At 63.0% G+C, this 461,373-nt stretch carries 376 protein-coding genes and 2 tRNA genes (2 of these 378 running past the window's edge); 206 read left to right on the top strand and 172 right to left on the bottom strand.

What is annotated here, in order from left to right:
• The 10 genes from AC1RRC_RS13175 to AC1RRC_RS13130 form a co-directional block, all read right to left on the bottom strand.
• Window positions 1-556: the 5' portion of a 2-hydroxyacid dehydrogenase gene (locus AC1RRC_RS13175; RefSeq protein ID WP_493055923.1), read on the bottom strand. 377 nt of this gene lie to the left of the window's left edge; the window shows 556 of its 933 coding nt (coding positions 1-556); the start codon lies at window positions 554-556; its stop codon lies beyond the left edge, outside the window.
• Window positions 557-579: 23 nt separating this feature from the next.
• Window positions 580-2,634 (bottom strand): acetyl/propionyl/methylcrotonyl-CoA carboxylase subunit alpha, encoded by a 2,055-nt coding sequence (locus tag AC1RRC_RS13170; RefSeq protein ID WP_493055922.1) that lies wholly within the window; start codon window positions 2,632-2,634, stop codon window positions 580-582.
• 110 nt (window positions 2,635-2,744) lie between these two features.
• On the bottom strand, window positions 2,745-3,812 hold the full coding sequence (gene bioB / locus AC1RRC_RS13165; RefSeq protein WP_493056000.1) for a biotin synthase BioB: 1,068 nt from the start codon (window positions 3,810-3,812) through the stop codon (window positions 2,745-2,747).
• Window positions 3,813-3,828: 16 nt separating this feature from the next.
• Window positions 3,829-4,677 carry a dethiobiotin synthase gene (gene bioD, locus AC1RRC_RS13160; RefSeq protein WP_493055921.1) on the bottom strand — a complete coding sequence of 283 codons (849 nt, stop codon included), beginning with the start codon at window positions 4,675-4,677 and terminating at the stop codon, window positions 3,829-3,831.
• Window positions 4,674-5,861, bottom strand: coding sequence for an 8-amino-7-oxononanoate synthase (bioF, locus tag AC1RRC_RS13155; protein ID WP_493055920.1), 1,188 nt, complete (start codon window positions 5,859-5,861; stop codon window positions 4,674-4,676). Before bioF ends, bioD begins: the two co-directional genes overlap by 4 nt.
• A 2-nt stretch (window positions 5,862-5,863) precedes the next feature.
• On the bottom strand, window positions 5,864-7,225 hold the full coding sequence (gene bioA / locus AC1RRC_RS13150) for an adenosylmethionine--8-amino-7-oxononanoate transaminase (protein ID WP_493055919.1): 1,362 nt from the start codon (window positions 7,223-7,225) through the stop codon (window positions 5,864-5,866).
• Between the two features lie 40 nt (window positions 7,226-7,265).
• Window positions 7,266-8,048 carry an enoyl-CoA hydratase/isomerase family protein gene (locus AC1RRC_RS13145; protein WP_493055918.1) on the bottom strand — a complete coding sequence of 261 codons (783 nt, stop codon included), beginning with the start codon at window positions 8,046-8,048 and terminating at the stop codon, window positions 7,266-7,268.
• Between the two features lie 13 nt (window positions 8,049-8,061).
• Window positions 8,062-9,669 (bottom strand): carboxyl transferase domain-containing protein, encoded by a 1,608-nt coding sequence (locus AC1RRC_RS13140; protein WP_493055917.1) that lies wholly within the window; start codon window positions 9,667-9,669, stop codon window positions 8,062-8,064.
• 53 nt (window positions 9,670-9,722) lie between these two features.
• Window positions 9,723-10,148: a YchJ family protein gene (locus AC1RRC_RS13135; RefSeq protein WP_493055916.1), complete on the bottom strand. Its 426-nt coding sequence runs from the start codon at window positions 10,146-10,148 to the stop codon at window positions 9,723-9,725.
• Between the two features lie 135 nt (window positions 10,149-10,283).
• Window positions 10,284-11,549 (bottom strand): D-amino acid dehydrogenase, encoded by a 1,266-nt coding sequence (locus AC1RRC_RS13130; protein WP_493055915.1) that lies wholly within the window; start codon window positions 11,547-11,549, stop codon window positions 10,284-10,286.
• 112 nt (window positions 11,550-11,661) lie between these two features.
• Here AC1RRC_RS13130 and AC1RRC_RS13125 point away from each other — a divergent pair, with 112 nt between their 5' ends.
• The 7 genes from AC1RRC_RS13125 (at window position 11,662) to AC1RRC_RS13095 (ending at window position 18,872) form a co-directional block, all read left to right on the top strand.
• Window positions 11,662-12,405, top strand: coding sequence for a GntR family transcriptional regulator (locus AC1RRC_RS13125; protein ID WP_493055914.1), 744 nt, complete (start codon window positions 11,662-11,664; stop codon window positions 12,403-12,405).
• A 28-nt stretch (window positions 12,406-12,433) separates the two neighbouring features.
• Window positions 12,434-13,327: an N-acetylmuramic acid 6-phosphate etherase gene (locus tag AC1RRC_RS13120; RefSeq protein WP_493055913.1), complete on the top strand. Its 894-nt coding sequence runs from the start codon at window positions 12,434-12,436 to the stop codon at window positions 13,325-13,327.
• A gap of 9 nt (window positions 13,328-13,336) precedes the next feature.
• On the top strand, window positions 13,337-14,611 hold the full coding sequence (locus AC1RRC_RS13115) for an MFS transporter (protein WP_493055912.1): 1,275 nt from the start codon (window positions 13,337-13,339) through the stop codon (window positions 14,609-14,611).
• A 95-nt stretch (window positions 14,612-14,706) separates the two neighbouring features.
• Window positions 14,707-16,377, top strand: a complete 1,671-nt coding sequence (locus AC1RRC_RS13110) for a glycoside hydrolase family 10-like protein (protein ID WP_493055911.1) — start codon at window positions 14,707-14,709, stop codon at window positions 16,375-16,377.
• A gap of 98 nt (window positions 16,378-16,475) precedes the next feature.
• Window positions 16,476-17,384 (top strand): N-acetylglucosamine kinase, encoded by a 909-nt coding sequence (locus AC1RRC_RS13105; RefSeq protein WP_493055910.1) that lies wholly within the window; start codon window positions 16,476-16,478, stop codon window positions 17,382-17,384.
• A gap of 9 nt (window positions 17,385-17,393) precedes the next feature.
• Window positions 17,394-18,230: an N-acetylmuramoyl-L-alanine amidase gene (locus AC1RRC_RS13100; RefSeq protein WP_493055909.1), complete on the top strand. Its 837-nt coding sequence runs from the start codon at window positions 17,394-17,396 to the stop codon at window positions 18,228-18,230.
• 33 nt (window positions 18,231-18,263) lie between these two features.
• Window positions 18,264-18,872: a M15 family metallopeptidase gene (locus tag AC1RRC_RS13095; RefSeq protein ID WP_493055908.1), complete on the top strand. Its 609-nt coding sequence runs from the start codon at window positions 18,264-18,266 to the stop codon at window positions 18,870-18,872.
• Between the two features lie 2 nt (window positions 18,873-18,874).
• Here the strand turns inward: AC1RRC_RS13095 and dacB are convergent, their stop codons facing one another.
• Both dacB and AC1RRC_RS13085 read right to left on the bottom strand, forming a co-directional pair.
• Window positions 18,875-20,548: a D-alanyl-D-alanine carboxypeptidase/D-alanyl-D-alanine endopeptidase gene (gene dacB, locus AC1RRC_RS13090; RefSeq protein WP_493055907.1), complete on the bottom strand. Its 1,674-nt coding sequence runs from the start codon at window positions 20,546-20,548 to the stop codon at window positions 18,875-18,877.
• 10 nt (window positions 20,549-20,558) lie between these two features.
• Complete coding sequence (locus tag AC1RRC_RS13085) at window positions 20,559-21,797, bottom strand: nucleoside recognition domain-containing protein (RefSeq protein WP_493055906.1); 1,239 nt, start codon at window positions 21,795-21,797, stop codon at window positions 20,559-20,561.
• Between the two features lie 114 nt (window positions 21,798-21,911).
• On the opposite strand from AC1RRC_RS13085, the gene AC1RRC_RS13080 reads away from it, so the two are divergent.
• Window positions 21,912-23,726 (top strand): ABC transporter substrate-binding protein, encoded by a 1,815-nt coding sequence (locus AC1RRC_RS13080; RefSeq protein WP_493055905.1) that lies wholly within the window; start codon window positions 21,912-21,914, stop codon window positions 23,724-23,726.
• A gap of 175 nt (window positions 23,727-23,901) precedes the next feature.
• On the top strand, window positions 23,902-24,795 hold the full coding sequence (locus AC1RRC_RS13075; protein ID WP_493055904.1) for a YihY/virulence factor BrkB family protein: 894 nt from the start codon (window positions 23,902-23,904) through the stop codon (window positions 24,793-24,795).
• Here the strand turns inward: AC1RRC_RS13075 and AC1RRC_RS13070 are convergent.
• Window positions 24,792-26,099: an ATP-binding protein gene (locus AC1RRC_RS13070; RefSeq protein ID WP_493055903.1), complete on the bottom strand. Its 1,308-nt coding sequence runs from the start codon at window positions 26,097-26,099 to the stop codon at window positions 24,792-24,794. The two genes, AC1RRC_RS13075 and AC1RRC_RS13070, sit on opposite strands and share 4 nt — an antisense overlap.
• A gap of 158 nt (window positions 26,100-26,257) precedes the next feature.
• Between AC1RRC_RS13070 and AC1RRC_RS13065 the strand changes: the two genes are divergently transcribed.
• From AC1RRC_RS13065 to AC1RRC_RS13055, 3 genes are all read left to right on the top strand, one after another.
• On the top strand, window positions 26,258-27,523 hold the full coding sequence (locus tag AC1RRC_RS13065; protein WP_493055902.1) for a protease complex subunit PrcB family protein: 1,266 nt from the start codon (window positions 26,258-26,260) through the stop codon (window positions 27,521-27,523).
• A gap of 73 nt (window positions 27,524-27,596) precedes the next feature.
• Window positions 27,597-28,523: a MipA/OmpV family protein gene (locus AC1RRC_RS13060; RefSeq protein WP_493055901.1), complete on the top strand. Its 927-nt coding sequence runs from the start codon at window positions 27,597-27,599 to the stop codon at window positions 28,521-28,523.
• Window positions 28,524-28,525: 2 nt separating this feature from the next.
• A complete protein-coding gene (locus AC1RRC_RS13055) occupies window positions 28,526-29,239 on the top strand; it encodes a hypothetical protein (RefSeq protein WP_493055900.1) in 714 nt (237 codons plus the stop codon).
• On the opposite strand, the gene AC1RRC_RS13050 is transcribed toward AC1RRC_RS13055, so the two are convergent.
• Complete coding sequence (locus tag AC1RRC_RS13050; RefSeq protein ID WP_493055899.1) at window positions 29,240-29,692, bottom strand: DUF3224 domain-containing protein; 453 nt, start codon at window positions 29,690-29,692, stop codon at window positions 29,240-29,242.
• 112 nt (window positions 29,693-29,804) lie between these two features.
• Between AC1RRC_RS13050 and AC1RRC_RS13045 the strand changes: the two genes are divergently transcribed.
• Window positions 29,805-30,584 carry a DUF6597 domain-containing transcriptional factor gene (locus tag AC1RRC_RS13045; protein WP_493055898.1) on the top strand — a complete coding sequence of 260 codons (780 nt, stop codon included), beginning with the start codon at window positions 29,805-29,807 and terminating at the stop codon, window positions 30,582-30,584.
• A gap of 6 nt (window positions 30,585-30,590) precedes the next feature.
• On the opposite strand, the gene AC1RRC_RS13040 is transcribed toward AC1RRC_RS13045, so the two are convergent.
• On the bottom strand, window positions 30,591-31,283 hold the full coding sequence (locus AC1RRC_RS13040; RefSeq protein ID WP_493055897.1) for a response regulator: 693 nt from the start codon (window positions 31,281-31,283) through the stop codon (window positions 30,591-30,593).
• A gap of 165 nt (window positions 31,284-31,448) precedes the next feature.
• On the bottom strand, window positions 31,449-31,895 hold the full coding sequence (locus AC1RRC_RS13035) for an SRPBCC family protein (protein ID WP_493055896.1): 447 nt from the start codon (window positions 31,893-31,895) through the stop codon (window positions 31,449-31,451).
• A gap of 67 nt (window positions 31,896-31,962) precedes the next feature.
• On the opposite strand from AC1RRC_RS13035, the gene AC1RRC_RS13030 reads away from it, so the two are divergent.
• Window positions 31,963-32,886 (top strand): LysR substrate-binding domain-containing protein, encoded by a 924-nt coding sequence (locus tag AC1RRC_RS13030; RefSeq protein WP_493055895.1) that lies wholly within the window; start codon window positions 31,963-31,965, stop codon window positions 32,884-32,886.
• 31 nt (window positions 32,887-32,917) lie between these two features.
• Here the strand turns inward: AC1RRC_RS13030 and AC1RRC_RS13025 are convergent, their stop codons facing one another.
• Entirely contained in the window at window positions 32,918-33,208 is a 291-nt protein-coding gene (locus AC1RRC_RS13025) for a DUF2917 domain-containing protein (protein WP_493055894.1), read from the bottom strand.
• 195 nt (window positions 33,209-33,403) lie between these two features.
• On the opposite strand from AC1RRC_RS13025, the gene AC1RRC_RS13020 reads away from it, so the two are divergent.
• A complete protein-coding gene (locus AC1RRC_RS13020) occupies window positions 33,404-34,603 on the top strand; it encodes an MFS transporter (RefSeq protein ID WP_493055893.1) in 1,200 nt (399 codons plus the stop codon).
• Window positions 34,600-34,722, top strand: coding sequence for a hypothetical protein (locus AC1RRC_RS13015; RefSeq protein WP_493055892.1), 123 nt, complete (start codon window positions 34,600-34,602; stop codon window positions 34,720-34,722). The genes AC1RRC_RS13020 and AC1RRC_RS13015 overlap by 4 nt, the downstream gene beginning before the upstream one ends.
• Before the next feature lie 197 nt (window positions 34,723-34,919).
• On the opposite strand, the gene AC1RRC_RS13010 is transcribed toward AC1RRC_RS13015, so the two are convergent.
• The 5 genes from AC1RRC_RS13010 to AC1RRC_RS12990 form a co-directional block, all read right to left on the bottom strand.
• Window positions 34,920-35,495, bottom strand: coding sequence for a nitrogen fixation protein NifQ (locus AC1RRC_RS13010; RefSeq protein ID WP_493055891.1), 576 nt, complete (start codon window positions 35,493-35,495; stop codon window positions 34,920-34,922).
• Between the two features lie 215 nt (window positions 35,496-35,710).
• On the bottom strand, window positions 35,711-38,581 hold the full coding sequence (locus tag AC1RRC_RS13005) for a bpX6 domain-containing protein (RefSeq protein ID WP_493055890.1): 2,871 nt from the start codon (window positions 38,579-38,581) through the stop codon (window positions 35,711-35,713).
• Window positions 38,574-40,460 (bottom strand): hypothetical protein, encoded by a 1,887-nt coding sequence (locus AC1RRC_RS13000; protein ID WP_493055889.1) that lies wholly within the window; start codon window positions 40,458-40,460, stop codon window positions 38,574-38,576. Before AC1RRC_RS13000 ends, AC1RRC_RS13005 begins: the two co-directional genes overlap by 8 nt.
• Complete coding sequence (locus AC1RRC_RS12995) at window positions 40,457-40,867, bottom strand: bpX5 domain-containing protein (protein ID WP_493055888.1); 411 nt, start codon at window positions 40,865-40,867, stop codon at window positions 40,457-40,459. The genes AC1RRC_RS13000 and AC1RRC_RS12995 overlap by 4 nt, the downstream gene beginning before the upstream one ends.
• Window positions 40,868-40,869: 2 nt before the next feature.
• Window positions 40,870-42,003, bottom strand: coding sequence for an AAA family ATPase (locus AC1RRC_RS12990; protein WP_493055887.1), 1,134 nt, complete (start codon window positions 42,001-42,003; stop codon window positions 40,870-40,872).
• Between the two features lie 30 nt (window positions 42,004-42,033).
• Between AC1RRC_RS12990 and AC1RRC_RS12985 the strand changes: the two genes are divergently transcribed.
• Both AC1RRC_RS12985 and AC1RRC_RS12980 read left to right on the top strand, forming a co-directional pair.
• Window positions 42,034-42,336, top strand: coding sequence for a hypothetical protein (locus AC1RRC_RS12985; RefSeq protein ID WP_493055886.1), 303 nt, complete (start codon window positions 42,034-42,036; stop codon window positions 42,334-42,336).
• Between the two features lie 149 nt (window positions 42,337-42,485).
• Window positions 42,486-44,759, top strand: coding sequence for a TonB-dependent receptor domain-containing protein (locus AC1RRC_RS12980; RefSeq protein WP_493055885.1), 2,274 nt, complete (start codon window positions 42,486-42,488; stop codon window positions 44,757-44,759).
• On the opposite strand, the gene AC1RRC_RS12975 is transcribed toward AC1RRC_RS12980, so the two are convergent.
• The 4 genes from AC1RRC_RS12975 to AC1RRC_RS12960 form a co-directional block, all read right to left on the bottom strand.
• A complete protein-coding gene (locus AC1RRC_RS12975; protein ID WP_493055884.1) occupies window positions 44,760-45,629 on the bottom strand; it encodes a hypothetical protein in 870 nt (289 codons plus the stop codon). It abuts the gene before it with no gap.
• A complete protein-coding gene (locus AC1RRC_RS12970) occupies window positions 45,626-46,906 on the bottom strand; it encodes an AAA family ATPase (RefSeq protein WP_493055883.1) in 1,281 nt (426 codons plus the stop codon). Before AC1RRC_RS12970 ends, AC1RRC_RS12975 begins: the two co-directional genes overlap by 4 nt.
• Before the next feature lie 82 nt (window positions 46,907-46,988).
• Window positions 46,989-49,736 carry a caspase family protein gene (locus AC1RRC_RS12965; RefSeq protein ID WP_493055882.1) on the bottom strand — a complete coding sequence of 916 codons (2,748 nt, stop codon included), beginning with the start codon at window positions 49,734-49,736 and terminating at the stop codon, window positions 46,989-46,991.
• 160 nt (window positions 49,737-49,896) lie between these two features.
• Window positions 49,897-50,778, bottom strand: a complete 882-nt coding sequence (locus AC1RRC_RS12960) for a LysR family transcriptional regulator (RefSeq protein WP_493055881.1) — start codon at window positions 50,776-50,778, stop codon at window positions 49,897-49,899.
• Between the two features lie 101 nt (window positions 50,779-50,879).
• On the opposite strand from AC1RRC_RS12960, the gene AC1RRC_RS12955 reads away from it, so the two are divergent.
• The 4 genes from AC1RRC_RS12955 (at window position 50,880) to AC1RRC_RS12940 (ending at window position 52,970) form a co-directional block, all read left to right on the top strand.
• Window positions 50,880-51,503: a glutathione S-transferase family protein gene (locus AC1RRC_RS12955; RefSeq protein ID WP_493055880.1), complete on the top strand. Its 624-nt coding sequence runs from the start codon at window positions 50,880-50,882 to the stop codon at window positions 51,501-51,503.
• A gap of 7 nt (window positions 51,504-51,510) precedes the next feature.
• Complete coding sequence (locus tag AC1RRC_RS12950) at window positions 51,511-52,137, top strand: LysE family translocator (protein WP_493055879.1); 627 nt, start codon at window positions 51,511-51,513, stop codon at window positions 52,135-52,137.
• 136 nt (window positions 52,138-52,273) lie between these two features.
• Window positions 52,274-52,489 (top strand): hypothetical protein, encoded by a 216-nt coding sequence (locus AC1RRC_RS12945; RefSeq protein ID WP_493055878.1) that lies wholly within the window; start codon window positions 52,274-52,276, stop codon window positions 52,487-52,489.
• A 58-nt stretch (window positions 52,490-52,547) separates the two neighbouring features.
• On the top strand, window positions 52,548-52,970 hold the full coding sequence (locus tag AC1RRC_RS12940; RefSeq protein ID WP_493055877.1) for a hypothetical protein: 423 nt from the start codon (window positions 52,548-52,550) through the stop codon (window positions 52,968-52,970).
• Between the two features lie 92 nt (window positions 52,971-53,062).
• Here the strand turns inward: AC1RRC_RS12940 and AC1RRC_RS12935 are convergent, their stop codons facing one another.
• The gene (locus AC1RRC_RS12935; RefSeq protein WP_493055876.1) at window positions 53,063-54,037 is read right to left on the bottom strand and encodes a GlxA family transcriptional regulator; all 975 of its coding nucleotides are present in this window, start codon (window positions 54,035-54,037) and stop codon (window positions 53,063-53,065) included.
• A 109-nt stretch (window positions 54,038-54,146) separates the two neighbouring features.
• Between AC1RRC_RS12935 and AC1RRC_RS12930 the strand changes: the two genes are divergently transcribed.
• The 3 genes from AC1RRC_RS12930 to AC1RRC_RS12920 all read left to right on the top strand — a co-directional run bounded on the left by AC1RRC_RS12930 (window position 54,147) and on the right by AC1RRC_RS12920 (window position 55,584).
• Window positions 54,147-54,758: a cysteine hydrolase family protein gene (locus AC1RRC_RS12930; protein WP_493055875.1), complete on the top strand. Its 612-nt coding sequence runs from the start codon at window positions 54,147-54,149 to the stop codon at window positions 54,756-54,758.
• 225 nt (window positions 54,759-54,983) lie between these two features.
• Window positions 54,984-55,199 (top strand): hypothetical protein, encoded by a 216-nt coding sequence (locus AC1RRC_RS12925; protein WP_493055874.1) that lies wholly within the window; start codon window positions 54,984-54,986, stop codon window positions 55,197-55,199.
• A 58-nt stretch (window positions 55,200-55,257) separates the two neighbouring features.
• Window positions 55,258-55,584: a hypothetical protein gene (locus AC1RRC_RS12920; protein ID WP_493055873.1), complete on the top strand. Its 327-nt coding sequence runs from the start codon at window positions 55,258-55,260 to the stop codon at window positions 55,582-55,584.
• Window positions 55,585-55,707: 123 nt separating this feature from the next.
• Here the strand turns inward: AC1RRC_RS12920 and AC1RRC_RS12915 are convergent, their stop codons facing one another.
• The 8 genes from AC1RRC_RS12915 to AC1RRC_RS12880 all read right to left on the bottom strand — a co-directional run bounded on the left by AC1RRC_RS12915 (window position 55,708) and on the right by AC1RRC_RS12880 (window position 64,728).
• Complete coding sequence (locus AC1RRC_RS12915) at window positions 55,708-56,085, bottom strand: GFA family protein (protein WP_493055872.1); 378 nt, start codon at window positions 56,083-56,085, stop codon at window positions 55,708-55,710.
• Window positions 56,086-56,098: 13 nt separating this feature from the next.
• Complete coding sequence (locus AC1RRC_RS12910; protein WP_493055871.1) at window positions 56,099-58,453, bottom strand: TonB-dependent receptor; 2,355 nt, start codon at window positions 58,451-58,453, stop codon at window positions 56,099-56,101.
• A 102-nt stretch (window positions 58,454-58,555) separates the two neighbouring features.
• Window positions 58,556-59,167, bottom strand: coding sequence for a redoxin domain-containing protein (locus AC1RRC_RS12905; protein ID WP_493055870.1), 612 nt, complete (start codon window positions 59,165-59,167; stop codon window positions 58,556-58,558).
• Window positions 59,168-59,185: 18 nt separating this feature from the next.
• A complete protein-coding gene (locus AC1RRC_RS12900; RefSeq protein ID WP_493055869.1) occupies window positions 59,186-61,384 on the bottom strand; it encodes a protein-disulfide reductase DsbD family protein in 2,199 nt (732 codons plus the stop codon).
• A 143-nt stretch (window positions 61,385-61,527) separates the two neighbouring features.
• The gene (locus AC1RRC_RS12895; protein WP_493055999.1) at window positions 61,528-62,418 is read right to left on the bottom strand and encodes a DMT family transporter; all 891 of its coding nucleotides are present in this window, start codon (window positions 62,416-62,418) and stop codon (window positions 61,528-61,530) included.
• A gap of 218 nt (window positions 62,419-62,636) precedes the next feature.
• On the bottom strand, window positions 62,637-63,386 hold the full coding sequence (locus AC1RRC_RS12890; protein WP_493055868.1) for a helix-turn-helix domain-containing protein: 750 nt from the start codon (window positions 63,384-63,386) through the stop codon (window positions 62,637-62,639).
• A 74-nt stretch (window positions 63,387-63,460) separates the two neighbouring features.
• On the bottom strand, window positions 63,461-64,288 hold the full coding sequence (gene panB, locus AC1RRC_RS12885) for a 3-methyl-2-oxobutanoate hydroxymethyltransferase (RefSeq protein WP_493055867.1): 828 nt from the start codon (window positions 64,286-64,288) through the stop codon (window positions 63,461-63,463).
• Window positions 64,289-64,290: 2 nt separating this feature from the next.
• On the bottom strand, window positions 64,291-64,728 hold the full coding sequence (locus AC1RRC_RS12880; protein ID WP_493055866.1) for a PaaI family thioesterase: 438 nt from the start codon (window positions 64,726-64,728) through the stop codon (window positions 64,291-64,293).
• Window positions 64,729-64,844: 116 nt separating this feature from the next.
• Between AC1RRC_RS12880 and AC1RRC_RS12875 the strand changes: the two genes are divergently transcribed.
• Window positions 64,845-65,636 (top strand): AraC family ligand binding domain-containing protein, encoded by a 792-nt coding sequence (locus tag AC1RRC_RS12875; RefSeq protein ID WP_493055865.1) that lies wholly within the window; start codon window positions 64,845-64,847, stop codon window positions 65,634-65,636.
• Between the two features lie 16 nt (window positions 65,637-65,652).
• On the opposite strand, the gene AC1RRC_RS12870 is transcribed toward AC1RRC_RS12875, so the two are convergent.
• Window positions 65,653-66,645 (bottom strand): DMT family transporter, encoded by a 993-nt coding sequence (locus AC1RRC_RS12870; protein ID WP_493055864.1) that lies wholly within the window; start codon window positions 66,643-66,645, stop codon window positions 65,653-65,655.
• A gap of 95 nt (window positions 66,646-66,740) precedes the next feature.
• Here AC1RRC_RS12870 and AC1RRC_RS12865 point away from each other — a divergent pair, with 95 nt between their 5' ends.
• Both AC1RRC_RS12865 and AC1RRC_RS12860 read left to right on the top strand, forming a co-directional pair.
• Window positions 66,741-67,643, top strand: a complete 903-nt coding sequence (locus tag AC1RRC_RS12865) for a LysR family transcriptional regulator (RefSeq protein WP_493055863.1) — start codon at window positions 66,741-66,743, stop codon at window positions 67,641-67,643.
• 112 nt (window positions 67,644-67,755) lie between these two features.
• Window positions 67,756-69,021, top strand: a complete 1,266-nt coding sequence (locus AC1RRC_RS12860; RefSeq protein ID WP_493055862.1) for a cyanate transporter — start codon at window positions 67,756-67,758, stop codon at window positions 69,019-69,021.
• Window positions 69,022-69,085: 64 nt separating this feature from the next.
• Here the strand turns inward: AC1RRC_RS12860 and AC1RRC_RS12855 are convergent, their stop codons facing one another.
• Window positions 69,086-69,946, bottom strand: a complete 861-nt coding sequence (locus AC1RRC_RS12855; protein ID WP_493055861.1) for an alpha/beta fold hydrolase — start codon at window positions 69,944-69,946, stop codon at window positions 69,086-69,088.
• A 98-nt stretch (window positions 69,947-70,044) separates the two neighbouring features.
• Between AC1RRC_RS12855 and AC1RRC_RS12850 the strand changes: the two genes are divergently transcribed.
• Window positions 70,045-70,896: a LysR family transcriptional regulator gene (locus tag AC1RRC_RS12850; protein WP_493055860.1), complete on the top strand. Its 852-nt coding sequence runs from the start codon at window positions 70,045-70,047 to the stop codon at window positions 70,894-70,896.
• An 18-nt stretch (window positions 70,897-70,914) separates the two neighbouring features.
• Here the strand turns inward: AC1RRC_RS12850 and AC1RRC_RS12845 are convergent, their stop codons facing one another.
• Window positions 70,915-71,670: a dienelactone hydrolase family protein gene (locus tag AC1RRC_RS12845; RefSeq protein ID WP_493055859.1), complete on the bottom strand. Its 756-nt coding sequence runs from the start codon at window positions 71,668-71,670 to the stop codon at window positions 70,915-70,917.
• Window positions 71,667-72,359, bottom strand: coding sequence for a TetR/AcrR family transcriptional regulator (locus tag AC1RRC_RS12840; protein WP_493055998.1), 693 nt, complete (start codon window positions 72,357-72,359; stop codon window positions 71,667-71,669). Before AC1RRC_RS12840 ends, AC1RRC_RS12845 begins: the two co-directional genes overlap by 4 nt.
• An 80-nt stretch (window positions 72,360-72,439) precedes the next feature.
• On the opposite strand from AC1RRC_RS12840, the gene AC1RRC_RS12835 reads away from it, so the two are divergent.
• Window positions 72,440-73,105: an O-methyltransferase gene (locus AC1RRC_RS12835; protein ID WP_493055858.1), complete on the top strand. Its 666-nt coding sequence runs from the start codon at window positions 72,440-72,442 to the stop codon at window positions 73,103-73,105.
• Between the two features lie 16 nt (window positions 73,106-73,121).
• On the opposite strand, the gene AC1RRC_RS12830 is transcribed toward AC1RRC_RS12835, so the two are convergent.
• Entirely contained in the window at window positions 73,122-73,589 is a 468-nt protein-coding gene (locus AC1RRC_RS12830; protein ID WP_493055857.1) for a MarR family winged helix-turn-helix transcriptional regulator, read from the bottom strand.
• Window positions 73,590-73,718: 129 nt separating this feature from the next.
• Here AC1RRC_RS12830 and AC1RRC_RS12825 point away from each other — a divergent pair, with 129 nt between their 5' ends.
• The 3 genes from AC1RRC_RS12825 to AC1RRC_RS12815 all read left to right on the top strand — a co-directional run bounded on the left by AC1RRC_RS12825 (window position 73,719) and on the right by AC1RRC_RS12815 (window position 78,217).
• Window positions 73,719-74,711, top strand: a complete 993-nt coding sequence (locus tag AC1RRC_RS12825) for an alpha/beta fold hydrolase (protein ID WP_493055856.1) — start codon at window positions 73,719-73,721, stop codon at window positions 74,709-74,711.
• 163 nt (window positions 74,712-74,874) lie between these two features.
• Window positions 74,875-75,753, top strand: coding sequence for a PhzF family phenazine biosynthesis protein (locus AC1RRC_RS12820; protein WP_493055855.1), 879 nt, complete (start codon window positions 74,875-74,877; stop codon window positions 75,751-75,753).
• A 163-nt stretch (window positions 75,754-75,916) separates the two neighbouring features.
• Window positions 75,917-78,217 (top strand): glycogen debranching protein, encoded by a 2,301-nt coding sequence (locus tag AC1RRC_RS12815; RefSeq protein ID WP_493055854.1) that lies wholly within the window; start codon window positions 75,917-75,919, stop codon window positions 78,215-78,217.
• 86 nt (window positions 78,218-78,303) lie between these two features.
• Here the strand turns inward: AC1RRC_RS12815 and AC1RRC_RS12810 are convergent, their stop codons facing one another.
• From AC1RRC_RS12810 to AC1RRC_RS12795, 4 genes are all read right to left on the bottom strand, one after another.
• A complete protein-coding gene (locus AC1RRC_RS12810; RefSeq protein ID WP_493055853.1) occupies window positions 78,304-79,104 on the bottom strand; it encodes a hypothetical protein in 801 nt (266 codons plus the stop codon).
• Entirely contained in the window at window positions 79,104-79,658 is a 555-nt protein-coding gene (locus AC1RRC_RS12805) for a hypothetical protein (protein ID WP_493055852.1), read from the bottom strand. The genes AC1RRC_RS12810 and AC1RRC_RS12805 overlap by 1 nt, the downstream gene beginning before the upstream one ends.
• A 275-nt stretch (window positions 79,659-79,933) precedes the next feature.
• Window positions 79,934-82,033, bottom strand: a complete 2,100-nt coding sequence (locus AC1RRC_RS12800) for a PQQ-dependent sugar dehydrogenase (protein WP_493055851.1) — start codon at window positions 82,031-82,033, stop codon at window positions 79,934-79,936.
• 215 nt (window positions 82,034-82,248) lie between these two features.
• Window positions 82,249-83,631 (bottom strand): aminotransferase-like domain-containing protein, encoded by a 1,383-nt coding sequence (locus AC1RRC_RS12795; RefSeq protein WP_493055997.1) that lies wholly within the window; start codon window positions 83,629-83,631, stop codon window positions 82,249-82,251.
• A gap of 141 nt (window positions 83,632-83,772) precedes the next feature.
• On the opposite strand from AC1RRC_RS12795, the gene AC1RRC_RS12790 reads away from it, so the two are divergent.
• Entirely contained in the window at window positions 83,773-83,913 is a 141-nt protein-coding gene (locus AC1RRC_RS12790) for a hypothetical protein (protein WP_493055850.1), read from the top strand.
• Window positions 83,914-83,941: 28 nt separating this feature from the next.
• Here AC1RRC_RS12790 and AC1RRC_RS12785 read toward each other — a convergent pair whose 3' ends face one another.
• The 3 genes from AC1RRC_RS12785 to glmS all read right to left on the bottom strand — a co-directional run bounded on the left by AC1RRC_RS12785 (window position 83,942) and on the right by glmS (window position 87,785).
• On the bottom strand, window positions 83,942-85,309 hold the full coding sequence (locus AC1RRC_RS12785; protein WP_493055849.1) for a serine hydrolase: 1,368 nt from the start codon (window positions 85,307-85,309) through the stop codon (window positions 83,942-83,944).
• Window positions 85,310-85,461: 152 nt separating this feature from the next.
• On the bottom strand, window positions 85,462-85,824 hold the full coding sequence (locus tag AC1RRC_RS12780; RefSeq protein WP_493055848.1) for an antibiotic biosynthesis monooxygenase family protein: 363 nt from the start codon (window positions 85,822-85,824) through the stop codon (window positions 85,462-85,464).
• Window positions 85,825-85,955: 131 nt separating this feature from the next.
• Window positions 85,956-87,785, bottom strand: a complete 1,830-nt coding sequence (gene glmS / locus AC1RRC_RS12775) for a glutamine--fructose-6-phosphate transaminase (isomerizing) (protein ID WP_493055847.1) — start codon at window positions 87,783-87,785, stop codon at window positions 85,956-85,958.
• 148 nt (window positions 87,786-87,933) lie between these two features.
• On the opposite strand from glmS, the gene AC1RRC_RS12770 reads away from it, so the two are divergent.
• On the top strand, window positions 87,934-88,401 hold the full coding sequence (locus tag AC1RRC_RS12770; protein WP_493055846.1) for an Lrp/AsnC family transcriptional regulator: 468 nt from the start codon (window positions 87,934-87,936) through the stop codon (window positions 88,399-88,401).
• A 286-nt stretch (window positions 88,402-88,687) separates the two neighbouring features.
• Here the strand turns inward: AC1RRC_RS12770 and AC1RRC_RS12765 are convergent, their stop codons facing one another.
• Both AC1RRC_RS12765 and glmU read right to left on the bottom strand, forming a co-directional pair.
• A complete protein-coding gene (locus tag AC1RRC_RS12765; protein WP_493055845.1) occupies window positions 88,688-91,918 on the bottom strand; it encodes a DUF4214 domain-containing protein in 3,231 nt (1,076 codons plus the stop codon).
• A gap of 246 nt (window positions 91,919-92,164) precedes the next feature.
• Window positions 92,165-93,544: a bifunctional UDP-N-acetylglucosamine diphosphorylase/glucosamine-1-phosphate N-acetyltransferase GlmU gene (gene glmU, locus AC1RRC_RS12760; protein WP_493055844.1), complete on the bottom strand. Its 1,380-nt coding sequence runs from the start codon at window positions 93,542-93,544 to the stop codon at window positions 92,165-92,167.
• A 26-nt stretch (window positions 93,545-93,570) separates the two neighbouring features.
• On the opposite strand from glmU, the gene AC1RRC_RS12755 reads away from it, so the two are divergent.
• The 5 genes from AC1RRC_RS12755 to AC1RRC_RS12735 all read left to right on the top strand — a co-directional run bounded on the left by AC1RRC_RS12755 (window position 93,571) and on the right by AC1RRC_RS12735 (window position 96,710).
• Complete coding sequence (locus tag AC1RRC_RS12755) at window positions 93,571-94,464, top strand: DUF6279 family lipoprotein (RefSeq protein ID WP_493055843.1); 894 nt, start codon at window positions 93,571-93,573, stop codon at window positions 94,462-94,464.
• A 31-nt stretch (window positions 94,465-94,495) separates the two neighbouring features.
• The gene (rsmD, locus tag AC1RRC_RS12750; RefSeq protein WP_493055842.1) at window positions 94,496-95,131 is read left to right on the top strand and encodes a 16S rRNA (guanine(966)-N(2))-methyltransferase RsmD; all 636 of its coding nucleotides are present in this window, start codon (window positions 94,496-94,498) and stop codon (window positions 95,129-95,131) included.
• 89 nt (window positions 95,132-95,220) lie between these two features.
• Window positions 95,221-95,718, top strand: coding sequence for a pantetheine-phosphate adenylyltransferase (coaD, locus tag AC1RRC_RS12745; protein ID WP_493055841.1), 498 nt, complete (start codon window positions 95,221-95,223; stop codon window positions 95,716-95,718).
• A 12-nt stretch (window positions 95,719-95,730) separates the two neighbouring features.
• Window positions 95,731-96,006: a YfhL family 4Fe-4S dicluster ferredoxin gene (locus AC1RRC_RS12740; RefSeq protein ID WP_493055840.1), complete on the top strand. Its 276-nt coding sequence runs from the start codon at window positions 95,731-95,733 to the stop codon at window positions 96,004-96,006.
• 107 nt (window positions 96,007-96,113) lie between these two features.
• Entirely contained in the window at window positions 96,114-96,710 is a 597-nt protein-coding gene (locus AC1RRC_RS12735; protein ID WP_493055839.1) for a chalcone isomerase family protein, read from the top strand.
• Window positions 96,711-96,796: 86 nt separating this feature from the next.
• Here AC1RRC_RS12735 and AC1RRC_RS12730 read toward each other — a convergent pair whose 3' ends face one another.
• On the bottom strand, window positions 96,797-97,039 hold the full coding sequence (locus AC1RRC_RS12730; RefSeq protein WP_493055838.1) for a hypothetical protein: 243 nt from the start codon (window positions 97,037-97,039) through the stop codon (window positions 96,797-96,799).
• A 166-nt stretch (window positions 97,040-97,205) separates the two neighbouring features.
• Between AC1RRC_RS12730 and AC1RRC_RS12725 the strand changes: the two genes are divergently transcribed.
• On the top strand, window positions 97,206-98,174 hold the full coding sequence (locus AC1RRC_RS12725) for a LysR family transcriptional regulator (protein ID WP_493055837.1): 969 nt from the start codon (window positions 97,206-97,208) through the stop codon (window positions 98,172-98,174).
• An 83-nt stretch (window positions 98,175-98,257) separates the two neighbouring features.
• Here AC1RRC_RS12725 and AC1RRC_RS12720 read toward each other — a convergent pair whose 3' ends face one another.
• Together AC1RRC_RS12720 and AC1RRC_RS12715 are read right to left on the bottom strand one after the other, a co-directional pair.
• Window positions 98,258-99,817, bottom strand: coding sequence for a methyl-accepting chemotaxis protein (locus AC1RRC_RS12720; RefSeq protein WP_493055836.1), 1,560 nt, complete (start codon window positions 99,815-99,817; stop codon window positions 98,258-98,260).
• Window positions 99,818-99,997: 180 nt separating this feature from the next.
• The gene (locus AC1RRC_RS12715; protein WP_154371290.1) at window positions 99,998-100,453 is read right to left on the bottom strand and encodes an Lrp/AsnC ligand binding domain-containing protein; all 456 of its coding nucleotides are present in this window, start codon (window positions 100,451-100,453) and stop codon (window positions 99,998-100,000) included.
• A 222-nt stretch (window positions 100,454-100,675) separates the two neighbouring features.
• Here AC1RRC_RS12715 and putA point away from each other — a divergent pair, with 222 nt between their 5' ends.
• Window positions 100,676-104,329, top strand: coding sequence for a trifunctional transcriptional regulator/proline dehydrogenase/L-glutamate gamma-semialdehyde dehydrogenase (putA, locus tag AC1RRC_RS12710; protein ID WP_493055835.1), 3,654 nt, complete (start codon window positions 100,676-100,678; stop codon window positions 104,327-104,329).
• 227 nt (window positions 104,330-104,556) lie between these two features.
• Here the strand turns inward: putA and AC1RRC_RS12705 are convergent, their stop codons facing one another.
• The gene (locus AC1RRC_RS12705; RefSeq protein ID WP_493055834.1) at window positions 104,557-105,651 is read right to left on the bottom strand and encodes a helix-turn-helix transcriptional regulator; all 1,095 of its coding nucleotides are present in this window, start codon (window positions 105,649-105,651) and stop codon (window positions 104,557-104,559) included.
• A gap of 75 nt (window positions 105,652-105,726) precedes the next feature.
• Between AC1RRC_RS12705 and AC1RRC_RS12700 the strand changes: the two genes are divergently transcribed.
• Window positions 105,727-106,635 carry a haloalkane dehalogenase gene (locus tag AC1RRC_RS12700; protein ID WP_493055833.1) on the top strand — a complete coding sequence of 303 codons (909 nt, stop codon included), beginning with the start codon at window positions 105,727-105,729 and terminating at the stop codon, window positions 106,633-106,635.
• A 208-nt stretch (window positions 106,636-106,843) separates the two neighbouring features.
• Here the strand turns inward: AC1RRC_RS12700 and AC1RRC_RS12695 are convergent, their stop codons facing one another.
• Together AC1RRC_RS12695 and AC1RRC_RS12690 are read right to left on the bottom strand one after the other, a co-directional pair.
• Window positions 106,844-107,551: a 5'-methylthioadenosine/adenosylhomocysteine nucleosidase gene (locus AC1RRC_RS12695; protein WP_493055832.1), complete on the bottom strand. Its 708-nt coding sequence runs from the start codon at window positions 107,549-107,551 to the stop codon at window positions 106,844-106,846.
• A gap of 481 nt (window positions 107,552-108,032) precedes the next feature.
• Window positions 108,033-111,125: a bifunctional diguanylate cyclase/phosphodiesterase gene (locus tag AC1RRC_RS12690; RefSeq protein ID WP_493055831.1), complete on the bottom strand. Its 3,093-nt coding sequence runs from the start codon at window positions 111,123-111,125 to the stop codon at window positions 108,033-108,035.
• Window positions 111,126-111,514: 389 nt separating this feature from the next.
• On the opposite strand from AC1RRC_RS12690, the gene AC1RRC_RS12685 reads away from it, so the two are divergent.
• From AC1RRC_RS12685 to AC1RRC_RS12650, 8 genes are all read left to right on the top strand, one after another.
• Complete coding sequence (locus tag AC1RRC_RS12685; protein ID WP_493055830.1) at window positions 111,515-112,549, top strand: NAD(P)H-dependent flavin oxidoreductase; 1,035 nt, start codon at window positions 111,515-111,517, stop codon at window positions 112,547-112,549.
• A gap of 9 nt (window positions 112,550-112,558) precedes the next feature.
• Window positions 112,559-114,184 (top strand): GMC family oxidoreductase, encoded by a 1,626-nt coding sequence (locus AC1RRC_RS12680; protein ID WP_493055829.1) that lies wholly within the window; start codon window positions 112,559-112,561, stop codon window positions 114,182-114,184.
• Window positions 114,185-114,342: 158 nt separating this feature from the next.
• A complete protein-coding gene (locus AC1RRC_RS12675) occupies window positions 114,343-115,113 on the top strand; it encodes an ABC transporter ATP-binding protein (RefSeq protein WP_493055828.1) in 771 nt (256 codons plus the stop codon).
• Window positions 115,113-115,820 carry an ABC transporter ATP-binding protein gene (locus tag AC1RRC_RS12670; protein WP_493055827.1) on the top strand — a complete coding sequence of 236 codons (708 nt, stop codon included), beginning with the start codon at window positions 115,113-115,115 and terminating at the stop codon, window positions 115,818-115,820. Before AC1RRC_RS12675 ends, AC1RRC_RS12670 begins: the two co-directional genes overlap by 1 nt.
• A 31-nt stretch (window positions 115,821-115,851) precedes the next feature.
• The gene (locus AC1RRC_RS12665; protein WP_493055826.1) at window positions 115,852-117,051 is read left to right on the top strand and encodes an ABC transporter substrate-binding protein; all 1,200 of its coding nucleotides are present in this window, start codon (window positions 115,852-115,854) and stop codon (window positions 117,049-117,051) included.
• 68 nt (window positions 117,052-117,119) lie between these two features.
• Window positions 117,120-118,004 (top strand): branched-chain amino acid ABC transporter permease, encoded by an 885-nt coding sequence (locus AC1RRC_RS12660; RefSeq protein ID WP_493055825.1) that lies wholly within the window; start codon window positions 117,120-117,122, stop codon window positions 118,002-118,004.
• Between the two features lie 9 nt (window positions 118,005-118,013).
• A complete protein-coding gene (locus tag AC1RRC_RS12655) occupies window positions 118,014-118,985 on the top strand; it encodes a branched-chain amino acid ABC transporter permease (RefSeq protein ID WP_493055824.1) in 972 nt (323 codons plus the stop codon).
• A gap of 68 nt (window positions 118,986-119,053) precedes the next feature.
• Window positions 119,054-121,138, top strand: a complete 2,085-nt coding sequence (locus AC1RRC_RS12650; protein WP_493055823.1) for a 3-hydroxybutyrate oligomer hydrolase family protein — start codon at window positions 119,054-119,056, stop codon at window positions 121,136-121,138.
• Between the two features lie 492 nt (window positions 121,139-121,630).
• Here the strand turns inward: AC1RRC_RS12650 and AC1RRC_RS12645 are convergent, their stop codons facing one another.
• Complete coding sequence (locus tag AC1RRC_RS12645) at window positions 121,631-122,791, bottom strand: iron-containing alcohol dehydrogenase (protein ID WP_493055822.1); 1,161 nt, start codon at window positions 122,789-122,791, stop codon at window positions 121,631-121,633.
• 347 nt (window positions 122,792-123,138) lie between these two features.
• Here AC1RRC_RS12645 and AC1RRC_RS12640 point away from each other — a divergent pair, with 347 nt between their 5' ends.
• From AC1RRC_RS12640 to AC1RRC_RS12565, 16 genes are all read left to right on the top strand, one after another.
• Window positions 123,139-123,903: a sulfite exporter TauE/SafE family protein gene (locus AC1RRC_RS12640; RefSeq protein WP_493055821.1), complete on the top strand. Its 765-nt coding sequence runs from the start codon at window positions 123,139-123,141 to the stop codon at window positions 123,901-123,903.
• Window positions 123,904-124,146: 243 nt separating this feature from the next.
• The gene (mnmG, locus tag AC1RRC_RS12635; RefSeq protein WP_493055820.1) at window positions 124,147-126,087 is read left to right on the top strand and encodes a tRNA uridine-5-carboxymethylaminomethyl(34) synthesis enzyme MnmG; all 1,941 of its coding nucleotides are present in this window, start codon (window positions 124,147-124,149) and stop codon (window positions 126,085-126,087) included.
• On the top strand, window positions 126,084-126,728 hold the full coding sequence (rsmG, locus tag AC1RRC_RS12630; RefSeq protein WP_493055819.1) for a 16S rRNA (guanine(527)-N(7))-methyltransferase RsmG: 645 nt from the start codon (window positions 126,084-126,086) through the stop codon (window positions 126,726-126,728). Before mnmG ends, rsmG begins: the two co-directional genes overlap by 4 nt.
• Window positions 126,729-126,844: 116 nt before the next feature.
• Window positions 126,845-127,615: a ParA family protein gene (locus AC1RRC_RS12625; protein WP_493055818.1), complete on the top strand. Its 771-nt coding sequence runs from the start codon at window positions 126,845-126,847 to the stop codon at window positions 127,613-127,615.
• Between the two features lie 12 nt (window positions 127,616-127,627).
• Window positions 127,628-128,551: a ParB/RepB/Spo0J family partition protein gene (locus tag AC1RRC_RS12620; protein ID WP_493055817.1), complete on the top strand. Its 924-nt coding sequence runs from the start codon at window positions 127,628-127,630 to the stop codon at window positions 128,549-128,551.
• Between the two features lie 467 nt (window positions 128,552-129,018).
• Complete coding sequence (locus AC1RRC_RS12615) at window positions 129,019-129,387, top strand: ATP synthase subunit I (RefSeq protein ID WP_493055816.1); 369 nt, start codon at window positions 129,019-129,021, stop codon at window positions 129,385-129,387.
• Between the two features lie 21 nt (window positions 129,388-129,408).
• The gene (gene atpB / locus AC1RRC_RS12610) at window positions 129,409-130,221 is read left to right on the top strand and encodes a F0F1 ATP synthase subunit A (protein WP_493055815.1); all 813 of its coding nucleotides are present in this window, start codon (window positions 129,409-129,411) and stop codon (window positions 130,219-130,221) included.
• 62 nt (window positions 130,222-130,283) lie between these two features.
• Window positions 130,284-130,565: a F0F1 ATP synthase subunit C gene (gene atpE / locus AC1RRC_RS12605; protein ID WP_161024218.1), complete on the top strand. Its 282-nt coding sequence runs from the start codon at window positions 130,284-130,286 to the stop codon at window positions 130,563-130,565.
• A 38-nt stretch (window positions 130,566-130,603) separates the two neighbouring features.
• Entirely contained in the window at window positions 130,604-131,074 is a 471-nt protein-coding gene (locus tag AC1RRC_RS12600; protein ID WP_493055814.1) for a F0F1 ATP synthase subunit B, read from the top strand.
• Window positions 131,075-131,076: 2 nt separating this feature from the next.
• Window positions 131,077-131,610, top strand: a complete 534-nt coding sequence (locus AC1RRC_RS12595; RefSeq protein WP_154371269.1) for a F0F1 ATP synthase subunit delta — start codon at window positions 131,077-131,079, stop codon at window positions 131,608-131,610.
• 75 nt (window positions 131,611-131,685) lie between these two features.
• Window positions 131,686-133,227 carry a F0F1 ATP synthase subunit alpha gene (gene atpA, locus AC1RRC_RS12590; protein ID WP_493055813.1) on the top strand — a complete coding sequence of 514 codons (1,542 nt, stop codon included), beginning with the start codon at window positions 131,686-131,688 and terminating at the stop codon, window positions 133,225-133,227.
• A gap of 53 nt (window positions 133,228-133,280) precedes the next feature.
• Window positions 133,281-134,156 carry a F0F1 ATP synthase subunit gamma gene (atpG, locus tag AC1RRC_RS12585; RefSeq protein ID WP_493055812.1) on the top strand — a complete coding sequence of 292 codons (876 nt, stop codon included), beginning with the start codon at window positions 133,281-133,283 and terminating at the stop codon, window positions 134,154-134,156.
• 29 nt (window positions 134,157-134,185) lie between these two features.
• Window positions 134,186-135,586 carry a F0F1 ATP synthase subunit beta gene (atpD, locus tag AC1RRC_RS12580; protein ID WP_154371266.1) on the top strand — a complete coding sequence of 467 codons (1,401 nt, stop codon included), beginning with the start codon at window positions 134,186-134,188 and terminating at the stop codon, window positions 135,584-135,586.
• A 61-nt stretch (window positions 135,587-135,647) separates the two neighbouring features.
• Window positions 135,648-136,073 carry a F0F1 ATP synthase subunit epsilon gene (locus tag AC1RRC_RS12575; RefSeq protein WP_493055811.1) on the top strand — a complete coding sequence of 142 codons (426 nt, stop codon included), beginning with the start codon at window positions 135,648-135,650 and terminating at the stop codon, window positions 136,071-136,073.
• Between the two features lie 102 nt (window positions 136,074-136,175).
• Window positions 136,176-136,598, top strand: a complete 423-nt coding sequence (locus tag AC1RRC_RS12570) for a F0F1 ATP synthase subunit epsilon (RefSeq protein WP_493055810.1) — start codon at window positions 136,176-136,178, stop codon at window positions 136,596-136,598.
• Between the two features lie 57 nt (window positions 136,599-136,655).
• On the top strand, window positions 136,656-137,597 hold the full coding sequence (locus AC1RRC_RS12565; protein ID WP_493055809.1) for a hypothetical protein: 942 nt from the start codon (window positions 136,656-136,658) through the stop codon (window positions 137,595-137,597).
• Here the strand turns inward: AC1RRC_RS12565 and AC1RRC_RS12560 are convergent.
• The 3 genes from AC1RRC_RS12560 to rsgA form a co-directional block, all read right to left on the bottom strand.
• Complete coding sequence (locus AC1RRC_RS12560; RefSeq protein WP_493055808.1) at window positions 137,594-138,157, bottom strand: hypothetical protein; 564 nt, start codon at window positions 138,155-138,157, stop codon at window positions 137,594-137,596. The genes AC1RRC_RS12565 and AC1RRC_RS12560 overlap by 4 nt on opposite strands.
• A 16-nt stretch (window positions 138,158-138,173) precedes the next feature.
• Window positions 138,174-138,539 (bottom strand): VOC family protein, encoded by a 366-nt coding sequence (locus tag AC1RRC_RS12555; RefSeq protein WP_154371261.1) that lies wholly within the window; start codon window positions 138,537-138,539, stop codon window positions 138,174-138,176.
• A 142-nt stretch (window positions 138,540-138,681) separates the two neighbouring features.
• Window positions 138,682-139,743 (bottom strand): ribosome small subunit-dependent GTPase A, encoded by a 1,062-nt coding sequence (rsgA, locus tag AC1RRC_RS12550; RefSeq protein WP_493055807.1) that lies wholly within the window; start codon window positions 139,741-139,743, stop codon window positions 138,682-138,684.
• Between the two features lie 366 nt (window positions 139,744-140,109).
• Between rsgA and AC1RRC_RS12545 the strand changes: the two genes are divergently transcribed.
• The 3 genes from AC1RRC_RS12545 to AC1RRC_RS12535 all read left to right on the top strand — a co-directional run bounded on the left by AC1RRC_RS12545 (window position 140,110) and on the right by AC1RRC_RS12535 (window position 148,305).
• A complete protein-coding gene (locus tag AC1RRC_RS12545; protein WP_493055806.1) occupies window positions 140,110-142,557 on the top strand; it encodes a beta-galactosidase in 2,448 nt (815 codons plus the stop codon).
• A gap of 536 nt (window positions 142,558-143,093) precedes the next feature.
• Complete coding sequence (locus tag AC1RRC_RS12540; protein WP_493055805.1) at window positions 143,094-145,853, top strand: TonB-dependent receptor; 2,760 nt, start codon at window positions 143,094-143,096, stop codon at window positions 145,851-145,853.
• Window positions 145,854-145,947: 94 nt separating this feature from the next.
• Complete coding sequence (locus tag AC1RRC_RS12535; RefSeq protein ID WP_493055804.1) at window positions 145,948-148,305, top strand: beta-galactosidase; 2,358 nt, start codon at window positions 145,948-145,950, stop codon at window positions 148,303-148,305.
• 31 nt (window positions 148,306-148,336) lie between these two features.
• On the opposite strand, the gene speD is transcribed toward AC1RRC_RS12535, so the two are convergent.
• Genes speD through AC1RRC_RS12510 form a run of 5 tightly spaced genes read right to left on the bottom strand, consistent with a single transcriptional unit; the run spans window position 148,337 to window position 151,858 of the window.
• Window positions 148,337-148,714, bottom strand: a complete 378-nt coding sequence (gene speD, locus AC1RRC_RS12530) for an adenosylmethionine decarboxylase (RefSeq protein ID WP_493055803.1) — start codon at window positions 148,712-148,714, stop codon at window positions 148,337-148,339.
• Complete coding sequence (locus AC1RRC_RS12525; protein ID WP_493055802.1) at window positions 148,714-148,899, bottom strand: hypothetical protein; 186 nt, start codon at window positions 148,897-148,899, stop codon at window positions 148,714-148,716. Before AC1RRC_RS12525 ends, speD begins: the two co-directional genes overlap by 1 nt.
• Window positions 148,899-150,353, bottom strand: coding sequence for a DUF4178 domain-containing protein (locus AC1RRC_RS12520; protein WP_493055801.1), 1,455 nt, complete (start codon window positions 150,351-150,353; stop codon window positions 148,899-148,901). Before AC1RRC_RS12520 ends, AC1RRC_RS12525 begins: the two co-directional genes overlap by 1 nt.
• A 21-nt stretch (window positions 150,354-150,374) precedes the next feature.
• Entirely contained in the window at window positions 150,375-151,427 is a 1,053-nt protein-coding gene (locus AC1RRC_RS12515) for an SPFH domain-containing protein (RefSeq protein ID WP_493055800.1), read from the bottom strand.
• A gap of 44 nt (window positions 151,428-151,471) precedes the next feature.
• Window positions 151,472-151,858 carry a DUF350 domain-containing protein gene (locus tag AC1RRC_RS12510; protein ID WP_493055799.1) on the bottom strand — a complete coding sequence of 129 codons (387 nt, stop codon included), beginning with the start codon at window positions 151,856-151,858 and terminating at the stop codon, window positions 151,472-151,474.
• A gap of 55 nt (window positions 151,859-151,913) precedes the next feature.
• Here AC1RRC_RS12510 and AC1RRC_RS12505 point away from each other — a divergent pair, with 55 nt between their 5' ends.
• The 11 genes from AC1RRC_RS12505 to AC1RRC_RS12455 all read left to right on the top strand — a co-directional run bounded on the left by AC1RRC_RS12505 (window position 151,914) and on the right by AC1RRC_RS12455 (window position 164,122).
• Window positions 151,914-153,425, top strand: a complete 1,512-nt coding sequence (locus AC1RRC_RS12505) for a polyamine aminopropyltransferase (RefSeq protein ID WP_493055798.1) — start codon at window positions 151,914-151,916, stop codon at window positions 153,423-153,425.
• Between the two features lie 166 nt (window positions 153,426-153,591).
• Window positions 153,592-155,202: an NAD(P)-binding protein gene (locus AC1RRC_RS12500; protein WP_493055996.1), complete on the top strand. Its 1,611-nt coding sequence runs from the start codon at window positions 153,592-153,594 to the stop codon at window positions 155,200-155,202.
• A gap of 98 nt (window positions 155,203-155,300) precedes the next feature.
• A complete protein-coding gene (gene dgoD / locus AC1RRC_RS12495) occupies window positions 155,301-156,449 on the top strand; it encodes a galactonate dehydratase (RefSeq protein WP_493055797.1) in 1,149 nt (382 codons plus the stop codon).
• A 2-nt stretch (window positions 156,450-156,451) separates the two neighbouring features.
• Window positions 156,452-157,456 (top strand): 2-dehydro-3-deoxygalactonokinase, encoded by a 1,005-nt coding sequence (locus tag AC1RRC_RS12490; protein WP_493055795.1) that lies wholly within the window; start codon window positions 156,452-156,454, stop codon window positions 157,454-157,456.
• Window positions 157,453-158,103, top strand: coding sequence for a 2-dehydro-3-deoxy-6-phosphogalactonate aldolase (locus AC1RRC_RS12485; protein WP_493055793.1), 651 nt, complete (start codon window positions 157,453-157,455; stop codon window positions 158,101-158,103). Before AC1RRC_RS12490 ends, AC1RRC_RS12485 begins: the two co-directional genes overlap by 4 nt.
• A 14-nt stretch (window positions 158,104-158,117) precedes the next feature.
• Complete coding sequence (locus AC1RRC_RS12480; RefSeq protein WP_493055792.1) at window positions 158,118-159,113, top strand: SMP-30/gluconolactonase/LRE family protein; 996 nt, start codon at window positions 158,118-158,120, stop codon at window positions 159,111-159,113.
• An 82-nt stretch (window positions 159,114-159,195) separates the two neighbouring features.
• Window positions 159,196-159,969 (top strand): SDR family oxidoreductase, encoded by a 774-nt coding sequence (locus tag AC1RRC_RS12475; RefSeq protein WP_493055791.1) that lies wholly within the window; start codon window positions 159,196-159,198, stop codon window positions 159,967-159,969.
• A gap of 23 nt (window positions 159,970-159,992) precedes the next feature.
• Window positions 159,993-160,946 (top strand): LysR substrate-binding domain-containing protein, encoded by a 954-nt coding sequence (locus AC1RRC_RS12470; protein ID WP_493055790.1) that lies wholly within the window; start codon window positions 159,993-159,995, stop codon window positions 160,944-160,946.
• 77 nt (window positions 160,947-161,023) lie between these two features.
• Window positions 161,024-161,842, top strand: coding sequence for a PPK2 family polyphosphate kinase (locus tag AC1RRC_RS12465; RefSeq protein WP_493055789.1), 819 nt, complete (start codon window positions 161,024-161,026; stop codon window positions 161,840-161,842).
• 77 nt (window positions 161,843-161,919) lie between these two features.
• A complete protein-coding gene (locus AC1RRC_RS12460) occupies window positions 161,920-163,371 on the top strand; it encodes an NAD-dependent succinate-semialdehyde dehydrogenase (RefSeq protein ID WP_493055788.1) in 1,452 nt (483 codons plus the stop codon).
• 163 nt (window positions 163,372-163,534) lie between these two features.
• Window positions 163,535-164,122, top strand: a complete 588-nt coding sequence (locus AC1RRC_RS12455) for a glutathione peroxidase (RefSeq protein ID WP_493055787.1) — start codon at window positions 163,535-163,537, stop codon at window positions 164,120-164,122.
• A gap of 26 nt (window positions 164,123-164,148) precedes the next feature.
• Here AC1RRC_RS12455 and AC1RRC_RS12450 read toward each other — a convergent pair whose 3' ends face one another.
• Window positions 164,149-164,559, bottom strand: coding sequence for a rhodanese-like domain-containing protein (locus AC1RRC_RS12450; RefSeq protein ID WP_493055786.1), 411 nt, complete (start codon window positions 164,557-164,559; stop codon window positions 164,149-164,151).
• A 95-nt stretch (window positions 164,560-164,654) separates the two neighbouring features.
• Between AC1RRC_RS12450 and ftrA the strand changes: the two genes are divergently transcribed.
• Entirely contained in the window at window positions 164,655-165,611 is a 957-nt protein-coding gene (gene ftrA / locus AC1RRC_RS12445) for a transcriptional regulator FtrA (RefSeq protein ID WP_493055785.1), read from the top strand.
• 191 nt (window positions 165,612-165,802) lie between these two features.
• Window positions 165,803-166,162: a DUF1428 domain-containing protein gene (locus tag AC1RRC_RS12440; RefSeq protein WP_493055784.1), complete on the top strand. Its 360-nt coding sequence runs from the start codon at window positions 165,803-165,805 to the stop codon at window positions 166,160-166,162.
• A gap of 2 nt (window positions 166,163-166,164) precedes the next feature.
• On the opposite strand, the gene AC1RRC_RS12435 is transcribed toward AC1RRC_RS12440, so the two are convergent.
• From AC1RRC_RS12435 to AC1RRC_RS12410, 6 genes are all read right to left on the bottom strand, one after another.
• Window positions 166,165-167,349, bottom strand: a complete 1,185-nt coding sequence (locus tag AC1RRC_RS12435; RefSeq protein ID WP_493055783.1) for a sensor histidine kinase — start codon at window positions 167,347-167,349, stop codon at window positions 166,165-166,167.
• Window positions 167,346-169,526 carry an ATP-binding protein gene (locus AC1RRC_RS12430; protein WP_493055782.1) on the bottom strand — a complete coding sequence of 727 codons (2,181 nt, stop codon included), beginning with the start codon at window positions 169,524-169,526 and terminating at the stop codon, window positions 167,346-167,348. Before AC1RRC_RS12430 ends, AC1RRC_RS12435 begins: the two co-directional genes overlap by 4 nt.
• Window positions 169,526-170,410, bottom strand: a complete 885-nt coding sequence (locus AC1RRC_RS12425; protein WP_493055781.1) for a TIGR02285 family protein — start codon at window positions 170,408-170,410, stop codon at window positions 169,526-169,528. The genes AC1RRC_RS12430 and AC1RRC_RS12425 overlap by 1 nt, the downstream gene beginning before the upstream one ends.
• A 114-nt stretch (window positions 170,411-170,524) precedes the next feature.
• Window positions 170,525-172,507, bottom strand: coding sequence for an aminodeoxychorismate synthase component I (gene pabB, locus AC1RRC_RS12420; RefSeq protein ID WP_493055780.1), 1,983 nt, complete (start codon window positions 172,505-172,507; stop codon window positions 170,525-170,527).
• Window positions 172,508-172,509: 2 nt separating this feature from the next.
• Window positions 172,510-173,082, bottom strand: a complete 573-nt coding sequence (gene slmA / locus AC1RRC_RS12415) for a nucleoid occlusion factor SlmA (RefSeq protein ID WP_493055779.1) — start codon at window positions 173,080-173,082, stop codon at window positions 172,510-172,512.
• A 30-nt stretch (window positions 173,083-173,112) separates the two neighbouring features.
• A complete protein-coding gene (locus AC1RRC_RS12410) occupies window positions 173,113-173,856 on the bottom strand; it encodes an HAD-IA family hydrolase (RefSeq protein ID WP_493055778.1) in 744 nt (247 codons plus the stop codon).
• Between the two features lie 69 nt (window positions 173,857-173,925).
• On the opposite strand from AC1RRC_RS12410, the gene AC1RRC_RS12405 reads away from it, so the two are divergent.
• A complete protein-coding gene (locus tag AC1RRC_RS12405; protein ID WP_493055777.1) occupies window positions 173,926-174,795 on the top strand; it encodes a TraB/GumN family protein in 870 nt (289 codons plus the stop codon).
• A 48-nt stretch (window positions 174,796-174,843) separates the two neighbouring features.
• Here AC1RRC_RS12405 and AC1RRC_RS12400 read toward each other — a convergent pair.
• Together AC1RRC_RS12400 and argB are read right to left on the bottom strand one after the other, a co-directional pair.
• Window positions 174,844-174,918 (bottom strand) — tRNA-Thr (locus AC1RRC_RS12400).
• Between the two features lie 42 nt (window positions 174,919-174,960).
• A complete protein-coding gene (argB, locus tag AC1RRC_RS12395) occupies window positions 174,961-175,887 on the bottom strand; it encodes an acetylglutamate kinase (RefSeq protein WP_493055776.1) in 927 nt (308 codons plus the stop codon).
• A gap of 119 nt (window positions 175,888-176,006) precedes the next feature.
• Between argB and AC1RRC_RS12390 the strand changes: the two genes are divergently transcribed.
• The 6 genes from AC1RRC_RS12390 to AC1RRC_RS12365 are packed head-to-tail and all read left to right on the top strand — an operon-like array spanning window position 176,007 to window position 181,586.
• Complete coding sequence (locus AC1RRC_RS12390; RefSeq protein ID WP_493055775.1) at window positions 176,007-176,579, top strand: sigma-70 family RNA polymerase sigma factor; 573 nt, start codon at window positions 176,007-176,009, stop codon at window positions 176,577-176,579.
• A gap of 7 nt (window positions 176,580-176,586) precedes the next feature.
• On the top strand, window positions 176,587-176,811 hold the full coding sequence (locus AC1RRC_RS12385) for a zf-HC2 domain-containing protein (protein ID WP_493055774.1): 225 nt from the start codon (window positions 176,587-176,589) through the stop codon (window positions 176,809-176,811).
• On the top strand, window positions 176,808-177,020 hold the full coding sequence (locus AC1RRC_RS12380) for a cysteine-rich CWC family protein (protein WP_493055773.1): 213 nt from the start codon (window positions 176,808-176,810) through the stop codon (window positions 177,018-177,020). Before AC1RRC_RS12385 ends, AC1RRC_RS12380 begins: the two co-directional genes overlap by 4 nt.
• Window positions 177,021-177,073: 53 nt before the next feature.
• Window positions 177,074-180,109: a response regulator gene (locus AC1RRC_RS12375; RefSeq protein ID WP_493055772.1), complete on the top strand. Its 3,036-nt coding sequence runs from the start codon at window positions 177,074-177,076 to the stop codon at window positions 180,107-180,109.
• An 11-nt stretch (window positions 180,110-180,120) separates the two neighbouring features.
• A complete protein-coding gene (locus tag AC1RRC_RS12370) occupies window positions 180,121-181,269 on the top strand; it encodes a response regulator (RefSeq protein WP_493055771.1) in 1,149 nt (382 codons plus the stop codon).
• A complete protein-coding gene (locus AC1RRC_RS12365; protein WP_493055770.1) occupies window positions 181,269-181,586 on the top strand; it encodes a SemiSWEET family sugar transporter in 318 nt (105 codons plus the stop codon). Before AC1RRC_RS12370 ends, AC1RRC_RS12365 begins: the two co-directional genes overlap by 1 nt.
• Before the next feature lie 3 nt (window positions 181,587-181,589).
• Here the strand turns inward: AC1RRC_RS12365 and AC1RRC_RS12360 are convergent, their stop codons facing one another.
• The 4 genes from AC1RRC_RS12360 to AC1RRC_RS12345 all read right to left on the bottom strand — a co-directional run bounded on the left by AC1RRC_RS12360 (window position 181,590) and on the right by AC1RRC_RS12345 (window position 185,554).
• Window positions 181,590-182,297, bottom strand: coding sequence for a hypothetical protein (locus AC1RRC_RS12360; RefSeq protein ID WP_493055769.1), 708 nt, complete (start codon window positions 182,295-182,297; stop codon window positions 181,590-181,592).
• A gap of 174 nt (window positions 182,298-182,471) precedes the next feature.
• Window positions 182,472-183,416 carry an extracellular catalytic domain type 1 short-chain-length polyhydroxyalkanoate depolymerase gene (locus AC1RRC_RS12355; RefSeq protein WP_493055768.1) on the bottom strand — a complete coding sequence of 315 codons (945 nt, stop codon included), beginning with the start codon at window positions 183,414-183,416 and terminating at the stop codon, window positions 182,472-182,474.
• 181 nt (window positions 183,417-183,597) lie between these two features.
• A complete protein-coding gene (locus AC1RRC_RS12350; RefSeq protein WP_493055767.1) occupies window positions 183,598-185,133 on the bottom strand; it encodes an extracellular catalytic domain type 1 short-chain-length polyhydroxyalkanoate depolymerase in 1,536 nt (511 codons plus the stop codon).
• 13 nt (window positions 185,134-185,146) lie between these two features.
• Window positions 185,147-185,554: a CopG family transcriptional regulator gene (locus tag AC1RRC_RS12345; protein WP_493055766.1), complete on the bottom strand. Its 408-nt coding sequence runs from the start codon at window positions 185,552-185,554 to the stop codon at window positions 185,147-185,149.
• Window positions 185,555-185,764: 210 nt separating this feature from the next.
• Between AC1RRC_RS12345 and AC1RRC_RS12340 the strand changes: the two genes are divergently transcribed.
• Window positions 185,765-185,980, top strand: coding sequence for a DUF1289 domain-containing protein (locus AC1RRC_RS12340; RefSeq protein ID WP_493055765.1), 216 nt, complete (start codon window positions 185,765-185,767; stop codon window positions 185,978-185,980).
• A 4-nt stretch (window positions 185,981-185,984) separates the two neighbouring features.
• Window positions 185,985-186,896, top strand: a complete 912-nt coding sequence (locus AC1RRC_RS12335; protein WP_493055764.1) for an MBL fold metallo-hydrolase — start codon at window positions 185,985-185,987, stop codon at window positions 186,894-186,896.
• Window positions 186,897-186,900: 4 nt separating this feature from the next.
• On the opposite strand, the gene AC1RRC_RS12330 is transcribed toward AC1RRC_RS12335, so the two are convergent.
• The 10 genes from AC1RRC_RS12330 to AC1RRC_RS12285 form a co-directional block, all read right to left on the bottom strand.
• Entirely contained in the window at window positions 186,901-187,506 is a 606-nt protein-coding gene (locus AC1RRC_RS12330; RefSeq protein ID WP_493055763.1) for a transcriptional regulator, read from the bottom strand.
• 75 nt (window positions 187,507-187,581) lie between these two features.
• Complete coding sequence (locus tag AC1RRC_RS12325; protein ID WP_493055762.1) at window positions 187,582-188,157, bottom strand: hypoxanthine-guanine phosphoribosyltransferase; 576 nt, start codon at window positions 188,155-188,157, stop codon at window positions 187,582-187,584.
• 91 nt (window positions 188,158-188,248) lie between these two features.
• Complete coding sequence (locus AC1RRC_RS12320; RefSeq protein ID WP_493055761.1) at window positions 188,249-189,529, bottom strand: phenylacetate--CoA ligase family protein; 1,281 nt, start codon at window positions 189,527-189,529, stop codon at window positions 188,249-188,251.
• A 1-nt stretch (window position 189,530) separates the two neighbouring features.
• Entirely contained in the window at window positions 189,531-189,890 is a 360-nt protein-coding gene (locus AC1RRC_RS12315) for an MmcQ/YjbR family DNA-binding protein (RefSeq protein WP_493055760.1), read from the bottom strand.
• Window positions 189,891-189,901: 11 nt separating this feature from the next.
• A complete protein-coding gene (locus AC1RRC_RS12310) occupies window positions 189,902-190,750 on the bottom strand; it encodes an ABC transporter ATP-binding protein (RefSeq protein WP_493055759.1) in 849 nt (282 codons plus the stop codon).
• A 98-nt stretch (window positions 190,751-190,848) separates the two neighbouring features.
• Window positions 190,849-192,153 carry an ABC transporter substrate-binding protein gene (locus AC1RRC_RS12305; RefSeq protein ID WP_493055758.1) on the bottom strand — a complete coding sequence of 435 codons (1,305 nt, stop codon included), beginning with the start codon at window positions 192,151-192,153 and terminating at the stop codon, window positions 190,849-190,851.
• A 28-nt stretch (window positions 192,154-192,181) separates the two neighbouring features.
• On the bottom strand, window positions 192,182-193,240 hold the full coding sequence (locus AC1RRC_RS12300; RefSeq protein WP_493055757.1) for a branched-chain amino acid ABC transporter permease: 1,059 nt from the start codon (window positions 193,238-193,240) through the stop codon (window positions 192,182-192,184).
• A 111-nt stretch (window positions 193,241-193,351) separates the two neighbouring features.
• Window positions 193,352-194,248 carry a branched-chain amino acid ABC transporter permease gene (locus AC1RRC_RS12295; protein WP_493055995.1) on the bottom strand — a complete coding sequence of 299 codons (897 nt, stop codon included), beginning with the start codon at window positions 194,246-194,248 and terminating at the stop codon, window positions 193,352-193,354.
• Window positions 194,249-194,266: 18 nt separating this feature from the next.
• Complete coding sequence (locus AC1RRC_RS12290; RefSeq protein ID WP_493055756.1) at window positions 194,267-195,079, bottom strand: ABC transporter ATP-binding protein; 813 nt, start codon at window positions 195,077-195,079, stop codon at window positions 194,267-194,269.
• A 14-nt stretch (window positions 195,080-195,093) separates the two neighbouring features.
• Complete coding sequence (locus AC1RRC_RS12285; RefSeq protein ID WP_493055755.1) at window positions 195,094-197,052, bottom strand: AMP-dependent synthetase/ligase; 1,959 nt, start codon at window positions 197,050-197,052, stop codon at window positions 195,094-195,096.
• Window positions 197,053-197,273: 221 nt separating this feature from the next.
• Here AC1RRC_RS12285 and AC1RRC_RS12280 point away from each other — a divergent pair, with 221 nt between their 5' ends.
• The 8 genes from AC1RRC_RS12280 (at window position 197,274) to AC1RRC_RS12245 (ending at window position 203,387) form a co-directional block, all read left to right on the top strand.
• The gene (locus AC1RRC_RS12280; protein ID WP_493055754.1) at window positions 197,274-197,984 is read left to right on the top strand and encodes a Crp/Fnr family transcriptional regulator; all 711 of its coding nucleotides are present in this window, start codon (window positions 197,274-197,276) and stop codon (window positions 197,982-197,984) included.
• A 193-nt stretch (window positions 197,985-198,177) separates the two neighbouring features.
• Window positions 198,178-198,447 (top strand): hypothetical protein, encoded by a 270-nt coding sequence (locus AC1RRC_RS12275; RefSeq protein ID WP_493055753.1) that lies wholly within the window; start codon window positions 198,178-198,180, stop codon window positions 198,445-198,447.
• A 111-nt stretch (window positions 198,448-198,558) separates the two neighbouring features.
• Window positions 198,559-200,373 carry an aminopeptidase P family protein gene (locus tag AC1RRC_RS12270; protein WP_493055752.1) on the top strand — a complete coding sequence of 605 codons (1,815 nt, stop codon included), beginning with the start codon at window positions 198,559-198,561 and terminating at the stop codon, window positions 200,371-200,373.
• Window positions 200,370-200,639: a hypothetical protein gene (locus tag AC1RRC_RS12265; RefSeq protein WP_493055751.1), complete on the top strand. Its 270-nt coding sequence runs from the start codon at window positions 200,370-200,372 to the stop codon at window positions 200,637-200,639. Before AC1RRC_RS12270 ends, AC1RRC_RS12265 begins: the two co-directional genes overlap by 4 nt.
• Window positions 200,640-200,702: 63 nt before the next feature.
• Window positions 200,703-201,446, top strand: coding sequence for an MgtC/SapB family protein (locus AC1RRC_RS12260; protein WP_493055750.1), 744 nt, complete (start codon window positions 200,703-200,705; stop codon window positions 201,444-201,446).
• A 10-nt stretch (window positions 201,447-201,456) separates the two neighbouring features.
• Window positions 201,457-202,044, top strand: coding sequence for a DUF924 family protein (locus AC1RRC_RS12255; protein WP_493055749.1), 588 nt, complete (start codon window positions 201,457-201,459; stop codon window positions 202,042-202,044).
• A complete protein-coding gene (locus AC1RRC_RS12250; RefSeq protein WP_493055748.1) occupies window positions 202,044-202,865 on the top strand; it encodes a Rossmann-like and DUF2520 domain-containing protein in 822 nt (273 codons plus the stop codon). Before AC1RRC_RS12255 ends, AC1RRC_RS12250 begins: the two co-directional genes overlap by 1 nt.
• 159 nt (window positions 202,866-203,024) lie before the next feature.
• The gene (locus AC1RRC_RS12245; RefSeq protein WP_493055747.1) at window positions 203,025-203,387 is read left to right on the top strand and encodes a hypothetical protein; all 363 of its coding nucleotides are present in this window, start codon (window positions 203,025-203,027) and stop codon (window positions 203,385-203,387) included.
• A gap of 50 nt (window positions 203,388-203,437) precedes the next feature.
• Here the strand turns inward: AC1RRC_RS12245 and AC1RRC_RS12240 are convergent, their stop codons facing one another.
• The gene (locus AC1RRC_RS12240) at window positions 203,438-204,034 is read right to left on the bottom strand and encodes a putative pterin-binding protein (RefSeq protein ID WP_493055746.1); all 597 of its coding nucleotides are present in this window, start codon (window positions 204,032-204,034) and stop codon (window positions 203,438-203,440) included.
• Window positions 204,035-204,052: 18 nt separating this feature from the next.
• On the opposite strand from AC1RRC_RS12240, the gene AC1RRC_RS12235 reads away from it, so the two are divergent.
• Both AC1RRC_RS12235 and AC1RRC_RS12230 read left to right on the top strand, forming a co-directional pair.
• Window positions 204,053-204,667, top strand: a complete 615-nt coding sequence (locus AC1RRC_RS12235; RefSeq protein WP_493055745.1) for an alpha-ketoglutarate-dependent dioxygenase AlkB family protein — start codon at window positions 204,053-204,055, stop codon at window positions 204,665-204,667.
• A gap of 192 nt (window positions 204,668-204,859) precedes the next feature.
• Window positions 204,860-205,453, top strand: a complete 594-nt coding sequence (locus AC1RRC_RS12230) for an outer membrane beta-barrel protein (RefSeq protein WP_493055744.1) — start codon at window positions 204,860-204,862, stop codon at window positions 205,451-205,453.
• An 86-nt stretch (window positions 205,454-205,539) separates the two neighbouring features.
• On the opposite strand, the gene AC1RRC_RS12225 is transcribed toward AC1RRC_RS12230, so the two are convergent.
• From AC1RRC_RS12225 to rarD, 3 genes are all read right to left on the bottom strand, one after another.
• Window positions 205,540-206,004 (bottom strand): DUF6265 family protein, encoded by a 465-nt coding sequence (locus tag AC1RRC_RS12225; RefSeq protein ID WP_493055743.1) that lies wholly within the window; start codon window positions 206,002-206,004, stop codon window positions 205,540-205,542.
• 68 nt (window positions 206,005-206,072) lie between these two features.
• Window positions 206,073-207,740, bottom strand: coding sequence for an energy-dependent translational throttle protein EttA (ettA, locus tag AC1RRC_RS12220; protein ID WP_493055742.1), 1,668 nt, complete (start codon window positions 207,738-207,740; stop codon window positions 206,073-206,075).
• 90 nt (window positions 207,741-207,830) lie between these two features.
• Entirely contained in the window at window positions 207,831-208,706 is an 876-nt protein-coding gene (gene rarD / locus AC1RRC_RS12215) for an EamA family transporter RarD (protein WP_493055741.1), read from the bottom strand.
• 193 nt (window positions 208,707-208,899) lie between these two features.
• On the opposite strand from rarD, the gene AC1RRC_RS12210 reads away from it, so the two are divergent.
• Both AC1RRC_RS12210 and AC1RRC_RS12205 read left to right on the top strand, forming a co-directional pair.
• Complete coding sequence (locus AC1RRC_RS12210) at window positions 208,900-210,777, top strand: potassium transporter Kup (protein WP_493055740.1); 1,878 nt, start codon at window positions 208,900-208,902, stop codon at window positions 210,775-210,777.
• Between the two features lie 107 nt (window positions 210,778-210,884).
• Window positions 210,885-211,727, top strand: coding sequence for an FKBP-type peptidyl-prolyl cis-trans isomerase (locus AC1RRC_RS12205; RefSeq protein WP_493055739.1), 843 nt, complete (start codon window positions 210,885-210,887; stop codon window positions 211,725-211,727).
• Between the two features lie 68 nt (window positions 211,728-211,795).
• Here AC1RRC_RS12205 and AC1RRC_RS12200 read toward each other — a convergent pair whose 3' ends face one another.
• From AC1RRC_RS12200 to AC1RRC_RS12190, 3 genes are read right to left on the bottom strand one after another with little or no spacing between them, the layout of a single operon-like run.
• Window positions 211,796-214,165: an ABC transporter permease gene (locus AC1RRC_RS12200; RefSeq protein ID WP_493055738.1), complete on the bottom strand. Its 2,370-nt coding sequence runs from the start codon at window positions 214,163-214,165 to the stop codon at window positions 211,796-211,798.
• A 5-nt stretch (window positions 214,166-214,170) separates the two neighbouring features.
• On the bottom strand, window positions 214,171-214,851 hold the full coding sequence (locus tag AC1RRC_RS12195; RefSeq protein WP_493055737.1) for an ABC transporter ATP-binding protein: 681 nt from the start codon (window positions 214,849-214,851) through the stop codon (window positions 214,171-214,173).
• 28 nt (window positions 214,852-214,879) lie between these two features.
• Entirely contained in the window at window positions 214,880-216,175 is a 1,296-nt protein-coding gene (locus AC1RRC_RS12190) for an efflux RND transporter periplasmic adaptor subunit (protein ID WP_493055736.1), read from the bottom strand.
• Between the two features lie 171 nt (window positions 216,176-216,346).
• Between AC1RRC_RS12190 and AC1RRC_RS12185 the strand changes: the two genes are divergently transcribed.
• Together AC1RRC_RS12185 and AC1RRC_RS12180 are read left to right on the top strand one after the other, a co-directional pair.
• Window positions 216,347-217,750 carry a sigma-54-dependent transcriptional regulator gene (locus AC1RRC_RS12185; RefSeq protein WP_493055735.1) on the top strand — a complete coding sequence of 468 codons (1,404 nt, stop codon included), beginning with the start codon at window positions 216,347-216,349 and terminating at the stop codon, window positions 217,748-217,750.
• Complete coding sequence (locus tag AC1RRC_RS12180) at window positions 217,740-219,044, top strand: sensor histidine kinase (RefSeq protein WP_493055734.1); 1,305 nt, start codon at window positions 217,740-217,742, stop codon at window positions 219,042-219,044. Before AC1RRC_RS12185 ends, AC1RRC_RS12180 begins: the two co-directional genes overlap by 11 nt.
• Before the next feature lie 10 nt (window positions 219,045-219,054).
• Here AC1RRC_RS12180 and AC1RRC_RS12175 read toward each other — a convergent pair whose 3' ends face one another.
• The 10 genes from AC1RRC_RS12175 to AC1RRC_RS12130 all read right to left on the bottom strand — a co-directional run bounded on the left by AC1RRC_RS12175 (window position 219,055) and on the right by AC1RRC_RS12130 (window position 229,574).
• On the bottom strand, window positions 219,055-219,507 hold the full coding sequence (locus tag AC1RRC_RS12175) for a GNAT family N-acetyltransferase (RefSeq protein WP_493055733.1): 453 nt from the start codon (window positions 219,505-219,507) through the stop codon (window positions 219,055-219,057).
• An 87-nt stretch (window positions 219,508-219,594) separates the two neighbouring features.
• On the bottom strand, window positions 219,595-220,020 hold the full coding sequence (locus tag AC1RRC_RS12170; protein ID WP_493055732.1) for an organic hydroperoxide resistance protein: 426 nt from the start codon (window positions 220,018-220,020) through the stop codon (window positions 219,595-219,597).
• Between the two features lie 170 nt (window positions 220,021-220,190).
• On the bottom strand, window positions 220,191-221,819 hold the full coding sequence (locus tag AC1RRC_RS12165) for a TonB family protein (protein WP_493055731.1): 1,629 nt from the start codon (window positions 221,817-221,819) through the stop codon (window positions 220,191-220,193).
• A gap of 39 nt (window positions 221,820-221,858) precedes the next feature.
• Window positions 221,859-222,902, bottom strand: coding sequence for a histone deacetylase family protein (locus tag AC1RRC_RS12160; RefSeq protein WP_493055730.1), 1,044 nt, complete (start codon window positions 222,900-222,902; stop codon window positions 221,859-221,861).
• A 9-nt stretch (window positions 222,903-222,911) separates the two neighbouring features.
• The gene (gene gshA / locus AC1RRC_RS12155) at window positions 222,912-224,516 is read right to left on the bottom strand and encodes a glutamate--cysteine ligase (protein WP_493055729.1); all 1,605 of its coding nucleotides are present in this window, start codon (window positions 224,514-224,516) and stop codon (window positions 222,912-222,914) included.
• 170 nt (window positions 224,517-224,686) lie between these two features.
• Complete coding sequence (prmC, locus tag AC1RRC_RS12150) at window positions 224,687-225,499, bottom strand: peptide chain release factor N(5)-glutamine methyltransferase (RefSeq protein WP_493055728.1); 813 nt, start codon at window positions 225,497-225,499, stop codon at window positions 224,687-224,689.
• Window positions 225,496-225,963, bottom strand: a complete 468-nt coding sequence (locus tag AC1RRC_RS12145; protein ID WP_493055727.1) for a disulfide bond formation protein B — start codon at window positions 225,961-225,963, stop codon at window positions 225,496-225,498. The genes prmC and AC1RRC_RS12145 overlap by 4 nt, the downstream gene beginning before the upstream one ends.
• 311 nt (window positions 225,964-226,274) lie before the next feature.
• Entirely contained in the window at window positions 226,275-227,351 is a 1,077-nt protein-coding gene (prfA, locus tag AC1RRC_RS12140) for a peptide chain release factor 1 (RefSeq protein WP_493055726.1), read from the bottom strand.
• 102 nt (window positions 227,352-227,453) lie between these two features.
• Complete coding sequence (hemA, locus tag AC1RRC_RS12135) at window positions 227,454-228,728, bottom strand: glutamyl-tRNA reductase (protein ID WP_493055725.1); 1,275 nt, start codon at window positions 228,726-228,728, stop codon at window positions 227,454-227,456.
• A gap of 156 nt (window positions 228,729-228,884) precedes the next feature.
• Window positions 228,885-229,574 carry a response regulator transcription factor gene (locus AC1RRC_RS12130; protein WP_493055724.1) on the bottom strand — a complete coding sequence of 230 codons (690 nt, stop codon included), beginning with the start codon at window positions 229,572-229,574 and terminating at the stop codon, window positions 228,885-228,887.
• Between the two features lie 232 nt (window positions 229,575-229,806).
• Here AC1RRC_RS12130 and AC1RRC_RS12125 point away from each other — a divergent pair, with 232 nt between their 5' ends.
• Entirely contained in the window at window positions 229,807-230,307 is a 501-nt protein-coding gene (locus AC1RRC_RS12125) for a hypothetical protein (protein ID WP_493055723.1), read from the top strand.
• A gap of 99 nt (window positions 230,308-230,406) precedes the next feature.
• On the opposite strand, the gene minE is transcribed toward AC1RRC_RS12125, so the two are convergent.
• The 3 genes from minE to minC are packed head-to-tail and all read right to left on the bottom strand — an operon-like array spanning window position 230,407 to window position 232,295.
• Complete coding sequence (minE, locus tag AC1RRC_RS12120; protein ID WP_154371159.1) at window positions 230,407-230,658, bottom strand: cell division topological specificity factor MinE; 252 nt, start codon at window positions 230,656-230,658, stop codon at window positions 230,407-230,409.
• Between the two features lies 1 nt (window position 230,659).
• Window positions 230,660-231,475 (bottom strand): septum site-determining protein MinD, encoded by an 816-nt coding sequence (minD, locus tag AC1RRC_RS12115; protein ID WP_493055722.1) that lies wholly within the window; start codon window positions 231,473-231,475, stop codon window positions 230,660-230,662.
• A 46-nt stretch (window positions 231,476-231,521) separates the two neighbouring features.
• Window positions 231,522-232,295, bottom strand: coding sequence for a septum site-determining protein MinC (gene minC, locus AC1RRC_RS12110; RefSeq protein ID WP_493055721.1), 774 nt, complete (start codon window positions 232,293-232,295; stop codon window positions 231,522-231,524).
• A gap of 297 nt (window positions 232,296-232,592) precedes the next feature.
• Between minC and AC1RRC_RS12105 the strand changes: the two genes are divergently transcribed.
• The 8 genes from AC1RRC_RS12105 (at window position 232,593) to AC1RRC_RS12070 (ending at window position 239,456) form a co-directional block, all read left to right on the top strand.
• Window positions 232,593-233,498 carry a LysR family transcriptional regulator gene (locus AC1RRC_RS12105; RefSeq protein WP_493055720.1) on the top strand — a complete coding sequence of 302 codons (906 nt, stop codon included), beginning with the start codon at window positions 232,593-232,595 and terminating at the stop codon, window positions 233,496-233,498.
• A gap of 72 nt (window positions 233,499-233,570) precedes the next feature.
• A complete protein-coding gene (locus AC1RRC_RS12100) occupies window positions 233,571-233,981 on the top strand; it encodes a phasin family protein (protein WP_493055719.1) in 411 nt (136 codons plus the stop codon).
• A gap of 50 nt (window positions 233,982-234,031) precedes the next feature.
• Window positions 234,032-235,210 (top strand): acetyl-CoA C-acetyltransferase, encoded by a 1,179-nt coding sequence (locus AC1RRC_RS12095; RefSeq protein WP_493055718.1) that lies wholly within the window; start codon window positions 234,032-234,034, stop codon window positions 235,208-235,210.
• A gap of 60 nt (window positions 235,211-235,270) precedes the next feature.
• Window positions 235,271-236,011 (top strand): acetoacetyl-CoA reductase, encoded by a 741-nt coding sequence (gene phbB / locus AC1RRC_RS12090; protein ID WP_493055717.1) that lies wholly within the window; start codon window positions 235,271-235,273, stop codon window positions 236,009-236,011.
• A gap of 108 nt (window positions 236,012-236,119) precedes the next feature.
• Window positions 236,120-237,457 carry an amino acid deaminase gene (locus AC1RRC_RS12085; RefSeq protein ID WP_493055716.1) on the top strand — a complete coding sequence of 446 codons (1,338 nt, stop codon included), beginning with the start codon at window positions 236,120-236,122 and terminating at the stop codon, window positions 237,455-237,457.
• Between the two features lie 39 nt (window positions 237,458-237,496).
• A complete protein-coding gene (pip, locus tag AC1RRC_RS12080) occupies window positions 237,497-238,453 on the top strand; it encodes a prolyl aminopeptidase (protein ID WP_493055715.1) in 957 nt (318 codons plus the stop codon).
• A gap of 88 nt (window positions 238,454-238,541) precedes the next feature.
• Window positions 238,542-238,988, top strand: a complete 447-nt coding sequence (locus AC1RRC_RS12075) for a DUF2721 domain-containing protein (RefSeq protein WP_493055714.1) — start codon at window positions 238,542-238,544, stop codon at window positions 238,986-238,988.
• Between the two features lie 15 nt (window positions 238,989-239,003).
• Window positions 239,004-239,456, top strand: coding sequence for a hypothetical protein (locus AC1RRC_RS12070; protein WP_493055713.1), 453 nt, complete (start codon window positions 239,004-239,006; stop codon window positions 239,454-239,456).
• Window positions 239,457-239,588: 132 nt separating this feature from the next.
• Here AC1RRC_RS12070 and AC1RRC_RS12065 read toward each other — a convergent pair whose 3' ends face one another.
• Entirely contained in the window at window positions 239,589-240,170 is a 582-nt protein-coding gene (locus AC1RRC_RS12065) for an SRPBCC family protein (protein ID WP_493055712.1), read from the bottom strand.
• A 143-nt stretch (window positions 240,171-240,313) separates the two neighbouring features.
• On the opposite strand from AC1RRC_RS12065, the gene AC1RRC_RS12060 reads away from it, so the two are divergent.
• Complete coding sequence (locus tag AC1RRC_RS12060) at window positions 240,314-242,353, top strand: oxidoreductase (protein ID WP_493055711.1); 2,040 nt, start codon at window positions 240,314-240,316, stop codon at window positions 242,351-242,353.
• Window positions 242,354-242,519: 166 nt separating this feature from the next.
• Here AC1RRC_RS12060 and cqsA read toward each other — a convergent pair whose 3' ends face one another.
• Entirely contained in the window at window positions 242,520-243,770 is a 1,251-nt protein-coding gene (gene cqsA / locus AC1RRC_RS12055) for an alpha-hydroxyketone-type quorum-sensing autoinducer synthase (RefSeq protein WP_493055710.1), read from the bottom strand.
• 178 nt (window positions 243,771-243,948) lie between these two features.
• Here cqsA and AC1RRC_RS12050 point away from each other — a divergent pair, with 178 nt between their 5' ends.
• The 3 genes from AC1RRC_RS12050 to AC1RRC_RS12040 are packed head-to-tail and all read left to right on the top strand — an operon-like array spanning window position 243,949 to window position 246,986.
• On the top strand, window positions 243,949-245,283 hold the full coding sequence (locus AC1RRC_RS12050) for a sensor histidine kinase (protein ID WP_493055709.1): 1,335 nt from the start codon (window positions 243,949-243,951) through the stop codon (window positions 245,281-245,283).
• Between the two features lie 3 nt (window positions 245,284-245,286).
• Window positions 245,287-246,285 carry a response regulator gene (locus AC1RRC_RS12045; RefSeq protein ID WP_493055708.1) on the top strand — a complete coding sequence of 333 codons (999 nt, stop codon included), beginning with the start codon at window positions 245,287-245,289 and terminating at the stop codon, window positions 246,283-246,285.
• On the top strand, window positions 246,279-246,986 hold the full coding sequence (locus tag AC1RRC_RS12040) for a helix-turn-helix transcriptional regulator (protein WP_493055707.1): 708 nt from the start codon (window positions 246,279-246,281) through the stop codon (window positions 246,984-246,986). The genes AC1RRC_RS12045 and AC1RRC_RS12040 overlap by 7 nt, the downstream gene beginning before the upstream one ends.
• Before the next feature lie 96 nt (window positions 246,987-247,082).
• On the opposite strand, the gene AC1RRC_RS12035 is transcribed toward AC1RRC_RS12040, so the two are convergent.
• Window positions 247,083-248,591 carry an alkaline phosphatase D family protein gene (locus AC1RRC_RS12035; protein ID WP_493055706.1) on the bottom strand — a complete coding sequence of 503 codons (1,509 nt, stop codon included), beginning with the start codon at window positions 248,589-248,591 and terminating at the stop codon, window positions 247,083-247,085.
• 216 nt (window positions 248,592-248,807) lie between these two features.
• Between AC1RRC_RS12035 and AC1RRC_RS12030 the strand changes: the two genes are divergently transcribed.
• On the top strand, window positions 248,808-248,978 hold the full coding sequence (locus AC1RRC_RS12030; RefSeq protein WP_493055705.1) for a hypothetical protein: 171 nt from the start codon (window positions 248,808-248,810) through the stop codon (window positions 248,976-248,978).
• Window positions 248,979-248,985: 7 nt separating this feature from the next.
• Here AC1RRC_RS12030 and AC1RRC_RS12025 read toward each other — a convergent pair whose 3' ends face one another.
• From AC1RRC_RS12025 to AC1RRC_RS12015, 3 genes are all read right to left on the bottom strand, one after another.
• Window positions 248,986-250,716 (bottom strand): cation:proton antiporter domain-containing protein, encoded by a 1,731-nt coding sequence (locus AC1RRC_RS12025; protein WP_493055704.1) that lies wholly within the window; start codon window positions 250,714-250,716, stop codon window positions 248,986-248,988.
• A gap of 67 nt (window positions 250,717-250,783) precedes the next feature.
• Window positions 250,784-251,905: a beta-ketoacyl-ACP synthase III gene (locus AC1RRC_RS12020; protein WP_493055703.1), complete on the bottom strand. Its 1,122-nt coding sequence runs from the start codon at window positions 251,903-251,905 to the stop codon at window positions 250,784-250,786.
• A gap of 137 nt (window positions 251,906-252,042) precedes the next feature.
• The gene (locus tag AC1RRC_RS12015; protein ID WP_493055702.1) at window positions 252,043-253,488 is read right to left on the bottom strand and encodes a S41 family peptidase; all 1,446 of its coding nucleotides are present in this window, start codon (window positions 253,486-253,488) and stop codon (window positions 252,043-252,045) included.
• A gap of 381 nt (window positions 253,489-253,869) precedes the next feature.
• Here AC1RRC_RS12015 and AC1RRC_RS12010 point away from each other — a divergent pair, with 381 nt between their 5' ends.
• The 4 genes from AC1RRC_RS12010 to AC1RRC_RS11995 all read left to right on the top strand — a co-directional run bounded on the left by AC1RRC_RS12010 (window position 253,870) and on the right by AC1RRC_RS11995 (window position 261,060).
• A complete protein-coding gene (locus tag AC1RRC_RS12010; RefSeq protein WP_493055701.1) occupies window positions 253,870-254,424 on the top strand; it encodes a hypothetical protein in 555 nt (184 codons plus the stop codon).
• 158 nt (window positions 254,425-254,582) lie between these two features.
• A complete protein-coding gene (locus AC1RRC_RS12005) occupies window positions 254,583-256,805 on the top strand; it encodes a TonB-dependent receptor plug domain-containing protein (protein ID WP_493055700.1) in 2,223 nt (740 codons plus the stop codon).
• 15 nt (window positions 256,806-256,820) lie between these two features.
• A complete protein-coding gene (locus tag AC1RRC_RS12000) occupies window positions 256,821-258,878 on the top strand; it encodes a M13 family metallopeptidase (protein WP_493055699.1) in 2,058 nt (685 codons plus the stop codon).
• Between the two features lie 127 nt (window positions 258,879-259,005).
• Window positions 259,006-261,060 carry a M13 family metallopeptidase gene (locus AC1RRC_RS11995; protein ID WP_493055698.1) on the top strand — a complete coding sequence of 685 codons (2,055 nt, stop codon included), beginning with the start codon at window positions 259,006-259,008 and terminating at the stop codon, window positions 261,058-261,060.
• A 221-nt stretch (window positions 261,061-261,281) separates the two neighbouring features.
• Here the strand turns inward: AC1RRC_RS11995 and AC1RRC_RS11990 are convergent, their stop codons facing one another.
• Complete coding sequence (locus AC1RRC_RS11990; protein WP_493055697.1) at window positions 261,282-261,815, bottom strand: c-type cytochrome; 534 nt, start codon at window positions 261,813-261,815, stop codon at window positions 261,282-261,284.
• A gap of 192 nt (window positions 261,816-262,007) precedes the next feature.
• Here AC1RRC_RS11990 and AC1RRC_RS11985 point away from each other — a divergent pair.
• From AC1RRC_RS11985 to AC1RRC_RS11970, 4 genes are all read left to right on the top strand, one after another.
• Window positions 262,008-262,083: transfer RNA gene (locus AC1RRC_RS11985), tRNA-Arg, on the top strand.
• Between the two features lie 229 nt (window positions 262,084-262,312).
• Window positions 262,313-264,133, top strand: a complete 1,821-nt coding sequence (locus AC1RRC_RS11980) for a sulfatase-like hydrolase/transferase (protein WP_493055696.1) — start codon at window positions 262,313-262,315, stop codon at window positions 264,131-264,133.
• Between the two features lie 328 nt (window positions 264,134-264,461).
• Window positions 264,462-265,067, top strand: a complete 606-nt coding sequence (locus AC1RRC_RS11975; protein WP_493055695.1) for a fused MFS/spermidine synthase — start codon at window positions 264,462-264,464, stop codon at window positions 265,065-265,067.
• Window positions 265,064-266,590, top strand: coding sequence for a spermine/spermidine synthase domain-containing protein (locus tag AC1RRC_RS11970; protein ID WP_493055694.1), 1,527 nt, complete (start codon window positions 265,064-265,066; stop codon window positions 266,588-266,590). Before AC1RRC_RS11975 ends, AC1RRC_RS11970 begins: the two co-directional genes overlap by 4 nt.
• A gap of 30 nt (window positions 266,591-266,620) precedes the next feature.
• Here AC1RRC_RS11970 and guaD read toward each other — a convergent pair whose 3' ends face one another.
• Window positions 266,621-268,051: a guanine deaminase gene (gene guaD, locus AC1RRC_RS11965; protein ID WP_493055693.1), complete on the bottom strand. Its 1,431-nt coding sequence runs from the start codon at window positions 268,049-268,051 to the stop codon at window positions 266,621-266,623.
• A 215-nt stretch (window positions 268,052-268,266) separates the two neighbouring features.
• Here guaD and AC1RRC_RS11960 point away from each other — a divergent pair, with 215 nt between their 5' ends.
• Together AC1RRC_RS11960 and AC1RRC_RS11955 are read left to right on the top strand one after the other, a co-directional pair.
• Window positions 268,267-270,405, top strand: coding sequence for a YHYH protein (locus tag AC1RRC_RS11960; protein WP_493055692.1), 2,139 nt, complete (start codon window positions 268,267-268,269; stop codon window positions 270,403-270,405).
• The gene (locus AC1RRC_RS11955) at window positions 270,402-271,520 is read left to right on the top strand and encodes a HupE/UreJ family protein (protein WP_493055691.1); all 1,119 of its coding nucleotides are present in this window, start codon (window positions 270,402-270,404) and stop codon (window positions 271,518-271,520) included. Before AC1RRC_RS11960 ends, AC1RRC_RS11955 begins: the two co-directional genes overlap by 4 nt.
• A gap of 29 nt (window positions 271,521-271,549) precedes the next feature.
• On the opposite strand, the gene AC1RRC_RS11950 is transcribed toward AC1RRC_RS11955, so the two are convergent.
• Window positions 271,550-272,179 carry a TetR/AcrR family transcriptional regulator gene (locus AC1RRC_RS11950; protein ID WP_493055690.1) on the bottom strand — a complete coding sequence of 210 codons (630 nt, stop codon included), beginning with the start codon at window positions 272,177-272,179 and terminating at the stop codon, window positions 271,550-271,552.
• Between the two features lie 216 nt (window positions 272,180-272,395).
• On the opposite strand from AC1RRC_RS11950, the gene AC1RRC_RS11945 reads away from it, so the two are divergent.
• The gene (locus AC1RRC_RS11945; protein ID WP_493055689.1) at window positions 272,396-275,581 is read left to right on the top strand and encodes a transporter substrate-binding domain-containing protein; all 3,186 of its coding nucleotides are present in this window, start codon (window positions 272,396-272,398) and stop codon (window positions 275,579-275,581) included.
• Window positions 275,582-275,607: 26 nt separating this feature from the next.
• Here AC1RRC_RS11945 and AC1RRC_RS11940 read toward each other — a convergent pair whose 3' ends face one another.
• The gene (locus AC1RRC_RS11940) at window positions 275,608-276,675 is read right to left on the bottom strand and encodes a FemAB family XrtA/PEP-CTERM system-associated protein (RefSeq protein ID WP_493055688.1); all 1,068 of its coding nucleotides are present in this window, start codon (window positions 276,673-276,675) and stop codon (window positions 275,608-275,610) included.
• A 159-nt stretch (window positions 276,676-276,834) separates the two neighbouring features.
• Here AC1RRC_RS11940 and AC1RRC_RS11935 point away from each other — a divergent pair, with 159 nt between their 5' ends.
• Window positions 276,835-277,008, top strand: a complete 174-nt coding sequence (locus tag AC1RRC_RS11935) for a hypothetical protein (protein WP_493055687.1) — start codon at window positions 276,835-276,837, stop codon at window positions 277,006-277,008.
• Window positions 277,009-277,010: 2 nt separating this feature from the next.
• Window positions 277,011-278,381 carry a putative O-glycosylation ligase, exosortase A system-associated gene (locus AC1RRC_RS11930; protein ID WP_493055686.1) on the top strand — a complete coding sequence of 457 codons (1,371 nt, stop codon included), beginning with the start codon at window positions 277,011-277,013 and terminating at the stop codon, window positions 278,379-278,381.
• Between the two features lie 63 nt (window positions 278,382-278,444).
• Here AC1RRC_RS11930 and AC1RRC_RS11925 read toward each other — a convergent pair whose 3' ends face one another.
• Complete coding sequence (locus AC1RRC_RS11925) at window positions 278,445-280,637, bottom strand: RIFT barrel domain-containing protein (protein ID WP_493055994.1); 2,193 nt, start codon at window positions 280,635-280,637, stop codon at window positions 278,445-278,447.
• Window positions 280,638-281,244: 607 nt separating this feature from the next.
• Between AC1RRC_RS11925 and AC1RRC_RS11920 the strand changes: the two genes are divergently transcribed.
• The 9 genes from AC1RRC_RS11920 (at window position 281,245) to AC1RRC_RS11880 (ending at window position 294,236) form a co-directional block, all read left to right on the top strand.
• Window positions 281,245-282,300 (top strand): SDR family oxidoreductase, encoded by a 1,056-nt coding sequence (locus AC1RRC_RS11920; protein WP_493055685.1) that lies wholly within the window; start codon window positions 281,245-281,247, stop codon window positions 282,298-282,300.
• Window positions 282,301-282,374: 74 nt separating this feature from the next.
• A complete protein-coding gene (locus tag AC1RRC_RS11915; RefSeq protein ID WP_493055684.1) occupies window positions 282,375-283,778 on the top strand; it encodes a TIGR03013 family XrtA/PEP-CTERM system glycosyltransferase in 1,404 nt (467 codons plus the stop codon).
• A 16-nt stretch (window positions 283,779-283,794) separates the two neighbouring features.
• Window positions 283,795-285,867 (top strand): XrtA/PEP-CTERM system histidine kinase PrsK, encoded by a 2,073-nt coding sequence (gene prsK / locus AC1RRC_RS11910; RefSeq protein WP_493055683.1) that lies wholly within the window; start codon window positions 283,795-283,797, stop codon window positions 285,865-285,867.
• 35 nt (window positions 285,868-285,902) lie between these two features.
• Complete coding sequence (gene prsR / locus AC1RRC_RS11905) at window positions 285,903-287,258, top strand: PEP-CTERM-box response regulator transcription factor (RefSeq protein WP_493055682.1); 1,356 nt, start codon at window positions 285,903-285,905, stop codon at window positions 287,256-287,258.
• Window positions 287,251-288,720, top strand: coding sequence for a right-handed parallel beta-helix repeat-containing protein (locus tag AC1RRC_RS11900; protein WP_493055681.1), 1,470 nt, complete (start codon window positions 287,251-287,253; stop codon window positions 288,718-288,720). The genes prsR and AC1RRC_RS11900 overlap by 8 nt, the downstream gene beginning before the upstream one ends.
• Window positions 288,721-288,759: 39 nt before the next feature.
• Window positions 288,760-290,505, top strand: coding sequence for an asparagine synthase-related protein (locus AC1RRC_RS11895; protein ID WP_493055680.1), 1,746 nt, complete (start codon window positions 288,760-288,762; stop codon window positions 290,503-290,505).
• Window positions 290,506-290,535: 30 nt separating this feature from the next.
• The gene (locus AC1RRC_RS11890) at window positions 290,536-291,990 is read left to right on the top strand and encodes a lipopolysaccharide biosynthesis protein (RefSeq protein ID WP_493055679.1); all 1,455 of its coding nucleotides are present in this window, start codon (window positions 290,536-290,538) and stop codon (window positions 291,988-291,990) included.
• Between the two features lie 196 nt (window positions 291,991-292,186).
• Window positions 292,187-293,320, top strand: coding sequence for a hypothetical protein (locus tag AC1RRC_RS11885; protein WP_493055678.1), 1,134 nt, complete (start codon window positions 292,187-292,189; stop codon window positions 293,318-293,320).
• Window positions 293,313-294,236 carry an AAC(3) family N-acetyltransferase gene (locus AC1RRC_RS11880; protein WP_493055677.1) on the top strand — a complete coding sequence of 308 codons (924 nt, stop codon included), beginning with the start codon at window positions 293,313-293,315 and terminating at the stop codon, window positions 294,234-294,236. Before AC1RRC_RS11885 ends, AC1RRC_RS11880 begins: the two co-directional genes overlap by 8 nt.
• A 73-nt stretch (window positions 294,237-294,309) precedes the next feature.
• Here the strand turns inward: AC1RRC_RS11880 and AC1RRC_RS11875 are convergent, their stop codons facing one another.
• The 16 genes from AC1RRC_RS11875 to AC1RRC_RS11800 all read right to left on the bottom strand — a co-directional run bounded on the left by AC1RRC_RS11875 (window position 294,310) and on the right by AC1RRC_RS11800 (window position 314,585).
• Window positions 294,310-295,704: a glycosyltransferase gene (locus tag AC1RRC_RS11875; RefSeq protein WP_493055676.1), complete on the bottom strand. Its 1,395-nt coding sequence runs from the start codon at window positions 295,702-295,704 to the stop codon at window positions 294,310-294,312.
• Between the two features lie 84 nt (window positions 295,705-295,788).
• Entirely contained in the window at window positions 295,789-296,985 is a 1,197-nt protein-coding gene (locus tag AC1RRC_RS11870) for a DegT/DnrJ/EryC1/StrS family aminotransferase (protein WP_493055675.1), read from the bottom strand.
• Window positions 296,986-297,039: 54 nt separating this feature from the next.
• The gene (locus AC1RRC_RS11865; RefSeq protein WP_493055674.1) at window positions 297,040-298,089 is read right to left on the bottom strand and encodes a polysaccharide deacetylase family protein; all 1,050 of its coding nucleotides are present in this window, start codon (window positions 298,087-298,089) and stop codon (window positions 297,040-297,042) included.
• A complete protein-coding gene (locus AC1RRC_RS11860; RefSeq protein WP_493055673.1) occupies window positions 298,058-299,236 on the bottom strand; it encodes a glycosyltransferase family 4 protein in 1,179 nt (392 codons plus the stop codon). Before AC1RRC_RS11860 ends, AC1RRC_RS11865 begins: the two co-directional genes overlap by 32 nt.
• A gap of 6 nt (window positions 299,237-299,242) precedes the next feature.
• Window positions 299,243-300,457 (bottom strand): TIGR04063 family PEP-CTERM/XrtA system glycosyltransferase, encoded by a 1,215-nt coding sequence (locus tag AC1RRC_RS11855; protein ID WP_493055993.1) that lies wholly within the window; start codon window positions 300,455-300,457, stop codon window positions 299,243-299,245.
• Between the two features lie 28 nt (window positions 300,458-300,485).
• Entirely contained in the window at window positions 300,486-302,381 is a 1,896-nt protein-coding gene (locus AC1RRC_RS11850) for an XrtA/PEP-CTERM system amidotransferase (protein ID WP_493055672.1), read from the bottom strand.
• Window positions 302,382-302,385: 4 nt separating this feature from the next.
• The gene (locus AC1RRC_RS11845; RefSeq protein ID WP_493055671.1) at window positions 302,386-303,603 is read right to left on the bottom strand and encodes a TIGR03088 family PEP-CTERM/XrtA system glycosyltransferase; all 1,218 of its coding nucleotides are present in this window, start codon (window positions 303,601-303,603) and stop codon (window positions 302,386-302,388) included.
• Window positions 303,600-305,138, bottom strand: a complete 1,539-nt coding sequence (gene xrtA / locus AC1RRC_RS11840; RefSeq protein ID WP_493055670.1) for an exosortase A — start codon at window positions 305,136-305,138, stop codon at window positions 303,600-303,602. The genes AC1RRC_RS11845 and xrtA overlap by 4 nt, the downstream gene beginning before the upstream one ends.
• Window positions 305,129-306,319 carry a TIGR03087 family PEP-CTERM/XrtA system glycosyltransferase gene (locus AC1RRC_RS11835; protein ID WP_493055669.1) on the bottom strand — a complete coding sequence of 397 codons (1,191 nt, stop codon included), beginning with the start codon at window positions 306,317-306,319 and terminating at the stop codon, window positions 305,129-305,131. The genes xrtA and AC1RRC_RS11835 overlap by 10 nt, the downstream gene beginning before the upstream one ends.
• Window positions 306,320-306,326: 7 nt before the next feature.
• Window positions 306,327-307,403 (bottom strand): FemAB family XrtA/PEP-CTERM system-associated protein, encoded by a 1,077-nt coding sequence (locus AC1RRC_RS11830; protein WP_493055668.1) that lies wholly within the window; start codon window positions 307,401-307,403, stop codon window positions 306,327-306,329.
• Window positions 307,403-308,284, bottom strand: coding sequence for an XrtA system polysaccharide deacetylase (locus tag AC1RRC_RS11825; protein ID WP_493055667.1), 882 nt, complete (start codon window positions 308,282-308,284; stop codon window positions 307,403-307,405). Before AC1RRC_RS11825 ends, AC1RRC_RS11830 begins: the two co-directional genes overlap by 1 nt.
• Window positions 308,281-309,435: a non-hydrolyzing UDP-N-acetylglucosamine 2-epimerase gene (wecB, locus tag AC1RRC_RS11820; RefSeq protein WP_493055666.1), complete on the bottom strand. Its 1,155-nt coding sequence runs from the start codon at window positions 309,433-309,435 to the stop codon at window positions 308,281-308,283. Before wecB ends, AC1RRC_RS11825 begins: the two co-directional genes overlap by 4 nt.
• Window positions 309,432-310,448, bottom strand: coding sequence for an XrtA/PEP-CTERM system-associated ATPase (locus AC1RRC_RS11815; RefSeq protein WP_493055665.1), 1,017 nt, complete (start codon window positions 310,446-310,448; stop codon window positions 309,432-309,434). The genes wecB and AC1RRC_RS11815 overlap by 4 nt, the downstream gene beginning before the upstream one ends.
• A gap of 13 nt (window positions 310,449-310,461) precedes the next feature.
• Window positions 310,462-312,018 carry a TIGR03016 family PEP-CTERM system-associated outer membrane protein gene (locus AC1RRC_RS11810; RefSeq protein ID WP_493055664.1) on the bottom strand — a complete coding sequence of 519 codons (1,557 nt, stop codon included), beginning with the start codon at window positions 312,016-312,018 and terminating at the stop codon, window positions 310,462-310,464.
• A complete protein-coding gene (locus tag AC1RRC_RS11805) occupies window positions 311,999-313,033 on the bottom strand; it encodes an XrtA-associated tyrosine autokinase (protein WP_493055663.1) in 1,035 nt (344 codons plus the stop codon). Before AC1RRC_RS11805 ends, AC1RRC_RS11810 begins: the two co-directional genes overlap by 20 nt.
• 19 nt (window positions 313,034-313,052) lie before the next feature.
• The gene (locus AC1RRC_RS11800; RefSeq protein ID WP_493055662.1) at window positions 313,053-314,585 is read right to left on the bottom strand and encodes an XrtA system polysaccharide chain length determinant; all 1,533 of its coding nucleotides are present in this window, start codon (window positions 314,583-314,585) and stop codon (window positions 313,053-313,055) included.
• Between the two features lie 332 nt (window positions 314,586-314,917).
• Between AC1RRC_RS11800 and AC1RRC_RS11795 the strand changes: the two genes are divergently transcribed.
• The 8 genes from AC1RRC_RS11795 to AC1RRC_RS11760 all read left to right on the top strand — a co-directional run bounded on the left by AC1RRC_RS11795 (window position 314,918) and on the right by AC1RRC_RS11760 (window position 322,094).
• Window positions 314,918-315,682: a S1 family peptidase gene (locus AC1RRC_RS11795; protein ID WP_493055661.1), complete on the top strand. Its 765-nt coding sequence runs from the start codon at window positions 314,918-314,920 to the stop codon at window positions 315,680-315,682.
• A gap of 141 nt (window positions 315,683-315,823) precedes the next feature.
• Window positions 315,824-316,390 carry an XrtA/PEP-CTERM system exopolysaccharide export protein gene (locus AC1RRC_RS11790; RefSeq protein ID WP_493055992.1) on the top strand — a complete coding sequence of 189 codons (567 nt, stop codon included), beginning with the start codon at window positions 315,824-315,826 and terminating at the stop codon, window positions 316,388-316,390.
• A 203-nt stretch (window positions 316,391-316,593) separates the two neighbouring features.
• Window positions 316,594-317,229 (top strand): hypothetical protein, encoded by a 636-nt coding sequence (locus AC1RRC_RS11785; RefSeq protein ID WP_493055660.1) that lies wholly within the window; start codon window positions 316,594-316,596, stop codon window positions 317,227-317,229.
• 11 nt (window positions 317,230-317,240) lie between these two features.
• Entirely contained in the window at window positions 317,241-317,510 is a 270-nt protein-coding gene (locus AC1RRC_RS11780; RefSeq protein WP_493055659.1) for an HPr-rel-A system PqqD family peptide chaperone, read from the top strand.
• Window positions 317,504-318,427: an HprK-related kinase A gene (locus tag AC1RRC_RS11775; protein WP_493055658.1), complete on the top strand. Its 924-nt coding sequence runs from the start codon at window positions 317,504-317,506 to the stop codon at window positions 318,425-318,427. The genes AC1RRC_RS11780 and AC1RRC_RS11775 overlap by 7 nt, the downstream gene beginning before the upstream one ends.
• Window positions 318,424-319,548: a nucleotidyltransferase domain-containing protein gene (locus tag AC1RRC_RS11770; protein WP_493055657.1), complete on the top strand. Its 1,125-nt coding sequence runs from the start codon at window positions 318,424-318,426 to the stop codon at window positions 319,546-319,548. The genes AC1RRC_RS11775 and AC1RRC_RS11770 overlap by 4 nt, the downstream gene beginning before the upstream one ends.
• Window positions 319,549-319,610: 62 nt before the next feature.
• A complete protein-coding gene (locus AC1RRC_RS11765; RefSeq protein WP_493055656.1) occupies window positions 319,611-320,462 on the top strand; it encodes a lytic transglycosylase domain-containing protein in 852 nt (283 codons plus the stop codon).
• Window positions 320,463-320,468: 6 nt separating this feature from the next.
• Window positions 320,469-322,094, top strand: a complete 1,626-nt coding sequence (locus AC1RRC_RS11760; RefSeq protein WP_493055655.1) for an FAD-binding oxidoreductase — start codon at window positions 320,469-320,471, stop codon at window positions 322,092-322,094.
• 61 nt (window positions 322,095-322,155) lie between these two features.
• Here the strand turns inward: AC1RRC_RS11760 and AC1RRC_RS11755 are convergent, their stop codons facing one another.
• The 6 genes from AC1RRC_RS11755 to AC1RRC_RS11730 all read right to left on the bottom strand — a co-directional run bounded on the left by AC1RRC_RS11755 (window position 322,156) and on the right by AC1RRC_RS11730 (window position 330,539).
• Window positions 322,156-322,935, bottom strand: coding sequence for a PEP-CTERM sorting domain-containing protein (locus tag AC1RRC_RS11755; protein WP_493055654.1), 780 nt, complete (start codon window positions 322,933-322,935; stop codon window positions 322,156-322,158).
• Window positions 322,936-323,149: 214 nt separating this feature from the next.
• Entirely contained in the window at window positions 323,150-323,794 is a 645-nt protein-coding gene (locus AC1RRC_RS11750; protein WP_493055653.1) for an N-acyl amino acid synthase FeeM domain-containing protein, read from the bottom strand.
• Between the two features lie 75 nt (window positions 323,795-323,869).
• Window positions 323,870-324,619, bottom strand: a complete 750-nt coding sequence (locus AC1RRC_RS11745) for an N-acyl amino acid synthase FeeM domain-containing protein (RefSeq protein ID WP_493055652.1) — start codon at window positions 324,617-324,619, stop codon at window positions 323,870-323,872.
• Window positions 324,620-324,731: 112 nt separating this feature from the next.
• Window positions 324,732-327,500: an XrtA/PEP-CTERM system TPR-repeat protein PrsT gene (prsT, locus tag AC1RRC_RS11740; protein WP_493055651.1), complete on the bottom strand. Its 2,769-nt coding sequence runs from the start codon at window positions 327,498-327,500 to the stop codon at window positions 324,732-324,734.
• 150 nt (window positions 327,501-327,650) lie between these two features.
• A complete protein-coding gene (locus tag AC1RRC_RS11735; protein ID WP_493055650.1) occupies window positions 327,651-328,901 on the bottom strand; it encodes a pyridoxal-dependent decarboxylase, exosortase A system-associated in 1,251 nt (416 codons plus the stop codon).
• A gap of 60 nt (window positions 328,902-328,961) precedes the next feature.
• Window positions 328,962-330,539 carry an acyl-CoA ligase (AMP-forming), exosortase A system-associated gene (locus AC1RRC_RS11730; RefSeq protein ID WP_493055649.1) on the bottom strand — a complete coding sequence of 526 codons (1,578 nt, stop codon included), beginning with the start codon at window positions 330,537-330,539 and terminating at the stop codon, window positions 328,962-328,964.
• Window positions 330,540-330,656: 117 nt separating this feature from the next.
• Between AC1RRC_RS11730 and AC1RRC_RS11725 the strand changes: the two genes are divergently transcribed.
• From AC1RRC_RS11725 to AC1RRC_RS11695, 7 genes are read left to right on the top strand one after another with little or no spacing between them, the layout of a single operon-like run.
• On the top strand, window positions 330,657-331,691 hold the full coding sequence (locus AC1RRC_RS11725; protein WP_493055648.1) for a GNAT family N-acetyltransferase: 1,035 nt from the start codon (window positions 330,657-330,659) through the stop codon (window positions 331,689-331,691).
• The gene (locus tag AC1RRC_RS11720) at window positions 331,691-331,942 is read left to right on the top strand and encodes an acyl carrier protein (RefSeq protein ID WP_493055647.1); all 252 of its coding nucleotides are present in this window, start codon (window positions 331,691-331,693) and stop codon (window positions 331,940-331,942) included. The genes AC1RRC_RS11725 and AC1RRC_RS11720 overlap by 1 nt, the downstream gene beginning before the upstream one ends.
• Entirely contained in the window at window positions 331,939-332,802 is an 864-nt protein-coding gene (locus AC1RRC_RS11715; RefSeq protein ID WP_493055646.1) for a hydrolase 2, exosortase A system-associated, read from the top strand. The genes AC1RRC_RS11720 and AC1RRC_RS11715 overlap by 4 nt, the downstream gene beginning before the upstream one ends.
• Window positions 332,792-333,877 (top strand): hydrolase 1, exosortase A system-associated, encoded by a 1,086-nt coding sequence (locus AC1RRC_RS11710; RefSeq protein WP_493055645.1) that lies wholly within the window; start codon window positions 332,792-332,794, stop codon window positions 333,875-333,877. Before AC1RRC_RS11715 ends, AC1RRC_RS11710 begins: the two co-directional genes overlap by 11 nt.
• Before the next feature lie 28 nt (window positions 333,878-333,905).
• A complete protein-coding gene (locus AC1RRC_RS11705) occupies window positions 333,906-334,628 on the top strand; it encodes a tetratricopeptide repeat protein (RefSeq protein ID WP_493055644.1) in 723 nt (240 codons plus the stop codon).
• A gap of 6 nt (window positions 334,629-334,634) precedes the next feature.
• Complete coding sequence (locus tag AC1RRC_RS11700) at window positions 334,635-334,946, top strand: hypothetical protein (RefSeq protein ID WP_493055643.1); 312 nt, start codon at window positions 334,635-334,637, stop codon at window positions 334,944-334,946.
• 11 nt (window positions 334,947-334,957) lie between these two features.
• Complete coding sequence (locus tag AC1RRC_RS11695) at window positions 334,958-335,239, top strand: 2Fe-2S iron-sulfur cluster-binding protein (protein ID WP_493055991.1); 282 nt, start codon at window positions 334,958-334,960, stop codon at window positions 335,237-335,239.
• A gap of 5 nt (window positions 335,240-335,244) precedes the next feature.
• Here AC1RRC_RS11695 and AC1RRC_RS11690 read toward each other — a convergent pair whose 3' ends face one another.
• Complete coding sequence (locus tag AC1RRC_RS11690) at window positions 335,245-335,583, bottom strand: hypothetical protein (protein ID WP_493055642.1); 339 nt, start codon at window positions 335,581-335,583, stop codon at window positions 335,245-335,247.
• 84 nt (window positions 335,584-335,667) lie between these two features.
• Between AC1RRC_RS11690 and AC1RRC_RS11685 the strand changes: the two genes are divergently transcribed.
• Complete coding sequence (locus AC1RRC_RS11685; protein WP_493055641.1) at window positions 335,668-335,937, top strand: ubiquitin family protein; 270 nt, start codon at window positions 335,668-335,670, stop codon at window positions 335,935-335,937.
• A gap of 1 nt (window position 335,938) precedes the next feature.
• Complete coding sequence (locus AC1RRC_RS11680) at window positions 335,939-337,024, top strand: WD40/YVTN/BNR-like repeat-containing protein (RefSeq protein WP_493055640.1); 1,086 nt, start codon at window positions 335,939-335,941, stop codon at window positions 337,022-337,024.
• Here AC1RRC_RS11680 and AC1RRC_RS11675 read toward each other — a convergent pair.
• Window positions 337,021-338,055 carry a D-2-hydroxyacid dehydrogenase family protein gene (locus AC1RRC_RS11675; RefSeq protein ID WP_493055639.1) on the bottom strand — a complete coding sequence of 345 codons (1,035 nt, stop codon included), beginning with the start codon at window positions 338,053-338,055 and terminating at the stop codon, window positions 337,021-337,023. The two genes, AC1RRC_RS11680 and AC1RRC_RS11675, sit on opposite strands and share 4 nt — an antisense overlap.
• Before the next feature lie 357 nt (window positions 338,056-338,412).
• On the opposite strand from AC1RRC_RS11675, the gene AC1RRC_RS11670 reads away from it, so the two are divergent.
• The gene (locus AC1RRC_RS11670) at window positions 338,413-340,266 is read left to right on the top strand and encodes a phosphoenolpyruvate carboxykinase (GTP) (protein WP_493055638.1); all 1,854 of its coding nucleotides are present in this window, start codon (window positions 338,413-338,415) and stop codon (window positions 340,264-340,266) included.
• 96 nt (window positions 340,267-340,362) lie between these two features.
• On the opposite strand, the gene AC1RRC_RS11665 is transcribed toward AC1RRC_RS11670, so the two are convergent.
• Together AC1RRC_RS11665 and AC1RRC_RS11660 are read right to left on the bottom strand one after the other, a co-directional pair.
• Entirely contained in the window at window positions 340,363-341,298 is a 936-nt protein-coding gene (locus AC1RRC_RS11665; RefSeq protein ID WP_493055637.1) for a hypothetical protein, read from the bottom strand.
• A 141-nt stretch (window positions 341,299-341,439) separates the two neighbouring features.
• Entirely contained in the window at window positions 341,440-341,949 is a 510-nt protein-coding gene (locus AC1RRC_RS11660) for an Mpo1 family 2-hydroxy fatty acid dioxygenase (RefSeq protein ID WP_493055636.1), read from the bottom strand.
• Window positions 341,950-342,036: 87 nt separating this feature from the next.
• On the opposite strand from AC1RRC_RS11660, the gene AC1RRC_RS11655 reads away from it, so the two are divergent.
• The 7 genes from AC1RRC_RS11655 (at window position 342,037) to AC1RRC_RS11625 (ending at window position 361,899) form a co-directional block, all read left to right on the top strand.
• The gene (locus AC1RRC_RS11655; protein WP_493055635.1) at window positions 342,037-342,726 is read left to right on the top strand and encodes a Crp/Fnr family transcriptional regulator; all 690 of its coding nucleotides are present in this window, start codon (window positions 342,037-342,039) and stop codon (window positions 342,724-342,726) included.
• Window positions 342,727-342,926: 200 nt separating this feature from the next.
• Complete coding sequence (locus tag AC1RRC_RS11650; RefSeq protein ID WP_493055634.1) at window positions 342,927-351,101, top strand: hypothetical protein; 8,175 nt, start codon at window positions 342,927-342,929, stop codon at window positions 351,099-351,101.
• A 16-nt stretch (window positions 351,102-351,117) separates the two neighbouring features.
• Window positions 351,118-354,525: a hypothetical protein gene (locus AC1RRC_RS11645; RefSeq protein WP_493055633.1), complete on the top strand. Its 3,408-nt coding sequence runs from the start codon at window positions 351,118-351,120 to the stop codon at window positions 354,523-354,525.
• Between the two features lie 9 nt (window positions 354,526-354,534).
• Window positions 354,535-358,440 (top strand): phospholipase D-like domain-containing protein, encoded by a 3,906-nt coding sequence (locus tag AC1RRC_RS11640; RefSeq protein ID WP_493055632.1) that lies wholly within the window; start codon window positions 354,535-354,537, stop codon window positions 358,438-358,440.
• 33 nt (window positions 358,441-358,473) lie between these two features.
• Window positions 358,474-359,091 (top strand): TetR/AcrR family transcriptional regulator, encoded by a 618-nt coding sequence (locus AC1RRC_RS11635; RefSeq protein ID WP_493055631.1) that lies wholly within the window; start codon window positions 358,474-358,476, stop codon window positions 359,089-359,091.
• Window positions 359,092-359,278: 187 nt separating this feature from the next.
• Window positions 359,279-359,971, top strand: coding sequence for a 2-hydroxychromene-2-carboxylate isomerase (locus AC1RRC_RS11630; RefSeq protein WP_493055630.1), 693 nt, complete (start codon window positions 359,279-359,281; stop codon window positions 359,969-359,971).
• Between the two features lie 122 nt (window positions 359,972-360,093).
• The gene (locus AC1RRC_RS11625) at window positions 360,094-361,899 is read left to right on the top strand and encodes a DUF885 domain-containing protein (protein ID WP_493055629.1); all 1,806 of its coding nucleotides are present in this window, start codon (window positions 360,094-360,096) and stop codon (window positions 361,897-361,899) included.
• Between the two features lie 163 nt (window positions 361,900-362,062).
• Here the strand turns inward: AC1RRC_RS11625 and uvrA are convergent, their stop codons facing one another.
• A complete protein-coding gene (gene uvrA / locus AC1RRC_RS11620) occupies window positions 362,063-364,936 on the bottom strand; it encodes an excinuclease ABC subunit UvrA (protein ID WP_493055628.1) in 2,874 nt (957 codons plus the stop codon).
• 258 nt (window positions 364,937-365,194) lie between these two features.
• Here uvrA and ssb point away from each other — a divergent pair, with 258 nt between their 5' ends.
• From ssb to AC1RRC_RS11605, 3 genes are all read left to right on the top strand, one after another.
• A complete protein-coding gene (ssb, locus tag AC1RRC_RS11615) occupies window positions 365,195-365,695 on the top strand; it encodes a single-stranded DNA-binding protein (RefSeq protein ID WP_493055627.1) in 501 nt (166 codons plus the stop codon).
• Window positions 365,696-365,918: 223 nt separating this feature from the next.
• Window positions 365,919-366,248, top strand: coding sequence for a helix-turn-helix transcriptional regulator (locus AC1RRC_RS11610; RefSeq protein ID WP_493055626.1), 330 nt, complete (start codon window positions 365,919-365,921; stop codon window positions 366,246-366,248).
• Between the two features lie 2 nt (window positions 366,249-366,250).
• Window positions 366,251-367,600, top strand: a complete 1,350-nt coding sequence (locus AC1RRC_RS11605) for a type II toxin-antitoxin system HipA family toxin (RefSeq protein WP_493055625.1) — start codon at window positions 366,251-366,253, stop codon at window positions 367,598-367,600.
• A 24-nt stretch (window positions 367,601-367,624) separates the two neighbouring features.
• Here AC1RRC_RS11605 and AC1RRC_RS11600 read toward each other — a convergent pair whose 3' ends face one another.
• A complete protein-coding gene (locus tag AC1RRC_RS11600) occupies window positions 367,625-368,383 on the bottom strand; it encodes a substrate-binding periplasmic protein (RefSeq protein ID WP_493055624.1) in 759 nt (252 codons plus the stop codon).
• A 146-nt stretch (window positions 368,384-368,529) separates the two neighbouring features.
• Between AC1RRC_RS11600 and AC1RRC_RS11595 the strand changes: the two genes are divergently transcribed.
• The 9 genes from AC1RRC_RS11595 to AC1RRC_RS11555 all read left to right on the top strand — a co-directional run bounded on the left by AC1RRC_RS11595 (window position 368,530) and on the right by AC1RRC_RS11555 (window position 390,827).
• A complete protein-coding gene (locus tag AC1RRC_RS11595; RefSeq protein ID WP_493055623.1) occupies window positions 368,530-369,099 on the top strand; it encodes a substrate-binding periplasmic protein in 570 nt (189 codons plus the stop codon).
• A gap of 24 nt (window positions 369,100-369,123) precedes the next feature.
• Window positions 369,124-369,285: a hypothetical protein gene (locus tag AC1RRC_RS11590; protein ID WP_493055622.1), complete on the top strand. Its 162-nt coding sequence runs from the start codon at window positions 369,124-369,126 to the stop codon at window positions 369,283-369,285.
• A gap of 458 nt (window positions 369,286-369,743) precedes the next feature.
• Window positions 369,744-376,157: an SPM autocatalytic domain-containing protein gene (locus AC1RRC_RS11585; protein ID WP_493055621.1), complete on the top strand. Its 6,414-nt coding sequence runs from the start codon at window positions 369,744-369,746 to the stop codon at window positions 376,155-376,157.
• A gap of 188 nt (window positions 376,158-376,345) precedes the next feature.
• Window positions 376,346-383,341 carry an SPM autocatalytic domain-containing protein gene (locus AC1RRC_RS11580; RefSeq protein WP_493055620.1) on the top strand — a complete coding sequence of 2,332 codons (6,996 nt, stop codon included), beginning with the start codon at window positions 376,346-376,348 and terminating at the stop codon, window positions 383,339-383,341.
• 188 nt (window positions 383,342-383,529) lie between these two features.
• Window positions 383,530-385,674 carry a peptidase domain-containing ABC transporter gene (locus tag AC1RRC_RS11575; RefSeq protein WP_493055619.1) on the top strand — a complete coding sequence of 715 codons (2,145 nt, stop codon included), beginning with the start codon at window positions 383,530-383,532 and terminating at the stop codon, window positions 385,672-385,674.
• A gap of 10 nt (window positions 385,675-385,684) precedes the next feature.
• The gene (locus AC1RRC_RS11570; protein WP_493055618.1) at window positions 385,685-387,046 is read left to right on the top strand and encodes an HlyD family type I secretion periplasmic adaptor subunit; all 1,362 of its coding nucleotides are present in this window, start codon (window positions 385,685-385,687) and stop codon (window positions 387,044-387,046) included.
• Between the two features lie 17 nt (window positions 387,047-387,063).
• Window positions 387,064-388,992 carry a sugar nucleotide-binding protein gene (locus AC1RRC_RS11565; protein ID WP_493055617.1) on the top strand — a complete coding sequence of 643 codons (1,929 nt, stop codon included), beginning with the start codon at window positions 387,064-387,066 and terminating at the stop codon, window positions 388,990-388,992.
• Window positions 388,993-389,008: 16 nt separating this feature from the next.
• Window positions 389,009-390,157 carry a hypothetical protein gene (locus AC1RRC_RS11560; protein WP_493055616.1) on the top strand — a complete coding sequence of 383 codons (1,149 nt, stop codon included), beginning with the start codon at window positions 389,009-389,011 and terminating at the stop codon, window positions 390,155-390,157.
• 10 nt (window positions 390,158-390,167) lie between these two features.
• A complete protein-coding gene (locus tag AC1RRC_RS11555) occupies window positions 390,168-390,827 on the top strand; it encodes a CatB-related O-acetyltransferase (RefSeq protein ID WP_493055615.1) in 660 nt (219 codons plus the stop codon).
• A 10-nt stretch (window positions 390,828-390,837) separates the two neighbouring features.
• Here the strand turns inward: AC1RRC_RS11555 and AC1RRC_RS11550 are convergent, their stop codons facing one another.
• From AC1RRC_RS11550 to AC1RRC_RS11510, 9 genes are all read right to left on the bottom strand, one after another.
• Window positions 390,838-391,893 (bottom strand): zinc-binding dehydrogenase, encoded by a 1,056-nt coding sequence (locus AC1RRC_RS11550; protein WP_493055614.1) that lies wholly within the window; start codon window positions 391,891-391,893, stop codon window positions 390,838-390,840.
• A 7-nt stretch (window positions 391,894-391,900) separates the two neighbouring features.
• A complete protein-coding gene (locus AC1RRC_RS11545; protein ID WP_493055613.1) occupies window positions 391,901-392,569 on the bottom strand; it encodes a class I SAM-dependent methyltransferase in 669 nt (222 codons plus the stop codon).
• 9 nt (window positions 392,570-392,578) lie between these two features.
• A complete protein-coding gene (locus AC1RRC_RS11540; RefSeq protein WP_493055612.1) occupies window positions 392,579-393,598 on the bottom strand; it encodes a phosphotransferase in 1,020 nt (339 codons plus the stop codon).
• Window positions 393,599-393,606: 8 nt separating this feature from the next.
• Window positions 393,607-394,212, bottom strand: coding sequence for a haloacid dehalogenase-like hydrolase (locus tag AC1RRC_RS11535; protein WP_493055611.1), 606 nt, complete (start codon window positions 394,210-394,212; stop codon window positions 393,607-393,609).
• The gene (locus tag AC1RRC_RS11530) at window positions 394,209-395,132 is read right to left on the bottom strand and encodes a transketolase family protein (protein ID WP_493055610.1); all 924 of its coding nucleotides are present in this window, start codon (window positions 395,130-395,132) and stop codon (window positions 394,209-394,211) included. The genes AC1RRC_RS11535 and AC1RRC_RS11530 overlap by 4 nt, the downstream gene beginning before the upstream one ends.
• Window positions 395,133-395,135: 3 nt before the next feature.
• Entirely contained in the window at window positions 395,136-395,936 is an 801-nt protein-coding gene (locus tag AC1RRC_RS11525; protein ID WP_493055609.1) for a transketolase, read from the bottom strand.
• Window positions 395,937-395,939: 3 nt separating this feature from the next.
• Window positions 395,940-396,884, bottom strand: a complete 945-nt coding sequence (locus AC1RRC_RS11520; RefSeq protein WP_493055608.1) for an NAD-dependent epimerase/dehydratase family protein — start codon at window positions 396,882-396,884, stop codon at window positions 395,940-395,942.
• A gap of 9 nt (window positions 396,885-396,893) precedes the next feature.
• A complete protein-coding gene (locus AC1RRC_RS11515; RefSeq protein ID WP_493055607.1) occupies window positions 396,894-397,886 on the bottom strand; it encodes an NAD-dependent epimerase/dehydratase family protein in 993 nt (330 codons plus the stop codon).
• Window positions 397,887-397,955: 69 nt separating this feature from the next.
• Window positions 397,956-398,531, bottom strand: a complete 576-nt coding sequence (locus AC1RRC_RS11510) for an SIS domain-containing protein (protein WP_493055606.1) — start codon at window positions 398,529-398,531, stop codon at window positions 397,956-397,958.
• Between the two features lie 178 nt (window positions 398,532-398,709).
• On the opposite strand from AC1RRC_RS11510, the gene AC1RRC_RS11505 reads away from it, so the two are divergent.
• The 3 genes from AC1RRC_RS11505 to AC1RRC_RS11495 all read left to right on the top strand — a co-directional run bounded on the left by AC1RRC_RS11505 (window position 398,710) and on the right by AC1RRC_RS11495 (window position 402,094).
• On the top strand, window positions 398,710-399,810 hold the full coding sequence (locus AC1RRC_RS11505; RefSeq protein WP_493055990.1) for an NAD(P)/FAD-dependent oxidoreductase: 1,101 nt from the start codon (window positions 398,710-398,712) through the stop codon (window positions 399,808-399,810).
• 161 nt (window positions 399,811-399,971) lie between these two features.
• On the top strand, window positions 399,972-401,408 hold the full coding sequence (locus tag AC1RRC_RS11500; protein ID WP_493055605.1) for a PfkB family carbohydrate kinase: 1,437 nt from the start codon (window positions 399,972-399,974) through the stop codon (window positions 401,406-401,408).
• Window positions 401,405-402,094: a nucleotidyltransferase family protein gene (locus AC1RRC_RS11495; RefSeq protein ID WP_493055604.1), complete on the top strand. Its 690-nt coding sequence runs from the start codon at window positions 401,405-401,407 to the stop codon at window positions 402,092-402,094. Before AC1RRC_RS11500 ends, AC1RRC_RS11495 begins: the two co-directional genes overlap by 4 nt.
• A gap of 149 nt (window positions 402,095-402,243) precedes the next feature.
• Here AC1RRC_RS11495 and AC1RRC_RS11490 read toward each other — a convergent pair whose 3' ends face one another.
• The 10 genes from AC1RRC_RS11490 to AC1RRC_RS11445 all read right to left on the bottom strand — a co-directional run bounded on the left by AC1RRC_RS11490 (window position 402,244) and on the right by AC1RRC_RS11445 (window position 423,613).
• Window positions 402,244-405,021, bottom strand: coding sequence for an O-linked N-acetylglucosamine transferase family protein (locus tag AC1RRC_RS11490; protein ID WP_493055603.1), 2,778 nt, complete (start codon window positions 405,019-405,021; stop codon window positions 402,244-402,246).
• 20 nt (window positions 405,022-405,041) lie between these two features.
• Window positions 405,042-406,118 carry an NAD-dependent epimerase/dehydratase family protein gene (locus tag AC1RRC_RS11485; RefSeq protein WP_493055602.1) on the bottom strand — a complete coding sequence of 359 codons (1,077 nt, stop codon included), beginning with the start codon at window positions 406,116-406,118 and terminating at the stop codon, window positions 405,042-405,044.
• 4 nt (window positions 406,119-406,122) lie between these two features.
• Window positions 406,123-407,148, bottom strand: coding sequence for a 4-hydroxy-2-oxovalerate aldolase (gene dmpG, locus AC1RRC_RS11480; RefSeq protein WP_493055601.1), 1,026 nt, complete (start codon window positions 407,146-407,148; stop codon window positions 406,123-406,125).
• Window positions 407,141-408,043, bottom strand: a complete 903-nt coding sequence (locus AC1RRC_RS11475; RefSeq protein ID WP_493055600.1) for an acetaldehyde dehydrogenase (acetylating) — start codon at window positions 408,041-408,043, stop codon at window positions 407,141-407,143. The genes dmpG and AC1RRC_RS11475 overlap by 8 nt, the downstream gene beginning before the upstream one ends.
• Window positions 408,040-408,984 (bottom strand): NAD-dependent epimerase/dehydratase family protein, encoded by a 945-nt coding sequence (locus AC1RRC_RS11470; RefSeq protein WP_493055599.1) that lies wholly within the window; start codon window positions 408,982-408,984, stop codon window positions 408,040-408,042. The genes AC1RRC_RS11475 and AC1RRC_RS11470 overlap by 4 nt, the downstream gene beginning before the upstream one ends.
• Window position 408,985: 1 nt before the next feature.
• The gene (locus tag AC1RRC_RS11465; RefSeq protein ID WP_493055598.1) at window positions 408,986-410,824 is read right to left on the bottom strand and encodes a thiamine pyrophosphate-binding protein; all 1,839 of its coding nucleotides are present in this window, start codon (window positions 410,822-410,824) and stop codon (window positions 408,986-408,988) included.
• A 50-nt stretch (window positions 410,825-410,874) separates the two neighbouring features.
• Window positions 410,875-412,203: a lipopolysaccharide biosynthesis protein RfbH gene (gene rfbH / locus AC1RRC_RS11460; RefSeq protein WP_493055597.1), complete on the bottom strand. Its 1,329-nt coding sequence runs from the start codon at window positions 412,201-412,203 to the stop codon at window positions 410,875-410,877.
• A 12-nt stretch (window positions 412,204-412,215) separates the two neighbouring features.
• On the bottom strand, window positions 412,216-413,307 hold the full coding sequence (gene rfbG / locus AC1RRC_RS11455; RefSeq protein ID WP_493055596.1) for a CDP-glucose 4,6-dehydratase: 1,092 nt from the start codon (window positions 413,305-413,307) through the stop codon (window positions 412,216-412,218).
• On the bottom strand, window positions 413,289-414,062 hold the full coding sequence (gene rfbF, locus AC1RRC_RS11450) for a glucose-1-phosphate cytidylyltransferase (protein ID WP_493055595.1): 774 nt from the start codon (window positions 414,060-414,062) through the stop codon (window positions 413,289-413,291). The genes rfbG and rfbF overlap by 19 nt, the downstream gene beginning before the upstream one ends.
• A 269-nt stretch (window positions 414,063-414,331) precedes the next feature.
• Window positions 414,332-423,613 carry a beta strand repeat-containing protein gene (locus AC1RRC_RS11445; protein ID WP_493055594.1) on the bottom strand — a complete coding sequence of 3,094 codons (9,282 nt, stop codon included), beginning with the start codon at window positions 423,611-423,613 and terminating at the stop codon, window positions 414,332-414,334.
• Between the two features lie 173 nt (window positions 423,614-423,786).
• Here AC1RRC_RS11445 and nudC point away from each other — a divergent pair, with 173 nt between their 5' ends.
• The 3 genes from nudC to AC1RRC_RS11430 all read left to right on the top strand — a co-directional run bounded on the left by nudC (window position 423,787) and on the right by AC1RRC_RS11430 (window position 426,691).
• Entirely contained in the window at window positions 423,787-424,614 is an 828-nt protein-coding gene (gene nudC, locus AC1RRC_RS11440) for an NAD(+) diphosphatase (protein ID WP_493055593.1), read from the top strand.
• 79 nt (window positions 424,615-424,693) lie between these two features.
• On the top strand, window positions 424,694-425,260 hold the full coding sequence (gene folE, locus AC1RRC_RS11435) for a GTP cyclohydrolase I FolE (RefSeq protein ID WP_493055592.1): 567 nt from the start codon (window positions 424,694-424,696) through the stop codon (window positions 425,258-425,260).
• Between the two features lie 3 nt (window positions 425,261-425,263).
• A complete protein-coding gene (locus AC1RRC_RS11430; RefSeq protein ID WP_493055591.1) occupies window positions 425,264-426,691 on the top strand; it encodes a thioredoxin family protein in 1,428 nt (475 codons plus the stop codon).
• A 112-nt stretch (window positions 426,692-426,803) separates the two neighbouring features.
• On the opposite strand, the gene AC1RRC_RS11425 is transcribed toward AC1RRC_RS11430, so the two are convergent.
• Both AC1RRC_RS11425 and AC1RRC_RS11420 read right to left on the bottom strand, forming a co-directional pair.
• A complete protein-coding gene (locus AC1RRC_RS11425; protein ID WP_493055590.1) occupies window positions 426,804-428,555 on the bottom strand; it encodes a M28 family peptidase in 1,752 nt (583 codons plus the stop codon).
• 37 nt (window positions 428,556-428,592) lie between these two features.
• Window positions 428,593-429,489, bottom strand: a complete 897-nt coding sequence (locus tag AC1RRC_RS11420; RefSeq protein WP_493055589.1) for a LysR family transcriptional regulator — start codon at window positions 429,487-429,489, stop codon at window positions 428,593-428,595.
• Between the two features lie 100 nt (window positions 429,490-429,589).
• Here AC1RRC_RS11420 and AC1RRC_RS11415 point away from each other — a divergent pair, with 100 nt between their 5' ends.
• A complete protein-coding gene (locus AC1RRC_RS11415) occupies window positions 429,590-430,594 on the top strand; it encodes an aldo/keto reductase (protein WP_493055588.1) in 1,005 nt (334 codons plus the stop codon).
• Window positions 430,595-430,722: 128 nt separating this feature from the next.
• Window positions 430,723-431,100 (top strand): DUF4148 domain-containing protein, encoded by a 378-nt coding sequence (locus AC1RRC_RS11410; RefSeq protein ID WP_493055587.1) that lies wholly within the window; start codon window positions 430,723-430,725, stop codon window positions 431,098-431,100.
• Between the two features lie 146 nt (window positions 431,101-431,246).
• Here AC1RRC_RS11410 and AC1RRC_RS11405 read toward each other — a convergent pair whose 3' ends face one another.
• Window positions 431,247-431,687: a hypothetical protein gene (locus tag AC1RRC_RS11405; protein WP_493055586.1), complete on the bottom strand. Its 441-nt coding sequence runs from the start codon at window positions 431,685-431,687 to the stop codon at window positions 431,247-431,249.
• A 160-nt stretch (window positions 431,688-431,847) separates the two neighbouring features.
• Between AC1RRC_RS11405 and AC1RRC_RS11400 the strand changes: the two genes are divergently transcribed.
• Genes AC1RRC_RS11400 through AC1RRC_RS11390 form a run of 3 tightly spaced genes read left to right on the top strand, consistent with a single transcriptional unit; the run spans window position 431,848 to window position 437,054 of the window.
• Window positions 431,848-435,423, top strand: a complete 3,576-nt coding sequence (locus tag AC1RRC_RS11400) for a response regulator (protein ID WP_493055585.1) — start codon at window positions 431,848-431,850, stop codon at window positions 435,421-435,423.
• Between the two features lie 9 nt (window positions 435,424-435,432).
• A complete protein-coding gene (locus AC1RRC_RS11395; protein ID WP_493055584.1) occupies window positions 435,433-436,272 on the top strand; it encodes a CheR family methyltransferase in 840 nt (279 codons plus the stop codon).
• Window positions 436,269-437,054 (top strand): chemotaxis protein CheB, encoded by a 786-nt coding sequence (locus AC1RRC_RS11390; RefSeq protein ID WP_493055583.1) that lies wholly within the window; start codon window positions 436,269-436,271, stop codon window positions 437,052-437,054. The genes AC1RRC_RS11395 and AC1RRC_RS11390 overlap by 4 nt, the downstream gene beginning before the upstream one ends.
• A gap of 103 nt (window positions 437,055-437,157) precedes the next feature.
• Here the strand turns inward: AC1RRC_RS11390 and AC1RRC_RS11385 are convergent, their stop codons facing one another.
• Window positions 437,158-438,849: a methyl-accepting chemotaxis protein gene (locus tag AC1RRC_RS11385; protein WP_493055582.1), complete on the bottom strand. Its 1,692-nt coding sequence runs from the start codon at window positions 438,847-438,849 to the stop codon at window positions 437,158-437,160.
• A 160-nt stretch (window positions 438,850-439,009) separates the two neighbouring features.
• Here AC1RRC_RS11385 and AC1RRC_RS11380 point away from each other — a divergent pair, with 160 nt between their 5' ends.
• Window positions 439,010-439,468: a DUF2244 domain-containing protein gene (locus tag AC1RRC_RS11380; RefSeq protein ID WP_493055581.1), complete on the top strand. Its 459-nt coding sequence runs from the start codon at window positions 439,010-439,012 to the stop codon at window positions 439,466-439,468.
• Here the strand turns inward: AC1RRC_RS11380 and AC1RRC_RS11375 are convergent.
• Window positions 439,456-440,082, bottom strand: a complete 627-nt coding sequence (locus AC1RRC_RS11375) for an OmpW/AlkL family protein (RefSeq protein WP_493055580.1) — start codon at window positions 440,080-440,082, stop codon at window positions 439,456-439,458. The genes AC1RRC_RS11380 and AC1RRC_RS11375 overlap by 13 nt on opposite strands.
• 158 nt (window positions 440,083-440,240) lie before the next feature.
• Between AC1RRC_RS11375 and AC1RRC_RS11370 the strand changes: the two genes are divergently transcribed.
• From AC1RRC_RS11370 to AC1RRC_RS11335, 8 genes are all read left to right on the top strand, one after another.
• A complete protein-coding gene (locus AC1RRC_RS11370; RefSeq protein ID WP_493055579.1) occupies window positions 440,241-440,750 on the top strand; it encodes a (2Fe-2S)-binding protein in 510 nt (169 codons plus the stop codon).
• The gene (locus AC1RRC_RS11365) at window positions 440,747-442,945 is read left to right on the top strand and encodes a xanthine dehydrogenase family protein molybdopterin-binding subunit (RefSeq protein ID WP_493055578.1); all 2,199 of its coding nucleotides are present in this window, start codon (window positions 440,747-440,749) and stop codon (window positions 442,943-442,945) included. The genes AC1RRC_RS11370 and AC1RRC_RS11365 overlap by 4 nt, the downstream gene beginning before the upstream one ends.
• A 97-nt stretch (window positions 442,946-443,042) precedes the next feature.
• Window positions 443,043-443,528: a sulfur oxidation c-type cytochrome SoxX gene (gene soxX, locus AC1RRC_RS11360; RefSeq protein ID WP_493055577.1), complete on the top strand. Its 486-nt coding sequence runs from the start codon at window positions 443,043-443,045 to the stop codon at window positions 443,526-443,528.
• A gap of 37 nt (window positions 443,529-443,565) precedes the next feature.
• Entirely contained in the window at window positions 443,566-444,048 is a 483-nt protein-coding gene (locus AC1RRC_RS11355) for a SoxY-related AACIE arm protein (protein WP_493055576.1), read from the top strand.
• Window positions 444,048-444,371 carry a thiosulfate oxidation carrier complex protein SoxZ gene (gene soxZ, locus AC1RRC_RS11350; protein ID WP_493055575.1) on the top strand — a complete coding sequence of 108 codons (324 nt, stop codon included), beginning with the start codon at window positions 444,048-444,050 and terminating at the stop codon, window positions 444,369-444,371. The genes AC1RRC_RS11355 and soxZ overlap by 1 nt, the downstream gene beginning before the upstream one ends.
• Window positions 444,368-445,273, top strand: coding sequence for a sulfur oxidation c-type cytochrome SoxA (soxA, locus tag AC1RRC_RS11345; protein WP_493055574.1), 906 nt, complete (start codon window positions 444,368-444,370; stop codon window positions 445,271-445,273). The genes soxZ and soxA overlap by 4 nt, the downstream gene beginning before the upstream one ends.
• 10 nt (window positions 445,274-445,283) lie before the next feature.
• Window positions 445,284-445,907, top strand: a complete 624-nt coding sequence (locus AC1RRC_RS11340) for a c-type cytochrome (RefSeq protein WP_493055573.1) — start codon at window positions 445,284-445,286, stop codon at window positions 445,905-445,907.
• Entirely contained in the window at window positions 445,904-447,178 is a 1,275-nt protein-coding gene (locus AC1RRC_RS11335; protein WP_493055572.1) for an NAD(P)/FAD-dependent oxidoreductase, read from the top strand. Before AC1RRC_RS11340 ends, AC1RRC_RS11335 begins: the two co-directional genes overlap by 4 nt.
• Here AC1RRC_RS11335 and AC1RRC_RS11330 read toward each other — a convergent pair.
• Together AC1RRC_RS11330 and AC1RRC_RS11325 are read right to left on the bottom strand one after the other, a co-directional pair.
• The gene (locus AC1RRC_RS11330; RefSeq protein ID WP_493055571.1) at window positions 447,089-450,394 is read right to left on the bottom strand and encodes a patatin-like phospholipase family protein; all 3,306 of its coding nucleotides are present in this window, start codon (window positions 450,392-450,394) and stop codon (window positions 447,089-447,091) included. The two genes, AC1RRC_RS11335 and AC1RRC_RS11330, sit on opposite strands and share 90 nt — an antisense overlap.
• 264 nt (window positions 450,395-450,658) lie before the next feature.
• Window positions 450,659-451,315, bottom strand: a complete 657-nt coding sequence (locus AC1RRC_RS11325; RefSeq protein ID WP_493055570.1) for an NUDIX hydrolase — start codon at window positions 451,313-451,315, stop codon at window positions 450,659-450,661.
• Between the two features lie 131 nt (window positions 451,316-451,446).
• On the opposite strand from AC1RRC_RS11325, the gene AC1RRC_RS11320 reads away from it, so the two are divergent.
• The 7 genes from AC1RRC_RS11320 to AC1RRC_RS11290 form a co-directional block, all read left to right on the top strand.
• The gene (locus AC1RRC_RS11320) at window positions 451,447-452,310 is read left to right on the top strand and encodes a cysteine hydrolase family protein (RefSeq protein ID WP_493055569.1); all 864 of its coding nucleotides are present in this window, start codon (window positions 451,447-451,449) and stop codon (window positions 452,308-452,310) included.
• A gap of 70 nt (window positions 452,311-452,380) precedes the next feature.
• Window positions 452,381-453,580, top strand: coding sequence for a nicotinate phosphoribosyltransferase (gene pncB, locus AC1RRC_RS11315; RefSeq protein WP_493055568.1), 1,200 nt, complete (start codon window positions 452,381-452,383; stop codon window positions 453,578-453,580).
• Window positions 453,581-453,610: 30 nt separating this feature from the next.
• Window positions 453,611-455,314 carry an NAD+ synthase gene (locus AC1RRC_RS11310; RefSeq protein ID WP_493055567.1) on the top strand — a complete coding sequence of 568 codons (1,704 nt, stop codon included), beginning with the start codon at window positions 453,611-453,613 and terminating at the stop codon, window positions 455,312-455,314.
• Window positions 455,311-456,357, top strand: a complete 1,047-nt coding sequence (locus AC1RRC_RS11305) for a bifunctional nicotinamide-nucleotide adenylyltransferase/Nudix hydroxylase (protein WP_493055566.1) — start codon at window positions 455,311-455,313, stop codon at window positions 456,355-456,357. Before AC1RRC_RS11310 ends, AC1RRC_RS11305 begins: the two co-directional genes overlap by 4 nt.
• Before the next feature lie 80 nt (window positions 456,358-456,437).
• Window positions 456,438-457,328: a hypothetical protein gene (locus AC1RRC_RS11300; RefSeq protein ID WP_493055565.1), complete on the top strand. Its 891-nt coding sequence runs from the start codon at window positions 456,438-456,440 to the stop codon at window positions 457,326-457,328.
• A gap of 140 nt (window positions 457,329-457,468) precedes the next feature.
• Complete coding sequence (locus tag AC1RRC_RS11295) at window positions 457,469-460,249, top strand: type VI secretion system Vgr family protein (RefSeq protein ID WP_493055564.1); 2,781 nt, start codon at window positions 457,469-457,471, stop codon at window positions 460,247-460,249.
• Window positions 460,239-461,373 carry the 5' portion of a phospholipase D-like domain-containing protein gene (locus tag AC1RRC_RS11290; protein WP_493055563.1) on the top strand. Its footprint extends 806 nt past the window's final position, so only the first 1,135 of its 1,941 coding nucleotides appear in the window; the start codon lies at window positions 460,239-460,241; its stop codon lies off the right edge, out of view. Before AC1RRC_RS11295 ends, AC1RRC_RS11290 begins: the two co-directional genes overlap by 11 nt.

Here is a 461,373-nt window from a genome sequence, read left to right as displayed (position 1 = left end):
GGAACGTATCGAGGCCATCGGCGCCATGGAAACACTGCACGCCATCGATGGTGCGCGCCGTGCGGCTCCATGCCCGCAGCGGGAAGCCGAATGGTTTCAATGCTTCCAGCACGCGCGAACCGAGCACGCCGGCGCCCATCACGCCCACCGCGAAATCTTCGCGCACCGGCGGCAGCAATGGCGCCCACTGACCGGCGCGCGCCAGGTCTTCATATTCGTGGAAGCGGCGGTAGTAGCGCAGCACGGCATGCGTCACATATTCCGCCATCTGCGCGCCCATGCCGGCATCGGTCAGGCGCACCACCGGAACCTGCGCGGGAATCGCCTCGCCGAACCGCAAAATGCCATCGGCGCCGGAACCGGTCAGGAAGATGGCTTTGACTTCCCGCAGGTCCGGCAGCATTTCCTCGGGCGGCACGAACACCACGGCGTAATCGCACGGGGCGGCTTTAACGCCCTTCTCCCATACGATCACCTCCGCTTCCGGCAAGTAGCGCGCGAAATCCCGGATCCATGGCTCGGTCTTGCCATCCGCGCGGTGCAGCAAAATACGCATCTGCTCCTCCTGCAATTGCGCCATTACGCCGCGCGGAACGCGAGCAGAGGCGCGCCGTCCGACACCTGGTCACCCACCGCGTACAGCACGTCATCGACCACGCCGTCATGCGGCGCCGCGATGGTGTGCTCCATCTTCATGGCTTCCATGATGACCAGCGCATCGCCTTTTTTGACTTCCTTGCCCTTTTCGGCCAGCACCGCCACCACCTTGCCCGGCATCGGCGCCGTCAAACGGCCGCCTTCCGCTTCGGATTCGCCGGCATGGGCCATCGGGTCGTTATAGCCAAGCGTGTAGTGCAAGCCGTTGGTGAAGACGTGGAACAAGTCCCCGTCGCGGCGCACGCTGCCATGCACCGCCGTGTCGCCCAGCTTGATGCTGATATCGGCGCCCTGCTGCGACATCAGGGTCAGCAACTGCGGCTGGCTATCCGGGCAGGCCGGCAAATTGAACATCCAGCCATCGTTCAGGTAAGTGACATCCACGCCATACGCCTTCGCTGGCAAGCCCGCCGCGTAATCATCCGTAAACGACAGCTTGCGCACATACGGCTGGTTCATGCGCCAGCCCAGCGCCTGGCCCCACGGATCGCCGGCATTGGCGCCCGATTGCGCGGCGGAGCGGTCCTTGTCGGACTCGATCAGCGCCACGGCCGCCAGCGCCAGCGCACCGGCTGCCGCCGGCTGCGCGGCCGGGAACAGCGCGTCGTGGTTGCGTTCGATCAGGCCGGTATCGAGGTCCGCCGTGGCAAACGCTTCGCCCTGCACCAGGCGGTTCAGGAATGCGATATTCGATGCCAGGCCGACGATCTGGTATTGCGACAGCGCTTGCGCCATGCGGGCCAGCGCCTGCTTGCGGTCCGCGCCCCATACGATCAGCTTGGCGATCATCGGGTCATAGAAGGGCGAAATCGCATCGCCTTCCCGCACACCGGCGTCGATCCGGACACCGACCGGGTGGCCGGGAATGCCGCCCAGTTCAAAGTTCACTGCGTCCGGCGTGCCCAGGTGGCGCAAGGTGCCGATCGACGGCAGGAAACCCTTTTCCGGATTTTCCGCATACACGCGCGCTTCGATCGCGTGGCCGTTGATGGTCAATTCGCTTTGTTTTTTCGGCAGCGCTTCGCCGGCAGCCACGCGCAACTGCCATTCCACCAGGTCGGCGCCGGTGATCATTTCCGTCACCGGGTGTTCCACCTGCAGGCGGGTGTTCATTTCCATGAAATAGAACGAGCCATCCTGGTTGGCGATGAATTCCACCGTGCCCGCGCCGACATAGCCGACCGCCTTGGCGGCGGCCACCGCCGCTTCGCCCATGGCGGCGCGGCGCTCGGCCGTCATGCCCGGGGCAGGCGCTTCTTCCAACACTTTCTGGTGGCGGCGCTGCACCGAGCAATCGCGCTCGAACAAATGGATGCAGTTGCCGTGCGTGTCGGCGAACACCTGGATTTCAATGTGGCGCGGGCGCTGCAGGTATTTCTCGGCCAGCACCTTGTCGTCGCCAAAGGAACTGATGGCTTCGCGCTTGCACGACGCCAGCGCATCGCGGAACGCTTCCGACGACTCCACCACGCGCATGCCCTTGCCACCACCGCCGGCCGACGCCTTCAGCAGCACCGGGTAACCGATGCGGTCAGCCTGGGTTTGCAGGAAATCCGGATCCTGATTGTCACCGTGGTAGCCCGGCACCAGCGGTACGCTGGCTTTTTCCATCAGCGATTTCGCGGCGGACTTCGAACCCATCGCGCGCATGGCCGATGCCGGCGGGCCAATGAACACCAGGCCGGCTTCCTGGCAGGCGTCCGCGAACTCCGCATTTTCCGACAGGAAGCCATAGCCCGGGTGGATCGCTTCAGCGCCGGTAGCCTTGGCCACGGCGATGATCTTGTCACCACGCAGGTAGCTTTCCTTGGCGGCGGCCGGGCCCAGCAAGACCGCTTCATCGCACACGGCAACGTGCTTGGCGTTGGCGTCCGCTTCGGAATACACGGCGACAGTCTTGATGCCAAGACGGCGCGCGGTGGCGGCGACGCGGCAGGCGATTTCACCACGGTTGGCAATCAGGATTTTTTTGAACATGGTCTCTCTCTATTCAGCTCGTGGCTGGCGTTTTCTAAGAAATGCGTTCGGAGCCGCCGCCAATACCGTTGGCACTTGTGGTGCAGGCATCGGCGGCAACGGGAAGCGGCTTAGCAGCCGCAGCTTTCCTTCTGTACCGATTCCAGCGTGTTGGCGCGGGTCTTCAGGCCCAGCTTGGCCAGCAGCGCGCGGTCGTCGTTGGCTTCCGGGTTATCGGTGGTCAGCAGTTTGTCGCCATAGAAGATGGAGTTGGCGCCGGCCATGAAACACATCGCCTGCACGGCTTCGCCCAGTTCGCGGCGGCCGGCCGACAGGCGCACGCGCGCCTTCGGCATCGTGATACGGGCCACGGCGATGGTGCGCACGAATTCCAGCGGGTCCAGCGGGTCCAGGCCATGCAGCGGCGTGCCTTCCACCTGCACCAGGTGGTTGACCGGCACCGATTCCGGGTACGGATTCAGGTTGGCCAGCTGCGCGATCAGGCCGGCGCGCTGGGCGCGGGTCTCGCCCATGCCAACGATGCCGCCGCAGCACACTTTCAGGCCCGCGTTGCGCACGTGGCCCAGGGTATCGAGGCGGTCCTGGTATTCGCGGGTGGAGATCACGTTGTTGTAGAACTCCGGCGCGGTATCGAGGTTGTGGTTGTAGTAATCAAGGCCGGCCGCTTTCAGGCGCTCGGCCTGCTCGGCTTCCAGCATGCCCAGGGTGGCGCAGGTTTCCAGGCCCATGGCCTTCACTTCGCGCACCATGTTTTCCACTTTATCCATGTCGCGCTCTTTCGGGCTGCGCCATGCGGCGCCCATGCAGAAGCGGGTGGCGCCGTTGTCCTTGGCCTGGCGCGCGGCGTCGAGCACCGTGTCGATGTCCAGGATTTTCTTGGCTTCCACGCCGGTATCGTAGCGCGCCGCCTGCGGGCAATATCCGCAATCCTCTTCGCAGCCGCCGGTCTTGATCGACAGCAGGGTCGCCAGTTCGACGTCGCCTTCCGGCCAGTACGCGCGGTGGGTTTCCTGTGCGCGGAACATCAGCTCGTTGAACGGCAGCTCGTACAGCGCCATCACGTCTTCCAGTGGCCAGGTGGCCGCTTCCGGCAGCGTAATGGCCTTGGCGGGACGATGCAATTCCACGGTGCTTGCGGTCTGTACGGTCTTCGGTTCTTGCAGGGTCGCTTGCGACATCATGTTTCCTTCACATTCATTGATTGTTGCGGCGGGTGGGCCAGTTCGGCAGGCCCGCCAGATTCACATACTCGGCAGCGGCGGCTGCCGTCGGCTGCGCCAGGCGCGGGATGCGTCCCAGCAGCGGCGCGCCGAGGCGCTGCTGCAGCGCCGCCACGTTTTCATCGGCGAACGCCATCTCCGCCTGCACTTCATTGGCAATCCATCCCACCAGTTTCAGGCCGCGCGCGGCAATCGCTTCGGCTGTCAGCAGCGCGTGGCTGATGCAGCCCAAGCGCAAGCCCACCACCAGGATCACCGGCAAGTCGAGCTGCTGCGCCAGGTCGGCGGTGTCAAAACTGTCGTTGAGCGGCACGCAAAAGCCGCCCACGCCTTCCACCACCACGGCATCGGATGCGGCCGCGATTTCAAGGTACGCGGCCAAAATCGGTACCGAATCGATGGTGACGCCTTCCAGCGCCGCCGCGATATGCGGCGCCGCGGGCTCCATCAGCATATACGGTGTCGTCAGCGATTGCGGCATGGTCACATTCCCGGCCGCGATCAGCATATCGGCGTCGTCGTTATGCAGCGCGCCATTGCGGATTTCCGCGCCAGCCGCCACCGGCTTCATGCCGCAGGCGCGCACACCCTCGCGCACCAGCGAATGCAGGATGGCGGACGACACCAGCGTCTTGCCGATTTCCGTATCCGTGCCGGTCACAAAGCACGTGAAACGGGGCGGCCAGCCGGCTGCCGCTGCCGCCGGTTTTGGTGCGGTTTTGGGTTCGTCGTGGACGACAGCGACGCCCACCACGGATTCGCCCACGACGACCGTCGGCAAATCCGCCCTGGGTGCAATGACACCCGGCTTGTCCGTGCTCATGATTGCTCCTCCAGCACATGAATCGCCGCGACCAGGCGGTCCACTTCTTCCATCGTGTGGCCCGCCGCCAGGGTCACGCGCAAACGCGACGTTCCCACCGGCACGGTAGGCGGACGGATACCGCCCACCCAGAAACCTTGCGCATACAGCGCGGCGGATACGCGCATGGTTTCAGCATTATCGCCGATCACGATCGGCTGCACCGCCGTGTCGGATGGCATCAGTTGCCAACGTTTCAACTTCAGGCTGGCTTTCAGGTGTGCAATCAGCGCCTGCACGTGGGCGCGGCGCTGGCGCCCTTCCGCGCCTTCGATGATCTCGACACTGGCCAGCAGCGCATGCGCCAGCGCAGGTGGCGCGGCGGTCGTGAAGATGTACGGGCGGGCGCGCTGGATCAGCGTTTCAATCACGACTTCGTGCGCGGCGACAAAGGCGCCGCCAACGCCGGCGGCCTTGCCCAGGGTACCGACATAGACCAGGTACGGCGAACGCAAATTGAAGTGTTCCAGCGCGCCGCGGCCGTTTTCGCCGAGGGTGCCGAATCCGTGCGCATCGTCGACCACCAGCCACGCGCCATGTTTTTCGCACAGCGCCAGCAATTCGGGCAGCGGCGCCAGGTCGCCATCCATGCTGAACACGCTGTCGGTGACCACGATCTTGTTGGCCGCCGTGCTGTGCTCCAGCAAGGCCGCCAGTCCCGCCACGTCGGCATGTTCGACCACCTTGACCGTGGTGCGCGACAGGCGCGCGCCGTCGATCAGCGAGGCGTGGTTCAGCGATTCGGAAAAGATTTCCGTTTCCTTGTCGCCCATGGCCAGCCCCGTCAACACGGCCAGGTTGGCCATGTAACCGGTGCAGAAATACAGCGCTTTCGGCGATTCGAGATACGGACCGACAAAGCCGGCCAGCCGCGCCTCCAGTTGCGCGTGCGCGCGGCTGTGGCCGGAAATCAAATGCGAGGCGCCGCTGCCGGCGCCATACAACGCGACGCCTTCCTGCAGCGCGGCCATGACTTTCGGGTGGCCCGCCAGGCTCAGGTAGTCATTGCTGGAAAAGCACAGCATGTCGCGGCCGTCGACCGTCACGCGCGGACCGGCGGGGGTTTCCACGTGGCGGCGCTTGCGGATCAGGCTTTTCTGTTCCAGGCCGGCCAGCTGGAGCTGCAGTTTGTTCAGTAAATCCATGTTTATACCCCTGCGATGGTGGCTTCGAACACCGACAGGGTGCGCGCCGCCAGTCCGTCGATTTCCTCGTCGTTGAGGATATAGGGCGGCATCAGGTAAATCGTGTTGCCGATCGGGCGCAGCAGCAATTCCTGGCGCGTGGCTTCCGTAAAGAAGCGGCGCGAGAATCCCGGGCCGGCATCGACGGCGTCAAACGCCCAGATCATGCCGCGCTGGCGCGCATGGGTGATGCGCTCGTGATGGGCCAGCGGCGCCAGCGCTTGCGTGAGCTTGTCGGCGCGCACCTTGTTCGCGGCCAGCACGCCGTCTTCCTCGAAAATATCGAGCGTGGCCAGCGCGGCGCGGCACGCCAGCGGATTGCCGGTGTACGAGTGCGAGTGCAGGAAACCACGGGTGACTTCGGCGCTGTAAAACGCCTGGTAAATTTCTTCGCGCGACAGCACGATCGACAGCGGCAAATAACCGCCGGAAATCCCTTTCGACAGGCACAGGAAATCCGGCCAGATGCCGGCCTGTTCGCACGCAAAGAAGGTGCCGGTGCGGCCGCAGCCGACCGCGATTTCATCGAGGATCAAATGCACCTCGTGCCGGTCGCACAGTTCGCGCACCAGTTTCAGGTACAGCGGGTCGTGCATCGCCATGCCGGTGGCGCACTGCACCAGCGGTTCAATGATGATGGCGGCAATGTTGGCGCCGTTCTGTTCGAACAGCTGTTGCACGTCGGCCGCCGCGCGGCGCGCGACATCCTGTGCGGTCTCGCCTTCGGCCGCCTGGCGCGCATCGGGCGACATCACGATGCGCGAGGACCGCAGCAGCGGGCCATAGGCATCCTTGAACAGCGCCACGTCGGTGACCGCCAGCGCGCCGATGGTCTCGCCGTGGTAGCTGTTCTTCAGGCAGACGAATTCCTGTTTTTCCGTGCGGCCGGCGTTGCGCCACGCATGGAAACTCATCTTCAACGCGATTTCCACGGCGGACGCGCCGTCCGACGCGTAAAACGCATGCCCCAGCTGGTGCCCGGTCAGCGCCGACAGGCGTTCCGACAGGCGGATCACGGGTTCGTGCGTGAAGCCGGCCAGCATCGCGTGTTCCAGCATGTCCAGCTGCTCTTTCAGCGCGCCATTGATGCGCTGGTTGGCATGGCCGAACAGGTTGACCCACCACGAACTGATGGCGTCCAGGTAGCGGTCGCCATGGTGGTCATACAGCCACGGACCACGGCCGTGGCTGACCGCGATCAGCGGGACGGTCTCGTGATGCTGCATCTGCGTGCAGGGATGCCATACGCTGCGCAGGCTGCGCGCTACCCAGTCGCTGTCGCCTTGCGTACCTTGTTGCTGCACACCTTGTTGATTTGCTTCCAAAACTGCTCCGTTTCCGTTTCCGCCACGGGCTGCGTGCGGGCTATAGCCAGGATGGCTTGCGCTTCTCCAGGAAGGATTGCACGCCCTCGCGGCCCTGCTCTGACGCGCGGATATTGGCGATGCGCAGCGCCGTGTCGGCCAGTAGCGCATCGTCGACGGGTCGTCCCGCCACATCGCGCACCAGCGTTTTCGCTTCGCGCACCGCGTTCGGGCTGTTGCCCAGCAGGGCCTTGGCGAGTTCCGCCGTCTTCGCGTCGATGGTGTCTGGGGTCGCCAGTTCATGCACGAAGCCGATGCGGTGCGCCTCGGCCGCTCCGAACCGCTCGGCGGTCAGGAAATAGCGGCGCGACGCTTGTTCGCCCATGGCTTTAATGACATAAGGTGAAATGGTGGCCGGGATCAGTCCCAGCTTCACTTCGCTCAGGCAGAAGTTTGCCACGTCCGCGGCAATCACGATGTCGCACGCCGCCACCAGGCCCATGCCGCCGGCATAGCAATCGCCGTGCACCTTGGCGATGACTGGTTGCGGGCACAGGTAAATGGTGCGCAGCATTTCCGCCAGCATCATCGCATCTGCATTGTTTTCGGCGTGCGTATAGCCCGCCATTTTCTTCATCCAGTTCAAGTCGCCGCCGGCGCAGAAAGCGGGACCATTGGCCGCCAGCACGATCGCGCGCACATCGTCCCGCTGCGCCAGTTCACCGAATGCCAGCGTGATTTCACGGATGGTCTGTTCGTTGAACGCATTGCGCACGTCCGGACGGTTCAGGGTAACGGTGGCGATCTTACCGTCGATTGCCAATTGCAGGGTTTCATAAGTCATATAGTCACCCTCCTTACATGCGGAATACGCCGAACCTGGTGTCCGGGATTTCAGCGTTCAATGCGGCGGACAAGCCCAGGCCCAGCACCATGCGGGTGTCGGCCGGATCGATCACGCCATCGTCCCACAGGCGCGCCGTGGCGTAGTACGGGTGGCCCTGGTGTTCATACTGGTCCTTGATCGGCTGCTTGAACGCGGCTTCTTCTTCAGACGACCACTGGCCGCCCTTGCCTTCGATGCCGTCGCGTTTCACGGTGGCCAGCACGGACGCCGCCTGTTCGCCGCCCATCACGGAAATGCGGGAATTCGGCCACATCCACATAAAGCGCGGCGAGTACGCGCGGCCGCACATGCCATAGTTGCCGGCGCCGAAGCTGCCGCCGATCACCACGGTGAACTTCGGCACAGCGGCGGTGGCCACGGCCGTCACCATCTTGGCGCCATTGCGGGCGATGCCTTCGTTTTCGTACTTGCGCCCCACCATGAAGCCGGTGATGTTTTGCAAGAACACCAGCGGGATCTTGCGCTGCGCGCATAGTTCGATGAAGTGCGCGCCTTTCAGGGCCGACTCGGAGAACAAAATGCCGTTATTGGCAATGATGCCGACTTTCATGCCATAGATATGGGCAAAGCCGCACACCAGCGTGGTGCCATAGCGCGCCTTGAATTCATCGAAGTCGCTGCCATCGACAATGCGGGCAATCACTTCGCGGATATCGAACGGCTTGCGGGTATCGACCGGGATCACGCCATACAATTCACTGGTCGGGTACTTCGGCTCCACCGCTTCGCGCAACGCGCCCTGCTGTGGCTTGGTACGGTTCAAATTCGACACGATCGTGCGCGCCATCGACAGCGCATGCAAATCGTTTTGCGCCAGGTGGTCGGCCACGCCGGACAGGCGCGTATGCACGTCGCCGCCGCCCAGGTCTTCGGCACTGACCACTTCACCGGTGGCCGCTTTCACCAGCGGTGGGCCGCCGAGGAAAATCGTGCCCTGTTCCTTGACGATGATCGACTCATCGCTCATGGCGGGAACGTAAGCGCCGCCCGCCGTGCATGAACCCATGACCACGGCGATTTGCGGGATGCCCTTGGCCGACAGGTTGGCTTGATTGTAGAAAATGCGGCCGAAGTGGTCGCGGTCCGGGAACACGTCGTCCTGGTTCGGCAAGTTGGCGCCGCCCGAATCCACCAGGTAAATGCACGGCAGGTTGTTCTGGTCGGCGATTTCCTGCGCGCGCAAGTGTTTTTTCACCGTCATCGGGTAATAAGTGCCGCCCTTGACGGTGGCGTCATTGCACACGATCACGCATTCCTGGCCCGAGACGCGGCCAATGCCGGTAATGATGCCGGCCGCCGGGGCCGCATCGTCATACATGCCATAGGCGGCCATCTGCGACAGTTCGAGGAACGGCGTGCCGGGATCGAGCAGCATTTGCACGCGGTCGCGCGGCAGCAATTTGCCACGGGCGGTGTGCTTGGCGCTCGCCGCTTCGCCGCCGCCCTGGGCCAGCTTGGCGACCTTGGCGCGCAGGTCGTCGACCAGCGCTTGCATGGCGGCCGCGTTGGACTTGAAGTCGTCGCTGCGCGGATTGAGTTTGCTTTCGATATGCGGCATTCGGGTTCCTCTTCTCAACGCGGTGTCTCGGGCCGCGTCACAGTGGTCACTGGTTATTCGGGAAAAGTACCGTCAACGTAAAACCAGCGCAGCCCCTCGGCGGAAGGTTCGCGCAGAAAGCGGCTGAGTTCGTGCAAGCGCTGGCCACGGCCATTGACGCGAAATCTTGCTACGAATTCAACGAAGTCCTCGTTTTCTGCTTTACGTTGACGTAAACGTAAAGCAGATTTTACCTCAAGTCCGAGCCATTGCAATTTTTCATTTGGGCTGATTACAGCCTCCCCCGGCCGGGTGCTGGCATGCCACGTGGCCTGCAGGTAAGCCTCGTTTTTCAGCGTGTACGCGGTGTAGCGCGAGCGCATCAGCTGCTCCGCAGATTGCGGCACGGCGGCGCCTTCTATATAAGGACCGCAGCAATCGGCAAGGGCGGCGCCGCTACCGCAAGGGCAAGGGTGGGCAAGGGTCTTGGATTTGGACATCAGGAGACAAAAAAGCAGCGGAAATCCGGACATTATCCGCCATATTGGGTATCCCGGCGCATGTTGATATATTGCCAATACATGTCACACCCTGGGGTCAGACCCCAGGGTGTGACATGGCGGGCTGGGCTGGTCTTACTTGGGCAATACCAGCCCCTTCAGTGCAAAAGGGACGGTTTTTCCCTGCATGACATCCGCCAGCAACGCCGCCGTCCCGCACGCAAACGTAAAACCCAGCGCGCCGTGTCCCACGTTCAGCCACAGGTTCGGATAACGGGTAGCACCGATGATCGGGGCGCCATCCGGCGTCGCCGGGCGCAGGCCGGCCCAAGGCTCGGCCCGGTCGTAATCGGCGCCACCCGGCAGGGCGGCGCGCGCCAGGCGCCGCAGGGAAGCCATGCGGCGCGGGTCGATGGCGGTGTTGTCGCCCACCAGGTCGGCCATGGCGGCCACCCGCAAGTTGTTGCCGATGCGCGCATACAGCACCTTGCGCTCGAAATCCGTCACGCTGATATCCGGGGCCCGGTCTTGCGGGCGGATCGGCGCAGTCAGGCTATAACCTTTTAATGGATAAATCGGCAAGTACAGGCCGGCAGTTGCCGCCAGGTCGCGGCTGGCCACACCCGCCGCCAGGACATAATGATCTCCCTGCAGGCTGCCGGCGCTGGTCAGCAACCCATCGATTTTTCCTTGCCGGACCTGCAATTGCCAGGCTTCCGCCTGCACGATTCCCTGGAAGCGGGGGTGTGTTTGCAGCCGCTGCGCCAGTGCCAGGCAAAACGCATGGCAATCCGCCACGGCCTCGCCGTCGTTGTAAATGCCGCCGGCCAGCTGCGGCGCCAGCGCCGCCAGCGCCGGTTCGTGCTGCACGATTTCCGCCGGGGACCAGACTTGCCGGACACTCTCCGCCTCCGGCCGCGACAGCGCCGCATCGAGCACGGCGCGCGAGCGGTACACCACCAGCTTGCCCGCGTTACGCCAGGCAAATTCTTCCAGCGGCAACACCAGCGCCAGCTGCGCCATGGCCTGGCGGCTCAACGCGCCCAGTTGCAACAGCATGGCCGTGGTGCGCCGGTTGGCGTCGCTATTACAGCAGGCAATAAACCGCGCCAGCCAGCGCCACTGGCGGCTGTCCGGCTCGAGCTTCAGGCGTAAAGGGCCATCTAACTGCAACAGCCAGCGCAGCGCCTTCAGCGGTACTCCCGCGTCCGCCAGCGGCGAAACATAGCGGTAACTCAATTGCCCGCCGTTACGGTAACTCGAGACGCTGCCAACAATGGCGGCCTGTTCCACCAGCGTGACCCGGTAACCGGCACCCAAGAGCCACCAGGCCGACGCCAGCCCCACCACGCCACCACCGATGACGATCACTTGTTGCGCAGAAATCGTAACGTTTGCCATTCCGCCAGCTTACCCACGAAACGCGCCGTGTGCGGCACATAACCTTGGTTCAAGCAAAAAATGGACGCAAAAGCGCTGCGCCGTTTACACTGGAGGCCTAGGAGAAACCCGTATGAGCCAGACCAGCGTTGAATTCCACGCAGATGTATCAGACAATTCGCCGCTGTACATGCAGATCGCGCGCAAGCTCAGTGACGACGTGCGCAATGGGCGCTACCAGGTCGACCAGGCCTTGCCGTCCGAGCGCACACTGTCGGAACTGTTGAACGTGTCGCGCGTCACCGCGCGCAAAGCCATTGACCAGCTGGTCGACCAGGGCCTGGTGGTGCGTCGGCGCGGATCGGGCAATTACATTGCGCCCCGCATCGAGCAGCCCCTGTCCAACCTCACCAGTTTTTCGGAACAATTGCAGCAGCGCGGCTATACGCCGAAATCGCGCTGGCTGAAACGCGCCATCGTCACCGCTTCGGCGGACGAGCAAATGAGCCTGGCCCTGTCGCCCAGCAGCAAGGTGGCGCGGCTGGAGCGCTTGCGCATGGCCGACGATGTCGTGATGGCATATGAAGTGTCGGTGCTGCCGCAGCATATCGTGCCGAAACCGGAAGCCATCGGCGATTCGCTGTATGCCTTCCTGGAATCGACCGGCAAGGCGCCGGCGCGCGCGCTGCAGCACATCCGCGCCATGAATGCGCCGGCGGAACTAGCGCAGCAGCTGGAAGTACCGGAAGGGCAGGCGGTCCTGTTCATCACCCGCATCGCCTACCTCGATTCCGGCGAAGCCGTGGAACTGACCCATTCGTATTGCCGCAGCGATCATTACGACTTCGTGGCGGAAATGCGACGCGCGCCCACATAACCGTTCAACCCAACCTCCAGGCCGAGCGATGCTGAAAACTGAGACCCCCAGTGTTCGCCACGCACAACTGGACCAATACGCGGATGCGGACCTGGTCGGCGCCTTGGTCGACGACCAGCTGCAAGCGGTGCAGGCGGTGCGCCGCGCCGCGCCGCAAATCGCCGCCGCGATTGCCGCCGCCGTGCCCCGCCTGCAGGCGGGCGGACGCCTGCTGTACGTGGGCGCCGGCACCTCCGGCCGCCTCGGCGTGCTCGACAGCGTCGAACTGTATCCCACCTTTTCCTGGCCACACGAACGGGCCGTCGCCTTGCTGGCGGGCGGCGCGGGCGCCATGTTCCAGGCGGTGGAGGGCGCGGAAGACGACGCCGCACAGGGCGCAGCCGACCTGGCAGCGGTGGCGCCCGGCCCGCATGACGTGGTATTCCTGCTGGCCGCCTCGGGCGGCACCCCCTATGTGCTGGGCGCGCTGGCGGCGGCACGGGAAGCCGGCGCGCTGACCGTCGGCATCGCCAACAACCGCGATGCCCCGGTCGCGCTGCAAGCCGACATTGGCATCACCCTGGACACGGGCGAGGAAGTCATTTCCGGCAGCACGCGGCTGAAAGCGGGCACTTCGCAAAAAATCGTCCTGAACACGATTTCCAGCGCCCTGATGGTGCGCCTGCATAAAGTGTACGGCAACCTGATGGTAGACTTGCAGGCCACCAACGCCAAGCTGGTGCTGCGCGCCGTGCGCCTGACCATGCACGCGACCGGCGCGGACGACACCACCGCGCGCGCCATGCTGGAACAGTGCCACTACCACGTGAAAACCGCCATCGTCGCGCTGCTCAACGGGCAGACCGCGGAACAGGCCGGCGCCGTGCTGGCGCAGACCGGCGGCAGCGTGCGGGCGGCGCTGGCATCCGATCGAACCAACTGAAAGTCCACATTGCAAGCAACCGAACAACGCAGCGCCTGGCGCTGGATTCCATCGCTGTATTTCGGCCAGGGCATCCCCTACGTGGTGGTGATGACGTTGGCCACGGTGATGTACAAAAACACCGGCTTTTCCAATACCGACATCGCGCTGTACACCGGCTGGCTGTATTTGCCATGGGTGATCAAACCGCTCTGGTCGCCGCTGGTGGAAATGTTCGGCACCCGGCGGCGCTGGGTGGTGGTGCTGCAATTCCTGCTGGGCACCAGCATGGCGATGGTGGCGCTGACCACCCACCTGCCCGCGTTTTTCCAGGTCAGCCTGGCCGTGCTGTGGCTGATGGCGTTCAGTTCCGCCACCCATGACATCGCGGCCGACGGCTTTTATATGCTGGCCCTGCGCAAGCAGCAGCAAGCCGCGTTCGTCGGCGTGCGCAGCACGTTTTACCGGGCCGCCACGATCCTGGGACAGGGTGCGCTGGTCGCGCTGTCCGGCGTGCTGATCGAACGTTATGGCGATGCGCGCACGGCGTGGTCGATCGTGTTCTTTACCCTGGGCGCGCTGTTCCTCACGCTGTTTGCCTGGCATGCGTTTGCCTTGCCGCGCCCTGACACGGACCAGCCGCCGGCCGCTGGCCATGGCGGCAAGCAGCTATACCGTGAATTCCTCGATACCTTTACCGCCTTCTTCCGCAAGGATGGCATCCTGGTGATCCTGGCGTTCCTGCTGCTGTTCCGCCTCGGCGAAGCGCAATTGCTGAAAATGGCCACGCCATTCCTGCTCGACCCGCGCGACGTGGGCGGGCTGGGGCTGTCGAACAAGGATTACGGCTTTGCCTATGGCACGGTGGGCATCCTGGCGCTGACCCTGGGCGGCTTGCTGGGCGGCGTCACGATTGCCCGCTTTGGCCTGAAACAGTGCCTGTGGCCGATGGCGTTTGCCGTGCACGTGCCGGACCTGGTGTTTGTCTACCTGTCGAGCGCCATGCCATCGAGCCTGCCACTGATCACCGGCGCCATCGCGCTGGAACAGTTTGGCTATGGTTTCGGCTTCGCGTCCTACCTGATGTTCATGATCATGGTGGCCGACGGCGCGCACAAGACCGCCCATTACGCGATTTGCACCGGCTTCATGGCGCTGGGCATGATGGTGCCGCAAATGGCCAGCGGCTGGATCCAGCAGCAGCTGGGCTACCAGCATTTCTTCATCTATGCGTGCCTGGCGACCATCCCCGCGTTTGCCGTGACGGCGCTGCTGAAGATCGATCCCGCTTTCGGACGTGAATAAACCTGGGTGCCGGGTCTTCAGGCCGGGCCCCCACATACTAAGCGTGCTCCCCGCCGCTTACCGCTACAATACCGGCGCAATCACTGACTCGAGGTATGGTTTTGAATCCGAAAAAGCGGCTGACCCTGACCGCCGGCGCTGCCACCGCCCTGGCGGCGCTGATGAGCGCCTGTTCCACCACGCCGATGGCGCCGCCCCTGCCTGGCACAACGCCATCGGGCCCGGCCACTGTCCCGGGAACCACCGGCACCGCCGGCACCACGCCGGCTGCCGGCACGGCGCCCGCCGTCAACGGCTTGCAGCCGCCGCCGGCGCCGCGCGAATTCCGCGCCGCGTGGGTGTCAACTGTCGCCAATATCGACTGGCCCAGCCGCAGCAACCTGCCGGTCGCCAAACAGCAGGCCGAAGCCATCGCCATCCTGGACCGCGCCCGCGCGCTGAACCTGAACGCGATCGTGCTGCAAGTGCGTCCCAGCGCCGATGCGATTTATCCGTCCGAGCTGGAGCCGTGGAGTGAATTCCTGACCGGGCAGCAGGGCAAGGCGCCGTCGCCGGCGTATGACCCGCTGCAATTCTGGATCGACCAGGCCCACGCGCGCGGCCTGGAATTGCACGCTTGGTTCAACCCGTACCGCGCGCGCCACGCCACCGCGAAATCGCCTGCCGCGCGCAGCCACATTTCCGTGGCCAAGCCGCACACGGTGAAAACCTATGGCCGCTACCAGTGGATGGACCCGGGCGAGCAGGAAGCGTCGAAGCACACCTTGGACGTGGTGCTGGACGTGGTGCGCCGCTATGACATCGATGGCGTACATATCGACGACTATTTCTATCCGTATCCGATCGAGGCGCCCAGCGCCACCGGCGCGGAAACCGCGGCGCTCGATGTGCCTTCCGGCGGCGGCATGAAGCCGGAACTGGAATTCCCCGACCAGCCGGCGTGGCAGCGCTATGTTGCCGGCGGCGGCAAGCTCGATCGTCCGTCGTGGCGGCGGCAAAACGTCAACCTGCTGATCGAAGCGATGTATACCGGCATCCACCGCGAAAAAGCGTGGGTGCGCTTCGGCATCAGCCCGTTCGGCATCGGCCGCCCGGACCGCCGTCCACCCGGCATCGTCGGGTTTTCCCAGTATGACAAGCTGTATGCGGATGCGGAACTGTGGCTGAAAAACGGCTGGCTCGATTACCTGGCGCCGCAGCTGTACTGGCCGATTGCCCAGCAACCGCAAGCGTTTGACGTGCTGCTCGACTACTGGCTGCGCGAAAACACGCGTGGCCGCCACGTGTGGCCGGGGCTGTACACGAGCAAGATCGACAACACGCCGAAATCGTTCGAGCCGGAAGAAATCGTCAAGCAGATCGGCGTCACGCGCACCCGCCCCGGCGCCAATGGCCATGTGCACTTCAGCATTGCCGCGCTGATGCAAAACCGCAAAGGCGTGGCCGACCAGTTGCGCGCCGCCAGCTATACCAGCGCGGCACTGGTGCCGCCCACGCCGTGGCTGGGCAACTCGGCGCCCGCCGCGCCGCGCGTCGCGGCCAGGCGCGGCGCCGCCGGCCTGGACCTGAGCCTGTCGGCCGGCAAATCCACGACGCAGTATGCGATCTGGGCGAAATATGGCAATGAATGGCGCTTCATCACGGCGCCGGCGAACCTGACGGAAGTCACCCTGGCCGACGACGGCGCGCTGCAGCCGGTGGTGGCCGTGGTCAGCGCCGTGGACCGTCTGGGCAATGAAAGCGAACGGATCACCGCCCAACCTTGACTAATCGACATGACGGCGCCTGCCCCCTTTTTCCGCCTTGTGCCGAACTAGTCGACATTACGGTGCCTGGCCCCTTTTTTACTATCGGGTGGCTTTGAATGATTAATAACACTGATCACGGCTTGGGCCTCGGCATCGATGCCGGGGGGACGCAGACGCGCTGGGCGCTGGCGGGCGCCGATGGCCGGATCGTCGCGGAAGGGGGCGTTGCCGGCTTGTCCGCCTTGCAAATGAACAGCGAAACCGGCCGGGCGGCGATACAGGCCACCTTTGCCGCGCTGGCGCAGGCGGCGCTGGCCTGTGGACAACCGCAACGGGTCTGCGCGGGCTTGACCGGCTTTGGCGGCGACAGCGCCCTGCCGGTGCAATGGCTGGCTGCCTTGCTCGCCATTGCGCCGGACCAGGTCACCATCTCGAACGATGTGGAAATCGCCTATCTCGACAGTTTCACACCCGGTGCAGGCTACCTGGTCTATGCCGGCACCGGCTCGATTGCCGCCTACATCGACCCGCAAGGCGTTTTCCACCGCGCCGGCGGCCGTGGCGTGGGCCTCGATGACGGCGGTGGCGGTTACTGGATCGCCCGCGAAGCGCTGCGCCATATCTGGCGCCGCGAAGACGAAGCACCGGGGGCCTGGCGCGACTCCCCCATGGCGCATGCGGTCTTCGACCATGTGGGCGGCAGCGACTGGGCCTACTCGCGCCAGTTCATGTATGGCAGCGAACGGGGCGCCATCGGCAAACTGGCGCTGGCCGTTGCCGCCAGTGCGGAGCAAGACCCCGCCGCACAAGCCATCCTGGAGCAGGCCGGCCGGGAACTGGCGCGCATCGCCATGGCGCTGGTGGCGCGCTTCGGCGTGCGTCCGGTGGCGCTGTCCGGCCGCGCGGCGGAACTGCATCCGCTGATCGAACAGGCCATGCGTGCTACGCTGGCGCCCAACGTGCCTTTGCACCGCCACATCGTGCAGCCCCATTACGCGGCGGCCCGCCTGGCGGCGCGGCCCTGAACCTGGAGAATGACCTTGTTGAAAAAGCTGTTAGTGCCACTGATCGCCGCATTGCTGGCCGGCTGCGCCACCGCGCCGCCGGCCGCGCGGCTGGACAACACCTATACCGCCCGCAGCCAGAGCAGCCGCGTGAAATTCGTGATCCTGCATTACACGGTGTCCAATTTGCCCGGCTCGATCAAGACCCTGACGGAACAGGTGGTCAGCAGCCACTACCTGCTGACCGATGAACCCGAGCCGAAGTTCTATGTGCTGGTCGATGAGGCGCGCCAGTCCAACCACGCGGGCCTGTCGAGCTGGAAGACCTTTTCCAACCTGAACCCCGCCTCGATCGGCATCGAAATCGTCAATCCCGGCTATACCGACCATGCGCGCGGCACCTATGCGCCATTCAGCCAGGCGCAAATCGACCAGCTGATCTTGCTGTTGAAAGACATCGTCCAACGCCACCAGATCGCGCCGCAAAACATCCTCGGCCATGCCGACATCGCCCCCCAGCGCAAGCAAGACCCCGGCCCCATGTTCCCGTGGCGGCAACTGGCGCAGGCCGGGTTGATCGCGTGGCCCGACTCTGCCCAGGTGGAAGCGCAGCGCGTCGTGTTTGAAACGCAAATACCCGATATCGTGTGGATCCAAAAACGGCTGGCCCAGCATGGCTACGCGCTGGCGCAGTCGGGCGTGCTCGATGACGCCACCCGCAACGTGCTGTTCGTGTTCCAGTCCAAGTACCGCCAGGCTAAATATGACGGCGAACCCGACGCGGAAACCGCCGCCATCCTCGACGTGCTGACCCGGCCGCAGGCGGCGCCAGGAACGCCGCTGGCGCCGGCGCCAGAACTGCACTAAGCTGCAATCACGACACCGGCCGACAGGCAGATCATGAAAACCATCCGCAGCGAAGACGTGCCATCGCATCCGGACTTCCGCCGGCTCGACAGCATTGCCGGCATCCGCTGGGATTTGCGCTATGCCAGCGCCAACAACTTCGTCGGCCGCGACCTGTATTCGCCCTACGATTGCGCGTGGCTGCACCGCGAAGCGGCAGCCGCGCTGGAACAGGCCGTGGCATGGCTGGCGCACGAACGTCCCGGCTACACACTGCTGGTGCTCGACGCGCTGCGCCCGCAGCGGGTGCAGCAACTGCTGTGGGATGCCTTGCAGGGCACAAACTTGCAAATCTACCTGGCCGAACCGGCGCGCGGTTCGATCCATTCCTTCGGCATGGCGGTCGATATCACGGTCTGCGATGCACAGGGCCGGGAACTCGATATGGGCACCGGCTTTGACGACTTGACGGACAGCTCCCACCCCGCGCTGGAAGGCCAGATGCTGGCCAGCGGCGAGCTGACGGAAACCCACCTGGCCAACCGCGACCTGCTGCGCGGCGCCATGCTGGCGGCAGGCTATGTCGGCATCAATACCGAGTGGTGGCACTTCGATTGCGGCGACCGCACGCGGGTGCGCCAGACCTATACCCGCGTGCTGTAGCCTTATTTCAGGCCGGCGATCCAGTCGATCAGCGCATCGCCCACCTTGCGGCCATTCCCATTGCCCACCAGGTCGTGATTGACGAAGGCGACGACGATGCATTGCTCGCCATTGGCATCGGGCGCATAGCCGGCAATCGCCACCACGTTTTTCAGCGCACCGGTCTTGATGCGCGCCCGCATGGCCGCCGGCGTGCCGGCCAGGCGGCGGCGCATGGTGCCGTCGATCGCCGCGATCGGCAGGCTGCTCAAGAATTCCGGCTGCCACAGCGAACGCTGCGCCGCCTGCAGCAGCGCCGCCATTTGCGCAGGCTTGATACGCTCGCTGCGCGACAGGCCGGAACCGTTGTCAAGCACCAGTCCCGTGTCGTCGATGCCCTGGCGGCGCAGCCAGCCCCGTATCGCCTGATCGGCGCGCGCGGCGGTTGGCTCCGGCGACGCTGGCACATGGGGCACATGGGCTGCATCGGGTGTGTTGGGCCTGGTTGCCATGGTTGACGCAGCCGGCGTGGGTTGCGCACCGGCTGCAAGGGCAGCTCCGGCCGCCGGTAACGCCGATGCCGTTGGCGCAACGGCGCCACAGCAGGTTCTTGCCGCCGCATCCCCGGGCAGCGGCCCGCCGCCAATCACGGGAATCCGCCCTGTGGGCGCCGCCAGCGGCCTGCTGCCCAGCATCACATCCGCCTCCAGGCTGCCCAGACTCAGGAACAAGGTGCGCGCCAGCCCGTTATCCGACGTCTTGTTAATATCGCGCAGCACATCGGCCAATGGCCGCGACACGTGCTCCGCCAGCAGCTTCGACGGCAGCGGCGTCGCGCCGTCACCGGACGCTTCGCGCGCCACGCCGCTGAATGTCCCGCCCAGTTTCGACCACGTGCCGCGGAACAGCCGCTCCGCATAATCGCCGCGGTCCAGCAAATTCACGTTGACGGTCTTTGGTCCGCAATGGCGGGGAAATGTGCCGTGCAAGGTCACCGTGATCCGGGTGCCCTGGCGCGCCCACGTCGGCGGCTTCCAGCTGTCGTCCCATTTCGCGCAATCGCCATCGGTCAGCGCCATGTCCGCCATCACACCCACATTGTCCAACTGCGGCAGCATATCGAGCCGCAGCTTGCCGCCGGTGGAATCGAGCGTGATGCGCAGCATGTTCATGTTCAGCAGCAGCGCATCGGGCACCAGGTTGTAGTACGCGTCCGGATATTCATCGAATGGCGCCGCGCCGAGGTCCGGCCGGGACGGCTGGAACAGCGTGCGGTCCAGGATCAGATCACCGTCGATCTTGCGGATGCCCGCCGTGCGCAGCTTTTCCAGCATGTGCACCAGCGCATCTTCATTGAAATCCGCATCGGCGCCGCCGCGCAGGTAAAGGTCGCCTTTCAGCACGCCCCCCGCGACCTCGCCGGTGCTGCGCAATTCCGTGCGGCCCCGGAACACGGGACCCAGCACCTCCAGGCCCGCCAGGGTGGTCACCAGCTTCATGGTCGATGCCGGCTGCATCACCTTGTCCGCCTGGTGCGCCAGCAGCACGGTGTTGCCGCGCAAGACCACCAGGCCCACCGCCTCCTCGGGAATACCGGCGGCCTGCAATTGCTTCAGTACCGGTTCAGGCAACGCCGCCTGCGCGGCAGGCAGGCCGGCACACGCCAGCAATGTGGAAAGGACCAGGCGGCGCATCATCAATGCCCTCTCAATGGAAGAACAGGTAAGCCACGGCGATCGCGGTAATGACTCCGGCGAAATCCGCGATCAGGCCGCACGAGATCGCATAGCGCGTCTTGCGGATGCCGACCGAGCCGAAATACAGCGCGACGATATAGAACGTGGTGTCGGCGGAACCCTGGAACACGCACGCCAGGCGGCCGACGAACGAATCCACGCCATAGGTCTGCATCGCATCGATCATCATGGCCTTGGAACCGCTGCCGCTCAACGGCTTCATCAGCGCCGTCGGCAAGGCCGGCACGAAGTCCGTATTAAAGCCCAGGCCCGAGAAGATCCAGTTAAAGCCCGTCACGACAAAATTGAAGATGCCGGCGTTGCGGATCACGCTGATCGCCACCAGCATGCCGACCAGGTAGGGAATCACGGTCAGCGACGTCTGGATGCCGCCCTTGGCGCCTTCGATAAAGGCTTCATACACATTGACCTTCTTGCGCAGCGCGCCGACGATGAACACGGTGATCACGCCGATCAGCACCAGGTTGCTGAACACCTTGGAAAAGGTTTCGATTTCAGGCCGCGTCAGGTGCTGCGTAAAGTAATAAATCAGCGACACGATGGCGGCGGTAATCCCGCCCAGCCACGACAGCACCACGCTGTCAAACAGGTTGATGCGCTGGCGGATCGAGACCGCGATAATGCCGGTCACCGTGGCGACATAGGTGGCGATCATGCACGGAATGAAAATGTCCGATGGATCGGCCGCGCCCAGGATCGCGCGTTGCGCCATGATCGCCAGCGGAATCAGGGTCAGGCCCGACGTGTGCAGCACCAGGAACATGATTTGCGCATTGCTCGCTTCATCCTTGTTCGGGTTCAGCGTTTGCAGGCTTTCCATGGCTTTCAGGCCGAATGGCGTGGCCGCGTTGTCGAGGCCCAGCAGGTTGGCCGAGAAATTCATCACCATGTGGCCGGTGGCCGGGTGGTCTTTCGGCACGTCCGGAAAAATGCGCGAAAAGAACGGGGAAATGATTTTCGCCAGCCAGCCGATGGCGCCGGCCTTTTCCCCGATGTTCATGATACCCAGCCACAAGGTCATGACGCCCGCCAGCGGCAGCGCGATATCCATCACCCCCATCCGCGCCGACTCGAAGGTGCCGTCGATGATGCGCTTGAAGATCTCGTTATCGCCGAGAAGGATCCATTGCGCCAGGGCGGCGGCAAAGCCGACGAGGAAAAAGCCGGACCAGATGTAATTGAGGGACATGACGGATGCGCGGGATGCAAAGTGTGAAAGTATAGGCCCGTCCGTAGAAATACGGGTAGCCCGCATGGCCGCCGGTGCCGTATCCTGATGTCCGCACCCCGATCTTCGATAAAAATGGCACGTTTCCGACTTTTCCTGCCGGCGGCAGCATTGACCACCTTGTTGGCCGGCCCGGGTGCGGCGGCTGGCGATCACCGTCCGCTGGCGCCGCCCGGCCCGCACGACAAGGTCTTGCGCACCTTCCTGTCCACCGGTGAAACCGCGCTCGATCCCGCCACCGCCTCCGACATCGCCACCCTGGCGCTGCTGGAAAACCTGTTCGACCCGCTGCTGCGCTATGCCTACCTGGCGCGCCCCGTCAAACTGCAGCCCAATACCTTGCGCGACATGCCAAAGCTGGACAAGGATGGCGTCACCTACACCTTCCACCTGCGTTCCGGCATCTATTTCACGCCCGATCCCGTGTTCAAGGGCAAGCGGCGCGAAGTCACGGCCGACGATTACGTCTACAGCCTTAAGCGCCTGTACGATCCGGCCCTGAAATCCCCGTGGCTGTTCCTGTTCGACGGCAAACTCGCGGGCGACGCGGCGCTGAAGAAAAAATTCGATATCGCCACCGCCATCCCCGGCCTGCAAGCCGTCGACCGCTACACGCTGCGCATCCGCCTCAGCCAGCCCGACCCGAACTTCCTGTTTTACCTCGCCACGCCCGCCACCAGCGTGGTGGCGCGCGAAGCGGCCCAGGCGTACGGCGCCCAGCTGGGCAACCATCCGGTCGGCACCGGCCCGTTCATGGTGGGCGAATGGAAGCGCAGCGACAAGATCACCTTGCTGGCCAACCCCGGCTTCCGCGACACGGTATTCCACGCCGGCCCCGATACCCCGGCGGAAACGCGCGGCTATGCGGCCAAGCTGGAAGGTAAACGCTTGCCACTGGTGCAGCGCATCGAAGTCAAGGTGATGGAAGAGTACCAGTCGCGCGTGCTGGGCTTTTTGAACGGGGAGTTCGACTATATCGAGCAAGTGCCGGAATCCATGCGCGACATGGTGCTGGACGACAGCACGGCCCCCGCACTGAAGCCGGAACTGGCCAGACGCGGCATGGAATTGTCGCCCTTTCCCGTGCTGCAGACGTATTACATGTGGATGAACATGGACGATCCGGTCATTGGAGGCTTTGGCAAGGACAAGATTGCGCTGCGGCGCGCCATTGCGCTCAGCTATAACGGGCCGGAAGATGTCGCGCTGTTGAAGAAAGGCCTGGCGCTGCCGGCGCAATCGCCGCTGCCGCCCAATGTGCGCGGCTACGATCCCGCCTACCGCAGTCCAGTGGCGTACGATCCCGCACTGGCGCGCGCCTTGCTGGACCGCTTCGGCTACAAGACCGGCAAGGATGGCTTCCGTACCTTGCCCAATGGCCGCCCGCTGCTGCTGACGATGCACACGGAAGCCACCACGGTGGGCCGCTTGCGCGATGAGTTGTGGCGCAAAAGCCTGCAGGCCATCGGCTTGCGCGTACAGTTCAAGAGCGACAAGAAGACCGAGATCATCAAGGCGTCGCGGCTGGGCAAGGTGATGATGTTCGAGACCAACTGGATTGCCGATTTCCCCGATGGCGAGAATTACTACCAGTTGCTGTATGGTCCCAACAGTGGCCGCGCCAATTACGCGCGCTTCAACTTGCCCGCGTATAACCAGCGCTACGAACAGGCGCGCGCCATGGACGACACACCGGCGCGGCGCGCCCTGTACCGCGACATGAACCAGTTGATCCACGCGTACACCCCGTGGGTGGTGCTGACGCACCCGATTTCCGCCGATATCCGCCAGCCGTGGCTGAAAAACTACAAGCGCCATCCGGTCGAGCAAACCAGCTGGCGTTATGTCGATATCGACATCGCCGAGCGTAACCGCGCGGCAACGCGCTGAACAAAGCCGAGCCCGCAATGTCACTCCCTGGGGTCAGACCCCATATATGACAAAAGTGGACATTTTTTCCCCGGAAATGTCCACTTTTGTCACATTCGGGGTCTGACCCCAGAAAGTGACACGCGTTGCCGGATGCGGAACGCCGCAGCACGGTTGGGCTGCGTACAATGGTCGCATGCGTATACTCAACCGTAAGGCTGCCGCCTGGGTTGCCGCCCACCCCGTGGCGTTCTTGCTTCAGTGCATCAAGGGCTTCCGCGCCAACCAGGGACTGCTGCTGGCGGGGGCGGTCGCTTATTACTCGCTGTTATCAATCGTTCCGCTGCTGATGCTGGTGGCGGTGGTGCTGTCGCACTGGTTCGATGACGCGGAATTGCTGCGCACCATCGGCCGCTACCTGGAATGGCTGATTCCAGGCCAGTCGCGCGCCATCGTCCATGAAATCAGCCTGTTCCTGCAGCAGCGCAGCGTGATTGGCTGGGTGCTGGCGGGCACCATGCTGTTTTTCAGTTCCCTGGCCTTCACCGTGCTGGAAAACGCGATGTCCGTGATCTTCCTGCATCGCGTGGCGATCCGGCGCCGCCATTACCTGGTCTCGGCCATCCTACCTTACTGCTACATCCTGTCGCTGGGCATTGGCGCGCTGCTGGTGACGGTGGCGGCGGGCGTGCTGCAGGTGCTGGGGGAAAAGGAAGTGGTCTTGCTCGGCCATGCCTGGTCACTGCAAGGCGTGTCCGGCTTCTTGCTGTATCTCTTGGGCGTGGCCGGCGAAGTGCTGGTGCTGACGTCGATTTACCTGGTGATGCCGGTCGGGCGGCTGTCGTTTTCCCATGCGCTGATTGGCGGCGTCACCGCCACCGCGCTGTGGGAAGCCGCGCGCCATGTGCTGGTGTGGTATTTCACGACGCTGTCGCAAGTGAACGTCGTCTACGGCTCGCTGACCACCGCCATCGTCGTCATGTTCAGCCTGGAAATCGGCGCGACTTTGCTGCTGTTTGGCGCGCAAGTGATTTCAGAATTCGAGCGGGTCGGGCGGAACAAGCATCAGCCTGTCACGGCCCGCTTTTAAGGCGAACCGACAGGCAAGCGCACGACAAACCGCGCCCCGCCCAGCGGGCTGTCTTCCACATGCACCGTGCCCCCATGCAGCGCCACCGCCTTGCGCGCAATCGACAGCCCCAGTCCGAAACCGCCGGTGCTGCGGTCGCGGCTGCGGTCCAGCCGGTAAAACGGTTCAAACACTTGTTCGCGCTGGTCGGGCGGTATGCCGGGACCATCGTCATCGACCGTGATGTCCACCCGGTCCGGCCAGCGCGCCGCCGCCACCATCACGTGCTGCACCGCATACTTGCGGGCATTGCCCGCCAGGTTGCCGACAGCGCGCATCAGCAGCCGCGCATCGCCGTCCATCGTCCCCAGCTCGTCCGCCACGCGCACATCGATGGCGGCGCCCGGCGGCAAACCGGCGATGCAATCGCGCAGCGCGCCAGCCAGGCCGAACGGCTGCCGCTGCAAGGGCTGCCCGCTGTCCAGGCGCGTCATACCCAGCAATTCGCTGACCAGCGCATTCAATTCGTATAAATCCTTTTCCATCGCATCGATGCGCTTGTCCCGCGCCGGATCGTCGGCGGCGCCGCGCAGCAATTCCAGCCCGAATTCCAGGCGCGCTATCGGCGTGCGGATTTCATGCGACACCGAATGCAGCAGGCTGCGCTGCGCATCCAGCAATTGCCCGATACGCGCCGCCATCGCATTCATGCGTTCGGCCAGCGGATAAATACTGGCCGAGCGGGGCATGACGGCGCGGGCCGACAACCGGCCCGCGCCAACCTCGTCGGCCACCCGCGACAGCTGCTGCAAACCCTGCCAGTGCGAGCGCGACCACAGTGCAATCGGTACCAGCAACGCCAGCGCCACCACCGCATAGCGCAAGGCTTCCTGCCACAGCGCCTGCGAGGTATCGATCGGCAGTCCCTGTGCGTGGATCACATCGTCCTCGCTGCCGACATAGCGCTCCCCCGTCCGGTCCACACGGCGGTAAAACGCCTTGTTCGCCACGTCGATCACGACTTCGCCCTGCGCCAGCGCCGCATGGCGGCTGTCCGGCAACGCCGCGCGCACCTGGGCCAGCGGCACCAGGTCATAGCGCACGTCCGACACTTCCCGCACCTTGTTCAGCCGCGCCAGCCATTCATCGGGCGGCGCCTGGTCCACGTAGTGCTGCAATAGGAATATCTGGGCCGCCGCCTGGCGCCGCGCGATATCGTCCAGCGGATCGCCGTACAGCCGGCTGATCGCAAAATGCACGGCAAACGCCGCCCCTGCGATGGCCAGCATCACCAGGACGAAGAAGCGGAAGAACAGGCGGTGCATGGGGGCGAATTGTATAAGAGTTAACTATCGGAGTTAACTTCGGGCAAGCCCTAAATTACAAATTTTAGACAATTCGCGTACATTTCGAAGCGGAAGTCCGCCCCGCCGCCACCTAAAATGGTTGTATTCAAGACAAATAATTTCAATCAGGAGGCATCGTGATCAAACTGGCTGCACTGAAACACTCATCCCTGCGACTCGAACCGCTGGCACTGGCACTGGCGGCGCTGGTTTCACTGAGCGCCTGCGGCGGTGGTGGGGGCGATTCGCCAATCAATGCCGCCGTTGTTCCTGGCGCCCAGGGCATCGCCGTGGGCGAGCCGAATCCGTCCGCGCAAGTGGACAAGAATGTCTTCATCAAAATGGCGCAAGGCGCCGCCTGCAGCGACAAGCTCAATCGCCTGTACATCATCGACAATGCGCAAGTGTTCTGGGATGTGGCCGGCAACTGCGCCGATGCCTCGTATTCGCAGGTGTTGTACGGCGCGACGCCGGAACTGAAACGCTGCTCGTCGGCCGACTCGATCGCCGGCCCGCGCACCAGCTGCGCCGATGAACGCCACCGCGAAACCTTCGACACCATCGTCAAGAACCGCGACAAGGCCGACCTGGGCCTGGGCGCTTCGCACAAGATCGAAGTGGTGGATTTGACGCCGCAACCCAAATTGGGCAACACCGTGAAATACGAGCGGTTGATGATCAACCAGTATTCCGGCAACAGCACCGCCGAAAACCTGACGGTGCGCGATGCCAAGGAATGGTCCGTGATGTGGAAACGCGTCAATGCCAACCTCACCGACCTGCCGCCCGAACCGTGGGTCGATTTCAGCAAGCAGATGGTGGTGGTCATCTTTGGCGGCAGCGCGTCCAGTGGTTGCTCGGGCGTGGGCGTGGATCGCATTGCGGAGCAGGATGGCGTGCTGCATGTGGAATATTCGTATGCAGTGCCGCGTCCGGACGCCATCTGCACCGCGGCGATCACCTACCCGGCCTCGGCCGTAGTGGTCGACAAGTACGAGCAGGTCAAGTTTGAACAGATCAAACCCACTCCCGTCGACTTCAAGCGCATTGAAACCAAACTCAGCACCACTGATACGACCCCGCCCTTTAATGCGGTGGTAACGGATGAACTCAAGCTGCGCAAGCTGTGGGGCCAGTATGTGGACGCCGCTACGCCGATGCCGTCGATCGACTTTTCCACGCAGACGGTGTTGTTTGCCTGGGGTGGCCTCGGCATGACGTGCCAGTCGACCACGTTCACGTGGGTATACCGTGCCGGCGGCAAGCTGGTCGCCAGCGTGCGGAACATGACGCCCGGACCGGCCACCGATTGCATCATGGGCGTGAAAGGCGCCGGCGACGTGGTCATTATCGAGCGCAGCGACGAGCCGGTGGTGTTTTCTACCAGCGTGATGAAGTTTTGACGGAGACGGATGGAGAGCAGGGACGCTAGAATGACGGCCTGTCCCGTCATCCGGCTTTGACTATCCATCCACTATGCGCAAGTCCATCCACCACTTCCTGATCGGCGCCGCTTGTTGCGGCGCCGTTTCCGCTTGGGCGCAAGCACCCTCACCCGGCCTGATGCCGGACGGCAGCTATGACATGTATGCCGGCCTCGGTATGCGCTCGGCGCCGAACTACGAAGGGGGAGCAGACCGCAAGGTGAACGCGATGCCGGTGCTGCAAGTCGGCTGGAGCAATGGCGTGTTCATTTCCGGCATGAGCGCGGGATGGCATCTGTCCTCCACGCCGGGTATCGAATATGGCCCGCTGCTGTCGCTGCATGCGGGCCGCAGCAAGGATGGTTCCTCGGTGCTGGATACGGCCGTATCGCTCAATAGCGCCGACCATATAGGCATCACCTTGCCGCCAGGCATGGCCACCGTGGCCGGATCGCGGTTCAATATGTCTTACCGCTTGCGCAATATCGGCGCCCGCACGGAAGGCGGCTTTTTCTTCAACTATTACCTGGCCGAACGCCTGCGCCTGACCAACAGCGTGCTGTATGGCGCCGGTGAAGACCGCAAGGGCCTGCGCTGGACGGCGGACCTGCAGCGCGGCGCGATCGAGCTGGCGCCGCACCATAGGCTGTCGCTGACGGCCGGCGTCACCGTCGGCAACCGCGCCTACAACACCGGCTACTTCGGCTTGCGCACGGACGATGTGCTGCAAGTCACGGCGATGGTGGTGAGCATCGACGGCCAGCTCATGGCGCCGCCGGCGCCCGTATGGGCTTACGCGCCCTCCGGCGGCATCAAGGATCTGCACGTCGGTGCGCGCTGGAACTGGGCGCTGTCGCCCGCGTGGTTGCTGACCACCAATGTGCAAGTCACGCAATTGCGCGGCGGCGCGAAAAACAGTCCCCTGACCGACCGCGCCACCGGCGTGTCGGTGTCCACCGCGCTGGCTTACCGCTTCTGATCATGACACCGATCCAGTCCCTGACCGCATGCATCGCCCTGGCCGCCACGCTGGCCTTGGCGCCTGCGCGCGCCCAGGCACAGGAACAAGAGCGTGACTGGCTCAGTTACCGCGACGCGTATCGCGGCATGGTGGCGTTTGAAAAATACGGCAAACCAAAGCAGTTCCTGCAACAGCATTACCAGGCCAGCGCGCGCGATGGCAGCCCGCTGCCGGCTGATTTCAAATTGGTCCTGTCCGGCAAGACCATGCAATTGAATCTTCCACTGGATGCGCTGGGCCGCGCCGTGTTTCCGTTGCTGAAAGCCGCGTATGACGAAAACGCGGTACTGACCATCAACCGCAAGCTGGGCGCCTATGTGTTCCGGCCCCGCGTCTCGATCATGGTGCGGCCCGATGGCGTCTACGAGGGTGCGGAATTGCGCGCCGCCTGCGAACAGGCGCTGGAATTCCAGCGCACCGTGAATGCCGCCGGCTACCGCGACAAGCACTGCGTGGGCGTGCGGTTTACGTTTGCAAAGAAGCTGGACGCCGACGTGCGCTGGAAAGGCGGCGCGGCGCTGCCCGCGGTGGCCGGCCCGGCCTTCCCGGACGAAGCGGGCAACGCCTACAGTATCGTGACGGTGCGCTTCGATGCCGCCACCGACAAGGGCCAGGTGATCAGCCAGAATGCGCCGCTGGCGGTGGCGCCGGTGTTTGCGCCGGCGTCCGATTAGTCAGGGCAGGCTGTAGCTGAAGCCGTACGTGTGCCTGCCGCCTTCGGCCTTGATGGTCATGGTTCCCGTCAATCCCTGCAGTTGGCCGGTGCCGGAATCGGGCACCACATTGACTGTCAGGGTTGGCGCGCCTTTCTCCATCAAGCCGGAATGCTGCAGGAAGAACGTGCCCTTGCGGCCCTCGAGCGTGGCCGTGACCTGTTCCAGTGCCACATAACCCGCCGAGCCTTTGACGGCCGTCCGCACCGCCAGCATTTCTCCGATGCTGCCGCCTTCCAGCGGGCCATGGAACACTTTTTCAAGGCGCTGGCGGCCCCAGGGCTGGCCATCGGATTGCGGCGTCATTTGAATGTCGAATGTGCCGTTGACTTGCATGGTGCCGCCTCCTGCCGCATGGGCTGCATGGGTTGCCACCGAGGCGGCGATAAGAATGAGGGAAACTACGCGCTGCATTGCCGCTCCTGTAAGATTCGTTTCCCACAGTAGACGCCATGATGTATCCGGGATGATTGGAAAAACGCGACACGCCACACCACCTTCTGCGCATGAACCGCGCGGCGTGCTGGTGCCCCGTTTCAATAAAGGGCGGTTCAGTCACGACCGGCAGGCGCCCTGCGCGGCGCTGGCGGAACTGGTCGAGCATTACTGGCACGTGGCGTGGGACATGCAGGGCAATCCGCCGCAGATGCAGGAAACCCTGCCGCATCCGAATGTGCACTTCGTGGTCGAGCATAATGCGGCCGGCATCCATGGTGTGCAGACAGCGCGCTTTACGAAACTGCTGGCCGAACAGGGCTTCGCCTTCGGCATCAAGTTCCGTCCCGGCGGTTTCCAGCCCTTCCTTGGCGCGCCGCTGGCCACCATTGCGGACAGCAAACTGGCGCCGGATGCCGCGCTGGGGGCGGCGGGACGGGACTATGTTGAGCACATCCGTTCATGCGGCGATGTGCAAGCGCGGTTCGCCGCCGCCGAAACGTTCCTGCTGGCGCGCCTGCCGCAATTGACCATCCATGCCGACGTGGCCCGCGCCAATGCGCTGGTGGCCGCCATCGCCGCCGATTCCAGCATGGTGACGGTGGAAGCGCTGGCGGCGCAGTCCGGCCTGAACAAGCGCAGCCTGCAGCGCCTGTTCCAGCATTACGTGGGCGTCAGTCCCAAGTGGGTTATCAAGCGTTACCGCATGCATGAAGCCGTGGCGCAATTGCAGGCCGGCGCACCCGTCAAGCTCGCGCAACTCGCGCAAGACCTGGGCTACTTCGACCAGGCCCACTTCATCAATGAATTCACGGCGCTGGTGGGCAAACCACCGGGGGAATACCTGCGGCAGTTGCCTGCGGCGCCATAGCCGCCACTACCACGCCGACGGCGAAAACAAATACCCCTCGCCCCACACGGTCTTGATCCGCTCGCCATCGTGGTCATCGAATTTCTTGCGCAACTTGGAAATGCTGTTGTCGATGCTGCGGTCCAGGCCGTCGAATTCGATGCCGCGCATTTTTTTCAGCAGGGCGTCGCGGGACAGGACGGTGCCGGCCGATTCGGCCAGCACCAGCATCAGCTTGTATTCGGTATTCGACAGCGGCACCGGCTTGCCATGCCAGGTCACCACGCGGTCGGTGAGGATGATTTCCAGCGCGCCAAAGTTCAGCAGATCCGACCGTGCGGCGGCCGGCGCCACGGCCGGGACGGCGCGGCGCAGCAGGGCGCGCAGGCGGGCCAGCAACACACGCGGCTGCACCGGCTTGTTGACGAAATCATCGGCGCCATACTCAAGCAACGCCACCTGGTCGTAGCTGTCATCGCGCGCGGTCAGCACCAGGATCGGAACCTGGCTGACCGCCCGCAACTGGCGGCAGACTTCATTGCCCGGCAGGCCGGGCAACATCAGGTCCAGCACCACCACGTCCGGCACGAACGCATGGAAACGCGATAGCGCTTCATCGCCGCGCGCCACCACATGCACGTCAAATTCATTTGCAACCAGGTATTCGGCTATCAGCGACGACAGCCGTTCGTCATCTTCCACCAGCATCAGTTTGGTCATGGCACCTCCTGGCCGGTATTGTACGCAGCAAGGTCCAACCACGCCATGGATCACTAACCGCTATGGTGCATCCCACTGCGGTGGGTCTTGCCGCGATACATGGCCGCATCAGCCTTGCTGCGTTCATCACCGAGGCATTCGCCAGCACGACAAACTCATCTCCGGTCAGGCCGGTGCGCGGCCATCCATGCGGTCCAGTTGCTCTTCCAGCCGGTCGAGGTTTTCACCGTTGGCGGTGAGCACGAAATCGCGCATCCTGGCGCAGGTCTCCGCCGTGGGAAATCGCATGGTCCAGTGCAGCAAGGTTTTGCCTTCCTGCTCGATAAACGCGAAGATGGCCTTGAACGGCGTACCCAGCACATGGTCAAATTCAATGCGTTCCGGCCGCGCGATGTGCGAAAAAACCGATTCATTGGGATAATTGACACCGTCCGGGCCATGCATGGTGAATTTCCACAGGCCGCCCGGTTCAAAATCGAAGACTTTGAAGGTATTGGTGAAACCGTCCGGGCCCCACCAGCGGGCCAGCACGGAGGGGGCGCTGAAGGCGCGAAACACGCGCTCACGCGGTGCATCGAAGAGACGCTCAGTGATGACATCGCAATCACTCATCGCAACCTCCCTCATAATGTCGGTTTTGGCATTCTAATGCGTTAAATATATTTTTTCCGGAGTGATGATGCAAAACAGGCTAGTTTCACTGCCGCCCCTCGATGCCTTGCGCGGATTCGTTGCAGCTGCGCGGCGTTTGAGCATTACTGCCGCGGCGGCGGACCTGTGCCTGACCCAGTCCGCCGTCAGCCGCCAAATCCAGGCGCTGGAAGAGCGGCTCGGCGTGCAGTTGTTTATCCGTAACAGCCGCAGCATTGCGCTGACGGAAGCCGGTGAACAATTGTTCCACCTGGCTTCGCCGTGGCTGGACAAGCTGGCCGACCTATCTGATGCCCTGCAGCAAGAAAAGCGCATCAAACCCGTGACGATTTCCGCCAGCATTGGCGTGGCGTCGCTGTGGATCCTGCCGCGCCTGGGCGCGTTCCAGGCCGCGCACCCGAATATCGACATCCGCCTGGCCACCAGCAACCGCCTGGTCGATTTGAAGCAGGATGAAGTCGACCTGGCGATCCGCTATGGCGGCCGCACCCACGTGCCGGACGATGCGCTGCACCTGTTTGGCGAAGCGGTGGTGCCGGTGGCCAGCCCGGCGCTGGCGGCCACCGCGTTTGCCCAACCGGACGGCGTGCTCGATCACGTGCTGCTGGACCTCGATGACCGTGGCCGCACCTGGCTGCACTGGACGCCGTGGCTGGCCGCGCATGGCATGGACCGGCGCCAGCCCAAGGGTTACCTGCACTTCAACCAGTACGACCAGGTGATCCAGGCCGCCATCGAGGGCCACGGCGTGGCGCTGGGCCGCCTGGCGCTGGTGTTGCCGATGTTGAAGGATGGCCGCCTGGCCGCGCAGATGGACCAGCGCATGCAGGTCGACGGCTATGGCTACTGGCTGCTGCAGGCCGCGCCGCACCCGCGCCCGGACGTGGCGGTGTTCCGCGACTGGCTGCTGCAACAGGTGGCGCAGACGTCGCAGCTGATGGCGGTGGCCTGAACCTGCGCGTTGCGTCAGGCCCGCAGAGCGGTTACCGCCTTGGCGCAAGCCACCATGCCCGCACCGCCGCAAACGCACGCAACACCACCCCGGCCACATCCTCTTCGCGGCGCAACTCAAACGCCGCATGCGGCATCCGCCCCAGCGCGGAAAAATAATGCCGCTGCGAAGCCGGCAGCAGCGCGCTGTCGCCCGCCCCCAGCACCACGTCCGCGCCATTACGGAATCCCGTAATCCACAGGTAGCCTGCCTTGCAGCGTACCTGTACCGTCCCGGCCGGCGCCAATGTCGCGCTTTCCCCGGCGTGTAGCGTGAATTCCATGATGTCCTCCCTGGCTGTCGTGGCGGTGTCCAATGCCTGCATTGTCGGCGGCCGGCCCCGGCGGGACAAACGGCGAATTCGCATCGGTCACATGCACCGCGCGCATCGGAGGCATGCCAAATGACCGTTGGCGCGCCGGGCGCCCGCCTCGCTATGCTGGCGTCACGGTATAGACGAACAACGACGGAGAGCACCATGGACAAGCTGAAATCACCACTGGCCGCCATCGTGTGCGGCGGCATCATCATGGGACTGGCGCTGGGCATGCGCCACGTGCAGGGCTTGTTCATGCTACCCATGACGTCCGCGCGCGGCTGGGGCCGGGAAGAATTCGCGCTGGCGATCGCCCTGCAAAACCTGGTGTGGGGCGTGGCCCAGCCCCTGACCGGCATGATTGCGGACCGCTGGGGCTCGCGCCGCGTACTGGCCGGCGCCTGCCTGCTGTATGCGGCGGGGCTGTACCTGATGGCCCATGCGGCGACCGGCATGGAACTGGCGCTGGCGGGCGGGCTGCTGATCGGCCTGGCGTTGTCCGGCACCGCGTTCGGCACCGTGTACGGGGCGCTGAGCCGCATCGTGCCGCCGGCGAAACGCGGCTGGGCCCTGGGGCTGGCCGGGGCGGTCGGCGGCGTCGGCCAGTTTGCCATGGTGCCGGCCACGCAAGGCTTGATTTCCGCGCTGGGCTGGCTGGTGGCGCTGGTGCTGCTGGCGTTCGTGCTGGCGTTTGCCGCGCCGTTCGCCTATGCGCTGGACGACGGCGCGGCGGCGCGCAATGCGCAGCAGGGTGGCCAGACACTGCGCCATGCAATCGCCGAAGCGCTGTCGCACCGGGGTTTCTGGCTGCTGAACCTGGGCTTTTTCGCATGCGGCTTCCAGCTCGCGTTCATTGCCGGACATTTACCGGCGTACCTGGCGGACCGGGGACTGCCGGCCAACACGGGGGTGGCGGCGCTGGCCATCGTGGCGCTGGCCAACGTGGGCGGCATTTATGTGTGCGGAGAATTGGGCAACCAGTACCGCCGCAAGCATTTGCTGGCGTACCTGTACCTGGTGCGCTCTTGCGCCATGCTGCTGTTTGCCACGCTGCCGCTGTCCACCGCCAGCGTGTATGCGTTTGCTTTCGTGATGGGCGCCACGTGGCTGGGCACGGTGCCGCTGACCAACGGGCTGGTGTCGCAAGTGTTTGGCGTGCGCTATATCTCGACGTTATTCGGCCTGGTGTTTGTCGGCCACCAGCTGGGCGGCTTCCTCGGCGTGTGGCTGGGCGGACGCGTATTCGACGCCACCGGGTCGTACCACATCATGTGGCTGGCGTCGGTTGCGGTGGGACTGATCGCGGCCGCGCTGCACTGGCCGATCGACGATCGCGCCATCATGCGGGCGCAGCCGGCATGAACCACCGGGCGCTTTGGTTGCTGGCGGCCGTACTGGCCGCCGTGTGCGCGTGGACCGTGTGGGCCCTGCGGCAGCCGGAATTCGCCCACCAGCTGGCGTTGCTGATGCCGTTGTGCTGATCTCGTGCAGCGGTGGCGCCTGTGCCGGCAACATCCAGCGCATCAACATGCCGCCCGCCGGAACGGCGCACGCCGGCGCAAGCCCTACGAGGTTGTGAATAACACGGTTTGCCGAGCATCGTAGGGCGGTAAGCCGAAGGCTTGCCGCCATTGCGTGCGGACAGGTGCTGCATGCCTCAGCTATGTATTCACAACCTCTACGCGGCGACAGCCCGTTTCTGCGCCGACGCGGCAGGGGGCGCCAGCCGGCCCGTCTCGAAGCATTTACGGTATTGCGTGCAGCGGTGGCAACCGGGCGGATGCATGTCATGCCGGCCCAGCTTGTCGCCCAGCTCGCGGAAGATAAACCGCTTCCATTTCAAGTCCGTGACGTTGCGCTGGAACAGCGGCTGGAAGTACAGCTTCATCAGCGCCGTCACTTCATGGCGTCCCGCCAGGCCCAGGTCTTGCCACAGCATGCGGTTGCCCAGGCTGGCGGCGGCAATCGCGCGCGCCAGCCAGTTGACGTGCTGCGCATCGGCTTCCGCCGTGCGCGACGCCATCAAATGCGCCACCACTTCATGGAACAGCGGCGGCACCGTCCCCACCACCACCGCATATTTGAGTTCGGAAACCGGCACGTAAGCTTCGTGCGGACGGCAGCATTCCAGCGCCGCCATCAGTTCGGACTGGGGCAAACCCAGCGTGCGCACGAACGGCGGCAGCACATCCACGCTGGCATGCCGCAGCACACCGGACACGGCCTTGGTCAACAACTCATAACCGGACCGCATGGGCGACAGCTCTGACGCTGGCCACAAGGGGAAAGTCGGACTCATTACAGCGATACCTCCGAGGTTCAGCACAGTAAAAAACGGCTTGCCACATGCTTACTTCAGGTGAAGCGATATCAACAAGAGCCTTATTACTTTGATACGATTATTGATTTATGTGATCCGATAACTATCAGTTGCACAGGATAGTGACTATGCAAAAATCGCTCTGGACATCAGCCGATCGCCATTTGCCGCACCTGTGATGTGGCGGTATCAATCACGGCGCAACGCCCCCTCCGGTCGTGGATCACGATGCTCTCGTCATCCATGCGGACACGGGGCTCGTGCGCGTCCGGCACGGTGATCGTGGCCAGCACGCCGCCCCGGTTCAGCGTCACCACCCGGCAGCGCCACAGGCCGCCGCCATCGGTCCACTGCACCGCCAGCAAGCCGTCGCGCACATCGACCACCGGCGCCGCCACGGCGCCCTCCAGCAGCACCGCAATGGGATACACCAGCGGGTCCGATTGCACTTGCAGCACGGCGCCGTCATCCTGTTGCGCCAGCCGCAGGATCAGCGGGTCCGGCCGGCCGGGGTCGGGCAACAGCCGCCAGATGCCACGGTCCGGCGCGTCGAACACATCGCGCTGGAATAGCCGGCGCTGCGGCAGCGCATAGCGCCACAGCTGCACCGTGTCGCCGCAATCGAGCAGCAGCGCCTGTGCCTTGCGGTGTTCGGCCAGCGCCATGATCCGGCCCGGCAAATCATTCACTTGCCACACCAGCGCCAGCTGCGCCTGGGTGACATCGACGGCGGCCAGCCGGTCGCCGATCACCACATTCCACACCATGCCATCGTAGTGGGACGCCCACAGCCGCAATGGCTGTGCTATCGAATCCGTGACCCGCGCCGTCAGCAGGTCCAGTTTGCTGACCCGCACCATGCTGTCGCGCCGCGCCAGCGCCAGCGCCTGGGTTCCATGCAGCGCCGGCACCAGGTGGTGGGCGACGACGGAATAATGGGCCAGCGTGCGGCCCAGGCGGCTGGTCCGCACGACTCCAGCTTCGCCCAGCGCCAGCAGCATGCCACCATCGGCCAGGCGGCACGCATCGTGGATCGCCTGCAGCCCCCGTTCATCGAGCCGCAGCAACAGCGGTTCATCCCGTTCGCGCAGTGCTTGCAGCGGAACGTGACTGAAACTCAGGTGGGGCAAGTCCGCTTTCAGGCCGGCTGGTTCGGCCAGGTTGATCAGTGTTTGCATTTCCGCGCGCAACAGCGGGCAGGCGCCGGCCATCCGCTCCGGCAGCAGGCGGCGCAACAAGACCCCCGCCAGGCGCCGCGTGGCGGCCGAGTGTTCTTCCTGCGCCAGTAATTCAACCGCCAGGCGCGAGCGCAACAGCGCGCCCTCTTCGCCACCGGCCTGCAGCAGCGCAGCAATCGCGGGTTCGCTGTCCGCCAGGCTGTCCGGCAACAGCACCAGCTTGCGCACCAGCGCGCGCACGCCCAGCTCCCCGCCCGCCAGTTCGGCCGCCTGCAGCCAAGCGACGGTATTGTCCCGTTCGTCGGGCAACGGCCAGACTGCCGCCACCGCGTCCAGCAAGGCGCCACACGCGGCCAGGTCTTGCCCCCACTGCCGGCGCAGCGCCGCCGCCTGTTCATGCAACTGCTTTTTCTCCAGCAGCAGCACGGCGGCGCCCTGGCACCGGCCCAGCCGCGACAAGCGCACCGCGCGCTCGATCTCACCAGCCAGCCACCACAGGCGCACCGCCAGTTCCACCGGCAACTCCAGCGTTTCCGCCAGTTGCGCCGCCTGCCGCAGGCGGCCATGGCGCTCCAGGTAATCGACGGCTTCCTGTGGTTCGCGCAACAATTCCGCCAGCACGAACACGGCTTCATCGATACGGCCTTCACGCGCCAGCCGTTCATAGGCGCGCCGGTAACACTGGCGCAGGTAAAATTCGACATCGCCACTGACGCCGATGGTGGCGCCGCCACCACCCGCCGTGATACTGAGGTCGCTGCGCGGCCCCGGCACGCCCAGCGCCTTGCGTCCCGGCTGACTGTCATGCAAGGCGCTCAGCGGAATCGCATGGCGCAGCGCTTCATGCAAATCGCCCCGGTCGAACATCGCCATGGTCTTGCGCAGATACCCGGCCTGGCGCCAGCCCAGCAAGCCTGCCACGCGGGTGTATGCCGCCACCCGGGCGGCCAGTTGCGCCAGGCGCTCGCCCAGCGACGGACCGCCATGACCGGCGCCCGCACCGTCTCCACCTCCCCCTCCGCCCGTGCCGCCTGTGCCACCGGCGGCGCCCACACCCTGCGCGCCGTCCTCGCCGCCGCTGCGGCCACCTCGCCCCACGCCGGCCGCTCGGCCCAGTTTCAACACCAGCCAGCCGGCCAGCATACCCAGCGGCGCCAGCACCATGCCGGCGGCGGCCGCCAGCGCCGAATCGATGCCTGCATGGTGCTGGCCAGCGCCGCGCCCGGCCGGCGCCTGGCGGCCGGCGCCATCGCGGCGGGCCTTGTTGCGGCGTGCAGCGCTGTCGCCTTCCGCCTTGCGCGCCATGGCCTCGGCAACCTGCCGCAGGAATGTGGCGCGCTCCGCACCCGGCGCGGGCACCGCATCGCCAACGATATCGCGCAGTGACAGGCGCGCCACGTCCAGTGCATCCGGTAGCTCCCCGCCACCCGGCGCCAGCGGCACACGCAGCGGCACCGCCTCCAGTTGCAGCCATGCCGATGCATCGACCCGTTCGCACTGCGCCAGCACATGGCTGTGGGCGCAGGCGCCGCGCACCAGCCAAACCGTGCCCTCTACCGCGGCCTGCAGCTCATGCCGCGCCAGCGGCGCACTGCTGAGCACCGGCCCCTGGTCGCACAGCGGCAAGGCGTCAAGGCGGCCACAGTGTAAAAATTGCGCCGACGGCCATTCCAGCAAGTAGCCGTTATCGACGCGGTACAGCCGCGCACCGCCGCGCCAGTGCGCCAGCACGCGCCGCCGCACCACGGCTTCGCCGCACAGCAGCGGATCAAACCACAGCGCGCGCACGCTGTGCATGCCGTCAAACAGCGGGCGGCCGATGACCGTGGCGGGATCACGCATCGGCGGCCTCCGGCACCACGTGCAGCGATGGCAGCTCCGCATCGATCGCGCGCACGGTGACGGCCAGCGAGCGGTAGCCGACCCATGCCAGCGTGCCATCGGCAGCGTCCATCGCGGCCTGGCCGATACGTTCCTGCGCGGTCACCAGCGTGCGGCGTTCCTGTTGCGTGCGGAAGGCAATCCCCATGCGGTTTGGCGCCAGCACCACCAGGCCAGGCTCCCCGTTCGACCTCGCCACACCCAGCACTTGTTCCCCCTTTTCCACCGTCACCAGGGCGCCGCGCTGCACATCGCCGATCACGCCCACCCACCACCGGGTTGCGCTGCTTTGCACCGCGGCCAGCGCGTCCCACGATGCGCCCTGCCAATGGCCGCCAGACCCGAACAGCGCCGCCCCGCCGCCATGCGGGATGCTGGCCACCTTGCGCGGCAGCGCGGGCGGATGCCACTGGTACAAATGGGTCGCGCCATCTTCCGTGCAGCCATAGGCCAGGCAGTTGTGGAATTGCGCCGCCCCCGCCACTTTGTACGCCATCCGGTTGAATGCCGGAAGCCGGATGTCCTGGTGCTGCGAATTCCTTGATTTGGCGCGCAAGGTCCAGCACGCGAGGCGGCCATCGATATCCAGTGTCAGCACATGTTCCACATGTTCCAGCGCACCGGGTTCACGCAGGAAAAACAGCGGCAGCCAGCTGCCCCTGCCAGGCGGCACGCGGAATTGTTCCAGTGGCGGCCGTACGGCTTCCAGCGCGCCATGTGAAAACAGCTTGCCCGGGAAGCCGGTAAATTGCAGCTGGCGGCTGTCGCCGGACAGCGTCGCAAACGCTTTGCCGAAGGCCGCCGCCGCCAGCGTTTCACTGCCGGCCCGCCGCTGCGCGTGGCGCACCTTGCCGCCGCCGGTTTTCTTCGCCTTGGGCGCATGAAACATGACAGCGCCGCCCTCCACCATCGGCACCGCCAGCACGCCGCCGCCCACGGCAAAACGCGGCGCCTGCTTCACCGACAATGTCCCCGCCAGCTTGCGCTTACTGGACGCCATGGCTGGCAGCGGTTTGAACGGTTCACGCAGCAGCCGCACGCACAGCGCCGGCGGCGGCAACGGCAATGTCACGTGCCGCACCGGCTGCGCGCCACGCCGCTGCGCCAGCACCACCCGCAGCGTATCGGACGCCAGGCTGGCCGCAATCGTGGCGGAAGATGCCGCTTGCGCCGGTCTGGCACCGCCATCGCCCACCACCCAGCAATCGGACACGTCGCGGCCCAGCGCCTGCTCCCATGCAGCGGCATGTGCCGGCGTTGGCAACTCCAGGGTGCGCGCTTCCAGCAAGCGCCGCAAGCCGGTTTTTCCTGTCGCCGTATGCAAGACACCGGGCGCCTGCAACACGCCCCATTCGAATTGCGCGCCCGCGTCCCGCGCGCGGCGCGCCAGCAGGATCAGCAGCGCCATATGCGCCAGGCGCGGTTCCCCCAGTTGCGACGGCCCGGCGTCAAACAGCACCACACTGCGCGCCGCCCGCTTCGGTCCCTTGCGCTCCGGCCCCAGGAACAGCAATTCCCCGCCGGCGGTGCGGCGGATGAATTCATCCGGTTCCGCATCGGCCATCGCCCACTCGCTCAGCAGCATGCGCTCATAGTGGCCGCGCCGCACCAGGTCCCCCACGCCCTGCGGCGTATCGTCGGGGCGCGCCGTCACCATCCCAAGGCGGCCCACCAGCGGCTGCAACCGCAGCAGCCAGTCGCCCAGCGGCCGCGCCAGGTCCGGCGCCAGCAGCGCCAGCCAGCCGCTCCATGGCGCCAGCGCGGGCGGCAACGCGTCGGGCGCCGGCTGCGATGCCGCGCCGTCGGCCATCACAGGATCCACGGCAGCCGGCAAGGTCACAGGCACGCCTCGTGCAGCCAGCCAAGCAGCGCCGGCGTCAGCACCATGGCGCCGTCCAGCGGCAGCAGTTGTTCGGGTTCGTGCCACAGCAGCGCCGGCCATTGCGGCGTGCGCCGCGCCAGGTTCGCCTGCACCAGCTCGGCCGGCAAGCCAAGCGCCATATGGGTTGGCAGCCACAGCATCGGCGCAGAAGGTTCGGCCGCGCAATAGCGCACGCCATCGGTCCACGGCAAGGCATCGGCCGGTCCCAGCACCACCAGCAAGCCGCGCGCCGCCACGGCGGACAGTGGCGCCAGCGCGTCGGCTGGCCGCTCCCGCAACTGCGCCAGCACCCCAGCCACGGCCGCGCCTACGGCGACGGCGCCGCACGGCGGCAGCGCGTCGTCACGGGTTATCCAGTGCAGCACCGTCATCCTGCGCGGCCCACGGCATCGACCAGGCTGGCACGGCGGCCGGCCAGTTCCGGCGGCAGCTGGCCGGTCTCGAAATTCGCATCGATTTCACGCAGCAGCGCTTCCACGTCGGCGCCGGGCGCCGGACCGGCCAGCAGGCTGTCGGCCGCCGCCGCCAGCCGCGCCACGCGCGACAATGGCTGCTGCGCCGCCACTTCCACCACGGTGCGCAGCAACGGATGGCGCGCGTCGGCCAGCACGTCGCGCAGTGCTTCACGTGCGCCCTGCTGGCCGGCCTGGGTGGGAATCGCATACAGCAGCGGCCACAGGTCCGCCCGGGTGGCGGTCTGCCGCCCCGCCAGCACGGTGGCGGCGGCGATCAATTGCTGCGATTTGACGATGCGGCGGTCCGACAGCGTGATGCCGGCTTGCCGCAGTTGCCGGATCGCCTGCGCCAGTTCGCCCCGCACGCCATCCATCCCGACACCGGCCACGGCGCGGTTCAGCACATCCAGGCTGGCCAGGCCGGCGCGTGCCTGCACGCCGCGGTGATTGACTTGCCAGCCGCCCGCCAGCAAGTCTTCCAGCCGGTGGTCCGGCACGGCGTCGACAAAGACGTGCAGCAGGAAGCGGTCGGCAAACGCCGCCAGCCCTTCGTCTTCCGGCAAGCCATTGGCCGCGCCCACGCATACCCGCAGCGGGCAGCGGATGCGCGTATGGCCACGCCGGAACTGGCGTTCGTTGAGCACACCCAGCAAGGTATTGAGGATCGCGGTGGAGCCCAGGAACACTTCATCGAGGAAGGCGATTTCCGCTTCCGGCAACATGCCGGCGGTATCGGTTTCCACCAGCCCTTCGCGCAGCTTGTTCAGGTTGACGGGACCAAACAGTTCCGACGGTTCGGTAAACCTGCCCAGCAGGTATTCGAAATACTGGCCGTCCAGGCTTTGCGCCACGCGCCGCACCACGGCGCTTTTCGCGGTGCCGGGCGGACCGATCACCAGCAAGTGTTCCTGCGCCACCGCGCCCAGGATCAGTAATTCCGCCAGGTGTTCACGGTCCACCAGGCCATCGGTGGCTTCGGCAATGGCATCGCGCAGGCGGGATGCGGCTTCGGGGATGGGCTGGCTCATGGCGTTTTTGATATTCAAAAGCCTATTCTAGCGGTGTATGCTATCGGGATGGAAAGTACGAAACCTACCGTCCCCGCCTCCCCGGCCGCCACTGCAGCCGCACCGGCGCCGCGCAAGCGCGTCAAAGTCACGCGCTCCACCAAACTGCTGGGCCGCTTCGCCTGCGCCGCGCTGGCGGCCGCCTTTGCCTGCTACGCGACGATTTCCAACCCCGTGCTGCTGTCCTACGGCACACCGGCCGTGGCGGGCATGTCGCTGCTGGGCGGCGCCATCGGCTTTTTTGTCAGTGAAATGATCGTCATGGTGGCCGCCGTGGTGGTCGGTATCGTGCTGTATTCGCTGCTGCGCTGATTTTTGAAACATGCGGGAAATAAGCGGGACATAAGCCGGACATAGTCTCTAAATAATCGTAAATATGAGTAATTCTCATTTGCGAGTGATTCTCATTGGAACTATGCTTGTGGTTTTTGGCATCATTGCGGCGCCGCCCGCCGACCACTATGACCCGCACTCCACGCTTCACCAGCATCGCCCTTGCGCTGCTGTCGGCCACGCCTGCCGCCATGGCGCAAGTTTCCAGCACGCTGCCCACCGCGCCTGAAGTCACCATTACCGGCAAAACGCCGCCGCCGAAGGAAAAACCCAAGCCGGCGCAGCCGGAGCCGGTGGACATCACGTCCGTCACGGTGGCGGCGGAACGCCCCACTGGCCGCATCGACCGCCAGGTGTATGACGTCAAATCCGATATCGCCAGCAGCAACGGCACGGCGGCCGATGCGCTCAACAGCGTGCCATCGGTGGCGGTCGATCCGGACGGCTCGGTTTCGCTGCGCGGCAGCACCAATGTGCAAATCCTGATCGATGGCAAACCGTCCGCCATGCTGCAGGGCGATAACCGGGGCGCCACGTTGAACGCGCTGGCGGCGGAAGACATCGATTCGATTGAGGTCATCAACAACCCCGGCGCGCAGTTCGGCAATGAGGGCGGCGGTGGCCCGATCCTGAACCTGGTCATGCGGCGCAACCGCAAGCCGGGCGGCTTCGCCGCCGTCAACGCCAACGCGGGGACGGCGGGGCGCTACAACTCGTCGGTGTCCGGCAGCTACAACGAAGGCTACTGGGGCTTCCAGGGCAGCGCGCACGTGCGCCACGATGGCCGCAACGCCCATGGCGACTCGGTGCGCGACCGCATCGACAGCCGCAACGGCGCGCCCACGCACAGCGAGCAGCAATCAACAACGGCCGGCCTCAATGATTCCGCCGGCGTCAACGGCGCCGTCAGCTACAACCACGGCCTGCACGACACCTTCAATGGCAGCCTGTCGTACAACCAGCGCGACAACGACCAGCGCGGCCGCGACCATTACCTGAACACGGGCCCGGGCCAGACCACCATCAGCGATTACGTCCGCACCTCTCTGCGCGAAGGCGAGAGCAAGAACTACGCGTGGGGCGCGCGCTGGGACCACAAGGGCGATACCGATGGCGAGGCGCTGAAAGTCGACTTGCGCGTATCGTCCGCCGACAATACCAGCGCCAGCGACTACACCAGCGTGTATGCGGTGACGCCGCCCGGCCGGTTCGATACGCACAGCCGCCAGCGCAACGACACCGACAACCGCATCGTCGATTTCACTGGCGACTATGAAACGCCGGCATGGGGCGGCATGCTGAAGGCGGGCTGGAAAGTCGCGCGCAACAGCAACCGCTTCGATGCGTACTATGCCGATATCCTGTCCAACGGCACGGCAACCATCAACCCGGCGCGCACCAACCTGTTTGAAGTCGATGAAGCGGTGACCGCGCTATACAGCTCGTACCAGTTGCGCCTGAACGACCAGTGGGGTGCGCAGGCCGGCCTGCGCGCGGAACATACCAATATCGACCTGAACCAGGTGACCGGCGGCATCCGGGCGAAGAACAATTATATAAACTATATACCCAGTTTCTTTGCGACTTACAAGGTATCGGACGACGCCAACCTGCGCTTTTCCTACGCCCACCGGCTGCGCCGCCCGAATGCGGGCGACCTGAATCCGTTCGTGGTGTACCGCGACGAATTCAATGTGTCGTCCGGTAATCCGCAGTTGAAACCAACCCGGACGGATTCGTTCGAGGTCGGCTATGAAACCCGCATCGCCGGCCTGGAAACCGCGCTGCGCGGCTATTACCGCAAGGAAGATGACGCGATCCTGGAACGCAAGGTGTTCATCAGCGACACCGTGCTGCTGACCACGCGCGGCAACGGTCCCGGCAGTTCGTCCGGCGGCCTGGAATTCACTGTCAACGGCAAGCTGATGCCGGGTCTGACCCTGAACACCAGCGGCAACCTGGCGCGCAGCGAACAGCGCATCCTCGACAGCAGCGGCGCCCCGACCGGCGAAACCCGCAGCGCCTCGTCGCTGAGCGGACGTCTGCGCCTGAACTACCAGCCCACGCCGCAAGACCAGCTGCAATTCATGGTGCAGGCGCAGGGCAAGACGCTGACCGGCCAGGGTTACCGCGAGCCCAACACCACCGCCAACTTCAGCCTGCGCCACACGCTGACGCCGGCACTGAGCCTGGTGCTGAACGTGACCGATCTCTTCAATTCCAACAAGATGGCATCCGTCACCGATACCGACTTGTTGAAGGAACAGTCGCTGCGCCGCTTTGACGGGCGCATCGTGTATATCGGGCTGTCGTACCGGATTGGCGGCGCCGGCGGCAACCGCGCGCCAGGCGGGCGCGGTCCGGGCGGGCCCGGTGGCCCAGGGCCGGGCGGTCCGATGTAATCAGCGCGGCAGCAGCTTCTGCGCTTCGCGCCCGATTTGCACGGCCAGCTTGCGGTTTTTCTTGTACAGCGCGTGATAAGCACCGGCGCAGGCTGAAAAGCCTGTGGCCGGACTCAGGTAGTGCGCGATGCCATCGCCGAAATCCGCGATGTCCGCCGCGTCCACCGCCAACTCACGCCCCCTGAGCGCCAGGTACAATGACGCGACGACTTCGGCGCGGCGCGTCGTCAAATCCTCATGGTTCAAGTCAAAAAAGCGGATCGTCACCTCGGCCCGTTCATATTGCGGACCATGGGCATGGACTGGCACGGCCAGCACGCCGACAAACGTGATCAATTCCGCCGGATCCGTATCCAGTCCTGCGATCGGATACACCAGCAAGGGATCTTCCGAGCGCAGCAGCCCGGCGTCGTCATCATGGAAATTGCGCGTGCCGCGCACCGGGAAATAATCAGACTTCAGGCTGGAGTTGCAGCGCGTGCAGGCAATCGCGTAATTAAACGGGTTGTAGGCATGCAGGTAGTAACCGGTCGCACTGACGCTGCCTGTCGCGCATGGCGCCGTATAACCCTTGAGGCGTTTGTTATCACCCGGCCATGCGCTCACCTGGCTCTTGGGCCGGAAATGCTCGACTTCATGTACTTTGGACGCATACTGCTTGCCCGCCAGCTTCATTTCACAGTACGCGCATTTTTCATGCTGCAAGGCGATATACACACCCTTGATTTCGCCCCAGAATTCGGTGCTTTTCGTATACGCCCTGGCCTGCGCGTATTCCTCCTTGCGAAGGCGGGCGCGCGCCAGCCAGCCTGGTTTTTCTTTCTCAATCCGGGCAATTAACTCCGCCGGGTCGATCGGATAGGCGATCACGACGCGATCTTCCTCTTGGCCAGCAACTTCAGGTATTCCAGCGCGGCTTTCGGGTCGTCGCCAGTCGCCTGGTCCGCCAGCTTGCGCAAGTCTTTTGCCACTTCACGCGAACGCGTGCTTTCCAGGCCAAAATACGGGCTCAACAGGATTTGCTCAGCGCTGGCGCCGTGTACTTTCTCCGGGCGGCGCGTCGCCAGCGTACCGTCCGCCGTCACCTCCAGCACAAACAGGTTGGATGCTTCCAGCGACCCCACCACCAGCGGGCTATGCGTCGTAACGATAAATTGCACATTCGGCAGCGCCTTCGACAGCGTCGGCAACACCGTCTGCTGCCATTCGGGATGCAAATGCAAATCCACTTCATCGATCAGCACCACGCCATGGTTCTCGACCAGCTTCTTGCCGCTTGGGCTGTTCATGCAGACGTGATACAGCATGTCGCCGATCCAGCCGATATACGCTTTGTAGCCATCCGACAGCGCGCGAAACGGCACCACCGTACCATCCATCTCAAACAGGTAGTCGCGCTGGGCGCCATCCGGCGGTGCATCGGCCAGGCGGCAATGACGTGGCAACAGCTTGTTGATCAGATGAATCACTTGCGTATAGCGGCCCCGGTTCCGCTTCTGGAAATCCGGCAGCCACGATTCCAGCGGAATCAATGCAATATGATCTTCGAACAGTCCCGCCACGCGCGCATAGCGGGGAGCGCGCGCCTTGTCGCGCGCCGTGGGGTCGAGGCGCTCCGACGTTTCCACACGGCGCGTCGCGCCATACCCGGCCAGGAAAAACGCGGAACTCTGGCGCTGGTAATAGGTGTCGGTCAATTGGGCGGCAACGGCTTGCGTGGGCACATCCACCCATTGAAAGCTTTCAAAGTCACCGCGCACGGCAATTTCACCGGCCAGCGCCAGCTTGCCTTTCTTCGGCAACTTCGCACTGTTGGCCGGCCAGTCCTGCGTATGCAGCGCCAGCATCACCTCGGCGCGCCCGGTGGCAGGCAATGCAGATTTGGCCGGCTTGGTCCTGGATGAACGGCCATGCGCGGCCGGGACACGCCGCACCATGGAATCAGGCCGGTAGCCTGAATCCCCCAGGTTGGGGGCCAGGATGCCCATCGCAATGGCGCGCAGCAAGGTACTCTTGCCCGCACCGTTGTTTCCCAGGATTACGTTCACATTCGGATACAGCATGCCCCGCTCGGCGGGATCGTTCAGGGCAAGCCGGGCGCTGGCAATCGAGCGCAGGTTATCGATGGAGACAGAGAGGACGTGCATACATACCCTGTGGACGCATTGAGTTCAAGCCCGGCCAGGTCAGGCCAGGCGCTATCCACGCATTATCGGATATTCCGGGGTCTTACGGCAGCTTCGTCAGCTTCGCATCGGCCAGCACCAGTTGCTCGACGTCGAAGAAGCGCAGGTTGCCCGTCACGATGGCCTGGCGCTGGCCCATCAGCTTGCGCGCGGCGTCGCGGTCGAACGGCACGTCGATGGCGACGTCGCCCACTTTCACGGAATAGGTCTGGGTATCGGCGTTATAGCCGACCAGGTGGGCCAGCGCGCTGTAGGGCGAGGTCCAGTTGCTCATGCGCTTGTGGTATTCCGCGCTCGATTCAAACTGGTCCTTGACCAGCTGGTTCGCTTCGCGGATGTCCGGCAGCGCCCACAGCTTGGCCACGTTGTCGGTGCCGATCGTCACCAGGCGGCGGCCGTCGTCCGAGAACAGGGCGCCGGTGATCGCATCGAGGTGGCCTTTCAGGTGGCCGATGGCGTCGCCGTTTTCCAGGCTCCACAAGGTCAGCAAGCCGGTTTCCGTGCTGGTCACGAACAGGCCGCCCTTGGCCGACATGTAGGCGCTGACCTGGCCCGGCATGCGCGCCAGCGGCGACAGGGTCTGGACATCGACCAGGCGCACGCCTTCGGCGCCCTTGACGATGGCGCGGCGGCCGTCCGGCGACACGTGCAGCAATTCCGCGCCGGCCAGGGTCGACAGGCGCTTCAGGTTGTTCATGTCGAACACGTACAGGTTGCGGTCGCCGGCATTGACGAACAGGCGCGAACGGTCCGGCGAAAAACGATAATTGCGCACCGTGATGCCATCGCCCAGCAGGGAGCCAACAAAATTGCCGCTGGCCGTATCCCATACCCCCAGGTGCATGACCGCGCCCAGTTCCTGGCGCGCGCTGCGCAGCACATAGGCCAGCAAGCGCTTGCCGTCCAGGAAGAAGTCGGCGAACTGCGGCACCGGATTGCCATCGCCGAAATTGAAGCGGCGCACACTGTCGCCATCGGACATGCGGAAAATCACGGCCTTGTCATTGGCCGCCGCGCTCATCAGGAGAGCGCCGTCGCGGGAAAAGCGCGTCAGCGCCACCGGGTCCCAGTGGTCGCTCATGCGCGCCACCTTGCTGCCTTTTTCGCTGTCCCACAGCTTCATCGCGCTGTCACGGCTGCCCCAGGTCAGCAAGCGGTTGCCGGCCGGTGCAAAGTCAAAGCGCGGTTCGCCGTCCACGCTGTCGAGCTTGGCCATGCGCTGCCCGCTTTCCGCGTCGTACAACAGGAAGCCTTCTTCCCGCGTATGGATGACGAGGCGGCGGCCGTCCGGCGACAAGCCGGCTTTCGCGATGCCGGCCGGCAGGCCGGTCAACACTTTCGGCGCCGCTTCCTGGTGCAGGTCCGTGATGGTGACCTTGCCGTTGTCGGCCAGGCCCAGCAGGTAGCGGCGGTTGGCCGACATCGACGAGACGCCGTAGCCGGGTTCCGTCACCGTTGCCATGCCGGTGTCGGTATTCCACACGTGCAGGGTCTTGTCGCCGGTGACCAGCGCGAAATGGTGGCCGCTGGCGGAAAAGCCGCCCTGCGCCGCGCCGGACTGGATCGCGAAATTGCCCGCCAGCTGGTAGTTTTCAATCAGCTTGCGTGGAATCAGCGTTTGCGACGCGTTGCGCGCCATCGCACCCACGCGCGGCGCCGGCACGGCGCTGACGACCGGTTGCGATTGCTGCTCGGCGGTCGGGTTGAAATAGAAATTGCCGGTAATCGACGACATTTCCCACGGCGTTTGCTTGCCTTCCGATTCCGACAGCACGCCTTCGCGCACACGCTTGAACACGTCTTCGACTTTCACGCCCGGTTCCGCCATCGCGGCCAGCAATTGCGCCGTATACAGCCCATTGGCGCCGCTGCCATCGGACGCGGTGGAGCCTGGCGAGGTCGCATACGCCACCAGCGTGCCTTTCGGCGTCGAATCCATGCCCGCCAAGCCACGCGCACCGGAGCGGAAGCTGCGCGCGAACGGGTTGTCGCGGCACGCATCGAGCACCACCAGGTTGATGCGGTTCTTCGCCGTGTCCATCTTTTCCAGCACTTCGTTGGCGTTGTAGGCGCGCGTCGCCAGTTCATCTTCGCGCGCGATGTTGGCGTCAACCGGCACCAGGTAATTGACGCCCTTGGCCTGGATGCCGTGGCCGGCGTAATAAAACAGGCCGACACCGCCGTTTTTCAGCTGGTTGCCGAATTCGCGCACCGCCGACATCATTTCTTCCAGGCTGGCGTTTTCGCGCTTGATGACGGTAAAGCCCAGTTGCTGCAGCTTGATCGCCATGGCGCGCGCATCGTTGACCGGGTTGATCAGCGGCGAGGTCTTGTAGCCCGAATTGCCGATCACCAGCGCCAGGCGCTGTTCGGCGCCCATCGCCACGGTTTCCGGCCCGGCCGGGGCGGCGGGCGCCTGCGCGTCCGGGCTGGCGGGCGTGGCCTGCTCCGCGCCGGCGGCCGCGGTGGCTGAGGCGCCTTGTGCCGGCAATCCCGGTGTCCCGGGCGCCGCCGCGCCGCGCATCAGCGCCGATGGCGACAGCGTCGGCGCCGCCAGCGCTTCCTTGATACGGGCCTGGCGCTCCGCTTCCGCCTTGGCGGCTTCGATCGTGCCGGTGGTGGCGTCGCCCTTGGCGGCGTTCGCCGCCGCGATGGCGGCCGCGACTTCCTGCTTCAGCTTTTCGGCAGCCGACATTTTTTGCGCGGTCTGCGCGTGAACGGGAAGGGCGGTCAGGGCCAGCAACGCGCACGCGGCAGGCAAGCCGGTACGCACGAACGATTTCAGGGTCATGGTGTATCTGGGGAAGGCGCCACGTCGGGCAGGCATGGCAAGGCTTACAAGTCTGGAACGGCTAACCCCCTCACTCTAAAGGGTTTTTTGGCGTGTAGCAATCATTGTTGCATTGCATAGATGATATGGATGTAGTTAATTTGACACTTCACTTGGTACATCAAGCGCCAAAACGCTCCACCACAAACTCCACAAAACTGCTGAGCTTGGGCGTGGCCTGGCGGTCGCGCGGGTACAACAAGTGCATCGGCCGTGGCGCCGGCATGTAGTCCGGCAGCACCGGCACCAGCCTGCCGGCCGCGATATCGTCCGCCAGCACCACTTCGGCCTGCATCACCAGCCCCAGACCGGCCAGCGCGGCCTGGCGCAGCGCCGGCCCCTGGTTCGAACGCAGGCGCGATACCGGCAATGGCGCGCCGGGCCCCATGCCTTCCAGCCGCCACCGCACGTCGCGCCGCCAGTGCTGGAAGTCCAGCGAATCATGCCGGTCCAGGTCGGCCGGGGTTTGCGGCGTGCCGCGCCGCGCCAGGTAAGCGGGGGACGCGCAGATCACCATGCGCGTGGGCCGCAGCGGCCGCGCCACCAGCGCGGAATCTTTCAGATAACCGATGCGGATCGCGGCGTCCAGGCCATCTTCCACCAGGTCCGACAGGCGGTTCGATAAATCCAGTTCAACGCTGACGTCCGGATAGCGCGCCAGGTAATCCGCCAGCGCGGGCGCCAGGCAGTGGCCGCCAAAAGCTGCCGGGGCGCTCAGCTTGATGATGCCGCGCGGCGTGGTGCGCATCGCTTGCGCGCCGGTTTCCGCCGCGGCCACCAGTTGCAGGATGTGGCGGCACTCGTCGCAATAACGCTCGCCGATTTCCGTCAGGCTCAGGCTGCGCGTGGTCCGGTGCAACAGGCGCGCGCCCACCAGTTTTTCCAGCGCGGCGATATGTTTGCTGACCATCACCGTGGAAATGGCCAACTGGCCAGCCGCCGCCGTGAAACTGCCGGCGTCCACCACCCGCACGAACACTTCCATGCTGCGCATCTTGTCCATGATTATTAATTACCAGTTCACGATGTTGTAAATAGTACGGGATTTATTCCTTTTCGTATCGATGTGATACTGGGTGTCCCATCCCCCTCATCGTTGACGCCATGTTGAAAATCCTTGGTAAAGCCCCGTCGATCAATGTCCGCAAAGTGCTGTGGACCTGTGCGGAAATCGGTCTGCCGTATGAACTGGAAGAGTGGGGCCTGGGCACCGGCCGCGCGACGGCCAGCCCCGCCTTCCTGGCGCTCAATCCGCACGGACTGGTGCCGGTGCTGGCCGATGGCGATGCCGTGCTGTGGGAATCCAATACCATTTGCCGCTACCTGGCGGGCCGCCACCAGCGCACCGACTTGCTGCCGGCCGATCCGCTGGCGCGCGCCCACGTGGAAAAGTGGATGGACTGGCAAGCCACGGACTTGAACGCATCATGGCGCTACGCGTTCATGGCGCTGGCGCGGCGCCATCCCGATTTCACGGACAGCGCGGCCATTGCCGCCAGCGAAGCCGCCTGGAACCGCCAGATGGCAACGCTCGATGCCCGGCTGGGCGCCACCGGCGCCTTTGCGGCGGGCGAGTCCTTCACCCTGGCCGACATCGTCCTGGGCGTCTCGGTGCAGCGCTGGCTGGCCACGCCGATCGCGCATGCGGACTTGCCCGCCGTGCGCGCGTACCACGAGCGGCTGCGGCAGCGTCCCGCCTTCATCAGCCACGGCTGCACCCATCCCTGAGCCGCCCATGTCATTTTCCCTTTGGTTGGCCTTTGTCGCGGTCGCGCTGGCCGCGACCTTCAGTCCCGGTCCCGGCGTGCTGCTGGCGATATCGACCACCTTGGCCTTGGGCGCGCGCCGCACCTTATATAGTTCGGCCGGCAATGCGGCCGGTGTGTTTATTGTGTCGTGCATCGCGGTCAGTGGCGCCGGCCTGCTGTTTTCGCGTTCACCGGCGGCCTTCACTGTATTGAATGCAGGCGGAGCCGCCTACCTGGCGTGGCTCGGCATCCAGCAATGGCGCCAGGCCGGGCAGGCCGGCGCGCCAACCCTGTCAACCCGTGCAGTCGATGGCAGCCGCCGCGCCGTCTTCATGCGCGGCCTGGCGGTCGCCTGCAGCAATCCCAAGAGCATCCTGTTTTTCACCGCGGTCTTTCCGCAATTCCTGCCAATGCAGCAGATGACCGGTCCCCGCTTCCTGCTATTGAGCCTGACGTTCGTGGCCTGCATGTTTGTATCACACGTGACCTACGTGCTGGTGGCTGCCAGGGCCGGAACGCACCTGCTCAATGGCGGCGGCATGCGGGTTCTGCGGCGATTCATGGGCGCTTTGTTCGTGCTGATGGCGGCTGGTCTCCTGCTTACAAAGCTGTAAGCAATTTCATCAATTGTAAGCACGTGTAAAGACCGTCAACGGCGGTGTTCCGGGGCCCGTTTTAGGCTCAAGTGACACGGACAAGTGCACGAAACGAAACCAGCCACGCAGCACCCTACGGAAAGAGAACTGAACCATGAAAAAAATCACCGCCGTTCTGATCGCCAGCCTGTTCGCCAGCGCCGCGTTTGCACAGTCCCAATCCTCCGCACCGGCCACGCCTGCACCAGCAGCCCCGGTAGCCAAAGCCGAAGTCAAGGTGGAAGCCAAGCCGGAGGTGAAAACCGAATCCAAAGCCGAAGTCAAAGCAGAAACCAAAACGCAGGAAGTAAAGCCAGCAGCAGCCAAGTAATACAAATATTCGTTAATACCAAATAAATCGTTTATATCAAATTCAAGGAAAATATATCATGACCAAGACCATCGCTACCCTGATCGCCGGCCTGTTCGCTACCGCAGCTTTCGCCAATTCGCCAGCACCGGCCGCCGCGCCAGCCGCCACCGCAGCGGCGCCGGCCAAAGCCGAAGCCAAAGCAGAAGTGAAGGCTGAAGTGAAAGCGCCGGTGAAGGCCGAAGCCAAGGACGCCAAGGCGGAAGCCAAAGTGGCGGCCAAGGCCGACACCAAGGAAGTGAAGGCCGCGGCGAAGGAAGAAGGCGCGAAGAAGGAAGCGAAAGTGGAAAAAGCAGCGGTCAACGGCAAGGAACACAAAGCCAAGGAGCACGCCAAAGCTGACACCAAGCCAGCCGAAAAAACCGCAGCCGCTCCAGCACCAGCCGCTGCACCGGCCGCAGCGCCAGCCGCCACCCCGGCAGTCGCCGCCACCACCAAATAATCTACACCCCCTCCTCGAAAGCTCCTGTCACGGCAGGAGCTTTTTTTATTTGAATTCCAGGTGCAGGGCCTTCAGGCCGGGCATCTCATTATTCACACGCTGCGGAACTGCTTGCGGTACGCCGCCGGCGACACCCCGAATTTAGACGTGAAATGCTGGCGCAGCGATGCCGCCGAACCAAAGCCGACCAGGTCGGCGATATGGTCGATGGCCTGGCCGCCGGTTTCCAGCAAGCGCTGCGCGGCCGCCAGCCGGTAATTGATCAGCCATTGCGCCACCGTGGTGCCGGTCTTCATCTTGAAGCGGCGGGTGAAATTGCGGCGGCTCATGGCCGCACGTTCGGCCAGCGTATCGACACTGATCGGCTGCGCCAGGTTGGCGATGGCCCAGTCAAGCGCCTTGCTGAGCGGATCGCTGCCGCTATTTTTTGGCAACGGCTGTTCGATGTACTGCGCCTGGCCGCCATGGCGCACCGGCGCCACCACCATGCGGCGCGCCACCCGGCTCGCGACGTCTGCGCCGTGGTCAACGCGCAGCATATGCAGGCAACAGTCGATCGCCGCCGCCGTGCCGGCCGACGTCAAAATATTGCCATCGTCGACATACAGCACTTTCGGGTCCAGCTTCACCTTGGGGTATTTGCGGGCGAAATCGTCGGCCCACACCCAATGGGTGGACGCCGTGTGGCCATCGAGCAGGCCCGCTTCGGCCAGCACGAACGCGCCCAGGCACAGTCCCACCATCCGCGCGCCGCGCGCATGGGCGGCGCGCAGCGCCTGCAGCAGTGGGGCGGGCGGCGCAACGTCAGGATCGGGCCAGGCCGGGACGATCACGGTATCGGCTTGCGCCAGCGCCGACAAATCGCGCTCCACCACGATATCGAAGCCGGACATGGTGGCGATCGGGCCAGGCTTTTCGCCGCACACCACCAGCCCGTAGCGGGGCACGCCCAGGCGCGACAAATCGTCGCCGAACACCATGCAGGGGACCGACAAGTGGAATGGGCTGATGCCCTCGAATGCGACCACCGCCACGGTGTGGGCGGCGTCAGGGGATGGATTCAACATGGCCCGATCCTAGCATATGTTGTCTTGCCCGCCGCTTTCCCGCCTGCCGCCGCAAGCCGATACTGCATCCAGTTCTTCCACTCATTGTTCACTCACACAGGAGCCCACCATGCACCACCCAACCTTGCGTACCCTGTCCGGCGCCAACGCGCCCACCGCCATCGAAAAAGCCCGCACCGCGCTGCTGGTGATCGACTTCCAGAACGAGTATTTCGACGGCAGGCTGCCGATCCCGGATGGCGCCAACGCACTGCGCAATACGCGCAAGCTGGTTGACCATGCCGACCAGCATGGCATCCCGGTGTTCCATATCCAGCACGTGACGCCACCGGGCAGCCCGATCTTCGCCGAAGACAGCCCGACCGTCCTGCAGCACAGCGGCCTGGCGCCCGCGCCGCACCACGCCATCGTGAAAAAAACCATGGTCAGCGCATTCCAGGGCACGGATCTCGATGCGCGCCTGAAAGCGGCGGGCGTGCAGCACTTGCTGATCACCGGCCTGATGACGCATATGTGCGTCAGCGGCGCCGCGCGCGATGCGGTGCCGCTCGGTTATAGCGTGCTGGTGGCGGACGATGCCTGCGCGACGCGCGATCTCGATACCGGCGACGGCACGGTACTGCCGCACGCGGCGCTGCACCGCGCCTCGCTGGCCACCATCGCCGACGCCTTCGGCGCCATCCTCGCCACCGAAGAAATCCTGCGCCTGCCGACGGTGTAAGCGGCCGTTCTTCAGGATTTCAATGCAGGCCGCACCGGGCGTTATGCCGGTGCGGCCTGTTTGCGTTGACGCGCCAATTGTAAGCAAGCTCATCAATTGTAAGCACGTGTAAAGCCCGTCAACGGCGGTATTCCGGCGTCCGTTTAATGCTCAAGTGACACAGACAAGTGCACGAAACGAAGCAAACACATACAAGCAAGCACATCACAGAAAGAGAACCGAACCATGAAAAAAATCTCCGCCGTTCTGATCGCCAGCCTGTTCGCCAGCGCCGCGTTTGCACAGTCCCAATCCGCCGCACCGGCCACGCCTGCACCAGCAGCCCCGGTAGCCAAAGCTGAAGTCAAAGCCGAAGCCAAGGCGGAAGTGAAATCCGAATCCAAAGCCGAAGTCAAAGCAGAAACCAAGACGCCGGAAGTCAAGCCAGCAGCAGCCAAGTAATACGAACAATCGTCAATACCAAATAAACCGTTTATATTAAATTCAAGGAAAACATATCATGACCAAGACCATCGCTACCCTGATCGCCGGCCTGTTCGCTACCGCAGCTTTCGCCAACTCGCCGGCGCCGGCCGCCGCCCCTGCAGCGGCCGCAACGCCAGCTGCTGCAACGGCGAAAGTCGAAGCCAAGGCGGACGTGAAAGCGCCGGTAAAAGCGGAAGTGAAAGCGGAAGCCAAAGACACCAAGGTTGCCGCCAAGGCCGATGCGAAGACCGAGAAAACCGCTACGCACACCAAGCATAAAGCCAAGGAAGCCAAGCCGGCTGAGAAAGCCGCCGCGGCGCCAGCTCCGGCCGCAGCGCCTGCCGTAGCCACCACCAAGTAATCCGTAGGGCGGTTTTCGCGGGAGCGAAAGCCGCCATGCGTGCGGTACCGGGGTGCTTGCATGGCGGCTTCGCCTTTGGCGAAACCGCCCTACGCATTTTGCGCCGCGTATGTCTTTCAGAGCTTACCTGACCGGCAACCACGTCGGTTTGGTGTCCACGTGCAGTTCTTTCCGCACCGTCCCCGTATAGGCGGGATCAAGCGTCCCCAATGTGACCGCGATGCGGTCTTCCGACTGCGTACTGCGCCAGTACAAGGTCGAACCACACACCTTGCAAAAGCCGCGCCGGCCATGGTCGGACGACGCGTATTCCGTCACCAGCGCTGCGCCCCGCTCAAACGCAAACGTGGCGCGCGCCACATTCGCATAGGTGCCGGATGCCGCGCCGTGCTGTTTCTGGCACATGGTGCAATAGCAATGGCTGGTGTCCCGCACCGGACCATCGGCCCGGTACGCCACGCCACCGCACAAACAGCTGCCGTGCAACACATCATCGCTCATCTCCGCCTCCCGCTCAGAATTTCGCCGCGACGCTGACACCGATGGCGCGCGGCGCCACGCGGTAACCCTGCACGATCGACGCCACCTGCGGGTGCTGGATCACGGTATCGTTGTCGAACACATTTTTCACGTACGCGGTGAACTTGTAGCGGTCCACGCTCAAGCCCGCGCTCAAGTCCGCCGTATGGTATGCAGGGCGGTCATAATCCGTGCTGGCTGGGTTCAGCGAACCCTTGGACGCGCCCACCCACTGCACGCCGCCCGCCACGAAGGCGCTCTTGTCGCCAAACAGCGCAAAGTTGTATTGCGCGCTGACGGCCGCGTTATATTTCGGCACGCCCTGCACCTGCGCGCCGCGCACCGCGCCCAGCACGCCGTTGTTGATGCCTTCATCGTTCGACAATTCCGCCTGCACATAGCCGCCCGAGGCGGACAGGGTCAGGCCGGACACCGGCTTGGCCTTGATGTCGAATTCGAAGCCCTTGCTGACGGCATTGCCCGCGTTGGCGTTATACGTGTAGGCGCAGGTCGGCAGGTAGACGCCCTGCTGGATGTTTTTCCACTTGATGTAGAACGCGTCCGCATTCACGGACAGGCGGTTGTTGAAGAAGCGCGATTTGCTGCCCACTTCATAGCTCCACAGGCTGTCCGATTTATAGGTTTCCGGGCCTGCCGCCAGGCCATTGGCCTCCAGGTCTTCGCCGCAAGTGGTCGGCGGCACGAACACGTTGGAGCCGCCCAGGCGGAACCCTTTCGCCGCCGTCGCATACACCGTGTGCTGCGGACTGACTTCCCACGTCACCGCATACTTCGGCGTAAAGGCTTTCGACGACAGGCTGGTGCTGCTGTTGTTGCCCGCGCCCGCCAGGTACAGGCCATTGCGCTGGTCCAGCGTGGAATCGCCCTTCAGGTAGCGCGCGCCCACGGTCGCATGCAGCGACGGCGTGAAGTAGTAATTCACTTCGCCGAACACCGAGCTTTGCTTTTCACGGTAGCGGAACACGCCCTGGAACGAGTTATCGCCGGGGAAGGAGCCGCTGTTCCAGCCCGGCAGCAAGTCCGGGTCCGGCGTGGCGTAGCCAAAGCGGGCAAAGGTTGCGTTGACGCCGAAGATCGGGTCGTTTTCATCGATGCCGGTATGCTGGTTCGAGACATACAGGCCGCCCAGCCAGGTCCACGGCGACACTTTTGCATCGTACGGACGCGACGCCAGGCGGAATTCCTGCGCCACCTGGCGCACGCGGTTGTTGATCAGCACCGCCGACGGCAGGCCGGCAATCGCCTCGATCAGTTCCGGCGGCGCATTGCCGCCATCATCAGTCGAGGTCAGGAACGTCGACAGCGAATAACTGTTGTAGGCCGAACCGTTCTGGATGCGGTCGAACTTGCGCTTGAAGTAGCTGGTGCTCGATACCAGGTCGGCCCAGCCCAGGTCCCAGTTCACCGCCAGGTTGGCCGTCTGCAGCACATCCTTCGACGGCTCGCGCACCTGCTTTTGCGCCTGGTAAGGGGGCAGTTCAAAATTGAAGGCAGCGATATCCTTCGCATCGACCTTCTGGTAGTAGAACGACGGCGTGATGGTGACCGTGCGCAGCGGCTTCCATTTCAGCGCCAGGCGCAATTCCTGGTCGTCGATCTTGTTGATATCGTTGGCCAGCACCTTGCCCGCGCCATCGACCTGGTCGATAAAGCCGCCGGCGCGCTGCGACTGCACGCCGATGCGCAGCGCCAGTTCATCGTCGATCAGCGGGAAGTTCGCCACCGCGTTGGCCGAATAGCTGGTGCTGCCGCCTTTCAGCGCCGACACGTCCGCGTAGGTGGTGAATTCGCGCTCTTTCAGGTCCGGCTCATTCGGCACGAACTTGATGGTGCCGCCCATCGAGCTGGCGCCATACAAGGTCGCCTGCGGGCCGCGCAGCACTTCCACCCGGTCGATGTCGAAGAACTTCGGTTCCACCGTACCCATGGTGTACACATTGCCCACGGTCAGCGAGACGTCGCCCAGGTAAATCCCGACGGTGGCGGCGCCGGCGGCGGAACTGATGCCGCGGATTTCAATGTTGGAGGTGCCGGGACCGGCGCCGCCGTTGCCGGTGGCGGCGGTAAACGAGATATTCGGCACCACCCGCGTCAAATCCGTGAAATCGGCCACATGCTGCGATTGCAGCTGCGCGCCGCTGACCGCCGAGATGCTCATCGCCACCTTGTTCGGGTCTTCCTTGCGCTTTTGCGCCGTCACGGTGACCACCTCGATCTGGTCAGACTGCTGCTGGGCCCAGGCGGCAGGGGCAATGAAGGCGCTCTGGGCGCAGGCGGCGGCGATGGAATACGCCAGGACGGTAGGGCGGAGATGGCGGCGAACAGGCATGGAGGCTTTCCTTGGTCGAAGTATTAACTTTGTGTTTTAACAATCTCCCATTGTAACCATGCCCGTTGCCCTGCGCACTGTGCCGGCAATATAGTCGGCACGTCAGCCGTATTTCACCGAGCAGCCATAGGGCTGCGTCACCGCCTTGCTGACCGGCTTGCCCGCTTTGACTTCATCGATGGCCTGCGTCACGTAATTGGTGGCGCCGGCGATATCGGCTGGATTGGCGCTGGCCTTGCTGTCGATCGCGCCCGCATACACCACCTTGCCGGCCGGGTCGATCAGGTACAGGTGCGGCGTGGTGCGCGCGCCATAGGCCTGGCCGATCTTGCCATCATCGAGCACGATGGCGGTCGCCGATGCCTTGGTTTCCTTGGCCCAGCCATTGAGCGTGGCCGCGATGGCGGGGTCCCTGGCGCCCTTGGCGCTGGTGCTGACCGATAGCCACACCACGTCCTTGCTGGCCGCATGCTTTTGCGTCGCCGGGATATTGCCGCTGTTGTAGTGCTTTTTCACGAACGGGCAATCCGGGTTGACCCATTCCAGCACCACGTATTTACCCTTATAGCTTTCCAGCGACACGGTTTTGCCTGCCGTATCGACGCCGGAAAACGCGGGCGCCACCTGGCCCACGGTGACTTGCGCCGCCGCCGTGCCGCTCGCCGCCGCCACCAACCCCGCGGCCACCATCCATGCTGCCGTCATCCTTTTCATGCCATTCGCTCCTTTGCGTTAAATGCCGCCCAGTGCGGCCCTGACTTTTTCCACGGTTAACAATTCGGACAACACTTGCGGCTGTCCGTCTTTCACGCCATACAGCGCATACACCGGCACGCCGCTGCGTCCCAGTTGCGCCAGTTGCCGCGTGATCGCGGGGTCGCGCCGCGTCCAGTCCGCGCGCAGCAGCACCACCTGGCGTTTATTGAATTCCGCCATCAGCGTTTTGTCGTTCAACACCGTGCGCTTGTTGAACTGGCAGGTGACGCACCACGCCGCCGTAAAGTCGACAAACACCGGCTTGCCGGCCTGGCGCGCCTGCGCCACCGCGTCGACGGACCATGGCGCCCATGCTCCGGGCGCCAGCGCTTGTCCTTGCGCCTGCGCCGGTCCCGTGGCGGCGTGTTCCGCCTGCAGCAGCGGCCACACCTGGCTTATTGTGACGGCCAGCACCAGGACGCCAGTGGCCGCCAGCACGGCGCGGCCACGGCGGCTTTGCAGCGGCGTGTGCAGCGTCCAGCAGGCAAAGGCAAGCGCCACCAGCGCACCTGCCATGCCGGCCATCGCATCGACGCTGGTTTGCTGTCCCAGCACCCACAGCAGCCACACCACGGTGGCGAACATGGGGAACGCCATCATGGCCTTGAAACGCAACATCCAGGCGCCCGGTTTCGGCAGCAGGCGCGCCAGTTGCGGCGACAGGGCCGCCAGCAGGTAAGGCGCCGCCATGCCGAGCCCCAGCACGGCAAACACCGCCAACGCGCGCGGCGCCGGTTCCGTCAGCGCCACGCCCAGCGCGGCGCCCATGAAAGGCGCCGTGCACGGCGACGCCACCGCGACGGCCAGCACGCCACTGAGCGCATCGTCGAGCAGCGGATTTTTTGCGCGGTAGCCGGCCACGCTCCCCGGCAGCAGCGCGCCGAATTCAAACACGCCCGCCAGGTTCAAGCCGATCAGCGTAAACAGCGCGGACAGCGCCGCCACCACGGCCGGCGACTGCAACTGGAAGCCCCAGCCCAGCTGCGCGCCGCCGGCGCGCAAAGCCAGCAGCAGGCCCGCCAGCGCGGTAAACGACAGCACCACGCCCGCCGTATAAGCCAGGCCACCCGCCACGGCCTTGCGGCGCTCACCCGCATGCTGCGTAAAGCCGAAGATCTTCAGCGACAGTACGGGGAAAACACAGGGCATCAGGTTCAACAACGCGCCGCCGATCAAGGCAAACACTAGCGACAACAGGAATGCCGGCGGTGCCGTATCGGACGGCGCCACCGCAAGCGGCACACCGGTGGCGGGGGTGGCAGCGGCTGTGCCGGCAAGACCGGCGGACGGCGCACGGGGCGCCGCATCCACCGCCGCATGCGGCGTCCCCTGTGCGGAATTGGTGCCGGCGCCCGGCCAGCCGCCCGCGACGGGCGCCGTCACGGCCCAGCTGCCGGACTGGCCTTCCAGCGCCAGCACGGCGCGCAACGCGGCAGGGCTTTCACTGCGCTGCGCCGACAACGGCACGCGCACGCTCAATACGCCGTGTTGCCATTGCTGTTCCGCCTTACCGGCGTAATCAATCACCCCGGCATCTTCCGCAAAGAATTGCAGCGGCTTGCCGTGCGCCGCCGGCGGCAAGCCGCGCACTTCGAACGCCAGCGCATTGCCCTGGACCCGCGCACTGGCGCCGGCGCCCGCCACCGTCACCGGTGTGGCGGCGTGCGCTGCATCGAACTGCGCCCGGTGTCGTGTGACAGGGGTGTTAACGGGCAACTCCAGCGTGAAGTCGCCCGATTCCGGCAAGCAGATTTCCTTGCAGACCAGCCATTCCGCATGCAGCGCCACCTTGAGCGCCGCGCCGGTGTGGCTGGCAGGAACGGTGATGGACACGGGCAATAGCACCTGTCCCTCATAGCCATAATTGACGAGCGGCCCCAGCGGCAAACGCTTCGGCGTTGGCCAGGCAATTTCCGCTGCCGTGAAGCCCGGCGGCAAAGTCCAGCTCAAGGTGGTGGCTAGGCCGGAATCACCCGGGTTTTTCCAGTAGGTGTGCCAATGCGGCTGGTGCGCCAGCGACAGGCCCAGTGTCACCGGTTTGCCGTGCTGAATGCCTTGCGGAGCGTGCGCCAGCAATTCAGCGCGCACGTGTTCCGTGACGACCACCGCGCCGGCAGCCTGCACCATGGCAGGCAGGCAACAACACATTGCTGCAACGAACTTCGCTGTACGCACCCCGGGGCTCCCTGACGACGCTGGTATCCGCTTCGGAATATCGCCCAGAGCCGGGATTGATGCAACAACAATTAGGGAATCGCTTACAACGGAAACGATAATCTGGCGTCATCAGGTGAAAACCAAATTTATTTATACTGTTTTTAATCAGTCCGGTGCGCCCGCGCGCAGGCCACCACACCCGCCACCAGCAGCGCCAGCGCGGCGCCTTCGGCCAGGGTCGGCCAGCGCTGTTCCCACAGGTAGCCGTACAGCGTGGCAAAGACGGTTTCAAACACGATCATTTGGCCGGTCAGCGCCAGCGGCAGCACGCGGCTCGCATGGTTCCACAAAGCGTTGCCCACCACCGAGCACAGCACCGCGACGCTGGTCACCACACCGGCAAACACCAGCCATGCGTGCGCACTGTGCGGCGTTGCCGCCGCCAGCGAGGCGGGCACCAGCAACAGCGCTTCCGCGCCCGTCACCACGCCGGTCAGCAAGCTCCATTCGCCCGCCGTGACGCCATGCAACCGGCCCAGCCAGCGGCTGTTATGGACCGCGTAGACGGTCCACGACAGCAGCGCCCCCGCCGCGCACAGCAGCCCGCTCAGTGATCCGGTATCGCCAGCCGACAGGGTTTGCCAGGCGATGCAGCCCAATCCGGCCACGCTCAGCGCCAGCGAGGGCAGCAAGCGCCGCAACGGCGCATGTCCCTGGACTTGGGACTGGCGGTTGCCCAGCAAGGTCACCGCCACCGGCAGCAAGCCGATCACCAGCGACGTCATGGCGACGCCGCCGCGCTGCACGGCGTTGGCGAGGAACACGTAATACAGGATATTGCCGAGAAAACTCAGCCATATCAGCGCCCACCATTCGCGCCGGCTCAACTGTCCGGCAAGCCGCCGCCACGACGGCGCCACCAATGCGGCCGCCACCACGCCATACGCCAGGTAGCGCCCGGCGGACAATTGCACCGGCTCGAAATCCGGCGCCACCCTGGGTGCGATAAACACCAGGCCCCACATGGCGCCGGCGGCGATACCGGCGGCCATGCCGGACGTGTATCCCGGGATCGGCTGTCTCCGTGTCCGCGCGGCGGCAGCGGCAGCGTTGCCTTGCGCATGCGCTGCGGTTGCAGCGGTTGCTGCGGTTGCTGCGACGGCGGCGGAAGGGTTGCCCGGTGTGTCGCCGGGCCAGCGGGAATGGGCCATCGTGAATCTCCTGAAAACAGGGATTCTGGCCCGGGCGCGCGATGCATTCTTGTCGCGTTCTACTGCGCCTTTGCCGGTTTCTCCAGCATGCGCTTGCGGTAGGCGGCAGGCGTGGTCTCCATTGCCTGGCGCATGGCGCGCGTCAGCGCGCTCTGGTCGGCAAAACCCGCCGCCAGCGCAATGTCCGCCACCGGGCGGCTGTTGCCGGCCAGCCAGGTGCACGCGTATTCCAGCCGCTTTTGCTGCAGCCATGCGTGGGGACTGGCATCGAGTTCTTCGCGGAACAGCGCATGCAGGCGGCTGACGCTGACGCCGGCGCAGCGCGCCATGGTGTCCGTGCTCCACGGCAGGGCGGGTTCGCCCTCGATCCGTGCCAGCAGCGCCGCCAGCCGCGACGCCGGTTGCGGCGCGATCAGCGCGACCGTATCGAGCAGCAGCGGCAGCCAGCCCTGCAGCACGGTGGGCGCCGCTTGCTGGTCCGACATCATGCCGAGGTAGTCGATCAGCTTGCGGGCGGCGGGACTGAACAGCATGAACGGCTGCTCCAGCAAGCGTTGCCACGCACTGTGCGTCATCGTGGCCGCATCGACATCGAGGATCAGCGAACGGTTGCTGACGGCGCTGCATTGCGCATGCCACGCGCCGGGCGCCACCAGCGCGCCATGCAGCGGATCGAGCCTGCCCACCTTGCCTTCGATATCGAGCCGCACTTCACCGGCCACCGGCAACACCAGTTGCGCATAGCTGTGGCGGTCCGGATCTTGTAGCGCGCCGTAGCTGCGCTGGTGGAGGACGAGGGTGGGGGTCATGGCGCAAGGTGGGCGAAAATACCGGGCCGGAAACCGGGCCGGCTAACGCCATGAGTCTAGCATGGCCCCACCGATCAGAAACAGTGTTCCGCTGCCGGAAACGTCCCATCCTTGACCGCGCGAATGTAGGCCTGGAACGCCAGTGGAATCGAGCCTTGTCCCGCCAGGAAATTGCGGACAAACCGCGCTTTCTTCCCCGGGAACACATCCAGCATGTCATGCATCACCAACACCTGGCCGGAACAATCCGGTCCGGCGCCGATGCCGATCGTCGGAATCGCAAGCAGTGCGGTCATTTCCTTGCCCACCGGGGCCGGGATCGCTTCCAGCAACAGCATGGACGCCCCCGCCGCCTGCAACGCCAGTGCTTCCGCCTTGAGCTGCGCCACCGCTTCAACGGTCTTTCCTTGCACCTTGAAGCCGCCCAGCATATGCACATATTGCGGCATCAAGCCCAAGTGGGCGAACACCGGCACGCCGCGCTCACTGAGGAAGCGCACGGTCCCGGCCAGCCACGCGCCGCCTTCCAGCTTCACCATGCTGGCGCCGGCCCGCATCAGCCGCACGGCATTGTCATACGCTGCTTGCGGCGTGCCATAGGTGCCGAACGGCATGTCGGCAATCAGGAACGCATGCTGGTTGCCCCGGGCGACCGCCGCCGTGTGATACGCGATGTCGTCCAGCGTCACGGCCAGCGTCGTGTCATGGCCCTGGCAAACGTTGCCGAGCGAATCGCCGACCAGCAACAAATCCACGCCGCACCGATCCATCAGCGCGGCAAAACTCGCGTCGTAGCACGTGAGCATGGCGATCTTTTCGCCCGCGCGATGCATCGCCATGAGCGAAGCCAGGGTCACCGCCTTGCGCGGCGCCACGCCGCCGGATTGCAGGTAAGCGGCCATGGCTATTTTTCCTCTTTACCGTGCATCACCATGATGGTTTGCTGCATCAGCGCACACAGGGTTTCGCGGCTGCCTTTGATGGCGAAGACTTCCGCCTGCGTGACGATCAGGGTTTTGCCAGGGCGCATTACCTTGCCGCGCGCGATCAAGGTTTCGCCATCGGCCGGCGCGACCAGGTTCATCTTGTATTCCACCGTCAGCACCGAAGCCTGCGCCGGCGCCAGTGTCATGGCGGCATAGCCGGCGGCGGAATCGGCAATCATGCCCACCACGCCGCCATGCACATAGCCATGCTGCTGTTCAATGCCGTCCCAATGCGGCAACAGGATATCGACGCGGCCAGATTCGACCCGGCCCAGCACGGCGCGTATCAACGCCATGGCGTTTTGCTTTTCAAAGCTGTCATACACACGGGCATGCTGATGCGATGCTGGTTCCATAAAAGTCTCCTTGAACGATGTGACGGAAATTATGCCGTTACGCCTTCTCACGATATAGTTTGAAAACGACAGACGATTTCCCGATTCCGCCACGGGTGAAACCAAAGAGGCAGCTTGTGAAAAAAGCGCAGCACGTCCTGACGGCGCCCTACCGCGAAGACATTCCGGCCCGGATTGTCTTCCGCAGCGAAGAAATGCCGGCTGATGCCGTGTATCCATTCCACAGCCATGCGTGGGGCGAGTTCGTGTTTTCCTCTTCCGGCGTGATTGAGGTCAGAGCGGCCGAGGCAAGTTACCTGGTGCCGCCCCAGTACGGCATCTGGCTGCCACCCCATGTGGAACATCTGGGCCGGAACCGCCACAAGGCGCAGCACAGTTCACTGTACATTGCCGGCGGATTGTGCGGCGCCATGCCAGTCCAGGCGTGCGCGCTGGTGGTCACCCCCGTTATCCGTGAGCTGCTCGCGCATTTGTGCCTGCATCCGCCAGGATTGCCGCAGACGCTACAGGAAGAGCGTTTGCTGCAAGTGCTGTTCGACCTGCTGGCCGCCGCCCGCCAGGCAGGCACTTACCTGCCGGCATCCGGCGATCCCATGCTGTCTAGCGTACTGCAATTACTGGAAGCCAATCCCGCCGATCCCCGACCGGTATCGGAACTGGCCGCCTGCGCCAACCTGACGGAGCGCACACTGGAACGCCGCTGCCAGCGCGACCTTGGCATGACGCTGGTGGAATGGCGCAACCGCTTGCGCGTGGTGCGGGCCTTTGCCTTACTGGAGCAGGGGGATACGGTCGAACAGATTGCGTTCGAACTGGGTTATGCCACATCGTCCGCGTTCATCACCATGTTTCGGCGGCTGACCGGCAGTACACCCGATGAATACCGCAGGCATGGCCGTGGCATGTGATGCGGCGCCAGCCACCTCATGCCGCCCGCTTTGAGGTGGCCGCATCGCTTGCCGCCTGCGCGCCCGCCGTCGCCGCTGGCGCCGGTTTCAGCCGCGCCACCCCCAGCATCACCAGCGCCAACCCACCCAGCTGATACGCCGACAACGCTTCCCCCAGCAGCGCCCAGCTGGCCACCACGGTCAGCACCGGCCCCAGGCTGCCAAAGGCGGCCGCCTGCGCCGCGCCCATGCGCTGGATCGCCAGCGCCATCCAGTACACCGGCAAGGCCGTCGACAGCACCGCCATCAGCCCCGCGTTGAGCCACACGCCGGATGGCAGGGACGCCAGCTCGGACGGATGACCCGTCATCGCGTAATGCGCCAGCACCAGCACGGACGACGCGGCGCCGGCCAGCCCCGTCAGGCGCATCGAGCCGATGCGGGCCAGCATGGCGCCGGTGCCCAGGTAATACAGCGCATAGGTCACGGCGCTGGCAAACACCCACGCACTGCCCAGCCAGACCTGCGCGCCCTGCGTCGCGGCGCCCACGTCATGGATAAACGCGATGCCCAGTCCCGCGTAGCAAATCGCCATCGCCTGCGCCACGCGGCCGGATGGCAAGGTGCGGCGGGCAATCGCCTGGAACACCAGCACCAGGGTCGGGTACACGTACAGGATCAAGCGCTCCAGTCCGGCGCTGATGTATTCGAGGCCATAAAAATCGAACAGGCTGGACAGGTAATAACCGAACAGCCCCAGCAACAGGATATGCAACACATCCCGCGCGCTGAGCGGCGCCTGCGGCGCTTGGCTTTCCTGCGCCCTGGCGCGGCTGAGCCAGACCAGCCACGCAAACAGCGGCAGCGCAAACCCCATGCGCATGGCCAGCAAGGTCAGCGCATCGACCGGCCCGGCCGCATAGCCCAGCTTCACAAACACGGCCTTCAGGCTGAACCCGGCGGCGGACAGCACCGCATACAGGCGGCCGTCGTGCAGCCATTGCTGGAAAGGGGTGGACATGCGTTTCATGGTGGAATCTCCGTTCATCGAGCCTTATTTTGGCGCGAAGCGAAGTTCGCTAGAATGCTTGTTTCAGATACCCAGCCTTCTCGTATGGAGAAACCATGCATTTCGATTTGATTGACTTGCGCTTGCTGGCCGCGATTGCCGATGCGGGCAGCCTCAGCAAGGCGGCGGCGTCGTTCCCGATTGCGCTGTCCGCCGCCAGCAACCGCCTGCGCCATTTCGAAGAGCGCTGCGGGTTGATCCTGTTCCAGCGCCATGCGGATGGCATGGACCTGACGCCGGCGGGAAAACTGGTGCTGGACCATGCGCGCCATGTGCTACACAGCGTGGAAAACCTGAAAGACACGGTGCGCGACCTGACCGGCCAGCGCCGCATCACCTTGCGGCTGGCCGGCACCACGGTGGCCAACAGCACGTTTTTGCCGGCCGCATTGGGCCCGTTCCTGGGCGATTACCCTGAAGTGGATTTGCAACTGGTGGAACAGAACAGCGCCGAGGTGCTGCAATCGGTGCAATCCGGGCTGGCCGATATCGGCGTCCTCGATGGCAACCTGGCGACCCACAATGTCACCTCGCTGCCCTTCCGGCACGACAAGCTGGTGCTGCTGGTGCCCGCCAGCCATCCGCTGGCGCACGGCCGCGCGGTGCAATTGAAGGATGCGCTGGACTACCCGTTCGTGTGCCTGCCACCGGAGCGGGCCATGCAGCGCTTTATTGAAGAGATGGCGATGCAAAGCGCGCGGCCGCTGAAAATCCGCGTGCGCGCCCCCAGCTTCTCCGCCATCGCGCAACTGGTGGCGGAAAACGCGGGCATCGCCATGCTGCCGGAAGTGGCCGCGTCCCGCTATGTGCACGACCTCGCCGTCACCACGGTGGCGCTGGAAAACGCGTGGGCCACGCGCGAACTGCGCATCTGCATCCGCGCATGGGACACCCTGTCCACCCATGCGCGGCAACTGGTGAATTACCTGTCGGACGCCTCGGGCAAGCACGACCGTTAAGGCCGGTGCGCCTTGCCCATGCGTTGTGGCCGCATACTGGTTATCAGGATCGCGCCACCCACACTGGCGTGCCTTGTGGCTATATTCAAGCGGCGTCCAGAAAGGAATGCCCATGACACACCACAGCCGCCTGCGTGCAGCACCTGAAGCGGACCATCCCGCCACCACAGCCACCACCCCCGCCATACCCGCCGCCGTGCTGCTGGCGGCCATTGCCCTGGTGGCGCTGAACCTGCGGCCTTTTATTACCGGCATTGGGCCGCTGGCGCGCGATATCGGCGCCCAGACCGGCCTCGATCTGAAAGGCTTGTCGCTGCTGACCCTGGTGCCGATGCTGCTGATGGGCGTATGCGCTTTCGCCGGCCCCTTCTTGCAGGCGCGCATCGGCGCGCGGCGCGCCATCCTCGGCGCGTTGGTCCTGCTGGTGCTGGGTTCATTGCTGCGGCTGTTTACGGCAACGGGCTGGCAACTGGTCGGCACGGCGGCGTTGCTGGGGCTCGGCGTGGCCGTGGTGCAGGCGGTCTTGCCCGGCATCATCAAACGGCAATTCCCGCGGCATGTCGGCGTCGTCATGGGCCTGTATTCGGCGATGCTGATGGTGGGCGGCGCGCTCGGCGCGCAACTGGCGCCGCTGGCCGCCATTGAGGGCGGCGACTGGCACATCGGGCTGGCCTGGATGGCGTTGCCGGCCGCGCTGGCCCTGGCGCTGGCCGGCGTCAGCCTGCCGCGCGACACCGCCGTCCCACCGGGCCAACTGGCCATCATGGCTTACTTGCGCAAGCCACGCGTGTGGCTGCTGATGATTTGCTTCGGCCTGATGAATGGCGGTTTTTCCACTGTGGTGGCGTGGCTGGCGCCGTTTTACCGGGAACATGGCTGGAGCGCGGCGGCCAGCGGCGGCCTGTTTGCCGTGATGTCGGCATGCCAGGCCGGTTCCGCGCTGCTGCTGCCGATCCTCGCTCGCAAGCATCAAGACCGGCGGCCCTGGCTGTGGCTCACGCTGGCGTTCCAGGCGGCCGGCTATGCCGCGCTGGCGTTCATTCCCGACGTCGCGCCGGTGGCGTGGGTGCTGCTGCTGGGCGCGGGATTGGGCGGCTGCTTTTCCCTGTCCCTGATCGTGGCGCTCGATCACTTGCCGGATCCGGCGCAGGCCGGCGCCTTGTCCGCGCTGATGCAGGGCGGGGGGTTCTTGATGGCGTCACTGCCGCCGTGGATCGTGGCGGGGCTGCGCGACGCCACGGGCGGGTTTGCGGTGGGCTGGGCGCTGCATCTGGGTTGCGTAGCAGTGGTGGCGGTGCTGTATTGGCGAATAAGTCCTTCCAGCTATGCAACCACGTTGAAAATGACCGGGCAACCTGGCATCGCCAAATTAAGTTGAATTATGGATTAGCAATAATTATGGCTAATCCATAATTCGGACTAATTCCGGCAGCAGGGCAGGACTATGCCACCTGCTTGTCCACAAACGCCTGGATCAACCGGTTGAACGCCGCCGGGTTGGTCACGTTCATGCCATGCGACGCGCCGGCAATGGTGTGCTTTTCCGCCTGCGGGATCCACTGCACCAGCTGGTCCACGTTGTCGCGGTACATGCGCGGGCTCTTTTCTCCGCCGATCAGCAAGGTCCGGCATTGCACTTCACCGGCCGCGGCACGGGTATAGGCGGGCAGCGGATCGCGGAACTGCTTCGGCAGGGTGGCCGCGTTGTTGATGGCCATGGTGCGGAAGCTGGTGGAACTCTTGCTCCAGATACCGGGCATGCTGACCGAGTCGACGAACATTTCCAGTCCGGCTTCAATCTCGCCAGCCTCGATCAATTCAGCCGCCTTGGCGCGCACGGCCAGGGTCGCCGCCGGCAAGACCGCTTCCGGCATGCCGTCGATTTGCAGCGGGCCGCCCGGATCCGCCAGGGTCAGGGTTTTCACCAGGTTCGGGTATTGGCGCGCCAGTTGGAACGCCACGCAGCCGCCGCGAGAGTGGCCCACCAGGTGCACCGGTCCGACGTTCATGGCCGTGATGAACTCGGCCAGTTCATCCACGTGCGCCTGCCAGCTGAATTCGCTGTGGGTGCGGGCATCGTCCGCCGGCCAGTAATGGCTGAGGCTGGTGGAAACGCAGAAATAATGTTTGGACAGCACATTGACCTGGCTGTTCCAGTAGCGGTAGTCGCACAGGGAGCCATGCACGAAAAACAGCGGCTCGCCGGCGCCGGACGCCACGTATGGCACGCGCATGCCGGACAACAGCGTGGCGAAGTACAACTCGGGGGATGCGAAGATCGATGGGTTGGTACGTGCGTTCATCAGTGTGGCCTCCTTTCCAATACTATGCCCGACGTGTTAGCCTAAGAAAATCGCATAATATTGATTGCATCAATCAGTTTTTCTGATACTGAAACGCTATGAAAGCACTCGATCTTGACGTTTTGACCATGCTGGTCGCCGTGGCGGACACCGGCAATATCACGCGCGCCGCGGAAGTCGTGCACCGTACGCAATCGGCCGTGAGCATGCAAATCAAGACGCTGGAAACCGCGCTCGGCAAGCCGCTGTTCGTGCGCAAGCCGCGCAGCGTCACCCTGACGCAGGATGGCGAAGTGCTGCTGACGTACGCGCGGCGCATGCTGGCGCTGCGCGACGAAGCCTGGGCCGCCGTGGTGCGGCCGGACATCACCGGCCGCGTGGTGATTGGCGTGCCCGACGACTATGCCTATTCGCTGCTGCCATCGATCCTCAAGAAATTTTCCGCGACCTACCCGAAGGTGCAAATCCAGGTGGTGGGCCTGCCCAGCGTGGCGCTGGCGCCGATGGTCAAGGATGGCTCGGTCGACCTGGTCTGCGCCACGCGCGTCAAAGGCCTGTCCGGCGAGTTCATCCGCTTTGAACCGATGGTGTGGGCCGCGACACCGAGCGCCAAGGATATCTGGCGTGAGCGGCCATTGCCGATCGCGGTGTTCCTGCCGGGCAGCGTGGCGCGTGAAAATGCGATCCGCAGCCTGGAGCGGGCCAAAATTCCCTATCGCACCTCGTATGAAAGCCCCAGCCTGATGGGGCTGCTGAGCATGGTCGAAGCGGGGCTGGCCGTGGCGCCGCTGGCGCGCTGCGCGGTGCCCGCGCACCTCAGCGTCCTTGGCCAGGCGCAGGGCTTGCCGGAGATTGACGCGCTGGAAGTGATCCTGGCGCGCAGCAGTAAATCCAAGCGGCCGCCGTGCGATTTCCTGGCCGAGAAGATCATGTCGGAGTTGCGGCGCTAGTTGCGGCGCCCCGGCGTTTCACGGCATCTGGTCGCGCATGAATTCGACCACCCGCTTGCGGGCGTCGATGGCCGCTTCACTGCTTTCGCTGAAATCGAAGCCATGCTCCGCGCCGGGATACACCACCATCCCGCGCGCCGCGCCCAGCGAGCGTACCTTCTCATACACTGCCTCGCCGTACGCCAATGGCACCGCCGTGTCGTTACTGCCGTGCAGCAGCAGCGTTGGCGGCAACGCCGTGATGTCCGCGTTCAATTCATCGGCACGCGGCAACCGCGCGTAAATCACCACCAAGGCCTGGATGTCCGGGTTGTCCGCGGCGCTGGCGATGGCCAGGCGGCCGCCCTGTGAAAAGCCGATCAGCGCCACGCGGCCATCGGAGCGCTGTTGCGACTTGACCTGCTGCGCCACCGCACGGACCTTGCCGGTCCATGCTTTGAAGCGCGCCACATAGGCCGGTTTTTGATCGAGCGTGCCGGCATCGAGCGAGCGCCGGTCGCTATCGTCGTAATACTTCACGAAGTACACATCGATTCCCTGCGCGTTGAGCGCATGCGCATAACGCTTGAAGGCCGGCATGCACTCTTCGACGCAGCGGTAGCCATGGACCAGGATCGCTGATGCATGTTTTGCGTCCCCTGCGCCGGGAAAGAACAGCGTGTTGCCACCGGGCGTGGCCGCTTCCGGTACCTCCGCACGGGCAGTCGTGCCGGCATGGACGGTGAGCAGTAGGGCGGCCAGCATGGCCAGGGCTTTTCTTGCGGACAGACTCATGATTTTCCTGTTTTGGTTGGGCGTTTGGTATTGGTGGCGCAGGGCTTGTGTGGCGACGTGCGGGCAGCCAGTTGCGACAGATAGGCGCACAGCATATCGGCCATGGCGTCCGCATAGGCCGTGATGTCCTGGTCCGTGCGCGGCGTTTCCGAAAACTGGTGGCCGACCGCGCTCAGTGTCGTCATCACCAAATCACCCGCCATCGCGCGCGTGGCGTCTGTGGCATCGGGCAGCACCTCTTGCATAAAGGCGTGGAACAGGCGATCGCATGACGCCCTGGCTTCCACTGCTTCCGGCGCGTCGCGGTAAAAAGGCGCCGCATCGCTGAGCGCCGTGCGCACGGCCGCCTCCTCGCATTCCGAGCGCACGAAGCTGTGCACCAATACGCGCAACCGTTGCAGCGGCGGCGTCCCCAGGTCTTGCAGGATGCCGGCCAACATGGCCGAGGTTTGCCGCCATTCGTCGCTTTGCAAGCGGAACAGGATCGACGCCTTGTTGGGAAAGTACTGGTACACCGAGCCGACGCTGACGCCGGCGCGTTCCGCCACCCGCGTGGTGGTGAAGCGGTGTGCGCCTTCTTTGGCCAAAACCTGAATAGCCGCCTGCAAAATCGCGCTGACGAGGTCATTGGAGCGCGCTTGTTTCGGCTTCCTGCGCGAGGAAATACGGGCATCGGGACGATCGGTCATGGCGGGGGCGGGCAACGCGAATATGAAATGTGAAGGATTCTTCATATTATTACCGCTCTGACTTCACAAAGGAATCCCCCATGAACACCCTGATGTCTTCCCCCGTTGCGCCCCTGCTGGAACGCCTGTTTGCCGAAGCCGACAGCGTGGAAGTACCGGCCATGACGGCGTTCGCCGCCCTGCCGGTCGCCGAACGCGGCCGCATGTTGAGCAGCAAGACCGAATACCGCGAAATCTATGCGCAACTGAAGGAAGCCGCGATCCCCGTGTCGCGCCAGACCGGCACGCTGCTGTACATGCTGGCGCGCAGCACCCAGGCCCGCGTGATCGTCGAGTTCGGCACCTCGTTCGGCATCTCGACACTGCACCTGGCCGCGGCGCTGCGTGACAATGGCGGCGGCCAGTTGATCACCACGGAATTTGAACCATCGAAGGCGCGGCGCGCCCGCGACAACCTGGCGGAGGGCGGCTTGCTGGACCTGGTGGACATCCGGGAAGGCGACGCGCTGGAAACCTTGCGCACCGGCTTGCCGGAACAGATCGACATGCTGCTGCTCGATGGCGCCAAGGGACTGTATTGGGACATCCTGCGCCTGCTCGAGCACCGGCTGCGTCCCGGCGCCCTGGTCATTGCCGACAATGCCGATTACTGCCCGGAGTATGTGGCGCTGGTGCGCGCACCGGACGGCGGCTACCTGTCGCTGCCGTTTGACGGCGATGTGGAGCTGTCGATGAAGGGCAACTGATACCTGGCTTGGCGGGTCACGACGCCGGGTCCGCCGCGTTGATCAGGTTGGTGCGCAGTTTGACCACCGCCTTTTGCAAGATCCGGAATTCATCGGGCGCCAGGCCCGCTGCTTTGGCCGTGATCTCCCGGTAATCAAATCCTTTTTCACGCAGCGCGCGCCCGGCGTCGGTCAGCGACACGCGCACGCTGCGTTCGTCTTCCGTGTCGCGCTCGCGGCGCACATAGCCCATCGCTTCCAGGCGCTTGAGCATCGGTGTCAGCGTGCTCGGCTCCAGGAACAGTTTTTCACTCAGCCCTTTGACCGTCTGCCGGTCCTCTTCCCACAAGCAAATGATGGTGACGTATTGCGGGTACGTCAGGCCGAGCTGCTCGAGCACCGGCTTGTAGACCCGCGAATACGCCAGGTTGGTCGAGTAGATGGCGAAGCACATGAAATCGCCCAACCTGGCGATGTTCTTGCGTGCGTTTTTGTCGTTGCTCATTGGATAGCCCCTAAATTAATTATCGCGATAATGATTATCGTACTTGAAAAGCGCTGAGACCTCGGATATATTTACCTCAACAATCATTATCACGATAAGTAATTTCACCCAACCAGACCGGAGTACACCATGAACATCCGCAACGTCCGCGCCCATCTTCTTGCAGCAGCAGTGGCAGCCGCCGCACAATTCGCCCTGCCTGGGCTGGCACAAGCTCAGGCGCAGACCTTTGCGGCGGTCAAGCAGGTCGACGCGGGCGTGCTCAACATCGGCTACGTGGATGAGGGCCCGGCCAACGGTCCGATCGTGATCCTGCTGCACGGCTGGCCATACGACATCCACAGCTACATCGACGTGGTGCCGCTGCTGACCAAGGCCGGCTACCGCGTGATCGTGCCGCACCTGCGCGGCTACGGCAGCACGCGCTTCCTCGACGCCAACACGCTGCGCAACGGCGAGCCGGCGGCGCTGGCCACCGACGTGATTGCGCTGATGGATGCGCTGAAGATCGGCCAGGCCACCCTGGCCGGCTATGACTGGGGGGCGCGCACGGCGGGCATCGTCGCGGCGCTGTGGCCGGAACGGGTCAAGGGACTGGTCTCGGTCAGCGGCTACCTGATCGGCAGCCAGGAAGCGGGCAAGCAGCCGCTGCCGCCGAGCGCCGAGCTGCAATGGTGGTACCAGTTCTACTTCGCCACCGAGCGCGGCCAGGCCGGCTATGAAAAGAACCGCCACGCCTTCGCCAAGCTGATCTGGCAAACCGCCTCGCCGCAATGGCGCTTCGACGACGCCACGTTCGACCGCAGCGCCGCCGCGCTGGACAACCCGGACCACGTGGCCATCACGGTCCACAACTACCGCTGGCGCCTGGGCCTGGCGGCCGGCGAAGCCAAATATGCCGGCCTGGAAAACCGCCTCGCCCAGTTCCCCGCGATCACGGTGCCCACCATCACGATGGAAGCCGATGCCAACGGCGCGCCACACCCCGCACCGGCGTCGTACGCCAAGCGCTTTACCGGCAAGTACCAGCATCGACAGTTACCGGGTGCAATCGGCCACAACTTGCCGCAGGAGGCGCCGCGCGCGTTTGCCGAGGCGGTGATTGGCGTGGGCCGTCTCTGACACGGCACCGCCAATACAGTACGCCCCAGCCCACCGATACTGTACTGGCCGCCAATTGCAAAATTGTTACGGGGACGGTGTTACCCTTGCAGCTAGACTAGTTCCAGCCCGGGCAGCCACGCTGCCCGGAAACCGCTTTTCCCACCATCCGCACAAGGCCAGCATGACACGCGTACCGTTCAAGACCGTCGACGTTTTCACCTCCACTCCTTTCAAGGGCAACCCGGTCGCGGTGGTGCTCGATGCCAGGGACCTTTCCACCAGCCAGATGCAGCAGATCGCCAGCTGGACCAACCTGTCGGAAACCACGTTCATCGTGCCGGTCACGGCGGAAGGGGCCGACTACCACGTGCGTATTTTCACGCCGGGCGCGGAACTGCCGTTTGCCGGCCATCCGACGATCGGCACGGCGCATGCGCTGCTGGAAGCCGGCATGATTGAAGCGAAAAACGGCAAGCTGGTGCAGCAATGCACGGCCGGGTTGATCCAGCTGCGGGTGGAGCAGGCGGACGACGGCAAACGCTGGATCTCGTTCGACCTGCCGGAACAACAGTACACCGCGCTCGATGGCGGCCAGGTCGGCGAGCTCGAAGCGATACTTGGCACGCCGCTGGACCCGCGGCGGCCTCCGCTCCTGGTCGATGTCGGCACCCGCTGGGTGGTGGCGCAACTGCCCTCCGCGCAGGCGGTGCTCGACAACCAGCCGGATTTACAGCGCATGAAAGTGCAAGACAGCAAAGGCAGGCATACGGGCGTCATCATCTTCGGCCCGCACCCCGCCGGCGCCCCGGCAAAAATCGAAGTGCGCGCGTTCGCTCCGGCCCACGGGATCAGTGAAGACCCCGTGTGCGGCAGCGGCAACGGCAGCATCGCCGCCTACATCCGCCACACCGGGCAGACCTCCAGCTTTGGCCATGACTTCCTGGCGACCCAGGGCGCCGTGGTGGGACGGGCAGGGGTGTTGCGGCTGTCGATTTCCGACGAGACCATCCGGGTTGGCGGGACGGCCATTACCTGTGTCGATGGTGCGTTGTCGTTATAAGGCGGATCAAACTATTGGCAGTAGCACACGTACCTCATTGTCATGGACGATGTGTAGTAGTACTACAACCACTTCAAGCAAGCAAGTTGACCTGAATCTCACACAAGCGCAGAATCATTGCGCTACCTAGGTAGCTAAATTACATAATAACTAGGAGATTTCGATGCAACTTCGCCGTGCCCTTGGAGTGGCGATGCTTGGCTGCGCCCTGTTGGGCAGCCCTGTCGTCCATGCAGCCATCAATCCCAACAATCTCGGCGCCGCGTACGACGCCACCAAATCCAGCATCAACTTCAAGATTTATTCCAGCCGCGCCACCCGCATCGAGCTGTACCTGTACAACGCGGCGACCGGCCAGCAGGAAAAAGCGAAGCTGGCGATGACCCTGGGCACGGGCGGCATCTGGAGCCTGAATGTCACCAGCGCCCAGCTGGCCAGCTATGGCATCACCGGCGCGGTGTATTACGGCTACCGCGCGTGGGGCCCGAACTGGCGCTACGGCGTGGGCTGGAGCAAGGGGTCGTCGATCGGATTCCTCAGCGATGTCGACGCCAACGGCAACCGGTTCAACCCGAACAAATTGCTGACCGATCCGTATGCGCTGGAAATCAGCCATGATCCGACCACCGCCACCATGACCAACGGCACCATCTATGCCAGCGGCCCGCTGTACCGCAACATCGACAACGGCGCCAGCGCGCCGAAGGGTGTCGTGCTGCCAGGCGATACCCAGTCGGTTGGCGCCAAGCCGACCCGCGCTTTCAAGGACGATATCGTCTATGAAGCCCATGTGCGCGGCCTGACCAAAAATGACACCGGCATCACGGCCGCCTACCGTGGCACCTACAAGGGCGCCGGCCTGAAAGCGTCCTACCTGGCCAGCCTGGGCGTGACGGCGATTGAATTCCTGCCCTTGCAGGAAACCCAGAACGACACCAACGACAACGATCCCAACTCGACCACGGGCGACAATTACTGGGGTTATATGACGCTGGGCTATTTTGCGCCCGACCGCCGCTACAGCTACGACAAGACGCCCGGCGGCCCGACCCGCGAATTCAAGGAAATGGTGAAGGCCTTCCACGACAATGGCATCAAGGTCTATGTCGACGTGGTGTACAACCATACGGGCGAGGGCGGCCAGTGGAACGCCGGCGACAACAACACCTACAACATCCTCGGCATGCGCGGCCTGGACAACCCCACCTATTACTCGTTGACCGGCGACTACCAGAATTCCTGGGACAACACCGGCGTGGGCGGCAACTACAATACCCGCAACCCGGTGGCGCAAAACCTGATCGTCGATTCCCTGGCCTACTGGCGCGACAAGCTGGGGGTCGATGGCTTCCGCTATGACCTCGCTTCCGTGCTGGGCAACACGTGCCAGCATGGCTGCTTCAACTTCGACAAAATGGACAGCGGCAATGCGCTGAACCGCATCATGGCCGAACTGCCGGCGCGCGCGGCGGGCGGCGGCAGCGGTGTCGACCACATCGCCGAGCCGTGGGCCATCGGCGGCAATTCCTACCAGGTGGGCGGTTTCCCCACCGGCTGGGCCGAGTGGAACGGCCTCTACCGCGACGCGATCCGCCAGGACCAGAACAAGCTGGGCTCGGCCACCGTGACCCCGGGCACCCTGGCCACGCGCTTTGCCGGCTCGTCCGACCTGTATGGCGACGATGGCCGCAAGCCCTGGCACTCGGTCAACTTCATCACGGCCCACGATGGCTTCACGCTGAAGGACCTCTACAGCTGCAACAGCAAAAACAATAGCCAGGCCTGGCCTTACGGCCCCAGCGATGGCGGCGACGATAACAACAATAGCTGGGACCAGGGCAACGTGGCGGCCGACCAGCGCAAGGCGGCGCGCAACGGCATGGCCTTGCTGTTGCTGTCCGGCGGCGTGCCGATGATGGTGGGTGGCGACGAATACCTGCGCAGCATCAACTGCAACAACAATCCGTATAACCTCGATTCCAGCGCCAACTGGCTGAACTGGAGCTGGACCACCGACCAGAGCAATTTCCAGGCCTTCACCAAGGGGCTGGTGGCCTTCCGCAAGGCGCACCCGTCGCTGCGTCCCGCCAACTTCTATGCGGGATCGGATGGCAACGGCAACGTGATGGAACAGCTGCGCTGGTTCAAGCCGGACGGCGCGGTGGCGGACGGCGCCTACTTCAATGACGGTAATAACCACGCGCTTGCCTGGCGCATCGATGGCAGCGAATTCGGCGACAGCGCTTCCGCCATCTATGTCGCCTACAACGGCTGGAGTGGCAACGTGAACTTCACGCTGCCGTGGCCGGGCAATGGCAAGAGCTGGTACCGGGTCACCGACACGTGCGGCTGGGCGGAGGGCGCGGGCCAAGTGCGTGCGCCGGGGGCGGAAGACGCCATCGGCGGGGAAAACACGGTGTATGGGGTGTGCGGACGGGGCTTGCTGCTGTTGATCGCGAAGTGATTGCGCCAGGCGGCGCGGCTATTTTTCCCTTGCAGCACTGGGAGTTTTTGCCGCGCCGCCGCCAACATGGTTGGCCCATCCTTCGGTTAGCTGCAGGCCACCGGCTCCTTGCGCGGCACATGCATCAGACTGCCGCGCAGGGTGCGCAAGACAAAGCTGTCGCAGGTTTCACGCAACAGTTCGGCGCGCTCGACCTTTTCTTTCTGTCCTTCCATGTAGCGTACGGTCTTTTGCTTCGTCTCGGCTTGTTTGCCGGCCTGCATGTCGGCCAGCGCCACTTCGATCGACGTCGCAAGCAAGCTTGCGCTGGCTTCCTTGAGCGCCTTGCCTTCGGCCTCGGTCCAATACACGGGAACGCTCTGGACCGGTGCCGCCGGCAATACCACCCGCACGCTTTGGCGATATGGCGCGGGTGCGCCGGGCAGGCGGATTTCCAGCGTGTTATCCAGCACCAGGGCGCTTTGATCCTGGGTCATGACAAAGACCGGCGCACTGTCGATCTCCACCGGCGCGTTCTGTTGCGGCAGCCGCTGTAAGGTGGCCGCGTGCAATTCAGTAGGCTTAAAGCTGTCGAGTACGCTTTGATAGGGGACCAACACCCGGTCCGCCACCAGGCGCTGTTCTTCCTCAGCTTTGCTCATCGCCGCGCTGTTGAGCGCCGCATGGGTGGCCACGGCAGCCAATAAACCGACCAGGCCCGGCGCCGGGTACATCATCGACCCGGCTTTGCCTTCCTGGTCGGCGCTGATGGCGCCGGCAAAGGCAACCTTGGGCAACGGCGGCAGCGACAGCTTGACGCCGGCCGCTTCGGCAGCCTGCGGCGCGGGCATGGCCGCCAGCGCCGCCAGGGCCAGCACAAGCCGGCCCGACAATTGATTGGCCTTCATTAGTTGGCCAGCGGCTGGGTGATGTCGTCCTTTGCTTGCTCAATCGCCTGGTAGTAGGCATTGGTCAAACCTGGGAACTTGGGTGGTTCATCCCATTTCTCGGAACCCTTCACCACGTTCAACGGCGCAAACCACTCATAGCTGTTGTCCTTCAGGTTGACCATGAAGCTGGTGCCGGTGATCTTGGCCTGGGGATTGCTGGTCGGGACATAGGCGGAGTAGGTGCGCGAAAAGCCGATTTCGCTGAGCTGGATGACCAGCAGTTTGTCGGCCTTGAATTGCTCGCGCAGGGCAGTGAAATCCTTGGATGCGACGTTGGGGCCGCCTTTACCGCCAGGCAACTTGGCCATGTCGAGGGGTTCCGCGATCACGCTGACCGTGGCGCCTTTCTTGCGCAGGGCGGCCGCCACCTGCTCTTTCAAGTTGGGCAAGTCTTCATGGCCCAGGGTCTTGGTGTGACTGGTCAGGCTACTGTTGGCAACCGATGCCGCAGCCATGCACAACAAGCAACCAGCGCCGGGGAAGTTGGTATCGACCACAGGCAGCGTTGTCATCACGACCGCGACGCGGTTCTCAGGTCCAACGACCGATTTCGCCGAAAATGGCACCGGCGTCTGAGGCGCGGACGCACAGCCAGTGAGCAGGGCTGCAGAAGCAAGCAAGGCGGTAAAGGAGAGTTTCATTGATTGGGGTTCCCTTGGAGTTATATGTCTGCAAAATATTTCGCAGCGCCACAGAAAATTTCCGGCGGGGAATTGTAACAACGATTATTAATTTGTCAAGTGACAGACTGGCAAAACGGCCCTGCACGAGGACAAGCAGCAAGCGTCTACGGCTTCAATATGATCTTCAAGATCTGGGTATTCGTATTGTTCGGCACACTGTCCTTGTCCCCTGCGGCGTCGCTGGTCGTCATCCATAAATTCCCGTCGATCGTGGGTTCCACGGTCCGTATGCGGCCATAGGCGCCGACAAAGAATTGCCGCACGTTGACCAGGCTGGCGCCACTGATGTCGCTGCGATACAACCGCTTGCCGGACAAACAGCCCACATACAAAGCATTGCCGACGATGGCGATGCCGCTGCACGATGCCTCCGTATTGCGGTAGGTCATTTTCGGCGCCACGTAGCCCGCGGTTGCACAGCCGGCGCCGGCCCGTGAAATGACGCCTTCGCAATTGGGCCAGCCGTAGTTGCCGCCTTTAACGATCAAGTTGGTTTCGTCCTGCGAATCGCCAAATTCCTGTGCCCACAAACGGCCGCTGGCGTCGAACGCCAGGCCCTGGGGATTGCGGTGGCCGTAACTCCAGACATAGTTCCCGAACGGGTTATCGGCCGGCGGCGTGCCGTCCGGATTCAGCCGCAAGATCTTGCCGGAAAGGCGTTGAAGGTCTTGCGCAAACGGACCGTTTTGCCCGTCTCCCGTCGCCGCGTACAGCTTGCCGTCCGGGCCGAAACGGAGGCGCCCGCCATTGTGGAATTTGTTGCGCGGGATGCCCTTCAACAATACCTCCAGCGATGCCATGTCGAGCCTCCCGTTCACATAGCGAAGGCGCACGATGCGGTTGTCGGTCGGGCTGGTGTGATGGACGTACAGCCAGGAATCCTGGTCCGGGAACCCGGCGGGAATGGCGATGCCCAGCAAGCCACCTTCGCCATCGGTGCCCTGGACGTTGGGAATGATGCCCAGCGACGTTTTGGTTCCGGTAGCCGGATCCAGCCGCATGATGTCTTGCGCGTCGCGCCGGGTGTACAGCACGGTACCGTCCGGCAAGGCGGCCAGCCCCCATGGGATATCCGTCTCGACCGCCACCTGGACCGCCGAGCAAATGACATCGGTGCAGCTTTTTCCTGAGGTTAAGGACAAGGCGGGCCCGCGCGGCGAGACGTTGCCTTGCGCATCGCGGGCCGCGACGGTGTACTGGTAAGTGGTCTCGGCGGCGAGGCCGGTGTCGATATAGCCGAGCGTGCTGGTGGTAGTGATTTTCGTGCTGTTGCGATAGACGTCGTAACCCGTGACGCCCACGTTGTCGCTGGACGCGTCCCATGCCAGGGTCGCCGTGGTCCCGGCCACGGTTCCGCGCAAGCCAGCCGGCACCGAAGGAGCCTGGGCGTCCACCTCGCACTGCGGTACCTTGAGCTGAAGCGTCGCGCTGGCCTGCGAAACATTGCCGGCGCCATCGCGCGCATTGACGTACAAGCCCCAGTTGGCGCCCGGCGTGAGCGTGAGCGGGGCACTCAGCGTACTGGCATTGACCGTCCCCAAGGCCTGGCCATCGCGATAGATGTCGTAATAGGCGACACCGACATTGTCGGTGGCGGCCTTCCACGACAGCGTGGCGGAGCGGCACGCCAGAGCACTGATGGCCAGCCCGCCCGGCGGCGTTGGCGCCTGCGTGTCGTTGCCTGAAGGCGGCAACGCCTTGAACGACCATTGCTGGTGCGCCAGGCCCCGGCACGGCCACATATCGACGCCGGTGCCGTTCGCCGTGCGGCCCCCCACCACGGTCAGGCACAGTCCGGATTGCGCACTGACAATGGCCTTGTCCGGCCTGATCGTCCATTTTTGATTGGCGCCGCCGTGGCAGGGATAGGATTGCACGATGGCCTGGGGCAGGGTGCTGGCCGCCTTGACGTCCAGGCAGCGGGCGCCATCGAAGGTGCGCAGTTCGCCTGCGGCGGTATATTCCCACTGCTGGTTGATCCTGCCGTGGCAGTCAAAAATGATCGCGGGGGTAGCGGGCGCCTGGCTGCCCGCGAAGATGTCCAGGCAGCGTTGCGAAGGGACGCCTACCAGCAGTTGAGGCGGGGCCGCGGCGGAAGTGGACGGCATGGCGCACACGGCAAGGCCGACGATCACATGCATCACTGCGAAACGGCGTGGCTGTAGGCTTGCCCGCAAATCTTCGATGAAGGGGATTGGATTCATCACACTAACATCCTCACGAAAGGTGTGATGCAGGTAAGCCGCAATGGGCTACGGCCGCGTCACATGGGAGACCGCTGAGGTGGCAGGCTGTCGATAGCCTTGAAGATGGTGGCAGGTTAGCACTCTCAAAACCGGCCGCGTGTGTTTTTTCAACGGTGCGCCAGCCTCAAGGGGGATTAGATGCCGCCAGCCAATATGCGACCGCATCGAGCGGCTTACACCACCGCGGCGCTGAACGACTCGGGCCGCCGCGCAAGCAGATGAGACAGCCGTTGAAGACTTGCCTGTAAGCGTCCACGGTCCTTGATGCCACCCAACGAGATCCGAATGGCATTCACGGTTCCGCTGCCGGTTGCGAATGCCTCCGCCGGCGTCACTGCGATGCCCTCGCGGCCGGCTGCACGCGCAAGCTGCGAGGAGTTCCAATACGCCGGCAACTCGAGCCATACATGCAAGCCGTCTCCGGCGCCGCTGTACCGCCCCGCCAGGATATCCCGGGCCATCCGGTGGCGCAGGCGCGCCTCGCTGCGCACGCCTTCCATCAATCCGTCAGCCGAACCGTCGAGTATCCACTGCGTGGCCAGTGCCGCCGTCAGCGGAGCGGCCATCAGCGCAAAGGATCGTAGCGCGGCCAGGAAACGGTCGCGTTCCTGCGGGTCGCGTATCAGCACGAACGCGACACGCAAGCCCGGCGTCAGGCATTTCGACAGGGTCGAGATGTAGTACACCTGTTCCGGGGCAAACGTGGCGACAGGTGGCGGCGGTGCCTCGGCAAGGAGCCAGTAGGGATCGTCCTCGACGATGCGTACACTGCGGCGCTTCGCGATGCTGGCGAGCTCCTTGCGCCGGCGTTCCGGCATGGTGATGGCGGTCGGGTTCTGTAATGTCGGATTGAGGTAGACCAGCCCAGGCTTGTGCTGGCGGCACGCTTGTTCAAGCATCCCTGGCACCATCCCGTGCTGGTCCGCTTCCACCGCAATGACGTGCCGGCCGAATTGGGCCGCTGCGGCGCGCAAGCCGGGATAAGCCATTGGCTCTGCCAGGATGACATCGCCAGGCTCCGTCAGCGCGAGGATCAATGCGGCAATTGCCGCCTGCGCCCCCGGACAGACAACCACCTGCCGGGGCGCCAGATGGCCAAACATCGGTTCGAGCCATTTGGCGCCAGCCTTGCGGTCGGAGTCGCTTCCCCCGGCCAAGTGGTAAGTCATCAGCAATTCATTATCTGCCCTCATCAGGACTTGAGACAAACCCTGTTTCAACATGTCGTCGAAGTCCACGCCTTCCGGCGGTGGCGGGGTATTCATGCTCAGGTCGAGGATCGCGGTCAATTCGACTTTCGGCGCCGCGACATATGTGCCTCGCGCGCCACGGCCCTCCAACAGATTGCGGCGCCTGGCTTCGTCGTATGCGCGCGTGATCGTCGTCAGGTCGACGTCCAGCCGGGCTGCCAGCTGGCGCTGCGGAGGCAGACGGTCACCCGGTTTCAGCGATCCGTCCGCCACCGCCGCCTGCAACGCATCGGCAATCTGCAAAAAACGCGGCCCTTTGTTCCCGGCCAATCGCGGCAACCAGATTGGCACACTGTCATCCTGCATGGTTTTCAACTGGGACAATTTTGTCTCAATGTATGGAAATTGCTTTCAAGTAGTATGCCCGAACATGCAGCGACACCCTCCTTGCATGGCAGTCGCTCCTCACGAGAGATCGTGTCAAACAATCACCTGGAAAGACTCAACATGATGGATTGGATCCCGATAGTCTTCGTTACGTTCAAGCTTCTCGTGTTCGGCACGGGGATGTTCTTCGCCATCAAGTGGCATTACGACAGAGAGAAGCAGGAGAGGGAAAAGAAGAGGGCGGTTCATTTGGAAGGCTGAACGACGCATGCACCGCCACTTCCCTCGCTTAATCCGCGATGCGCTCGGCCACCTGCTCGCCAGTGGTCTGCTGCATCAACAGGCTGGTTACTTTGCCGCCGGCGTCGCGCCGGAACTCAACGCTATTCATGGTTCCCTCCATGAAGAAGCTGGCCGATGCATACGGCTTCAGGTCCGTCGCCGAACGGCCTTCGCGCTGCCAGGTCAGGATGGCCCCTTTGCGGCGCACCGTACGTGTGCTGTTATCGGCCAGCTTATACGTGCCGGCGAAGGCATCGAGCGCCTCCGGCGCCAGAGCGATGACTTTCCGCTCAGGGAATGGATCGCCAATGGCAATGGCTGCGGCATGCTGCGCCACCACTTCTGAATTGAGCAAAGCGCGTTCGCCATTGCTCAACACCGCGACAAAAACTTTATCGTCCGGCAGGCGAATCACGTGGCCATTAAAGCCGGGGATGTCGCCGCCGTGCGCTATTTCCCGGTGCCCGCGCAGCTTGCCAATGGTCCAGCCGAAACCATAATTGCATGCCGCAGCACCAGGCAGCGTGCATGGCGTGAAAGCCTGCTTCCAGCTTTCCGCCGTCAGCAGCTTGCCGGCGCTAATGGCGGCATCCCACCGCGCCAGATCGTCAACGGTGGAAACCAGCGCACCTGCCGCGTAGGGCAATGACATGCTGATTGGATCGGCCGCGCTATAGTCCGAGAAAAAGCCGCCGCGATAGCCTGGAATGCGGCGCTTCGCGCTGCGCTCCGCGCCTTCGTAGGCCGTATCCAACATACCTAACGGCTCAAAGATGTTCCGTGCAATAAAATCGGCATAGCGCATGCCGGACGCTCTCTCGATCACTGCGCCAAGCAGGAAGTAGCCGGAGTTGCTGTAGGCCCAGCGTTCGCCCGGTGCGTAGTCCAGCGGTTCATTCTTGAAGAAGTCGATCATTTGCGCGACGCTCATGTCCTTGCCCGCCACCGACCAGAATGAACGCATGGCCGTGTAATTGTGGATGCCGGACTTGTGCTGCAGCAGCTGGTGTATGGTGATGGACTTGCCTTTGGTCGGATAATCCGGCACGAACCGCGTGATGTCGTCCTGCAGCGAAAGCTTGCCTTGCTCCGCCAACATCAGGATTGCCGCTGCGGTGAACTGCTTGGTGATCGAGCCCAGCCGCAACTGCATATCCGCGTGCAGCGGAACCTTTTTATCGACGTCGGCCAGCCCATAGGCTTTGCGGAAGACCGTCTCGCCATCCCGCATCACAATGACGGCGGCGCCGGGGGCGCCGGACTTGAACATGGGCGCCAACTTGGCATCCAGCAGCCCCTCCAGGGAAGTAGTGTTTGCATGTGCGAAGCAGGCCTGCAGCAACAGCGCCGCGGCAACGATGGGGCGTAAGGACATTCATGGGCTCCTGAAAAAGTTGGCATATCTTAACTTGCCAAGCATCAGAAAAGACTCACCAAATTCCACCCACGCCGGGCCGCCGGCGGTTAACACTCGGTTACCGATTGGCGCCGGCATCGCAATTGAGTTAAACGGGGGAGGTAACGCAGTTATTGCGCCGGGAAACAATGCGGAATCGGAGACACCTCGTCTTTACGATCAGTACCATGAGCTGACGATATCAACAGGTCGGCAACGACGTCACCCCGAAGTGGGCCATCTACAAGTTCAGCGAATTCACGCATTTGATTTCGCAGCTCGGCCATGCGTGCGGTAGGCTCGGGCTGTGTAGCCCAGACGAGTTCGGACGGCCATTGGGCATACGCAAAATAGTGGCCGTCGGCGCACCGATGCAGACGCGACCCCAGACCGCCTTGCTTGTCGCGTATAAGTTCGGTTAGTTCCAGCCAGGCGTGCTCAAAGTCTGGCTCACGGCCAGAGGCTACTTTCCATCTAAAGTAAATTGCGTGCATCACATTTTGTCGGGTTGTGGCCGGTCTCTGCTGCGATAGTCACCTCTGGCATCGCAACTGTGCCCATGTGGCCATTCTTGGCACACATGGGCTGCTAAGGCCGGTAAAAATTCCCAAAAACGCCGTGCCGTTTACTCCACCGTCACCGACTTCGCCAGGTTACGCGGCTTGTCCACGTCGGTCCCGCGCGCCAGCGCCGAGTGATACGCTAGCAACTGCAGCGACACCACGTGCAGGATCGGCGACAGTTGGCCATAGTGTTCCGGCATCCGGATCACGTGCAGGCCGTCGCCGGAGACGATGCGCGAATCGACGTCGGCGAACACGAACAGTTGGCCGCCACGGGCGCGCACTTCCTGCATGTTGGATTTGAGCTTTTCCAGCAGCGCGTCGTTCGGGGCGATCGTCACCACCGGCATTTCTTCCGTCACCAGCGCCAGCGGGCCGTGCTTCAGTTCACCGGCCGGATACGCTTCGGCGTGGATGTACGAAATTTCTTTCAGCTTCAGCGCGCCTTCCAGCGCGATCGGGTAGTGCAAGCCGCGGCCCAGGAACAGGGCGTTTTCCTTGCGGGCGAATTCTTCTGCCCAGGCGATGATTTGCGGCTCCAGCGCCAGCACGGCCGAGACCGATGCCGGCAGGTGGCGCAGCGCTTTCATGTGCGCGGATTCTTCCGCGTCGCTCAGGCGGCCATTGACTTGCGCCAGGGTCATCGTCAGCAGGAACAGGCCGACCAGCTGGGTGGTGAAGGCCTTGGTCGACGCCACGCCCACTTCCACACCGGCGCGCGTGATGTACGCCAGTTTGCACTCGCGCACCATGGCGCTGGTCGACACGTTGCAGATGGTCAGCGTGTGTTCCATGCCCAGCGAACGCGCGTGTTTCAGCGCCGCCAGCGTGTCGGCGGTTTCACCGGATTGCGAAATCGTCACCACCAGGGTTTTCGGGTGCGGCACCGAATCGCGGTAGCGGTATTCGGACGCGATTTCCACGTTGACCGGCAGCTTGGCGATCGACTCGATCCAGTACTTGGCCGTCAGGCCGGCGTAGTAGCTGGTGCCGCAGGCCAGCACCAGCACGCGGTCGATGTCCTTGAACACCTGGTACGCGCCGTCGCCGAACAGTTCCGGCATGACGCCGGTCACGCCATCGAGCGTGTCGCCGATGACGCGCGGCTGTTCGAAGATTTCCTTTTGCATATAGTGGCGGTACGGGCCCAGTTCCGCCGCGCCGGTGTGGGCGTGCACGGTTTTGACTTCGCGCTCGACCGGCTTGCCGTCGACGTCGACGATCCACACGCGGCCCAGTTGCAGGTCGACCACGTCGCCTTCTTCCAGGTAAATGATCTGGTCGGTGGTGCCGGCCAGCGCCATCGCGTCGGACGCGACAAAGTTTTCACCATTGCCCAGGCCGACGATCAGCGGCGACCCCTGGCGCGCGGCCACCACGCGGTGCGGTTCTTCGCGGCAGAACACGGCAATCGCATACGCGCCATGCAGGCGCTTGACGGCCTGCTGCACGGTTTCGTACAGATCGCCCTGGTACATGTGATCAACCAGGTGGGCAATGACTTCGGTGTCGGTCTGGCTCTGGAACACATAGCCGAGGTCTTGCAATTCCTTGCGCAGCTCGTCGTGGTTTTCAATGATGCCGTTGTGGACCAGCGCGATGCGCGCGTTGTCCGAGGTCGGCGAGAAGTGCGGGTGGGCGTTGTGCGACGCCGGGGCGCCGTGCGTGGCCCAGCGCGTGTGGGCGATGCCGGTGAAGCCGCTCAGGCCGGTTTCTTCGACTTGCTTGCCCAGGTCCGCCACGCGCGAGGTCGAGCGCGAACGCTGCAACTTGCCATCGACATGCAGCGCCACGCCGCACGAATCGTAGCCGCGGTATTCCAGGCGCTTCAAACCTTCAACCAGGATAGGGGTGATGTTACGTTGCGCTACTGCGCCGACGATGCCGCACATAGGGTGTCCTTGAATGGATGAGTTATTTAATAACAGCCAGTGTAGAGTAGTGGTTGTGAAATATGCTTTCCAAATTCAATCGTGCATGAAATTTTATTTCAACACTGTATAGTGTAGAAATTAAATTTCATAAATATGAAAGATATGAATGAATATTCCAACACTCGATGACATTGACCGCCGTATCCTCAACCTCTTGCAAGACAATGCCGCGCTGACCAATGCGGAACTGGCGCAACTGGTCCACGTGTCCGCTCCGACCTGCCTGCGCCGCGTCAAGCATTTGACGGAGACCGGGGTCATCGCGCGCCAGGTGGCGCTGCTGGCACCGGACAAGGTGGGCGCCGGCCTGACCGCCATTGTGGAAATCACGCTCGACGTGCAAGCCGCCGAGCGCATGGACGAGTTCGAGCAGCACGTGGCGGGCGAAGCGGCGGTGCTGCAATGCTACCGCGTGTCGCCGGGGCCGGATTTCGTGCTGGTGCTGCAGGTGGCGGACATGCCCGCCTACCACGCGCTGGCGCACCGCCTGTTCGCCACCCGCACCAATGTGCGCAATGTGAAAACCTACTTTTCCACCTTCCGCAGCAAGTTTGAAACGCGTATTGCCGTGTGAGTTGTCCACTGCGGGAGCACAGTTATTCAAGGGTTATGCGCAACCTGTGCAAGGTATTTTCACAGGGTTACCCACATTGTTATGCACACCACACCTCCAACGTGCCGAGTTCTCCCTGTGGATAGTTATCCAATCACTATCCACCCTCTATCCTCAGCTTCCACACAGGGTTATGCACATATTGGAACAAGTTATCCCGGCTTATTCCACTGCTATCCCCTGCTTATCACCAGCTTATCCGACGCTTGTTCAGCCGCTTACCCACAATGTTATACACAGCACGCCATCACGCCAGCCAAGGCGTATAAGCCACGCCATCCTGCAGCGCGCCGGCCACGCGCACCTGGTATTCCTGGCTTTCGCTGAAGCCCAGCAGCACATCGGCGCGGGTGGCGGCGCCCGACGCCAGCTGATTGTTCCACCACGCCAGGCCGGCCGTGTCGGGGGCACGCTCCAGCGCATGGGTATACATGGCCGTTAAAAATACCGTGTTGTCGTTGCCGGCCCCGTACAGCGCGGCAAATTCAGCACCCGCCGCAAACTGGCGCGCGGCATCCCGCAACGCCATCCCGTCGTCCATCCGGGACAGCCAGTAACCAAGGCCCCCCTGGTCCGGCGCCCGTCCCAGCGCGATGCCATACAAGCGGAACAGCGCCGCCGCATCGGCATCGGCGGCAACCGCGCCGTCGGCGAACACCAGGCGCTCGATGCCGGTCAAGGTGTCGTGGCCTTCGGCGCCGCTGACTTGCCAGGCATCGCCGCCGCGCTGCACCTGGTAAACGGCGCGCGCGCCGGCATAGACCGCCGCATCGGCCCCGGCGCCGCCATCCAGGCGGTCATTGCCGCCCAGTCCCGCCAGCGTGTCGTTGCCGGCGCCGCCCTGCAGCAAGTTATCCGCGGCATTGCCGGTCAGCCGGTCATGGCCACTGCCGCCCAGCGCGTTTTCAATCACGCTGCCGAAATTCACCGTGACCTGGCCCGCGTCGGTAATCAGCTGGCCACGGCTGCCGATGTAACCCCAGCGGCCCGGTTCCAGGTACAGGGTGAGGTTGTCGGCCAGGGCGGCGCCGCTGATGGTGTCGTTGCCCTGGCCATCCCAGATGAAGTTGTGCACATCGGGGTGCGCCGCATCGAAAGCCGCAGTGGTCAGCACATAGGTGTCGTCGCCGGTGCGGCTCTGCCGGCTGGGACCGTACACGTATTGCAGCACCGCCAGGTCGAGCGGTCCCAGCCCGTGATTGTCGCGGCGGAAGTACGACATCATGGTGGCGTTGGTATGGTCTTCCGCCAGCGGCAGCAAGCCGCCATCTTCATTGTCGTGCGGATGCTTGAGGCCCAGCGCATGGCCCAGTTCATGCAGCAAGACGTGGCGGGCAAACGGCGCCGTCGGGTCGGTCAGCGGCACCCACACATCGGTACCGAACGTCCCCGGATAGGTCGCCATGCCGGACGCCGCGCGGGGGTCTCCCTCCGGCAGGAAATCATGGAACACCATGCCATCGCCGCCCTGCGATCCGCCCGGCGTGAACCGCACGTCAATCACCGACGACAATGTTTGCAACTGCTGCTCGATCAAGGCGCGCTCGTCCGCCGTGTACGCGCCGCGCGGCGCGTCATCGAAAGCGTACTGGATGGTCTGGCCCGGCCCCAGGACCTCGCGGTCCCATTGCGCGGCCTGCGCGCCGCTGGCGCCGCCGGTATGCAGCAAGGTATCGATCCAGTAGGGCAGGGGATTGGGGTTCAGCGCCACCACGCTGATGGTGCTGGCGGTGTGGACGCCATCGCTGAATTGCCATTGCAGCGCCACCTCGGTGGCTGTGTGGGCCGCCATGTTTTCATAGGCAATCGCCGCCAGCGCTTCGTTCACCAGCTTGCCGCTGGCGCCCGCGCCGAACTCGATGCGCAGCGTGCCGCCGCCCTGCCGCACGGCGCCGATATCGACGCCATCGATGCGGATGCGGCCATGGTCGAATTGCAGTGATCCGGTCGCGAGGAACACGTCATCCATGCTGGCGCCGCCTTCGCGCTGCAACAGCAGCGAGGCGCCCGCGTAATCGCCCTGGCCCTGTTTCAGTATCATCATTTCCCGGTCATAAACGGCGATGCGGCTGTTGATCACCACATCCGGCCGGCCTTGCAGATAACCGGTACGGCTGGGCCCCGCATCCGGCAGCCAGCCCAGGTCCGGCTGGCCATCCGCATCAAAGCGCGTGACTTGCGACACAAAGGTGATCGGCATCCGGGGGATGCCATCGGGACCGATCGGCATTTCAAATACGATGCCGTCCAGCATCACACTCCCCTCCCGGTCCACCGCCAGGGTGAACAGGCGGTTCCCGTGCGGGCTTGTCAAGCTGATCTGGCCGCCGCTGCCAAAGGCGGTGTCGATACCGCCATCGGGCAACAGCCGCAGCACTTGTTGCTGCGAGGTCATCAATGCATCCCGGTAACTGACCGTGGTGCCCAGCACGATGCGGCCGGCGGCATCGATGCCGCCCAGGAGCGGCGAGTCGATGGAGCGCTCGGCCCGGTCCGGCATCGCCAGTTGCGGCATGGCCCAGCCGTCGCCGCCAAAGCTGGTATCGAGCGTGCCATCCCGCTGATAGCGCGCCACGGCAAGGTGGCCGTCGAAGGCGCCATCCGCCCCCGATTTTCCCAGCGCCAGCAGGTAGCGGCCATCGGCCTGCAGCACCAGCGACGCGGCGCCCGTGCCCAGCGCCGCCGCGCCCTGGCCGGGCAGGCTGACCGCCAGCTTGCCATGGTCGCCGAACGCCAGTTCCGGCGCACCACCGGCATCGAAGCGCAGCAACGCCGTGCCCTTCAATGCTTTGGCGCCGCTGTCCCAGCCGCGCGCCACCACCACGATCACGCCATCGGGCAACACCTGCATGTCGCTGGCCACCATCGCCGGGCCCTGCGTGACCACCACGCCGTCCTTGCCGAAGCCGGTATCGGGCGTGCCATCGGCGCGGTAGCGCGCCAGCACCACTTGCCGCTCATTGGTGACATCGCGCCCATCCGCGGTGATGCCGATGGTGGTGCCGGCCAGCACGATGGCGCCATCGGCCTGCACCCGCAGGGTTTGCAGGGAATCCATGCCGCCGACATCGGCCGTGATCTTGCCGCCGCTGCCAAAGCCGGTATCGGGGCTGCCATCGGCCAGGTAACGGCGGATCACGATGCGGGTCTCGACCCTGTCGCCGATCGACACGTAGGGATCGTTGCTGGCAACACCCCCGTCATGCCCGGCCACCAGGTATTTGCCATCCGGCGCCATGGCCATGGCGGTGATCGCGCCATCGTTGGCATCGCGGAACAAGGCGACTTTGCCCTGGTTACCGAACGCGGTATCAAGCGTGCCGTCGGCACGGTGGCGTTCGAAGCCGGTCATGGTGGCGGCCAGGAAGCGGCCATCGGGCAACGGTGCGGCGCCGGTGATCGCCTGCGCCATGTCGCTGGACGCGGAACGGTACACATGGGGCATGCCGGTGCGGATAACTGGGGCGGTGTTGGCCATGATCAAAACCGGGAGTTGAAAAAATGATACTAACCCGGATGTTTTAACGCATGGCATTTCTTACAACTTCTTACCAAGTTATCCACTGATGATGGCCATCTGCCCACAGCCTGTCCTCAGGAAAACCACAGCTTGCCCCCTGCTTAATCCCAGCTTTTCCGCAGGGTTTTCAACACATTTATCCACAACGTGCCGTCAAAAAAAATGGCGCCGCGAAGGGCGCCATGGGCATGGAAACCGGGTGAATTACTTCTTGATCTTCACCGGCCGCTTCCAGCCATCGAGCGACATTTGCTTGCTACGGGACAAGGTCAGTTGTTCCGCCGGTGCGTCCTTGGTCAGGGTCGTACCCGCGCCGATGGTGGCGCCACGGCCCACGGTGACGGGCGCGACCAGCTGGCAATCGCTGCCGATGAACGCGTCGTCTTCGATCACGGTGCGGAATTTATTGGCGCCGTCATAGTTGCAGGTGATGACACCGGCGCCCACGTTGACTTTGGAGCCGATGGTGGCGTCGCCCACGTAGGCCAGGTGGTTGGCCTTGCTGTGCGCCGCGATCTGGCTGTTTTTGACTTCCACGAAGTTGCCGATGTGGACATCTTCACCGAGTTCCGTGCCCGGACGCAGGCGCGCATACGGCCCCACTTGCGACGCGGCGCCCACGATGGCTTCCTCGAAATGGCAAAACGGCTTGATATTGGCGCCGGCGCCGACTTTGGTATTGACCAGCACGCTGTGTGCGCCGACCGTCACGCCATCGGCCAGTTCCACTTTGCCTTCAAATACGCAGCCGACATCGATCGTCACGTCGCGGCCGCAAATCAATTCGCCACGGACATCGATACGGGCCGGGTCCAGCAGCGTGACGCCACGCTCCAGCAGGGCCTGGGCAATGTTCAACTGGTGGATGCGTTCCAGCTGGGCCAGCTGCACTTTGCTGTTCACGCCAGCCACTTCCCACTGGCCGGCCGGTTGCGCCGACACCACCGGCACGCCATCGGTGACGGCCTGGGCCACGATGTCGGTCAGGTAATACTCGCCTTGCGCATTATTGTTTTGCAGCGCGGACAGCCATTTTTTCAGGTGGCGGGTTGGCGCCACGATGATGCCGCTGTTGATTTCCTTGATGGCGCGCTGTTCCGGCGTGGCATCCTTTTCTTCGACGATGCGCTCGATGGCGCCGTCCGCGTTGCGGATGATGCGGCCCAGGCCGAACGGGTCGTCCTGTTCCACGGTGAGAATACCCAGCTTGTCGGCGCCGGCGGCTTCCACCAGCCGTTGCAGCGACGCCGCCGTGGTCAGCGGCACGTCGCCGTACAGGATCAGGGTCGGATGGGCTTCGTCGAGCACCGGCAGCGCCTGCATGACGGCGTGGCCCGTGCCCAGCTGCGGTTCTTGCAGCGCGGCGGAAATGTCGGTGCCGGGGATTTTCTGCTCGTTTTCCAGATGAGACAGGACGGCTGCGCCTCCGTGCCCATAAATCACGCATAATTTAGACGGGGACAAACCACGCGCCGTATGGATAACGTGAGACAACAGTGGTTTGCCGGCAATTGGATGCAACACTTTAGGCAAAGCGGATTGCATGCGTTTGCCCATGCCGGCGGCGAGGATGACAACGTTCATAGGCCGATAAACTGAGAGTTGAAAATATGGAAAAGTTTAACATGCAGGCCCTGCCGCACAGGGGCGCACGCTATATTTTCGTCATCATGCTGCTGGCGCTGCTGGGCGCTTGCAGTTCCCTGAAACTCGCTTATAACAATGGCGACACCCTGCTGTTCTGGTGGCTCGACGCCTACGTCGACCTGAGCTCCGACCAGAAACCCGGGGTGAAATCCGATATCGGCGACCTGTTCCGCTGGCACCGCAAGACCCAGTTGCAGGACTATGTGCAAATCCTGCAAACCGGCCAGCGCCAGCTGCAAGGCACGCCGTCGGTGGCGGAATTGCAGGCCGATTACCGGGAAGCGCGCACCCGCGCGGAAACCGTGCTGATGAAAGCCGTGCCGGATATCGCGGAACTGGCGCTGAAACTGACACCGGCGCAAATCGCCGCCATGGAAACCAAGTTCGACAAGAACAACCGCGATTTCCGCAAGAAAAACATGAAGGGCGACCGCACCGAGCAAATGAAGTTCCGCTATAAGAAATCAATGGAACAGTTCGAGCTGTGGTTCGGCAACTTCAGCCGGGAACAGGAAGCGGCGATCCGCAAGGCGTCCGATGCCCGTCCACTCGATAACGAATTGTGGCTCGATGAGCGCATGCGGCGCCAGCAGCGCATCCTGGAACTGGCCAAAAAAATCCAGCAAGAGCGGCCCACGCAAGCGGTGGCGGAAGGGTGGATCCGGGAACTGGTCAAAGAATTGTTCGACCGGACGGAAAAGCCGTCCGACCGCAAAGCGTTCTTTGACGCTTACCTGGCGGCCAACGTGGAATTCGTGCACACGGTGACCAGTATCACGACGCCGGCACAAAAGGAGCATGCCCACAAGCGGATCCAGGGCTGGATTGACGATTTACATGCGCTGGCGCTGAAATAAGGGGCAAATCCGGCATGGTATAGTTCCATCCATGCAAAAGAAGTCGACTAAACCTCCTAAAGTCCCGGTCCACGGCCCGAAACAAAGCAACCAGGTGCGCATTATCGGTGGCGCGTGGAAGCGCACGCCATTGCCGGTGCTGGAAGCGCTGGGCCTGCGCCCCACCCCGGACCGTGTGCGCGAAACCGTGTTCAACTGGATCACCCACTTGCGCGACGCCAACTGGCCGCAAGTCAAAGTCCTGGACCTGTTCGCCGGCAGCGGCGCGCTGGGCTTGGAAGCGGCCAGCCGCGGCGCCGCCAACGTCTTGATGGCGGACACCAATACCGCTGTGATCCGCCAGCTCGATACCATCAAAACCAAGCTGAACGCCGCGAACGTCACCTTGCAGCGCGCCGACGCGCTGTTGCTGGCGCAATCGCTGGCGGCGCGCAGCCAGCAATTCGACCTCATCTTCCTCGATCCGCCGTACCAGCAGGATTTCCTGGCCCGTACGCTGCCGCTGTGCGTGAAGCTGCTGGCGCCCGGCGCGCTGGTGTATGCGGAATCCGGTTTGCCATTGACATTCGAAGACGGCGAGGCGCCGGAATGGATGGCGGGCTGGGAAGTGGTGCGCGCTGACAAGGCAGGCATGGTGTACTACCATTTACTTCAGTACAACGGCTGACAGCCTTAACCGTCTGCTGCACTGCGGCAACGCCTGATTTTCAGGCATAATGCGCGTTCTATTGTTTGGAGTAACTGTAGGGAGCCGCAATGGTTGTAGCCGTTTATCCGGGAACGTTCGATCCGCTGACGCGTGGTCATGAAGATCTGGTGCGTCGTGCATCGGGCCTGTTCGACCAGCTGATCGTCGGCGTGGCGGACAGTCAGAACAAACATCCGTTCTTTTCGCTGGACGAGCGCCTGTCCATCGCCAATGAAGTGCTGGGCCATTATCCCAACGTCAAGGTCGAGAGTTTTTCCGGCCTGTTGAAGGATTTCGTGCGCGAGCACGATGCGCGCGTGATCGTGCGCGGCTTGCGCGCGGTATCGGACTTTGAGTATGAATTCCAGATGGCGGGCATGAACCGCTACCTGTTGCCGGATGTGGAAACGTTGTTCCTGACGCCATCCGACCAGTACCAGTTCATTTCCGGCACCATCGTGCGGGAAATCGCGCAGCTGGGCGGCGACGTGTCGAAGTTCGTGTTCCCGTCGGTCGACCGCTGGCTGCAAAAGAAAATCGCCGCCACCCGCGGCACCGGCGTGTAAGGGAGTGTCGCCATGGCGTTGATGATTACTGACGAATGCATTAATTGCGACGTCTGCGAGCCCGAGTGCCCGAACGATGCGATTTACATGGGCCTGGAAATCTATGAAATCGATCCCAACAAGTGCACCGAGTGCGTCGGCCACTTCGATGAGCCGCAATGCGTGCAAATCTGCCCGGTCGAATGCATTCCGCTGCACCCCGACTGGCAAGAATCCCAGGAACAGCTGTTTGCCAAGTATGAGCGCCTGACTGCGGCAAAAACGCCACCCGCGGCGGAAAAGGAATAATCGGTCGAATCCATGGCGGGGCGCCGGTGTTATAGTCGGCTCCACCTATATCAGTGGTACCTGACACCTTCGGTATCAGGCACCAATACATTGACCATGGAGACAGCATGCAATCTTTCCGCAGGACGATCCTGAAATCCGCCATGGCGGCCGCAATGCTGGCGGCCGTCTCACTCCCTTCCTTTGCCGCGGTGGACGTCGCCGGCGTGAAATTCGACGACACCGTGACCGTGGCCGGCCAGCCGCTCAAGCTCAATGGCGCCGGCCTGCGCACCAAGGTCGTCTTCAAAGTCTATGCGCTGGGCCTGTACTTGCAGGACAAGAAAACCAATGTGGCCGACGTGCTGGCCGCGCCGGGCGCGCGCCGCGTGCACATCCACATCCTGCGCGACCTGACCTCCGACGACTTCGGCAAAGCGTTCATGACGGGCTTGAGCGACAACACCGACGCGGCCGAACGCGGCAAGATCGTGCCGCAAACCAAGCAATTCGGTGAAATGTTCGCGTCGTTCCCGGGCCTGAAGAAGGGCGACGTGCTGACGGTGGACTGGATCCCGAACAGCGGCACGCAATGTTTCCTGAACGGCAAACCGGTCGGCGCGGTCTTGCCTGACCAGGCGTTCTACAACGCCATCCTGCGCATCTGGATCGGCGACAAGCCGGTGGACAGCTCGCTGAAGCCGCAACTGCTGGGCGAGAAATAACGCACATCCCTTTGGGGCCAGGCCCCAATGAAAAATCGGCGCCGGCTGGAAAGCTGGGCGCCGATTTGGCTTGGAGCGGGAAGGGCTTAAGCGCGGGCGGCCAGGGCGCGCAGTTCGGCGGCGTGGCTGGGGGCGACGTCCATCGAGTTCAGCATGCGGTTCAACACCAGCGCGTCGCGCATCTTGCGGCGCTGGGCGCGTTCTTCGCGGCTTTGTTTGGGGTTGACCACCAGCGCCAGCGCGCGGACCAGGCCCAGCAACAGCGGCTTGAACAGCAAGGCCAGGGACAGCGCCAGCACGGCGCCCAAAACCGCTTGCAGCGCGGTCATCAGCGAAACTTCCAAAAGTAACGCTTGTACTGCAGAAATGAAGGTAGACATCGAAGTTCAGGAAACATTACAATCAAGCGTAACTATAGTGCGCTGCAACATATAAATCCAATTTCGTTTCTCGATATCAATCATTCGGAAAACGAATAAGTCCACCAAAAATACCATGAGCTTTCTGACGCTGGACTTGAACTTGCTGCGTGTCTTCGACGCAGTCATGACCGAACAAAACCTGACGCGCGCCGCTGGCCACCTGGCCATGACGCAGCCCGCCGTGTCGAACGCCATCAAACGCCTGCGGGAAAGCCTGGGCGACGAGCTGTTGATCCGCACCGCGTATGGCGTCAAGCCGACGCCCCGCGCGGAAGCATTATGGCCGTCGGTGCGCAGCGCACTGGCCAGCCTGGAAGCGGCGGTCACGCCGGAAACCTTCGATGTATCCAAGGCGCACGCGACCTTCCGCCTGGCGATGGCCGACGCCACCGCCGCGTTCTGGCTGCCGTCGCTGATGCGCTCGATCGAACGCGAAGCCCCCGGCGTCAATGTGCGCATGGTGCCGCTGACCACGCGCGAGCCGCGCCCGATGCTGCTGCGCGGCGATGTCGACCTGGCGGTCGGTTTCTTCCCCGGCGTGGCGGCACAATTATCGTCCGACACCAGTTCCCCGATCCGCCACGAGCGCCTGTATTCCGGCCACTATGTCTGCGTGATGCGGCGCGACCACCCGCTGGCGAAAGTCGAACTGACCCTGGAAAACTATTGCGCCGCCAACCACCTGTTGGTCAGCTTCTCCGGCCGGGCGCACGGCCTGGTCGATGAAGCGCTGGCGCAAATCCAGCGCGAACGCCGCATCCTGCTGACCGTGAACCAGTTCTTCACGGCCGGCCGCGTGGTGGCCAACTCGGACCTGGTGACCGTGCTGCCGAAGCATTTGATCGCCTCGACCGGCATGACGGACGCGCTGGTGCACAAGGAATTGCCATTCCAGCTGCCGGCCGTGCACCTGGATATGCTGTGGCACGAGCGTGATGCCCGCAGCCCGGCCCACAAATGGCTGCGCGCCAACCTGGAAGCGATGAACACCGTGGTGCAAAAGACCGCGCCGGGGACGCATCCCCGCAGCGATCTCGATTAAGCGGCCAATTTAAGCAGCCAACTTAAGCAGCCAACTTAAGCAGCCAGCAAAAACGCGCCACGGCGCGTTTTTTTTATCTGAGCTTAATGCCCGGCCGACTTGTACCCGATCCGGAATCCGCCCCAATGCCGCCCGTTCACATAAATCGGCGCGGACAAATCGTGCATCACTTCCCCGGTATCCCGTTTATAGGTTTGCAACAGGAACGGCGCCGTATTCGCGCCGCAGCGCTTGCCCGTGCGGTCGCTGAAGATGCGCTTGGTCCGGTTGTTAATGATGTCGATATCGTAATTGCCCGTCAGCGGCTGGGAAAACTTCTTGTTGTGGGTCGGGAAGTAGCCGTTGTTGTCCACCGCTCCCGCATACGCCAGGTGCGGCATGGCCGCCAGCACGCCTTCCTGCAACGCCGGTAGCACCTTGTCGGTAAACCGGTCGAACTGCGTGGTGTGCTTGGGCGGGTCGGTGTTGGGAATCGGCTGGTACTGGCGGTCGAACAGCGCCGCTTCGCTGATCTGGCCGCGCGCGATGGCGTTTTCGAACAGCCGGCCGATGGCGCGCGCCGCCTCTTGCGCGGCGCCGATGATGTCATCGTGCGCGGTCGGCACTTGCGCGCTGCCCAGCGCCGCCGTGATGACTTCGGCCCGCTCCGCCACCGCCATGGCGGAACCGGCCGCGCGCGGCAATTCGCCTTCGGTGGACAGCATGCTGTCGCGGATTTGCGCGATGGCGTCCGCAATCAGGTGGGTGGTGGCGACATGCTCGCGCGAGGCGCGGGCGATTTCACCGATTTCCGTTTCCGACATGCTTGAGGATTGCTCGATCGACGCCAGCAAGCCATGCACGGTTTCCACGTTTTGCGCCGCGTCGCTGACACTGGACGCCAGCGAATTCATGCCACGGCTGGCGATTTCCGCCTGCTGGTTGATGGTCCGCACCATCAGCGAGATTTCATCGGTGGCTTCCTTGGTGCGCTGCGCCAGTTGCCGCACTTCGCCCGCCACCACGGCAAAACCGCGCCCCTGTTCGCCGGCGCGCGCCGCTTCGATCGCGGCATTCAGCGCCAGCAAATTGGTGCGGGCCGAAATTTCCGTGATCGCGGTGGTGAAACCGTAAATGCGCTTGGCCTTGTCTTGCAATTCCGCCATCACGGTGGCGGCTTGCTGGGCATCGGCGCGGGCCCGGCGGATGCGCTCCAGGCCCTGGTCCGCTTCGCCGCGCCCGGTTTCGGTTTCCGCGCGCACGCGGGCCGCCACCTCGGCCGCCCGTTCCGCGTTGGCGGCGATTTTTTCCGTGGTGCGCGCGTTCTGGCCCGAGCCGGTGACGATTTCGCCGGCCGTGCGCACATCCGATTCGATTTTCTTTTTCACGGAATCGACGAAATACGAGGTTTCCGCCGCGCCGATCATGATGGCGTCGATTTCTTCGCCCACGGTGCGGGCAAAGCGCTGCGGGCCATCGTCAAGCCGGCGCGCTCCCTTGTATTGCATGGCCAGCGCCCCGGCCAGCGCCGCCAATGCCGCGGGCCACAGCGGCGCCGCGCTGCCGCCCGCGATTTGCTGCGCGGTCCATGACACCAGGCTGCCCGTTACGGCCGCCCCCATGACCCAACCAACGTGATGCACTTGCTTGCGCTGCAACTTCATGTTTCCTCCCAGTCGCGCAAGCTTGCCTTGCATCCTCCGCCAGTACGGGCCTGGACCGGTCAGGGCGGGTGCGAGGGGTGCACCTGCCGCATGCCGGTCCTGTATTCTGGCTGCGCCCGTTCAGCGGTTTCTGAGATGCGGATGCCCGGCCTGAAGGCCCGGCACACACGTCATCCACAATTACTTGATAGGCAGCTTGCTTGTATTTTTGACTTCTTCCATCACCGCATAGGTGTGGGTTTCCCGCACACCCTTCTGTAACAGCGTCTTGCCCAGGAATTCCCGGTAAGCCGCCATATCCTTGACACGCGCCTTGACCAGGTAATCGAAGCCGCCCGCCACCATGTGGCACTCCAGCACTTCGGGGATCAATTGCACGCTTTGTTTAAATGCATCAAATACTTCCGGCGTGGTACGATCTAGCACAACCTCAATAAACACCAGCAACGATACGTCCAGCAATTGCGGATTGAGTTGGGCGGTGTAGCCCATGATGTAACCGGACTCGTGCAGCTTGCGCACGCGCTCCAGGCAGGCAGCCGGCGACAGGTTCACACGCGCAGCCAATTCCACGTTGCTGATGCGTCCGTCGCTCTGCAGTTCCATCAGGATCTTCTTGCTAATTTTGTCCAGCATGGATAATTTCCCCTTCTAATTTTATTTGGTGAAATTCTCTCACCAAAAACAATGTATGGCTAGTCCTAAGTAATACCAGAATTAATCCAGAAGAAATCCCTCTACAATCGAATCATCAGCAGCACACGGAAATACGCTCGCCCAGCCACAAGTCGGGCGGGCGTTTTTTTCACAGTTCCGTGCGGCGCGCTTCTAAAAAAACCATCTTTGTAGAGAGTCCACATGCAAGCAGCTGCAAGCACCACCCCTCCGTTTTCCGCGCTGTCGGCGGAAATCCTGCGCCAGCCTACCGCTCTGCGCGCAGCCATCACCGCGGCTTACCGCCGCGACGAGACCGAATCCGTGCAATGGCTGCTCAGCCAGGTGCGCGATGACGGCAGCACGATGGAAGCCCAGGCGCTGGCCCATAAACTGGTGTCGTCCGTCCGCAAGGAGCGCACCCGCGCGTCCGGCGTGGATGCGCTGATGCATGAATTTTCACTGTCGTCGGAAGAAGGCGTGGCGCTGATGTGCCTGGCCGAAGCGCTGTTGCGTATTCCCGACGCCGCCACCGCCGACCGCCTGATTGCGGACAAGATCAGCAAGGGCGACTGGCGCAAGCACCTGGGCGAATCGCCGTCGATGTTCGTCAACGCCGCCACCTGGGGCTTGCTGGTGACCGGCAAGCTGGTGTCGTCGTCCAGTGAAGATGGCCTGGGTTCGGCCATCACGCGGCTGATCGCCAAGGGCGGCGAACCGCTGATCCGCAAGGGCGTGGATCTGGCCATGCGCATGCTGGGCAACCAGTTCGTGACCGGCCAGACCATCGATGAAGCCATCAAGAATGGCAAACCGAATGAAGCGCGCGGCTACCGTTATTCGTATGACATGCTGGGCGAGGCGGCGCTGACCGCGCTTGATGCGGACCACTACTACGCGGCTTACGAGACCGCGATCCACGCGATTGGCCGCGCCTCGAATGGCCGTGGCATCAAGGACGGTCCCGGCATTTCCGTCAAACTGTCGGCGCTGCACCCGCGCTACAGCCGCGCGCAGCGCGCCCGCGTCATGAGCGAACTGCTGCCGCGCCTGACCGCGCTGGTCAAGCTGGCCAAGCAATACAACATTGGCCTGAACATCGATGCGGAAGAAGCGGACCGCCTGGAACTGTCGCTGGACCTGATGGAAGCGATGGCGTTCGATCCGGCGCTGGAAGGCTTTGAAGGTATCGGCTTCGTGGTGCAGGCGTACCAGAAGCGCTGCCCGTACGTGCTCGATTACCTGATCGACCTGGCGCGCCGCAGCGGCCGCAAGTTCATGGTGCGCCTGGTGAAGGGCGCGTACTGGGATGCGGAAATCAAGCGCGCGCAAGTCGACGGCATGGCCGGCTACCCGGTCTATTCGCGCAAGGTGTACACCGACGTCTCGTACCTGGTGTGCGCCCAGAAACTGCTGGCCAACACCGACGTGATTTACGCCCAGTTCGCCACCCACAATGCGCAAACCCTGTCGACGATTTACACCTGGGCCAAGCGCGACAACGTCGCCAACTATGAATTCCAGTGCCTGCACGGCATGGGCGAATCGCTGTACGACCAGGTCGTCGGCAAGGACAACCTGGACAAGGCGTGCCGTATCTACGCGCCGGTCGGTTCGCATGAAACCCTGCTGGCCTACCTGGTGCGCCGCCTGCTGGAAAACGGCGCCAACTCGTCGTTCGTCAACCAGATCGTCGATGAAGCCGTGCCAATTGAATCGCTGATCAAAAACCCGGTGGAAGTGGCGCGCAGCCAGGGCGGCCTGCCGCATCCGGCGATCCCGCTGCCGGCCAACATGTTTGGCGCGGAACGCCGCAATTCGGCCGGTATCGACCTGTCGAATGAAGACACGCTGCGCCAGGTGGCGGACGTGCTGGCGCAGCCGCGCAGCTGGAACGCCGCGCCGTTGCTGGCCGGCGCCCTGACGGACGGCCAGCCTTCTCAGCCAGTCGTCAATCCGGCCCAGCGCAGCGATGTGGTAGGGCAGGTGACGGAAGCGGCGGCCGCCGACGTCCAGACCGCCCTGGCGGCGGCGGCAAGCTTCGCGCACGAGTGGCAGGCGACGGAGCCGGCCCAGCGCGCAGCCGCCTTGAACCGCGCGGCCGACCTGTTTGAAACGCACCAGCTGGAACTGATGGCGCTGGCGATCCGCGAAGCCGGCAAATCGCTGCCCAACGCGATTGCGGAAATCCGCGAAGCGGTGGATTTCCTGCGCTACTACGCCCAGGAAATCACCGGCAAGCCGAATACGCTGGCGCTGGGTCCCGTGACCTGCATCAGCCCTTGGAACTTCCCGCTGGCGATCTTCACCGGCCAGGCCGCCGCCGCACTGGCGGCCGGCAACGTGGTGCTGGCCAAACCGGCGGAACAAACCCCGCTGATCGCGCACCGCGCGGTGGAATTGCTGCATGAAGCCGGGGTGCCGCGCGCCGCGCTGCAATTCCTGCCGGGCCGTGGCGAAGTGGTGGGCGCAGGCCTGTGCAACGACGCCCGCGTGCGCGGCGTGATTTTCACCGGTTCGACCGAAGTGGCGCAGCTGATCAACCGCACCCTGGCCAAGCGCGCCGTGATTGAAGGCGCCGACATTCCACTGGTGGCGGAAACCGGCGGCCAGAACGCGATGATCGTCGATTCGTCGGCGCTGCCGGAACAGGTGGTGCAGGATGCCGTGTCGTCCGCGTTTGACAGCGCGGGCCAGCGCTGCTCGGCGCTGCGCGTGCTGTTCCTGCAGGAGGATATCGCCGATAAGACCATCAAGATGCTGAAAGGCGCGATGGGGGAACTGAACCTGGGCTCGCCGGATCGCCTGGTGACCGATATCGGCCCGGTCATCGACCAGGAGGCGCAGCAAAACCTGCTGGCGCACATTGAAAAAATGCGCAAGTCCGCGGTCGCGTTCCACGCCTTGACCGTGCCGGCCGGCGCCAATGGCACCTTCGTGCCGCCGACCGTGCTGGAAATCCGTTCGCTGGAAGAATTGACCAAGGAAGTGTTTGGCCCGGTGATGCACGTGATCCGCTACAAGCGCGCCGACCTGGGCAAGATCGTCGACCAGATCAACGCCAGCGGCTATGGCCTGACCCTGGGCGTGCACTCGCGGATCGATGAAACCATTGATTTCATCACCTCGCGCGCCCACGTCGGCAACATTTACGTGAACCGCAATATCGTCGGCGCGGTGGTGGGGGTGCAGCCATTTGGCGGCGAAGGCAAATCCGGCACCGGCCCGAAAGCCGGCGGTCCGCTGTACCTGAAGCGGCTGCAGCGCGGCGCGGTGGTGGCAGGCCAGCCGCAGCGGGTTGCCAATGCGGCGCTGGACACGCTGGCGGCCTGGGCGAAAACCACGGGCCGTGAAAAAGTCGCGGCACTGGCGGAACAGTATGGCAATCAATCCATGCTGGACGTGACCCTGGCGCTGCCGGGTCCGACCGGTGAACGCAATACCCTGCGCTTTACCGCGCGCGGCGCGATCGTGTGCCACGCGGCGACCCAGGCCGGCTTGCTGAACCAGCTAGCCGCCGTCCTGGCGACCGGCAACCAGGCCGTGATCGTGCCGCAATCGGTGAAAAACGCCGGCGACATCGTACCGGACGACTTACCGGGGGCCGTCAAGGCCCGTATCGCGGCCGTAGGGGCCCTGGAAAGCTTCCAGGGGGACTTCCAGCTGGCCCTGGTGGAAACGCCGCTGGTGGCCGCTGTACGCGAGCCTATGGCGGCGCGTGACGGCGCGCTGGTCGGCATTATTGAAACCGACGACAGCGGCACCATCCCGGTATGGCGCCTGCTGGCGGAGCGTGCGCTGTGCGTGAACACCACCGCGGCGGGCGGCAATGCCAGCCTGATGACCTTGGGCGCATAGTTTTTTGAGTTGGTTGTGGAAAAGGGCTGGGTTATCCACGCAGCCTTTTTCACCTGGACACATGCGGGCAGCTACACGCCCGGATGGCCAGGGTTGATGCAACTAAACGGGCTGTGGACAAGGTTCAGGTTATCCACCTGGCCGAATTCACCCGCAGCGCCGGACGGCACACGCGTCCGGCAGGTTGGCGGAAGGCTGGTTTAGTGACGTTGTGGAAAAATGCCGGGTTATCCACCCGGCATTTTTTTTGCCTGCCGATAGGCCAGCGGCGCGATGCCGGCCATGGTTTTAAAGGCATGGCTGAAATTGGCGGCATCGGAATAGCCCAAGTGTGCAGCGATCCGGCCCAGCGGCAGGCCGCTGGTGCGCAACAGCGTGCAGGCGCGCTCGTGGCGGATCGCCTTGCCCATGCCGTGCAGGCTGGCGCCTTCTTGCGCCAGGTGGCGCCGCAAGGTGCGGGGACTGGTATCGAGCAGTGCCGCCAGGTCGGCCAGGGTCGGCTGGCAATCGACTGCTTCGCGCAACATGGTTTCCACCCACCCCAGGATCGACCGGGTGCGGCCGAATGCCGCCTGCAATCGCGCCAGGTCCGGCTGGCCCGCCGCTGGCGGGACCGGCTTCCGGGGCTGGTCGAGCAGGGCGGCCGGGATCTCGATGCGCACACCGGGCAAACCGGGCGTGTCGAAGTGATAACGCGCCGGCCGCAACGCGGCATAGCGGGCGCGGTGCGGCGGGGCCGGAATCGACAGGTATGCGTCGAAGGGCGCCGACAGCGGGCCGGTGGCCGAGCATAAATCGCTGTAAAACCCCACTGCCGCCATTTCCACGATCACGTGCAAGGCCACACTGCCCATGGTCGCGGCGGGCCGGAACACCAGTTCCCCGGCGCCGCCGGCATGCTGGCGCGTGTAATGCACGGAAACCGCCGGCGTCACCAGCCGCGCATAGCGGGCCGCCAGCCGCAGCATGGCGTCAAAGTTGGCGCAGCGCATGAAGGGCAGCGCCAGTGGACCATGCACATCGAGCCGCATGGCCTTGCCCAGCTCAAAACCGGCATCGCCCCGGCCGGCGGCCACCAGCGCCGTGACCAACGCATCGAAGGCGTCGAAGGTCAGCGCCGCCCCGGCATCGTGCAGGTCGGCTCTGCACAATCCCAGTGGCAGCAGGTACCGGTCGAGGTCGAAGCCGGGGATGCCGTCCGCCATGGCCGGCAGCGGCGCCAGGTAACTCATCGGCAAAGTCGGGGTGTACAGCGGCACGGCGCGCTCCGGCAGTGCGTGGATCGGTGGGGAGGTGCGGTCATTGTGGCGCAGGTTGGCCATCCTTCACAAGTTCCGACCGGCCGCTTTCGGCATCATGGGCAGCGTTACTTTTTGAACGCCGCCCGGCATCCCATCATGAAAATCCTGCGCACGCCTGAATTCTGTTTTACCAACTTGCCCGACTATCCGTTCGCGCCCCACTACCACGAGGTGGCGCCCGGCCTGCGCCTGCACTATGTCGATGAAGGCCCGCGCGATGCGCCGCCGGTGCTGATGCTGCACGGCGAACCGAGCTGGTCGTACCTGTACCGCCACATGATTCCTCCGGTCGCGCAAGCGGGATTGCGCGCATTGGCGCCGGATTTGATTGGTTTTGGCAAATCCGACAAGCCGGCGGCGCGTGGCGACTACAGCTTTTCCGGCCAGGTTGCGTGGATACTGGATTGGATCGAAGCCCTGGATTTACGCGACATCACGCTGGTGTGCCAGGACTGGGGTTCGCTGATCGGCTTGCGGCTGGCGGCGGAAAACCCGGACCGCTTCGCCCGGATCATCCTGTCGAATGGCGGTTTGCCGGTCGGTGCGGGCGAAATGCCGCTGGCCTGGCGCATTTGGGAAAAGTTCGCGCGCCTGAGTCCATGGTTCCCGATCGGCCGCATCTTGCAAGGCGGCATCAAGCGCAAACTGTCCGCGGCCGAGCGGGCCGCATACGACGCGCCCTTCCCGCATGAACGCTACAAGGCCGCCGCACGGATTTATCCGTCGCTGGTGCCGGTGCGTTACGACGACCCGGAATCGGCCGCCGACCGCCGTGCCTGGGATGCGTTACGGCAGTGGCACAAGCCGTTCATTACCTGCTACAGCGATGGCGATCCGATTACGCGGGGCTTTGACCGCCAGTTCCAGCAGGAAGTGCCTGGCGCACGCAACCAGCCGCACTGCACGCTGCGCGGCGGCCATTTCATCCAGGACGACGACCCGCTTCGCTTTGCCGAGCTGGTGATCCAGGCTTGCCAGCCGCCGCTGGCACAGCGTTGTGGATAAACGCAAACTTATCCACCAGGCATTTTTTTGCGTTTTTTGGAGGCTTGGTCCAAAAATCCCTATCGTTATCCTCAATTTGACGGTTTAAAAGCTATTGCAAGGCCGTGGCGGTGCTGGCGCCACTTTTTGATGGCCGGCATCAGGCTGCGCTGAATGCGCCGCAAATCGCCTCTCCGGGGCACTGGCATGGTGTCCGGCTGCGTAAAATTTACACGCGGCAAAAGTTTTGCAAGACACCAAACGCGTAGCGCGAAGCGACCTTGTGGACAAACTCCATGAAATCCACAGGCGCATCTTCGTTGGCGTTGTCCGAGATGGTGCGGATCACGCCGAACGGGATGCCCAGCTCGAAACAGACTTGCGCGACGGCCGCGCCTTCCATTTCCACGGCCAGTAAATCCGGCAAGGCATCCTTCAAGGCGCCCAGTTGCGCCCGGTGTTTGATGAATTGGTCGCCACTGGCAATCAAACCACGGTGCAATTGCGGCGTTCCCGGCTCTTCGTGCAGGAATTCCCGGGCGGCCAGCGCCAGCCGGCGGGTCAAATCGCGGTCCGATGCGATATGCGACTGACCGGTTAACGGGATTTCAAAGCGGGGAAACAGGGGGCTGGCATCCATATCGTGCTGCACCAGCGATTCCGCCACCACGATATCCCCGACCCGGACACCGATGTCACCACTGCCGGCAACGCCGGTAAAGACGATGTGGGTAACTCCAAACTTCTCCACAAGGATACTGGCCGTCATGGCCGCGGCGACTTTCCCGATGCGCGACAGCACGCAGACGGCATCGATGTCCCACAGCTTGCCGGCAGTGTATTCCCGCATGCCGTGGCGGTGTTTTTCCACGTGATGCATGGCATCGATCAAGCCCATTTGTTCTTCAGCGAGCGCGCTGATGATTCCTAAACGCATTCTTCCCCCGTGTTTTTAAGCCTTTGGTTTACAAGATAAATATATAAAAAACATAGTAGTAGATAGTAAACCAGCGGTTTTTTGTGGATAAGTCTGTTAACAACTGAAAAATCAGCGGTTTACGCGATTTAAAACCTGCTGAACAAGCATTGTATCGAGGCGGAACTAGTTCTGGACAACAAAAATCATCCACCAAAGTTCCTGACTTTTCCACTATTGCTCCTGTGGATATGCAACAGGTTGTCCACATTCGGTTTTTTTTGTGTTTTCAAGAAGCGGCTGCAAAAGCACCGCACATTACTTTAAACATTAAAGTATTTATTTAAAATGATAGTAGTAGTAAACGAGCCGTTCTCTGTGGATAACTCCGTTAACCATCTACAAATCAGTTGTTTACGTTAACGATAAGGAACTGGACAACGGTTGTACCAGCGCAGGGGTAAAAACTGGACAACAAAGTCGCGGTGCACAACCTTGGGGCTTACTCACATGCTGTCCTGTGGATATTAATTGACTTATCCACAGAGGACAGCAATTCATCGAGTTCATCACTGGTGATCGGCCGCGAAAACGCGTACCCCTGCAGGAAATCGCAACCGGCGGCCTGCAATTGCACTTGCTGGCGCTGGTTTTCCACGCCTTCGGCGATCACCTGGATGCCCAGTTTGTGGGCCAGCGCGATCACGGCTTCGCACAAATCCGCGCCGGCATCGTTTTCCATCAGGAACGACGGGTCGATTTTGAGGAAATCCAGCGCGTAGCGCTTCAGGAAGGCCACCGAACAGTACCCGGTACCAAAATCGTCCAGCGACAGCGCTATGCCCCCGTCATGCAGCGCCTGGAGCTTGTGCACCACCGTGTGGTCCGCGTCGAGCAGCAAGCCTTCCGTGACCTCCACGATGAGGCTGTTGGGCGCCAGGCGCAGTTCAGCGAGGTAATCGAGCCATTCCGCCACATTGAAGCCCCCTTCGCGGAATTGGCAGACCGAACCGTTGACGGAGACCTGGAAATGTTTATCGTGCAACAACTGCATGCGCTTGGCGGTTTGTGCCGCTTGCCGGAACACCCAGTCGCCGATACCGACGATGGCGCCGGTATGTTCGGCCACCGGAATGAACTCGGAAGGGCACAGCAATCCCCGCGTTGGATGTTGCCAGCGCACCAGGGCCTCGGCTTTCACCAGTTTTCCCGTGGATAACTCCAGCACGGGCTGGTACAGCACCCGGAACTGGTTCTGCATCAGCGCGTCGCGCATTTCATGGGCCAGGATCAGGCGCGCGCGGGTGGCTTCCTGCATGAACGGGGCGAAATAATTGAAGCGGTTGCGGCCCTGCTGCTTGGCCGCATACATGGCCTGGTCGGCATTTTTCAGCAAGGTATCGGCGTCGCGCGCATCGTCGGGATAGAACGTGATGCCCAAACTGGCGGAAATGTGGACCATATCGGCCCCCAACTGGATTGGCGCCGACACGGTTTTCAAGATTTCCTGGGCAATCCGCAACACATCGGGCGGATCGTTGAGTTCCGCCAGGATCACCGTGAATTCATCGCCCCCCAGCCGCGCCACGGCATCGGTGCCGCGCACACAATGGCCCAGCCGTTCCGCCACTTGTTTCAGCAGCGCATCCCCCATGTCGTGGCCCAGGGTATCGTTGACATCCTTGAAACCGTCCAGGTCGATGAACACCAGCGCCATCGGCAACTGGGCGCGATCGGACTTTTTCATTTCCTGCCGCAGCCGTTCGCCAAACATGCGGCGGTTCGGCAAGCCCGTCAGCGTATCGAAGTTGGCTTGCTTCCAGATCAACTCTTCGGACGCTTTTTTCTTCGTGATATCGGAAAACAGCGCCACGCGCCGGTACGCTTCGCCGTTCTGGTCAAACACCGCATCGAAGCGCAGCGCCACCAGGTAATGTTCACCGTGCTTGTCCTGGTGCCAGACTTCGCCTTCCCACTGGCCGGTATTGCGGATCGCATTGCGCATCTTGCGGAAGAATTCGTAATCCTGGCGGCCGGACGTCAATTCATAGGCCCAATGGCCGATCACTTCCGCTTCGGTATAGCCGCTGATGCGGGTAAACGCGGGATTGACGGACAAAATCAAACCTTCCGCATCCGTCACCATCATGCCTTCGCTGCTGTTCTGGTACATCAGCGCGGCCAATTTCATCGATTCATTGTTCTTGCGCCGTTCCGTGATGTTTTCCGCCATCACAAACAAGCCGCGCACCTGTTTATCCGGACCGAAATCCGGCACATACGTGATGGCGTCCCAGCGCACCCCGTCCTTGGTTTGCAACGGCCGTTCAAAATGCACGGATTCCCCCAGCAATGCGCGCTGCAGGTAGCGTGCCGACAGGGCATAGGCTTCCGGCCCGATCATGTCCAGCACGGTCTTCCCCAGCGCGCCGCCGGGCGGCATGTTGAACACTTCTTCAAAACGCCGATTGGTGAAGGTATAGCGCTGGTCGCAATCGACATAGGTGACCAGCGCCGGCAAGTTGTCGGCGATCAGGCGCAGCCGTGTTTCACTGGCGGCGAGTTTTTCCTCCATGTCGCGGCTTGACGCATACAGCAAGCGGTAGCGTGCTTCCCGGTCTTCCACCCGGGCATACGATCTCAGCGCGAAATGCCCGGACAACACCATCAACACCAGCAACAGTGCCAGTCCGGACGTGCCGACCACAAAAGCGGGGCCGGAAAACCACAGGGCCGCCAGGTCGGAACTGCCGACGGCCACGATCAACGGCAAGTTGTCCATCGCGCGGTAGCTGAAAATGCGCGGCAGCTTGTCGATTTTGCTGAGCACCTGGTAAGAGCCGACCGGACTTTGCGCCAGACTACGGAACAAAATCGTGTCCGACAAATCCGTGTTGAACGCGGTATCGAAATTGGGCGCCCGGGCAATCACCCGGCCGTTGCGGTGGATCAATGCAATCGTGACATCCTGGGCAATACGGGCATTTTCGAACACCTGGGCAAACCGGGTCGCATCGAGCGGCGCGGTGATTACCCCCATAAAGCGTCCGTCCGGGCCTTCCACCCGGCGTGCCAGGATAAAAATCCGCTGTTTGGATACCCGGCCGGTAACCGGGCCGCTGACAAACAAGCCCCGCGTCGATCCGCTTTTCAGTTCAGCAAAGTAATCGCGGTCGGAATAATCTGTGCCGGACAGGGGAAAACGGCTGGTGGTGGCAATCGCCTTGCCGTTGGCATCGATAAACGTGATCCAAAAATCATGATGGAAAGCATCACCTGGCGATGTCAGCAACGCACGCATGGTGGCTTCCGAGCCGGTGTGTTCAGCAGGTAACACCTTGATGGTGTTGGCAAAACCGATCAGGGTCAGGTCGACGAACTGGATCGCGTACTTGACGTGGGCTTCCATGCCACGCACGAAATGCTGGGTTTGCCGTTGGAGACCGGCTTCGCGTTCCAGTGCCGACGCGCGGATTTGCCAGGCGACCAGGGCGGTGGCCAGTAACGCCATCAGGAATAGTCCTGCCAGCAAGCGGCGACGAAAACGCAAGTAGGCGTTCGAGCGGATTTCCGTTCGTTTGCGCGGTATAGCCACGGCAACTCCGGCGGGGTCTTGGGAGGATGGTTGCCAATTCAGTATAGAAGAAGTGGATGCCGCCGAGAATCAGTTTCATCGGCGTAGTCGCTTTTCTTCGATGGCTTGTGGGGTTTTGCCGTCAGCGACGCGTAAGATGCCTTTGGTTTACTTTAATAGGATGTTTACAAAATAATAGTATTTGTTAACACACCCTGTTTTCTGTGGATAAGCCGGTTTACTGGAAAAAAATCAGTTGTTTACAAGCTGTACAAGCACCTGCGTAAACCCTGTATGTAAACAGGACGACTTTTGGACAAAAATCAGGGCCGGGATAACATCGCGGTTTACTCACATTTCATGCTTGTGGATATTCATTGGGTTATCCACAGGCGCCAAGGGGGAGTGATATGACGTGGCTTACATTGTTTGAACATCCGATTATCCAGGGGCCGACCGCGGGCGGCGCCAATACGCCGGAGCAAGTGGCGGCCGTCTCGAACGCGGGCGCACTGGGGGCGCTGGCCGGTTCCTTGCTCTCACTCGACACCTTGCGCAGCCAGGTGGCCGCCATCCGCGAACGCACTAATCGGCCGTTTTGCCTGAATTTCTTTGTGCAAAACACGCCATCGCCCACGCCGGAAGAAGTGGCGCTGGGGGAAAAATTGCTGCGTCCGGTGCTCGATGCGCTGGGCTGGGACCGCTTGCCGCTGCCGGCCAAGTGGTGTGAAGATTTCCAGGCGCAATTTGAAACCTTGCTGGCGCTGCGGCCCGCTGTGGCCAGTTTTACGTTCAACCAATTGCATAAAGAGCAAGTTGAACGCCTGCATGCGGCCGGCATTGCCGTGCTGGGCACCATCACGACCGTCGATGAAGCGCTGGCCTGGCAAGCTGCCGGCGCCGACGGCGTGATTGCGTCCGGGATTGAAGCGGGCGGACACCGCGGCACGTTTATCGGACCGCAAAAAGAAGCGCGGCTGACCACCTTTGAACTGTTGCCGGCGGTGGTGGCCGCCGTGAAGATTCCCGTGGTGGCGGCCGGCGGCATCATGGATGGCGCCGATATCCGGCGCGCGCTCGATAGCGGGGCGCAAGCGGTGCAAATGGGCACCGCCTTCCTCGTCACCGACGAATCGGCCATCCATCCCGCCTATAAGCAGCGGCTGTTGCAGGCCGGCGACCATCCGACCCGCCAGACCCGGGCCTTTTCCGGCCGCTATGCGCGCGGACTCGACAACCGCTTCATGCAATTAATGGGGGACGTGGAAGAGCAGGTGCCCGCCTATCCGGTGCAAAACGCCTTGACCGGCAGTATCCGGGCGGAAGCGGCCAAGCGCGGCGATACCGAATGGATGTCGCTGTGGTGCGGCACGGAAGTGCGGCGCGCGCGCGCCATGCCGGCGGCGCAACTGGTGCGGACGCTGGTCCAGGAAATGAAGCGATAAGGGGGCGGTTTGGAATCAGCTGGCGAGTTCGACTACATCATCATCGGCGCCGGCACTGCCGGCTGCGTGCTGGCCAACCGCCTCACGCGCGACAAAAACGTTTCTGTCTTGCTGATCGAGGCGGGCGGCAAGGACGATTATTTATGGATCCACATTCCCGTCGGTTACCTGCACTGCATTAACAACCCCCGCACCGACTGGCTGTATCGCACGGAACAGGATCCCGGCCTCGATGGCCGCAGCCTGATTTATCCGCGCGGCAAGGTCCTGGGCGGCAGCTCGTCGATCAATGGCATGATTTACATGCGCGGCCAGGCCGGGGATTATGACCGCTGGGCCGAGGCTTGCGGCGACGCCGGCTGGCGCTGGGAGTCCGTGTTGCCGCTGTTCCGCCAGAGCGAAGACCACCATGGCGGCGCCAGTGAATTCCATGGCGCCGGCGGCGAGTGGCGGGTGGAGCGGCAGCGCTTGTCCTGGCCCATCCTCGATGCGTTCCGCGAGGCCGCCGCGGAAACCGGTATTCCGAAAGTGCATGATTTCAACCGTGGCGACAACTTTGGCTGCGCGTACTTTGAAGTGAACCAAAAGAAGGGGTTACGGTGGAATACTGCGCGGGCGTTTTTAAAGACGGCGATGCAGCGCGGTAACTTGACGGTGATGACGGGCTGCCATGTGGAAAAGTTCGATATTGTCCACACGCCGGACGGACCCGCATGCCGGGGCGTGATCTTCACGGGTGGCGGCACGCGCTGGCAGGCGCGCGCCACCCGCGACACCATTTCCACGGCCGGTGCGATCGGTTCGCCGCAGTTGCTGCAGTTGTCCGGCATCGGCCCGGCCGACGTGCTGCGGCCGCTGGGCATCGAACCCGTGGTGGATTTGCCCGGCGTGGGCGCCAACCTGCAAGACCATTTACAGCTGCGCATGATTTTTAAAATCCAGGGCGCCACCACCCTCAATACGCTGGCGGCCAGCTGGTATGGCAAATTGCGCATCGGCCTGGAATATGCGCTCAACCGCAGCGGACCGATGTCGATGGCGCCGTCGCAGCTGGGCGCGTTTGCCCGGTCGCGGCCGGAGCTGGCCACGCCGGATGTGCAATACCACGTGCAGCCGCTGTCGCTGGACAAGTTCGGCGAACCGCTGCACGCCTTTCCCGCTTTTACCGCCAGTGTGTGCAATTTGCGGCCGACTTCGCGCGGCTATGTCCGGCTGGTGTCGGCAGACCCGTATGCGGCGCCGAAAATCGCGCCGCTGTACCTGGCCACGCCGGAAGACCGGCAAACAGCGATGGACGCCATCCGCCTGACGCGCCGTATCGTGCAGGCGCCGGCGCTGGCGCGCTACCAGCCGGAAGAATTCCGTCCCGGTCCGCAATACCAGACGGACGGCGACCTGGCGCGGGCGGCCAGTGCGATCGGCACCACGATTTTCCATCCGGTGGGCACCTGCCGCATGGGCCGGGCCGACGATGCGCTGGCGGTGGTGGACAGCCAGTTGCGGGTGCGCGGCGTAACGGGACTACGGGTGGTGGATGCGTCCATCATGCCGTTCATTACGTCGGGCAATACCAATTCGCCGACCGTCATGATCGCGGAAAAAGCCGCGCAACTGATTCAATCAACCAAACCCTGATGCAGCGCAATACAGACGTTGGCTGTGGGAATTTTGCCGCAGTCAATATGGTCAAAAGTGCAAATTTACCCGTAATAATACTGTATTGTTCAAGGTTTCCAAGCTGTGTATTATCGGAGCACAATTTATCGGTTTTACAAGAATAACCGGGGGACGTGATGTCAAACTACATCTTGGAAACAAGAAATTTGACCAAGGAATTCAAGGGATTCACCGCCGTCAACGACGTGAATTTGCGCGTGCAACGCGGCCATATCCATGCACTGATCGGTCCGAACGGGGCCGGTAAAACCACCTGTTTTAATTTGCTGACCAAGTTCCTGGTTCCCACCTCCGGCCAGATCCTGTTCAACGGCAACGACATTACCGCCGCCAAGCCAGCCAGCATTGCCCGCATGGGCATCATCCGCTCGTTCCAGATTTCCGCCGTCTTTCCGCACCTGACAGTGATGCAAAACGTGCGCATCGGCTTGCAGCGCCAGCTCGGCACCAGCTTTCACTTCTGGAAAAGCGAACGCTCGCTGGACCAGTTGAACGACCGCGCCATGGCCTTGCTGGCCGAAGTGGATTTGACCAGCTTTGCCGACACCATCACGGCCGACATGCCGTATGGCCGCAAACGCGCGCTGGAAATCGCCACCACCCTGGCCATGGAACCGGAATTGATGTTGCTCGATGAACCGACGCAGGGCATGGGCCATGAAGACGTCCATCGTGTTACGGAGCTGATCAAGAAGGTCTCGTCCGGCCGCACGATTTTGATGGTGGAACACAATATGAAAGTAGTATCTGGCATTTGCGACAAGATTTCCGTGCTGCAGCGCGGCGCCATGCTGGCCGAAGGCAGCTATGCGGAAGTGTCCAGCAACGCGCAAGTGATGGAAGCGTACATGGGCAGCGAAGCGACGGAACTGGCGGGGGCGCACTGATGGCGACGCCGGCACTGGAAATTTCGGGATTGCAAGCATGGTATGGCGAATCGCACATCCTGCACGATGTGAATATCTCGGTGCAGCCGGGCGAAGTCGTGACTTTGCTGGGCCGCAACGGTGCGGGGCGGACCACCACCCTGCGCGCGATCATGGGCCTGACCGGCGCCCGCAAGGGGTCCATCAAGGTCAACGGCGTGGAAGCCATTGGCATGCCGACGCACAAGATTGCCCACCTCGGGATCGGTTATTGCCCCGAAGAGCGGGGCATTTTTTCGTCGCTGTCGGCCGAGGAAAACCTGATGTTGCCGCCGCAACTGGCGGGCGGCCCCGGCATGCCGGTGGCCGAGATTTACCAGATGTTCCCGAACTTGCAGGAACGCCGCAACAGCCAGGGCACGCGCCTGTCGGGCGGCGAACAGCAAATGCTGGCGGTCGCGCGCATCCTGCGCACCGGCGCCAGGCTGTTGCTGCTCGATGAAATTTCCGAAGGCCTGGCGCCCGTCATTGTGCAGGGCCTGGCGCGCATGATCACCACCCTGAAAGCCAAGGGCTACACCATCGTCATGGTGGAACAGAATTTCCGCTTCGCCGCGCCGCTGGCGGACCGGTTTTATGTGATGGAGCATGGTCAGATTGTCGAGACCGTGGCTGCATCGGAGTTGAGCGCCAAGATGCCGGTATTGACCGAGCTGCTCGGCGTTTAAAGAACCAAACAATTTCTTAGACGGAGACAACATGAAATTCAAGACTATCGCCGCTGCTGCCACCGCGCTTTGCGCACTGTCGTCTGCTCACGCCCAGGTCTCCGGGGACAGCATCAAGATCGGCTTCATCACGGACATGTCCGGCCTGTACTCCGACATTGACGGCCTCGGTGGCGCGGAAGCCATCAAGATGGCGATTGCCGACGCGGGCGTGGTTATCGCCGGCAAGAAAGTTGAATTCATTTCCGCCGACCACCAGAACAAGGCGGACATCGCGGCCTCGAAAGCGCGCGAATGGTTTGACCAGCAGGGCGTCGATTTGCTGATTGGCGGCACCAACTCCGGCGCCAACCTGGCCATGGCGAAAGTCGCGGCGGAAAAGAAAAAAGTCTTCATCGCCATCGGCGCCGGCACCAACCGCCTGACCAATGAAGAATGCTCGCCGTACACCGTGCACTACGCGTATGACACGGTGGCGCTGGCGCGCGGTACCGGCGGCGCCATTGCCAAGCAGGGCGGCAAGAACTGGTACTTCCTGACGGCCGACTATGCGTTCGGCCAGTCGCTGGAAAAAGACACGGCCGATGTCGTCAAAGCCGCCGGCGGCAAAGTCATGGGCAGCGTCAAGCATCCGCTGGCCGCCTCGGACTTTTCCTCGTTCCTGCTGCAGGCGCAATCGTCGGGCGCGCAAATCCTGGGTCTGGCCAATGCCGGTGGCGACGCCATCAATTCGATCAAGGCCGCCAATGAATTCGGGATTGCGAAAAAGATGAAGCTGGCCGGCTTGCTGATCTTCATCAACGATATCCATTCGCTGGGCTTGAACACCACGGCCGGCATGTACCTGACCGATGGCTGGTACTGGGATGCCAATGCCGACACCCGCGCCTGGTCGAAGCGCTACTTTGAAAAGATGAAGAAGGAACCGTCGATGCTGCAGGCGGGCGATTACTCGGCCACCGCCACCTACCTGAAAGCCGTCAAGGCGGTCGGGTCGGATGACGCCGACAAGGTGATGGCGCAACTGAAGAAAACCCCGATCAACGACATGTTTGCGAAAAACGGCGTGATCCGCGCCGATGGCCGCATGGTGCACGACATGTATTTGATGGAAGTCAAAAAGCAGTCGGAATCGAAATACCCTTGGGATTACTACAAGCTCATCGCCACGATTCCCGGCGACCAGGCATACCTGACCAAGGCGGAAACGCAGTGCAAGCTGTGGAAATAAGGTAAGGCGTCAGCAAGCGCCGATGCGCTCGCATCGGCGCGGTGTTCCTCTCATCGGTCTGGACTGTTATGGAAATATTCGGCATCCCCTTTTCCGCCCTGCTGAGCCAACTGTTGATCGGCCTTGTCAACGGCTCGTTTTACGCGATGCTGTCACTGGGCTTGGCGGTGATCTTTGGCTTGCTCAACGTAATTAACTTTTCCCACGGCGCCCTGTACATGATGGGCGCTTTCCTGGCCTGGATGGGGATGACGTACTTCGGCCTCAATTACTGGGCCATGCTGGTGCTGGCGCCACTGCTGGTCGGCGTGTTCGGCATCATCATTGAAAAAACCATGCTGCGCTGGCTGTACAAGCTGGACCACTTATATGGCTTGCTGCTGACGTTCGGTATCACCTTGCTGGTGGAAGGGCTGTTCCGTTCGTTCTACGGCGTGTCCGGCCAGCCGTTTGAAACGCCGGAGGCGCTGCAGGGCGCCACCGACCTGGGCTTCATGATCTTGCCGAATTACCGCGCGTGGGTGGTGGTGGCGTCACTGGTGGTGTGCCTGGCCACGTGGTTCGTGATTGAAAAGACCAAGCTGGGCGCATACCTGCGGGCCGGCACGGAAAACCCGAAACTGGTGGAAGCGTTCGGCATCAACGTGCCGCTGATGGTGACCCTGACTTACGGCTTCGGCGTGGCGCTGGCCGGCTTTGCCGGCGTGTTGGCGGCGCCGATCATCCAGGTGACCCCGCTGATGGGATCGAACCTCATCATTGTCGTGTTTGCCGTGGTGGTGATCGGCGGCATGGGGTCCATCATGGGCTCGATCCTGACCGGGCTGGGCCTGGGGGTCATCGAAGGATTGACGCGCGTGTTTTATCCGGAGTTTTCGTCCACCGTCGTGTTCCTGGTGATGGTGGTGGTGCTGTTGCTGCGTCCGGCCGGCTTGTTCGGCAAGGAAAAATAAGGAAACCCGATGAATAAGAAAATCGGCTATGGCATCGCCCTGGCGATTGCACTGGCGGCGCCGTTTGTCGGCTACCCGGTGTTCCTGATGAAGCTGCTGTGCTTTGCCCTGTTCGCCTGTGCGTTCAATTTGCTGATCGGCTTTACGGGATTGCTGTCGTTTGGCCACGCCGCCTTCTTTGGCGGCGCCGGCTACGTGGCGGGCTACGCGTTGAAGGAAATGCAGGTACCGTTTGAGCTGGGCTTGCTGGCGGGTGTGGTGGGGGCGGCGCTGATCGGCCTGGTCATGGGCGCGCTGGCGATCCGCCGCCAGGGCATTTACTTTTCCATGATCACGCTGGCGCTGGCGCAGCTGGTGTACTTCGGCGCGCTGCGGGCGCACTTCACGGGTGGCGAAGACGGCTTGCAGAGTGTTCCACGTGGAACACTGCTGGGGGTGGTGGACTTGTCGCAAGACTTGACCTTGTACTACGTGGTGCTGGCGATTTTTGTGGCGGGCTTTGCGCTGATCGTGCGCACCGTGCATTCGCCGTTTGGCCAGGTATTGAAAGCCATCAAGGAAAACGAACCGCGCGCGATTTCGCTGGGCTATGACGTCGACAAGTACAAGCTGATGGCGTTTGTCTTGTCGGCCGCGCTGGCCGGGTTGGCGGGCGCCACCAAGACCGTGGTGCTGGGCTTTGAAACCCTGACCGACGTGCACTGGGCCATGTCCGGCCTGGTGATCCTGATGACCCTGGTGGGCGGCATGGGGACCCTGGCCGGACCGATCCTGGGGTCGATGCTGATCATCATGCTGGAAAACAAATTGGGCGATATCGGCGCCTTCCTCGGCAACAGCACGGGGATCGCGTGGTTCAACACATTGGGGGAAGCGGTCAGCATGGTCACGGGATTGATTTTCGTCGCGTGCGTGCTGTTGTTCCGCAAAGGGATTGTGGGGGAGGTGGTGGATCGATTGGGACGAAGAAAGACCGCCTGACTCAATCAAGATACGCCGGCTTAGTCCGGCGTTTTTTTCGGCTATTGAAGTAAAACTGAGGAGAATGTATGAAGCAAAAACGCATCTTTCAACTGACTGCCCTGGCTTCGAGCCTGGCCGCGTGCGGCGTGCTGGCCGGTTGCGGCGACCATGGCAATGTGCAGGAAGACATCAACATGGCGCCGTCGTACCTGGGGACGGTGACTGTCACCAGCTATGACGGCCAGAGCGACGACTTGTTGACGGCGGGCCTGGGCAAGACCGGGCTGGCGGCCGCCGCCGCGCCCGCGTATGCGGACCCGCGCAACCCGACCGCGAAGGAATTGCGCCGCAATGCGATTTTCGCCAATTACCGCGCGGTGCTCGATATCGCCGCCAACAGCGGTTACGGCACCCTGTACGGCCCCAACGTGAATGCGGCCGGCGCGGCCACTGCCGGTGAGGGGTTGGTGGCGGGCAGTGAATACATCGCCTATGCGGACGATGGGACCGGCCGCATGAACGTGACCCTGATGGTGCAGGTGCCCGGCACGTTCGATCCGGCCAATCCGTGCATCGTCACGGGCACGTCGAGCGGCTCGCGCGGGATTTATGGCGCGATCGGCAGCGCGGGCGAATGGGGCTTGAAAAACAAGTGCGCGGTGGCCTATGCGGACAAGGGCAGCGGCACCGGCCTGTACACGTTTGATGATGACAGCGTGAACCTGCAGAACGGGACCCGCGCGACGCGCACCGCGGCCGGCAAGAACGCGATCTTCGCTCCGGTGCTGACCGATGCGGAGCGCGCCAGTTTTATCACCAGCTACCCGGGCCGCGTCGCGTTCAAGCACGCGCACTCGCAACTGAACCCGGAAAAGGATTGGGGCAAGGTGACCTTGCAGGCGGTCGAGTTTGCGTATTACGTGCTGAACGAACGCTTCGGGACCTTGGCGGCCGACGGCAAGAGCCACCTGGTGCGCTTTACGCCAAAAAACACGGTGGCGATCGCGTCCAGCATTTCCAATGGTGCCGGCTCGGCGCTGCTGGCGGCGGAACAAGACACCAAAGGTTTGATCAGCGGCGTGGCGGCCACCGAACCGCAAATCCAGCCGAAGACGGCGGCCGGCTACACGGTGCGGCAGGGCGGCGCCGCCGTGACGGCGCAAGGCAAGCCGTTGTTTGATTATGCGACCTATGCGGCGTTGTACCAGCCATGCGCGGCGGGTGGCGCGGCCAGTGTGGGACGCTGCACGTCGCTGGTCGCGAAAGGGCTGTTGACGGGCGCGAACGCCGTGGACCAGCAAGCCAATGCACTGGCCAAGCTGAAAGCGTATGGCTGGACCGCCGATGCGGAACCGCTGCAGGGTTTGCATGCGGGCACGAATATCCTGGTGGCGGTGACCTATGCCTATGCCTACGGCAAGTTTTCGGTGACCGATAAAGTGTGCGGCTTCAGCTTTGCACCGACCGACGCCGCGACCGGAGTGGTGGCGCCATTCACGGCCGAACAAAAGGCCGCCAGCTTTGCCACGCAAAACGGCATTGTCGGGAACGTCGTGTATGAAGACGGCACCAATGGCGCGCGCCAGTATGCGTTCGGCATTTCCGCCTCGAGCGGTGTGGCGGACCAGTCGCTCGATGGTTTCTTGTGCCTGCGCGCGCTGGCCACGGGCAGCGATCCGGTCACGGGCGGCGCGCTCAGTGCGCTGCTGGCGGCGCAGAGCGAGCGGGTGCGCACCGGCATCGCGGAAGTGCAGGCGACCGGTAACTTGAAGGGCAAACCGGCGGTGATCGTGTCCGGTCGCAGCGATGCGCTGATTCCCGTCAACCACGCCTCGCGCGCGTACCTGGGCTTGAACGCGGTGGCGGAGGGCAGCGCAAGCAAATTGCGCTACATCGAAGTCACCAACGCCAACCACTTCGATTCGTTCAGCAATGCGCTGCCGACGCTGGTCGTGCCGCTGCACGTCTACCTGTTCCGCGCGCTCGATGCCGTGTATGCCAATGCGAAGAACAGCACGACGTCGCCGTTGCCGCCATCGCAAGTGATCCGCACCACCACGCGCGCCAGCAACCTGGTGCCGATCACGGCGGCGAACTTGCCACCGATCGTGGCCAGCCCGGGTGGCAACGTGATCAATGTCGCGGGTAATGTGGTCGACGTACCCAACTGAGTGAACTGGCTGCCCCCGGCTGCCTGCGGGGGCAATTTGCCAGTTACTCGACAATACGGGGCCTGGCCCTAATGCCGTTCAGCTAGCGGTGCATGACGTAGGGCGGCTTTTACAAAGCCGCCGTGCGTGCAGGCTCGTGTCGCTCATGCTGGTGGTGCTGCATGCATGGCGGCTTCCGCTAGGGGCTCGGCGCCCCCCGGCAAACCTTCCTACCGATTTTGCGCCGCAGTACCTGGTTATAGGCCTCCACGTGTCCGCTCTACAGCCTTAACTTAACGGCATTGGGGCCTGGCCCCAAGGTGTCGACTGTTCCCGGAACAATCCGCTGAGCGTCGCTGGCGGCAGGGGATGGGCGGCGTATTTCGGCGCAGCCGCCTTCCAGTATGCTGCGGGGCGGCCGGGGATAGACCGGTTTACAGGCCCTGTGGGGCGCTGAAAGCAGCCGGGACGTGGAAAGTCCCGGACTCGGTGCAAAAACGGCTGTAAAGCCCGTTAAAGGGCTGCCGCGTAGATGGCGCGGGCATCGTCGCGCGTCACGTCGCGCGGGTTGTTGCCCAGCAGGCGGGTTTGTAGCATGGCGTCGTCAGCCAAACGGTCGAGGTCGGCTTCGGCGATGCCGACTTGCTGCAAGGTGCGTTCAATGCCGGTGGCCGTGGCCATTTGCTGCATGGCGACGGCCAGCGCTTCGGCGCGGGCCTCCATGCTGCCGCTGGCCTGGGGCACGACGATACCGGCCAGCTCCGCGTAGAGGGCGCCGGCCGCCGGCGCATTGAAGCGCAGCACATGGGGCAGCACCAGCGAATTCGACAAGCCATGTGGCACATGGAAAATGCCGCCGATCGGATAGGCCAGCGCATGCACGGCCGCCACCGGTGCGTTGGCAAACGCCTGACCCGCCAGCATGGCACCCAGCAACATCGACTGGCGCGCCGCGAGGTCGCCGCCGTGTTCGCACACGCGCAGCAAATTGGCCGACAGCAGGGACAGCGCCTGGCGCGCCAGCATGTCGGACAGGGGATTCTTTTTGTGGCGGCTGGTATAGGCTTCGATCGCGTGCACCATGGCGTCGATCCCGGTGGCCGCGGTGACTGCCGGTGGCAAGCCCACGGTGAGTTCCGCATCGAGCACCGCGAGGTCCGCATACAGTTGCGGCGCCACCACGCCCATCTTGGTGGTGTCGCCCGTGGTCACGATGGCAATGTTGGTGACTTCCGATCCAGTGCCGGCCGTGGTCGGTACTTGTACCAGCGGCAAGCGTTCGCCCCGTACATTGCCGATGCCGTATATCGCGGACAGCGGCTGGGCGTTGTCCACCGCCAGCACGGCAATCAATTTCGCGACATCCATCGAACTGCCGCCGCCGAGGCCAATGACGATATCGGCGCCGCATTCGCGCGCGGCAGTCACGCCGCCCAGCACGATGGCTTCCGGCGGATCGGCCACCACATCGGCATGGACGTTCACGTGAAACCCGGCCGCTTCCAGGCTGTCGACCGGCGCTTGCACCAGCCCGGTCCGCAGGAAGCCGGGATCCGTCACCAGCAAGGCGCGGCTGGCGGACGGGAAGCGGTTGCGCACATGCGCCCCCAGTTTGCGGGCCGCACCCAATTCGGAAACGAGGTGCGCGACGGTGCTGAAGGCGAAGTCATTCATTCGGAATTCCGGAGGATGTCGGGCGTTCCAGAGTACACCGCACATCGCCGGCGCGCAACGGTAGGGGGGCGGCTCGCGGCCTGTCCCGTGCCAGGAGCGAACGGCGTTACGTTGGCGGTGCAAGATGTAGGGCGGGTTTTGCAAAGCCGCCGTGCGTGCGCACTGCTGTCGCGCGTGCTGGCGGTGTTGCAGGCATGGCGGTTTTGCGTCGCGTACCTGGTGATAGGTCTTGCCGATTCCTGCCGAGGCACAGAGTGGACTGCGTGTTGGTGCGGAAGCGGCCAGGATCCGGTTTCCGTACAATGTTGGCTTTGCTTATACGGAGGCCGCATAGCAGCGGCAGTTGCATGGTTGATTATTTGACGCTGGGGGTTGCCGCATTTGCCGCAGGGCTGGTCGATGCGGTGGTCGGGGGCGGGGGCCTGATCCAGATTCCCGCGATTTTTTCCGTATTTACCACCACCGCCCCCGCGACCTTGTTAGGCACCAATAAACTGGCGTCCGTGTTTGGTACCGCCGCGGCCGCCGTGAATTACGCGCGCCGGGTGCGCATCGCCTGGTCGACGGCCGCGCCGGCATCGATGGCGGCTCTGGTGTTTGCCTTCGTCGGCGCGTACACCGTGACAAAGATCCCGCCGGACTTCATGCGCTCCCTGTTGCCGCTGGTGCTGATCGCGGTGGCGATTTATACGTTTCGGCGCAAAGACCTGGGCAGCGTGCATGCGCCGCTGTTTGCCGGCGCGCAGGAAAAAGCGTGGGCCATCGGCATCGGTTCGCTGATTGGTTTTTACGACGGCTTTTTCGGTCCCGGCACCGGCAGCTTCCTGGTGTTCCTGTTCGTGCGATTCTTTGGTTTCGACTTCCTGTCCGCGTCGGCGGTGGCCAAGGTGGTTAACGTGGCGTGCAACATCGCTGCGCTGGCCTGGTTCGGCTGGAGTGGCCATTTGATCTGGCAACTGGGCTTGATGATGGCGGTCTGTAACGTCGCCGGTTCGCTGATTGGCACCAAGCTCGCGCTGAAGCACGGCAGTGGTTTTGTGCGCCGCCTGTTCCTGGTGGTGGTGTCGGTGCTGATCGTGAAGACCACTTACGATGCGTGGCTGCGCTGGTGATTGGTTTCACGTGAAACAATGGGATGGAAGAAGGGGGCGCTGCGGCGCCCTTTTTCATGCCCGGAATTGTTCCACGTGGAACATCGCACCCAGCCTAAAATTGTTTCACGTGGAACCAAGCCGCGATGAAAACCACTGTTCCACGTGGAACATTTCGCCTAATATGCGTGCCTAAAAAATTCGCAGCGCATAAAACGCTCTATAATCTCGATTCAATCCTTCGCTTTTCTCACATTCCCAAACATGTTATTTCCAACTGAATTCGACGTGATCGTCGTGGGTGGCGGCCATGCCGGCACCGAAGCGGCGCTGGCTGCGGCCCGCATGGGCCAGAAAACGCTGCTGCTGACGCATAACATCGAAACCCTCGGCCAGATGTCCTGCAACCCGTCCATTGGCGGCATTGGCAAGGGTCACCTGGTCAAAGAAGTCGATGCCATGGGGGGCGCGATGGCGATTGCCACCGATGAATCCGGCATCCAGTTCCGTATTTTGAACTCGTCCAAAGGCCCGGCGGTCCGCGCGACGCGCGCCCAGGCCGACCGAATACTTTACAAACAGGCAATACGTTCCCGCCTGGAAAACCAGCCCAACCTGTGGCTGTTCCAGCAAGCGGTCGACGATTTGATGGTGGAGGGCGACCGCGTGGTGGGCGCCGTGACGCAGATCGGCCTGAAATTCCTGGCCCCGGCCGTGGTGTTGACCGCTGGTACTTTCCTGGATGGCAAGATCCACGTGGGCCTGCAAAACTACTCGGCCGGCCGCGCCGGCGATCCGCCGGCGATCTCGCTGTCGGCCCGCCTGAAGGAACTGAAACTGCCGCAAGGCCGTCTGAAAACCGGCACGCCGCCCCGTATCGATGGCCGCAGCATCGACTTTTCCGCCATGACGGAACAGCCGGGCGACCTCGATCCGGTGCCGGTGTTTTCGTTCATGGGCAACACGGCCATGCACCCGAAACAGTTGCCGTGCTGGGTCACGCATACCAATGCGCAGACGCACGATATCATCCGTGGCGGGCTGGACCGCAGCCCGATGTACACCGGCGTGATCGAGGGTGTCGGCCCCCGTTATTGCCCGTCGATCGAAGACAAAATCCACCGTTTTTCCAGCAAGGAATCGCACCAGATTTTCCTGGAACCGGAAGGCTTGACCACCAACGAATTCTATCCAAACGGCATTTCCACCAGCCTGCCATTCGATGTGCAAATCAACCTGGTGCGCTCGATGAAAGGCCTGGAAAACGCGCATATTTTGCGTCCCGGCTATGCCATTGAATACGACTATTTCGACCCGCGCGGCTTGAAAGCCTCGCTGGAAACCAAGGCCATTGCCGGCCTGTATTTCGCCGGCCAGATCAACGGCACCACCGGCTACGAAGAAGCCGCCGCCCAGGGCATGCTGGCCGGCATCAATGCGGCCTTGCAGACCCAGGGCCGCGACGCCTGGACTCCGGCGCGCTCGGAAGCCTACCTGGGCGTGATGGTCGACGACCTCGTCACGCAGGGCGTGATGGAGCCGTACCGCATGTTCACCAGCCGTGCCGAGTACCGTTTGAGCTTGCGTGAAGACAATGCCGACATGCGCCTGACGGAGATCGGCCGCCAGCTGGGCTGCGTGGGCGATGCCCAGTGGGAAGCGTTTGAACGCAAGCGCGAAGCCGTCGCGCTGGAGCTGGAACGCCTGCGTTCCACGTGGGTCAATCCGCGCATCCTGGCGGCCGCCGAGTCGGAACGGGTGATCGGCCAGGCCATCGAACGCGAGTACAACCTGGCGGATTTGCTGCGCCGTCCGGGTGTGGTGTACGACAAATTGATGACCCTGGAAGGGATGGAAGGCCAGGCGCTGGCGGGGCCCGGCGTGGAGGATGAAGCCGTGCGCGAGCAAGTGGAAATCACCCTGAAATACTCGGGCTATATCGAGCGCCAGAGCAAGGAGGTCGAGCGCCACGAGCACTATGAAAACCTGAAATTGCCGGACGGCGTCGACTACATGGGGATCACCGCGCTGTCGATGGAAGTGCGCCAGAAACTCACAAAAAACCTGCCGGAAACCCTGGGCCAGGCGTCGCGTATTTCCGGGGTCACGCCGGCCGCGATTTCCCTGTTGCTGGTGCACTTGAAGAAAGCGGGTTATGGCGCGTTCGGGGCGAAAAGCACCGAGCAGGAAGGGGCCGCGCAATGAGGTGGTTCGACCGGGCGGTACTGGCCGAGGTGTTGAAAAACGGCGTAAATGAACTAAAACTGGAATTGTCGGAAGCGCAGCACGAGCAGTTGCTGGATTACCTGACGCTGCTGAACAAGTGGAACAGTGTCTACAACCTGACGTCGGTGCGCGATCCGATGCAAATGATGACCCTGCATTTGCTTGATTCGCTGGCCGCCGTGCCCGCGTTCGAAGGCGCGAAAAACGTGCTGGATGTGGGCGCGGGCGGCGGGTTGCCGGGCATCGTGCTGGCCATCGCGCGGCCCGACATGCAGGTGTCGATGATCGACACCGTGCACAAGAAAACCGCCTTCCTGACCCAGGTGAAGGCGCAGCTGGGCCTGGCCAACGTGACGGTGTACACGATGAAGGTGCAGGAACTGGCGGTGGCGCAGTTGTTCGACGTGATCACGTCGCGCGCCTTTGCCGACCTGTCCGACTTCGTCAACTGGTCGGGGCATTTGCTGGCCGAAGGCGGCCAGTACATCGCCCTGAAAGGCACCGCGCCGCAGGACGAACGGGAACGGCTACCGGCCCCCTGGCAAGCGACGGATTTACAGCCCCTGAAAGTGCCGGGACTGGATGCGGAGCGCCACCTGGTGTACATCAAAAAGATGTAATTCACCTTTCGATATAAACGGTATAAATCATTTATATCGTATAAATCGAATAAACAAAATAAACCATTTATATCGTATAAATCGTATAGCTCATTTGAGAGATAACTAGAAGATTCATGGCCAAAATTTTTTGCGTAGCAAACCAGAAGGGCGGCGTGGGTAAAACCACCACGACAGTCAACCTCGCCGCGGGACTGGCCAAACTCAAGCAGCGCGTGCTGCTGGTGGACCTGGACCCGCAAGGCAATGCCACCATGGGCGCCGGCATCAACAAGGCCGGCCTGACCGCCTCCACCTATGAAGTCATGCTCGGCAACGCCGACGTGGCCACGGCGCGCCAGCGTTCTGAAGCCGGCCGCTTTGACGTGTTGCCGTCGAACCGCGAACTGGCCGGCGCCGAAGTGGAAATGGTGGAGCTGGACAACCGCGAGCGCCGCCTGAAAGATGCGCTGGCCGCTGTGGATAAAGAGTACGACTTCGTGCTGATCGACTGCCCGCCGGCGCTGTCGCTGCTGACCCTGAACGGCCTGTGCGCGGCAAACGGCGTGATTATTCCGATGCAGTGCGAGTACTACGCGCTGGAAGGCTTGTCGGACCTGGTCAACACCATCAAGAAGGTGCACGCCAACCTGAACCCGGACTTGAAGATCATCGGTCTGCTGCGCGTGATGTTCGATCCGCGCATGACCTTGTCGCAGCAGGTATCGGCCCAGCTGGAACAGCATTTTGGCGACAAAGTGTTCAAGACCATCATCCCGCGCAATGTGCGCCTGGCCGAAGCGCCGTCTTATGGCATTCCGGGCGTGACGTTCGACCCGAGCTCCAAGGGCGCGCAAGCGTATATCGCTTTCGGCGCGGAAATGATCAAGCGCATCAAGAAGATGTAAGGACAAATCAATATGGCAACCAAGAAACTCAAAGGTCTGGGCCGCGGCCTGGACGCGCTGCTGGGCGGCGACCTCGATCCCTCCAACCCGGCCTCCAACCCCGGCGGCCCGAACGGCCACACCACGCAGGAAATGTCGGTCACCGTCATGCAGCCCGGCAAATACCAGCCGCGTACCCGCATGGATGAAACCGGCCTGACGGAGCTGGCCGCCTCGATCAAAACCCAGGGCATCATGCAACCGATCCTGGTGCGTCCGGTCGGCAAGGAAGGCGGCAAAAGCAACGGCAAGATGAAGTATGAAATCATTGCCGGCGAACGCCGCTTCCGCGCCGCGCAAATGGCGGGTCTGGAGCAGGTGCCGGTGCTGGTGCGCGACGTCGATGACCGCACGGCCGCCGCGATGGCGCTGATTGAAAACATCCAGCGCGAAGACTTGAATCCGCTCGAAGAGGCGCAAGGCATCAACCGCCTGATCAACGAATTCGACTTTACCCATGAACAGGCCGCCAATGCCGTGGGCCGGTCCCGCTCCGCCGTGTCGAACCTGCTGCGCCTGATGAACCTGGCCGGTCCGGTGCAAACCATGCTGATGGCTGGCGATATCGACATGGGCCACGCCCGTGCGTTGCTGGCGGTCGATGCCGCCTCGCAAATCACGCTGGCCAACCTGGTGATCGCCAAGCGCCTGTCCGTGCGCGAAACCGAAAAGCTGGTGCAGCGCACGGTGGAAGAAGCGGCGGGAACGGCCGAACAGCGTCCGGTGCGGGAAAAGTCCGGCGATATCCTGCGCCTGGAAGAAGAGTTGTCCGATGCGCTGGCGACCCCGGTGGTGTTCAAGATGGGCGCCAAAGGGAAAGGCCAGGTGGTGATTGATTTCGCCGACCTCGATGTGCTCGATGGTGTGCTGGCACGGTTGCGCGGCGCAACGGCCTGAGTTTTTGCCCGGCACGCTGTACCGTAAAAATACGAGGCCCGTGATGATCTACATCACGGGCCTTTTTTCAAGAGCCATTCGAAAATTTCATGGATCGCGAAAGCGTAAAAATTTGTATCAGGGTATATAAAAAGCAACAAAATCACAGAAATGACGATTTTCGTTGCCCCTTATATCAAAAATTATCTTTCTCCTGAGGAAACATCATCACGCTCAGTTATAACCATACTCTATATAAAGAGTCGCCGATAAACGCCGGAACAGATAACAAAATCCTATGAAAATCGCCGCTGATAGCGCGCACATGGATCGCTAAGTTGGTGCAACTCCTCTAAACCCGCTGCAAATCCGTCGCGTTCCGACAGCAAAACCCCCCAAATCGGTGCATCTTCGTTTGACCGGCTAGCCAAATTCCTAATATAATCCTGTGTCTTTAGTTGTATACGCTTTCTCTGGGAACCTGGCAAGTGAGTGATTTAACGCAAACCGTTGCCCGGCCCGTGTTTAAAGTTGTTGCCCTGCAGTTCACAATCGCCGTCTTTTTCTCGGCCGCCACCGGATTCTTTGGCAGCCATGCGAACGGCTGGTCTGCCGCCATCGGCGGAGCAATCGCGGTCATCGGAAGTCTGGTGTACGCGATTATTGTCATGCGCGGAACTAATGACGCGAAACAAGCTTTCCGCACGCATTTTCGTGCCGAAATGGTAAAGGTTTTAATAACAGCAATCCTGTTCGCGGGCGCCCTCGTGTTGTTTTCGTCGGCCGGCACAGTTTGGCTGATTCTAGGATTTGCGGTGGCGACCCTCGCATACTGGTTCGCGCTGCTAGCAGTTTAATTAACAAAATCTGAAGACACTATGACCACTGAACACGGGGGCCACGCGGCCCCGGCTAACGCCACAGAGTATATTCAGCACCACCTGTCTCACCTGAACTCCGCTGGTGAAGTCGTCACCACGAACTCCATCAACCTGGATACGTTCTGGATTTCGGCCATCCTGGGCCTGATTTTCCTCGGTATCTTCAAGCTCGCTGCCAGCCGTGCCACGGCCGGCGTACCAGGCAAGCTGCAAAACTTCGTTGAATGGGTCATGGAACTCGTCAACGACACCGTCAATTCCGCTTTCCACGCCAAGAGCAACGTGATCGCCCCACTGGCCATCACCATCTTCGTGTGGGTCTGGCTGATGAACGCGATGGACTTCCTGCCGGTAGACTTGCTGCCGAAAGTGCTGGAATTCTTCGGCGTCTACAAGCTGCGCGTGGTCCCGACCGCTGACGTGAACCACACGTTCGGCATGTCGATCGGCGTCATGCTGTGCATCATCGGTTTCTCGATCAAAGCCAAAGGCGTAGGCGGCTGGGGTAAAGAACTGTTTACCGCGCCATTCCACGCCCACGGTATTGCCGCCATCGTCCTGGCGCCTGTGAACTTCACCTTCCAGATGCTGGAACTGCTGGCCAAGCCGATTTCGCTGTCGCTGCGACTGTTCGGCAACATGTATGCCGGCGAACTGATTTTCATCCTGATCGCGTTGCTGCCATGGTGGGCACAGTGGCTGCTGGGTGGTCCATGGGCAATCTTCCACATTCTGATTGTAACTTTGCAAGCTTTTGTGTTTATGGCGTTGACGGTTGTGTATCTGGCCCTTGCGGTTGAGAAGCATTAATCAACAACTTTTTGATTTGTAATTTTCGTATCTTTCGTTTTTTTTAAATTAGGAGAAATCTAATGCAAGCTCTGATCGCACAAGTACAAGGTATGACCGTTCTGGCCGTAGCAATCATCATTGGCCTGGGCGCCATCGGTACCGCACTCGGCTTCGCTATCCTGGGCGGCAAGTTCCTGGAAGCTTCGGCACGTCAACCTGAACTGATGCCACAACTGCAAACCAAACTGTTCGTTATCGCTGGTCTGCTGGACGCGATCTCGATGATCGGTGTTGGTGTTGCTCTGCTGTTCACGTTCAACAACCCGTTCCTGACCGCTATCACCGCTGCTGTTGCTCAGTAATAACCGCTCCAACCGGGGAAACTTTTTAGGAGCAAGGCATGAACATTAATATGTCGCTCATCGGCCAGATGATCACCTTCGCGGTGCTCGTTTGGTTCTCGATGAAATTCGTCTTCCCAGCGCTGAACGGTGCGCTGGACGAGCGTGCCAAGCGTATCGCCGATGGTCTGGCTGCCGCCGACCAGGGCAAGGCTTCGATGGAAATCGCTGCAAAGCAATCCGCCCAAGCCTTGTCCACCGCCCGTGACGAAGCCGCAACGCTGGTGTCCGACGCGGAAAAGCGCGCGCAACTGGTAGCTGAAGAAATCAAGGCAAATGCCAAAGCCGAAGCCGAGCGCATCGTCGCGAACGCCAAAGCTGAAGCCGATCAGCAAATCACCCAGGCCCGCGAAGCACTGCGCGCTCAAGTGGCTGACCTGGCTGTCAAAGGCGCCGAGCAAATCCTGAAGCGCGAAGTAACGGCGTCGGCGCATGCTGACCTGTTGAATCGCCTGGCGACTGAGCTGTAATCATGGCTGAAATCGCAACCGTCGCCCGTCCTTACGCGGAAGCCCTCTTCCGCGTAGCTCAAGCTGGCAACCTCGCTGCGTGGTCCGACCTGGTGTCCGAAATGGCCCAGGTCGGCGGAAACGCCGATGTGCTGGCATACGCGCGCAATCCGAAAGTTTCGGATAGCGACATCGCCGCCACCATTCAATCTCTGCTGAAATCGCCGCTGACGCCGGAAGCCAACAACTTCCTGAATATGCTGCTGGCCAATGGCCGTATCGAATTGCTGCCGGAAATCGGCGCCCAGTTCGCCCTGTTGAAAAACAGCGCGGAAGGTGCAGCCGATGCCGACATTATCAGCGCATTCGAACTGAGCGCAGCACAGGTATCCGAGCTGGTCGCGACGCTGGAAAAGAAATTCAGCCGCAAGCTCAACCCGAACGTAACCGTGGACCCATCGCTGATCGGTGGAGTGCGTGTGGTAGTTGGTGACGAAGTGCTGGACACTTCGGTACGCGCCAAGCTGCAGCAGATGCGTACCGCCCTGACCTCGTAATTAACGGGATCAGGCGGCAGCGCCGGCAGACCACATACCCTCGCGCAAGCGGAGAGAAAACATTTAGGAGTTAGTATGCAACTCAACCCATCTGAAATCAGCGAGCTGATCAAGAGCCGGATCCAAGGCATTGATGGCGGCGCTGAAGTGCGCAATCAAGGCACCGTAATTTCCGTTGCCGACGGTATCTGCCGCATTCACGGTCTGTCCGATGTGATGCAAGGCGAGATGCTGGAGTTCCCTGGCAACACCTTTGGCCTGGCAATGAATCTGGAGCGTGACTCCGTCGGCGCCGTTATTCTGGGTGCTTACGAGCACATCTCGGAAGGCGACACCGTCAAGTGCACCGGCCGTATTCTGGAAGTGCCAGTCGGCCCGGAACTGCGCGGCCGAGTGGTGAACGCGCTGGGCCAGCCGATCGACGGCAAAGGTCCAGTTGAAGCCAAGCTGACCTCGCCAATCGAAAAGATCGCACCGGGCGTTATTGCCCGTGAATCCGTGTCGCAGCCTATGCAGACCGGCCTGAAGTCGATCGACGCGATGGTACCAATCGGCCGTGGCCAGCGTGAGCTGATCATTGGCGACCGCCAGACCGGTAAATCGGCTGTGGCAGTTGATGCGATCATCAACCAAAAAGGTCAGGGCATGACGTGTATCTACGTCGCCATCGGCCAAAAAGCTTCGACCATCAAAAACATCGTGCGTTCCCTGGAACAGCACGGCGCGATGGAATACACCATCGTTGTTGCCGCGACCGCTTCGGAATCGGCTGCAATGCAATACATCTCGGCCTACTCCGGCTGCACGATGGGCGAATACTTCCGCGACCGCGGTGAAGACGCGCTGATCGTCTACGATGACTTGTCGAAGCAAGCAGTTGCTTACCGTCAAATCTCGCTGCTGCTGCGCCGTCCACCAGGCCGTGAAGCGTACCCAGGCGACGTGTTCTACCTGCACAGCCGTCTGCTGGAACGCGCAGCCCGCGTGAACGCCGACTACGTCGAAGCCTTCACCGGCGGCGCCGTTAAAGGCAAGACCGGTTCGCTGACCGCGCTGCCGATCATTGAAACCCAGGCTGGCGACGTTTCCGCGTTCGTTCCAACCAACGTGATTTCGATTACCGACGGCCAGATCTTCCTGGAAACCTCGCTGTTCAACTCCGGTATCCGTCCTGCGATTAACGCAGGTATCTCGGTGTCCCGCGTTGGTGGTGCGGCTCAGACCAAGGTCATCAAAAACCTGTCCGGCGGTATCCGTACCGACTTGGCACAGTACCGTGAACTGGCTGCGTTCGCGCAGTTCGCTTCCGACCTGGACGAATCGACCCGTAAGCAGCTGGACCGCGGCGCGCGCGTGACGGAACTGCTGAAGCAGACCCAGTACTCGCCACTGTCGATCTCCCTGATGGGTGCATCGCTGTTCGCCGTGAACAAAGGCTACCTGGACGACGTGCCTGTGAAGAAAGTCCTGGCCTTCGAAGCCGGCCTGCACAGCCACCTGAAAGCCAAGCAAGCTGCCCTGTTGGCCAAGATCGAAGAAAGCAAGCAACTGGACAAGGACGGCGAAGCTGCGCTGGCCGCTGCCATTGCTGATTTCAAGAAATCCGGCGCATTCTAAGCGGATCGGCGGCCAATAGGCCGCCTTTCTCGCGTACAAGGGAGTAAGGACTCATGGCAGTAGGCAAAGAGATACGTGGCAAGATCAAGAGCGTAGAGAATACGAAGAAGATCACCAAGGCGATGGAAATGGTCGCCGCATCGAAAATGCGCAAAGCGCAGGACCGTATGCGCGCCGCCCGTCCCTACAGTGACAAGGTTCGTAATATCGCCGCTAATCTGGCTTCCGCCAATCCGGAATACACGCACCCGTTCCTGGCTTCGGCCAAGGGCGACCAGGCCAAGAAAATTGGTTTCATCGTTGTCACGACCGATAAAGGTCTGTGCGGCGGTTTGAACACCAACGTTCTGCGCCAGGTGACGAACAAGGCCCGCGAGCTGGAAGCGGCGGGCAACAAGATTGAAGCGGTAGCAATCGGTAACAAAGGTTTGGGGTTCCTGAATCGCGTCGGCGTTTCTGTGGTTGCTCAGGCAACGCAGATCGGCGATACGCCGCACCTGGAAAAACTGATCGGCCCCGTCAAGGTGGTGCTCGAGAAGTTCCAGGAAGGCAAACTGGACGCCGTATACCTGTGCTATACCAAGTTCATCAACACGATGAAGCAAGAGCCGATGGTGGAGCAGTTGCTGCCCCTGCCGGCCGACAAAATCAAGGCGGATGCCAATACCCACCAGTGGGATTACATCTATGAGCCTGATGCGCAAACCGTGATCGACGAACTGCTGGAGCGCTACATTGAAGCGCTGGTATACCAGGCAGTGGCGGAAAACCTGGCGTCCGAGCAATCGGCGCGTATGGTCGCAATGAAGGCCGCTAGCGATAACGCTGGCAGCGTCATTGGCGAACTGAAGCTGATCTATAACAAGACCCGCCAGGCCGCGATTACCAAAGAACTCTCCGAAATCGTTGCCGGTGCGGCTGCGGTTTAAACGAATTTAACTATATTGAAGGAACGAACATGGCTGATGGCAAAATCGTTCAGTGTATCGGCGCGGTGGTGGACGTTGAGTTCCCACGCAACGCGATGCCTAAGGTTTTCGACGCCCTGAAGATGGAAGGCTCGGAACTGACCCTGGAAGTACAACAGCAGCTGGGTGACGGCGTGGTCCGTACCATTGCTCTGGGTTCGTCCGACGGTCTGCGTCGCGGCATGATGATCCAGAACACCGGCAAACCAATCATGGTGCCAGTGGGTAAAGCCACCCTGGGCCGTATTATGGACGTGCTGGGTAACCCGATCGACGAATGCGGTCCTGTTGCTCACGACCAACTGGCTTCGATCCACCGCGTGGCGCCTGCGTACGACGAACTGTCGCCGTCGCAAGACCTGCTGGAAACCGGCATCAAGGTTATTGACTTGGTTTGCCCGTTCGCCAAAGGCGGTAAAGTGGGTCTGTTCGGTGGCGCCGGTGTGGGCAAGACCGTTAACATGATGGAACTGATCAACAACATCGCTAAAGCGCACTCGGGTCTGTCCGTGTTCGCCGGTGTGGGTGAGCGTACCCGTGAAGGTAACGACTTCTACCACGAGATGGCCGATGCCAAAGTGGTGGATCTGGAAAACCCAGAGAACTCCAAAGTGGCGATGGTGTACGGTCAGATGAATGAACCACCAGGCAACCGTCTGCGCGTGGCGCTGACTGGTCTGACCATGGCGGAAGCATTCCGTGACGAAGGCAAAGACGTTCTGTTCTTCGTGGACAACATCTACCGCTTCACCCTGGCCGGTACCGAAGTTTCCGCACTGCTGGGCCGTATGCCTTCCGCAGTGGGTTACCAGCCTACCCTGGCCGAAGAAATGGGCCGTCTGCAAGAGCGTATCACGTCGACCAAAACCGGCTCGATCACCTCGATCCAGGCCGTCTACGTTCCAGCGGATGACTTGACCGACCCGTCGCCAGCGACCACCTTCGGTCACTTGGATTCGACCGTCGTTCTGTCCCGTGACATCGCTTCGCTGGGTATCTACCCTGCGGTGGACCCACTGGATTCGACCTCCCGTCAGCTGGACCCGCTGGTGGTTGGCCAGGAACACTACGAAACCGCACGCGCTGTTCAGGGCACCCTGCAGCGCTACAAAGAACTGCGTGACATTATCGCAATTCTGGGTATGGACGAACTGGCACCGGAAGACAAGCTGACCGTGGCACGCGCTCGTAAGATGCAGCGTTTCCTGTCGCAGCCATTCCACGTTGCTGAAGTGTTCACCGGCGCGCCTGGTAAATACGTTTCGCTGAAAGACACGATCAAGGGCTTCAAGATGATCGCTTCGGGCGAACTGGATCACCTGCCGGAACAAGCGTTCTACATGGTCGGCGCGATCGAAGAAGCAATCGAAAAAGCCAAGAAACTGGGTTAATTCCCGGTGACTAGGCGACGCTCCCGGTGTTCCGGGAGCGTTTATCCCCGATAGGACACACATGGCAAATACCATACACGTAGATGTGGTCTCCGCTGAAGAGCAAATCTTCTCCGGCGAAGCCACGTTCGTCGCGTTGCCAGGTGAACAGGGCGAGCTGGGTATCTACCCAAAGCACACGCCGCTGATCACCCGTATTCGTCCGGGTGCGGTGCGTATCCAGGTGGCTGGCCAGGCTGAAGACGAGTTCGTCTTTGTTGCCGGCGGTCTGCTGGAAGTGCAACCAAACTCCGTGACGGTACTGGCCGACACCGCGATCCGTGGCAAGGACCTGGATGAAGCCAAGGCCAACGCCGCCAAGAAACTGGCGGAAGAAGCCCTGGAAAACAGCACCGGCACGATGGACTACGCAACTGCGCAGGCCGAGCTGGCTGCAGCGGTGGGCCAACTGGCCGCCATCGCTAAACTGCGTCAACTGCGCGGCTGATTTTCAGCGTTCGCAGGCAGTAACAAAAAGGCAGCTTCGGCTGCCTTTTTGCTTTGGTTTGCTTTAGTATCGTGGAAAATTCATTGTCATTACAGGAGCCCCATGGCCGCTACCTTGCACGTTGATGTTGTCTCCGCCGAAGGCCAATACTTCTCCGGTCCCGCCACCTTTGTCGTGCTGCCGGGAGAACAGGGTGAATTGGGTATTTATCCGCGCCATACGCCGCTCATCAGCCGTATCCGCCCCGGCGTGGTACGGATACAAAAGCCGGGCAGCGAAGACGAGGAATTCCTGTTTGTCGCCGGCGGTTTATTGGAAGTGCAGCCCGACAATATCACGGTCCTGGCCGACACCGTCATCCGTGGCAAAGACCTGGATGAAGCGCGCGCCAATGAAGCGCGCAAGCTCGCGGAAGAACAATTGGCCCAGCACAGCGGCCAGATCGATTATGCGAAAGTGCAGGCGGAACTGGCGGTGGCGGTGGCGCAACTGGCGGCCATTGCCCGCTGGCGCGCCAGGCATTGAATGTTTCTTTGATAACGGCAGCGTGTCATAATTTGCTTTTACTCAATGAAAGCAAACATGAAACGTGTGCTGTTGATAAGCCTGCTGTTATGCACAGCGCTGGCCGGTAACGCCGCCGAGGCGCCGAAAGTCACCAACCTGGCCCGCGATTTCGTCATCTTCTGGGATGCCACGCAGGGCATGCCGGAAGCGGAGCGAGTGGCGGCGTTTCACCAGCAAGTGGGCGCGAAATTTCCCGGTTTTTATGGTGTCCAACGTTACAAGGGCGACACCGCGATTTTGGACAAGCGGATTGCCAAGGCCCTGGCGAATTTTGGCGCGCGGCGCCAGGCGTATCTGGCCAAAATCGACCGGTTCGGGGCCGATTTGCCGCGCCATATGACGACGTTCTCGACGGCTTTCCCCGACTTTCAGCCCCAGGTGCCGTTGTATTTATTGCACTCCCTGGGGGAAATGGATGGCGGCACGCGTGAATTTGACGGCAAGAGTTACTTGATTTTCGGCGCCGATGTGATGGCCATGCATGGCACGAACGATGACGCCGCCTTTTTCCACCACGAACTGTTCCATATTCATCACGATGCCCGTGCGCCGGAATGCGATGGGCAAGGCATGTGGCAGCCATTATGGCGGGAAGGATTGGCGACCTATGTGTCCCAGGCGCTCAATCCAAATGCAACGGAATCGGAAATGCTGCTGACTTCCCCGGAAGGCAGCCTGCCGAAAGTCAAAGCCACGTTATATGCATCGCTGGCGCACCTGGAAACGGTGCTCGATAACGCTGATGACACGCAGTATGCGCCGTTATTCATGATGAAACAGGACAGCACGGGCCTGGCGCCGCGCCGGGGTTATTACATGGGTTATCTGGTGGCGCGCGATATCGCTAAAACCCGCGACTTGAAAACACTGGCGAACCTCGATTGCAAACAGGCGCGCCAGCTGGTGATTGAAACGGTCGGCAAATTGAAGCAGGCTGCACAGCCTGCTTCCAATTAACTGCACATCCCGTAGGATTTACGATCATCAAAATACCGGTACGTAAACGTGCGTACCGGATAGCGTTCATTTTTTATTTTCACGACGGGCAACAATAAATCAAATCGCTCCGGCAGTTTCCCTTTGAAATGCAAACGGAAACGGTATTGCGTGAAATCCGACGTGCCTATGCCCGTCATTAAAATCGGCACTTCTTCAATCACATCGACAATTTCCGGACGGCCTTCCGTACCACGGCGATAAATCGTCACGATTTCCGCATTGGTCAAGGCCGGCCCATTGGGCGCACCGATTTTAAAGGACCGGCTGGTGAATTGCGCCATCGCACCGCGCGGCACCAGGTAAATCAAGCTGATTTCCACGCCGCCATCCGGCAGAGCGGAAGGCGGCGTGGCCGTTACGGTAATATTTTCCGGCAGTTTAAATGTCGAACCGTCTTCCCATTTCTTGCATTCCGGCGTGGTGGCCTGGTATAGCTGCTCGGGCTGGTAATCGTTGCCGCACGCGGCAAGGGTCATTAATACAGCAAGGGGCGCGATGTGGCGAACAATGCGGCGCATGATATTTCTATTCCTCTCAGCGTTTTTCTTCCATCAGTGCCAGTAAATGGCCATCCGGGTCACGGAAGAACGCCATCCATAATTCATGATCCGGCATTTTAGCAATCAAATGCGGATCGCCATCAAATTCCACCCCGCGGGCCTTCAAAATGCCCGCCATGGCTTCAATTTGTTCCACATAAAAATAATGGCATACGCCCGCGCCGGGTTGCACGGTTTTGGGTGTGCCTTCCAGCATTAAACGGACACCGGCACAATCAAAGAACACCAGGTCGCCATAACGGAACAGTTTATTCAAACCCAGGGCGCCGCCATAAAACGCTTCGGCACGGTTGGCGTCGGAAACAGGCAAGGCAATCTGGCCAATGCGGGATAAAGCCATGGGGTTCTCCGGTATGGGGGTGGGGTAGTCAGTTTACCGTGTCTTGTACCACAAATCAGCATGATTGCGCTAACTTTTGGCATGAAAAGGCGGATTTTACCCCGGAAAGGCGCTGTTGCGCCTTCCGGGGCAGTGCCCACGCTTATTCGCGCTTTTGCTTACCGCGTACGTTGGCGGATTTCAAGATGGCTTTCCAGCGCGACCGTTCAGCAATCCTTTCCAACGGCGTTTGCTGGATGCGGTGCATATCACGCATGAGTTTGAGGTAATTGAAGACGCGATCCGGATCGCAATGCTGAATTACCGCACAGCCCGGTTCTGATTCATGACGGCAATTCCGAAATTGGCATTGCGCGGCCCATTGTTCAATCTCTTCAAAGGCGGCCTGAATACAGTCATCATCGCCATCCGGCCGTAACGTCCGTAATCCCGGCGCATCGATAATGCAGGCGCCGCTTGCGCAAAAATGCATGGAACGCGACGTTGTCGTATGGCGGCCCCGGCTGTCATCATCGCGGATGGCGCCGGTTTGCTGTTCCGCATTGGCCAGGGTATTGGTCAAGGTGGATTTACCCGTGCCGGATGATCCTAATAAGCACAAGGTTTGTCCGCTGTGCAGCCATGGCGTTAATTGCTGCGCTGACATGCTGTCCAGTGCATTGACCGCGAGTACCGGATAACGGTGATTGAGGCGTTTAATGGTTTCAGTTATGCGGTCGCCGGCATTATTGACGGTATCGGCTTTGGTTAATACGACGACCGGCGTGATTTCCGCCGCCGCCACCATGGCAATATATCGTTCCAATCGGCGTAAATTGAAATCATGGTCGAGGCCCATGACCAATAACGCCGTATCGATATTGCTGGCCACGGATTGCCGGCGGCCATCATAAGCGCGGCGGCTTAAATGATTTATTGGGGATAACCGTGAAGTTATCCACCACTCATTCAAGACATTCTTTTCCGCGATGACCCAGTCGCCGACCGCCAAGTGATAATCGTCTTCTTCCAATGCGGTGATCAGGCGCGGTAAAACACGGGCGAAACAGGGATGCTCGCCGTTGTGCAGGGTGAGCCTGCCTTTATGGACTTCGATAATACGCATCAATCGCGTATTCGGCGTGTCGGGTATTGCTGCCAGTTGTGAAAAAAATGCGTTGGTAAAGCCGATACGGTGCAGCGTTTCAAATTGAATAGATAACATGATGTTTCCCATCGTGCACGCCGGACAGGCGTGCAAAAGCACATTCCTTTACGCAAGCGCGCAAAGAAGCCGATTTAATCTGGGAATGCCGGCGCGCGATCGCGCGGCGTTACATCATGTCGAAAGACAGGAGGGCGCGGATCAGGCAGCCGGCAGGAGGGCAATATCCAACGTATGCATGGTTCATTCTCCTGGCCGGTTGATGGGAAGCCGCCAGTGTCGCACTGATGCGCACAGCGGTCAATTGCTTGGGCATGGCGGTGTATGCCATTTCCATATGCCTTCCACGTGATTATTCATATTTCGCTGCTACCTGCTGCCCGTAGACTCTTTGGCAATTATAAAAAATAAACCCTGGAGAAACCGATGAAGCGATTGACCCTGCTGCCGCTGGCGGCAGCCCTTGCTGCGGGCGGCGCCTTTGGCCAGACCCTGCTGACCATCGATGCCAGCGCCCCCGCCAAGGCGCCACTGGAAAACCAGTTGAAGACCGGCGCATCCGTGTCGCCGTCCGGCACGCGACTGGGCGTCAACAGCCAATATCTGACCCGCGATGGCAAACCGTGGATGCCGGTGATGGGCGAATTCCATTACAGCCGCACGCCGGCCGACGAGTGGGAAACGGAACTGCGCAAAATGAAGGCGGCCGGCATTGATATCGTCGCCACCTACGTGATCTGGAACCACCATGAACCGCGCGACGGCCGTTTCGACTGGGCCGGCCAGAATGATTTGCGCCGCTTCGTGCAACTGGCCGCCAAGGCCGGGCTCGATGTGGTGGTGCGCCTGGGACCGTGGGTGCATGCGGAAGTGCGCTATGGCGGGATTCCCGACTGGGTGGTCAATGCCATGCCGACCCGCAAGGATGACCCGCAATACCTGGACCACGTGGCGCGCCTGTACAACGAAACCGGCCGCCAGCTGAAAGGCTTGCTGTGGAAGGATGGCGGCCCGGTGCTGGGGGCGCAGCTGGAAAATGAATACAACCTCGATGGGCCCGCGGAAGGGGCGGGACATATCCGCACGCTGAAGACGCTGGCATTGAAGGCCGGTGTCGATGTGCCGCTGTACACGGTGACGGGCTGGGACCAGACCGTGTATCCCAGTGGCGAAGTCACGCCGGTGTTTGGCGGCTATCCGGATGAACCGTGGGCAGCCAGTACCAAAGAGCTGAAGCCGAAGGAAACTTACGCGTTCCGTTTCGACAGCCGCGTCAGCGGCGACCTGGGGGCGCAGACGGCGCGCAAGGGCAAGGGCACGGCGGAAACGGATATGGACACCACGCCCTTCCTCGGCGCCGAGTATGGCGCGGGCTTGCCGTTCATGTACCGCCGCCGTCCGGTGGTGTCGCCCGACGATATCGCGTCGATGTTGCCGGTGCAGCTGGGCTCCGGCGTGAATTTGCTCGGTTACTACATGTTCCATGGCGGCCGCAATCCCATGGATTTGACGTCGCTGGAAGAAAGTACCCTCAGTGGCGGCCATAACGATACGCCGATGATCAGCTATGACTTCCAGGCGCCACTGGGGCCGGATGGCCAACAGCGTCCCGTGCTGGCGCGGCTGCGTCCTTACCACTTGTTCATGCACGACTTTGGCGACCGCCTGGCGCCGATGACGGTGCGCAAACCGGATCGGGTGCCGGCCGGTTCGGACGACTTGGTGACGCCGCGTTTGTCCTTGCGCAGCAAGGGTGACAGCGCATTCCTGTTCGTCAGCAATCACGTGCGCCAGTACGCGATGCCGGAACAGAAGCAATTGCAGTTTTCCGTCAAGCTGCCCAATGAAACCAAGGTCTTCCCGCGCACACCGGTGGACGTGGCCAATGGCGCGTATTTCATCTGGCCGGTGAACTTCGACCTCGATGGTACGCGCCTGTCGTATGCGACGGCGCAGCCGGTGGCGCGCCTCGATAACGGCAAGGAGGGCGTCGTGTACGTCTTCTCTGCCAGCGGCAACATCCCGGTGGAACTGGCGTTTGACGGCAAGGCGGTGGACCGGCTGGAGATGAGTACGGGCGCGCGCATGTCCAATGCGGGGTCCGGAGTCGTGGTGGAGGGTATCGTTCCCGGCCTTGGCGCAGCGGTCACGTTGCGCCGCGCGCAGGGGCGGCCGGTGACGGTGGTGGTGCTGTCGGAACAGCAGGCGCAGCACCTGGCGATCGGGGAAGTGGCGGGCAAGCGCCGCCTGGTGCTGAGCGCGCAGCAGACCTGGTTTGCCGATGGCGGTGTGAAGCTGCGTTCGGACGGCAATCCCGCGTTCCGCTTTGCCGTCTATCCGCCGCTGCCAAAGTCCGTGAAGGCCAGGCAGGGCGTGCTGAAGGAAGGCGCCGACGGCATCTTCCAGTCGTTCGATATCACGTTGCCTGAGCGCCGTCTTGCGGCCACCATCACGCCGCTGCGGGAAGCGCAAGTGGTCCGTCCGGTCATGATCGGCGGCCAGGCGAAAGCCGCCATGCAACCGATTCCGGAAAGCTTCCGCCAGGCCGCCGCGTGGCGCATCGATGTGCCGCCGTCGTCCGGCAAGGGTGAACCGGAAGCGCTGCTGAACCTGGACTTCACGGGCGACATCGGCCGCCTGTTCAACGGCACGCGCATGCTCGACGACTGGTACTACAGCGGCTATGGCTGGCAATACGCGTTGAAGCATGCGGCTAAAGGACCAAGCCCGCTGACCTTATCCGTGCTGCCGCTGCGGGCCGATGCCCCGGTCTACATACCGAAAGAAGGCCGCCCCGATTTCGCGGGCAAGCAGCAAATCGCCGAACTGCGCGGCGTGACCATCACCCCCGTGTACCGCCTCGACGTGCGCTAACCCCAGTGGGATCAACCCTCCGGTGGGGTCAGGCGTGCATTGATGCGTTCTTTCAATGGGGTCAGGCGTGCATTCGTGCACTTCTTTTTGCATGCGGTGCCGATGCCGCCTGCATTCCTGCGTTTTGACGCGGTGAAATGCGGGCGGCCGGGCCTGCTGCATCCATCGCACATCCGTCGCAACTGACGTCATCGATTTTCCACACCGTGAACAAGTAGCCCTTATTCCACCTGGCCTGCATTCGCGCTGGCATTGTGACGCGAATGCATCAATGCACGCCTGACCCCACCGGGAATGTGCACGAATGCACGCCTGACCCTAGCTATACGAATTGCTCATACATTTGAGTGAATTCGGCATTAGAGAGCAATGCACTAGTTCAGTACGATGCATTCAACCCGTAACCAAAGCGGGTGATTGATTAAGGAAGCGACCAGGCATTCAGCGCCACCTCAAGCCGGCAAGGGCGAGATGTCAAGGCATGGCCAGCCCTGGGAATTTCCCTGATTTATACCAATAAAATACTGGAGACTACGATGACTATTGATACGACGAATTTGCGTAAGACCGTGCTGGCTGCGCTCATTGCCGAAATGCTGCTGACGGTGTGTGCTTCAGCCCAAACCACCGCCGAGGCGGTTTCTGATGATGTAGGCGCGAAAGTGGTTGTCAGCGGTATTCGCGCCTCCCTCTCCTCGTCGTTGAACACCAAGCGCATCCAGGATGGCGTGGTGGACGCGGTGTCCGCCGAGGATGCCGGTAAATTTCCCGATACGAATATCGCCGAATCCCTGCAGCGTGTGACAGGCGTGCAAATCCAGCGCAACAATGGCGAAGGACGCTACATTTCGGTACGCGGCCTGGGACCTGAATTCAACAATGTGCTGGTCAATGGCCGGACCCTGACCAGCGACACCGGCGGACGCGAGTTTTCCTTCGATTTGCTGTCCTCCGACCTGATCTCGAAAGCCCTGGTCTACAAGACATCCCAGCCCTTCCTGCCCGAGGGAGGGATCGGCTCCACGGTGGATATCCAGACGGCGCGGCCGCTGTCGGGCAAAGTGGGGCACTCGTCCGTCGTCAACGTCTTTGACGCGTACGATTCCAACTCAAGGAAAAACACGCCCAATATCAGCGGCATGTATTCGTTCGCCAACGCGGAACGCGACTTCGGCGTGAGCGGATCGCTGTCCTACACCGATCGCGCCTCGAAACAGAACAAGGCCATCACGGACAGCTGGAATTACCGGGATGTCGCCATGATCAATGGCGACCTCAATTCGAAAGGATTGACATCGGCCGATGTCACCACCCGCAAGCTGTACATGCCGCAGAGCTTCGGCTATCAGCAGGAAAACGAAACGCGCAAGCGGCTGGTCGGTAACGTGACGGTGCAATACAACCCGTCGGCCACCTGGAAACTCAGCGCCGACGCCTTGTATTCGCGCCTGGACCAGCGCAACGCCGTGATTGCGATCAGCGACTGGAACAACCCGGCCCAGCTGGGCGTCAAGTATGACGCCAACGATCAGGTGACCAGTTTCCTGCGTCCCGGTGCGAACTTCCTCGCGAACAATCCTGCCTTGAAGGACCTGGTGGGCATCAATTCGAACGACATGATCGTCAAGGGGGGCGACCGCCTGTCGACCACCAGCGCTTTCGGGCTGAACTCGAAGTGGAACCTGGCGCCGGAGTGGAAACTCGAGGGTGACCTGTCGTCCTCGCGCTCGACATCCGAGTCGCCCGATATGTGGGTGGTCGCAGGCATGGTGCCGAAGAACGGCGATGCGTTGACCTTCAACGGCTACCCCACCCTGGCCTTCGGCGACGGCATCGCCGATCCGACGGCGGTGCGCGCCCACGCTGTTTCCAACAGCGAGGTCCAGTTTCGGGACACCCTGCGTGAAGGGCGGTTGAACCTGTCCTGGAACCACGATATCGGCTATTTCAAAGGCCTCGACAGCGGGATGGCGTACTCGCAGCGCAAGGTCGGCCGCAACCAGTGGAGCGCCGACTCGTGGAACGCGTTCAGCGGCTACCATGTTGCCCTGCCCGCCAGCCTGTTTACGGTCACGCCGCTGAACTCGATGGGCGGCGGCGCCCAGGCACCCTCGCAGTACCTCAGCTTCGATCCGCAGGCCTACATCAACTACCTGAACCAGCCATCATTGCTGGCGCAATCGAACGATCCGGCGCTGTATTCCGATCTCAAGAAATTCCCGAATGGGCCGATGGCGATCGATTACACCAGGCCATCGATGTGGGCCGTCAAGGAAAAAGTCGCCAGCCTGTTCCTGGACTCCAAATGGGAGGGCGAGGGCTGGTCGGCGAACGCGGGCATGCGCATGGTGAGGGTGCAATCGACGTCCACCGGGATCAGCCGCGTGTTGCTGTCCGCGGTGAAAAGCCCCAACGATACGACCTATATCCTGAATTGGGGGCCGTCCGCCGTCACGTCGGTGAGCAACAGCTATAACAACTTCCTCCCGTCCGGCAACCTGAAATTCGACCTGACGGACAACACCATCCTGCGCCTGGCCGCGTCGAAGACCGTGACCCGCCCGACGCTGAACCAGCTGGGCGTGGAAAACTGGTATGGCGGACGCTATGGCGACGTGCAGACCGGCGGTGGCAATCCTTACCTGAAGCCGATGCAGTCGAAAAACTTCGACGTGTCGTATGAATGGTATCTGTCGAAAACCAGCTATGTCAGCAGCGCCGTATTCCTGAAAAATGTCTCCGATTTTCTCGAATCGAAACTGGTGGACATGCGGATACCTCAGTACAACGAGGTGGTGCATGACACCCGCGTCCGGAATGGACAGAAGGGTAAAATTAAAGGCCTGGAAATAGCCGGCCAGTATGCGTTTGACACCTTGACGCCCTGGCTGAACGGATTTGGCGCGGCGGCCAACTATACCTATGTGGACGCCAGCGCCACCCGCGAAGGCGACAGCGGTGCGGTGGCCTGCGGCTATCCGGGTTTGTCCCGGCAATCGTATAACGGGTCCCTCTTCTACGAAAACAGCAAGTTCCAGGCGCGGGTCAGCTATAACTGGCGCAACAAGTTCTCGGTCGACTGCGGTGGCGGCAGTGCGCAGCCGCGCAACCGCGCCGCATATGGGCAGACCGATGCCAGCGTGCGCTACAACCTGACGCCAACGATGTCGATCTACGCCGATGTGATCAATTTGACCAACGCGAAGATGCAGGAATATGCGAAAAATGAGACACAATTCCTGACGATGGAAGATGTCGGCCGCCGATTCAACGCCGGCGTGAGGCTGGCCTTCTAAGTCCCGGCGCCTGCAGGGTTGAGCGGGGTGCGGCATGGCGCCGTGCCCCGCGCGGCATTCTTCGGCTTTATCGTTCAGTTTAACCTTCGGAACCATGCATACACATATACCACGCCGCCGTCTGTTGACCGGGGCAGCGGTTGCCGCCAGCACCGCCTTGTTGCCTTTCCGCGCAGTCGCCCAAAGCGCGGCATCGCCGCGCTTCACCGTCGGCGCCAACGATTTTCTGCTGGACGGCAAACCGCTCCAGATCCGCTGCGGCGAAATGCACTTTGCGCGCGTGCCGCGCGAATACTGGCAGCACCGCCTGAAGGCCATCAAGGCCATGGGCCTGAACACGGTGTGCGCCTACCTGTTCTGGAACTACCACGAATGGCGCGAAGGAAAGTTCGACTGGAGCGGCCAGCGCGACGCCGCTGAATTTTGCCGCCTGGCCCGGGAGGAAGGGCTGTGGGTGATTTTGCGTCCCGGGCCGTATGCCTGCGCCGAGTGGGAAATGGGCGGCCTGCCGTGGTGGCTGCTCAAGAAGCATCCGGGCGATGCCTTCCTGCGCACGCGCGACGCGGCCTTTGTCGATCCGGCGCGGCGCTACCTGCGCGAAGTTGGCCGCGTGCTGGGGCCGATGCAGGTGACGCAGGGCGGCTCCATACTCATGGTCCAGGTGGAGAACGAGTACGGTTTCTTCGGCGAAGACCTGGACTACATGCGCACCATGCGCCAGGCGCTGCTCGACGCCGGCTTCGATGTGCCGCTGTTCCAGTGCAACCCGACCAATGCGGTCGCGAAAACCCATCTTCCCGGCATGCTGTCGGTAGCCAATTTCGGCAGCGATCCGGCCGGTGGCTTCAAGGCGCTCGCCGCCGTCCAGCAGGCGCCGCTGATGTGCGGCGAATACTACTCGGGCTGGTTCGACACCTGGGGCAATCCTCACCGCCGCGGCGACAATACGAAAGCCGTGATTGACATCCAGGCCATGCTCAAGGCGAACGGTTCGTTCAGCCTCTACATGGCCCATGGCGGCACCTCGTTCGGCCTGTGGGGCGGTTGCGACCGGCCATTCAGGCCCGACACCACCAGCTACGACTACGACGCGCCGATCAGCGAGGCGGGATGGATCGGCGCCAAGTTCGATGCCTACCGCGAGGGCATGCGTCCGTTCCTGGCGCCCGGCGAGGTGTTGCCCGAGCCGCCACCGCGCAATCCCGTCATGCGGATCGAGCCGTTCGCGTTGAACGAATCGGCGCCGGTGTTCGCCAATCTGCCACAACGCGCGATCAAGGCCACCTCGCCCGCGCCGATCGAACAGTACGACATCAGCCGTGGTTTGGTGGCTTATCGCGTGCAACTGCCGACCGGACCGGCGGGTGTGCTGGCCGCGGCCAAGGTGCGGGACCTGGCCTGGGTCTATGTGGATGGCAAGCAGATTGGCACGATGGATACGCGCCATCGCCGTTTCGCGGTCAGCGTGCCGGCGCGCAGCCGGGCCGTCACGGTCGACATCCTGCTGTACACCATCGCGCGCGTCAATTTCGGCCTGGAAGTGCACGACCGCAAGGGGCTGCACGGTCCGGTGACCTTCACGCCCAAGGAGGGCGTGGCGCAGGCACTGGAGAACTGGGAGATCCGCGCCATCGACTTCGACGCCGATGCGGTGCTGCCGCCGTTATCGTTCAAGGCCGGACGCGCCAAAGGGCCCGCTTTCTGGCGCGGCGGTTTCCACGCCGGCAAGCAGGCAGACACCTTCCTCGACATGTCCGGCTGGGGCCAGGGCATTGTCTGGGTCAACGGCCGTTGCCTTGGCCGCTACTGGAGTATCGGACCAACCCAGACCATGTACCTGCCCGGGCCCTGGATCAAAAAGGGCCGCAACGAGGTCGTGGTGCTCGACCTGACCGGACCGCGCAGCGCCCGGATCGCGGGACTCACCGAACCCATACTCGATCAGCTCAATCCGGAACTGGACCTGGCGCGTCCGCCAAGCACGGTCAAGCCCGCGCTGCAGGGCATCGTCCCGGCGCATGCGGGTGAATTCGCCCCAGGGGCCGCCACCCAGGACGTGCTGTTCGCCACACCGGTGACGGGCCGCCACTTCTGCCTCGAGTCGCTGAGCGCCTTCGATGGCAAGCAGTACGCGGCGGTCGGCGAGATTTCGCTGCTCGGCAAGGACGGCAAAACCCTCAACCAGCAATCGTGGACGATCGCCTACGTCAGCAGCGAAGAGCTGAAAAAGGAAGACGGCTCCGCCCTCAACGCCATTAACGGACAGGCGTCGGATCATTGGCATACGGCGTTCTCCGGTGCAGCGGCGCACCCGCACCAGTTGATCATCGACCTGGGCCCGCGGGTGGAGGTGGCGGGCGTGCGCTATATGCCGCGCCAGGGACCGGACACGGTCACCGGCCGCATCCGGCAATACCGCATGTATGTCGCCGACAAGCTGGTCAGCGAATAGCACCGGCGGATCGTCCCGGGTGGGCCCCCGGTCACTGCGGGGATGATGGTGGTGTACCCGGCGGCGCGCGGCGTATCGTGTGCAGCTCGCACGATTGCGGCGCCAGCGCCTTGCGGATGATGTCGAGCGCCAGCTCCGGCTGCGCATCGCCGCACATGAAAATGTCGGCCGCCGCGTAGCCGTGTTCCGGCCAGGTGTGGATGGAAATGTGGGACTCGGCCAGCAGCGCGACGCCGGTCACGCCCTGGCCGGGGCCAAAGCCGTGGAAATGGCTGTGCAGCACGTGCGCGCCGGCCGCAATGGCCGCGGCGCGCAGCAGGTGGTCGATGGCGTCGCAGCTGGTCAGCTTGTCGGCAGCGATACCGGACAAATCGGCCAGCAAATGCCGCCCGCGTGGCAAATGCTGCATTACTTGTGGCCTCCGCCACCCCCGCCGCCGCCATAGCCGCCGCCATAACTGCCACCGCCGCCCGAATGCGAACTCCAGCTGGAGCCGCTGCCGGACGACGAACCGAAGCTGCTCAGCATATGGCTCCAGCTGCTGATGGTGGTGACCGCCAGCACGACGACCACGTACAAGGTGTAGCGGCCCATTATTTATCCTTGCCTTGCGAATCGATGAACAGCGCCGGCAGGAAAATCGCCAGGGCGCCGATCAGGTTGTAAAAGAATGCGCCGCCGAACGACAGCAGGATCGGCACCAGGTTCAGCGCCAGCATGACCATGATGGCTTTCTTGGCCAGGCTTTTCGGGCTGCCCGCCTTGCCCTTCGGCGCCGGTTCCCGGCCACGGAACGAGGCGCCGAACAGCGCCTTCATCTGGTCGAACGGCACCGGCGTGGAACGCGACCACGTCAATTCTTCCTGCGACAGTTCCGCCGCCAGTTTCACCTGTCCCTGCTCGAATTCCGTCACATGGACCGTGTCGCCGGCCTGTACCCGCCAGTTGAACGCGCCCGCCGCATACACCACCCGCGCGCCATAGCTGTACAGCTTCTTGAAGGCGGCCTTGTCTTGCCGCGCATAGTCGCCGCCATCCCAGCTGGGCCAGTCCGACATCACATTGGCGCGGTACCACCCGTCATCGGTCTCCACCAGCCACGAAAAGCCCGAGCGGTTGCCATACATCAGGTATTCATTCCAGCGTGTGCCTTCATCGTCTTCGCGCACCATGAAGCCGGTGACGCGGAACTCTTGCCGGTTCATGCGCGCGATGGCGCCCAGTTCCAGCGAAGGCCGCATGGCGTCCAGCCGTTCGCCCGCCTGCAGCACCTGCACTTTCGGGCTGGATGCGTCGAGTTGCGCGTGGCACGAAGGGCACAGCAGGGCCGACGTCAGGCCCGGCAGGTATTTGATGGGACCACCGCAGGACGGGCAATCGAGCGCGGTGAGCTTGCCCCGGTGCCGCCCGGTGCTGCGGCGGATTTCTTCATCGTCGCGCAGCAACTGGCACTGCATGCTTTCCAGGGTGACGGACACGCCGGTGTACACGGTGGGCACTTCGCCATCGGAATAATCGAGCGTGGCAAAGCTGCCGCCATCGCGCAAATCCGCCACCTGTGCGCGCCAGCCATCGCCCACCCTGAACGGCAGTTCGCCCTGGCCGCCAATGCACCGCGCGGTGCGCACTTCGGCCACCGTATAGCGGCGGCCTTCGACGGCGGTGAAGTTGCCGGGGGACAGTTCGGGGAACCGGGGGAGCGGGCCGCTGACCTGGCGCGCCGTGGTGACGACGAACTGGCCGGACGAATCGCCCAGCCAGCCACCGGCGCCATCGTCGAACAGCAGGTACCACTCATTCCACATGCCCGCGCTGTATTGCAGCTGGATGCGGCCGACCACGGTGAACTGGCGGCCACCCAGCACGCCGGACGTGTTGATCTGGACCGGCGAATAATCTTCCAGCACGGCGGACATCTTGCCCATGTCCTTGACCGCATCGGCGTCCTTGAGGACGCTGGTATTGCAGTACTCGCACACGGCCATGACGGACGCGTGCGAGCGGAAGGTGACTTCCGCGCCGCAGCTGGGGCAGGAAACGATCTGCATGTGCGCGCCGATACCCTCTGGTTAACCGATCAGTTTCTTCAACAGTTCCGACTTCGCCGTGTCATAGTCGGTGGCGGAAATCAGGCCCTTGTCCAGCAAGCCTTTCAGCTTGCCCAGGCGCGCTTCGATATCGTCTTCGGCCGATACCGGCGCGGCGGCTGGCGCCGCCTGTGGTGCGGCCTGCGGCGCGGCCGGCGCCAGCGACGCGCCGACGGCCTGGCCCATCGCCTGGCCCAGGGTGACGCCGGCGCCCAGGCCCGCGCCGATGCCGGCGATACCGCCTTCGTTTTGCGCCGCCAGCGGGATCGCATCGGCCACCTGGAACTTGGTGTAGCCGGCCATCTTGTCGGCGCCCAGGCTGCCCTTCATGCCGGCGGAAATACGCGCGTCCAGCGCGGCCTGCAATTCTTCCGGCAAGCTGACGCTGGCCACGTTGAATTCATCGAGGCCCACGCCATAGCGGGCAAAGGCATCGGCCAGGTCGCCCCGCACTTGCTGCGCCATTAGCGCTTGGTTGGCGGCCATGTCGAGGAAGGCGACATTCGAGGCGCCCAGCGAGCTGGCCATGGTGGCCATCAGCAGGCCGCGCAACTGGTCTTCGACGTCATCGCGCGTATAGATTTCGCGCGTGCCGGACAGTTCGGTGTAAAACTTGCGCGGGTCCGCCACGCGGTACGAGTACATGCCGAAGGCGCGCACGCGGATCATGTCGAAATCCTTGTCGCGGATCGTGATCGGTTGCTGCGTGCCCCATTTGCGGCCGGTCTGGACCCGGGTGCTGAAGAACACCACGTCCGACTTGAACGGGGAATCAAACAGCTTGTCCCAGTTTTTCAGGTTGGTCAGCAGCGGCAGGGTTTGCGTGGTCAGCTTGTGGGTGCCGGGCCCGAACACATCGGCGATCCGGCCTTCGTTGACAAACACCGCCACCTGCGAATCGCGCACCACCAGCACGCCGCCGTTCTGGATTTCCTGGTCTTGCATGGGGAAGCGCCATGCCAGCACGCCTTCCTGGTCTTCCGTCCACTGGATGACATCGATAAACTGCTTCTTGATAAAGCTGCCGAGGCCCATGATGGTCTCCTTCAAAGGCATGGATAAAGTTTCAGGAAATAAGTTCAGGAAATGCAGGCGGCGTTGATGGCGCCAATCGAGAGAGAAATCGCTCCCAGCAAGCCGCCATACGCGGCGTTGCCGTTTTCGATGTGGTCACGCGACATCTTCAGCATATGCGAGGTGGCGAAATACACCAGTATCTGCACCACCATGGCGCCAAAGGCCCACAGGAAGAATTGCTCGTAATTCGCCGTATGGATCAGGCTCGATGCGATCGTCATGGAAAAGCCGATCAGCGCCCCGCCCAGCGACAAGGCCGCCGCCGGGTTGCCCTGGCGGATCAGCAGCACCTCGTTGTAGGGCGTGATGCGGGTATAGATCGCAAAGAACATGACCAGCAGCAGCGCGGCCAGGAACAGGTGGATCGCGTAGTTTAGGATGGGCGGCACGGCTTTCCTCGGATAGTATCCTGTAATACTGACAATATTAGAACAGAAACACCCGATGACAAAAAGAATTCTGATCCTGTCCGTCTTCGTGGTCGCCTCCTGTGGCCTGGCCTACGAACTGATTGCCGGGGCCCTGTCGAGCTATCTGCTGGGCGACTCGGTGCTGCAATTTTCCACCATCATTGGCTGCTACCTGTTCGCGATGGGCGTGGGCGCCCACTTCTCGAAGTACGTGAAGGACGACGAAGTGCTGGGGCGCTTTGTCGACATTGAACTGGCGGTGGGCCTGATTGGCGGCGTGTCCGCCGCCGTGCTGTTCCTGACGTATTCGTGGATGGCGGCGCCGTTCCGCACGCTGTTGTACGTGATGGTGTTCATGGTCGGGGCGCTGGTCGGCATGGAAGTGCCGCTGGTGATGCGCGCGCTGAACGAGCGCAAGACCGAATTCAATGAACTGGTGAGCCGCGTGCTGACCTTTGACTACCTGGGCGCGCTGGCCGTGTCCGTGCTGTTCCCGCTGGTGCTGGCGCCGCACCTGGGACTGGTGCGCACCGGCTTCATGTTCGGCATGCTGAACGTGGGCGTGGCCGGCTGGACCATCTATGTGTTCCGCGCCGAACTGGACAACCTGGCGGGCCGCGTGCTGCGCGCGGCCACCGTGATGGGCGTGCTGGTGGCGGGTTTTATCGGCGCCGACCGCATGACGCAATGGGGGGAACACGGCTTGTTTGGCGATGAAATCGTGTATTCGACCACCACGCCGTACCAGCGCCTCGTGATCACGCGCTGGAAAGACGATTTGCGGCTGTACATCAACGGCAACCTGCAATTCTCGTCGCGCGACGAATACCGTTACCACGAAGCGCTGGTGCATCCGGCGCTGGAAGCGCTGCCGTGGGCGAAACGGGTGCTGGTGCTGGGCGGCGGCGACGGGCTGGCGCTGCGGGAAATCCTGCGCTACCCGAACATCGAGCACGTGACGGTGGTGGACCTGGACCCGGCCATGACCGGCGCCTTCACCACGCGCGACGAACTGGCGAAATTGAATGGCGGCGCGTTCCGCAATCCGCGCGCCCGCGTCATCAATGCCGATGCGGCGGTGTGGCTGCAAAACACGGACGAGATGTTCGATGCCGTCATCATCGACTTTCCCGATCCGTCCAGCTTCGCGCTGGGCAAGCTGTATTCGGTGCCGTTTTATGGCACGGTGAAAAAACACGTGGCGGCCAATGGCCTGATCGTCGTGCAATCGACGTCGCCGTTCTTTGCGCCGCACGCTTATTGGACCATCGACGCCACCTTGCGCGAGGTGGGGTTGAAGACCCATCCCTACCACGCCTATGTGCCCTCGTTTGGCGAATGGGGCTTTATCCTGGCGTCGCCGCAACTGGCTTACCAGCCGCCGGGCCAGTACCGCTTGCCGATGCGCTACCTGAACGGCGACACCACGCGCGCGATGTTTGCCTTCCCGCCGGACATGCAGCGGATGGAGATGGCGCCGAACCGGCTCAATACCCAGTCGCTGGTGCATGAATTCGAGCAGGATTGGCGCAAGGTGATGCGATGAGCGATTGGTGTCCATTGTTGCGGCGTGCTCCCGTAGGGCGGTTCGCTTGCGAGCCGCCATGCTGGCGTTGCCACTGGCGTGGGCAGTACCGGTTGGCATGCATGGCGGCTTCCGCGTTGCGGAAACCGCCCTACGGGTTGATGCCGCGCCACAAGGAGCAGGCGTGATGGAGCGTCGCTCGTTTCTCGTATGGGCGGGGGCCAGCGGCGCCCTGGCGGCCGGCAGTGTGGCCGGTTTCCAGCGCTGGCAGGAAATCACGCCGACAGTCCACTATCCGGGCCGCGATGAAGGCCACTTCATGCGCGACCGCAAGGCGCTGCCGCCGCCGTCGCAGATCTTGCGCACCGATGTCGCCATCCTCGGTTCCGGCATTGCCGGCATGACGGCGGCGTGGAAGCTGCGCAAGCTGGGGCACGGCGACTTTTTGATGGTCGACGGGCCGCAGCCCTATGGCAATGCGGCGGGCGGACAATTCGGCGACCTGGAATACCCGACCGGCGGCCACTATTTGCCGCTGCCGTCGCCGGAGTCAAAGCACGTGCGCGAAATCCTGTTCGACCTCGGCATCATCGAACGCGACCCTTATGCGGAAAAGCCGGTCTACGATGAACGGTGGCTGCTGCATGCGCCGGAAGAGCGCTTGCTGTACCAGGGCCAGTGGCAGGAAGGGTTTATTCCGACCGAGGGTGTGCCGGACTGGGAACTGGCGGAGCACAAGCGCTTCTTTGCCGAAGTCGAGCAACTGCGGCAAACCCATGGCAATGATGGCAAGCGCGTGTTTGTCTTTCCCACGGTGCTGTCGTCCCAGGACCCGCAGTGGCGCGCGCTGGACCGCATCACGCTCAAGGCGTGGCTGGAGCGAAAAGGGTACCGGGCGCCGACCCTGCACTGGTACTTGAATTATTGCTGCCGCGACGATTATGGCGCGCGCTATGACCAGGTGTCCGCGTGGGCCGGTTTGCATTACTACTGCAGCCGCTGGGGCCAGGCCGCCAACGCGTCGAATGGCGCGTGGCTGACATGGCCGGGCGGCTTGCAGCCGTTGGCCTCAGGCCTGGAAAGGCAAGCCGCCGTGCAGCGCCATGCGGGCACCGTGGTGTCCGTGAAAAAAACCGCGCAAGGGGTGGAAGCGCTGTGCTTCCGGCTGGACAACGGCAAGCCGGTCAGCTACCTGGTGCAGGCCCGTAAAGCCATTTGCGCGATGCCGCTGTATGTGGCGGCGCGGGTGGTCGAGAACATCGCGCAATACGGTTATGACGGGGAGCGCGACAACCCCGTGTATTCGCCGTGGCTGGTGGCCAATTTCCTGTTGAAGCGCTTCCCGCAAGAGAAGCCCCATGTGCCGCTGTCGTGGGATAACGTGGTGTACCAGGAACCGGGGCTGGGCTATGTGGTGTCCACCCACCAGGACATCCGCCAGACGCCGCCTTTGAAAACCGTGTTTTCTTCCTATGTCGCGTTGTCGGACCGCACGCCCGTGTCGGCGCGGCGCTGGATGGTGACGGCGTCGCCTGCCGAGCTGCTGGCGCAGGCCTCCGCCGACCTGTACGCGGCCTATGGCGCCGCGCTGGCGCCGTGCGTGGAACGGGTCGACATTACGCTGCGCGGCCACGCCATGGCGGCCCCGCTGCCGGGTTTCCTGTCGAACCCCGGCGCGCAGGCGCTGCGCGAGGTGGATGGCCCGATCCTGTTCGCCCATGCGGATTTGTCGGGGTTTTCCGTGTTTGAAGAGGCGGCGTGGTGGGGCATCAGAGCGGCAACATTGGCAATCCGATAGCTATGTGAAAACGGCATAGGGTTCGGCAAAAGAAGCATATTTCTGAATTAACGGCCCACTTTAGACTGGCTCCATCGCATTTCCCCACTGATGAAGCCATGAAAATCACCAAGCTGACCACTTACCGTATTCCACCGCGCTGGATGTTGTTGAAGATCGAAACCGACGAGGGCATCGTCGGCTGGGGCGAACCCGTGATCGAAGGCAAGGCGCGTTCGGTGGAAACCGCCGTCGAAGAATTCGGCCATTACCTGATCGGCCAGGACCCGCGCCGCATCAACGACCTGTGGCAAGTGATGTACCGCGGCGGCTTTTACCGTGGCGGTGCGATCCTGATGAGCGCGATGGCCGGTATCGACCAGGCGCTGTGGGATATCAAGGGCAAGGCGCTGGGTGTGCCGGTCTATGAATTGCTGGGCGGCCTGGTGCGCGACCGCATGAAAACCTATAGCTGGGTTGGCGGCGACCGCCCGGCCGACGTGATTGCCGGGATCAAGGCGCTGCGCGAAGCCGGCTTCGATACGTTCAAGATGAACGGCACCGAAGAATTCGGCATGGTCGACACGGCGAAGAAAGTCGATGCGGCCGTGGCGCGCATTGCTGAAATTCGTGAAGCCTTTGGCAACGACATCGAGTTCGGCATCGACTTCCATGGCCGCGTGGCCGCGCCGATGGCCAAGGTGTTGCTGAAGGAACTGGAACCGTTCCGTCCCCTGTTCGTGGAAGAGCCGGTGCTGGCCGAGCAGGCTGAATACTATCCGCGCCTGGCGGAAGCCACCTCGATCCCGCTGGCGGCCGGTGAACGCATGTATTCGCGCTTTGAATTCAAGCACGTGTTCGAGCGCGGCGGCATTTCGATCTTGCAGCCGGACCTGTCGCACGCCGGCGGCATCACCGAATGCGTAAAAATCGCCGCCATGGCGGAAGCCTACGACGTGGCGCTGGCGCCGCATTGCCCGCTGGGCCCGATCGCACTGGCATCGTGCCTGCAAGTGGACTTTATTTCGTACAACGCCGTGATCCAGGAACAAAGCATGGGCATCCACTACAACAAGGGTGGCGAAGTGCTTGATTATGTGTTGAACCCGGAAGACTTCCACCTGGAAAACGGCTACATCAAGCCGCTGCCGAAGCCGGGCCTGGGCGTGGTGATCAATGAAGAAAAAGTCATTGAAGCCAGCAGGAACGCGGAAGAATGGCGCAACCCGCTGTGGCGCCACTTCGACGGTTCCGTGGCGGAGTGGTGACCGTGGCAACCGGGACGGCCATGGAACAGCAGGCGCTCGACGGCGCCCATTTGATCGGCGTCGACTGGGGCAGCACCAGCCTGCGCACGTTCCTGATCGGCGCCGACGGTGTGGCGCTGGCGGAGCGGGCCAACGGCAATGGCGCCTCCGTGATCGCCGGCGCGGGCGCCTTTGCCGCCACGCTGGACGACGTGGCCGGAGACTGGATGCGCGCCCGTCCCTCCCTGCCGGTGGTGGCGTGCGGCATGGTCGGCAGCCTGCATGGCTGGCGCGATGTGCCGTATGCGGCTTGTCCCGCCGATGCGCGGGCGCTGGCGGCGGGCATGCTGCCAAGCCCCGGCGGCGCTGAGTCAAGGAAAATCGCGATCGCTCCCGGCTTGCTGTGTGAAGACAGCGGTTTGCCGCCGGATGTGATGCGGGGCGAAGAAACGCAAATCATCGGCGCGCTGCACTTGCAGCCGCAATTGGCGGATGCGGCCTGCATCGTGCTGCCCGGCACCCACTCGAAATGGGCGCAAGTCCGGCATGGCAAGATCCGCCGCTTCGCCACCCACATGACGGGGGAGCTTTTCTCGGTGCTGCGCAAGCACTCCGTACTGGGCCGCCTGATGGAGGAGGGGCCGTTCAACGAAGCGTCCTTCCTGGAAGGTGTCGACGCGGCGCGGCGCGATGGCCAGCTGGGCGTGGCGCACCAGATGTTTGCGGCGCGCACCCTGGGCGTGACCGGCCGCATGGCCCCTGCGGCGCTGGGCGATTACCTGTCCGGCCTGCTGATCGGCCACGAATTGCGCGCCGGCCTCGCCTGGCGCGCGCAAGCGGGTCTGGACAGCGCGCCGCTGGCGCTGGTGGGCAGCGTGGAACTGTGCCGCCGTTACCAGCTGGCGCTGCGCCATTACAGCGGCGAACGCACGCTGGTGCTCGACAACACCGCTCCGGCCGGCCTGCTGTTGCTGGCGCGCGCCGCCGGTCTGGCCCCTTCGCAATCTTCATCCCTGGAATCCGCATGAGTACCGTATCCAATACCGCATTGAACCTGTTCGACAGCGCTTTCGACGCGCTGCCTTTGGTCGCCATCCTGCGCGGCATCCGTCCTGCCGAAGCGGAAGGCATCGGCGCCGCCTTGTACGAAGCGGGTTTCCGCATGATCGAAGTGCCATTGAATTCGCCGCAGCCGCTGGAATCGATTGCGCTGCTGGCGCGCAGCCTGCCAGCCGATGCGCTGCTGGGCGCGGGCACGGTGCTCAGTGTGGAAGCCGTGCATGGCGTGCGTGATGCGGGCGGCAAACTGATCGTGATGCCGCATGCGGACACGGAAGTGATCCGCGCCGCCAAGGCGGCCGGCATGTATTGCGTCCCGGGCGCCGCCACGCCGACCGAAGCGTTTGCCTGCGTGAAGGCCGGCGCTGACGCGGTGAAACTGTTCCCGGCCGAACTGGTGACGCCGCCGCTGCTGCGCGCCATGCGCGCCGTGCTGCCGGCCGATTTGCGTGTGCTGCCGGTGGGCGGCATCGCACCGGACACCATGGGTGAATACCGCGCCGCCGGTGCGGCCGGTTTCGGCCTCGGTTCCGCGCTGTACAAGCCGGGCATGAGCGCATCGACGGTGGGCGGCAATGCGCGCGCGTTTGTGCGCGCGTGGCGGGAACAGGTGTAATTGTGGCGTCATCCGTGCGCAAGGTACGCCCGGCGTCCGGCGCCGCCGCCCCGGATCCGGCGCGCGGCCGCGCTGATGCGGATGCCAGCGGTACGGAGCAGGCCGCAGCGGAACTTGCGCCGCGCCGCATCGGCGGCAACCGTCCCGTCACCTTGCTGAGCACCGGCCATGTCGATAGCCTGCGCTGGCACAACGGCCAATGGTGGTGGTGCGACCCGGACAGCGCGTCGATTTATACCTGGCAGGGGCAGTATGGCGAAGCGCCGGTCAAGCCGGTGCGTACCCGCTTGCCGGACCGCGCGGCGGCGCTGGCGTTTTGCGATTCAGGACGTGTCTTGCTGGCGCAAGCCAAGTGGCTGTGCTTTGCCGACCGCGCCACGCCGCCCGCGCTGGGCCTGGGACGGCGTCCGCCGCAGCCCGGCGTGGCGGTCGATCCGGCCGAACCGCGCACCGGTATCAGCGATGGCGCCGCGGACCGCCATGGCCATTTCGTGTTCGGCACCCGCAATCTGACGCCGGAAGCGCGCCAGATCGGCAGTTATTACCAGTATTCGCTGGCGCACGGCTTGCGCCGCCTGGCGCTGCCCGCCGCCGCCATGGCGCACAGTATCGCGGTCAGTCCCGATGGCCGCACCCTGTATTTCAGCGACGCCGCCACGCGCCGCATCATGCAGTGCGACTACGACGCGCAGGCCGCGAAAGTCGCGAACATCCGCCTGTTTGCGGACGTGCCGCACGCGCAGCCGCGCGGCGCCGTGGTCGATGCGGAGGGCTGCCTGTGGAGCGCGCATTTTGGCGCCGGCAAGGTGGCGCGCTACGCGGCCGATGGCCGCCTGCTGCACAGCGTCGCTTTGCCCGCGCAGTATCCGACTCAGCCCGCGTTTGGCGGGCCGCAATACGAACACTTGCTGGTGGGAGCCATGCCGCAGCCCGGCGCCGCGGGTGGCTTGTACCAGCTCGACACGGGTGGCGCGCATGGCTTGCCTGCCGCGCTGTTCAACGACCTGTAAGGTTCCGCACACAAAAACCGCGTATCGCCGCAGGGCGGCAAGGTCCGCCTTGCCGGCGCACGCGACTCATGGAGGAGAAAACATGGTAAACCGTATTAAAGATAAAGTCGCGATTGTGACCGGATCGACCCAGGGTATCGGCGCCGCAGTCGCCAAGCTGTTCGTGGAAGAAGGCGCGTACGTGGTGTACAACAGCCACGCCGATGACGAGGTGGCCGCCGCCATGCGTGCCTCGATGGACCCTGAGCGTTCGCTGTTCGTCCAGGGCGACGTGGCGGACTCGCAACAGATGCAGGCGCTGGTGGCGCAAGCGGTGGAACGATTTGGCCGGGTCGATATCGTCATTAACAATGCCGGTATCAATGTGTTTGCCGATCCGCTGGCACTGACGCGCGAGCAGTGGCAGCGCTGTTTCAATGTCGACCTCGATGGCGCGTGGAACGTCACGCAGGCGGCCTTGCCACACATGCTGGCGCGGGGCGCGGGCAGCGTGGTCAATATCGCATCGGTGCATGGCCACAAGATCATACCGGGCTGCTTCCCGTACCCGGTGGCGAAGCACGCCTTGCTGGGACTGACGAAATCACTGGGGATTGAATATGCGGCGCGCGGCATCCGCGTGAATTCGATTTCGCCGGGCTTGATCATGACGGAAAACACCCGCAAGTGGATCAACGAGGCGGCCGATCCGGCGGCCGAGGAAGCGCGCCAGACGGCGATCCTGCCGAGCAAGCGGATCGGCGAGCCGAAAGAGGTGGCGTATACGGCCTTGTTCCTGGCCAGCGACGAGGCGCGTTTTATCAACGCGACCGACATCCTGATTGACGGTGGCAGGACCGCTCTCTATCATGAATGAGTCTGTTTCTCTCACGTAACCCTATGTCAGACCCACGCGCAGACCGCTTTGTCCGGTCCCACCTGAAAACCCGCCATCTCGTGCTGCTGGTGGAGCTGGGCAAGCATGGGTCCATCCTGCATGCGGCGCAGGCGGCGAATTTGACGCAGCCCGCGGCCTCCAAATTGCTGGCGGAGCTCGAACATGCGCTTAATGTGCAATTGTTCGAGCGCCTGCCACGCGGCGTGGTGCCGACCTGGTATGGCGAAGTCATGATCCGCCGCGCCGGCGCGGCGCTGGCGGAAATGGATTCCGCACACCAGGAAGTGATGGAATTGCTGTCCGGCCTCAGCGGCCGGGTGGCGGTCGGCACCGTGCTGACGCCGTCAGCCGGGCTGGTGACGGATGCCGTCAAGCTGGTCAAGCAGCGCCACGCGAAGCTGCAGGTCTCGGTCACGGTCGATACCAGCAAATTGTTGACGGAGCGGCTGCGCGCCGGGGAACTCGATATGGTGATCGGCCGTATCCTGGACAGCACGCTGGCCAACGAATTGCATTTTGAACCCCTGACGGACGAACCGCACAGCCTGATCGCGGGCGCCGGCCACCCGCTGGCGGGCCGTACCGACCTGACCCTGGCCGACCTGGCCGCCACGCCGTGGGTCTTGCCGCCGGCCGGCAGTATCCTGCGCGACCGCCTGACCACGCTGTTCCTGTCAGCCGGGCTGGAGCCGCCGGTGGAGACCGTGGAAACCCTGGCGCTGCCGGTGCTGACATCGCTGCTGACCGGCAGCCGCATGGTGGCCGCCACGCCGGAGGAACTGGTGCGCCCTTACCTCGATACGGGCTTGCTGGTGGTGCTGCCATTCGATCTGGGCTTGCGCATGGATATGTACGGCATCATCACGCGCCAGCGCCACCGGCTGTCGCCCGGTGCGGAAACCATGCTGGCCGCGGTGCGCGAAGTGGCGGCATCGCGCTATCCACAGCGCCGCTGATCCCTGGCCCCGCCGTTGCGCCGGGGCCGCGCCACATCTGCTAGGCTAGGTCCATCGCCACTGCAACGAGGGATGCCATGAAAGCCCGCAACCTGTTCCGCGTTCCGGAAAAATTCACGCTGCGCGAAGACGATGCCGCGCGCAAGCCGCTGGAGGCCGGCAGAAAGGCCGGCAGCAAGGCCGGCGACAAGGAGCGCACGGAAGCGTTGCTGGAACAGGTCAACGATTTGCAAACCATGCTGTACGCGCAGCGCAAGCACAAGGTGTTGCTGGTGCTGCAGGGGATGGATACGTCCGGCAAGGATGGCGCCGTGCGTTCGCTGTACAGCAAGATCAATCCGGTCGGCTTGCGCACCGCCGCCTTCAAGGCGCCGACTGAACTGGAAGCCGGCTATGACTACCTGTGGCGCGTGCACCGCCATGTCCCCGCCAAAGGGGAAATGGTGGTGTTCAACCGCAGCCATTACGAAGAAGTGCTGATCACGCGGGTGCTGAAACGGATCGACAGCCGGGAATGTCAGCGGCGTTATGCGCAGATCCGGGATTTTGAGCGCATGCTGGCGCAAACCGGCACCACGATCCTTAAAGTCTTCCTGCACATTTCAAAAGATGAGCAGCGCAAGCGCCTGCAGGCGCGCATCGAGGATCCGAAAAAGCAGTGGAAATTCGACCAGTCCGACATCGACCAGCGCAAGAAATGGCGCGCCTTCCAGCGTGCCTATGAAGACGCCATCCTGGCCACCGATACCGACGATGCGCCATGGTATATCGTGCCGGCCGACGCCAAGCCGCACCGCGACCTGGCCATCGCGTCGCTGTTGCTGGAAACCCTGCAAGGCTTGCGGTTGCGCTGGCCGGCGCCGGATGCGTCGCTGGAAGGCTTGAAGATTCGCTGAAGGCCGGATGCAAACACGGCGCGACAGGCGTAGCATAGCGCTCTACCGTCATCACTCATGTCACCACGGAGCCCGGCATGCAACTCAACAATCCTTCCCTGCTGCGCCAGCAAGCCTATGTCAACGGCGCCTGGATCGGCGCGGACAGCGGCGAGACCCATCCCGTCACCAACCCCGCCACCGGTGCGCAGATCGGTGTGATTCCCAACCTGGGCGCGCTGGAAACGCGGCGCGCGATCGAAGCCGCCAATGCCGCCTGGCCCGCGTGGCGCAAGAAAACCGCCAAGGAGCGTTCCGCCATCTTGCGCAAATGGTCGGAACTGATGCTGGACAATGCGGAAGACCTGGCCTTGCTGATGACCACGGAACAGGGCAAGCCGCTGGCGGAGTCGCGCGGTGAAGTTGCCTATGCCGCGTCGTTCTTCGAGTGGTTTGCCGAGGAAGCCAAGCGCATTGCCGGCGATACGCTGGCGTCGCCGTGGCCCGATAAACGGCTGATCGTGACCAAGGAGCCGGTCGGCGTATGCGCCGCCATCACGCCGTGGAATTTCCCGCTGGCGATGATTACCCGCAAGGCCGCGCCGGCGCTGGCGGCGGGCTGCCCGATCGTGCTGAAGCCAGCCGAAGCCACGCCGTTTTCCGCGCTGGCGCTGGCGGTGCTGGCCGAACAGGCCGGCGTGCCGCCCGGCGTGTTTTCCGTCGTGACCGGGTCGCCGCGCGAGATCGGCGGAGAAATGACGTCCAACCCGATCGTGCGCAAGCTGAGTTTTACCGGGTCCACCGGCATCGGCCGCCTGCTGATGCAGCAGTGCGCCGCCACCATCAAGAAACTGTCGCTGGAACTGGGCGGCAACGCGCCCTTCATCGTGTTCGACGATGCCGACCTCGATGCGGCCGTGGAAGGGGCGATGGCGTCGAAATACCGCAATTCCGGCCAGACCTGCGTGTGTGCCAACCGCATTTATGTGCAGGATGGCGTGTATGACTCTTTTGCCGAGAAATTCGTGGCGGCGGTGGGCAAGCTCAAGGTGGGCAATGGCGCCGATGCCGGTGTGACGCAGGGGCCGCTGATTGACGACAAGGCCGTGCAAAAAGTCGAGGAACATGTGGCCGATGCGCTGGCCCAGGGCGGACGCTTGCTGCTGGGCGGCAAGCGCCATGCGCTGGGGCATGGGTTCTTTGAGCCGACCGTGATTGCCGATGTGACGCCGGCCATGCGCGTGTCCGGTGAAGAAACGTTCGGACCGCTGGCGCCGCTGTTCCGCTTTACCACCGATGACGAAGCCATCGCGCTGGCCAACAGCACGGAATTCGGCCTGGCCGCGTATTTTTATTCGCGCGATATCGGCCGCATCTGGCGCGTGGCGGAAGGGCTGGAATCGGGCATGGTGGGCGTCAATACCGGCTTGATTTCCAATGAAATCGCCCCGTTTGGCGGCGTCAAGCAATCGGGGCTGGGACGCGAAGGGTCGAAGTACGGACTCGACGAGTACCTGGAAATCAAATACATCTGCCTGGCCGGGATCTAAGGAGTCGTTCATAAATAACTGTCACAATTGGATCGGTTCTGGCGGGCGCGCTGCGGCGCGCTTGGCGCCTGCATCGCATTCCGCCAGAGCCGCTCTCTTGTGACATTTATTTGTTCACGGCTCCTAAGGCTTTAGAATCGTTTCTTTTTCTGCGCAAAACACCATGTTCAAGAAAATCGCTCCCGTTGTTGCCTTCGCTGCCGTGGCCCTGTCGGCCCAGGCGCCTGTCCATGCGCAACAGGCCACCGCTGCGGCTGCGGCGCCCGCCGCCTGCCCGGCCATCCTCAAGCAATCGTTCAACCGTCTGCAGGACGACGCGCCACAAAACTTGTGCCAGTACGCGGGCAAGGTGATCTTGGTGGTCAATACCGCCAGCTATTGCGGCTACACCAAGCAATATGAAGGGCTGGAAGCGCTGTATGCGAAATACGGCGCCAAAGGCCTGGTGGTGCTGGGCTTCCCATCGAATGACTTCGGCAAGCAGGAACCCGGCTCCGCCAAGGAAATCGCCGACTTGTGCTACAACACCTATGGCGTGAAATTCCCGATGTATGCGAAATCCGTGGTGTCCGGTTCCGCGCCAAACGCGTTTTATGCGGACTTGATCAAAGCGACGGGGAAAGCGCCCGCGTGGAACTTCCACAAATACCTGATCGACCGCAGCGGCAAGGTGGTGGACAGCTTCCCGAGCAAGGTGACGCCGGAAGACAAGCAGCTGGTGGGGGCGGTGGAAAAGGCGCTGGGGGGCTGAACGCCCCCAGTGTCCCCCCTGCGGTACTAGGCCGCGGCCGCCACGACTGATTTTTCCAGCGCAAACCCTTCATCGAGCCACCCGGTAATGCCGCCCGGCATCACCTTGACGGGACGGCCCAGTTTCGCCAGCCGCACGGCGGCGCGGGCGGCGCCGTTGCAGTGGGGGCCGGCGCAGTAGACCACGAACAGCGTGCCGTCCGGATACGCCGCCATTTTCGAGCCGATGATTTTACGGTGCGCCAGGTCGATCGCGCCCGGCACGTGGCCGGCCGCGTATTTTTCCGTGCCGCGCACGTCCAGCAACACGAAATCCTGCCGGCCGCTGGCGACGGCATCGTGCACGTCCCAGCAATCCGTTTCAAAGGTGAACGAGGCTTCGAAGTGGGCCAGGGCGTCGGCGCTGGAGGCGGCCGGGATTTCAGTGACGAGCGACATGTTGGTCTCCGTTGTTGGTTGCGATGGAGTCATTATCGGGGCGGCGCGCCAGGCGGCGTAGTGGCGCAAATGCCATTCTCCGGTAAGATTGCGCCATGCAAAAACATCTTGTTGTCGCCCTCGCTTACGACCGCCTGTGCACGTTTGAATTTGGCTGCGTGGTGGAATTGTTCGCGCTGGAACGCCCGGAACTGGGTGTGCCGTGGTACGACTTTGAAGTGGTGGCGGTGGAGCCGGGACCGATCCGCGCGGCGGGCGGCATTACCGTGCAGGCGCCCTATGCGCCGGAATTGCTGGCGCAGGCCGACACCATCGTGATTCCCGGCTGGCGCGATGCCGATGAAGCGCCTCCGCCCGCGCTGGTGGACGCGATCCGGGCGGCGTATGAACGCGGCGCACGGCTGTGTTCGATTTGTTCCGGTGTCTTTGTGCTGGCGGCCGCCGGTGTGCTCGATGGCAAACGCGCCACCACGCACTGGCGCTATACCGACCGGCTGGCCAAGCGCCATCCCGCCATCATCGTGCAGCCGGACGATTTATATGTCGATGCCGGACAGGTCATTACCTCGGCCGGGTCGGCGGCCGGCATCGATATGCTGCTGCACCTGGTGCGGCGCGATTATGGCGCACGTGTCGGCAACCTGGTGGCGCAGCGGCTGGTGGTGGCGCCACACCGCGAAGGTGGGCAAGCCCAGTTTTTGCCGCGTCCGATGGCGCATGACGAGCAAGGCCGGCTGTCGCGGCTGATGGACTGGCTGCGCGCCAATCCATCGCTGCCGCATACCGTGAACAGCATGGCGCAGCGGGCCGCCATGAGCCCGCGCACCTTGCAGCGGCAATTCCAGGATGCCACCGGCATGGGCGCGCTGGAATGGCTGATCCATGAGCGCGTCGCGCTGGCCAAGGATTTGCTGGAAACCGCGGAGATCCCGCTGGCGCAAGTGGCGGAGCGGGCCGGCTTCGGCTCCGAAGAATCGCTGCGCCACCACTTCCGCCGCCTGGCCGCCACCAGCCCCGGCGCCTACCGCCGCCAGTTCGCCGGCGCGGACTGACCCACAGCAGAGTCCGCTGTGTCACACCATTGGGGTCTGACCCCGTTTATGACAAAAGTGGACATTTCCCGGGAGCGATGTCCACTTTTGTCACATATGGGGTCTGACCCCAGGGGGGACATGGGGGCTTGTGCTGGCAATCGAACAGGCCTAATCTTGCAAGTCCACCAACCTGAAACATGGAGATTGCCATGCCGTACGTCGATGGATTCGTCTTGCCGGTACCGAAAGCCAATGTCGAGGAATATAAAAAAATGGCGCTGCGATGCGCCGATGTGTGGCGCGAGCATGGTGCGCTCGAGTACCGCGAGTGCATTGCGGAAGATGTGAAGCCGGGCGAGCACACGTCGTTCCCGCAAGCCGTGAAACTCGAAGACAACGAAACCGTGATCTTTGCGTGGATCGTCTATGAATCCCGCGCCAAGCGCGATGAAGTCAATGAAAAAGTCATGAAAGATCCGCGCCTGGCGGAAATGATGGATCCCAAGAAATTGCCGTTCGACGGCAAGCGCATGTTCTGGGGCGGCTTCGACATGATGATCCAGAAGTAACGCTATACTTTCAACGGCAGCGTCAGCAGGAAGCGCGTCCCGTCATTGGGCGCGCTGGCGACCTGGATCTGGCCATTTAAGACCGTGGTGGCAATGTTGTAGCACACGTATAAGCCCAGGCCGCTGCCGCCCGCGCCCATTTTCGTCGTGAAAAACGGGTCGAAGATGCGGTGCAAATTGGCTTCCGGTATCCCCACGCCATCATCGGCGATCGTTAATTCCAACAAGCCGGAAGGCGCGATGTCCGCACGGATATGGATACTGCCATGGCTGCGTCCCTCAAACCCGTGCAGTACGGCATTGTTGATCAGGTTGGTGATGATTTGCCCCAGCGGGCCGGGGAAGCTGTCCAGCTCGATCGAACGGTCGATGCAATGGATGACTTCGTAGGGCGTGCTTTTCAAAGTCGGTGTCAGCAGCAGGATGGTTTCCGTCACCACATCGGTCAGCCGGAATTTGCGGCGCTGCGCACTGGTGCGGTCCACCGCCACCTGCTTGAAACTGTTGATCAGGCTGCCTGCCCGTTCCAGGTTGCGCTGCAAGATATCGCCGACCTCGTTCGCCTCGAGTAAATATTTTTCCAGCGCCGAGCGGGTCAACCCTTTGCCTTCCTGTAAATCCCTGGCCATGCTGCGGCTCAAGTCCGTCAAGGTGCTGGCAATCAGCAAACCATTGCCGATCGGCGTATTCAATTCATGCGCAATGCCGGCCACCATGGCGCCCAGCGCCGCCAGGGTTTCACTGCGGACCAGTTCCGCCTGCGCCAGGTTGAGCTGCGCCACGGTCTTTTGCAATTCCCGCGTCGTGTGGTACAGGTTCAAATGCGTGGTCAGCCGCATCAGCACTTCTTCCGCCTGGAACGGCTTGGTGATGTAATCCACACCGCCGGCCTGGAAGCCCGCCATCTTGTCGCGGGTTTCACCGAGCGCGGTCATGAAAATCACCGGGATGTTGCGGGTGCGGGTATCGTCTTTCAGGCGGCGGCAGGTGGCCAAGCCATCCATCACCGGCATCATGACGTCCAGCAAGATCAAGTCGGGGTGCAGGAATTGCGCCCGCATCACGCCTTCTTCGCCATCTTGCGCCACCACCACGCATAAATCGTGCTGTTCCAGGTAATCGACCAGCACGCCCAGGTTGGCGGGCGTGTCGTCGATGATCAAGACGGTTTTTTGTGGGGAACTCATGACGGCAACCCCAGGTGGTGTTGCGCCAGCGCCAGGATGGCGCGCGACTGGTAGCCATCCGCCAATGCCTGCAGCCGCGCGGCAAAGGGGCGGTAGCGGGCGTCACGCGCGCCGAGTTCCGTGGCGAAACGGTGGATGCTGCGCATATTGCCGGTCATGGCCAGCGCATACAGTTGTTCGATATCGGCCGGCGGCGGCGCCAGCAGCGGCGCGTCGGTCGGCGGCTCCGCCGCGGCGGTTTCGCAAGTGATCCAGCGCAGCCGCAGGCAGGCGCCGATGTGCTCCAGCAACGCGGGCTGGTTGATGGGCTTGGGCAGGAAGGCATTGGCGCCCGCATCCAGGCTGGCCGCTTCACCCGCCAGGGAAATGCTGGCCGACACCGCAATGATGGGGACGTGGCGCAGCAAGGGATCGGCCCGCACGCGGCGCATCAATTCCAGGCCATCGATGCCGGGCATGGCGATGTCCGTGATGACCAGGTCCGGCAAGTCGCGCCGCATGCTGTCCAGGCCGGACTGGCCATCGACGGCTTCCCACGTGATGAAGCCCAATCCTTCCAGCAAATCCGCCAGCATGGTGCGATTGCCATCCTGGTCGTCAATCACCAGCACGCTGCGGCGCGCCCCTTCATAGCCGGCAATCACCGGCGCCGCATGGCTGGCCGCCGTGCCGGCCGCCAACGGCAGCACCAGTTCAAACCAGAAGCGGCTGCCTTCGTCGGGCAAGCTTTGCACTTCGATGCGGCCGCCCATCAAGGTGACGATTTGCGCACTGATGGCCAGGCCCAGTCCGGTGCCGCTGGCGCGCCGCCCGACGTCGCCGGCCTGTTCGAAGGGCTGGAAAATGCGCGTCAGTTCTTCATCCGTCATGCCGACACCGCTGTCATGGACGGTGAAGCGCAACCGTACTTCGCCAACGGCATCGTGGGGCCGGTGTTGTACCCGCAGGCTGACCTGGCCGGACGGGGTGAATTTGATGGCATTGCCCAGCAAGTTCAGCAACACCTGGCGCAAGCGTTTTTCATCGCACAGCACGGCGGCCGGCAAGCCCGGTTCCAGGGTGCTGACAAAGCGCAGCAGCTTTTCTTCCGCCTTGACGCGGACGATGTCGCCAATACCGTCGATAAAGGCCGCCAGCACCACCGGTTGCGGCTCCAGTGTGAACCGGGCGGCTTCGATGCGGGACAGGTCCAGCACGTCATTGATCAGCGCCAGCAAGTGCGAGCCGCTGCGTTCGATGGTGCCGATGCCGCGCTGTTGCCGCTCGGACAGGCCGCCATCGCGGTCGAGTATTTGCGCGTAACCGAGGATGGCATTGAGCGGCGTGCGCAATTCGTGGCTCATGTTGGCCAGAAACTGGCTTTTGGCCTGTGTCGCGCTTTCCGCCTCGGCCCGCGCCGCCTGCACCGCCGCATTCAGGCGCTGCAATTCATCGTTTTGCTGGCGCAAGGCGTCGGTGCGTGCGGCCACCTGGTTTTCCAGGAAGCGGTTGGCGGTGGCCAGCAAGGTGTGCATTTCTTCATCGGCATGGCGGCCCAGTTCCGCGTGCAGGCTGGTGGCGGTGCGCAATTGCTGGGCTTGCGTCAGCGCCCGCGACAGGGCCGCCAGCGGGCGCGACAGCGTGTAATAAAACACCACCGTCACGGCCAGCGCCAGGCCCATGTTTTTCAGGATATCGAACAAGACCGTCAGTCCGGCCCGCTCGAGCACGCCGGCGGCCAGGATCCCCGCATCGACTTGCACCGTGACGCGGCCGATCGGTTCCTTCAGGCTGATGGCATGCAGCGGCAAGGTGAATTCCCGTTCGCCCCGGGTCAGCCAGTCCGCCAGCCACGCCATGCGGCCAGGCGCCAGCGGCCGGGAACGCTGCGCCAGGACGGCGCCGGTTTCCGTGGCAATCACGGCGCTGTGGATGGGCTGGTACATCAGCAAGCTGTCGACCACGCCTTCGGCCAGGTAGGGGCTGACGCTGAATGCCGCCTGGCCGGCAGGGCGGCTCAGGCCGTCCAGCACTTGCCGGATGGTGGCGCGTACGTTTTGCCGCTCATTGTGCAAATCGATGGCGATCTGGATCGTGGAAAACAGCGCGCTCAACAGGAGCGCCACCGCCAGCACCCGCGCAGCCTGGCGGATATGCAGGCGGTTCAGGTAGCCAGCTGTTGCATGCAGCCTGTTCATCAATGTTTCGCGGCAAAGATCTGCCGGCGCAGGGCATCGGCCAGCTTGCGGGCGTCGTCATCGAGCCACGTGGAGTAATGGGCGGCCAGCGCATCGCGCACGCCGGGTTTGGCCAGCGCCGCGTTGAGCTTGCGGATCACGGCCTGGCCCTGTTCGCTGTTGGCGCACGCCACGTGGTTGACCGCCACCTCGGCCTGCTCATCGAGTGCATAAAAGGCCAGCGCCTTGAGGTCGTCCACGGTGCGCCCGCCCAGGTAATACGGGACTTCGAACGGCTGGCCCAGCATGCCGTCGATGCGCTTGGCGATCACCATTTGCGTCAGGTTGCGCGACGCGTCCGGCGTGCTGAGGGCGAACAGCTGGGATTTGTCGCGGTACGGCTTCAAGACCGCGTCCACCGGGCCGCCATAGCTGCGCGCGGAATCGATGCCGAGGTGGAGTTTGCCATCGGAAAGTAGCTTGTCCAGGACGATCTTGCCTTTGGTATTGACATAGGGCGCGATGCGGGCGGCGTCGCCCCGGCGCACAAACATGCCAGCTGGCAATGCCGCCAGGGTGGGCACGGAAAACGTCATGAATTGTTCCCGTTCTGCATTGCGGATCAGGCCGGGATTACAGGCTTGCGGATCGGATTTCAGCATCATGGCGATGCGCTGGATCGGCACCACCACCACGTTGTGCTTGTAATCGGGCAAGGCGGGAATCAATTGCTGGTGCAGCGCCATTTCAATGAAGCCGGCGCCCTTGTGCGGGCCGTCGGCAATCACCAGCGGCGCGATGTCATACAGGTACCACGTGATTTCCTGCCCGGCCGAGGCGGAGGCGGCGCAGCCCAGCCAGAGCGCGCCCAGGGCGGCTGTTTTCCATTGTGCTGGCTGGTCCATGGCGCTCTCCCGGCAGCTGTTGGCTCAGGACTACTCTTGCATTGTAGGCCATTGCTGGGACGCAAAGGTGGTAACAATGCCGCATTGCTTGCAGCATGGAATGCTGATGGGACGTCAGGCGGCGAGGGTGACGGGCATCGCGCCGCGCAGGGCATTGCACAGGACAATCTGGTCGGCGCGGGCCAGCATCGCGCGCGTGACGATAGCTTCCGTGGCGTTCCATGCCGGATCGTCCAGCAACACGCTGCGCATGACGCCAGGCAACAATCCGCACGCCAGCGGCGGCGTCAGCCAGCGGCCATCGACGTGCACGAAGACGTTGCTGCGGCCACCTTCCGTCAATTCGCCCCGTTCATTAAAGAACAGCATGTCGAACGCGCCTTGCACTTCGGCGGCGCGCCAGGCGGCGTCATAGCGGGCCCGGATGCTGCTTTTGTGGCGCAGGAAGAGGTCGTCCGCCGTGGTGGTGTCCGGGGCCAGCAACACGCGCACGGGGGCGGTCAGCGGGGCCAGGACGCCATGTTGGACCGACAAGGCGCCGCCGGCGCCGGACACCGGCGCGGTGCTGTCCCGGGCGGCAGCCGGGTTGGCCGGTAGGGGCGCTCCGTCAGTACGCAAAGCAGCCGGGTTGGCCCGCATGGCCAGCCGCAGCCGCATCGGCGTCCCCGCCGGGAAAGTGGCGCAAGTTTGCCGCAGCAGTACGCGCGCCGCCGCCTCGTCCCAGCCATAGCCGAAATAGCGGGCCGACGCGGCCAGCCGCGCCAGGTGGCGTTCCAGGTGGCGCACGCCGTCTTCGCGGGTCGCGTACATGGTTTCAAACAGCTCGCATGTATTGGCCAGGCCGGTCAGGAAACGCGCCTTCAACTGGCATTCGGCATATTCATCGGCCGGATCGCTGTCGTACACGATACCGGCGCCCACACCCAGTTCGCCCCGGCGCACGCCCGCTACCTGCGGCTGCAGCGACAGGGTGCGGATCGGCACCGACATGCAGAACGGGCCGATTTTTGCTATGGGCGCCGCGCCGTCAGGCCGGGCATCCTGATTATTTCCAGGTGACGGTGGCGCGAACCAGCCGATCGCGCCGGTGTACAGGCCGCGCGGCGCAGGTTCCAGTTCCGCGATGATTTCCATGGTGCGGCGCTTGGGCGCGCCCGTGATCGAGCCGCACGGGTACAGCGCATCAAACAGTTCGGCCAGGCCGGCGTCGGGCCGCAATTGCGCCTGCACGGTGGACGTCATTTGCAGCACGCTGCTGTAGCGGCGCACGTCGAACAGCGCCGGGACTTTCACGGTCCCGGTTTGCGCGATGCGGCCGATATCGTTGCGCAGCAAGTCCACGATCATCAGGTTTTCCGCGCGGTTCTTGGCATCGTTGGCCAGGGCCGTGGCGCGGCGCGCGTTTTCCGCATCGTCCGTGGCGGCGGGCGCGGTGCCTTTCATGGGCCGCGCCGTCAATTCGCCATCGGCATGGCGCACAAACAATTCCGGCGACAGCGACAGCACGGCGCTGCCGTCGTCCGGCGCGATCAGGGCGCCGTACGGCACCGGCTGGCGCGCGCGCAGGCGCTGGTACAGCGCGAAGATGGAACCGTAGGCGTCGAAACGCAGGCGGTACGTATAGTTGACCTGGTAGGTGTCGCCGGCGGCGATGTAGTCGCGGATGCGGTTGATGGCATCGGTGAATTGCGCTTGGTCGACATTGGCGGCGATGCCGGCAATACCGGCGATCTCCTCGTCCCCGCTCCCGGCGCGCGCCGCCAGCCACGCCGCCACGTCCGCCTGCGACAGCAGGGCGCATTGGTCAAACACCAGCACGCGCGCGGTGGGCGCCGCCGCATCGGCGGCGGGATGGGACGGCATGCCGAGGAGATGCGCGCCCAGTTCATAGGCGCACAGGGTGACCGCGTGGCGGCCTTGCGCCAGGTGTTCTTCCATTTGCGCCAGCACCGCGCGCCAGGCGCGGTTGGCCTCCTGCGCGCCACCCTGGCCATCGCAGCGCAGGGTCGCCACATGGCCCGTGTACAGGCGCGAACGGGCTTGCGCCAGTCCGTCCGGGCTGGCGTCGTCCAGCAGTGCGAAGACTTCGTGCTTCATGGTTACAGCAGCAGCGCGATGTGCAGCGCCGTGTCCTGCGTCGGGTCGAGTTTGAAGCCGCTCTTGGCATAGCGGTGCCAGCGGCCGATCACATACGCCAGCAGCACGCAGGCGCGCGCGCCGATGTCGTCCTCGTGGCCATAGTCTTCCGTGGTGGCCAGCCGCAAGGCCTGGCGCAGCGCCAGTTCGATCCGTTCATGCAGCTGGTTCATGCGGTGTTGCAGGCGCTCGTCTTCGCCCACCAGCGCATCGCCGGTCAGTACGCGGGTCATGCCGGGATTGCTGGCCGAAAATTGCAGCAGCATGCCGACGATGTCGCGCACCTGCGCCACGCCGCTGGCCTGCTTTTCCATGATCTGGTTGATGACGCCAAACACGCTGGTTTCGATGAAATCGATCAGCCCTTCAAACATTTGCGCCTTGCTGGCGAAATGGCGGTACAGCGCCGCTTCGGAAAATTCCAGCTTGCGGGCCAGCGCCGCCGTGGTGATTTTCTCGCCTTTCGGTTGTTCCAGCATTTCTGCCAACGCGACGAGGATTTGCTGCCTGCGCTGGCCGGGCGGTGTGCTTGCCATGATAGGGAAGTAAAAGTGATCGAAAAGGTATTAACGCTGCCGCACCAGGCGCGGTACGCGCGCCGGCAGGTGCCGGACAGATTTTACTTTGACATCGACCCACTGCGGTCGGAAAAAACGCCCCGGCACATGCGCCATGCCGATCGGGTCTGCCATTTTCAGGTATTGCGTAACCCATGCGGTGCGCATGCCCAGGCCGCGCGCGGCGCGCAGGTTGGCCAGGGTGTCTTCCACCAGGATGCAGCGGCTGGGCGCGGCCTTTTGCTTTTTCATCACGTTGCGCAGCATCAGGCGCGACGGCTTGGGACGCAAATGGCGGTGGATGCGCATGTGTTCAATCGCGATATGGTGCGAAAACTGGCGGTGGATGCCGAGGATGCGCAGCACGTCGCGCGAATAGCGGTGCGGCGCATTGGTCAGCAAGACCTTGCGGCCGGGCAGGGCGCGCAGCAGCTGGCCGAGTCCCTTTTCCGCCCGCACCATGGCGGCCAGTTCCGGGAAGTCGTGCGTGACCTTCAGGAAGTGGGCGGAATCGACGCCGTGGTGCTTGACCAGTCCCAGCATGGTGGCGCCATAGCGTTGCCAGTACAGGGTGCGCGCCGCGTTGACGGCGTCCGCGCCGGCCGGCTCGCCGGTACCGCTCTCCTCGCCCAGCACGCGGGCGATATAGGTATTCATGTTGGCGGTGATGGCCGGAAAAATCGCGTGCGACGCATTGTGCAGCGTATTGTCCAGATCAAACAGCCAGACCGGGGAGGAACGGGGTATATTCACGGCAGATGAGGGGAAATCATGCAACGCCAGATTATAGTTTTATTTTGCACTCTGCTTCTGTGGTTTGGGATGCCGGTGCAAGCGGCGGAACCACCCGCCACAACCACCATCCCCAACCGCGGCGCGCTGTTCAAGCTGGAACACGGCGGCCATACCGCCTACCTGTTCGGCACCATCCACGTTGGCGCGGCGGATTTTTATCCGCTGGAACCCCGGGTGACGGCGGCGCTGAACGAAGCGTCCGTGCTGGCGCTGGAAATCGATCCGCTGGGCGACCAGGCCGCGATTGCCCGCGCGGTGCGCGACCATGGCATGGCCCGCCAGGGCCGTGGCGCCGTGGCCGATGAATTATCCCCGGCCTATCGTCCCCGATTGCAGCAATTGCTGCGCCGCTATGCGATTGCGCCGGAAACCGTGGCGCCGATGAAGCCGTGGATGGTGGCCAGCCTGCTGACCATCAGCGAATTCGTGGCGCTGGGCTATGACCCGTCACTGGCGGTCGATGCGTGGCTGTCGCGCCAGGCGAAGGCGCGCCAGGTGAGGGTGGTGGAGCTGGAATCGGTGGCGGGGCAAATGATGCTGTTTAACCGCATGAGCAATGCGGACCAGGCGCGCTTCCTGGAAGAGGGCATCGCCGCCATCGAAGACGAGGAACAGGCCAGACAGGCGCGTGACATCGTCAATGCGTGGCGCCACGCGGACCAGGCCGGACTCGATGCGATTGCCCGCAAGGCGCAAGAAGACGACACGTTTTCCGGCCAGTTCGTGCAGCGCGTGCTGCTGGACCAGCGCAATCCGACCCTGGCGGCCAGTATTGCCAGCCTGCTGGCGCGCGAACGCCACAGCTTTGCGGCGATTGGCGTGCTGCACCTGGTCGGCAAAGGCAATGTGCCGGAATTGCTGCGCAAACGCGGCATCACGGTGCAACGGATTTACTGAGCTTGGGGATTGACTGCGAAAACTGCGGGAGGAACAACAGGAAGAGAATGGTGCCCTTGACGTGGATTGAACACGTGGCCTCTCCCTTACCAAGGGAGTGCTCTACCACTGAGCTACAAGGGCATTTATTTTGGCGGCTGTGGTAACTGCTTCACCGCCAAAAAATTAGTGAGACCGGATCATAGTGCCAAAAGCTTGTTCCGTCAAGACTTCCAGCAACAAAGAATGTTCGATGCGGCCATCGATGATGTGCACGGTGTTCACGCCGGACTTCGCGGCGTCCAGTGCGGACGAGATTTTTGGCAGCATGCCGCCGGAAATCGTGCCGTCAGCGAACATTTCATCGATTTCACGGGCCGACAGGTCGGTCACCAGCTTGCCGTTCTTGTCTTGCACGCCGGCGATGTTGGTCATCATGATCAGCTTTTCAGCTTTCAGGATTTCAGCGATCTTGCCCGCCACCACGTCGGCATTGATGTTGTACGCCTGGCCATCCTGGCCGAAACCGATTGGCGAAATGATCGGGATGAAGGCGTCGTCTTGCAGCGCCTTGACGACGGCCGGGTTGATGGCGTCGATTTCGCCGACAAAGCCGATGTCGAGGAACTGGCCTGGATTTTCGCGGTCCGGCATCGCCATCTTGCGGGCGCGGATCAAGCCGCCATCCTTGCCGGTCAGGCCGACAGCCTGGCCGCCGTAGTGGTTTATCAGCATGACGATGTCTTGCTGCACTTCGCCGCCCAGCACCCACTCCACCACTTCCATGGTTTCTTCGTCGGTGATCCGCATGCCTTGCACGAACGTGCCCTGCTTGCCGATTTTCTTCAGCGCGTTATCGATTTGCGGGCCGCCGCCGTGCACCACCACCGGGTTCATGCCGACCAGTTTCAGCAAGATCACGTCGCGCGCGAAACCGTGTTTCAGGCGCTCGTCGGTCATCGCATTGCCACCGTATTTGATGACGATGGTCTTGCCATGGAAGTTGCGGATGTACGGCAGCGCTTCGGCCAAAATTTGCGCCTTGATCTGAGGTGAAACCTTCGTCAAGTCGCTGGCAGGCACGTCCAGGGTCAGATTGGAGAGAGTCGTCATGGCAATTCCGGTAAAAGTATGAGTGCAGGTGCGTTTGAGCGGGATTTTACAGCCAACTTGCGATTATAGGGCCTTTTGCGGATTGTCAATTCCGATGCGTTCCGCTACGCTGGCTCCCCATGAACGACCCCGACCACCTGCACCGCCAGCTTGAAGCCATGCGGCCCCAGCTTGTCCGTTTTGCATTATTGCAATTGAGGAACATTTCGCTGGCGGAAGATGCCGTGCAAGACACCCTGATCGCGGTGCTGGAACAGCCGGACCGCTTCCAGGGCCAGTCTTCGCTGCGCACCTATGTGACGGGTATCCTCAAATTCAAAATTATCGACAGCCTGCGCGCGGCCACCCGTGAGCGGCCGATCGAGTGCGCCGACGGCGAGAGCGAAGATGACGCCATCGATGCGCTGTTCCGCGCCGACGGCCATACCGTGGACATGCCGCGCCAGTGGGGCGATCCGGACCGGACACTGGAACAAAAAGACTTCTTTCGTGTGCTGGAAACCTGCCTGGAAAAGTTGCCGGCCCAGGCCGCGCGCATTTTCATGATGCGCGAGTGGCTGGAACTGGAGACGGAAGAAATCTGTAAGGAACTGGCGATCTCTTCGTCTAATGCATGGGTGCTGCTGTACCGGGCGCGCTTGCGGCTGCGCGAATGCCTGGATCTCCATTGGTTCGGCGCCCGTTCCGCATAGGCCTATCATGGAAAAAGACGGACTGAAACCCACCTGCCGCGAAGTGCACCGCCTGGTGTCCGAAGGGATGGACCGCGACCTGACCCTGGTTGAACGCACCCGCATGCGCCTGCATTTGCTAGTGTGCGGCGCCTGCACGCGCTTCAACCAGCAAATGGACACCTTGCGCGGCGCCATGCGCAATTTCCCGCTGGGCGGCGACGATGGCGACCAACCCGGAGACAAACCATGAGTACCTGCAAGCGCTGCGGTGCGGAATTCAACTGTGCGATGGCCGATGGCAATGACGGCGGCCCGTGCTGGTGCACCGCCATGCCGCCCGCCGTGCCCGTGCCCTCCACCGATACCGATGTGACTTGCTGGTGCCCCGCGTGCCTGAAACTGCATATCGAACAACGGGACGCACAGCGCCGCGCCGCCGCCGGCGACGCCCCGCAATAATCCATGGCGGCCCGGCATGGGGGTCGCATTGACGAATTCAACGAAAGACCATCATGCGCTTCCAGGACATCCGCATCAGTGTCCGCATTACCGCCGGCTACGCCATCCTGATCTTGCTGATGATGGGCGTGATCCTGGTCGGCGTCTCCCGTATTTATTCGATCCGCGCTGAAACCGATCACATCCTCAGCATGGACTGGGCGGCCGCCGCCGCCGTTAACAATATCGATACCCAGTCGCGCGAAGCGGCCACCCGCATCGTCACCTTGATCATCCAGAAAAAGCTGGAACATCGGATCGACAGCTATGCGCGCATCGACGCCATCAAGCTCAATATCGACCGCGAACTGCAGCGGCTGGCGGAGCTGGACGCCACGCCGGAAGCGCTGGCGCTGATTGAGAAAATCAAGCAGGCGCGCGCCGATTACTATGACTCGTTCATCGCGGTGGCGGACATGGTGGAAGCGGAAGACCGCGAAGTGGCGGAAGAACGCATGAACCGCCATGCCTTGCCGGCGCTGAACCGCCTGCTGGGCGTGATCCATGAACTGGACCAGTTGCAGCAGCACCAGGTGATGGCCAGCGCCGCCCGCGCGCAGGCCGACATCAATTCGTCGCTGATGGCGATGTCGCTGTTCGGACTGGCCGCTGTGTTGGTGGCGGTGGGCTTTGCCTATTCCGCCCGTTCCATCACCCGTCCGCTCGACGAAGCGATTGCGATTGCCACCCGCGTCGCGCAGGGCGATTTGAGCATGGTGATCGAAGCCACCTCGAAAGATGAAACTGGCGAATTGCTGCGCGCATTGAAGCACATGACGGTCAGCCTGGCGGCCGAGCAGCAATTGCGGCACGCGGTGGAAGTGGCGGAAGACGCAACCAAGGCCAAGTCCGACTTCCTGGCCAACATGAGCCATGAAATCCGCACGCCGATGAATGGCATCATCGGCATGACGCACCTGGCCCTGCAGACGGATTTGACGCCGAAGCAGCGCAATTACCTGGAAAAGGTGGAATCGGCCGCGCGCCACTTGCTGGGCATCATCAACGACATCCTGGACTTTTCCAAGATCGAAGCGGGCAAGATGAATTTTGAACGCATCGACTTCTTCCTGGAAGATGTGATGGCGCAGATCGCCGACCTGTCCGTCATGCGCGCGCAGGACAAGGGGCTGGAACTGTTGTTCGACATCGCGCCGGATGTACCGACCGCGCTGATGGGCGACCCGCTGCGCTTTGGCCAGGTGCTGATCAACCTCACCAACAACGCCATCAAGTTCACGGAACAGGGTGAGATCGTGGTCACGATCCGGATGCTGGAACGGCTCGACGACAGCGTGCGCCTGCGGCTGGAAGTGCGCGATACCGGCGTGGGCCTGACGCCGGCCCAGCAGGCCAAGCTGTTCAAGGCTTTCAGCCAGGCCGACACCTCCACCACGCGCCACCATGGCGGCACGGGCCTGGGCCTGACCATCTGCAAGCGGCTGGTGGAAATGATGGATGGCGAAATCGGGCTGGAAAGCGAAGCGGGTGTGGGCAGCACGTTCTGGTTTACGGCGACATTCGGACTGGCCGCCGCACCGCTGCTGGAAATGAAACCGGACGCCGATGTTTCCGCCGTGCGCGTGCTGGTGGTGGACGATAACGCGACGGCCCGTGAAATCTTCCTCGGCATGCTGCAATCGATGAAGTTCGACGCCGCCGCCGCCGACAGCGGCGCCAAGGCGCTGCAACTGGTGGCGCAGGCGCGCGCCGACGGCAAACCGTTTGGATTGGCGCTGGTGGACTGGCAAATGCCGGGCATGAGCGGGGTCGAACTGGTGCAGGCGCTGCACGCGCAGGCGGAGGAAATCGGCGTGGATCCTCCGCGCACCATCATGGTGACCGCGTATAACCGCGATGTGCTGCTCGACGAGGCGCGCGATATCCGGCTCGATGGCTTGCTGAACAAGCCGGTCAGCGCCTCGACCCTGCTGGACGCCGTGTCGTCGGTGTATGGCAAGGGCTTCTCGGAATGCCGCCGCACGCGCCGTGCGGCCGATTACCAGTCCGCGGCGATGGCCGTGCGGGGGGCATGGCTGCTGCTGGTGGAAGACAATGAAATCAACCAGGAAGTCGCGCAGCAAATCCTCGGTGACGCCGGCGTCCGCGTGGATGTGGCGAGCAATGGCGCCATGGCGCTGGCGAAAATCGCTGTCAACGATTATGACGGTGTGCTGATGGATTGCCAGATGCCGGTCATGGATGGCTATGACGCGACCCGCAAGCTGCGCGAAAACCCCCGCTATGCGGCATTGCCGGTGATTGCCATGACGGCCAACGCCATGGTGGGCGACAAGGAAAAATGCCTGGCGGCGGGTATGAATGACTTCATCGCCAAGCCGGTCGAGGTGGCGCAGCTGTTCGCCACGCTGGCGCGCTGGGTCAAGGTGAGCAATCCGCAGCCGGTGGAAACCGTGGCGCCGCCGCCGGAGGCGTCGCTGCCGATGATCCCGGGCCTGAAACTGGATGCGGCGCTGCAGCGCGTGGGCGGCAACGTGAAGCTGATGCGCAAGCTGCTGGCGCGCTTCGCGGAAACGCAGATGGATGTCATGCAGCGCATCAATGATGCGATTGAAAACAACGACCTGGCGGCCGCCACGCGCGAAGCGCACACCACCAAGGGCCTGGCCGGCAATATCGGCGCTGCCGGCGTGGCCGACAGCGCCGCGCGGCTGGAACACATGCTGGCGCAGGGGAGCGTGGATGGCCGCGATGCCGCGCTGGCCGGACTGACACTGGAATTGCAGGAAGTGGTGGGTGTGATCTTGCTGGCGCTCGATGCGCGCCGTCCTGGCTCGGCGGCGGCCGGCACGCCTGCCGCCAGCACCGACCCGGAAGCGCTGCTGGCCGCCATGCGTGACATGGCGGCGCTGCTGGCGCAGGATGACGCCCAGGCGGCGCGCCTGGCCGAGGGGCTGGAAGCGCAATTGCAGGCGGCGGGGCAGGGCGAGCATGGCCGCCAACTCAGGCGGCAGATTGCGCAGTATGATTTCGAAGGAGCGCTGGCGCAGTTGCATGAAGCAGCAGGCGCGTTGCAGGTCACCTTATAATTTTAACTATCATGACAGCTACGCAAGCCAAACCCACCATCCTGGTGGTGGACGACACGCCGGACAACATCGACCTGCTGTGTGCCATCCTCGAACAGGATTACCGCACCAAGATTGCCGTCAACGGCGAACGGGCCTTAAAGATCGCCAATGGCGACAGCAAGCCGGACCTGATCCTGCTCGACATCATGATGCCGGGCATGAGCGGCTATGACGTGTGCAAGCAGTTAAAGGCCAACCCCGCCACGCGCGACATTCCCGTGATCTTTGTGACGGCCATGAGTGAAATCTCGGACGAGCAAATGGGCTTGTCGCTGGGTGCGGCCGATTACATCACCAAGCCGGTGTCGGCGCCGATCGTGCTGGCCCGCATCAAGACGCAACTGGCGATGAAGCGGGTGCACGATTTCCTGCGGGACCAGAACACTTTCCTCGATGCGGAAGTCAAACGCCGCACGCAGGAAGTGGCGGCGTTGCAGGACGTGGCGATCCACACCATGGCGTCGCTGGCGGAAACGCGCGACAACGAGACCGGCAACCATATCCGCCGCACCTCGTGGTATGTGAAAGCGCTGGCGGAGCGCCTGCGCCACCATCCGCGTTTTTCGCACTTCCTCGACGATCAAACCATTGAATTGCTGTTCAAGTCCGCGCCGCTGCACGACATCGGCAAGGTGGGCATCCCGGACCGCATTTTGCTCAAGCCGGGCCGCTTCGAACCGCATGAAATGGAAATCATGAAGACCCATACCACGCTGGGGCGCGATGCCATCATCTCGGCCGAGCGGGAGCTGGGCATCGAAGTGGATTTCCTCAAATATGCCAAGGAAATCGCCTACGGCCACCAGGAAAAATGGGATGGCAGCGGCTACCCGGAAGGGCTGGCCGGCGATGCGATCCCGATTTCCGCGCGCCTGATGGCGCTGGCCGACGTGTATGACGCCCTGATCAGCCGCCGCGTGTACAAGGAAGGCATGTCGCACGAGCAGGCGGTCGCCATCATCACCGAGGGCCACGGCAAGCATTTCGATCCCGACATCACCGATGCCTTCCTCGACATCCAGAAGCAATTCGTGGAAATCGCGCAGCGTTATGCCGATACGGACCACGACATGGACAAGAAACGCGAGCGTATCGAACTGTTCACGAAGGACGCCTGATGCAACCTGTGCAACCGTACTGGGTGGATTTGCTGGGGTACGTGGCGGCGTTTTGCACCACGATCGCGTTTGTGCCGCAAGTCGTGCTGGTGTGGCGGCGGCGCAGCGCGGAAGGGGTGTCGACCCTGATGTACATCGTGCTGACGATGGGCATCGCGCTGTGGTTCACCTATGGCGTGCTGCTGCAATCGTGGCCGATCGTCATTGCCAATGGCGTGACCCTGATGCTGGCGCTGGCCGTGCTGGGGATGAAGTGGCTGTTCCGGGGGAGGATGCCGCGCGATGACAGGTTGACGGTGATACGGTCGAATCGGTAGATACTACTTAGTCAATCTAACTACAGCGCTTATATCTCGGCCATCGAGAGATGTTTTGATGTCGTAACTATAATATTCGTCTGTGAATTTAGAGTCGTTTGCATGGTGTAGTACGAGATTTCCAGCATAGGAACATTGGTCATTGCAGGTGAAGCCTAGCAATTTGAGCTGGTCATTTTTGTCGCCGCGAGATAGATTTTCATTCATGAAAGCCCTGAGCGGCCCCATTATTTCACTCTCAGTTTTATAGGGCGGCCACTGATATAAAAAATCAGCTAACTTCCCGGATCCCAAATGGCGCGGATCCATAGTGGATCTCATTATATTAATTTCAATATGCTCCTGAGCACCAGCATCAGGAACAGTAATCCTGTAAGTGGTACGGGCTGATTGCGTCCAGGTAGCGGCCGTTACTTTGGACCCATAAACAGCGCTGTATTCGCATTTTCTGCCAGAGCAATGAAAGCCCAGATTGGTGAAGGCAACTTCGGGAGCCTGGCTGGCATGAATACGTTCTTCATTGAGACGCTTAAGAATTTTTTCTTTCAGTGCGTTCTTGTTATCGCTGCCAGAGACACCACGAATGATGTCACCCATAGGACTTTGGTCAATGCCCGAGAGGTCGCGGGTGTAAAGCGGCGTATGGGCTGGAATTTGTGCATTGGCGGTCATCGCTACCGTCATGAGCAGCATAAATTTCATGGTCATCATTTTTAATTTTCAATATTAAATTGATGATAATTGAATAGGTCATGCAGTGATCGGCATGAATGCTAAGAAATATTTTCTTTGGAACTTGTATATTTCAACGCGTTGCCAGCCAGTTACCCGACAGGGGATCTCGAAAGACCTCCCCAGCGATGGCACGATGTCAACGCATCAAACTTACGGAGCTACGCAGGTCTTAAAGAACCGCAGCATCTCCCGGCTCGCGTCGGGACCCTTTGCATCGGTATAACTGCCATCTTCGCTGCCGCCACTCCACGCATGGCCGGCGCCATGCACCACCCAGTGTTCGCCCAGCGGCTTGCCGTTGCGGCGCCGGTGCAGGGTGCGGGTGTAGCTGTGGCCGTCCGGGACACTGCCGGTATCCGTGGCGGCATCGCCCAGCACGCCATGGCCGTGCAGTTTCTGCAGCATCACCTGCTCGCCATTGCGCGGGTGCACGGTGCTGTCCTGGTCCCCGTGAAAGACGATGACGGGCAGACCGCCGCCGGCAATGGGTTCCGCTTGCATGCCCCGTTTCATGGCCGACAGCGCGGACGGTAAATCGCGCGCGGCGGCAAACGGCATGCCGGAATGAACGCCGACCGCATGGAAAATGTCCGGATACTGCGCGCCGACAATGGCCGCCATGGCGCCGCCGGCCGACAAGCCCGCCACATAGACTTGATTGCGCTTGACGGCATAGCGCGTCATGACCTGGTCCGCGATACCGGCAATGATTGACGGTTCGCCCTGGCCGCGTTGCTGGTCCAGCGCGCTGAACCAGTTCCAGCAGCGGTGCGGGTTGGCCTCTTGCGACTGGGCCGGATACACGACAAAGCAGCGCGCTTCTTCCGCCAGCGCATTCATGCGGGTGCCGGCGGCAAAATCGTCCGGATCCTGGGTACAGCCGTGCAGCATCACCACCAGCGGCAGCGGCTGGCCACGGTAGCCGCCCGGCACATACAGCTTGTAGCTGCGGGCGCCGGCGTGGTTAGTGAATTCACCGTGCAGGAAGTGGCCGGGGCGTGGTGCCGGCTGAGGGAACAGAGCGGAGAGGAACTGGCGCGTGACATCGTGAAATTGCGCGCGCATGTGGTCAAACAAATCGTGGTCGAATTTCATGGCTACCTCCAACGGTCGCGCTACGCCGTCCCGGACGGGATGGCGCAGCATATCAGGGGATGTCTCCGCTACTGTCCGCGTGGCGTTGGGTGCCATCTGCTGTCAGCGCCAGTATAAGAGCGAAATAGCCTCGCTTGTGTATGCTGGCGCACACACCATGGTATTGGTTGCCGGCGCTAGCTCACTGGGCCCGTACCGTGTGGAAGAAACGCAGCATTTCGCGGCTGGCGTCGGGGCCGCGCGCATCGGTATAGCTGCCGTCCGCGCTGCCGCCGCTCCACGCATGGCCGGCGCCATGCACCACCCAATGTTCGCCCAGCGGCGTGCCGTCCGGATGGCGGTGCGTGGTGCGCGTGTAGCGATGGCCGTCCGGCACACTGCCACGGTCGTATTCGGTCTTGGCGCCATGGTGCTGGTGCATTTGTTGCGCCACCACTTGTTCGCCATTGCGCGGATGCACCGTGTGATCGCGGTCGCCATGGAACACGATAATGGGCCGGCCGGCGCCCTGCGTGGCGGCGGCCTTGCCGGCCGCGCCCCGCTTCATGGCTTGCAGCGCCGACGGCAAGTCCTGCGCGGAAGCATACGGCAGGCCGGAATGCACGCCCACCGCGGCAAACACGTCGGGGTACAGGGTGCCGGCGATGACGGCCATGGCGCCGCCGGCCGACAGGCCCGCCACGTACACCTGGCCCGGGCTGACGGCATATTGCGCGGCAAGCTGCTGTGCGATGCCGGCAATGATGGCCGGTTCACCCTGGCCGCGCTGCTGGTCCAGCGCATTGAACCAGTTCCAGCAACGCTGCTGGTTGGCTTGCTGCGACTGCGCCGGATACGCGACCAGGCAGCCGTGTTCCTCGGCCAGTTCATTCATGCGGGTACCGGCCGCAAAGTCTTCCGGGTCCTGGGTACAACCGTGCAGCATGACCACCAGCGGCAGCGGCTGGCCGCGATAGCAGGCGGGAATGTACAGCTTGTAGTGGCGGGTCCCGGTCGCGCCGGCATACACACCGTCGATGAATTGCGCGCCGGGCGGCAACGGGCGGGACTGGCGCGCCTTGCGCATGCCCGGCAGGTCGAATTCCGGCATCGGCAATTTGCCGTCGGGCGACAGGGCGCCGAGTTTGGTCAGTAGGTCGCTGACCAGTGCTTGCGGGTCGGAATGGAGGCCGCCGGGCATGGCGTTCGGTGGCGCCCCGTGTGGGCGGGGCGTGCTGGACTGCCACGTTCGCTGGCTGGCGCCGTGGCCCGTGTCGGCGCGGCGGCTCGTCCCGGCAGCATGGCCTGCATCGGCGCCGCGACCTGTCGCGCCACCATGGTCCGCACCGGCGTGGCGGTCCGTAGCGGCGCCATCGCCCGTACCGGCGCGGTAGCCCGTAGCGTCGCCATGGCCTGCACCGGCACGGTGGCCTGCCTTGCCACCGTGGACTGTATCGGCACCAGGGACGTCATCGACATCATGGCGCGCATTGGCGCCGGCCGTGGTGGACGGACTGGCGCTGCGGGCCGCCGGCCGCGGTGGCGCGGGATTCAAGTCGCGCATGGGGCGCGAACCCGGCGGGGACATCGGCGAGGGCGCTGGCGCCGCCGCCGGTGCGCCCGGTGGCAGGCCGCCCAGCGCCTGCTGGATGGCGGCCGTGGCGGCGGCCGGGCCGTTGGCCAGCAATTGGCGGGTGGCCTCCTGCAGCTTGTTCAATAGGTCGTGGTTCAGTTTCATGCGGTGTTTCTCCCTAACGGATGCGCCCTGAGAGCGCGGCCCGCACTGGCGCGCTGGCATGCAGCGCGCCCAATACGGTGATCGATTCAATGGTGGCCAGCGCCAGCTCGGCCGGCACGTCGGCGGCAATGCTGGCCAGGCCGAGCACCTGGATTTGCAAACGCTGGCCGGCGGCCTGTACGGCTTCGAGGTCGGCGCGGCTGTAGTGCTGCATGCCCAGCACCAGGCTTTTGCGGGCGACGGTCTGGCGTACCACTTCGGCATGCTGGGCCAGCTGGTTGCGGATCGCGGTGCGGATCAGGTCGGTACGGTTGGCATAAAAGCCTTCCTGCACCAGCAAATCAATCTGGCCGAGGTCGACCGGGCCGAGATTGATCGTGATTTTTTCGGAATCTTTTGGTTTGAGTTCGTGTACTGCCATTATTGCTTGTCCTTTTCATATACCATCCGATGGCCATCCATAAACCATCCACATGGATGGTAGTATGGGACTAAATCACCCAATTGCAAGCACTATCGTGCGTTTTTTCGCATGCCTGCGCAGGCCGGTAGAGGCAATGTTCCAAGCCGTGGCGCGCTGCCGGGAAAGCGGGCGCGGTAAAATGCAGCATTCCTTATTGAATCTCGCGCAATGAGCACTGACATTCCAACTGCGGCGCCACTGGCGGGCGCCACGGTGCCTTCCCCCTGCGTCAGCCTGTGCAAAATGAACCGGGACACCGGTTTTTGCGAAGGCTGCCTGCGTACCATCGATGAAATCGTCGCGTGGTCGCGCGCCGATGACCACTTCAAGCGGACCGTGTGGGAAGAAATCCGCCGCCGCGAAGAAATGATCGATTTCGGATGACGCCATGACGGTATTGCATGACAACATCCACGTGTTCGAGCGGGGCTGGCTCTCGTCGAACAATGTGTTGCTGCTGGGCCGCAACGACGCCACCCTGGTCGATACCGGCTATGTGCTGCACGAGCAGCAAACCCTGGCGCTGGTACGCCACGCGCTGCATGGCCGCCGCCTGGACCGCATCGTCAACACGCATTTGCACTCCGACCACTGCGGCGGCAATGCGATCTTGCAGGCGCATTTCGGCAGCGCCACGCATATCCCGGTGTCGGAAGCGGACAACGTGCGGCACTGGGATGAAGACAAGCTGAGTTTCAAGGCCACCGGACAAACGTGCCCGCGGTTTTCATTTGACGGCACGTTGTCGCCTGGCGACAAGCTGACCATGGCGGACATGGAATGGGATGTGCTGGGCGCGCCCGGCCACGACGCGCATTCGCTGATGCTGTTCTGCGCGCAGGAAGGCATTTTGATTTCCGCCGACGCGCTGTGGCAAAACGGCTTTGGCGTGATTTTCCCGGAACTCGATGGCGAATCCGGTTTCGCGGAAGAACGCGCGACCCTGGATTTGATTGCCTCGCTCGATGCGCGCGTGGTGGTGCCGGGCCATGGCGCCGTGTTCACCGATGTGGCGCAAGCTTTGAGACGGGCCCGTACGCGGCTTGATTTCCTGTCCGGGAACCCGGCGCGTAACGCGGAATACGCGGTCAAAGTATTGTTGAAATTCCTGCTGCTGGAAAAGCAGCGCATGAAGGTGGAAGACGTGCCGACGCTGTTTGCTTCGCTGCCGATCATTGTGGCGGCGTCGCAGCGTTACCTGGGCAAGACGCCGGAAGAGGTGGCGCAGTGGACCGTCAAGCAACTGGTGCGCGCGTGTTCGGCGCGGATCGAGGACGGTTATTTGCTGAACGACGGTTGAGGCATCAACCGCCCGCGCCGGCCAACTTGACCAGGTCGGCGTCGTTGCCCTTGATGAAAATCTTGGTTCGTTCCATCACGCTGGCCAGCGCCGCATCATGCGCGCGTCCCTGCAGCCAGAACGTATCGGCGGTATAGCAGACCGGCGCAATATCGCGCCCCAGCATCGGCGGCAATGTCGCCAGCACTTCCTTCAACTGCGCATGCAAATTTTCCGGCGCCACCGCCACCAGCTCAATGGTGCCGCCGCCGTGCACGGTCCCTGCCACCGCATCGCCATGGATGAACACGGCCTGCATCTGGTCCAGCACCGGCGCCAGCGCGGCCTTGATGGCTTCGCCGGTGCCAAAGGTTTTCACGACGATGCCATGCAATTCCTCGAAGATCGGCGCTTCGTGGTTGACCTGGTAATGTTTTTGATTGCCCGAGCGCCAGGCGTGCAGCAAGCCCGATGCTTCCAGGCTGGCCAGTTCGCGCTGGACCGCGCCGGAACCGCAGCCGGCCAGTGAAATGATTTCGTTGGCGTAGAAAGAGCGGTAGGGCTGGCCATACAGGATGGCCAGCACACGTTGCTGCGTTTTAGAAAACAGTACGTCCGCAAAGATACCCATATTGGGCATCTTAGTACCCGGATTGGGTACAGTCAAAGAGAAATTGCTGACGAGAAATCCCGTCAGCGGCAGGAATTATTTGGCGTCTTCGGTTTTGATCGCCCACAGGCCCGGCAAGTTGCGCCAGTACCCATACGCATCCATGCCAAAGCCGACCACGAAGCGGTTCGGGATCGTGATGCCAACCAGGTCCGGTTTCACTGGCTTGGTCTTGCCGATCGCCTTGTCCGCAAACACGGCCAGGATCACTTCGGCGGCGCCCATTTCCAGCAGGCGTTCCTTGACGTGGGCCAGGGTTTCGCCTTCGTCGAGGATATCGTCCAGCACGATGACGGTGCGGCCGGCCACGTTCGAGCGGGGGATGACTTTCCACACCACCTGGCCGCCCTTGTCTTCATCGCCGTAGCGGCTGACGTGGATATAGTCGAATTCCAGCGGGAAGGTCAGTTGCGGCAACAGGTTACCGGTGAACACCACGGCGCCGCCCATCACGCCCAGCACCAGCGGGAATTCCTGGTTGTCCGGGTTGTTATAGCGGGCATTGAGCTCATCCGCCATACGCGTCACGGACGCATCGACAGTGGCTTTGTCAAAGATTTCTTCCGCAGTTTCGAGGAGGGCGCGTGCGCGGTTGTGGTGGAAGTCTTGCATGATTGTTATGTGTTATGACAGCTGGTAGGAAGGCATTATTATCCGCCATATCCCGCCAGCCTGCTCCCACGTTGGAGGAAAGCCACAAAAATCACGAATAGTCGCGTACGTCGTCGATCACCTTGCCATCATTCGGCAAACTTCCCCGAACTGCGAATTGCACCTCGCCCCGCAGCTTGGTCAGGTCCCGTATAGTCTCTATGATGGGTGGTGCATAAGCGGCGGTCGGGTTGTCCACTTCGCAATGCAGGGTCATCACGTCGTTGGACACGCGGCCGGACACCACCAGCCGCGCCTTCAGGATTTCCGGATGGCGGCGGGCGATTTCATTGACCTGGGCCGGATGCACGAACATGGCGCGCACCTTGGTGGTCTGGTCGGCGCGGCCCATCCAGCCGCGGATGCGCACGTTGGTGCGGCCGCACGGCGAGGGACCAGGATCGGTCAGGACCGCCGACAAATCGCCGGTGCCGAAACGAATCAGCGGATAATCCGGATTGAAGACCGTGACCACCACTTCGCCCACCTCACCGGGCGCCACCGGCTCGCCGCTGCCGGGGCGGACGATTTCCAGCAAGATGTCTTCATCGACCACCATGCCGGGATGCACCACGCCATCGGTACTGGTTTCATAGGCCATGCTGCCGGCGTCGGCGGAAGCATACGCTTGCAGCACGCAGGGCACGCCATGGTCGATCAGCCAGCGCCGCAGCGACTCGGGCAGCGCTTCGGCACTGACCAGCGCATGTTTCAGGCATGAGATGTCGGCGCCCATGTCGCGCGCTTTTTCAATGATGATCTTCAGGAACGATGGCGTGCCGACGTAGGTGTCGGGACGCAGCATCGTCATGGCTTGCACCTGTTGTTCGGTCTGGCCGCTGCCGGCAGGGATCACGGCGCAGCCCAGGTGTGCGGCGCCGCTTTCCACCATGAAGGCGGCCGGTGTGAAGTGGTAGGCGAAGCAATTTTGCAGCAAGCCGCCGGAACGCACGCCGGCCGCATACAGGGGCCGCGAAAAGCGCCACCAGTCGGCGCCCACGCCTTCCGGGTCGAAGATCGGGCCGGGCGACATGTACACGCGCCGCAACTGGCCGACCGGCGTCGCATTCAGGCCGCCAAACGGGCGCTCCTGCTGCTGCAACGCTTTCAGGTCGGACTTGCGCGTGACGGGCAGGGCGGCCAGCGCCTTGCGGCTGTGAATATCGCGCGGATCGATGCCGGCCAGGATGCGGCCCCAGCCCGGCGCGCTTTGCGCACGCGCCACCAGGCCTGGCAGGCGCGCCAGCAATTCGCCTTCACGCTGTTCGGGATCACGCGTTTCCAGGCTGTCCAAGGTATCGCCCAAGGGCGCGCCGCTAGGGGTATCGCTCATGTCACGCACCTTTGCTTTCTCCGATTTCCCGTTGCAGTTTCTTGGTCAGTTTGCCGAACACCAGTTCGTACGAACGTTTCAGTAATGCCGCCGCTTCGGCGTCGCTGACTGCCTTCACATCTTCGATCAAGACCCATTTGGCGCGCGCCAGGTAAGGCGCGGGAACGATGCCATTGCGGTCCGTCAGTTCGAGAAAGCGGTCATCGTCAACTTTGAAGCTGATGCCGCCGGAAGCGGAGCAATCGCCCGTCACCGCGAACATCTTTTCACCGACGGAAAACACCAGGTCGGCGCCCCATTTGATATCTTCTGTCGCACCGGGCAGGCTGCGGCACAAGGCCTTGGCTTTCTCGATATTCATGCGTTCCTTCCTTATGCCAGCCAGCGTTTGCGGCGGCGGTAAAACTTCATGTCGCGGAAGCTCTTGCGGCCGGCGCCGGACATGCCCAGGTAAAACTCCTTGACGTCTTCATTGCTGGCCAGGTCGGCGGCCGCCCCTTCCATCACCACGCGGCCGTTTTCCAGGATGTAGCCAAAGTCCGCGTAGCGCAGCGCCACCATGGTGTTTTGCTCGGCCAGCAGGAAGGACACGTTTTCCTTGGTGTTCAAGTCTTTGACGATGCCAAAGATTTCTTCCACGATTTGCGGCGCGATACCCATCGACGGTTCGTCCAGCAAAATCATCGACGGCTTGGCCATCAGCGCGCGGCCGATCGCGCACATTTGCTGTTCGCCGCCGGACGTGTAGCCGGCCTGGCTGGTGCGGCGGGTTTTCAGGCGGGGGAAGTAGTGGTACACCTTGTCGAGCGACTCGCGCAATTCCGCGCGGCTCTGGCTGCGCGTATACGCGCCGGTCAGCAGGTTTTCCTCGATCGTCAGGTGGCCGAAGCAGTGGCGTCCTTCCATCACTTGCGACAAGCCCCGCTTCACCAGTTCATTCGGCGTCAACTGGTCGACGCGCTCGCCCTTGAAGGTGACTTCGCCCTTGGTGACGTCGCCCCGTTCGCCGCGCAGCAAGGTGGAAATGGTTTTCAGGGTGGTGGATTTGCCGGCGCCATTGGCGCCCAGCAGCGCGACGATTTTCCCTTGCGGGACTTGCAGCGACACGCCTTTCAGCACGAGGATCACGTGGTCGTAAATCACTTCCACGTTGTTGACCGACAGGTAGGGCTGCACGGCATTGGCCGCGGCGGCGGTTTCTGGAGCGGTGGCGGTGTTCATGGATGCTTTTTCCTATGTGAGTGCCCGGCCTGAAGGCCCGGCACCCATGTTGTCAAAATTGCGATGACGGCGCCGCCCGCAGGCGACGCAACGATCGATTAAGACTTGGCGCAGGCCGGCGTGATCTTTTTCTCTTCCGCATATTTGGCGGAAGATTCCTCGACCAGCTTGCGGGTCAGCGCCTTGTCGCCCACCACCCAGTTTGGCGTGATGGCGTTCCACTTGGCGCCGTCCCACTGCTGCACCTTGACGGCGCCCGATCCCTCGTGGTCGTCACACGAGGTTTTCACCGGCGGGAACATGCCGAAGGCGCCCAGCGCTTTCTGGCGCGCGTCGTCGATGTTCATGTTTTCCAGGCCCCAGCGCACTTGTTCACCCGTCATCGGCTTGCCCTTGCCGAATTTCTCCTGCGCCTGGCGGATCGCTTCGGTCCACAGGATGCCGGCCGTCATGCCGCGCATGTGGTACACGGAGCCGATGCGGGCCTGGTCGGATAGGTTGCCTTTGCCGGCCGCGTATACCTTCTTCTTCAATTCATCAATGACGGGATAGTTGCCCGGCGTATTAAAGGTCATCGCGGTGTAGCCTTTGGCCGCGTCGCCTGCCGCCACCGTGTCGTCTTCCGAACCGGCCCACCACACGCCCAGCATCTTGTCGCGCGGGAAGCCATTGCGCTGCGCGGTCTTGATGGCGACCGAGTTCATCACGCCCCAGCCCCACAGGATCACGTAATCGGGCTTGGCCTGGCGGATCTGCAGCCATTGCGATTGCTGTTCGCTGCCCGGTGGCGCGACGGGGATCTTGATCAATTCAAAGCCGTGCTGCTTGGACAGCGCTTCCAGCACCGGCAAGGGTTCCTTGCCGAATGCGGAATCGTGGTACAGGTGGACGATCTTCTTGCCTTTCAGCTTGTCGATGCCGCCGCTCTTGTCGCCCAGGTATTTGATCATGGCGGCCGCCTGGTTCCAGTAGCTGGTGATCAGCGGGAACACATACGGGAACACTTTGCCGTTGGCGGCGTCCGAGCGGCCATAGCCCAGGGTCGTCATTGGCACCTTGTCGGTGGCCACGCGGTCCAGGATGCCGTAGGCGATGCCGGTCGACAGCGGTTCCACCAGGGTGGCGCCGCCATTCTTGGTTTTCATGCGCTCATAGCATTCGACGCCGCGCGCCGCGTTGTATTCGGTTTCGCACTCTTCCCACGACAGCTTGACGCCATTGATGCCGCCATTGGCGTTGACGAGGTTGAAGTAATCGATGATGCCGCCATAAAAGCCGGAACCGCCCGAGGCATAAGGGCCCACGCGGTATGAAGGCAAGGCGATGAATTGGTCGGTCGCGGCGAAGGCGCCGCCCGCAGTGGCAAGCAGGACAGCAGCAGCAATGGTTTTTACGTATGCCATGTTCAGGTCTCCTAGGTTGGTTGTACGCTCAGTGCGGGAAAGGCCACAGGCGCAATTTTTCTTTACCGATTTGCCACAAACGCGCCAGACCGTGGGGTTCCACGATCAGGAAGAAAATAATCAGGGCGCCAAACACCATCAATTCCAGGTTGGACGCCACGCTGGTCGGCAGCGCAAGGCTGTGGGCCAGGATGTTAAGGAATACTGGCAGCAACACGATAAACGCGGCGCCCAGGAAGCAGCCGAGGATGGAACCGACGCCGCCGATGATGATCATGAACAGGATGCGGAACGACAGTTCCAGGTTGTATGCTTCCGGCTCCACCGTGCCGAGGTAGGCAAACGCATACAGCGCGCCGGCCACGCCGCAATAGAACGAGCTGACGGCAAACGCCAGCAGCTTGGTGCGCATCAGGCGGAAACCGATCACTTCTGCCGCCACGTCCATGTCGCGCACCGCCATCCACGAGCGGCCCACGTTCGAGCGCACCATGTTTTTCGCCAGCAGCGCCATCACGGCCACCACCAGCAAGACCAGCACGTATTTGGTGGCCGGGGTATCGAACGCAAAGCCGAGGATTTCAATCTTTTGCGCGGTGATGACGCCCGATGAACTGTAGTTGGTGAGCCAGCCGATTTTCGTCAGGCACCAGACCACAAAGAATTGCGTGGCCAGGGTGGCCGCCGCCAGGTAAAAGCCACGGATGCGCAGCGAGGGCAGGCCGAACGCAATTCCGACCAGGGCTGCGCACAGGCCGCCCAGCACGAAAGCCAGCAAGATCGGTATGCCGGGAATGCGCAGAACGAAGTTATACGAGGCAAAGGCGCCCACCGCCATGAAGGCGGCCGTCCCCAGCGACAGCTGGCCCGCATAGCCGGTCAGGATATTCAATCCCAGCGCGGCCAGCGAAAAGATCAGGAACGGAATCAGGATGGCCGACAGCATGTAGGGCGACGCCACGAAGGGCAGGGCCACCAATGCCAGGGCCAGCGTGGCGAACAGCATGTTGCGGTCCTGGCGGATCGGCAGGATCTGGCCATCCGTTTCATAGGTGGTTTTAAATTGGCCGGTTTCACGGTAAAACATGGCTGCTCCTAAAGTGCTTCAAAAATTGTCGCAGCTAGGCGCGGCGACGAAGGCAGTACAACAAGTACGACGAGGAGCCGCAACGACGCTGCGGCGGTTTTTGAAGCACTTTCAGATACGACGGATGATTTTTTCGCCGAACAGGCCTTCGGGGCGAACGAGGAGGAACAGCAACGCCAGCACATACGGGAACCAGCCTTCGATACCGCCGCCCACCATCGGGCCGATATACACTTCCGCCAGTTTTTCCGAGGCGCCGATGATCAGGCCGCCGACAATTGCGCCCGGCACCGACGTGAAGCCGCCCAGGATCAGCACCGGCAGCGCTTTGAGCGCAATGAAGGTCAGGGCGAATTGCACGCCATTGCGCGCGCCCCACAGCAAGCCCGCCACCATCGCCACCACGCCCGCCACCGCCCACAGGATGGCCCAGATGCGCTGCAGCGGAATGCCCACCGCCAGCGCGGCCTGGTGGTCGTCCGCCACCGCGCGCAGTGCGCGGCCCACTTTGGTTTTCGAGAACACCAGCGACAGCACCGCCACCATGATGGCGCACACACCGGCCGCCATCACGTCGAATTGCGACACGATGATGCCGAATTTGTCGGCCAAAAATTCCAGCGGCACGTCTTCGATCGGCAATTCCAGCTTGTGGACCTGGTTACCCCACAGCAGTTGCGCCAGGCCTTCGATAAAGAACGTCAGGCCGATGGTGGCCATGAACAGGGTGATTTCCGGCTGGTTCACCAGTGGCCGCAACACCACCCGTTCGATGCACAGGCCCAGGATGATCATCGCGACGATGGTGCCGGGAATCGCCAGCCACAGCGACAGCCCGAATTTGTCCATCAGGCCGACGCAGGTCAGCGCGGCAAAGAACACCATCGCGCCCTGCGCGAAATTAAAGACGCCGGACGCCTTATAAATCAGCACGAAGCCGATCGCCACCAGCGCATACATGACGCCGGACAGCAGGCCGCCAATCAGCACTTCAAAGAAAAAGCTCAGGTTCATTTCGTCATCCCTTCAATGGCCGCCGAGGTACGCCTTGATCACATCCTGGTTGCTGCGCACTTCGTCTGGCGTGCCGTCACCGATCTTCTTGCCGTAGTCCAGCACCACCACGCGGTCGGAGATATCCATCACCACGCCCATGTCGTGCTCGATCAGCACGATGGTGGTGCCGAACTGGTCGTTGACGTCGAGGATGAAGCGGCACATGTCCTGCTTTTCTTCCACGTTCATGCCGGCCATCGGTTCATCGAGCAGCAGGATTTCAGGTTCCGCCGCCAGTGCGCGGCCCAGTTCCACCCTTTTCTGCAACCCGTACGGCAGGCGGCCCACCGGGGTCTTGCGGATCGCCTGGATTTCCAGGAAGTCGATGACTTCTTCGCACTTCTTGCGGTGTTCGATCTCTTCGCGCCGTGCCGGGCCCCAGTACAGCGCCTGCATCAGGAAGTTCGACTTCATCTTGAGGTTACGGCCCGTCATGATGTTGTCGAGCACCGTCATGCCCTTGAACAGGGCGATGTTCTGGAACGTGCGGGCAATGCCGGACTTTGCGGCCTGGTAGCAATCCATGTTCTTGCGGTGCTCGCCGCGGTAAATGATTTCACCTTGCTGCGGGCGGTACACACCGTTGATCACATTGAGCATCGAGCTCTTGCCGGCGCCATTGGGACCGATGATGGCGCGGATTTCGTGCTGGCGCACGTTGAAGGAAATATCGGTCAGCGCTTTGACGCCGCCAAACGACAGCGAGATATTGCGCAAGTCCAGGATTTCCGGGCCGATGCGGCGCGCTGTATTGAACAGCGCATCCGGTTCATTCATTTGCATGCTGTTCTCCCTTGTCACGCGGCGGCCTGCACGGCAGGCAGCTTTTTGCAATCCCGGATCTTGAGGTCGGCCGACACCTTGCCGGTGCGGCCATCTTCAAACTTGACCTGGGTCTCGATATATTGCGAGGGTTTGCCGTCATACAGGGCGTCGATCAGCACCGCATATTTCTCGGCCACGAACTTGCGCCGCACCTTGCGGGTGCGGGTCAGTTCATCGTCGTCCGGATCGAGTTCCTTGTGCAGCACGAGGAAGCGGGAAATTTGCGTATTGCCCATCAGCGGTTCGGCCGCCAGGCCCGCATTGACCTGCTCCACGCATTCCTGCATCAATTCATAGGTGGCGGGATGCGCGGCCAGGTCGGCATAGCCGGCATAGGCCAGCCCGCGCCGCTCCGCCCAGTTGCCGACCGCCCCCATGTCGATGTTGATGAAGGCGCAGACCTGGTCGCGGCCATGGCCGAAGGCGACGGCTTCCTTGATGAAGGGGAAGAATTTCAGTTTGTTTTCAATATAGTTCGGGGCGAACATCGTGCCGCAATTCATGCGGCCCACATCGGCCGCGCGGTCGATGATTTTCAAATGGCCTTCGCTGTCGAACATGCCGGCGTCGCCGGTATGGAAGTAGCCATGTGTGTCAATGGCTTCGGCGGTGGCGTCGGGGCGCTTGTAATAGCCATCCATCAGGGTGGCGGACTTCACCAGCACTTCGCCATTGTCCGCCAGCTTGACTTCCACGCCTGGCGCCGGCAGGCCCACGCTGTCGAACTTGATCTTGCCGTCCGGCTGCAGGCAGACATAGGCGCAGGTCTCCGTGGAACCATACAGCTGCTTGAGATTGACGCCGATCGAGCGGTAAAAGCGGAACAGGTCCGGACCGATGGCGGCGCCCGCCGTATACGCGACGCGGACGCGCGACATGCCCAGCACGTTTTTCAGCGGGCCATAAATCAAGACATCGCCCAGCGCGTATTTGAGCTTGTCGCCGAAGGCCACCGGCTTGCCGTCGAGGATATCGGCGCCCACGCGTTTGGCCACATCCATGAAGTAGTCGAACATGCCCTTTTTCAGCGCGCCGGCATCGTCCATGCGGATCGTCACGTTGGTCAGCAGGTTTTCAAACACGCGCGGCGGGGCGAAGTAGCAGGTCGGGCCGATTTCGCGCATGTCCGTCATCACGGTTTCACCCGATTCCGGGCAATTGACCGTGAAGCCGGCCACCATGGCCTGGGCCAGCGAGAACAGGCAATCGCCGACCCACGCCATCGGCAGGTACGACAGGATATCTTCGCGGTCGGTCAGCTTGTCGAAGCCGACGCTGCCGGCGCCGGCCGACATCAGGGCATGGTGGGTCTGGCACACGCCTTTCGGCTTGCCGGTGGTGCCGGACGTATACAGGATCACGGCGTTGTCGCTGCTGCGGCCTTCCTCGACCTGGGCTTCAAAGAAGCCGGGATGGGCCTTGTCATATTCGCGGCCCAGTTCCTGGACCTTGGCGAACGATTGCAATTCCTTGTGCGTGTAGTGGCGCATGCCGCGCTCATCGTCGAACAGGACGTGGGCGATGCGGGGGCATTGTTCCTTTAATTCCAGTAGCTTGTCGACCTGTTCCTGGTCTTCCACTACGGCAAATTCGATTTCCGCATTGTCCAGTACGAAGGCCATGTCGGCGGCCGGCGCATCCTGGTATAACGGGACAGGCACACCGCCCAGGCACTGGGCCGCCAGCATGGCCCAATACAGCCGGGGCCGGTTATCGCCAATGATGGCGAGGTTCATGCCGCGCTGGAAGCCCAGTGCGGCCAGTCCGCACGCCAGCGCGCGGACTTCGTCATTGACCTGGCTCCAATTCCACGTTTGCCAGATACCGAGATATTTTTCGCGGTATGCAGGCTTGTGGGGCCGCTCCTTCCCATGCTGCAACAAGCGGCGTGGAAATGTGTCCATTGCTGTCTGCACTTTCGTCTCCTTCATAGCCCCGGATGGATGAAGCTGCGATAATTGTAGATAACCTGGGTGCAGGGCCTTCAGGCCGGGCATCCACATATCAGACACATGGGTGCAGGGCCTTTAGGCCGGGTATCCACATCTTGTTGTTAAGTGCTTTTTAAGTGTGATGAATATTAGCCTGCGATTCTCAGCCATGTTGTCTTTTTGACGACAATCAAACCACTTTTTGACGTTGCCCAGCAACAATGACTACTAAGCAACCAACCCAGCATCCGACTTTGCTTGAATCCATCCACGCGGCGACGTGGGCGCCGGTGCTGACGCCCGAGCAAATGGCCCGTGTCAAAGCGGACTGTTATGAAGTGTTCGTCCCGAAAGGCGGCTTTGTCTGTCGCAAGGGGGAAGTCGTGGACCACTGGGTCGGGATCGTCAGCGGCATGGTCAAGATGAATAACTTTTCGCCGAACGGCAAAAGCGTGACGTTTACCGGCGTGCCGCAGGGCAGCTGGTTTGGCGAAGGGTCGCTGCTGAAAAGCGAATTGCGCAAATACGACGCCATGGCGTTGCGCGACAGCCGCATTGCCCGCATGCCAGCCGACACCTTCAATTGGCTATTGGAAACGAGCCTGCCGTTTAACCGGTTTTTGTTGATGCAACTCAATGAGCGGCTGGGGCAATTCATCGGCATGGTGGAAAACGAACGCTTGCTCGATGTCGATACGCGGGTGGCGCGCTGCCTGGCGGGCCTGTTCAATACCCACCTGTATCCCGGCACGGATCACCTGGTGCAGATTTCCCAGGAAGAAGTCGGCTTGCTGTCGGGCGCGTCGCGGCAACGCGCCAACCAGGCCCTGCAAGTGCTCGAGAAGGAGGGCCTGTTGCGGCTTGATTACGGCGGCATCCGGATTCTCGACCTCGATGGCTTACGCCATTTTGAGGCGCACGCGTCGCCTTGACGCTGGCGCCCAGGCGCGCATTGCTCCGGCTGGCCCGCCGCGCCCCCGCCGCTCCCGGTTTCCCTGCGAGGCGAATTCCAGACTGAAATTCTGTGTTAGTGCGCTAACACTGACAGGCGTATAGTTGGATTAAGCTGTGGCATGGCACTTACCGCGCATTGACCGCGTATTAAGCAAATACGAAGGAGCAAACATGGATACCCTGGCACGCCAAGTAGGTGAAACCCTGGTCGCACGCGGTACTGCCGCGGCCATATCCCGGTGGGGCATTTGGAGAGTCGCGGGCTGGTTGGGCGTGGCCGCGCTGGTCGCGTATTACCTCGGTTCGCGCTACCGGGCCCAGCATGCCGTGCCGCTGTTGCCGGCGCCGGATGCCGGCAAGGGCGTGCCGTCGCCGGACCAGGAGCGGCGACGTGTGCCCGAGTTAGATCCCCACCAGGACGAGTCGCGCACGCTGCACTGAATGGCCCGTGCAGCAGGGTGCTGACGTTGGGGCATATGTACGGGCACATAGTGCCCCGTAGCGGCATGCCGCAGGGTATGATAGAGCCAAGTAGACAGCACCACCCCGCTCATGCCCCAAACCGACCTTACCGCCATCGCCGGCCGCCTCGCAGCAGTGCGGGAAGCCATGGCGCGCCAACGGATCGACGCCTTACTGGTGCCATCCGCCGACCCGCACCTGTCCGAATACCTGCCGCCCCGCTGGCAAGGCCGTGAATGGCTGTCCGGCTTCACGGGGTCGGTCGGCACCCTGATCGTCACCGCGCACTTTGCCGGGGTGTGGACCGATGCCCGCTACTGGACGCAGGCGGAAAACGAACTGGCCGGCACCGGCATTGCGCTGATGAAAATCCCGTCCGGCGCCAGCACCCTGTACGTGGACTGGCTGGCCGATACGATGCGGCAAGGCCAGGTGGTTGCCACCGATGGCGCGGTGCTGGGTCTGGCGATCGCGCGCTTGCTGGACCAGAAGCTGGCGCAGCGCGACATCGTGCTGCACACGGAAACCGACATGCTCGACGAGGTGTGGCAAGACCGTCCCGGCTTGCCTTTGGCCCCCGTGTATGAATTGCTGGCGCCCTATGCCGCGGTGCCGCGCGCGGAAAAGCTTGCGGCGTTGCGCGCGGCGATGGCGTCGCATGGCGCGACACACCACGTGATTTCCACCCTCGATGACATCGCGTGGCTGTTCAATTTGCGCGGCGCCGACGTGCACTTCAATCCCGTGTTCGTGGCCCATGCCGTGATTGGGCCCGAGCGCGCCACCCTGTATGTGGCGGAGCACAAAATTCCCGCCGGACTGGCCGATGCGCTGGCCGCTGCCGGCGCCGATAGCGCGCCGTACGATGGCTTTGCCGCGGCGCTGGGCGCACTGCCGGAAACCGCCACCGTGCTGCTCGACCCGCGCCGCGTCACCTATGGCACGCGCCAAGCGCTGCCACCCGGCGTCACGGTGGTGGAATCCATCAATCCCACCACCCTCGCGAAAGCACAAAAAACCGCTGAAGAAGCGCAGCACGTGCGCGCCACGATGGAACAGGATGGCGCCGCGCTGTGCGAATTCCTGTGCTGGCTCGATGCCGAACTGGCCGACCATGCGCGCGCGCCGCTGACCGAAGTGGCGCTCGGTGAGCGCCTGACGCACACCCGGGCGCGGCGCCCGCATTTCATCAGCCCCAGCTTTGGCACGATTGCCGGTTTCAATGCCAATGGCGCCATCATGCATTACCGCGCCAGGCCGGCCGATTGCGCCGTGGTGGCGGGCGATGGCTTGCTGCTGATCGATTCCGGCGGCCAGTACCTGGGCGGCACCACCGATGTCACGCGCGTGGTGCCGGTGGGCGCCGTGTCGGATGAACAGCGGCGCGATTTTACGCTGGTGTTGAAAGGCTTGATTGCGTTATCCAGAGCCCGCTTCCCGCATGGCGTGAAGTCGCCCATGCTGGACGCCATCGCGCGCGCCCCGCTGTGGGCCGAAGGCATTGATTTCGGTCACGGCACCGGCCATGGCGTGGGATTCTTCCTCAACGTGCACGAAGGGCCGCAATCGATTTCGCCCTCGACCTTGCCGGAAGCGCAGACCGCCATGCTGCCGGGGATGATCACGTCGGTCGAGCCGGGGGTGTACCGGCCCGGCCGGTGGGGCGTCCGGATTGAAAACCTGGTCTTGAATGTGCCGGCTGGTGAAACCGAATTCGGCGCATTCCTGCAATTTGAAACCCTGACCCTGTGCCCGATCGATACGCGCTGCATCGACCCCGAGTTGTTGCGCGGCGATGAACGCCAGTGGCTCAATGATTATCACGCCGTGGTGCGGACGCGCCTGGCGCCGCTGCTCGATGGCGACGCGCTGGCCTGGCTGCACGCGCGTACGGAGGCTTTATGAGCAGTGCCCGTTCCACCAGAGCCAGCAATGCGCTCGACCGTTTGAAAGAGCGCAGCGGCAACCGGCTGTATTCGATGTCGCGCACCGGCAACGGCCATTTCTTTTTGACGGCCGGGCCGGGCCAGCCGCCGCTCTGCCCGCCAATGGAACTCGACGATTTCGTTGCCTTCGTCAATGCGCAAGGCCCGCAAAAGCCGCAGCGCATCAGCAAGCTTGATAAGGAATTTGAAAAGCAATTGACGAAGAAGCCTGCCGCCGGCGAGTAAGTTGACGGCTACCGCGCAGTAACCTGATGTGTGTTGAAAACTAGAAGAAAGAAGGAGTGCGCCATGCCCACCTATCACATCCTGTCCGGTTACTGGTCGCTCGGCGAGTTGGCCACCAACATGCTGATCCTGCTGAATATTTTCGGCGCGCTGTTGCTGGGCCTGGTGGTGGGGTATGAGCGCTCGTACCACGGGCGCGCGGCGGGCATGCGCACCTATGGCCTGGTGTGCATGGCGTCGTGCGCGCTGACGGTGATTTGCGGCTATCCGAACATGTGGTACGGCGGCAGCATGTCGCACCTGATCGCCACCGATCCCACCCGCGTGGTGCAGGGTATCGTGACGGGCATTGGTTTTCTTGGCGCCGGCGTGATCATGCGCGAAGGATTCAATATCAGCGGCCTGACGACGGCGGCGTCGATCTGGGCGTCGTCCGCCATGGGCGTCATGATCGGCCTGGGCTTTTATTTGGGCGCGATCGGTCTGGGCTTCCTGTGCGCGATGTCGATGATCTTCCTGTCCAAGGTCGAAGCGTGGCTGCCGTCGCGCCACGCGGTGGCGATGACGATGCGCTTCAAGGAAGGCTTTACGCCGGAAGTACAGGAGCTGCGGGCGATTGCGCTGAAACGCGGTTATGAAATCGCCGGCGGATCGATGATGATCAGCAGTGACCACGGCGCGCAGGAATGGCGTTTCGTCGCCATCGCGCTCAGCAAGCGTTCCGGCGCGACGATGGCGGAACTGGCAAAGGAAATGTCGCAGTTCGACGGACTGGATGGATTCCAGTTATCGCACGCGCGCAACTGAAGGACGGACAATGGAATTAATTGCTGCACAGGACGTGCTGGATTTCTGGTTTTTGCCGATCGGCGTCAAGGGACACAATACCCAGCGCCCCGAATGGTTCCGCAAGGATGACCAGTTCGACCGCCAGATCGCCACACAATTCGGTCACATCGTGGAAGAAGCCCTGTCGGGCGGCTTGCGCCGCTGGGATGACGAAGGCACGCAAGGCACCTTGGCGCGCATTATCGTGCTGGACCAGTTCACCCGCAATATCTACCGGGGTACGCCGCAATCGTTTGCCGGCGACAGCCTGGCGCTGGAAGCCGCGCTGGCGCTGGACAACAGCGGCGCCAATCAAACCTTGCCGCCGGTGCAGCGGATTTTTGCCTTCCTGCCGTTCGAACATGCGGAATCGCTGTCGATGCAGCAGCGTTCAATGGATTTGTATGACATGCTGCGCGTGTCCGCGCCAGGCTTTGACAGCACCTATGACTATGCGCGCCGCCATTTCGACGTGATCCGCCGCTTTGGCCGCTTCCCGCACCGGAATGCGATCCTGGGCCGTGAATCGACGGCGGAAGAGCGCGAATTCCTCAAGCAACCCGGTTCGAGCTTCTGATGCGCAGCTTGTCGATCATCGGCGGCGGCCATGTTGGCCGGGTGTTTGGACGCCTGTGGGCGGACACCGTCTTTGATTTGCGCGACGTGCTGGCCCGTTCGCTGCCGTCCGCGCAGCAGGCGGTCGCGTTCATCGGCGCCGGGAGCGCGGCCGACGGTTACGCCGCGTTGCGCGCCGCAGAGATCTACATGCTGTCGGTGGGCGACGACCAGATCGTGGCGGCCTGTGAAGCGCTGGCGGGCAGCGTATCGTTGCAGGGCGCGATCGTGTTTCATTGCAGCGGTGCGCTGGCATCGGACCGGCTGCAGGCGGCGCGTGCGGCAGGCGCGCATGTGGCCAGCGTGCACCCGATCCGCAGTTTTGCCGATCCCTCCAGTGTGGCTGCTGCTTTCAGTGGCACCTTTTGCGGGATCGAAGGCGATGCGGCCGCGGTCGCCGTGCTGGAACCGGCCTTGCTGGCCATCGGCGCCCGTCCGGTGGCGATCGACGCGGCGGCGAAAACCGTTTATCACGCGGCGGCGGTGTTTGCCAGTAACTACCTGACCACCGTCCTCGATGCGGCGCTGCGCGCTTACCAGGCGGCCGGTATCCCGGAGCCGGTGGCGCGCGAACTGGCGCAACCGCTGGCATCGGAAACCCTGGCCAATGTGTTTCGCCTGGGCGCGGCGCCCGCGCTCAGTGGTCCGATTGCACGCGGCGACATGGCGACCGTGGCGCGCCAGCAGCAAGCCGTGACGGCCTGGGATGGACCGACCGGGGAGCTGTACCAGGCGCTGGTGGCCCCTACTGTGGCGCTGGCGCACCGAAAGCACAACAGTTAAATCGTCCCTTGGTGCATGTTGCTCATGCGCATTGCCGAATTCCTTGTAAATCCTCGGCGAAAGCAATAAGCTTAATTGTTGGAATATATTTGGATCAGAAAAACAAGTCAGGAAGCGCGCCCAGGATGGCGTTGCCCAGCAGAGGATAGAGGATAGAACATGTTATTTCTGAAAAGCACTTCGGTTACCAAGGCGCCCGGTATTTACGATGTGGACATCGCCGCCAAGCCGCCTGGCAAGACCTTTGGCGTGTATATCGCCACCGATCCGGACAATCCACCGGCGGACGTGATTGCCGCGCTGAAGGCCGCTGGCTTTGAAAACACGCACAGCTCCGGCTATACGCACAAAGACCGCGGCAAAGTACTGGATTTGCACTTCCAAAAAGACGGCACCGACCTGTTCAAAGGCTGGAAACCGGAAGAAAACGCAGCCAATATGGCTGTCATCACGAAAGTGTTTGCCGATGTCGGCATTACCATCACGCCCCGCGTGATGTCGCTGGCCGAAGCGTACGCCTGATCTTCCTGCAGTCTGACGTCCTCCCTGATCCGGACGTCAGACCGGCAAGCCTAGACCACCACTGCCTGTACTTCCACGTGATATAAACCCCACGGGCAAGAACCGAAACGTTCCGCCACGGGTTTCTTTGCCATGTCCGGCACTTTATCCGCGTCATACACGGCCCACAGCGGACCCAGTCCGCCCAGCGCAATCGGCGCGCCTTCCAGGTGCGTGGCGATGATGTAGCGCTGCGCCCGCGCCTGCGCCACCGTCACACTGGCCGCATAGCCATCCACCGCGCGCAAGGCGATGGTGCTGTTTTCCGTCAAGGTTGCGCCGGCGGCTTTTAAGACATCGACCAGCAGCGGCCCCTTCAGCGTATGCGGTTTGCTGTCGTATTCCAGCGTCGGTTTGATGGTGATGGCGGGCAGCGCCGCCAGCATCGCGAAATCAAACACATAAGCCTTGGTAAAACTCACCTTGTGCTTGACCAGCATCTGGTCGAAGCCGCCCGGATCAAGCGGGCCACGGTTGGGTTTGCTGATCGGGCCGGTCACTGTCAACAGCACGGGACCGCTGGTTTTGACGGGGGCGGCGCTGGCGGTGGCCAGCACGGGGAGCGCGCTTGCCGCAGCAAGCGCGCCAAAGAATTGGCGTTTTTTCATGCTGATATCATACCGGCTATGGACTTGTTTGCCGATCAGAACACGACACTGGACGCCATTCCCATCGAGGATGGCGAACTGTATTTCATGCCGCGTTTACCGCTGGCGCAAGACCCGGACACCGTGATGCGGCGCCTGGTCGAGGAAACGCCGTGGCGCGCGGAATCGATCACCTTGTACGGCAAATCCATGCTGCAGCCGCGCCTGAGCGCCTGGCATGGCGACCCGGCAGCCCGCTACACGTATTCGGGCACCACGTTCGAGCCGCAACCGTGGACGCCGCTGCAGCTGGAAATCAAACACGCGGTGGAGGCCGCCACCGGCCGCCGCTTCAACAGCGTGCTGCTGAACTATTACCGCAACGAGCAGGACAGCATGGGTTTCCACAGCGATGACGAGCGCGAACTGGGCCGCGATCCCGCCATCGCGTCGGTGAGTTTCGGCGCCGCGCGCACGTTCATCCTCAAGCACAAGAGATTGCCGAAGACCGTCAAGATCGCGCTGGGCGATGGCAGCCTGCTGCTGATGGCGGGCGCGTTGCAGCACCACTGGCGGCATGGCATCAACAAGGAAAAAACGCCGCGCGGCGCGCGGATCAGCCTGACTTTCCGCAATATTCTAAGCTTAACTTAAGCCTAACTTAAGCGAAAAGCCGTCATCTTGTGGCGATCTTCTTCGTTTCAATAGCGATTACAACTCGTGACAATTCTTACGGAATCCCTAACGACGTAGGCAAATGCTCGATGCTATCTTGCCTACATCGCGATTCCGTGAAATTGCGATCCTAAGCAAACCCAACCAATACTTTGCGAAAGATCGAACAACATGAAAAAAATTCTGACTGCCCTGATCGTCTCTGCTACCGCCTTTGGTGGCGTTTCCGCTGCTTATGCCGCCGATGATGTCGGTCCTTACGCCGGTGTCGGCGTGGTGACCAGCAAGCACAAGTACAGCCTGTCGAACGACACCAGCAACGGCGACCGCAACAGCAATGAATGGTCCGGCAAGATTTATGGCGGCTACCAGTTGAACAAGAATTTCGCCGTGGAAGGCGGTTATACCGACTTCGGCAATTCCGACTACAACTACAGCGTGGGCACGGCTGCCGGCCACATCGACAGCAAGTCGCATGCGTTCTACCTGGCCGGTAAAGGCAGTGTGCCGATCAACCAGCAATTGTCCGTGTTCGGCAAGCTGGGTGTCGCGTACAACAAGAATGAAGTGCACGGCACCGGCCTGGCCGCGCCTTACGCGGCAGGCGACAACAACCGCAGCAACCTGTATGCCTCGGTCGGCGGTGAATATGCGCTGAATGAAAAGGTATCGCTGTCGCTCGAGTACGAACACTACGGCAAGAACGCCATCGACCAGGGCCGCAAGAAAGGCGCGGTTTCGCTGGGCGCCCGCTACAACTTCTGATCTTCTTGATAAAGGGGCCAGGCCCTGTAATGTCGAGTTGATGCGTACTGTATGAAAAATGGCGCCTTTTGGCGCCATTTAGCTATTTACATTCCAGGGCACGTGGTTTTTTGCAGTGGGAAATCGATCCCCCTGGTTTTCCCCTTCATGGTGCCCTCGATCCGTGCCTGCAAGCGGTCGCCGTCGCGCTTGTAAATGATCCGCTGCGGAAAATCGTGCTGCGGATTTTCAAACACCACGTGCTGGCCGTCCAGGCTGGCCAGTTTAAACGCCGCTTCCGGCTGGTTATGCGGTTTCGCCACATACGCCAGCTTGCCGTCCACCTCGCGGATCTGCACGGATTCCCATGCCACCGTCTTGCCATTTTTCACTGTGCGGCTCATGCCAAGCAAGGTGCCGCCGGCCGGTGCCATCCACTGTTCACCGGAGCCGGCTTCACCGCCACTGGCCGCCCAACAGCCGGACATCCAGCCCAGCTTGTCGGCAGTCACGTCTTGCGCCAGGGCGGCGCCGCACGCCAGCATCGATACCGCGGCAATCAGTTTACGCATGTTTTCTCCAATAAAAAATGGGACCGGCGAACCGGTCCCATTTTACTGCTGGCAACGTGCCAAAAGTATTACGTGGTGAGTGGCTTGTAGCGGATACGCTTCGGCTTCGCACCTTCTTCACCCAGGCGTTTCTTCTTGTCCGCTTCATATTCCTGGTAGTTACCAGCAAAGAACGTGACTTGCGAATCGCCTTCGAAGGCCATGATGTGGGTCGCGATACGGTCCAGGAACCAGCGATCGTGGGAAATCACCATCACGGAACCGGCGAATTCCAGCAGCGCATCTTCCAGCGCGCGCAGGGTTTCCACGTCCAGGTCATTCGACGGTTCATCGAGCAGCAGGACGTTGCCGCCCTTGAGCAGGGTCTTGGCCAGGTGCAGGCGGCCGCGTTCACCGCCGGACAGGTTGCCGACGATCTTTTGCTGGTCGCCGCCCTTGAAGTTGAAGCGGCCCAGGTAGGCGCGCGATGGCATTTCGAAGCGGCCCACGCTCAGCATGTCGGCGCCGCCGGACACGTCTTCGAACACGGTCTTGCTGTTGGCCAGGTCGTCGCGGGACTGGTCCACCAGCGACACGCGGGCGGTCTTGCCGATCACGACTTCACCGCTGTCCGGCTGTTCAACACCGGCAATCATCTTGAACAGGGTCGATTTACCGGCGCCGTTCGGGCCGATGATGCCGACGATCGCGCCCGGCGGGATGGTGAACGACAGGTTGTCGATCAGCAGGCGGTCGCCAAACGATTTCGTGACGTTCTTGAATTCAATCACGTCGTTACCCAGGCGCTCTGCCACAGGAATAAAGATTTCCTGGGTTTCGTTGCGTTTCTGGTATTCGTATTCGCTCAGCTCGTTGAAGCGGGCCATACGGGCTTTCGACTTGGCCTGGCGCGCCTTCGGATTCTGGCGCGACCATTCCAGTTCTTTTTGCAGCGCTTTCTGGCGCGCCGATTCGGTGGCTTCTTCCTGCTTCAGGCGGTCCTGCTTTTGCTCCAGCCAGGACGAGTAGTTGCCCTTCCATGGAATGCCGTGGCCACGGTCCAGTTCCAGGATCCATTCCGCGGCGTTGTCGAGGAAGTAGCGATCGTGGGTGATGCCGACCACGGTGCCCGGGAAACGCACCAGGAATTGTTCCAGCCATTCAACCGATTCCGCATCCAGGTGGTTGGTCGGTTCGTCGAGCAGCAGCATGTCTGGCTTGGACAGCAACAGTTTGCACAGCGCCACGCGGCGCTTTTCACCGCCGGACAGCACGCCGATTTTTTGTTCCCATGGCGGCAGGCGCAGCGCGTCGGCCGCCATTTCCAGTTGCAGGTTCAGGTTGCCGCCGTCGGCCGCGGCAATGATCGATTCCAGGCGTTCCTGCTCCTTGGCCAGCGCATCGAAGTCCGCATCTTCTTCCGCATACGCGGCGTACACGGCTTCCAGCTGCGCCTGGGCGCTGAAGGCTTCGCCCAGGCCGGATTCGACTTCCTGGCGCACGGTTTTTTCCGGGTCCAGTTGCGGTTCCTGCGGCAGGTAACCAATGTTCAGGCCCGGCATCGGGCGTGCTTCGCCCTGGATGTCGGTATCGATGCCGGCCATAATTTTCAGCAAGGTCGATTTACCGGAGCCGTTCAGGCCCAGCACGCCGATTTTCGCGCCCGGGAAGAAGGACAGCGAGATATCTTTGAGGATCTGGCGCTTGGGCGGGACAATTTTGCCCACGCGGTTCATGGTATAGACGTAATTTGCCATTAGGAAAGTCTCGTGAAAAGTCTCGTAAAAGTATCAGGTACAGAAGGTCAACAGCATACGACAAACGGGGCTGAAAAAGTAGGGCGGGTTTTACAAAGCCGCCTTGCGTGAATTCCACCAGCCTTCCAGCATATACACCGCCAGCGCGCTCCAGATCACCATAAACCCTGCCAGCCGCTCCGGCGAAAACGCTTCGCCAAAGAACCACAGCCCCAGCAGCATTTGCATGGTGGGGGACAGGTATTGCAGCATGCCCAGCACCGACATCGGGATGCGGCGCGCGCCGGCCGCGAACAGCAGCAGGGGGATCGCGGTGATTGGCCCGGCCGCCGCCAGCAGCCAGCGCGTGTCGGCGGGGGCGCTGACAAAGGTGTTTTCTCCGTGCAGCGACAGCCAGCCGACATACGCGACCGCCAGTGGGAACAAGATGATGGTTTCAAACGACAGCCCTTCCAGCGCCGCCAGCGCGGCGGTCTTGCGCAGCAGGCCGTAAGCGCCAAACGTCAGCCCCAGCACCAGCGCGATATACGGCGGTTTACCGGCCTGCCATGTCAGCCACGCGACGCCGAGCGCCGCGATGCCGACCGCGACCCACTGGCCGCGCCGCAGCCGTTCTTTTAAAAACAGCAGGCCGAACAGCACATTGATGAGCGGATTGATGAAATAACCAAGGCTGGCGTCAATGACATGGCCATTTTTCACGGCCCAGATATAGAAGAACCAGTTGGCGGTCAGTAGCAGCGCGCTGGCGATGAAGCTGGCCACGACTTTCGGTTTTTTCAGCACGTCCGGCAGCCAGCCCCACTGGCTGCGCGCCGTCAGCACGGCGGCCAGGAATACCAGCGACCACAGCATGCGGTGGGCCAGGATTTCCATCGGCGGCACCGGGCCGATGGCGTGGAAGTACAGCGGAAACAAGCCCCAGCAAAAGAAGGCGAGGGCGGCGTACAGGATGCCTGGATTCATGGATGTCAAACCTTTAAGCGCGGCGGATGGCTGCGCGGAAACTTCGGGGCGGTCTGCCATTATCGCGGAAATCGTATAAGGCCGCTGACAGGGGTAGAATTCGGCATTCACAGGAGACGGGCATGGCGCGAGCTTGCAAATTGAACACACTTAACCTATTGTGCAATGCACCAAAACAACTTCAGGTGCAATCTTGACCTCGGAACATAAGAAGAGCAGCCTTGTCGCGCTGACCCTGGCTGCCGTCGGCATCGTCTATGGCGATATCGGCACCAGTCCCCTGTATACGCTGAAAACCATTTTCGACCCGGAACACGGGCTCGCCCTGAATTCCTCCAACCTGATCGGCATCGTTTCCCTGATTTTCTGGGGGTTGACGATGATCGTGTCGCTGAAATACGTCACCCTGGTGCTGCGCGCGGATAACCGCGGCGAGGGCGGCGTGATGGCGCTGATGGCGCTGGCGCTCAATTCCGTCAGCAAGCGTTCGGGCTGGCATGCGCCGCTGCTATTGCTGGGCGTGTTTGGCGCCACCATGTTTTATGGCGACAGCGTGGTGACGCCGGCGATTTCCGTGCTGTCCGCGATCGAAGGCCTGGAAGTGGTGACGCCGGCGTTCAAACCCTATGTGGTGCCGCTGACCATCATCGTGCTGGTATCGCTGTATGCGCTGCAGCAGCATGGCACGGCCGGCATCGGCCGCTGGTTCGGTCCCATCATGGTGCTGTGGTTTGCCGCGCTGGCCGCGATGGGCGTCGTCAATATCGTGCAGGCGCCGCAAATCCTGGCCGCGCTCAATCCGTGGCATGCGCTGGTGTTCATGCTGGAAAATAAGTACGCCGGCTTCGTCGCACTGGGCGCGGTGGTGCTGGCGTTTACCGGCGCCGAGGCGCTATACGCCGACATGGGCCACTTCGGCAAAAAGCCGATCCGCATGGCGTGGTTCCTGGTGGCGTTCCCGGCGCTGGCGCTCAACTACCTGGGCCAGGGCGCACTGCTGATGACGAATCCGGAAGCGATTTCCAACCCGTTCTTCCAGCAGTTGGGCAGCTGGAGCGTGATTCCGCTGGTGGTGCTGTCGACCATGGCCACCGTGATCGCGTCGCAGGCGACGATTTCCGGCACGTTCTCGATGACGCGCCAGGCCATCGCACTGGGCCTGCTGCCGCGCATGCGCGTGCTGCACACGTCGGCCAGTGAAATCGGCCAGGTGTACATCCCCGCCGTCAACTGGCTGCAGCTGGCCGTGGTGCTGATTGCCGTGCTGGGCTTCGGTTCGTCGGAAAACCTGGCGGCCGCGTATGGCATCGCCGTGACGGCCACCATGCTGTCGACCACGATCCTGACGTTCTTCGTGACGCGCTACCGCTGGCATTTGCCGCTGCTGGTGTGCTTTGGCGCGACCGGCTTCTTTATCTTCATTGATATCCTGCTGTTCTCCGCCTGTACCCTGAAGCTGCTGCACGGCGGCTGGTTCCCGCTGTTGCTGGGCGCCGTGCTGCTGACGATCATGCTGACGTGGCGCACCGGCCGCGACCTGGTGTTCCAGAACCTGGAAAAGCATGCGATTCCGCTCGATGCATTCCTGGAATCGCTGTTCATGGCGCCGCCGACCCGTGTGTATGGCACGGCGATCTTCCTGCGCGGCGAAAGCGATGGCGTGCCGCACGCGCTGTTGCACAACCTGTCGCACAACAAGGTGCTGCACGAGCGGGTGGTGTTCATCACCGTGTACATCCTGGAAGAACCGTGGGTCCCGTCCGACGAACAGGTCAAGATCACGGAACTGGGCCACCAGTGCTACCAGGTCAATGTGCATTACGGCTTCAAGGATGAACCGGATATTCCGAAGGTGCTGAAACTGTGCAGCGCGCACGGGCTGGAATTTGAAATGATGGAAACCTCGTTCTTCATCGCCCGCCAGACCGTGATTTCCACGCCGGGCTCCGGCATGGCGTCATGGCGCGAGCACTTGTTCGTGGCCATGTCGCGCAATGCCCGCGCGGCGGCTGACTTTTACCAGATTCCCCCGAACCGCGTGATTGAACTCGGTACCCAGGTGGAAATCTGATCTTGAGATTTGTAACCGAAGCCTACATCCGGTAAATGGCCAGCGGCAGTCTGCTACACTGCTGCCCTGGCCGGATCGGCATGTCTACTATTGCAAAGAAGGGTTTTATGAAAGCGATGTTCTGGAAATTCGTTCCGCTGGTTTGCGCACTGGCGCTGACGGCTTGCGGCGGTGGCGCCAAGAATGCCTCGACGGTGCAAATTCCAACCCAGCCGGCCTACGCCAAGACCGACCTGGTGGTTGGCACTGGTGAAACCGTGGTGGCGGGCGACCTGGCCACGGTCAACTACATCGGTTACCAGTACGACAGCACCAAACCGAATTCGCGTGGCGCCCAGTTTGAATCCGGCACCCGCAGCTTCGCGGCCGGCACCGGCGCCATCCTGCCAGGCACCACCTATACGCTGCTGGGCTGGGACCAGGGCGTACCGGGCATGAAAGTCGGCGGCAAAGCCAACCTGGTGCTGCCATACAACCTGGCGTATGGCATTTATGAATACACCAGTCCGCAGAGCGGCAGCAAAGTCGCGCAATACGCGCCGGTGGTGTTTGAAGTGGAAGTGGTGGCGCTGAAGAAGGCGTCGCCGTCGGCCGCGATACAGATACTGAAAGAGACAGCGGGTACCGGTGCGCCGGTCGAATACAGCAAAGTCTTGAATGTGAAATACACGGGCTGGCTGTATGACGCCACCAAGCCGGAAAACAAAGGCACGCAATTCGACACCAGCACCGACGGCACCTTCGCCTTCACCCTGGGTGGTGGCATCAAGGGTTGGGATGCCGCCCTGCTGGGCATGAAAGTCGGCGGCAAGCGCACGGTGCAAATTCCGCCGTTGCTGGCTTATGGCTCCGCCGGCGTTTCTTCGACCGACGCCGCCGGTGTTACCACCGTGAAGATTCCGCCGAATGCCGAACTGATCTTCGATATCGAACTGGTGGGCGTGAAGTAATTCCTGCCCCTGGCTGCTGATGAAAAATCCCCGCTTGCCTGCGCAGCGGGGATTTTTTTTTGCCGGTACTAGCCGCGCAGGGCGGCGGCCGGTGCGATCCGCATGGCCGCCACCGTATGGCGCGCCGTCGCCGCCAATGCCACCAGCACCGCCAGCAGCAGCGCCCCTGCCAGCGGCCACCAGCCCAGCATCGGCGCATGTTCGGCAAAACCGGCCAGGTGCCGGCGGATCGCCATCGCGGCGGGCGGCAGGCCGAGCAGGGCGCCAGCGCCCAGCAGCACGGCAAATTCCCATCCGACCAGCCGCGCAATGGCGGCCCGGCCGGCGCCATGCAGCTTGCGCAGCACGATTTCGCGGCGGCGCCGCTGGACGCTATAGGCGGCCAGTACATACATGCCGCTGGCCGCCAGCGCCGTGGCGATGATGGCCGCTGCGCCCAGTATGCGCGCCATGCGCAGGTCTTCTTCGTAGGCGTCGCCGAACCAGCTGGCCACGCGGCGCACGTCCAGCGTATTGTTCGGGAAATAGCGGTCCCATAATGGTTGGATGCGGTTTTGCAAGGTTGCGCTGTCCTCGTTGCTGCGGAAGGTCAGCACGTGGGTATGGTTCAGCATATAAACCATCGGTTGCGCCCCCATGCGCAGGCTGGTGAATCGGATATCCGGCGCGATGCCGATGTATTGGCCGACTGCCTCTGCCGGTGTGGCATAGCCGAGCGCCAATGCCGCCGCTGTATTGAGCACGGCGCCGGGGGGCGCATCGATGCGGTCGCGGGCCGGATCGAACAGGCGGCCATGCAATGGCATGACGCCATATAGCTGGAAGAATTCCGGACTGACCATTTTGAATTCCAGCCGGACGTTGTGGCCGTCGCGGCTGCGCATGGTGCCCGTGATTTTCTGACCGTCGCGCCCGACCGCTTCGGAAACACCTGCTACTCCCTGCACGCCAGGCAGGGCGCGCAGCGCCGCCACCAGGCCGGCGCCTTGCGCCGTACCGCTGTCGTCGGGCAAGTCCAGCGTGTACAAGCCTTCCGGATCGAAGCCGCGCCATGCAGCGCTGGCATAGTGGGCTTGCCAGGCGATTGCGGCGGCGGTGCCGGTCAGTCCCATGGCCACGGCAAATTGCAGCACGGTCAGCGCGCGGCGCAGCCACAGGCCACCCATGGTTTCCATGTCGCCCCGTCCCGCCAGCGCGGCGGCCGGCCGCACGCCGATGGCGATCCAGGCGGGATACGCGCCGGCGCACAACCCGGTGCCGATCGCCAGCAATAGCGCCAGTGCGGCGTTTTCCCCGTTGGCCACACCGTCGAGCGGGCGCGCCACCAGCGCGCCAAACGCGGGCAGCAGCAGCCAGGCCAGCAGCATGCCGCACAGGGCCGCCAGCAATGCCACCAGCATGGATTCGGCCAGCAATTGCACGGCCAGCCGCGCGGGCCCGGCGCCCAGCAATTTGCGCATGGCGACTTCACGCTGGCGGCGTACCGTGCGGATGGTGGCCAGGTTGATGTAATTGCTGACCGCCAGCAGCAGGATCAGCGCCATCACGCCCGTCAATGCCAGCACCGCGTCCCGCCGGCCATGCTTGTCGCCATCGCGGCTGTGTGCCAGGTCTTCGTCGAAATACACATCGCGCAGCGGGAGCAGTGCGATGTCGGTCACGTTGCGGCTATTCAGGCTGCGTCCCAGCTCACTGTTGCGGACGCGCTGCTGATCCGGGGCTTGTTCCACGAAGCGCTGCAATTGCCGCGCCAGCGCATCCACGTCGGCGCCCGGTTTCAGCTTCAGGTAAATGCCGCCACGCTGCTGGTTGTTGATGTTATCGAGGTCTTGCCGGTCGCCGGGTGGCCATGCGCTGGACACCAGGCCCACCAGCGCCGCATAGGGTTGCATGGTGGCTGCCGGCGGGTCGGCCACGATGGCGCGCACTTGCAGCGCTGCGCCGCCCGCTTCCACCCGCTGCCCAAGCGCCGGCTGGCGGCCAAACAGGCGCTGCGCGGCAGACAGGGTCAGCGCCAGGCCATCCGGTTGCGCCAGGGCGGCATCGAGGTCGCCTGCGACGGTACGCACGCCGAACAGGGGGCCGAATGCGCGGTCCACCGCCTGCAGGCTGACGCTCTGCAACCGGCCTGCGGCGCGCAACGGGAACCCCAATCGATGCACGATGGTGGAGGATTCCACCATGCCGCTGTCCACGGCGGCCCGGCGCAGCGGGAAGTACGCATGGAGCTGCCATTCCGGCCGGGGGAAGAAATTGATGCGCTGTTTGACGGCAACCACGCGCTGGGAATCCGGCACATGGCGGTCATAACCGAGGCTGTGGCGCACATAGCCCAGCAGCAGGAAGCAGGCGGCAAACGCCACCGCCAGCCCCGCGATCGCCACCGCCGAATGGCCGGGTTCGCGCAGCAGCAGGCGCCACGCGATACGAAAGTCCAAGCCCCTCATGCGGCGCGTAGCGCGTCAACCATGATGCGGCCATCGAGCAGGTTCAGGGTGCGCGATGCCTGGGCCGCGTGCGTCGGCGAGTGCGTCACCATCACCACCGTGGTGCCTTCCAGGTTGATGCTGCGCAGCAGGCGCATGACTTCGTCGCCGTGCGCGGAATCGAGGTTGCCGGTGGGTTCGTCGGCCAGCAGCAGGGCGGGGCCGGCCACCAGCGCGCGGGCAATCGCCACGCGCTGCTGCTGGCCGCCAGACAGTTGCGACGGCCGGTGGGCCGCGCGGTGCAGCACACCCAGCTTGTTCAGCATGGCCGTGACCTTGGCGCGGCGTTCCGCCTTGCCGATTCCCGTGTATTCCAGCGCCAGTTCGACGTTCTCAGATACGCTCAATTCCTCGATCAGGTTGAAGCTCTGGAAGATGAAGCCGATGCGGCCGCGCCGCAGCGTGTTCAACTGCGCTTCGCTCCAGCCGGCGACATTTTGGCCATCGAACCAGTATTCGCCGCTGGACGGCACGTCCAGCAGGCCGAGGATGCCGAGCAGGGTGGATTTGCCGCAGCCGGACGGTCCGGTGATGGCGACATATTCGCCGGCGTCGATTTGCAGGTCGAGGCGGTCGAGCGCGGTGGTGCGGACTTCGCCCGCTTCGTGGATTTTGCTGACAGCGGATAGCTTGAGCATGGGTGTTCCTTTGTTTGAGGGAGTGACTTTACCGTGAGATGTGCAGCGCGGGCGATTTCCCGTAATTGGCGTAGCCGGATACGATGACCCGGTCGCCCGGCGCCAGGCCCGCCAGTACTTCGACCTGGCTGTGGTTGCGGCGTCCGGGGCGGAGTTCGCGCAACTGGGCGCTGCCGCCATCGGCCGCCACCACATAGACCCACAGTCCGCCGCTGTCGGCGGCCCAGGCGCCATAGGGCAGCAGAACGGCGGGCGCCGGATCGCCCAGGGTGATGCGCACGTCCACGCCCTGGCCGGGATTCAGCGCCGGCTGTTGTGCGCCGGTGAATTCCAGTTCCAGGGTGAAGCGGCCGTCGCGGATTTGCGGATAGACCTTGGTGACTTGCGCGCCATGGCTGCGCTCGTCGATGCGCACTTGCGCCGCGCGTCCGGCCGCCATGCGCGCCAGGTAGAATTCATCGACTTGCGCGGTCAGCTTGAAGCGCTGCGGATCGTCGATGCGGCCCACATGCTTGCCGGCCGCAATCGATTCGCCAACCTGTAGGCGGAAGTCCGTCAGCCGCCCGGCAGCCGGCGCGCGCACCGCCAGTGCTTCCACCGTGGCGCCCACCAGCTTCAGGCCGGATTGCAAGCCATCGATGGCGGCGCCCAGTTGCGCCAGTGCGTGGGCGCGCACCTTACTGTCCATGGCGCCGGCGCCCTGTGCCTGCGCCAGCGCCTGCCGCTGGTGCGCCAGGCGGTCTGCCGACTCTTCCAGCGCCGCCGCCGAGACATAGCCCTGCGCGGCCAGCCGCGTGGTGCGTGCATGCTGTTTTTCCGATTGTTGCAATGTAAAGAGCAAGTCGTCCAGCCGGCGCTGGTGGTCGCTGGCCGCCGCTTCCTGCGCCACGCGCAAGTTCGACAGGTTGGAAATTTGTTGCGCGTGTTCCGCCTGGCGCGCCAGCAATTCCAGGTGGCGCTGCGGATTGGCGATGCGGAACAGGAGTTGGCCTTGCGCGACGATGTCGCCGTCGCGCGCCGAGATTTCTTCGACGCGGCCCGATTCCACTGAATCGAGCATCACGGAGCGCAGCGGTTCCGCGCTGGCACGCACCGCCACGTCGTCGCGGAACACGCCCCGCTCCACGGTGGCGACGCGCAGGTCGGCGGCCTGGACTTGCAAGCCGCGCGGCATCTGTTGCCACAGCATGGCCAGAATGGCGATGGCAACGGCGGTGGCCAGCGCCGCCAGCGCGATGGCCTTGCCACGCTTGCGGGGGACGATGGTGTCCATGGCCGCGCCGGTCGCGGGTTGCAGATGGGGGATGTGGTTGGATGGCGTCATGGTGGTTGTCTTCTGCAAAGGGCGTGCCACCTGCCTGAAACGGAGGTTGGCGGGGTTTTTGGTGCCAACCTGTCCGCATGCGGCCACTGGCGCTGTCCGATTCCGGACAGTGCGCGCGGGGCCCTCAAAACATCGCATGCAAGGCAATGGTTTGTTGCTAGAATGCGCCGCATGACGAGCCATATCCTGATCCTCGACGACGATGCCGACGTCGCGTGCGCGGCGCAAATGCTGCTGCGGCGGCGCCATGGCAAGGTGTCCGTGCTGAACGCGCCCGCCGCGCTGCCGGCGCTGCTGGCGCGCGAGGCGCCGGATGTCGTGCTGCTGGACATGAACTTCACGCCGGGCCGCAGCGATGGCGCGGAAGGGCTGGCTGCGCTGGATGTGCTGCGTGCGCACAGCAATCCTGCCGCTGTGATTGCCATGACCGCGTATGCGGACGTGCCGCTTGCGGTGCAGGCATTGAAGCGCGGCGCCTGCGATTTCATTACCAAGCCGTGGGATAACGCACGCCTGGTGGCGGCCATCGACAGCGCGCTGGCGGCCCGCGCGCCGGTTGCCGTGGCGGCGCCATCGGCCTCCGCGCTGATGGGCGATTCGCCCGCCATGCAGGCGCTGCGCACCATGATAGCCAGCGTGGCGCCGACCGAAGCGAATGTGCTGGTGCTGGGAGAGAACGGCGTCGGCAAGGAACTGGTGGCGCGCGCCGTGCACCTGGCCTCGCGCCGCGCCGCCGGCGCGTTCCTGCCGGTGGATATGGGCGCGCTGCCGGAATCGACTTTTGAAAGCGAATTGTTTGGCCACCGCAAAGGGGCTTTCACGGATGCGAAGGCGGATCGCGCGGGGCGCTTCCAGGCAGCGCGCGGCGGCACCTTATTCCTCGATGAAATCGGCAACTTGCCGTTGCCGGCGCAGGCCAAGCTGTTGACGGCGCTGGAGCGCCGGGAAGTCACGCCGATCGGCGCGGACCGTGCGGAAAGCGTCGATGTGCGGATCGTCAGCGCCACCAACCTCGACGAGGCGCGGCTGTTCGATGCATCCGTGTTCCGGCCGGATTTGTTGTTCCGCCTGAACACCATCGTCCTGCGCGTACCGCCGCTGCGCGAACGGCGCGGCGATATTGCGCTGCTGTTGCGGCATTACCTGGCGCACTATGAACAGCAATACCAGCGTCCCGCAAGAGACGTCGCTGCGGCGGCGCTGGCGCGGCTGGAAGACTATGGCTGGCCGGGCAATGTGCGCGCCTTGCGGCATGCGTGCGAGCGGGCGGCGATTCTCGGCGCCGGCGCCGAGTACAGCGTCGATGATTTTGGTTTTCCCCAGGCGGCGCCTGTGGCAATGCCGGTTGCCGCGCCATTGCCGCCGCCAGACGCGATGGCCGGTGGCGCCACTGCCGTGTATCCGCAGGCGGCGCAGGATCCTGGCGCCGGCGGCGACCTGACCCTGAACGCGCTGGAGCGCGATGCGGTTGCAGCTGCGCTGGCGGCGGCCGGCGGCAATATCAGCCATGCGGCGCGCATGCTGGGCGTCAGCCGCGCCGCGCTGTACCGCAAGCTGGAAAAACATGGCATCTGAACGGCGCCTGCAATTGGCCATTGCCGGTGGCATGGCGGTGTTAATGGCGCTGTCCGCCGCTGTCGTGCCTGCGGCGCAGTCGGCGCAGGCGCCGCGCTGGCTGGTGCTGTGCGCAATAGGCGGCGTGGTGGCGGCAAGCGTGGTGTGGTGCAGCGTGCGGCGGTTGGCCGGCCGCGCGGCCATCGCCCCCACGGTGGCCGCGCAGGCGGCGGATGATGGCCTGCTGACGCCGGACCGGCGCGCGCTGCTCGACACGGCGCAAACCCTGGAAGCGCACCTGGAACACGCGCCGATGGCCCTGTTCCGCATCGATGGCGCGGGCGCCGTGACGGCGCTGAACGCCGGCGCACGCCGCCTGCTGGCGCCGGGCCGCGCCAGCGATCCCGCGCAATTGCTGCAACTGGTGGCGGCCCAGCCTGCGCAGGGCCGCACACTGATCCGTTATGACACGGAGCGGGGCGCGGAACGGGCGCTGGTTTCGGTGGCGGCATTGACGTTGCAGGGCGACAGCCAGCGGCTGGCCGCCTTGATGCCGGTGGAAAGCGAGCTGGAAGCGGAAGCCATGCAAGCCTGGCGCCAGCTGGTGCAGGTGCTGACCCATGAAATCATGAATTCACTGACGCCGGTGGCGTCGCTGTCGCGCACCGCGTGTGATTTGCTGGCGGAAGCGCGTGGTGCTGGTGCTGATGCTGGTGCGCCGGGCGCCTCAGGCAGCATGGGCGCCAGCGCTGCGCTGGACAGCGACGTGGCGGCGGACATGGCAACCGCGCTGGATGCCATCGCGCGCCGCGCGGCCAGCCTGGTGGATTTCGTCGGCAGTTACCGCACGTTATCCACCGTGCCGCCACCACAGCCGGAGCGGGTGCGCTTGCAGGACTTGTTTGCACGGCTGTCCGCGTTGATCACGCCGCAATGGCAGGCGCATGGCGGCATGGCCGCGTTTTCCGTGGAGCCGGCGTCGCTGGAAGTGATGGTGGACCCAGGCCAGCTGGAACAGGCGTTGATCAATTTGCTGAAAAATGCACTGGAAGCGGCGCAGGACCGTGCACGTCCCGCCGTCACCGTGCAAGCGCGGCTGGGCAAAGGCGGGCGGCTGCAGATCGAGATGGCGGACAATGGCTGCGGCGTGCCGGACGATCTGGCCGCCCACATATTCACGCCTTTCTTTTCCACGAAAAAGCAGGGCCGGGGCATCGGGCTGGCGCTGGTGCGCCAGCTGGTGCACGCCAATGGCGGCATGGTGCGCTATGCGCGCTCCGTTGGAGAGGGCGCACGCTTCATCATGTCGTTCTAGGGGCGAGGGTTCAGCGCACCATCTCGACGTGCATGATGCCGTCTTCATCATACGGTTCACTGACGGTCTTGAAACCGAAGCTGCCGTAAAACTGTTCCAGGTATTGCTGCGCGCCGATGCGGCACGCGTGGCCCGGATACAGCGCTTCCGCGTGTTCGATGCCTTTGGCCACCAGCAGGCGTCCGACACCGGTGCCGCGCGCGGCCTGGGTCGACAGGATGCGGCCCAGCGACATTTCCGTGTATTTGACACCGGGCGCAATCACGCGCAGGCAGGCCGCCAGTTCGCGCTTGCCATCCTTGACGACCCACGCGGTCAGGTGATGGGCGTCCTGGTCGAAATGGTCGATGTCCGGATACAGGCACTGCTGTTCCAGCACGAATACTTGCTGGCGGTGATACAGCACCTGGTACAGGTCCGCCACCGCCATGTCTTTAAACGCTTGCCACTGCCATTCAATCATTCGGAACTCCTGTGTGTAGAGCCCTGATTGTACGTGCAGAAATGCAAAAAGGCGCCGTGGCGCCTTTGTGATGCCGTGCGCCGAATCTTAAACGAGGGTCAGCGTGACGTCGATGTTGCCACGGGTGGCGTTCGAGTATGGGCAAACGATGTGCGCAGCCTGCACCAGTTTCTCGGCGGTGGCGCGGTCCAGGCCTGGCAGCGACACTTTCAGTTCAACCTGGATACCGAAGCCGTTAGGGATCGGGCCGATGCCGACCGACGCGTCGATCGATACGTCCGCCGGCACGGCGATACCGTCACGGCCGCCGACGAATTTCATGGCGCCGATGAAGCAGGCCGAGTAGCCCGCTGCGAACAGTTGTTCAGGGTTGGTGCCTGGCAGGCCGTTGCCGCCCAGTTCTTTCGGGGTGGTCAGTTTCGCGTCCAGTGCGCCGTCGGAGGACACAGCGCGGCCTTCGCGGCCACCGGTGGATTTAGCGTGTGCGGTGTACAGTACTTGTTCCAGTGCCATGATTGATGCTCCTTTTCAATAGTTAGCGATTACATCGTGTACTACTTGGTTGGTGCCGCACATTGTACTGCGCAGCGGGTATGTGCACACTATAGATCGTGCGCTATTTAATTGCAAGCGATTTTTATGGATGGTTCGTATTTTTGTACGAACCTTGTTCCCGGCGTCCTTTACAGCGCAAACGGCTCCATCGGCCGCGCCGCCTTGCTGTCCGCCTTGCTCCGCCAGGCCTGCGCCTGGGCCGGGTCCGGCGTCATGCCCCAGTCGCCCTGTTCGTACGCGGCCGCCAAACGGCGCATGGCTTTTTCATTGTCCAGGGCGGCAGAGCGTTCATACAGTGCGCGGGCGGCGGCTGGATTCTTTTCCACGCCCCGCCCGGCATCATGCAGCGCCGCCATGCGCTGCATGCCATCGGCATTGTTGTGGCCGATGGCTGCCTGGTATAGCTCGATGGCTTTGGGTAAATTCCGCTCCACCCCCTGGCCATGTTCGAACAGTCCGCCCAGCGCCGCCTCGGCGCTGCCGTTGCCTTGGGCGACGGCTTGCGCGTACCAGTCGCGCGCGGTCACGTAATCCTGTGGCACGCCGCGCCCGATTTCGTAGGAATAGCCGAGGTTGTTCTGCCCGGTGGCATGGCCCCGTTCCGCCAGCTTGCGCAGCCAGTGCATGGCTTCCGTGTGGTTGAGCGGCATGCGTACGCCATACGATAGCGCCAGCGACAGGCGCAATTGGGACGGCTGGTCGCCGCCCTCGGCGGCCTTGCGCAGATACACGATGCCTTGCGCGTCGTCGTCGGCCACGCCGATGCCGAGGAAATACATCAGCGCCAGGTCGCCTTCCGCTGCATGGTTATCGCTGGCGGCGGCCAGGCGCAGCCAGCGCAGCGCCTCGGCCGGATTTTTTTCCACGCCATTGCCACGCATGATCATGCGGCCCAGATTGGCCTGGGCCCACGTATCGCCGCCCTCGGCCGCCTTGCGGTACCACGCGGCCGCTTGCGCATAGTCGCGCGGGACGCCGCGGGCATCGTGGTATATGCCGCCCAGGTAGTATTCCGCAATATGGTGGCCTTGCGCCGCAGCCTTGAGGTACCAGTTGATGGCCAGTCCGGCATTGCGCGCCACACCGCGGCCCCAGTCATAGTGCCAGCCCAGCTTGAATTGGGCGGGGGCATAGCCGGCTTCGGCCGAGGCGCGGAACCAGACCAGCGCTTCGCTGGCATCGCGCAATGCGCCTTCGCCCGTGGACAGGCGGTTGGCCAGCTCATATTGCGCCGCGGCCGGGCTTTGCGCCAGCGCTTGCCGCATCGTCGCCGGGCCCGTCACTTCCAGCGGCGTGCCTTTCGCATGGGCTTGCGCCATGGCCAGCAGTGCATCCGCGTCGCCGGACAGCGCCCGGTCACGATACAGCGCCGCTTGCTGGCGGATGAGTTCTTGCTGTGCGGGACTGGATTGTTCCAGCGTCCACACGTACTGTACCTGGGTCCAGACGCGCGCAGGTACGCCATTGACGATGCCCGGCTTGAACTTGCAGCGGACCAGGCCCGCGCGCGCCGCGTCGTCCAGCAGCGGGAAGCCGCTGGATTTGCGCAGTTCGGTCGCCAGTACCGAACCGTCCACGTCGATGTGGAAGGCCAGTATCACGGTTCCGGTTTGTTCCTTGCGCAATGCTTCCTTGGGCCATTCGGGCTTGCAGGCCACCAGGTTGGACGTGGTGAGCTCCGACCCGGTGGTGGTGGCCAGCACGGTGGTCGAATGCAACAAGGCCAGGGTGGACAGACAGGCGGCGATCAGCTTCAAAACAGGCTCCGGATAACAGGTTGCCCGGATTGTAACGCCCTATAAGGCCGTCTCAAACCCTTCCAGCACGTTGACCACATTGACACCCAGTTCCTTGACCGCATACCCGCCCTCGAAAACAAAGGCGGTCGGCAAGCCGAGGTAAGCCAGGCGTTCGCCGATGCGCAGGTAATCCGCGCTTTGTAGGCCGAAGTGCGACAGCGGGTCGCCGGCAAAGGTGTCGACGCCGAGCGACACCACCAGCGCTTCCGGCTGGAACATTTGCAGGCGCAGGCAGGCGGTTTCCAGCGCGGCGAACCAGGCGGTGGTGCTGGCGCCGTGCGGCAGCGGCAAATTCACGTTGTAGCCGAGGCCCGCGCCCAGGCCGGTTTCATCGGCGTGGCCGAGGTAAAACGGGTATTCGCTGCGCGGGTCGGCGTGGATCGACACGAACAGCACGTCGCTGCGGTCATAGAAAATGCTTTGGGTGCCGTTGCCGTGGTGGTAGTCGATGTCGAGGATGGCGACTTTGCGGGCGCCGTCATCGAGCATGTGCTGCGCGGCCAGCGCCGCGTTGTTGAGGAAGCAGTAGCCGCCATAGAAGTCCGCACCGGCATGGTGGCCGGGCGGGCGGGTCAGGGCAAACGTGGCCCGTTCGCCCAGGCGCAGCGCGTGCGCGGCATTGACGGCGCAATCGGCGCCGCTCTTGGCGGCGGTCCAGGTGCCGGACGTGAGCGGCGTGCCGCTGTCCATCGAATACAGGCCCAGCTTTGCGCAAAAATTATCGGGTTCGATATCGGCGCGCAGCGTGCGCACCGGCCAGACGGCGGGGAACGCATCCTTGTTCGCATTGGCGGGATCGAGCGCGACCCAGTCGGCCCAGGCATTGCGCAGGAAGGCCAGGTAGCGCGGTGTGTGCACCCGCTCCAGGGTCATCGGCGGCACGCTGTGCGGCGTGACGATTTGTCCCAGGCCGCGCCGGCCCAGTTCCGCCAGCACTTGCTCGACCCGCTCCGGCTTTTCAAAGCACGGCACCAGCTCGCCACGGAAAAATTCGTGGCGGCCACGGTGCTGGCTGTGCAGCTCGTTGTAGAAGGTCAGCATAGCGCCGGTTTAGCAGGGCACGTCGGTGAAATCCTTGCACAGGTTGCTGGCGCGGTAGGCGGCAACGAAGTCATCGAAGTTGCCGGTCTGCGTGCGTTCGAGTTCGGTCTGTTCTTCCAGCGAGACGCTGGCCAGCTTGCCGAAATACGCCTGTTCCTCTGTGGTCGGTGGACGGCTGCGGAAGGCCGCGGCGTGGCGCTCGCTCTGGCGCAGGCCGAAGGCCGCATACGAACCGTTCAACTCGCGGATCTCACGCAGCGCGCGGGCCGATGGCGTCAGCTCGGGATTGGCCAGCTTCGGCAATTGCGCGTTCAGCGCATCGACGTGCGCGGTCCCGCCGCGCTGGCGGTCCAGCAATTGCGCCACCGGGCGGAATTGTTCCAGCAAGGTCCGGCCCCAGTCCGTCAGCAAGACTTCGGCGCCATCGCGCATCAGCGCCAGGCCCGGACGGCGGCCTTCCTTCACCGTGCGGGCGAAATTGCCGGTGTGGATGCGGCCTTCTTCCTCGGAGATTTTTGCACTGTCTTGCAGTGCGCAATACAGCAGGAAGACATCGAGGAAGCGGCCGGTTTCCACGCTGATACCGACCGGCTCGAACGGATCGACATCCATGCAGCGCACTTCAATGTATTGCACGCCGCGCGAGCACAGCGCCTGCAACGGACGCTCGCCGCTGCGGATCACGCGTTTCGGGCGGATCGTCGCGTAATACTCGTTCTCGATCTGGATCACATTGGTCGACAGCTGCACCCATTCGCCATCGCGCTTGGTGCCGATTTCCCCGTACGGCGCGTAAGGCTGGTTGACGGCTTTGGTCAAGGTCGCGACATAGCTGTCGAGGCAGTTTTCGTGCGGGCTGAGGCCTGATTGCGCATCGTTCTGGTAACCGAGGTCGCTCATGCGCAGGCTGGTGGCGTATGGCAGGTACAGGGTGTCGTCCGACAGCCGTTCCAGCTTGTGCGGTCGGCCGCGCAGGAAATTGGCCGACAGGGCCGGCGACGCGCCAAACAGATACATCAGCAGCCAGCTGTAGCGGCGGAAGTTGCGGATGGTGGCGAAATAGCTCTCCGACTGGTAGGCCTTGGCCGACAGCTTTTGCTGCGGGTTTTCATGCTCGTCGAGCACGCGCCACAGGCGCTCGTCCAGCGAAAAATTGTAGTGGATGCCGGCGATGCATTGCATGGCTTTGCCATAGCGCACGGCCAGGCCACGGCGGTACACGTGTTTCAGCATGCCGATGTTCGACGTGCCGTACCACGCGATGGCGATGTCTTCTTCCGGCGGCAATTCGCACGGCATCGACTGGCTCCACAGCATTTCGCTGCCCAGTTTGCTGTAGGCAAAACGGTGGATGCCATCGAGCTTGTCCAGGGTGGTAGCGATGTCATGCTCGGCCGGGGTAATGAATTCCAGCAGGGTTTCCGCGTAATCGGTGGTGATTTCCGGGTGGGTGAGCGCTGAGCCCAGCGCCACAGGATGCGGGGTGGCCGCCATGTGGCCCGTGGGGTCGATCCGCAGGGTTTCTCGCTCTATGCCGCGCAGGCCGCCCGCCAGCACGGACCGATGTTGTTCATCGGCCAGCAGGGCAAGACGGCGTGTCAAAAGATTGGACAATTTGATCTTCCTTTCTGGTGCAGCAAAAAAATATTGTGCGAGATTAACCGAAATCGGACGACCGTGTTTAATGAGCCCTGAAAACCGGTTGCCCGGGGCGCGACAGGCGTGCGGCCCGGGCTGGATGCGCCAGTGTAACAGCCCCGTGTGGCGGGCCGATGACGCGCCGGTCAGGCCGGGCGGCGCCCGCCGCTGACGCGTTCGATGCCGGCCAGGTCGCGCCAGCTCTGCACTTCAGTGTACCCCTGCGCGGACAGCAGGGCGCGCACCGCTTCGGCCTGGTCATAGCCGTGTTCCATCAACAGCCAGGCGCCTGTTTCCAGGTGCCGCGGCGCGCCGCCGATGATGGTGCGCAGGCAGGTCAGGCCGTCGGCGTGGTCGGTCAGCGCGCCTGGCGGCTCGAAGCGCAAATCGCCTTCGGACAGGTGGCGGTCGCCGGCCACGATGTAGGGCGGGTTGGAAGCGATCAGGCCAAAGCGCTCGCCCTGCACCGCGCTGTACCAGTCGCTGTGCAGGAAGCGCACCTTGGCGTGGTTCAGGGTGGCGTTGCTGCGCGCCACATCCAGCGCGGGCGGGCTGACGTCGAGCGCCGTGACGGCGGCGTCCGGACGGCTGTGGGCGATCGCAACGGCTATCGCGCCGCTGCCGGTGCCCATATCGAGGACGTTGGCGCGCGGGGGCAGGCGCTCCAGCGCCAGTTCCACCAGCAATTCGGTGTCGGGACGGGGGATCAGCACGGCGGGACTGACGTTGAACGGCAAGCCGTAGAATTCGCGCTGGCCGACGATATACGCGATCGGTTCACCGTTGAGGCGGCGCTGCACCAGCGCGTCGAAGCGCAGGCGCTCGTCGCCGGTCAGGATGCGTTCCGATTGCGTGATCAGGCCCACGCGCGTCAGGCCCAGCGCGTGGCACAGCAGGATGCGGTTATCCAGCGGGTCCAGCAGCGACTGGACTTGCAACTGGGCGACGGTGGTGGTCATACCTTGCGGCTGCGCAGCAAGATCCGGCCCAGCGCCACCGCGAACAGGCCGAACCACAGGAACGACCACTGCGGGATCGACAGGCCGAGGAATTCATCGGCATGTTCGCACGCGCCATACGATTCAAACAGGAACGGCATGATGTGCGCGGTCGGCAACTGGTTGAGGAAATTCTCCACCGGGTCGATGCCGCAGCCAAAGCTCGGGTGGGCAATGATGTACAAATGCTGCCCGGCCGCAAACAAGCCGCCCAGCGCGGCCAGCAGCGCGATGGCGCTGGGGATTTTCACGGAATTCAGGAAATAACCGGTCAGGGCGACGAAGCCGACGGCGAGGAAAGCGTAACGCTGGATCACGCAACGCGGGCAGGGCGCCAGGTTGGCGACGTGCTGTAAATACAAGGCAACGCCGATCAGCCCGAAACAGGCCAGTGCGATGGACAGAAGCAAGGTGCGTGGTTTCATCGTCGTCTTTGATCCAGGTTAAAGGCGGGATTCTCGCACAATCGCCACGCAGCGGCCTTATTTCATTCTTAAAGTGGGGTCAGGCGTGCATTGATGCGCTTACCACGTGGGGTCAGGCGTGCAATCGTGCATTCTCCACATAGGAGAACACGCGGACTGGGCCGCTAATTTGGTTGCGGCCCAGTCCGTATGCCGGCCATGCATGGCCGGCGTGGAATCCAGTGCTGGCGCGGGTTCCAGGGGCATCGGAATGCATCAATGCACGCCTGACCCCACGGGAAAAACGCACGAATGCACGCCTGACCCCAATTTTAGTCGCCGAGGGCGGCCAGCAGTTCGGCCTGGTGTTCGGCGGCCAGGGCGTTGGTCAGTTCCGTCAGGTCGCCGTCCATGATGAAGTCCAGCTTGTACAGGGTCAGGTTGATGCGGTGGTCCGTCATGCGGCCTTGCGGGAAGTTGTAGGTGCGGATGCGTTCGCTGCGGTCGCCGGAACCGATCAGGCTCTTGCGGGTGGCCGCTTCCTTCGATTGCTGTTCGCGCAATTGCACGTCCTTGATGCGGGCCGCCAGCACTTTCATGGCTTGCGCCTTGTTCTTGTGCTGCGAACGGTCGTCCTGGCACTCCACCACGATCCCGGTCGGCAAGTGCGTCAGGCGCACGGCGGAGTCGGTTTTATTGATGTGCTGGCCGCCGGCGCCGGAGGCGCGGAAGGTATCGATGCGCAGGTCGGCCGGGTTGATGTGCACGTCCTCGACTTCATCGGCTTCCGGCATCACCGCCACCGTGCAGGCCGACGTGTGGATGCGGCCCTGGGTTTCCGTGGCGGGCACGCGCTGCACGCGGTGGCCGCCCGATTCGAATTTCAGCTTCGAATACACGCCATTGCCCACCAATCGCACGATGACTTCGCGGTAGCCGCCCAGGTCCGACGCCGACTCCGACACCATTTCCACTTGCCAGCGGTTGCGCTCGGCAAAGCGCGTGTACATGCGCAGCAAATCGCCCGCGAACAGCGCGGATTCATCGCCGCCCGTGCCGGCGCGGATTTCCAGGAAGATGTTGCGCTCATCGTTCGCATCTTTCGGCAACAGCATCTTTTGCAATTCCAGCGCCAGCTCCGCCAGCCGTGCCTTGCCCGCTTCGATTTCTTCCTGCGCGAATTCCTTCATGTCCGGATCGGACAGCATGCCTTGCGCTTCCGCGATATCGCCCAGCACACCCTGGTAAGACTGGTACAGCGCCACCAGTGGCCCCAGTTCCGCGTGTTCGCGCGTCATCTTGCGGTAGCTGTCCATATTGGCGGTGGCGCCTTCGGACATCAGCAATTCATTCAGCTCGGTCAGGCGGTTGGCCAGTTGGTCCAGCTTGGCCAGCATCGATGGTTTCATAGTTGATCTTGGTAATGTTGGGCAGTGCGTGTTGAGAATCGCGCCAGGCTGGCGCAGGCATAGCGAAGGCGCGCGGGGGCGCCGGTACCGCGGAGGGGAAAGCTAACGGCGCTTGTTGAATAACTGCGGCAGCAAGACCGCCAATTGGGCGCGCTCGTCGCCCTGGGCCCGGTGCAGCGCCTGCTGCGGACCGTGCATGAATTTCGCGGTCAGGCCTTTCGACAGCGCTTCCAGCACCGTGTCGATATCTTCGCCCTTGGCCAGCATCTTGCGGGCGCGTTCCAGTTCCAGCAGGCGCAGTGCTTCGCCGCTTTCCTGCAAGCCCTGGATCACCGGCACCACGGCGCGGTCATCGATCCAGTGCATGAACGATTGCACCCGCGTTTCAATAATGGCTTCCGCTTGCGCCACGGCGGCCTGGCGGTTTTCCAGGCCGGTTTGCACGACTTTGCCGAGGTCGTCCACGGTGTACAGGAACACGTCATTCAAGCGGCCCACTTCCGGCTCGATATCGCGCGGCACGGCCAGGTCCACCATGAACATCGGCTTGTGGCGGCGCGCTTTCACCGCGCGCTCGACCATGCCCAGGCCGATCAGCGGCAGCGACGAGGCGGTGCAGGAAATTACGATGTCGTATTGGTGCAGCTTGTCCTGCAATTCCGCCAGCCGCATGGCTTTCGCGCTGAAGCGGTGCGCCAATTGCTCGCCGCGCTCCATGGTGCGGTTGGCAATCGTGATGGACTTGGGATTTTGCGCGGCAAAGTGCGTGGCGCACAGCTCGATCATTTCACCGGCGCCGATGAACAGCACGTGCTGTTCGGCGATCTTGTCAAAGATGCGCTGCGACAGGCGCACGGCGGCAGCCGCCATCGACACGCTGTGCGCGCCGATTTCCGTGGTGCTGCGCACTTCCTTGGCGACGGAAAAACTGCGCTGGAACAGCTGGTGCAAATACGTGCCGAGGCCGCCGGCCTCTTCCGCCGTGCGGATCGCATCCTTGATCTGGCCCAGGATTTGCGTTTCGCCCAGCACCATGGAATCGAGTCCGGAAGCGACGCGGAACGTGTGGCGCACGGCATCGTGCTGCGGCAGCATGTACAAATGCGGCCGCAATTCGCTGTAATTCAAGTGGTGGAAATCGGCCAGGAAGTGGGCGCCCGCGTCGAGCGGGTTGGCGGCCTGGCTGGCGCCATACAATTCCGTGCGGTTGCAGGTCGATAAGATTGCCGCTTCGTCATTGCCGCGCGTGGCGCTGCGGCCAAACCAGGCTTGCGCCGCACGCACCGCGTCACCGAGCTGGTCTGGCGCGAACGCCAGCCGTTCGCGCAGCGAAACAGGCGCGGTGGTGTGGTTGAGGCCGACGGCAAGCAGTTGCATCACGGAACGGTATATTGGAATGACGGAAGTAGACGCCAGTGGCCATTATACCGTGATGTGCCCGGCGGCACCGGCCGCCGGGGGTAATGACGGCTATAGCGCCGCAGCGGTGTTGTGGCACCGCCGCCGCGCGGACGCGGGGATTGCGGCGGGTGTTTATGCGCCGAGTTTTTCCAGGCGGTAGCCGTAGCTGTAGACCGGCACCAGGCGGAAGCCGTTTTCCGGCTTCAGCTGCAATTTGTTGCGGACGCGGGAAACGTGGGTGTCCATGGTGCGCGATGGAATCGTGGTTTCACGGATCCAGACGGCTTCATGGATATAAGCGCGCGACAGCGGACGGCCCAGGTTGCGGAAGAACAGCAGGGCCAGCGAGAATTCCTTGTGCGTCACATCCAGCACGGCGCCATCCATCAACAGGCGGCCCGGGCGGGTTTCGAACGTGTATTGGCCAAATTGCAATTGCTCGGCGCCATTTTGCGTCGGGTAGGCGCGCCGCAGCAGCGCTTGCACCCGGGCCAGCATTTCGCTGCGGCGCAGCGGTTTGATCATGTAGTCATCGGCGCCGGCCGCCAGGCCGGCAACGATATCGTCTTCACCGGAGCTGGTGGTGAGGAACAAAATGGGGGCTTTTTCCGGCATGCGCTCGCGGGCGCGCTTGACGACTTCCGCACCGGTCATATCGGACACTTGCCACTCCATGATTAACATGTCGTAATTGTCCTTGCGCATGTGGGTCAGCAAGTCTTTACCGTTTTGGAAACCGTGGCACAGGTGGCCCGCCGAGGTCAGTACCTGGCAGATCAAATCAGCTTGGCTACGGTCATTGTCTAGTACAACGATTCTCATGATGTCGCGGGTTCCGTGTCTGCCTGCATGATACCGAATGCGCCAGGCTGAGCGGAAAAATAGTTAAAAAGTGGTTACAAGGACGCCAGTGTTTTATGCTAAATCTGTTAATTTTTTCCGAAGAGAATTAGATGATAGCCTAGTTAAACACGTCGCATCATCACACGGTACACGGACAAGGTGGGCTTTACAATGGCCTTTGGTACAATTGCAGCTAGTCAAAAAAGTAACCATGTTTGATAAAAAATCCCCTGAATGGACGCTGGTTCCCTCGTCGGAGAAGGAGATTTCCGAGGTGCGGGACCGTTGCCGGCGTCTTGTGCAACGGCGTGCCGCCGTCTCGGCGGGCATTTCCGCAGTGCCCCTGCCGGGGCTCGATGTGGTCACGGATTTGCGCCTGTTCGCCACCCTGATCGACGACATCAATCGTGAATTCGGCTTAACACCTGAGCAGGTCGGCAGGTTACAGCCACAGTTAAAAATCCGCGCCTATGAGGCGGCCATCAGCGTGGGCGGGACCATGGTGGGCCGCTACATCACGCGCGAAGTCATCTTGAAATTGCTGCAGCGCAGCGCCAGCAAGCTGGTGACCAAGCAGGTGAGCCGGTTCGTGCCGCTGGCGGGACAGGCGGCGTCCGCCGCGATCGGATTTTTCGCATTCAGGCAAATTGGCTACCAGCACGTGGACGCGTGCGCTACAGTGGCCAGGGCGCTGATGACGAAAGAGGCTTGAATAAAGTCGCTTCGCCAATGAAAACGGCCGCATGCAGCGGCCGTGATTTCATTCGCAGGTGCAGGGCCTTCAGGCCGGGCACCTCATGTTGGAACCGGATCAGGTATCCGGCAACACCACGTTGACGTCCAGCACTTCCAGGTTACCCTGGCGGTCCAGCGAAATCTTGATGTCGTCCGCTTCCACTTTCGTGTACTTGGAAATCACTTCGATCAGCTCTTTGTGCAGGGCCGGCAGGAAATCCGGACCGGCGCGGCCATTGCGCTCGCGCGCAATGATGATTTGCAGCCGTTCCTTGGCGGCGCTGGCCGTCTTCGGCTTGGAGGGGAACAGGAAAGACAGCAGGGCCATGTCACTTGCCTCCGAAAATACGCTGCAGGAAGCCCGGTTTCTCATACGTGGTAAAGCGCAGCGGGATTTCCTGGCCGAGGAAACGCGACACCACGTCTTCATACGCTTCGGCCACGTCGGTGCCCTTGAAGTGGATGGCCGGGTTGCCCTGGTTGGAGGCGTGCAGCACCGATTCCGATTCCGGGATGATGCCGATCAGCGGGATGCGCAGGATTTCCTGCACGTCGCCATAGGACAGCATTTCGTCCGCTTCCACGCGTTTCGGCGAGTAGCGGGTGATCAGCAAATGTTCCTTGACCGGTTCGCCGCCCGATTGCGCGCGGCGCGACTTGGCCTGGATGATGCCGAGGATGCGGTCCGAATCGCGCACCGACGACACTTCCGGATTGGTCACCACCAGGGCTTCGTCGGCAAAGGTCAGTGCCATCAGGGCGCCGTGTTCGATACCGGCCGGGGAATCGCAGATGATGTATTCAAAGCCCATGTTGATCATTTCATGCAACACGGCTTCCACGCCTTCTTCGGTCAGCGCGTCTTTGTCGCGCGTTTGCGAAGCCGGCAGGATGAACAGGTTGTCGCAGTGCTTGTCTTTGATCAGGGCCTGGTTCAGCGTTGCTTCTTTATTGATGACGTTGATCAGGTCATACACCACGCGGCGTTCGCAACCCATGATCAAGTCAAGGTTGCGCAGGCCGACGTCAAAGTCGATCACAGCAGTCTTGTGGCCACGCAGGGCCAGGCCGGTCGAAAAGCTGGCGCTGGAAGTCGTTTTGCCGACACCGCCCTTGCCGGACGTTACAACGATAATTCTTGCCACAAATAATCCTTTTCAGAGTGCAGCTCAGGGAGCTGCTTAATCCAACTTAAGCGCGGGTTGGCGTTGCATTGACGGATAGTATATCCAGCCGGTCGCCCTCCAGGCTCACTTGCGTGGGTTTGCGTGCATGCTCAGCCGGGAATCCATCTTCAAATGTGCGGTACACCCCCGCGATCGACACCAGTTCCGGCGCCATCGACAGCGCGAAGATACGCGCGCTGGCGTTGCCGGACGCGCCCGCCAGGGCGCGGCCATTTAACGTGTTGTACACGTGGATACTGCCGTCCGCGATGATTTCGGCGCCGTTGTTGACGACGGCCGTCACGATCAGGTCGCCGCCCCGCGCATAAATGCGCTGGCCGGCGCGCACCGGGGTGTCAATGATCAGGGTGCCGATCGCGCCGGCCGCCGGGGCCGTTGTTGGCACGGGGGCGGCGGCGGGCGCCGGCGCCGGGGCCGGCATCTGCACCGGCGCCGCCGCCGCCGTATGTTCTTCAGTCTTGCCAGTATCGAGCGACAGGCCCTGGGCCAGGATTTCTTCCACCATGTCCGGCGCCGCATGGCGCACCGCCACCGGATTGAGGCGGTATTTCTTCAGCAGGGCAATGGTGCTGGCCCAGTCGATGCGTTCGCAGCCGGGCGCCAGCGAGCCGACGTCGATCACCGCCAGGTCGCCTTCGAAAAAGTCAGGCACGCCCCCGGTCATTTCATTCAGCGCGGCATCGAGTGCGATGCCATCGGAGGTATACAAAATGGCGGAAACAGCGACGACGGTGGAAATCTTGATTTCGATGGGCTTGTGGAACGGGCTCTTGGACATAAAACGGTCAGTTAAGGGGTCTTGCTTGGGGCCCATCGGCCGGGTTTGCCTGCCGGCGCACCGGGACAAGCCGTAGCATTTTACTGTGGTTAAGAAAGAAATGGGAGTGCCGTCTTATTAATCAGACACACCGCCGGCGGGCCGGGAAGGCTGATGTGGCAAGGGTTTTGCTGTTTGGAAATTTTGCGCCTGGACGCGGCGAGGGCCGTCCCGGAAACCCGGTTGTTGTCATTTAGATTAAATATTCGTGTTGTACAGTGGCTGGAAGATTTTTCGAGACGCTTGAATCGGATTCATATGCTGGAAATACGCCACTTACGCACGCTCAGCGCCTTGCGCTCCGCCGGCAGCCTGGTGCGCGCCGCGCAACTGTTGAACCTGACGCAGTCCGCGCTGTCGCACCAGATTAAATTGCTGGAAGATCGCTACGGTAGTCAGCTTTTTGAGCGCAAATCGATACCGATCGGCTTTACCGCGACCGGCGCCCGCCTGTTGCGGCTGGCCGATACGCTGTTGCCGGAAATCGAACAGGCCGAGCGCGATGTCGCCCGCCTGTCGCAAGGCGACCAGGGCCAGTTGCGGGTGGTGCTGGAATGCCACACCTGCTTTGACTGGCTGATGCCGGTGATGAATGCGTTCCGCAAGCGCTGGCCGGAGGTGGAAATCGACCTGGTGTCGGGTTTCCACAGCGAACCGTCGGAATTGTTGCGGACCGGGCAGGCCGACCTGGTCATCGGTTCCGAATACAGCGCCGGCTATGCGGCCTTTCCGCTGTTCCGCTATGAAGTGCTGGTGGTGATGGCGCCCAAGCACCGCCTGGCCGCCCTGCGCCGCCTGCATGCCGATGACTTCACGGGAGAAACTTTGCTGACCTACCCGGTGCCGGAAGGGCGGGTGGACTTGATCCGCGAAGTGTTGACGCCAGCGGGCATCGCCTTCGAGCGCCGCACCACGGAACTGACGGTTGCCATGATGCAATTGGTCGCCAGCAAGCGCGGGATTGCCGCGTTACCAAACTGGGCCATAAAAAATTATGTTGATTTTGACTACGTAGTATCACGGCCTGTGAATGAAAACGGACTGTGGTCAGATCTGTACGTTTCGGTGCCAGATGCGCTCCGTTCGAAGGCATATGTGCTTGATTTCATTAATGTGATACGTGAGCAGTGTGCCGGCGCACTCGACGGTATCAAACTCTTGTAGTGACAATTCGTGACATTTCAACCACAATGAAATTGGTAGCATTGCTCTAGATCAAAGGCGTTGACAAAAGTGATGCATATCATTGCGTTTTTGGTTGCAGGTCCGCATTCAGACAAGGAATCCATGTTTAACCCAGAACAGTATTCGCAAGCGCAGTCCCTGATTGAAGCTCACATCCGCAGTTTTGATACCTGTGCCAAAGCAGTGCTCCAAAGTAGCGCTGGCCTGGTCGACCTCCAGCTGGACTCCGTCAAAAACGCCCTGGCTTCGGCCACGGACGCGTCCAATCAAATGCTATCGCTGAATCACCCGCAAGACTGGCTGAGCCTGACAGCGACCCAGTCGCAGCAGGCGCTCGACCGCGCGCAAGCCTACGGCAGGCACGCGGCCGGCATCGCCAAGGACGCGCACGCGCTGCTGGCACAAGCAGCCGTGCCGCTGCAAGGGTTATTCAACCATCACGCAGACAAATCGATAGAATAGAAGTTGCAATTTTTTCATCGGCCACTTGGCCATGTTCACTGGAGAAACAAATGGATGATGTAGTCATCGTAGCAGCAGGCCGTACGGCCGTAGGCAAGTTCGGCGGCAGCCTGGCCAAGATCCCTGCAGCGGAATTGGGCGCCCATGTCATCAAGGGTTTGCTGGCGAAAACCAATATCGACCCGAACCTGATCAGCGAAGCCATCCTGGGTCAGGTGCTGACCGCGGGCGTCGGCCAGAATCCGGCACGCCAGGCCGTCATCAAGGCAGGCCTGCCGACCAGTGTTCCCGCGTACACCATCAACAAGGTGTGCGGCAGCGGCTTGAAAGCGACCCACCTGGCCACCCAGGCCATCAAGTGCGGCGACGCCAACATCATCATCGCCGGCGGCCAGGAAAACATGAGCGCTTCGCCGCACGTGTTGAACAATTCGCGCGACGGCTTCCGCATGGGCGACGCCAAACTGATCGACACCATGATCGTCGACGGCCTGTGGGACGTGTACAACCAGTACCACATGGGCATCACCGCGGAAAACGTGGCGAAGAAATATGAAATTTCCCGTGCCGAGCAAGATGAATTCGCGCTGCAATCGCAGCTGAAAGCTGAAGCCGCGCAAAAAGAAGGCAAGTTCAAGGACGAAATCATTCCGCTGGAAATCGCCAGCAAGAAGAGCACCGTGGTGTTCGATGCGGATGAATACATCAAACCGGGTTCGACCCTGGAAGCGCTGGCCGGCCTGCGCCCAGCCTTCAACAAGGAAGGTTCCGTGACCGCGGGTAACGCGTCCGGCCTGAACGACGGCGCCGCCGCCGTGGTCATGATGAGCGCGACCCAGGCGAAAGAGCTGGGCTTGCCGGTGCTGGCGAAAGTCAAAGCCTACGCCTCGTCCGGCCTGGATCCGGCGTACATGGGCATGGGCCCGGTCTCGGCCGCCAAGCTGTGCCTGAAAAAGGCTGGCTGGACGCCGCAAGACCTGGACCTGATGGAAATCAATGAAGCGTTCGCGGCACAGGCTATCGCCGTGAACAAAGAGATGGGCTGGGACACGAGCAAGATCAACGTGAACGGTGGCGCGATCGCGATCGGTCACCCGATCGGTGCATCCGGTGCACGTATCCTGGTCACGCTGCTGCACGAAATGGTGCGCCGTGACGCCAAGAAGGGCCTGGCGTCGCTGTGCATCGGCGGTGGCATGGGTGTTGCTCTTGCTGTAGAGCGCGCTTAAGTTTGGCAATTGGCAGTACTGTTCACGTCTTATTGATTGATACAAAAAGAGGGGATGAAAATGGCACGAGTTGCATTGGTAACGGGCGGTATGGGCGGTTTGGGCGAAGCGATTTGCATCAAACTGGCAGCCCTCGGCTATAAAGTAGTAACCACGTATTCCCCCAACAACACGAAAGCGGAAAGCTGGCTGGCCACGATGAAAGATCAGGGCTATGACTTCAAGGCTTATCCGTGCGACGTGGCTGACTATGAGTCGGCACAGGCTTGCGTGGCCAAGGTACACAGCGAAGTAGGTCCGGTCGAAGTGCTGGTCAATAACGCGGGCATCACCCGCGACATGACCTTCAAAAAGATGGACAAGGTGAATTGGGACGCGGTGATGCGCACCAACCTGGATTCCGTGTTCAACATGACCAAGCCGATCGCGGATGGCATGGTGGACCGTGGCTGGGGCCGCATCATCAACATTTCCTCCGTCAACGGCCAGAAAGGCGCGTTCGGCCAGACCAACTACTCGGCCGCCAAGGCCGGCGTACACGGTTTCTCGAAAGCGCTGGCGCTGGAAGTGGCGCGCAAGGGCGTCACCGTCAACACCATCTCGCCAGGCTACATCGGCACCAAGATGGTGATGGAGATTCCTCAGGAAGTGCTGGATTCGAAAATCATCCCGCAAATCCCGATGGCCCGCCTGGGCAAACCGGAAGAAGTTGCCGGCCTGGTGGCGTACCTGTCGTCGGACGAAGCAGCGTTCGTGACCGGCGCCAACATCGCCATCAACGGCGGCCAGCACATGTCGTAAGACTGGACTGAGCCAAAAATCGGACACCGCGAGCATCATGCTCGCGGTGTTTTTTTTTATCGACGGGTGCCGGGCCTTCAGGCCGGGCATCCTCATTATGGTGGCGAAATGGACCGACTTTTACCCGATGGCGGGCTGGCGCTGGCCGGCCTGGGAGAGCAGGTATTGCAACCCGGCGTCAAAGGCTTGCCGTTGACGGAACCGATGCGCCAGGGCGCGATCGGCGTGCAGCGCTGGAACGTGCTGCGCGGCGATACCAGTTATCCGGTCGCGCTGCTGAAGGAAACCGCGCTGTTGCACAACCTGGACTGGATGCACAGCTTTTGCGCGCGCCATGGCGCTGTGCTGGCGCCACATGGCAAGACCACCATGTGCCCGCAACTGTTTGGCGCGCAACTGGCCAATGGCGCGTGGGGCATGACCCTGGCGAGCGCCACGCAGGTGCAGGTGGCGTACCGCTTCGGCGTGCGGCGCGTGCTGCTGGCGAATCAGCTCGTCGCCCATAGCGATATCCGCGCCATGGTGGCGTTGATGAAAGCCGATCCTGGATTCGAATTGATCGCGCTGGCCGATTCGGAGGCCGGTGTGCGCCGCCTGTCGCAGGCCGTGGTGGCGGCCAAGCTGGAACGCCCGTTGCCGCTGCTGGTGGAACTGGGCCTGGCGGGTAAACGCGCCGGCTGCCGCACGCCGGAACAAGCCATGGCGCTGGCGCGCGCCATCAAGCTGGCGCCGGGTGTAGAACTGGCCGGGATCGAAGGTTATGAAGGCTTGTTGCACAGCCACGACCGCAAGCATGCGATCGAAGCCGTGCAAGCGTATGTCGCGCAACTAGTGGCGCTGGTGCGTGCCGCGGACCAGGAAAACCTGTTTGCCGGCGAGCAGATCATCCTGTCGGCCGGCGGTTCCGCCTACTTCGACCTGGTGGCGCGCGGCTTTGCCGGCATCACAAGTTTATCGCGCCCCGTCCTGCCGGTCTTGCGCAGCGGCTGCTATCTCACCAACGATCACGGTTTTTACCAGGATTTGACGCAGGATGTGGACCAGCGCGAACACGTGTCGTCCGGCCTGCGCCCGGCGCTCGAAGTGTGGAGCATGGTGCTGTCGCGGCCGGAGCCGGATTTGGCGATCCTGTCGATGGGCAAGCGCGACGCGTCGTATGACATGGAATTGCCGCTGCCGTTGTACCTGCACCGCCCCGGCGCGCCGGAAGCGTTTGGCCAGGAAGAAGCGGTGGACTTGCCGCCCGGCTGCCGCATCGACAAGATGAATGACCAGCATGCCTACCTGCGCCTGCCGCAAGGCGATCCGCTGTGCGCGTCGCTGCAGGTGGGCGACCTGGTTGGCTGCGGCATTTCGCACCCGTGCACCACGTTCGATAAATGGCCGCTGTTGCTGGTAGTGGACGATGCCTATACAGTGCGTTACGCAGTCAATACCTTCTTCTGACACGCATCCTTTAAAATCACGAAAACGACAAGGATCCCCATGGCAGAACTGAACACCACGCTGTTCCCCCCGATCGCCCCGCTGCGCCACGGCATGCTGGCGGTCGATGACTTGCACACCATCTACTGGGAAGAAGTCGGCAACCCGAATGGCATTCCCGTGCTGTTCCTGCATGGCGGTCCCGGCGCCGGCCTGTCGCCGGCGCACCGGCGCTTTTTCGACCCGCTGCATTACCGCGTGATCCTGTTTGACCAGCGTGGCGCCGGTAAATCGGCGCCGCTCGGCGAATGCCGCAACAACACCACGCAACTGCTGATCGACGACATCGAGCGCCTGCGCACCCTGTTCGGCATCGAACAGTGGCTGGTGTTTGGCGGCTCGTGGGGTTCCACCCTGGCGCTGGCGTATGGCCAGGCCCACCCGGAACGCTGCCTGGGCTTCGTGCTGCGGGGGATTTTCCTGTGCACGCGGCGCGAAATCGATTTCTTCCTCCATGGCGCCGAATGGTTCCATCCGGACGTCTATGATGAATTCATTGCGGGGATTCCGCCGGAAGAACGGGGCGACCTGCTGGCCGCCTACCACCGGCGCATCATGAGCAATGACCCGGACGTGTACTGGCCGGCCGTGCGGGCGTGGAGCCGCTTCGAAGGACGCCGCGTGTTCCTGCTGCCGCAGCCGGAAGAACCGCCATCGGATTCGCTGGACCTGGGCGTGGGCCGCCTGGAATCGCATTACATGGCGAACCTGGGCTTCTTTGGGGACAACCAGCTGCTGGCCAACGTGGACCGCATCGCCCACCTGCCCGTGGTGATCGTCCAGGGCCGCTATGACGTGATTTGCCCGCCCGTGTCGGCCTGGCGCCTGCATCAGGCGTGGGCCGGTTCGGTCATGAAAATGATCCCGGATGCGGGCCACGGCGCGATGGAAACCGGCATTACGCGCGCGCTGGTCACGGCGACGGAACAATTCCGCAAACAGCGCCGCTTCGACTGAAAAACCACCGCCGGGGCGGGCCGGCCGGCGGCGCCCGGGTTGCCGTCTGGTACACTGTGGTCCGGACCCGTACCAGATTAGTTTTCAGATGAATATACAAGTCGGCGATATCGGCCATATCATCCAGCTGGCGATCGCGCCGGTATTCCTGTTGGCCGGCGTCTGCACCAAACTGATGGTGCTGACCAACCGCCTGGCCCGCATTATTGACCGTTCGCGCGTGCTGGAAGACCGGCTCGATATCGGCTACAACGAAAGTTCCCTGAACGAACTCGATGTGCTGTACCGGCGGTCGCACCTGATCAACGTGGCGATCGCGTCATCGACGACGTGCGGATTATTGGTCTGCCTGGTGATTGGCATGCTGTTTATCGGCGATACCACCGACGTTACGCTGGATAAATACATTGCCGGCTTGTTTGTGCTGGCGATGGCGGCTTTGATTGCCAGTTTTGTTTACCTGCTGCGGGAAATCTTCATTGCTTCCGCGGCGATGCGCGCGCACCGCCATGTGCGTCACCCATTACAGAAATAAGAGTACCATCGTCCCATGCACGACTATCAACGCCCCCCCACCCTGTACCGTTATGGCATCCGCGGCGACCTGGAACAGGCCCTGTCGCAGGGAGAATTCATCCTGCGTCCGACCGCGCAATGCCTGACCCTGAGCTTTTCCCAGGTGTGGGACCGCAACCTGTTTGACCTGTTTTCCGCCGACGCCTGCCTGATCATCCATAACACGGAAGAATTCGGCGAACGTATCCACCGCGCCGTGCAGCGCACCCTGCCCAGCTGGGCGGGCATCGATGGCGCCATCGAATACGGCACCCGCGCCGCCCTGGGCGCCGCCTTTACCAAGACCCCGGCCGAAGCGCAGGAACGCGAATGGCAATTCGCGTGGCGCGCCATGCAGGCGAAATTGAGCCTGAATCCGGTGATGATCAAGATCGGCAGCATTGAACAGTTTGCCGAACTGCGCGACCGGGACACTTACCTGGCGTAACACAGCCGCGGGCCTGCACGCATGGCGGCTTCCGCCAAGGCGGAAACCGCCCTACGCATTTTGCTGCAGTGGTTGGCGCTGAATGTGTAGGGCGGTTTTGCGCAGCAAAGCCGCCATGTCTGCCGAACATTGTCAGTTGCGCACTGCGGCGGCGTCTGCCTTGTCGATGCGGGCCAGCACGGCCCCCATCATGCGTTCGATGTCACCGCGGATGATATTGGTGCCCAGGATGCCGGGCACATAGAAATTCGGCACCAGCTTGCCGGAATACACCACGCGGGTGCCGCCGTCGGCCAGCGGCACCAGTTCCCAGCGCGATTCATAGTGTTTCATGTCACCGGAGATGAGTGCGATATCGATCGACGCCATCGGCTGTTCGGTGGCGCGCACGATCAGGTGGATGGATTTCGACATGAACAGGAAGCGCGCCGTGCCGAATTGTTCAATGATGACTTCATTGCCATTGCGCGACAGTACCCGGCATGACTGCATGTCGGGCACGAATTCATTCATCTTTTCGTACGTGGTGAGGGTCTTCCAGACCGTGGCCAGCGGCGCCTGCACGGTGCCGTTGGCGTCCACTTCATACAGCTGCAGGTTGTCCTGATGGATGCGGTTGACCGCGACTTCCAGTTTCGGCGGGTCGGTTTTGACAGGCTGGCCCAGTGCATGTGCGCACAGGCCGAACAGCAACATCACTAGCAATCGCTTCATTTTTCCAGCGTACGGTAAAGAATGGCAGAATACAAGCGTAGTTCAGTAGTGTTACGCCGCGCTGCCCAGGATTTTAGAAACACGGGTCTAACGAATTCCGCTTTAATTGCGGACTTTTCACGTCTCCATTCTAAGAATTCAATATGACGACCGCACGCTATTCCCACCTGCTGGCTCCCCTCGACCTTGGCTTCACGACCCTGCGCAACCGCGTCATCATGGGGTCGATGCATACCGGCCTGGAAGACCGCTTTTTCAATTACGGCAAGCTGGCCGAGTTTTACCGCGAACGGGCGCGCGGCGGTGTCGGGTTGATTGTAACGGGCGGTATTTCACCGAACCGCCAGGGCTGGCTGCTGCCGTTGGGCGGCACCCTGAATTTTGCCGGCGATGTGCGCAACCACCGCAAGCTGACGACCGCCGTGCACGGCGAGGGCGGCAAGATCCTGATGCAGATCCTGCATGCGGGCCGCTATGGCTACCATCCGTTTGTGGTCTCCGCCTCCGGCCACCAATCGCCGATTTCACCATTTAAACCCGGGCCGCTGACGGACTCGGGCATCGAGTCGACCATCCGCGATTACGTGCGTTGCGCCCAGCTGGCGCAAAAGGCGGGATACGACGGGGTGGAAGTGATGGGCAGCGAAGGGTATCTGCTGAACCAGTTCCTGTGCGCGCGCACCAATACCCGCACCGACCGCTGGGGCGGCGCGATTGAAAACCGCATGCGCCTGCCGGTGGAAATCGTGCGCCGCATCCGCCAGGCGGTGGGACGCGACTTCATCATCATGTACCGCCATTCGCTGCTGGATCTGGTGGAAGGCGGCAATACCTGGGATGACGTGGTGACTGTCGCAAAGGCCCTGCAGCAAGCCGGCGCGACGATCCTGAACACCGGCATCGGCTGGCATGAAGCACGGGTGCCGACCATCGTCACGTCGGTGCCGCGCGCCGCGTTTGCCAGCGTGGCGGGCCGCTTGCGCAAGGAAGTCTCGATCCCGGTGGTGGCGTCGAACCGCATTAACATGCCGGATGAAGCCGAAGCAATCATTGCGCGCGGCGATGCGGACATGGTGTCGATGGCCCGTCCGTTCCTGGCCGATGCGGAATTCGTGGTCAAGGCGGCAACCGGCCGCACCGACGAAATCAACACTTGCATCGGCTGCAACCAGGCGTGCCTTGACCACACGTTCCAGAATAAACGGGCCAGTTGCCTGGTCAATCCGCGCGCCTGCCATGAAACGGAACTGCGGTATATCCGCAAGGCGAAGGCGCGCAAGGTGGCGGTGGTGGGCGCCGGACCGGCCGGCTTGTCGGCCGCCACGGTGGCGGCCGAATGCGGCCACCAGGTGACCCTGTTCGACGCCAGCGACAAGGTGGGCGGCCAGTTCAAGGTGGCCATGCAAATCCCCGGCAAGGAGGAATTCGCTGAAACCCTGCGCTACTTCACGCGCAAGCTGGAGTTGACAGGCGTGGATGTGCGCCTGAATACCCGCATCACGCGCGACGAATTGCTGGCGGGCGGTTATGACGATGTCATCGTGGCCACCGGCATCAGGGTGCGCATGCCGCCGATTCCCGGCATCGAACACGCCAAGGTGCTGTCCTACCTCGATGTGCTGCTGCACAAAAAGCCGGTCGGCAAGCGCGTGGCCATCATCGGCGCGGGCGGGATCGGGTTTGACGTCGGTGAATACCTGCTGCACGACCCGCGCCATGCGTTGCCGCTGGCGGTCGAACACTGGACGCGCGAATGGGGCGTGGACTTGAAGGCCACCACCGGCGGCGGCCTGGTCGAGGCGCGGCCGGAAGAGCCGGTGCGCCAGCTTTACCTGTTGCAGCGCAAGACCACCAAGCTGGGGGCCGGCCTCGGTAAGACGTCGGGCTGGGTACACCGCGCGGTGCTGGCCCGGAACGGGGTGGTGATGCTGGGCGGCGTGCAATACGACAAGATCGACGACCAGGGCTTGCACATCACGGTCGATGGCGAACAGCGCCTGCTGGCGGTCGATAACGTCGTCATTTGCGCCGGCCAGGACAGCCTGGCCGAGCTGATGCCGCCGGAAGGGCAGAAGCAGCAGGGCGGCCCGCGCTTTTATAAAATCGGCGGCGCCGCGCTGGCGGCGGAACTGGACGCCAAGCGCGCGATCAAGGAAGGCGCGGAACTGGCGGCGAGCCTGTGACGGGCCATGTCGTTTGCCATTGCGTTGGCGTTATTCCGTAGGGCGGTTTCCGCCTGGCGGAAGCTGCCAGGGCGTGCGTGCCGGTGCCGCATGTGCTGGCCACTACGCAAGCATGGCGGCTTCGCTGGCGCGAAACCGCCCTACGCATTGGACGCCTCGGGGTAAGTTAAGCGGCACATGCCGGCGTAGCCCGTTCACGTGCCATGCGCTTGCTGGACGACCATGTCGGCACGTCCAGTTCATCGTAAATGTCCGCGCACACCGACAGGATCTTGTCGATTTCCACCTGTGTCAGCCCGGAATTCAGGGTCAGCCGCACCAGTGAACGGTTGCGTGGCGTGGCCGGTGCGCAAAATACCGCGCCGAACACGCCGCGCGCTTCCAGCGCCTTGCGCAGCGCCAGCGTGCGCGGTTCCGGGCCCGGCTCCAGCGCGATAATCTGTTCGCTGCCATCGCTGACGTTGTAGCCGATGGCGCTCAATCCGTCGCGGATCTTCCGTGCATTGCTGTGCAGCGCCGCGCGGCGGTCGTCCGCATTGCGGATCAACGCCAGCGCCGCTTCGAACCACGCCAGTTCATGGCTCAGCAGGCAGGAGCTGAAAATCGCCGGGCGCGAGGCGGACAGGAAGTAGCCCTTGAATTTGGTCGAACAGGTGATCAGCCCCGCGCGTCCTGCAAACGCCTTCGCCAGCGAGGCGGTGCGGAAGTGCACCCGCTCGGACAAGCCCAGTTGCGCCACCAGTCCCGCGCCCTGCGGCCCGTGCGTGCCCAGCGAATGCGATTCATCGGCCACGATGATGCTGCCGCTTTGTTCGGCCAGCGCCACCACGGCGGCCAACGGGCACAGGCTGCCGTTGGTGCTGTAGACCGTGTCCACCACGATCACGCCGGGACCATGTTTTTCCAGCTGGCGCTCCAGGTGGCCGACATCGTTGTGCAGGAACGGCACGGCCTTGGCCTGGCCGGAGGTGACGCCTTCCCACAACGAGGCGTGCGCCATCATGTCGAGATAGACCGGCACGCCGGGGCCGGCAATGCTTTGCAGCAGGCCGACATTGGCGGCCCAGCCGGATTGCGTCAGCAAGCCATCCTGCGACCCCATGTAGCGGGCGAATTGCTGTTCCAGCCGGTGCTGGCGGCTGCCTTCCTGCAGGAAGACCGACGACATCAGCAAATCCGCGCCGCCCAGGCGCAGGCAATCGGCCTGCGCCTGCAGCAACGTGTGTTCGCCCGCGATGCACAGGTAATCGTTGCTGGCCACGTAAATCGCATCCGGCCCGGGCGGCAGCCAGACATGCATATGCTCGCCGCCCAGCAGTTTGCCGACCCGTTCGACGTAATGTTCATCCATGCGCGCATTGACGAAGGCGGGCAGGCGGTGCTCGGCGGCCAAGTCAGCGGCCATATCGGTGGGCATATCAGTGGCCCTGTCGGCGGCCAAACCGGCGGCCAGATCGTTGGGGGCGTGTATTGTCGTTTCTATCATGGTGGCTCCTGGTTGATTATTAAGTAAGGGCGGCAGTCGGTGGTATCCTCCCTGCCGCGCGCGCACCCATCGTACGCGGGAAGTTATTAATGTTAAACAGGCAATGACTGTGTCCAGAACAAAATACATTTCAGCCCTGCGCCGGGGCCTGGCATATGCCGCCGCCGGCTGGCAGCGCGAGCAGGCGCAGCCGCATGACGCGGTGGTCAAACGCATTGCCCAGCTGTCCTGGATCGCGCTGGTCGGCATGCCGCTGTACTACGTGGTGTGGCACGACTGGTTCCCCCAGCCGTATGAAAACCTGTGGCTGCGCCTGGGCGGCATGGCGGCCTGCCTGCCCGGCATCTGCGCCGCGCGCTTTGCGCGCCGGCGCTGGTTCCCGCTCTACCAGGTGGCCGGGCTGACCTACATCCTGCCGTTCTTCTTCACGTATATGTACCTGATGAACGGGGCCAATACCGTGTGGAGCGAATCGCTGCTGATTGCCGTCATCTTGTTGTTCCATTTCGACTTCGCGCTGGCGCTGCTGTCGTACGTGACCGGCACCTCGCTGGCCTATGTGCTGTATTACGTGCTGCATTACGCGCAGCACCCGGACGCCACCCTGGTGCAATTGCTGATGCAGGGCCAATGGCCGATTTACCTGTTTGCCATCATTGCCGTGTCGCTGGCCAAGGTCGGACGCAGCATGCTGGAATCGGAGCGGCTGGCCGGCATGGCCGCCGCCATGGGCACCGTGTCGCACGAATTGCGCACGCCGCTGCTGTCGATCGGCGCCAATTCGCGCGGCATGAAACGCTTGCTGATGCAGGCGCCCGGCTTGCAGGAACAGGACCGGGTGGCGATGGAAAAAGCCCTGGCGCGGGTGGAAATCGAAGTGCGGCACATGAACAATGCGATCGACCTGCTGCTATTGAGTTCGACGGCCGGCCAGCGTAAAACCCAGCAGCGCGAAGTCCTGTCGATGGAAACAATGGTAAAGTCCATGCTTGAACGCTATCCCTTTGCCAATCAAGGGCAGGCGGACCTGGTCGCCATCACCGTGCGCGCCGATTTCCATTTCCTTGGACAGACTGATTTGTGTTCGATGATCTTGCTTAACCTGCTGCGCAATGCGTTGTCGGCGCTGCAGCGGGCCGGCAAGGGCCGCATCCGCATCATCATCGACGGCGCGCGTGCGCGGCCCCGGTTACTGTTTATCGATACTGGCAGCGGCATCGACCCGGACCACCAGCCGCATATTTTCCGGCGCTTTTATACCTACCCGCAGCATAGTGGTACCGGTATCGGCCTGAGTTTTTGCAAGGAAGTGCTCGATGCCTGGGATGTCACGATCCGTTGCGTTTCGCGGGTGCAGCGGTATACCATCTTCGCCCTGGAATTTCCGCGCCCTGCGCCTGACCCTGACTTACAGCCTGATTCACTGCCTGACCTAAAAGCCTGACCGATGGACCTGACACTGCCGATTTACCAACATCCGACCCTGGTGACGCTGATTGACGACAGCCAGACTTTCCTGGAAAGCCTGTCGTTCCAGCTGCCGCACCAGCTGGCGCGGCGCGCTTTCCATGACGTCGAAGCCGCGCTGGCGTGGCTGCGCGAAGCGCACCGGGCCAGCACCCAATTTTCCATCACCGTCGGCTATGACGAACAGGTGCTGTCGTTCGAGCGGCGCGTGGTGGCGTTCGACGTCGACCAGATTTACCGCCAGGTGATGAACCGTCACCGCTTCCTGCTGCCGGCCGTGCTGGTGATCGATTACGCGATGCCGCAAATGAATGGCGTGGCGTTTTGCGAATCCGTCAATGCGCTGCCGTGCAAAAAGATTTTATTCACCGGCGAGGCCGATGAACGGGTGGCGATCGACGCCTTCAACAATGGCCTGATCGACCGCTTTATCAAAAAGAGCGACCACGCCGCGCTGGACCGCCTGGAATTCGAAGTGCGCACCCTGGAAAAGGCGTATTTCAGCGCGCAATCGCGCACCATGCAGGATTTGCTGGCGCGCCATTCGTTCACCTTCCTGTCCGACCCCGCCATGGCGGCGCAGGTGGAACAATTGCGCCGCCAGTATGGCTTTGTCGAGTATTACCTGTTCCCGAATCCGTCCGGCATCCTGTTCTTCGACATCAACGGCAAACCGACCCTGATGGTGGTGGAAACCGAAGCGGGCATGCTGGCGCAGATGGAAGTGGCGCAGGACAATGGCGCGCCGGATGAACTGGTGGCGGGCCTGGCCGACATGCGGCTGCTGCCGTTCTTTGCCGACACCGGCATGTATACCGACGCCATCGCGCAGGATTGGCTGTCGTATTGCCTGCCGGCCCAGCGCTGTGCCGGCAAGCAGGATTACTACTGGGCGTTGTTTGATTTGCCCCCGCACATGTTGCCGGGATCGGTGTATTCCTATGCGGACTTCTTGCGCGACCAGGAGGCCGTATGCTGATCGAATCGTCCGATATGCTGGGCCAGCAGGCCCTGGCCCGCTACTTCACGCCGCTGCTGCAACCGGCCGGCTGGGAAGCCTTGCGGCTGGGCGCGCAACGCGCCTATGTGCAACTGGGCGTGGCCGGCTTCATGCTGCGCTACCAGGCGCTGGAAGGCGGCACGGCGATGGCGGTCGGCAGCCTGCCGGAACCGCTGTTGCGCGCTTTTTGCCGCCAGACCGGCGATCCTGTCGATGTCGGCCTGGCGCGTTCGCCCTTGCCGCAATCGTGGCGGGCCGACGTGCTGGCCGATGCCTATCCCCATGCGCTGTACGGGCAACTGGGCGAGGCGGGCGTGGTGTATGGCCTGAGCGTGGCTTGCCGCAGCGGCGCGGGTGTCAGCCGCGTGGACTTTTACCGGGGCCGGGAGGGCGACAGCTTTACCTCCTGCGCACAACAGGGGGCCTTGCAGCTGCTGGCAATGCACTTGCATGAAGGGGCTGCGTTCGTCCAGCGCGGCGCCAGTGTGCTGACTGACCGCGAGCGTGAAGCGCTGCTGTGGAGCGCGCAGGGCAAGTCGATCCGCGAAGCCAGCGAAATGATGGGCATTTCACAGCGCGCCCTGTATTTCCATCTGCAGAATGCGGCCGCCAAGCTGCAGGTCTACAGCACGCGGCATGCGGTCAGCCGCGCGATGGAACTGGGCTTGCTGGTGGCTTGAAACCCGTAGGGTGGCTTGGGGTCATCAAGCCACCATGCGTGCCGGCCGGTGGCGCGTGCGTTGATGGTGGCGCCGGCATGGCGGCTTCCTGCGTCCTTATTCGGCGACGACGGGATGAATAGTCTTGGTGTACGGCTGTTCCTCACCCTCCACCCACCAGTTGGCCCAGATCCGGTGCCCCGTGGCGGGTCCCGTATCCGGTTCCAGGCTCAGGTAATTGCGCGCGCCGATATAGCGGTGCGACGTGCCGGGGAACGGATACATGGCCGCCGTGATGCCCCGGTCCACGGTTTCCACACGGTCGCCCACATGTTCCAGGTAAAACAGCGCCATCGTGGGCGGCGCCGGGTGCACGATGCCGGACGACGTCAGCTGGTTGATGACGGCGGCATTGGCCGGCGCGTTGGACGACCGGTGGCGCGCCGATTCAATCACCCCCAGCGCACCCACGTGCACGTCGCCCGACAGCACCGTCACGCGCGTCTGCCGTGCCGAGGCCCAATCCAGCAAGCGGTGGACCAGGCGCAGGCGTTCCTGGCGGTGCGTGCGGCTCAGCCAGTGGTCCTGTAAATCGTCCTGCAATGCATGCTGGCCGGGCAGCGCGCACAGCAACGCTTCCAGGGTGGAGAAATCCGGGTGCACCACGGGAATGCTGGACATCACGAACAGGTGGCGGCAGCCGTGCTGCTCTTCCAGCCACGTATAGGCGGCTTGCCACGCTTCGTCGCTCATCACGCGGGTGCGGGTGCGTTCGCTGCGCAAATCCAGTGCCAGGATGGCGCAGTCGCCAACCCGGATGCCGCGGCTGTAGCCGGGCTGGCCCGGCAGGCGCAGCGCGACGGACGCGTCATCGGCCGCGTGCAGCTGGAACAGGCGGAAGTAGTGGCGCGCCACGCTGTAGATGCCCTGGTAGACCGGACTGTGCTGCTGCGCGTCCGGATAGGAACCCCAGCCGTCAAAGATGTCATGGTCGTCCCACATCATGACCGTGGGCGCCTGCGCCAGCATGGCCGCCACGGCGGGCTGGCTCCAGCGTTCCAGGTACAGCTTGAAATAAAACGCTTCGACTTGCGCGCGCAGGGTTTCCGTGAAGGGCGCATGGTCGCGCGCATCGGCCGGCAAGGCGCGCCACGCGCGCAGCGCATCGACTTCATCCCACATGCTGTCGCTGTAGACCTGGTCGCCACCCATCAGCAGCAAGTGGTGCGCGCGGGCGCCGTGGCGCTCCGCCATGCGGCGCCACATGGCGTTGGGTTCGCGTACCCGCTTGATCACCTTGGGATCGGAAAAACCGTTGCACGAGGTGTATGCACAGGTGGGGGCCGCGCCTTGCGCGGGGATGACGAAGCTGTGCACGGCGCCGTCCACGTCATAGCGCACGCGCTGCTCGAAGGCGGTTTGCGGGATCGTCAGGCGGAAGCTGCGCACCTCGGTGGCATCGACGCCGCTACCATGGCGCGCCAGCAGGGCTGAATGGATCGAGTCCGCCGCCGGGCACGCCACATGCGGCATCGCCGCCGCAGGCGCCGCCAGCAATACGCTGACGTGCCAGCCATCATCATCGGCGCCCAGGAATTTCAGGATGGGACCCAGCTGCTTGCTCATGTAAATCGATACTCCGGAATTCAATGGCGGCAGCAAAACGCGGCGCCGCAGCGCGAAGAAGCGCCATGGTACGCGATTAATTCAATTTTGATAACTATTTAATTTTTATAAACATCGCTGCGTGGCTTGCTTGGCATGCGACAAGGATCATCCGGGGCGGCCGTGGAAGACTGGGCATCCCGCGGCCGCATGGGCCGCCATCCGATGGAGACTGAAATGAATGAGCCGATGGTGCAGCCGGAAGTCGAACAAAACCAGCCGCCCGTACAATCCAGCGGGCCGGATAATTTTTGGAGATTTCTGAAGGTCCTGGTGATTTCAGTCGGCGTGCTGGTTGCAGGCTGGTTCGCCTTCTTGTACTGGCTCGCCTACATGCTGTGGGGCTGATCACAGCTCAATGCGCCGCGTGCTCGTGCTGCGCGCGGCGCTCGCCATAGGCTTGCACCACATACGCCGTCATCCCCCGCGCCAGTTCATCTTCCCCGATAAAGATTTCACCGGCGCGTTCCTTGCGCAGCAAGTCCGCTTCTTCATCGTTATGCGAACGCACCACGGTGCGGATGCCGGGATTGAGCGCCCGCGCGGTTTCCAGCATGGCGCGCACGTGGAAGGTATCCGGGGTGGCGATCACCAGCAGGGCGGCGCGCGCGATGTGGGCCTGGATCAGCACCGCCGGTTCGCCCGCATTGCCGGCCACGGCAGGCACGCCTTCGTGGCGCAACTGGTCCACCAGTTCGCGGTTTTGTTCCGCCACCACGTATGGAATGCCGCGTTCCGCCAACTGCGCGGCGATCCGCCGTCCGACGCGGCCATAGCCGACCAGCACCACCTGGCCGCTGAGTTTTTCGTGCGGCACGGACATCGGCAATTCCGCCAGCGGGTCGGCGCTGCGCTCGAAGCGGGCCGCCAGCAACCGGTTCTTGCCAAGGCGGCGTTCCAGCGGACCGGTGACGGCAAACACCAGTGGATTGATGGCGATCGACAGGATCGCGCCGGCCAGGATCAGGCTTTGTCCTTCCTGCGGCATCAGTTTCAGCGCAATGCCCAGCGCCGCCAGGATGAACGAGAATTCGCCGATCTGCGCCAGGCTGGCCGACACCATCAGCGCGGTCTTGGCCGGATAGCGCAGCAGCATCACCAGCACAAAGGCCGCCAGCGACTTGCCGAACACGATAATGCCCAGCACCGCCAGCACGCGCAGCGGCTGTTCCACCAGGATTGCCGGTTCGAACAGCATGCCGACCGAGACGAAGAACAGCACGGCAAAGGCGTCGCGCAGCGGCAGCGATTCTTCCGCCGCGCGGTGGCTCAGCTCCGATTCGCGCAGGACCATGCCGGCGAAGAACGCGCCCAGCGCAAAGGAGATGCCGAACAATTTGGTGGCGGCAAAAGCAATGCCGACCGCGGCGGCAATCACGCACAGCGTAAACAGCTCACGCGAACCGGTGCGCGCCACTTGCCACAGCAGCCACGGGAACAGCTTGCGGCCCACCAGCATCATGAAGGCGATGAAGGCCGCCGCCTGGCCGATGGTGAAGGCCACTGTTTGCCACAGCGGCGCATTGGGATCGACATGAGCCTCAGGCGGCGCGGCGCCGCCCAGCGCGCCGGCCAGCGGCGGCAGCAGCACCAGCACGATGACGGTGACCAGGTCTTCCACCACCAGCCAGCCCACCGCGATGCGGCCATTGAAGGAATCGAGGATGCCCCGTTCTTCCAGCGCCCGCAGCAGCACCACGGTGCTGGCCACCGACAGGGCCAGGCCGAACACCAGGCCGCCGCCCAGGCTCCAGCCCCACCAGTGCGCCAATCCCATGCCCATCGCGGTCGCCGCGCCGATTTGCAGCACGGCGCCCGGCAGCGCCACCTTGCGCACTTCCCATAAATCATCGAGCGAAAAATGCAGGCCCACGCCAAACATCATCAGCATCACGCCGATTTCCGCCAACTGGCCGGCCAGCGCGGTGTCGGCGACAAAGCCCGGCGTGGCCGGGCCGATCAGGATACCGGCAGCCAGGTAGCCGACCAGGGCCGGCAACTTGAGTTTGGTGGCGATGAAGCCGAATACCAGCCCGAAACCGAGCGCGGCAGCAATGGTGGTGATCAGGGGAAAGTCATGGTGCATGCGTACGTAATACCCTTAAACGGTGGTCAACCGTTCAAGGGTAGCACAGGCCTGCGCTGGAAGTTTTTTACAGCTTGCGGACGACGACCGCGCCGATCGAATAGCCGGCGCCAAAAGAACAGATCACGCCCAGGGCACCGGCCGGCAAATCGTCCTGGTGCTTGTGGAACGCGATGATGGAACCGGCCGACGATGTGTTGGCATAGGTATCGAGGATCACCGGCGCTTCATGCGGTTCCGCATCGCGGCCAAGGATGGTGCGGGAAATCAGCTGGTTCATGCTGAGGTTGGCCTGGTGCAGCCAGAAGCGGCTGAACTGTTCCACCTGCATGCCCGCGCGCGCAATGCTTTCCTTGATCATCGCGGCCGCCATCGGGCAGACATCCTTGAAGACCTTGCGGCCCTGCTGCTTGAACAACTTGTCCGGCTGGCCGATGCCTTGGTCATCGAAGCGGTTCATGAAGCCGAAGTTGTTGCGGATATTGTTGGAGAAGCTGGTTTTCAGCTTGGTGTCGATGATTTCCCACTGGTGCGTGGAAACCGCCGCTTCCTTCGCCTCCACCACGATCGCGGTGCACGCGTCGCCGAAGATGAAGTGGCTGTCGCGGTCGCGCCAGTCCAGGTGGCCGCTGGTGATTTCCGGGTTCAGCACCAGCACCGCGCGCGCCTGGCCGCTTTGCACAGCCGCGACGGCGGTCTGGATGCCGAAGGTGGCCGAGGAGCAGGCCACGTTCATGTCGAAGCCATAGCCATCGATGCCCAGCGCCTGCTGCACTTCCACCGCCATGGCGGGATAGGCGCGCTGCATGTTCGAGCACGCCACCAGCACCATGTCGATGTCGGCGGCGCCGCGGCCCGCGCGGTCGAGCGCCTGCTGTGCCGCCTTGACGCAGATTTCCGCCTGCAGCGACAGCTCTTCATTGCTGCGTTCAGGGATGCGCGGCACCATGCGCTTCGGATCGAGGATGCCTTCCTTTTCCATCACATAGCGCGACTTGATGCCGGACGCTTTTTCAATGAAGGCGGAGCTGGACGGTTCCAGCGCAGTGAGGGCGCCGGCCGCGATGGCATCCGCGTTGTCGGCATTGAATTGTTCCGCGTAGGCGTTGAAGCACGCTACCAGTTCATCATTCGAGATGGAATTCGGCGGGGTAAACAGCCCGGTGCCGCTGATGACGACTTGTTTCATATTATTTAATCTTTCTCCCAAAGGCGGTCGCCTGACCGAGAAATTTTACACGAAGCGCTGCGTCACAAAGATAAAACGGCGCCCGTCGGGACGCCGTTTTGGTACGAAAGGTCTATTTTTTAGAGCGTCCGCTTGATTTATTTTTTCAAGGGACTCTTGGCGGGCGCGGGATCGGCCTGCACCAGCTTCGATTCCTGCTTGGCCAACTGCACTGGCAAGCCCTTCAAGTGGTTCAACGCTTGCTGCAGCTGGAAGTCGTCGGTGCTGCCGAAATCGAGCGGCTTGCGTTTACGTTCCGCCATCAGGATGCGCACCTGTTCTTCCGCTTCATCGCGTTTGGATTTGGCGGCTTCCTGGTCGCGGTCATTGCTCAGGTGTTTCGACAAATCGGCTTCGCGCAGGCGCAGCGCATTCAAGCCGTCGCCATCGGCATTTTCTTCCACCTGCAAATCCGGCGTGATGCCTTTGGCCTGGATCGAGCGGCCGTTGGGCGTGTAGTAGCGGGCCGTGGTGAGCTTGACGGCGGTATCGGCCGTCAGCTGGCGGATGGTTTGCACCGAACCCTTGCCAAAGGTTTGCGTGCCGATGATGGTGGCGCGCTTGTAATCCTGCAGCGCGCCCGCGACGATTTCGGAGGCCGATGCGGAACCGGTATTGACCAGCACCGCCATCGGCACATTCTTCACTGCCGCCGGCAGCTTGGCGAGGATGTCGCCTTCATTGCGCAGCAAATAGTATTCAGGACGGCCATAGAACGTCTGGCGCGAATCGGGCAACTGGCCATTGGTCGACACGATGGCGGAGTCGCGCGGCAGGAATGCCGCCGCCACACCGATCGCGCCTTGCAGCACGCCGCCCGGATCATTGCGCAAATCCAGCACCAGGCCTTTCAGTTGCGGATCTTGCTTGTACAGGTCGGCAATCTTGGCGGCCAGGTCGTCGACCGTCGGTTCCTGGAATTGCGCAATGCGCAGCCACGCATAACCGGGTTCGACGATCTTGCCCTTGACGCTTTTCTGGTGGATTTCCTCGCGCGTGATGCTGAACACCAGCGGTTCCGGCTCATCCTTGCGCAGCACGGTCAGCGACACTTTGCTATGCGGCTCGCCGCGCATTTTTTTCACGGATTCATCGATGCTCAAGCCTTTCACCGGCGTCGAATCGAGACGGGTGATCAGGTCGCCGGCCTTGATACCGGCGCGGTGCGCCGGCGAATCTTCAATCGGCGCGACAATCTTGATGTAGCCATCTTCGCTCTGGCCGATTTCAATGCCGAGACCGACGAACTTGCCTTGCGACCCTTCGCGCAATTCCGCGTAGGCTTTCTTGTCGAGATAGGCGGAATGGGGGTCGAGCGACGCGACCATGCCGGTGATGGCTTCGGTCAGCAATTTCTTGTCTTCGACCGGTTCCACATAATCGGATTTGATGAGGCCAAACACGTCGGCCAGTTGCCGCAATTCTTCCAGCGGCAGGGCGGGGTCAGCAGGGCGCTGAGCCATCGCGGAAAATTGCAACGACGCGGCAATGCCGGCCACTACACCGAGCCCAACCAGCCCGGTATTCTTGAGTTTCTTGCCCATGTTTCACCTGTGTCAAGCCCGTGTACCTTATGGTGCCACGGTGAAATTAGTATAAACCTGATTTTCAGCAACCTGAGTAGCCTCAACGTAATTTCATTCGTTTTTCAGGCACTTTTAAGCTTGCCGCGCCACACAAATATCGGATGGACAAGAGAAACTTTTGACACCCTCTCAACATTACTTTTCTGCTCTGTAAATCGTTTATTCACGTCCGTAAGCAATTGTAAGAAAACAGGAAGGGCAACCGGACGCGACCTACACTGGCCTTGTAATTCTCTCTACCCTGTAGTGGTTTTCCGCCAGCGCGCCCGCGCTGGCTTTTTTTTTGGCTAAGCGTGCCGGGCCTTCAGGCCGGGCATCCTCATTATTTCTGGAGATTCGATGAAACATTTGCGTACCGCAGCGCTGGCCTTGCTGCTGGCGGCTGTCCCCCCTGTTTTCGCCACCCCTGTCATGGAAATGCGCGCCGAAGATTTGCTGGCCATGGCGGCCGATTTCCGCAAGGAATTGAATCTCAATGCCAACCAGCAAACCCTGTGGCAGCAGACCGAAAGCCGCACCCGCACCCTGTTGCGCGAACGGCAATCGCGGCGCGAAAAAATGCAGGCCGCATCGCGTGGTGCGCTCGACAGTAAAGACGTGGAGTTGCGTGAACTGGCGGGCGCGTTCGACACGGAAACCGCGGCCACGGCCAGCGAAGAAAAGCAGTTGCGCGAATGGTGGCTGGTGGTCAACGATGCATTGAATGAAACCCAGCGCCGCCAGGTGGCGGTCTTTATTGCCGAGCAAATGCAGCGCATGCCGGGCCGGGAGGGCGGTGAGCGTCCACGCGGCGGCGAAGGGCAGGGCCATGAAGGGAAGGGCCGTGGCAAGGGCGGCATGGGGGGCGGCATGGGCGCGCCAGGCGGACAGGGGGGCCCGGGGCGCGGCGGATAATGTTGCTGGCAACAACTGCGTGTATCGAAACGTAAAAACCCGTTAACAATCGCCTCCCCACCGCCGCGCGCGATTACAATGCGTGCGCGGCACACTCTCCCGAGCCAGCCAGAACGCTCCAGCCAGCCAAGGCCGCACGGACACCCTCCCCGAATTCCATGAGCAAACTGATCCCCATTGCCTGCCTGGCATTAATAGGCGCCCCGATTCACGCCTATGCCCAGCAGCAGGGCGATGACGGAAAGACTGCCGCGCAGCCGGTGCAGCAGGTCACCATCACCAACAGCCGCGCCAGCGACATGGATGAACGCCGCAACGCCACCGCCGGCAAGCAAGTGTATGGCCGCGAAGAACTGGACCGTAACGGCGACACCAGCCTGGGCGACGTATTAAAACGGCTGCCTGGCGTGACCATCGGCGGCGGCCGTCCCGGCCGGGGCGGCGATGTGCGCATGCGCGGCCTCGGCAACGGTTATACCCAGGTGCTGGTCAATGGCGAACGCCCGCCGGCCGGTTTCTCCATGGAGTCGCTGTCGCCGGACCAGGTGGAGCGGGTCGAAGTCATGCGCGGCCCGGTGGCCGAACACAGTGCGCGCGCGATTGCCGGCACCATCAACATCGTGCTGCGCGACGGCTACCAGCAAAAGGACATCCAGGTGAAGTTGTCCGACTCTGTCGAGCAGGGCTTGCACTCGCCGAACCTGTCGGTGACCCTGCCGGGCAAGCAGGGCACGCTGAATTACACGCTGACCGGCACCCTGGGCATCAACCGCCAGCATAACGCCGGCCACACCACCAGCACCGATACGCGCGCGGACGGGACCGTGGAACGCCTGCAATTGCAGGACGATGACAGCAGCGGCACGACGAAAAACCTGAACCTGGCGCCGCGCGTGTCCTATAAGTTCGAGAACGGCGACACGCTCAATTTCCAGTCCTTCGTGATGGCCAACCGCAGCGATACCGGCGCCACCAGCGCCTTGCGCCAGCCGGTGGCGCTGCCGGGCGTGCCGCCGCAGGAATACGCGGCGGCCGATACGCAATCGCATGCCAGCGCGACCTTCATGCGCGGCTTTGGCAACTGGGTCCACCGCCTCGATGGCGCTGCGAAACTGGACGTGAAATTCGGCTTCGGCCTGGGCAAGCGCGACAGCGACGTGCTGCGCTACCAGTACGATGCGGCCGGCAGCCTGCTGGACCGCTTTACCGATACCGATGCGTCGCGCGACCGTGGCTTGAACACGGGCGGCAAATACACGTCGCCGCTGGGCCAGGGCCACTTGCTGGCGGCGGGGTGGGAACTGGAAACCGGCCACCGCGAACAGACCCGCGTGTCGCTCGATAAAAACGGCGTGTCGCAATTTGCCGATTCCGGCGACAACCTGACCGCCGACACGCGCCGCGTGGCGGTGTATGCGCAGGATGAATGGGAGATCACGCCGGCATGGAGCGCGTATGTTGGCGCCCGCTGGGAAGGCATCCGCACCACGTCCGAGCGTGGCGCCGGCACAGTTGGCAATACCATCAGCAACAACAGCAGCGTGTTTTCCCCGCTGCTGCACGGCGTCTGGCGCATTCCCGGCAAGGAGCGCGACCAGGTGCGCCTGAGCTGGACAAAGAGTTACAAGTCGCCCAACGTGCAGGACTTGATCGCGCTGCCCGCGCTGTCGCGCAACAATGACGCGACCCGTCCCGACCGCACCGGCAATCCGAACCTGAAACCGGAACTGGCCACCGGCATCGACCTGGCGTATGAACATTACCTGGGCCGCGCCGGCATCCTGTCGGCCAGCGCCTTTGTCCGTGACATCGATAACCTGATCCGCCGCACGCTGACCACGTACAGCGCGCCCGATGGCACGCTGCGCTGGGTCTCGACGCCGTCGAACGTGGGCCATGCCAAGACCCGGGGTGTGGAACTGGAAGCCAAGTTCCAGCTGGTGGAATGGTTCCCCGATGCGCCGGCGATCGATGTCCGCACCAATTACAGCCGCTTCTGGTCGCGGGTCGACGGTATTCCCGGCCCGGACAACCGCCTTGACCAGCAAGCCAAACAAACCGGCAACCTGGGCCTCGATTACCGCATGAAGGATGCACCGCTGACGTTTGGCGCCAGCTTCAACTGGACCCCGGCGATCCGTGTGCAAACTTCCACCGAACAAGTGGTGGAAGTCAGCCGCAAGCGCGTGCTCGATACGTATGTGTTGTGGAAAGCCACACCGCTGACCCAATTGCGCCTGTCGGCGAGTAATATCCTGGCCGATGACGCCACCGGCAACAACCTGGTGATGACCGGCGGCGTGACCAACATCGCCAAATTATCCAGTACGGTCAACCCCACTTACATGGTGTGGAGCGCGCGGCTGGAAACCAAGTTCTGACAAAGGAGAGACGTAGTGAAACGCACCCTGTTGACCACCCTGGCCCTGAGCCTGTTCGCCGCCTATGGCCCCGCCAGCGCCCATGAAGGCCACGACCATCATCCGGCGCCGGCCGCGCTGAAGTCCGGCATCGATCTCCAGTACATCGACACCAAGGTGCGTCCGCAGGATGATTTTTTCCAGCACCTGAACGGTGAATGGCTGAAGACCACGCAAATTCCCGACGATAAATCGAGCTGGGGTTCGTTCGCCAAGCTGCGCGACGACACCTTGCCGCAACTGCGCGCCATCATCGAAGACTTGCAGTCGCGTAAACACAAGGCCGGCAGCAACGAGCAAAAAATCGCCGACTTGTATGCCAGCTACATGAATGAAGCGCTGCTGGAAAAGCAGGGCGTCAAACCGCTGTCGGGTGAGCTGGGCCAGATTCGCGGCGTCAAGGACAAGAAGGCATTGCCAGGGTTGATCGTGCGCCTGTCGCGCATCGGCGTCTCGACCCCGTATGCGATTTATGTGAGCACCGATGCGCGCGATTCGCTGAAGCATGCGGCGTACGTGACGCAAAGCGGCCTGGGGCTGCCGGACCGCGATTATTACCTGAAAAAGGATGACGAGCGCCTGGCCGGCATCCGCACCCAATATGTGGCGCACGTGGCGCAGATCCTGAAGCTGGCCGGCCACAAGACGCCGGAAGCGGCGGCGCAAGCCATCATGGAATTTGAAACCGCGCTGGCGGAAGTGCAGTGGTCCAAGGTGGACAACCGCGATCCGGTCAAACGCTACAACAAGACCGAGATCGCCAAACTGGGCGACCTGGCGCCTGGCTATGACTGGCTGGACGTGATGGGCAAGGCCGGCGTGGCCACCAAGACCGATTATGTGATCGTCAATCAGCCGAGCTACCTGAAGGGCTTCGCCCGGCTGGTCGATGTGACGCCGCTCGATACCCTGAAGTCGTACTTTGAGTGGCAATTGCTGCGCGATGCCTCGCCCTACCTGTCGAAAGCCTTCGCCGATGCGAATTTCGCGTTTTATGAAGGCGTCATCAGCGGTGTGACGGCGCAGCCGCCGCGCTGGAAACGCGGCGTGGCCACGGTGGAAGGCGCGATCGGCGAAGGCCTGGGCCAGTTGTACGTGACGCAGTACTTCCCGGCCGAGCGCAAGGCGCGCATGGAAGTGCTGGTGAAAAACCTGCTGGCCGCCTACAAGGACAGCATTGACAAGCTGGACTGGATGGGCCCGGACACCAAGCGCGAAGCGCAAGACAAGCTGGCCAAGTTCACCACCAAGATCGGTTACCCGAACAAGTGGCGCGATTACAGCGCGTTGTCGTTCGTGGCGGGCGATTTGGCCGGCAATATGCGCCGCGCCGCGGAATTTTCGTACAAGCGCAATATCGCCAAGCTGGGCGCGCCGGTGGACCGCGAAGAGTGGGGCATGACGCCGCAAACCGTCAACGCGTATTACCGCTCGACCGCCAATGAAATCGTGTTCCCGGCCGCGATCCTGCAGCCGCCGTTCTTCAACGCGCAAGCCGACGATGCGGTTAACTATGGCGCCATCGGCGCCGTGATCGGCCACGAAATCAGCCATGGCTTCGACGACAAGGGCAGCCAGTCCGATGGCAACGGCAACCTGCGCGACTGGTGGACCGCTGACGACCGCGCGAAGTTCAAGGCCAAGGCCGATGCGCTGACCAAGCAATATGACGGCTACAGCCCGCTGCCGGGCTATCACGTCAATGGCGCGTTGACCCTGGGTGAAAACATCGCGGATAACTCCGGCCTGGCGATCGCCTACAAGGCTTATAAACTGTCGCTGCAGGGCCAGCCGGCGCCGGTGATCGACGGCCTGGCGGGCGAGCAGCGCTTCTACATGGGTTTTGGCCAGGTCTGGCGCAGCAAGATGCGCGAAGCGCAGCAAATCAAGCAGGTGAAAACCGATCCGCACTCGCCGGGCCAGTTCCGCGCCAACGGCACGGTGATCAACCAGCCGGGTTTTTATGACGCGTTTGGCGTGAAGGAAGGCGACAAGATGTATGTGGCGCCGGAAAATCGCATCATCATCTGGTAACTTGCATTTTTTGTGCGGCAAAAAGGCCACGAACGTGGCCTTTTTGCTATTTTTGTGTATTCCTGCTGTGCTACAGTTTTACCCCCGGCCATAAGCCGGTACGACTACTACTCGAAGGACATCACCTGTGAACCGACATCTGCTCAGTGCATTGACCCTGGCCCTGCTGGCCACCGCCACCGGCCACGCGGGCGCCCATGGCGCCGCCGCAGCCACCACTTCGGCCAAGCCGACTTCCGGCATCGCCATTGAATACATCGATCCCGCTGTGCGTGCGCAAGACGATTTCTTTACCCATTTGAGCGGCAAGTGGCTGGCCACGGCGGAAATCCCGGCGGACAAGTCCAGCTGGGGCTCGTTTGCCAAGCTGCACGAAGACACGCAGCCGCAACTGCGCGCCATCATCGAGCAGGCTGCGGCCAATCCGCAAGCCGGCGCGGATGCGCAGCGCATCGGTGATTTCTACGCCAGCTTCATGAATGAAGCCCGGCTGGAACAGCTCGGCAGCGCGCCGCTGAACAATACGCTGGCGCACATCGCCGCACTGCAGGACAAGAAAGGCATTCCGGCGCTGCTGGCGCAGTTCGCCAAGCTTGGCATCAGCGCGCCGTTCGTCGGCGGTGTCCACCAGGACAACAAGGATTCGACCAAGTACGTCGTCGACTTTTACCAGAGCGGCCTGGGCTTGCCGAACCGCGACTACTACCTGAAGCAGGATGACGAGCGCCTGGCCGCCATCCTGGCCAAGTATGAACCGCATGTCGCCGCCATGCTGGCGCTGGCGGGCGACAAGAATGCCGCCGCCAACGCGAAAGCCATTGTGGCGCTGGAAACCGAACTGGCCAAGGTGCAATGGACCCCGGTCGAACTGCGCGATCCGGTCAAGGCTTACAACAAGGTCGAGATTGCCAAGCTCAATGAACTGACCCCGAACTTTGACTGGGCCCCGTACCTGTCGGGCCTGGGCGTGACGGGCAAGGTTAATTACGTGATCATCAGCCAGCCGTCGTACCTGAAAGGCGTGTCCGACATCCTGGCCGCGACGCCGCTGGAAACCTGGAAAGCGTACTTCGCGTGGAAAACCATCCGCACCTACGCCCCGTACCTGTCGAAAGCGTTTGTTGATGAAAACTTCGCGTTTTACGGCACCACCTTGTCGGGCGCCAAGGAAATCAGCCCGCGCTGGAAGCGCGGTGTAGAGACGGTGGAAGGCGCGCTGGGCGAATCGCTGGGCAAGCTGTACGTGGAACAGCATTTCCCGGCCGAGCGCAAGGCGCGCATGGAAGCGCTGGTGGGCAACCTGCTGGTGGCGTACAAGCAGTCGATCAACAAGCTGGACTGGATGAGCCCGGCCACCAAGAAACAGGCGCAAACGAAACTGGCCAAGTTCACCACCAAGATCGGCTACCCGAACAAATGGCGCGATTACTCGGCGCTGGCGGTGTCCAAGGATGACCTGGTGGGCAACGTGCAGCGTTCCAACATGGCTGATTTCAACAAGGAAATCAACAAGCTGGGCAAGCCGATCGACCGCGAAGAATGGGGCATGACGCCGCAAACCATCAACGCGTACTACAACCCTGAAATGAATGAAATCGTGTTCCCGGCCGCGATCCTGCAGCCGCCGTTCTTTGACGCCAGCGCCGATGACGCGGTCAACTACGGCGGTATCGGCGCCGTGATCGGCCATGAAATCAGCCACGGTTTCGATGACCAGGGTTCGCAGTATGACGGCGACGGTAACTTGCGCAACTGGTGGACTGAATCGGACGGTAAAAACTTCGAGAAGAAGACCAAGGCATTGGTGGCGCAATATAACGCGTTCAGCCCGCTGCCGGGCTATACCGTCAACGGCGAACTGACCCTGGGTGAAAACATTGCCGACAACTCCGGCGTGGCGATTGCGTACAAGGCGTATAAATTGTCGCTGAAGGGCAAGCCGGCGCCGGTGATTGACGGCCTGACGGGCGACCAGCGCTTCTTCATGGGCTTTGCCCAGGTCTGGCGCAGCAAGATGCGCGATCCGGAAATGATCAAGCGCGTGAAAACCGACCCGCATTCGCCAGGCCAGTTCCGCGCCAACGGCACCATGCGCAACCAGCCGGGCTTCTATGACGCCTTCAAGGTGAAAAAGGGCGACAAGATGTACCTTGCGCCGCAAGAGCGCGTGATCATCTGGTAAGCACGGCCCCACGCAGCACACGAACCGCCCTTCGGGGCGGTTTTTTATTTCATCAGCAGATAGTCGACATTTTGGTGCCTGGCCCCTTTAGCACTATCGTTCTCATGCCGAACGATAGTGCTAAAGGGGCCAGGCACCAACGGCAGCAAGCATGGCGTGGCGCCATGTGCGGGCGAAAAAAAACCGCCCGGGAGGGCGGTTCGTTGCGCAGCGCGGGCAGTTCAGGACTTCGGCGCTTCGGCTGCGGCAGCAGCGGCTGGGGCCGGAGCGGCCGGTTCTTTCATCTTGGCGCCGGATTTGTTGGCCATGTATACCACGGCGCGCGTCACTTCGACGTCGTCCAGGTCTGGATTGCCGCCTTTGGCCGGCATGGCTTTCAAGCCTTCCAGCGCGTGTTTGATGACAGCGGCTTCGCCTTGCGCCAGGCGGGCGCCCCAGGCGGCGTTGTCGCCAACCTTCGGTGCGCCGGCCGCGCCGGTGCCGTGGCAAGCCTGGCAAGTCGAGGCATAAATCGCTTCGCCGGATTGCAGCACTTTCGGTGCATTGGCATCTTTCAGCGTGTAGCCCGCATCGGCAACCGGGCGCAAGCGCGCTTCAACGGCTTGCGATGTCTGGCCTTCGGAGCCGGCGCCCGTCAGTTTGGTATTGGTGACGTATTGCACCAGCAGCACAATGCCGAGAATGGTGACGGCAAAAAAGCCGACAACGGCTGCTGCAAGTTGCTTGGGCGTGCGGATCGGGGAATCGTGGCTCATGAATTTCCTTGGTAACAGTTTCGAAACTTGCGTCGGCGTGTGTGTTATTGCAGGAGCAGCTAGGGCGCCAAACGAGCGATTATAGTCGTAAAGAATTGGTAGTGGACGTGCAAAGGTGCAAAAGAGACACTTTTCGTGGACATACGGCACGATACCCGGTATCCTGCGGGGGTTTAAGAAAGTCCCCCCAGTGCGGCTGTAGCTCAATGGATAGAGTATTGGCCTCCGAAGCCAAGGGTTGTGGGTTCGATCCCCGCCAGCCGCACCATCACCTTCCCGATGCATCTTCCTCGATGTAGGTCAACTAGCCTTGCCATTCGCATGCGCTGATACTTGTCCTTTTTGAATCGCCGTCGCACACTGGATATTCACTATCAATCGTCCTGGGCAAGTTTTCTCTAGAAACTTGATCTTTCGTCTGGGAAATGCGTGTTAGTTTTTATGAAATGTGCGCCACATTTCATGACGCCGCTTCCCGTTTACGCAGGGATACAGGAATGTGGCACTACAAACACGCAGGCCATGACACCGTACTGGCGGCAATTTACGCACTCGCGCTGGTAGCTGTGATGGTCGTCAAGCAGCAGGTGCTGGGCGATGGTGGTTACCGTATCGCCAGCCGGATGATGGGCCATGAGCCCGACGCCATGGGCTGGCTGTGGCATGCGCATTTCCACGCACTCGATATCTTGCTGATGGTGGTGGCGATTCCAGCCGTGCTGCTGGGCGTGGGCTGGCTGACTGGCCGCCCAATGCTGGCGCGCGTGGTGCTGCAGGTATCGCTGGCCTTGATCGTGCTGTCGTTTGCCAATCTCAACGCGCTGGCCGCCACCGGCAAATTCCTTAGTGCTGACCAGTTCGCACCCATGGTGCTGTGGGCCATGGAGCGACCCTCCGCCATCTTGGAATACGTGTCGCCCGGCGCGCTGGCCAAGCTGGCGGTCTTGCTGGCGCTGGCCGGCGGGTTGTACCGCATTCGCCATGTCGCGCTGGTGGCGCGGGCTGGCGTGGCGGTGGTGATGGTGGCGGTGGTGGTGGCCGGTGCCGTCGTGCTGGCACTGGCGGCAATGCGGCTCGATTCTCATCCGCGCACCGTGTTCCATCAGCCGGTATTGGTGCAAATGGCGCAAAACCTGGTGGTCACGGGGGGCTTCGATGCGGTGGCCAGGGTGAACGAGGAACCGTCCGCGTCACTGGCATATTCATGCGAAGCCAACGGCGCGCGGTGGCATACCGCGCTGAAGCGGCCCAATGTGTTAATGTTCTTGATGGAAACCGTGCCATATGAACTGTACAAGGCCGGGCGCGGCCAATTGCCCGCGATGGCGGCGTTGGAGCAATCCGCCTTCGTGGGGGAGCAGCATTTCACTACCTACCCGTTTACCAGTTATGCCCGTTTCTCGGTCTTTACCGGCCTGTATCCGTCCTACCGCCTGGAAAAGAATTTGCCGCTGGACCGGGCGCGCCCTTACAAGTCCGGCTTTGCCGCGCTGGCGGCCGAAGGCTATGACTTCACAGTATTTGATCCGGTGCGCGAGCGCTACCCGATCGATGACTGGGTGGTGCGGCAGGTGGGCGGTAAAGTCGTCGGTCCGGAGCGGGACCGCCCGGTGGCGGAACAAGACCAGGCCCTGTTGCTGAACCTGCAGGACGCCATTGCCGCCAGTGCGCGCCATGGCCAGCCGTTCATGTATGCCTACCTGCCACAACTGTCGCACGGCCCCTGGCTGCCGCCGGGCGCCAGCAAGGCCGTACTGTATGCCGATGGCATGACGCGCCTGCAGGCGCTGGACCGCAGCCTGGCGGCCATCGTCGCGCAATTGAAGCAGGTGGGCGTCTACGACAATACCGTGATCATCGTCACGGCCGACCATGGCTTGCGCACCAAAAAGGAAGCCGATTTCCTGGAACCCATGGTGTTGAACGAAGTGGCCTACCATGTACCGATGATCCTGCATGACCCCGGCCTGCGCAAGACAGTGCGCATGTCCCAGGTCACCAGCCACGTCGACCTTTCGCCGACCGTGCATTGCATGTATGGCCTGGAGCGGACCGGTATTGAAACACAGGGTGTGGCATGGCATGCCATGCCGGCCCAACGGCCGGTGTACCTGGGCGGCGACTGGTACCAGGGCAGCGGCGGCATGTGGGACAAGGGAACGTACTACAGCTATAACCGCCAGCTCGATATGCTGTGGAAGAGCCGGCAGTTTAAATTCGATCCGGTCCGTCCGCTGGACAACCCCGCGCGTGAACAGGCCGCGCTCGACGTGATGAACCGGCAGGCCCGGTTGCAGGAGCGCTTGCTGGCCCGTTGACACAGTGCGTATCGCCCGGACATGCTAGTGTCCTGAATTACAGATTCGTTGAATAAATGCGACGAGAATCGACCCGATACTGCGTCGCAAATGCTCGCAAGGCCTCGGTCTTGCTGCGTTTGGCTCCTTGGCTCCTTGGCTCCTTGGCTCCTTGTCTCAGGCCGATTTCGTCAAATTGATTTGTCTATGAACTTGCACTTCAGGACACTAGAGTTGGCGGCAACATCGGCAGTTGTATCGGCAGTCGCATTGGCACAGAATCGGCAATCTCAGTACCGCAGTACCGCAGTATCGAAGTGGTTTTGACCAACCGTTTCAAGGAGGCTGCATGTCCGGAAAGACTTCCAGTTCCCTGCTGCTCGGCGTTTTTTTCCTGTCGGGAGTGTCCGCGCTGATTTACCAGGTCGCTTGGCAGCGCCTGCTGTTCGGCGCCTTCGGCGTCGATATCGAATCCATCACCATCATAGTTTCCACCTTCATGCTGGGCCTCGGTTGCGGCGCGCTGGCAGGGGGGCAACTGGCGGACCGGCTGGGGCACCGCACGGTGGAATTGTTTGCCCTGTGCGAGCTGGGCATTGGTTTGTTCGGGCTGGCCAGCACCGTGCTGATCCCCGCGGTCGGCGCCCGCTTCCTGCACAGCAGCCTGCCCGTGATCGCGGCGGCCAACTTCGTGCTGATCCTGCTCCCCGCCAGCCTGATGGGCGCCACGTTGCCGATGCTGGTGGCGCACCTGTTCCGGGGCAATGCCAATGTCGGCCTGTCGATCGGCAGCCTGTACTGGGCCAATACCATGGGCGCCGCCCTGGGGGCGCTTGCGGCCGGCGTGGTGCTGTTCCGCTACCTGACCCTGGACCAGTCGATTTATCTGGCGGCGGCCGGCAACTTCCTGGTGGCCAGCCTGGTCTACGCTGGCCAGCGCCGGGGGCGCGCATGAAAGCCGCGGCGCGCTGGTTATCGTTTTTCATGGGCTTCCTGAGCCTGAGCCAGGAAATCCTGTGGGTCCGTATGGCGAGCTTCATTTATCACGGCGCGCCACAGGCATTCGGCGCCATCCTCGCGCTCTACCTGCTGGGGATAGCGCTGGGCGCCGGCTGGGGTAAGCGCTATTGTGAGCGGGACGGCAACCTGTTCCACGTCGCGGCCGTGATCCTGCTGGTGGCCGCCGTCACGGACGCGCTGTTCCCATGGCTGGTGGTGGCGGCCTTTGCCGAACAACGCGGCCTGGGCACCGCCATGCTGATGCTGTGCGTCCTGGTGACGGCGGCATTGAAAAGCATGGTATTTCCGATTGCACACCACCTTGGTTCATCGGCCAGCACCGATAACGTGGGCTCGTCGGTATCGCGCGTGTATTTCGCCAATATCGCCGGTTCCACCCTGGGGCCGCTGGTCACCGGCTTTATCGTGCTGCAACTGTGTACCTTACAGCAGAGCATGGCGCTGATGGCGGGCGCCACGTTGATGGTGTCGGCGTATTGCCTGCACGCGGCCGGCGGCCGGCTGGCCCTGCCGGCGCTGGCCGCCAGCACCGTGCTGGCGGCGGCGGCGGTCGCCGCCATACCGGATGCCTTGCTGGGGCAACTGGTGGCGGCCATGGGAACCCGTGGCCACGCGTTCAAGGGCGCCGTGGAAAACCGCTATGGCATCGTGCATACGCTGGACGGGGGCGTGCCGGGCGATCTCGTTTACGGCGGCAATGCCTATGACGGCCGCATCAACACCGATTACATGGTCGACAGCAATTCGATTTCGCGGGTCTACCTGTTGGCCGCCGTGCAGCCGCGCCCGAAACGGGTACTGGTGCTGGGCATGAGCGCCGGTTCCTGGACCCAGGTGCTGGCGCAATTCCCCGGGGTGGAAAAAATCGATGTGCTGGAAATTAACCCCGGCTATGTGGACCTGATCCAGCGCTACGATGCGGTGCGGCCGATCCTCGCGGATCCGCGCATCACCCTGCATTTCGATGACGGCCGGCGCTGGCTGAAACGCCACCCCGGCGAACAATACGATTTGCTGGTGATGAATACCACGTTCCACTTCCGCGCTTACATCACCATGCTGCTCAGCGACGATTTCCTGCGCGTGGCGCGCAGCCATTTGCGGCCGGGTGGGGTGCTGGCCTTTAACAGTACCGATGCGCCCGATGTCTACAAGACGGCGGCCGGGGTGTTCCGCCACGTCTACAAGATGCGCAACTTCGTGGTGGCGGGCGATACGCTGGCCATGCCCGGCCAGGACGAAGCGGTGCGCCGCCTGGGCGCGCTGGTCGATACGGCGCAGCCGGCGGTGGCCGCCAAGGTCCGGCAAGATTTCCAGCGTTTCGAGCGCTTTGACGAAACCGTCTTTGCCGCGCGTGCCGGACGCCGGCTGCACACCATCACGGACCAGAACATGCTGACCGAGTTCCGCTATGGCGACAGCCTGCTGAAGAACCTGGGCTGGGAAGCCAGGCAGTGAGGCGGCGCCTGGCGCCGCCCCGGTGATGGCTTAGTTGTACGTGTACTGGTAGTAGCCCGACCCGTAACCGTTGACAGTCTGCTTCTTGCCCATCACATACGTCTTGTCGATGGCGCGGTCGTCGCCCAGCATTTGCAGCACGAACAGCTTGTCTTCGATGGTCGTGGTTTTTTGCATGCGGAACTTCAGCAAGTCGGTGGCATTGGGATTGATGACGACAAAGTCCGCCTCGTTGCCGATCTTGAAGCTGCCGATCTGGTTTTCCAGGCTCAGCGCACGCGCCGCGCCCAGGGTGGCCAGGTAATACGCCTTGACCGCCTTCAGCGGATTGACGCTGTCCGGATCATCGACGAACGCCTTGCGCAACTGCGTCATCTTGTACGCTTCATTCATGGTCTGGAACGCGCTGAAGCTGGTGCCGGCGCCGACGTCGGTCCCGAGGCCGACTTTCACGCCATATTGTTCGGCCTTTTGCAGGTTGAACAGGCCGCTGCCCAGGAACATGTTCGAGGTCGGGCAAAACGCGATGGCCGAGCCGGTTTGCGCCAGCGACTGGAATTCATCGTCGCGCAAGTGCACGCCGTGCGCATAGACCGAGCGGTTGCGCGACAGGCCGAAGCTGTTATAAACGTCCAGGTAGCCGGTCGAGCCCGGGAACAGCGATTGCACCCAGGCGATTTCCCCTTTGTTTTCAGACAGGTGGGTGTGCATGTACACGTCCGGGTATTCCTGCAGCAATTGGCCGGCCTTGGTCAATTGCGCCGGCGTGGAGGTCGGCGCGAAGCGCGGCGTCACGGCGTACAGGGCGCGGCCGTTTTTGTGCCATTTCTGGATCAGCGCCTTGCTGTCCGTGTAGGAACTGGCCGCGGTGTCGAGCAGGTAGTCGGGGGCGTTGCGGTCCATCATGACCTTGCCCGCGATTAGCCGCATATTGCGCACTTGCGCTTCCTCGAACAGGGCGTCGACGGAATTCGGGCTGACCGTGCCAAATACCAGCGCGGTCGTGGTGCCATTTCGAACTAATTCATTAATAAATGTTTTAGCGACACCCTTGGCATAGGTTTTATTCGAGAATTGCTGTTCCGTCGGGAACGTGTATGTATTCAGCCATTCGAGTAATTGTTCCCCAAAGGAGGCAATCATTTCTGTTTGAGGATAATGCACGTGGCTATCGATAAATCCCGGCATTAATATTTTCCCGGAATAATCGACCACTTGAATATAGGGGTAATTGTTCAGGACAGTATTGGCCGGTCCCACGGCCTTGACTTTGCCGTCCGTGCCGACCACCAGCACGCCGTCTTCATAGTATTCGTAAGGGGTTTGGCTGACGGCCGGGTCTTCCACAAAGTGCACAATAGATGCCCGATACGCCGTGGTTTGATATTGCGCAAAGGCAGGCGCGGTAAATGAAAAGACAGCGGCGGCAATTAATGCTTTATAGCATTTGGAAAGTTTCATTTTATAAGTCTCCATTTTAAAATTGTTTTGGCAGGAATTAATGCCGTTGCAAAATTTAAAGGAGTGGGAATTCTGTACTATATTTATTCGATTATGTGTCATTAATTTATCCAATATGTTGTGCGGATAAACAACGGAAGCCATGTTGCGCACAATTTCTCCATATTTCGAACTGATAATGAAAGGCAAGAAAAACCTGGGAGGAAACCATGTCAGTGCAACTGAAACCTATGGCCGGCGCCGTGCTGGCTGCCTGTGTTGCCGCCGGTGCCGGACTATTGACCGGCTGCGGCGGCTCCAGTGATCCTGGCGCCAGCGTCAGCCAGGCGGTGCGCACGGTCATGGGGGGCGCGGTGCAGGGCGCGCCAGTCAGCACCACCGTCAATGGCGTATCGGTGGTGGCGTTTTCCGGCAACGCCAGCCGCTATACGATTGCCGCCAGCGGCGCCGGCTATACCGTGACCGATACCGAAGGGGCGGACGGTACCGTGACGGTCACGCGCACGCAGCGCCTGCAATTCGCCGATACCAACATCAGCCTCGATGTTGACGGCATCCCCGGCAAGGCGTACCGCCTGTACCAGGCGGCGCTGAATCGCACGCCGGACGTGGCGGGCCTCGGCTACTGGATCAGCGTGATGGATGACGGCATCAGTATGAATGCCGTGTCGGCGTCGTTTATCGCGTCGAATGAATTCAAGAGCCTGGTTGGCGCCAATCCCACCAACAGTGCGCTGGTGACGGCGTTTTACCGCAACGTGCTGCACCGCGATCCGGAACAGGCCGGTTATTTGTACTGGCTCGATGTGCTCGACCGCAAGCTCGATACGGTCGACAGCGTGTTGTCGAACTTTGCCGCCGGCAAGGAAAACTATGACGCCGTCGCGCCGTCCATTGCCAGCGGCATCCGCTATACGCCGATGAGCCGCGTTGCCGTCATTGCCGTGCCGGGCGCACCGTCGATCGGCGCCGGCATCGCCGGCAATGGCACGGCCAGCATCGCCTTCACGGCGCCGGCGTCGAATGGCGGCAGTACCATTACCGCGTATACGGCAACGTGCAGCGCCAGCGGCGCCAGCAAGACCGCCACCGGCCTGTCCAGCCCATTGCAAGTGGCCGGCCTGACCAATGGCGTGGCGTATACCTGTTCCGTCAAGGCCGCCAACGCGCAGGGCAACAGCCTGGCGTCTGGGACCGTGACGGTGACGCCGGTGGGTTCCACCACGCCGACCGATCCGGGGACGCCGACCGTCACGGTGCCGGGCGCGCCCACCATCGGTACCGCCAGCGCGGGCAATACCAGCGCCAGCATCGCCTTCACGGCGCCCACGTCGACCGGCGGCGCCGCCATTACCGCTTATACGGTCAGCTGCATCGGCGGTGGCGCCACCAAGACGGGCACCGGCACGGCCAGCCCGGTGGCGGTGACTGGCCTGACCAATGGCACCGCTTACAGCTGCAGCGTCAAAGCCACCAATTCGGCCGGCGCCGGCACCGCGTCGGGCAGCGTCAGCGTGACGCCGACGGCCGGCACGTCGTCCGGCACCAGCACCACGGCGGGCGTGTACTGCAGCTATAGCAACAGTTCCACCAACCCGACCACGGGCATGGCCAGCACGGCTGCTGTCGCCTGCACCTCGACGCAGCGCCGCTTCACGGGCAATGGCGTGCCGGATCATATCGTGGGCGCGTTCCCGAACTCGGGCAATCCGAACACCATCGGACCGATCACGGTCGACTTCAGCACCACGGTGACGCCCGCCGTGGTCAGCACCACGGGGACCGCGGTTGCCCACATCCTGGGTTACGCCATGAATAGCGTGAAGTTCGATCCGTCGACGGCGGAAAGCTATCAGAACAAGGGCGCGTGGAATATCGAAGCGCTGGGCCAGACGTACTTCAAGTTCGGCACCGATACCAACAATGCGCACGTGCAGCCCACGGGCGATTACCACTACCACGGCATGCCGGAGGAATACATCACCAAGCTGGGCAAAGGTACCTCCACCATGACGCTGGTCGGTTTCGCCGTGGATGGCTTCCCGATCTATGCGCGTTACGGCTACAAGACCGCCAGCGACGCCACCAGCGGCGTGAAAGCCATGACGTCCAGCTACCGCATGAAGAGCACCGCCTCGAGCGGCCGGCCAGCCACGTCGATCGCCGCCATGGGCACCTTCACGCAGGATTATGAATACGTGGCGGGCCTGGGCGACCTCGACGAGTGCAATGGCCGCACCGGCGTGACGCCGGAATTCCCGAACGGGATTTACCACTACTACATCACCGATACCTATCCGTACATCCAGCGCTGCGTGAAAGGCACCGCTTCGTCGACGACCGGCGGTAAATGATGCCTGGCAAGACCTGGCGGCGATGGGCCGCCACCCTGCGCTGGGCGCTGGCGGCGTGGGCCATGCTGGCCGCGCCGGCCGCCATGGCCCACCTGATGCCGTCCGGGGCGGGCGCTGTGCGGCTGGTGGGGGATTCGGCCTATGTGACGGTGGCCGTGCCGGCGGCGGCGCTGGCCGGTTTCGATGACAACCGCGATGGCTTGATCAGCGCGGCGGAAATCAATGCTCACCGCGACATGCTGAGCATGCAGCTGAGCGCGATGTTCGAGTTGCGCAACCATGGCCCGCAAGGGCCGCTGGGCCGCGTGCTGTTTGAAGACATGCTGCTGTCCCACCCCGGCCCGGGCATGGAGGCGCAGGCCGCCACGGAATTCGCGCTGCTGCGGCGCTATCAGTGGGATGGGCCCGTCACCGCGCCGCACATCACCGTGCGCATGTTCCATGCGGACGCCACGGCCGGCCAACGGCTGGCGCTGCAAGTGATTCGTGGCGAACAGACGGAACTGGCGGTCCTGTCGCGCGAGCGTCATGCGCACCAGTATTTTGCCGGCCCCTGGGCCGTGTTCCGGGACTTTACGCTGCTGGGCGCCGAACACATCCTGCTGGGACCGGACCACTTGGTGTTCCTGCTGACGGTGCTGGTGGTGGGCGCCGGCTGGCGCTATTGGCTGGCGGTGGTCACCAGTTTCACCATTGCGCACAGCATCACGCTGGCGGCGTCCGCGCTGGGCTATGTCAGCGCGCCGCCCGCCGTGGTGGAACCGCTGATTGCCCTCAGCATCGTGCTGCTGGCGGTGGATAACCTGTGGCGCGGCGCGGCGTCGGCGCGGCACCGGCCCTGGCTGGTGTTTGCCTGCGGCTTGCTGCACGGCCTCGGGATTGCCACCGTGCTGGTGGAACTGGGGCTATCGGACGGCAACCGCGCGCTGAGTTTGCTGGCCTTTAATCTCGGCGTGGAAGCGGGACAAATCGCGTTCGTGACTTGTGTGCTGCTGGGCCTGTTGCTGGCGGGCCGCTGGCTCGATGCGCGCTGGCAGGCGCGGTTCGTGAAGCTGGGGTCGGTCCTGGCGGCGTGTATCGGCATGGTCTGGCTGGTGCAGCGCACCCTGGCCTGAGCCGATGCCCGCGCAGCCAGGCGACGAATTCAGGCACCGAAGGCGATGCGCTGGATGGCGGCCGCGATTTCCTGCTGCAAGGCGGCCAGTTCCACGTGTTGCGGGCGCGAGTCGGCAATGAACACCATGCTGCCAATCAGTTGCGACACGATCAGCGCGGCGCGCAGGTCGCTTTGCACCGGCGCCATGGCCGGGTCGATGTCGCGCATCAGGCGCCGCAGATTCTTGCGCGCCCGCGTCAGCATGGCGTCGAACACCTGGGTGGCCACCGGATGGCGGTTGGCCAGCGCCGCCACTTCGAAAAACAGCCCGCTCTGCACTTGGCCGCGCAAGGTCTGCAGGAAATAATCGATGACGCCGGCAAAGCGCAGCCGCGGCGACTCGGTGCCGGCGACAATGCGGTCGATATCGGCCTGGTAGGTCGTGAAGGTCTGTTCCAGCAGCGCTTCGATCAGCGCATCGCGGCTGGGATAGTAATGCTGCACATTCGACAGGCTGACGCCGACCCGCTGCGCGATGCTGCGCATCGACAGCGCCGCATAGCCTTCGGTGGCGAGGAGGGCATAGGCCGCTTCCATGATGGCGGCCGACCGTTCATACCCTTTGGTGGTGGTATTGGACTCCTTGCCGCGCAAGGGACGTGGTGAAGTGGTTGTCATGCCGCCAGTGTGCGCCCCCTGCGAAAATAGGTCAATCTACCTACAAAATTCACCGCAGGTCACCCGGCGTGCCTGATGGTCATCGTGTGGCGCGGCCTTGCCGCCACAGTAACCGATTTGTAACCGTTTTTTTACTGATACCAACCAGTGATTCACGTAGGATGGGTCCTACATTACCCATGCCGCATGAGTCGCATGGAATTTCGTAGGCGGGTTATGCAAGCAGTTTCAGTTCTCTGGAAGCGCCTGGGCGCGCTGCTGGTCATGGCATGTGCCGCGCATGCGGGGCCGGTGTTTGCCCAGGGCGAGGACCGGGTGCCGCTGACGCCGGAAGAACAGGCATGGGTGCAGGCCCATCCCGTGGTGACCTTGGCGCTGGACCAGAACAATCCGCCCCTCAATTTCCGCCGCGCCGACGGCGATGCCGGGTCCTTTGGCGGCGCGTCGATCGATTACGCCAGCCTGATTGCCCGCAAAACCGGCCTCACGGTGCGCTTCGCGGGATCGACCTGGGATGAAGCGCTGAAAAAAGCCATGGCCCATCAAGTCGATGGCGTGCTGGGCGCGCGCGAGCGGCCGGAGCGCAAGGCCCGCCTGAATTTCACCGCGCCTTACCTGGAATTCCCGATTGCCATGGCGGTCGCGCCGCACTTGCCGGAAGTGCGTACGCTGTCGGATTTCGGCAAGCGCCGCATTGCCGTGGTCAAGAATACCGTGCGCATTCCCGTATTGCGGGCGCGCTGCCCGGACTGCACGCTGGTGGAAGTGGACAGTCCGGCCGAAGGCATGGCACGCGTCCAGCGCAATGAAGCGGAAGGGTTTTTTGACGACTTGCCGGTGGTGCAGCGCCACCTCGGGCAAGGCGGCATGCGGCTGAAAATCGGCCTGCTTTATTATTACTCGGACGCCGCTGCGGTCCGCTTTGCGTTGCGCAATGATGAACCGCTGTTGCATGCCATTTTCGACAAGGGCCTGGCGGCGATCCGGCCCGATGAACATGCGCTGATCCGCGCCCGCTGGCTGACCGCCGCCGACGGCGTGCCGGTGCAGCGCGATTTGCCGCTGGCCGACGAGCAGCGCGCCTGGCTGGCCAGCCATCCGGTGGTGCGCATCGGCTACGATGCCCGCCGTACGCCGATTGAATGGAAGGGCGATGACGGCCTGCCGCGCGGCATCTCGATTGAATTCATGCGCCGCATCGAGCAGATGCTGGGCGTGCGGTTTGAATTGCTGCCGTATGACGGCTTGACGGCGCTGCTGGACGCCATCGAGCGGCGCGAGGTGGACGTGATCGCCTCGGCGGCGCAGGGGGCGGGACGGATGGGGTATTTGCGTTTTTCCGAACCTTATATCACGACCCCGGTGGTGCTGTTTTCCGCCGTGGGCTCGTCGCCGCCCAGCCTGGCGAACATGACGGGCAAGAAAGTCGCCGTGATCCGCCGCACCACGCTCGATGAGTGGATGCAGCGCGAATGGCCGGGCGTGGTGCGGGTGCCGGCCTCCGGCGTGAAGGACGCGGTGGCCATGCTGCGAAACGGCGAAGCCCAGGCGTATGCGGGCGCGCTGCTAACGGCGTCGCACCAGATGATGGAACTGGGCGCCAACGATATCCGCGTGGCTGGCGAAACCGATTACACCTACCAGTTCCGCATCGGCGTGCGCTCCGACTGGCCGGAACTGGTGGCCATGCTGGACCAGGCGCTGGCCGCGATTCCCCGCGCCGAGCGTGACAGCTTCCGCCAGAAATGGGCCAACATCACCTATGCGCGGGAAATCGATTACCGGCCGCTCGGTGCGCTGCTGGCCGCCGTGATAGTCGCCGCGGCCTTCATTGTGCAATTGCGCGTGATGGTGAAACGCCGCACCGCCGACCTGGAGCGCGAAGTGGGGACGCGGCGCGCGCGCGAGGAAGAGTTGCAGCATTACCGGCTGCACTTGCAGGAACTGGTCGACGCGAGGACCAAGGAACTGGCGTCCGCCAAGGAAGATGCGGTGGCGGCCAACCGCGCGAAAAGCGTGTTCCTGTCGAACATGAGCCATGAATTGCGCACGCCGCTCAACGCCATCCTCGGTTTTTCTGAATTGCTGCGCCATGAAGACAACGTCACCGGGCCGCAGCGCAAGACGCTGGACTTGATCAACCGCAGCGGGGAAAACCTGCTGTCGCTGATTAACGATGTGCTCGATATGTCGAAAATCGAGGCGGAACGCTCGATTGTCGAAAGGGCGCCGTTCGATGTGACGGCGATGTGCCATGACATTGCCGACCTGATGGCGGTGCGGGCCGGCGACAAGGGCTTGCAGCTGGTGCTGGAACTCAGTGAACAGCTGGTCTCCGTGTTGCATGGCGATGAAACCAAGCTGCGCCAGTGCGTCTTGAATCTGGTTGGCAATGCCATCAAATTCACCGAGCAGGGCGGTGTCACGCTGCGCGTCGCCACGGTGGAGCGCAGCGCCGGCAGCATGGTGCTGGTGATTGAAGTGGAAGACAGCGGTGTCGGCATCAGCGCGGCCGACCAGGCGCGTGTGTTTGAGCCCTTCGTGCAGGTTGACCGGGCCCGCGCCCAGGAAGGGACCGGGCTGGGGTTGTCGATCACGCGCAAGCTGGTGGAATTGATGGGGGGCACGCTGACCCTGACCAGCACGCCGGGCCAGGGTTCCTGTTTCCGGCTCGAAGCGCCCATGCAGCGCGCTTCGCTGCCCACGGCGCCGGTGCGCGGCGGCCGCCAGGGCCGCGTCGAGCGGGTGGCGCCGGGCCAGCCCGCGTGCCGCATCCTGATTGCTGAAGACCAGATGCAAAACTGGCTGCTGTTACAGCGCTTGCTGGAAGATGCGGGCCTCGATGTGCGCGTCGCCATCAATGGCCAGGTGGCAGTGGAGCAATTCGAATCGTGGCATCCGCAATTCATCTGGATGGATAACCGCATGCCGGTCATGAGCGGCATCGATGCGACACGCCGCATCCGCGCGCTGCCTGGCGGGGCGGAAGTGAAAATCGTAGCCGTGACGGCGTCGGCCTTCCAGGATGAACGCGATGAAGTGATGGCATCGGGCATGGACGACTTCATCCGCAAGCCGTACCGCCGCGATGAAATCTTTGACTGCCTGGAGCGCCACCTGGGCTTGCGGTTCGTGCGGACCGGACAGGCCGATGACGAGGGCGTGGCCAGCACCGGGCAGGTGGCGCTGGCGCCAGCCGATTTCGCGCAACTGCCGGCCGGCATGCGGGCCGCGCTGCGCCTGGCCGTGGTCAGCCTGGACCAGCATGCGCTGGCCGAACTGGCGGCGGAGCTCGAAGCGCTGGCGCCGCAGGTGGCGCAAGGCGTGCGCGCGATGGTGGCCGAAGCGCGCTACCGGGAATTGTGTGCGCTGCTGGACGCGGCGCACGGTTTGACGGCGTGACGGGGTCGACGGGGTTGCGGACGAGGTTACAGCGTGATGTAGCGCCGCAGCCGCGGCCCGAGGCTGTTGGTCAGCGTCAGCGGCAATTTTTGCCAGACCGATTCCACGGCGGCGCGCGCCGATGAGTTGGCGTTTTCCGGCGCGGCCGGCGCCGGCGGCGCCATGCCTTCGGTGGTCCATTGCTGCCAGTCCAGCGGCCAGGGTTGCGCCCCCCACTGGCGTTTGAATTTGTAGGTGCCTTCGCCATAAGTGGAGCGGCCGAAATCAAACTGGGTCACGCCGGCAGCGCACAGGTGCGCTTGCAAACCCCAGTACAGCAGCATGTTGGGCGCCAGCGGATTGTATTCCGCCAGGGTGGACGCCCACGGGATCACGGCTTTGCTGCCGCAGCGCAGCACCAGTCCGGCGCCAACCACGGTGTGCTCCTTGCGCACCAGGGTCAGGAAAATCTCGTTACTGGCGCCATAGTGGCGCAGCATGGCGTCGAACAGGCCGCGGCTGTGCGGCGGGCTGCCCAGGCGGCGCATGTTCTGGCTGTAGACGTCATAAAAGCTGTGCACGTCGCGCGCGTCGGTGGAGACCGAGACGGTCAGGCCGTTCTTTTCCGCCTTGCGGATCTGGCTGCGCAATTTGGGCGGATAGGACGCCATCAGGCGTTCCGCGCTGTCGGGCAACGGCAGCAGCATGCGGACTTTTTTGCCGGCCAGGCTGTCGTCTTCCGGGGCCGCCTGCGAGGAAGAGCAGCGCAACTGCATCTTGCGCGCCCCGGCGCCCGCCAGGGACTGTACGGCATGCGCGGCCAGGCGCGCCGCGATCTCGGGCGTATCGGCCAGCGGACCGCCCACATCGCAAAATGGCAGTGCGATCCAGCGCGGCCGGCCCAGCGGCAAGGCCACTTCGCACAGCGGCAGCAAGCCGGCCAGCTTGCCGTTGCTGTCGTGGACCGTCAATACCCGTCCCGGATAGCCATAGGCATCCTGGACTGCCTGGCGCCACGCGTGCAAGTGGTAGGCGCTGCCCTGCGGATGCTGGCGGACATACTCGTCCAGCAAGGCATGGACTGGCGCGTCGTTCGGGTAAGAAGAAAAGTGCATGGACAGGGAGGGGGGGCCGGAAGGCTGGAAAAAGTTGCTTGTTGTTTAATGACTGGCAGGATTGTATGCTGGCCTGCCGCATATTGCCAGTCGGTAGAACTGCCGCGTGGATGTGAGTACAATCCCTGATCGGCATTATGAAAACACAAGGATTGTTGCATGGAAAGCTTTTTATGGGCCCTGAATTTGGTGGCGGTATGCCTGCTGTGTGGCTGGGCGCTGAAAGAAGACAGCCGCCCGCCTGACGATGCCGGTGTGGAACCGGCACCCGCCGACAAGGCCAAAGCCGACGCCGCACGCCGCCAGAAGCGCCCACTGTTTCCACGAAAGTAATTATGCGCGACTTGCTCTTTCTGATGTTGCTGCCGGTAATGCTGTATTGCATGTCCAAACGTCCGTTCATTGCACTGGGCATGTGGATCTGGACTGCGCTGTTTTTCCCGAATGCCTGGATGTATGGCCTGGGGACCGTGCCGCGCTATAACCTGATCTTCGCATTGCTGGCCATCATCGGCTATATGATGCAAAAAGAAAAAGTCCCGGTCAAATGGGGGGCGATCGGGACATTGGTCACGGTTTTTTTTGTCTGGACCAGTATTTCCAGCATCATGGGGATCGGCAATCCTGATCAGATCATGGACCGGTGGAACAACCTGCTGAAGATCGTCATGCTGTTTTACTTTGTCAATATGATCATGACAAAGAAATTGCATGTCGATTTCTTCCTGTGGTGCGTGGTCTTGTCGCTGGGTTTCTATGCCGTGGTGGAAGGGTTGAAATTCCTGTCCAGTGGCGGTGCGCATGCCATTGCCGGCTTCGCGGGCCACGTGCTGGGCGACCGCAATGAATTGGCGGTGGCCTGTGTGATGTTGCTGCCGATCTTGTTCTACCTGATGATCGAGTATGGCAAGCGTTCCAAGATCATACGGTTGGGCTTGCTGGGGACCATGGGTTTGACGGTCATGACCATTATCGGCACCCAGTCGCGGGGCGGGATGATTGCACTGGTCATGCTGTTTGGCTATATGTTCGTCAAGAGCGACCGCAAAGTGCCGCTGGCGCTGATTGCCATTGTGGTGGTGGGCGTGGCGTCGCATTTCATCAGCGCGGAATGGGCCAGCCGCATGGATACCATCGGTAACGCCGGCAAGGATGATTCATTCATGGGCCGGGTGGTGGCATGGAAGATCAGTTTTATCATTGCCGCCCATAATCCGGTCTTTGGCGGCGGTTTCAAGGCGGTAGAATTCTTCCCCGTCTGGCAAGAGATGGGGCAGCAATTCGATTCCTATGCATTCTTCCCGACCGGCGAGGCGCGGCCCGACCCGCGTACCGCCCATGCCGCCCACAGCTTTATTTTCCAGCTGCTGGGCGAACATGGTTTCTTTGGGCTGGCGTATTACCTGGCGTTTGTCGCGATTGCCTTCCGCAAGGCCGGCCTTGTCGCCAAGGCGGCCCGCCAGTATGCGGAAACCGCGTGGCTGGCCACCTTGGGCGTCATGCTGCAATTGGCGCTGTTTGCCTTTGTGCTGGGCGCCGCCGCACTGAGTTTTGCGTACTTTGACCTGACCTTTGCGATCCTGGCGATCATCCAGGTGCTCGATACCCGCATCCTGCCCGCTGAACTGGCGGCACTGCGCAAGCGGGAGGAACTGGAACCCGCGGCGGACGACAAGCCGTTGCGGCCCGCGTTGGCCAAGCGGTGACGATGTGACGTAAAAAAACCAAAGCCCGGCCAAGCCGGGCTTTGGTTTTTGAGGCAAGCAGTTTTAACGTGGCACGACGTTGAATTCAGGACCCGTGCTGTAGTCCGGCTTGACCGTGCGGCTGATGAATTGCTTCCATGCGGCGGCCCCGCCTGGGTTAGCGCCTACGCTATAGGCCAGCGCCGGCTGCATGTAGGACGGGTAGCCTTGCGGGTCGTCCGAATAGCCCGTCATTTGGCCCACTTTCATGCCCAGCGTGGTAGCCATCTGGGTCGAGCTGCAAGCCTGGGTCAGATTGGCCGCCGCGACGCTGTTGGTGTATGCCTGGCCGATCGTGGTGTAGATCGGCGAGGTGCTGGTGTCCCGTACTTTCAGGTTGTAGATGCCGCCAAAGATCCAGCAATAGCCGGTGCCCGTCATGCGGTCGACCGGGAATTTCGCTTTCCAGGCCAGCAGTGGCGCGGCTTTGCTATAACCGAGCTCGACCGTTACACCCACCGCGGCGGTGAAGTAATCGTCTTGCCATGGCGCCAGGCCGGTATTGTTGTTGTAGACGATGGCATAGCCGTTGATCAGCACACCCAATTTGTTGGCGGCCGGATTGTTGCTGTAGTTCGCGTGATACCAGTCGATGTTGTGGTTCAGGATGTTGGTGAAGTTGGCTTTTTGCGGGTCGGCGTCCGGCGTAATGTAGGCCGCTTGCGCCAGCGTACGCAGGCTCCATCCCTGGCCACGCACCTGATCGGATTTCAACAAGCCCTTGCCCGCTTCGCGGTAGCCTGGATTCGACGAGAACGTGTTGAAGTTGGCCCAGAATTGCAATTCTTCCAGATGATAATAATCGCCCGTGACCAGGTACGGCAGATAGGCGAACGACGGCTGGTGCGACTGGTCGGCCATCAGCGGGGAAGTGCAGCGCGTGGCAGGGCAATCCGGGAAAGCTTCCCGCAGCTTGGTCGCCGGGTTATAGGTATCGCCCGGGTTGCCCAGCCGCGTCATGTACGGGTACTCCGCCAGCGTGATCGGGCGGCCGGTGGTCTTGTTGCGGTAGTGGGACGACCAGCTGCCGGCTTGTTCCGACATGCCCAGCGTCGCGGCTTTCATGCGCTGGTCCATGCTGACCAGGTACATGGCGCCCCAGCGCGGCAGCAAGCCCAGGTCGATACGGCCGCCCGTCGCCGCCATGTAGGGTTCGGCCACGCCAGATTCCATCGGACCATTCTTGCTGGCCAGCCAACGCTTGCTCATGGCGTCGAGCGTGGTTTCCTTGATGGTCAGCATCTCGTAGTTGGGCAGCGCCTTGGTCGCAATCATGTAGGCGGCGTTGTGGCGCACATCCAGTTGTGGCGCGGTGCCCCACCAGAACGTTTCGCGCCAGCGCGCATGGTGGTAGTGCGTCAACCCGGTTTTGCTGTAGGCGGATTTGCCGCCCACCAGCACTTGCGCGTCATACGTGTAGTTTTGCGGCAGCGCTTCAAACGCCCACGTGTTCTCGATCGTCACGTCGACCCGTGCCGCGCTGGTGCCATAGGCACGGATGGCAAAACGGGCCGACAAGTGCGGATGTTCTTCGCCGGAGGCGGTTTTCAGCGGCGCCGACACCAGCCATTCATTGACCAGCGGGCCAGCCAGCCAGCTGGTCTGGCGGCCGGCCTTCAGCAAGCCGTCGGCCGACGCACTGTACAACTTGCCGCCGATGGTGGCGTTGAAGCTGGACGTGAAGCCCGCATTGAGCAGCTGGGTTGGCGCCACCCCGGCGCTGGCGGCCGTGGCCGCGCCCTTGGCCAGGTAAATCGTCTGGACTTGCTTGGGCATGCTGGTGGGCAGCACGGCCGTGATGATGGCGTGGCGTACCGAACCATCGGCATGGCGTGCCTTGACATCCACCTGCACCGGGATGGTGGACCCTGCGGAAGTTTTTGCGACGATGCCGTCCGTGCTCTTCACGTCGCCCTGGGAAAATACCTGGCCAAACGTGAAGGGCGTGTTGACTTGCGGTGCCGCCGCGGTGCTGGTCAGTTGCACCGGGGTGATGTAGGCGAAGGCCACGCCAGCATTCAGTACCGGTGCCGCGCCTACCGGCAGCAGGCCGGTGGCGGCGCCGGCCGACAGCGTGGCGCCACCCTGCACCGTCGAAGAGGACGTGGCCTGTTCCGTCGAAGCGTCCGAAGCTTGTTCCGTCGCAGCGGCGACCGGCACCGTGGCGCCCTTGGGGTCAATGTTGGTGGCGCCGCCGGTAATGGCCGGGCCGCCCATCGTCACGACGCTGGCAGGAGGCAGACTGGGAGTGTCACTATTGCCACCACCGCAGGCTGCGAGCGTAGCGCAGAGGACTGAGGCGAACATGGGTCGCAAGGAAGTGTTCAGGGAAGTGCGCATATCTGATCTGTCCTGGAAAATTGCGGCGCCGAAATGATGCCGTATGGATAGAGTTCAGATTAGCGCGAAAATAGTTGGGCACGGGAAAAACTTCACATTTCCCGTGGAAATAAATCCTAAAAACAACGCTTGATTGTCTTGTTGTTCAGCATGTTTGTCAAGGATAATTTTCACCGAAACAACAGCTGATATGTATCGGCTAAAATATATCCTATTGACATCAATGTGAATATTTGTTGCTATTAATGCATATGTATTGCGGCTAAACAATGCAATAATGTTATTGCTCTTCAGTTCGATTCGTTATAAAGCTTGCATTTATTTTTAAACTCAACGACGATAGCGACTATCCCTCCGAACACAACCATATATGTCGCGGAACGCCAACGCAGAACTTGTGTTGAGTGGTATCCTCGCCGACACTTAAGTAATGCTGGCGAGCTGAGCAGCTTGCGGCAGACTGACTCAATAGATGGATGCACAGATGAATGATCAATCCGAGCGCGGTGGCGCTTTTCCCCGCGTGGCGCAGCAATTGCGAACCGCCCGCTACCATTGGCTGGTTACCGGTGCGGCTGGGTTCATTGGTTCCAATCTGGTCGAAGCCCTGCTGAAGCTGGGTCAGCGCGTCACGGGCCTGGATAATTTCGCCACCGGCCACCAGCACAACCTGGACCAGGTTGCGGCCGCTGTTGGCGACGACGCCTGGTCCAACTTCCATTTCATCCGCGGTGATATCCGCATTCCCGCCGATTGCGCCCACGCGTGCGAAGGCGTGGATTTCGTGTTGCACCAGGCTGCGCTGGGTTCGGTATCGCGTTCGCTGGCCGATCCGCAAACCACCAATGACACCAATGTCACCGGCTTCCTGAACATGCTGACGGCCGCCCGCGACGCCAAGGCCAGGCGCTTTGTGTATGCCGCGTCGAGCTCCACCTATGGCGACCATCCGGCGCTGCCGAAGGTGGAAGACCGCATCGGCCAGCCGCTGTCGCCATATGCCGTTACCAAGTATGTGAATGAACTGTATGCCAGCGTGTTTGCACGCTGCTATGGCATGGAAAACATCGGCCTGCGCTATTTCAATGTGTTTGGCCCGCGCCAGGATCCGCACGGCGCCTACGCGGCAGTGATACCGCAGTGGGTGTCCGCACTGATCAATAACCAGCCGCTGGCCATCAATGGCGATGGCGAAACCAGCCGCGACTTTTGCTACATTGAAAATGTCGTGCAAGCCAACCTGCTGGCGGCCCTGGCCGATGCGCCGGACGCCGTCAACCAGGTATACAACGTGGCGCTGAGCGGTCGCACCAGCCTCAATCAGCTATATGCAATGATGCTGGCATTGCTGCAGCCACGCTTCCCGCATCTGTCCGGGCACCGTCCGCAATACAAGGATTTCCGCCCCGGCGATGTGCGTCATTCGCAGGCGGACATCAGCAAGGCGGCTCAACTGCTGGGCTACGTGCCTACACATAATATAGAACAAGGGTTGGCGCTGGCGATGGATTGGTATATCGCCAGCCTGACCCGTCCATAAAGACCGGGGATCAACCCGTTTCCTGCGGCGTCGTACGGCGTGCGGGATGTACGGGCGGGGAGGGAAGCATAAAAATGTTGCGAATATCTAATCATTACGTCTCCAAAGTCGCGTTCAGCTTGCTGCTCGTGGAAGTGCTCATCCTGATCGGCTCGTTCTATGTCGGATCAGCCGTCCGCTTCTTCGATGGCGAAGATTTCATCCTGCCGAAGCTGGAACACTTCCTGTTGTCAGCGTGCGTCTTTGCCGGCGCCATCGTGTTCAGCATGAGCGCGCTGGGCATGTACCAGTTGAACTTTGCGGATGGCTTGCGCAACCCGTTTTTCCTGCGCCTGATGCCATCGTTCGCGATGGCGTTCGGCATCCTGACCCTGGTGTTTTATATTGCGCCGGACCTGTATTTCGGCCGTGGCATCCTGATGCTGGTGTTCGGTATTTCCGCCGTGGGCATCCTGGCGGCGCGCGCGGTGTTCTTCACCACGTCGGAATTCCGCTTCCTGGAATCGCGCATCATGTTCCTCGGCATTGGTCCGCTGGCAAAGGAATGCGGTGACCTGGCGCTGACCGCGTCCAGCTACCATAAATATGATGTGGCCGGCTACGTGGCGATGCCCGGTGAAGAGTGCCGCGTACCGTCGTCGTCGGTGTTGCAGATGGAGCCGGGCATGTCGCTGGTGACGCTGGCGCGCCAGCACAACGCCAGTGAAATCGTGGTGGCGGTGCAAAACCGCCGTGGCGGTGCTTTTCCCATTCGAGAATTGCTGGAATGTAAGTTGTTCGGCATCATGGTGACCGATGCCGCCACCTTCTTCGAACGCGAAACCTACCAGATCCGTGTCGAGTCGCTGCAACCGAGCTGGCTGGTATTCGGCGGCGGTTTTGACCAGAGTTTCGTGCGCGTGTTCATGAAACGGATGTTCGATATCATCGTCTCGCTGATTATCCTGGCGCTGACCATGCCGATCATGCTGGTGACGGCACTGCTGATCCGCCTGGAAGACGGCGGTCCGGTGTTTTACAGCCAGGAGCGGACCGGCCGTGGCAATCGTCCATTCAAAGTCCATAAATTCCGCAGCATGGGCACCAATGCGGAAAAAGCGGGTAAGCCGATCTGGGCGCAGCGAAACGATCCGCGTGTCACGCATGTGGGCGATTTCATCCGCAAGGTCCGTATCGATGAATTGCCGCAGTTATGGAATGTGTTCAAGGGAGAAATGAGCTTTGTCGGCCCACGCCCGGAACGCCCTTTCTTCGTTGAACAGTTGAGCAACGATATTCCTTATTACAATGTCCGCCACAGCATCAAACCGGGGATCACCGGCTGGGCCCAGGTGCGCTACGGTTATGGCGCTTCCGTGGAAGACGCGGTGCAAAAGCTGCAATACGACTTGTATTACGTGAAGAACAACAGCCTGTTCCTTGATATCCTGGTATTGATCGATACGATGAAGGTGGTTTTGTTCGGCAGTGGCCGCTGATGCGGGGGGACACGGCATGATGAACGTGGTGGCGGCCAGCTATGGCTTGGCGGCGCTGGTGTTCCTGCTGTTGTTTGCACTGCAGATCAGTGCGTGGTACCGCCGCGCCTTTGCGCTGTCATTGGCGGGCGCCGCGCTGGCCAACGCCCTGTGGGCCGGACTGACCGCCTGGCATGGCTGGATGGAGTGGCCGCCGACGGTCCAGTCGAATGCGCTCGATGTCTTGCGCAATGCCGCCTGGGCTTATTTCATGCTGCTGTTGCTGGGTTATTTTCAGCCTGGCAGCGACTGGCGCGCACAGCGCCGCAGCCCCCTGCTGCGGCTGGTCGCGGCGGTCTATGGCGTGTATGCCTGTGTCACGGTGCTGAGTGTCTGGGCGCCTGCCCTGACCATGAGCCTGGGGGGCGTACCGCTGCTGGCGACCGTACAGGCCGGCGTGGCCGTGCTGGGCCTGATCCTGGTGGAGCAACTGTACCGCAGTAAAACGCCGCAAGAACGCTGGAGCATCAAATTCGCGTGCCTGGGTGTCGGCGGCATATGGATTTTTGATTTTTACCTGTACAGCGACGCCATGCTGTTCCGCCGTATCGATGTCGATATCTGGGCGGCGCGCGGCTTTGTCCATGTGCTGACGGTCCCGTTGCTGGCGATCGCGTCCGCGCGCGGCGCATCGTGGTCGTCCGAGCTGGTGGTGTCGCGCCGCGTCCTGTTCCATTCCGCGGCGCTGGCCGGATCCGCCTTGTATCTGCTGGCAATGAGCTCGGCCGGCTACTATCTGCGCTTTGTCGGCGGCGACTGGGGCTCGGTCATGCAACTGGCCTTCCTGTTCGGCGCCGCGGTCCTGCTGGTCGGGATCTTGTTTTCCGGCACTTTCCGGGCCTGGCTGAAAGTCTTCATCAGCAAACATTTTTATTCGTATAACTACGATTACCGCGAAGAGTGGCTGCGCTTTACGCGCCAACTGTCGCAGGAAGGTCCCGGCCTGGCCGACCGCACGATCCAGGCCGTGGCGGCGCTGGTGGAAAGCCATGGCGGCGCGGTCTGGATTTGCCGTGACAATGACCAGTGCGAACAGCTGGCGCACTGGAATTGTCCGGCCATCACGGAACCGGAACCGCTGACGTCGTCCTTTTGCCGCTTCCTGCAGGAGCGCCAGTGGGTGGTTGACCTGGCGGAATACGAGAGCAACGGTGAAATGTATGGCGACATGGTCTTGCCGGGCTGGCTGCGCCAGATTCCCCGCGCCTGGATCGTGGTGCCGCTGACCTTGCAAGGCCGCCTGTACGGCTTCATGCTGCTGCTGCAGCCGCGCAGCGCCATCCAGCTGAACTGGGAAGTCATTGATTTGCTGAAAATTGCCGGCAGCCAAGCCGCCAGCTACCTGGCGCAGCAGGAAGCCGTGACGGCGCTGATGCTGGCGCGCCAGTTTGAATCGTTCAACCGCATGTCGACGTTCGTGGTGCATGACCTGAAGAACCTGGTGGCGCAACTGTCGCTGCTGATTCCCAATGCGCACAAGCACCGCAACAACCCGGAATTCCAGAAGGACATGCTCGACACGGTGACCCACTCCGTGCAAAAAATGAAGCTGATGCTGCAAAAGCTCAGCCGTAACGATGCGCCGGAACGGCCCACGCCGCTGGCGATTGACCAGCTGTTGCGTCAGGCCGTATCCTTGAAAGCGGCATTCGAACCGACGCCGGAATTACGCGTGGAACAGGCCGGATTGCGGGTAGTGGCCGATGGTGAACGCCTGGAGCGCGTGCTGGGGCATCTGATCCAGAATGCCATCGAAGCGACGCCCCGGGATGGCAGCGTGACCATCACGCTGCGCGCCGAGGGTGGTGCGGTGCGCATCGACATTGCCGACACCGGGCAGGGCATGACGGAAGAATTCATCCGCGAGCGCCTGTACAAGCCCTTTGAGTCCACCAAGCCGGCCGGCATGGGCATCGGCGCGTTCGAAAGCCGTGAATACATACATGAATTGGGCGGCAGGCTGGACGTACGCAGCGCGCCGCAGCGCGGCACGACCTTCCATGTCACGTTGCCGCTGCATGCCCAGGAAGCACAGGACCGCGCGGCCTGACTGCGGGCCGCACACCATATCGCCAAAGGAATACTGTGAGCAAACCCAAGCTGTTGATCATTGAAGACGATCCAGGCCTGCAAAAACAATTGCGCTGGAGTTTCGACGCGTATGACGTGCTGGTCGCGGGCGACCGCGAAAGTGCGCTGGCGCAGATTCGCCGTCATGAGCCGGCCGTGGCGACCATGGACCTGGGCTTGCCGCCCGATCCGGACGGCGCCACCGAGGGCCTGGCCACGTTGCAGCAAATCCTGGCCATGGCGCCGGACACCAAGGTGATTGTCCTGACGGGCAACCAGGACCATGAACACGCGGTCAAGGCGATCGGCATGGGCGCCTACGATTTCCATCAAAAGCCGGCCGATCCGGATATCCTGGGCCTGGTGGTGCAGCGCGCGTTTTACCTGCACGCGCTGCAGCAGGAAAACCGCCGCATGCTGCAAACCCAGGCCGATTCGCCGCTGTCGGGCGTGATTTCGCGCGACGCGGGCATGCAAAAGGTTTGCCGCAGCATTGAAAAAGTCGCGCCGACGTCGGCGTCGGTCATGCTGCTGGGCGAAAGCGGCACCGGCAAGGAAGTGCTGGCGCGCGCGCTGCACCAGCTGAGCCCCCGCGCCAAAGAACGCTTCATGGCCATCAATTGCGCGGCGATCCCGGAAAACCTGCTGGAATCCGAGCTGTTCGGCTATGAAAAGGGCGCCTTCACCGGCGCGGCCAAGCAAACCAAGGGCAAGGTCGAACTGGCGCATGGCGGCACCTTCTTCCTCGACGAAGTCGGCGACTTGCCGATGGCGCTGCAAGCCAAATTGCTGCGCTTCCTGCAAGAACGCGTGATCGAGCGGATTGGTGGCCATGAAGAAATTCCCGTCGACGTGCGCATCGTGTGCGCGACGCACCGCAACCTGAAAGAGCTGGCTGCGGCCGGCCGCTTCCGCGAAGACTTGTATTACCGCCTGTCGGAAATCGTCGTCACGATTCCGCCGCTGCGCGTGCGGGTCGGCGATGCGGCGCTGCTGGCCCACCACTTCAAGAACAAGTTCTGCGCGCAGGAAAGCCGCGCCACCCTGCATTTCAGCCAGGAAGCCATCAGCGTGATTGAAAACCACCCTTGGCCGGGCAATGTGCGGGAAATGGAAAACTGCATCAAGCGCGCCGTGATCATGGCCGATGGCGCGCAGATCGTGCCCGATGACCTGGGACTGGCGACCGATCCGGGACAGGACGAACCGCTGAACCTGCGCCAGGTGCGCGACGAGGCGGAATACAAGGCCATCGTCAAAGTGCTGGCGCGGGTGGACGGCAACATTGTCAAGGCTTCCGAACTGCTGGGCATCAGCCGCCCGACCATGTATGACTTGATGAGCCGCCACGGCATCAGCGCCAATGCATAAGCGCAGCCGCCAGAGCGCGACGCCGCGCAAGGGCCGCCGCTGGCTGTGGCTGGCGGGCGTCATGCTGACCTTGTCCGCCGCGGCGGCCGGGGGCGTACTGTATTTCCTGAATGACCTGGGGATTACGCCGCGCTCGCTGGGGCCGTATGTCGCGCGGCGCAGCGACGGCCATAATGCCGTGATTGAAGGCATCGGCCAGACTGTCCGCAAGGTGCTGTTGCACGTCGACCGTGGCGACCCGCCTTACCGCCAGACCGAATGGACCAGCAGCATCGGCGTGCAGGCCGGCGGATCGCCCGATGCCGGGCCCGCCAACGGACAGGAAGTGCTGGTCTCGAGCACGCCGGAAATGGTGCGTGCGATCGCCGCCGCCACGCCGGGCCAAGTCATCACGCTGCTGCCCGGGCGTTACTTGATCGATCAGCGGGTGACGGCCCTGAAACCCGGCACGGCCGATGCGCCGATCACGGTGCGCGCGCGCCAGCCGGGCAGCGTGCACATGCTGATCGGTACCGGCGAAGGCTTCAATATCCAGGCGCCCTACTGGCGTTTTGAGAACCTGTCGCTGCAAGGAAATTGCAACAAAAACACGTATTGCGAACACGCTTTTCACGTGGCGGGCGGCGCCCACCATTTTGCCGCGGTCAACAATACGATCGTCGATTTTGACGCGCACTTCAAGATCAATGGCGAAAAGGGCCGGTTCCCCGACCATGGATTGATTGCATCGAATACGCTGCGGAATAATTCGATCCGCCTCACCACCAAGCCCGTGACGCCGGTCGACCTGGTGGCGGCCAGCCACTGGGTGATCCGCCGCAACCTGATCAGCGATTTCATCAAGGGCGACAGTGACCTGATCAGCTATGGCGCGTTCGTGAAGGGCGGCGGCGGCAATAATGTACTGGAACAGAATATCGTCATTTGCGAAGACAAGTTGCGCGGCGCCCCCGGGCAGCGCATCGGCCTGTCGCTGGGCGGTGGCGGCACGGGAAAATCCTATTGCCGCGATGGCCGCTGCCTGACGGAGCAGACCGGCAGCGTGCTGCGCTCGAACCTGGTGGCGGGCTGTTCCGACGACGGGATTTACCTGAATGCTTCGGCGCAGAGCAAGCTGATGCACAACACGCTGGTCGATACCGGCGGCATCACGGTGCGCTTCCCGGAAAGCAGCGCCGACATCGAAGGCAACCTGGTCGACGGGATTATCCGCAGCCGCGACGGTGGCGTGCTGAGGCTGGCGGACAACCGCCACGTCTCGGCGGCGCGGCTGTATTTTGGCGGCCATCCGCAGCGGGACTTGTTCCGCGATCCGCTGGCGCTGGACTTCCATTGGCGCACGCCGGCCGAACGCCGCGTTGCCGCGAGCGAAGCGGTGCCCGACCTGTGCGGCGCCCGGCGTCCTGACGCGCCGCGCTATGGCGCGTTTGAGGACTTTGCCGCGTGCCTGGCAAAAAACTGACCCAATACATTGCAAACATAAATTTTTTGAGGATAAGTTATGTCAATCTTCGCAGGCGTGTTCGCGCGCCGGGCGGGTACGCCGATTCCCCCGCAACTGACTGAGCAATTGCGCGCCGCGGTTTCGCGCAATCCGCAGGATGCAGGGAAGTTGCATGAGTTTGCCGATGGCCGCGCGCTGCTGTTGTCACTGGATGTCGGCGCCCTGGGAGGCGACGGCGCCTATGCCAGCCCGGACCTGGTGGCCTTCGCCGCCGGCGCGCCGCTGCTGCAAGCGCCTGGCACGGCGCCGCAGGGACGGGCGGACAGCATTGCGGCGATTGCCCGCGACTTGGCCGGCGCGGGACAGCAGGCATTGCGGGCAACGCGCGGCACGTTCTGTGCGATGGTCTATGAAACCGGTGCGCAGCGGCTGCACCTTGTGACGGACAAGAGCGGTGTGCGGCCGGTGTATTGCTGGATTTCCCCGGATTACATTGTGTTTGCCACGGCGCTGCGCATCATTGAAGCGGTGCAGTACTGCAAGAAAACCCTGAGCCTGCGTGGCGTGGCGGAGTCGTCCTGCTTTGGCTTCCCGCTGGCCGACCGCACGCCTTACGACAATGTGATTTGCATGCTGGCCGGCGAAGTGTTCAGCGCCGCCAACGATGGCGTGCGGCGGACCCGCTACTGGCGCTGGGACGAGCCGATGCCGGCCGCCGCGTCCGCGCTGCCGGGCCCGCAACGCCTGTACCAGTCTTTCCAGGACGCGGTGCGCATCCGCCTGGGCAGCGACAAGTCGACCGCGGCGTTCCTCAGCGGCGGCCTTGATTCGCGCGTGATCGTGGCGGAACTGCGCCATGCCGGCGCCGAAGTGTTCACGTCCAACTACGCGATGCCGGGCAGCCAGGACCAGGTCCTGGGCAAAATGATTGCCGATCGCCTCGGCACCCACCACACGCCGCTGACGCGCGTGGCGCTGGTCGAAGGCGATCCGTACAGCAAGGCGACCGTGCGTGAATGGTTGAAATCGCCGGACTACGTGGCCACCAACCCGCCGCGCCCGAACGTTCTGTGGTCGGGCGATGGCGGCAGTGTGGGCCTGGGCCATGTCTACCTGAACGCCGCGACGATCGCCGCGATGCGCAAGGGCAACGTGCAGGAATCGATCGACAGCTTCTTTGCGTATAACCGCCTGGGCCTGTCGGTCAAATTGTTCAAGCCGGAAGTCGGCGCCGAAATGACGCGCCTGGTCAATGACGGCGTGCGGGAAGAACTGGAAGCGCTGAAGCCGGCCGATCCGGGACGCGCGTGGTACCTGTTCCTGATGATGAACGACCAGCGCCGCCACCTGTTCAACCACTTCGAATCGATGGATTTGACGCGCCTGGAATTCGAGCTGCCGTTTTTTGACGGTGAATTCCTGGCCGACGTGATGCGCGAACCGTTTGACCCGTTCCTGCGCCATGTGTTCTATGTCGACTGGCTGAAATGCTTCCAGCCGGCCGTTGCCGGCACCCCGTGGCAGGCGTATCCCAACCACGCGCCGTGCCCGTTGCCGTTGCCGGAAGGGGCGTCGTACCAGTGGGACGGGATCAGCGCGGACGAAGTGCGCAAGAAGATCGCCGAGGCCTTGCAGTCGGGGCGTGAACTGCGTTCGTCGCCGGCGTTCACCAGCAAGTTCCTGGGCCTGTTCCGCATGCCATTGTTCATGCTGGCGCTGCGCCTGAGCGGCCGCGATTATACGTACCAGCTGCGCGCACCGGCGCTGCTGCATTATTACTGGACACGCACGCTTGCGGGCTGAACGGCAGATGGTCAGACACAGGCATAGCCAATGAAGTTGCATACAGAAATCCTGCGGGGATTGAAATGGACCGCGGGGGCCAAGCTGGGAAGCCAGCTCATCACCTGGGGCATCACGATTTACGTGATGCGCCTGCTGTCGCCCGCCGATTACGGTTTGCTGGCCATGGCCACGGTGTTCCTGGCGCTGCTGGGGATGTTTGCCGAGGTGGGGCTCGGCCCGGCGCTGGTGCGCAGCACCGAGCTGTCCGAGCAGACGCTGCGGCGTGCCTATGGCATCGTATGGACCGTCAACCTGGCGCTGTTCGTGCTGTTGAACCTGGGCGCGGGCCTGATCGCTGATTTCTATACGGAACCCAAGCTGGTGCCCGTGTTGCGCGCGCTGTCGCTGCAATTCCTGCTGATCCCGCTGGGGGTGATTCCCGATGTGATGTTGCAGCGCGAGCTGGAATTCAAGTATCGCTCGCTGACCGAGCTGGCCGGCGCGGTGATCAGCAGCCTGGTCACACTGGGCATGGCGATCGGCGGCTATGGTGTCTGGGCGTTGATTGCGGGAACGCTGGCGACCCACCTGACCAAAGTGGTGATCCTGAACCTGGTGGCGCCGTTTCGCGCCTTGCCCAGCTTTGCACTGGGCGGCATGCGCCAACTGGTGATTTTCGGCGGCAATGTGACGGCGTCCCGCTTCCTGTGGTTTTTCTTTACGCAAGTCGATGCCGTGATTGTCGGCCGCCTGCTGGGCGAGCATGTGCTCGGTCTGTACTCGGTGGCGATGCACCTGGCGTCGCTGCCGGTGCAGCGGGTCTCGGCCATCCTGAACCAGGTCGCGTTCCCCGCCGCATCCCGCTTCCAGCATGACCGCGCGGCGATCAGCGCGCAATTGCTGAAAGCGATCGGCTATGTCAGCCTGATCGCCTTCCCGGTCCTGTGGGGCATGTCGTGCGTCGCGGTGGAGTTGATCCCGGTATTGCTGGGGCCGGACTGGAGCGAGGCCATCCTGCCGTTCCAGATACTGACGCTGGTGATGCCGTTCCGGATGATCGTCGGCTTCCTGCCGACCATTACCGATGCGATCGGCCGCTCCGAAGTCGCGCTGCACAATGCGGTGCTGGGCTGCGTGGTGATGCCGGTCTCGTTCTACATCGGCAGCCATTGGGGCATTGCCGGTGTGGCGTATGCATGGCTCAGCGCCTATCCCGTGGTGCTGTTCATTAATTTGCGCCGGATGCTGGGCGTGATCGGCATTCCACTGATGGACGTGGTGCGCCAGGTGGCGCCGGCGCTGACGGCGGCGGCCGGGATGTACATTGCCGTCTGGATGGTGCGGGCGGGATTGGGCGGCCGCTATGCGCATACGACGGCATTGGCGGTGGAGATCGCCAGCGGCGTCGGCGGCTATGCGCTATTGAGCCTGGTATGCAACCGCACTCTGGTCCTGGAACTGCTGCGCCAGGTCCGCTCCAGGCGCCCCCCGGTGGGGCCGTGATGCGCGCCGCGCCAGCGTTGGCTGGATCGGCACAGTGTGTCAAAATGCTGACAGTATTGCAACGCTGTAGCGGCAGGGCCCACACCTTGACAAACCCGCTGTCCGGGATGGACAGCATTTCCACTCTCTCACTATCAGGACTACCGTGTTTCAATTGCTAAGGTCTATCAAGAATCAGCTTTCCCCGCAGCCGCCATTGAGCGAGATGGCCAAGGCCGAACTGGCGGTCGACAAGCGTGGCTTGCCAGCCGCCGATCCGGGCTGCGAGGCGGTCATTGCCGCGTGCACCCGCTGGCTGTGCGTGGCGCAGGATCAGTCGGCGTCGAACGATGGCGGTGTCGCGCGCGATTTCAGCCTGCAAAAAGGCTGGGCCACCTCCTATCCGGAAACCACCGGCTACATCATTCCGACCATGATCACCATGGCGCGCCGCAACCATGACGACAGCTTGCACGAGCGCGCGCGCCGCATGCTGGACTGGTGCGTGGCGATCCAGTTCAAGGAAGGCGGCTTCCAGGGCGGCAAAATCGATTCGACCCCGGTGGTGCCGGTCACGTTCAACACCGGCCAGATCCTGATCGGCCTGGCGGCCGGCGCCGCCGAATACCAGGATGCGCGCTATCTGGACGCCATGCACCGTGCCGCGGCCTGGCTGCGTGACACGCTGGACGAGGATGGCTGCTGGCGCAAGTTCCCGACCCCGTTCGCCAAGGCCGGCGAGAAAGCCTATGAAACCCATGTGTCGTGGGGCTTGTTCGAAGCCGAGCGCGTGGCCCCCGGCCATGGCTACGGCGCGGCCGGCCTGCGCCAGGTGGACTGGGCGGTCTCCAAGCAACAGCCGAACGGCTGGTTCGCGTCGAACTGCCTGACCGATGCCGATAACCCGCTGACCCATACCATCGGCTATGTCTTGCGTGGCGTGCTGGAAGGGCACTTGCTGTCGGGCCGCGACGATTTGCTGCAAGCGGCGATCCGCACCGGCAAGAGCCTGGTGGAAGAAATCGGCCCGGACGGTTACCTCGGTGGCCGCCTGGACCGCAAATTCAAGCCGGCCGTCAATTACGTATGCCTGACCGGCTCGGTGCAGATCGCGCACTGCCTGTTCCTGCTGTTCCGCCTGACCGGCGAAAAGCGCTACCTGGAAGCGGGCCGCCGCCTGACGTCGTTTGTGCGCCGCACGGTGCGCCTGGAAGGCGACCCTGGCATGGCGGGCGGAATCAAGGGCTCGTTCCCGGTCAGTGGCGATTATGGCCAGTGGGAATACCTGAACTGGGCCGCCAAGTTCTGCATCGACGCGAACTTGCTGGAAGTCGAGCTGGCCAATGCTTGAACCGCTCAAGCGCACCATCAAGGCCTGGCTGGAAGCGGCGCGCCGCCGCAGCAGTGAGCAGCGCATCCGCCAGTCCAGCCGCGCCGTGACGCGCGCCGCCCTGGCCGCCGACTTGGCGCGGCTGGGCATCGGGCGGGGCGACACGGTGTTCCTGCATTCGTCGCTGAAAAGCCTGGGGTATGTGGAGGGCGGTGCCTCGGCCGTGATTGGCGCGCTGCAGGACGTGGTGGGGGCGGAAGGCACGCTGCTGGTGCCGACCTATTACCTGCCTGGCGGCACCGTCAAGGCGACTTGTGAAATGAGCGGCTATGTGTTCGATCCGCGCGCGCACGGCACCAATATGGGCCGCTTGCCGGAAGCGTTCCTGGCGGAAGCCGCGACCCACCGCAGCGTGCATCCGACCCATTCGGTGTCGGCCTGGGGACGCCACGCGGAATTCTTGACCAGCGGCCACCATCGCGCGCCGTCGATCTTTGGCGAGGGCTCCCCATGGCAGCGATTCGTCGGCATCGAGGGCGCCAAGGTGCTGGGACTGGGCGTGTCCATGGGACCGGTGACGTTTTACCACGTGCTGGAAGATGCGCTGGGCGCCGCGTTCCCGGAACCGATCTGGGAAGAGCGCATTTACCAGTTACCGTGCCTGGACCGGGAAGGACAGCGCTGGGACGTGCCGATCCGGCCGTTTGCCCCGGCCGTGGCGGCGCGCCGTATCGATTACGCGGCGCGCGAAGACTTGCGCAATTACTTTGCACAGGAATTCGACCGGGCCGGATTGCGCGTCAATGGCAACGTGGGGGATGCCCAGGCCTGGTTTATTCCCGGGCAGGCTTTCTTTGACCACTTGAAGCAGCTGTCCGCCGAAGGCATTACGATTTACTCGACGCCGGAACAGCTGGCGGCGCGTCCCTTGGCGTAACGCCCTGCGGGCCGCCCGACGGGCGTCAGGTCGACGCCTGCCGGGTTGATTGGGTTGATTGGGTTGATCGGGCTTATTGGACCTGTTGGGTTTTTGCGGCCTGTTCTTCCAGCACTTCGTTCAGCAAGAGCGCCAGCTGATTGCTGCGTGAGCGGCGCGAATAATGCTGGCTGGCGTTTTCCGGCGGCAAAGGCGCTTCGCGGTTTTGCAGCAACGTGATGAAGCGCATCACGCCTTCCATAATATCTTCCTTGTTGTCCAGGCGGGCAATGGTATCGATGCCGGCCCCGCGCAACGTGGCGGCGGTGTCGCCGGCGGGATCGGTCAGCGCCAGGATCGGGCGGCGCGCGCGCAGATACTCGTACAGCTTGGCCGGAATCTGTGCATTGCAGTGGCTGGCCTGCATCACCAGCAAGCCGTCCGCGTCGAGCATTTCCGCCAGGGCGGCGCGGTACGGAATATGCGGCTCCAGCACCACCAGGCCGCGCAGGCCAAACTTGTCAATCAGCGTGTTCAGCAAGTCTTCGTGCACGGCCGCACGCAGCACCACGCGCAGGCTGTCGGGGCTGATCAGGCCCTGGCGGCGCAATGTACCCAGCGCGTCCAGCATCGGCGCCGGATCGCGTTCGAGCGGATAAATAATCCCACTGTGCAGCAACACCAGCGGTCCGCCCGGCGGCTTGGCCGCCGGCTTGTAGTTGGCGGTCGCGCGGACGAAATCCTCTTCATCGTAGCCATTTTCAATCAGGCGGAAGCGCGATTCCGGAATTTCCGGATAACGGGCGCGGTAGACTGCGCGGGCGCCCGGCGTGGTGAACACCAGCCGCGTGCAGTTGCGCACGGTGAGTTTTTCGACCCAGCGGTAAGCCCGCCACACCAGCGGGTTGGCAGGAGAATTTTGTTCCGTCATCGGGTCGCGCATATCGGCGATCCAGGGCAGGCCGGCATAGCGCTGCAGGCAATAGGCGATCAGGTGGGCGGTGGGAATCGGATAGGTCGACCAGATCACGCGCGGACGGTGTTCGCGGATCAGCTTGAGGCCGGCCGGCACCGCGCCGAACAGCCACGTGATCCAGCGGTCGGGCAGGGCCATGGCGCGCAGGTAGCGGCCGCGCACGGCCAGGTGGCGGGCGGAATCGAGCGCAAACGCGCGGCGCACCACGGCGTTGCCCGGCACATCACCCATCTGGTCGTCACTGCTGTCGGCATAGGCGCGGCGGTGGGCCGACAGCACCAGCGGCTGCCAGCCCAGCGCCGGCAAATGCTGGGTAAATTTCAGCGTCCGCTGGATGCCGCTGCTGCCCCGCTGCGGCGGAAAGTGGAACGCCACCATCAGCACACTGGGTTGGGCCGGTCCGGAATGACTGTCAACCATGGCAGGTTCCTGCGTATCGCTGTGCGGCGCGGCAGGCTGCAGCGGCGGGTCGATGGTATCGGTGGGGGGACATGGCGTGCTCCGGGTATGCATCTGCGGCTTTCGTTTCGTAGTATTTTGTTTGCATAAGGGTAACACGTATTGTTACCTTTAAAAGATCTGGGCGGCCAATATCGGTCATGGCTGCGTTCCGGCGAGTATAGTGCGCAACGCGCCGGCGATGGCATCGAGTTCCTGGGCGGACAGCGCCTGGTGGCAGGGCAAGCCCAATACCCGCTGCGCCAGGTCGCTGGCGTTGGCGCAGGCGCCGGCCGCCGCGCCCATCGGCTGGCCGAAGCGCACCAGTGGCACGCCGGCGGCCTGCAAGCGTTCAAACACCGGTTCAGGATTGTCCACCAGCAGCGGAAAGACCCACGGCACGACATGTTCCGGCAGCGCCGCATGCAGCGGGCGGCAGCCGGGCAGGCCGCGCACGGCTTGTTCCAGCACCAGGTAATGGCGGCGGCGGCGGCGGCACAGGTCCTGGCGCGATGACAGTGCCAGGAGCGCCCGCGAAAACCAGGCGCTGCGCTTGTCCAGCCATTGCGGATCATAATCGAAACCGTTGTCCGACGCGGCCGGCGCCAGTTGCTGCCGTGCCGGCGGCAGGCCGCGCTTGCGCCAGCGCCACAGCGCCAGCAGCACCCGCTGCGGCAATGCCAGCAGCAGGGCGCAAACGCGCAGGCGGCCATGGTCGAAACTGCGTTCCAGCGCGCCAAACGCGGCCTTGGCCTCGAACAGCGGACCCGCCGATTGCAGCCGCACCTGGTCCAGCGGATGCCGGGCGGAGGCGATGCAGCCGCCATCGAAGGCGGGGAAAAATTTCATGGTGCTGGCGGCGGCATAGTCGCCCCAGGCGCCCAGCGGGCGGCCGCCGTGGGAACCAAACAGGCTGTGCGCGCAGTCTTCCAGCAGCGGCACGCCGTGGCGGTCGCACAGCGCCCGGATCGGGGCCATTTGCTGGGGAAAACCAAAATAGTGCGTCACCATCACGGCGCTGGCGCCCGGCAGGCGGGCGGCCAGGTCATCGAGGTCCACCCCGGCATCCGCGCCGATGCGGTAAAACTCCGGCTGGGCCCCGAGGTGCCGCACCGGCGGCACCATCGACGCGCTGTGGTAAGCGGGGATGAGCACGCGGCCGCCGGGCTGCACGCCCATGGCGCGCAGCGCCAGGCCGATCGCCATGCGGCCGCTGGTGACGAGGCGGCGCTGGCGCAGATCGAGCACGCACGGCACGCAGGCGCCCCAGTGCGGCACGAAGGCGCGCCATTCCAGGACTGGCGCGAGCGGCGCCAGCCAGCGCGCAGGCCGGACCGGCAGGTCAGCGGCAACCATGCTGCCGCTCCCCGCCATGCCGTGCCGCGTCTGTGTGCCGGAGCTGCGCCATGGTTATCCCGCCAGCCAGCGCAGCAAGCGCAGCATGTAAAAGAACGTGGTGGCGTCCCATGGCCGCGAACGGGGCACCATATACACGTCTTGCGTCACGGTGACCGGGCCGGGCGCCGTCGTGAAGGCGGCGTCGAAGCCGGCCTGGCGGGCCATCATCACGTGGCGGTTGTCAAAGTCCAGTCCGGCCTTGCCGTTGGGATAGGCAAAATACCGCACGGGGGCGCCCGTGATGGCTTCCAGGGTCTGTTTGCTCTCCACCATTTCACGCAGCGCTTCCTGGTCCGACAGGCTGGTCAGGATCGGGTGCGATACCGTGTGGGCGCCGATTTCAATGCCGGCCTGGTGCAGGGCACGGACCATGTCCGAGCCCAGCATGAGGGGCTGCGTGCTGGCGCCGGTGATGGTTTCCAGGCTGGCGATCAGCGCCATGCGCTCCTGCGGCGGCAAGTACTTGGCGCGTTGCGTCAATTCATGCACGGCAGTGCAGCGCTCCGCCACGCTGCTCAGCGGGTACAGGCCGGCGCCCGCGGCGCGCATGTCCAGCGTGTCGCCCGGTACCGAGCGCACGGCTTCCACGATGCGGTCATTCCACATGCTTTCGTGGTTATCGACATAACCGCTGGTGACAAACACCGTGGCCGGCAAGTTAAATTCCTGCAGCACCGGCAGCGCCAGTTCGTAGGTCGAGCGGTAGCCGTCGTCAAACGTGATGCACACGGCGCGCGGCGGCATGGCGCGCTGCTGCAGCGCCTGCATGGCCTGGTGCAGGGGCAGGACATTGAAGCAGTCCGCCAGCATTTTCATGTGTTCGCGGAACACGGCGACATCCGGCTCATTGCCCAGCAGTGGATCGTGTTTTTCCAGGATGCGGTGGTAATTGACGATGCACAGGCGTCCCCGGCCGGCCTGCCACAGTGAATAACTGTTGCCGATGGCGCGCATCAGCGCCGGCAGCGGCGCCGCGGATCGCTGGTAGGTGCTCATGCCGCGCTGCTCCGCGGCGCCGGACGTGCTGGTTTCACTGTACGTGTTCCACGATGATTTTTTCAAAAAGCTCAATCTGGCCCCGGGTGGTAAAGTCCCAACTGAATTGCTCGGCATAACGGCGCGCCGCCGCGCGGTCCGGATTGCGTTCGCGCAGCCGTAAAATAGCGTCGGCCACGCCGTCGCTGCTGTATTCGGACATCAACAGGCCTGCTTCAGGCGCCGCCACCACTTCCGGCGAGCCGCCGACATTGCTGGCGACCACCGGCGTGCCGCACGCCATCGACTCCAGCAAGACATTGGCCCAGCCTTCCCGGCTGGACGCCAGCACCATCAGGTCGGCCGCGTTGAAGACCTTTTTTAATTCCGTTTGCGGCACGGAACCGAGGAAGCGTACCCGGTCGGCCACCCCCAGCTCGCGCGCCAGCGCTTCCAGTTTGGCCCGGTCCGGGCCATTTCCAGCGATCAACAGTAACACATCGGGCAAGCGTTGCAGCGCCCGGATGATCAAGTGGTGGCCTTTCAATTCGATCAGGTTGCCCACCGAGACAATGGTATACCGGTCGATCGCCAGTTGCTCGCGGACCGCCGCCCGGTCCAGCGGCGCGAAGCGCTGCAAGTCGACGCCGTTGCGCAGCGGCGTCACGGCGGCCGGCGATACGCCCAGCCCCACCAGCTGTTCTTTCAGCGCCTGGCTGACGGTAATGATCCCTTTGGCCTGCTGCGCGGCCCACACGATCAGGCGGCGCGGTACCGGGAAATGCTGGAACAGGTTGACGTCCGAACCGCGCGCGGTGATCACCACCGGCTTGTTGAAGTACTTGCCCAGCATGGCGGCGGCCACCCCATCGGGATAAAAATAATGGGCGTCGATCGCATCGAAATCATAGCCTTCGTCGAGCAGCCTGCCCACTTCCTGCCTGGCGCCGCGCGCCAGCAGCCACGGCGCGGCGTTCATGCCGACCTTGGGGATCGTCAGGTAGCGCGGATGGACGATGTCCAGACCATTGCGGATTTCACGCCGGGGCACGCGCGCATACTTGGCATATTGGCCGAAGCGCGGATGGCTCGATGGAAACCACGGCACCGGCGCCACCACCCGCGCCTGCACCTCGCCACTGGCCACCAGGTGCGCCAGCCGGGTTTCCACGAAAATGCCGTGGCCAGGCTGTTCCTGGTTGGGAAACAGGGTGCTGAACGTCAAAAGCTTCATGATGAATCAGGCCTTGCCTTTGCTCAGCGCCGAATAGACCGGGCGATAGCGCGCCACGCTGGAGGCCCAACTGCGTTCCGCCTCCACGAAGTGGCGGCCCTGCGCGCGCATTTCCGGCCAGCGCTGCTGCGCCGCCAGCAGCGCCAGCACCTGGTCGGCCAGCGCCTGCGGATCGCCGGCGGTAAACAACATGCCGGTCTTGCCGTGCTCGATCAATTCCTTGTGGCCGCCCACGTCGGACGCCACCAGCACGCGGCCCTGCGCCATCGCTTCCAGCGGCTTCAATGGCGTGACGAGGTCGGTCAGGCGCATTTTCAGGCGCGGGTAGACCAGCACGTCGACCAGGTCGTAATAGCGCTGCACTTCGCTGTGCGGCACCCGGCCCGTGAAGATCACCTGGTCTTGCACGCCGAGGTCTTTGGCCTGGGCTTTCAGCGCGGCGTCCTGCGGACCGCCGCCGACCAGCAGCACGCGGATTTCCGGGTTGATCTTGAGCATGGCCGGCAGTGCCTGCAGCAGCACGTTCAAGCCTTCATAGGCGTAGAACGAGCCGATGAAGCCCAATACGGTCTTGCCTTCCAGGCCCAGCTTCGCGGCCAGCGCGTGGTCTTTCTCGCCGCCGACGCTGAAGTCGTCAATGTTGACGGCGTTCGGGATCACGGTCAGCTTGCTGGCCGGGATGCCGCGGGTGGCGATGATTTCACTGCGCAATCCTTCGCAAATGGTGGTGGCGGCATCGGCGCGGCGCAGCACATAGGTTTCCATCGCGCGCGTCAGGCGGTAGCGCATGCCCCATTCCTTGGCCGTGCCGTGGTCGACCGCCGCATCTTCCCAGAAGGCGCGGATTTCATACACCACCGGAATGCCCAGTTTTTTGCCCACGCGCAGCGCGGCCACGCCGTTCAGCGCCGGGGAGTGCGCATGCAGGATATCCGGTTTGACTTCCCTGGCCACCTGCAGCAGGCGCGCGGCCAGCTTGTCGATGATGGCCAGCTGGCTCAGCACCGGCAGGCGCGCCATCAGGCCATCGGTGGGTCCGGTGCGGTAAAACGCCAGGCCGTCGACCTGTTCCAGCCCCTGCTGCGTGCCTTCATGCTTGGAGCTGGTGATATGGCAGGTGTCCCAGCCCAGCGCGCGCTGCTGGCGCAGGATCGAGCGGGTGCGGAAGGTGTAGCCGGTTTGCACCGGGATCGAGTGATCGAGCACGTGCAAAATGCGCAGGCCCTGTTTTTCTTGGACATTCATGAATTTATGCTGCCATTTCTTTACGGAGGAATGCTTCGAACATCAGCAGGGTCCAGATGAAGGCGGCATTATCGCGCCGCCCGGACAGGTGGTGTTCCACCAGCTCCTGCAGGAAACCCTGGTTGAAAATGCCCGTGTCGGCCAGCAGGGGGCCCAGCAGCGCATCGCGCATGCGCTGCTTCAGCGGGCCGCGCAGCCAGGCCGCCAGCGGGATGGAAAAGCCCATTTTCTTGCGGTACAGGATATCGTGGGACAAATGTCCCTCCAGGCTTTTCTTGAAGATGTATTTGCCTTCGCCGCCTTTGAGCTTGATCGACGACGGCAGGCCGGACACCCATTCGACGAACGTGTGGTCCAGCAGCGGCACCCGCACTTCCAGCGAGTGCGCCATGCTGGCGCGGTCGACCTTGGTCAGGATATCGCCCGGCAGGTAAGTCTTGAAGTCGACGTATTGCAGGATCGACAGCGGATCGTCGGTCGGCGCGCGCTTGGCGTGTTCCAGCATCACGCTGCTGGCGCTGTAGCCCTGCAGTTTGGCCTTGAAGCCATCGGAAAACAGTTGCGCGCGCATCCGGTCCGGCATGATCGACACGCCGTGGAAATAGCCTTCCACCAGGTCGCGCGCGATCGCTTCGAACGTGGTTTTCGCGCGGAACACGCGCGGCGCCCAGTCGGCCTTCGGATACAGCTTGCCGAGCGTGCCGAACACCGGCTTGCGCAGGCTGGCCGGAATGCGGTCGCGCACGCTGTGTTCGGCCATCGCCATGCGGTAGCGGCGATAGCCGGCGAAACTTTCATCGCCGCCATCGCCCGACAGCGATACCGTCACGCGCTGGCGCGCCAGCTGGCACACGCGGTAGGTCGGGATGGCGGAACTGTCGGCATACGGTTCGTCATACAGGTGCACCAGTTCATCGACCAGGCTGTAGTCGGATTCGCTGACGATCTGCGCGTGGTGGCGGGTGCCGTATTGCTGCGCCACCTGGTTGGCATACGCGGTTTCATCGAATTGCGGGTTGTCGAAGCCGATCGAGCAGGTGTTGACCGAGGGCGCATCCTTTTGCGCCATCATGGCCACCACGGCGGACGAATCCACGCCGCCGGACAGGAAGGCGCCCAGCGGGACTTCCGCCACCATCTGGCTGCGCACGGATTCCTGCACCCGTTCGACCAGTTCGCGCGCGATATCGGCTTCGCTGCCCGCCTGCACCGGCTTGAACGGCAAGTCCCACCAGCGCTCCTGGGTCACTTGCGTGTCGCCCACCTTCAGCACGATGCGATGGCCCGGCTGCAATTTGAAGGCGCCATTGAAAATGGTCTTCGGTTCCGGGATATAGCCGTAGGCGAAGTAATCTTCGATCGCTTGCGGATTCAGTTCGCGCGACAGTTCCGGGTGCGTCATGATCGATTTCAGCTCGGAGCCGAAGACGAAATAGCCGGTCGGCAGCAGCGAATAAAACATTGGCTTGACGCCGATGTGGTCGCGCGCCAGGAACATGGTCTGCTGCTTGCGGTCCCAGATCGCGAAGGCGAACATGCCGCGCAGGCGGTGCACGCAATCGGGGCCCCACGCTTCCCATGCATGCAGCACCACTTCGGTATCGGACTTGGTCTGGAACTGGTAGCCCATGTCCTTCAATTCGGCCATCAGTTCGCGGTAATTATAGGTTTCGCCGTTGTAGACGATCACCACGCTGCGGTCGGCGCTGAACAGCGGCTGCTGGCCGGTGGCCAGGTCGATCACGGACAGGCGGCGGTGCCCCATGCCCAGCGCTTTTTCCAGGTACAGCTCGCCCTCGTCGGGGCCGCGATGGTGCTGGCTCTCGTTCATGCGGTGCAGCGCCGCGCGGTCGATGTCGCGCTGGCCTTGCGTATCAAAGATTCCAACTATTCCACACATGGTGTCATTCCTGATGAGGGGCGGCCGTGCCGCCCGGTGTTATTTTGCGGACGCATAATCCGTCGTACAGCGCGAGATAAGCGTCGAGCATGGCGGCCATGCTGTAGCGCTCGATCACGCGCTGGCGGCCGGCGGCGCCATGGGCGCGGCACAGCGCCGGGTCCACGGCGTAGCGTGCCAGCGCCGCGGCCAGCGCGTCGGCGTTGGCGACGGGCACCAGCGCGCCATGCACGTTTTCCGTGACCACTTCCGGCATGCCGCCCACGTCCGACACCACGGCAGGCAGGCCGCATGCCATCGCTTCGAGCAGCGACACCGGGGTGCCTTCGGCAATCGACGGCAGGACAAACAGGGAAAATCCCTGCAGCATGGCGGGAATGTCGCTGCGCGATCCCGGCAGCCACACCACGTCCTGCAATCCGGCCGCCGCCACCTGGGCCTGCAATGCCGGCAACAGCGGGCCGTCGCCGACGATCGACAGGCGCAGCCGGTGCTGCTGGTCCGGCAGCAGCGCGCGCAGCGCAATGAAGCCTTCCACCAGCCCTTTGTGGTTCTTGACGTCCTGGATGCGCGCCACGGTGCCGATCACAAAATGTTCCGGCCCCCATGGCGAGGTTGCTGGCGGCTGGGGGCCGGGGCGGTACACCTCGGTGTCCACGCCATTGTTGATCAGCCGGGTCTTGGCGGCGGGAATGCGCACCACCTGGCCAAGCCAGCGTTCCAGGTCGGCCGACACGGTGATATAGCTGTCGATAAACGGCGTCATCAGGCGGCGCAGCAGGTTGTGCTTGGGATTGAGCCCCTGCGGGTCGCGTGCGTCGCGGCCATGCTCGGCATGGATCCGCACCGGGACGCCGGCCAGCATCGCGGCCGGCGCATACTCCAGCGTGGCAAAGTTATAGGTGTGCAGCACCGTCGGCCGCAGCCGGCGCAGCAGCTTGCACAATTCCCAGTGCAGGTGCAGGGCCTTACCGGGCGGCTTGTTGAGCGCAAAAATCCGCACGTCCGGCTGCGTGATGCGCTGGGCAAATTCGCCATACGTCGTCAGGCACACCAGCGCATGCCGGTAGCGTTGCGGCGGCATGCGGTTGATGCAATCGACCAGCAGCTTTTCCAGTCCGCCCACGTCGAGCGCGTAGATCAGGTGGACGATCAGGGGGCGCGCATCCTGGCCCGCATCTGGCCCCGTCTTCTGGTCGCTGTACGGCATGTTATCCCTCATTTGCGCTGCGCCGTATCGATCGCCGCGTCGATCGCAGGCCGGTGGCTGGCCAGGAACGCGCGCAAGGTGGCGCGCGCCGGGGCGGCGTCGGTCCCCAGCACCGGCGTGGCCAGCAGCACGGCCGCGCCATCGTCACCCTGGCCGCTGAATTTTTGCCAGGCTTGCCAGGCTTTGCCCACGTAGTCGTTGGTGATGGCGTGCTGTCCAACGCGCAGCCAGTACCAGACCAGTACATCGCCGTCCGGACCGGACAGGCGCGCTTCGCGCACGCGGAAGGCGGCGTCGGGCTCTTGCCGCACGGCCGTGGCCGTGACGTGGAATGGATCTTTTTCCGTGGCCAGGCGGTTGCTCGAGCTGATCAGGGCTTTCGCATTGTGCTGGTTGCGGTAAAACTCGATGCGCACCGAGACCGGGGCGTCGGCCTGGTAGGTCTGGCTGAGCGTCGCATCGGCTGGCATGTAGCGTGGTTGCCAGGCGGTGAACGGGCTGGCCGCCGGCGCCGGCAACTGCAGGGCCAGGTGCGGCGTTTGCGGGTTGTGGTTGGCGCGGTCGGCATAGGCGGCCCAGGCCGGCCACAGCGCCGCCACGCCGACGGTCAGCGCGGCCACGCCCGCCAGGTAAGGGGTACCGGCGCGCGCGCCCGCCTGCGGGACCGGTGCGGTTTCCGAGGACGGCGCATCCTGGCGCCAAAAGCCGCCGATCCAGAACATCAGCAGCATCACCAGGCCGAAGAACAGCCAGCCATAAATCAGGTGGTCGACACCGACCGCCAGGGTCATGCCGCTGTGGTGGCCGATCATCACGATCATGTAGGCGCGCAAGCCGTTGGCAACGATGGGCACCACCACCGACAGGGCGACGAACGCGGCGCGGCGCCATACGGTGCGGTACGTCAGGTAGGCATACAGGCAGCCCAGCGTGATGGAGGAAATCAGGTAGCGCACGCCACTGCAGGCTTCCACCACCGACCAGTTGCCGCTGGGGATTTCAAAGTGGGTGCCGTTACGCAGCACCGGCATGCCCGTCAGTTGCAGCGCCCACACGGTGAAATCCGCCGTGAAGTCGATCAGCGGGCCGATAAACACTTCGCCGAACGGTACCGCGAACAGGATGAAGAACAGGGGGAAGGCCAGCGAACGCGCCAGGCGCGTGCCGAACATGGTCCATGCCGCCAGCGGCAGCATGGCGGCAAACGCGTATTGCATGACCACTTGCACGGCGCCCATGCGGCCGGCCAGCCAGCCCAGCCCGGCCAGCGCCAGCAGCGCCAGCGCGGGCAGGCACGGCTGGGCCGGGATCGCATGGAAATTCGCGCGCCGGAGCCAGATCAGCCACAGGCTGATGGGCACAATCACGTAGCCGTGCGCGAAGGTTTCCGAACTGTTCCACAGGGCCACGATGGTGGCCGTGGTATCGGCATACAGCGCGAGCAATGCCGCCATGACGGCGCAGGTCAGCGCCAGCAAGGGCAGGGGATTGGCGTGTGCCTGCAGGGGCGCGCCGGCGGTGGCCGGCGTGGTGGCGGTCAGTTGCATAGCTGATGTTCCAGGTTGGCCAGGTTGGCTTGCCAGCTGTAGCGCTGCGTCACGCGATCGCGCGCCGCGCGACCCATGGCGGCGCCATCGGTGCGCAGGGCGGTAATCACGGCGTCGGCAAAGGCGGCGGCATCGCCGGCCAGCACCAGTTCACTGCCGGGCGCGGCTTCAATGCCTTCCAGCGCTTCCGGCGACACCACGCACGGCTTGGCCATGGCCATCGCTTCCAGCACTTTATTCTGCACGCCGCGCGCCACGCGCATCGGCGCCACCGAGACCACGCAATGGGCCAGGTAGGGCCGCACATCGGGCACCGTGCCGGTCACCACGATGGCGCCGGCCTTGGCCAGCGCCTGCACCTCGGCCGCCGGACGCGCGCCGACGATGTAGAACACCGCCTGCGGGTGCGCCTGTTTCACACGCGGCAGCACGTGCTCGGCAAACCACGTGACTGCATCGATATTCGGCCAGTAATCCATGGCGCCGGTAAACACGATGCCATGTTCGTTCGCAGCATAGGGCGATGGGTAAGCCTGCTCCGGCGTGAAGTAGGCGGTATCGACCCCGTTGTTGAAGAAGCCGATGCGCGCCGCGCTTTCCGGCGCGAGGCGGGAAAACAGCGCCGCCTCCGGCGCCGACACGAACAGCGACGCCGCATAATCGGCCGCCACCTTGCGCTCATAGCGCAGCAATTGTTTGGCTTCGTAGCGGAACAGCAGGCTGGCCGGCCACGGTTTTTTCTCGCCGTATTCGCGCCATTTTTCCGAATCGACGTCGATGAAGTCGATCACCCGGTGCGCTTGCGGATAGGCCTCGGCATACTGCGCCATCGGCGATGAAAACACCAGGATGCGGTCGATCGCATGGCGCCGCATGGTGTCGTCGACCCAGCTGCGCAAGCCCTGGTTGCGGTAATAGTCGAGCGACAGCGAACGCTGGCCCAGCAGGGCCCCCAGGCTGCGCACCCGCGCCAGTTTCGGATTGAGGCGGGCAAAGTGGGTGCTGGCGCACAGCGCCTGCACGGTGGGCACGTGTTGCCAGTCATCGTCGTCATCGATGAAAGTGGCCAGGTGCACGCGGTACGTTTGCGCCAGCTGTTTCAGCAAATGATACGAGCGGATCTTGTCCCCCTTGTTGGGCGGATAAGGCATCCGGTGCACCAGCATCAATAAGTCTTTCATGTCGAGGCTATCCCAGGCTGCGCGCGAGGTACGGACCGAGGAAATTGGCCACCGGGAGCGGCAGTTTTTTCCACATCGCGATGAACCGGCGGTATTTCGGGTTCAGCGGATTGTTGTCCGGCAACGCGGCTGCGTTGATGAGTTTGTATTCGTACTGGAGCGGCGTCGGCGCGAATCCCCAGTTTTTCTTGTAATCGTAGGCGCCGGTGCCCAGTTTGCTGCGGCCAAAATCAAAGATGCCGCAGCCGCGGGCCACGGCGGCCTGCATCAGGCTCCAGTAAGCGTAATCGCTGGCGCCGCAGTCGCGCGCGGCCGGCAGGGCGCCGAAGTAATACGGCAGCACTTCATCGCGCCAGTAAAAGCTCATCAGCGAGGCCACGGCCTGGTGGTGCTGCACGATGGTGCGGATTTCACACGCGTCGCCAAACACGTCCTTGAGCAGGCGGAAATACCGGCGCGGAAACACCGGTGTGCCCAGCCGGTGCACGCTGGCCGCGTACAGCGCGAAAAAGCGCTCCACCTGCGGATCGGTTTCTGCCGTCAGGCCGCTGGCCATGCCATGCCGGAGCACGGCCCGCTGCTTGCGGGGGATGGCTTGCAGGTTGGTCTCGTCATCGTCGGCAATGGCCTTGCGGAAGGTGGCGTAGATATCCCGGCTGTGCCATGCGGCTTCGCCCTGGTGGCGCGCGGTTTCGCAGCGGCTTTCCAGGTAGCCGACCCGGCGTTCGCGCGCCAGCACCTCGGCCGCCGCATCGAGCATGGCGCGCGCGGTGTCGTCGCTGGTGGCGATGCCGCCACGGACGCAAAAGGGCAGTGAGCACAGCACATGGCCAAACAGGCGGCTGCGCACTTCAGCCAGCGGCAGCACGCCGATGATGTCGCCATCGCGCTCGGCATAATAAAACCAGGTGCGGTGGCCATACGCGGACTCAATCACGCGTTGCCAGCCGGCGCGGTGGAAAAAAGTCGCTTCCGGACAGGCTTCGACAAAGGCATCCCAGCGCTGCGCGTCGCCCGGCTGCAGCAAGCGCAGCACGGGAGCGCGCTGGCGCGCGCCGGAATGATCTGCCGAAAACGTCTTCATTATTTCAGGAAGATGCGATCCATCCGGTCCCACGCGAAATCACGCGTGAGGGCGCGGATGCGGCCATCCATTTTTTCCATGTTGACGTAGTGGCGGAAGCGGGTCTTCAGGTTGATGCCACTTGGCCGCGGCTGGCCGGGATCGATTTCCCACGGGTGGAAATAAAAGATCGCGGGCTGGCCGTCGCGCTGGTTCACCTGCTGCATCATCCAGCGCGACAGGGCGTACGGGAACAGGCGGAAATAGCCGCCGCCGCCGGCCGGCAAATTGCGCTGGCCCAGGCGGACCGTGGTGATCGGCACTTCCAGCAAGCCGTCGCTGCCGTTCGGATGCCACGCAAAGCGCGGCGCGTCCGGCATGCCGTAATGGTCGTGCCGGACCGGATAAATGCTGGAACTGTAGCGGTAGCCGGCTTCGTGCAGCACGTCCAGCGCCCACAGGTTGCCCTCGCCGATGGAAAAGCTCGGCGCGCGGTAGCCGAGCACGGCCTGGCCGCCGATATCTTCCAGGATGGCCTTGGCCGAGCTGATGTCTTGCTTGAATTGCGCGCGGTCCTGGTCGGATGCGCGCAGATGCCCATAGCCGTGGCTGGCCAGCTCATGGCCGCCGGCGACGATGCGCCGGACCAATGCCGGATAGCGTTCCGCGATCCAGCCCAGGGTGAAGAACGTGGCTTTCACGCCGCCCTCGTCGAGGATGGCGAGAATGCGGTCGACATTGGCCTCCACCCGGCATTCGCGCTCGGGCCAGCTGTCGCGCGTGATGTAGGGCGCGAACGCCGACACCTGGAAGTAATCTTCCACGTCGATCGTCATGGCGTTGCGGATCGCGGACGCCTGTTGCAGGGCTTGCCCCTCCTGCGGGGACAGGGGCGCGTTCATGATGTCTTGCAGCCCGCCTGCATCCAGGCCTGCAGTTGCTCAGCAATGCGCACGGCGGCCTTGCCATCCCAGAAGTACGGCACGCGGCCGGCTTTGCCGCCGCCGGCCATCACTTCATTGTAGATCGCCAGGATCTTGTCCGGATCCTGGCCGGCAATGGTGTTGGTGCCTTCATCGACGGTGATCGGGCGCTCGGTATTGTTGCGCAGGGTGATGCACGGGGTGCCCAGCGCCGTGGTTTCTTCCTGGATGCCGCCGGAATCGGTCAGCACCACGCGCGCACCTTTCATCAGGCCCAGCATTTCCAGGTAGCCCATCGGTGGCAGCAGCAAGATGTTGCCGCCTTCCACCAAATGGTTGAGGCCGGCCTTTTCGATCATGCCGCGGGTGCGCGGGTGCAGCGGGAAGATGATCGGCGTGCGTTCGCCGATACGGTTGGCGGTCTCCAGCAAGGTGCGCAGCACGGCGAAGTCGTCCACGTTCGATGGCCGGTGCAGGGTCAGCACGGCATAGCCGTCGGCGCCGCTGGCAAAGCCTGGCTTGCCGTGGTCGGCCACGATCTGTTCGGCGGAAATAGCACGCGGCAGGTTGCGCACCAGGGTGTCGATCATGACGTTGCCGACAAAGTGGATGCGTTCCTTGGCGATGCCTTCGCGCAGCAGGTTGGCTTCACCGCTTTCCTCGGTGGTGAACAGCAGGTCGGAGATCTGGTCGGTCAGCACGCGGTTGATTTCTTCCGGCATGGCGCGGTCGAAGCTGCGCAGGCCGGCTTCCACGTGGATCACCGGAATGCCTTTCTTGGCAGCCACCAGCGCGCAGGCGATGGTGGAGTTGACGTCGCCCACCACCAGCACCGCGGTCGGCTGCACCTGGTCCAGCGCCGGTTCGAATTTTTTCATCACGTCGGCGGTCTGGATCGCATGGCTGCCGGAACCGACTTCCAGGTTGATGTCCGGGTCGGGAATGCCGAGCGCGGAAAAGTACTGGTGGTTCATGGCCACGTCATAGTGCTGGCCGGTGTGGACCAGCTGCACTTCGACTTGCGGGCGCAGTTCGGCCAGCGCCGCCATGATCGGGGCCATCTTCATGAAATTCGGACGGGCGCCGACGACGCACAGGATGCGGAAAGGGGCTTGGGCAGTGGTATTCATTCGTTATTGTCCAGCGTAGAGTTGTTGCTGGCCGGGGTGGCCACGATTTTTTTCAGGATGTTCAGTACCGACACGACCGACTTTTCCAGCCGCATCATGCGTTCGTCCATGCCATCCGGATAACTCGCGATGGCGGCGGCCAGTTCGGCCTCGTCGGCCTGCCGCGAGGCGGGCGCGGCGACGATGGCGGCCGGGGGCGGCTGGAACTCGGATTGTATGTCGCGGATCACGTCATCGACATGCTTGTCCGTGAATTCATGCAATTCTTCCAGGAAGCCCATCAGCATCAGGCGGTCGCACAGATGGTTGGTCATGCGCGGGATGCCGCCCGAATATTCGTAAATCGCCGCATGGGCGGCCGGTGTGAACGATGGATTGTTGGTCCAGCCGACCGTGTGCAGGCGGTGTTCGATATAGGCCTGGGTTTCCACCGCATCCATCGGCCCCAGGTGGTAGGTGGCAATGACACGCTGGCGCAACTGCTGCATGTCCGGACTGTGCAGGGTGGTGCGGAATTCCGGCTGGCCCAGCAGGAAGGTTTGCAGCAGCGATTTATCGTCGGTCTGGAAGTTCGACAGCATGCGCAATTCTTCGACGGTGCGCGGCGACAGGTTTTGCGCCTCGTCGACCACCAGCAGCGCGCGCTTGCCCTGGGCGTCGCAGGTGCGCAGGAACGTTTCCAGGCGGCTCAGCAGGGCGCTCTTGGTGGCGTCTTCGGCCGGCAGGCCGAACGCCGACACCACCATGCGCAAGACGTCTTCCGGATTCAGGTGCGTGTTGACCAGGTGCGCGGCGACAATGTGCTGCGCTTCCAGCGTACTGAGCATGTTACGCACCAGGGTGGTCTTGCCGGCGCCGACTTCCCCCGTAATGACGATAAAGCCTTCGCCCTGCGACAAGCCATATTCAAGGTACGCCATGGCCCGCTTGTGGCCCTTGCTGCCGAAAAAGAAATGCGGATCGGGGCGCAGACGGAACGGTTTGTCGCTGAGCCCATAATAACTTTCGTACATCTTTCAGACTCCGCTAGAACTGTTTGCTAAGGGACGCCGAAATGGCGTTTTCCGTGTATTTCCCTATCCCCAAACCGCCGGCCAGGCGGCGCACATCGACCGCCGCGCGCACCTTCGGCTGCAACTGGTGGGACAGGCCGATCCGCAGGCCACGCGTGGTGGAACTGGTATTGGCGGAAATCGAACGGATGCGCGTCAGGTCCGCCGAGGCCAGGACACCGGTGCGCGACGACAGGCGCCAGTTCCACGTCACATTGCCCCCGCTTTGGTGGGTAATGTCATTGAGCAGGGTGGATGAATTGCCCTGCAAGCTACTATCCACCTCGGTGCTGGACAGACCGTTGCGGCGCATATCCTGCAAGGTCAGCACGGTCGTGGTGCGTGGGCCGTTGAGTGCGACGGCGGCCTGGAATTGTTTTTGCAGGTAATACCGGTTGCTGAAGTAATTGATGTTATTGGCCAGCGACGCGGGCAGTCCGGTGGACTGCATATAGGCCGCCACCGCCTGGCGCCGCGCATCGGGGTCCGGGATCGTGGCGGTAAACATGCGGTCGAGCAGGCTGAAGGTATCGATGGTCGATGGCAGCAGGAATTGCTGGCGCGTGCTGGTCACGGAATCGTTGTAGCTGACGGTCCAGACCGACACGCGGGCGCGGTGCTGTGCCTGCAGCGAATACGAATTGCCGTAATAGCGCTTGCCGGCGCTGGCCTGCACGTGCGTGCGCGCACTGGGTTGCCAGTCCACGCCCAGTTGCCATGCCTGGCCGCCATTGCTGCCGCCCAGCGACTGGTAGTCATAGCTGTCGTAGCCGCCCATGGCGGTCACGCTGAACTGCCCGGTCGCGGCCCAGCGCAAGGTCAGCGCATAGTTGCTGCTGTCGGATTCACCGCCCGCCGTGGCGGTGGCCACGCCTTTTTGTTTGTTTTGAGTGGCCTGCAAGCCCCAGCCCAGCAGGCGGAATGCATTGCCGCTGGCAATGTTCAGCGACAGGGCATTGCCGGTCGTGTCGTTCAGTCCGGCGGCGGACGACGTCACCTTGTCATAGGAATAGCGCAATTCGGCATTGGCATAGGCGCCAAAACGCTGCTTCAGGTAAGGGCTGAAGCGGGCGGTTTTGACTTCGACGGCGTTGCCGGTGGCGAAATTATTGCCCGACGTTTGCAACAGCGGGCCGAAGGCCGATGCGTCGCGCTGGCCGATACTGGCGTTGGCATCAATGAACAGCAATTCATTGATGACTTTGGCTTTGGCGTTGGCGCTCAAGTCTTGCGTGGAGCCACGGGTGCCGCCGATGCTCTTGTCCGCATATTCAAAAATGCGCCGCGAGTAATTGGCGTCCAGCTGCAGGCGCGGGCCGGTATGAGCGACCCGCAAGGAGGGCGCGAGTTCCGTCACCCAGTTGGCTTCGGCATTGGCGCGCAGCGCCACGTTGTCCGTATACGTTTCGCGTACTTCGACTTGCGGGGTGAATTTCCAATCTGCCCGGCAGGCCGGCGCCAGCGACAGCAGCGCCAGGGCAACCGCCGCCGCGACGGGCCGGCGGTGCAATTTAGCCATAGTGATAGTCATACGTTTCCGTGCCGGGGAACTCGCGGGTCTTGTTGTAGATGAGGTTGACGTTTGGCAAGCCTTCCAGCTGGCGCAGCGATTCCTTCACCGCGTGCTGGGTGGTGCGTTCCGCTTCCACCACCACCACGATCTGGCCCATGTGGCCGGCCAGCACATGCGCTTCACTGGTCAGCAGCAAGGGCGGCGAATCGAAAATCACGATCCGGTCCGGATAGCGGTTGGCGATTTCATGGACGAAGCTGGTCATGGTCTGGCTGGCCAGCAATTCCGTGGCGCGGGGCGAGTTGGTCCCGGCCGGCAAGATCGTCAAGGTATCGACGTTGGTGCGCAGCATGATGTCGGCCATGTCGACTTTGTCTTCCAACAGCAAGTCCATCAACCCGCGCTGGGCCGGCAAGCCCAGGGTGCGCAGGACGGAGGGACGGGCCACGTCGGCGTCGACCAGCAACACGGTATGGTCCAGCTCCATGGCAATCGACATGGCCAGGTTGATCGAGCAGAAAGTCTTGCCTTCGCCCGGCAGCGAACTGGTCACCATGATCAGGTTGCCTGGATTTTCACCCGGGCCACGCGGCGTGAAGGCGCGCTTGATCAGCGGGCGCTTGATGATACGGAAGTCTTCGACCAGCATGGTGCGGCCGCCGGCGGCGGTCACCAGGCCGATTTCCTGCATGCGTTTCAAATCGAGTTCGACCCGCTTGGGGTTGCGTCCGGCACGGGCGGAGGCGGCTGCCTGGTCGGCGCCGCCGGCATCCGCTGGCGGCACCGGTGCCGGTGCTGCGGCGACGGCGCCGGCCGGCGGCACAACAGCTGTGGCAGCTTCGGCGGCAGGCGCTGGCGCCGCGGCGGCAGGCGCCACGGTGTCAGGTGCTGCGGCGGCCTGGACCGGCTCCGCAGCGGCGGGCGGTACGGTGGCCGCGTCCACTGCCGGCGATGCTTCCTGGGCCGGCGCAGCGGGGGCAGTGGCGGACTGCTTTTGTTCCAGGCGGCTGGCCGCCCGTTCAATAATGCTCATTTCGTTCCCCGTGTATGGACTAGTTCTTCATCAGCAGCGCGGCCATCACGCCGCCATACGCTGTAAATAACAGCGCCACGGAAGCGGAGAAGGCATACAGGCGGCGGCGGCGGCGGACTTTCTGCTCGGCGGTCCAGTTCATGCTGATACTGCCCAGGATCGGCAAGCCAGTCGCATCGCGCAGGGCATTTTGCGTTACGAAGGTCGGACGTACCTGGCTCATCAGCAGCGCCACACCCAGGCCGGCAATCAGCGCGCCGCCAAACACCATCGACATCAGGCGCGGGCGGTGCGGGCCGGTCGGCACGGTCGGCGCCGTGGGCGGATCGATCACGCGGAAGCTCATCATGTCGGTGGCCGACGTCAGGTCGCCCGACAGGCGGGCCGCTTCGCGGCGTTCCACCAGCTTGGTATAGTTTTCCTTGTTCACCGTGTAATCGCGGTTCAGTTGCGCCAGCTGGGCTTCCACTTCCGGCGCCTGGTTGCTTTGCGAGCGGGCCGTGCCCAGGCGCGATGCATATTCATTGACGCGGGCCCGCAGCGACGCCACGCGCGCTTCTTCCACCGACAGCGCCACGTTCATTTGCTGCATCATCGGGCTGTAATTGGCGCCCGGATCGTTCGAGCGCACGCGTTTTTTCGCTTCTTCCTTCTTGCGCGCCTGTAATTGCTGCAACAGGCGCTTGCTCGACACGATGTCCGGATGTTCTTCCGTGTATTGCATGCGCAACTGGTCCAGGCTTTTTTCCAGCGTCTGGATGCGGCTTTCCAGTTCAGGATTGACGGATTCTTCGAGGGTATTGGCGCCGGAGACGGGCGCCGGGTCTTCGCCGACAATCTGGCGCTTGAGCGCATTGCGCGCCTGCTCCGCTTCCGCCAGCTCCAGTTTGGCCTGGCTCAGCTTGTCGGTCAGCTCGGTAATGATGGAACCGTAATCGCTGCCCTGGCGGGGCAGCACACCCATGTGCTGGAGCTTGAATTCCTTCAGCGAATTTTCCCCGGCGGCCAGCTTGTCTTCATACGTCTTGATTTGCTCGTCGATGAATTGGACGGCCTTGTCGGATTCCTGCTTTTTGCCGCCAAACGACCCTTCGACGAAGATGGTCAGCAGCGATTGCACGATTTCCTTGCCCTGCTTGGGATTGGGGTTGCTGTAGGCAATCGTATAAATGTCGTCGCGTTCGGTGCCGGTGATCTTGATGGCCGACGTCAGCTCGTCCACCATTTGCTCGTGGTCCTGGACGCTCTTGTTCTTGATGTCCAGGTCGACCATGCGCATCACGCGCTCGACGTTCGGGCGGCTGATCAGGGTGCGGCGCATGAATTGCACTTGCTGTTCCACGTTGGGCACGGTGGTCATGGTGGCCAGCAGCGGCTTCAGGATACTTTGCGTATCGACATACACCCGCGCCGATGCCTGGTACGAATCCGGCAGGCGATAGACGACGGTCCATCCAATGACGGATACCGCCCAGGTTATGCCAACTGCATACCAGCGGTATTTGCCTATCGCCTTCAGGAAGGTCAGGATAAGGGCCTGTAATTCTGCCATTTGGTCTATCTCACCTAAGGTGCTGCGGCAAGCCTGTACTTGCCTAAAATACATCAAATCCGCTCTATGATACAGGAGAAATGATTGCTTGTTGCTATTGATATGTGGATGCCCGGCTTAAAGGCCCTGCTCCCATATTATCCAAGCATGCATGCCCGGCAGGGCCGGCGGTAATATAAATACCATTGTTTTTTGACACAATCATTTCTGATAGAGCAATTTTGCCCAGTCTATGATTGTGACAGGAACTGTCCGCCATGTGTGGGCATTCTCCTATCGTGCCACAAGGAAAATCTGATATCGTGGCGACGCTCCAACTATGTGGTTTCGCCATGCTCCGATTGCTTAGTTTGACCGTTTTCCTGTTGCTGGCCATGCTCCCGGCGCGGGCCGCCGACCTCGCCGCCACCATTGCTGCCGTCAAGCCATCGATCGTTGGCATCGGCACGTCGCTGCCGACGCGCAGCCCGGCAGTGATTTTTTTTGGCACCGGCTGGGTGACGGGGGATGGCTACAGTGTCATTACCAATGCCCACGTGGTCAGCAACGCGATCAAGGCGGACCAGAAGGAAAGCCTGGGGGTTGTGATTGCCGGCGAGGGCAATACCATTGCATTTCGCCCTGCCACCGTGGTGGCGGTCGATCCGGAGCATGACCTGGCCCACTTGCGGGTCAGTGGCGGCGCACCGCTGCCGGCCTTGAAACTGGGCGATTCCGGCACCCTGCGCGAGGGGCGTGAACTGGCGCTGACGGGGTTTCCTCTGGGAATGGTTTTAGGCTTGCACCACGTTACGCACCGCGCCATGCTGTCCGCCATTACCCCCATCATCATTCCCTCGATCGGCGCGCGGCAGCTCGACGCGCGCGCCATCACGCAGTTGGCGCGGCCGTTCGACATTTTCCAGCTCGATGGCACCGCCTATCCCGGCAACAGTGGCAGTCCCGTCTACGATCCGGCTGACGGCGTGGTGTATGCCGTGATTAACATGGGGTTTGTCAAAGGATACAAGGAAGCGGCCATCAGTAACCCGAGCGGGATTTCCTATGCGATTCCGGGGCGCTACGTGCAGGCGCTGCTGCAAAGAACTGCCCAATAATAAATATTCCTGCTAGCATTGCGTAGCAAACATGTAACAGGCCGGTGCGTATTGTTGCGCCGCAGACCCGTGAAGAGGACCCGAGTGAAAATAACCAAACTGCAATCTTTCAAATGGCTGGCATGTGGCGCGGTTGCGCTGATGGGCCTGGTTCTGGGCGGATGCGCCTCCAAAGCAACCTTGCCGATGGATCCGGCGCCTGCCGGCGATTACCTGATCGGCGCGGGAGATACCGTCAATATCGTGGTATGGCGCAACCCGGAAGTGTCGCAAGCGGTGCCGGTGCGTCCGGATGGCAAGATCACGACGCCGCTGGTGGAAGATTTGCAGGCCAGCGGCAAGACCTCGACCGAACTGGCGCGCGACATTGAAAAGGCGCTGTCCAAGTTCATCCAGCAACCGGTGGTGACGGTGGTGGTGACGAGTTTTGTCGGTACTTATAATGAGCAGATCCGCGTGATCGGCCAGGCCGCCAAGCCGCAGGCGCTGCCTTACCGCGTCGATATGTCGCTGATGGACGTGCTGATCGCGGTGGGCGGCGTGACGGAATTTGCTGCCGGTAACCGTGCCAGCGTGATTCGGGTTGTGGATGGCAAGCAACAGAAGTTCAATGTGCGACTGAATGACCTGATCAAGGATGGCGATATTTCCGCCAATGTGCCGATGCGCCCGGGCGACGTGTTGATCATTCCGGAAAGTTTCTTCTAATCACTAACTGTTTACTTGTCGAGAATTTTTACAGGTTTTGCGCTAGACTGAAAAAAGTAACCAGCTCGGCTGTATTTTTTTTACTAAGCCTTTGATTTTTATCAGTGCAGTCTACTGCAGAGCATTTGTGGAATAGAAATTGCTTATCTCTAAGCAACTGAATTCGGGCCGCTGCGGTGGTCCATCGATCAAGGACAAATATCGTGGTTAACCAAGAGCATCCAGAAGAGAGCGGCAGCGCTCCGTCGACTCCGGCCGCCGCGCCGGTGTTTACTGGTGCGGCGCGGCGCCGCTTCACCAAAGCAGGCGCGGTCGCCGTGGGCACCGTGCTGACGCTCAAAAGCCAGCCCGGCATGGCTTCCAACGCGTACAGTTGCGTGTTTGCGGGACCGTCGGCGGCGGGTTCCTTTACGCTGAATACCAAGCACAGCCACGGACCGAAAGTTGGTTATTGCAATGCGGTGTCGCCTGGTTACTGGAAGGAGCACCCGACGGCCTGGCCGAAACAGCCATGGGCGCCAACCAAGAGCATGTGGGATTGCAACTTCCAGAAGATTTTCCCTTGTGGCTCGACGTCGCAGTTCTATAACAAGAAACTGGGCGACGTGATCTGCTGGGGCGGCGGTGGCATCCAGGACGTGGCGCGCCACCTGATTGCGGCGTACCTGAATGCCATGAAAGGCTATACGACACCGTACCTGACGACCACGAAAGTGCAGGCAATCTGGACTGGCTATAACAGCGCCACCGGTTACAAGCCAGCCGGTAAAGTCTGGAGCGCGTCGGAGATTTCCGGCTACATCAAAGGCACGTGGGGCGAAGGCACCTTTTGGACGTAAGGCGTTAACCGATGTGGCGTCTGATGCCGGGATTGGCCTTGCGCTACCGTACCTGGGACAACGAAACGTACGTCTTGTACAACAATTTGTCGGGTGACACACACCTGACGGATGCGGCTGCGATCGAAGTGCTGGAACTGTTGCACCGGTCGCCGGCCGCCGCACTATCGCTGGTTTCCGCCTTACAACTCGACAATACTCCTGACAGCCTCGCGCAGTTGGACAGCTTGCTTGCCGAGCTGCGCGGACAGGCTTTGATCGAATCCACTCCCGCATGCTGACGGTTGCCAATTTGACCCGCGCCGAACTGGGCGCGCGCCTGGCGCGTGACGGCATCGTGCTGCAAACGGGCGGTTTCCTGGTGCACCTGCAATCCTCTGTCGCCGCTATTGCCGATGGCGTCGCGCTGATGTACCGCGACTATCCGCTGCATCCTTCCAGCACGTTTGCCCACTTCCGTTTGACGTTGCGGCGGCCCGCCTCGCTGCGGCGCTGGTACCGGCCGCAAGTCCATATGCTGTTTGACGGGGACGCGCTGTTCCAGCCGCTGCCGCTGGCGCATGCGTTTCCGATGCTGGAATGGGGGTTGAACTGGTGCGTGGCCAACCGGGCGCACCGCTACCTGATGATCCATGCGGCCGTGCTGGAGCGGGGCGGACGGGCGGTGATCTTGCCGGCGCCGCCGGGCTCCGGCAAAAGTACGCTGTGCGCCGCGCTGGCCTACCGGGGCTGGCGCCTGCTGTCGGATGAACTGACGCTGATCCGGCTGGAAGATGGCTTGATCGCGTCGGTGCCGCGGCCGGTCAGTCTGAAAAACGCCTCGATTGATGTCATGCGCAGTTACCTGGCCGACAGCGATCATGCGGCATTCACCACACCGGTGGATACGACGCTCAAAGGTCTGGTGGCCCATTTGCGCGCCCCCCCCGATGCCGTGGCGCGCAGCGGCGAATGCGCGCGTCCCGGCTGGATCGTCTTCCCCCGTTACGAGGCCGGCGCCCCGTCCACGCTGGAGGCATTGCCGCCGGCGCACACGCACATGGATATGGCGAAAAACGCGTTCAATTACAGCCTGCTGGGCGCCCGCGGCTTCGACGCGCTGGCCGATGTGGTCAGCAATGTGCGTGGCTACCGTTACACCTACAGCCAGCTGGACGAAGCCATGGCGGTGTTTGACCAGTTGGCGGCACAGCCATGACGCCGCCACGCCCGTTGCCGCTGGCCGTCCGCGCTTTCCGTGAACCGCAATGCCTGACAGGGCTGGCCCCGTCCGAATGGCAATTGCTGTTGCGCCAATGTTCCAAGGCCAACCTCGACGCGCGCCTGTATTACCTGGTGCGGCAACGGGGCGAGCTCGCGGCCATCCCGCCGCAGGCGCGCGAAATGCTGGAATGGGTGCATGCCGTCGCCGAGCGTCACATTCAGGCGGTGCACTGGGAAGTACGGCAAATCCTGGCGGCGCTGCATGGCGCGGCGGGGCCGCTGATCCTGCTGAAGGGCGCCGCGTACACGACCGCGCAATTACCGCCGGGCCTCGGCCGCCTGTATTCCGATATCGACATCCTGGTCGATGAAGCGTTGCTGCCGGACGTGGAAACCGCGCTGATGCTGCATGGCTGGCACGCCACCCATCACGATGCGTATGACCAGCGCTATTACCGCGAATGGATGCATGAATTGCCCCCCATGCAGCACATCCACCGCCAGACCGCCATCGATGTCCATCATGCGATCCTGCCGCGCACGGCCCCGGTGCATCCGGACCCGAAGCAATTGCGTGACGGCGCCGTGCCCGTGCCGGGTATGGACGGCGTGTCCGTACTGGCGCCGGAAGACATGGTGCTGCACAGCGCCACCCACTTGTTTTTCGATGGCGAATGCGACCACGGCTTGCGCGACCTGGTCGACCTCGATGCGCTGTTGCGCCATTTCAGCGGCCGGCCCGGTTTCTGGGAAGGCCTGGCATCGCGGGCGGTGCAGTTGCAACTGACGCGGCCGCTGTTCTATGCGCTGCGGTATACGGAACGCTTGCTGGACACGCCGCTGCCGCCGCAAGCGGCCGCCGCGCGGGAGGTTGGGCGCCCCAATCCCGTGTTGCTGGCGCTGATGGATCGCTTGTTCGACCGCGCGCTGTTGCCAATGCACGCCAGCTGCGATGACCGCTGGAGCGCCACCGCGCGCCTCTTGATTTACTTGCGCGGCAACTGGCTGCGCATGCCGCCACTGTTGTTGGCAAGGCATTTGTTCCATAAGGCCTTCCTGTCGCCAAAAGACAAGGCGGGGGACACCGAGGCGGAAGCCGAACTGGACCGGCCTTAGTCTTTTTAGAATTTCTCCGGCGAATTGCTACAATGAATGATGCCTGTCGGGAGGGCTCATTGATGGAACGCCACCTGTGCATTGCCATGGCAATGCTGTGTTTCAGCGTCCCGCTGCAGTGCGGGGCGGCCGAAGAAGCGTCTGCGGTGGAACTGGCGGCCCAGGCGGCGCGCCATGAACACGGCGAAGGCGTGCCGCGCGATCCGGCGCTGGCGCGCACCTTATATTGTCGCGCGGCCCGCCAGGGTTATGCGCCGGCCCAGTATGCACTGGGCTGGATGCTGGCCAATGGCCGTGGCGGTGCGCGCGATGACGGTGCGGCCCGCCATTTGTTTACCCTGGCGGCCGCGCAAGGCCACGTCCAGGCCCACACCATGGCCGCGCAACTGGCCGCGGCGCCGCTGGCGCCACCCTGCCTGTTGCCGGACTTGCCGCCACCGCCGAAATTTGACTTGCCGCCGGTGACGATGTGGACGCCGCACCCGCAGATCGCACGGCTGGTGGGGCGGCTGGCGCCGGAATTCAATGTCGATCCCTTGCTGGTGCTGGCGATTATTTCCGTTGAGTCCGGTTTCAACGCACGGGCCGTGTCGCCCAAGCAGGCGCAGGGGCTGATGCAGTTGATCCCGGAAACCGCGCAGCGCTTCCAGGTGCGCGATGTGTTCAATGAGGAACAAAATGTGCGCGGAGGACTCGCTTATCTCCGCTGGCTGCTGGCTTATTTCAAGGGCAATGTTACTCTAGTGACAGCCGCATATAATGCCGGTGAGAAAGCGGTTGACCGCCACGGCGGCGTGCCGCCGTATCAGGAAACCCGCGATTACGTGAAGAAGATTTCCACCCTGTATCATCAAACCGTCCATCCCTACCAACGCGACCTGTTGTCCGTGACGTCGCCCATCGCTGCCAAGTGAGCCCCTATGACCCCGCCACTCGATCCTAATCCCCTTGACCTTGCCTGCGCCGCGTGGCGTGCCATCCCCGGCGTGGCGGAAGTACTGAGCCACGATGCCGCCCAGAAAGCCTATGGCGCCGATACCGGCGGCAGTACCCGCACCATCCGCGCCGCCGTACGCATCGTCAAAAATAATGCGGACGATGATTGCGTGTCGGCGGTGATGCGGGTTGCCACTCAGCATGGCATTGCCATACACCCGATCAGTACCGGCCACAACTGGGGTTATGGCACCGCGCTGCCCAGCGGCGAAGGCAGCGTGATCCTGGACCTGGGCGGGTTGAAGGAAATGAGTTTTGACGCCGAGCTGGGGGTGGTGACCTTGCAGCCCGGCGTGACGCAAGCGATGCTGTGCGAATTCCTTGACCGCGAGAACCATCCCTATATGGTGCCGGTCACCGGCGCCGGCCCCAGCTGCAGCCTGCTCAGCAATGCGCTTGAGCGGGGCTATGGCGTCACGCCCCATACCGACCACTTTGGCGCGGTGACGGATGTGGAAGCGGTCTTGGCGGACGGCAGCCTGTACCGGACCACCCTGCGCGAAGCCGGCACGGAAGAACTGGCGCGGTTGTTCAAATGGGGCCTGGGACCGCACACCGTGCCGCTGTTTACGCAAAGCGGCTATGGCGTGGTGACGCGCATGAGCATCGTGCTGGCGCGCCGTCCGGAAGTGGTCAAGGTGTGCCTGTTTAACTTGAAGGATGACGCGCAGCTGGAAATCGCGGTGGAGCGGGTGCGCCATATCCTGCGCTCGCTGCCGGGCACGGTGGGCGGCATCAACCTGATGAACCGGCACCGCGTGCTGGCCATGAATGCGCCGTATCCAGACACGCCGCCGGATGCCAATGGCCAGATTCCCGCCGACGTGATTGAAACCCTGGGCCGCCAATACCAGATCGCGCCATGGACTGGTTTTTGCACCCTGTACGGCACCCGCACCATGGTGGCGGCCGCGCAAAAAGAGATCAAGCGGGCCCTGGCCGGTGTCGGCAGCCGCATCCTGTTCCTCAGCCCCGGCAATGCGCGCACCTTGGCGAAAATGGCCAAGCTGTTGCCGGGCGGTATGGGGCAGCGCCTCGGCAGCACGGCCGGGACCTTGGCCAAGTCGCTCGACCTGGTGGCGGGCCGGCCCAATGAAACCGCGCTGCCGCTGGCGTACTGGCGCAATCCCGGCCGCCAGCCGGACGACAACCGCGATCCGGGCCGCGATGGCTGTGGCTTGCTGTGGTATGCGCCGCTGGTGCCGATGCGGCCGCAATATGCCCGTGCCTATGTCAACCTGGTCACGCGGGTGGCAAAAAAACACGGCATGGAGCCGCTGTTGACCTTTACTTCAGTCAATGAGCGCTTGTTTGACAGCACGGTGCCGCTGCTGTTCGACCGCAATCAGCCGGAAGCGGTGGCGCGGGCCCGCGCCTGCTACAAGGAGTTATTGGAAGAGGGCCGCAAGATCGGCGTGTTCCCCTACCGGGTCGGTGTCGATACCATGGAAGCGATCAAAGTCCACCAAACCCATTCGCTGGCCTTCCATGCCAAACTCAAGCAAGCGCTCGATCCCGCCAACCTGGTGGCGCCTGGGCGTTACCAGTAAGTATAAAAAAAAACTGCCCGGCGAAGCCGGGCAGTTTTTTATTTCTGGTCGAACGAGTCGATCAAGCCTTGGTGTTGCGGCGACGCAGAGCGCTCGCACCCAGCAGACCCAGGCCGAACAGTGCCAACGTGCCTGGCTCAGGAACGGTGTTACCGATCATGGAGCCGTTACCGCCGCTCGAATATTTCTGGCCAGGGTTGAAGAATGCATCAGCCGTGTAGGAGAGCGTTTTCGGTTGGAAATGGGCAGCAGCAGCGCCACCGATGACTTCCAGCGTTGCACTGACTTGACCATTTTGAACGCCACCGCTTTGGAAGCCCAGGCTGGTGAACGACAGGTCGAGCCACTGCAGGCCCGAGACAGCATCGTTCACTTCAGCTTGGCTGCCAGCTGGCGTGCTGTAGTTAGGGGTCAGGTCGTTGACGAACAGGCGTGCCCAAGCACTGGAAACATCGAAAGTGCCGTTTTTATTCAGACCGATGCCACCAAAGGCGTAGGTCAGCTCGCAACCCGAGCAGAAATCTGGCGAGAAGAGGCCATTGACGCGATCGATCTCGCCAGCACCCTTCAGGTAATAGCCGGAAGCTGCCGAGGAACCATTCAGGCTGCCCAGGACGGTGCCGATGGCGACAGAGTCAGAAAAATTCGGGGCAACGCCAGCTGCTTCGGTCTGAACACCGAACCACTGGGTGAACTTGAACTCAGTGATGAAGTCTGCATCGGTATTGTCCACATAATCTGGATCCCAGGTTACGCCACCAACCGTGATTGGTGCGGCTTGTGCGGCAGAGAAGGCCAACGCCAGCGCAGAACCGATGATCGCTTTTTTGAGCAGTTTCATAATAAATTCCTTTGTTAGATTCGTAACGCTTGCCATGTTGGCCAGCACGTCTACCATTAAGCAAACCCCGTGCCAGGTTCCATGGGAATTACTAAGCAATTGAATTTATTGTGTTTTTAAAATTACATGTTTGATGCAATCTGGCCTGAAGCAAAGGGCTGTAAAAAATTCCGACACTTGGATTCGTTCATGCAAGGCAGTGCCCGGGCCGGCGTTACCCGGGTTTTTTAAGCAGGTGGTTGGCCAGGCTGGCGGCGTCGGCCGGTGCCAGGAAGTGGGGGTACAGTGAACGCGCGGCGCTGGTGGGCGATGCGGTGCCGGCCAGCGTGGCAATTTGCTGCGCAATGTGGTCCATGCTGCTCCACAGCAAATGCCCGGGCGCGTTGACCCGCTGGTTGTGGCGCGGCTCTCCCAGGCACTGGAAGCCCAGCATGGCTTCGTAATAGCGGCGGTGGCGCGGATTGACTTCGATAAACATATCGGTGCAGCGGTGTTTGATGTGGGCATACATGAACACCGCATGGAACAGCGACGCCAGCGTCTTGCGGGTATCGGCGGAGGGCGCCATGGCCAGCTTGGTGATTTCACACACGCGGCCGCCCTGCATGCGGTAGCCGTCGATCACATCCTTGAAATCCGCATCGGCCAGCAAACCGGCCGCCGAGTCGAAGCCGATGGTGGCCGTGCCGACGGTCATGCCCTTGTCCGTGGCGCACAATGAAACACGGTGCGCGTGTTCTTCCAGCACATGTTTTCCGGCATAGCCACGCCACGCATAGCGCTGCCCCAGCAAGAGGCTGGCGGCATGGCGTTGTTCTTCCGTATCGACGATGTGGATACTGTGGACGGGCGTAATCACCGGGGGAAATATAGCAGAGGTTGCATGCCACGGTCGCACGGCACCGGGGCGGCATGCTGCCCCGGTGCCTGGAAATCATTCCAATTTTAACAGGCGGTTGGCCAGGCCGATTTCTTCACGGCGCGACAGGAAATACGGGTACAGCGAACGTTCATTGCCCGGATGGGAGCTGGTGCCGCCGAGCCGGTCGATTTGCTGGTTCACGTAGTCCATGCCGACCCGCAGCAGGTAGGCGGGGGCCTCGACCCGGGGGTTTTGCCGCACTTCGCCGACCGTGGTAAAGCCCAGCATGGCTTCATAGTAGCGCCGGTGGCGCGGATTGACTTCGATAAACAAGTCGGTGCAATGAAAGCGGTAATGCGCGTAAATGATCAAGACATGGAACAGCGAGGCCAGCGCAATCTTGGAACGCACGGCCGGGTCGAACGCCAGCTTGGTGACTTCGCAGACTTTGCCGCCCCGCAGCCGCACTTTCTGGATTTCGTCGTGAAAAATTTCATCGGCCAGGATGCCGGCATCTGAATCGATACCCAGCGTGACCGTGCCGATCACCATGCCCTTGTCGGAGGCGGACAAGGTGATGCGGTTGGGATTTTCTTCGACTTTGTGCTTGTCGCCATAACCCCGCCAGCCATACATCTTGTTGATCAGCATGCTGGCTGAATTGCGGCCGGTGTCGGTGTCAGCCAGACGGATCGCAATGTTATCTTGCTGCATGATGACTTCGTTGCCGAGGGCAGCGGGTTCCATGCAGACAACGTGGGAACGGGGCGCCGGCGGCTTGATGGTCAAGCCGTTCTCTGGCGCCTCGGAATTGTGTTCCATGGAAATTCTCCTGGGGAGGGCGGCGGCATCGGTGGGGGAAGAGAGCGGACTGAAGAATATCGTACCGCTCCCGTGCCCCACCAGCAACTCAAGTGTCAGCCGTGCGCCACCCTTACTGTAATTGTTTTAATAAGGCACGCGCATCGTCTGCCTTGGCAAACGCATTGCCGCTGGCCAATGCCTGCTCCACTTCCTTGCGCGCGCCGGCCTTGTCGCCCGACTTGAACAGCGCCATCGCCAAGTGGTAGCGAATTTCCGGCGCCTGCGGGGCTTTGGTGCTGGCTTGTTGCAGGATTTGTGCGGCGCGCTTGGCGTCGCCCTGTTCGACCAGGATCCAGCCCAGTGTATCCATGACGGCCGGTTCGGTGCTGGCCAGTTTATACGCAGCTTCCGCTGTTGGCAGAGCGCGGCTGTCCTTGCTTTGCTGGTAGGCATAGGCAAGGTTGTTCAGGATCGCCGGGTTATTCGGCGTCTGTTTGGCCATGGCTTCCAATTGTTCGGCGGCCAGCTTGTATTGCTGGTCGCGCAGGTTCAGTTCGGCACGGAACAATGGCAGGCGGAGATCTTTCGGATTTTGCCCAATGGCCTGGGCCAGGCGTTTGTCCGCTTCGGCGGTTTTGCCGGATTCGCGCAGCGCGTTGATAATCCGGTACAGCATCTCGTTATTTTTTGACAGCGCGTACGATTTTTCATACAGCGGCAGCGCCTGCGCCGGCTTGGCGGTTTTCATCAGGACATCGCCTTCCAGCATGAAGCCGGCGCCAGCTTCCGGATGTTTCTTTTGCAGTATGCGGGCCTGGGCAATGGCCTGGTCGTATTGTTTTTTCTTGAACAACAGTTCCACATAAGCGACTTGCGCAACGGGATAATCCGGCTGCAATTGCAGTGCCTTCTTGACGTCATCTTCCGCCGCCCCCGGATTTTTCAGCAGCATGTGCACATTGGCGAGCGCCATTTGCACTGCGGCATTCTTGGGTTGGGCGCCAGCCAGCTTGCTGTAGGTTTCCAGCGCACCATTCAAATCCTTGGTTGCCATTTGCGATTTGGCCAGCAAGTCCAGTAATTCAACACTGGTTGGATTTGCCACCTGCATCTTGCGTGCCAGGGTCAAGGCTTTTTGTTGCTGTTCGGTCACCAGGTATTGGCCAATCAGGCGGCCGGCAGGGCCGATGGCTTCAGGATTTTCCGCCTGGGCCAGCTCCAGCCAGCGTGTCGCTTCAGGCGTGTTTTTTTCCATGGCCGCCAGGGCCGCCATGGCGGTCATGGCTTCCGCGCTCTTCTTGTTCTTGTCGAGGAAGCGCTGTAAAGCGGCCTTGGCTTCCGCCGGTTTTTTCTCTGTCATGGCCAGCATGGCCAGGTTGCCGGTGGCAGAGTAATAATCCGGCTTCAGGCTGGCGGATTTTTCGAAACTGGCGCGGGCCGCGGCAAAGTCTTTCTTGCCGGCCTGGACCAGGCCTTTCAGTTCGTACACCACTGCGTTGTCGGGGAATTGTTTTTCCAGGTCGGCGATGGCGCTTTGTGCCTTGTCGAAATTCTTTTGCGCCAGGTGGGCGCGCGTCAGCACCAGTCCAGCCTGCGGTGTCTTGTCGAGTTTGACGGCTTTCTCGAGTTCGGCGACGCCCTTCGCCACATCGCCTTTTTGCAGCATGCTCACACCGAGCTGGACGTGCAGGCTGGCCGATTCCGGCGCCTTGCTGCTGGCTTTTTCAAAGTATTCCGTGGCCTTGTTGAAGTCGCGCGCCTGCATGTAGGACTCACCCGCCAGCGCGAACACTTGCAAGTCTTCGGTGCCCCCTTTCAGCGCCGGCGTCAGGACGCCCAGCGCATCCGGGCTCTGGCCGGTTTTCAGCAAGGCGCTGGCCAGCATTTTGCGGGCATAGACATTGTCGGGATATTTTTCCACGTATTTGCGGAGGTGCTGCTCGGCTTGCTGCAGCGAACCCTGGCGCAACGCCACGGCGCCGGCCAACAGGACCGTGGGCATATGCTCGGGCGCGATGCGCAAGACCTTCTGGATGCTTTCCTCGGCCGCCGCATTCTTGTTTTGCGAGAAGTCCAGCAATGCCTGCGTATACGTGACCAGCAAGCTGCCGGGCGTGATTTTCTTTGCCTTGTCCAGGTCGGCCTGGGCCTTGTCGTACTGGCCGTTCGTCAACTCCAGGTAGGCTTTTTCAATGTGGGCAGAACGGTGGTTCGGCTTTACCGCCAGCACCTTGTCATACTGCGCAATGGCTTCGTCGGTCTTGCGCTGCACGCGCAGCAAATCCGCCTTGAACATCAGCGCTTCCTGGCTTTGCGGCGACGCGGCCAGCGCCTGGTCCGCCAGGCGCATTGCACTGTCCGGATCGCCGTTGATTTGCGCCAGGCGGCCTTTTGCCGACAGCAACAGGGCGTTATTCGGCTGGGCTTGCAAGGCTTGCTCGAGTACGGCGCCGGCTTCGTCGCGCTTGTTCGATGCCAGCAGCGCTTCAGCGCGGTACAGCATCAGGTCCGGGCTGTTTTTCTTGGCTTCCTCGGCGGTTTCATCCAGCACTTTCTGGGTCTGGCCTTGCGCCAGCAGGGCCCTGGCCAGCACGGGGGCGGTCTTGTCGGACGCATACTTGAGGCTGATCGCGCGGCGGATTTCTTTTTCCGCCGCCGCGCCGTCGCCATTTTCAACATAGGCGGAGGCCAGCAGGAAGCGCGCTTCGGCATCATCCGGGTTGGCTTGCAACGCGTTTTTCAGCTGGATCATGGCGGCATTCATGTCGCCTTTTTGCTGATATTGCTTGGCTTGCGCGACCAGTGTCTCGCTCGATTCTTGTTTCTTGCATGCAACCAGACCGGTGGACAGGGCGGCAACCATGGTAGCCAGCGCCAGCTTGTTTACGCGATGAGACATAGAATTCCTTTGATATATAAGGGCTGCGCACTACGGACGCACGTGTGCCAACATGCCATCCATTATGTTGGCATGTAACACGCGGTGTAGCAATAGAAATAACAATGCAAAGCCGACACCGGTGGCAATAGTCCACCGGGCGCCTGGCGGTCAGCCGCGCCGGCCGACCAGCACTTCCACCGCGGCCGGGTGGCTGAGGAAGGCGCCAGGGCTGGCGCTCAAGCCATAAGCGCCGGATTGCAGCACGGCGACCAGGTCGCCCGGTCCCGCCTGCGCCAGCTCCATCTGGTCGGCCAGCAAATCCAGCGGCGTGCACAGCGGCCCCACCACGGAGGCGGTTTCACGTGGTCCGTGCCATACGCGGTTGCCGATCACCACCGGGTAATTTTTGCGGATCACCTGGCCGAAATTGCCCGATGCCGACAAATGGTGGTGCAAGCCGCCATCGGTCACCAGGTAGGTGCGCCCGCGCGACTCTTTACGTTCAATCACGCGGCTGACATAGACGCCGGCTTCACCGACCAGGTAGCGTCCCAGCTCGATGACGATTTGCACCCCGGGCAGGGCGCGCAGCACGTCCGGCAGCAAGGTGCGCAGCCCGTCGCCCACGGCCTGCAGATCCAGCCGCTCTTCGCCGGGGAAATAGGGAATGCCGAAGCCGCCGCCGATGTTGAGCGTGCGCAGTGGCGTGGGCGCATGGGCGGCCAGGCGCAGCGCCAGGGCAAAGGTTTTTTCATGGGCTTCGCGCAGCGCGGCCGCCTTCAGGTTTTGCGAACCGCTGAAGATGTGGAAACCGTGGAAGTCGACGTCCAGCCGGGCCAGGCGCGCCAGCACCTCCGGCGCGATTTCCGCATCGATGCCGAACTGCTTGGGGCCGCCGCCCATTTTCATGCCGGACGATTTCAGTTCGAAGTCGGGATTGATGCGCAGCGCCACTTGCGGACGCACATTCAGTTGTTGCCCGATGCCGGCGAGGCGTTCCAGTTCCCCGCTGGACTCCACGTTCAGCACGATGCCGGCCGCGACCGCGCTGGCCAGGTCCGCATTGCTTTTACCGGGGCCGGCAAAGCTGATGTGCTGCGGGTCGATGCCGGTGTCGAGCGCCACCCGCAATTCGCCGCCGGAAGCGACATCGAGCCCGTCGACCAGGCCGGCCATATGCTGCACCACGGCCGGCATCGGGTTGGCTTTCATCGCATAGTGCAGCGCGATTTCCGGCGGCAGTGCGGCGCGCAGTTCATGCACGCGGCGCGTCAGCGCGCCCCGGTCATAGGCATAAAACGGGGTCTGTCCCACTTGCGCGGCCAGGCGCGGCAGGGGCGCGCCGCCCACCACCAGGCAATCGTCGACGATGGGGAATTGCTCGAGCGGGGCGTGTTGGGGACGGGCGGGCGTGGTCATAGGCGGGTGAAAATCAGGAAAGGCGCCGCCCGCACAGGCTTGGGGTGCGGGCAGCCATGGTCAGGCTTGGAAACAGCCGGCGTATTGCAGGCTCAAGAGTTTGCGGTCGATCTTGCCATTCGGATTGCGTGGCAGCGGCGCGTCCGCCATCACGACCCGTTGCGGCAGCATGTAGGCGGGCAGGTGCGGCTTGATGGCCGCCAGCAGCGATTCCGCCGTCGCGTCCGCCGCACCTTGCGCAATCACGACAATGGCTTGTCCCAATGCGGGATGCGGCGCGCCGATGGCCGCCGCTTCCAGCACGCCACCGCGCGCATAGATGACTTCTTCCACTTCGGTGGGGCTGACGCGGTAGCCGGACGTCTTGATCATTTCATCGGTGCGGGAAATGAAATACAGGAAGCCTTCCGCATCGCGCCGCACCGTGTCGCCCGACCACACCGCCCATTCCGGCAGGGTCAGGCCGGCGCCGCCCGGCGGCACATACGGTTTAAAACGCTCAGCGGTCTTGGCCGCATCATTCCAGTAACCGAGCGACACCAGCGCGCCACGGTGCACCAGTTCGCCCGGCTCACCGGCATCGCATTCGCTGCCGTCAGGACGCAGCACCAGCACTTCGGCATTGGGGATCGCCTTGCCCATGGAGTCGGGACGGCGCGCCAGTTCGGCAGGCGGTAAATAAGTGGAACGGAACGCTTCGGTCAGGCCATACATCAGGTACGGTTGTGCGTTGGGCAGTGCCGTGCGCAGTGCGTCGAGCGTGGGACGCTGCATGGCGCCGCCGGAATTGGTCCAGTAGCGCACGGTGCAATCGGCCGGCCAGCCCAGCGGCGCCAGTTGCAGCCATAGCGGCGGCACCGCCGCCAGGCCGGTGATGCGCTCGGCCACCACGGCTTTGAGCACGTCGCGCGGCAGCAAATGGTTCAGCAGCACGGCCGTGGCGCCGACGCGGAACGCGGTGGTCAACTGGCTCAGGCCATAGTCAAAGCTGAGCGGCAGCACGGCCAGGATGCGGTCTTGCGCCATGTTGTTCAGGTACGTCGACACGCTGGCGGCGCCCGCCACCAGGTTGCGGTGCGACAGCACCACGCCCTTGGGTTTACCGGTACTGCCCGAGGTATACAGGATGGCGGCCATGTCGGTGTCGATGCCAGCACGGGGGGGCGTGCCGGGCGGCGCCGCCAGGGCGCTGTCCCAGCCGAGCACGCCGATGCCAGGCAGCTCCGGCAGCGCGGCGCCGGACGGGTTGACGGCAATCACTGTGGCCAGGTCCGGGCATTGCGCCAGCGCGGGCGCCAGCAGGCGCAGGCGGTCGGCGCTGGTGACCAGCACCCGGACATTGCAGTCGGCCAGGATATACGCGACTTGTTCCGGTTTCAGCAGCGGATTGACGGGCACGAACACGCCGCCCGCGGCCGCGGCGCCAAACATGGCGGCCACGTTTTCCACATTTTTTTCCATGCAGACGGCGACCCGCTCACCGCGTTCCAGTCCCAGCGCGGCCAGCGCATCGGCGGCGCTGCGCACGGCGCCGGCCAGCGCCGCATAATCGAGGCGGCGCGCGCCATAAACCAGCGCTTCGGCGCCCGGCGTGCGGCGCGCGCTGTCAAAAATGAAATCGTGTATCAGCTCGCTCATGGGGCCGCATGGTACGCGCAGGCTGTGGGACTGTCCATCGCCCAGGCAGGTTGCTTGTGATAAAGTGGCAACTATTTGGCGGCCTTCCCATGCGCCTGCCCTTGCTGATTTCCCTCGATGATCTGGACCCTGACCCCGGCTGCTGATTTCACCACCCATGCCGGCCGCTGGAGTGCGCTCAATGCCGCTGGCGCGGCCTCTCCCCTGCTGGAAGCGGATTTTATACTTCCCTTGCTGCAATACTTTGGCGAGGCCGGCGCCCTGCTGGCGACCTGTGAACAGCACGGCCGCACCCTTGCCATGACCGTGGTGGTCCAGCAACGCCCCGGCATCTGGGCGACCTTCCAGCCGGCCCAGCAGCCGCTGGCAATGTGGCTGCAATTGCCGGGCGAAGATGCGGCGCGCTTGCGCACGACGCTAATGGAAGCCTTGCCTGGAGGCAAGCTTCTACTGGCGGTCATGCAGTGCGACCCGGCGCTGGCGCCGCGTCCCGTCGACGCCGGGCGGGTGCAAACGCTTGACTACATGGACACCGCCCGTATCACGCTGGGCATGGCGTACGACGATTATTGGGCGGGGCGTGGCAAGAATTTGCGCAACAACCTGAAAAAACAGCGCAACCGCCTGCAGCGCGAAGGCATCGTGACCCGGCTGGAAGTCTGCACCGCGCCGGAACAGATGGCGCAAGCCGTGGCCGATTATGGCCGGCTGGAAAGCAATGGCTGGAAAGGTGCCGAGGGCACGGCGGTTCATGCCGACAACGCGCAGGGCGGTTTTTATACCGCGATGCTGGCGGCGTTTTGCCGCCGGGGCGCGGGCAGCGCCGTGCGCTACTGGTTCGGCGACCAGCTGGTGGCGATGGATTTGTGCATTGAAGGCGGCGGCGTGCTGGTGGTGTTGAAAACCGCGTATGACGAGCGGGTGGAATCCCATTTTTCCCCCGCGCTGCTGATGCGCGATGAAAGCTTCCGGCTGCTGTTTTCCCGGCCCGGCCTGCGGCTGGTGGAGTTTTATGGCAAGGTATTGCCCTGGCACCGCCAATGGACTGACGAGGTGCGCACCATGTACCATATCAACCACTATCGCTGGCCGCTGTTGCGGCAGTTACACGGGCAGCTACGCGCCATGCGGCGCAATTCTCTGGAGTCATAATGTATTTGCAAGAAATCAAGACCATCCTGGCTGACACTTTGAGCCTGCCACCAGGCGCAGCCGATGCGCTGACGGCGGAGTCGGCGTTGATGGGCAGTATCCCGGAACTCGATTCGATGGCGGTGGTGCAACTGATCGCCACCCTGGAGGAACAATTCGGTTTTGCCATCGACGATGATGAAATCGATGCCAGCACGTTTGCCACGGTGGGCACCCTGGCCGCCTTCGTCCAGTACAAGCTCACCGCATGATCCAGTCCGGCGCCACCGCGCCGGCCGCGCCCGCGCTCCCGCCACCATTCCCGTTGTTCTTGCCGGTCGCCGGGCAGGGCGCCCGATTTTGCCTGTACCACGCGCCTGCCGGGCCTGCCACGGCGGCGCTGGTGTACCTGCATCCGTTTGCCGAAGAAATGAACCGCAGCCGCCGCATGGCGGCGCTGGCGGCCCGTGCCTTGGCCGTGCGGGGCGTGGCGGTGCTGCAAATCGATTTGCTGGGCTGCGGTGACAGCAGCGGCGATTTCAGCGATGCGCGCTGGGATGCGTGGCGTGCCGATGTGCGGCACGCCGTGGCGTGGCTGGGTGAGCGCAGTGGCCAGGTTCCCGGCCTGTGGGGCTTGCGGATCGGCGCCTTGCTGGCGCTCGATTGCGCAACTGAAGTGGCATGCCCGCACCTGTTGCTGTGGCAGCCGGTGCACAGCGGCGCCACGTATCTGACGCAGTTTTTACGCCTGCAACTGGCGGCCGACATGCTGGACCACCAGTCGGCGGCCCGCACCACCACGGCGGCCTTGCGCGCCACGTTGCGCGCCGGGACGCCGCTGGAAATCGCCGGCTATACCCTGGCGCCGGCCATGGCCGATGCGCTCGATGCGCTCGACAGTAAAACGCTGTCGCCACCCTGTCCCACGCACTGGTTCGAGCTGGCGCCAGACGCCGGCCGCCCGCTGCCGCCAGCCGGCGCCGCGGTGCTACAGGCTTGGCAGGCGCAAGGCGCGGCAGTGCAGGCGCAGGTGGTGGCGGGCCCGCAATTCTGGACCACGCCGGAAATCGCCACCAGTCCCGCGCTGCTGGACGCCACGGCCGCGCTGTTTGGAGCCGGCCATGATCAATGACTGCGGCTATCACGAGCAGGCGCTGGCGTTTGCTGTTGGTGCGGCGAACCTGCCAGCCATCCTGACGCTGCCGGGACACCGGGACATGCCCTGGGACTCCGCGCCCCAGCCTGCCATCCCGGCGCAGCCAACCTCGGCGGCGCCACCACCGGCAGCCACGCGCGGCGTGCTGGTGATCGTCGGCGGGCCGCAATACCGGGCCGGCAGCCACCGGCAATTCACCTTGCTGGCGCGCAGCCTCGCGGCGCAAGGCATTCCCGTCCTGCGTTTCGATGCGCGCGGCATGGGTGATGGCGAAGGCGGGCAGCGCACGTTTGAAGACTTGGCCGAGGATGTGCGCGCGGCAACGGATTGCTTCATGCGGGCCGTGCCGGGCTTGCGCGACGTGGTGCTGTGGGGCTTGTGCGATGGCGCGGCGGCGGCCGTGCTGCACGGCGGCAGCGATGAACGGATCAGCGGCATGGTGTTGCTGAACCCGTGGGCGCGCGATGAAGCGGGACTGGCGAAAGCCATGTTGAAGCACTATTACCTGCGGCGCCTGGCCGATCCCGCGCTGTGGCGCAAAGTGATCAGCGGCCGGTTTGACGTGCGGGCATCGGCCGCATCGCTGGCGGCGCACATCGGTCAAGCACTGCGGCCGGCATCCCGGCCGCCGGTGGCCGGCGCGGGGCAGGCGGATGCGGCATCGACCCTGGTGGCCGGCGCCGAACCGGCCCCGGATGCGATGTCAGCCATACCATCGGCTTCGACGCCACCCGCCCCAGCCGTTGCTAAACCATCCATTCCGGCCGCGACGACGCCATCGGCACCGGCCGTTGCTGCGTCGCCACTGGGGCCGCGCCTGTTGGCGGGTCTGCAGCGCTTCCCGGGCCCCATCCTGCTGGTGATCAGTCCCGGCGACTTGACCGCCATGGAATTCCTGGACCTGGCCGGCAGCAGCCGCGCCTGGCGCACGCTGATGCGTTCTCCCCGCATCGCGCGCCGTGATTTAGCGGGGGCCGACCACACGTTTTCCAGCCGGGTTTGGCGCGATCAGGTCGCCGAATGGACTGGACAGTGGCTGCGCTCGTGGTAAATTACGGCAGGAAACATTTGGAGATCCCATGAAATGTCTACCTGCGCTGGCGGCTGTGTGCCTGTTGGCCACGGCAGCCGCTCCGGCGCTGGCTGCGCCCAAAATTTGCGGCATGCTGGAAGAGCCTGCCGCGTTGTCGGATTACCGTAAAGGCAGGACGGAATTTGCCGCCAGGCTGGCGCAAGTCGAACGGTCGTCATTTTCACCGGACGTGGAAAGCGGCGCCGTCGGCATGGCGGCCGTCAGTGCGCTGGAAGCCACGCTGGCGGCCTTCCCCAACCATGCACCCGCATTGAATGCATTGACGCGGCTGGCGCTGAAGGAAAAGCGCGCCAGGTTGCCGGGCATGCGGTTTCCGGTGGAGTGCTATTACGACCGCGCCCAGCGCTTTGCGCCGGACGATGCCGCGGTCTATGCGGCCTATGCCGGCTTCCTGTATGGCCTGGGACTGAACGACAAGGCGGTGGAAATGTACGTGCGGGCGGTGGAACTCGATGGCAGGAATGCCGTGATCCAGTACAACCTCGGCCTCGCGTATTTCAAACTGAATAATTACGAGCTGGCCAACAAGTATGCGCAGCGCGCGTACAACGCCGGCTTCCCCCTGCCGGGCTTGCGCACCATGCTGCAAAACGCGGGAAAATGGCGCCACATGCCGGAAGAAAAAATACCGCCGCCACCGCTGCCGGAAGGCGCGGAGCCCGAGCCGGAACCGGAACAACCACCGGCGTCCGCGCCAGTGAAGGAGTAAGCCAAGATGAAAACCTGGACCATGGGCGCCTTGCTGGCGCTGTTTGCCATCGGTGCGTACGCCGCTTCCGATCCCCGCCTGGACGGCTTGAAGCAGGTCGAGCGCAGTCATTGCATCCGGGGCGGCAATACCGGCCCCGGCGCGCCGAAAAACCTGAAACTGGTGCCCAAGTATTGCGAGTGCGTCGCCAAGAATTACTATGACAGCTTGCCGAGGGAAGAAGTCGACCAGTTGCTCAGCGCCGGCCAGTCGGCGGACGTCGATGCGCGCCGGGACGTGCGCCTGGCGCAGGCGCGCACCGCGTGCAAGGTGCAATAAGGCTGGCGGCGATGCGGGCCACGCTGGCGTCGCAAGGCTGGACCTTTGACACCGACGGCGCCACCACCTTGTTGAAGGCGGCGGAGCGGGGCGGCATCCGCCTGCCCAGTTCGTGCCGCAACGGCACCTGCCGCACCTGCCTGTGCAAGCTCGACAGTGGCACGGTGCGCTACCTGGTCGAATGGCCCGGCGTCAGCCGCGAAGAAAAGCAGGAAGGCTTGATCTTGCCGTGCGTGGCGGTGGCGGAAACCGATGTGGTGCTGAACGTGCCAGCCGCGCGCCGGATTCCCTGACGGCGTCAGGCTGCGCCGCCACTGTCACCATCACCCGGCTGTTTGCCCTCGCGCAGACGGCTCAACAGCGCGTTCGCGGTGTCACTCATCGGCAAGCCGTGGCGGCGCAACAGCTGGATATGTAACACCATATTTTCCAGCACCAGCTTGGCTGCTACCGCCAATAACGTCAGGCGCCGGTCTTCTTCGCTGAACGATTCCATGGCGTCGGCCATTTCGCACAGGTGGTTGGCCACCAGGCCGCGCAATTCATGTTCGTCGAATGGCAAGTCGGCAAAATCGATCGGGTCTTCCTGCTCGACTTCCTGCATCAAGGCTTGCAAGTCTTCCGGGGTGATTGCCATGTGTGGCTTTCAGAGTTGCCGTGATTTCATTTTAGCGCTAAGCCGGCGCAAACCGCGCTAGAATTTCCCGCAGGGAGACTTACCTTGGCGCAAATTATCTTCACCCAACAACTCGCGCGGTTTTTGCCGGTGCCGGAATTATCGACCCAGGCGCCGGACTTGCGCACTGCGCTCGACGGCGCATTTGCCGATAACGCCCGCTTGCGCGCGTACGTGCTCGATGACCAGGGACATTTGCGGGAGAACGTCGTGATTTTTATTGATGGCAAGCGCAGCCGCGACCGGGTGTTGCTCGATGACCCGCTGCGGCCCGAGTCCCGAATCTATATCTTGCAGGCATTATCCGGAGGTTGACATGACAGACCGCGCGTACATCGCGACCCGCAAAGGCTTGTTCGAACTGGCGCAGAAAAATGGTGAATGGGAAATCGATGGGCGCCATTTCCTGGGCGAGCCGGTCAGCATGGTGTTGCCGGATGCGCGTGACGGTACCTTGTATGCCGCGCTGAACCTGGGACATTTCGGCGCGAAATTGCACCGGCGCGATCCGGGCGCCACCGACTGGACGGAAGTGGGTGTCCCGGTGTATCCGGAAAAGCCGGCCGACAGCACCGATAAAACCGAGTGGAAACTCAAGCAGATCTGGTCGCTGGAAACCGGTGGCGCCGATGAGCCGGGCGTGTTGTGGGCCGGCACCTTGCCAGGCGGCCTGTTCCGCTCGAACGACCGGGGCGATACCTGGCAACTGGTCGACTCGCTGTGGAATATGCCGGGGCGTCCGGAGTGGTTTGGCGGCGGGTATGACACGCCCGGCATCCACAGCATTTGCGTGGACCCGCGCGACAGCCGCAGCGTGCTGATCGGCATTTCGTGCGCCGGCGCCTGGCTGACCACCGATGGCGGCGCCACATGGGCATTGCGGGCCAAGGGCATGCTGGCGCGTTATATGCCGCCCGACATGATGGACCAGGAAGTCGCGCAAGACCCGCACCGCATCGTGCGCTGTGCGGCGGAACCGGACAAGCTGTGGTGCCAGCATCACAGCGGCATCTGGCGCTCGATCGACAATTGTGCGCAGTGGACCGAAGTCATCGCGCCGCTGTCGAGTTTTGGATTCGGCGTGGCGGTACATCCGCGCGATGGCGAAACCGCCTGGTTCGCGCCCGGTGTGGCGGACCAGCAGCGCATCCCGGTCGATGCCGCGCTGGCCACCACCCGCACCACCGACGGCGGCCAGAACTTTACCGTGCAGCGCAACGGTTTGCCGCAAGAGCATTGCTACGACTTGATGTACCGCCACGGCCTGGTGGTGGCGGACGATGGCAAGACCTTGCTGATGGCGTCCACCACCGGCAGCGTGTGGCTGTCCACCAATGGCGGCGATTACTGGCGCACGATTTCACAAAACATGCCGCCGGTGTACGCCGTCCGCTTCGGCTAATCCCTCCCGGATGTCACACCCTGGGGTCTGACCCCAGGTGTGACATGCTTGGCGTAGGCGGGGTTCAGTATGTTGGCCGGTTCGCCCCGCGCAAACGCCAGCACGTTCTGGAACGCCGCGTTGAAATACAGTTCATAGCTGTCCCGCTCGACGTAGCCCAGGTGTGGCGTGGCCAGCACGTTGGGCACTTTCAGCAAGATTGAATCGGGCGCCAGCGGTTCCTGTTCAAACACATCCAGTGCCGCCGCCCCCGGACGGCCCGCGCGCAGCGACGCTTCCAGCGCCCCTTCCGCCACCAGTTCCGCGCGGCTGGTGTTGACGAACAGGGCGGTGGGTTTCATGCGCTGCAAATCGTCCGTGGTGACAATGCCGCGCGTGGCATCCATCAGCCGCAAATGCAGCGTCAGCACATCGGCCTGTTCAAAAAACTGTTCGCGCGTATCGGCGGCCTGGCAGCCATCTGCCACGGCCGCTTCCCGGCTGGCCGGGCTGCCCCACACCAGCACTTGCATGCCGAATGCTTTCGCATAGCCGGCAATGAGCTTGCCGATTTTGCCGTAGCCCCAGATCGCCAGGGTGCGGTTTTTCAGTACCGTGCCCACCGTGTTGTATTCCGGCAGCGACGACGAGGTTTGCCAGTGGCCGGCTTTCAGCTGGATCGCGTACGGCACGATCTTGCGCTGCGCGGCCATGATCAGGGTCCAGGTCAGCTCGGCCGGCGCGGTGGGGGAACCGACCCCTTCCGCAATGGCGATACCCAACTCCGTGGCGGCCGCCACATCGATATGCCCGCTGACCTTGCCGGTCTGTGAAATCAGTTTCAAGTTGGGCAATTTGGACAGCAGTGCGCGGTTGAGGGCCGTACGTTCGCGGATCAGGACCAGCGCCGCGAACGGCGCCAGCCGGGCGGCCAATTGGCCGATGCCTTTGGGGGAATTATTGAAGACTTTGACATCGTGTCCTTCGAGCAACTTCATGCATTCCAGGCTACGAGTTGCATCTTGGTAATCGTCGAGGATGGCAATTTTCATATGTGTTGACAGAGAAGAAACATCATTTCGTAGTGTAATAACAGGATTCAAAAATCATCCAAATAGCCTACTACATCAGTCAACCAATTCTCCTACATTTCTGTCGGAATCGCCTGAAGACGGGTGTACAATCGGCGCAGATTTCAGGCCCAACAGCGGGTCTGCGCAATACGTTCCATCAGTCCGGATGCATAATATGGACTGGGCGCCTGTGATTTTTTTCCGGGCGCACCGACAAGACCGCCGTACCGCCGAAGCATTATCGCAATGCCTTCCTGAGCGCATAGCCAAAAGCTGACGACGATCCTGCCGTGCCGGGACAAGACAAAGAATTTCTTTATTGGCATTGGAGGTACTATGAATCAGCCCATCATGGGTGGCGTTGCAGCCCTGAACGTCCCAGCTTACGTCAAACATCAAGGTCTTATTAACTGGGTCGCGGAAACCGCCGCGCTGACCCGTCCGGCCCGCATCTACTGGTGCGATGGCTCGAAGGAAGAATACGACCGCCTGTGCGCAGAAATGGTTGCCGCCGGCACCATGAAAAAGCTGAATCCGGAAAAACGCCCGAACTCGTACCTGGCCTGCTCGGACCCGACCGACGTGGCCCGCGTGGAAGACCGCACCTATATTTGCTCGCAAACCAAGGAAGCCGCCGGCCCGACCAACAACTGGATGGCGCCGGCTGAAATGCGCACCACCCTGAACGGCCTGTTCGACGGCTGTATGGCTGGCCGCACCCTGTACGTGGTGCCATTCTCGATGGGCCCGCTGGGTTCGCCAATCGCGCACATCGGCGTGGAACTGTCGGATTCGCCATACGTTGCCGTCAACATGCGCATCATGACGCGCATGGGCAAGGCCGTGTACGACGTGCTGGGTGCCAACGGCGACTACGTGCCATGCGTACACACCGTGGGCGCGCCGCTGGCTGCCGATCAACAGGATGTGCCATGGCCATGCAACAGCACCAAGTACATCGTGCATTTCCCTGAAACCCGTGAAATCTGGTCCTACGGTTCCGGCTACGGCGGCAATGCGCTGCTGGGCAAGAAGTGTTTCGCGCTGCGCATCGCCTCCAACATGGGCTTCCAGGAAGCGCAGCAAGGTGGCAAAGGCTGGCTGGCCGAACACATGCTGATCCTGGGCGTGGAATCGCCGGAAGGCAAGAAGCACTATGTCGCGGCGGCGTTCCCGTCGGCATGCGGCAAGACCAACTTCGCCATGCTGATCCCGCCGGCATCGTTCAACGGCTGGAAAGTCACCACCATTGGCGACGACATTGCGTGGATCAAGCCGGGCGCCGATGGCCGCCTGTACGCGATCAACCCGGAAGCCGGCTACTTCGGCGTGGCGCCGGGCACCAACACCAAGACCAACTCGAACTGCATGGCTTGCCTGGGCGAAGACACCATCTTCACCAACGTGGCGCTGACCGATGACGGCGACGTATGGTGGGAAGGCTTGACCAAGGAAGCGCCTGCGCACCTGATCGACTGGCAAGGCAAGGACTGGACCCCGGCGTCCGGCACCAAGGCCGCCCACCCGAACGCCCGCTTCACCGTGGCGGCAACCCAGAATCCCGTGATCGATCCGGCCTGGGACGATCCGGCCGGCGTGCCGATCTCGGCCTTCATCTTCGGCGGCCGCCGTTCCACCACCGTGCCACTGGTGACCGAAGCGCGCAACTGGGTGGAAGGCGTGTACATGGCCGCCACCATGGGTTCGGAAACCACCGCCGCGGCCGCCGGCCAGCAGGGCGTGGTGCGCCGCGATCCATTCGCGATGCTGCCGTTCATGGGCTACAACATGAGCGACTACTTCCAGCACTGGCTGAACCTGGGCGAGAAAATCGGCGCCGCCGCGCCGAAAATCTACTGCGTCAACTGGTTCCGTACCGATGCGGAAGGCAAGTTCGTGTGGCCTGGCTTCGGCGACAACATGCGCGTGCTGAAGTGGATGCTGGACCGTATCGAAGGCAAGGCGGGCGGTGTGGAAAACGTGTTCGGCACCACGCCGGAATTCACCGACCTGAACTGGGACGGCCTGAACTTCACGCAAGAACAGTTCAACCAGATCACGTCGATCGACAAGGCGGCATGGCTGGAAGAATTGAAACTGCACGCGGAACTGTTTGACAAGCTGGCCTACCACCTGCCGCAAGAACTGGTGGACACCAAGGCGGCGATTGAACAGCGTTTGGCTAACTAAGTTGCTGAACTAAGCTGTTGTATTGACATATCAAGAATGCGCCCGGGGTAATCCCCAGGGCGCATTTTTTTTTCAACAGCACCTTGCCAAACGCCACTATTCGCGACGCGGCGACGCAATAACCAGTTGCCGGGACTCATAATCGAGGGTGACGCGGCTGTCCAGGAAGGGGGCCAAACCGATCAAGCCAAACAGCAGATTTTGTTCTTGCGCGGGATCCGCCGGATCGGCGCAGTGCATGGCGCTCTCGCCCTTGGCAATCGTCATGTCCGCCAAGGTGAGCGCTTGCGTCAATTGCGCGGTATAGCAAGTGATGGGCCGTCCCCAGCGCACGCTGGAAAAAGCATGCGCTTGTTGCAGCGAATCCAGGCCAACCAGCTGGAGCCAGCGACGTTCCAGGAAAACAATGAGGCCCGCCGGCGCACTGCCGGTATCGAGCAACAGCTTTATCGGCGTTCCGTCCTTTAACTTCGCATCCAACACCGGCACCACGCCGCCATCGCCGGTATCCAGCAGGGCCATCGGGATCACATGACGCGCCAGGCCGATGGTGTCAATATGCCCGCCGCCGCGCTGAATCCTGAAACGGGCCAGCGGAAGATCCAGCGTCAGACTGTTGCCGCGCAAGAAATCGCTGCCGACGGTGCCAGCCACGCCGTCGCAGCCGGCTGGCGGTTCGCCAGTGGCCGCCGGATACATCAATGGCAGGGTGCGTGTTGAGACCTCGGCCCCTATTTCAAAGCGATTAATGTCAATTTTCTCAAGCTGATTCAGTGGTTGCGCTGCCGTCAGCGGCTTTGGCAACGCATGGCGATAGAGTGAGCTCATGCCGGCGCCGGTATCAAGCTGCATCGCGCAATGTATACCGTTGAGTTTAACCGGCAGCAAGATGGCGGCTTTGGGAAACACCATCCCGTTGGGCAGCGTGTGTTCCGCCCAAGCATATTGAAACCACTGTCCGTAGCAGGGAAGCGGAGCGAACAGAACGATAAGAACGGAAAGCAGTGCGGTGGAAAACGGATAACCCATCATATAGTCGCAGCGGCGCCAGGCCGACGATGAAAGTTTTCGATCATATCGAAAACGTTCACCCCGGTTAACGACTATCGGCCGGCTATGCTGATTTAGTCCAGGCCCGGTGTGAATTTGGCATGCATATGCGGCGCGGAATGATTAACCCGCGCTGCGCAATGCCCCGGCGCGGCGCACGATCTCCGCTTCCAGTCCTTTGTACAGGCCCAGCAGGAACAAGAGTTCCGCCACCACGAACAGCGGGCCGATGATCAGCCCGCTGAGGTCATCGACAAACGCGGGTTTGCGGCCTTCGAAATAATGGCCGACAAACTGGAAGATCCAGCCCACGACAAAGCCGCCCACACCCAGCATCAGCCAAGTGGCCGTGTCTTGCGCGGCGCTCCATTGGCCCAGCCACAAAGCCGCGCCCATCAGCGCTGCCATGATGACGCCGAAGCCCGCGTCCAGCAGGAAGTAATACGCCACCGCCGCAACGGTCAGCAAGGCCGCGAGGGATAGCGTGAGGCCGCCGGCATACAACGCGGGGCGCGACAGCAGGATCGCCACGGCCGCCACGATCATGGGAATGCCGATGAAATGCGTGGCAATGTTGCGCATGTCGCGGTGGTATTCGGCGTACTTCGACAATTGTTCTGTGATGGTTTTCATCGGTGTCTCCAAAGGGGGAAGCCGCATCATGCGCGGCGGCGCGCGGCGACGCTGTCGGGTAGCCGACACAAGCCGTAGAATGGCTTGATGAACACACCGACCGACTATGCCGCGCTGCTGCGCACAGGCGGCTGGTTCCAGGCGCTGGAGCCGGCGCTACAAGACCAGTTGCTGGCGCTGGCGCAATTGCGCCGCCTTCGCGGTGGCCGGCGCCTGTTTGCGCGGGGCGATGCGCCCGATGGCTTGTATTGCATGGTCGATGGCGCGATACGTGTCGGCGGCTTGTCGGCATCAGGCAAGGAAGCCGTGCTGGCGCTGATGGAACCGCCGCACTGGTTTGGCGAAATCGCGTTGTTCGACGGCCAGCCCCGCACCCATGATGCGTGGGCCGAAGGCGATGTGACCTTGCTACATGTGCCGCAGGAACCGTTGCTGGCGTTGCTGGCGGCGCAGCCTGTGCACTGGCGCGCGTTGGCGCTGCTGCTGACGCATAAATTGCGGCTGACCTTCACCGTGATGGAAGAAACCGCGCTGCTGCCGGCGTCAGCCCGGCTGGCCCGGCGCCTGGTGACCATGGCCGAAGGCTACGGCGACTGGAAAGACCGCAACCGCCGCACACTGCACGTGCCGCAGGAACAACTGGCGCTGATGCTGTCGCTGTCGCGCCAGACCGTCAATCAGATCCTCAAGCAATTCGAGGCGCAGCACGCGATCGCGCTGGTGCGGGGCGGGATTGAAATCCTCGATATCGGTAAACTGCGCCAACTATCCTGCTAAACAAATAGCAATTATTCATGCTGGCTGTTGCCAAAATTTAACAATTAAAGCCTGGCGGGACGTGTCGCTATCAAGACAGTATGCAATCTCGATCAATGCCGAGTCGCTTGCATTTCACAATGTTTGTGTTGTTGCAATGTGATAGTTTTTTCATTATTTTTAATGCATGATGGCATCTACTGATCAGTCGGGGAGATGCCATGAGCGTTCGCAGGGGGATGAACATACTGGACTTGTTGCCGATGACGACGGGCCTGGCGCCCATCGTTCCTGACGGCATCCTTGAACAAGTCGCCGCGCTCAACATTGTCGACCATCGCTCGACCGCCAGTCCCGGCTTTTACCTGCATGAAGGCACCCTGCAATCGATCGCCGACCAGTTCGACCTGAACACGGCCAACTGGATTCTCAGCGTACCCGGCGTCGCCACCGGCTTGCCGTTCCGCCTGTCCGTCACCCGCGCGGCGCCGTTCCCGGCCACCTCGGGCGGCGCCCCGGCGCCGGGCGGCTTTGTGCAGGAAGACATCCCCGTGCAATGGGCGCTCGACATCAAGGTCAACCCGGTGTCCGTGATATTGCCCGGCTTGAACGCGGCCACCATCAATAGCAGCGATCCGATGAAAACGCCGTCGCTGCAAGCGGCGGGCGGCCCGCCGGCGGCGCGCCGCGTCACCTTGCAGGCGTCGTGCGTGTTGCGCATCAGCGGCAACGCGGCCGGCACCCTGGTGCAATTGATGGATGCGCCGGACCCGCTCGACCCGAACGCGCCGTCCGGCGGCGTGGTGCGCGCCAATATGCAGCCGAACACGGCCGTGATCGGCAATTCGCAATTCGGCTTCAAGCTCGATACGTTGGTGGCCGACGTGTCGCCCACCTTCACCCCGGCGGAAATCGAAGCGCGCGGCAAGGATGAAAGCTTCATGGGCATTTCGCTCAAGGAACTGACCTTTTTCCTGCCACTCAATACCCCGCTGGTCGACAACATGACCATCGGCGGGCGCGATTTGCTGGTGGGCGCCCCCTTCGGCATGCAGGGCGAGATCGCGGCCGATTTCAGCAAGGATTTTCCGCAACAGCTCAACACGTACCTGACGGTCGAGCAGCTTGACGCCGGCACCTTGACCGGCGTGTCAGTGCAAGCCAATCCGCCGCTGTACGCCTATGCCGTGCCGACCGGGCCGCAGGCGCAATTGCAGCGGGTGCGGGCCAAGTTCAAGCTCAATGAAACCATCGGCGGTGGCGTGGCCGACATGAAAGTGATCGGCGTCTGGTGGGAAATCCCCGGCGGCATCGAAGGCAACAGCGAGATCACGCCCTGGTTCGACGCGCCGACCGACGCCGTGCTGCGCTACCGCCTGCGCGTGGTGGACGCCACCCTGGTGGGCCAGCCTGCGCAGCAGCCGAGCCTGCCGAGCGCGATTCCCTCGGGCCAGACCGAGCTGCAGCAAATCACGGTGACCTTCCCGCGCCAGAGCGGCAGCGCCAGCGGCGAGCCGCCGGTTATCGACGCCACCGCCAATGGCGGCCCGCTGCGCCACAATGTGCTGCATTTGCGCGGTCCGGCGCATTTGCTGCGGCAGGTGGCGCTGCAAACGCGCAGCCAGGCCATTGCGGTGCGCTGGACCCTGGGTGGCGGCAGCGTGCCGGTGCTGGCGCGCTCCGCGTCCACCTTCACGCTGGCCGGGCTGCCCAATGGCAGCGGGCCGTTCGAGTTGCTGGTCACCGATGACAATGGCGAACCGGGCGACACGCAAGGCGTGCGCCGCATCCGCATCGATGTGACGCCGGCCGGTCCGCTGGCCATCGGCCACCAGGACAGCGCCGCGGCAAGCTCGCCCGGCCTGGTATCGCTGGAGGGCGAGCCGGCGCCCTTGCAGCCAACCCGCGTCAGCGACACCTTCCTGGCGCGCGAATACCACACCACCGGCGCCCGCTCGACCGCACCGGTGCCCGCCACCCTGGCCGGCGCCAAGGTCACCACCCAGCAGGGCACCGATGCCGAAGTCGAAGTGCTGGTGCCGTCCGGCGACAACACGCCCGTGCCCGTGCCGCCCACCCAGGTGTTCGTCACGCGCACGGTGCAGGTGCTGTACGAATACGGCGAATCCACGCCGATCGGCGTCAAGAATGAAGATGAAAACGTCACGGCCGCGCCGCCGGGACAGAGCCTGCAAAAGCACCAGGCGCTCGCCTATCCGATGGCGATCAATTTCCAGGGCCGCAATGGTCCGCCGGGCGCCACCCTGGAACAGCAGATCGCGGCCTGGATCGCCGGACTGGAAGCGGCCAATCCGGGCGTTGACCGTAAATACTATGTGGTGGGCCGCACCGACGACCTGTGGTACGGCGCGAATCAGAACACCAACGAGCAAAAGAATAATGAACTGGCGGACCAGCGCAAGGAACGCGCCATGGCCGCCGTGCTGGCCGTCGTCAATGATCCGGCCCGCGTCATGGGCCGGCGCGAAACCGAAGCGCCGGTGAACTGGCCCACCGTGCTGCAAGGCGCGCCGCAGCGCATGATCGACACGCGCCGCCTGGCGCTGCCGCCGGGGAATGCGCCCGATGGCCAGCCCTACCTGCAAACCGGCGCCAATGGCACGCCCGTGTGGCGCCACGACTGGACCCGCGACGCCACCGACAATATCCAGAGCGGCCAGCATGCGCTGGCCAAGGCGGACCTGGACCGCGCCGGCTACCGTTGCGCCGAAGTGTTCGCGATCGAAGCGGGCCAGCAACCGCAGCCGCCCGTGCCGGGACCGGATGGCCGCAGTTCGCGCGTGACCATGCTGGTGCCGGGCGCCGATGGCCCGATCACGCAGATCGTCACGACCACGCCAAGCAATGCGCAAAACGATTACCGCGTGACCGTCAAGGTGCGCTGGGACAGCCCGTCCGCCACCGGTCCCGCTGATTTCATTCCGACCCTGGCCGAAGCCAAGGTACGCTGGCGTCCCACCGACACCAACTTGCCGGCCGTCGGCGGCCAGCAGCCGGCGCTGGCGTCAACCCAGCCGGGCGGCCCCGATTACTGGGAAGTGCTGCTCAATTGGGCCTATGACGCCAGCACCGGCCAGACCGAAGCCACCGGCGCGCTCAGCATCCCGTATGGCAAGCTGCAACTGATCAGCGATGTCTGGGCCAGCGGCCTGGCGTTCGGCCCCGCGCTGGCGGCCAAGCTCGATGAGGCGGACATCACCGGTTCCGAAGCGGGCGATTTCGTCGGCGGCCTGGCGTGCATCGCGGCGGGCGCCGTGATCGGCCTGTTTATCAACAAGGATGCCGGACCGGGCGACCACCACGGCAGCGTGGTGTTCGAGAAATTCACGCTGTCGTACAAGTGGAATGGCGCGCCGCACGCGGCCGCCACCACCGATTACACGGTGGATTTGCGCATCAAGACCGGCATTCCCGGCGTGTTCATCGTGGCGGGCAATTTGAAGCTGGCCTACAAGGGCGTCGGCATTATGTTCGACGGGAACAATACCGGCGGGCTGCAGGACATCAGCTTGTGCATGAAAGACTTGTCGGTGCAGGTGGTCGACCCGGGCACCTGGACCCTGGGCGGTCCGCTGGGCGACTTGATCCGCGTGGCGGCCAGCCGCCTCGGCAACGGTTCCGACTGGATGGAATTCGACCTCGAATTCGCCATCGACCTGGGCGTGATCCGCCTGGAAGGCGCCGTGATCCGCATGCGTTTCGAAAGCACGCCGGACAAATCCGCGGTGGAATTGCGCGGCCTGACGGCCGTGGTGGAAGTGCCGAACACCTTGAACGGCAAGGGCTCGGTGACGATCGGCGATGGCGGCGCATTCCGCGCCATGCTGGCGCTGGAAGTCATTCCCGCCAAGCTGTCGGCCTATGGCGCGCTGGCGGTCGACAAGGATTTCGTGTCGGTCGAAGTTGGCATCCAGCTGCCGGTCGGCATTCCGCTGGGCGGCACCGGTTTCGGCTTGTTCGGCTTCATGGGCCGCTTTGTCGCCAACGGCACGCGCGACCTGTCGGCATGCCCGCACGCGGACCCGGTGGAGCGCCAGCTGCAATGGTATGGCTTGCAGCCCGATAAAAAATACAAACGCCTGTCGGGCCAGTTCGCGTTTGGCGTGGGCGCCGTGATCGGCACCTTGCCGGACGGCGGCTTCAGCTTCAACGCGGAAGGCGCGCTGACCCTGGGCTTCCCGGACATTTCGGTGGTGTTCAGCATCGACGCCCACCTGATCACGCAGCGCAAGGGCCAGGCCACGGCGCAAGGCGGCAATAACGGGTCGTCGACCCGCATCCTCGGCATGGTGGTGATCGAGCCGGATGCGCTGATGGTGGCGGTGCGCACCACGTACAAGATTCCGAAAATCCTGGAATTGAAGGTGCCGATTTCAGCGTACTTCCCGCTGGCGGGCAGCAACCAGGCCTGGTACATCCGCGTCGGCAGCGACAACGGCCCGGGCCGCGCCGGCGATCCGGTCACCATCGTGCTGTTCCCTGAAGTGCTCGACGTGAAGGCCTGGGCTTTCCTGATGTTCGAAGAGCGCGAAATGAAGCAACTGGGCGGCACCCTGATTCCCTCCTGGGCCAATATTCCGCCGCTCGATTTCGACGGCTTCTCGATCGGCTTTGGCGCCGGTTTCGATCTGCGCTGGGAAGCCGATCCGTTCTCGCTCGAGATTTCCGCCTTCCTGGTGGTCGGCCTGGGCACCAAGCCGCTGCTGTGCGCGGGCGCGGCCGGCGTGGCCGGTTCGCTGGACCTGGTCGTGATCACCCTGGACGTCGATGGCTGGCTGTACTTCCGCGTGGAAGAAGGCAAGGACCCGTATGCCAAGGGCCACTTCTGCGCCTCGATCGATTGCTGGCTGTTCGAGATTTCCGGCTGCGTCGATATCGAGATCGGCAACAGTTCGCAATCGGGCATCCCGAAACCGGCCGCGCCGATTTCCGGCATGGACCTGGTCGACCACCTGGCGGTGGTCAAGGGCAAGGCTGCCGTCAATGGCGGCGGGGCGGCGCCGGTGGTCTGGCCCGACACGGTCGGCGTGCTGAAGTTCACGCACTACGTGGCCGACACCGATCCGGGGGCGACCTTCACGCGCGAAGTGCCGGCGCCGGCCGCGCTGACCGCGTGGAGCGGCTCCAACCAGCTCAAATACGCGTACCGCATCACCAAGGTCGAACTGCAGAAGTGGGATGGCGCGCAGTGGCAGGCGGCCGGTGGCAACTATCCGTCCGCGTGGTGGCTGCCGACGCACCGCAAGGCGCTGATCGAAGCGGCGCCGCAGGGGATTCCGCCCAGCAGCGAAGAGGGCCGCGAACTGGGCTTGTGGACCATCGATCCGGCGCCGTGGGCGCGCTGGCTGACGCCGGAATCGCTGAACGTGCCGGGCAACCCCGCCAGCACCTTTGGCGAATTGTGCGACCCGCGTCCTGCGGCGGTACCGTCGTGCGCCCTCGGCATGGACCGCGTGTGGAGCTATGCCGGTTTCGGCGCCTTCCACGCGGTACCGCCGGCCAACACGCCATATCCGAGCAAATTCAAGGCGGTGGCCAAACTCGACAGCCACCACACCCTGGGCGAACTGATCGCGCTCGGTTCCGCCGCCGGCTTTAACTATGCGCCGGGCGCGGTGGCCGCGCTGGCCGGCACCATCGTGCATGAAGGCATGGCGATCACCCAGGGCTGGCGCTTCCCGGCCTTCCGCAAGCAGGGCGCCATGGCGTGCACGGCACCGCTGGCTTTCGATTTGTCGAAGACCCTGCTGGAGGGCGAATTGCTGCTGCAAGTGTGTACCGAGCGCGGAGCGCTGCCGCCGCCGACGCGCCGCGTATGCGACACCATGCCGGCCCGCGATGCGTGGATCACCACCTTCACGGGCGCTTCCAGCGCCATCTATGAAGGCAAGATGGAATGCGTGGCGCAAGGCGGCGAGCGCCTGGTGCGCCTGCACAGCGCGCTGTTGGGCAGGCACGCGTCCGGGGCCGTGGATGAAGTGTCGGTCAACCTCGATCCGGGCAAGGATTCCGTGTTGCTGACGGCGTTCGACGCCAATGGCGTGATCGTGGGCCGCGTGCAGACGCGCGATCCGGGCCGCCAGTGGCTGGCGTTGCCGGCGCAGGGCATCATGGCGATCCGGCTGGAAGCCACCATGGGCTTGTTGCCGGTGCTGGTGTACGCGGTGTGCTGGGGTTCGGCTGGCGAACCGGCGGGATCCACCGAGCCGGGACGCGTGTGCGACCGCATGCCGGAGAAAGACGGCGAGTACAGCAGCTTCGCCGGCGCGTCCGGCGCCAAATACGAAGGCAGGATGCTGGGCCGGAAGGATGGGAGCGAGTGGTATGCGATCCTGCTGGGCCGCGTGGCCGGGATGCACCTGGCGGCGCCGGTCGATGAAGTGTCGGCTGAAGTCACGCCCGAGCTCAGCCCGACCACCAGCACCAACCCCGGCTGGGTCATGCTGGTGGCGCTCGATGCGACGGGCAAGGTGCTGGCGCGCGTGCAAAGCCAGGGGCCGGGCCGCCAGTGGCTGACCATCCGCCACGCGGGCATCGCGCAAATCCTGCTCGACTTGAACCTGGAGGCGAAACAACCACCGCTGCTGCACACGGTGTGCTGGGGCGCGCAAACGGTGCGCACCACGCCGCTGTCGCTGTATGACCTGGTGGCGGTGGACGCCGCTCCGGCGCTGCTGGTCACCGCCATCGATGAACAGACCGGTGTGCTGGCGTTGCAGGGCGAACCGGTGCCGTTCAAGGAAACCACCCGCCTGCCATGCCGCGTGTACCGCTACAAGCTGCCGCCGCGCCAGGATGGCAAGGCCTGGACCCGGATCGAAGTGGCGCCGTGGTACAAGGGCAATGTCAGCCTGGTGGCGCTGTGCGGCCTGACGCAGGAAGCGTGGCAGGCGCAGCAGGACGACCAGGCCTTCCAGGATGGCTTGATCGCCTGGGTGCAGGACCAGACCCAGAACCAGCTGGACAATGAACCGGGCAAGGATACCGCGCTCGATGCCGCCAGCAGCTACAAGGTGCGCGTCACGTGGGAATACCAGGGCTGGCAGGCGGCCGACCCCGGCGACGATCCACCATCGCCATCGGCCAACGGCTGGCTGGCGGGCGGCACGGAAGAATTCACGTTCGATACGGCGGCCTTTGGCGTGACCGATCCGAACGCCTTGCCATCGGCCCAGACCACCACCTTGGACATGGACCCGGCGCAGGGCGGCCCCGGCTTCGACGAGCGCAGTTTCGATCCGCGTGGGCTGGCGCGCTATATCACGCACGCGTCGCCGACCCATGAAGATCCGCCGCACTTCCTCGACGACCCGGTCGGCTTCTGGTTCCGCGTCGACCATTTGCGTTCGCTGGTGGCCAAGTACGATGGCCGCGAATTGAAGGTCAAGGTCTACCATACGCGTCCGCCGGCCGGTTCGCTGCATGGCTACACCCTGCACGTCGACGGCGGCCGCCACGTCCTGGATGTGACGCGCGACGATCCGGCGCTGCCGGGCTACCTGCCCGACAACCCGCTGTGGCAAGTGACCACCGATGCCTGGACCGTGGTCGATGCGCAGGTGCAGGAAGTGCTCGATGCGCTGCCGTGCCTGAACGTCAATCCCGGCAGCGGCGCGTCCAAGGTCACCGTGATCGCGGACCTGGCGCCGAACAGCGAATACGATTTGCTGCTCAATACCGTCAAGCCGGGCGACAGCAGTGTGAAAGAAGTGCTGGTGGCGCGCAGCCATTTCCGCACCTCGCGCTACCACAACCCGACCGGCATGCTGCGCGCGCTGGGCTTCGATCCGGTCCCGGATGGCGATACGCCCAACGACGCGATTACCAGCTTTAACCTGCAAGCCAAGTATGCGGCGCAAAGTGAGCCGCTGGTGTCGGACGCCGCGCTCGACGAGGCGTTGCGCGATTGCGGCATGGACCCGTGGCCGCTGCCGCCGGCGCCGCGCACGACGGTGATCTGGCGCCAGACCGGTTTGCAGGCCACGCCATGGGAAATCGCCGGCGTGCTGCTGGAAGCCGACGAACCGGTATGGCGCGCTGGCATGCGCACCGGCGCCCTCAATGAGCCGGAGCCGAAGCCGCGCCTGGAAATCGGTTCGCTGGAAGTGTTCCGCACCGACGATACGCAAACCATCGTCAACGGCCAGCCGCAATGGAGTTCGTCGCGCTCCAAGCTGGGCAGCTCTTTGAAGGAAGCGGTGCGCAACGTTGCCGGCACCCGTGTGCTGTTCGTGGCAGGCGCCTCGGCGCCACGGCCGGCGCTGACCAGCCGCCTGTTCGATATCGAGCTGAAGTTCCGCGAGCATGGCGCCGCCGGCGCGTCCGGCAAGGTACAGATCTTCAACCGTCCCGCCACCGTGGCGCTTGAATTGTGATGAAGGAGAAGTCCGTATGAGCACTCTCGCTCCCGCATGGGCCTGGATCGCCGGCGCCATCGACGGCGTTGGCGACAGCCACCTGCCACCCGGCATCCACGTGCGCTGCCTGCCATCGCCGCGTCTCGGTGTGCCCGCCACGCCGCTGATGGTCACGCGCACCATCATCAGCGCCAGCATGGTCGAGCAAATAGCGCGCAATGATGGCGTGACCTGGATCGACAGCCAGGGCAATACCTTGACGCTGCCCTTCACGGTCACGCCGGACAATCCCGTGTATGGCTATTTCAGCGAACCGGACGTGATCTGGGCGCGGCTGCAGGTGCGCGGCACGACGGAGCCCACCTCGGCGCCGACCACCGCGCCGACCTTTGCACCGACGACGGCGCCAACCCTGGCGCCGATTCCAAGGCCGACCCTGGCGCCGACCGCGGGGCCGACCACCGCACCGACCACCGCACCGACCATCGCGCCGGCACCGAAGCCGACCACGGCGCCCATCCCGGTGCCGCGCGTCGCCGCGGTCACTGCTGCCACCGCTGCCAGCACCGGCACGCTGGCCAATGCCACCCGCGCCACCGTCACCACCCTTGGCGCCGGCACACTGGCTGGCGCGAGCCTGGCCACGCTGGCCGAAGGCCTGGTGTTCGAAGCGCTGGCCGACACGGAACACGGGCCGACCGTGATCCAGGCGGTCAGCCGGGAACCCTACGCGTTGTGCCACTGGTTCATTCCGCGCGTGCGGGTGCGCGGCAATGGCTATGTGGCGGGCATCCGCTGGATCGATGCGACCACCGTGCAGCGCCATGACGAAGCGCGGCTGTGGGAATGGTGGAGCTTGCCGGTCACCCCGGCGCCGCGCTATACGCCGCCCGCCAACGCGGTGGCGGAAGCAGGCCACCGTGTCGACCGCGCGGCCGTGCTGCGCCAGCCCATGTACGTGGCGTACACGGCCGCCAGTCCGGCTTCGGCGCCGGCGGCCGGTGGCTTTGATGCGGCGCAGCGCGTGGCGCAGGTGCGCCCGCGCATCGATACCTGGCTGAAGTCCCTGCTGCACGACTTGTCGTCGCCCACCTGGTCCTTGCGCGACCAGCGGCCGATCACCAGCCAGGCCGCCGGGTCCCAGCCCGGCAACCTGGGTGTGGGGATTGAAACATCGCTGCTGGCCAGTTCCATCGATCCGGACCTGGGCCACTTGCTGGGCCTGGGCGATGTCGACCGCGATGCGAAAGCACCGGCCGGTTCGCTGGTGCTGTACCGCATCCGTGGCCTGTTCCGCTGGAACAGCGCGGCCTGGACGCCGGCCGAGGCGATGTCCTTCCTCGGCGCGCTGCGCGCAGGCCGGGCCGATGCGCTGGCCCAGTTTCCGGAACTGGATCAGTTCAAGATCCCGCCGGCGGAAGACATTCCCTACCTCGACTTGACGCAGTGCGCGGTGGCCTTTGCCGGTTATCCGCCGCAAGGCATGGCTGCGCCCGTGATTGCGTCGTGCGATGACCGTGGCTGGCTCAGCACACCGCCGCCGCCGAAGGTCCGGCGCGCGCTGCGCCTGCTGGCCAAGGGGTTCCAGGCGCCGGCCGTGGCCGCCGTGGCCGCGCATGACCAATATGGCGAGCGCACCTTGCACGCCTTTGCCAACGGCAAGCGCATGGCTTTCGGCAGCAATGCCGCGCCGCCCGGTACGCCGCTGCCGTGGGTGGTGTCGCAGCCGGAAGATCCGGCCGAGGCGGGAGAGGCGCGCATGGAAGACCGCAATGGCGCGCCCGGCGCGATCGACTACCGCATGGCCAAGGGCGACTGGTTCGGCCGCTGGTCGGGCTGGGGCAAGCGCACGGCGCCGGCCAAGGCGCGCACGGCGCCGATGCGCCCCGCGCTGCTGATCTTCCCATCGCCACCCGTGTTCGCGCCGCCGCCGGCCGATCCGCCGGCCGGGTTGCTGGCGGGGACCATTGAAATCCGCATTCCGCTGCCGAACATCGCTGAATTGCCGGCCGGCGGCGCGGCATTGAGCGGATTGGTGCTGCAAGAAACGTTTGGCGCCAATCCAGCCGTCAGCCCTTACTATGACCTGGCCAACTTGCCGAATGCGCCGGGCAACAAGGCGCACCTGGAGCCGGACCCCTCGAGCAGCCCGGGCCATCCGCAGCAACTGCTGGTCATTACGCGCACCGGCCCGGCGCTGTACCCGGCGCAGCAAATCAAGGTCAGCTACACCGCGCGCTGGCGCGATGTGCTGAACCACGAATCGCTCGATGCCTATCCGGCCAAGAAAACCATCGTCGATCCGCGTCCGCCGGAAGCGCCTGTCATTATCCGGCCACTGACGTACACGTCGCGGCCCGATGCGATGGGCCATGCGCGCGCCGAATTCGCCTTTAACGGCGCGGCCGGCGTGGGTTACCGCGTGTACACCAGCACCGAATCGACCCTGCTGAAAGCGCTCGATAATGGCATCGACAGCGGGCTGGCCGGCGTGGTGCGCAGCCTGGCGCTGATCAACGACCGCGCCGGACTACTGGTCGACAACCGAACGCTGTTTGGCTGGGACCATTTCGAAATGATCACGCCGGAACCGCTGCATGCGGGCGCCGATGGCAAGGTGCATTTCACGCACCGGGTGTCGGCCGGCCTGGATGTGGCCGTGTTCTACCGCGTGGTGGCCGAGGGGCCGGGCGGCGGCTTGTCGGAGTTGTCCAAGAGTTCCATGTTTGCGTTTGGCGTGCCGAACGTGGGCGGGCCGGGCCAGCCGCTGGTGGCGCTGGTCAACGCGCCGGGCAAGAACCCGGTCGAGCATGGCGTGGTGCTGCGGGTGCGCGTGCCGCACGGGGCCAGTGCGCCGACAGCGTGGCGCTTGCGCCGCACCTCGACGGCGGGCGCCGATCCGCTGCGCATGCCGACCGTGCTCGCGGGCGTGTTGCAGGCGGGTGACCTGGAATCGAATGACGAAGGCCACAGTTTCGACATCGTTGCGCCGCAGGCATTGAAGCCCTGGGTCAATTACCGCTTCGTGGTGGAAGTGCAGGGCGAATCGCCGCCCGGCGCCGATCCGGTACTGGTGGCCGGTGAATGGGGCGACGCCAGCGGCCCGGTCAAGCTGGCCTCGGTGCCGAAAGGCGCGCCGCCGCCGGTGCAGCAAGTGGCCGTCAGCCCGACGGGTGGCGGATTGAACATCACCGTGACGCCGCCGCCCGCGCACACCTTGCAAGGCACCATGATGGGCAATTTCCGTTTCGATGCCTGGCGCATTGAACAGGGCGCGCGGCCGCGCAAGCTGGAACTGCCGTTCAGTTATGACCCGGTGGCGCAAACTTGGCAAGCGTTCGATGCGCAGGCCGTGCCGGCCGGCGCGCTGACGCGCGTGTCGGTGCGTGTCATCGATCCGCTCGGCCGTTCGGGCGACGCCACCTTGTCCAACCTCGTTTAGGAGAGGCGCATGACGACTCTGTACCAGCCGCCCGTCAATACCCTGGGCATCATGGCGCCCGTGCTGGGCCCATGGTTCACCGGCGGCAACGCCATGCCGATCCTGCCCGCCCTGCCGGGGCCGGCCAACCTGCCGGCCCAGCTGCATGTGCCGGTCGCGTTGACCAATACCAACTGGCTGCCGCCGGCCACGGGCAATCTCAGCTTGTATTACGTGCAAAACAACGCCGTGCCGCCCGCGCTTGACACCTTGCGCAATATCGACGGCAACAATCCGTTTGCCGCCAATGGCGTCTATGCGGGCCAGACCCGGCTGGTGGCCTGGTTCCGCCTGCTGCCGGAAGTTGAACAGCGGCTGCACCAGTGTTTGTCGCTGTTGCCCGCGCCGACCGCCGCCGCGCTGGGCGCGGCGGCGCCGGTGGCCGGGGCGCCGTCGCGGCCGCAGGTGCGCAGCTTCATGATGGTGTTCCCGAATGGCGGCGTGACCACCGGCTTTATCGACGCCATGTTCAATGGCGGGCTCGATGGCGACGATGTGTTCGAGCGGATGAATTGCGTGGGGCTGGTGACGGCCGACGGTGTCAATATCACCGGCAACATGGCGCTGCCGATGACGCATTTGCGCCGGCCCGGCGGCCAGTCGCCCGACACGCTGGCGGCCAACATGACGGCGCAGGTGGACTTGTGGTGCTTTGACCGGCGCGGCCGGCCCATCGACCCGGGCGCGGTGGCGTGCTGGTGGTCGTGGCTGCTCAACTATGGCATTGGTGAAACCGCGCCCGGCAATGGCAATTTCCAGTTGATGGCGCCCAATATCCAGGCCGCCAACCTGGCCACGCCGGGCGCCGTGCTGGCGCCGGTGCCGGCGGCCGGCGCGCCGGCCAGTTTGCCGCACGTGGCCAATTTCGCGCCGGGGCTGACCGCGCACCTGGTCAATCCGCACGAGGGTGTGCTGGGCGCGCCGTTCCTGGCGGTCGATGGCGATACGGCCGACACGAATAACGTGCAGCGCCTGACCCTGTCGGTGGGCGGTGCGGCGATTCCGAACCCCACCGGCAGCCTGGCCGGCGGCGGCGCGGGCGGCAATATTGTCGTCAATTTCACGGCCGCGCCGACTGTTTCCGTTCCCGCGCCCGCAGGCGGCGCGCCCACCGTGCCGTATAACCCGCCGGCCGACAATGCGCCGCTGGCGAGGATGGCCGTGTTGCCGGGCGGCCCCTATGCGCTGCCCGCGGCGGCCGGGGTGACGCTGTGGGCGGGCGGGCCGCTGCACACCAACCTGACGCGCGACTTCGTGCGCGTGGCCGTGGTGGATGAAGAAGCGTTCCTGGTCGGCTACCGGCGCCGCCGCAGCGATAACGTGGCGGCCAATCCCGCCTTTCCCGATGCGGGGACCTTGAGACCGGGGCAGTTGCGGCGCGAAATGGACCAGAACCGGCCCAGCACCCGCATCACGGTGGCGCCGTCGGCCGGACCCGTGTTGCGCGGCAATAGCGGCGCCGTGGCGGCGGCCATGCTGGCGCTGCCCAATGCGGCGGCCAATCCGGCGCGGCTGGTGCTCGGCGTGACCGATACCGCGTGGGGCGCGCCGTCGGCCCCGGCCGGACTGGTGCCGGCGGTCCCGGCGGCCAACAGTCCGTTCCCGGCCGCGCTGGCCGATGCGGCCAATACCCCGCCCGCCGTGCTGGCCGTGGGCCAGTACCGCGTGTTGCCGCTGCAGGGCGACGGCGGCCAGGCGGCCGACCGCCAACTGGTGCTGCTGGAAACGAACCTGGGTCCCGCTTGCGCCGGCGCCAATGTGCGCGCCTGGCCGCTGGGTTTTGACCTGGCCACCGGCAACCATTTCCGCCTGACGGGCGGCGCCGCCGTGGTGGGATTGAATGGCACCGCGTTTGCCGTGCTGGCGCTGCCGAACGGCCTGGCCAATCCGGTCGGGCAATTGCGCTTTGATTTGCAGGCCGTGATCCCGGCGGCGGGCGGCGGGGTACTGACACGCCGCTACGCGGCGCTGCCGTTTAACCGCCCCGCGGCGCTGGGCGGCGCGCCGGTGGCGGCCAATGCGCTGGCGGGCGGCTGGGTGGTGTGCGAAACGGGATTGGTGGGCGCGGCGCCGCCGCTGGCGCCGGGCAGTATTCCCGCCGGGGCCCACGTGGTGCAACCCGGCGCGCCGGCGATCCTGGTGGACCGCAATACCATCGGCGTGGCCAGCCTGGTCGGCACCCTGGCCAATTACCTGACCGCCAACCCGACCGCGCTGCTGTCGCTGACGGAACCGGCGTTTGGTTCCACGGCGGACCGCGCCGACAGCGTCGGTCGCCCCCTAGCCAAAGCGCACCCCAGCGTCCCGGCGCCCGGCGCGCAGCCCGGCGATTTGCCGCCGGGCCAGAATGGGCCGGGCGGCGGCGTGCTGGCCTTGGCCGGCAATGGCGTGCATTTGCTGGGGCGGGGCGCGGCCGAGGCGGGTTCCGCATCGTTGCCGCTGGGCTTGATGAACCGGCAGGAAGTGGTGGGCGCGTCGCTGGGCGCAGCGGCGCAGGCGGCCGTGATCGGCGCTGCGCCGCCGGTGCCATGGGCGCTGGAACCGGCCGCCAATCACTTCCTCGGCTATCCCGGTGTCCCGGCGTCGATCGAAGTCCATGGCGCGGGCGCCGTGCTGACGGGCGGGGCGGCGATTGCGGCGGGCGAATATGTGCGCGAGCGCACGGCGGGGCTGGGCATTGCCGCCTTCCGGGGCGTGGCCGATCCGACCTTGCGCGGCTTGCTGCTGCAGTCGGAAGTGGCGCTGGTGGCCGAGGCGTCGATGACCTTGCTGCCAGCCGCCGCCCCGGTGGCGGCGCCCAGTCCCGTGGTGGCGGTGCTGCGCACCAGCGCCATGGGCGTGGAAGGCTTGCCGCTGGTGTGCCAGAGCATCCGCAACAATGGCTATTACCCGACCCTGACCAACGTGCTGGACACCTTCTATGTGTGGCTCAATAACAATATCCCGGTGCCGGCCGGCATTCCCGGCGGTGGCCCCACGCCGGGCCAGCTGGGCACCTGGCTGAGCAACCAGAATCCGCCCGCCAACAATGCGCTGGCGGCGTGCCGCGCGCTGGACCGGCGCATCCAGAGCAGCGTGTTTGGTTCACGCGAAGCCTTGTATTCGCTGGTGGCCGCCATCAACCGCGCCGAAGACTTGATTTACATGGAAACACCGGAGCTCGACAACCTGGTGCTGCGCTGCGCCGATGGCGATCCGACCCCGGCGTCGGGGGAAAACGTCAGCCTGTGGCAAGTGCTGCTGGCACGGATGACTGCCCGTCCCGGCTTGCGCGTGGTGCTGTGCATGTCCAGCCAGCCCGCGCCGGGCACGCCGCAGCGCTTGCGCGAAGTGCGCGACCAGTCGCTGCTGGACGCCATCACGGCTGCGCGCACGGCGGCCGGCGCGCGCTTCGTGGTGTTTGCGCCGGGTGTGGGGGCGGGGCGCGCGCTGCGCCTGGCCAGCACCTCGGTGGTGGTCGACGATGCCTATGCGCTGACCGGCAGCACGCATTTGTCGCGCCGCGGCCTGAGCTGGGACACGTCGCTGGCGGCGGCCGTGTTCGATGAAACCCTGGTCGATGGCCGTCCGGCCGATGTGCTGGGTTTCCGCAACCAGTTGCTGGCGGACCGCCTCGGCATCCCGCTGGCGGCGGTGCCGCTCGATGCGGCTGAACTGGTGCGCGCCATCACCGATCTCGACGCCCAGGGCTCGAACCGCCTGTCGGCGGTGCCGATCGTGCCGCCGGCCACCGCCGTGACGCCGCTCGACCAGGACGTCTGGCTGCCCGATGGCAGCCTGTCGAGCACCGAGCGCAGCGATTTGCCGGGCTGGTCGGCGCTGTTCCTGCAAAGCACGGCGCTGACCGACCCGGCCCACGCGATCACGGAAGGCTAGCAGGTTTCGCACAGGTGTGCTAAAGTGGTTGGCATGGATACCCCGACCACAAAAAGCGAAGCCACCTACGCCGCCATCGTGCAGGCCGCCTATGACATGGCGGCCGCCGAAGGCATCGGCAAGGTGTCGCTGGGCGAGATTTCCAAGCGGCTGGGGATCAGCAAGAGCGGGGTGTTTTCCCGCGTCGGGTCGCTCGAAGCGCTGCAGGAAGCCGTGCTGGACGAATATGACCGCCGTTTCGCGCAAGACATCTTCCTGCCGTCGCTGAAATTGGCGCAGGGCTTGCCGCGCCTGACCGTGCAAATCCAGGCCTGGATCCGGCGCTGCTGCGAAACCGGGCCGCGTACCGGCTGCCTGTATACGGCGGGCGCGTTTGAATTCGATGATTTGCCGGGGCCGCTGCGCGACCGCATCGAGCAGGGCGTGCTGCGCTGGCGCGCTTCGCTGCGCAAAACCGTGCTGCAGGCGGTGGAGGTGGGCCATTTGCGCCCGGACACCGACCCGGAACAGCTGGTGTTCGAGATTTACTGCCTGATTGTGGGCTTGCTGCACGACGCCCGATTCATGCGCGATCCATCCACCTTGAAGCGCATTTCCGTGGCGTATGGCCGCCTGATTTCAACCTATAAAAGTTTTACGTACCAGGATTGAACGGTGCCGCGCCCGTTGTGCGGCTTTTTTTAAACCAATTTCGCACGGGTGTGCGAATCAAGGAGCACATCATGACCAAGGTCTTGTTTGTTACCGTTGTCGCCTTTTTCCTGCTGATCAACCCGCGCTTTGCCGAAGCCCTGCGGGCGCTGCCGGAGTCCAACGACGATTTCGGCGCGGTGTAAGCATGGAACCGATTGATTTCTACTTTGATTTCGCGTCGTCCTACGGCTACTTTGCCGCCACCTGCATCGATGAACTGGCGGCGCGCCACGGCCGGACGGTGCGCTGGCATCCGGTGATGCTGGCCTCGATGCTGCAAGCCACCGGCACCACACCGCTGCCGCTGGTGCCCGTCAAAGGCGACTATGTGCGGCACGATATCCGCCGCACGGCGCGCCAGCACGGTATCCCGTACCGCCAGCCGGACGTGTTCCCGGAATTGCTGGTGGCGCCGGGCCGCGCCATGCTGTGGATCCGGCTGCAGTATGGCGATGAACTGGCGGTGCGCTTTGCCAAGCGCTGTTTCCAGGCGTACTTCTCGGAGCGGACCCAACTGTCCGACCCCGCCACCGTGTGCCGGCTGGCGGCGGAACTGGGCGTGGTTGAAGAAGCGCTGGCCGCCGCGCTGGTGTCAAGCGAGGTGAAGGCGCTGTTTAAACAGGAAACGCAGCAGGCGCTGGCGCTGGGCGTCTTCGGTTCGCCGTTCGTGATGGTCGACGGCGAACCATTCTGGGGCTTTGACCGTTTCGGCCAGTTGGAAGCGTGGCTGGCCGGACGCGGTGCATCGTGGCGCTACTGGGCGCGCAAGGCGCGCGGGCCGGTGGGCGCCAAGTGGAAAGGTTCCCGGACGGGGATTGCCGTCAATATGGTCGGTTGATGCCGCTCATCACGGTGATTGGCAGTTCATGCCGTTGTTTTAACATTTCAGCACATTGCGCGGGCGGCAAGGCATGTGGAATCGTACAGTGTAGCCTCCATCATCTTTGACTCGAGGCTTGCATGACAACAACGATAACCCGCCGCCTTGGCGCCGCCAGCGCGCTGCTGTTTTCCCTGATGCTGGGCGCGGTCCACGCCGAGACCGTGGCCCCCGACCTGGAGGGCCGCCGCGCCGCGCTCAATACGCTGATCAAGGAACAGTGGGAACACACCATGCGCAACAGCCCGGAGTGGGCGTCCCTGCTGGGCGACAAGCGCTACAACGACCGCTGGGCGGACTTTTCGCAGGCGGGTATCGATGCCGACAACCAGGCCGCGGTGGATTTTCTCAAGCGCTTTGAAGCCATCGACACCAGCGGTTTCCCGCTGCAGGAAAAGCTCAACCGCGACCTGATGGTGCGCGAGTTGCGCAAGAATGTGGACGGTGTGCGCTTCCGCGACTGGGAAATGCCGCTGGCGCAAAATTCCGGCGTGCACCTCGATATCCCGATGGTGGTGTCGGCGCTGCCGTTTGAGACCGTCAAGGATTACGAAGATTACGTGGCCCGCCTGCGCAAGTTGCCCAAGCTGTTCGCGGAAACCCGTGTGCAGATGGAAAAGGGTGTCAAGGATGGCTTGATGCCGCCGAAATTCCTGATCCCGAAAATCGCCAAGCAGTGTGAAGACGTGGCCGCCATGAAGCCGGCAGCCTCGCCGTTCGCGGCGCCGCTGGCGAAATTCCCGGCGGATTTCTCCGCCGCCGACAAGGCGCGCCTGACCAAGGAAATCCTGGCGGCGGTGCAAAAAGACGTGGCGCCGGCCTATAAGCAGCTGGGCGTCTATGTGAAAACCAAATACCTGCCGCACGGCCGCAAGGATGTCGGCATGTGGTCGCTGCCCGATGGCGCGGCGCGCTACAGTTTTAAGGCCAAGCATTCCACCACCACCGACATGTCGCCGGAAGATATCCATCAACTGGGCCTGTCCGAAGTGGCGCGCATCGAAGCGCAAATGCTGCAGGTGGCGCAAAAGCTCGGTTTCAAGGATTTGAAGTCATTCAACAAGGCGATGGAAGCCAACGCGGCGCTGCACCCGAAATCGCGCCAGGAAATCGTCGACCTGTACCAGAAATATACCGACCAGATGTATACCCAGTTGCCGCAGCAATTCGGCATCTTGCCGAAGGCTAAGGTCGAAATCAAACAGGTCGAGGAATTCCGCGAGAAGGGCGCCTCGGCCGCCGCTTACTTGCCGGGTTCGCCGGATGGCAAGCGTGCGGGCCGCGTGATGGTCAACACCGGCGACTTCGCCAAGCGTTCCACGGTCGGCATTGAAACCACGGCGCTGCACGAAGGCGTGCCGGGCCACCACATGCAATTGTCGATCGCGCAGGAAATCGAATCGCTGCCGATGTTCCGCCAGCAGGGCAATTACACGGCCTATGCGGAAGGCTGGGCGCTGTATTCGGAGCGCCTGGGCCAGGAATTGGGCTTCTTCAAGGATCCGTACAGCTATTACGGCCATTTGCAGGATGAAATGCTGCGCGCGATCCGCCTGGTGGTGGATACCGGCCTGCATTACAAGAAGTGGTCGCGCCAGCAAGTGGTGGACTTCTTCCACGACCATTCCGGCATCGAGGAAGTCGATGTGCAGAGTGAAACCGACCGCTACATCGTGTGGCCGGGCCAGGCGCTGGGCTACAAGATCGGCCAGCTGAAAATCCTGTCGCTGCGGGATTACGCGAAACAGGAACTGGGCAGCCGCTTCGACATCCGCAAGTTCCACGACCAGGTGCTGGGCGCGGGCGCCTTGCCGATGGATGTGCTGGAAGCCCAGATCAAGGGCTGGGTGGCGGCGGAGAAGGGCAACGCCACGGCGCAGCAGTAATCAGCGGCCCCGGAACGTCTGGTATGGCCCGGGTGTCACCGCGTAGGGCGGATTTTACAAATCCGCCATGCGTGCGCCGCGTTGACGCATGCATGGCGGCTTGGCGCTTGCGCCAAACCGCCCTACGGGGTCAGCAGCCCCGCTAGAACAGGCGGTGCGGCCCTTACGCTTTTTTCCTCTTCGGCGCCAGCGCCGGCAGCAGCGGCACCAGGTATTTGCCGGTCACGCTGTCCGGGTTGGCCGCCACGTCTTCCGGCGAACCGGTGGCGATGATCCGGCCGCCGCCCGCGCCGCCTTCCGGACCCAGGTCGACGATCCAGTCGGCGGTCTTGATGACATCGAGGTTGTGCTCGATGATGGCCAGGGTGTTGCCCTGGTCGCGCAGGCGGTGGATCACTTTCAGCAGCAAATCGATATCGTGGAAGTGCAGGCCGGTGGTCGGTTCATCGAGGATGTACAGGGTGCGGCCGGTATCGCGCTTGGACAGTTCCAGCGACAACTTCACGCGCTGCGCTTCGCCGCCCGACAGGGTGGTGGCGCTTTGCCCCAGCTTGATGTAACCCAGGCCGACGTCGAGCAGGGTTTGCAACTTGCGGGCAATCAGCGGCACCGGCTTGAAGAATTCGTGCGCATCTTCCACCGTCATGTCCAGCACTTCGGTGATGCTCTTGCCCTTGTAGTGCACTTCCAGGGTTTCGCGGTTGTAGCGCTTGCCGTGGCAAACGTCGCACGGCACGTACACGTCCGGCAGGAAGTGCATTTCCACCTTGATCACGCCATCGCCCTGGCACGCTTCGCAGCGGCCGCCCTTGACGTTGAACGAGAAACGGCCCGCGCTGTAACCGCGTTCCTTCGCCATCGGCACGGTCGAGAACAAATCGCGGATCGGCGTGAACAGGCCGGTATAGGTGGCGGGGTTCGAACGCGGCGTGCGGCCGATCGGGGCTTGGTCGACCGCGATGACTTTATCGAAATGTTCCAGGCCGCTGATCGATTCATGCGCCGACGGTTCCGTCTGCGAACCATACAGGTGGCGCGACAGCGCCGGGTACAAGGTATCGTTGATCAGCGATGATTTGCCGGAACCGGACACCCCGGTAATGCAGGTCATCAGGCCGACCGGTAATTGCAAGGTGACGTTTTTCAGGTTGTTGCCGGTCGCGCCGGTAATCACCAGCTGGCGCTCTTCATCGAAATCGTGGCGTTTTTTCGGCACTTCGATTTTCTTCGCGCCGGACAGGTATTGCGACGTCAGCGATTCCTTGTTTTTCAGGATGTCTTTCAGCGACCCCGAGGCAATCACGTCGCCGCCATGCACGCCCGCACCTTTACCCATGTCGACAATATAGTCGGCGGTGCGGATCGCGTCTTCATCGTGTTCCACCACCAGCACGGAATTGCCGATGTCGCGCAAGTGTTTCAGGGTGTCGATCAGGCGGTCGTTGTCGCGCTGGTGCAGGCCGATCGACGGCTCGTCCAGCACGTACATCACGCCGGTCAGGCCGGAGCCGATTTGCGACGCCAGGCGGATGCGCTGCGCTTCGCCGCCGGACAGCGTGTCGGCGCTGCGGTCCAGCGACAGGTAGTCGAGACCGACATTGTTCAGGAATTTCAAACGCGAGACGATTTCCTTGATCACGCGGTCGGCGATTTCCTTCTTGGCGCCGGACAGTTCCAGCCCTTCGAAGTAGTCGAGGCAATCGCGCAGCGGCTTGTGGGCGATTTCATAAATCGCCCGCTCATGGTCGCCCACGCCGACCTTGACGAAGCGCGCTTCCACCCGCAGGCGCGCGCCGGCGCACGACGGGCATTCTTTTTCATTGATGAACTTGGCCAGTTCTTCCTTGACGGCCATCGAATCGGTTTCGCGGTAGCGGCGCGACAGGTTGTTCACCACCCCTTCGAACGTATGTTCCTTGACCACGGCGCGGCCGCGTTCATTGATGTACGTGAACGGGATCGCCTGCTTGCCGGAACCTTGCAGGATCACGTCGCGCGCGGTTTTCGGCAATTGCTCGAACGGCGTGTCGAGGTCGAATTCGAAGTAGGCGCCGAGCGCCGTCAGCATCTGGAAATAAAACTGGTTGCGGCGGTCCCAGCCTTTGATCGCGCCGGACGCCAGCGACAGGTTCGGGAATGCGACAATGCGCTTCGGATCGAAGAATTCAATATGCCCCAGGCCGTCGCACTCGGGGCAGGCGCCCATCGGGTTGTTGAACGAGAACAGGCGCGGTTCCAGTTCCTGCAGCGAATAGCCGCACACATTGCAGGCGAACTTGTTCGAATACACGTGCTCCTTGCCGGTATCCATTTCATACGCGACGGCGCGGCCATCGGCCAGGCGCAGCGCGGTTTCAAAGCTTTCGGCCAGGCGCTGCTTGATGTCGGCGTTGACCTTGACGCGGTCGATCACCACGTCGATGGTGTGCTTTTCGGTTTTTTTCAGCTTCGGCAAATCATCGGCGTCATAAATCTTCGCGTCATGGGTGCCGCTCTGGATGCGGAAGCGTACAAAGCCCTGCGCCTGCATCTGTTCGAACAAGTCGACGTGCTCACCCTTGCGGTTGGCCACCACCGGCGCCAGGATCATCAGCTTGGTGTCTTGCGGCATGGCGAGCACGGCGTCGACCATTTGCGACACCGATTGCGCGGCCAGCGCGTTTTCCGGGTGGTCCGGGCAATACGGGGTGCCGACGCGCGCATACAGCAAACGCAGGTAATCGTGGATTTCCGTCACGGTGCCGACCGTGGAGCGGGGATTGTGCGACGTGGCTTTTTGTTCAATCGAGATCGCCGGCGACAAGCCTTCGATCAGATCCACATCCGGCTTTTCCATCAGTTGCAGGAACTGGCGCGCATAGGCCGACAGCGATTCCACGTAGCGGCGCTGGCCTTCGGCATACAGCGTGTCGAACGCCAGCGACGATTTGCCGGAACCGGACAAGCCCGTGATGACAATCAGCTTGTTGCGGGGCAGGTCGAGGTTGATGTTTTTCAGGTTGTGCGTGCGAGCGCCGCGGACGCGGATGTATTCCATTGCTGTGCCTGGATGGTGAGGGTGGCCAAAGATCGAACCCGGTACTATATCCGGGTTTGCCCCGCGCCGCCGTGCTTCTGTTGATATGGAACAGGCGGTTACGCGACAAATACTGTATATAATACCAGTGTTTAGCCACGGATGCGCGTCACCCCAACAATTTCTCGGGGGCGGATGGCGTTGGCTTATAATCGCTGTCTACGTAAATTCCAGCCCGCCCGCTTGCCCCGGGCGGCCGCAGTTCAACAGGAGCTATTCATGGCATCAGTTAATAAAGTCATCATCGTCGGCAACCTGGGCCGTGATCCGGAAATCCGTTACATGCCAAGTGGTGACGCCATCGCCAACATCGCCGTGGCGACGTCTTACAAATCGAAAGACCGTAACACCGGCGAGCAAAAAGAGCAGACCGAGTGGCATCGCATTTCCTTCTTCGGCCGCCTGGCGGAAATCGTCGGCCAGTACCTGAAAAAAGGTTCGTCGGTGTACGTCGAAGGCCGCCTGCAAACCCGTAAGTACACGGACAAGGATGGCGTCGAGAAGTACGCGACCGACATCATCGCGGAAAACATGCAAATGCTGGGCGGCCGTGCCGGCGGCATGGGTGGCGGCGATGGGATGGATGACGGCGGCGGCTACGACGCCCCGGTGTCCCGTCCAGCCCCGCGTCCACAGCCACAGCAAGCCGCCCCGGCGCCACGTCCGGCCCCGCGCCCGGCGCCGAACTTCTCGGATATGGATGACGATATTCCGTTCTGAACTGGAACTAACTCTTCTGTCCCAACCCCTCTGTCACTCGTTGAGTGGCAGAGGGGTTTTTGCATTTGGGGCATCCAGGTGGAGCTTCGGCGAATGTGGAACAGGGCTAAGCCTGTTTTTTTGATTTACAGTCGCAAGGCTGTAATATTGAAATACAGGCTTTACCTTGTTTTTATGAAAAACAGGCTATACACTGTATCTATAACTTCGGACTGGATCTGCCATGCCCTTCCAACTTCAAACCGTTGACCAGTTGAAGCCTCTCATCCAAGGGTTTCGCAAGCGGGCAGGTCTCACCCAAGCTGCCATGGCTGAAAAGCTCGGAATAACCCAGCAGAGCTATGCGCAGATTGAGTCAAACCTGAATACCACCAGTGTGGAGCGTCTTTACACGATACTCCGGCTACTGGATGTTGAAATAAGCTTCTCATGGTCAGGGGACATGGCGCCTGAAAACACAGGAGCAAGACCACGATCATCGGCAGTCAAACCGGGCACCCTCCCCAAGGCTGCGCCACGGGCGATGACATCCACCGACAAGACCAAGTGGTAAAAATGGCAAAAGCACGCAACCGGGGAAGCTTGCATGTCTGGCTCAATGGCAGTCCAGTGGGAACATGGACCAGTGCCTCGAACAACTCAACTTTCCAGTACTTCGACGATTGGATAGACAATGAGCTCGGTCGGCCCCTTTCCCTGTCGCTGCCATTCAGGCCAGATAACGCCGCTTACTCGGGTGACGTCGTCACCAATTATTTCGACAATCTCCTGCCCGACAGCGAGCCCATTCGGCGTCGGCTGGCCCAGCGCTATCAAGTCGGAGGTACATCACCGTTCGAACTGCTGTCAGCGATTGGCCGCGATTGCGTTGGCGCTGCCCAGTTGCTGCCCGTCGACCAGGAACCTGACGACCTTTTTCAAATCAATGGTGAAGCCCTCGATGAAAGCGAGGTTGCAGAACTGTTGCGTTCGACCACCGCGCCAGTGGAAGGGCCGGCCCGCTCGAACTCCCACGCCGACCTGCGTCTTTCGATCGCTGGCGCACAAGAAAAAAATGCGCTGCTCTGGCGTGACAAGAAATGGATACTCCCGCACGGGAGTACACCAACCACGCACATACTGAAACTCCCCCTTGGCCAGGTCGGTGCGATGCAGGCGGATTTTCGTACATCCGTTGAGAACGAGTGGCTTTGCTCACAGATTATGGAGTTGTTCGGCTTGCCTGTCGCGCGAACAGCGATTGTGCAATTTGAAGACCAAAAAGTATTGGCTGTCGAGCGCTTCGACCGTAAAGATTCTGATGATGGCAAGTGGATCGTACGACTGCCGCAGGAAGACATGTGCCAGGCGACCGGCACCTCTCCTATCCAGAAGTATCAACAGGATGGCGGTCCAGGTATTGCACGAATCATGCAATTGCTCCTCGGCTCCGAAGTTGCGGATTTTGACCGGCGTAATTTTTTCAAGGCGCAAATCATTTTTTGGCTGCTGATTGCGACAGATGGGCACGCAAAGAACTTCAGTATTTCAATCCTGCCTGGTGGACGCTATAAAGCCACGCCGTTGTACGACGTACTGTCGGCCCACCCCATTATTGGCGCAGGCAGGAATCAAATCCAGCCGCGGGACGCCCGGCTTGCCATGGCGCTCAGGGGAAGCACGAATTACTATGAAGTGTATCGAATTCAGCGGCGGCATTGGTCTGCAATGGCGCGGCAAGTCAATCTGGGAATACGAGCAGCGGAAGAAATCATCGAAGAGCTATCTGAACAGACACAACAGGTCATCCAGAATGCCTATTCCAGAATTCCCGAAGGATTCCCCCACGACGTAGCGGATAGCATCCTGCAGGGCATACTCCGGCAACTAGGAATCCTGTTAGGACAGCGGCCATTGTCAGCCTAGGACTGAATCAGGTGGAAATGGCCGTCACTCCAGCCCATACCTGGCCAATATCTTCTTGCTGGTCCCATCGGCCGCCATCGCCTCCGCCGCCTGCTTGAACACCAGCGCATCCTCCGCCGTGAAATCCAGCGACCCCGCCAGCCACGCGGTGGTGGTGCGCACCGGCGCGCTGGTGTCGAAATCGGCTTCCACGCCACGGCTTTTCAGCGAGGCGCGGATGATGTTGCGCTCGCCGAACGAGGCGTCGGCCATGCCGCCCACCAGGAAACGGTGCACTTCATCGATGGATTTGGCTTCGACAAAGTGCTGGTAGCCCAGTTCGCGCAGCATCAGGATTTGCGCCGCGCCGCGCAGCATGGCGATGCGGGTGTGCTTCATGTGTTCCGGCCGGCGGATGTCGAAGCGTTTGCCGCGCGGGGCGACAAAGACATAGTGTTCGTCATACAGCGGGGCCAGCCAGCGGAATTGCGCTTCCCGTTCCGGCAGCCGGGTCAGCGGATAAATCGCCGTGGCCGGCAGGGTGGTGGCTAAAAACAGCGCGCGCTTCCATGGCACGAACGCCGTGTCCGGCGCCAGTCCCGCGCGCTTGCACAATTCCGCCACCAGTTCCCGCAGCGCGCCGGGGTGCTCCGGCTGGTTTTCCAGCACCAGCGGCGGCAAGTGGGTGGTAACGAGGCGCATGGCGGCCAATGGCGCCGCGCCGGCACGGGGCAGGGCCACGCCAAGGCCCGTACTGAGGGCCGCGCTCAGGGCGGCAAAGGTCAGGAATGGTCGGCGTTGCATGGTGTTGCGAGGGTAGCACTTTCCGCCAGCGGCCGCTTGTTCGGTGCAAGCGGCTGCATTACAGTCAGGGTGTTGCCATATATATAGTAATAGCAGCAATAACCGCGATAACAACGCCGCCCTGCGCGGGCCGGGGAGCAAACATTGTGGCACGCTTGTCCGTCTGGATTGCACTGATACTGGCACTGGCTGGCCCGCCCGCCCTGGCGGCCGACCTCACGGTGGGCTTTAACATTGACCGCCCGCCGTACGTGTACCTCGATGCCGCCGGCAACGTGGCCGGTATCGAAGTCGACGTGGCGCGCGCGGTGCTGGCGCGGCTGGGCTATGGCATGAAAAGTGAGCTGATGTCGAAATCGCGCATGCTGCCCGCGCTGAAAGGGCGGCAGGCCGACATCATCATATCGGTGCATGGCAGCGATGAACCGGGCGTGTACTACTCGGACGGGGTGGTGGACTACGTCAACATCGCCATCACCCGCAAGGCCGACCGCATCCGTCTGGCCAGCGATGCCGACCTCGACCAGTACCGCTTCGTGATCTGGCAGCGCGGCTGGGCCGACCTGGGGCCGGCGTTCGCCGCGCGCTACCGGCCCGATGACCAGGGCCGTTTCCGCGACAATTACTTCCAGAGCAGTACCCAGGACGCCCAGGCGCGCGTGTTCTGGGCGCGCCGGGTCGATGTCATCGTGGTGGACCGCTTTGTCTTCAACTAGTACCGGCGCTTGCTGGCCGGGGCCATGAAAACCGACGACGAGGTGGAATATCACGACATTTTCCCCAACACCACCGTGTTTGCCGCCGCCTTTGCCGACCGTGATCTGCGCGACCGCTTCAATGCGGCACTGAAAGCCATGCGCGCCGACGGCGGCTACCAAGAGATCGTCAACCGCTACCGCTAAACCACGAAGAGCGGCGGAAACAGCGCGCTGCTTGTCATCTTGCGGTGGTATTTCCTTCTTACAATGGCCGATGCGGATCTGGTCTGGTCGGTTTGTCACTTGCAAGTTTGCCTCGTTGCAGGCCCGAGACAATGGGAAAAAAGGTGCCCCAGGGAAAATATTGCCCCAGGCACTTACGTTATACTCGTATTTGCGCCCCGTAAACTTTAGCCGTTAAAAGTTTACTTAACGAAAGGCTGACGACGGTCGCTTTGTACTTGGCGCACCGTCGAACTAAGGGATAACCACCCCCCTTTTGTTTACTAAAGTAAACGGCTCTGTTGTCGTTAAGAATGAAAAGCGGAGTCTTCGGCGACTGGTTTTAGCAGTTGACCTTTTATACATCGATAGGGAATGGAGCGAGAAACTGCTCCAATTCGTGTCTACCCAGAATTCAGTAGTACCCCTAGGAGAATGAAATGAGCATCGTCACCAGCTTGACTACGTTGCAGATTGCTAATTTATCGACTTTGCAGATTGCCGGTCTGGCTACCGCCGATATCGCGGGTCTGAACACCGATCAGTTCGGTGCATTGACCACGGATCAAATGGGGGTCTTCACTACTGCGCAAATCCCGGCGTTCACGTCGAACCAGCTGGCCAATGCGCTGTCGACGGCCCAGGCGGCCTCGATGACGTCGACCCAGCTGAGCGCCATGACCAGCGCCCAGGCTGCCGCACTGAATTCTGATGCACTGGCCGCGTTTGAAACGTCGGACATCGTCGGCCTCAAGACCACCGCCATCGCCGCGCTGAAATCGTCGCAGCTGTCGGCCCTGACCACCGACCAGGTCGGCGCACTGGGCACCAACCAGGTGGCGGCACTGACCACCCTGCAACTGTCGACCGGCTTCGCCACCAACCAGATCGTGGCCCTGAGCTCGACCCAGGCTGCCGTGATGAGCTCGGCCCAAGTGGCCTCGCTGACGTCCGACTCCATCGCCGCGATGGAAACCGATGACTTCTCCGCCCTGAAAACGTCGGCCATCGGCGGCCTGAAAACGGTCCAGTTGTCGGCCCTGACGACCGACCAGATCGTTTCGCTGAATACCCAGCAAGTCTCCGCCCTGAACAGCGCCCAGACCGGTGCACTGGCCACCAACGTGCTGGCCGCCATCGAAACCAATGACCTGGCCGCGCTGAAGAGCAACGCCATCGTTGGCTTGAATTCCGACCAAGTCGCCAGCCTGACCACCGACCAGGTTGGCGCGCTGACCACCGGCCAGATCGCCGGCATGACCACCAACCAGCTGGCCAATGGCTTGCTGACCAACCAGGTCGCGGCACTGGCATCGAATCAACTGGGTGCGTTGTCCACCGCGCAATTCTCTTCGCTGTCGAGCGACGCGATTGCCGCGATTGAAACCGTCGACCTGGTGGGTCTGAAATCGTCCCAGATCGCCGCCCTGAAGACCGTGCAAGCTGCCGGCCTGACGACCGATCAGGTTGCCAACCTCGGCACCAACCAGATCGTGGCACTGAGCACCAATGTGCTGGCCAACGCACTGAACACCCTGCAAGTAGCATCCCTGATCAGCTCCCAGGCTGCCGTATTGAGCTCGGCCCAGGTGGCGGCGCTGACCTCCGACTCCATCGCCGCGATGGAAACGGATGACTTCTCGGTCTTGAAGACCAACGCCATTGCCGGCCTGAAAACCGCACAACTGTCGGCCCTGACCACCGACCAGGTGGTGTCGATGTCGACCCAGCAAGTTGCCGCCCTGGGCAGCGCGCAAATGGCCGGCTTCAGCACCACCGCGCTGGCCGCGATGGAAACCAACGACCTGGCCGCGCTGAAAACCAATGCGCTGACCGGCCTGACGTCCGACCAGGTGGCCGGCCTGACCACCGACCAGGTGGGCGCCCTGACCACCTCGCAAATGGCGGCGATGACCACCAACCAGCTGGCCAACGGCATGTCGACCCTGCAAATCCAGTCGCTGGCCTCGAACCAGCTGGGTGCGCTGTCGACCTTGCAATTCTCGTCGCTGTCGTCGGACGCGATTGCCGCGATTGAAACCACCGACATTTCCGGCCTGAAAACCGCCGTGATTGCCGCGATGAAAACGGTGCAGATCGCCGGCCTGACGACCGACCAGATCGCCAACCTGGGCACCAACCAGATCGTCGCACTGACCACCAATGCGCTGACCAACGGCTTCGCCACCAACCAGATCGCCGCCCTGTCGAGCACCCAGGCTGCCGTGATGAGCTCGCAGCAAATCGCGAACCTGACGTCCGACCAGCTGGCCGCGATGGAAACGGATGATTTCTCGGTCCTGAAAACCAACGCGATTGCCGGCCTGAAAACCGCGCAACTGTCGGCCCTGAACACCGACCACGTGGTGTCGATGTCGACCCAGCAAGTCGCCGCCCTGAGCAGCGCGCAAATGGCCGGCTTCAGCACCACCGCGCTGGCCGCGATGGAAACCAATGACGTCGCCGTTCTGAAAACCAATGCGATTGCCGGCCTGACCACCGACCAGGTTGCCGCCCTGACGACCGACCAGATCGGCGCCATGACGTCCGCGCAAGTGGCCGGCATGACCACCAACCAGCTGGCCAACGGCTTGTCCACCCTGCAAGTGCAGGCGCTGACGTCGACCCAGCTGGGCGCGCTGTCCACCCTGCAATTCTCGTCGCTGACCTCGGACGCCATCGCCGCGATTGAAACGTCGGAAATCATCGGCCTGAAAACCACGGTGATCGCCGCGATGAAGACGGTGCAGATCGCCGGCCTGACGACCGACCAGATCGCGAACCTGGGCACCAACCAGGTTGTCGCGCTGACCACCAACGCCCTGACCAATGGCTTCGCCACCAACCAGATCGTTGCGCTGACCAGCACCCAGGCTGCCGTCATGAGCTCGCAGCAAATTGCGAACCTGACGTCCGACCAGGTCGCCGCGATGGAAACGGATGACTTCTCGGTCTTGAAAACCAGCGCGATTGCCGGCCTGAAAACCGCGCAACTGTCGGCCCTGACCACCGACCACGTGGTGTCGATGTCGACCCAGCAAGTCGCCGCCCTGACCAGTGCCCAGATGGCTGGCTTCAGCACCACCGCGATTGCCGCGATTGAAACGCAAGACCTGGCCGCGCTGAAGACCAACGCGATTGCCGGCCTGACGACCGACCAGGTTGCCGCCATCACGACCGACCAGATCGGTAACATGACGTCGGCCCAGATTGCCGCGCTGAAGACCAACCAGATCGCCGACGGCCTGAACACCGCGCAAGTGGTGGCCATGACCTCGACCCAGCTGGCCGGCCTGTCCACGCTGCAGTTCGCTGCACTGACGTCGGACGCGATTGCCGCGATTGAAACGGCCGACATCATTGGCTTGAAGACCGCCGTGATCGCCGCGATGAAAACGGTGCAGGTGGCCGGCCTGACGACGGACCAGATCGCCAACCTGGGCACCAACCAGGTTGTCGCCCTGACCACCAACGCCCTGGCCAACGGCTTTGGCACCCACCAGATCGCCGCCCTGTCCAGCACCCAGGCTGCCGTCCTGACCTCGCAGCAAGTGTCGAACCTGACGTCCGACCAGATCGCCGCGATGGAAACGGATGACTTCTCGGTCTTGAAAACCAACGCGATTGCCGGCCTGAAAACCGCGCAACTGTCGGCCCTGAACACCGACCACGTGGTGTCGATGTCGACCCAGCAAGTCGCCGCCCTGACCAGCGCGCAAATGGCTGGCTTCAGCACCACCGCGATTGCCGCGATTGAAACGCAAGACCTGGCCGCGCTGAAAACCAACGCGATTGCCGGCCTGACGACCGACCAGGTTGCCGCCATCACGACCGACCAGATTGGTAACATGACGTCGGCCCAGATCGCCGCGCTGAAGACCAACCAGATCGCCGACGGTCTGACCACCGCGCAAGTGGTGGCCATGACCTCGACCCAGCTGGCTGGCTTCTCCACGCAGCAGTTCGCTGCACTGACGTCGGACGCGATTGCCGCGATTGAAACCACCGACATCATCGGCCTGAAAACCACCGTGATCGCCGCGATGAAAACGGTGCAAGTGGCCGGCCTGACGACGGACCAGATCGCCAACCTGGGCACCAACCAGGTTGTCGCGCTGACCACCAACGCCCTGGCCAACGGCTTCGGCACCCATCAGATCGCCGCCCTGTCCAGCACCCAGGCTGCCGTCCTGACCTCGCAGCAAGTGTCGAACCTGACGTCCGACCAGATCGCCGCGATGGAAACGGATGACTTCTCGGTCTTGAAAACCCACGCGATTGCCGGCCTGAAAACCGCGCAACTGTCGGCTCTGAACACCGACCACGTGGTGTCGATGTCGACCCAGCAAGTGGCCGCCCTGAGCAGCGCCCAGATGGCCGGCTTCAGCACCACCGCGATTGCCGCGATTGAAACGCAAGACCTGGCCGCACTGAAAACCAATGCGGTTGCCGGCCTGACGTCCGACCAGATCGCCGCCATCACGACCGACCAGATCGGCAACATGACGTCGGCCCAGATCGCCGCGATGACGACCAACCAGATCGCCAACGGCTTGAACACCGCGCAAGTGGTGGCCATGACGTCGACCCAGCTGGCCGGCCTGAATACGCTGCAGTTCAATGCACTGACGTCGGACGCGATTGCCGCGATTGAAACGGCGGACATCATCGGCCTGAAAACCACCGTGATTGCCGCACTGAAGACCGTGCAGGTGGCGGGCCTGACGACCGACCAGATCGGCGCGCTGGGTACCAACCAGGCGGTCGCCCTGTCCACCAACGCCCTGGCCAACGGCTTCAACACCGCCCAGATCGTTGCCTTGAACACGTCGCAGGCTGCCGTCTTGAGCTCGCAGCAAGTGGCGAACCTGACCTCCGACCAGGTCGCCGCGCTGGAAAGCGATGACCTGGCGGTACTGAAAACCTCGGCGATCGCCGGTATGAAGACGGCCCAGCTGTCGGCCCTGGATACCGCGCAAGTGGTGGCGCTGGCCACCAACCAGATGGCCGCGCTGTCGAGCGCCCAGATGGCTGGCTTCAGCACCACCGCGATTGCCGCGCTGGAAACCGACGACCTGGGCGCCCTGAAATCGTCCGCGGTGATCGGCCTGACTTCCGACCAGATCGCAGCGATCACGACCGACCAGATCAGCGCGCTGAAGACCAATCAGGTTGTGGCGCTGACCACCAACCAGCTGGCCAACGGCCTGTCGACCGCACAAGTGGCGGCCCTGGCATCGAACCAGCTGGCGGCACTGAGCACGCTGCAGTTCGCTTCGCTGACCTCCGACCAGGTTGGCGCGATTGATACCGACGACATCAGCCTGCTGAAGACCACCGTGATCGCCGCACTGAAGACCGTGCAGATCGCGGGCCTGACGACCGACCAGATCGGCGCGCTGGGTACCAACCAGGCGGTCGCCCTGTCCACCAACGCCTTGGCGAACGGCTTCAACACCGCCCAGATCGTTGCGCTGACCAGCACGCAGGCTGCGGTGCTGAGCTCGCAGCAAGTGGCGGCGCTGACCTCCGACTCGGTTGCCGCGATGGAAACCGACGACTTCTCGGCCCTGCGCACGGTAGCGATTGCCGGCCTGAAAACGGCCCAGCTGTCGGCCCTGACCACCGACCAGGTCGTGTCGATGACCACGCTCCAGGTTGCCGCACTGAGCAGCGCCCAGATGGCTGGCTTCAGCACCACCGCGCTGGCCGCGATGGAAACGACCGACCTGGCGGTACTGAAAACCGCGTCGATTGCCGGCCTGACCACCGACCACGTGGCCGCGCTGACCACCGACCAGCTGGTGGGTATGACGTCGCAACAGTTCGCCGGCTTGAACAGTGTCCAGATCAAGGCGCTGAACACGCTGCAGATTTCGCAGATCGAGACCCAGGACCTGGCGGCGCTGAAAACCGCGACGATCCGCGCGTTGACCACCGACCAGATTGTGGGCATCAGCACGCTGCAAATCTCGACCCTGGCCAGCGCGCAAGTGTGCGCCCTGACCTCGGATCAGATCCAGGCGATGAGCACGGATCAGATCGGCGCCTTCCACAGCCCGTTCTACACCCCGATCGTGCTGGACCTGGGCAACAACGGCATCGATACCCTGGCCTACAGCGCAGGCGTCGAGTTCGACATGCTGGCGACCGGCGCCAAGGCTGGCACCGGCTGGGTGGGTGGCGGCGACGGCTTGCTGGCCCTGGACCGCAACGGCAATGGTTCCATCGACGATGGTTCCGAACTGTTCGGCTCCGGCACCACGCTGGCCAATGGCCAGAAAGCCGGCAACGGTTACGAAGCCCTGGCTGAACTCGACAGCAACGGCGACGGCGCCATCACCAGCGCGGATGCCGCCTTCGGCGACCTGCGTGTGTGGGTCGATGGCAATGCCGATGGTGTCAGCGCCGCAAGCGAACTGAAATCGCTGGCGGACCTGAACATCAGCAAGCTGAACCTGAACGGCAAGTCCGATGTGTCGCTGAACAACGGCAATATCGTGGGGATGACGTCCACCTACGAAACCGCCGATGGCCAGACCCACGCGGCAGCCGACGTCTGGTTCGCCGGCAGCAACGTGACGCCGGGTGCAGCCGACCTGCGCGGCAATGTCAGCGGCCTGGTGCAGTCGATGTCGTCCTTCGGCAGCGCCGCACCGGTAGCCAGCGGTTCGCTGACCCTGGAAGCAGGCGGCAACGTCAACAGCAGCGTGGCGAACCTGGCGGCAGCGATCAGCCAGTTCGACGCGACCAAGCTGAACGGCGCGGCAGACCTGGCGGCAACCGACAGCGACCTGCGTCTGAAGGCACTGTCGAGCAGCGCCGGCCTGGGTGGCATCCTGGCAGCGAAGTAAGCGGGTAACGGGCGGGAGCGATCTCGCCCTGCACTAACAAACGGCAAGACTGCGGTCTTGCCGTTTTTTTTTATTAACCCAAGATGCCGGGCCTTCAGGCCGGGCATCCTCGCTCCAAGATTTTTCCTGACGGCATCTTGTTTTTTATTTAAAATCAAGCTTCCGCCTATTTACGCCTGCGAGGCAGCATGCAGTTATCCGACTTTAAAACCCACCAGCTGGCAGCCCTGCCCACCGTCACCATGGCGGGCTTGAGCAGTGCCGATGTGGCTACCTTGAGCACCGCACAGTTACGTCTGTTTTCTGCTGCGCAAATCGGTGCGTTGTCGACCGCTGTCTTCGCGTCGCTGAGCACGCAAAACGTGACGGCGCTGACCGCGACGCAACTGGGCGGCGTGCAATCGGCGCAGATTGGTGCGCTGACGTCGCTGCAAACGTCGCTGCTCGATACCACGCAGGCGGCCGCGCTGTCGGCTTCCGCCGTGGGCGGACTGGCGCCGGCCGGCGCCGTGGGGCTGAAAAACACCGTGCTGGCGATCTTCACGTCGAACCACATGGCAAGTTGGAGAACCGCCACCATTGCCGCCCTGCGCAGCGATCAGGTGGCGGCCATCGATGACACGCTGGTGGCGGCGCTGACCACGGCCCAGGCCGCGGCATTGGGCAGCATGCAACTGGCCGGACTGGATGCGACAGCCGTTGCCGCGCTGGACCTGGCGGATGTCGCGGCGTTGCGCCCGGCCACCGTGGCGGCGTTCAGCAATACGCAAATTGCCGCGCTGGGCGCGGCGCGGTTTGCCGCCTTCACCACCGCGCAAACCGCGGCGCTGGGCACCGCGCAACTGGCGCAGGGGGTAACGGCGACCCAGGTGGCGGCATGGAATACCGCGCAAGCGGCGGTCTTGAATAGTGCGCAACTGGCGGCCTTGCCCGCGGCTTCGCTGGCGGCGCTGCCGACGCAGCTGATTGCCGCCCTCAAACCCGTGACACTGGCCGGCCTGACGTCGGCGCAAGCCGTTGGCCTGTCCACCGGGCAAGTGGCGGCGCTGACCACGGCGCAGGCGGCCACACTGGGCAGCGCCTCGGTGCGTGCGCTGGGCGCCAGCGGCATTGCCGCGCTGGAAAGCCATGACCTCGCGGTATTGAAAACCCAGGCCATCGCCGGCTTGTCGTCGGAACAGGTGGCGGCGCTGGGGACCGCCCAGGTCCGGGCGCTGAAGACGGCGCAAATCGCCGCGCTGGGCACGCAACAGCTGGCGCAAGGTTTTGACATAGACCAGGCCGCCGCACTGACGCCGGCGCAATTTGCCGCCCTGAGCGCCGCGCAATTCGATGCGCTGCCGGACAATTTATATACGGTGCTGGACACGGCCGATGTGCGCGCGTTGCCGGTGGCGGCAATTGGTCGCCTGTCGTCGGCCGACCTGGCGAACTGGAGCAACGCCCAGTTGCTGGCGTTGAATACGGCGCAACTGGTGAGCCTGGCATCGACCGCGATGGCCGGCTTGTCCGCCAGCCAGGTCGGCGGCCTGGGTTCGGCGCAAGTGGCGCGCCTGACGCCGGGCGCGCTGGCGATGCTGTCCAGTGCGGCGCTGGCAGGCTTGACCAGCCAGCACATTGCCGCCATCAGTCCCGCCACCCTGATCGCGCTGCCGACCGCGCAATTGGCGCGCCTGGATACGGCGCAGATCGTGGCCCTGACGACGGCCCAGGCCGCCGCCTTCAAAGTCAGTCACCTGGCGGCGTTGAGTACGGCGCAACTGGCGGCCTTTGAAACACGCGACTTGGCCGCCTTGCCGGCCGCCACCTTCGTCGGCATGACCACGGCGCAACTGGCTTCGCTCAGCACGGCGGCCATGCGGGTCATGTCGCCCACCCAGGTGGCCGCGCTGACTTCGACACAATTGCAGTATGGCCTGCGCACCGACCAATTGGCCGCATGGACCACGGCGCAACTGGCCGCGCTGTCCGTGCCGCAAGTCAGTGTCTTGCCCGGCGCGGCGCTGGTGGCCATCAGCGGCCTGAAGCCGTCGTCGATTGCCGCGCTGACGTCGGCGCAAGTGACGGACTTCTCCACCAGCCAGCTGGCGTCGCTAACCACGGCGCAAATCGTGGCGCTGACCACGGCGGCGCTGGCCGGTTTGTCCGCAGAACAGCTGGCGGCGCTGACGGGGGCGCAAGCCGGCGCGCTGACCGCGCTGCAGTTGAACAGTTTGCCGCTGGACGTGTTGGCCAGCCTGGGCAGCGAAGAAATCACCGCGCTGAAACCGGCCGTCCTGAACGGGCTGAAGAGTACCGTACTGGCGGCGCTCGACAGCGTGCAAATCCGCGCTCTCACCACCTTGCAGGCTGCGGCGCTGGGCAGCAGCCAGCTGGCCGCGCTGGGCACGGCGGGGCTGGCGGCGATGGAAACCGTGGATATCGCCGCGCTGGCCGCCGCCGCGCTGGGCAAACTCGATCCAGCGTTGTTGCAGGCGCTGCCGGATGCCGCGCTGCGCGCACTGACCACGCTGCAATTGGCGTCGATGTCGACCGCGCAGCTGGCCGGCTTGTCGAGCAGCCAGATTGCCGTGCTGAGTTCGCGGCAAATCGCGGCGCTCAATTCCACCCAGTTTGCCGCGCTGCCGGGCAGTCCGGCCGACTTCCTGGGCACGGCCGCGCTGGCCGGCCTGAAGCCGGGAATGCTGGCGGCCCTGTCGTCGGCCGAAGTGGCGGCGTTTGGCACGCACCAGATTGCCGCGCTGGGTTCGGCGCAACTGGCGGCGCTGTCCAGCGCCAGCATCCTGGGCTTGTCGTCGGAGCAGGTGCGCGCGTTCAGCAGCGCCCAATTGAGCGTGTTGCCGGCGTCGGTGCTGGGCAACCTGCCGACGGCCGCGATTGCCGCGTTCGACAGCCGCCAGATCGGTTATCTGCCGCTGCCGGCGGTTGCCGCACTGACCTCGGCGCAGATGGCGGCCTTTGGCACGCAGCAGCTGGTGGCGCTGACCACGGCACAAGCGGCGTCCCTGACGTCGCGCCAGCTGGCGGCGCTGGATGCATCGGACCTGGCTGTGCTGGAAACCGCCGACTTTGCCGTGCTGAAGGCCAGCGTGCTGGCCGGGCTGTCGTCCAGCCAGCTGGCCGGACTGGGCACGGCGCACGTACGGGCGCTTTCCAGCGTCCAGCTGGCGGCGCTGTCCACCGCGCAATGGGCGACGGGCTTTACTTCGGTCCAGCTGTCGGCCCTGACGCCGGCGCAACTGTCGGCCTTGAACAGCGCGCAATTTGCCGCCTTGCCGGGCGGCCCGCTGGCCTACCTCAGCACGGCGTCCATCCGTGAATTGAAGGCGGGCATGCTGGCGGCGCTGGCGTCGCAGCACGTGGCGCAACTGACGTCCGTGCAGTTGGGGGCGTTGCGCAGCGACCAGATCGCCGCGCTGTCCACGGCCGGGATTGCCGGGTTGGGCTACGAGCAGGTCGCGTATCTGAACTCGATGCAACTCGGGGCGCTGAGTGCGGGCCAGGTGGGCGCATTGTCGGCTGATGCGCTGGACGAGTTAACGATATACATCGCGTGGCTGAAGCCGCAGGCCATTACCGGACTTACATCGCAGCAATTGGCCTGGCTCGGGCCGTGGCAGCTGGAGGCGCTGACCACGGCGCAAGCCGCGTCGCTGACCAGCACCCAGGTGGCCGCGTTGAGCAGCGCTGCCTTGCTGAATCTGGAAATCCAAGACTTTGCCGCATTGAAGCCTAATGCCATCGCAGCGCTGTCGACCGCGCAATTGCGTGTGCTGGACGATGAAGCCATCCATGCACTGACACCGGCCCAACTGGCAGCATTAACCACGGCGCAGTTGGCCGGGGGCGGCCTCGGCAGCGAGCAACTGGTATTGCTGTCGACTGCGCAACTGAGCGCCTTCAGCAGCGCGCAATTTGCTGCCATGCAGATCGCACCGGCCTCGTACCTGGGGCGTGACACCATTGCCGGCCTGAAACCGGCGCTGCTGGCAAGCTGGCATTCAGGGCAAGTGGCTGCCCTGTCGAGCGAACAATTTGCCGGCCTGGCGCCGGCGCAAATACTGGCGTTCTCGACCTCCGGCCTGGCGGGCCTGACCTCCAGTGCGGTGGCCGGCATGCAAACGCAGCAGGCTGCCGCGCTGACGTCGCAGCAAGTGCGTGCCTTGTCCACAGCGGCAGTGGCGGCGTTGGCGCCCTTCGAGGTGTGGCCGCTGGTGAAACCGGCAGCGCTGGCAGGCTTGACCACCAGGCACATGGCCGCGCTGACGACCGACCAGGTCTGGATGTTGACCACCGCGCAGGTGGCGGCGCTCGATGCGGTGCAAGTCGCTGCGCTGAGCACGGCCGGTGTGCAAGCCATCGGGTTGGACGATCTCACCGTGCTGCGCAGCACGGCCATTGCCGCGTTGTCGACGGCGCAGCTGCTTGCGCTGGATTGGGCGCAAGTGACGACACTGACGCCGGCGCAGTTTGGCGCCTTGTCCACCACCCAGCTTGCGTATGGCTTTAACGAGGACGATTATTTTTACTTTGGTTCACAGCAACTGGCGGCATTGGATAGCCGTCAATTCGCGGCACTGACCACGACGGCCATTGCCGGCATGATGTACAGCGCCCTGGCTGGCGTGAAGCCGGCCGTCGTGGCGACCTGGAACTCGCAACAAGTTGCCGCGCTGGACGACAGTGCGCTTGCCTCATTGCGGACGGAGCAAATCGCCGCACTGTCGAGTGCGGCGATGGCTGGCATCAGCATCGACGCGACCATTTACATCTCTACCAGTCAGGTCAGTGCGATGTCGGCGGTGCAGTTGAATGCATTGTCCACGGAAGTCATGGATCAGCTGGGCTATTACAGTATCGCGGGCTTGAATACTGCCGCCATTGCGGGCTTGAAGGCGGAGCACGTGGCGAACTGGGACTGGTACGATGTGTATCAATTGTCGACCAGGCAAATTGCTGCGATGACTTCGCGGCAAGTGCGCGCAATCAATACCCTGGTGATTTCCACGCTGGAATCCCAGGATTTGCTGGCCCTGAGTACGTCGGCTATCGCCGCACTGGCGACCAGCCAGGTGGCCGCCCTGGATGCCACGATGTTGCGCGTCATGGCGCCGGCGCAAGTTGCCGCACTGGGTACGCTACAACTGGCACAGTTGTCCTCGGCTCAAACCTGGGGCTTGACGTCCACCCATATCGGCATGCTGAGCCCGGCACAATTTGCGGCATTGCAGAGCGATGCTTTGCTGGGACTCACTGGCTGGGCGCTGAACGGATTGAAGACCAACGCGATCGCTGCCTTGAAGTCCACGCAGATCGCGCAAATCAGTCCGGAGCAATTAAACGTGCTGACAGCGCAGCAATTTGCCGCGCTGTCAACGGCCGGTCTTGCTGGCTTGACCACCGTCCAGGCCGGCTGGTTGACGACGGCGCAGCTGGGTGCACTGTCGGCCGCGCAAGCGGGCGCACTGCCAGCCGGCATGCTGGCGTCTCTGTACGACACCCAACTGGCCGCGTTGCGCACCACCGCCATTACAGGGTTGAACACCACGCAAATTGCCGCGTTGGATGGTTATCGGGTGATGGCGCTGACACCGCAGCAAGCCGCGGCCCTGAACTCCCGGCAAGTGGCGGCACTGGCCACCGACGCATTGTGGGCGTTGGAAACCCAGGACTGGCGCGCGCTGACCCCGCAAGCGCTGGCTGGTTTGAGCAGCGCACAATGGGATGCCATCCCGGACAGTATCGTGGGCGTGATGACGACCCTGCAGGTCAGTGGCCTGACCACGGCGCAGCTGTCGGTTTCGTTCGGCACCCGGCAAGTGGCCGCGCTGCAATCCACGCAAATTGCTGCGCTCAGCAGTGCACAATTCCGCGCACTGCCCAGCACCGCCATCGCGGCGCTCAATACGCAATCGATCCAGGGCTTGCGCACCAATATGCTGGCCGCGCTGACCGCGCAGCAATTGGGCGGCATGACGCTGGAACAGGTGGCGGCGCTGGCCACCTGGCAAATCGGCGCCCTGAGCGGCGAAGCCTGGAGCGGCCTCACACCGGACCAGGTTGCGGCGCTGACCGTGGCGCAGGCGCAGTCGCTGCGCTTCAAGCACCTGTTCGCGCTGGCCGTCAACGGCACGCTGGGGGTGCTGGAAACCCAGGACGTGGCGGCGCTGGCCACCAGTGAATTGACGCAGCTGGCGCCGTTCCACCTGAACTTGCTGACGGAAGAGCAGGTCACGGCCATGACCACGCTGCAATTCCGCTCCTTGAATTCCATGGCGCTGACCGGTTTCAGCGGCAGCCAGATTGCCGCGATTGAAACGCGCGACCTGGCGGTGCTGCCACTGGCCAACTTCAGGCAATTCAATGAAGAGCAAATGGCGTCGCTGACCCTGGAACAAATCGCCGCCTTGCGTTCAGACCAGGTGTGCGTGTTGAATCCGCGCCAGGTGCTGGCGCTGACGGATGAACAAATCAACGCGTTCGTGCAGCCGTTTTACACACCGATGGTGTTCGACCTCGATGGCAACGGCATCGACACCGTGGGCGTCGATGCCGGTGTGCGCTTCGATATGCAAGCCACCGGCAGCAAGGTGGCGACCGGCTGGGTCGGCGGCCACGACGGCTTGCTGGCGCTGGACCGCGATGGCGATGGCGCCATTACCAGCGGGGCGGAATTGTTTGGCGCCAGCACGCCGTTGCAGGATGGTGGCCAGGCTGCCAATGGCTATCAGGCCATGGCGGACCTGGACAGCAATGCCGATGGCGCATTGACGGCGGCCGACAGCGCGTGGCAACAGTTGCGCGTGTGGACGGACAACAACGGTGACGGTGTCAGCGAGGCGTCGGAATTGCACACGCTGGCGTCGCTGAAGATTGCCCGCATCGGGCTCGATGCGCGTGCCAGCCTGGCATCGAGCAATGGCAACATCGTTGGCCTGATGGCATCGTACCTGCTGGAAGACGGCACCCGGCGCGACAGCGCCGACGTGTGGTTTGCCGGCAGTGCGCAAGATCCGCGGCAAGCGGGCCTGGCCACAGGCGTGGCAAGCCTGGCGCGGGCGCTGGCCGATTATGCGCAGGCATTGCCGGCGCCGGGCAGCGCCGCACAGGCGGATGCGGCAGCATTGCGCTTGCGTGCGCTGCAGAGTGATGCGGCAGCGGGTTGGCTGGCCGCGCCGAAGTAAGCAGAGCGTTAACAAGCAAGCACAGCTATATGCTGAACAAATAAGCCGAAAGCGGCAGGACAGCCTGTTCTGCCGCGTTATTCCAGGCTTTGAAAAAGCGCCAGCGCCGACATCTCTGGGGTAGAATCCAAAGGCGGGTGCATCTTGCAAAGATGCAACTCGCGCTTTCCACATGCTCAAGCGAATCGATGCACGATAAATTCCCCCATACTGCCATCCAATGCCTGACGGCGATCGCGCAGCACCATGGCTTGCAGATCAATCCGGAACGGCTGATCGACGAATACGCGCTGGGCGCGGAAGAACCGCGCGACACCTTGCTGTTGCGCATCGCCAATGACATCGGCCTGAAAGCCAAAGCGGGACACCTGACGTGGGACGGCCTCGCGGCGCAGGATGGCGTATTCCCGCTGATGGCGCGCCTGCAGGACGGCAACATGGTGATCGTGGTCGGCATCAAGCGCGACGGCGACAGCACCATGGCGGCGGTCTTGAATCCGGTCAACAGCCAGGCCGGGATCGTGCTGGTGCCGCAGGCGGACTTTTGCGCGCGCTGGCAAGGCGCGGTGCTGTTCCTCAAGCGCCAGCACAAATTGAACGACCCTAACCAGCCCTTCGGCCTGCGCTGGTTTATCCCGGAAATCCTCAAGCAAAAAGCAGCCTACCGCGACATCTTCATTGCCGCCGTGGCCATGCACTTGCTGGCGATGGCGTCGCCGATCTTTTTCCAGCTCGTCATCGACAAGGTGTTGACGCACCAGGCCGTGACCACGCTGTGGGTGCTGGCGGTCGGCATCGTGATTGCCCAGATATTTGACGGCGCGTTCGGTTTCCTGCGGCAAATGCTGACCCTGGCCGCGTCCAACAAGATCGACATGCGCCTGACCCGGCGCGTGTTTTCCCACTTGCTGTCGCTGCCGATCGATTACTTTGAAAGCCACACGGCCGGCGTCATCACGCGCCACATGCAGCAGCTGGAAAAGATCCGCAACTTCCTCACCGGCCGCCTGTTCTTCACCGGCCTGGACTTGATTGCCCTGTTCATCTTCCTGCCGATCCTGTTCAGCTATTCGATCAAGCTGGCCATGATCGTGCTGGCGTTCACGGCGCTGATTGCCGCCATCGTGGCCGCCATGGTGCCGGCATACCAGCGCCGCCTGAACGCGCTGTATGCGGCCGAAGGGCAGCGCCAGGGCATGCTGGTGGAAACCATCCACGGCATGCGCACCGTGAAAGCGCTGGCGATCGAACCGTCGCAGCGCCGCAGCTGGGACCAGCGCTCGGCCGAAGCCATCACCATGCACTTCCGGGTCGGCCAGATTTCCATCGCCGGCAACGCCATGACCGACTTCCTCGGCAAACTGATGCCGATCGTCATTATCGTGCTGGGTGCGCAAGACGTGTTCGACAACACCCTGTCGGTCGGTGCGCTGATTGCGTTCCAGATGCTGTCGCAGCGCGTCACGCAGCCGCTGATCGCGCTGGTGGGCCTGGTCAACGAATACCAGGAAACCGCGCTGTCCGTGAAAATGCTGGGCGAAGTCATGAACCGCGCACCGGAAGGCCGCTCCGGCGCGGGCGGCTTGCGCCCGATCCTCAACGGTGAAATCCGCTTCGACGACGTGACGTTCCGCTATCCCGGTTCGCCCAACACGGCGCTGGACCGCACCACGTTCACGATCCAGCCCGGCACCGTGGTGGGCATCGTGGGCCGCTCCGGTTCCGGCAAGACCACCCTGACCAAGGTGATCCAGGGACTCTATGCGATCCAGGAAGGCATCGTGCGCTTTGACGGCATCGATGCGCGGGAAATCGAATTGCCGCACTTGCGGCGCCAGATCGGCGTGGTGTTGCAGGAAAACTTCCTGTTCCGTGGCAGCGTGCGGGAAAACCTGATCGTGACCAAGCCGGACGCCACCTTCGAGGAAATCGCGGAAGCCGCCGCCGCTGCGGGGGCCGATGAGTTTATCGAACGCTTGCCGAACGGTTACGACACCCTGCTGGAAGAAAACGCCACCAACTTGTCGGGCGGCCAAAAGCAGCGCCTGTCGATCGCGCGCTCGCTGCTGGCCAAGCCGCGTATCTTGATCCTCGATGAAGCGGCTTCCGCACTGGACCCGGAAAGCGAAGCGATCTTCATCAAGAACCTGTCGCGCATCGCCGTTGGCCGCACCGTGGTGATGATTTCGCACCGCCTGTCGACCCTGGTGAATGCCGATGCCATCCTGGTGATGCAGCGCGGCCGCCTGGTTGACGCCGGCCGCCACCAGGACTTGTTGAAGACCAGCGACACCTACCAGCATTTGTGGAACCAGCAGACCAGCCACCTGTAAGCAACGAGTTATGCAACCAACCAAACCTTCTGCTGCCAAGGCCCGCGCGGGCGACGAAACGGAAATCGATTTCCTGCCGGACGCGGATGCCATCGAACGCAGCCCGCTGCCCCGTTATGTGCGTCTGACCCTGCACGTGCTGGCGTTTGCCTTTTTCTCGTTCATCTTGTGGGCCAGCCTGTCCAAAGTTGAAAAAGTCGTGGTGGCGCATGGCCGCCTCGTCAATCCTCAACAGAACATCGTGGTGTCGACGATGGAAACCGCGATTGTGAAAACCATCGTGGTGCGCCCGGGCCAGGTGGTCAAGAAGGGTGAGCTGCTGGCCACCCTGGACCCCACTTTTACCCAGGCCGATGAAACCCAGTTGCGCAACCGCTTGCGCAGCCTTGATACCCAGACCGACAGCTTGCGCGCGGAATTGGCCGGCAAACCGATCCAGGGACGCACCAGCAGCGACGCCGACATGCAATTGCAGGCGCAGCTGGCCGGTGAACGGCAAGCCAATTACGAAGCGCAAAAGCTGCGCATGGAACAAAACGTCGCGCGCTTGCGGGCGGCGATTGAAACCAACCAGCGCGACCAGCAAGTGCTGGCGCAGCGCCACAAATCACTGTCGGAAATCGAAGCCATGCAGGAACGGCTGGTGGCGGAAAACTTTGGCGCGAAAATGCAATTACTGGAAGCGCGCGACCGCCGCCTGGAAGTGGAGCGCTCGATGGTGGTGGGCCGCAACCGCGACCTGGAAATGCAGCGCGAACTGGGCGGCGCCCAGGCGGAATTGTCGGCCTTTATGCGCAACTGGCGCCAGCGCGCGCTGGAAGACTTGCTGGCCGCCACGCGTGACCGCGACGGCATCAACGAGCAGCTGGCCAAGGCCGACTTGCGCAACAAGCTGGTGCAATTGACCGCGCCGGCCGACGCGGTGGTGCTGGAAATCGGCAAGATCTCGCCCGGCGCGGTGGCGCGCGGCACCGAAGCCATGTTCACCCTGGTGCCGCTGAACGCGAAACTCGAAGCGGAAGTGCAAATCGATTCGCTCGACGTCGGCAGCATCCGGCGCGGCGACGCGGTGCACGTCAAGCTCGATGCCTTCCCTTACCAGAAACACGGCATGCTCGACGGCAAAGTCGTCACCATCAGCGAAGATTCGTTCAAGCGCGACCAGGTCCGCCCTGGCGAAGGCACCAATGCGTATTACCTGGCCACGGTCGAATGGAATCCCGACAGCAAGCTGCGCAAGATGGAAGGCAGCGCGCGCCTGTTGCCGGGCATGACGGTGACCGGTGAAATCGTGGTGGGCAAGCGTTCCGTGATGTCTTATCTGCTGTGGCCGCTGACCAAGGCCCTGGACGAGTCGCTGCGCGAGCCATGACCGCTGTGGAGACACCCGTGCGCAACAAGGTGCTGGTGGTGGGCGCCGACAGCCAGGTCGGCGCGGCGCTGCTGGCGGGATTGCCCTTGGCCCGGTATGACGTGGCCGGCACGTCGCGCCGGCCGGACAGCGCGGGCCGTTACCACTATGACCTGGCGCAGCCGGACCACCAGTTGCCGCTGCACCAGTTCAATACCGTGGTGCTGTGCGCGGCGGTTTCGAACATGGCGCGCTGCGACAATGAGCCGGACGAATGCCGCCGCCTCAATGTCGATCATACCTGCCGCCTGATCGGCGACGCCGTGGCGGCCGGGTGTTATGTCGTGTTCCTGTCGTCCAATACCGTGTTCGACGGCAGCCGTCCCTTTTATGCGCCGCATGATCCGGTCTCGCCCCTGAACAATTACGGCCGCTTCAAGCTGGCCGTCGAGCAGTATATTGCCGCCGCATCGACAGGCTCCGCGCCGGGTTCCGCCGCTGGGTCTGCTGCTGGTTCTGCCGCAGTCCTGCGCCTGTCCAAAGTCATCACCGCCGACGCGCCGTTCATCGTCAACTGGGAGCGCGCCGCAGCTGCCGGCGAACCGGTGCGCGCGTTCAGCAACAAGCTGCTGTCGCCGATTGCGCTGGACCAGGTCGTGGCCGGCATCGCCACCATGATCGACTGGCGCCAGCGCGGCATTTACCACCTGGCCGGTGATGAAGAATTGTCGTATGCCGATTTTGCGCGCCGCCATTTCGCGGCCGATCCAGTCAAACTGCAACTGGTCGACGCCGTTGCCGATCCGTCGGCCCAGCGCGTCTTGCATAACTCCCTGAGGACCCATATGCCGAACCAATGCCATGCTTGCCACCAGCACGCGCTGCATCCGATCGCCGCGCCGCACACGTCCCAGTCTGTCACGTCCGATTGCCGCCCGTGGCCCCATCCGATTGCACTGGCGGTATGCGGCGCCTGCGGCCTGGTGCAAAAGCGCGATACCCCGGAATACAAGCAGCAGTGCGACGAGATTTACCGCTCGTATGCGATCTACAAGCAAAGCGATGGTGCGGAACAAGCGGTGTTTACCGCGCAGGGCACGGAATTCGCCCGTTCCGACCGCATCATCGACTGGCTGGAACGCGCCACGCCGCTGGCCGGTGGCGGTGACTTGCTGGAAATCGGTTGCGGCAACGGCTCGTTCCTGCGCAAGTACAGCGCGCGCCAGCCCGGCTGGACACTGCTCGGGACCGAGTTCGACCGCAAGAACCAGCCGCTGATCGAAGCCATCCCGAACGCGGCATTCTATTGCGGCGACCTGTCGCAAATGGACCGCAAATTCGATTTGATCGTCGCGATTCACCTGCTCGAACATATCTTCGATCCCCTGCAATTGTTGCGGCAATGCGCCGACCACTTGAACCCGGGCGGCCGCATCTTCATCCAGGTGCCGAACGTCAAGGAGTCGCCATTCGACCTGTTGATTGCCGACCATGTTTCGCATTTCTCGATTGAATCGCTGACCGCGCTGCTGACCGGCGCGGGCTTTAACATCCTGGCCGTGTCGGACACCAACATCGCCAAGGAATTGTCGCTGCTGGTGCAGCCGCGCCCGGCGGCGCCCGCGATCGACGTGGCGCCATGGACCGCGCTGCTGGGCGGTTACCTGGATTTCTTTGCCGAGCTGAAAAATGCCCCGCTGCCGGATGGCGCGCCGGTCGGCATCTTTGGTTCCTCGATTTCCGCCACCTGGCTGGCCAGCGAATTGCCGGGCCGCATCAGCTTCTTTGTCGATGAAGACAGCAACCGCATCGGCAAGCAGCACATGGATATTCCGATTGTCGGCCTGGACGGGATCCCCGCCGGCGCCACCGTGCTGATGCCGATGAATCCAAAGATTGCGAAAGCCATCGCGGCGCGCCTGGCGCCGCGCCAGATCCAGTTTGTTTTGCCTGCCGATACCGAATAAGCGAAGGAGATTCCCCATGTCAGAAGTTGTGCCAGCGGCAGAACACAATCCATACGCGGCGCTGCACGCCACCCTGGACAAAATGCTGGACGATACGGTGCGCATTCCCGGCACCAAGGCCTGGATTTTGCTGTGCGGCTATGCGATCGGCGAAACCGCCGAAGTGTGCGGTTTTGCCGATGCTTTCGTGAAAGAACATGGCCACGGCATTATCCTGGTCTGCACTGAAAAGCACGCGGCGCTGGCGCGCATGTATGCGCACCGCTTCCTGAAAGTCGTGCTGGCCAGCGATGACTTGATGCGCGCCATGTTGCGCAGCAATTACATCGACAACAACCGTTTCGAACTGGATTACCCGCTCAGCGCGTGCTGGATCGACCGCGGCTTTGGCCAGTCGGATGGCATCAAGTACATGTGGCGCTACCCGGAGCGCGGCGGCATTAGTGAAACCGACATGATGCGCTTCGTGCTGCGCCTGCCGTGGAACGCGAAGATGGACCCGCCGGTGATCAGCGACGAAGCCCAGGAACGCGCCTGGCAGCTGGGCCGCGAAGCCGGTATCCGCCTGGGCCGTTCGGTCCTGCTGTGCCCGATTAACAACTCGGCCAAGAAATTCCCCACCGTGTTCTGGATCGCCGTGGCGGACCGCCTGAAAGAGCTGGGCTACACGGTCTTGACCAACATGGGCGGCTGGAAGCCGCACAATGGCCTGGACACGATGCCGATTCCCGGCACCATCCCGGTGGACTTGCCGATCGATACGGTGATCCCGTTTATCCATCTGTGCGGCCGCGTGATTACCGGCACCAATGGCATGTCGTTCCTGATCATGCTGGGCGGCTTGAAGACCTTCAAGATGACGCAATTGCTGCCGACGTCGAAGGAAGTCAGCAACGAACATTCGTCGCTGGGCTTCCGCGCGCCGACTTACCAGGCCGGCTCGGCCATGATCGCGTCGTACCACTACATGTCACCGGAACTGGTGCTTGATTCGCCGCTCAATGAATTCATGATCGCCTACGACGAGACGCCGGAAGAATTGCAGCGCCTCGGCCGCGTGGTGGCCGAGCAGGACACCAGCGACAAGGCGTCGTTCGTGCGGCTGGCCGGCAATGGCCAGCCCTTCATCGAAGCGCATGCCGACTGGCTGCGCGACATGGTTTAAGGAGACCGCCATGCTGTTCAACGAGAGCAATCCGGGGCCGGGCATGGCGCTGTACGAGGGCGCGCTGCGGCTGGCCGTGGGCGCCACCGTGGTGCGCGTGGAGTCCCCGGGCCACCTGGTGCTCGATAAACACTCGGTGGTCACGCGCAGCACCCTGGGCAAGTACTTCGGCCTCGGCTGTTTTTCCTATGTGACCAATGCCGATATCGGCCGCTATTGCACGTTTGGTTCGCGCGTATCGGTCGGCGCGTTTTCACATCCGACCGACTGGCTGTCGATCAGCGAATTCCAGTACCGCGACACCGCCAGCGTGTATGGCGAATCCATCATCGAGCCGGGTGTCAACACGGCGCCGCAGCATGCGCGCACGGAAATCGGCAACGACGTGTGGATGGGCGATAACGTCTGCATCCGCCACGGCGTGAAAATCGGCCATGGCGCGGTGATCGGGCTCGGTTCGGTCGTGACCAAGGATGTGCCGCCGTATGCGATCGCGGTCGGCAATCCGGCGCGCGTGCTGCGCTACCGGTTCGAGGCGGACGTGATTGAACAGTTGCTGGCGTCGCAGTGGTGGGAACTGGACATCAGCGACATGAAGGGGATTGATTTTGCCGACGTGAACGCGGCTTTGGTGGAAATCGGGCGGCGCAAGGCCGCCCGGGGGATTTGATTTTTACGGATTAATCCATCGCCACGATGCAGCGGCCGGCAAACGCGCCGGACCGCATGCCGTCGATGGCTTCATTGATCTGATCCAGCGTAAACCGGTGCGTGATCAGGTTTTTCAACTGGATCCGCCCGGTGCGGTACAGCTGGTGGTAGCGCGGGATATCCGTTTGCGGAATCGCTTCGCCGCCGGTCGAACCGCTCAGACCCTTGCCGAAGTGCAGCGGCAGCGAATAGATATTGATGTTGTTGCCTTTCTTCGGCACCCCCACCAGCGTGACGCGGCCTTGCGGCTTGGTGATTTCGTAACCCATTTCAATGATCGATGGCTGGCCGGTGTTGTCGATGAAGGCATCGACGCCGTTCGGGCCCAGCAGGTCGATGATGGCTTGCCTGGCATCGGTCGTGCTGCTGTTGATCAGGTGGGTCGCGCCCATTTCCTTGGCCAGCGCCAGCTTGCTGTCATGCAAGTCCACGGCAATGATCGGGTAGGCCGACACCAGCGCCGCCGCCTGCACGATGTTCAGGCCGATGCCGCCGGCGCCAAACACGACCACGGCTTCGCCAATTTTCACCTTGGCATTGTTTTCCACCACGCCAAAGCCGGTGGTTACGGCGCAGCCGAACAGCGCCGCCACTTCCAGGTCGCTGTCGGCGGGAATCGCCGTCACGCGGTTTTCCGACACGATCGTGTATTCGCTGAACGTGGTGACCTGTCCCGCATTGATTTTCTTGCCATCCAGCGTGTAGTTGGCGGTTGGCGCTTCGATACCGGCACCTTTGCGCCAGTGCAGCACCACCTTGTCGCCGACTTTCACGTGGCGCACGCCGGGGCCGATGTCCAGCACGGTGCCGGACGCTTCATGGCCCAGCAGGTGCGGAATGTATTTGTCTTCGCCCTTGGCGCCGTCGATTTCACCGATTTGCGAACCGCAAATCCCGCTGAAATGGACTTTGACCAGTACCTGGCCCACGTCCAGCTGGTCCGGCATGGTGACGTCCGCCACGGCCAGGGGCGCCTTCTGTTGCACCAGGATGGCGGCTTTCATGGTTTTTGGCATTGCAGTCATGTTCACCTCACTCGAAGTAGATCAGGGAATGGTCGCCGGTATAGCCGGTCTGCTTGAACCACCAGTCCCACTCTTCCGGCGTGCAGAATGCTTCGCACGTGACTTGCCAGTACATCAGGTTGGCTTTTTCCTCTTCGTTGCGGTACGACTCGACGCACATGTACTTTTGCTTGCCGACGCGCTCCATTTCACGCAGCGCCTTGTCGAGGTCGTAGTTGTGCAGGTTGTGCAGGGTGGTGATGGAAAACACCAGGTCGAAATGCTTGTCCGGGAATGGCAGGCTGTTGGCGTTGCCCAGGATCAGGCGGTCGCGGATTTCTTCCTTGGAATTGTCCAGCGCGTACTGGGAAATATCGAGGCCGTGGATTTCCAGGCCCGGCACCAGCAGCGACATTTCATACAGCAGGAAACCCTTGCCGCAACCGACGTCGAGCACCTTGTCGCCGGCTTTCAAGCCGTAATGGTCGATCATGGCTTGCGCCACCGGGGCCCAGCGGCCCGCCATGTACTTGTAGCCGCCGTAGCAAATCTTGCGGTCGCCGTCCCAGTAATCGAAACCCCATTGCTTGGCCAGCGCGGCGGCCTTGGCTTTCGGGAAATCAGGGTCGTTCACGCGCGCCAGGTAATCGCGCTTGGTGCTTTTGTGGACCGCGGAAAGGAAGTCGATGTAAGCCATGTTTGCTTTCTATGCGAGGTGAGTCTCAAAATAAGTGCGCGCCTTGGCCAGCTGGGTTTCCAGCAAGCCATCGGCAGCGATGCCTGCATGCAGGCGGCGCTGGCGGTCTTGCGCGCGTAATTCGTTCAGCAGGATGCCACACCATTTAATGCGGTGCAGCGGCAACACGGCGCCAATGCGGCGTGCGATGGCGCCATCGTCGCCCAGCGCGGCGAGCAGGGTGCGCTGGAACAGCGCGCCGTGCGCGGCGCTGACGGGCACTTCCGGCTGGCACTGGAAATCGCAGATCAGCTTGGCCGGGTCATCCCAGCCGGCATATTCAAAATCCACGAAGGCCAGCCGGCCATCTTGCTCCAGGGTATTGTGGAAGCCAAAATCGGAGGGCGACAGGATCAGCGCCGTGCGTGGCAGCGGAGCGGACAGGTCGCCTTCGCCGGCCAGCGCGGTGCGTGCCGCCGCATCGAGTTTTTCCCAGGCCGGGGCCAAGGTGTCGCGCACAAACGCATGCGCTTCGCGTTCGATGCTGCTGAGGCTGCTGTCATCCGCTGGAGCACACGCCAGCAAGCCGGCAATGCGCAGCGCCGCCAGGTCCAGATGCGTTTGCACGGTCATACAGGCGTCCGATGCGTTCGGCAGGGTCTCCGCCCCCGCCGCGCCGCGCAAAGCGCACAGCGACGCGATAAACGCGGCGGCCTGCGCCATATGATCATCGGTCAGCACGGCAGGGCGCTGGCCCGGCAACAGCGCATACAGCGCGCAATTGAGGGACGCATCCATGCCCAGGGTGCGCGGCACGGTCGTGACGCCATGGCGGGTGCAAAAATCGAGGAAACGGTATTCCGTGCCCAGGCGGTCGCGGGTGTCGGCCTGGTGGGAAAAATATTGCTTGAGGATCCAGGGGCGGCCGCTGTGATCCGTGATGCGCAACACTTCACTGTTGCGCCCGGCGCGCAGCGCGACCGCTTGCAGCGGTCCGCCGGCGCCGTGCTGTTCGCAAAAGGCGGTGACTGCGGGGGAAAGTCCGGTCATGCCAACCGTTATGCCAGCTTCAGGATGCCGGGAAGCTGGTCCCACGACGTCATGACGGTCCAGCCAGGCTGGGCCTTGGTATTGCCATCCGGCGAGAACAGGATTTTCTCGACCGTGTCCGGCAGCATGGCCAGGATTTCCGGCAAATCATCGACATAGTGCGTGCATTGCTGCGCGACGATGCGGGCGATCTTTTCTTCCTTGGTCAGCTCGAAGAACACTTGTTCCTGTTGCCACGCCAACCCGTCTTCCGCATGGAAACCCTGCTGGTTCAGCCAGCTGCGCGCGGCCGCGTGCAAGTCCCATTTCTCGCCCATGTAGGGCCAGCGGGTTTTATGACTGACGATGCACATCGGAATCTTGTGCCCCGCCAGCGCGCGCAGGGTGTCGCGCATGCCGGGGTAGGGCGCCGCTTCCAGGATGCGGCCGCCATAGACCGCGCCTTGCAGCTTGGTCCACTCGTCTTCCTGGTCGATTTGCCGCAGGTAGTCACGCACCGCGTTTTTTTGCGGCGGCGTGGCTTCCGGGATCAGCTTCAAATCCAGCGCCGCCTGGCGGAACAGCTGGTCGTAGCTGATCAGGGTGTTGTCGAAATCAAGACCTAACCGCATCATTTCCCCAGCCGTTCGAGGATCTGGTGCGTAATCGCATGGGCATCCATGCCCAGCATTTCACGGGCCTCTTCCTGTTCGCCGCAGCCGGACAGGAAACGGTCGGGACCGGCCACGATCAACACTTTGCCCAGGTCGACACGCTTGGTATAGCCCCATTCCAGCACGGCGCTGCCGGCGCCGGCCGTGAACGCGTGCTCTTCCACCACCACCACGAGTTTCTTGGTGGCGAAGGCGTTGCTCAGCAGTTCGTCATCGAGCGGCTTCACGGTGTGCATGCTGACCACTTCGGCGGAAATGCCCTTGTCGGCCAGGCTTTGCGCGGTGTCCAGTGCCGGGGCAATCATGTTGCCGACCGACAGGATGGTCACATCGGTGCCCGGACGCATGACGATGCCCTTGCCGATGGTGAACGCCGGTTCGCCGTCGTGCACGTTCGGTTCGCCTTTCTTGCCCAGGCGGATATAGGTCGGACGGCCCAGGCGCAGCGCATCGCGCACCGCGCCTTTGACTTCGATCGGATCGGCCGGGCACACCACGTGCATGTTCGGCAGCGAGCGCAGGATCGCGATGTCTTCCATCGAATGGTGGGTCGCGCCCAGGTTCGCATACGACAGGCCGGCGCCGGTGCCGACCACGATCACGGGCAGGTTCGGGTAGCAAATGTCGAGGCGGATCTGTTCCAGCACGCGCGTGGTGTTGAACGGCGTGATGGTGTACGTGATCGGACGCAGGCCGGACGCGGCCAGGCCGGACGCCAGGCCCGTCATGTTGGCTTCCGCCACGCCGCAGTTATAGAAGCGGTCCGGATGCTTGTCTTTGAATTTGTCGAACAGGCGGTTGCCGATGTCGCCGGCCAGCATCACCAGTTCAGGATACTCGTCACCCAGCTCGGTGACGGCTTTAGCAAAAGCATTTCTCATGTTTTATACGCCCAGTTCCGCTTTGGACTGTTGCACTTCTGCTTCGGTCGGAATGCGATAGTGCCAGTTATTGTCATCTTCCATGAACGACACGCCTTTACCTTTGACGGTGTGGGCCACGATCATGGTCGGCTGGTCGGGTTTCGTGTCGTTGATGGCTGCCAGGATGGCCGCGTGGTCGTGGCCGTCCAGTTCATGCACGTGCCAGCCGAACGAGCGGAATTTTTCCGCCAGCGGGTCCAGGCCCAGCACTTCGCGCGAACGGCCGGTGGCTTGCCATTTGTTGAAGTCGACGAACGCGGTCAGGTTGCCCAGCTTGTTGGCGGAGGCAAACAGCGCGGATTCCCAGACGGAACCCTCGTTGCACTCGCCATCGCTCATCAGCACGAAGGTGCGGTAATCCTTTTTCAGGATGCGCGCCGCCAGCGCCATGCCGTTGCCGCACGCCAGGCCATGGCCCAGCGAACCGGTGGCGGTTTCCACCCCGGCCAGACGTGGCGTCGGGTGCTCTTCCAGCAGCGACCCCTTCTTACCGTAGGTCAGCAAGTCTTCCGGTTTAATAAAACCTTTCCATGCCAGCGCCGCGTACAGCGCGGTGGCGGCGTGGCCCTTGGACAGGATGAAGCGGTCGCGCTCAGCCCAGTGCGGATTGGCCGGATCGACCTTCAGCACCGAGTGGTACAGCACCGACACCATGTCGATGCACGACAGCGCGGACGCCAGGTGGGCCGCGCCGGCCCGGTGCGACATTTCGATGGCCGTGGCCCGGAACTGGGCCGCCAGTTGTACAGAAGTGGTGCTCATCAATTATGCCTGCAGGTTCAGGTGCTTCATCCAGCGCACCGTGTAGTACTCATCCTTGTCCACCAGTTCGCCGGACTTGAATTTCGTGGCAACGTCTTCAATGGCTTGCGCCACCGAATATTGCTGCTTGAAGCCGGTGGCAACCAGCTTGTCGGAATTCTGGCGGTACGAACGCGGGTCGTTCGAGGCGGACACCACGATATCGGCCGGGACCTTGGCGGCCACGCGCTGCGCGATATCCATGATGGAAATGTTTTCAAAGCCGGCGTTGTAGCAGCCGTTGTCGATTTCCGGATGGGCCAGGAAGTGGCGGTACACGTTGACCATGTCGCCGATGTGGATGTTCGGGCGCGTCTGGTCGCCGCCGAAGACCGTCATCTTGCCGTTTTTCAGCGCTTGCATGGTCAGCATGTTGACCGACACGTCCAGGCGCATGCGCGGCGACCAGCCGCACACGGTGGCAGGGCGCACGCAGTGGATGCGCATCTTGTCGGCATAGGAGAGCAGTACGCGCTCGGCCACCATCTTGGTCTTGTTGTACGCGGTGATCGGCACCAGTTCCAGGTCTTCCGTCACTTGCGGGTCATCCTTGACGCCATACACGCTGCCGGAGCTGGCGAAGATGAATTGCTTGACGCCGGCGCGCACGGCGCGGTCGGCCAGTTGCTGGGTTGCCAGCACGTTGACTTCCCACGACAGGGTCGGGTTCATTTCCACGCCCGGGTCGTTGGCAATGTTGGCCAGGTGCAGGATCACTTCCACGCCATCGAGCGGAATGCTGTTGACGTCACGGGTATCCTGTTTCAGCACGGTCAACTGCGGATGCGGCTGCAGGTGGTTGCCAAACCATTGCGTGTCCACCACGGTGATGGTGTGGCCGTCTTTCAGCAGTTGTTCGGTCAATACGGTGCCGACATAGCCGCAACCGCCGGTAATCAAGAGTTTCATGCGTGGTCCTTAGCGCTTGTGAATGTAATCCGCTGGCAGGGTTTTCAGCGTCTCCAGATTGGTATCGACCCAATCCAGCGTTTGCTTGAGGCCTTCAGCGAGGTCAATTTTGTGGGTCCAGCCCAGTTCTTTGCGGATCTTGGCGCTGTCGAGCAGGTAAGCCTGGTCTTTGCCGAGGCGGTCTTCCGTGACTTCCACCAGGTCATTGAAGGCCACGCCGGTGGCGTCGCACACCTGTTCCACCAGCTGGCGGATCGAGACCGTGTCGTAGGTCGAGATGTGGTAGCTGTCGCCGGCCACGCCATCTTCCGCGATGCGCAGGGTGGCCTCGGCCACGTCATCGATATGGATGAACGAGCGCACCGAGTGGCCGCCGCCGTGCAATTGCATTTTCTTGCCCAGGCGCGCATACAGCATGGCGCGCGGCATGATGCGGTACAGCTGCTGGCCCGGGCCATACACGTTGGCCGCGCGGGTGAAGCAGACCGGGAAGTCGTAGGCCTTGAAGAAACTCATCAGGTGCAAGTCGCAGGCGGCGCGCGATACGGCATACGGCGTGCTGGGCGCGAAATGGAAGGTTTCCGGCAGCCAGCCATCGGTGCTGCCATACACTTCCGGCGTGGTCACGTGCACGTATTTTTTCAGGTATTTCAGCTTGCGCAATTCATCGTGCAGCAACACCTGGCCGACCACGTTGGTCTGGTACCAGTCGGCCGGCGTGATCCAGCTTTGCGCGACCATGCCTTGCGCGGCAAAGTTCACGATATATTCCGGCTGTTGCTCATCGATCAGCTTCATCAGCTCGGGCAACTGGGTGTTCAGGTGGATCTGGTGGAACTCGAACCGGCCCGGATGCGCGTGCCATTTATACGGCAGCAGCACGTCATGCGGTTCTTCGGAGCGGCTGACGCCGATCACACTGTGTCCACGGTCCAGCAGGTAATTAACAAAGCTGGCGCCGGAGAAGGAATTGCTGCCGATAACGAGATAGCGATGTGGCATGTGTGTTGACTGGCAAAGGATGGGCGGATTGAACGAAAGGCCGGCAAGGCCGGCCCGGATGGCGGACGATCAGGCCGGCGTTTTGGCCGGCGGATTGTCGCACAGGTATTGCATGCACATATGGCCGACCACCAGCTGCAAGTCTTCGGCGATTTGCATATCGTCGATGGCGAAGTGCAGCGGGGTGCGCGCGATGTCCTTGCATTTGCCGCCGGAATAGCCGAGCACCGCGAAGGTGTGCATGCCGATGGCGTTGCCGGTTTCCAGCGCCTTGACCACGTTCGGTGAATTGCCGCTGCCGGACAAGATCACCAGCACGTCACCGGCGCGGCCTTTGGCGCGCAATTGTTCGGAGTAAATCTGGTCATAGCCCAGGTCGTTGCCGAGGCAAGTCAGCACGGCCGCGTTGGCGCTCAGCGATTCGACCCGCATGCCGACGCCATACTGCTTGCCGACCCCGTACAGGAAGTCGTTGGCGAGGTGGATGGCATTGCCGGCGCTGCCGCCGTTGCCGCAGAAATAAATGGAATTGCCGGTGCGCCAGGCTTCGCGCATGGCCTCGGCCAGCACGGGAACCTGCTGCATGGCGTCGAGGTGGAGGGCCTGGGTCAGTTTGCCGACGTAATTAGCGATAATTTGCTGCATGATGAGTTCCGCTGACGGGGAAGTGACTAAGGCCAGATGTGCCGCAAAGTATCTGGAGCCGGGAGAGGCTATGCGCCTCTGAGCGAACCGATCTTATTTCTCTTTGTGGGTGCCGTCAATCTCAATCAGGCAGGGGTTACACTGCCAATTCTTGGGATTGGACAGAGGGACAATGATAGTGGAGCAACTTGATTGCGTGGTGGTGGGCGCCGGTGTGGTCGGACTGGCAGTGGCGCGTGCGCTGGCTTTGGCGGGCCGCGAGGTGGTGATCCTGGAGTCGGAAAACTGCATCGGCAGCGGCACCAGTTCGCGCAACAGCGAAGTGATCCATGCCGGCATTTACTATCCGGCCGGTTCGCTGAAGGCGCGCCTGTGCGTGCAGGGCAAGGAAATGCTGTACGCCTATTGCGCCGAACACGGCGTGGCGCACCGCCGCTGCGGCAAACTGATCGTCGCCACCGATGACAGCCAGCTGGCGCAGCTGGCGCAGATCCGCGCCAAGGCCGCCGCCAACGGCGTCCACGACCTGCAATTGCTGACGCGCGAACAGGCGCTGGCGCTGGAGCCGGACCTCCACTGCACGGGGGCGCTGCTGTCGCCGTCGACCGGCATTATCGACAGCCATGCGTACATGCTGAGCCTGCTCGGCGATGCGGAACGGGCCGGGGCCACGCTGGTGCTCAACGCGCCGCTAGACGGCGGCACGGTGGGCAAAGATGGCATCTTCCTCAACGTGCAAGGTGAAACCTGGCAAGCCCGTGCGCTGATCAATTGCGCCGGCATCCACGCGCCCGCTGTTGCGGCGACGCTACAGGGCTTGCCAGCGCCATATCAGCCACGTGCTTACTATGCCAAGGGAAATTATTTTTCGTGCAGCGCCCGCGCGCCGTTTTCGCGCCTGATTTATCCGGTACCGGAGCAGGCCGGGCTGGGCGTGCATTTGACCCTGGATCTGGGCGGCCGCGCCCGCTTTGGGCCCGACGTCGAATGGGTCGAAGCGCCGGAATACGCGGTCGACGTGGGCCGCGCCGCCAGTTTTTACGGGGAAATCCGCAAGTATTGGCCGGCGTTGCCGGACCATGCGCTGCGCGCCGATTACGCCGGCATCCGGCCCAAGCTTGATGGCCCGGGCCATGCGGCGGCGGATTTCCGCATCGACGATGCCTCCGCGCATGGCATCCCCGGCCTGGTCAACCTGTTCGGTATCGAATCGCCGGGATTGACGGCGTCGCTGGCGCTGGCGGACCTGGTGCGCGCGCGATTGCAGGGCGCCGCGTGACGAAGCCGCCTGATCGGATTAGCATGAAATCCGTGGTTCCGGTAATATTATTGCAATTCAGCAATTAACTGCCCGTCAACCCCTTTATTCTCCCGATGAGGCAGCACGCGGCGCAGGTAAGCTGTGACTCCCTCACTGGATCGAATGAGATCGGATTACCCATGTCAGAAAAGACTGTCCTTGTTTCCGGCAACTTCAATGTGCTGCACCCCGGCCACCTGCGTTTGCTGCGCTTTGCCAGCGAATGCGGCACGCGCCTGGTGGTGGCCGTGGCGTCGGACCGTATCGCCGGCAAGGCGGCCCACGTGCCGGCCGAACTGCGGCTGGAAAGCGTGCAAAGCATTGCCCAGGTCAATGACGCGTTCATCATGGATGAACCGGTGGCCGACCTGGTGGCGCGCCTGAAACCCGATATCGTGGTCAAGGGCAAGGAACATGAATCAACCGACAATCCCGAGCTGGCGGTGCTGGAAAGCTATGGCGGTCGCCTGCTGTTCAGTTCCGGCGAAAGCTGGTTTTCGTCGGCGGATTTGCTGAACAAGGAAATCGAACCAACCAATTTCAGCCCGATCGGTTTGCCGCATGATTACCTGGGCCGCCACAACATCAGCCTGGCGCGCCTGCGCGAACTGGTCAATAAATTCGCTCAGCGCAAAGTGTGCGTGGTGGGCGATTTGATCATCGATGAATACATCAATTGCGAGCCGCTCGGCATGTCGCGTGAAGACCCGACCATCGTGGTCAGTCCGATCAATACCACGCGCTTCGTTGGCGGCGCCGGCATCGTGGCCGCGCACGCGGCCGGCATGGGGGCCAAAGCCGAATTCGTGTCGCTGACTGGCGCGGACGCCGTGCGCCCGTATGCGGTGGAAGAATTGCAGCGCATGAATGTCAGCGCGCACATGTTGACGGACGACAGCCGTCCGACCACCTTGAAACAGCGCTACCGCTGCCATGGCAAGAGCATGCTGCGCGTCAGCCATTTGCGCCAGGATGCGATTTCCACGCAATTGCAGGAAGACTTGCTGGCGCTGATGGAAAAAGCCATGGATGGTGTGGACGTGCTGGTGTTTTCCGACTTCAACTATGGCTTGCTGCCGCAGCCGGTGGTGGACCGCATCACGGAAATGGCGAAAGCCAAAGGCATCTTGCTGGCGGCGGACAGCCAGTCGTCGTCGCAGGTGGGCGATATCACGCGCTTCCGTGGCATGGATTTGATCACGCCGACCGAACACGAAGCGCGCCTGGGCGCGCGCAACATGGACGCGGGCCTGGTGGTGCTGGCCGAACTGTTGCGCGGCATGGCCGATGCCCGCCATGTGCTGTTGAAAATGGGCGGCGAAGGCATGCTGGTGCACGTGGGCGAACAGCCCGGCTCCGAATGGGTGACTGACCGTGTTGGCGCGCTGAACGTGGCGCCGCGCGATGTCGCGGGCGCGGGCGACAGCCTGCTGATCGCCAGCGCGCTGGCGCTGGCCAGCGGCGCCGATATCTGGGAAGCCGCGTGCCTGGGCGCGCTGGCGGCGGCGGTGCAGGTGGGCCGCGTCGGCAACGTGCCGATCCAGGCCGAAGAATTGCTGCGCGAGTTGCAGGCATGAGGGCGCTGCTGCTGGCGGCCGGTTTCGGCACCCGTTTGCGCCCGCTGACGGACACCATCCCGAAATGCCTAGTGCCGATCAAGGGCCAGCCCTTGCTTGATATCTGGCTCGAGCGCCTGACGGATGCCGGAGTCGGGCCGTTCCTGATCAACACCCATTACCTGGCGGACCAGGTGGAAGCCTACGCGGCGGCCAGCCGCTATGCGGACCAGGTGCAGCTGGTGGAAGAAAAGGAGTTATTGGGCACGGCCGGGACCCTGATTGCGAATCTGCCGTTCTTTGACGGCGGCGATGCGCTGATGATCCACGCCGACAATTACTGCCTGGCGGATTTCAAGGCATTCCTGCAGGCGCATGCGCAGCGTCCGGCGCACTGCCTGATGACGATGATGACGTTCCGCACCGCCACGCCGCAGACTTGCGGCATTGTCGAACTGGACGAACAGGGTGTCGTCGTGGGCTTCCACGAAAAGGTCGCCAATCCGCCGGGCAACCTGGCCAATGGCGCGATTTATTTACTCTCGGCGGAATTGCTGGCGCGCCTCGGTGGCGAGTGGGCGCACGTGACCGATTTCAGCACCGAAGTACTGCACCATCTGGTGGGGCGCATTTATACGCATGAAACGCCGGCCCGGTTCCTTGACATCGGCACGCCGGAAACGTACGCGCAGGCCAACGCCAGTTAAAACCCCCGGAGCCCGGGACATGAAATGCGTAGGGCGGCTTGGTTTCATCAAGCCGCCATGCGTGCTGCGCCGCTATCGCCGGCATTCCCGGTAACGCAGGCATGGCGGCTTGCGCTGCGCGCAAACCGCCCTACGGAGTAACCGCCCGGTTACTTCGCTTTCGGCTTGGTCAGCAGCAAGGTCGTCGCCTGCTGAATCATCGACTGGATCGCCTCCAGGTCGAACTTGCCCGCCCGGATTTCTTCCCGCATCGTACCCAGGTACCACAGGCACGTGGTCAGCTTGCTGGCCAGCTGTTCGTCGGCCGTGTGGCGGTCGTCAAAGTAATGGCCGTTTTCCAGCGCATCGCAATACAGTTGCAGCCAGTCCAGGTTGGCGCGGATGGCCTGGCCGTTGCCGCGCTGGTCCTGGCCGCCGTGCAGGCGGAAGTAGCTCAGCGTGTCCGGCAGGTACACCGCGTCGTGTTCACGCAGGATGGCCAGCCAGGTCGCCACGTCCGACAGCACCGTGTACTGGCGGCCGCAGAACATGCCGAACTGGCGGTCCAGCGCTTTCTTGCGGATCAGTACCGTGGTGGGTTCGCCGATCAGGTTGCGTCCGCCGGTCAGCAGCAGATGGCCGAACTGGCGGCCGCTGATGCGCGCTTCCGATTCAAACAGGCGCTCGGTGCCGGGGATCGGCGCCATGTGCGCGCCGTTGGCGTCGATCAACTGGCGGAACGACGTCACCAGGCCGATCTTTTCATCGGTCAGCATGAACGACATCATGCGCATGATTTTTTCCGGATGGTACAGGTCGTCGTCCATCAGGAAATTGATGTACTCACTGCGCGAATGCTTGAAGCAATTCATCGCGTTTTCCAGCGGCCCATAGCCCGGCACCCGGTAATAGCGGATCTGCGGATACTTGGCGATGTACGGCGCGAAGCGGGCCCGGGTCAGTTCATCGTCGCTGTTGTCGCTGATGATGATCTCGATGTTCGGGTAGGTCTGCTCCAGCACGCTTTTCAGCGCCAGTTCGCCATAGTCGGGGCGGTTGTGGGTCGGCAGCAGGATCGACACCAGCGGCAGGCCGCTCGGCGTGATGTTGCGGTCCGGTGTGACGGCGATTTCCGTAAAGCGCTGTTCCAGGTCGCGCACGAAGCGTTCACTGTCGAACAGTGGCGTGGTCAGGCGGTTGGCGTCGAGTTTCTTGTGCAGTTCGGCGGTATAGGCGCGGTCGTTGCCCAGCTTGATGGCCAGCGCTTCGTAATCGGCGGTGGTGAACGTCACCAGTTCCGGCAAGCCGACCGCGCGCAGCAGGCTGCCCGCCATGCGCGACGAGAACGTCTTGCCGGCGCAGGTCAGGACCGGCAGGCCGGCCCACAGCGCGTCGCTGGCGGTGGTGCCGCCGCCAAACGGATTGGTGTCGAGGAACAGGTCGGCCACCTGGAAGCGCGCCAGGTAATCGGCCGGCGCGACGCGCTTGGCAAACAGCAGGCGGTCCGGATGGACGCCGCGCACCTGCGCTTCGCGCTGCAGGTTGGAGCGCACGATGTCGCCATCGGCCACCAGCCACAGCACCGAGTTCGGCACGTCGCGCATGATGCGCATCCAGCTGTCGAACACTTCCGGGATGATCTTGAAGGTATTGTTGAAGGCGCAGAACACATAGGCGTCTTCCGGCAAGCCGCACGATTCGCGCGTGGGCTTGACGCCGATCTGGCGCTGGCGGTCATTGATCTGGAACGTGTGCGGCATGTGCAGCGGCTTTTCAGTGAAGAAAGGCTCGAGCTCGGGCGGCATCACGAACGGGTCGGAAATTACGTAATCGATTTCCGGCAGCGCGGTCGGACCTGGCAGGCCCAGCCACGTGATCTGCACCGGCGCAGGGCGGTGCGACAGGATGTTGTGGCGGGCATTCATGGTCAGGCCGTGCAAATCGACCAGGATGTCGATTTCGCAGGCGCGGATCAGCTGCGCCGCCTCCAGGTCGGACAGGGCGCCGATCCGGATATGGTGGTCCATGCCGGCAATGACGCGCGCGCGCATCGGCGAACCATCTTCATGGCTCCAGCAAAAGCCGAACACTTCGAATTTGCTGCGGTCGTGCAAGCCATACAGTTCGGCGGTCAGGATCGACACCGCGTGCGAGCAAAAGTCGGACGACAGGTAGCCGATGCGCAGCCGCTCGTGCTTGTAGCCGGCGGTGGCCATCGGCGCCACGCCTTTTAACACTTTTTCTTCGACGTAGCGCTGCGACGCGCCGACCTGTTCGATCGGTTCCGGCGACGCGCTCAGCATCGCCAGCGCCGACGTGCCGTCCAGCAGCTTGCGCTCGGAAATGCCGATGCGGGTGTCGTACACGGGCCAGTTGCACTGTTTCTGGCGCAGGTGCACCCAGTGCGTGACGACGTTGCGCTGCTCCGGTTCCAGCCGCAGGCTTTCCGCCAGCGCGGCTTCGGCTTCCGGCATGCGCTTGAGGATTTCCTGCAGGCGGCCGATGTTGTTGAGCGCCTGTACGCGCAGCGCCTTGGTCGGCGGCGTGGTGGGTGGCGAAATCTCGACCGCGCGGCGCCACAGTTCCAGCGATTCTTCCGGGCGCTTCATGCGCTCGAGCAAGGTGCCCAGGTTCAGCAGCGCTTCGACGAAATTGGGATTGGCTTTCAGCGAGGCGCGGTAGGCCGCCTCGGCCCCGGCTTCATCGGCCACCGCCAGCAGCACGGCCAGGTTGAACCAGGCCGCGTACGCCAGCGGCGACGGCGTGTTGTCCAGCCACAGGCGGTAGACATGGATGGCTTGATCGCTCTGGCCGGCTTCGGTCAGCAGCTGGGCCACCTGGAACAGTTCGATGATCTGCAGCATGCCGGTGGCGGCTTGCTGCATGGCCGCGTCGACCTGGGCGGCCTGTTCGGACGTGAGCGGGGAAACAGTCGTCGGTTTAATCATGTTCTCTTTCAAGCTCCGGTTCAGGCGCGCGGCGTGCTGAACCAGCGGTACGTTTTATCGATGGTGTGGTCGAGCGTGCAGGTCTGGCGCACACCCAGGCGCTTTTCCGTGGCCGTGGTGTCGGGGAACAGGTCGTCGTCGCGCACCGGGCGGTTGGGCAAGGTGTTGAGCGCGACGCGCGGGCGCGGCGCCACCTGGTCGCCGATCAGGCGCACCAGGTCCAGGTGGCTGACTGGCTGCGGGCTGCCCAGGTTATACACTTCGCCATCGACGCCCTTGGCCAGCGCGGCCAGGCACCACCAGGCCGCGTCGCTGCCGTACAGGTAACTGCGGCGCGCGCTGCCGTCGCCGTGGATGCGGATTTCACCGCTGGTCAGGACGTCGCGCAGGAAGTTGTTGATGGCCCACGGACGGTCCAGTTCCTGGTAGGCGCCGGTCAGGGTGAACGGGCGCACGGTGGACACGGGCAGGCGGTACTGGCTGCGGAAAATCGCCGCCACCATTTCCGCGCTGCGCTTGGCTTCCGCGTACACGGTGTGGGGATGGCCCACCGCCAGCGGGAACACATCGGTTTCCGTCAGCGCGCCGGAACGCTGCGGCGCGCCGGCCACCAGGCAGGAGCTGACGTTGACGAAGCGGCGCAGCCCGTCCAGCTGCGAGGCGGCTTCCAGCGCGTTGGCGACGCCGGCTGTGGTGGTCTGGTACACGCGCAGCGGGTCGGACGCGTGCACCCGGTTGTTCGGGATGCCGGCCGCGTGCAGCACATAGCTGGTGCCGCGCGCGAATTCAAACGACGAGCGCACGTCCTGTTTCTTCAGGCGGATGTCGAGGCGGTTGGCCAGGTGCGGGCACTTTTGCGGCCACTCGCCAATGTTGCGCGCATACAGGTCGAGCGTGATGCCGAGGTTGTACTCGTCATTCAGGGTGGCCACCATTTCCGCCACCCAGGTGCCGAGGAAGCCGGTGCCGCCGGTCACGGCGATGTGCTGGCGCGCCAGCGCGCCGCGCACGTCGGACTGGTCGGCGCAGGCGGCCAGGCAATCCTGGCGCATTTCCGCGTAGCGGGCGAGATCGTTATGGCTGGTACGGTCGGTCATGGAGTCAGCCTTTCGTAGTGGTGCCGCCTTGTGCGGCCAGGTCGCGTGCAACTTCGATGATCAGGCTTTCCTGGCCCGCCACGGCGTTGCGCTTGCCGAGGCCGAAGAAGATGTCGCGCGGGTCGACGTTGTAATCCTGCGCGGCGCGCGCCACCGGCTTGGCGAAGCCGGAAAACACGCCGGCCAGGCCGCTGACGATGGACAGCGGCGAAATCGATGGCGCCACCGGGTTGAATTCCTTTTCCGCCACGTCGGCCGCGTCGAGGATCTTGTACAAGTCGATGCCGGTTTCGAAGCCGAGGCGGTCGAACACCGCCACCAGCACTTCGAGCTGGGTATTGCCGGCGCCCGCGCCAAAGCCGCGGATGGTGCCGTCAATGATGGTGGCGCCCGCGTTGACGGCTTCCACCGAGTTGATGACCGCCATGCCCAGGTTGTTATGGCCGTGGAAACCGACCGGTATCGACAGGCCACCCACCAGGGTGCCGATGCGTTCCTTGACGTCGTCCGGGAAATACGCGCCGGCCGAATCCATGATGACGATGGCTTCCGCGCCGTACGATTCCATTTTCTTGGCTTCTTCCAGCAGCACCGACGGCGTCGCCATGTGGCTCATCATCAGCACGCCCCAGGCTTCCTTGCCGGCCTGGCGCACATAATTGATGTGGCGGTCGGTGATGTCGGCTTCGGTGCAGTGGGCGGCGATGCGGAACACGTCCACGCCCAGGTCGATGGCGCGGCTCAAGTCTTTCTTGATGGTGCAAAAGCCGGGAATCACGTGGATGCCCAGGCGCGAGTGCTTCAGGTTGGCGCGCGCGGTTTGCAGGATATCGTCATCGGTCAGGCGGCATTCGCCCACCAGCATGGACGAGGCGCCCAGGCCATTGCCATGGCCGACTTCGACGATCGGCACGCGCGCCGCTTCGGCGGCCTGGCAATACGCGACAAAACTTTCCCGGCTGAGCTGGTGGCGCACGGCGTGGTTGCCGTCGCGCAGGGTCGGGTCGCTGATCAGGATTTTCTTAGCCATGCTGGCGCTCCTTCGCGTCGTCCGCGGTGGCCAGGCGTTCGGCCATCGCGATAGCGGCGCAATTGATGATGTCGAGGTTGCCCGCGTACTGGGGCAGGTAATCGCCGTTGCCCAGCACCTTGATGGTGGTGACCACGCGGCCGCCTTCCAGGGTCGGCGGCACGATCAGCTGGTAGCCGGGCACGTAGGTTTTCAGTTCCGCCACCATGGCGTCGACCGCGGCGCGGATGGCCGGCAAGTCCGGGTCCGTGATCTTGGCGTAAATGGTGGTCTGCATGTCGATCGGCGGGTTGGCCGGATTCAGGATCAGGATCGCCTTGGCGCGCGCGGCGCCGGAAAAGCGCTGCAGCGCGTCTTCCGTGGTTTCAATGTATTCGTCCAGGTTGGCGCGCGTGGCCGGGCCGGCGCTGCGCGATGCGATGCTGGACGCCACTTCCATGTATTCGACGTTCTTGTGCACGTTGCCGATCGCATGCGCAATCGGGATCGACGACTGGCCGCCGCAGGTCACCATGTTGATGTTGCGCGAGCCGGTGTCGAGGCAGGCCTGGGCATTGATGGCGGGGATGCAGAATTCGCCCAGCTTGGCCGGGGTCATGTCGATCACGGTCTTGCCGAGTTTTTCCAGCGCGGCCCAGTGTTCGATGTGGGCCATGGCGGACGTCGCGTCGAACACCAGATCGCAAATGTCCGGGTTTTCCACGATGGCTTCGATACCCCGGTCGGAAATCGGCACGCCCAGCTGGCTGGCGCGCTTCATGCCGGCCGAGTTGAAATTGCGGCCCGCGAACAGGGTGCAGGTCAGGTGCGGCGAGCGCATGGCTTTGATCAGCAGGTCGGTGCCGATGTTGCCGGAACCGATGATGGCTATCTTGAGCGGGGCAGGTGTTTTCATCTTGCGCTATCCATGTCGTGGTCTGCGGTCTTGCCAAGGATTATCGCCGATTCGCTGGCGATGCCATCCTCGGAAGAGTAGGCCGGTTGGTAGCCCAATTCGGCGGCTTGCCGGTTGAGCGAGTAGTAATGCGGTTTGCTGCCGGTGGCATTGACAGCGCTGCCGTCGGCCACCTCATAGCGCAGGCCGAAGCGGCGTTGCATCAGCGCCAGCAAGGCCGGTTTGTCGATGGTGGCGGCGCTGTAGCAATCAAGCGCACGGTTGCCTGGTACCGCCAGCACGCACCGGACCAGCTGGTGAAAGTCGGCGCGGTGCAGGTAATCGCGCACCATGAAACCGGGGCTGGTGTGCAGCACGCTGCCGTCGCGCACCGCGCGCAGCATGTCGGTGATGAAGAAGCGCGCCGCCAGGTCTTGCGTGTGGCTGAAATAGTTAAAGATGCGCAGGTCGGTGATGGCGTCGTCCGGCCGCGCGCGGTGGCGGCATTCGGCATGCAGCTTGGCCACCGCATAGTAATCCTGCGGCTGCAGCGCGTTGATGGCGACCGTGGCGCGGGTATCCGGCCCGGCGGGCGCGGCGAAATCGCTGCCATAGGCCGCGCCGCTGGACAGGAACAGATAGCGCCGCGACGGATGGCGGCGCAGGCCGGCCAGCGCCAGGTCGTCGAACTGTTGCGTGATGTTGAAAATATCGCCGCCCATGCTGGCGGCGCGCTGCGGATCGCCGACGCCGACGAAATTGAGGACGGCGTCGTGCGGCACGCGGTCATACTCGCCGTACGCGGCGACCGGCAAGTCCAGGTCTTGCCGGTCGAGCCAGGCCTGCATGGCGGCCGTGTCGCGCACATACAGCAGCAGGTCGCCTTGCCCCGCGTCCACCAGCGAGCGGACCAGGTCTTTGGCGATCTGGCTGCTTGCGCCGAGGATGGCCAGCCTGCTCATATCAGAGCGCGCGAGATTTCTCGTGCATACCGTCCAGCATGGCCTGATCGAGCACGTCGCGCGGCAGCAGCGGCGACAGGTCTTCCAGCGGCGGCGACACCAGGCTGCCGTCCGGACGGGCCACCACCGACAGCTTCGGCGAGAACAGCTGTTCCGGATGCATGAACACTTCGCAAATCACCGGGCCGGTGGCGGCTTGCACCTGTTCCAGGGTGCTGTCGACTTCATCCCACTGGCGGATCTGGAACGACGGGATGTCGAATGCCTTGGCCAGTTTCGAGAAGTCCGGGCACGACACGCCGGACGCCGCATCGGTGCCGACATAGGTGCTCTTGAACAGCGAATTCTGGGTGTGCTTGATCATCAGGTAGCCGTCATTGTTGAAGATGAACAGCTTGATCGGCAGCTTGTGGTGCACCATGGTTTGCAGTTCCTGCAAATTCATCATGATGCCGCCATCGCAGTTGAGGCACATGACTTCGCCACGGTCGTTGGCGAACGACACACCCAGCGCGGCCGGCAAGCCATAGCCCATCTCGCCCAGGCCGGTGGACGTCATCAGGCGCTGGCCATCCTTGATGCGCAGCACCTGGTGGCCGCACAGCAGCGCGGTGCCCATGTCGGTCACGACGATCTGGTCCGGCTTGAAGTGCTGGTTCAGGCGTTCCATGAAGCGGTAGGAATTCATGAAGCCGCCCTTGTCGGCGTGCTCTTCGCCCACCCACGGGAATTGCGCTTCATAGGCGCGGCAGCGTTCCAGCCAGGCCGGCACAGCGGGTGAACCGGCAACCGGGCCACGGACCGCCACGCGCCCGTGCAGCTCTTCGATGAAGGTCTTGGCGTCGGCGACGATGTTCTCCGTGGTGCGCACCGCGTGCTTGGACACTTCGGTCGGATCGATATCGACCACGTCGATGCGGGCGCCGCGCGCCAGTTCCGTCAAGTCGTAACCGACTTGCGGGATCGCCAGGCGGGTGCCGATGGCCAGCACGTAATCACTGTTTTGCAGCACGAAGTTGGCGGCGCGCTGGCCATAGACGCCGGCGCGGCCAAACACCAGCGGGTGATCGGAATCGACCATGTCGATGCCGGCCCACGACACCAGCGCCGGCACGCCCAGCAGGTCCAGCAGCGGCGCAATGGCGCGCTCGCCGCCGGCCAGGCGGATGCCGTTGCCCAGCCACAGGACCGGACGTTCGGCCGCCAGCAGCGCATCGATCGCGCTGTCGAGCTGGTTGGAGGCGGTCTCCGACAGTGCACGGTTGGAGACTGGCGGGGTGAAATGCGCCATGGCTTCGCGCTCGATGCGGCCGGACTGGATATCCATCGGGATTTCCACCCAGACCGGACCGGGACGGCCATCCAGCGCCACGTGCACGGCTTCTTCCAGCGCGTGCATGGTCTGGTCCAGCTTGGTCACGCGCTGCTGGAACTTGGTCACGCGCTCCACCATCTGGCAGGAATCGTAACCTTGCACGCCCCACATGCGCAGCGGGTTTTCCGGGAACGTGAAACGCGAGTTTTCATTGCCGGCAATGATCAGGCACGGAATCGAGTCGGCCCAGGCCGACACCACGCCGGTGATGCCGTTGGTGGAACCGGCGCCCGTGGTCAGCAGCACGGCCGCCAGGCGGCCATGCGTGCGGTAATAGGTTTGCACCGCCATGGCGGCGCTTTGTTCGTGGTGCACACACACGATTTCACTGTAGCCGTGGCGGGTGATGGCTTCGAACAAATGCACATTGCCGGCGCCGATAATGCCGAAGACGTGGCGGATGCCCATTTGTTCGAGCTTTTCGGCCACTTGCTGGGCGACCTTGATTTTTTCTTGCACTTGCATCGGATGTCTAGGTAGAAGTTAGTCGGCAGATAAGCTGCACAGCAGATAAGTCAGAATCCCACGCCGAAGAACTCTTCAATCTTGGTAGCGGCGTATTCCAGCATTTCTTGAGTCAGGCCGGGATAAACACCGATCCAGAAGGTGTCGTTCATGACGCGGTCGGTGTTGACCAGTTCGCCGGAGACGCGGTAATTGCGGCCCACCATGTAAGGCTGGCGGGTCAGGTTGCCGGCGAACAGCAGGCGGGTGCCGATCTTGTGCTGGTCCAGGTATTGCAGCAAATCCACCCGCGACACATTCGATTCCGGCTTGATCGTCATCGGGAAGCCGAACCACGACGGGTCCGAATGTTCGGTCGCTTCCGGCAACACCAGGAATTCCGTGCACGTTTGCAAACGCTGTTTCAGGAACGCGAAATTATCCTTGCGGGCCTGGATGAAGCCGGGCGCGCGGTCAATCTGGGCCAGGCCGCAGGCCGCCTGCATGTCGGTGATCTTGAGGTTGTAGCCCAGGTGCGAATAGGTGTACTTGTGGTCATAGCCTTCCGGCAAGGTGCCCAGTTTCCAGCAAAAACGCTTGCCGCAGGTATTGTCCTTGCCTGGCGGGCAATAGCAGTCGCGGCCCCAGTCGCGGAACGATTCCGCGATCATTTTCAATTCCGGGTTGTTGGTGAACACGGCGCCGCCTTCACCCATGGTGATGTGGTGCGCCGGATAGAACGACATGGTGCCGATGTCGCCAAAGGTGCCGACCATCTTGCCGTGGTATGTCGAACCCAGGGCGTCGCAGCAATCTTCGATCAGCCACAGGTTGTATTTCTTGCAGATCGCCGTGATGGCGTCCAGGTTGTACGGGTTGCCCAGCGTGTGGGCCAGCATGATGGCCTTGGTTTTCGGGCTGATGGCCGCTTCCAGCTGGGTCACATCGATGTTGTAGGTACCCAGTTCCACGTCGACAAACACCGGCACCGCGCCGAATTGCAGGATCGGGTTGACGGTGGTCGGGAAGCCCGCCGCCACGCCGATCACTTCATCGCCCGGCAAAATGGCGCGGTCGCCCAGCTTGGGCGAGGTCAGCGCGGAAAACGCCACCAGGTTGGCCGACGAGCCGGAGTTCACGGTGATCAGGAATTGCACACCGATCAGCTTGGCCAATTTGGCTTCGAACTCGTCATTGAAACGGCCGGTGGTCAGCCAGGCATCCAGCGAGGCATCGACCATCAAGCCCATTTCCGGTGCGCCGACGACTTTGCCGGCCGGCGGAATCGTGGTTTCGCCCGGCACGAAGGCTTTCGGCTGGCTGGCCAGCGCGCCATATTGGGCGACCAGTTGGAGGATTTGTTCGCGCAGTTGTTCTTTGCTCAGTTGATCGATGCTCATGGTGTTGCTGCCTTACTCGTGTCCAGTATTTTGATAGGTGGCGATTTGCGCCAGGGTCAGCGCGCGCATATCGGCGCCGGCGGCGTGCGCCTTGTGCCAGGCGACAATATGGTCGATGGTTTGCGCCAGGGTCCAGCGCGGTTGCCAGCCCAGGCGGCTCTTCGCCTTGGAACAATCCAGTTTCAGATAGGTTGCCTCATGTGGCTGCGGGGCGGCGTCCAGTTGCCATGCCGCACCATCGCCCCAGCTGTCGCACAGGCGGCCGATGATCCATTCGACCGGGCGCGCATCGGCGTCGTGCGGGCCGAAGTTGAAGCCTTCGGCATAGTCCGGCCCGTGCTGAACCAGCCGCTCGGCCAGGGTCAGGTAACCCGACAGTGGTTCCAGCACGTGCTGCCACGGACGGATCGCGTGCGGGCTGCGGATTTGCACCGGCTTGCCGGCGGCAATCGCGCGCACCATGTCGGGAATCAGGCGGTCTTCGGCCCAGTCGCCGCCGCCGATCACGTTGCCGGCGCGGCCGGAACCCAGCGCAATGCCGTGCTCGGCATACTTTGCTGGATTGAAATACGAATTGCGGTACGCGCTGGTGATCAGCTCGGCGCAACCCTTGCTGTTGCTGTACGGGTCATAGCCGCCCATGGGTTCGTTTTCACGGTAACCCCATGGCCATTCCTTGTTTTCATAGCACTTGTCGCTGGTGACGTTGACCACGGCGCGGATGCCCGGGGTGGCGCGCACCGCTTCGAACAGGTGCACCAGTCCCATCACGTTGGTGGAATAGGTTTCCACCGGATGCGCATAGGAGTAGCGCACCAGCGCCTGGGCCGCCATGTGGATCACGATGTCGGGCCGGGCCGCCTGGACCGCCGCGCGCAGCGCGTCCGCGTCGCGGATGTCGCCCAGCGTGGACTGCATGCCCTGGCCGACCGCCGCGGCCTCAAACAGGCTGGGCTGGCTGGGCGACGCCAGCGCGTACCCATGCACCTCGGCGCCCAATTGCTGCAACCACAAGCTCAGCCAACTGCCTTTGAAACCGGTATGGCCGGTCAGGAAAACGCGTTTGCCCTGCCAGAACGATGGGTTCATGCGCGGTGCACCCATGGGGCCTTGCCGCTTTGCCACAGTTCTTCCAGCGCCACCTTGTCGCGCAAGGTATCCATCGGTTGCCAGAAACCGTGATGCTGGAAGGCGTTCAACTGGCCTTCGGCGGCCAGACGTTCCAGCGGTTCTTTTTCCCAGATGCAGGCATCGTCGGTGAGGTAATCGAGTACTTTGGGCGACAGGACGAAGTAGCCGCCGTTGATCCAGTTGCCGTCGCCTTGCGGTTTTTCCTTGAAGGCGGCAATGCTGGTGCCGTCCAGGTCCAGTGCGCCAAAGCGGCCCGGCGGCTGCACAGCCGTCATCGTGGCCAGCTTGCCATGTTCCTTGTGGAATTTCACCGACGCGGCAATGTCGATGTCGGCCACGCCATCGCCATAGGTGAAGCAAAACGCTTCGTCTTTTTCAATGTAGGCGCGCACGCGGTTCAGGCGGCCGCCGGTCATGGTGTTTTCGCCGGTATCGACCAGGGTGACTTTCCACGGTTCCGCGTGACGTTCGTGCACCTGCATGGTGTTGTATTGCAGGTCGAAGGTGACGTCGGATGTGTGCAGGAAGTAGTTGGCGAAAAATTCCTTGATGATGTAACCCTTGTAGCCGCAGCAGATCACGAAATCATTGATGCCATGGGCCGAGTAGGATTTCAGGATATGCCACAAGATGGGTTTGCCGCCGATTTCCACCATCGGCTTGGGCTTGACGGTGGTTTCTTCGCTCAGCCGTGTCCCCAGTCCGCCTGCAAGAATGACTGCTTTCATAATGCTCCCTTTGGTTTTTTAGTTTGGCAGCGGAATGCGCAAGTGGGCGGCGATTCTCCTGCCAGCCTATTATCGGCTAGCGAGGGCTATTCTAAACCAGAAACAAAGGGGTTGTGGGGGGCTTTCTTGCGCCTTTTCCCTCTGGCGGCGCACATTGTGACGGTGCGGATACGGTCGCACCACATTTCGTTTGCCAACTCGCCATCAAATGAAAAGGCGCCGTTCCCACGCAGGGGAAACGGCGCCTTTTGGCGGACCGGGCGGGCTGCTTATTTGTTCGGCGTCGCCAGCCAGCCGGTTTGCGCGTGCGCCAGGCTTTGCATGCCGTCTGGACGATCCACCGGCGCCGCCGACAACAGCGGTGCGTGGGTACGGAAGTCGCGCATCGCATCGGCCATCTGCTGCACCGCCGGCGCCATCGCGCCACCCTGGTCCAGGGTCAGCTTCGGTGCGGCCGGGGCCGCATCTTTCGCCATCGCATAGCTCGACAGGGCGTGCGACAGGCTGCTCACCTGCGCCGACATCGGCGAGGCCGAGGTGCGGAACCACACGTCGGCGGTTTCACCGGTGCTGCCGTCGGTCTTGGTGTAGCTCGACTTCAGGCCCACGATATTGCCGTTATCAAGGCTGCCATCAGTTTGCGCGGCAATCGACAGCGACGCGATGTCCAGGTTTTGCAGGGTATGCAATTCGCCGGCGTTGCTGACGCCGTCGGCGTTGGCATCGATCCACACGCGCAGGTGGCTGTAGGCTTCGTCGCGGCTGTCGATCACGCCGTCGGCATTGCTGTCCAGCGCGCCCAAGGCCTGGTAGCCATCCTGCGCGGTGCTGCCATCGGCCAGCGCTGTGTGGTCGCCGAACAGTTCGGAAGCGTCGTTGATTTCACCGTCACTGTTGCGGTCCAGCGCCAGCAAGCCATCGTTCGCGTCCACCCAGCCGGTGGCGGTTTTCTCGCCGGCGGCATAGATGTCGAACGCCACGCCCTGGTCCAGGCTGACGGTGGTGACACCGTTGCCGTCCAGGTCGAGCACCAGCGGCGTCGCGTAGTACGACGAGCCGGCATTGAGCGCCATGGTTTGCGACGTATTCATGGCCGCCACTTGCGACGCCGTGAACGTATTCACCTGCGACAGGCTCAGCGCCGCCAGGTCGTCGGTTTCCAGCGCCTGGATTTGCGTGGTGGTGAACGACACGATGGCCAAGGTGCTGAGACCGGCGGCCTGCGTGGCCGTCAGGCTGGCCACCTGTTCGGTGGTCAGCGCCTGGATTTGCGTGGCTTTCAGCGCCTGCATTTGCAGGGTGTTCAACGCAATCCATTGGGCGATCGGCAGCGCGGTGATTTGCGTCGCCGTCAGCGCATAGATTTGCGCGGTGGTCAGCGCGCCGACCTGGTCGTTGCTGAGCTGCGCCAGTTGCGTGGCGCTCAGCACGGCGGCCTGGCTGGCTTTCAGCGCGGCAATCTGGGTGGTGGTCAGGTACGTGATCTGCGTATCCGTCAGGTAACCGATCTGGTCGGTGCTGAGGTTGCTGATCTGCGACGTGTTCATCACCGGCACTTGCTCGCTGTTCAGCGCGCTGATCTGGTCCACCGTCCACACCGCCAGCTGGGAATTCTTCAGCGCGGCGACTTGCTGGGTGGCCAGGGTGGCGGCCTGGGTGGCCGACAGCGCGGCAATTTGCGTATTGCTCAGGCTCTGGATCTGTTGCGTCGTGAAGCTGGTCAACTGGCTGTCCGACAGGATACCGATCTGGTCCACCGTCAGCGACGTGATCTGGCTGACCTTGATGGCCTGGACCTGGTCGGCCGACAAGGTCAGCAGTTGCGCATTGGTCAGCGCCGGCAACTGGCTGGTGGACAGGTAACCGATTTGCGCGGTGGTCAGCGCGGTGATCTGGTCGGTGGTGACGACCAGCATCTGGTCGGCCGTCAGCGCCGCGATTTGCGTGCTGGTCAGCGCCGGCACCTGGTCGCTGGTCAGCGCCGGGATTTGCGTCTGCGTCAGGCTGCTGATCTGCAGGGTCGACAGGGCGGCAATCATGGTCGTGCCCAGCGCCGCCAGGTTGCTGGTCGGCAGGGTTGCCAGCACACCGGCATCGAGCGCACGGATTTGCGTGCTCGACAGCGATTCCATCTGGTCGCTGGTCAGTTCGGCAAAGTTGGCGGTATCGAGCGCCGCCATTTGCAAGGTCGTCATGGCGCGCACTTGCAAGGTGGTCAGGGCGGCCACTTGCGTGCCCGACAGGCCCATCAGCAGCGTGCTGTCGAGTGAACTGATTTGCTTGGTGGTCAAGACCGCCAGGTCTTCGGTTTCCAGCGCGTTCAACTGGTCGCTCGACAGGGCATTCAGCTGCGCCGTGGTCAGCGCCACCGCCTGCGACGTGTTGAGCGCCGCCAGTTGCGTATTGCTCAAGCCTTCCGCCAGCGACGCCGCGTTCAGGCCGGCAATCGCCGTGCTGGTCAGGGTGCTGATTTGCAGCGTGTTCAGCGTGTTGAGCTGGTGCGTATCGAAGCCGCCCAGCTGGGTGCTGGTCAGCACGGCCACCTGGACCGTGTCGAGCGCGGCCAGGTGCGCATCCTGCAGCACCGACACTTGCTGCGAATTGAGGGCGCGGATGGCTGCCGTGTTGAAGGCCGCCAACTGCGTGTCCGTCAAGCCCTGCATGATCTGGTCGGTGGTCAGCGCCGCCACGGCGCGGGTACCCAGTGCCGCCATCTGCAAGGTCGACAGCACGGAAATCTGCAGGCTGGTCATCGACGAGAATTGCAGGGTGGACAGCGCGTTCACCTGGTGCGTACCGAACGTGGTCAATTGCTCGGTGGTGATGCCATCGGCCAGTTGCGTCAGGCTCAGGCCGGCCAGCGCGGACGTCGACAGGGCATTGACTTGCAGCGTCGTCAGCGACGACAGCAGGCTGGCGCTCAGGGTCGACATTTGCAGCGAGCTCAGCGCATACAAGTCGGTGGTTTCAATTGCCGCCACCTGGGTTGCCGTCAGCGCGTCGAACTGGGCGCTGGTCATGGCGCGGATTTGCGCCGTGGTCAGGGCGGCAATCTGGTCGGTCGTGAAACCTTCGGAGATTTGCGTGGCCGTCAGGTTCGCGATCTGCTTCGTGTTCAGCGCGCTGGTCTGGTCGGTGGTCAGCGCGGCGATCTGCTCGGACGCCAGCGCCTGCAATTGCGTGGTCTTCAGCGCATTCAGGTCGATGGTTTCCAGGCCCGGCATCTGGTCGCTGGTCAGCGCGGCCAGTTGATCCAGGCTCAGGTTGGCCACTTGTTGCGTGGTGAAGGCGCCCACCTGATCGGACGACAGCGAGGCCACTTGCGTGGCGTCGAGGCCAGCGATTTGCGCGGTGGTCAGCAGCGCGATGCTGTCCGTGCCCAGCAACGGCAGTTGCACGGTGGTCAGGGCGGCAATCTGCGTGCTCTTCAACGAGCGCAGGTCATTGGTTTCCATGGCCGCGAACTGGTCGCTGGTCAGCGCCGCCACCAGGCTGGTATCCAGGGTGGACACTTGCAAGGTCGTCAGCCCCGCCACCTGGTCGCTGGTCAAGACCTGGATTTGCAGGCTGTTCAGTGCATTCAGCTGTACGGTGGTCAGGCGCGCGATATTGTCGGTTTCCATCGCCGCCAGCTGCGTGTCCAGCAACAGCGCCAGCTGGTCGTTCGACAGGCCCGTGGTTTGCGCCGTGGTCAGGGCAATCACCTGGTCGGTGGTCAGCGCCTGCAATTGTTCGCTGTTCAGCACGTTCAATTGCGTGGACGTCAGGTAAATGATGTCGTCCGAACCCAGGCTGACCAGCTGGCTGCTGGTCAGCGCGGTCACCTGGCTGGTGCGCAGCGCGGCCAGGTCGTCCGATTCCAACGCCACGATCTGGTCGGTGCCCATGGCCGCCAACTGTTCGGTGGCCAGATTGGCCACTTGCAGGGTGGTCAGCGCTTCGACCTGGCTGGTGGCCAGCAGGGCGATCTGGTCGCTGGTCAGGTAATTCATTTGCGCCGTGGTCAGCACGGCGATGTCATCGGCCGCGATGGCTTGCAGTTGCGTGCTGGTCAGCGCTTGCAGCAGGCCCGAATGCAGCGCCAGCACTTGCTTGGTGGTCAGCGCATCGATCTGCTCGGTGGTGAACGCGTTCATCTGGTCGCTGGCCATGGCAGCCAGCTGGCTGGTGGTCAGGTTCGGGATTTGCGCCGCGGTCAGCATGGAAATCAGGTTGCTGGTCAATACCATGGCCGGGTTATAGGCCAGCACGGCCAGGTCTTCCGCTTCCAGTGCATTCAACTGGTCGGAGGTCAGCGCCTGCAACTGGTCGGACGTCAGTGCGCTGGCCTGGTACGTGGTCAGGGCAATGATCTGGTCGGTGGTCAGCGACGTCACTTGCGAGTTCGCCATGTTAGCGATCTGCCTGGTGGTCAGCACGGCGAAGTCATCGAGCGCGATGGCGCGGATCTGTGTCGACGTCAGGCTTTGCACCTGGTCGGAGGTTAGCGCGTTCAACTGGTCGGACGTCATCGATTCGATGCGTTCCGTCGACAGCGCGATCAACTGGTCGGAATTGAGCGCGCGGATTTGCAAGGTGGTCAGGGCTTGCAGCTGGTCCGGGCTCAGGCCTTCCAGCTGGAAGCTGCCCAGGTAACCGATTTGCACGGTGGTCAGCGACGCCAGGTCTTCGTATTCGAGCACCAGCAATTGCGCCGAGGTCAGCGCCTGCAACTGGTCGCTGGTCAGCGCCTTGATTTGCAGCGTGTTCAGCGTGATGACCTGGTCGTTGCTCAGGGCCCCGATGTGCAAGGTGGTCAACGCGGCGATCTGGTTGGTTTTCAGGATCGCGAAATCGTCCTGCTCGATCGCGGCCAGCTGGGTCGTGGTCAGCGAGGCGATTTGCAGCGTGTTCAGGGCGCGGACCTGCGCCGACGTCAGCGCAATGATCTGGTTGGTGGTCAGCGCCGCGAACTGGTCGCTGTTCAGCAGGGTGATTTGCAGCGACGTCAGCGCCTGGATTTGCGAGTCCAGCAGCGAGACCACTTGCAGGGTGGACAGCGCGCCCAGCTGGTTGGCGCGCAGGGTCGCCAGGTCGGCGTCTTCCATCGCGTTCAACTGGCTGGTGGTCAGCGAGGCAATATGTTCGGTGTTCAGGGCGCCGACTTGCAGGCTGGTCAGCGTGATGATCTGGTCATTGGTCAGCGCCTGGATCTGCGCGCTGGTGAGATACGCCAGCGGCCCGACCTTGATGGCGGCCAGGTCGTCCAGTTCGATCGCGGCAATGCCGGCCGTGGACAGGGCCGACAGCTGGGTGCTGGTCAGCGACGCGAATTGCAGGGTGGTCAGCGCCTGCACGTGCGCGGTATCCAGGGCTTGCGCCTGGTCGCTGGTCAGCGCCGTCACTTGCGTGGCTTTCAGGCTGGCGAAGTCGCCCGCTTCCATCGCGTTCAGCTGGTCGCTGGACAGCGCGGCAATTTGCGTGTTCGACAGGCTCGATACCTGCAGCGTGGTCAGCGCGACGATCTGGTCCGAATTGAAGCCCGGCAGCTGGGTGCTGTTGAAGGCCGTCAACTGCGACGCCTTCAGGTTTTGCACCTGGTCGGTGGAGAGCGCCCCGATCTGCTCGGTGCTCAGGGAGGCCAGCTGGACGGTCTTCAGCGCGGCCAGGTCGTCGGTTTCAATCGCGGCCACTTGCAGCGTGTTCAGGATGCTGATTTGCTTGGTGGTCAGCGCGGCTGCTTGTGCCGTGTTGAACGCGGCAATGTGCGCCGTATCGAGGCCGGACACTTGCAGGGTGGTCAGGGCGGCGATCTGCGTGATTTTCAGGCGCGAGAACGACGCGGTGGAAATGCTGGCCAGCTGGTCGGTGGTCAGGCCGATGATCTGGTTGGTGCTCAGCGCCATCAATTGCACCGAGTTCAGCAGGCCCAATTGCTCCGTCGTCAGCGCGGAGAATTGCAGGCTGGTCAGGGCCGCCATCTGGATCGAGGTCAGCGCCAGCAACTGGTCGGTGGTCAGCGACGCGATGTGGTCGGTCGACAGGCCGGACAATTGCGCTGATTTCAGCGCGGCGACGTCATTGGTTTCCAGCGCGCGCACCTGGTCGGTGTTGAACGAGGCGATTTGCAGGGTCGACAGCGCGGCGGTTTGCTGTGTGGTCAGCGCGGCCAGCAGGCTGGCCGACAGCGTGCCGGTCTGATACGTGGTCAGCGCGGCAATCTGGTTGGTGCGCAGCGCGGCAAAGTCGGTGGTTTCCAGCGCGCCCAGCAAATCGGTGGACAGCGCGGCCAACTGGCTGGTGCGCAGGTTGGCCGCTTGCGCCGTCGTGAGTTCGGCGATATTGGCGGCCGTGATGGCGTTCAGTTGCGCCGTGGTCAGGGCGCCGATCTGCACCGTCGTGATGGCGCGCAACTGGCTGGTGGACAGCGCGGTAATGTTGTCGCTGCCGAGGGCGGCCACCTGGTGGGTTTTCAGTACGGCCAGGTCGGTCGATTCCAGCGCCAGTGTCTGGTCGGACGACAACGTGGCGATTTGCTGCGTGGTCAGCGCGCCGGCCTGCAGGGTGGTCAATGCCGCCACCAGCGTGGTCGACAATTTCGCGACCTGGTCGGTGGTCAGCGCGGCCGCCTGCTGGGTCTTGAGGGCGGCAAAGTCTTGCGACTCCAGCACGGCCAGCTGGTCGGACGTCAGCGCCGAGACCTGGCGCGTGTTCAAGTTGGCCGCTTGCAGGGTGGTCAGCGCCACCACTTGGTCCACCGTCAGGGTGGCCATTTGCGACGAGGTCAGGCCGGCCAGTTGCAGCGTGGTCAAGACCTGGAATTGCGTGGTCGGCAAGCCTGGCAGGGTATCGGTGCTCAGTGCCGCGATCTGTTGCGAGCGCAGCGCCAGCAAGTCCGTGGTTTCCATCGCGGCCAGCTGGTCGCTGTTCAGCGCGGCCACCTGGCGTGTGCCCATGGTGGATGCCTGCAGCGTGGTCAGGGCGGCCATTTGCGTGGTCGTGATGGCGCCCACCTGGAGCGAATTCAGCGCGTTCAGCTGGGTGCTCTTCAGCACCGAGAACGTGGTGGTCGGCAACACTTCCAGCTGGGTGTTTTGCAGCGCCGAGATTTGCAGCGTGGTCAGCGCGGCAACCTGGTTCGAGCGCAGGCCCAGGATCTGGTCGGTGGACAGCGCCGCGACCTGGGACGAGCTCAGCTGCGTCACCTGCAGGGTGTTCATGGCCGACAGTTGCGTGGTCGGGATCAGGGCCATGGAATCGCTGGTCAGGGCCGCCAGCTGGTGCGACTTCAGTGCGGCAAAGTCCTGGCTTTCCATTGCCGCCAGCTGGTCAGTGGTGAGCAGCGACACTTGTTTGGTGCTCAGCACGCCTACTTGCAAGGTGGTCAGCGCCGCCACCAGGTTGGTGGCCAGCGCGCCGACCTGCACGCTGTTCAGCGCCAGGATCTGGTGGGTGCGCAGGGCGGCAAAGTCAGTCGATTCCAGCGCATTGACCTGGTCGGACGACAGCGACGTCAGCTGGCGCGTGGTCAGCGACACGGTTTGCAGGGTGGTCAGCGCGGCCAGCTGGTCGGAATTGAGCACCGACAGTTGCAGCGTGCTCAGGGCGGCCATCTGCAGCGAGTTGAGCTGGGTGATCTGCGTCGTCGACAGCGACGCAATATTGTCGGTCGACAGCGCGGCAATCTGGTTGGTCTTCAGTGCGGCCAGGCCGCTGCTGGCAAACGCCGTCAGCTGGGCGGTATCGAACGCGCTCAGTTGCAAGGTGGTCAGCGCGATGGCCTGGGTCGACGTCAGGAGCGCGATCTGGCTGCTGGCCAGCATTTGCACCTGGGCGGTCGTCAGGGTCGCGATCTGGTTGGTTTTCAGGCTGCGCAAGTCGGTGCTTTCCAGCGCATTGAGCTGGTCGGTGGTCAGCGACTGCACCTGGCGCGTGGTCAGCGCGGCGACTTGCTGGGTATTGAGCGCGACGATCTGGTCGGTGGTCAGCGCCGACACTTGCACGGTGGTCAGCGCCGCCATCAAGTGCGATTGCAGGCGCGTGAAGTCGGATGTTTCCAGGGCATTCAACTGGTCGGACGTCAGCACGGCGAGCAGGCGGGTGCCCAGCGCATTGGCTTGCTGGCTGTTCAGCGCGATGATCTGGTCGGTGGTCAGGGCGCGTGCCTGCAGCGACGTCAGCGACGCCAGTTGCAAGGTGTTCAGCGCGGCCGCCTGGGTCGCGCCCATGCCGCCGATCGCATCGGTGGACAATGCTGCGGACTGGTTGGTTTTCAGCGCGGCCAGCACATTGGTCGCCAGCGCGGCAACCTGGTCGCTGGACAGGGCGCGGATTTGTTTGGAATCGAGGCCCGGGGTTTGCGTGGACTTCAGCACCGCGATGTACGAGGTGTCGAGCGCCGTCAATTGCGGTGTGGTGAGCGCCGCCAGCTGGGTCGATTTCAGCGCGGCGAAGTCGATGGTTTCCATCGCCACCAGCTGGCTGGTCAGCATGGACGCCAGCTGGCGCGTGGTCAGGTTGGCCACTTGCAGCGTATTCAGGGCCGCCACCTGGGTGCCGTCCAGCGATTGCAACTGGCGCGTGCTCAGCGCTTGCACTTGCTGGGTATTGAGCAGGGCCAGCTGGTCAGAGGTCAGGGTGCTGATCGTGGTGGTCGACAGCGCGGCGACTTGCTGGGTCTTCAGCGCGGCAAACGCCAGCGTGTTCAGGGAAGCCAGCTGGGTCGAGCTGATACGCGCCAGCTGCAAGGTGGTCAGCGACGTCGATTGCATCGAATTGAACGTGGCCAGCTGGCTGGCGCTGAGCGCTTCCACCTGGGTCGAATTCAAGACCGCCATCTGGGTCGAGGTCAGCACCGCCAGGTCGGACGTTTCCAGCGCGTCGACTTGTTCGCTGGTCAGCGCGAACAGCTGATGGGTGGCCAGGGCGCGGGTTTGCAGGGTGGTCAGCGCGGCGACATGGGCGTCGTCCAGGTTGCGGACCTGGTTCAGCGTCAGGCCGGCCAGCGCCGCGGTGTTGATCGCGCCAAAGTCGGCGGCATCCATGGCGTTCAATTGCGCCGTGGTCAGCGCGGCCACCTGGCGCGACGACAGCGCCGCGGCCTGCTGCGTGGTCAGGCCGGCCAGGTTGGCGTCGCTGATGGCGGCCAGCTGTTTGGTGGTCAGCGCGTTGATCTGGCGCGTGCCAAAGCCGGCAATGTCGGTCGCATCGAGCTGGGACACCTGGTAGGTGGACAGGGCGCCGATCTGCAGCGACGTCAGCGCGTTCAGCTGCGAGCTGTCGAAGCCTTCGGTAAACTGGCTGGGCGACAGCGCGGCAATCTGGTTGGTGCCCAGCGCGGCGATTTGTGTCGACGAGAAGCCGCCCAGCTGCGTCGTGCTCAGCGTCTGGATGCCCGCTGTCGTCATCGATTTCAGCGTGGTGCTGTTAATGGCCCGCAATTGTGCTGTGTTCAGCACTTGCACCTGGTCGGTGGTCAACGACGCAATGTCCAGCGTGCCCCAGATGGAAACCTGGGCAGTGGTTAACGCGGCAATTTGGGTCGTGGTAAAGGTCGTGACGATTGAGGCCATTTTTTATCTCCTAACAGCAATATATCTTACCTGCAATTGGAGCTAATTTGAGATAAGGGCGCAAAAAGTATGTTAAATCTTGGTATGGAAACAATGACTTAGCACGTAGTCATTAACCATTCCAATAAAAGTCGGGTTATGCTTGGATTAATGTTTTTTTGAAAATACTTAATATGCTGAAAACTCCGCAGTCATTCCAGCCAACCATTCACCACCCCGCCCCCATAGGGGAAACCCGCATCTTCGTGTTCCACGGCAGCCGTGTCCTGCTGCGCACCGTCGACCTGTCGTTGCCCGGTCATGATGCCGGTTTGTCACTTGATCCGGCGGCAACTCATCCTGTTGGCATGTGGCAACAAAAAGTCTACCAGACTTCGTGGGTAAATAGTGACGCTGTGCAACATCCAGACTACTCGTGGCACAGCCTGCGTTCGCTGCTGGGCGTACTGGACGGCGAGTTCCTGGGGTTGGCCGGCCGCGCGTACCAGCTGGCGGAGTGGGCCCGCACGCACCGGTATTGCGGCGCCTGCGCCACTCCCATGCAACTGGCCGCAAGCGACCGCAGTTTTGTCTGTCCCGCGTGCGGCATGACCGCTTATCCGCGCATTTCCCCCGCCATGATGGTGTTGATCCGCAAAGGCGACCAGGTGCTGCTCGCCCTGCACGCCAATGCTCCCTATAAACGGTTTACGGCACTGGCAGGATTTCTTGAGGCCGGCGAGTCCGTGGAAGAAGCCATCCATAGGGAAGTATATGAAGAAGTCGGCTTGACCGTGCAAAACCTGCAATATTTTGCCAGCCAGTCGTGGCCATTTCCCCACTCCCTGATGCTGGCGTTCACGGCCGACTACCTGGACGGCGAGATCCGGGTCGATCCGGCCGAGATTGCCGAAGCGCGCTGGTTCGGCCCGGACGACGAGTGGCCGGAGCGGCCGGCGGACGGGGCCATGGTGTCGATCGCGTCGGCGCTGATCAATGCGCACCGGCCGGCGGGTAAATAGAACCCATCGGTATACGCGGCCGGTGCCGCGCCGCTGTTTTCTATATACTGGCGGCAATCGTATTTTTTATGGCCCCATTATGACAAAAGAAGCATTTAGTGAACTCGACTGGCGTCGCTTCCTGGCCAGCCTGGGTGAAGATCCGGACCGCCCGGGCCTGCTGGAAACCCCGCACCGCGTGTCCAAGGCATGGAAACAATGGACTGCCGGCTATGAGCAGGACCCGGTTGACTTGCTGAAAGTGTTTGAAGACGGCGCCGAGCAATACAATGAATTGATCGTGGTGCGCGGCATCCCGGTCTACAGCCACTGCGAACACCACCTGGCGCCATTCTTTGGCAAGGCCACGATTGGTTATGTTCCAAACGGCAAGATTGTCGGCTTGTCCAAGCTGACCCGCCTGGTCGATTGCTTTTCCCGCCGGCTGCAGGTGCAAGAGCGCATGACGCAGCAAATCGCCAATGCGCTGATGGATGCGCTGGAACCGAAAGCGGTTGGCGTGGTGGTGAAATGCCGTCACCTGTGCATGGAAAGCCGTGGCATCCGTACTCCTGGCGAAGAAACCGTGACTTCTTCCATGCTGGGTGAATTGCAGCCGAACCTGGCGCTGCGCACGGAATTCCTGGCCCTGGCGCGCGAGGCTTAAACCATGGGCGGCGCGGCGATCGAGTGGCAAAGCGGCGATCTGAGCGCCGCCTTTCAACTGGCGGCTGGCAATGGCCGTCCCCTGTTCCTGTACTGGGGCGCGGGCTGGTGCCCGCCGTGCAACCGCGTCAAAGCGGATATCTTCAGCCGGCCGGACTTTGCGCAGCGCATGCGCAACCTGCTGCCATTCTGGCTCGATGGCGATGCGCCCGGCGCCCAGGCGCTGGCCGCGCAATACCGCTTGCGCAGCTATCCGACCCTGATCCTGTTCAGTCCGGACGGCCGTGAAATTACGCGCCTGCCGTGCGAACTCGATGGCGAACGCTTTATTGCCGCGCTCGACATCGCGCTGGCGGCGCAACACACGGCCGCCGAATCGCTGCAGGCGGCGCTGGCGGGCGCCCGTGCATTGGATGACGCCGAGTGGTCGCTGCTGAGCCTGTATTCGTGGGATACCGACGAAGGCAAGTTGTCGACGGCGGCGGAACAGCCGGCCGTGCTGGCGCGCCTGGCGGCGGCTTGCCCGGCCGGCCAGGCATCGGATCATGACGCGTGCGCCAAGGCGGCAGCCCGCCTGCACCTGCATGCGCAGGTGGCGGCGGCCGGCCGGATCGCGACCGGCGGCCCGGCCGGCAATGCGTCGGCCAGCGCCGCGCAGGCCGCGGCGGCGATTGCCGCGTCGGCCGACCGCTTATTGACGGTGTTTGGCGATCCGCGCCTGGCGCGCGCCAACATGGATCTGCTGGTCAACAACGGCGTCAACCTGGTCAAGTGGTCGGGCGCGCGCCACGCTGAACTGGTGCAGGCGCTGGGCCAGGCCGCCCGCAATTTCGCGGCCGACGCCAGCCTGTCGGCCGGCGACCGCCTGATGGCGGTGCGCCTGCAAATGCGCATGGTGCGCATCGGCGGGACCGCCGACGGCATGGTGGAACTGGTCCGGCAGACGGTGGAGCAGGCGCTGGAAGCGGAAGTCGATCCTTACGCGCGCCATACGCTGGTCAATACCGCCGTCAGCGCCTTGAATGACGCCGGCTTGCCGGAACAGGCCGAAGCGCTGCTGCAAGCGGAACTGGCCGTGTCGCACGCGCCGTATTACTTCATGCTGAGCCTGGCATCGGCGGCGCGCCGTCGGGGCGATACGGCCGCCACCCTGGGATGGTATGAACAGGCGTGGTCCGCCGCCGAAGGCAGCGCCACGCGCCTGCAGTGGGGCACCACGTATTTGACCAGCGTGATTGATTTGTCGCCGCAGGACTTGCCGCGCATCGAAGCGGCTGCGGCCGGGCTGGCGCAGGAAATTACCGGCAACCCGGATGCCTACCAGCAGCGCAACCGCATGCAATTGCAGCGATTGGCCAGCAAGCTGGCGCTGTTGACGGTGCCGGGCCCGCATGCCGCGGCATTGCAACGCACCTTGACCACCAACCTGTAATCCCCACCATGTCACACACCGGGGTCAGACCCCGATAATGACAAAAGCGGACATTTTTCGGGCAAAGATGTCCACTTTTGTCACATTTGGGGTCTGACCCCAGGGGATGACATTATTTTGCGGACGAAGCTTCCCGCACGGACTTGAATTCCGCCCCCGTCTTCCACTGCGGTCCGGCGGCCTCCTGCGCGGCCCGGTACCCCGCCAGGAACAGCAATTCCGCGTCCTGCGCCGCCCCCGCCATGTCCCAGTCCGGCTGCACGACATCGTTGACCGTGTGGTAATCGCGCGCCGTGTATTGCGCCAGCTTGGCGGCGTGGCCTGGCGGCTTGCCGATGTACTCCATGCCGCCCTGCGTAAAGATGACCGGCACGCCCGCGCGGGCAAACTCGAACTGGTCGCCCCGGTAATACAGGCCCGACTCCGCATGCGCTTCCGGCTTCACCACGCGCCCCTGCGCTTTGGCGGCCGCCATCACCAGGTCATCGGCGGCGGATTTGCCATGGCCGGCCAGGATCACGTCACGCGTCTTGCCCCACACATTCATGCCATCGAGGTTAATCGACAGCACGGTCTTGGCCAGCGGCACGACGGGATGGCGGATATAAAACTGCGCCCCCAGCAAGCCGCGCTCTTCGCCGGTGGTCAGCACGAACAGCACCGTGCGCCTTGGCGCCTGGGCGGCCGGCAGCGCTTTATAGGCGCGGGCGATTTCCAGCAGCGCCGCGACACCGGTGGCATTGTCCAGCGCGCCATGGAAAATCTGTTTTGAACGGGGGCCGGGCAGAGTGTCGTCGATGCCGAAATGGTCCCAGTGCGCGGTGTACACCACGGCTTCGTCCTTGAGCTTGGGGTCGGCGCCCTCGATCCTGCCCACCACGTTGTGCGACGCCATGTCGCCCCACGCGTTGGCCACCGCGATATTGGCCGTCACGCCCAGCGGCACCGGCTTGAAGTCGCGCGACAGCGCGGCTTTTTTCAGCGCCTCGAAATCATGCCCGCCCGCCTTGAACAAGTCGCGCGCCCGTTCCAGCTTCAGCCAACCTGGCACCGGCGGCAAGCCGGGGGTATCGCCCTTGACCTTGATGCCGTAATTGCCGCGTCCAAAACTGTTGCGCACCACGTCGAACGGATAGCCGGCCGGTTTGGTTTCATGCACGATCAGCGCCCCGGCCGCCCCCAGCTTGGCCGCCATCGCGAATTTGTACGACCAGCGGCCGTAATACGTCACGGCCGCGCCGCCAAACATGGCGTCGTCCAGCCGGCTTTTTTTCTTCGGGTCCGGCAGCGGCGGGTCGTTGATCAGCATGACCAGCGTCTTGCCCTTCAAGTCCACGCCCTTGTAATCGTCCCACTGGAATTCCGGCGCCGTCACGCCATAGCCGACAAACACCAGCTCGGAATTGGCGACGCTGACCTTGCGCTCGGCGCGCATCGACCACGCCACCACATCGTCGGGCGACGCCAGGTTCACGCTCTTGCCGCCCACCGCCGCATACGACAGCGTGGGCGTCGATTGCATGTACAGCATCGGCACGTTTTGCAGGTAGCCGCCATCGGGCATGCCGGGGGCGATCCCGGTTTTCTTGAAAACATCCTGCAGGTAATTGACGGTGACGGTTTCACCCCGCGTGCCGGGCGCGCGGCCTTCAAATTCATCGGACGCCAGCGCCTGGACATGGCGCAGCAGGGCGGCGCCATCGATTTTCACGGCGGGGTGGCCGGCGCGGGCGTCCGGGCGCAGCGCGTGCGCGGCCGGTGGCGCTGCCGCAGCCCAGGCCGCCGCAGCCGGAACAGCCGCCGCCAGGAACGATGCGGACAGGGCCAGCACGGGTGCAAAGGCTGGGCGGAACGGTGTGGTCATTGGAAAAATATTGCTTAAAGTATCTATTGTGTCACAGTTACTCCAGCTGCATCACGTGGGCCAGCCAGTCGACAAATACCCGCACCCGGGGTGACAAATGCCGGTTATGCGAGTAGACGATCGAGATCGGCAGCGGCGCCGGCCGCCATTGCGGCAGCACTTCCTCCAGTTCGCCGGACGCCAGCAAGCCATCGAGCCCGGCGCGCGGCAACTGGATCAGCCCCAGTCCCGCGCGGCACGCGGCCAGGTAGGCTTCGGTGCTGCTGACCGACACGCGGCTGCGCAAGGCGAGGGTTTTCACGGCGCCGTGTTCATCGACGTACTCCCACGGCAAGTCGCGCCCCGTCAGGCTGGAAAAGTAATTGACCGCCTGGTGGCGCGCCAGGTCCGCCGGTGTTTGCGGGCGGCCATGCGCCTCCAGGTAGCCGCGCGCCGCCAGGTTGACCTGCTCCATTTCGCCGAGACGGCGCGCAATCAGGGTGGAATCGCGCAGCACGCCGCCACGGATCGCGCAATCGATGCCTTCGCCCACCAGGTCGGCAATGCGGTCGTTGGAGCCCAGCCGCACGTCGATGTCGGGATACTGGCGCAGGAAATCCGGCAAGGCGGGAATCACCGTGTTGTGCGCGGCCCGCTCCGGCAAATCCACGCGGATGGTGCCGGAGGGCCGCCGCCCGTCGCCCAAAAACAGGGCATTGACGTCTTCCAGTTCGGACAGCAGCGCCGTGCAGCGGTCCAGGTAAATCATGCCTTCCACCGTCAGGCTGACCTTGCGGGTGGTCCGCTGCAGCAGCCGCACCCCCAGCTTTTGCTCGATGGCTTGCACGGCATTGGTGACTGTTGGGCGCGGCAAGTCCAGCTGCTCCGCCGCTTGCGTAAAACTGCGGGCGTCGGCAACAGCCTTAAAGATTTGCATGACGCGGAACTGGTCCATTGTTAATCCTGACCGAATAAAGTTGTATGGATTGCGTTATTTATTAGTAAATCTCACCATAGCACAATGACTCCATCGCAACCAGACATTGGAGTTCACCATGCAGCAACGCACCCTTGGCAAAACCGGCCCCGCCACCGCCCACATCGGCCTGGGCCTGATGGGCATGTCCGACCTGTACGGTCCGGCCGACCGCACGGAAAGCATCGCCACCATCCACGCCGCGCTCGAGGCCGGCATCACCCTGCTGGACACCGGCGACTTTTATGGCGCCGGCCACAATGAAATGCTGCTGCGCGACGCGCTGGCCGGCCACAGCGCCCGTGGCAACGCGCTGATCAGCGTGAAATTCGGCGCCCAGCGCGATCCGGACGGCGCCTTTGTCGGCATCGACAACCGTCCCGTATCGGTCAAGAACTACGCGGCGTATTCGCTCAAGCGCCTGGGGGTGGAAGCGATCGATATTTACCGTCCGGCGCGGCTCGACCCCACGGTGCCGATCGAAGACACCGTGGGCGCGATCGCGGATTTGATCAAGGCGGGCCATGTCAAACATATCGGCCTGTCGGAAGTGGGGCCGGAAACCCTGCGCCGCGCCCATGCGGTGCATCCGATCGCCGACTTGCAAATCGAGTATTCGATGATTTCGCGGGGCATTGAAAACGGCATCCTGCACACCGCGCGCGAACTGGGCATCGGCATCACCGCCTATGGCGTGCTGTCGCGGGGCCTGATCAGCGGCCACTGGAACGTGCAGCGCGAAGGCGAACAGGATTTCCGTGGCTTGGCCAGCCCCCGCTTCCAGGGCGACAACCTGCGCCACAACCTGGCGCTGGTGGAAAACGTGCGGGTCATCGCCGCCCGTTTGCAGGCGTCGGTGGCGCAGGTGGCGATTGCCTGGGTCCTGGCGCAGGGCAATGACATCGTGCCGCTGGTCGGTGCCCGCACCCGCCAGCGTTTGCAGGAAGCGCTGGGCGCCAGTGGCGTGACGTTGTCCAAGGCCGACCTGGCGGCGCTGGCCGACGCGCTGCCGCCAAATGCCATCGCGGGCAGCCGCTACAGCGAACAGCAAATGGCGCACCTCGATAGCGAAGGCGGCCACTGATCACGGGAATTATCGGATTATCGAATGGTTGTCAGTGGATTTTTGAGCTTTTTTATCGGTAAATGAAATCATATGATGGGTTCATTGAAAACGTATTCCTCAAAACATCCACATCCCAGGAGCCCATCATGAAAGCCCAATTCTTCGCAACCGCCACCCTGCTGCTGGCCACCGGCGCCGCCTTTGCCCAGTCGGACCTGGACGGCTTGACCCATCAGGCGCAGCAGCAGAAATCCACGCTGACCCGTGAACAAGTGAAAGCGGAGGTCTTGCGCGCCCGCGCCGCCGGCGAGCTCGAGGTCAATGAATATAACTACCCGCCACTGCAGGCCACGGCGTCGGCCCTGACCCGCGAACAGGTCAAAGCCGAGGTGCTGGCGGCCCGCGCCAATGGCGAGCTCGATGTCAATGAAGCGCAGTACAACGGGTTTTTTGATGGACGCACCGGCCAGCGTTCGCCGGCGGCGCTGACGGCGACTGCAAAAGCCAAAAAGGCCGCGCAGTAAACAAGAAACGGGAAATCATTTCGTAGGGCGGTAAGCCGCAGGCTTGCCGCCGTGCGTGCGGCACGACGCCGGCGAGTGCTGACGGCGCGCATGCATGGCGGCTTTGCCTGCGGCAAAACCGCCCTACGCATTTTGCGCCAACAGTGTTACTGCGTGGGCAGGGCCGGGGCCGGCGCAGGCGCGGCAGGCGTGGCCGGCGCCGCCACTTCCTCAAACACCAGCTTGTTCTTGGCATCGACCTTGAACGTCCCCACCTTGTCGCCCGCCACCGGTCCGCCTTCCCCGATCAGCGCGCAAGTTTGCGATTCCACTTGCCACACCTGGTTGCCATTGCGCAGGCTCCAGCGGTTTTCCGGCTGGGCAAACACTTCGAGATCCACTTCATCGAGCAGCATCTCCCCCAGCGGGATCTGGCGCTGGCAATCCGGCTGGCGTGTCGCCACCAGGATCACGCGCACATTGTCGTTCCAGAAGTAATCCTGCTGGCGCCGCACCGATAAGGTGTGCTGGTTGCTGCCTTTGTCCACGTAATAAGTGGCGCTGTCGCGCGCGCAGGCGGTCAGCAGCAAGGGGAGCAAAACAATCAAGAGTCGGCGCATGGCAAACAGGCAAAGTTGGAGGATCAGGCCATTATAGCCAGCCGATTCCGGCCGTGGGGCAATGGCCGCACGATTGCCGCGGCGGCGCCGTTAAAAATTGCTTTTGGAATAAACTTGTGGCTCCCAAGTGACTACCCGGACGCCCGCCATGACAGGCCAGACCCCGCAGGACGACCGCAGTTTCCGCCGCATCCTGAACCGCAACATCACGTTGCCGCTGGCGGCCGGCGTGGTCAACGTGGCGGTGTTCATTGGCTTGCTGCTGTACCTGCTCAATGTGCTGTCGTGGGTCGAGCATACCGAGCGCACCATCGGCCACGCCAATGAAATCGGCAAGCTGGCGGTGGACATGGAATCGGGCATGCGCGGATTCCTGCTGACTGGCGATGAAGCGTTCCTGGCGTCATACCAGCTGGCCAAGCCGCGCCTGCAAACCTCGCTGGGCGAGCTCAATAAACTGGTGCAGGACAACCCGGTGCAGGTGAGCCGGGTGGCGGCCATCGCGGCCCAGCAACAGCAATGGGACCGCTATGCGCAACTGGTGATCGGCTTGCGCCGTGATGGCGGCGATTACCTGGGCCCCGTCAAGGCGGGCCGGGGCAAGCTGGAATTCGATGAAGTGCGCGCGTTGCTGCAGCAATTCCTGATCCTGGAACAGCGCCTGCTGGCCGAGCGCAACGCGGAAGCGCGCACCGTCACCAACTGGTCGGTGGCGGCCTTCCTGATTGTCAGCCTGGTGGTGGGCGGCGTGCTGGCCATGAATGGCCGGCGCGACATGACACGGCTGTCCGACCTGTTTGGCGCCGCGCTGCGCGAACAAAGCGAGCATGCTGAGCGTTTGCGGGAACAAAGCTGGCTGCGCGGCGGCCAGAGCCAGTTGGCGGAAAAAGGCATCGGCCAGATGGCGCTGCCCCAGATGTCGGAAGCGCTGCTGCGCTTCCTGTCGGAATACCTGGGCGTGGCGGTGGGCGCGCTGTACGTGCGCGAAGCCGACGGCACCTTGCACCGTGCCGCCGCCTATGGCTATGGCCGCGACGATTTGCAGCGCGATCCGGTGGTGCGGGCGGGCGAAGGCCAGATCTGGCAGGCGGCCGAGCAGCGCCGCCTGATCCGGCTCGACCAGGTGCCGGACGATTACGTGAAAATCAGTTCCGCGCTGGGCGCGGCGCGGCCGCGCCATGTGGTGCTGGCGCCGGTGGACAGCAATGGCGTCGTCAACGGCGTGGTGGAACTGGGCTTTTTGCAGGAACCGCCGGCGCGCCATGTGGAATTCCTGAAGCAGGCGGCCGGCAATATCGGCACGGCCATCGAGGCGACCCTGGCGCGCCAGCGCATTGCCGAAGTGCTGGCGGAAACGCAGCAATTGAATGAAGAATTGCAGGTCCAGCAGGAAGAACTGCGCACCGCCAACGAAGAGCTGGAAGAACAGTCGAAGGTGCTGGAAGAATCGCAGGCCAGCCTGGAAAACCAGAAAGCCGAACTGGAACAGACCAACGAGCAATTGTCGGAACAGGCGCTGGTGCTGGACCAGCGCAACGGCGCCCTGGCCGATGCCCAAGGCTTGCTGGAACAGCGGGCGCGCGAACTGGAGCGGGCCAGCCAGTACAAATCGCAATTCCTGGCCAACATGTCGCATGAACTGCGCACCCCGTTAAACAGTTCGCTGATCCTGGCCAAGCTGCTGTCGGACAACACGCACGGCAACCTCAACGAAGAACAGGTGCGCTTCGCGCAAACCATTTATTCGGCGGGCAATGACTTGCTGAACCTGATCAACGACATCCTCGACATTTCCAAGGTCGAAGCCGGCAAACTGGAATTGGCGCCGGAACAGCTCGATGTGCGCCATGTGGCGGACAGCCTGGCGCATATCTTTGAACCGATGGCCCGCCACAAGCAGCTGGCGTTCCAGGTGGCGCTGGGAGCGGACTTGCCGCCGGTGATGTTCACGGACCGCCAGCGCCTCGAACAAATCCTGAAAAACCTGCTGGCCAACGCCATCAAATTCACTGAAAGCGGCCAGGTGACCCTGCGGATTGCCGCCGGCAGCCAGGGCTGGTTGTGCTTCGCCGTGGCGGACACCGGGATCGGTGTCGCACCGGAACACCAGGACGCGATCTTCGGCCCCTTCCAGCAAGCCGACGGCACCACCAGCCGCCGCTACGGCGGCAGCGGCCTGGGGCTGGCGATTTCACGCGACCTGGCGCGCCTGCTGGGCGGCAAGATCGCACTCGCCAGCACGCCGGGCGAAGGCAGTACGTTCACCTTGAGCCTGCCGGTGTGGTACGTGCCGCCGCAGGAAAGCGGCACGGCACCGGCGCACGCGGCAGCCGGGGCCGGCCGCCCCGCGCCATGGCCTGGCGCGGCGGGCGGCGACGCGGCGCAGCGTCCCGGCGCGGATGGCGTGGAACAAGGCGGCAGCACGGCCGCCAACGCCCATGGCGCCATGGCATCGTCCGCCGGCGCGCAGGCGGCGACCGCGGCGCCCACCGCCGCCGCCCGTCCCTTCGACGACGACCGGGACTTGCCGCCGCCGCCTGAACGGCTGGTACTGGTGATTGAAGATGAACCGGCCTTTGCCCGCATCTTGTTCGACCTGGCGCATGACATGCAATACCGCTGCCTGGTTGCCTTCGCCGCCGACGAAGGTGTGCAACTGGCCACGCAATACCGGCCGGATGCGATCCTGCTCGATATACGATTGCCGGACCGCTCCGGCCTGTCCGTGCTGCAGCAATTGAAGGACAGCCCGGAGACGCGCCACATCCCGGTGCACGTGGTGTCGGCCGCCGACAATGAAGAAGCGGCCCTGCACATGGGCGCCATCGGCTATGCCCTGAAACCCACCACGCGCGAACAGCTGGAAGCCGTGTTCCGCAAGCTGGAAGACAAATTCACGCAAAAGATCAAGCGCCTGCTGCTGGTGGAGGACGATGCGCGCCAGCGTGACAGCATGGTGCAGCTGATTGCCGACGACGACATCGACATCACCGCGGTGGAGTCGGGCGAAGCCGCGCTGGCGCTGCTGCGCACGACGATCTTCGATTGCATGATCATTGATTTGAAATTGCCGGACATGCAAGGCAATGAACTGTTGCAGCGCATGTCGCAAGAGGAAATCGCGTCGTTCCCGCCGGTGATCGTGTATACCGGCCGCAACCTGACGCGGGCCGAGGAAGCGGACCTGCACAAGTACTCGCGCTCCATCATCATCAAGGGCGCCCGTTCGCCGGAACGCCTGCTCGATGAAGTCACGCTGTTCTTGCACAAGGTGGAATCCGAACTGTCGGGCGAACGGCAATCGATGCTGAAGACCGTGCGCAGCCGCGACCGCGTCATGGAAGGGCGCCGCATCTTGCTGGTCGATGACGACGTGCGCAATATCTTTGCGCTGACCAGCGCGCTGGAGCAGAAGGGCGCCATCGTGGAAATCGCCCGCAATGGCGTGGAAGCGCTGGACAAGCTCAATACCGTACCGGACATCGAACTGGTGCTGATGGATGTGATGATGCCGGTGATGGACGGGCTGGAAGCCACGCGCCGCCTGCGCCAGAATCCCCGGTTTGCCCGGCTGCCCGTGATTGCCATTACTGCCAAGGCCATGAAAGATGACCAGGAACAGTGCCTGGCGGCGGGCGCCAATGATTACCTGGCCAAGCCGATCGACCTGTCACGCCTGTATTCGTTGCTGCGCGTGTGGATGCCGGGCGCCGGGCGCCAGTAAGGACGGCCTATGCCACGCAGCCATCAGCCGCTTCCGCCGTCCAGCACCGACATCGAACTGTCGATGCTGATGGAAGCGATTTACCTGAAGTACAGCTATGATTTCCGCGGCTATACGGGCGCGTCGCAAAAACGCCGCGTGCTGCACGCCATGCGCGACATGGATTGCCCCACGGTCTCGATCCTGCAATCGCGGGTACTGCACGAGCCGGCCGCGTTTTCCCAGTTGCTGCAATTTTTGACCATCCCGGTGACGGAAATGTTCCGCGACCCGCTGTATTACGCGGCGCTGCGCGAACAGGTGCTGCCGGTGCTGTCGACCTATCCGTCGCTGAAGGTGTGGGTGGCGGGATGTTCGACGGGGGAGGAAGTGCTGTCGCTGGCGATCCTGCTGAAGGAAGAGGGACTGCTGGAGCGCACCATCATTTACGCCACCGACATCAATCCCGTGTCGCTGGACAAGGCCCGCAAAGGCGTGTTTCCCCTCGATGCCATGCGCGGCTATACCGCCAATTACCAGGCTGCGGGCGGCAAGCGGGCGTTTTCCGACTATTACACGGCGGCCTACAACGCGGCGCTGTTCGACCGTTCGCTGTGCGAGAACGTCACCTTCGCGGACCACAGCCTGGCGACCGACAGCGTGTTCGCGGAAACGCATTTCATCAGTTGCCGCAATGTGCTGATCTATTTTAAAAAACCGTTGCAGGAGCGCGCGTTCGGCCTGTTCCACGAATCCTTGTGCCACCGGGGGTTCCTGGGCATTGGCAGCAAGGAAACCCTGGATTTTTCCACGTTCTCACCCCGCTTCGAAGACGTGGCGCGGCGCGAGCGCATTTATCGGAAACTATGATGAAAACGCCGGCGCCATCCGATGCAAAGCTGGCTGCGGACTTGACTGCCGAGCCGGCTGGACATGCGGCTGGACACGCGGCTGAAAATTCGGCTGGAAATGCGGCAGGGGACCCGGCGGCAACGCCGGCGGACAATGCGGCTTCGAATCCGGCCGCGCATCCCGTCACGGATTTGTCTGCCACCTTGGCGGCATTGCTGCAGGGGCGGCGCTTCGAGGCGGCCGTGATTGGCGCCTCGGCCGGCGGCGTGGCGGCGCTGATGGCAGTGTTGCCGGGCTTGCCGCCGGAGGTGCCGGTGCCCGTGGTGGTGGTGGTGCACATGCTGCGGGGACGTTCCAGCCAGCTGGCCGAATTATTCGCCGCGCGTCTGGCGGTGCCGGTGCGCGAGGCGGCGGATAAGGACGAGGTGGTGCCGGGCGCGGTGTATTTCGCGCCGGCTGATTATCATCTGTCAGTTGAAAATGACGGCACGTTTTCACTCAGTAACGAGCCGCTGCACATCTTTTCCCGGCCCGCGATCGACTTTGCCATGCAGTCGGCGGCCGACGCCTATGGGCCGGCGCTGGTGGGGATTTTGCTGACCGGGGCCAGTCATGACGGGGCGGCGGGGTTGGCGGCGATCGGCGCCGCCGGGGGCTTGACGGTGGTGCAGGACCCGCAGCAAGCGCAGTCGCCGCTGATGCCGGAGGCGGCGATCCGGCTGCGGCAGCCGGACCTGGTGTTACCGTTGCAGGAGATTAGGGCGCTGCTGGCGATGCTGCAGGGTGGTGCTGGTGAGTGATCGCGGAAGCCTCGGCGCTTGGCGCGTCGGGCGGTTTTGCCGGAGGCAAAGCCGCCATGTTTGCGTCCACGTGGTGCATGCATGGGATTTTGCGTCGCGTGAGTTAAAACTCTTCCCACTCGTCCTGCTTTGGTTGCGCGGCGGATTTGGGGGGAGCTTTCCTGGCCGCCGGTTTGACTGGCGCGCGCGCGGGCTTGGACTTTGGCGCAAGCGCCACCGCGCGCGACATCGCGGCCGCTGGCGCCGTTTGCGCGCCCGTCGAGAAGAACCCGACCACCCGCACCAGCTTGTCCGCCTGTTCCTGCATGCTTTGCGATGCCGCCGCCGCTTCTTCCACCAGCGCGGCATTTTGCTGCGTGCTCTGGTCCATGTGCGCAATCGCCTTGTTGATCTGCTCGATGCCCAGGGTCTGTTCCTGGCTGGCCGACGTGATCTCGCCCATGATGTCCGCCACGCGCTGGATGCTGTCGACGATGTCGCCCATGGTCTGTCCGGCGTCGTTGACGAGGCGCGATCCGGCATCCACGTTGGCGACCGAGGCGTCGATCAATTCCTTGATTTCCCTGGCCGCCGCCGCCGAACGCTGCGCCAGCGAACGCACTTCGGACGCCACCACGGCAAAGCCCCGGCCCTGTTCCCCAGCGCGGGCCGCTTCCACCGCCGCGTTCAGCGCCAGGATGTTGGTCTGGAACGCAATGCCATCGATGACACCGATGATGTCGGCAATCTTGCCGGACGAGGTGTTGATGGCGCCCATGGTATCGACCACCTGCGATACGATGGCGCCGCCGCGCGACGCCACTTCGGAGGCCGAATGCGCCAGCGTATTGGCCTGGCGCGCATTGTCGGCGTTTTGCCGCACGGTGGAGGTCAGTTGCTCCATCGACGACACGGTTTCTTCCAGCGAACTGGCTTGCTGTTCGGTGCGCGACGACAGGTCCATATTGCCTGCCGCGATTTCATGCGACGCCGTGGTGATGGCATCGGTACCGGAGCGCACTTCGCCGACCACGCCCAGCAGCGCATCGTTCATTTTCTTCAATGCCTGCAGCAGGCGGCCCATTTCATCCTTGCCTTCCGCCTCGATGCGCGAAGTCAGGTCGCCGGACGCCACGGTTTCCGCCACCGCCACCGCGCGGTTCAGCGGCACGGTGATGGAACGGGTGATGAACCAGGCCACGCTGATGCCCATCGCCATGGCGACCGTGCCCAGCGCCAGCTGCATGATGAGGGCATTGCTGTAGACCTGCTCCACGTCGGCGCCGGCTTCCTCCATCAACCTGGTTTCGTGCGTGAAGACGTCGTTCAGCGCCGCCAGCGCCCTGGCCTGCACCGGGCCGGTTTCCTTCAACAGGTATTCGACGGCTTCGGCGCTTGCGCCTTCCTTGCGCATCTGGATCAGCTTGTTATTCTTTTCCGCACCGCTGGCCAGCGCCTCATCGACGGCGGCCAGCAGGGTTTTTTCCTTATCTTCCGTCATCATCGACGCCAGCTTGTCGCGGGCGTCCTTGTAGCGCTTGCGGGCTTCGTCCACCTTGGCCAGTTCCGCGTTCATCTGCTCCGGGGTCGAGACCACGGTCATCGTGGTCAGCGCCAGCGTGATGCTGCGAACGTCGCCGACCATGCTCCTGACAGCGGCCATCTTCACGTTTTTGTCGTTCAGAATGTCTTGCGTGCGGTTGCCGATGCGCGACATCGAGGCCAGGCCCAGCAGCATCATGGCTGTCAGCAAGGTCAGCACCACGCCAAAGCCGAACCCCAGGCGCATCCCTATCTTCAAATTCGCAAGCGACATGTCTCCCCCTATAGTAATTTCCAGAAGAATGTCACATCCTGGCCCGGGTGTCTGCCCGCCGTGATAAGGGAGTTATTGCGTTTGTCGTCATGCAACAACGTTGACGGAAGAGACATCCCCGCAGCAGTAAAATCCCTATACGGAGACGGGAAATTACGCTATGCAGCGGGATATCGAAAAACACGAATGGCTGTTGCGCCGCAATTGCTCGCTGACGCCGCGCCAGACGGTGGCGGCCTATGGCGCGCTGTGCGGCCTGTCGCTCAGCGTGGCCCTGGTGTTCCTGCTGCAGGGCGTGTGGCAAGTGCTGGTGTTTACCAGCATCGAGCTGGCCGCCGTCACTCTGGCTTTCATTTTGTATGCGCGCCACGCCGCCGACTATGAACACATCGTGCTGACGACGGGCTGCCTGCTGGTGGAGCGGGTCTCGGCCGGACGGGCGTCGCAAACCGTGCTGGAACCGTACTTTACGCGCGTCGCCAAGCCGGCGTCGCCGCGCGGCCTGGTGTTGCTGGAAGCGAATGGCACCACCCTGGAAGTCGGCGGATTCGCCGCCGACTCTCAGCGGCGCCGGCTGGCCGACGAGTTACAGCAAGCGCTGCGCGATCAGAAGCGGTAGCCGAAGCCCGCGCCAAACAGGACAGGATCGACCTTGGCGCGGCTGGCCTTGGCGCCGCCAATCAGCACATCGCTGCGGATCCGCACTTTTTTCACGTCGAAGTTCAGCGACCAGTGGTCGTCCAGCCGCACGTCGGCCCCGGCCTGCAGGGCCAGGCCGATGCTGTCATGTTCCAGGCTGGCGCCGCCGTTCAGCAGGCGGTTCTTTGAAAACGTGGTCCAGTTCACCCCCACCCCCAGGTAGGGGCTGACCGTATTGCCCGGTGCAAAGTGGTATTGCGCCAGCAGGGTCGGCGGCAAGTGGCGGAAGGTGCCGATGGCTTTGCTGTCCAGGTACACGGTGTGCTTTTGCGGATAGGTCAGCACCAGTTCCGCCGCCAGATTGGGGGTGAAGAAATAAGAAATATCCGCTTCCGGGATGGTCTTGCCGCTGACGTGGATTCGGTCCGCCGCGCCCGTGCCGCCGACCGGATCGGATTTGTCGGCCGGGTCGATGTGCACGGCGCGGGCGCGGATCAGCCAGGCGCTGTGATCGGCGGCTTGCGCAGCAGTGGCGCCCAGGGCGGCAACGGCCGCAAGGAGGAGGGAGATGGCTTTAAGGTTGCTGGCTTTCATACACTTTTTCTTTCTTTGCTGTTGAGTTTCAAACAAAGTGTATGAATCCCAAACAGTAAAAACTTTGATACAAGTCAAAAATGGCAAAAGGAAAATGTGGGGTGTAAGATAACCAGCGCTTTCCGGCCCGGGCCGGACCACCCTTCGCAGGAGAAAGTATGGCCAGGCTGAACGTCAATGGAGCAATCCGGGAATTCGATGCGGAGGGGGATACCCCGCTGCTGTGGGCGCTGCGCGAGCAGCTGGGGCTGACCGGCACCAAGTATGGCTGCGGTGTCGCGCAATGCGGCGCGTGCACCGTGCACATTGACGGCGAAGCCACGCGCAGCTGCGTGCTGCCGATCTCCGCGCTGACGGAAAAACAAAAGATCACCACCATCGAAGGCTTGTCGAAAGACGGCAGTCACCCGGTGCAAAAAGCCTGGGCCGCGCTGGACGTGCCGCAATGCGGTTTCTGCCAGTCCGGCATGATCATGGCCGCCAGCGCGCTGCTGAAACAAAAGCCGAAAGCCACCGATGCAGACATCGACGCCGCCATGACCAATATCTGCCGCTGCGGCACGTATAACCGCGTGCGCGCCGCCATCAGGGTGGTGGTCAATAAGGCCGCCCCGAAATCGGCCGGCCTCGCTATCGAGCATATCCAGCGGACGGGAGACAAGGCATGAACGCGCCCGCATCCGCACCATCGGCGTCGCGCCGGGGCTTCCTGAAAATCACCTCGTTGGCGCTGGGCGGCCTGGTGGTGCCGTTTGCGATTCCCCTGGACGCCGGGGCGCAGCAGGCCGGCGCGCAGCCGCCGGAAGTCAATGCCTGGGTGGTGGTGAAGCCCGACGACACCGTGGTGATCCGGATCGCCCGTTCGGAAATGGGCCAAGGCACCCTGACCGGCCTGGCGCAGCTGGTGGCGGAAGAACTCGATGCCGACTGGTCCAGGGTCACCACGGAGTATCCAAGCCCCGGACGCAACCTGGCGCGCAACCGCGTGTGGGGCAGTTATTCGACGGGCGGCAGCCGTGGCATCCGCGAATCCAACGAATACGTGCGCAAAGGCGGCGCGGCGGCCCGCATGATGCTGGTGCAGGCGGCGGCCGATCAGTGGCAAGTGCCGGCGGCGGACTGCCGCGCCGCCAACGGGGTGGTCAGCCACGCCGCCTCGGGCCGCAGCGCCACCTATGGCCAGCTGGCGCCAGCGGCCGGCAAGCTGGCGGTGCCCACCGACGTCAAGCTGAAAGACCCGAAAGACTGGAAGCTGGCCGGCAAGCGCCTGGCGCGGTTGGACACGGTCGACAAAACCACGGGCGCGCAAGTGTATGGCATGGACTTGAAGTTGCCGAACATGCTCAACGCGGCCATCAAGGATTGCCCGGTGTTTGGCGGCAAGGTCAAAAGCTTCGATGCGGCGGCGATTGCGCAGCGTCCCGGCGTGAAAAAAGTCGTGCAGGTGGGCGACAGCGCGGTGGCCGTGGTGGCCGACACGTGGTGGCGCGCCCGCACGGCGCTGGCGGACTTGCCCATCGTGTGGGACGAAGGCCCGAACGCGAAGCTGTCCAGCGCCGATATTGCCGCCATGCTGAAGGAAGGGCTCACCGCGCCGGAAGGCGTGGTGGGCAACAGCAATGGCGATGCGCGCGCGGCCATTGGCGCGGCGAAGCGCACCGTGGAAGCCGTGTATTCGTACCCGTTCCAGAACCACGCGACGATGGAAGTCATGAACGCCACGGCGCTGTGGACGCCGGAGCGCTGTGAAGTGTGGACCCCGACGCAAAATGGTGAAGCGGCCCTGGCCGCCACCTCGGAAGCATCCGGCCTGCCGCCGGCCAAATGCGACGTGTATAAACTGCACCTGGGCGGCGGCTTCGGCCGCCGTGGCGCGACGCACGACTGGGTGCGGCAAGCGGTGGCGATCGCCAGGGAAATGCCGGGCGTGCCGGTCAAACTGATCTGGACGCGCGAGGAAGACATGCAGCATGGCCGCTACCACCCGGTCACGGCGTGCAAGCTGACGGCGGGCCTTGATGAGCAGGGCAATATCACCGGCCTGCACATGCGCATTTCCGGCCAGTCGATCCTGGCGTCGCTGGGTTCCACCCTGAAGGATGGCAAGGACCCGGCCGTGTTCCAGGGCTTGAATGCGCCGGGACCGGAAGCGTCGATCGGCTACTCGTTCCCGAATTTACTGATCGACCACGCGATGCGCAATCCGCCGGTGCCGGCTGGTTTCTGGCGCGGCGTGAACCTGAACCAGAACACGATTTACCTGGAATGCTTCCTCGATGAAGTGGCCCATGCGACGAAACAGGACCCGCTGGCGCTGCGCCGCAAGCTGATGGCCAACCACCCGAAACACCTGGCGGTGCTGAACGCGGTGGCGGAAAAAGCCGGCTGGGGCAAGCCGCCGAAGAAGGGCGTCTACCGGGGCCTGGCGCAATGCATGGGCTTTGGCAGCTATGTGGCGGCGTGCGCGGAAGTGTCGGTCAACAAGGAAGGCCGCCTGAAAATCCACCGCATCATTGCCGCCACCGATCCGGGCCACGCCGTCAACCCGCAACAGATCGAAGCGCAGGTGGAAGGCTCGTTCGTGTATGGCCTGTCGGCGGCGCTGCATGGCGAATGCACGCTGAAGGATGGCCGCATCGAGCAAACCAATTTCGATACCTACGTGCCGCTGCGCATGGATGAAATGCCGAAGGTGGAAACCATCGTGATGCCGTCCGGCGGCTTCTGGGGCGGGGTGGGCGAGCCGACCATCGCGGTGGCGGCGCCGGCGGTGCTCAATGCGATTTTCGCGGCCACGGGCAAGCGTATCCGCGATCTGCCGCTGAAAAACCATAGCCTGAAGCCAGGCAATACCAAGGCATGACGGCGTCATGGCGGCCCGGCGCAATGACTTCCGCGTGACCGTGCGCCGGGGGCACGCGATGACCTGCACTTTGTCATCCCCGAGGATGCGGCGCCGCATGTCCGATACCTTGCAGGGGGCCGTGGCGCTGGCCGTTGCACTGGCCGTGCCGCTGTTCCCTGGCCCGGCAGCGGCCAGCGACGGCATCCCCGAGCCGTTGCCGGGCGCCGCCGCCGGCGACAGTGAACGCGGCCGCGCGATTGTCGCCAACCGCCAGCTTGGACTGTGCCTGCTGTGCCATTCCGGTCCGGTTCCGGAAGAACCGTTCCAGGGCAACCTCGCGCCGGACTTGAGCGGCGCCGGCGAGCGTTCGACTGCCGCGCAACTGCGCCAGCGCATTGTTGACCCGGCGCGTATCAATCCCGCCACCATCATGCCTGCTTACTTCAAGGCCGATGGCTTGTCGCAGGTGGCGCCGCAATACCGTGGCAAAACCATCCTGACGGCGCAGCAGGTGGAAGACGTGGTGGCATACCTGCAAACCTTGCGCACGCCATTTGCGCAGCCGCCGCAGCCGGCGCCTGCGCCGAAAGAAAAACCATGATGACCCGTAACGCCGCCCGGATGGCGGGAGGGGCGCCATGACAACGGCGCGCACCGCCCGATGGCAGCTTGGCCGGCGGCGCGGCCTGCTGCGCGCGGCCGGCGCGCTGCCGCTGCTGGCGCTGGTCCGTCCCGCGGCGGCCACGCCGGAAGAGCTGCGCGCCGCCATCGCGCAATGGACCGGTGGAAAAGTCCCGAACGACGGCAAGGTCACGTTCGACATCGCCAAACTGATCGACAACGGCAACGCCGTCCCCGTCGCCATCCGGGTGGACAGCCCGATGACAGCGCAAGACCATGTGACCGGCATCGCGCTGTTCAATGAGCGCAACCCGGAAACCGACATCGTGCGCTTCGCGCTGACCGCGCGCAGCGGCAAAGCGGAAGTGGCGACCCGCATCCGCCTCGCCACGTCGCAAAAACTGGTGGCGGTGGCGCGCATGAGCGATGGCAGCTATTGGCAGCAAACCGTGGACGTGATCGTGGCGCTGGCCGCGTGCATTGAAGGGGAGCCGATGTAATGGCGCGCGCACTGATCCACATGCCGGCCACGGCCAGGCGCAACGAGGTGGTGGAAATCCGCGCATTGATCGGCCACCCGATGGAAACCGGGTACCGCCCCGGCACGGACGGCAAGCCGGTGCCCAGGGATATCCTGACGCATTTCAGTTGCCGCTATAACGGCGAAGTCGTGTTCAGCGCGGAATTGCATCCCGCCGTTTCCGCCAATCCGTATCTCGCGTTTTATACGGTGGCGCTGGAATCGGGTACGCTGGAATTCACATGGACCGGCGACAAGGGCTTTACACAGACCGAACGCCAAGCCATCACGGTGACGCCATGAAGCGCACGGCACCGGGATCAAGCCTTGTGGACAAGCTGGTAGCAAGCTTGGCAGCCGGCCTGTCGCTATGGTGCGGCGCCGCCGTGGCGGGCAAGGATGCCGCCTTCCTGTCCGTGACCGGCTACCCCGCCCATGCGCGCGCTGTGCCGATGCTGGCTGCGGTCACCTATCCACAAGCCAAAAAGCCGCCCGCCAATGCCGATACGCGCCAGTCCGGCGCCAGTTTCATGAGCGCCGCCACCCAGGCGCTGCAAAACGATGACCGGCAAAATCCCGCCATGCTGTGGATCGCCGGTGGCGAGATGCTGTGGCAATCCGCCGCAGGCAAGGCCAACCGGTCGTGCGCTTCGTGCCACGGCGATGCGAAGCAGTCCATGCGCGGCGTGGCGGCGCGTTATCCCGCGTTCGACAGCAAGGTGAATCAAGTCGTCACGCTGGCGCAGCGTATCGACCTGTGCCGCCAGGGCGCGCAGCAGGCCGCCCCGCTGGCGCTGGAAAGTGACGATGTATTGAGTCTGGAAGCCTATGTTGGCATGCAGTCGCGCGGCATGCCGATGGCGCCTCCAAACGATGACGCCACGCGCGCGGCGGCCGAGCGGGGACGGTTGCGCTGGCAGCAGCGTATCGGCCAATTGAATTTGTCGTGCGCCCAATGCCACGACGACAACTGGGGCCGCAAACTGGCCAGCGCCGTGATCCCGCAAGCGCATGCCAATGCGTATCCGATGTATCGGCTGGAATGGCAGACGCTGGGTTCCCTGCCACGGCGCCTGCGCAATTGCATGAATGGCGTGCGCGCCGAAGCGCCGCCGTATGGCGCACTGGAACTGGTGGAACTCGAAGCATGGCTGGCCCTCCGCGCCCGGGGCATGCCGCTGGAAACGCCGGGCGTGCGACCTTGAGGAACGAGCTATGAATCGATCATTGCAGTTGAGGCATGCACGGCAGTCAGGTCCGTTGCGTGCGGCCATGCCGGCGATGCGCGCCATGGCGCTGGCTGGCGCGCTTGGCGCGGCAGCATGGATGCCGGCGGCGCGGGCGCAGCCCCAGGCCGCTGCGGCGCCTGTGCCCGCTCAAACCGCGACCGCGCCGATGCCCACCTCATTGTCAGCACCCGCGCGGTATCCATCGCTGCCAGCCATTGCCACTGCCGCCCGCCTGGCCGCCAATTGCGCCGCCTGCCACGGCACCAATGGCGTCACGGACGGCGTGGCGCTGCCATCGCTGGCGGGGCAGGGGAAAGGCGTGCTGCTGGTGGCGCTCAAGGCGTTTAAATCGGGTGTCCGGCAGGGCACGATCATGCCGCAGATCGCCAAAGGATATACGGATGAACAACTGGCGCAGCTGGCGGAATTTTTTGCCGCGCAGCCGGCCGTGCCAACGGCGGTATTGCCGCCGGCGCCGCCAGGACAGGCGATCACCGCATCGCGCCTCGCCGTCACCGGCTGGCCGCAGGAGCGCGGCAGCATCACCGGCAGCGGCGATGCGCAGGCGGTGCTGCGCATCGCGGGTACCCCAGCGGGGAGCCGGCCATGAAGCGCCGCGCCTTCATCCAGGGCGGCGCGGCCGGACTGGCGGCGCTGTCCACGGCCGGTTGCGCGTCACTGTCCTTCTCCAGCCGGCCACACGTGGTGGTGGTGGGGGCGGGTTATGGCGGCGCCACGGCGGCCCGTTATCTCCGCCTGTGGAGTGAAGGGGCGGTCGATGTCACCCTCATCGATCCCACAAGCCGCTTTATTTCCTGCCCGCTGTCGAACCTGGTGCTGGGCGGCTCGAAAACACTGCCCGACCTGACCTTGCGCCGGGATGCGCTGGCCATGCGGCATGGCGTCAGGGTGGTGCAGGACACGGTGCAAGCCATCGATTCCGCCAAACGCACGGTGTCGCTGGCCGGCGGCAACGTGATGGCTTACGACCGGTTGATCCTGTCGCCCGGCATTGATTTCATGTGGGACCAGTTGCCCGGCATGTTAAAACCCGGCGCGCAGGAACGCATCCTGCACGCGTGGAAAGCCGGTGAACAAACCGTGGCGCTGCGCGCGCAGCTGGAAGCCATGCCGGACGGCGGCGTGTATGCGCTGACGGTGCCGCCAGCGCCATACCGCTGCCCGCCCGGTCCCTACGAACGCGCGTGCCAGGTGGCCCATTACTTCAGCCGCCACAAGCCGAAATCCAAAGTGCTGCTGCTCGATGCGAATGACGATGTGGTGTCGAAAGGCCCGCTATTCAAAAAAGTGTGGAAAGAGCGCTATGGCGGCATTGTCGATTACCGTCCCGGCTTCAAGACCGTGGAGATCGATGCCGCCGCCAGCACCGCCATTTCCGAGCTGGGCGACAAGGTGCAGGCCGACGTGCTGAACGTGGTGCCGCCGCAGCGCGCCGCCGCCATTGCCGTGCAGGCGGGCGTCGCCAATGGTAACGGGCGCTGGTGCGTGGTGGATTTCGTCACGTTTGAATCGACCGCCGTTCCGTTCATCCATGTGTTGGGCGATGCGCTGCAAGCCGCACCGCTGATGCCGAAATCCGCGCACATGGCGAACCAGCACGCGAAAGTGTGCGCCGCGGCGATCGTGGATTTATTGGCGGGGCGCGCACCGGAAGCGAAACCCATGCTGACCAACACGTGCTACAGCTTTGTGTCGGACCGCGACGTGATCCACGTGGCGTCGGTGCACGCCTATGACGCCGACAAAAAGACCTTGCTGGTGGTGCCCGGGTCAGGGGGCGTGTCGGCCGCCGCGAATGAAGCGGAAGGAATGTACGCGCTGTCCTGGGCGCGCAATATTTGGCGCGACTCTTTGGGTTAAATGCGGCTGGCCTGAATGCGGCTCACCCGAATTCGCCTGCATGGCATAGGGCGCCTGTACCGGAACGTACTGAGGCGCATGGGTCGGCGGGTGCGATGGCGGATGCAGCGGCTGGACGCCCGGTCCGTGCGGGTGCGGCCGGTGGCCACAGTATTTTTGCTGCAATGCCTGCGCCGCCGCCGCCAGGTCCGGATACATGGCCACTTGCGCAAACACGGTTTGCGCGATGTCGAAACCCAGCTGGCGGTAACTCTCGAACTGGTCTTCGCCATAAAACTGGTCGCCGGTGGACTCGTGCGGGAAGCGCGGGTGGGTTGCCTTGTATTGCAGGACGGCCGCATCTTCGCGGCCCGTCATGGCGGCTTTCAGGTAAATCAGCACGCCCTGTTCGCCATTGCCGTAATCGATCGAGCCGATGGCAAATCGCCGCCGCGCCCATGCGGTTTCGCTGCCGGCGGCCGTGAAGGGAACGATTTCCGTGAAATCAATCGTGACCTTCACGCCGAAATCCACTTCGCACATGCGGATCAGCGAACCCAGGCCTTCGAAGCGGTACTTGTGGTCGCATTCGGCATCGCTGGCAATGATGACCTTGCAGCGCCGCCGCACCAGTTCATACACGGCCAGGTTTTCAAAGTGCCCGCCGTCGGAAATCATCAGGTAATTCGAACGACCCTCGGCCGCGCCAAACAATTCCTTGACCAGGTAGCGGATGCTGAACGAGGGCGACGGCCGCGTAATGTGCGCCAGCTTGGGATTGGGGAACCACCAGCCCAAGCGCACGTTGAACATGGTCAGCATGAAGGCGGTGCCGGGCGACGTGTGGTAACCCATGTTCGGACTGGCCGCCGCGCCGGAAATGGATATCGCCTGCGCCAGGGTCGGTTGCATGCTGTGGCCGCAATACTGCGCGATGGGCCGGTAGCCGAGCGGCACGTAGCCGCCGCAATCGGTGCGCAGGTAATAGCCGGTGCCGGCCTGGTATGGCGTCAGCACATAGGATGCCGCATGGCGCGAATGCAGCGACAAGTCGCTGGAGCCGCCCAGGTTCAGCGCGCAGCATACGAGGTGCAGCGGCCCGGCCTGCGCCCGCTGCGGCCCGGTGGTGGGCGTCAACCCTTCGCCGGCCAGTTCGGGCAATGGCACGTCGTCATCGTCATCGAACAGCGTAAAGCGTTGCGGCGTCCGCTCGCGCGGCACGAAGCGGGTCGCGCCGAGGTAGCAGCGCGACAGGCGGCCCCGGTAGAACGAATTCAGGCTGAACACGTTGATATCGACGCGCCAGGCAAAGATGCTGGCGGCGGCCAGCAAGCCCGCCAGGGTCGACAGCACCAACAGCGGTGACGGGAACGCCATGTCGATCCAGTAATAGCGCTCCATGCCCGCCAGGGTGCAGCAATTGTCGCTGGCCGTGTAGACCAGCGCCAGGTGCAGCAGCGCCGCCACGCCGATGCACATGCCGGCAATGAACACATAGGGCCCCACCACGGCCAGCATGTTCATGGCCTTGCCCCGGAGCGTGGTGTCGGCCACGCCGAGTTTCTGGCCTTGCGTGCTGCCGGCATTGCCCGCGATCAGGCCGGCCAGCGTGCTGGCGGCCCAGCCACCCAGCGCGGGGAAGGAGATCCAGTCGCTGTTGAGGGCCATCAGCCCCCACAGCGGCCCGAACACGGCCGCCACCGACGCCACCATCCACGCCACGCCATATACCAGCAGCCAGGCGCCCAGCCGCGACCACCATTCGCGCACCCCTTCCGGCGAATGGCGGCCCAGCATGCCGATCTGCACCACGATGGTCAGCGAAAACGCGTACAGCACCAGCGCCGGCCCCCACACCAGCGCATACCAGCCGCCCTGGTGCCAGTTGCGCTGGTCCGGCAATTGCGACCACTGGTGCATCAGCAGCATGATGACGGACAGCAGCGCGTGCAGCACCAGCATCGATGGCAGGGGCGCCAGCAGCGCCGCCACCAGGCTGCGCAGGTTGGGCTCGCGGGAAAAATACGACAGCGGCCACAGGGCGACAAACGTGATGGCCAGCGGGAACGGCCAGTAGCGCCAGCCTTCCAGGAAAAATTCGCCATAAGTATCGAGGTCGCGCATCGACGAGGGCACGTGCGACCCGGTTGCCAGCCCCCACATGACGGCGGACAGGAAGTAGCCCGTCAACAGCAGCGGGATGATCACCAGCGCCTGCGTCAGCCCCTGGCCGTAGTCGATGCGGCGCGGCGCGCGCGTGCCGATCCAGCCGGGGATCAGGCGCCGGCCCAGGTAGAGCAGGGGTTTTGCCAGCCGCACTCCGGCCGGCAACAGGAACAGGCCCGCCAGCATGATGGGGATGGCGGTCAGCAGCGACAGCACCAGGCTGTTGCGCTTGTCTTCGAACGGGCTGTAATCCATGACTTCGCAAATGCCATAGGCGACGGCGATGCAGATGGCCGAACACAGCACGCCGGCTTTCCAGTGCCGCGCCTTTAATTGCGGCACGTCGCGCCGCGCGGTCAGGCGCCAGTGGTTGGCCGCCACGCCGGATACCGCCAGCACGAACAGCACGACGGAGGTCCAGCGCCACTGGCCCAGATCCGGCCACGCGGTGAACAGCCACAGCAGCGGGCGCGGCAACAGCAGCAGCGCCGCCATGAACAGGATCACGGTGACTTGCACCAGCAGCGCATTGCGCACCCAGGTGGTGACCATCGACCAGGAATCCGCGCTGAACATGCCGAACTGGGGCGACAGGTAATTCGAATAGCGCCGCAAGTGCGCGATGGATTCGCGCCAGTTGGCGTGGCGCGACAGCCAGTCGGTGGCGGCCTGGGCGTAACAGTTGCGGTACAGCCGGTTGCCGCCGATCGCGGCGGGCACCTTGTCAAAGTCCAGCGCATCGCGCCGGCTGGCCGCCCGGCTGCAATTCGCACTGAGCCAGGCGCCGATATAGCCGCCGCCGGAGACTGTGGAGAGGTAATCGATGCTGCGCAGCCGGTCCTGTTCCTTCAGCGCTTCCAGCACGCCGAGGCTGAAGGTGGCGCTGCGGATGCCCCCGCCGGACAGGGCCAGCCCCGTCAGCGAGTCCGCCACCGCTTGCGGTTCCGGCTGGGTTTCACCGGGCGGTTGCCGCAGCGCGCGCCGCAGCGCGATGTTGCGCAATTCTTCCTGTTGCACAGATAACGGCAGCGTCTGGTCCGGCAGCCACGCGTAGCGGATGTCCTGGTTCAACGGTCCCTCCCATAGCGCTATGCATTCAAGTTAGCGCGCCGCGCAATGCAGAAATACGCGCATTGTCACAGCGATGGGATTTGGACCGGATTGAATGAAATTAGTTCACGCGCTGTGCGCTTTGTGCGACAGATGAGGCTTTACTGCTGAGCAGGGATGGTGGCTTTCGCTCCGCGAAAACCACCCTACGCATTCAGCGATATCGTTTGCGTCGAAAGCGTAGGGTGGTTTTGCCGTAGGCAAAGCCACCATGTCCGCATCCAGTCACAAGCCGCGCTCGAGCAGTTGCAAGCGTTTCCGGAACGCCGCCTTCAAGCGGTACACCTGCGCCGGCCGGTGCGCCCCCGCCGCCATCATCCTGCCCTCGATGGCTTCCAGCATATCCATCTCGTCCATCTTGCGGCGGAAGCTGACCTTGTTGAGCGCTTCGCCCATCAACACTTCATACACTTTCTGCAGTTGCGGCAAGGTAAAAGTTTCGCCCGCGAGGTGGCACGGCAGCGACGAATACTGGCTCTTGCTGCGCAAGCGCTGCACGGCGGCATCGAGGATGTTTTTATGGTCGAATGGCAATTGCAAGGTGCTGTCGACATCGGCCAGCAGCACGCGTTCCTGGCTGATCAGGGAGGCCGGCACCAGCGCGTAATAGGCAATGGAAATCGACCAGCCGCGCGGATCGCGGGCTGGGCCGGAAAACGACGCCAGCTGTTCGAGATACGGCGGCACGAGTCCGGCCTTGTCGCGCAGCATGCGCATGGCCGCGTCATGGGTATCGGCATCCTTTTCCACATGGATATAACCGCCGGGCAACGCCGCCACGCCCTGATATGGTTCGCGCTCGCGTTTCAACAGTGCGACCTTCAGGGCGTCGTCCTGCAAGGTCAGCAGTACAACATCGACAGTGCAGATGACAGGATCCAAGGCCGCTCCGTTTGACTTAGTAACAGGCGTATCTTAATCGAATACCACTCTCTGCAGCAAAGCCATAATACTTAGTTGCACTTGTAAACTAAGTGAACTAGAATAGCTTCACCAACCAACCGGAGTCATCCATGAAACGCCATCTGCACCTGCTGCTGATCGATCCGCAAAACGATTTCTGCGATTTGCCCGACGCGTACCGCCCGCTGGACCCCGCCGGCGACGGCAAACTGGCGCCGGCCTTGCCGGTGGCCGGCGCCCACGCCGACTTGCAGCGCACCGCGCAATTGATCCGGGATGGCGCGGCCGGGATTGCCGGCATCAGCGTGACCCTGGATTCGCACCATCGCATCGATATCGCGCATCCGGCTTTCTGGCAAACCGCGGAGGGTGGCGCGGTGGCGCCGTTCACGCCGATCACGGCCGCCGACGTGCGCGAAGGCCGCTATGCGCCGCGCAAGCCGGCCGCCATGGCCCGCGCGCTGTCGTACCTCGATGCGCTGGAAGCGGCGGGGCGCTACCAGCTGATGGTGTGGCCGGTGCACTGTGAAATCGGTTCCTGGGGCCACAACGTGCATGCCGACGTGCGCGCCGCCTACAACCGCTGGGAAGAAAGCACCTTGCGCTCGGTGCACAAGGTCATCAAGGGCACCAACCCGTGGACGGAACACTATTCCGCCGTGCTGGCCGAAGTGCCGGACCCGCAAGACAAGGGCACGCAGTTGAACACGGACTTGATTGCCCACCTGGGCCAGGCCGAGCGCATTTATGTCGCGGGCCAGGCCGGCAGCCATTGCGTCAAGGCCACGGTGGAAGATATCGCCCGCCAGTTCGGCCCCGCGCGGCGCAACAAGCTGGTGTTGCTGACCGATTGCATGAGCCCCGTGGCGGGATTCGAGGCGCAGCAACAGGCCTTCCTGGCCGCGATGGCGGAACAGGGCGTGCGCCTGATGACGGCAGCCGAAGCATTAATCGAGATAACAGAAAACGCGTAGGGCGGTTTCCGCTGCGCGGAAGCCGCCATGCCTGCGCCAACGCGGCGCAAACAGAAGATAGGAGCCAGTCGTGAATATAGTCCGCAGCCTGCTGGAAAACGATTTATACAAATTCACCATGTGGCAGGCGCTGTTGCACAGCCACCCGGGCGCGCAGACAGAGTACGCGTTCCATTGCCGCAATACACCGGCGTATCCACTGGCCGAACTGCAAGCCGATGTGGAACGGGAACTGGACCACCTGTGCACCTTGTCGTTCACGGACGATGAGCTGGCGTACCTGCGCGGCCTGCGCTACCTCAAAAGCGATTTCATCGATTTTTTGACGGTGTTCCGCTTCCAGCGCCGCTTCATCGACGTGGCGGTGCAGGGCGGCACGCTGGCGATCGTGGCGCGCGGCCCGCAAGTGCACGTGATGGGCTTTGAAATCTACGTGCTGTACATCGTCAACGAACTGTATTTCCGCCGTTTTGATGCGGAAGCCGCGCTGGCGGAAGGGCGGCGCCGGCTGTCGGCCAAGCTGGCGCGGCTGCGCGCCTTTGGCGAAGCGCCGCCGTGCCGCCATCCGTTTGAATTCTTTGATTTCGGCTTGCGGCGGCGCTACAGCGGCGCGTGGCATGAAGAAGTCGTGGCGACCCTGGCGCGGGAAGCGCCGCAATGGTTCAAAGGCACGTCGAACGTGTACCTGGCGAAGCAGTATGGTCTGGTGCCGATCGGCACCATGGCGCACGAATACCTGCAAAGCTACCAGTCGTTCGGCGTGCGCCTGCGCGATTTCCAGCAAGCCGCGCTGGAAGGCTGGGTGCAGGAATTCCGGGGCGACCTTGGGATCGCGCTGACGGACGTGGTGGGCATGGACGCCTTCCTGGCCGACTTCGACCTGTATTTCGCCAAGCTGTTCGACGGCTTGCGCCACGATTCCGGCGATCCGGTCGAATGGGGCGAAAAGGCATTGGCGCACTATGCCAAACTGCGGCTCGATGCGCACACCAAGCGCCTGGTGTTTTCCGACGGACTCGGCCTCGAGCAAGCGTTTGCACTGTACCGCCACTTCGCTGACCGCACCATGACAGGGTTCGGCATCGGCACCAACCTCAGCAATGACGTGGGCCTGACGCCGCTGAACATCGTCATGAAGCTCATGAGCTGCAACGGCCAGCCGGTGGCGAAACTGTCCGACGCCGCAGGCAAAACGCTGTGCAAGGACGAGACCTTCCTCGCTTACCTGCGGCAAGTTTTCAACCACGACGGGCCGCCAGCATCCCCGTAAGCCCGCCCGGCACCCCAACCGGAGTCAAAAATGTTACGCATAGCCATCGCCCAACAAAACCCGACTGTTGGCGACTTTGAAGGCAACACCAAAGCCATGCTGTCCGCCATGCAGCAAGCCGCGCAATCCCGGGCCGACATGGTGGTGTTTCCCGAATTATCGATTTGCGGCTATTACCCCGGCGACCTGCTGGAAGACCCGGCTTTCCTGCGCGCCATGGCGCAAAGCCTGGCGCGTATCGTCCAGCATTCCCGGCAATACCCGCACCTGACCAGCATCGTCGGCGTCGCCCGCCCCAACCAGGGCCCCGGCAAACCGCTGCACAACGCGCTGCTGGCGATCCGCAACGGCGCCATCATCGCCGAGTATTACAAGCAATTGCTGCCGACCTACGGCGTCTTCGACGAAGTCCGCCACTTCGAGCCCGGCCCGGAACGCGCCTGCGTGCTGCAGCTGCATGGCCATAAAGTCGGCTTCCTGGTGTGTGAAGACGGCTGGAACGACGCCGGCCGCGACTATGCGGTGAATCCGTTCGCCGCGCTGCGCCAGGAACAGCCGGAACTGGTCATCAGCATCAACGCCAGCCCCAGCAACCTCGGCAAGGTGGCGCAGCGCCACGCGCTGTTTGGCGAGGCGGCCAAGAACCACGGTTTTGCCATCCTGTTCGTCAACCAGGTGGGCGGGCAAGACCAGCTGGTGTTCGATGGCGCGTCGTTTGGCGTCACGCCACAGCAGGGCGTGACGTTTACTTGCCGCCAGTTCGAGGAAGAGTTGCGCCTGGTCGGCTTTGATGGCGGGGCGTTTCATGCCGGAGCGGCGTCCGCCCTGGTTGGCGGCACAGAGGCGCCTGCCGCGTTTTACCACCGGCAGATTGTGCTGGGCCTGCGCGACTACGCCCGCCGCTGCGGTTTTACGCAAGCCGTCATCGGTTCGTCCGGCGGCATCGATTCCGCGCTCACGATCGCCCTCGCCGCCGAGGCGCTGGGGGCGGACAATGTCACGGCGATCACCATGCCGTCCGCATGCTCCAGCACCGGCTCCGTGTCGGACTCGCAAGTGCTGTGCGATGCGCTGGGCGTGCGCCTGCACACGCACCCGATCGCCGCGCTCGTGGAAACCTATGCGCAGGGCTACCAGCAGGCGTTCGGCCAGCCATTACAGGGCTTACCGCTGGAAAACCTGCAAGCGCGCATCCGTGGCACGATCCTGATGGAATACTCGAATGCGCACGGCGCGCTGCTGCTGACCACCGGCAACAAGAGCGAAATCTCGGTCGGCTATTGCACCTTGTATGGCGACACCAATGGCGGCCTGGGGCTGATCGGCGATTTGTACAAGACCGAAGTGTATGCACTGGCGCAATACGTGAATGCGGTGGCGAAGCGGCAAGTGATTCCCGCCGCCGTGCTGGAAAAGCCGCCCTCGGCCGAACTGGCGCCGGGCCAGCGCGATACGGACAGCCTGCCGCCGTATGACGTGCTCGATGAGATCCTGAAATGGCACATCGAGGGCCAGCGCCTCGGCGCCGATGAGTGGACGCAAGCGAGCGCGCTGGTCGAACAGCTGCGTCAAACGGACGACGGCCGCGCGCTGGTCCGGCGTATCCTGTCGCTGGTGGCGCGCAATGAATACAAGCGCCGCCAGGCGCCACCGATTATCCGCGTGCGCGCCCGCGCATTCGGCAGCGGACGGCAATTGCCGATTGCGGCGAAATTTGCAGGAGAATTTGAATGACGACGGCGCCTTTACCGATTGAACTGGCGGTAGTCATCGGCCGCTTCCAGCCGTGGCACAACGGCCACGCCGCCTTGCTGCGCCAGGCGCTGACGTGCGCGCCGAAAGTGGCGGTGGTGATCGGCTCCGCCCGCCGCGCCCGCAGCGCAAAAAATCCCTTCACGTTTGACGAGCGCGTGGCGATGATTACGGCATCGCTGACGGAGGAGGCGCGCGCCTGCGTGACCTTCGTTCCCATGCGCGATTACTTTGACGATGAGCGCTGGGCCGCCCGCGTGCAGCAGGACGTGGAAGCGCTGGTGGACGAGGGCGCGGAAATCGCACTGGTCGGCCACTTCAAGGATGATTCCAGTTACTACCTGAACCATTTCCCGCAATGGCAATTGGTGGAAGCGGCGCGTGAAGGGAGCGTGGACGCCACGGCGCTGCGCCGCGTGCTGTTTGAAGCGGAGCATACCGGTCCCGCGCTCGATGCGCTGGCCAGCGAAGTGCCGCCCGCCGTGCTGCAATACTTGAAGGCATGGGTCCTGCTGCCGCACTGCGAACGGCTGGCCGAAGAACATGCGGTGATTGTCCAGACCCGGACGGCCTGGGCATGCGCACCCTATCCGCCGATTTTTTCAACAGTCGATGCGGTGGTGCAAACCGCCGGCCACGTGTTGCTGATCCGCCGTGGCGGCGCGCCCGGAAAGGGTTTATGGGCGCTGCCGGGCGGCTACCTGGAACAGCGCGAACGCTTGCTGCAAGGGGCGCTGCGCGAACTGCGGGAAGAAACCGAGCTGGCCTTGCTGCCGTCCACGGTGGAGGAAGCGCTGGTGGGCGTGCAGGTGTTCGACCACCCGGAGCGCAGCCAGCGCGGCCGCACCATCACGCATGCGCACCATTTTGATTTGCGGCTCGACCATTTGCCGGAAGTAAAGGGGGCGGATGATGCTGCCGAGGCGCGATGGTTTTCCATCGCACGGCTGGCGGAGATGGAAGACCAGCTGTACGACGATCATTTCCATATCCTTGACCATTTCCTGCATTTGACAGGGCGTTGAGCAGGGCCGGATGAGGCCTGTCAAAGCCGGCGCCCACCGGCGTGCCACCATCGCGGTTTCCCGCCCTGGAGGACACGCTCATGTCACATCCACCATTGCACCCGGTTCACCTGGCGCTGGTTGCGCCACCGCCGCCATCGCGCACGCATTGCCGCTTTGACCGCGTGATGCGCAAGTTGTACCGGACCACCTTGCTGGCCGCGCAGTGGACCGACCAGCGCGCCGCCGTGCGCCGTGTGGCGGCGTGGGAATTGCAGCCGGCCAGGCGGGAGTTGAACCGGTATCTGATGCAACTGGCTTTGTGTTTCGACGCGGCCCACAGCAATCCCGCATTGACCGAACTGGAACGCATTAAACTGTCCTGGCTGATTTGTTCCTTTGCCGAACAGGTGCTGATGCTGGAAGACGATGGCGTCATGGCGGATTTACTGGACAAGCATGACGTGGTGCGCGGTGGCGAAGAAACGTTGTGGGATGAAGAAGATGTCTTTGCCGCATCCGGCATCGTGCATATCCCGCCGCCCGCCGTACCTGAGGCGCTGCCACCGCCAGTGGCCGACCATGCGCAAACGCTGTGGATGCTGCGTGAAGTCTGGCATGACAAGGCAGGCCTGGCGGCGCTGGACGAGGTGGCGCTCGACACTTATTGCAGCCTGGCTCGGCGTGAATTGAGCGCGGTGTCGGCCGTGCTGTTCAGCCTGTTGTTGCGGCTGGCGGAAGAATGGGACTTGCCGCTCGATGACATCACGCCGGCCGGCGCGATCCACACGCTGCGCCAGGATGTGCTGGAAGTGCAGGCGAAGGTCCGCATTGCGGCGGGCCAGCTGGAGGCCTTCAGCGATATCGGCAAGCTACAGGCGAAGCTGGCCCGCTATGCCTTGCCAGATGACGAGCGGGACCGCGAAGGCGCGTGGTTTTTCGACATGGAGGCCGCACCGGACTGGGGGCGGTTGCTCGATGCGCGCTCATGACCCAGCGAGTCGTTTGATTCCTGAAATTGTGGCGTCGCTGCCGCAGCCATTCCGCCCCTTGCTTTAGCGCAAATTGCCTGAAGGACATGAACAGCATACTGGCCCCCTGATTCCTATTGGAAATTTCCAGGGAGCCCTGCATGGACGGAGCAAGAACGTGGATACAGTCGGTGCTCGATGGCGACAGCCAGCACGGCCGCTTGCTGACGATGGATTTTCCCCGTGGCGACGGGCCGGAGTATGCGGTACTGCTGGTCAATTCCCTGCATGCGCGCGAAGAATTGTCACGCAGCTTTCGCTACGAGGCGGAACTGTTGTCGGACGATGCGCATATCGCGCTGACGGCCATGATGGGCAAGATGGTCACCATTTCACTGGTGCGCGATGACGGGTCGCAGCGCCATTTCAATGGGTACGTGACGGAATTTTGCCTGCTGGGCGCGGACGGCGGCCTGGTGAAGTACCGCATGGTGCTGGAGCCGTGGATGGCGTTCACCCGGCTGCGCCAGGATTGCTTCAGCTTCCATGGCCGCACGCTCAGCGAGATCACGGAACTGACCTTGCGCCACTGCGTGCAGCATGACTGGAACATACACTTGTTCTACGACGATCCGGCGATCACCTGCGCCAACCAGTACAACGAAACTGACTATAACCACCTGCATCGGCGCTGGGAAGCGCGGGGCTGGTATTACTGGTACGAACACCGCGCCAATGGCCACACCTTATGGCTCAGTGATTACTCGGTGCAGGCCAACGCGATTGATGCGCGCGACGGCACGCTGGCGCCGGACGGCATGCCGTTCCGCAGCGAAGCGGGCTCGAAAGAGGACGACAGCATCCACCAATGGCAGGCGGTGCGCCGCATTGGCGCCAGCAAGCTGACCTTGTCCACCTTCGACTACAAGGACCCGAGGCCGCAGCGGATCTCGGCACATGCCCGCCACCCGCAGGGCGACCTGTTCGAGCATGAAATGCATGCGTATGCGGGCGCCAGGGCATTCCGGGGCTGGCGCGAAGGCGAACCACTGGCGCAGCGCCGCAGTGACGAGCGCGAAGCGATGTACCAGGTCTTCGAAGCGTCCGGCAACGACCGTAGCGCGCAGCCGGGACGCAGGTTCAAACTCGAAGAGCACTTCAGCGGCGCCGCGCCACGGGAACTGGGCGAGCGGTCGCGCGACGAGCGCAATTACCTGATCCTGTCGGTGGAGCATCGCGCCAGCAACAACTACCAGGATGGCAGCCACGCGCATTCGCGCTACACGAATCACTTCACCTGCATCCGGCTGGAGCGGCGCTGGGCGCCGGGGCTGGGATACCACAGCCAGCCTTGTCCCGACCCCGGTGTGCAGACCGCCATCGTGGCGGGGCCTGACGGGGAAGAAATCCACACCGATGGCCTGGGCCGCATCAAGCTGCGGTTTCACTGGGATCGCGTGGGTGGCATCAATGGCTGCAGTTCGCCGTGGATCCGGGTGGCGATGCCGGTGGCCGGTTCGCAGTTCGGGCAGATCGGGTTGCCGCGGGTGGGACAGGAGGTGGTGGTGCAGTTCATGAATGGGAATGTGGATCATCCGATTGTGACGGGGGTGGTTTATAACGGGACGCATTCACCACCGTGGGCGCTGGACGGGCAGAAGGCGCTGTCGGGGTGGCGGAGCAGGGAGTTGGGTGGTTCGCGCGGTAATCAGCTGGTGATGGATGACACGCGGGACCAGTTGCAGGCGCAGTTGCGCAGTGATCACTTGCATAGCCAGTTGGCGCTGGGGCATATCGTGCGTGTGGAGAGTGCTGCCGGGCGGGGCGAGGCGCGGGGGGATGGGTTTGAGTTGCGGACGGACGGGCATGGGGTGCTGCGGGCGGGGAGGGGCATGCTGGTCAGCACAGAGGAACGCACCGCTGCACGTTCGCAAACCGCCAGCATGGAAGAAACCGCGATGCGCCTCGATCGCGCGCAGGCCAGCCATGCCGGCCTGGCGGAGCTTGCGCAACCGCACGACGGCGCCGCTGCCCGGCAACAGGCCGATGCCGTAAAGGCGCTGGAAACCCAACAGCACGCAATCAAAGGCAAGGATGGAAAGGTCTTGGCATCGCACCTGGTGTTTGCCAGCCCGGCAGGTATCGCCAGCAGTACCGCTGGTAGTACCCATATCGCCAGCGATCAGCATACTGCGCTAAGTTGCGGCAAGAGCATGTCGCTGGCCAGCGGGGAGAGCTTGTTTGCCTCCGTTAAGCGCTCGCTGCGGTTATTTGTGCAGCAGGCCGGCATGAAGCTGGTGGCGGCTGCGGGCGACATCGAAATACAGGCGCTAACGGACAACATTCGTCTGCTATCCAAGCTGGAAATCTCTCAGTCGGCTAACCGGATTCTCATCACCGCCAAGGAGGAGGTGGTGATTAATGGTGGTGGGAGCTATTTGAAATTCAGCGCAGGCGGGATTGAGCAGGGGACGAATGGGAATTTCGTGGGGCATGCGGCGCGGCATAGTTTCGTGGGGCCGAAGAATAGTGATGTGGATTTGGTGATGCCGCCGTTGGGGAAGTTGAAGGGGAAGGGGGCGCTGCACTTGGGGACGCATCCTGGTGCCAGTGGACGGGCTTGCAACGGTTGGCCATGCAAGTTGTTCAAGGATGGCGCATTGCTGGAAATAACCAAATTCGATGACGAAGGGACGCTGAAGTTCGAACATGATTTAGAGGAGGGCGCGACCTATCACATCGAACTTGCTGGCGGCCAGCGTTATGAAATCGTCCCGGACGAAATGGCCGAACAGCACAAGTTGAATGCCGGGATGGGATATCACGGCTATTGCAACCCAGGAGGATCGATTGTCGATGAGTGTCTTGCAAAAGAGCAGGACCGTATCGAAGCTAATCCAATGACACGGGAGGACGAGAGCGATGGGGCGGATGAACAGTAACGCTGCGCTGTATGAGGACAATGTTTATTACAGTCGCGATATGGGGCCGTATCAATCCTTGTCGTTGCCTTGGTGGGTCAAGACTCCAGAGCCAACGTATCCCGTACGGCACGGTTGCCGCATCGAACCGCTGGTATGCGGCGAACGGGTCTTTGGTCAGATTGCGCGTGACGTGGAAGCGGCCAAGAGCAGCGTGGACATCATTACCTGGGGCTTTGATCCGGGCATGGTGCTGGTGCGTGGCAAATCCGCGCACGACGGCATACGTTATGGCGAATTGCTGAATAAAGTTGCCTCAGATCCTGCTCACCCGGTGAAGGTGCGTCTCATTATTTGGCATGACAGTGTGCTCACGCATCTCGGTGTCAGAAACATGCCAGGATATTACGGTTCCTGGCTGACGCATTTTGTTGCCCAGATCAGCCACTATTACAGTACACAGCACCAGAACTACAACGTTGAGTGGTTCAAGAACGTGTTGACGGGGAAAATGCCAAATATCGAGCTGCGGGTCAGGGGAATTCCCGTTAGTCTGCTTGACCAGTCTCTGAACGATGAGTCCCCGCCGCGTAATCCAACAGCCCTGGCGTCCATGCTGTTTGCTACGCACCACCAGAAGATGGTGCTGATTGATTATGAGCGCCGGCAAGCCGCAATCGGCTATGTGATGGGACACAATTCCATCACGGATTACTGGGATACCAAAGAGCACAAATTCCAGGATCCCAGGCGTGAGCGCTTCTATCGAAAGAACCCTGTAGACGCGTGGAATCAAGGACCGGACCTGACGCCAACATCCGGGGGAACATACACGCCAACCGAGTATGAAATCCAGCAGAAAGAGCGTGCAGTCCAGTTGTTTCTCGACCGGCATGCATTTACCGCCATGCCATATCAGGACGTATCGTGCCGCGTATGTGGCCCCGTGCTCTACGACTTGAATCATAATTTTTGCCAAGCATGGGGTGAATCCAAGCGGCAAGCTTCCTTGGCTGAAGGGACAGTATGGACAGCGGCAAGGGACACCATTGCCGAAGTTCTTTTGCGTTTTACTCAGGCCATTGGAGATCATCTCCAGCCAGGAGCAAGTGAAACGTTGGCTCGGCAACGCAGCCACATTCCCC

It is taken from the genome of Pseudoduganella sp. GW821-FHT12E03 (assembly GCF_058807115.1).
Note: the sequence above shows the minus strand (reverse complement) of the source record. Positions and strands in the feature narration are given on the sequence as shown.

Excerpts from the sequence above, each read along its gene's own strand:
- AC1RRC_RS13170 (WP_493055922.1), bottom strand. The coding sequence starts at position 2,634 with ATGTTCAAAAAAATCCTGATTGCCAACCGTGGTGAAATCGCCTGCCGC.
- bioB (WP_493056000.1), bottom strand. The coding sequence starts at position 3,812 with ATGTCGCAAGCGACCCTGCAAGAACCGAAGACCGTACAGACCGCAAGC.
- bioD (WP_493055921.1), bottom strand. The coding sequence starts at position 4,677 with ATGAGCACGGACAAGCCGGGTGTCATTGCACCCAGGGCGGATTTGCCG.
- bioF (WP_493055920.1), bottom strand. The coding sequence starts at position 5,861 with ATGGATTTACTGAACAAACTGCAGCTCCAGCTGGCCGGCCTGGAACAG.
- AC1RRC_RS13145 (WP_493055918.1), bottom strand. The coding sequence starts at position 8,048 with ATGACTTATGAAACCCTGCAATTGGCAATCGACGGTAAGATCGCCACC.
- AC1RRC_RS13140 (WP_493055917.1), bottom strand. The coding sequence starts at position 9,669 with ATGCCGCATATCGAAAGCAAACTCAATCCGCGCAGCGACGACTTCAAG.
- AC1RRC_RS13135 (WP_493055916.1), bottom strand. The coding sequence starts at position 10,148 with ATGTCCAAATCCAAGACCCTTGCCCACCCTTGCCCTTGCGGTAGCGGC.
- AC1RRC_RS13130 (WP_493055915.1), bottom strand. The coding sequence starts at position 11,549 with ATGGCAAACGTTACGATTTCTGCGCAACAAGTGATCGTCATCGGTGGT.
- AC1RRC_RS13125 (WP_493055914.1), top strand. The coding sequence starts at position 11,662 with ATGAGCCAGACCAGCGTTGAATTCCACGCAGATGTATCAGACAATTCG.
- AC1RRC_RS13120 (WP_493055913.1), top strand. The coding sequence starts at position 12,434 with ATGCTGAAAACTGAGACCCCCAGTGTTCGCCACGCACAACTGGACCAA.
- AC1RRC_RS13110 (WP_493055911.1), top strand. The coding sequence starts at position 14,707 with ATGGTTTTGAATCCGAAAAAGCGGCTGACCCTGACCGCCGGCGCTGCC.
- AC1RRC_RS13105 (WP_493055910.1), top strand. The coding sequence starts at position 16,476 with ATGATTAATAACACTGATCACGGCTTGGGCCTCGGCATCGATGCCGGG.
- AC1RRC_RS13100 (WP_493055909.1), top strand. The coding sequence starts at position 17,394 with ATGACCTTGTTGAAAAAGCTGTTAGTGCCACTGATCGCCGCATTGCTG.
- AC1RRC_RS13095 (WP_493055908.1), top strand. The coding sequence starts at position 18,264 with ATGAAAACCATCCGCAGCGAAGACGTGCCATCGCATCCGGACTTCCGC.
- dacB (WP_493055907.1), bottom strand. The coding sequence starts at position 20,548 with ATGATGCGCCGCCTGGTCCTTTCCACATTGCTGGCGTGTGCCGGCCTG.
- AC1RRC_RS13085 (WP_493055906.1), bottom strand. The coding sequence starts at position 21,797 with ATGTCCCTCAATTACATCTGGTCCGGCTTTTTCCTCGTCGGCTTTGCC.
- AC1RRC_RS13080 (WP_493055905.1), top strand. The coding sequence starts at position 21,912 with ATGGCACGTTTCCGACTTTTCCTGCCGGCGGCAGCATTGACCACCTTG.
- AC1RRC_RS13075 (WP_493055904.1), top strand. The coding sequence starts at position 23,902 with ATGCGTATACTCAACCGTAAGGCTGCCGCCTGGGTTGCCGCCCACCCC.
- AC1RRC_RS13070 (WP_493055903.1), bottom strand. The coding sequence starts at position 26,099 with ATGCACCGCCTGTTCTTCCGCTTCTTCGTCCTGGTGATGCTGGCCATC.
- AC1RRC_RS13060 (WP_493055901.1), top strand. The coding sequence starts at position 27,597 with ATGCGCAAGTCCATCCACCACTTCCTGATCGGCGCCGCTTGTTGCGGC.
- AC1RRC_RS13055 (WP_493055900.1), top strand. The coding sequence starts at position 28,526 with ATGACACCGATCCAGTCCCTGACCGCATGCATCGCCCTGGCCGCCACG.
- AC1RRC_RS13050 (WP_493055899.1), bottom strand. The coding sequence starts at position 29,692 with ATGCAGCGCGTAGTTTCCCTCATTCTTATCGCCGCCTCGGTGGCAACC.
- AC1RRC_RS13040 (WP_493055897.1), bottom strand. The coding sequence starts at position 31,283 with ATGACCAAACTGATGCTGGTGGAAGATGACGAACGGCTGTCGTCGCTG.
- AC1RRC_RS13035 (WP_493055896.1), bottom strand. The coding sequence starts at position 31,895 with ATGAGTGATTGCGATGTCATCACTGAGCGTCTCTTCGATGCACCGCGT.
- AC1RRC_RS13030 (WP_493055895.1), top strand. The coding sequence starts at position 31,963 with ATGCAAAACAGGCTAGTTTCACTGCCGCCCCTCGATGCCTTGCGCGGA.
- AC1RRC_RS13025 (WP_493055894.1), bottom strand. The coding sequence starts at position 33,208 with ATGGAATTCACGCTACACGCCGGGGAAAGCGCGACATTGGCGCCGGCC.
- AC1RRC_RS13020 (WP_493055893.1), top strand. The coding sequence starts at position 33,404 with ATGGACAAGCTGAAATCACCACTGGCCGCCATCGTGTGCGGCGGCATC.
- AC1RRC_RS13015 (WP_493055892.1), top strand. The coding sequence starts at position 34,600 with ATGAACCACCGGGCGCTTTGGTTGCTGGCGGCCGTACTGGCCGCCGTG.
- AC1RRC_RS13010 (WP_493055891.1), bottom strand. The coding sequence starts at position 35,495 with ATGCGGTCCGGTTATGAGTTGTTGACCAAGGCCGTGTCCGGTGTGCTG.
- AC1RRC_RS13005 (WP_493055890.1), bottom strand. The coding sequence starts at position 38,581 with ATGCGTGATCCCGCCACGGTCATCGGCCGCCCGCTGTTTGACGGCATG.
- AC1RRC_RS12985 (WP_493055886.1), top strand. The coding sequence starts at position 42,034 with ATGGAAAGTACGAAACCTACCGTCCCCGCCTCCCCGGCCGCCACTGCA.
- AC1RRC_RS12980 (WP_493055885.1), top strand. The coding sequence starts at position 42,486 with ATGACCCGCACTCCACGCTTCACCAGCATCGCCCTTGCGCTGCTGTCG.
- AC1RRC_RS12970 (WP_493055883.1), bottom strand. The coding sequence starts at position 46,906 with ATGCACGTCCTCTCTGTCTCCATCGATAACCTGCGCTCGATTGCCAGC.
- AC1RRC_RS12965 (WP_493055882.1), bottom strand. The coding sequence starts at position 49,736 with ATGACCCTGAAATCGTTCGTGCGTACCGGCTTGCCTGCCGCGTGCGCG.
- AC1RRC_RS12960 (WP_493055881.1), bottom strand. The coding sequence starts at position 50,778 with ATGGACAAGATGCGCAGCATGGAAGTGTTCGTGCGGGTGGTGGACGCC.
- AC1RRC_RS12955 (WP_493055880.1), top strand. The coding sequence starts at position 50,880 with ATGTTGAAAATCCTTGGTAAAGCCCCGTCGATCAATGTCCGCAAAGTG.
- AC1RRC_RS12950 (WP_493055879.1), top strand. The coding sequence starts at position 51,511 with ATGTCATTTTCCCTTTGGTTGGCCTTTGTCGCGGTCGCGCTGGCCGCG.
- AC1RRC_RS12945 (WP_493055878.1), top strand. The coding sequence starts at position 52,274 with ATGAAAAAAATCACCGCCGTTCTGATCGCCAGCCTGTTCGCCAGCGCC.
- AC1RRC_RS12940 (WP_493055877.1), top strand. The coding sequence starts at position 52,548 with ATGACCAAGACCATCGCTACCCTGATCGCCGGCCTGTTCGCTACCGCA.
- AC1RRC_RS12935 (WP_493055876.1), bottom strand. The coding sequence starts at position 54,037 with ATGTTGAATCCATCCCCTGACGCCGCCCACACCGTGGCGGTGGTCGCA.
- AC1RRC_RS12930 (WP_493055875.1), top strand. The coding sequence starts at position 54,147 with ATGCACCACCCAACCTTGCGTACCCTGTCCGGCGCCAACGCGCCCACC.
- AC1RRC_RS12925 (WP_493055874.1), top strand. The coding sequence starts at position 54,984 with ATGAAAAAAATCTCCGCCGTTCTGATCGCCAGCCTGTTCGCCAGCGCC.
- AC1RRC_RS12920 (WP_493055873.1), top strand. The coding sequence starts at position 55,258 with ATGACCAAGACCATCGCTACCCTGATCGCCGGCCTGTTCGCTACCGCA.
- AC1RRC_RS12915 (WP_493055872.1), bottom strand. The coding sequence starts at position 56,085 with ATGAGCGATGATGTGTTGCACGGCAGCTGTTTGTGCGGTGGCGTGGCG.
- AC1RRC_RS12910 (WP_493055871.1), bottom strand. The coding sequence starts at position 58,453 with ATGCCTGTTCGCCGCCATCTCCGCCCTACCGTCCTGGCGTATTCCATC.
- AC1RRC_RS12905 (WP_493055870.1), bottom strand. The coding sequence starts at position 59,167 with ATGAAAAGGATGACGGCAGCATGGATGGTGGCCGCGGGGTTGGTGGCG.
- AC1RRC_RS12895 (WP_493055999.1), bottom strand. The coding sequence starts at position 62,418 with ATGGCCGCCGGTATCGCCGCCGGCGCCATGTGGGGCCTGGTGTTTATC.
- AC1RRC_RS12890 (WP_493055868.1), bottom strand. The coding sequence starts at position 63,386 with ATGACCCCCACCCTCGTCCTCCACCAGCGCAGCTACGGCGCGCTACAA.
- panB (WP_493055867.1), bottom strand. The coding sequence starts at position 64,288 with ATGGCCGCTTACCTGCAATCCGGCGGCGTGGCGCCGCGCAAGGCGGTG.
- AC1RRC_RS12880 (WP_493055866.1), bottom strand. The coding sequence starts at position 64,728 with ATGGAACCAGCATCGCATCAGCATGCCCGTGTGTATGACAGCTTTGAA.
- AC1RRC_RS12870 (WP_493055864.1), bottom strand. The coding sequence starts at position 66,645 with ATGAAACGCATGTCCACCCCTTTCCAGCAATGGCTGCACGACGGCCGC.
- AC1RRC_RS12865 (WP_493055863.1), top strand. The coding sequence starts at position 66,741 with ATGCATTTCGATTTGATTGACTTGCGCTTGCTGGCCGCGATTGCCGAT.
- AC1RRC_RS12860 (WP_493055862.1), top strand. The coding sequence starts at position 67,756 with ATGACACACCACAGCCGCCTGCGTGCAGCACCTGAAGCGGACCATCCC.
- AC1RRC_RS12855 (WP_493055861.1), bottom strand. The coding sequence starts at position 69,946 with ATGAACGCACGTACCAACCCATCGATCTTCGCATCCCCCGAGTTGTAC.
- AC1RRC_RS12850 (WP_493055860.1), top strand. The coding sequence starts at position 70,045 with ATGAAAGCACTCGATCTTGACGTTTTGACCATGCTGGTCGCCGTGGCG.
- AC1RRC_RS12845 (WP_493055859.1), bottom strand. The coding sequence starts at position 71,670 with ATGAGTCTGTCCGCAAGAAAAGCCCTGGCCATGCTGGCCGCCCTACTG.
- AC1RRC_RS12840 (WP_493055998.1), bottom strand. The coding sequence starts at position 72,359 with ATGACCGATCGTCCCGATGCCCGTATTTCCTCGCGCAGGAAGCCGAAA.
- AC1RRC_RS12835 (WP_493055858.1), top strand. The coding sequence starts at position 72,440 with ATGAACACCCTGATGTCTTCCCCCGTTGCGCCCCTGCTGGAACGCCTG.
- AC1RRC_RS12830 (WP_493055857.1), bottom strand. The coding sequence starts at position 73,589 with ATGAGCAACGACAAAAACGCACGCAAGAACATCGCCAGGTTGGGCGAT.
- AC1RRC_RS12825 (WP_493055856.1), top strand. The coding sequence starts at position 73,719 with ATGAACATCCGCAACGTCCGCGCCCATCTTCTTGCAGCAGCAGTGGCA.
- AC1RRC_RS12820 (WP_493055855.1), top strand. The coding sequence starts at position 74,875 with ATGACACGCGTACCGTTCAAGACCGTCGACGTTTTCACCTCCACTCCT.
- AC1RRC_RS12815 (WP_493055854.1), top strand. The coding sequence starts at position 75,917 with ATGCAACTTCGCCGTGCCCTTGGAGTGGCGATGCTTGGCTGCGCCCTG.
- AC1RRC_RS12810 (WP_493055853.1), bottom strand. The coding sequence starts at position 79,104 with ATGAAGGCCAATCAATTGTCGGGCCGGCTTGTGCTGGCCCTGGCGGCG.
- AC1RRC_RS12805 (WP_493055852.1), bottom strand. The coding sequence starts at position 79,658 with ATGACAACGCTGCCTGTGGTCGATACCAACTTCCCCGGCGCTGGTTGC.
- AC1RRC_RS12800 (WP_493055851.1), bottom strand. The coding sequence starts at position 82,033 with ATGAATCCAATCCCCTTCATCGAAGATTTGCGGGCAAGCCTACAGCCA.
- AC1RRC_RS12795 (WP_493055997.1), bottom strand. The coding sequence starts at position 83,631 with ATGCAGGATGACAGTGTGCCAATCTGGTTGCCGCGATTGGCCGGGAAC.
- AC1RRC_RS12790 (WP_493055850.1), top strand. The coding sequence starts at position 83,773 with ATGATGGATTGGATCCCGATAGTCTTCGTTACGTTCAAGCTTCTCGTG.
- AC1RRC_RS12785 (WP_493055849.1), bottom strand. The coding sequence starts at position 85,309 with ATGTCCTTACGCCCCATCGTTGCCGCGGCGCTGTTGCTGCAGGCCTGC.
- AC1RRC_RS12780 (WP_493055848.1), bottom strand. The coding sequence starts at position 85,824 with ATGCACGCAATTTACTTTAGATGGAAAGTAGCCTCTGGCCGTGAGCCA.
- glmS (WP_493055847.1), bottom strand. The coding sequence starts at position 87,785 with ATGTGCGGCATCGTCGGCGCAGTAGCGCAACGTAACATCACCCCTATC.
- AC1RRC_RS12770 (WP_493055846.1), top strand. The coding sequence starts at position 87,934 with ATGAATATTCCAACACTCGATGACATTGACCGCCGTATCCTCAACCTC.
- AC1RRC_RS12765 (WP_493055845.1), bottom strand. The coding sequence starts at position 91,918 with ATGGCCAACACCGCCCCAGTTATCCGCACCGGCATGCCCCATGTGTAC.
- glmU (WP_493055844.1), bottom strand. The coding sequence starts at position 93,544 with ATGAACGTTGTCATCCTCGCCGCCGGCATGGGCAAACGCATGCAATCC.
- AC1RRC_RS12755 (WP_493055843.1), top strand. The coding sequence starts at position 93,571 with ATGGAAAAGTTTAACATGCAGGCCCTGCCGCACAGGGGCGCACGCTAT.
- rsmD (WP_493055842.1), top strand. The coding sequence starts at position 94,496 with ATGCAAAAGAAGTCGACTAAACCTCCTAAAGTCCCGGTCCACGGCCCG.
- coaD (WP_493055841.1), top strand. The coding sequence starts at position 95,221 with ATGGTTGTAGCCGTTTATCCGGGAACGTTCGATCCGCTGACGCGTGGT.
- AC1RRC_RS12740 (WP_493055840.1), top strand. The coding sequence starts at position 95,731 with ATGGCGTTGATGATTACTGACGAATGCATTAATTGCGACGTCTGCGAG.
- AC1RRC_RS12735 (WP_493055839.1), top strand. The coding sequence starts at position 96,114 with ATGCAATCTTTCCGCAGGACGATCCTGAAATCCGCCATGGCGGCCGCA.
- AC1RRC_RS12730 (WP_493055838.1), bottom strand. The coding sequence starts at position 97,039 with ATGACCGCGCTGCAAGCGGTTTTGGGCGCCGTGCTGGCGCTGTCCCTG.
- AC1RRC_RS12725 (WP_493055837.1), top strand. The coding sequence starts at position 97,206 with ATGAGCTTTCTGACGCTGGACTTGAACTTGCTGCGTGTCTTCGACGCA.
- AC1RRC_RS12720 (WP_493055836.1), bottom strand. The coding sequence starts at position 99,817 with ATGAAGTTGCAGCGCAAGCAAGTGCATCACGTTGGTTGGGTCATGGGG.
- AC1RRC_RS12715 (WP_154371290.1), bottom strand. The coding sequence starts at position 100,453 with ATGCTGGACAAAATTAGCAAGAAGATCCTGATGGAACTGCAGAGCGAC.
- putA (WP_493055835.1), top strand. The coding sequence starts at position 100,676 with ATGCAAGCAGCTGCAAGCACCACCCCTCCGTTTTCCGCGCTGTCGGCG.
- AC1RRC_RS12705 (WP_493055834.1), bottom strand. The coding sequence starts at position 105,651 with ATGGCCAACCTGCGCCACAATGACCGCACCTCCCCACCGATCCACGCA.
- AC1RRC_RS12700 (WP_493055833.1), top strand. The coding sequence starts at position 105,727 with ATGAAAATCCTGCGCACGCCTGAATTCTGTTTTACCAACTTGCCCGAC.
- AC1RRC_RS12695 (WP_493055832.1), bottom strand. The coding sequence starts at position 107,551 with ATGCGTTTAGGAATCATCAGCGCGCTCGCTGAAGAACAAATGGGCTTG.
- AC1RRC_RS12685 (WP_493055830.1), top strand. The coding sequence starts at position 111,515 with ATGACGTGGCTTACATTGTTTGAACATCCGATTATCCAGGGGCCGACC.
- AC1RRC_RS12675 (WP_493055828.1), top strand. The coding sequence starts at position 114,343 with ATGTCAAACTACATCTTGGAAACAAGAAATTTGACCAAGGAATTCAAG.
- AC1RRC_RS12670 (WP_493055827.1), top strand. The coding sequence starts at position 115,113 with ATGGCGACGCCGGCACTGGAAATTTCGGGATTGCAAGCATGGTATGGC.
- AC1RRC_RS12665 (WP_493055826.1), top strand. The coding sequence starts at position 115,852 with ATGAAATTCAAGACTATCGCCGCTGCTGCCACCGCGCTTTGCGCACTG.
- AC1RRC_RS12660 (WP_493055825.1), top strand. The coding sequence starts at position 117,120 with ATGGAAATATTCGGCATCCCCTTTTCCGCCCTGCTGAGCCAACTGTTG.
- AC1RRC_RS12655 (WP_493055824.1), top strand. The coding sequence starts at position 118,014 with ATGAATAAGAAAATCGGCTATGGCATCGCCCTGGCGATTGCACTGGCG.
- AC1RRC_RS12650 (WP_493055823.1), top strand. The coding sequence starts at position 119,054 with ATGAAGCAAAAACGCATCTTTCAACTGACTGCCCTGGCTTCGAGCCTG.
- AC1RRC_RS12645 (WP_493055822.1), bottom strand. The coding sequence starts at position 122,791 with ATGAATGACTTCGCCTTCAGCACCGTCGCGCACCTCGTTTCCGAATTG.
- AC1RRC_RS12640 (WP_493055821.1), top strand. The coding sequence starts at position 123,139 with ATGGTTGATTATTTGACGCTGGGGGTTGCCGCATTTGCCGCAGGGCTG.
- mnmG (WP_493055820.1), top strand. The coding sequence starts at position 124,147 with ATGTTATTTCCAACTGAATTCGACGTGATCGTCGTGGGTGGCGGCCAT.
- rsmG (WP_493055819.1), top strand. The coding sequence starts at position 126,084 with ATGAGGTGGTTCGACCGGGCGGTACTGGCCGAGGTGTTGAAAAACGGC.
- AC1RRC_RS12625 (WP_493055818.1), top strand. The coding sequence starts at position 126,845 with ATGGCCAAAATTTTTTGCGTAGCAAACCAGAAGGGCGGCGTGGGTAAA.
- AC1RRC_RS12620 (WP_493055817.1), top strand. The coding sequence starts at position 127,628 with ATGGCAACCAAGAAACTCAAAGGTCTGGGCCGCGGCCTGGACGCGCTG.
- atpB (WP_493055815.1), top strand. The coding sequence starts at position 129,409 with ATGACCACTGAACACGGGGGCCACGCGGCCCCGGCTAACGCCACAGAG.
- atpE (WP_161024218.1), top strand. The coding sequence starts at position 130,284 with ATGCAAGCTCTGATCGCACAAGTACAAGGTATGACCGTTCTGGCCGTA.
- AC1RRC_RS12600 (WP_493055814.1), top strand. The coding sequence starts at position 130,604 with ATGAACATTAATATGTCGCTCATCGGCCAGATGATCACCTTCGCGGTG.
- AC1RRC_RS12595 (WP_154371269.1), top strand. The coding sequence starts at position 131,077 with ATGGCTGAAATCGCAACCGTCGCCCGTCCTTACGCGGAAGCCCTCTTC.
- atpA (WP_493055813.1), top strand. The coding sequence starts at position 131,686 with ATGCAACTCAACCCATCTGAAATCAGCGAGCTGATCAAGAGCCGGATC.
- atpG (WP_493055812.1), top strand. The coding sequence starts at position 133,281 with ATGGCAGTAGGCAAAGAGATACGTGGCAAGATCAAGAGCGTAGAGAAT.
- atpD (WP_154371266.1), top strand. The coding sequence starts at position 134,186 with ATGGCTGATGGCAAAATCGTTCAGTGTATCGGCGCGGTGGTGGACGTT.
- AC1RRC_RS12575 (WP_493055811.1), top strand. The coding sequence starts at position 135,648 with ATGGCAAATACCATACACGTAGATGTGGTCTCCGCTGAAGAGCAAATC.
- AC1RRC_RS12570 (WP_493055810.1), top strand. The coding sequence starts at position 136,176 with ATGGCCGCTACCTTGCACGTTGATGTTGTCTCCGCCGAAGGCCAATAC.
- AC1RRC_RS12565 (WP_493055809.1), top strand. The coding sequence starts at position 136,656 with ATGAAACGTGTGCTGTTGATAAGCCTGCTGTTATGCACAGCGCTGGCC.
- AC1RRC_RS12560 (WP_493055808.1), bottom strand. The coding sequence starts at position 138,157 with ATGCGCCGCATTGTTCGCCACATCGCGCCCCTTGCTGTATTAATGACC.
- AC1RRC_RS12555 (WP_154371261.1), bottom strand. The coding sequence starts at position 138,539 with ATGGCTTTATCCCGCATTGGCCAGATTGCCTTGCCTGTTTCCGACGCC.
- rsgA (WP_493055807.1), bottom strand. The coding sequence starts at position 139,743 with ATGTTATCTATTCAATTTGAAACGCTGCACCGTATCGGCTTTACCAAC.
- AC1RRC_RS12545 (WP_493055806.1), top strand. The coding sequence starts at position 140,110 with ATGAAGCGATTGACCCTGCTGCCGCTGGCGGCAGCCCTTGCTGCGGGC.
- AC1RRC_RS12540 (WP_493055805.1), top strand. The coding sequence starts at position 143,094 with ATGACTATTGATACGACGAATTTGCGTAAGACCGTGCTGGCTGCGCTC.
- AC1RRC_RS12535 (WP_493055804.1), top strand. The coding sequence starts at position 145,948 with ATGCATACACATATACCACGCCGCCGTCTGTTGACCGGGGCAGCGGTT.
- speD (WP_493055803.1), bottom strand. The coding sequence starts at position 148,714 with ATGCAGCATTTGCCACGCGGGCGGCATTTGCTGGCCGATTTGTCCGGT.
- AC1RRC_RS12525 (WP_493055802.1), bottom strand. The coding sequence starts at position 148,899 with ATGGGCCGCTACACCTTGTACGTGGTCGTCGTGCTGGCGGTCACCACC.
- AC1RRC_RS12520 (WP_493055801.1), bottom strand. The coding sequence starts at position 150,353 with ATGCAGATCGTTTCCTGCCCCAGCTGCGGCGCGGAAGTCACCTTCCGC.
- AC1RRC_RS12515 (WP_493055800.1), bottom strand. The coding sequence starts at position 151,427 with ATGGGCCTCGGCAGCTTTATCAAGAAGCAGTTTATCGATGTCATCCAG.
- AC1RRC_RS12505 (WP_493055798.1), top strand. The coding sequence starts at position 151,914 with ATGACAAAAAGAATTCTGATCCTGTCCGTCTTCGTGGTCGCCTCCTGT.
- AC1RRC_RS12500 (WP_493055996.1), top strand. The coding sequence starts at position 153,592 with ATGGAGCGTCGCTCGTTTCTCGTATGGGCGGGGGCCAGCGGCGCCCTG.
- dgoD (WP_493055797.1), top strand. The coding sequence starts at position 155,301 with ATGAAAATCACCAAGCTGACCACTTACCGTATTCCACCGCGCTGGATG.
- AC1RRC_RS12485 (WP_493055793.1), top strand. The coding sequence starts at position 157,453 with ATGAGTACCGTATCCAATACCGCATTGAACCTGTTCGACAGCGCTTTC.
- AC1RRC_RS12475 (WP_493055791.1), top strand. The coding sequence starts at position 159,196 with ATGGTAAACCGTATTAAAGATAAAGTCGCGATTGTGACCGGATCGACC.
- AC1RRC_RS12470 (WP_493055790.1), top strand. The coding sequence starts at position 159,993 with ATGTCAGACCCACGCGCAGACCGCTTTGTCCGGTCCCACCTGAAAACC.
- AC1RRC_RS12465 (WP_493055789.1), top strand. The coding sequence starts at position 161,024 with ATGAAAGCCCGCAACCTGTTCCGCGTTCCGGAAAAATTCACGCTGCGC.
- AC1RRC_RS12460 (WP_493055788.1), top strand. The coding sequence starts at position 161,920 with ATGCAACTCAACAATCCTTCCCTGCTGCGCCAGCAAGCCTATGTCAAC.
- AC1RRC_RS12455 (WP_493055787.1), top strand. The coding sequence starts at position 163,535 with ATGTTCAAGAAAATCGCTCCCGTTGTTGCCTTCGCTGCCGTGGCCCTG.
- AC1RRC_RS12450 (WP_493055786.1), bottom strand. The coding sequence starts at position 164,559 with ATGTCGCTCGTCACTGAAATCCCGGCCGCCTCCAGCGCCGACGCCCTG.
- ftrA (WP_493055785.1), top strand. The coding sequence starts at position 164,655 with ATGCAAAAACATCTTGTTGTCGCCCTCGCTTACGACCGCCTGTGCACG.
- AC1RRC_RS12440 (WP_493055784.1), top strand. The coding sequence starts at position 165,803 with ATGCCGTACGTCGATGGATTCGTCTTGCCGGTACCGAAAGCCAATGTC.
- AC1RRC_RS12435 (WP_493055783.1), bottom strand. The coding sequence starts at position 167,349 with ATGAGTTCCCCACAAAAAACCGTCTTGATCATCGACGACACGCCCGCC.
- AC1RRC_RS12430 (WP_493055782.1), bottom strand. The coding sequence starts at position 169,526 with ATGAACAGGCTGCATGCAACAGCTGGCTACCTGAACCGCCTGCATATC.
- AC1RRC_RS12425 (WP_493055781.1), bottom strand. The coding sequence starts at position 170,410 with ATGGACCAGCCAGCACAATGGAAAACAGCCGCCCTGGGCGCGCTCTGG.
- pabB (WP_493055780.1), bottom strand. The coding sequence starts at position 172,507 with ATGAAGCACGAAGTCTTCGCACTGCTGGACGACGCCAGCCCGGACGGA.
- slmA (WP_493055779.1), bottom strand. The coding sequence starts at position 173,082 with ATGGCAAGCACACCGCCCGGCCAGCGCAGGCAGCAAATCCTCGTCGCG.
- AC1RRC_RS12405 (WP_493055777.1), top strand. The coding sequence starts at position 173,926 with ATGCCGGTGCAAGCGGCGGAACCACCCGCCACAACCACCATCCCCAAC.
- argB (WP_493055776.1), bottom strand. The coding sequence starts at position 175,887 with ATGACGACTCTCTCCAATCTGACCCTGGACGTGCCTGCCAGCGACTTG.
- AC1RRC_RS12390 (WP_493055775.1), top strand. The coding sequence starts at position 176,007 with ATGAACGACCCCGACCACCTGCACCGCCAGCTTGAAGCCATGCGGCCC.
- AC1RRC_RS12385 (WP_493055774.1), top strand. The coding sequence starts at position 176,587 with ATGGAAAAAGACGGACTGAAACCCACCTGCCGCGAAGTGCACCGCCTG.
- AC1RRC_RS12380 (WP_493055773.1), top strand. The coding sequence starts at position 176,808 with ATGAGTACCTGCAAGCGCTGCGGTGCGGAATTCAACTGTGCGATGGCC.
- AC1RRC_RS12375 (WP_493055772.1), top strand. The coding sequence starts at position 177,074 with ATGCGCTTCCAGGACATCCGCATCAGTGTCCGCATTACCGCCGGCTAC.
- AC1RRC_RS12370 (WP_493055771.1), top strand. The coding sequence starts at position 180,121 with ATGACAGCTACGCAAGCCAAACCCACCATCCTGGTGGTGGACGACACG.
- AC1RRC_RS12365 (WP_493055770.1), top strand. The coding sequence starts at position 181,269 with ATGCAACCTGTGCAACCGTACTGGGTGGATTTGCTGGGGTACGTGGCG.
- AC1RRC_RS12360 (WP_493055769.1), bottom strand. The coding sequence starts at position 182,297 with ATGATGACCATGAAATTTATGCTGCTCATGACGGTAGCGATGACCGCC.
- AC1RRC_RS12355 (WP_493055768.1), bottom strand. The coding sequence starts at position 183,416 with ATGAAATTCGACCACGATTTGTTTGACCACATGCGCGCGCAATTTCAC.
- AC1RRC_RS12350 (WP_493055767.1), bottom strand. The coding sequence starts at position 185,133 with ATGAAACTGAACCACGACCTATTGAACAAGCTGCAGGAGGCCACCCGC.
- AC1RRC_RS12345 (WP_493055766.1), bottom strand. The coding sequence starts at position 185,554 with ATGGCAGTACACGAACTCAAACCAAAAGATTCCGAAAAAATCACGATC.
- AC1RRC_RS12340 (WP_493055765.1), top strand. The coding sequence starts at position 185,765 with ATGAGCACTGACATTCCAACTGCGGCGCCACTGGCGGGCGCCACGGTG.
- AC1RRC_RS12335 (WP_493055764.1), top strand. The coding sequence starts at position 185,985 with ATGACGGTATTGCATGACAACATCCACGTGTTCGAGCGGGGCTGGCTC.
- AC1RRC_RS12330 (WP_493055763.1), bottom strand. The coding sequence starts at position 187,506 with ATGGGTATCTTTGCGGACGTACTGTTTTCTAAAACGCAGCAACGTGTG.
- AC1RRC_RS12325 (WP_493055762.1), bottom strand. The coding sequence starts at position 188,157 with ATGCAAGACTTCCACCACAACCGCGCACGCGCCCTCCTCGAAACTGCG.
- AC1RRC_RS12320 (WP_493055761.1), bottom strand. The coding sequence starts at position 189,529 with ATGAGCGATACCCCTAGCGGCGCGCCCTTGGGCGATACCTTGGACAGC.
- AC1RRC_RS12315 (WP_493055760.1), bottom strand. The coding sequence starts at position 189,890 with ATGAATATCGAGAAAGCCAAGGCCTTGTGCCGCAGCCTGCCCGGTGCG.
- AC1RRC_RS12310 (WP_493055759.1), bottom strand. The coding sequence starts at position 190,750 with ATGAACACCGCCACCGCTCCAGAAACCGCCGCCGCGGCCAATGCCGTG.
- AC1RRC_RS12305 (WP_493055758.1), bottom strand. The coding sequence starts at position 192,153 with ATGGCATACGTAAAAACCATTGCTGCTGCTGTCCTGCTTGCCACTGCG.
- AC1RRC_RS12300 (WP_493055757.1), bottom strand. The coding sequence starts at position 193,240 with ATGTTTTACCGTGAAACCGGCCAATTTAAAACCACCTATGAAACGGAT.
- AC1RRC_RS12290 (WP_493055756.1), bottom strand. The coding sequence starts at position 195,079 with ATGCAAATGAATGAACCGGATGCGCTGTTCAATACAGCGCGCCGCATC.
- AC1RRC_RS12285 (WP_493055755.1), bottom strand. The coding sequence starts at position 197,052 with ATGAAGGAGACGAAAGTGCAGACAGCAATGGACACATTTCCACGCCGC.
- AC1RRC_RS12280 (WP_493055754.1), top strand. The coding sequence starts at position 197,274 with ATGACTACTAAGCAACCAACCCAGCATCCGACTTTGCTTGAATCCATC.
- AC1RRC_RS12275 (WP_493055753.1), top strand. The coding sequence starts at position 198,178 with ATGGATACCCTGGCACGCCAAGTAGGTGAAACCCTGGTCGCACGCGGT.
- AC1RRC_RS12270 (WP_493055752.1), top strand. The coding sequence starts at position 198,559 with ATGCCCCAAACCGACCTTACCGCCATCGCCGGCCGCCTCGCAGCAGTG.
- AC1RRC_RS12265 (WP_493055751.1), top strand. The coding sequence starts at position 200,370 with ATGAGCAGTGCCCGTTCCACCAGAGCCAGCAATGCGCTCGACCGTTTG.
- AC1RRC_RS12260 (WP_493055750.1), top strand. The coding sequence starts at position 200,703 with ATGCCCACCTATCACATCCTGTCCGGTTACTGGTCGCTCGGCGAGTTG.
- AC1RRC_RS12255 (WP_493055749.1), top strand. The coding sequence starts at position 201,457 with ATGGAATTAATTGCTGCACAGGACGTGCTGGATTTCTGGTTTTTGCCG.
- AC1RRC_RS12250 (WP_493055748.1), top strand. The coding sequence starts at position 202,044 with ATGCGCAGCTTGTCGATCATCGGCGGCGGCCATGTTGGCCGGGTGTTT.
- AC1RRC_RS12245 (WP_493055747.1), top strand. The coding sequence starts at position 203,025 with ATGTTATTTCTGAAAAGCACTTCGGTTACCAAGGCGCCCGGTATTTAC.
- AC1RRC_RS12240 (WP_493055746.1), bottom strand. The coding sequence starts at position 204,034 with ATGAAAAAACGCCAATTCTTTGGCGCGCTTGCTGCGGCAAGCGCGCTC.
- AC1RRC_RS12235 (WP_493055745.1), top strand. The coding sequence starts at position 204,053 with ATGGACTTGTTTGCCGATCAGAACACGACACTGGACGCCATTCCCATC.
- AC1RRC_RS12230 (WP_493055744.1), top strand. The coding sequence starts at position 204,860 with ATGAAAAAAATTCTGACTGCCCTGATCGTCTCTGCTACCGCCTTTGGT.
- AC1RRC_RS12225 (WP_493055743.1), bottom strand. The coding sequence starts at position 206,004 with ATGCGTAAACTGATTGCCGCGGTATCGATGCTGGCGTGCGGCGCCGCC.
- ettA (WP_493055742.1), bottom strand. The coding sequence starts at position 207,740 with ATGGCAAATTACGTCTATACCATGAACCGCGTGGGCAAAATTGTCCCG.
- rarD (WP_493055741.1), bottom strand. The coding sequence starts at position 208,706 with ATGAATCCAGGCATCCTGTACGCCGCCCTCGCCTTCTTTTGCTGGGGC.
- AC1RRC_RS12205 (WP_493055739.1), top strand. The coding sequence starts at position 210,885 with ATGAAAGCGATGTTCTGGAAATTCGTTCCGCTGGTTTGCGCACTGGCG.
- AC1RRC_RS12195 (WP_493055737.1), bottom strand. The coding sequence starts at position 214,851 with ATGCTCAAGCTATCCGCTGTCAGCAAAATCCACGAAGCGGGCGAAGTC.
- AC1RRC_RS12190 (WP_493055736.1), bottom strand. The coding sequence starts at position 216,175 with ATGACGCCATCCAACCACATCCCCCATCTGCAACCCGCGACCGGCGCG.
- AC1RRC_RS12185 (WP_493055735.1), top strand. The coding sequence starts at position 216,347 with ATGACGAGCCATATCCTGATCCTCGACGACGATGCCGACGTCGCGTGC.
- AC1RRC_RS12180 (WP_493055734.1), top strand. The coding sequence starts at position 217,740 with ATGGCATCTGAACGGCGCCTGCAATTGGCCATTGCCGGTGGCATGGCG.
- AC1RRC_RS12175 (WP_493055733.1), bottom strand. The coding sequence starts at position 219,507 with ATGATTGAATGGCAGTGGCAAGCGTTTAAAGACATGGCGGTGGCGGAC.
- AC1RRC_RS12170 (WP_493055732.1), bottom strand. The coding sequence starts at position 220,020 with ATGGCACTGGAACAAGTACTGTACACCGCACACGCTAAATCCACCGGT.
- AC1RRC_RS12160 (WP_493055730.1), bottom strand. The coding sequence starts at position 222,902 with ATGCTGACCTTCTACAACGAGCTGCACAGCCAGCACCGTGGCCGCCAC.
- prmC (WP_493055728.1), bottom strand. The coding sequence starts at position 225,499 with ATGACCACCACCGTCGCCCAGTTGCAAGTCCAGTCGCTGCTGGACCCG.
- AC1RRC_RS12145 (WP_493055727.1), bottom strand. The coding sequence starts at position 225,963 with ATGAAACCACGCACCTTGCTTCTGTCCATCGCACTGGCCTGTTTCGGG.
- prfA (WP_493055726.1), bottom strand. The coding sequence starts at position 227,351 with ATGAAACCATCGATGCTGGCCAAGCTGGACCAACTGGCCAACCGCCTG.
- hemA (WP_493055725.1), bottom strand. The coding sequence starts at position 228,728 with ATGCAACTGCTTGCCGTCGGCCTCAACCACACCACCGCGCCTGTTTCG.
- AC1RRC_RS12130 (WP_493055724.1), bottom strand. The coding sequence starts at position 229,574 with ATGAGAATCGTTGTACTAGACAATGACCGTAGCCAAGCTGATTTGATC.
- AC1RRC_RS12125 (WP_493055723.1), top strand. The coding sequence starts at position 229,807 with ATGTTTGATAAAAAATCCCCTGAATGGACGCTGGTTCCCTCGTCGGAG.
- minE (WP_154371159.1), bottom strand. The coding sequence starts at position 230,658 with ATGGCCCTGCTGTCTTTCCTGTTCCCCTCCAAGCCGAAGACGGCCAGC.
- minC (WP_493055721.1), bottom strand. The coding sequence starts at position 232,295 with ATGTCCAAGAGCCCGTTCCACAAGCCCATCGAAATCAAGATTTCCACC.
- AC1RRC_RS12105 (WP_493055720.1), top strand. The coding sequence starts at position 232,593 with ATGCTGGAAATACGCCACTTACGCACGCTCAGCGCCTTGCGCTCCGCC.
- AC1RRC_RS12100 (WP_493055719.1), top strand. The coding sequence starts at position 233,571 with ATGCATATCATTGCGTTTTTGGTTGCAGGTCCGCATTCAGACAAGGAA.
- AC1RRC_RS12095 (WP_493055718.1), top strand. The coding sequence starts at position 234,032 with ATGGATGATGTAGTCATCGTAGCAGCAGGCCGTACGGCCGTAGGCAAG.
- phbB (WP_493055717.1), top strand. The coding sequence starts at position 235,271 with ATGGCACGAGTTGCATTGGTAACGGGCGGTATGGGCGGTTTGGGCGAA.
- AC1RRC_RS12085 (WP_493055716.1), top strand. The coding sequence starts at position 236,120 with ATGGACCGACTTTTACCCGATGGCGGGCTGGCGCTGGCCGGCCTGGGA.
- pip (WP_493055715.1), top strand. The coding sequence starts at position 237,497 with ATGGCAGAACTGAACACCACGCTGTTCCCCCCGATCGCCCCGCTGCGC.
- AC1RRC_RS12075 (WP_493055714.1), top strand. The coding sequence starts at position 238,542 with ATGAATATACAAGTCGGCGATATCGGCCATATCATCCAGCTGGCGATC.
- AC1RRC_RS12070 (WP_493055713.1), top strand. The coding sequence starts at position 239,004 with ATGCACGACTATCAACGCCCCCCCACCCTGTACCGTTATGGCATCCGC.
- AC1RRC_RS12065 (WP_493055712.1), bottom strand. The coding sequence starts at position 240,170 with ATGAAGCGATTGCTAGTGATGTTGCTGTTCGGCCTGTGCGCACATGCA.
- AC1RRC_RS12060 (WP_493055711.1), top strand. The coding sequence starts at position 240,314 with ATGACGACCGCACGCTATTCCCACCTGCTGGCTCCCCTCGACCTTGGC.
- cqsA (WP_493055710.1), bottom strand. The coding sequence starts at position 243,770 with ATGCCCACCGATATGGCCGCTGACTTGGCCGCCGAGCACCGCCTGCCC.
- AC1RRC_RS12045 (WP_493055708.1), top strand. The coding sequence starts at position 245,287 with ATGGACCTGACACTGCCGATTTACCAACATCCGACCCTGGTGACGCTG.
- AC1RRC_RS12040 (WP_493055707.1), top strand. The coding sequence starts at position 246,279 with ATGCTGATCGAATCGTCCGATATGCTGGGCCAGCAGGCCCTGGCCCGC.
- AC1RRC_RS12035 (WP_493055706.1), bottom strand. The coding sequence starts at position 248,591 with ATGAGCAAGCAGCTGGGTCCCATCCTGAAATTCCTGGGCGCCGATGAT.
- AC1RRC_RS12030 (WP_493055705.1), top strand. The coding sequence starts at position 248,808 with ATGAATGAGCCGATGGTGCAGCCGGAAGTCGAACAAAACCAGCCGCCC.
- AC1RRC_RS12025 (WP_493055704.1), bottom strand. The coding sequence starts at position 250,716 with ATGCACCATGACTTTCCCCTGATCACCACCATTGCTGCCGCGCTCGGT.
- AC1RRC_RS12020 (WP_493055703.1), bottom strand. The coding sequence starts at position 251,905 with ATGAAACAAGTCGTCATCAGCGGCACCGGGCTGTTTACCCCGCCGAAT.
- AC1RRC_RS12015 (WP_493055702.1), bottom strand. The coding sequence starts at position 253,488 with ATGGGCAAGAAACTCAAGAATACCGGGCTGGTTGGGCTCGGTGTAGTG.
- AC1RRC_RS12010 (WP_493055701.1), top strand. The coding sequence starts at position 253,870 with ATGAAACATTTGCGTACCGCAGCGCTGGCCTTGCTGCTGGCGGCTGTC.
- AC1RRC_RS12005 (WP_493055700.1), top strand. The coding sequence starts at position 254,583 with ATGAGCAAACTGATCCCCATTGCCTGCCTGGCATTAATAGGCGCCCCG.
- AC1RRC_RS11990 (WP_493055697.1), bottom strand. The coding sequence starts at position 261,815 with ATGAGCCACGATTCCCCGATCCGCACGCCCAAGCAACTTGCAGCAGCC.
- AC1RRC_RS11980 (WP_493055696.1), top strand. The coding sequence starts at position 262,313 with ATGTGGCACTACAAACACGCAGGCCATGACACCGTACTGGCGGCAATT.
- AC1RRC_RS11975 (WP_493055695.1), top strand. The coding sequence starts at position 264,462 with ATGTCCGGAAAGACTTCCAGTTCCCTGCTGCTCGGCGTTTTTTTCCTG.
- AC1RRC_RS11970 (WP_493055694.1), top strand. The coding sequence starts at position 265,064 with ATGAAAGCCGCGGCGCGCTGGTTATCGTTTTTCATGGGCTTCCTGAGC.
- guaD (WP_493055693.1), bottom strand. The coding sequence starts at position 268,051 with ATGAAACTTTCCAAATGCTATAAAGCATTAATTGCCGCCGCTGTCTTT.
- AC1RRC_RS11955 (WP_493055691.1), top strand. The coding sequence starts at position 270,402 with ATGATGCCTGGCAAGACCTGGCGGCGATGGGCCGCCACCCTGCGCTGG.
- AC1RRC_RS11950 (WP_493055690.1), bottom strand. The coding sequence starts at position 272,179 with ATGACAACCACTTCACCACGTCCCTTGCGCGGCAAGGAGTCCAATACC.
- AC1RRC_RS11945 (WP_493055689.1), top strand. The coding sequence starts at position 272,396 with ATGCAAGCAGTTTCAGTTCTCTGGAAGCGCCTGGGCGCGCTGCTGGTC.
- AC1RRC_RS11940 (WP_493055688.1), bottom strand. The coding sequence starts at position 276,675 with ATGCACTTTTCTTCTTACCCGAACGACGCGCCAGTCCATGCCTTGCTG.
- AC1RRC_RS11935 (WP_493055687.1), top strand. The coding sequence starts at position 276,835 with ATGGAAAGCTTTTTATGGGCCCTGAATTTGGTGGCGGTATGCCTGCTG.
- AC1RRC_RS11930 (WP_493055686.1), top strand. The coding sequence starts at position 277,011 with ATGCGCGACTTGCTCTTTCTGATGTTGCTGCCGGTAATGCTGTATTGC.
- AC1RRC_RS11925 (WP_493055994.1), bottom strand. The coding sequence starts at position 280,637 with ATGGGCGGCCCGGCCATTACCGGCGGCGCCACCAACATTGACCCCAAG.
- AC1RRC_RS11920 (WP_493055685.1), top strand. The coding sequence starts at position 281,245 with ATGAATGATCAATCCGAGCGCGGTGGCGCTTTTCCCCGCGTGGCGCAG.
- AC1RRC_RS11915 (WP_493055684.1), top strand. The coding sequence starts at position 282,375 with ATGTTGCGAATATCTAATCATTACGTCTCCAAAGTCGCGTTCAGCTTG.
- prsK (WP_493055683.1), top strand. The coding sequence starts at position 283,795 with ATGATGAACGTGGTGGCGGCCAGCTATGGCTTGGCGGCGCTGGTGTTC.
- AC1RRC_RS11900 (WP_493055681.1), top strand. The coding sequence starts at position 287,251 with ATGCATAAGCGCAGCCGCCAGAGCGCGACGCCGCGCAAGGGCCGCCGC.
- AC1RRC_RS11895 (WP_493055680.1), top strand. The coding sequence starts at position 288,760 with ATGTCAATCTTCGCAGGCGTGTTCGCGCGCCGGGCGGGTACGCCGATT.
- AC1RRC_RS11890 (WP_493055679.1), top strand. The coding sequence starts at position 290,536 with ATGAAGTTGCATACAGAAATCCTGCGGGGATTGAAATGGACCGCGGGG.
- AC1RRC_RS11880 (WP_493055677.1), top strand. The coding sequence starts at position 293,313 with ATGCTTGAACCGCTCAAGCGCACCATCAAGGCCTGGCTGGAAGCGGCG.
- AC1RRC_RS11875 (WP_493055676.1), bottom strand. The coding sequence starts at position 295,704 with ATGCATACCCGGAGCACGCCATGTCCCCCCACCGATACCATCGACCCG.
- AC1RRC_RS11870 (WP_493055675.1), bottom strand. The coding sequence starts at position 296,985 with ATGGTTGCCGCTGACCTGCCGGTCCGGCCTGCGCGCTGGCTGGCGCCG.
- AC1RRC_RS11860 (WP_493055673.1), bottom strand. The coding sequence starts at position 299,236 with ATGAAGCTTTTGACGTTCAGCACCCTGTTTCCCAACCAGGAACAGCCT.
- AC1RRC_RS11850 (WP_493055672.1), bottom strand. The coding sequence starts at position 302,381 with ATGTGTGGAATAGTTGGAATCTTTGATACGCAAGGCCAGCGCGACATC.
- AC1RRC_RS11845 (WP_493055671.1), bottom strand. The coding sequence starts at position 303,603 with ATGAGGGATAACATGCCGTACAGCGACCAGAAGACGGGGCCAGATGCG.
- xrtA (WP_493055670.1), bottom strand. The coding sequence starts at position 305,138 with ATGCAACTGACCGCCACCACGCCGGCCACCGCCGGCGCGCCCCTGCAG.
- AC1RRC_RS11835 (WP_493055669.1), bottom strand. The coding sequence starts at position 306,319 with ATGAAAGACTTATTGATGCTGGTGCACCGGATGCCTTATCCGCCCAAC.
- AC1RRC_RS11830 (WP_493055668.1), bottom strand. The coding sequence starts at position 307,403 with ATGAAGACGTTTTCGGCAGATCATTCCGGCGCGCGCCAGCGCGCTCCC.
- AC1RRC_RS11825 (WP_493055667.1), bottom strand. The coding sequence starts at position 308,284 with ATGAACGCGCCCCTGTCCCCGCAGGAGGGGCAAGCCCTGCAACAGGCG.
- wecB (WP_493055666.1), bottom strand. The coding sequence starts at position 309,435 with ATGAATACCACTGCCCAAGCCCCTTTCCGCATCCTGTGCGTCGTCGGC.
- AC1RRC_RS11815 (WP_493055665.1), bottom strand. The coding sequence starts at position 310,448 with ATGTACGAAAGTTATTATGGGCTCAGCGACAAACCGTTCCGTCTGCGC.
- AC1RRC_RS11810 (WP_493055664.1), bottom strand. The coding sequence starts at position 312,018 with ATGACTATCACTATGGCTAAATTGCACCGCCGGCCCGTCGCGGCGGCG.
- AC1RRC_RS11805 (WP_493055663.1), bottom strand. The coding sequence starts at position 313,033 with ATGAGCATTATTGAACGGGCGGCCAGCCGCCTGGAACAAAAGCAGTCC.
- AC1RRC_RS11800 (WP_493055662.1), bottom strand. The coding sequence starts at position 314,585 with ATGGCAGAATTACAGGCCCTTATCCTGACCTTCCTGAAGGCGATAGGC.
- AC1RRC_RS11795 (WP_493055661.1), top strand. The coding sequence starts at position 314,918 with ATGCTCCGATTGCTTAGTTTGACCGTTTTCCTGTTGCTGGCCATGCTC.
- AC1RRC_RS11790 (WP_493055992.1), top strand. The coding sequence starts at position 315,824 with ATGGGCCTGGTTCTGGGCGGATGCGCCTCCAAAGCAACCTTGCCGATG.
- AC1RRC_RS11780 (WP_493055659.1), top strand. The coding sequence starts at position 317,241 with ATGTGGCGTCTGATGCCGGGATTGGCCTTGCGCTACCGTACCTGGGAC.
- AC1RRC_RS11775 (WP_493055658.1), top strand. The coding sequence starts at position 317,504 with ATGCTGACGGTTGCCAATTTGACCCGCGCCGAACTGGGCGCGCGCCTG.
- AC1RRC_RS11770 (WP_493055657.1), top strand. The coding sequence starts at position 318,424 with ATGACGCCGCCACGCCCGTTGCCGCTGGCCGTCCGCGCTTTCCGTGAA.
- AC1RRC_RS11765 (WP_493055656.1), top strand. The coding sequence starts at position 319,611 with ATGGAACGCCACCTGTGCATTGCCATGGCAATGCTGTGTTTCAGCGTC.
- AC1RRC_RS11760 (WP_493055655.1), top strand. The coding sequence starts at position 320,469 with ATGACCCCGCCACTCGATCCTAATCCCCTTGACCTTGCCTGCGCCGCG.
- AC1RRC_RS11755 (WP_493055654.1), bottom strand. The coding sequence starts at position 322,935 with ATGAAACTGCTCAAAAAAGCGATCATCGGTTCTGCGCTGGCGTTGGCC.
- AC1RRC_RS11745 (WP_493055652.1), bottom strand. The coding sequence starts at position 324,619 with ATGGAACACAATTCCGAGGCGCCAGAGAACGGCTTGACCATCAAGCCG.
- prsT (WP_493055651.1), bottom strand. The coding sequence starts at position 327,500 with ATGTCTCATCGCGTAAACAAGCTGGCGCTGGCTACCATGGTTGCCGCC.
- AC1RRC_RS11735 (WP_493055650.1), bottom strand. The coding sequence starts at position 328,901 with ATGACCACGCCCGCCCGTCCCCAACACGCCCCGCTCGAGCAATTCCCC.
- AC1RRC_RS11730 (WP_493055649.1), bottom strand. The coding sequence starts at position 330,539 with ATGAGCGAGCTGATACACGATTTCATTTTTGACAGCGCGCGCCGCACG.
- AC1RRC_RS11725 (WP_493055648.1), top strand. The coding sequence starts at position 330,657 with ATGATCTGGACCCTGACCCCGGCTGCTGATTTCACCACCCATGCCGGC.
- AC1RRC_RS11720 (WP_493055647.1), top strand. The coding sequence starts at position 331,691 with ATGTATTTGCAAGAAATCAAGACCATCCTGGCTGACACTTTGAGCCTG.
- AC1RRC_RS11715 (WP_493055646.1), top strand. The coding sequence starts at position 331,939 with ATGATCCAGTCCGGCGCCACCGCGCCGGCCGCGCCCGCGCTCCCGCCA.
- AC1RRC_RS11710 (WP_493055645.1), top strand. The coding sequence starts at position 332,792 with ATGATCAATGACTGCGGCTATCACGAGCAGGCGCTGGCGTTTGCTGTT.
- AC1RRC_RS11705 (WP_493055644.1), top strand. The coding sequence starts at position 333,906 with ATGAAATGTCTACCTGCGCTGGCGGCTGTGTGCCTGTTGGCCACGGCA.
- AC1RRC_RS11700 (WP_493055643.1), top strand. The coding sequence starts at position 334,635 with ATGAAAACCTGGACCATGGGCGCCTTGCTGGCGCTGTTTGCCATCGGT.
- AC1RRC_RS11695 (WP_493055991.1), top strand. The coding sequence starts at position 334,958 with ATGCGGGCCACGCTGGCGTCGCAAGGCTGGACCTTTGACACCGACGGC.
- AC1RRC_RS11690 (WP_493055642.1), bottom strand. The coding sequence starts at position 335,583 with ATGGCAATCACCCCGGAAGACTTGCAAGCCTTGATGCAGGAAGTCGAG.
- AC1RRC_RS11680 (WP_493055640.1), top strand. The coding sequence starts at position 335,939 with ATGACAGACCGCGCGTACATCGCGACCCGCAAAGGCTTGTTCGAACTG.
- AC1RRC_RS11675 (WP_493055639.1), bottom strand. The coding sequence starts at position 338,055 with ATGAAAATTGCCATCCTCGACGATTACCAAGATGCAACTCGTAGCCTG.
- AC1RRC_RS11670 (WP_493055638.1), top strand. The coding sequence starts at position 338,413 with ATGAATCAGCCCATCATGGGTGGCGTTGCAGCCCTGAACGTCCCAGCT.
- AC1RRC_RS11665 (WP_493055637.1), bottom strand. The coding sequence starts at position 341,298 with ATGATGGGTTATCCGTTTTCCACCGCACTGCTTTCCGTTCTTATCGTT.
- AC1RRC_RS11660 (WP_493055636.1), bottom strand. The coding sequence starts at position 341,949 with ATGAAAACCATCACAGAACAATTGTCGAAGTACGCCGAATACCACCGC.
- AC1RRC_RS11655 (WP_493055635.1), top strand. The coding sequence starts at position 342,037 with ATGAACACACCGACCGACTATGCCGCGCTGCTGCGCACAGGCGGCTGG.
- AC1RRC_RS11650 (WP_493055634.1), top strand. The coding sequence starts at position 342,927 with ATGAGCGTTCGCAGGGGGATGAACATACTGGACTTGTTGCCGATGACG.
- AC1RRC_RS11645 (WP_493055633.1), top strand. The coding sequence starts at position 351,118 with ATGAGCACTCTCGCTCCCGCATGGGCCTGGATCGCCGGCGCCATCGAC.
- AC1RRC_RS11640 (WP_493055632.1), top strand. The coding sequence starts at position 354,535 with ATGACGACTCTGTACCAGCCGCCCGTCAATACCCTGGGCATCATGGCG.
- AC1RRC_RS11635 (WP_493055631.1), top strand. The coding sequence starts at position 358,474 with ATGGATACCCCGACCACAAAAAGCGAAGCCACCTACGCCGCCATCGTG.
- AC1RRC_RS11630 (WP_493055630.1), top strand. The coding sequence starts at position 359,279 with ATGGAACCGATTGATTTCTACTTTGATTTCGCGTCGTCCTACGGCTAC.
- AC1RRC_RS11625 (WP_493055629.1), top strand. The coding sequence starts at position 360,094 with ATGACAACAACGATAACCCGCCGCCTTGGCGCCGCCAGCGCGCTGCTG.
- uvrA (WP_493055628.1), bottom strand. The coding sequence starts at position 364,936 with ATGGAATACATCCGCGTCCGCGGCGCTCGCACGCACAACCTGAAAAAC.
- ssb (WP_493055627.1), top strand. The coding sequence starts at position 365,195 with ATGGCATCAGTTAATAAAGTCATCATCGTCGGCAACCTGGGCCGTGAT.
- AC1RRC_RS11610 (WP_493055626.1), top strand. The coding sequence starts at position 365,919 with ATGCCCTTCCAACTTCAAACCGTTGACCAGTTGAAGCCTCTCATCCAA.
- AC1RRC_RS11605 (WP_493055625.1), top strand. The coding sequence starts at position 366,251 with ATGGCAAAAGCACGCAACCGGGGAAGCTTGCATGTCTGGCTCAATGGC.
- AC1RRC_RS11600 (WP_493055624.1), bottom strand. The coding sequence starts at position 368,383 with ATGCAACGCCGACCATTCCTGACCTTTGCCGCCCTGAGCGCGGCCCTC.
- AC1RRC_RS11590 (WP_493055622.1), top strand. The coding sequence starts at position 369,124 with ATGAAAACCGACGACGAGGTGGAATATCACGACATTTTCCCCAACACC.
- AC1RRC_RS11585 (WP_493055621.1), top strand. The coding sequence starts at position 369,744 with ATGAGCATCGTCACCAGCTTGACTACGTTGCAGATTGCTAATTTATCG.
- AC1RRC_RS11580 (WP_493055620.1), top strand. The coding sequence starts at position 376,346 with ATGCAGTTATCCGACTTTAAAACCCACCAGCTGGCAGCCCTGCCCACC.
- AC1RRC_RS11575 (WP_493055619.1), top strand. The coding sequence starts at position 383,530 with ATGCACGATAAATTCCCCCATACTGCCATCCAATGCCTGACGGCGATC.
- AC1RRC_RS11570 (WP_493055618.1), top strand. The coding sequence starts at position 385,685 with ATGCAACCAACCAAACCTTCTGCTGCCAAGGCCCGCGCGGGCGACGAA.
- AC1RRC_RS11560 (WP_493055616.1), top strand. The coding sequence starts at position 389,009 with ATGTCAGAAGTTGTGCCAGCGGCAGAACACAATCCATACGCGGCGCTG.
- AC1RRC_RS11555 (WP_493055615.1), top strand. The coding sequence starts at position 390,168 with ATGCTGTTCAACGAGAGCAATCCGGGGCCGGGCATGGCGCTGTACGAG.
- AC1RRC_RS11550 (WP_493055614.1), bottom strand. The coding sequence starts at position 391,893 with ATGACTGCAATGCCAAAAACCATGAAAGCCGCCATCCTGGTGCAACAG.
- AC1RRC_RS11545 (WP_493055613.1), bottom strand. The coding sequence starts at position 392,569 with ATGGCTTACATCGACTTCCTTTCCGCGGTCCACAAAAGCACCAAGCGC.
- AC1RRC_RS11540 (WP_493055612.1), bottom strand. The coding sequence starts at position 393,598 with ATGACCGGACTTTCCCCCGCAGTCACCGCCTTTTGCGAACAGCACGGC.
- AC1RRC_RS11535 (WP_493055611.1), bottom strand. The coding sequence starts at position 394,212 with ATGATGCGGTTAGGTCTTGATTTCGACAACACCCTGATCAGCTACGAC.
- AC1RRC_RS11530 (WP_493055610.1), bottom strand. The coding sequence starts at position 395,132 with ATGAGAAATGCTTTTGCTAAAGCCGTCACCGAGCTGGGTGACGAGTAT.
- AC1RRC_RS11525 (WP_493055609.1), bottom strand. The coding sequence starts at position 395,936 with ATGAGCACCACTTCTGTACAACTGGCGGCCCAGTTCCGGGCCACGGCC.
- AC1RRC_RS11520 (WP_493055608.1), bottom strand. The coding sequence starts at position 396,884 with ATGAAACTCTTGATTACCGGCGGTTGCGGCTATGTCGGCACCGTATTG.
- AC1RRC_RS11515 (WP_493055607.1), bottom strand. The coding sequence starts at position 397,886 with ATGCCACATCGCTATCTCGTTATCGGCAGCAATTCCTTCTCCGGCGCC.
- AC1RRC_RS11510 (WP_493055606.1), bottom strand. The coding sequence starts at position 398,531 with ATGCAGCAAATTATCGCTAATTACGTCGGCAAACTGACCCAGGCCCTC.
- AC1RRC_RS11500 (WP_493055605.1), top strand. The coding sequence starts at position 399,972 with ATGTCAGAAAAGACTGTCCTTGTTTCCGGCAACTTCAATGTGCTGCAC.
- AC1RRC_RS11495 (WP_493055604.1), top strand. The coding sequence starts at position 401,405 with ATGAGGGCGCTGCTGCTGGCGGCCGGTTTCGGCACCCGTTTGCGCCCG.
- AC1RRC_RS11490 (WP_493055603.1), bottom strand. The coding sequence starts at position 405,021 with ATGATTAAACCGACGACTGTTTCCCCGCTCACGTCCGAACAGGCCGCC.
- AC1RRC_RS11485 (WP_493055602.1), bottom strand. The coding sequence starts at position 406,118 with ATGACCGACCGTACCAGCCATAACGATCTCGCCCGCTACGCGGAAATG.
- dmpG (WP_493055601.1), bottom strand. The coding sequence starts at position 407,148 with ATGGCTAAGAAAATCCTGATCAGCGACCCGACCCTGCGCGACGGCAAC.
- AC1RRC_RS11475 (WP_493055600.1), bottom strand. The coding sequence starts at position 408,043 with ATGAAAACACCTGCCCCGCTCAAGATAGCCATCATCGGTTCCGGCAAC.
- AC1RRC_RS11470 (WP_493055599.1), bottom strand. The coding sequence starts at position 408,984 with ATGAGCAGGCTGGCCATCCTCGGCGCAAGCAGCCAGATCGCCAAAGAC.
- AC1RRC_RS11465 (WP_493055598.1), bottom strand. The coding sequence starts at position 410,824 with ATGCAAGTGCAAGAAAAAATCAAGGTCGCCCAGCAAGTGGCCGAAAAG.
- rfbH (WP_493055597.1), bottom strand. The coding sequence starts at position 412,203 with ATGAGCATCGATCAACTGAGCAAAGAACAACTGCGCGAACAAATCCTC.
- rfbG (WP_493055596.1), bottom strand. The coding sequence starts at position 413,307 with ATGGGTGCACCGCGCATGAACCCATCGTTCTGGCAGGGCAAACGCGTT.
- rfbF (WP_493055595.1), bottom strand. The coding sequence starts at position 414,062 with ATGAAAGCAGTCATTCTTGCAGGCGGACTGGGGACACGGCTGAGCGAA.
- AC1RRC_RS11445 (WP_493055594.1), bottom strand. The coding sequence starts at position 423,613 with ATGGCCTCAATCGTCACGACCTTTACCACGACCCAAATTGCCGCGTTA.
- nudC (WP_493055593.1), top strand. The coding sequence starts at position 423,787 with ATGCTGAAAACTCCGCAGTCATTCCAGCCAACCATTCACCACCCCGCC.
- folE (WP_493055592.1), top strand. The coding sequence starts at position 424,694 with ATGACAAAAGAAGCATTTAGTGAACTCGACTGGCGTCGCTTCCTGGCC.
- AC1RRC_RS11430 (WP_493055591.1), top strand. The coding sequence starts at position 425,264 with ATGGGCGGCGCGGCGATCGAGTGGCAAAGCGGCGATCTGAGCGCCGCC.
- AC1RRC_RS11425 (WP_493055590.1), bottom strand. The coding sequence starts at position 428,555 with ATGACCACACCGTTCCGCCCAGCCTTTGCACCCGTGCTGGCCCTGTCC.
- AC1RRC_RS11420 (WP_493055589.1), bottom strand. The coding sequence starts at position 429,489 with ATGGACCAGTTCCGCGTCATGCAAATCTTTAAGGCTGTTGCCGACGCC.
- AC1RRC_RS11415 (WP_493055588.1), top strand. The coding sequence starts at position 429,590 with ATGCAGCAACGCACCCTTGGCAAAACCGGCCCCGCCACCGCCCACATC.
- AC1RRC_RS11410 (WP_493055587.1), top strand. The coding sequence starts at position 430,723 with ATGAAAGCCCAATTCTTCGCAACCGCCACCCTGCTGCTGGCCACCGGC.
- AC1RRC_RS11400 (WP_493055585.1), top strand. The coding sequence starts at position 431,848 with ATGACAGGCCAGACCCCGCAGGACGACCGCAGTTTCCGCCGCATCCTG.
- AC1RRC_RS11395 (WP_493055584.1), top strand. The coding sequence starts at position 435,433 with ATGCCACGCAGCCATCAGCCGCTTCCGCCGTCCAGCACCGACATCGAA.
- AC1RRC_RS11390 (WP_493055583.1), top strand. The coding sequence starts at position 436,269 with ATGATGAAAACGCCGGCGCCATCCGATGCAAAGCTGGCTGCGGACTTG.
- AC1RRC_RS11385 (WP_493055582.1), bottom strand. The coding sequence starts at position 438,849 with ATGTCGCTTGCGAATTTGAAGATAGGGATGCGCCTGGGGTTCGGCTTT.
- AC1RRC_RS11380 (WP_493055581.1), top strand. The coding sequence starts at position 439,010 with ATGCAGCGGGATATCGAAAAACACGAATGGCTGTTGCGCCGCAATTGC.
- AC1RRC_RS11375 (WP_493055580.1), bottom strand. The coding sequence starts at position 440,082 with ATGAAAGCCAGCAACCTTAAAGCCATCTCCCTCCTCCTTGCGGCCGTT.
- AC1RRC_RS11370 (WP_493055579.1), top strand. The coding sequence starts at position 440,241 with ATGGCCAGGCTGAACGTCAATGGAGCAATCCGGGAATTCGATGCGGAG.
- AC1RRC_RS11365 (WP_493055578.1), top strand. The coding sequence starts at position 440,747 with ATGAACGCGCCCGCATCCGCACCATCGGCGTCGCGCCGGGGCTTCCTG.
- soxX (WP_493055577.1), top strand. The coding sequence starts at position 443,043 with ATGTCCGATACCTTGCAGGGGGCCGTGGCGCTGGCCGTTGCACTGGCC.
- AC1RRC_RS11355 (WP_493055576.1), top strand. The coding sequence starts at position 443,566 with ATGACAACGGCGCGCACCGCCCGATGGCAGCTTGGCCGGCGGCGCGGC.
- soxZ (WP_493055575.1), top strand. The coding sequence starts at position 444,048 with ATGGCGCGCGCACTGATCCACATGCCGGCCACGGCCAGGCGCAACGAG.
- soxA (WP_493055574.1), top strand. The coding sequence starts at position 444,368 with ATGAAGCGCACGGCACCGGGATCAAGCCTTGTGGACAAGCTGGTAGCA.
- AC1RRC_RS11340 (WP_493055573.1), top strand. The coding sequence starts at position 445,284 with ATGAATCGATCATTGCAGTTGAGGCATGCACGGCAGTCAGGTCCGTTG.
- AC1RRC_RS11335 (WP_493055572.1), top strand. The coding sequence starts at position 445,904 with ATGAAGCGCCGCGCCTTCATCCAGGGCGGCGCGGCCGGACTGGCGGCG.
- AC1RRC_RS11320 (WP_493055569.1), top strand. The coding sequence starts at position 451,447 with ATGAAACGCCATCTGCACCTGCTGCTGATCGATCCGCAAAACGATTTC.
- AC1RRC_RS11310 (WP_493055567.1), top strand. The coding sequence starts at position 453,611 with ATGTTACGCATAGCCATCGCCCAACAAAACCCGACTGTTGGCGACTTT.
- AC1RRC_RS11305 (WP_493055566.1), top strand. The coding sequence starts at position 455,311 with ATGACGACGGCGCCTTTACCGATTGAACTGGCGGTAGTCATCGGCCGC.
- AC1RRC_RS11300 (WP_493055565.1), top strand. The coding sequence starts at position 456,438 with ATGTCACATCCACCATTGCACCCGGTTCACCTGGCGCTGGTTGCGCCA.
- AC1RRC_RS11295 (WP_493055564.1), top strand. The coding sequence starts at position 457,469 with ATGGACGGAGCAAGAACGTGGATACAGTCGGTGCTCGATGGCGACAGC.